General features: G+C 65.9%; 411 protein-coding genes, 8 tRNA genes, 1 pseudogene and 2 riboswitches (2 of these 422 cut by a window edge). Of the genes and pseudogenes, 194 read left to right on the plus strand and 226 right to left on the minus strand.

Annotated elements, in window-relative coordinates; translation table 11 throughout:
• The 8 genes from IB257_RS16245 to IB257_RS16280 all read left to right on the plus strand — a co-directional run.
• Nucleotides 1–405, plus strand: partial view of an ABC transporter ATP-binding protein gene (locus IB257_RS16245; protein WP_013392192.1) — the 3' portion only. It extends 306 nt beyond the left edge of the window; 405 of the gene's 711 nt are visible here — the last part of the coding sequence; its start codon lies off the left edge, out of view; it ends in the stop codon at nucleotides 403–405.
• Nucleotides 406–467: 62 nt separating this feature from the next.
• Nucleotides 468–1682 (plus strand): ABC transporter substrate-binding protein, encoded by a 1215-nt coding sequence (locus IB257_RS16250; RefSeq protein WP_192492575.1) that lies wholly within the window; start codon nucleotides 468–470, stop codon nucleotides 1680–1682.
• 97 nt (nucleotides 1683–1779) lie between these two features.
• The gene (locus tag IB257_RS16255; RefSeq protein ID WP_054450560.1) at nucleotides 1780–2667 is read left to right on the plus strand and encodes a branched-chain amino acid ABC transporter permease; all 888 of its coding nucleotides are present in this window, start codon (nucleotides 1780–1782) and stop codon (nucleotides 2665–2667) included.
• On the plus strand, nucleotides 2664–3647 hold the full coding sequence (locus tag IB257_RS16260; protein ID WP_054450559.1) for a branched-chain amino acid ABC transporter permease: 984 nt from the start codon (nucleotides 2664–2666) through the stop codon (nucleotides 3645–3647). Before IB257_RS16255 ends, IB257_RS16260 begins: the two co-directional genes overlap by 4 nt.
• Before the next feature lie 106 nt (nucleotides 3648–3753).
• Nucleotides 3754–4779, plus strand: a complete 1026-nt coding sequence (locus tag IB257_RS16265) for an ABC transporter substrate-binding protein (protein ID WP_175161907.1) — start codon at nucleotides 3754–3756, stop codon at nucleotides 4777–4779.
• Between the two features lie 86 nt (nucleotides 4780–4865).
• Nucleotides 4866–5711 carry a branched-chain amino acid aminotransferase gene (locus tag IB257_RS16270; protein WP_054450557.1) on the plus strand — a complete coding sequence of 282 codons (846 nt, stop codon included), beginning with the start codon at nucleotides 4866–4868 and terminating at the stop codon, nucleotides 5709–5711.
• A 71-nt stretch (nucleotides 5712–5782) separates the two neighbouring features.
• The gene (locus tag IB257_RS16275) at nucleotides 5783–7927 is read left to right on the plus strand and encodes a phosphocholine-specific phospholipase C (RefSeq protein ID WP_192492576.1); all 2145 of its coding nucleotides are present in this window, start codon (nucleotides 5783–5785) and stop codon (nucleotides 7925–7927) included.
• Nucleotides 7924–8322, plus strand: a complete 399-nt coding sequence (locus IB257_RS16280; RefSeq protein WP_054450553.1) for an ASCH domain-containing protein — start codon at nucleotides 7924–7926, stop codon at nucleotides 8320–8322. Before IB257_RS16275 ends, IB257_RS16280 begins: the two co-directional genes overlap by 4 nt.
• A 51-nt stretch (nucleotides 8323–8373) precedes the next feature.
• Here the strand turns inward: IB257_RS16280 and IB257_RS16285 are convergent, their stop codons facing one another.
• The 7 genes from IB257_RS16285 to IB257_RS16315 all read right to left on the minus strand — a co-directional run bounded on the left by IB257_RS16285 (nucleotide 8374) and on the right by IB257_RS16315 (nucleotide 15429).
• On the minus strand, nucleotides 8374–9126 hold the full coding sequence (locus IB257_RS16285) for an ABC transporter ATP-binding protein (RefSeq protein WP_054450551.1): 753 nt from the start codon (nucleotides 9124–9126) through the stop codon (nucleotides 8374–8376).
• Complete coding sequence (locus tag IB257_RS16290) at nucleotides 9126–10961, minus strand: ATP-binding cassette domain-containing protein (RefSeq protein ID WP_054450549.1); 1836 nt, start codon at nucleotides 10959–10961, stop codon at nucleotides 9126–9128. Before IB257_RS16290 ends, IB257_RS16285 begins: the two co-directional genes overlap by 1 nt.
• A 5-nt stretch (nucleotides 10962–10966) precedes the next feature.
• Nucleotides 10967–12004, minus strand: a complete 1038-nt coding sequence (locus tag IB257_RS16295; protein WP_054450548.1) for a branched-chain amino acid ABC transporter permease — start codon at nucleotides 12002–12004, stop codon at nucleotides 10967–10969.
• Between the two features lie 151 nt (nucleotides 12005–12155).
• Nucleotides 12156–13319: an ABC transporter substrate-binding protein gene (locus tag IB257_RS16300; protein ID WP_054450546.1), complete on the minus strand. Its 1164-nt coding sequence runs from the start codon at nucleotides 13317–13319 to the stop codon at nucleotides 12156–12158.
• A 242-nt stretch (nucleotides 13320–13561) separates the two neighbouring features.
• Nucleotides 13562–14119, minus strand: coding sequence for a biotin transporter BioY (locus IB257_RS16305; protein WP_175181230.1), 558 nt, complete (start codon nucleotides 14117–14119; stop codon nucleotides 13562–13564).
• 39 nt (nucleotides 14120–14158) lie between these two features.
• Entirely contained in the window at nucleotides 14159–14755 is a 597-nt protein-coding gene (locus IB257_RS16310; RefSeq protein ID WP_054450543.1) for an energy-coupling factor transporter transmembrane protein EcfT, read from the minus strand.
• Nucleotides 14752–15429 (minus strand): energy-coupling factor ABC transporter ATP-binding protein, encoded by a 678-nt coding sequence (locus tag IB257_RS16315; RefSeq protein ID WP_054450540.1) that lies wholly within the window; start codon nucleotides 15427–15429, stop codon nucleotides 14752–14754. Before IB257_RS16315 ends, IB257_RS16310 begins: the two co-directional genes overlap by 4 nt.
• 52 nt (nucleotides 15430–15481) lie before the next feature.
• Here IB257_RS16315 and msrB point away from each other — a divergent pair, with 52 nt between their 5' ends.
• From msrB to IB257_RS16335, 4 genes are read left to right on the plus strand one after another with little or no spacing between them, the layout of a single operon-like run.
• Nucleotides 15482–15880, plus strand: a complete 399-nt coding sequence (msrB, locus tag IB257_RS16320) for a peptide-methionine (R)-S-oxide reductase MsrB (protein WP_054450538.1) — start codon at nucleotides 15482–15484, stop codon at nucleotides 15878–15880.
• Complete coding sequence (locus tag IB257_RS16325) at nucleotides 15881–16459, plus strand: septation protein A (protein WP_119450986.1); 579 nt, start codon at nucleotides 15881–15883, stop codon at nucleotides 16457–16459. It begins immediately after the preceding gene.
• A gap of 54 nt (nucleotides 16460–16513) precedes the next feature.
• Nucleotides 16514–16783 (plus strand): BolA family transcriptional regulator, encoded by a 270-nt coding sequence (locus IB257_RS16330; RefSeq protein WP_082400667.1) that lies wholly within the window; start codon nucleotides 16514–16516, stop codon nucleotides 16781–16783.
• A gap of 17 nt (nucleotides 16784–16800) precedes the next feature.
• Entirely contained in the window at nucleotides 16801–17577 is a 777-nt protein-coding gene (locus tag IB257_RS16335) for a peptidylprolyl isomerase (RefSeq protein WP_175164515.1), read from the plus strand.
• Nucleotides 17578–17661: 84 nt separating this feature from the next.
• Here IB257_RS16335 and IB257_RS16340 read toward each other — a convergent pair whose 3' ends face one another.
• Genes IB257_RS16340 through IB257_RS16355 form a run of 4 tightly spaced genes read right to left on the minus strand, consistent with a single transcriptional unit; the run spans nucleotide 17662 to nucleotide 21674 of the window.
• Entirely contained in the window at nucleotides 17662–18651 is a 990-nt protein-coding gene (locus tag IB257_RS16340; RefSeq protein ID WP_192492577.1) for an alpha/beta fold hydrolase, read from the minus strand.
• 9 nt (nucleotides 18652–18660) lie between these two features.
• Nucleotides 18661–19503 (minus strand): TauD/TfdA family dioxygenase, encoded by an 843-nt coding sequence (locus tag IB257_RS16345; protein WP_225588992.1) that lies wholly within the window; start codon nucleotides 19501–19503, stop codon nucleotides 18661–18663.
• Nucleotides 19504–19523: 20 nt separating this feature from the next.
• Nucleotides 19524–20672 (minus strand): Xaa-Pro peptidase family protein, encoded by a 1149-nt coding sequence (locus IB257_RS16350; RefSeq protein WP_192492578.1) that lies wholly within the window; start codon nucleotides 20670–20672, stop codon nucleotides 19524–19526.
• A gap of 21 nt (nucleotides 20673–20693) precedes the next feature.
• Complete coding sequence (locus IB257_RS16355) at nucleotides 20694–21674, minus strand: tripartite tricarboxylate transporter substrate binding protein (protein WP_119450988.1); 981 nt, start codon at nucleotides 21672–21674, stop codon at nucleotides 20694–20696.
• 149 nt (nucleotides 21675–21823) lie between these two features.
• On the opposite strand from IB257_RS16355, the gene IB257_RS16360 reads away from it, so the two are divergent.
• Complete coding sequence (locus IB257_RS16360; protein WP_082400663.1) at nucleotides 21824–22618, plus strand: IclR family transcriptional regulator C-terminal domain-containing protein; 795 nt, start codon at nucleotides 21824–21826, stop codon at nucleotides 22616–22618.
• A 22-nt stretch (nucleotides 22619–22640) separates the two neighbouring features.
• On the opposite strand, the gene ligA is transcribed toward IB257_RS16360, so the two are convergent.
• The 3 genes from ligA to smc are packed head-to-tail and all read right to left on the minus strand — an operon-like array spanning nucleotide 22641 to nucleotide 29409.
• A complete protein-coding gene (ligA, locus tag IB257_RS16365; RefSeq protein WP_192492579.1) occupies nucleotides 22641–24749 on the minus strand; it encodes an NAD-dependent DNA ligase LigA in 2109 nt (702 codons plus the stop codon).
• Nucleotides 24750–25829, minus strand: a complete 1080-nt coding sequence (locus tag IB257_RS16370) for a cell division protein ZipA C-terminal FtsZ-binding domain-containing protein (RefSeq protein WP_054450522.1) — start codon at nucleotides 25827–25829, stop codon at nucleotides 24750–24752. It lies immediately after the preceding gene.
• Nucleotides 25830–25875: 46 nt separating this feature from the next.
• Nucleotides 25876–29409, minus strand: a complete 3534-nt coding sequence (gene smc / locus IB257_RS16375) for a chromosome segregation protein SMC (protein ID WP_054450521.1) — start codon at nucleotides 29407–29409, stop codon at nucleotides 25876–25878.
• 298 nt (nucleotides 29410–29707) lie between these two features.
• Between smc and lplT the strand changes: the two genes are divergently transcribed.
• On the plus strand, nucleotides 29708–31021 hold the full coding sequence (lplT, locus tag IB257_RS16380; RefSeq protein WP_054450519.1) for a lysophospholipid transporter LplT: 1314 nt from the start codon (nucleotides 29708–29710) through the stop codon (nucleotides 31019–31021).
• Nucleotides 31022–31096: 75 nt separating this feature from the next.
• Here the strand turns inward: lplT and IB257_RS16385 are convergent, their stop codons facing one another.
• Together IB257_RS16385 and tsaB are read right to left on the minus strand one after the other, a co-directional pair.
• Nucleotides 31097–32080, minus strand: a complete 984-nt coding sequence (locus IB257_RS16385) for a uracil-DNA glycosylase (protein WP_175164314.1) — start codon at nucleotides 32078–32080, stop codon at nucleotides 31097–31099.
• Nucleotides 32077–33327, minus strand: coding sequence for a tRNA (adenosine(37)-N6)-threonylcarbamoyltransferase complex dimerization subunit type 1 TsaB (gene tsaB / locus IB257_RS16390; RefSeq protein ID WP_192492580.1), 1251 nt, complete (start codon nucleotides 33325–33327; stop codon nucleotides 32077–32079). The genes IB257_RS16385 and tsaB overlap by 4 nt, the downstream gene beginning before the upstream one ends.
• A 142-nt stretch (nucleotides 33328–33469) precedes the next feature.
• On the opposite strand from tsaB, the gene ompR reads away from it, so the two are divergent.
• From ompR to IB257_RS16410, 4 genes are all read left to right on the plus strand, one after another.
• Entirely contained in the window at nucleotides 33470–34204 is a 735-nt protein-coding gene (ompR, locus tag IB257_RS16395; protein ID WP_013392162.1) for a two-component system response regulator OmpR, read from the plus strand.
• A gap of 34 nt (nucleotides 34205–34238) precedes the next feature.
• Entirely contained in the window at nucleotides 34239–35633 is a 1395-nt protein-coding gene (locus IB257_RS16400; protein ID WP_059374934.1) for an ATP-binding protein, read from the plus strand.
• Nucleotides 35634–35688: 55 nt separating this feature from the next.
• The gene (locus IB257_RS16405) at nucleotides 35689–36237 is read left to right on the plus strand and encodes a peroxiredoxin (RefSeq protein ID WP_006389231.1); all 549 of its coding nucleotides are present in this window, start codon (nucleotides 35689–35691) and stop codon (nucleotides 36235–36237) included.
• 74 nt (nucleotides 36238–36311) lie between these two features.
• Entirely contained in the window at nucleotides 36312–36830 is a 519-nt protein-coding gene (locus IB257_RS16410) for a carboxymuconolactone decarboxylase family protein (RefSeq protein WP_042796792.1), read from the plus strand.
• Between the two features lie 70 nt (nucleotides 36831–36900).
• Here the strand turns inward: IB257_RS16410 and IB257_RS16415 are convergent, their stop codons facing one another.
• From IB257_RS16415 to ispD, 3 genes are all read right to left on the minus strand, one after another.
• Nucleotides 36901–38985: a DUF4344 domain-containing metallopeptidase gene (locus IB257_RS16415; RefSeq protein WP_192329912.1), complete on the minus strand. Its 2085-nt coding sequence runs from the start codon at nucleotides 38983–38985 to the stop codon at nucleotides 36901–36903.
• Between the two features lie 144 nt (nucleotides 38986–39129).
• Entirely contained in the window at nucleotides 39130–39618 is a 489-nt protein-coding gene (gene ispF / locus IB257_RS16420; protein WP_054450511.1) for a 2-C-methyl-D-erythritol 2,4-cyclodiphosphate synthase, read from the minus strand.
• Nucleotides 39615–40298, minus strand: coding sequence for a 2-C-methyl-D-erythritol 4-phosphate cytidylyltransferase (gene ispD, locus IB257_RS16425; protein WP_054450509.1), 684 nt, complete (start codon nucleotides 40296–40298; stop codon nucleotides 39615–39617). The genes ispF and ispD overlap by 4 nt, the downstream gene beginning before the upstream one ends.
• Before the next feature lie 29 nt (nucleotides 40299–40327).
• Here ispD and mfd point away from each other — a divergent pair, with 29 nt between their 5' ends.
• Both mfd and serB read left to right on the plus strand, forming a co-directional pair.
• Entirely contained in the window at nucleotides 40328–43810 is a 3483-nt protein-coding gene (mfd, locus tag IB257_RS16430) for a transcription-repair coupling factor (protein WP_192492581.1), read from the plus strand.
• A gap of 22 nt (nucleotides 43811–43832) precedes the next feature.
• Nucleotides 43833–44690, plus strand: a complete 858-nt coding sequence (gene serB / locus IB257_RS16435; protein WP_192492582.1) for a phosphoserine phosphatase SerB — start codon at nucleotides 43833–43835, stop codon at nucleotides 44688–44690.
• 88 nt (nucleotides 44691–44778) lie between these two features.
• Here serB and IB257_RS16440 read toward each other — a convergent pair whose 3' ends face one another.
• The 17 genes from IB257_RS16440 to IB257_RS16520 form a co-directional block, all read right to left on the minus strand.
• Nucleotides 44779–47061 carry a TonB-dependent siderophore receptor gene (locus IB257_RS16440; protein WP_192492583.1) on the minus strand — a complete coding sequence of 761 codons (2283 nt, stop codon included), beginning with the start codon at nucleotides 47059–47061 and terminating at the stop codon, nucleotides 44779–44781.
• A 333-nt stretch (nucleotides 47062–47394) separates the two neighbouring features.
• On the minus strand, nucleotides 47395–47724 hold the full coding sequence (locus tag IB257_RS16445) for a DUF2818 family protein (protein ID WP_054450498.1): 330 nt from the start codon (nucleotides 47722–47724) through the stop codon (nucleotides 47395–47397).
• Nucleotides 47725–47739: 15 nt separating this feature from the next.
• On the minus strand, nucleotides 47740–49224 hold the full coding sequence (nuoN, locus tag IB257_RS16450; protein WP_119449060.1) for an NADH-quinone oxidoreductase subunit NuoN: 1485 nt from the start codon (nucleotides 49222–49224) through the stop codon (nucleotides 47740–47742).
• Nucleotides 49225–49233: 9 nt separating this feature from the next.
• Nucleotides 49234–50736, minus strand: a complete 1503-nt coding sequence (locus IB257_RS16455) for an NADH-quinone oxidoreductase subunit M (protein ID WP_054450494.1) — start codon at nucleotides 50734–50736, stop codon at nucleotides 49234–49236.
• Complete coding sequence (gene nuoL, locus IB257_RS16460; protein WP_054450492.1) at nucleotides 50733–52754, minus strand: NADH-quinone oxidoreductase subunit L; 2022 nt, start codon at nucleotides 52752–52754, stop codon at nucleotides 50733–50735. Before nuoL ends, IB257_RS16455 begins: the two co-directional genes overlap by 4 nt.
• Nucleotides 52755–52771: 17 nt before the next feature.
• Entirely contained in the window at nucleotides 52772–53080 is a 309-nt protein-coding gene (gene nuoK, locus IB257_RS16465; protein ID WP_006217969.1) for an NADH-quinone oxidoreductase subunit NuoK, read from the minus strand.
• Nucleotides 53077–53727 (minus strand): NADH-quinone oxidoreductase subunit J, encoded by a 651-nt coding sequence (locus tag IB257_RS16470; RefSeq protein WP_054450491.1) that lies wholly within the window; start codon nucleotides 53725–53727, stop codon nucleotides 53077–53079. The genes nuoK and IB257_RS16470 overlap by 4 nt, the downstream gene beginning before the upstream one ends.
• Nucleotides 53728–53744: 17 nt before the next feature.
• Nucleotides 53745–54233 carry an NADH-quinone oxidoreductase subunit NuoI gene (gene nuoI / locus IB257_RS16475; protein ID WP_008161196.1) on the minus strand — a complete coding sequence of 163 codons (489 nt, stop codon included), beginning with the start codon at nucleotides 54231–54233 and terminating at the stop codon, nucleotides 53745–53747.
• Between the two features lie 21 nt (nucleotides 54234–54254).
• Nucleotides 54255–55328, minus strand: coding sequence for an NADH-quinone oxidoreductase subunit NuoH (nuoH, locus tag IB257_RS16480; protein ID WP_054450490.1), 1074 nt, complete (start codon nucleotides 55326–55328; stop codon nucleotides 54255–54257).
• A complete protein-coding gene (gene nuoG, locus IB257_RS16485) occupies nucleotides 55328–57655 on the minus strand; it encodes an NADH-quinone oxidoreductase subunit NuoG (RefSeq protein ID WP_054450489.1) in 2328 nt (775 codons plus the stop codon). Before nuoG ends, nuoH begins: the two co-directional genes overlap by 1 nt.
• A gap of 15 nt (nucleotides 57656–57670) precedes the next feature.
• The gene (nuoF, locus tag IB257_RS16490) at nucleotides 57671–59038 is read right to left on the minus strand and encodes an NADH-quinone oxidoreductase subunit NuoF (protein ID WP_054450485.1); all 1368 of its coding nucleotides are present in this window, start codon (nucleotides 59036–59038) and stop codon (nucleotides 57671–57673) included.
• On the minus strand, nucleotides 59035–59529 hold the full coding sequence (gene nuoE / locus IB257_RS16495) for an NADH-quinone oxidoreductase subunit NuoE (protein WP_054450483.1): 495 nt from the start codon (nucleotides 59527–59529) through the stop codon (nucleotides 59035–59037). The genes nuoF and nuoE overlap by 4 nt, the downstream gene beginning before the upstream one ends.
• Nucleotides 59530–59576: 47 nt before the next feature.
• On the minus strand, nucleotides 59577–60833 hold the full coding sequence (locus IB257_RS16500; RefSeq protein WP_054450482.1) for an NADH-quinone oxidoreductase subunit D: 1257 nt from the start codon (nucleotides 60831–60833) through the stop codon (nucleotides 59577–59579).
• Nucleotides 60834–60836: 3 nt separating this feature from the next.
• Entirely contained in the window at nucleotides 60837–61463 is a 627-nt protein-coding gene (locus tag IB257_RS16505) for an NADH-quinone oxidoreductase subunit C (RefSeq protein WP_054450481.1), read from the minus strand.
• Between the two features lie 75 nt (nucleotides 61464–61538).
• On the minus strand, nucleotides 61539–62015 hold the full coding sequence (locus IB257_RS16510) for an NADH-quinone oxidoreductase subunit B family protein (RefSeq protein WP_006217960.1): 477 nt from the start codon (nucleotides 62013–62015) through the stop codon (nucleotides 61539–61541).
• 39 nt (nucleotides 62016–62054) lie between these two features.
• A complete protein-coding gene (locus IB257_RS16515; RefSeq protein ID WP_006217959.1) occupies nucleotides 62055–62414 on the minus strand; it encodes an NADH-quinone oxidoreductase subunit A in 360 nt (119 codons plus the stop codon).
• Nucleotides 62415–62705: 291 nt separating this feature from the next.
• Nucleotides 62706–63815 carry a porin gene (locus IB257_RS16520; RefSeq protein ID WP_088138979.1) on the minus strand — a complete coding sequence of 370 codons (1110 nt, stop codon included), beginning with the start codon at nucleotides 63813–63815 and terminating at the stop codon, nucleotides 62706–62708.
• A gap of 478 nt (nucleotides 63816–64293) precedes the next feature.
• Here IB257_RS16520 and IB257_RS16525 point away from each other — a divergent pair, with 478 nt between their 5' ends.
• Genes IB257_RS16525 through IB257_RS16535 form a run of 3 tightly spaced genes read left to right on the plus strand, consistent with a single transcriptional unit; the run spans nucleotide 64294 to nucleotide 65782 of the window.
• On the plus strand, nucleotides 64294–64908 hold the full coding sequence (locus tag IB257_RS16525; RefSeq protein ID WP_054450479.1) for a TetR/AcrR family transcriptional regulator: 615 nt from the start codon (nucleotides 64294–64296) through the stop codon (nucleotides 64906–64908).
• Nucleotides 64905–65348, plus strand: coding sequence for a PaaI family thioesterase (locus tag IB257_RS16530; protein WP_054450477.1), 444 nt, complete (start codon nucleotides 64905–64907; stop codon nucleotides 65346–65348). Before IB257_RS16525 ends, IB257_RS16530 begins: the two co-directional genes overlap by 4 nt.
• The gene (locus IB257_RS16535; RefSeq protein ID WP_054450475.1) at nucleotides 65345–65782 is read left to right on the plus strand and encodes an NAD(P)-binding domain-containing protein; all 438 of its coding nucleotides are present in this window, start codon (nucleotides 65345–65347) and stop codon (nucleotides 65780–65782) included. Before IB257_RS16530 ends, IB257_RS16535 begins: the two co-directional genes overlap by 4 nt.
• Here the strand turns inward: IB257_RS16535 and IB257_RS16540 are convergent.
• The 7 genes from IB257_RS16540 to axyZ form a co-directional block, all read right to left on the minus strand.
• Nucleotides 65753–66520 (minus strand): phosphatase PAP2 family protein, encoded by a 768-nt coding sequence (locus tag IB257_RS16540; protein WP_054450473.1) that lies wholly within the window; start codon nucleotides 66518–66520, stop codon nucleotides 65753–65755. The genes IB257_RS16535 and IB257_RS16540 overlap by 30 nt on opposite strands.
• Before the next feature lie 41 nt (nucleotides 66521–66561).
• Nucleotides 66562–67344: a metallophosphoesterase gene (locus tag IB257_RS16545; RefSeq protein ID WP_192492584.1), complete on the minus strand. Its 783-nt coding sequence runs from the start codon at nucleotides 67342–67344 to the stop codon at nucleotides 66562–66564.
• On the minus strand, nucleotides 67341–68315 hold the full coding sequence (locus tag IB257_RS16550; protein WP_054450469.1) for a diacylglycerol kinase family protein: 975 nt from the start codon (nucleotides 68313–68315) through the stop codon (nucleotides 67341–67343). Before IB257_RS16550 ends, IB257_RS16545 begins: the two co-directional genes overlap by 4 nt.
• A gap of 79 nt (nucleotides 68316–68394) precedes the next feature.
• On the minus strand, nucleotides 68395–70194 hold the full coding sequence (locus tag IB257_RS16555) for a gamma-glutamyltransferase family protein (RefSeq protein WP_125472573.1): 1800 nt from the start codon (nucleotides 70192–70194) through the stop codon (nucleotides 68395–68397).
• Nucleotides 70195–70345: 151 nt separating this feature from the next.
• On the minus strand, nucleotides 70346–71836 hold the full coding sequence (locus IB257_RS16560; RefSeq protein WP_054450465.1) for an ABC transporter substrate-binding protein: 1491 nt from the start codon (nucleotides 71834–71836) through the stop codon (nucleotides 70346–70348).
• A gap of 210 nt (nucleotides 71837–72046) precedes the next feature.
• Nucleotides 72047–72943, minus strand: a complete 897-nt coding sequence (locus tag IB257_RS16565; RefSeq protein ID WP_119449054.1) for a LysR family transcriptional regulator — start codon at nucleotides 72941–72943, stop codon at nucleotides 72047–72049.
• Nucleotides 72944–73018: 75 nt separating this feature from the next.
• Complete coding sequence (gene axyZ / locus IB257_RS16570) at nucleotides 73019–73657, minus strand: multidrug efflux transcriptional repressor AxyZ (protein WP_119449053.1); 639 nt, start codon at nucleotides 73655–73657, stop codon at nucleotides 73019–73021.
• Between the two features lie 223 nt (nucleotides 73658–73880).
• Here axyZ and IB257_RS16575 point away from each other — a divergent pair, with 223 nt between their 5' ends.
• Genes IB257_RS16575 through oprZ form a run of 3 tightly spaced genes read left to right on the plus strand, consistent with a single transcriptional unit; the run spans nucleotide 73881 to nucleotide 79615 of the window.
• Complete coding sequence (locus IB257_RS16575; RefSeq protein WP_192492585.1) at nucleotides 73881–75092, plus strand: MexX/AxyX family multidrug efflux RND transporter periplasmic adaptor subunit; 1212 nt, start codon at nucleotides 73881–73883, stop codon at nucleotides 75090–75092.
• 6 nt (nucleotides 75093–75098) lie between these two features.
• Nucleotides 75099–78236 (plus strand): multidrug efflux RND transporter permease subunit, encoded by a 3138-nt coding sequence (locus IB257_RS16580; RefSeq protein ID WP_175159636.1) that lies wholly within the window; start codon nucleotides 75099–75101, stop codon nucleotides 78234–78236.
• Nucleotides 78233–79615 (plus strand): multidrug efflux RND transporter outer membrane subunit OprZ, encoded by a 1383-nt coding sequence (oprZ, locus tag IB257_RS16585; protein WP_054450454.1) that lies wholly within the window; start codon nucleotides 78233–78235, stop codon nucleotides 79613–79615. The genes IB257_RS16580 and oprZ overlap by 4 nt, the downstream gene beginning before the upstream one ends.
• Before the next feature lie 4 nt (nucleotides 79616–79619).
• On the opposite strand, the gene IB257_RS16590 is transcribed toward oprZ, so the two are convergent.
• From IB257_RS16590 to IB257_RS16610, 5 genes are all read right to left on the minus strand, one after another.
• Entirely contained in the window at nucleotides 79620–80276 is a 657-nt protein-coding gene (locus tag IB257_RS16590; protein WP_119449049.1) for a metalloregulator ArsR/SmtB family transcription factor, read from the minus strand.
• 53 nt (nucleotides 80277–80329) lie between these two features.
• Complete coding sequence (locus tag IB257_RS16595; protein ID WP_119449048.1) at nucleotides 80330–81775, minus strand: efflux transporter outer membrane subunit; 1446 nt, start codon at nucleotides 81773–81775, stop codon at nucleotides 80330–80332.
• 15 nt (nucleotides 81776–81790) lie between these two features.
• Nucleotides 81791–84895 (minus strand): MexW/MexI family multidrug efflux RND transporter permease subunit, encoded by a 3105-nt coding sequence (locus IB257_RS16600; protein ID WP_175159632.1) that lies wholly within the window; start codon nucleotides 84893–84895, stop codon nucleotides 81791–81793.
• 16 nt (nucleotides 84896–84911) lie between these two features.
• Nucleotides 84912–86039 (minus strand): efflux RND transporter periplasmic adaptor subunit, encoded by a 1128-nt coding sequence (locus IB257_RS16605; RefSeq protein ID WP_054450445.1) that lies wholly within the window; start codon nucleotides 86037–86039, stop codon nucleotides 84912–84914.
• A gap of 177 nt (nucleotides 86040–86216) precedes the next feature.
• The gene (locus IB257_RS16610; protein WP_054450443.1) at nucleotides 86217–88187 is read right to left on the minus strand and encodes a choline BCCT transporter BetT; all 1971 of its coding nucleotides are present in this window, start codon (nucleotides 88185–88187) and stop codon (nucleotides 86217–86219) included.
• A 147-nt stretch (nucleotides 88188–88334) separates the two neighbouring features.
• On the opposite strand from IB257_RS16610, the gene IB257_RS16615 reads away from it, so the two are divergent.
• Nucleotides 88335–88715: a VOC family protein gene (locus IB257_RS16615; RefSeq protein WP_054450441.1), complete on the plus strand. Its 381-nt coding sequence runs from the start codon at nucleotides 88335–88337 to the stop codon at nucleotides 88713–88715.
• An 18-nt stretch (nucleotides 88716–88733) separates the two neighbouring features.
• Here the strand turns inward: IB257_RS16615 and IB257_RS16620 are convergent, their stop codons facing one another.
• The gene (locus tag IB257_RS16620; RefSeq protein WP_119449046.1) at nucleotides 88734–89357 is read right to left on the minus strand and encodes a TetR/AcrR family transcriptional regulator; all 624 of its coding nucleotides are present in this window, start codon (nucleotides 89355–89357) and stop codon (nucleotides 88734–88736) included.
• Between the two features lie 130 nt (nucleotides 89358–89487).
• Between IB257_RS16620 and IB257_RS16625 the strand changes: the two genes are divergently transcribed.
• Genes IB257_RS16625 through IB257_RS16635 form a run of 3 tightly spaced genes read left to right on the plus strand, consistent with a single transcriptional unit; the run spans nucleotide 89488 to nucleotide 95302 of the window.
• Nucleotides 89488–90684, plus strand: coding sequence for an efflux RND transporter periplasmic adaptor subunit (locus IB257_RS16625; protein WP_192492586.1), 1197 nt, complete (start codon nucleotides 89488–89490; stop codon nucleotides 90682–90684).
• Nucleotides 90681–93854, plus strand: coding sequence for an efflux RND transporter permease subunit (locus IB257_RS16630; RefSeq protein WP_192492587.1), 3174 nt, complete (start codon nucleotides 90681–90683; stop codon nucleotides 93852–93854). Before IB257_RS16625 ends, IB257_RS16630 begins: the two co-directional genes overlap by 4 nt.
• Before the next feature lie 2 nt (nucleotides 93855–93856).
• The gene (locus IB257_RS16635; RefSeq protein ID WP_192354727.1) at nucleotides 93857–95302 is read left to right on the plus strand and encodes an efflux transporter outer membrane subunit; all 1446 of its coding nucleotides are present in this window, start codon (nucleotides 93857–93859) and stop codon (nucleotides 95300–95302) included.
• A gap of 67 nt (nucleotides 95303–95369) precedes the next feature.
• Here IB257_RS16635 and IB257_RS16640 read toward each other — a convergent pair whose 3' ends face one another.
• Nucleotides 95370–96140, minus strand: a complete 771-nt coding sequence (locus tag IB257_RS16640) for an IclR family transcriptional regulator (protein ID WP_082400661.1) — start codon at nucleotides 96138–96140, stop codon at nucleotides 95370–95372.
• Between the two features lie 259 nt (nucleotides 96141–96399).
• Between IB257_RS16640 and IB257_RS16645 the strand changes: the two genes are divergently transcribed.
• From IB257_RS16645 to IB257_RS16685, 9 genes are all read left to right on the plus strand, one after another.
• On the plus strand, nucleotides 96400–97413 hold the full coding sequence (locus IB257_RS16645; protein ID WP_054450434.1) for a tripartite tricarboxylate transporter substrate binding protein: 1014 nt from the start codon (nucleotides 96400–96402) through the stop codon (nucleotides 97411–97413).
• Nucleotides 97413–98297, plus strand: a complete 885-nt coding sequence (locus tag IB257_RS16650; protein ID WP_192329896.1) for a polysaccharide deacetylase family protein — start codon at nucleotides 97413–97415, stop codon at nucleotides 98295–98297. The genes IB257_RS16645 and IB257_RS16650 overlap by 1 nt, the downstream gene beginning before the upstream one ends.
• Nucleotides 98294–99058, plus strand: coding sequence for a polysaccharide deacetylase family protein (locus IB257_RS16655; RefSeq protein WP_125473042.1), 765 nt, complete (start codon nucleotides 98294–98296; stop codon nucleotides 99056–99058). The genes IB257_RS16650 and IB257_RS16655 overlap by 4 nt, the downstream gene beginning before the upstream one ends.
• Nucleotides 99059–99184: 126 nt before the next feature.
• The gene (locus IB257_RS16660) at nucleotides 99185–100321 is read left to right on the plus strand and encodes a C45 family peptidase (RefSeq protein ID WP_054451307.1); all 1137 of its coding nucleotides are present in this window, start codon (nucleotides 99185–99187) and stop codon (nucleotides 100319–100321) included.
• Nucleotides 100322–100357: 36 nt separating this feature from the next.
• Nucleotides 100358–101923 carry an ABC transporter substrate-binding protein gene (locus tag IB257_RS16665; protein ID WP_054450431.1) on the plus strand — a complete coding sequence of 522 codons (1566 nt, stop codon included), beginning with the start codon at nucleotides 100358–100360 and terminating at the stop codon, nucleotides 101921–101923.
• Between the two features lie 586 nt (nucleotides 101924–102509).
• Nucleotides 102510–103148 carry a GntR family transcriptional regulator gene (locus IB257_RS16670; protein WP_054450430.1) on the plus strand — a complete coding sequence of 213 codons (639 nt, stop codon included), beginning with the start codon at nucleotides 102510–102512 and terminating at the stop codon, nucleotides 103146–103148.
• Between the two features lies 1 nt (nucleotide 103149).
• On the plus strand, nucleotides 103150–103647 hold the full coding sequence (locus IB257_RS16675; protein WP_225588993.1) for an ureidoglycolate lyase: 498 nt from the start codon (nucleotides 103150–103152) through the stop codon (nucleotides 103645–103647).
• 24 nt (nucleotides 103648–103671) lie between these two features.
• Entirely contained in the window at nucleotides 103672–104598 is a 927-nt protein-coding gene (locus IB257_RS16680) for an allantoinase PuuE (protein ID WP_119449043.1), read from the plus strand.
• 43 nt (nucleotides 104599–104641) lie between these two features.
• Nucleotides 104642–105637: a tripartite tricarboxylate transporter substrate binding protein gene (locus IB257_RS16685; RefSeq protein WP_119449042.1), complete on the plus strand. Its 996-nt coding sequence runs from the start codon at nucleotides 104642–104644 to the stop codon at nucleotides 105635–105637.
• A 45-nt stretch (nucleotides 105638–105682) separates the two neighbouring features.
• Here IB257_RS16685 and IB257_RS16690 read toward each other — a convergent pair whose 3' ends face one another.
• The 7 genes from IB257_RS16690 to IB257_RS16720 all read right to left on the minus strand — a co-directional run bounded on the left by IB257_RS16690 (nucleotide 105683) and on the right by IB257_RS16720 (nucleotide 113609).
• On the minus strand, nucleotides 105683–107242 hold the full coding sequence (locus IB257_RS16690) for an ABC transporter substrate-binding protein (RefSeq protein WP_192492588.1): 1560 nt from the start codon (nucleotides 107240–107242) through the stop codon (nucleotides 105683–105685).
• 186 nt (nucleotides 107243–107428) lie between these two features.
• Complete coding sequence (locus IB257_RS16695; protein ID WP_054450425.1) at nucleotides 107429–108049, minus strand: GntR family transcriptional regulator; 621 nt, start codon at nucleotides 108047–108049, stop codon at nucleotides 107429–107431.
• A gap of 91 nt (nucleotides 108050–108140) precedes the next feature.
• A complete protein-coding gene (locus IB257_RS16700) occupies nucleotides 108141–109796 on the minus strand; it encodes an ABC transporter ATP-binding protein (protein ID WP_175181212.1) in 1656 nt (551 codons plus the stop codon).
• Nucleotides 109796–110614 carry an ABC transporter permease gene (locus IB257_RS16705; protein ID WP_054450421.1) on the minus strand — a complete coding sequence of 273 codons (819 nt, stop codon included), beginning with the start codon at nucleotides 110612–110614 and terminating at the stop codon, nucleotides 109796–109798. The genes IB257_RS16700 and IB257_RS16705 overlap by 1 nt, the downstream gene beginning before the upstream one ends.
• Nucleotides 110611–111555 carry an ABC transporter permease gene (locus tag IB257_RS16710; RefSeq protein ID WP_054450419.1) on the minus strand — a complete coding sequence of 315 codons (945 nt, stop codon included), beginning with the start codon at nucleotides 111553–111555 and terminating at the stop codon, nucleotides 110611–110613. Before IB257_RS16710 ends, IB257_RS16705 begins: the two co-directional genes overlap by 4 nt.
• A 61-nt stretch (nucleotides 111556–111616) precedes the next feature.
• Complete coding sequence (locus IB257_RS16715; RefSeq protein WP_054450417.1) at nucleotides 111617–112486, minus strand: hydrolase; 870 nt, start codon at nucleotides 112484–112486, stop codon at nucleotides 111617–111619.
• Nucleotides 112487–112691: 205 nt separating this feature from the next.
• The gene (locus tag IB257_RS16720) at nucleotides 112692–113609 is read right to left on the minus strand and encodes a DUF808 domain-containing protein (protein WP_175159617.1); all 918 of its coding nucleotides are present in this window, start codon (nucleotides 113607–113609) and stop codon (nucleotides 112692–112694) included.
• A gap of 171 nt (nucleotides 113610–113780) precedes the next feature.
• Between IB257_RS16720 and IB257_RS16725 the strand changes: the two genes are divergently transcribed.
• On the plus strand, nucleotides 113781–114089 hold the full coding sequence (locus tag IB257_RS16725; RefSeq protein WP_119449037.1) for a DUF1272 domain-containing protein: 309 nt from the start codon (nucleotides 113781–113783) through the stop codon (nucleotides 114087–114089).
• Nucleotides 114090–114114: 25 nt separating this feature from the next.
• Here the strand turns inward: IB257_RS16725 and ytfE are convergent, their stop codons facing one another.
• A complete protein-coding gene (ytfE, locus tag IB257_RS16730; RefSeq protein ID WP_054450410.1) occupies nucleotides 114115–114795 on the minus strand; it encodes an iron-sulfur cluster repair protein YtfE in 681 nt (226 codons plus the stop codon).
• Between the two features lie 152 nt (nucleotides 114796–114947).
• Here ytfE and norR point away from each other — a divergent pair, with 152 nt between their 5' ends.
• Entirely contained in the window at nucleotides 114948–116471 is a 1524-nt protein-coding gene (gene norR / locus IB257_RS16735) for a nitric oxide reductase transcriptional regulator NorR (RefSeq protein ID WP_054450408.1), read from the plus strand.
• Nucleotides 116472–116522: 51 nt separating this feature from the next.
• Here norR and IB257_RS16740 read toward each other — a convergent pair whose 3' ends face one another.
• The 4 genes and pseudogenes from IB257_RS16740 to IB257_RS16750 all read right to left on the minus strand — a co-directional run bounded on the left by IB257_RS16740 (nucleotide 116523) and on the right by IB257_RS16750 (nucleotide 120954).
• On the minus strand, nucleotides 116523–117491 hold the full coding sequence (locus tag IB257_RS16740) for a tripartite tricarboxylate transporter substrate binding protein (protein ID WP_054450406.1): 969 nt from the start codon (nucleotides 117489–117491) through the stop codon (nucleotides 116523–116525).
• A 44-nt stretch (nucleotides 117492–117535) separates the two neighbouring features.
• Complete coding sequence (locus tag IB257_RS31565) at nucleotides 117536–118543, minus strand: MDR family oxidoreductase (RefSeq protein WP_370540114.1); 1008 nt, start codon at nucleotides 118541–118543, stop codon at nucleotides 117536–117538.
• A gap of 60 nt (nucleotides 118544–118603) precedes the next feature.
• A pseudogene (locus IB257_RS31570) lies at nucleotides 118604–119746 on the minus strand (acyl-CoA dehydrogenase family protein); the annotation flags it as partial.
• A complete protein-coding gene (locus IB257_RS16750) occupies nucleotides 119743–120954 on the minus strand; it encodes a CaiB/BaiF CoA-transferase family protein (protein WP_175213918.1) in 1212 nt (403 codons plus the stop codon). The pseudogene IB257_RS31570 and the gene IB257_RS16750, both read right to left, overlap by 4 nt.
• Nucleotides 120955–121110: 156 nt before the next feature.
• On the opposite strand from IB257_RS16750, the gene gcvA reads away from it, so the two are divergent.
• Nucleotides 121111–122022, plus strand: coding sequence for a transcriptional regulator GcvA (gene gcvA / locus IB257_RS16755; RefSeq protein ID WP_192352570.1), 912 nt, complete (start codon nucleotides 121111–121113; stop codon nucleotides 122020–122022).
• Here the strand turns inward: gcvA and IB257_RS16760 are convergent.
• From IB257_RS16760 to IB257_RS16810, 11 genes are all read right to left on the minus strand, one after another.
• The gene (locus IB257_RS16760; protein ID WP_192492590.1) at nucleotides 121985–123355 is read right to left on the minus strand and encodes an alpha/beta fold hydrolase; all 1371 of its coding nucleotides are present in this window, start codon (nucleotides 123353–123355) and stop codon (nucleotides 121985–121987) included. The two genes, gcvA and IB257_RS16760, sit on opposite strands and share 38 nt — an antisense overlap.
• Nucleotides 123356–123416: 61 nt before the next feature.
• Nucleotides 123417–123869 carry a VOC family protein gene (locus IB257_RS16765; RefSeq protein WP_088138916.1) on the minus strand — a complete coding sequence of 151 codons (453 nt, stop codon included), beginning with the start codon at nucleotides 123867–123869 and terminating at the stop codon, nucleotides 123417–123419.
• Between the two features lie 23 nt (nucleotides 123870–123892).
• Nucleotides 123893–126121: a thiamine pyrophosphate-dependent enzyme gene (locus tag IB257_RS16770; RefSeq protein ID WP_192492591.1), complete on the minus strand. Its 2229-nt coding sequence runs from the start codon at nucleotides 126119–126121 to the stop codon at nucleotides 123893–123895.
• 12 nt (nucleotides 126122–126133) lie between these two features.
• Entirely contained in the window at nucleotides 126134–126952 is an 819-nt protein-coding gene (locus IB257_RS16775; RefSeq protein ID WP_054450398.1) for an ABC transporter ATP-binding protein, read from the minus strand.
• A 36-nt stretch (nucleotides 126953–126988) separates the two neighbouring features.
• Nucleotides 126989–128071 carry an ABC transporter substrate-binding protein gene (locus tag IB257_RS16780; RefSeq protein ID WP_192352567.1) on the minus strand — a complete coding sequence of 361 codons (1083 nt, stop codon included), beginning with the start codon at nucleotides 128069–128071 and terminating at the stop codon, nucleotides 126989–126991.
• 70 nt (nucleotides 128072–128141) lie between these two features.
• Nucleotides 128142–128960 carry an ABC transporter permease gene (locus IB257_RS16785; RefSeq protein ID WP_054450394.1) on the minus strand — a complete coding sequence of 273 codons (819 nt, stop codon included), beginning with the start codon at nucleotides 128958–128960 and terminating at the stop codon, nucleotides 128142–128144.
• Nucleotides 128948–129760, minus strand: coding sequence for an ABC transporter permease (locus IB257_RS16790; protein ID WP_054450393.1), 813 nt, complete (start codon nucleotides 129758–129760; stop codon nucleotides 128948–128950). The genes IB257_RS16785 and IB257_RS16790 overlap by 13 nt, the downstream gene beginning before the upstream one ends.
• Nucleotides 129761–129839: 79 nt before the next feature.
• Nucleotides 129840–130829 (minus strand): alcohol dehydrogenase catalytic domain-containing protein, encoded by a 990-nt coding sequence (locus IB257_RS16795; RefSeq protein ID WP_054450392.1) that lies wholly within the window; start codon nucleotides 130827–130829, stop codon nucleotides 129840–129842.
• Between the two features lie 24 nt (nucleotides 130830–130853).
• Nucleotides 130854–131627 (minus strand): SDR family NAD(P)-dependent oxidoreductase, encoded by a 774-nt coding sequence (locus IB257_RS16800; protein ID WP_192352566.1) that lies wholly within the window; start codon nucleotides 131625–131627, stop codon nucleotides 130854–130856.
• A gap of 7 nt (nucleotides 131628–131634) precedes the next feature.
• A complete protein-coding gene (gene hisD, locus IB257_RS16805) occupies nucleotides 131635–132948 on the minus strand; it encodes a histidinol dehydrogenase (RefSeq protein ID WP_054450388.1) in 1314 nt (437 codons plus the stop codon).
• 30 nt (nucleotides 132949–132978) lie between these two features.
• Nucleotides 132979–134031 (minus strand): ABC transporter substrate-binding protein, encoded by a 1053-nt coding sequence (locus tag IB257_RS16810; RefSeq protein WP_054450387.1) that lies wholly within the window; start codon nucleotides 134029–134031, stop codon nucleotides 132979–132981.
• Nucleotides 134032–134252: 221 nt separating this feature from the next.
• On the opposite strand from IB257_RS16810, the gene IB257_RS16815 reads away from it, so the two are divergent.
• Genes IB257_RS16815 through IB257_RS16835 form a run of 5 tightly spaced genes read left to right on the plus strand, consistent with a single transcriptional unit; the run spans nucleotide 134253 to nucleotide 138626 of the window.
• On the plus strand, nucleotides 134253–135305 hold the full coding sequence (locus IB257_RS16815; RefSeq protein WP_054450386.1) for a substrate-binding domain-containing protein: 1053 nt from the start codon (nucleotides 134253–134255) through the stop codon (nucleotides 135303–135305).
• 19 nt (nucleotides 135306–135324) lie between these two features.
• Nucleotides 135325–136248, plus strand: a complete 924-nt coding sequence (locus tag IB257_RS16820) for an NAD(P)-dependent oxidoreductase (RefSeq protein WP_054450385.1) — start codon at nucleotides 135325–135327, stop codon at nucleotides 136246–136248.
• Nucleotides 136241–137050 carry an ABC transporter permease gene (locus IB257_RS16825; RefSeq protein ID WP_054450384.1) on the plus strand — a complete coding sequence of 270 codons (810 nt, stop codon included), beginning with the start codon at nucleotides 136241–136243 and terminating at the stop codon, nucleotides 137048–137050. Before IB257_RS16820 ends, IB257_RS16825 begins: the two co-directional genes overlap by 8 nt.
• Nucleotides 137038–137832 carry an ABC transporter permease gene (locus tag IB257_RS16830; RefSeq protein ID WP_054450381.1) on the plus strand — a complete coding sequence of 265 codons (795 nt, stop codon included), beginning with the start codon at nucleotides 137038–137040 and terminating at the stop codon, nucleotides 137830–137832. The genes IB257_RS16825 and IB257_RS16830 overlap by 13 nt, the downstream gene beginning before the upstream one ends.
• Nucleotides 137832–138626, plus strand: a complete 795-nt coding sequence (locus tag IB257_RS16835; protein WP_192492592.1) for an SDR family NAD(P)-dependent oxidoreductase — start codon at nucleotides 137832–137834, stop codon at nucleotides 138624–138626. The genes IB257_RS16830 and IB257_RS16835 overlap by 1 nt, the downstream gene beginning before the upstream one ends.
• Here the strand turns inward: IB257_RS16835 and IB257_RS16840 are convergent.
• Nucleotides 138623–139516, minus strand: a complete 894-nt coding sequence (locus IB257_RS16840) for a LysR family transcriptional regulator (protein WP_192492593.1) — start codon at nucleotides 139514–139516, stop codon at nucleotides 138623–138625. The genes IB257_RS16835 and IB257_RS16840 overlap by 4 nt on opposite strands.
• Nucleotides 139517–139612: 96 nt before the next feature.
• Here IB257_RS16840 and IB257_RS16845 point away from each other — a divergent pair, with 96 nt between their 5' ends.
• A complete protein-coding gene (locus tag IB257_RS16845) occupies nucleotides 139613–140944 on the plus strand; it encodes an arylsulfatase (protein ID WP_054450376.1) in 1332 nt (443 codons plus the stop codon).
• A 41-nt stretch (nucleotides 140945–140985) separates the two neighbouring features.
• Nucleotides 140986–141951 carry a tripartite tricarboxylate transporter substrate binding protein gene (locus IB257_RS16850; RefSeq protein WP_192492594.1) on the plus strand — a complete coding sequence of 322 codons (966 nt, stop codon included), beginning with the start codon at nucleotides 140986–140988 and terminating at the stop codon, nucleotides 141949–141951.
• A gap of 10 nt (nucleotides 141952–141961) precedes the next feature.
• Here IB257_RS16850 and IB257_RS16855 read toward each other — a convergent pair whose 3' ends face one another.
• Nucleotides 141962–142702 carry an SDR family oxidoreductase gene (locus IB257_RS16855; protein WP_125473224.1) on the minus strand — a complete coding sequence of 247 codons (741 nt, stop codon included), beginning with the start codon at nucleotides 142700–142702 and terminating at the stop codon, nucleotides 141962–141964.
• 38 nt (nucleotides 142703–142740) lie between these two features.
• A complete protein-coding gene (locus IB257_RS16860) occupies nucleotides 142741–144081 on the minus strand; it encodes a CitMHS family transporter (RefSeq protein ID WP_054450371.1) in 1341 nt (446 codons plus the stop codon).
• Nucleotides 144082–144237: 156 nt separating this feature from the next.
• On the opposite strand from IB257_RS16860, the gene IB257_RS16865 reads away from it, so the two are divergent.
• The 5 genes from IB257_RS16865 (at nucleotide 144238) to IB257_RS16885 (ending at nucleotide 149438) form a co-directional block, all read left to right on the plus strand.
• On the plus strand, nucleotides 144238–144945 hold the full coding sequence (locus IB257_RS16865) for a response regulator transcription factor (protein ID WP_054450369.1): 708 nt from the start codon (nucleotides 144238–144240) through the stop codon (nucleotides 144943–144945).
• Nucleotides 144902–146371 carry a sensor histidine kinase gene (locus tag IB257_RS16870; protein WP_225588994.1) on the plus strand — a complete coding sequence of 490 codons (1470 nt, stop codon included), beginning with the start codon at nucleotides 144902–144904 and terminating at the stop codon, nucleotides 146369–146371. The genes IB257_RS16865 and IB257_RS16870 overlap by 44 nt, the downstream gene beginning before the upstream one ends.
• Nucleotides 146361–147446 carry an ABC transporter substrate-binding protein gene (locus IB257_RS16875; protein WP_054450368.1) on the plus strand — a complete coding sequence of 362 codons (1086 nt, stop codon included), beginning with the start codon at nucleotides 146361–146363 and terminating at the stop codon, nucleotides 147444–147446. The genes IB257_RS16870 and IB257_RS16875 overlap by 11 nt, the downstream gene beginning before the upstream one ends.
• 284 nt (nucleotides 147447–147730) lie before the next feature.
• Nucleotides 147731–148816 (plus strand): LuxR C-terminal-related transcriptional regulator, encoded by a 1086-nt coding sequence (locus IB257_RS16880; protein WP_119449023.1) that lies wholly within the window; start codon nucleotides 147731–147733, stop codon nucleotides 148814–148816.
• Nucleotides 148817–149117: 301 nt separating this feature from the next.
• Nucleotides 149118–149438: a DUF4148 domain-containing protein gene (locus IB257_RS16885; protein ID WP_054450364.1), complete on the plus strand. Its 321-nt coding sequence runs from the start codon at nucleotides 149118–149120 to the stop codon at nucleotides 149436–149438.
• 6 nt (nucleotides 149439–149444) lie between these two features.
• Here IB257_RS16885 and IB257_RS16890 read toward each other — a convergent pair whose 3' ends face one another.
• Nucleotides 149445–150410, minus strand: coding sequence for a helix-turn-helix domain-containing protein (locus tag IB257_RS16890; RefSeq protein ID WP_192492595.1), 966 nt, complete (start codon nucleotides 150408–150410; stop codon nucleotides 149445–149447).
• Between the two features lie 165 nt (nucleotides 150411–150575).
• Between IB257_RS16890 and IB257_RS16895 the strand changes: the two genes are divergently transcribed.
• The 9 genes from IB257_RS16895 (at nucleotide 150576) to IB257_RS16935 (ending at nucleotide 159844) form a co-directional block, all read left to right on the plus strand.
• Nucleotides 150576–151424 (plus strand): phytanoyl-CoA dioxygenase family protein, encoded by an 849-nt coding sequence (locus IB257_RS16895; protein ID WP_054450362.1) that lies wholly within the window; start codon nucleotides 150576–150578, stop codon nucleotides 151422–151424.
• Complete coding sequence (locus IB257_RS16900) at nucleotides 151421–152968, plus strand: class I adenylate-forming enzyme family protein (RefSeq protein WP_082400654.1); 1548 nt, start codon at nucleotides 151421–151423, stop codon at nucleotides 152966–152968. Before IB257_RS16895 ends, IB257_RS16900 begins: the two co-directional genes overlap by 4 nt.
• Nucleotides 152969–152992: 24 nt before the next feature.
• Nucleotides 152993–153922, plus strand: a complete 930-nt coding sequence (locus tag IB257_RS16905) for a phytanoyl-CoA dioxygenase family protein (protein WP_054450358.1) — start codon at nucleotides 152993–152995, stop codon at nucleotides 153920–153922.
• 2 nt (nucleotides 153923–153924) lie between these two features.
• Nucleotides 153925–155154, plus strand: a complete 1230-nt coding sequence (locus IB257_RS16910; protein ID WP_192492596.1) for a serine hydrolase — start codon at nucleotides 153925–153927, stop codon at nucleotides 155152–155154.
• A 49-nt stretch (nucleotides 155155–155203) separates the two neighbouring features.
• Entirely contained in the window at nucleotides 155204–156463 is a 1260-nt protein-coding gene (locus IB257_RS16915) for an ABC transporter substrate-binding protein (RefSeq protein ID WP_192492597.1), read from the plus strand.
• 69 nt (nucleotides 156464–156532) lie between these two features.
• Nucleotides 156533–157414, plus strand: a complete 882-nt coding sequence (locus IB257_RS16920) for a branched-chain amino acid ABC transporter permease (protein WP_192492598.1) — start codon at nucleotides 156533–156535, stop codon at nucleotides 157412–157414.
• Nucleotides 157414–158427, plus strand: coding sequence for a branched-chain amino acid ABC transporter permease (locus tag IB257_RS16925; protein ID WP_158598540.1), 1014 nt, complete (start codon nucleotides 157414–157416; stop codon nucleotides 158425–158427). Before IB257_RS16920 ends, IB257_RS16925 begins: the two co-directional genes overlap by 1 nt.
• Entirely contained in the window at nucleotides 158424–159140 is a 717-nt protein-coding gene (locus tag IB257_RS16930) for an ABC transporter ATP-binding protein (protein ID WP_192492599.1), read from the plus strand. Before IB257_RS16925 ends, IB257_RS16930 begins: the two co-directional genes overlap by 4 nt.
• The gene (locus IB257_RS16935) at nucleotides 159140–159844 is read left to right on the plus strand and encodes an ABC transporter ATP-binding protein (RefSeq protein WP_088138874.1); all 705 of its coding nucleotides are present in this window, start codon (nucleotides 159140–159142) and stop codon (nucleotides 159842–159844) included. The genes IB257_RS16930 and IB257_RS16935 overlap by 1 nt, the downstream gene beginning before the upstream one ends.
• A gap of 38 nt (nucleotides 159845–159882) precedes the next feature.
• Here the strand turns inward: IB257_RS16935 and IB257_RS16940 are convergent, their stop codons facing one another.
• Entirely contained in the window at nucleotides 159883–160311 is a 429-nt protein-coding gene (locus IB257_RS16940) for a VOC family protein (protein ID WP_054450349.1), read from the minus strand.
• Between the two features lie 67 nt (nucleotides 160312–160378).
• Nucleotides 160379–161434, minus strand: a complete 1056-nt coding sequence (locus IB257_RS16945; RefSeq protein WP_175181190.1) for a hypothetical protein — start codon at nucleotides 161432–161434, stop codon at nucleotides 160379–160381.
• A gap of 551 nt (nucleotides 161435–161985) precedes the next feature.
• Between IB257_RS16945 and IB257_RS16950 the strand changes: the two genes are divergently transcribed.
• Entirely contained in the window at nucleotides 161986–162309 is a 324-nt protein-coding gene (locus tag IB257_RS16950; RefSeq protein WP_054450347.1) for a hypothetical protein, read from the plus strand.
• A 145-nt stretch (nucleotides 162310–162454) separates the two neighbouring features.
• Here IB257_RS16950 and IB257_RS16955 read toward each other — a convergent pair whose 3' ends face one another.
• Nucleotides 162455–163840, minus strand: a complete 1386-nt coding sequence (locus IB257_RS16955; RefSeq protein ID WP_175214067.1) for a PLP-dependent aminotransferase family protein — start codon at nucleotides 163838–163840, stop codon at nucleotides 162455–162457.
• A 118-nt stretch (nucleotides 163841–163958) separates the two neighbouring features.
• On the opposite strand from IB257_RS16955, the gene IB257_RS16960 reads away from it, so the two are divergent.
• Complete coding sequence (locus tag IB257_RS16960) at nucleotides 163959–164819, plus strand: DMT family transporter (protein WP_119449015.1); 861 nt, start codon at nucleotides 163959–163961, stop codon at nucleotides 164817–164819.
• Between the two features lie 31 nt (nucleotides 164820–164850).
• On the opposite strand, the gene IB257_RS16965 is transcribed toward IB257_RS16960, so the two are convergent.
• The 4 genes from IB257_RS16965 to IB257_RS16980 all read right to left on the minus strand — a co-directional run bounded on the left by IB257_RS16965 (nucleotide 164851) and on the right by IB257_RS16980 (nucleotide 168088).
• The gene (locus IB257_RS16965) at nucleotides 164851–165294 is read right to left on the minus strand and encodes a DUF695 domain-containing protein (RefSeq protein WP_119449014.1); all 444 of its coding nucleotides are present in this window, start codon (nucleotides 165292–165294) and stop codon (nucleotides 164851–164853) included.
• A 78-nt stretch (nucleotides 165295–165372) separates the two neighbouring features.
• Nucleotides 165373–166314, minus strand: a complete 942-nt coding sequence (locus IB257_RS16970) for a sensor domain-containing diguanylate cyclase (protein WP_192492600.1) — start codon at nucleotides 166312–166314, stop codon at nucleotides 165373–165375.
• A gap of 129 nt (nucleotides 166315–166443) precedes the next feature.
• On the minus strand, nucleotides 166444–167316 hold the full coding sequence (locus IB257_RS16975; protein ID WP_192492601.1) for an alpha/beta fold hydrolase: 873 nt from the start codon (nucleotides 167314–167316) through the stop codon (nucleotides 166444–166446).
• A 190-nt stretch (nucleotides 167317–167506) separates the two neighbouring features.
• Entirely contained in the window at nucleotides 167507–168088 is a 582-nt protein-coding gene (locus IB257_RS16980) for an ABATE domain-containing protein (protein ID WP_054451302.1), read from the minus strand.
• Between the two features lie 139 nt (nucleotides 168089–168227).
• On the opposite strand from IB257_RS16980, the gene IB257_RS16985 reads away from it, so the two are divergent.
• The 5 genes from IB257_RS16985 to IB257_RS17005 all read left to right on the plus strand — a co-directional run bounded on the left by IB257_RS16985 (nucleotide 168228) and on the right by IB257_RS17005 (nucleotide 173001).
• Nucleotides 168228–169103, plus strand: coding sequence for a leucine-rich repeat domain-containing protein (locus tag IB257_RS16985; RefSeq protein WP_175159559.1), 876 nt, complete (start codon nucleotides 168228–168230; stop codon nucleotides 169101–169103).
• Nucleotides 169104–169117: 14 nt separating this feature from the next.
• Nucleotides 169118–169636, plus strand: coding sequence for a hypothetical protein (locus IB257_RS16990; RefSeq protein WP_225588995.1), 519 nt, complete (start codon nucleotides 169118–169120; stop codon nucleotides 169634–169636).
• 110 nt (nucleotides 169637–169746) lie between these two features.
• On the plus strand, nucleotides 169747–170817 hold the full coding sequence (locus IB257_RS16995; RefSeq protein ID WP_125472435.1) for a type IV toxin-antitoxin system AbiEi family antitoxin: 1071 nt from the start codon (nucleotides 169747–169749) through the stop codon (nucleotides 170815–170817).
• A complete protein-coding gene (locus tag IB257_RS17000) occupies nucleotides 170805–171677 on the plus strand; it encodes a nucleotidyl transferase AbiEii/AbiGii toxin family protein (RefSeq protein WP_192492602.1) in 873 nt (290 codons plus the stop codon). The genes IB257_RS16995 and IB257_RS17000 overlap by 13 nt, the downstream gene beginning before the upstream one ends.
• A 94-nt stretch (nucleotides 171678–171771) precedes the next feature.
• Nucleotides 171772–173001, plus strand: coding sequence for a hypothetical protein (locus IB257_RS17005; protein WP_192492603.1), 1230 nt, complete (start codon nucleotides 171772–171774; stop codon nucleotides 172999–173001).
• 131 nt (nucleotides 173002–173132) lie between these two features.
• Here the strand turns inward: IB257_RS17005 and IB257_RS17010 are convergent, their stop codons facing one another.
• From IB257_RS17010 to IB257_RS17020, 3 genes are read right to left on the minus strand one after another with little or no spacing between them, the layout of a single operon-like run.
• A complete protein-coding gene (locus IB257_RS17010) occupies nucleotides 173133–174656 on the minus strand; it encodes a M81 family metallopeptidase (RefSeq protein WP_192492604.1) in 1524 nt (507 codons plus the stop codon).
• A gap of 16 nt (nucleotides 174657–174672) precedes the next feature.
• On the minus strand, nucleotides 174673–175992 hold the full coding sequence (locus IB257_RS17015) for an MFS transporter (protein WP_054450320.1): 1320 nt from the start codon (nucleotides 175990–175992) through the stop codon (nucleotides 174673–174675).
• Between the two features lie 39 nt (nucleotides 175993–176031).
• A complete protein-coding gene (locus tag IB257_RS17020) occupies nucleotides 176032–177345 on the minus strand; it encodes a D-serine ammonia-lyase (RefSeq protein WP_192492605.1) in 1314 nt (437 codons plus the stop codon).
• A gap of 91 nt (nucleotides 177346–177436) precedes the next feature.
• Between IB257_RS17020 and IB257_RS17025 the strand changes: the two genes are divergently transcribed.
• A complete protein-coding gene (locus IB257_RS17025) occupies nucleotides 177437–178387 on the plus strand; it encodes a LysR substrate-binding domain-containing protein (protein WP_192492606.1) in 951 nt (316 codons plus the stop codon).
• A gap of 43 nt (nucleotides 178388–178430) precedes the next feature.
• Here the strand turns inward: IB257_RS17025 and mntP are convergent, their stop codons facing one another.
• The 3 genes from mntP to IB257_RS17040 all read right to left on the minus strand — a co-directional run bounded on the left by mntP (nucleotide 178431) and on the right by IB257_RS17040 (nucleotide 181826).
• Nucleotides 178431–179003 (minus strand): manganese efflux pump MntP, encoded by a 573-nt coding sequence (mntP, locus tag IB257_RS17030; protein WP_054450314.1) that lies wholly within the window; start codon nucleotides 179001–179003, stop codon nucleotides 178431–178433.
• A 7-nt stretch (nucleotides 179004–179010) separates the two neighbouring features.
• A riboswitch (yybP-ykoY riboswitch) is annotated at nucleotides 179011–179185 on the minus strand.
• Nucleotides 179186–179222: 37 nt separating this feature from the next.
• On the minus strand, nucleotides 179223–180191 hold the full coding sequence (locus IB257_RS17035) for a tripartite tricarboxylate transporter substrate binding protein (protein WP_192492607.1): 969 nt from the start codon (nucleotides 180189–180191) through the stop codon (nucleotides 179223–179225).
• 51 nt (nucleotides 180192–180242) lie between these two features.
• Nucleotides 180243–181826: a sulfatase gene (locus IB257_RS17040; RefSeq protein ID WP_192352552.1), complete on the minus strand. Its 1584-nt coding sequence runs from the start codon at nucleotides 181824–181826 to the stop codon at nucleotides 180243–180245.
• 133 nt (nucleotides 181827–181959) lie between these two features.
• On the opposite strand from IB257_RS17040, the gene IB257_RS17045 reads away from it, so the two are divergent.
• Nucleotides 181960–182865, plus strand: a complete 906-nt coding sequence (locus IB257_RS17045) for a LysR family transcriptional regulator (protein ID WP_192492608.1) — start codon at nucleotides 181960–181962, stop codon at nucleotides 182863–182865.
• A 94-nt stretch (nucleotides 182866–182959) separates the two neighbouring features.
• Nucleotides 182960–183409, plus strand: coding sequence for a DUF6389 family protein (locus tag IB257_RS17050; protein ID WP_054450307.1), 450 nt, complete (start codon nucleotides 182960–182962; stop codon nucleotides 183407–183409).
• Between the two features lie 40 nt (nucleotides 183410–183449).
• On the opposite strand, the gene IB257_RS17055 is transcribed toward IB257_RS17050, so the two are convergent.
• The 6 genes from IB257_RS17055 to IB257_RS17080 all read right to left on the minus strand — a co-directional run bounded on the left by IB257_RS17055 (nucleotide 183450) and on the right by IB257_RS17080 (nucleotide 190122).
• Nucleotides 183450–183893, minus strand: coding sequence for a CopD family copper resistance protein (locus IB257_RS17055; protein WP_192492609.1), 444 nt, complete (start codon nucleotides 183891–183893; stop codon nucleotides 183450–183452).
• A gap of 127 nt (nucleotides 183894–184020) precedes the next feature.
• The gene (locus IB257_RS17060) at nucleotides 184021–186459 is read right to left on the minus strand and encodes a TonB-dependent receptor (protein ID WP_192492610.1); all 2439 of its coding nucleotides are present in this window, start codon (nucleotides 186457–186459) and stop codon (nucleotides 184021–184023) included.
• A gap of 66 nt (nucleotides 186460–186525) precedes the next feature.
• The gene (locus tag IB257_RS17065) at nucleotides 186526–187509 is read right to left on the minus strand and encodes a FecR domain-containing protein (protein ID WP_192354592.1); all 984 of its coding nucleotides are present in this window, start codon (nucleotides 187507–187509) and stop codon (nucleotides 186526–186528) included.
• Nucleotides 187506–188012 carry a sigma-70 family RNA polymerase sigma factor gene (locus IB257_RS17070; protein ID WP_192492611.1) on the minus strand — a complete coding sequence of 169 codons (507 nt, stop codon included), beginning with the start codon at nucleotides 188010–188012 and terminating at the stop codon, nucleotides 187506–187508. Before IB257_RS17070 ends, IB257_RS17065 begins: the two co-directional genes overlap by 4 nt.
• A 132-nt stretch (nucleotides 188013–188144) precedes the next feature.
• Complete coding sequence (locus IB257_RS17075; protein WP_199728259.1) at nucleotides 188145–188867, minus strand: META and DUF4377 domain-containing protein; 723 nt, start codon at nucleotides 188865–188867, stop codon at nucleotides 188145–188147.
• Between the two features lie 430 nt (nucleotides 188868–189297).
• A complete protein-coding gene (locus IB257_RS17080) occupies nucleotides 189298–190122 on the minus strand; it encodes a lysozyme inhibitor LprI family protein (RefSeq protein WP_054450296.1) in 825 nt (274 codons plus the stop codon).
• 297 nt (nucleotides 190123–190419) lie between these two features.
• Between IB257_RS17080 and IB257_RS17085 the strand changes: the two genes are divergently transcribed.
• Nucleotides 190420–191187 carry an extracellular solute-binding protein gene (locus IB257_RS17085; RefSeq protein ID WP_119448998.1) on the plus strand — a complete coding sequence of 256 codons (768 nt, stop codon included), beginning with the start codon at nucleotides 190420–190422 and terminating at the stop codon, nucleotides 191185–191187.
• Nucleotides 191188–191285: 98 nt separating this feature from the next.
• On the opposite strand, the gene IB257_RS17090 is transcribed toward IB257_RS17085, so the two are convergent.
• The gene (locus IB257_RS17090) at nucleotides 191286–191885 is read right to left on the minus strand and encodes a nitroreductase family protein (protein ID WP_192492612.1); all 600 of its coding nucleotides are present in this window, start codon (nucleotides 191883–191885) and stop codon (nucleotides 191286–191288) included.
• A gap of 181 nt (nucleotides 191886–192066) precedes the next feature.
• Here IB257_RS17090 and IB257_RS17095 point away from each other — a divergent pair, with 181 nt between their 5' ends.
• From IB257_RS17095 to IB257_RS17155, 13 genes are all read left to right on the plus strand, one after another.
• Nucleotides 192067–192438, plus strand: coding sequence for a tRNA-binding protein (locus tag IB257_RS17095; protein ID WP_119448997.1), 372 nt, complete (start codon nucleotides 192067–192069; stop codon nucleotides 192436–192438).
• Between the two features lie 113 nt (nucleotides 192439–192551).
• Complete coding sequence (locus IB257_RS17100) at nucleotides 192552–193688, plus strand: FAD-binding oxidoreductase (protein ID WP_054450289.1); 1137 nt, start codon at nucleotides 192552–192554, stop codon at nucleotides 193686–193688.
• Between the two features lie 29 nt (nucleotides 193689–193717).
• Nucleotides 193718–194134 (plus strand): RidA family protein, encoded by a 417-nt coding sequence (locus IB257_RS17105; protein ID WP_054450287.1) that lies wholly within the window; start codon nucleotides 193718–193720, stop codon nucleotides 194132–194134.
• A 127-nt stretch (nucleotides 194135–194261) separates the two neighbouring features.
• A complete protein-coding gene (locus tag IB257_RS17110; RefSeq protein WP_175159527.1) occupies nucleotides 194262–195707 on the plus strand; it encodes a M81 family metallopeptidase in 1446 nt (481 codons plus the stop codon).
• A gap of 52 nt (nucleotides 195708–195759) precedes the next feature.
• Nucleotides 195760–197331, plus strand: coding sequence for an ABC transporter substrate-binding protein (locus IB257_RS17115; protein ID WP_192492613.1), 1572 nt, complete (start codon nucleotides 195760–195762; stop codon nucleotides 197329–197331).
• A gap of 52 nt (nucleotides 197332–197383) precedes the next feature.
• The gene (locus IB257_RS17120; protein ID WP_054450281.1) at nucleotides 197384–198319 is read left to right on the plus strand and encodes an ABC transporter permease; all 936 of its coding nucleotides are present in this window, start codon (nucleotides 197384–197386) and stop codon (nucleotides 198317–198319) included.
• Nucleotides 198320–198332: 13 nt separating this feature from the next.
• Complete coding sequence (locus IB257_RS17125) at nucleotides 198333–199208, plus strand: ABC transporter permease (RefSeq protein WP_054450278.1); 876 nt, start codon at nucleotides 198333–198335, stop codon at nucleotides 199206–199208.
• Between the two features lie 8 nt (nucleotides 199209–199216).
• Nucleotides 199217–200224 carry an ABC transporter ATP-binding protein gene (locus IB257_RS17130; RefSeq protein ID WP_054450277.1) on the plus strand — a complete coding sequence of 336 codons (1008 nt, stop codon included), beginning with the start codon at nucleotides 199217–199219 and terminating at the stop codon, nucleotides 200222–200224.
• Between the two features lie 8 nt (nucleotides 200225–200232).
• Entirely contained in the window at nucleotides 200233–201246 is a 1014-nt protein-coding gene (locus IB257_RS17135) for an ABC transporter ATP-binding protein (protein WP_192492614.1), read from the plus strand.
• A 12-nt stretch (nucleotides 201247–201258) separates the two neighbouring features.
• Nucleotides 201259–202713, plus strand: coding sequence for an amidohydrolase family protein (locus IB257_RS17140; protein ID WP_175181181.1), 1455 nt, complete (start codon nucleotides 201259–201261; stop codon nucleotides 202711–202713).
• A gap of 83 nt (nucleotides 202714–202796) precedes the next feature.
• Complete coding sequence (locus tag IB257_RS17145; RefSeq protein WP_125472416.1) at nucleotides 202797–203429, plus strand: helix-turn-helix domain-containing protein; 633 nt, start codon at nucleotides 202797–202799, stop codon at nucleotides 203427–203429.
• 256 nt (nucleotides 203430–203685) lie between these two features.
• Entirely contained in the window at nucleotides 203686–203865 is a 180-nt protein-coding gene (locus IB257_RS17150) for a hypothetical protein (RefSeq protein ID WP_054450268.1), read from the plus strand.
• Nucleotides 203866–203999: 134 nt separating this feature from the next.
• On the plus strand, nucleotides 204000–205208 hold the full coding sequence (locus IB257_RS17155) for an NAD(P)/FAD-dependent oxidoreductase (protein ID WP_119450862.1): 1209 nt from the start codon (nucleotides 204000–204002) through the stop codon (nucleotides 205206–205208).
• 31 nt (nucleotides 205209–205239) lie between these two features.
• Here IB257_RS17155 and IB257_RS17160 read toward each other — a convergent pair whose 3' ends face one another.
• The 13 genes from IB257_RS17160 to IB257_RS17220 all read right to left on the minus strand — a co-directional run bounded on the left by IB257_RS17160 (nucleotide 205240) and on the right by IB257_RS17220 (nucleotide 218268).
• Nucleotides 205240–205806, minus strand: coding sequence for a GrpB family protein (locus IB257_RS17160; RefSeq protein WP_119450880.1), 567 nt, complete (start codon nucleotides 205804–205806; stop codon nucleotides 205240–205242).
• Nucleotides 205807–205847: 41 nt separating this feature from the next.
• Nucleotides 205848–206117 carry a hypothetical protein gene (locus tag IB257_RS17165; RefSeq protein WP_119450861.1) on the minus strand — a complete coding sequence of 90 codons (270 nt, stop codon included), beginning with the start codon at nucleotides 206115–206117 and terminating at the stop codon, nucleotides 205848–205850.
• Between the two features lie 283 nt (nucleotides 206118–206400).
• Nucleotides 206401–206485: transfer RNA gene (locus tag IB257_RS17170), tRNA-Leu, on the minus strand.
• A gap of 156 nt (nucleotides 206486–206641) precedes the next feature.
• Complete coding sequence (locus IB257_RS17175) at nucleotides 206642–207631, minus strand: tripartite tricarboxylate transporter substrate binding protein (RefSeq protein WP_054450261.1); 990 nt, start codon at nucleotides 207629–207631, stop codon at nucleotides 206642–206644.
• A 98-nt stretch (nucleotides 207632–207729) separates the two neighbouring features.
• Nucleotides 207730–208905, minus strand: a complete 1176-nt coding sequence (locus IB257_RS17180; protein ID WP_192492615.1) for an alpha-hydroxy acid oxidase — start codon at nucleotides 208903–208905, stop codon at nucleotides 207730–207732.
• Complete coding sequence (locus IB257_RS17185; protein WP_054451301.1) at nucleotides 208902–210299, minus strand: VOC family protein; 1398 nt, start codon at nucleotides 210297–210299, stop codon at nucleotides 208902–208904. The genes IB257_RS17180 and IB257_RS17185 overlap by 4 nt, the downstream gene beginning before the upstream one ends.
• 81 nt (nucleotides 210300–210380) lie before the next feature.
• Complete coding sequence (locus IB257_RS17190; RefSeq protein ID WP_119450858.1) at nucleotides 210381–211322, minus strand: LysR substrate-binding domain-containing protein; 942 nt, start codon at nucleotides 211320–211322, stop codon at nucleotides 210381–210383.
• 86 nt (nucleotides 211323–211408) lie between these two features.
• Nucleotides 211409–212830, minus strand: a complete 1422-nt coding sequence (locus tag IB257_RS17195) for a YadA-like family protein (protein ID WP_192492616.1) — start codon at nucleotides 212828–212830, stop codon at nucleotides 211409–211411.
• A 79-nt stretch (nucleotides 212831–212909) separates the two neighbouring features.
• Nucleotides 212910–215165: a phosphocholine-specific phospholipase C gene (locus IB257_RS17200; protein WP_175159515.1), complete on the minus strand. Its 2256-nt coding sequence runs from the start codon at nucleotides 215163–215165 to the stop codon at nucleotides 212910–212912.
• A 37-nt stretch (nucleotides 215166–215202) separates the two neighbouring features.
• Nucleotides 215203–215373, minus strand: a complete 171-nt coding sequence (locus IB257_RS17205) for a hypothetical protein (RefSeq protein ID WP_166738396.1) — start codon at nucleotides 215371–215373, stop codon at nucleotides 215203–215205.
• A gap of 86 nt (nucleotides 215374–215459) precedes the next feature.
• A complete protein-coding gene (gene phnE, locus IB257_RS17210; RefSeq protein ID WP_175213882.1) occupies nucleotides 215460–216479 on the minus strand; it encodes a phosphonate ABC transporter, permease protein PhnE in 1020 nt (339 codons plus the stop codon).
• Complete coding sequence (locus IB257_RS17215; protein WP_054450248.1) at nucleotides 216476–217315, minus strand: phosphonate ABC transporter ATP-binding protein; 840 nt, start codon at nucleotides 217313–217315, stop codon at nucleotides 216476–216478. The genes phnE and IB257_RS17215 overlap by 4 nt, the downstream gene beginning before the upstream one ends.
• Before the next feature lie 17 nt (nucleotides 217316–217332).
• On the minus strand, nucleotides 217333–218268 hold the full coding sequence (locus IB257_RS17220; protein ID WP_119450855.1) for a phosphate/phosphite/phosphonate ABC transporter substrate-binding protein: 936 nt from the start codon (nucleotides 218266–218268) through the stop codon (nucleotides 217333–217335).
• Between the two features lie 232 nt (nucleotides 218269–218500).
• On the opposite strand from IB257_RS17220, the gene IB257_RS17225 reads away from it, so the two are divergent.
• Nucleotides 218501–219340 (plus strand): HAD-IIA family hydrolase, encoded by an 840-nt coding sequence (locus IB257_RS17225; protein WP_119450854.1) that lies wholly within the window; start codon nucleotides 218501–218503, stop codon nucleotides 219338–219340.
• On the opposite strand, the gene IB257_RS17230 is transcribed toward IB257_RS17225, so the two are convergent.
• The 4 genes from IB257_RS17230 to IB257_RS17245 form a co-directional block, all read right to left on the minus strand.
• Complete coding sequence (locus tag IB257_RS17230; RefSeq protein WP_225588996.1) at nucleotides 219334–220236, minus strand: MurR/RpiR family transcriptional regulator; 903 nt, start codon at nucleotides 220234–220236, stop codon at nucleotides 219334–219336. The two genes, IB257_RS17225 and IB257_RS17230, sit on opposite strands and share 7 nt — an antisense overlap.
• A 165-nt stretch (nucleotides 220237–220401) precedes the next feature.
• Nucleotides 220402–220893 (minus strand): preprotein translocase subunit SecG, encoded by a 492-nt coding sequence (secG, locus tag IB257_RS17235; protein WP_192492617.1) that lies wholly within the window; start codon nucleotides 220891–220893, stop codon nucleotides 220402–220404.
• Between the two features lie 21 nt (nucleotides 220894–220914).
• Nucleotides 220915–221661 carry a triose-phosphate isomerase gene (gene tpiA, locus IB257_RS17240; protein ID WP_054450238.1) on the minus strand — a complete coding sequence of 249 codons (747 nt, stop codon included), beginning with the start codon at nucleotides 221659–221661 and terminating at the stop codon, nucleotides 220915–220917.
• Between the two features lie 140 nt (nucleotides 221662–221801).
• Nucleotides 221802–222779, minus strand: coding sequence for an NAD(P)H-quinone oxidoreductase (locus tag IB257_RS17245; protein ID WP_054450236.1), 978 nt, complete (start codon nucleotides 222777–222779; stop codon nucleotides 221802–221804).
• Between the two features lie 115 nt (nucleotides 222780–222894).
• On the opposite strand from IB257_RS17245, the gene IB257_RS17250 reads away from it, so the two are divergent.
• Nucleotides 222895–222982 (plus strand) — tRNA-Ser (locus IB257_RS17250).
• 47 nt (nucleotides 222983–223029) lie between these two features.
• On the opposite strand, the gene ccsB is transcribed toward IB257_RS17250, so the two are convergent.
• Together ccsB and IB257_RS17260 are read right to left on the minus strand one after the other, a co-directional pair.
• Nucleotides 223030–224391 carry a c-type cytochrome biogenesis protein CcsB gene (ccsB, locus tag IB257_RS17255; RefSeq protein ID WP_192492618.1) on the minus strand — a complete coding sequence of 454 codons (1362 nt, stop codon included), beginning with the start codon at nucleotides 224389–224391 and terminating at the stop codon, nucleotides 223030–223032.
• Between the two features lie 167 nt (nucleotides 224392–224558).
• On the minus strand, nucleotides 224559–226085 hold the full coding sequence (locus tag IB257_RS17260) for a PLP-dependent aminotransferase family protein (RefSeq protein ID WP_119450852.1): 1527 nt from the start codon (nucleotides 226083–226085) through the stop codon (nucleotides 224559–224561).
• Nucleotides 226086–226318: 233 nt separating this feature from the next.
• Here IB257_RS17260 and IB257_RS17265 point away from each other — a divergent pair, with 233 nt between their 5' ends.
• From IB257_RS17265 to IB257_RS17275, 3 genes are read left to right on the plus strand one after another with little or no spacing between them, the layout of a single operon-like run.
• The gene (locus IB257_RS17265; RefSeq protein WP_119450851.1) at nucleotides 226319–227878 is read left to right on the plus strand and encodes a nitrite reductase; all 1560 of its coding nucleotides are present in this window, start codon (nucleotides 226319–226321) and stop codon (nucleotides 227876–227878) included.
• 16 nt (nucleotides 227879–227894) lie between these two features.
• Complete coding sequence (locus IB257_RS17270; RefSeq protein ID WP_118931727.1) at nucleotides 227895–228242, plus strand: cytochrome c; 348 nt, start codon at nucleotides 227895–227897, stop codon at nucleotides 228240–228242.
• 14 nt (nucleotides 228243–228256) lie between these two features.
• Nucleotides 228257–229249 carry a bifunctional precorrin-2 dehydrogenase/sirohydrochlorin ferrochelatase gene (locus tag IB257_RS17275; protein ID WP_225588997.1) on the plus strand — a complete coding sequence of 331 codons (993 nt, stop codon included), beginning with the start codon at nucleotides 228257–228259 and terminating at the stop codon, nucleotides 229247–229249.
• Nucleotides 229250–229284: 35 nt separating this feature from the next.
• On the opposite strand, the gene IB257_RS17280 is transcribed toward IB257_RS17275, so the two are convergent.
• The 10 genes from IB257_RS17280 to IB257_RS17325 all read right to left on the minus strand — a co-directional run bounded on the left by IB257_RS17280 (nucleotide 229285) and on the right by IB257_RS17325 (nucleotide 237762).
• The gene (locus IB257_RS17280; protein ID WP_119450850.1) at nucleotides 229285–229914 is read right to left on the minus strand and encodes a DUF4202 domain-containing protein; all 630 of its coding nucleotides are present in this window, start codon (nucleotides 229912–229914) and stop codon (nucleotides 229285–229287) included.
• Nucleotides 229915–231054: a heme d1 biosynthesis radical SAM protein NirJ gene (gene nirJ / locus IB257_RS17285; RefSeq protein WP_125470934.1), complete on the minus strand. Its 1140-nt coding sequence runs from the start codon at nucleotides 231052–231054 to the stop codon at nucleotides 229915–229917.
• Between the two features lie 13 nt (nucleotides 231055–231067).
• Nucleotides 231068–231586 carry an Lrp/AsnC family transcriptional regulator gene (locus IB257_RS17290; protein ID WP_192492619.1) on the minus strand — a complete coding sequence of 173 codons (519 nt, stop codon included), beginning with the start codon at nucleotides 231584–231586 and terminating at the stop codon, nucleotides 231068–231070.
• Nucleotide 231587: 1 nt separating this feature from the next.
• A complete protein-coding gene (locus IB257_RS17295) occupies nucleotides 231588–232073 on the minus strand; it encodes an Lrp/AsnC family transcriptional regulator (RefSeq protein ID WP_175181170.1) in 486 nt (161 codons plus the stop codon).
• Complete coding sequence (locus IB257_RS17300; protein WP_225588998.1) at nucleotides 232066–233064, minus strand: AsnC family transcriptional regulator; 999 nt, start codon at nucleotides 233062–233064, stop codon at nucleotides 232066–232068. The genes IB257_RS17295 and IB257_RS17300 overlap by 8 nt, the downstream gene beginning before the upstream one ends.
• On the minus strand, nucleotides 233054–234223 hold the full coding sequence (locus IB257_RS17305) for a cytochrome D1 domain-containing protein (RefSeq protein WP_175181168.1): 1170 nt from the start codon (nucleotides 234221–234223) through the stop codon (nucleotides 233054–233056). Before IB257_RS17305 ends, IB257_RS17300 begins: the two co-directional genes overlap by 11 nt.
• A gap of 7 nt (nucleotides 234224–234230) precedes the next feature.
• On the minus strand, nucleotides 234231–234578 hold the full coding sequence (locus IB257_RS17310; protein WP_082400648.1) for a cytochrome c: 348 nt from the start codon (nucleotides 234576–234578) through the stop codon (nucleotides 234231–234233).
• Nucleotides 234557–235348, minus strand: a complete 792-nt coding sequence (gene cobA, locus IB257_RS17315; RefSeq protein ID WP_175181167.1) for a uroporphyrinogen-III C-methyltransferase — start codon at nucleotides 235346–235348, stop codon at nucleotides 234557–234559. The genes IB257_RS17310 and cobA overlap by 22 nt, the downstream gene beginning before the upstream one ends.
• A gap of 117 nt (nucleotides 235349–235465) precedes the next feature.
• Nucleotides 235466–236605 carry a CaiB/BaiF CoA-transferase family protein gene (locus IB257_RS17320; RefSeq protein WP_175181166.1) on the minus strand — a complete coding sequence of 380 codons (1140 nt, stop codon included), beginning with the start codon at nucleotides 236603–236605 and terminating at the stop codon, nucleotides 235466–235468.
• Nucleotides 236602–237762 (minus strand): acyl-CoA dehydrogenase family protein, encoded by a 1161-nt coding sequence (locus IB257_RS17325; RefSeq protein ID WP_192492621.1) that lies wholly within the window; start codon nucleotides 237760–237762, stop codon nucleotides 236602–236604. Before IB257_RS17325 ends, IB257_RS17320 begins: the two co-directional genes overlap by 4 nt.
• Nucleotides 237763–237849: 87 nt before the next feature.
• Here IB257_RS17325 and IB257_RS17330 point away from each other — a divergent pair, with 87 nt between their 5' ends.
• Nucleotides 237850–238758, plus strand: a complete 909-nt coding sequence (locus IB257_RS17330; RefSeq protein WP_192492622.1) for a LysR family transcriptional regulator — start codon at nucleotides 237850–237852, stop codon at nucleotides 238756–238758.
• 3 nt (nucleotides 238759–238761) lie between these two features.
• Here the strand turns inward: IB257_RS17330 and IB257_RS17335 are convergent, their stop codons facing one another.
• Nucleotides 238762–239775 (minus strand): tripartite tricarboxylate transporter substrate binding protein, encoded by a 1014-nt coding sequence (locus IB257_RS17335; protein WP_192492623.1) that lies wholly within the window; start codon nucleotides 239773–239775, stop codon nucleotides 238762–238764.
• A gap of 227 nt (nucleotides 239776–240002) precedes the next feature.
• On the opposite strand from IB257_RS17335, the gene IB257_RS17340 reads away from it, so the two are divergent.
• Together IB257_RS17340 and IB257_RS17345 are read left to right on the plus strand one after the other, a co-directional pair.
• Nucleotides 240003–241559 (plus strand): AMP-binding protein, encoded by a 1557-nt coding sequence (locus IB257_RS17340; protein WP_175159489.1) that lies wholly within the window; start codon nucleotides 240003–240005, stop codon nucleotides 241557–241559.
• Between the two features lie 93 nt (nucleotides 241560–241652).
• Nucleotides 241653–242090 (plus strand): universal stress protein, encoded by a 438-nt coding sequence (locus IB257_RS17345; RefSeq protein ID WP_054450200.1) that lies wholly within the window; start codon nucleotides 241653–241655, stop codon nucleotides 242088–242090.
• Between the two features lie 14 nt (nucleotides 242091–242104).
• Here the strand turns inward: IB257_RS17345 and IB257_RS17350 are convergent, their stop codons facing one another.
• The 5 genes from IB257_RS17350 to IB257_RS17370 form a co-directional block, all read right to left on the minus strand.
• Nucleotides 242105–243031, minus strand: coding sequence for a hydroxymethylglutaryl-CoA lyase (locus IB257_RS17350; protein ID WP_119450838.1), 927 nt, complete (start codon nucleotides 243029–243031; stop codon nucleotides 242105–242107).
• A gap of 22 nt (nucleotides 243032–243053) precedes the next feature.
• Nucleotides 243054–244013, minus strand: a complete 960-nt coding sequence (locus IB257_RS17355; protein WP_054450197.1) for a tripartite tricarboxylate transporter substrate binding protein — start codon at nucleotides 244011–244013, stop codon at nucleotides 243054–243056.
• Nucleotides 244014–244083: 70 nt separating this feature from the next.
• Nucleotides 244084–245292 (minus strand): CaiB/BaiF CoA-transferase family protein, encoded by a 1209-nt coding sequence (locus IB257_RS17360; RefSeq protein WP_192492624.1) that lies wholly within the window; start codon nucleotides 245290–245292, stop codon nucleotides 244084–244086.
• Nucleotides 245293–245461: 169 nt separating this feature from the next.
• A complete protein-coding gene (locus IB257_RS17365) occupies nucleotides 245462–246382 on the minus strand; it encodes a LysR family transcriptional regulator (RefSeq protein ID WP_054450193.1) in 921 nt (306 codons plus the stop codon).
• Between the two features lie 71 nt (nucleotides 246383–246453).
• Complete coding sequence (locus tag IB257_RS17370) at nucleotides 246454–247398, minus strand: LysR substrate-binding domain-containing protein (RefSeq protein WP_175159487.1); 945 nt, start codon at nucleotides 247396–247398, stop codon at nucleotides 246454–246456.
• An 82-nt stretch (nucleotides 247399–247480) separates the two neighbouring features.
• Between IB257_RS17370 and IB257_RS17375 the strand changes: the two genes are divergently transcribed.
• The 3 genes from IB257_RS17375 (at nucleotide 247481) to IB257_RS17385 (ending at nucleotide 250358) form a co-directional block, all read left to right on the plus strand.
• Complete coding sequence (locus IB257_RS17375; RefSeq protein WP_175159485.1) at nucleotides 247481–248404, plus strand: carbon-nitrogen hydrolase family protein; 924 nt, start codon at nucleotides 247481–247483, stop codon at nucleotides 248402–248404.
• A 523-nt stretch (nucleotides 248405–248927) separates the two neighbouring features.
• A complete protein-coding gene (locus tag IB257_RS17380; RefSeq protein ID WP_054450186.1) occupies nucleotides 248928–249617 on the plus strand; it encodes a glutathione S-transferase family protein in 690 nt (229 codons plus the stop codon).
• A 96-nt stretch (nucleotides 249618–249713) separates the two neighbouring features.
• A complete protein-coding gene (locus tag IB257_RS17385) occupies nucleotides 249714–250358 on the plus strand; it encodes a PIN domain-containing protein (RefSeq protein WP_175159655.1) in 645 nt (214 codons plus the stop codon).
• Between the two features lie 15 nt (nucleotides 250359–250373).
• On the opposite strand, the gene IB257_RS17390 is transcribed toward IB257_RS17385, so the two are convergent.
• From IB257_RS17390 to rpsO, 4 genes are all read right to left on the minus strand, one after another.
• The gene (locus IB257_RS17390) at nucleotides 250374–251591 is read right to left on the minus strand and encodes a threonine ammonia-lyase (RefSeq protein WP_054450181.1); all 1218 of its coding nucleotides are present in this window, start codon (nucleotides 251589–251591) and stop codon (nucleotides 250374–250376) included.
• 13 nt (nucleotides 251592–251604) lie between these two features.
• Complete coding sequence (locus IB257_RS17395) at nucleotides 251605–252267, minus strand: hypothetical protein (RefSeq protein WP_370127071.1); 663 nt, start codon at nucleotides 252265–252267, stop codon at nucleotides 251605–251607.
• Nucleotides 252268–252554: 287 nt separating this feature from the next.
• Entirely contained in the window at nucleotides 252555–254717 is a 2163-nt protein-coding gene (gene pnp, locus IB257_RS17400) for a polyribonucleotide nucleotidyltransferase (protein WP_054450179.1), read from the minus strand.
• A 90-nt stretch (nucleotides 254718–254807) separates the two neighbouring features.
• Nucleotides 254808–255077 carry a 30S ribosomal protein S15 gene (gene rpsO / locus IB257_RS17405; protein WP_006223612.1) on the minus strand — a complete coding sequence of 90 codons (270 nt, stop codon included), beginning with the start codon at nucleotides 255075–255077 and terminating at the stop codon, nucleotides 254808–254810.
• A 312-nt stretch (nucleotides 255078–255389) separates the two neighbouring features.
• Between rpsO and IB257_RS17410 the strand changes: the two genes are divergently transcribed.
• A complete protein-coding gene (locus IB257_RS17410; RefSeq protein ID WP_054450177.1) occupies nucleotides 255390–255908 on the plus strand; it encodes a hypothetical protein in 519 nt (172 codons plus the stop codon).
• Nucleotides 255909–255974: 66 nt separating this feature from the next.
• Here the strand turns inward: IB257_RS17410 and pssA are convergent, their stop codons facing one another.
• The 4 genes from pssA to IB257_RS17430 form a co-directional block, all read right to left on the minus strand.
• Nucleotides 255975–256748, minus strand: coding sequence for a CDP-diacylglycerol--serine O-phosphatidyltransferase (gene pssA / locus IB257_RS17415; protein WP_054450175.1), 774 nt, complete (start codon nucleotides 256746–256748; stop codon nucleotides 255975–255977).
• Nucleotides 256749–256926: 178 nt separating this feature from the next.
• Nucleotides 256927–257943, minus strand: coding sequence for a ketol-acid reductoisomerase (gene ilvC / locus IB257_RS17420; protein WP_013391929.1), 1017 nt, complete (start codon nucleotides 257941–257943; stop codon nucleotides 256927–256929).
• 76 nt (nucleotides 257944–258019) lie between these two features.
• On the minus strand, nucleotides 258020–258511 hold the full coding sequence (gene ilvN, locus IB257_RS17425; RefSeq protein WP_054450173.1) for an acetolactate synthase small subunit: 492 nt from the start codon (nucleotides 258509–258511) through the stop codon (nucleotides 258020–258022).
• A gap of 11 nt (nucleotides 258512–258522) precedes the next feature.
• Entirely contained in the window at nucleotides 258523–260292 is a 1770-nt protein-coding gene (locus IB257_RS17430) for an acetolactate synthase 3 catalytic subunit (protein WP_255423500.1), read from the minus strand.
• A 418-nt stretch (nucleotides 260293–260710) separates the two neighbouring features.
• Between IB257_RS17430 and IB257_RS17435 the strand changes: the two genes are divergently transcribed.
• On the plus strand, nucleotides 260711–262933 hold the full coding sequence (locus IB257_RS17435) for an FUSC family membrane protein (RefSeq protein ID WP_119450786.1): 2223 nt from the start codon (nucleotides 260711–260713) through the stop codon (nucleotides 262931–262933).
• Nucleotides 262934–262991: 58 nt separating this feature from the next.
• On the opposite strand, the gene yaaA is transcribed toward IB257_RS17435, so the two are convergent.
• The 3 genes from yaaA to IB257_RS17450 form a co-directional block, all read right to left on the minus strand.
• Nucleotides 262992–263762 (minus strand): peroxide stress protein YaaA, encoded by a 771-nt coding sequence (gene yaaA / locus IB257_RS17440; protein WP_054450168.1) that lies wholly within the window; start codon nucleotides 263760–263762, stop codon nucleotides 262992–262994.
• Nucleotides 263763–263777: 15 nt separating this feature from the next.
• Nucleotides 263778–264560: a 3-hydroxybutyrate dehydrogenase gene (locus IB257_RS17445; RefSeq protein ID WP_119450785.1), complete on the minus strand. Its 783-nt coding sequence runs from the start codon at nucleotides 264558–264560 to the stop codon at nucleotides 263778–263780.
• A gap of 102 nt (nucleotides 264561–264662) precedes the next feature.
• Nucleotides 264663–265880, minus strand: coding sequence for a cation:proton antiporter (locus IB257_RS17450; RefSeq protein ID WP_054450164.1), 1218 nt, complete (start codon nucleotides 265878–265880; stop codon nucleotides 264663–264665).
• A 286-nt stretch (nucleotides 265881–266166) separates the two neighbouring features.
• On the opposite strand from IB257_RS17450, the gene IB257_RS17455 reads away from it, so the two are divergent.
• Together IB257_RS17455 and IB257_RS17460 are read left to right on the plus strand one after the other, a co-directional pair.
• Nucleotides 266167–266257: transfer RNA gene (locus IB257_RS17455), tRNA-Ser, on the plus strand.
• 979 nt (nucleotides 266258–267236) lie between these two features.
• Complete coding sequence (locus IB257_RS17460) at nucleotides 267237–267638, plus strand: EAL domain-containing protein (protein WP_192492625.1); 402 nt, start codon at nucleotides 267237–267239, stop codon at nucleotides 267636–267638.
• Here the strand turns inward: IB257_RS17460 and IB257_RS17465 are convergent.
• Genes IB257_RS17465 through IB257_RS17475 form a run of 3 tightly spaced genes read right to left on the minus strand, consistent with a single transcriptional unit; the run spans nucleotide 267530 to nucleotide 270768 of the window.
• A complete protein-coding gene (locus IB257_RS17465; RefSeq protein WP_119450782.1) occupies nucleotides 267530–268147 on the minus strand; it encodes a flavin reductase family protein in 618 nt (205 codons plus the stop codon). The genes IB257_RS17460 and IB257_RS17465 overlap by 109 nt on opposite strands.
• 3 nt (nucleotides 268148–268150) lie before the next feature.
• Entirely contained in the window at nucleotides 268151–269101 is a 951-nt protein-coding gene (locus IB257_RS17470; protein WP_054450139.1) for a carbon-nitrogen hydrolase family protein, read from the minus strand.
• A 14-nt stretch (nucleotides 269102–269115) separates the two neighbouring features.
• A complete protein-coding gene (locus IB257_RS17475) occupies nucleotides 269116–270768 on the minus strand; it encodes an MFS transporter (RefSeq protein WP_119450781.1) in 1653 nt (550 codons plus the stop codon).
• 171 nt (nucleotides 270769–270939) lie between these two features.
• Between IB257_RS17475 and IB257_RS17480 the strand changes: the two genes are divergently transcribed.
• Nucleotides 270940–271779 (plus strand): IclR family transcriptional regulator, encoded by an 840-nt coding sequence (locus tag IB257_RS17480; protein ID WP_054450135.1) that lies wholly within the window; start codon nucleotides 270940–270942, stop codon nucleotides 271777–271779.
• A gap of 15 nt (nucleotides 271780–271794) precedes the next feature.
• Here the strand turns inward: IB257_RS17480 and IB257_RS17485 are convergent, their stop codons facing one another.
• The 3 genes from IB257_RS17485 to IB257_RS17495 all read right to left on the minus strand — a co-directional run bounded on the left by IB257_RS17485 (nucleotide 271795) and on the right by IB257_RS17495 (nucleotide 275732).
• Nucleotides 271795–273381 carry an EAL domain-containing protein gene (locus IB257_RS17485; RefSeq protein WP_054450132.1) on the minus strand — a complete coding sequence of 529 codons (1587 nt, stop codon included), beginning with the start codon at nucleotides 273379–273381 and terminating at the stop codon, nucleotides 271795–271797.
• Nucleotides 273382–273479: 98 nt separating this feature from the next.
• Nucleotides 273480–274460, minus strand: coding sequence for a tripartite tricarboxylate transporter substrate binding protein (locus IB257_RS17490; RefSeq protein ID WP_054450130.1), 981 nt, complete (start codon nucleotides 274458–274460; stop codon nucleotides 273480–273482).
• Nucleotides 274461–274604: 144 nt separating this feature from the next.
• Nucleotides 274605–275732 (minus strand): mandelate racemase/muconate lactonizing enzyme family protein, encoded by a 1128-nt coding sequence (locus tag IB257_RS17495; RefSeq protein WP_054450128.1) that lies wholly within the window; start codon nucleotides 275730–275732, stop codon nucleotides 274605–274607.
• Nucleotides 275733–275890: 158 nt separating this feature from the next.
• Here IB257_RS17495 and IB257_RS17500 point away from each other — a divergent pair, with 158 nt between their 5' ends.
• Nucleotides 275891–276769, plus strand: a complete 879-nt coding sequence (locus IB257_RS17500) for a LysR family transcriptional regulator (protein ID WP_054450126.1) — start codon at nucleotides 275891–275893, stop codon at nucleotides 276767–276769.
• A 10-nt stretch (nucleotides 276770–276779) separates the two neighbouring features.
• Here the strand turns inward: IB257_RS17500 and IB257_RS17505 are convergent, their stop codons facing one another.
• A complete protein-coding gene (locus IB257_RS17505; protein WP_175159471.1) occupies nucleotides 276780–277976 on the minus strand; it encodes an amidohydrolase family protein in 1197 nt (398 codons plus the stop codon).
• 67 nt (nucleotides 277977–278043) lie between these two features.
• Complete coding sequence (locus IB257_RS17510; protein WP_013391913.1) at nucleotides 278044–278241, minus strand: hypothetical protein; 198 nt, start codon at nucleotides 278239–278241, stop codon at nucleotides 278044–278046.
• Nucleotides 278242–278432: 191 nt separating this feature from the next.
• Between IB257_RS17510 and IB257_RS17515 the strand changes: the two genes are divergently transcribed.
• Both IB257_RS17515 and IB257_RS17520 read left to right on the plus strand, forming a co-directional pair.
• On the plus strand, nucleotides 278433–278945 hold the full coding sequence (locus IB257_RS17515; protein ID WP_175159468.1) for a hypothetical protein: 513 nt from the start codon (nucleotides 278433–278435) through the stop codon (nucleotides 278943–278945).
• A 307-nt stretch (nucleotides 278946–279252) separates the two neighbouring features.
• On the plus strand, nucleotides 279253–279582 hold the full coding sequence (locus IB257_RS17520; RefSeq protein ID WP_054450122.1) for a virulence factor: 330 nt from the start codon (nucleotides 279253–279255) through the stop codon (nucleotides 279580–279582).
• Between the two features lie 242 nt (nucleotides 279583–279824).
• Here the strand turns inward: IB257_RS17520 and IB257_RS17525 are convergent, their stop codons facing one another.
• From IB257_RS17525 to IB257_RS17540, 4 genes are all read right to left on the minus strand, one after another.
• A complete protein-coding gene (locus IB257_RS17525) occupies nucleotides 279825–280073 on the minus strand; it encodes a hypothetical protein (RefSeq protein WP_082400638.1) in 249 nt (82 codons plus the stop codon).
• Between the two features lie 232 nt (nucleotides 280074–280305).
• Nucleotides 280306–281664, minus strand: a complete 1359-nt coding sequence (serS, locus tag IB257_RS17530; protein ID WP_175181159.1) for a serine--tRNA ligase — start codon at nucleotides 281662–281664, stop codon at nucleotides 280306–280308.
• Between the two features lie 42 nt (nucleotides 281665–281706).
• Nucleotides 281707–283047, minus strand: coding sequence for a replication-associated recombination protein A (locus IB257_RS17535; protein WP_054450116.1), 1341 nt, complete (start codon nucleotides 283045–283047; stop codon nucleotides 281707–281709).
• A 78-nt stretch (nucleotides 283048–283125) separates the two neighbouring features.
• Nucleotides 283126–283917 (minus strand): deaminated glutathione amidase, encoded by a 792-nt coding sequence (locus tag IB257_RS17540; RefSeq protein WP_082400636.1) that lies wholly within the window; start codon nucleotides 283915–283917, stop codon nucleotides 283126–283128.
• A 153-nt stretch (nucleotides 283918–284070) separates the two neighbouring features.
• Here IB257_RS17540 and IB257_RS17545 point away from each other — a divergent pair, with 153 nt between their 5' ends.
• The 9 genes from IB257_RS17545 (at nucleotide 284071) to IB257_RS17585 (ending at nucleotide 293827) form a co-directional block, all read left to right on the plus strand.
• Nucleotides 284071–285342, plus strand: coding sequence for an amino acid deaminase (locus tag IB257_RS17545; protein WP_192492626.1), 1272 nt, complete (start codon nucleotides 284071–284073; stop codon nucleotides 285340–285342).
• A 118-nt stretch (nucleotides 285343–285460) separates the two neighbouring features.
• Complete coding sequence (locus IB257_RS17550; protein WP_054450112.1) at nucleotides 285461–287017, plus strand: ABC transporter substrate-binding protein; 1557 nt, start codon at nucleotides 285461–285463, stop codon at nucleotides 287015–287017.
• 139 nt (nucleotides 287018–287156) lie between these two features.
• Nucleotides 287157–288098 (plus strand): ABC transporter permease, encoded by a 942-nt coding sequence (locus IB257_RS17555; protein ID WP_054450111.1) that lies wholly within the window; start codon nucleotides 287157–287159, stop codon nucleotides 288096–288098.
• 1 nt (nucleotide 288099) lies between these two features.
• Complete coding sequence (locus tag IB257_RS17560; protein ID WP_054450108.1) at nucleotides 288100–288975, plus strand: ABC transporter permease; 876 nt, start codon at nucleotides 288100–288102, stop codon at nucleotides 288973–288975.
• Between the two features lie 2 nt (nucleotides 288976–288977).
• Nucleotides 288978–289985, plus strand: coding sequence for an ABC transporter ATP-binding protein (locus IB257_RS17565; protein WP_054450107.1), 1008 nt, complete (start codon nucleotides 288978–288980; stop codon nucleotides 289983–289985).
• Nucleotides 289982–290983 (plus strand): ABC transporter ATP-binding protein, encoded by a 1002-nt coding sequence (locus IB257_RS17570; protein ID WP_054450105.1) that lies wholly within the window; start codon nucleotides 289982–289984, stop codon nucleotides 290981–290983. Before IB257_RS17565 ends, IB257_RS17570 begins: the two co-directional genes overlap by 4 nt.
• Nucleotides 290984–291019: 36 nt before the next feature.
• Nucleotides 291020–291892, plus strand: a complete 873-nt coding sequence (locus IB257_RS17575; protein WP_054450103.1) for a MurR/RpiR family transcriptional regulator — start codon at nucleotides 291020–291022, stop codon at nucleotides 291890–291892.
• A 13-nt stretch (nucleotides 291893–291905) separates the two neighbouring features.
• Nucleotides 291906–293360, plus strand: a complete 1455-nt coding sequence (locus tag IB257_RS17580) for an amidohydrolase family protein (protein WP_054450102.1) — start codon at nucleotides 291906–291908, stop codon at nucleotides 293358–293360.
• Between the two features lie 53 nt (nucleotides 293361–293413).
• Complete coding sequence (locus IB257_RS17585; RefSeq protein ID WP_118931699.1) at nucleotides 293414–293827, plus strand: RidA family protein; 414 nt, start codon at nucleotides 293414–293416, stop codon at nucleotides 293825–293827.
• A 43-nt stretch (nucleotides 293828–293870) separates the two neighbouring features.
• On the opposite strand, the gene lolA is transcribed toward IB257_RS17585, so the two are convergent.
• Entirely contained in the window at nucleotides 293871–294494 is a 624-nt protein-coding gene (gene lolA, locus IB257_RS17590) for an outer membrane lipoprotein chaperone LolA (RefSeq protein ID WP_054450098.1), read from the minus strand.
• The gene (locus IB257_RS17595) at nucleotides 294494–296878 is read right to left on the minus strand and encodes a DNA translocase FtsK (RefSeq protein WP_192492627.1); all 2385 of its coding nucleotides are present in this window, start codon (nucleotides 296876–296878) and stop codon (nucleotides 294494–294496) included. The genes lolA and IB257_RS17595 overlap by 1 nt, the downstream gene beginning before the upstream one ends.
• A 42-nt stretch (nucleotides 296879–296920) precedes the next feature.
• Here IB257_RS17595 and trxB point away from each other — a divergent pair, with 42 nt between their 5' ends.
• The 5 genes from trxB to IB257_RS17620 are packed head-to-tail and all read left to right on the plus strand — an operon-like array spanning nucleotide 296921 to nucleotide 300634.
• The gene (trxB, locus tag IB257_RS17600) at nucleotides 296921–297880 is read left to right on the plus strand and encodes a thioredoxin-disulfide reductase (protein WP_054450094.1); all 960 of its coding nucleotides are present in this window, start codon (nucleotides 296921–296923) and stop codon (nucleotides 297878–297880) included.
• Entirely contained in the window at nucleotides 297867–298535 is a 669-nt protein-coding gene (locus IB257_RS17605; protein WP_054450092.1) for a Smr/MutS family protein, read from the plus strand. Before trxB ends, IB257_RS17605 begins: the two co-directional genes overlap by 14 nt.
• The gene (locus IB257_RS17610) at nucleotides 298532–298861 is read left to right on the plus strand and encodes a multidrug efflux SMR transporter (RefSeq protein ID WP_054450090.1); all 330 of its coding nucleotides are present in this window, start codon (nucleotides 298532–298534) and stop codon (nucleotides 298859–298861) included. Before IB257_RS17605 ends, IB257_RS17610 begins: the two co-directional genes overlap by 4 nt.
• A complete protein-coding gene (locus IB257_RS17615) occupies nucleotides 298858–299505 on the plus strand; it encodes a hypothetical protein (protein WP_054450088.1) in 648 nt (215 codons plus the stop codon). Before IB257_RS17610 ends, IB257_RS17615 begins: the two co-directional genes overlap by 4 nt.
• A 37-nt stretch (nucleotides 299506–299542) precedes the next feature.
• Nucleotides 299543–300634, plus strand: coding sequence for a hypothetical protein (locus IB257_RS17620; protein ID WP_225588999.1), 1092 nt, complete (start codon nucleotides 299543–299545; stop codon nucleotides 300632–300634).
• Here IB257_RS17620 and IB257_RS17625 read toward each other — a convergent pair.
• Both IB257_RS17625 and IB257_RS17630 read right to left on the minus strand, forming a co-directional pair.
• On the minus strand, nucleotides 300631–302721 hold the full coding sequence (locus tag IB257_RS17625) for a sodium:solute symporter family protein (protein WP_175159458.1): 2091 nt from the start codon (nucleotides 302719–302721) through the stop codon (nucleotides 300631–300633). The genes IB257_RS17620 and IB257_RS17625 overlap by 4 nt on opposite strands.
• The gene (locus IB257_RS17630) at nucleotides 302721–302999 is read right to left on the minus strand and encodes a DUF4212 domain-containing protein (protein ID WP_054450082.1); all 279 of its coding nucleotides are present in this window, start codon (nucleotides 302997–302999) and stop codon (nucleotides 302721–302723) included. Before IB257_RS17630 ends, IB257_RS17625 begins: the two co-directional genes overlap by 1 nt.
• Before the next feature lie 596 nt (nucleotides 303000–303595).
• Between IB257_RS17630 and kdpF the strand changes: the two genes are divergently transcribed.
• The 9 genes from kdpF to dapA all read left to right on the plus strand — a co-directional run bounded on the left by kdpF (nucleotide 303596) and on the right by dapA (nucleotide 314097).
• A complete protein-coding gene (gene kdpF / locus IB257_RS17635) occupies nucleotides 303596–303685 on the plus strand; it encodes a K(+)-transporting ATPase subunit F (RefSeq protein ID WP_013391886.1) in 90 nt (29 codons plus the stop codon).
• Nucleotides 303685–305487, plus strand: a complete 1803-nt coding sequence (gene kdpA, locus IB257_RS17640) for a potassium-transporting ATPase subunit KdpA (RefSeq protein WP_175159456.1) — start codon at nucleotides 303685–303687, stop codon at nucleotides 305485–305487. Before kdpF ends, kdpA begins: the two co-directional genes overlap by 1 nt.
• 8 nt (nucleotides 305488–305495) lie before the next feature.
• Entirely contained in the window at nucleotides 305496–307655 is a 2160-nt protein-coding gene (gene kdpB, locus IB257_RS17645) for a potassium-transporting ATPase subunit KdpB (protein ID WP_175159454.1), read from the plus strand.
• A gap of 25 nt (nucleotides 307656–307680) precedes the next feature.
• The gene (gene kdpC, locus IB257_RS17650; RefSeq protein WP_119450772.1) at nucleotides 307681–308289 is read left to right on the plus strand and encodes a potassium-transporting ATPase subunit KdpC; all 609 of its coding nucleotides are present in this window, start codon (nucleotides 307681–307683) and stop codon (nucleotides 308287–308289) included.
• Nucleotides 308290–308340: 51 nt separating this feature from the next.
• Nucleotides 308341–311127, plus strand: coding sequence for a sensor histidine kinase KdpD (locus tag IB257_RS17655; RefSeq protein WP_192492629.1), 2787 nt, complete (start codon nucleotides 308341–308343; stop codon nucleotides 311125–311127).
• Between the two features lie 12 nt (nucleotides 311128–311139).
• Complete coding sequence (gene kdpE, locus IB257_RS17660) at nucleotides 311140–311832, plus strand: two-component system response regulator KdpE (RefSeq protein WP_175159450.1); 693 nt, start codon at nucleotides 311140–311142, stop codon at nucleotides 311830–311832.
• A gap of 117 nt (nucleotides 311833–311949) precedes the next feature.
• Nucleotides 311950–312726, plus strand: a complete 777-nt coding sequence (locus IB257_RS17665) for a TorF family putative porin (protein ID WP_192492630.1) — start codon at nucleotides 311950–311952, stop codon at nucleotides 312724–312726.
• 177 nt (nucleotides 312727–312903) lie between these two features.
• On the plus strand, nucleotides 312904–313194 hold the full coding sequence (locus tag IB257_RS17670) for a hypothetical protein (RefSeq protein ID WP_054450069.1): 291 nt from the start codon (nucleotides 312904–312906) through the stop codon (nucleotides 313192–313194).
• 3 nt (nucleotides 313195–313197) lie between these two features.
• Nucleotides 313198–314097 carry a 4-hydroxy-tetrahydrodipicolinate synthase gene (gene dapA / locus IB257_RS17675; RefSeq protein WP_192492631.1) on the plus strand — a complete coding sequence of 300 codons (900 nt, stop codon included), beginning with the start codon at nucleotides 313198–313200 and terminating at the stop codon, nucleotides 314095–314097.
• Here dapA and IB257_RS17680 read toward each other — a convergent pair.
• The 3 genes from IB257_RS17680 to icd form a co-directional block, all read right to left on the minus strand.
• Nucleotides 314075–315616 (minus strand): methyl-accepting chemotaxis protein, encoded by a 1542-nt coding sequence (locus tag IB257_RS17680; protein WP_192492632.1) that lies wholly within the window; start codon nucleotides 315614–315616, stop codon nucleotides 314075–314077. The genes dapA and IB257_RS17680 overlap by 23 nt on opposite strands.
• Nucleotides 315617–315835: 219 nt before the next feature.
• Nucleotides 315836–317095 carry an O-antigen ligase gene (locus tag IB257_RS17685; protein ID WP_125472147.1) on the minus strand — a complete coding sequence of 420 codons (1260 nt, stop codon included), beginning with the start codon at nucleotides 317093–317095 and terminating at the stop codon, nucleotides 315836–315838.
• Nucleotides 317096–317218: 123 nt separating this feature from the next.
• Nucleotides 317219–318475: an NADP-dependent isocitrate dehydrogenase gene (icd, locus tag IB257_RS17690; RefSeq protein ID WP_125472148.1), complete on the minus strand. Its 1257-nt coding sequence runs from the start codon at nucleotides 318473–318475 to the stop codon at nucleotides 317219–317221.
• Between the two features lie 203 nt (nucleotides 318476–318678).
• Here icd and IB257_RS17695 point away from each other — a divergent pair, with 203 nt between their 5' ends.
• Nucleotides 318679–319104, plus strand: coding sequence for a DUF1841 family protein (locus tag IB257_RS17695; RefSeq protein WP_054450061.1), 426 nt, complete (start codon nucleotides 318679–318681; stop codon nucleotides 319102–319104).
• Between the two features lie 127 nt (nucleotides 319105–319231).
• On the opposite strand, the gene IB257_RS17700 is transcribed toward IB257_RS17695, so the two are convergent.
• Together IB257_RS17700 and IB257_RS17705 are read right to left on the minus strand one after the other, a co-directional pair.
• Nucleotides 319232–319594 carry a cytochrome c gene (locus IB257_RS17700; RefSeq protein ID WP_054450058.1) on the minus strand — a complete coding sequence of 121 codons (363 nt, stop codon included), beginning with the start codon at nucleotides 319592–319594 and terminating at the stop codon, nucleotides 319232–319234.
• A 12-nt stretch (nucleotides 319595–319606) separates the two neighbouring features.
• Nucleotides 319607–319960 (minus strand): cytochrome c, encoded by a 354-nt coding sequence (locus IB257_RS17705; RefSeq protein ID WP_013391872.1) that lies wholly within the window; start codon nucleotides 319958–319960, stop codon nucleotides 319607–319609.
• Nucleotides 319961–320136: 176 nt separating this feature from the next.
• Between IB257_RS17705 and IB257_RS17710 the strand changes: the two genes are divergently transcribed.
• The gene (locus IB257_RS17710; protein WP_042796600.1) at nucleotides 320137–321018 is read left to right on the plus strand and encodes a MoxR family ATPase; all 882 of its coding nucleotides are present in this window, start codon (nucleotides 320137–320139) and stop codon (nucleotides 321016–321018) included.
• 42 nt (nucleotides 321019–321060) lie between these two features.
• Nucleotides 321061–322233 (plus strand): VWA domain-containing protein, encoded by a 1173-nt coding sequence (locus IB257_RS17715; RefSeq protein WP_192492633.1) that lies wholly within the window; start codon nucleotides 321061–321063, stop codon nucleotides 322231–322233.
• A 9-nt stretch (nucleotides 322234–322242) separates the two neighbouring features.
• Here IB257_RS17715 and IB257_RS17720 read toward each other — a convergent pair whose 3' ends face one another.
• The 3 genes from IB257_RS17720 to IB257_RS17730 all read right to left on the minus strand — a co-directional run bounded on the left by IB257_RS17720 (nucleotide 322243) and on the right by IB257_RS17730 (nucleotide 324144).
• Nucleotides 322243–322800 carry a GNAT family N-acetyltransferase gene (locus IB257_RS17720; RefSeq protein WP_192492634.1) on the minus strand — a complete coding sequence of 186 codons (558 nt, stop codon included), beginning with the start codon at nucleotides 322798–322800 and terminating at the stop codon, nucleotides 322243–322245.
• A gap of 115 nt (nucleotides 322801–322915) precedes the next feature.
• Nucleotides 322916–323293 carry a hypothetical protein gene (locus IB257_RS17725; RefSeq protein ID WP_054450052.1) on the minus strand — a complete coding sequence of 126 codons (378 nt, stop codon included), beginning with the start codon at nucleotides 323291–323293 and terminating at the stop codon, nucleotides 322916–322918.
• Nucleotides 323294–323544: 251 nt separating this feature from the next.
• Complete coding sequence (locus tag IB257_RS17730) at nucleotides 323545–324144, minus strand: GNAT family N-acetyltransferase (RefSeq protein WP_119450766.1); 600 nt, start codon at nucleotides 324142–324144, stop codon at nucleotides 323545–323547.
• Nucleotides 324145–324264: 120 nt separating this feature from the next.
• Between IB257_RS17730 and IB257_RS17735 the strand changes: the two genes are divergently transcribed.
• Both IB257_RS17735 and IB257_RS17740 read left to right on the plus strand, forming a co-directional pair.
• Nucleotides 324265–327021 carry a pitrilysin family protein gene (locus IB257_RS17735; protein WP_119450765.1) on the plus strand — a complete coding sequence of 919 codons (2757 nt, stop codon included), beginning with the start codon at nucleotides 324265–324267 and terminating at the stop codon, nucleotides 327019–327021.
• 284 nt (nucleotides 327022–327305) lie between these two features.
• On the plus strand, nucleotides 327306–327695 hold the full coding sequence (locus IB257_RS17740) for a DUF4148 domain-containing protein (RefSeq protein ID WP_119450764.1): 390 nt from the start codon (nucleotides 327306–327308) through the stop codon (nucleotides 327693–327695).
• Between the two features lie 295 nt (nucleotides 327696–327990).
• On the opposite strand, the gene dnaJ is transcribed toward IB257_RS17740, so the two are convergent.
• The 7 genes from dnaJ to hrcA form a co-directional block, all read right to left on the minus strand.
• Nucleotides 327991–329118 (minus strand): molecular chaperone DnaJ, encoded by a 1128-nt coding sequence (dnaJ, locus tag IB257_RS17745; protein ID WP_059373782.1) that lies wholly within the window; start codon nucleotides 329116–329118, stop codon nucleotides 327991–327993.
• Between the two features lie 109 nt (nucleotides 329119–329227).
• Nucleotides 329228–331153 carry a molecular chaperone DnaK gene (gene dnaK / locus IB257_RS17750; protein WP_192492635.1) on the minus strand — a complete coding sequence of 642 codons (1926 nt, stop codon included), beginning with the start codon at nucleotides 331151–331153 and terminating at the stop codon, nucleotides 329228–329230.
• An 80-nt stretch (nucleotides 331154–331233) separates the two neighbouring features.
• Nucleotides 331234–331638 carry a thioredoxin family protein gene (locus IB257_RS17755; RefSeq protein ID WP_054450037.1) on the minus strand — a complete coding sequence of 135 codons (405 nt, stop codon included), beginning with the start codon at nucleotides 331636–331638 and terminating at the stop codon, nucleotides 331234–331236.
• A gap of 14 nt (nucleotides 331639–331652) precedes the next feature.
• Nucleotides 331653–332210 carry a nucleotide exchange factor GrpE gene (gene grpE / locus IB257_RS17760; RefSeq protein WP_054450035.1) on the minus strand — a complete coding sequence of 186 codons (558 nt, stop codon included), beginning with the start codon at nucleotides 332208–332210 and terminating at the stop codon, nucleotides 331653–331655.
• A gap of 230 nt (nucleotides 332211–332440) precedes the next feature.
• Complete coding sequence (locus IB257_RS17765) at nucleotides 332441–332674, minus strand: hypothetical protein (protein WP_013391860.1); 234 nt, start codon at nucleotides 332672–332674, stop codon at nucleotides 332441–332443.
• Nucleotides 332664–333779, minus strand: a complete 1116-nt coding sequence (gene hemH / locus IB257_RS17770) for a ferrochelatase (protein WP_054451294.1) — start codon at nucleotides 333777–333779, stop codon at nucleotides 332664–332666. The genes IB257_RS17765 and hemH overlap by 11 nt, the downstream gene beginning before the upstream one ends.
• 45 nt (nucleotides 333780–333824) lie before the next feature.
• Nucleotides 333825–334829: a heat-inducible transcriptional repressor HrcA gene (gene hrcA, locus IB257_RS17775; RefSeq protein ID WP_054450033.1), complete on the minus strand. Its 1005-nt coding sequence runs from the start codon at nucleotides 334827–334829 to the stop codon at nucleotides 333825–333827.
• Between the two features lie 141 nt (nucleotides 334830–334970).
• Here hrcA and IB257_RS17780 point away from each other — a divergent pair, with 141 nt between their 5' ends.
• Nucleotides 334971–335870 (plus strand): NAD kinase, encoded by a 900-nt coding sequence (locus tag IB257_RS17780; RefSeq protein WP_054450031.1) that lies wholly within the window; start codon nucleotides 334971–334973, stop codon nucleotides 335868–335870.
• A gap of 13 nt (nucleotides 335871–335883) precedes the next feature.
• Nucleotides 335884–337539, plus strand: coding sequence for a DNA repair protein RecN (recN, locus tag IB257_RS17785; protein WP_119450762.1), 1656 nt, complete (start codon nucleotides 335884–335886; stop codon nucleotides 337537–337539).
• Nucleotides 337540–337681: 142 nt separating this feature from the next.
• Here the strand turns inward: recN and fur are convergent, their stop codons facing one another.
• Nucleotides 337682–338101: a ferric iron uptake transcriptional regulator gene (fur, locus tag IB257_RS17790; protein WP_043543731.1), complete on the minus strand. Its 420-nt coding sequence runs from the start codon at nucleotides 338099–338101 to the stop codon at nucleotides 337682–337684.
• A gap of 152 nt (nucleotides 338102–338253) precedes the next feature.
• Between fur and IB257_RS17795 the strand changes: the two genes are divergently transcribed.
• Nucleotides 338254–338790 (plus strand): outer membrane protein assembly factor BamE, encoded by a 537-nt coding sequence (locus IB257_RS17795; protein ID WP_054450027.1) that lies wholly within the window; start codon nucleotides 338254–338256, stop codon nucleotides 338788–338790.
• Between the two features lie 15 nt (nucleotides 338791–338805).
• Nucleotides 338806–339597: a 4-hydroxy-tetrahydrodipicolinate reductase gene (gene dapB / locus IB257_RS17800; RefSeq protein WP_054450025.1), complete on the plus strand. Its 792-nt coding sequence runs from the start codon at nucleotides 338806–338808 to the stop codon at nucleotides 339595–339597.
• Between the two features lie 67 nt (nucleotides 339598–339664).
• Here the strand turns inward: dapB and murB are convergent, their stop codons facing one another.
• Nucleotides 339665–340711 carry a UDP-N-acetylmuramate dehydrogenase gene (gene murB, locus IB257_RS17805; protein ID WP_119452063.1) on the minus strand — a complete coding sequence of 349 codons (1047 nt, stop codon included), beginning with the start codon at nucleotides 340709–340711 and terminating at the stop codon, nucleotides 339665–339667.
• A 229-nt stretch (nucleotides 340712–340940) separates the two neighbouring features.
• Between murB and IB257_RS17810 the strand changes: the two genes are divergently transcribed.
• The 6 genes from IB257_RS17810 to IB257_RS17835 all read left to right on the plus strand — a co-directional run bounded on the left by IB257_RS17810 (nucleotide 340941) and on the right by IB257_RS17835 (nucleotide 346024).
• Nucleotides 340941–341016 (plus strand) — tRNA-Gly (locus tag IB257_RS17810).
• 271 nt (nucleotides 341017–341287) lie between these two features.
• Nucleotides 341288–341361 (plus strand) — tRNA-Cys (locus IB257_RS17815).
• A gap of 78 nt (nucleotides 341362–341439) precedes the next feature.
• Nucleotides 341440–341673 carry a hypothetical protein gene (locus IB257_RS17820; protein WP_192354634.1) on the plus strand — a complete coding sequence of 78 codons (234 nt, stop codon included), beginning with the start codon at nucleotides 341440–341442 and terminating at the stop codon, nucleotides 341671–341673.
• 84 nt (nucleotides 341674–341757) lie between these two features.
• The gene (locus tag IB257_RS17825; protein WP_054450017.1) at nucleotides 341758–343215 is read left to right on the plus strand and encodes a catalase; all 1458 of its coding nucleotides are present in this window, start codon (nucleotides 341758–341760) and stop codon (nucleotides 343213–343215) included.
• Between the two features lie 113 nt (nucleotides 343216–343328).
• Entirely contained in the window at nucleotides 343329–344960 is a 1632-nt protein-coding gene (locus IB257_RS17830) for a thiamine pyrophosphate-binding protein (protein WP_192492636.1), read from the plus strand.
• Between the two features lie 62 nt (nucleotides 344961–345022).
• The gene (locus IB257_RS17835; RefSeq protein ID WP_192492637.1) at nucleotides 345023–346024 is read left to right on the plus strand and encodes a tripartite tricarboxylate transporter substrate binding protein; all 1002 of its coding nucleotides are present in this window, start codon (nucleotides 345023–345025) and stop codon (nucleotides 346022–346024) included.
• On the opposite strand, the gene IB257_RS17840 is transcribed toward IB257_RS17835, so the two are convergent.
• Nucleotides 346021–346986 (minus strand): LysR family transcriptional regulator, encoded by a 966-nt coding sequence (locus IB257_RS17840; protein ID WP_192492638.1) that lies wholly within the window; start codon nucleotides 346984–346986, stop codon nucleotides 346021–346023. The two genes, IB257_RS17835 and IB257_RS17840, sit on opposite strands and share 4 nt — an antisense overlap.
• A 119-nt stretch (nucleotides 346987–347105) precedes the next feature.
• Here IB257_RS17840 and IB257_RS17845 point away from each other — a divergent pair, with 119 nt between their 5' ends.
• Nucleotides 347106–348635 carry a CoA-acylating methylmalonate-semialdehyde dehydrogenase gene (locus tag IB257_RS17845; RefSeq protein WP_119452066.1) on the plus strand — a complete coding sequence of 510 codons (1530 nt, stop codon included), beginning with the start codon at nucleotides 347106–347108 and terminating at the stop codon, nucleotides 348633–348635.
• A 12-nt stretch (nucleotides 348636–348647) separates the two neighbouring features.
• Here IB257_RS17845 and IB257_RS17850 read toward each other — a convergent pair whose 3' ends face one another.
• The 10 genes from IB257_RS17850 to IB257_RS17895 all read right to left on the minus strand — a co-directional run bounded on the left by IB257_RS17850 (nucleotide 348648) and on the right by IB257_RS17895 (nucleotide 357165).
• Nucleotides 348648–349403: a sulfite exporter TauE/SafE family protein gene (locus IB257_RS17850; RefSeq protein ID WP_370540111.1), complete on the minus strand. Its 756-nt coding sequence runs from the start codon at nucleotides 349401–349403 to the stop codon at nucleotides 348648–348650.
• 6 nt (nucleotides 349404–349409) lie between these two features.
• Complete coding sequence (locus IB257_RS17855; RefSeq protein ID WP_192492639.1) at nucleotides 349410–350411, minus strand: tripartite tricarboxylate transporter substrate binding protein; 1002 nt, start codon at nucleotides 350409–350411, stop codon at nucleotides 349410–349412.
• A 170-nt stretch (nucleotides 350412–350581) separates the two neighbouring features.
• On the minus strand, nucleotides 350582–351454 hold the full coding sequence (locus IB257_RS17860; RefSeq protein ID WP_054450007.1) for a LysR substrate-binding domain-containing protein: 873 nt from the start codon (nucleotides 351452–351454) through the stop codon (nucleotides 350582–350584).
• A 52-nt stretch (nucleotides 351455–351506) separates the two neighbouring features.
• Entirely contained in the window at nucleotides 351507–352340 is an 834-nt protein-coding gene (locus tag IB257_RS17865; RefSeq protein WP_054450003.1) for an amidohydrolase family protein, read from the minus strand.
• Between the two features lie 49 nt (nucleotides 352341–352389).
• On the minus strand, nucleotides 352390–353070 hold the full coding sequence (locus IB257_RS17870) for a fumarate hydratase C-terminal domain-containing protein (protein ID WP_119452069.1): 681 nt from the start codon (nucleotides 353068–353070) through the stop codon (nucleotides 352390–352392).
• Nucleotides 353064–353999: a fumarate hydratase gene (locus IB257_RS17875; protein WP_054449999.1), complete on the minus strand. Its 936-nt coding sequence runs from the start codon at nucleotides 353997–353999 to the stop codon at nucleotides 353064–353066. Before IB257_RS17875 ends, IB257_RS17870 begins: the two co-directional genes overlap by 7 nt.
• A 12-nt stretch (nucleotides 354000–354011) precedes the next feature.
• Nucleotides 354012–355751 (minus strand): L-aspartate oxidase, encoded by a 1740-nt coding sequence (locus tag IB257_RS17880; protein ID WP_175213856.1) that lies wholly within the window; start codon nucleotides 355749–355751, stop codon nucleotides 354012–354014.
• A 1-nt stretch (nucleotide 355752) separates the two neighbouring features.
• A complete protein-coding gene (locus tag IB257_RS17885) occupies nucleotides 355753–356097 on the minus strand; it encodes a succinate dehydrogenase (protein ID WP_054449994.1) in 345 nt (114 codons plus the stop codon).
• On the minus strand, nucleotides 356094–356429 hold the full coding sequence (locus IB257_RS17890; protein ID WP_054449992.1) for a succinate dehydrogenase: 336 nt from the start codon (nucleotides 356427–356429) through the stop codon (nucleotides 356094–356096). The genes IB257_RS17885 and IB257_RS17890 overlap by 4 nt, the downstream gene beginning before the upstream one ends.
• 1 nt (nucleotide 356430) lies before the next feature.
• Nucleotides 356431–357165, minus strand: coding sequence for a succinate dehydrogenase/fumarate reductase iron-sulfur subunit (locus tag IB257_RS17895; protein WP_054449990.1), 735 nt, complete (start codon nucleotides 357163–357165; stop codon nucleotides 356431–356433).
• A 321-nt stretch (nucleotides 357166–357486) separates the two neighbouring features.
• Here IB257_RS17895 and IB257_RS17900 point away from each other — a divergent pair.
• Both IB257_RS17900 and IB257_RS17905 read left to right on the plus strand, forming a co-directional pair.
• Nucleotides 357487–357562, plus strand: a tRNA-Gly gene (locus IB257_RS17900).
• A 111-nt stretch (nucleotides 357563–357673) separates the two neighbouring features.
• Complete coding sequence (locus IB257_RS17905) at nucleotides 357674–358288, plus strand: hypothetical protein (RefSeq protein WP_054449988.1); 615 nt, start codon at nucleotides 357674–357676, stop codon at nucleotides 358286–358288.
• Nucleotides 358289–358460: 172 nt separating this feature from the next.
• Here the strand turns inward: IB257_RS17905 and IB257_RS17910 are convergent, their stop codons facing one another.
• Nucleotides 358461–361394 carry an autotransporter outer membrane beta-barrel domain-containing protein gene (locus tag IB257_RS17910; protein ID WP_192492640.1) on the minus strand — a complete coding sequence of 978 codons (2934 nt, stop codon included), beginning with the start codon at nucleotides 361392–361394 and terminating at the stop codon, nucleotides 358461–358463.
• 458 nt (nucleotides 361395–361852) lie between these two features.
• Between IB257_RS17910 and IB257_RS17915 the strand changes: the two genes are divergently transcribed.
• The 14 genes from IB257_RS17915 to IB257_RS17980 all read left to right on the plus strand — a co-directional run bounded on the left by IB257_RS17915 (nucleotide 361853) and on the right by IB257_RS17980 (nucleotide 377091).
• Nucleotides 361853–364684 (plus strand): ATP-binding protein, encoded by a 2832-nt coding sequence (locus tag IB257_RS17915; protein WP_225589001.1) that lies wholly within the window; start codon nucleotides 361853–361855, stop codon nucleotides 364682–364684.
• A 4-nt stretch (nucleotides 364685–364688) separates the two neighbouring features.
• Nucleotides 364689–365921 (plus strand): EAL domain-containing protein, encoded by a 1233-nt coding sequence (locus IB257_RS17920; RefSeq protein ID WP_175213854.1) that lies wholly within the window; start codon nucleotides 364689–364691, stop codon nucleotides 365919–365921.
• 29 nt (nucleotides 365922–365950) lie between these two features.
• The gene (locus tag IB257_RS17925) at nucleotides 365951–368386 is read left to right on the plus strand and encodes a hybrid sensor histidine kinase/response regulator (RefSeq protein WP_192492641.1); all 2436 of its coding nucleotides are present in this window, start codon (nucleotides 365951–365953) and stop codon (nucleotides 368384–368386) included.
• A 113-nt stretch (nucleotides 368387–368499) separates the two neighbouring features.
• Entirely contained in the window at nucleotides 368500–369321 is an 822-nt protein-coding gene (locus tag IB257_RS17930) for a hypothetical protein (protein ID WP_192492642.1), read from the plus strand.
• 171 nt (nucleotides 369322–369492) lie between these two features.
• Nucleotides 369493–370005: a CS1 type fimbrial major subunit gene (locus IB257_RS17935; protein WP_192492643.1), complete on the plus strand. Its 513-nt coding sequence runs from the start codon at nucleotides 369493–369495 to the stop codon at nucleotides 370003–370005.
• Between the two features lie 65 nt (nucleotides 370006–370070).
• A complete protein-coding gene (locus tag IB257_RS17940) occupies nucleotides 370071–372332 on the plus strand; it encodes a TcfC E-set like domain-containing protein (protein WP_192492644.1) in 2262 nt (753 codons plus the stop codon).
• A 27-nt stretch (nucleotides 372333–372359) separates the two neighbouring features.
• The gene (locus tag IB257_RS17945) at nucleotides 372360–373043 is read left to right on the plus strand and encodes a pilus assembly protein (RefSeq protein WP_175213849.1); all 684 of its coding nucleotides are present in this window, start codon (nucleotides 372360–372362) and stop codon (nucleotides 373041–373043) included.
• Nucleotides 373040–374206, plus strand: coding sequence for a hypothetical protein (locus IB257_RS17950; RefSeq protein ID WP_175213848.1), 1167 nt, complete (start codon nucleotides 373040–373042; stop codon nucleotides 374204–374206). The genes IB257_RS17945 and IB257_RS17950 overlap by 4 nt, the downstream gene beginning before the upstream one ends.
• Nucleotides 374207–374214: 8 nt before the next feature.
• On the plus strand, nucleotides 374215–374718 hold the full coding sequence (locus IB257_RS17955; RefSeq protein ID WP_192492645.1) for a hypothetical protein: 504 nt from the start codon (nucleotides 374215–374217) through the stop codon (nucleotides 374716–374718).
• 19 nt (nucleotides 374719–374737) lie between these two features.
• Nucleotides 374738–375289: a hypothetical protein gene (locus IB257_RS17960; RefSeq protein ID WP_175213846.1), complete on the plus strand. Its 552-nt coding sequence runs from the start codon at nucleotides 374738–374740 to the stop codon at nucleotides 375287–375289.
• A 35-nt stretch (nucleotides 375290–375324) separates the two neighbouring features.
• Nucleotides 375325–375975 carry a hypothetical protein gene (locus IB257_RS17965; protein ID WP_192492646.1) on the plus strand — a complete coding sequence of 217 codons (651 nt, stop codon included), beginning with the start codon at nucleotides 375325–375327 and terminating at the stop codon, nucleotides 375973–375975.
• A 134-nt stretch (nucleotides 375976–376109) separates the two neighbouring features.
• Entirely contained in the window at nucleotides 376110–376736 is a 627-nt protein-coding gene (locus IB257_RS17970) for a ProQ/FINO family protein (protein WP_192492647.1), read from the plus strand.
• A gap of 150 nt (nucleotides 376737–376886) precedes the next feature.
• Nucleotides 376887–376962: transfer RNA gene (locus tag IB257_RS17975), tRNA-Gly, on the plus strand.
• Between the two features lie 55 nt (nucleotides 376963–377017).
• Nucleotides 377018–377091, plus strand: a tRNA-Cys gene (locus tag IB257_RS17980).
• A gap of 100 nt (nucleotides 377092–377191) precedes the next feature.
• On the opposite strand, the gene IB257_RS17985 is transcribed toward IB257_RS17980, so the two are convergent.
• Together IB257_RS17985 and IB257_RS17990 are read right to left on the minus strand one after the other, a co-directional pair.
• Complete coding sequence (locus IB257_RS17985) at nucleotides 377192–377650, minus strand: hypothetical protein (protein WP_054449981.1); 459 nt, start codon at nucleotides 377648–377650, stop codon at nucleotides 377192–377194.
• Nucleotides 377647–378621 carry a D-2-hydroxyacid dehydrogenase family protein gene (locus IB257_RS17990; RefSeq protein ID WP_054449979.1) on the minus strand — a complete coding sequence of 325 codons (975 nt, stop codon included), beginning with the start codon at nucleotides 378619–378621 and terminating at the stop codon, nucleotides 377647–377649. Before IB257_RS17990 ends, IB257_RS17985 begins: the two co-directional genes overlap by 4 nt.
• A 98-nt stretch (nucleotides 378622–378719) precedes the next feature.
• On the opposite strand from IB257_RS17990, the gene IB257_RS17995 reads away from it, so the two are divergent.
• From IB257_RS17995 to IB257_RS18005, 3 genes are all read left to right on the plus strand, one after another.
• A complete protein-coding gene (locus tag IB257_RS17995; RefSeq protein ID WP_054449977.1) occupies nucleotides 378720–379631 on the plus strand; it encodes a LysR family transcriptional regulator in 912 nt (303 codons plus the stop codon).
• A 113-nt stretch (nucleotides 379632–379744) separates the two neighbouring features.
• Nucleotides 379745–380068, plus strand: coding sequence for a hypothetical protein (locus IB257_RS18000; RefSeq protein ID WP_054451291.1), 324 nt, complete (start codon nucleotides 379745–379747; stop codon nucleotides 380066–380068).
• A 2-nt stretch (nucleotides 380069–380070) separates the two neighbouring features.
• Entirely contained in the window at nucleotides 380071–380661 is a 591-nt protein-coding gene (locus IB257_RS18005) for a DUF2946 family protein (RefSeq protein ID WP_054449975.1), read from the plus strand.
• 9 nt (nucleotides 380662–380670) lie between these two features.
• Here the strand turns inward: IB257_RS18005 and IB257_RS18010 are convergent, their stop codons facing one another.
• Nucleotides 380671–381135: a nuclear transport factor 2 family protein gene (locus IB257_RS18010; RefSeq protein WP_175159438.1), complete on the minus strand. Its 465-nt coding sequence runs from the start codon at nucleotides 381133–381135 to the stop codon at nucleotides 380671–380673.
• 97 nt (nucleotides 381136–381232) lie between these two features.
• The gene (locus IB257_RS18015; RefSeq protein ID WP_054449973.1) at nucleotides 381233–381634 is read right to left on the minus strand and encodes a DoxX family protein; all 402 of its coding nucleotides are present in this window, start codon (nucleotides 381632–381634) and stop codon (nucleotides 381233–381235) included.
• A 130-nt stretch (nucleotides 381635–381764) separates the two neighbouring features.
• Between IB257_RS18015 and IB257_RS18020 the strand changes: the two genes are divergently transcribed.
• From IB257_RS18020 to IB257_RS18040, 5 genes are all read left to right on the plus strand, one after another.
• Nucleotides 381765–382697: a LysR family transcriptional regulator gene (locus tag IB257_RS18020; RefSeq protein ID WP_175213841.1), complete on the plus strand. Its 933-nt coding sequence runs from the start codon at nucleotides 381765–381767 to the stop codon at nucleotides 382695–382697.
• 10 nt (nucleotides 382698–382707) lie between these two features.
• Nucleotides 382708–383289 carry an NUDIX hydrolase gene (locus tag IB257_RS18025; protein ID WP_119449686.1) on the plus strand — a complete coding sequence of 194 codons (582 nt, stop codon included), beginning with the start codon at nucleotides 382708–382710 and terminating at the stop codon, nucleotides 383287–383289.
• Complete coding sequence (gene aat, locus IB257_RS18030; protein ID WP_054449968.1) at nucleotides 383286–384059, plus strand: leucyl/phenylalanyl-tRNA--protein transferase; 774 nt, start codon at nucleotides 383286–383288, stop codon at nucleotides 384057–384059. Before IB257_RS18025 ends, aat begins: the two co-directional genes overlap by 4 nt.
• Before the next feature lie 42 nt (nucleotides 384060–384101).
• Nucleotides 384102–384839: an arginyltransferase gene (locus IB257_RS18035; RefSeq protein ID WP_054449966.1), complete on the plus strand. Its 738-nt coding sequence runs from the start codon at nucleotides 384102–384104 to the stop codon at nucleotides 384837–384839.
• 67 nt (nucleotides 384840–384906) lie between these two features.
• Nucleotides 384907–385947, plus strand: coding sequence for a quinone-dependent dihydroorotate dehydrogenase (locus IB257_RS18040; RefSeq protein ID WP_119449687.1), 1041 nt, complete (start codon nucleotides 384907–384909; stop codon nucleotides 385945–385947).
• A gap of 149 nt (nucleotides 385948–386096) precedes the next feature.
• Here IB257_RS18040 and phaP read toward each other — a convergent pair whose 3' ends face one another.
• Nucleotides 386097–386675 carry a TIGR01841 family phasin gene (gene phaP, locus IB257_RS18045; protein ID WP_054449962.1) on the minus strand — a complete coding sequence of 193 codons (579 nt, stop codon included), beginning with the start codon at nucleotides 386673–386675 and terminating at the stop codon, nucleotides 386097–386099.
• 376 nt (nucleotides 386676–387051) lie between these two features.
• On the opposite strand from phaP, the gene IB257_RS18050 reads away from it, so the two are divergent.
• A complete protein-coding gene (locus tag IB257_RS18050) occupies nucleotides 387052–388029 on the plus strand; it encodes a tripartite tricarboxylate transporter substrate binding protein BugD (RefSeq protein WP_054449960.1) in 978 nt (325 codons plus the stop codon).
• Nucleotides 388030–388110: 81 nt separating this feature from the next.
• On the opposite strand, the gene IB257_RS18055 is transcribed toward IB257_RS18050, so the two are convergent.
• The 3 genes from IB257_RS18055 to IB257_RS18065 form a co-directional block, all read right to left on the minus strand.
• Nucleotides 388111–388974 (minus strand): IclR family transcriptional regulator, encoded by an 864-nt coding sequence (locus tag IB257_RS18055; RefSeq protein WP_119449688.1) that lies wholly within the window; start codon nucleotides 388972–388974, stop codon nucleotides 388111–388113.
• 168 nt (nucleotides 388975–389142) lie between these two features.
• Nucleotides 389143–389958: a molybdopterin-binding protein gene (locus IB257_RS18060; protein ID WP_192492648.1), complete on the minus strand. Its 816-nt coding sequence runs from the start codon at nucleotides 389956–389958 to the stop codon at nucleotides 389143–389145.
• A 34-nt stretch (nucleotides 389959–389992) separates the two neighbouring features.
• A complete protein-coding gene (locus IB257_RS18065) occupies nucleotides 389993–390802 on the minus strand; it encodes an EI24 domain-containing protein (RefSeq protein ID WP_054449954.1) in 810 nt (269 codons plus the stop codon).
• Nucleotides 390803–390865: 63 nt separating this feature from the next.
• Between IB257_RS18065 and IB257_RS18070 the strand changes: the two genes are divergently transcribed.
• Nucleotides 390866–391249: a thioredoxin family protein gene (locus IB257_RS18070; RefSeq protein ID WP_175181132.1), complete on the plus strand. Its 384-nt coding sequence runs from the start codon at nucleotides 390866–390868 to the stop codon at nucleotides 391247–391249.
• Between the two features lie 81 nt (nucleotides 391250–391330).
• Here IB257_RS18070 and IB257_RS18075 read toward each other — a convergent pair whose 3' ends face one another.
• The 3 genes from IB257_RS18075 to IB257_RS18085 all read right to left on the minus strand — a co-directional run bounded on the left by IB257_RS18075 (nucleotide 391331) and on the right by IB257_RS18085 (nucleotide 394211).
• Nucleotides 391331–392806 carry a DEAD/DEAH box helicase gene (locus IB257_RS18075; RefSeq protein ID WP_156337298.1) on the minus strand — a complete coding sequence of 492 codons (1476 nt, stop codon included), beginning with the start codon at nucleotides 392804–392806 and terminating at the stop codon, nucleotides 391331–391333.
• Between the two features lie 323 nt (nucleotides 392807–393129).
• The gene (locus tag IB257_RS18080; protein ID WP_054449947.1) at nucleotides 393130–393465 is read right to left on the minus strand and encodes an AzlD domain-containing protein; all 336 of its coding nucleotides are present in this window, start codon (nucleotides 393463–393465) and stop codon (nucleotides 393130–393132) included.
• Nucleotides 393462–394211, minus strand: coding sequence for an AzlC family ABC transporter permease (locus IB257_RS18085; protein ID WP_175181131.1), 750 nt, complete (start codon nucleotides 394209–394211; stop codon nucleotides 393462–393464). The genes IB257_RS18080 and IB257_RS18085 overlap by 4 nt, the downstream gene beginning before the upstream one ends.
• Before the next feature lie 196 nt (nucleotides 394212–394407).
• On the opposite strand from IB257_RS18085, the gene IB257_RS18090 reads away from it, so the two are divergent.
• The 4 genes from IB257_RS18090 (at nucleotide 394408) to IB257_RS18105 (ending at nucleotide 397199) form a co-directional block, all read left to right on the plus strand.
• On the plus strand, nucleotides 394408–395328 hold the full coding sequence (locus IB257_RS18090; RefSeq protein WP_054449943.1) for a branched-chain amino acid transaminase: 921 nt from the start codon (nucleotides 394408–394410) through the stop codon (nucleotides 395326–395328).
• 77 nt (nucleotides 395329–395405) lie between these two features.
• Nucleotides 395406–395621 carry a zinc-finger domain-containing protein gene (locus IB257_RS18095; RefSeq protein ID WP_054449942.1) on the plus strand — a complete coding sequence of 72 codons (216 nt, stop codon included), beginning with the start codon at nucleotides 395406–395408 and terminating at the stop codon, nucleotides 395619–395621.
• Between the two features lie 37 nt (nucleotides 395622–395658).
• On the plus strand, nucleotides 395659–396081 hold the full coding sequence (locus IB257_RS18100) for a nuclear transport factor 2 family protein (RefSeq protein ID WP_054449940.1): 423 nt from the start codon (nucleotides 395659–395661) through the stop codon (nucleotides 396079–396081).
• Nucleotides 396082–396098: 17 nt separating this feature from the next.
• A complete protein-coding gene (locus IB257_RS18105; protein WP_054449938.1) occupies nucleotides 396099–397199 on the plus strand; it encodes a YheT family hydrolase in 1101 nt (366 codons plus the stop codon).
• 36 nt (nucleotides 397200–397235) lie between these two features.
• Here IB257_RS18105 and IB257_RS18110 read toward each other — a convergent pair whose 3' ends face one another.
• Nucleotides 397236–398762 (minus strand): M48 family metalloprotease, encoded by a 1527-nt coding sequence (locus IB257_RS18110; RefSeq protein ID WP_054449936.1) that lies wholly within the window; start codon nucleotides 398760–398762, stop codon nucleotides 397236–397238.
• A 57-nt stretch (nucleotides 398763–398819) separates the two neighbouring features.
• Between IB257_RS18110 and galU the strand changes: the two genes are divergently transcribed.
• Nucleotides 398820–399671, plus strand: a complete 852-nt coding sequence (gene galU, locus IB257_RS18115) for a UTP--glucose-1-phosphate uridylyltransferase GalU (protein ID WP_054449934.1) — start codon at nucleotides 398820–398822, stop codon at nucleotides 399669–399671.
• A 28-nt stretch (nucleotides 399672–399699) separates the two neighbouring features.
• Here the strand turns inward: galU and IB257_RS18120 are convergent, their stop codons facing one another.
• Nucleotides 399700–401145, minus strand: coding sequence for an amino acid permease (locus tag IB257_RS18120; RefSeq protein WP_192492649.1), 1446 nt, complete (start codon nucleotides 401143–401145; stop codon nucleotides 399700–399702).
• A gap of 85 nt (nucleotides 401146–401230) precedes the next feature.
• On the minus strand, nucleotides 401231–402550 hold the full coding sequence (locus IB257_RS18125; RefSeq protein WP_225589003.1) for an FAD-binding oxidoreductase: 1320 nt from the start codon (nucleotides 402548–402550) through the stop codon (nucleotides 401231–401233).
• A 318-nt stretch (nucleotides 402551–402868) separates the two neighbouring features.
• On the opposite strand from IB257_RS18125, the gene IB257_RS18130 reads away from it, so the two are divergent.
• Entirely contained in the window at nucleotides 402869–403717 is an 849-nt protein-coding gene (locus IB257_RS18130) for a MerR family transcriptional regulator (protein WP_125471652.1), read from the plus strand.
• 30 nt (nucleotides 403718–403747) lie between these two features.
• Here the strand turns inward: IB257_RS18130 and IB257_RS18135 are convergent, their stop codons facing one another.
• From IB257_RS18135 to IB257_RS18155, 5 genes are all read right to left on the minus strand, one after another.
• Entirely contained in the window at nucleotides 403748–404623 is an 876-nt protein-coding gene (locus IB257_RS18135) for a cytochrome c oxidase assembly protein (protein ID WP_156337297.1), read from the minus strand.
• Between the two features lie 87 nt (nucleotides 404624–404710).
• Nucleotides 404711–405814: a porin gene (locus tag IB257_RS18140; protein ID WP_054449927.1), complete on the minus strand. Its 1104-nt coding sequence runs from the start codon at nucleotides 405812–405814 to the stop codon at nucleotides 404711–404713.
• Between the two features lie 52 nt (nucleotides 405815–405866).
• Entirely contained in the window at nucleotides 405867–408665 is a 2799-nt protein-coding gene (mgtA, locus tag IB257_RS18145; protein ID WP_192492651.1) for a magnesium-translocating P-type ATPase, read from the minus strand.
• 421 nt (nucleotides 408666–409086) lie between these two features.
• Nucleotides 409087–409440, minus strand: a complete 354-nt coding sequence (locus IB257_RS18150) for a hypothetical protein (RefSeq protein ID WP_054449923.1) — start codon at nucleotides 409438–409440, stop codon at nucleotides 409087–409089.
• A 442-nt stretch (nucleotides 409441–409882) separates the two neighbouring features.
• Complete coding sequence (locus tag IB257_RS18155; RefSeq protein ID WP_119449695.1) at nucleotides 409883–410887, minus strand: sodium:calcium antiporter; 1005 nt, start codon at nucleotides 410885–410887, stop codon at nucleotides 409883–409885.
• A 7-nt stretch (nucleotides 410888–410894) separates the two neighbouring features.
• Nucleotides 410895–411127: riboswitch (yybP-ykoY riboswitch) on the minus strand.
• A gap of 129 nt (nucleotides 411128–411256) precedes the next feature.
• Here IB257_RS18155 and IB257_RS18160 point away from each other — a divergent pair.
• Nucleotides 411257–412600, plus strand: a complete 1344-nt coding sequence (locus IB257_RS18160; protein WP_192492690.1) for an aminopeptidase P N-terminal domain-containing protein — start codon at nucleotides 411257–411259, stop codon at nucleotides 412598–412600.
• Between the two features lie 23 nt (nucleotides 412601–412623).
• Here IB257_RS18160 and IB257_RS18165 read toward each other — a convergent pair whose 3' ends face one another.
• Complete coding sequence (locus IB257_RS18165; RefSeq protein ID WP_054457327.1) at nucleotides 412624–413088, minus strand: hypothetical protein; 465 nt, start codon at nucleotides 413086–413088, stop codon at nucleotides 412624–412626.
• Nucleotides 413089–413167: 79 nt separating this feature from the next.
• Here IB257_RS18165 and IB257_RS18170 point away from each other — a divergent pair, with 79 nt between their 5' ends.
• The 6 genes from IB257_RS18170 (at nucleotide 413168) to ruvA (ending at nucleotide 418689) form a co-directional block, all read left to right on the plus strand.
• Nucleotides 413168–414337: a UbiH/UbiF/VisC/COQ6 family ubiquinone biosynthesis hydroxylase gene (locus IB257_RS18170; protein ID WP_192492652.1), complete on the plus strand. Its 1170-nt coding sequence runs from the start codon at nucleotides 413168–413170 to the stop codon at nucleotides 414335–414337.
• Nucleotides 414338–414450: 113 nt separating this feature from the next.
• Complete coding sequence (gene dusB, locus IB257_RS18175) at nucleotides 414451–415476, plus strand: tRNA dihydrouridine synthase DusB (RefSeq protein ID WP_054457331.1); 1026 nt, start codon at nucleotides 414451–414453, stop codon at nucleotides 415474–415476.
• 36 nt (nucleotides 415477–415512) lie between these two features.
• A complete protein-coding gene (locus tag IB257_RS18180) occupies nucleotides 415513–415752 on the plus strand; it encodes a helix-turn-helix domain-containing protein (RefSeq protein ID WP_006217670.1) in 240 nt (79 codons plus the stop codon).
• A 101-nt stretch (nucleotides 415753–415853) separates the two neighbouring features.
• The gene (purH, locus tag IB257_RS18185) at nucleotides 415854–417443 is read left to right on the plus strand and encodes a bifunctional phosphoribosylaminoimidazolecarboxamide formyltransferase/IMP cyclohydrolase (protein WP_054457334.1); all 1590 of its coding nucleotides are present in this window, start codon (nucleotides 415854–415856) and stop codon (nucleotides 417441–417443) included.
• Nucleotides 417443–417991, plus strand: coding sequence for a crossover junction endodeoxyribonuclease RuvC (ruvC, locus tag IB257_RS18190; RefSeq protein ID WP_054457336.1), 549 nt, complete (start codon nucleotides 417443–417445; stop codon nucleotides 417989–417991). Before purH ends, ruvC begins: the two co-directional genes overlap by 1 nt.
• A 125-nt stretch (nucleotides 417992–418116) precedes the next feature.
• Nucleotides 418117–418689, plus strand: coding sequence for a Holliday junction branch migration protein RuvA (gene ruvA / locus IB257_RS18195; RefSeq protein ID WP_013391723.1), 573 nt, complete (start codon nucleotides 418117–418119; stop codon nucleotides 418687–418689).
• Nucleotides 418690–418696: 7 nt separating this feature from the next.
• Here the strand turns inward: ruvA and IB257_RS18200 are convergent, their stop codons facing one another.
• The 5 genes from IB257_RS18200 to IB257_RS18220 form a co-directional block, all read right to left on the minus strand.
• Nucleotides 418697–419605: a complex I NDUFA9 subunit family protein gene (locus tag IB257_RS18200; protein ID WP_054457338.1), complete on the minus strand. Its 909-nt coding sequence runs from the start codon at nucleotides 419603–419605 to the stop codon at nucleotides 418697–418699.
• 102 nt (nucleotides 419606–419707) lie between these two features.
• Complete coding sequence (locus IB257_RS18205) at nucleotides 419708–420673, minus strand: threo-3-hydroxy-L-aspartate ammonia-lyase (protein WP_054457340.1); 966 nt, start codon at nucleotides 420671–420673, stop codon at nucleotides 419708–419710.
• 109 nt (nucleotides 420674–420782) lie between these two features.
• Entirely contained in the window at nucleotides 420783–421856 is a 1074-nt protein-coding gene (gene ruvB, locus IB257_RS18210; protein WP_054457342.1) for a Holliday junction branch migration DNA helicase RuvB, read from the minus strand.
• A gap of 88 nt (nucleotides 421857–421944) precedes the next feature.
• A complete protein-coding gene (locus IB257_RS18215) occupies nucleotides 421945–423507 on the minus strand; it encodes an ATP-binding protein (RefSeq protein ID WP_054457343.1) in 1563 nt (520 codons plus the stop codon).
• The gene (locus tag IB257_RS18220; RefSeq protein WP_054457345.1) at nucleotides 423507–424208 is read right to left on the minus strand and encodes a response regulator; all 702 of its coding nucleotides are present in this window, start codon (nucleotides 424206–424208) and stop codon (nucleotides 423507–423509) included. Before IB257_RS18220 ends, IB257_RS18215 begins: the two co-directional genes overlap by 1 nt.
• Nucleotides 424209–424425: 217 nt before the next feature.
• Here IB257_RS18220 and IB257_RS18225 point away from each other — a divergent pair, with 217 nt between their 5' ends.
• Both IB257_RS18225 and recQ read left to right on the plus strand, forming a co-directional pair.
• Nucleotides 424426–425730 (plus strand): fimbrial protein, encoded by a 1305-nt coding sequence (locus tag IB257_RS18225; protein WP_175181126.1) that lies wholly within the window; start codon nucleotides 424426–424428, stop codon nucleotides 425728–425730.
• Between the two features lie 94 nt (nucleotides 425731–425824).
• Nucleotides 425825–427654, plus strand: a complete 1830-nt coding sequence (gene recQ, locus IB257_RS18230) for a DNA helicase RecQ (RefSeq protein WP_054457350.1) — start codon at nucleotides 425825–425827, stop codon at nucleotides 427652–427654.
• Nucleotides 427655–427684: 30 nt separating this feature from the next.
• On the opposite strand, the gene IB257_RS18235 is transcribed toward recQ, so the two are convergent.
• Together IB257_RS18235 and IB257_RS18240 are read right to left on the minus strand one after the other, a co-directional pair.
• Entirely contained in the window at nucleotides 427685–428737 is a 1053-nt protein-coding gene (locus IB257_RS18235; protein ID WP_054457351.1) for a cytochrome d ubiquinol oxidase subunit II, read from the minus strand.
• Nucleotides 428734–430077, minus strand: coding sequence for a cytochrome ubiquinol oxidase subunit I (locus IB257_RS18240; RefSeq protein ID WP_054457356.1), 1344 nt, complete (start codon nucleotides 430075–430077; stop codon nucleotides 428734–428736). The genes IB257_RS18235 and IB257_RS18240 overlap by 4 nt, the downstream gene beginning before the upstream one ends.
• Before the next feature lie 136 nt (nucleotides 430078–430213).
• Between IB257_RS18240 and IB257_RS18245 the strand changes: the two genes are divergently transcribed.
• The 4 genes from IB257_RS18245 (at nucleotide 430214) to minE (ending at nucleotide 434225) form a co-directional block, all read left to right on the plus strand.
• The gene (locus tag IB257_RS18245; RefSeq protein ID WP_054457358.1) at nucleotides 430214–431980 is read left to right on the plus strand and encodes a glutamine--tRNA ligase/YqeY domain fusion protein; all 1767 of its coding nucleotides are present in this window, start codon (nucleotides 430214–430216) and stop codon (nucleotides 431978–431980) included.
• Between the two features lie 160 nt (nucleotides 431981–432140).
• Nucleotides 432141–433007, plus strand: coding sequence for a septum site-determining protein MinC (gene minC / locus IB257_RS18250; RefSeq protein ID WP_054457360.1), 867 nt, complete (start codon nucleotides 432141–432143; stop codon nucleotides 433005–433007).
• A gap of 141 nt (nucleotides 433008–433148) precedes the next feature.
• Nucleotides 433149–433964 (plus strand): septum site-determining protein MinD, encoded by an 816-nt coding sequence (minD, locus tag IB257_RS18255; protein ID WP_041652327.1) that lies wholly within the window; start codon nucleotides 433149–433151, stop codon nucleotides 433962–433964.
• 3 nt (nucleotides 433965–433967) lie between these two features.
• The gene (gene minE, locus IB257_RS18260; RefSeq protein WP_006217654.1) at nucleotides 433968–434225 is read left to right on the plus strand and encodes a cell division topological specificity factor MinE; all 258 of its coding nucleotides are present in this window, start codon (nucleotides 433968–433970) and stop codon (nucleotides 434223–434225) included.
• Between the two features lie 84 nt (nucleotides 434226–434309).
• On the opposite strand, the gene IB257_RS18265 is transcribed toward minE, so the two are convergent.
• From IB257_RS18265 to IB257_RS18280, 4 genes are all read right to left on the minus strand, one after another.
• On the minus strand, nucleotides 434310–434534 hold the full coding sequence (locus IB257_RS18265; protein ID WP_042796532.1) for a glycine zipper 2TM domain-containing protein: 225 nt from the start codon (nucleotides 434532–434534) through the stop codon (nucleotides 434310–434312).
• Between the two features lie 191 nt (nucleotides 434535–434725).
• Nucleotides 434726–435259 carry an isochorismatase family protein gene (locus IB257_RS18270; protein ID WP_125471667.1) on the minus strand — a complete coding sequence of 178 codons (534 nt, stop codon included), beginning with the start codon at nucleotides 435257–435259 and terminating at the stop codon, nucleotides 434726–434728.
• A 124-nt stretch (nucleotides 435260–435383) separates the two neighbouring features.
• A complete protein-coding gene (gene ettA, locus IB257_RS18275) occupies nucleotides 435384–437057 on the minus strand; it encodes an energy-dependent translational throttle protein EttA (RefSeq protein WP_054457363.1) in 1674 nt (557 codons plus the stop codon).
• A 106-nt stretch (nucleotides 437058–437163) separates the two neighbouring features.
• Nucleotides 437164–438084 (minus strand): DMT family transporter, encoded by a 921-nt coding sequence (locus tag IB257_RS18280; RefSeq protein ID WP_119449699.1) that lies wholly within the window; start codon nucleotides 438082–438084, stop codon nucleotides 437164–437166.
• 99 nt (nucleotides 438085–438183) lie between these two features.
• Here IB257_RS18280 and IB257_RS18285 point away from each other — a divergent pair, with 99 nt between their 5' ends.
• Both IB257_RS18285 and IB257_RS18290 read left to right on the plus strand, forming a co-directional pair.
• The gene (locus IB257_RS18285; protein WP_054457365.1) at nucleotides 438184–438981 is read left to right on the plus strand and encodes a helix-turn-helix transcriptional regulator; all 798 of its coding nucleotides are present in this window, start codon (nucleotides 438184–438186) and stop codon (nucleotides 438979–438981) included.
• A 137-nt stretch (nucleotides 438982–439118) separates the two neighbouring features.
• A complete protein-coding gene (locus IB257_RS18290; protein WP_054457367.1) occupies nucleotides 439119–439652 on the plus strand; it encodes a hypothetical protein in 534 nt (177 codons plus the stop codon).
• Between the two features lie 58 nt (nucleotides 439653–439710).
• On the opposite strand, the gene IB257_RS18295 is transcribed toward IB257_RS18290, so the two are convergent.
• From IB257_RS18295 to IB257_RS18325, 7 genes are all read right to left on the minus strand, one after another.
• A complete protein-coding gene (locus IB257_RS18295; RefSeq protein ID WP_054457369.1) occupies nucleotides 439711–440706 on the minus strand; it encodes an ABC transporter ATP-binding protein in 996 nt (331 codons plus the stop codon).
• Nucleotides 440703–441683: an ABC transporter ATP-binding protein gene (locus tag IB257_RS18300; RefSeq protein ID WP_054457372.1), complete on the minus strand. Its 981-nt coding sequence runs from the start codon at nucleotides 441681–441683 to the stop codon at nucleotides 440703–440705. The genes IB257_RS18295 and IB257_RS18300 overlap by 4 nt, the downstream gene beginning before the upstream one ends.
• 7 nt (nucleotides 441684–441690) lie before the next feature.
• The gene (locus tag IB257_RS18305; protein WP_054457374.1) at nucleotides 441691–442605 is read right to left on the minus strand and encodes an ABC transporter permease; all 915 of its coding nucleotides are present in this window, start codon (nucleotides 442603–442605) and stop codon (nucleotides 441691–441693) included.
• Entirely contained in the window at nucleotides 442605–443594 is a 990-nt protein-coding gene (locus tag IB257_RS18310) for an ABC transporter permease (protein ID WP_192492653.1), read from the minus strand. The genes IB257_RS18305 and IB257_RS18310 overlap by 1 nt, the downstream gene beginning before the upstream one ends.
• An 84-nt stretch (nucleotides 443595–443678) precedes the next feature.
• Nucleotides 443679–445250 carry an ABC transporter substrate-binding protein gene (locus IB257_RS18315; protein WP_054457379.1) on the minus strand — a complete coding sequence of 524 codons (1572 nt, stop codon included), beginning with the start codon at nucleotides 445248–445250 and terminating at the stop codon, nucleotides 443679–443681.
• A 188-nt stretch (nucleotides 445251–445438) separates the two neighbouring features.
• Nucleotides 445439–445936, minus strand: coding sequence for a MarR family winged helix-turn-helix transcriptional regulator (locus IB257_RS18320; protein WP_118932370.1), 498 nt, complete (start codon nucleotides 445934–445936; stop codon nucleotides 445439–445441).
• A 201-nt stretch (nucleotides 445937–446137) separates the two neighbouring features.
• Complete coding sequence (locus tag IB257_RS18325) at nucleotides 446138–446326, minus strand: hypothetical protein (RefSeq protein WP_125472485.1); 189 nt, start codon at nucleotides 446324–446326, stop codon at nucleotides 446138–446140.
• Here IB257_RS18325 and IB257_RS18330 point away from each other — a divergent pair.
• A complete protein-coding gene (locus IB257_RS18330) occupies nucleotides 446307–448529 on the plus strand; it encodes an indolepyruvate ferredoxin oxidoreductase subunit alpha (RefSeq protein WP_175181123.1) in 2223 nt (740 codons plus the stop codon). The genes IB257_RS18325 and IB257_RS18330 overlap by 20 nt on opposite strands.
• A 13-nt stretch (nucleotides 448530–448542) precedes the next feature.
• Nucleotides 448543–449970, plus strand: the 5' portion of a protein-coding gene (locus IB257_RS18335) for an indolepyruvate oxidoreductase subunit beta family protein (RefSeq protein WP_175213830.1). The gene runs 117 nt beyond the window's last position; 1428 of the gene's 1545 nt are visible here — the first part of the coding sequence; its start codon is at nucleotides 448543–448545; the stop codon falls past the right edge of the window.

Below are 449970 nucleotides of genomic sequence, written 5' to 3' on the forward strand. Positions count from 1 at the left end.
CTGCCTCCGGTCGTCGGTTCGCTGGGCGGCGGCATGTCGCTGGCAGAAATCTACGACATGTTCCCCAATCTGCAGGAGCGCCGGAATTCTCCCGGCACGCGCCTGTCTGGCGGCGAACAGCAAATGCTGGCCGTGGCGCGCATCCTGCGCACCGGCGCCAACCTGCTGCTGCTCGACGAAATCTCCGAAGGCCTCGCCCCTGTCATCGTGCAGGCGCTGGCTCGCATGATCACGGCGCTGAAGCAGCGCGGCTACACCATCGTCATGGTGGAGCAGAACTTCCGCTTCGCAGCGCCCCTGGCCGACCGCTTCTACGTCATGGAGCACGGCCAGATCGTCGAGCACTTCGAAGCCGCAGAACTTTCAGAAAAACAGGACACGCTCAACGAACTGCTGGGCGTCTAGAACCTGTGTCATCCGCCGGAAATCCGGCAACACTACACCGTAGGGAAGAGAGGAGTCATCCCATGAAGCTGCACACCATCACTGCTGCACTGGCCATGGCGGGCCTGGGATTTGCTGGGGCAACCGCCCACGCGCAAGGTATCTCCGACGATGTCATCCGCATCGGCTTCATCACTGACATGTCCGGCGTGTATTCGGACATCGACGGCAAGGCCGGTCTGGAAGCCGTGCGCATGGCGATCGAGGACGCCGGCGGTTCGATCAACGGCAAGAAGATCGAAGTCGTCTCCGCAGACCACCAGAACAAGGCCGACGTGGCTTCGGCGCGCGTGCGCGAATGGTTCGACGAGCAGAAGGTGGACGTCATCATCGCCGGCACCAACTCGTCGACCAGCCTGGCCATGGCCGGCGTGGCCGCAGCGAAGAAGAAGCCATTCATGGCGATCGGCGCGGGCGCGTCGGACCTGACCAACGCCCAATGCTCGCCCTATACCGTGCACTACGCCTACGACACCGTGGCGCTGGCGCGCGGCACCGGCTCCGCCGTGGTGAAAGACGGCGGCAAGAGCTGGTTCTTCCTGACCGCTGACTATGCCTTCGGCCACGCGCTGGAGCGCGACACCATGGCCGTGGTCAAGGCCGCGGGCGGCGAGGTCAAGGGCCAGGTGCGGGCGCCGCTGGGCGCGTCGGACTTCTCGTCCTTCCTGCTGCAGGCGCAATCGTCCAAGGCGCAGATCCTGGGCCTGGCCAACGCGGGCGGCGACACCATCAACTCGATCAAGGCCGCCAATGAATTCGGCGTGACCAAGACCATGAAGATGGCCGGCCTGCTGGTCTTCATCAACGACGTGCACGCGCTGGGCCTGCAAGCCACGCAAGGCATGTACCTGACCGACGGCTGGTACTGGGATCAATCCGACGCCTCGCGCGCCTGGTCCAAGAAGTTCGAAGCCAAGGTCGGCCGCAAGCCCTCCATGCTGCAGGCGGGCGACTACTCGGCCACGGCTTTCTACCTGAACGCCATCAAGTCCACCGGCACGGACGACGGCGACGCCGTCATGAAGTGGATGAAGTCGAACAAGGTCAACGACTTCTTCGCGCAAGGCGGTTATGTGCGCGAAGACGGCCGCATGATCCACGACATGTACCTGATGCAGGTCAAGACGCCGGCCGAATCCAAGGCCCCGTGGGACTATTACAAGGTCGTGGCGACGCTGCCCGGCGACGAGGTCTACACCAAGTTGTCCGAGTCCACCTGCAAGCTGGTCAAGAAGTAATCCAGCCCATGTGCCCCAGACGCGACCCGGCGATCCTACCCGTCGGGCCGCGTTTTGATTAGCTCGCTTCCCTCCGTACGCGCAGGATTTTCATAAGATGACTGACATTTTCGGCATCCCCATACAGGCCTTGTTCGGCCAGCTTTTGCTAGGCCTGGTCAACGGCTCCTTCTACGCCATGCTGTCGCTCGGGCTGGCCGTCATCTTCGGGCTGCTGAACGTCATCAACTTCGCGCACGGCGCGCTCTACATGCTGGGCGCGTTCATCGCCTGGATGGGGCTGTCGTACCTGGGGTTGAACTACTGGGTCATGCTGATCCTGGCGCCGCTGGTCGTCGGGCTGTTCGGCATCATCATAGAAAAGCTGTTGCTGCGACACCTGTACAAGCTCGATCACCTGTACGGGCTGCTGCTGACCTTCGGCCTAACGCTGCTCATCGAAGGTCTGTTCCGCAGCTTCTACGGCGTCTCGGGTCAGCCCTACCCCACGCCTGACGCCTTGCGCGGCGCCACCAACCTGGGCTTCATGATCCTGCCGAATTACCGCGGCTGGGTCGTGGCAGCCTCCCTGGTAGTGTGTCTGGCAACCTGGTTCGTCATCGAACGCACCCGCCTGGGCGCACTGTTGCGCGCCGGCACCGAAAACCCCCGCCTGGTCGAGGCCTTCGGCGTGAACGTGCCGCGCATGATCACCCTGACCTATGGCTTCGGCGTGGCGCTGGCGGGCTTTGCCGGCGTGCTGGCCGCGCCCGTGCTGCAGATTTCCCCCCTGATGGGCTCCAACCTCATCATCGTCGTGTTCGCCGTGGTCGTGATCGGTGGCATGGGGTCCATCATGGGCGCCATCGTGACCGGTCTGGGCCTGGGCGTGATCGAAGGACTGACCAAGGTGTTCTGGCCCGAGGCCTCCAGCACGGTCGTGTTCATCATCATGGCCATCGTTCTGTTGATCCGCCCGGCCGGGCTGTTCGGAAAAGAAAAATGAATCGTCAATTCCTGGGCTATGCGGTACTGGCCATCGTGGTGGCCATTCTTCCCTTTATCGGGGTCTATCCGATCTTCGCCATGAAGATCATGTGCTACGCGCTCTTCGCCTGCGCATTCAACCTGCTGCTGGGTTTCACCGGGCTGCTGTCGTTCGGCCACGCCGCCTTCCTGGGCAGCGCGGCCTACGCCACCGGCCACGCGCTCAAGGTATGGGGCTTCCCCACCGAGGTCGGCCTGCTGTTCGGCGTGGCCGTGGCGGGGCTGCTGGGCCTGGCGATGGGCGCCATCGCCATCCGCCGCAGCGGCATCTATTTCGCCATGATCACCCTGGCGCTGTCGCAGATGGTGTTCTTCTTCTTCCTCCAGGCGAAGTTCACCGGCGGCGAGGACGGCCTGCAAAGCGTGCCGCGCGGCACCCTGTTCGGGCTGATCGACCTGTCCAAGGACCTGAACCTGTACTACGTGGTGATGGCCATCTTCGTCATCGGCTACTTCATCATCTGGCGCACGGTGAATTCGCCCTTCGGCCAGGTGCTGCAGGCGCTGCGCGAAAACGAACCGCGGGCCATCTCGCTGGGCTACGACGTCGACCGCTTCAAGCTGCTGGCCTTCGTGCTGTCGGCCGCGCTGGCCGGCCTGGCGGGCGCCACCAAGACCCTGGTCTTCGTGTCGGCCACCTTGTCCGATGCCACCTGGCAGATGTCCGGCCTGGTCATCCTGATGACGCTGATCGGCGGGCTGGGCACATTGACCGGTCCCATCCTCGGCGCCTTCATCGTGGTGCTGATGGAAAACAAGGTGGGCGACTTCGGCCAGATGATGGCCAACCTGACCGGCGTGGACTGGTTCCTGCGCCTGGGCGAATCGGTCACCATCGTGATCGGCCTGATCTTCGTGATCTGCGTGCTGGCCTTCCGCCGCGGCATCGTGGGCGAGGTCGGCGCCTTCATCGATCGCCGCCGCGCCGCCCGCGCCTGATCCTGACAGCGCAAGCACGGGGCCGCTTTATGCGGCCCCGTTTTCATTTGGCGCGGCGGCTGCCGCCCGTACAATGAACGGCACCCAACCAAACAGGTGCCTGACCATGCGCAAACCGCATCCGCTCGCCCCCGTCCTTGGCGCCCTGGCGCTGGCCGCAGCCCTCCTTCCCGCGGCTGCTCAAGCCGCGGATTCCGCCGCGCCGGTATGCGAAGTCAAACGGCCCGTCCGCTTCAGCGGTCTGAACTGGGAATCCAACCTGGTGCTGGCCGGCATCGAACGCTATGTGCTGGAACACGGCTACGGCTGCAAGACCACGGTCGAAATCGGCGAAACCCTGCCCATGCTGGCGGCGCTGCAACGCGGCGACGTCGACGTCACGCCGGAAGTGTGGCCCGGCCAGATCGAGGGGGCATGGAAGAAGGCCCTGGCCAGCGGCAAGGTGCTGGGCGTGGGCCACGTCTACGACGCCGGCGAAGGCTGGTACGTGCCTCGCTACACCGTCGAGCGCCATCCCGAGCTGAAGTCCGCGGCCGACCTGGCGCGCTTCAAGAACGTGTTCGCCGATCCCGAAGAACCCGGCCGCGGCCGGATCTACGGCTGCCCGGCGGGCTGGGCCTGCGGCACCCTGAACGAGAACCTGCTGCGCGCCTTGAAGCTCGATAAGGACTACGCGATGTTCGCGCCCGGCTCCGGCGCCGCGCAAAAAGCCGCCATCGTGTCCGCCTACAAGCGCAAACGCGACATCGTCTTCTACTACTGGACGCCCACCTCGCTGGTCGGCGCGCTGGATCTGGTGAAGCTGGAACTGCCCGCGTTCGACCAGGCCGCCTACACCTGCATGACCGATCCCAAGTGCGCGAATCCCGTGCCCACCGAGTTCAAGCCCAACCCCGTCGTCACCGGCGTGAACGCCGAGTTCGCGAAACAGGCGCCGCAGATCGCCGAATTCCTGGGCAAGCTGACTGTGCCCAGCGACGCCATCGACGCCACCCTGGGCTGGCTGGAAAACGAAGGCAAGGAACCCGAGGACGCCGCGCGCTATTTCCTCAAGCAGTACGGCCCGGTCTGGCGGCAATGGATGCCGGCGCAGGCAGCCGACCGCGTGCAGGCGGCGCTGGCGCGCGAATGACGGCGCGAAGCCGGCCGCTGCCTCATGTATCCTGACGTTTCGGCGCGCCGATAGCGCCACCCCAATTCAAGTGAAGGAAGACAACCATGGATGCCTTGTTCTGGCACAACGGTCACTGGACCACTGAAAACCCCAAATTGCTCGGCCCGGCCGACCACGCCTTCTGGATGGCCAGCATGGTGTTCGACGGCGCGCGCGCATTCCGCGGCCTGACGCCCGACCTGGATCTGCATTGCCAGCGCGTGGTGCGCTCGGCCGAAAAAATGCTGATGAAGCCCCAGATCGGCTGGGAAGAGATCCAAAAGCTGTGCCTGCAGGCTGTAGCCAAGTTCCCGCAAGGCAGCGAACTCTACATCAAGCCCATGTTCTATTGCGCCGACGGCTTCCTGCTGCCGGACGCCGACAAGACCCAGTTCGTGCTGCACGTGTTCAAGGTGCCGATGCCGGGCGACCAGGGCTTTTCCGCCTGCTTCTCCAGCTTTGCGCGTTCCTGGCCCAACATGGCGCCCACCGACGCCAAGGCGTCCTGCCTGTACCCCAACGGCCAGCGCGCCATCCGCGAAGCCGCCGAAAAGGGCTTCGACAACGCCATCATGCTGGACGGCGCGGGCAACATCGCCGAATTCGCCACCAGCAACCTGTGGATCGCCAAGAACGGCGTGGTGTCCACGCCCGCCGACAACGGCACCTTCCTGAACGGCATCACGCGCCGCCGCGTGCTGGCGCTGTTGAAGGCCGACGGCGTCGACGTGCAGGAACGCAGCCTGACCCGCGCCGACATCGAGGAAGCCGATGAAGTGTTCTCGTCCGGCAACTACGGCAAGGTGGTGCACGTGAACCGCGTGGAAGACCGCCAGCTGGAATACGGCCCCATGGCCCGCCGCGCGCACAAGCTGTACATGGATTACGCGGAAAGCACCGGCGCGAAGTAGGAACGCCGCCGTTTCAGCCCCCTCCCTGCTGCCCGCCCTTGTGCGGGCAGCGTCGTTCTCAGGAATGCCTCATGCAGACCCGACGTGATTTTCTCCGCAGCGGCGCGACGCTGGCCGGCGCCGGCAGCGCCCTGGCCCTGCTGCCCGCCTCCATCCGCCGCGCGCTCGCGATCCCCGCGGCGCGGCGCACGGGCACGATCCGCGACGTGGAACACATCGTGATCTTCATGCAGGAGAACCGCGCGTTCGATCATTACTTCGGCGCGCTGGCCGGCGTGCGCGGGTTTGGCGACCGCTTTCCCATACCCGTGCCGGATAGCCCCGACGCGCGCCATCGCACCGTCTGGGCGCAATACAACGACAAACCCGATGAAGGCGCGCCGCGCACGGTCCTGCCCTTCCATCTGGATACGCGCGAGGCCTTCGAAACCATGCGCGTGGCCAGCACGCCGCACACCTGGTCCAACGCGCAGGACGCCTGGGACGCGGGCCGCATGGGCAACTGGCCGGCCGCCAAGAAGAACCATTCGATGGCGTACTTCACGGACGAGGACATGCCCTTCCAGTACGCCATGGCGCGCGCCTTCACGGTCTGCGACGCCTATCACTGCTCGTTCACCGGCGGCACCAACACCAACCGGCTGTTCGTCTGGACCGGCACCAACGACGGCCTGGGCCGCGGCAACGGCCCGGCCTTGGGCAATACCTACAACAAGCTCACGGGCGGCGATCCGGCGCGCGCCTACACCTGGACGACCTATCCCGAACGCCTGGAGGCCGCCGGCATCAGCTGGCGCATCTACCAGAACATGGCGGACAATTATTCGCTGAACCCGACCGCCGGCTTCAAGGCCTACCGCGACGCCTATCATGGCGCGCCGGGCGCGGCGGCCGCGCTGAAGGAAAAGGCGCTCACCACCCGCAGCCTGGACCTGCTGCGCCAGGACGTGCTGGACGGCACGCTGCCGCAGGTCTCGTGGATCTGCGCCACGAAGGCCGGCTCCGAGCATCCCAGCCCGTCCAGCCCGGCGCAAGGCGCCGACTACACGGCCCGGGTGCTGGATGCGTTGACGGCCAACCCGGAGGTCTGGAGCAAGACCGTCCTGTTGCTGATGTTCGACGAAAACGACGGCTTCTTCGACCACATGCCGCCGCCCGCGCCGCCTGCGCGCGATGCATCGGGCGCGCTGGCCGGGGCGTCCACGGTAAATACGCGCGGCGAGTATCACGAGATCGTCGCCGGCGCAGAGAAGGACGACACGCTGGCGCATTTGCACGGCGTCTACGGCCTGGGTCCGCGCGTGCCCATGTACGTGCTGTCGCCCTGGACCAAGGGCGGCTGGGTCAACTCCCAAGTGTTCGACCACACTTCCGTGCTGCGCTTCATCGAGCAACGCTTCGGCGTGGCCGAGCCCAATATCTCGCCGTGGCGGCGCGCGGTCTGTGGCGACCTGACCTCGATCTTCGATTTCGCCGCGCCGGACGGCGCAGGCCTGCCCAGCGGCTTTCCAGCCACCGCCGAACGCGCCGGCCTCGCATCGGCGCTGCCGGGCACCATCACGCCGCCCGCGCCGCTGCAGCCGGGGCCGGCGCGGCAGCAGGCGGGCACGCGCCCGTCGCGCCCCCTGCCCTATGCGTTGCAGGTCCACGCGCGCGCGGACGCGGCAAGCGTCACGCTGCGTTTCGAGAACAGCGGCACGGCGGGCGCGGTGCTGCACGTCTATGACCGGCTGCATCTGGACCGCGGCCCGCGCCGCTACACCGTGGAAGCCGGCAAGCATCTGGAGGGCGCATGGCAGACCGCCGCTGACGATGGACGCTACGACCTGTGGGTGCTGGGTCCCAACGGTTTCCATCGCCATTGCACCGGCCGCGCCGGCCTGCCGGCGCTGGAGGTCTTGGCCGCCTACCAGGGGCCTGGCGCATCGCTGCAATTAACGCTGCGCAACCCCGCCCCGCAGGCCCGTTCATTCCGGGTGGAAGCCAACGCCTACGGCTATCCCCAGGAAGAGGATGCCACGCTCGCTCCCGGCGAGACGGTCAGCCTGTCCTGGGACATGACCCGCAGTGCGGGATGGTATGACCTGACCGTGCGCGAAAGCGGCGATCCGACCTACACGCGGCGTCTGGCCGGCCGCATCGAAACCGGCGCCCCCTCCACTTCCGATCCCGCGATGGGACAGGAGCTGATATTGCAATGGATACCCCAGGCATGAAACCACCCGCTCCCTATGAAAACGCCGTGACCTTCCAGTTCGGCGACTCGCCCGAGTTAGCCGACGAATTGCTTGCGCTGGTGCTGGCCGGCACGAAGACCGCCACCTGCGGCGCGTTGCGCGACTTCAACGAACAGGAACCTGTGCCCGAGGCCGGTCGGCGTGACGTGGTGCTGGACGGCTCGGGCCGCCCGGCTTGCGTAATCGAGACGCTCAGCGTGCTGATCCAGCGCTTCGATCAGGTGGACGAGGCGTTCGCGCTGGCCGAAGGCGAAGGCCCGTACGAGGCATGGCGCGATGCGCACATCGCTTATTTCGACCGCAACGGCGGCTATGCGCCGGACCTGGTGCTGGTGTGCGAACGGTTCCGGGTGGTCGAGGTCTTCGAACGATAAAAAAAAGCCGGACACCCTGCGGCGTCCGGCTCTTCGTGTGCTCGGGGTCGGTCAGCTTTGCTCGCCGCCCTTGCCCAGGCCCAGATAGCTTTCGATGACCTTCGGGTCGCCGGCCAGCTCGCGCGCCGGGCCGTGCAGGATGACTTCGCCGGTTTCCAGCACGTAGCCGTAATCGGCCACCTGCAACGCGGCGCGCGCGTTCTGTTCCACCAGCAGGATTGCCACGCCGGTCTCGCGCAGGCGCGCGATGATGTGGAAGATCTCGCGCACGATGCGCGGCGCCAGGCCCAGGCTGGGCTCATCGAGCATCAGCAGGTTGGGCTTGGCCATCAATGCACGGCCGACGGCCAGCATTTGGCGTTCGCCGCCCGACAGCGTGCCGGCCTGCTGGGCGCGGCGCTCGCGCAGCCGCGGGAACAGGTCGAAGACTTCGTTCAGCGTGTCGCGCCAGCCGCTTTCGCGGGCGCGGTAGCGGCGGAACCCGCCCAGCAGCAGGTTGTCTTCCACCGACATGGTGCCGAACAGTTCGCGGCGCTCTGGCACCAGCGACATGCCAGCCGCGACGCGGCGCTCGACCTGCCAGCCCGATACGTCGGTGCCGGCGTATTGCACGGTGCCGGCCGCGTGGCCGGTCTGCGGCAGCGAGCCCATCATGGCGTTCAGCATGGTGGACTTGCCGGCGCCGTTGGCGCCGATCACCGTGACGATGCTGCCGGCGGGCACGGTGAGCGAGGCGCCCACCAGCGCGCCCACCTTGCCGTAGCGGGCGGACAGGTTGCTGACTTCGAGTACGGGAGCGCTCATCACACGCCTCCTGCCGACACGGGCTTGGCCTGGTCCGCTTCGGGCAGGTCATCATCGATGCCGCCCAGGTAGGCTTCCAGCACCGCCGGGTTCTTTTGCACGTCGGCCGGCACGCCTTCCGCCAGCTTGGTGCCGAAATCCATCACCACGAGGTGGTTGGTCAGACGCATCACAAAATCCATATCGTGTTCGACGAGCAGAATGCTCATGCCCTCGGCGCGCAACTGTTCCAGCACGCGCGCCAGGTCCTGCTTTTCCTTGTAGCGCAGGCCTGCGGCGGGTTCGTCCAGCAGCAGCAGCACGGGGTCGGCGGCCAGGGCGCGCGCGATTTCCAGGATGCGTTGCTGGCCCAGCGCCAGGTTGCCGGCCTGCTCGTACAGGTACTCGCCCAGGCCGACGCGCTTGATCTGTTCGGCGGCCTCGTGCAGCAGCTGCGCCTCGCGGGCGCGGTCCGAATGCAGGGCGCCCGCCAGCACGCCGACGTCGGAGCGCAGGTGCGCGCCCAGCGCCACGTTTTCCAGCACGGTCATGCCGGGCAGCAGCTGCACGTGCTGGAAGGTGCGACCCACGCCCAGCTTGGCGATGTCGCGCGCCGAACGGCTGTCGATGCGCTGGCCCATGAAGGTGACCTTGCCGCGCGTCACCGGCAGCACGCCGCTGATCAGGTTGAAGGTCGTGCTCTTGCCGGCGCCGTTCGGACCGATCAGGCCCATGATCTCGCCGGACGCGACCTTGAAGGAAATATCGTTGACGGCGACCAGCCCGCCGAATTCCTTGCGGATGGCGTCGACTTCGAGCACCACCTGGCCGGCTTGCGGGCGCACGCGCGTCGGCAGGGCCGGCGCGGACGCGGGCGGCGCCAGATTGCGGCGCGAGCTGTCGGCGCCGGTAATGCTGTCCCACCAGCCCGCCAGGATCGGCCACAGGCCGTTGCGGGCGTATTGCAGCATCAGGATCAGCAGCACGCCGAAGACGATCATCTCGAAGTTGGCGTTGGTGTCCAGCAGCTTGGGCAGCAGGTTCTGCAACTGGTCCTTCAGCACCAGGATGACGCTGGAGCCCAGCAGGGCGCCCCAGACGTAGCCGGCGCCGCCGACCACCGCCATGAACAGGTACTCGATGCCGTAGTTGATGCCGAACGGACTGGGGCTGACGGCGCGCTGCATGTGCGCGTAGAGCCAACCCGAGACGCAGGCCAGCAGCGCCGCCCAGACGAAGATCACGACCTTGTAGGCGGCGGTGTTCACGCCCATGGACTCGGCCATGCCGGCGCCGCTCTTGAGCGCGCGGATGGCGCGGCCCGGGCGCGAGTTCAGCAGGTTGCGGGTCGCCCACAGCGCCAGCAGCACGAACACCCAGATCAGGTAATAGATGTGGCGGCCGCTGGCCAGGGACATGCCGAAGATGCTGATGGGCTCGATGCCGGCGATGCCGTCATGCTTGCCCAGCCAGTCGATATTGCCGAACAGGAAGTACAGCGACAGGCCCCAGGCGATGGTGCCCAGCGGCAGGTAGTGGCCCGACAGGCGCAGGGTGATCGCGCCCAGCAGGTAGGCCACGACGGCCGTCAGGATCAGCCCGGCCGGCAGCGCCAGCCAGGGCGAGACATCGTATTGCGTGGTCAGGTAGGCGGTGGTGTAGGCGCCCAGGCCCACGAACGCCGCCTGGCCGAACGAGGTCAGGCCGCCCACGCCGGTCAAGAGCACCAGGCCCAGCACCACCAGGCTGGCCAGCCCGATGTAATTGAGTTGCGTCACCCAGAATTCGGGCGTGACCGGCAGCAGTGGCAGGCCCGCCAGGACGACGATGAAGACGGCAAGCAGAATGCGGTTCATGACGTTTATTCCTCTTCGTCCACGTGATGGGTGCTGAACGAACGCCAGACCAGAACCGGGATAATCAGGGTGAAGACAATCACTTCCTTGTAGGCGCTGGCCCAGAAGGACGAGAAGGACTCCAGCACGCCCACCAGCAGCGAGCCCGCGGCCGCCACGGGGTAGCTGGCCAGCCCGCCGATGATGGCGCCGACAAAGCCCTTCAGGCCGATCAGGAAGCCGGTGTCGTAGTACACGGTGGTGATGGGCGCGATCAGCATGCCGGACATGGCGCCGATGGCAACGGCCAGCGTGAAGGTCAGGCTGCCGGACATGGTGGTGCTGATGCCGACCAGGCGGGCGCCGCGGCGGTTGACGGCCGTGGCGCGCAGCGCGCGGCCATACAGCGTCTTGCCGAAGAACAGCCACAGGCCGATGATCAGGATGGCGCATGTCGCCACCACGAACAGGCTTTGCGCCGACCAGGTCATGAAGCCCAGGTCGACCTGGCCGCTGACGAAGGCCGGAGTGCGCCAGCCTTCGGCGCCGAAGAAGACCAGCGCCAGGCCGGTGAGCGCGAAGTGCACGGCCACGGAAACGATCAGCAGCACCAGCACGGTGGCTTCGGCCAGCGGCTGGTAGACGATGCGGTAGACCATCGGACCCATCGGGATCACCAGCAGCAGCGTCAGCAGCATGTTCAGCCACAGCGAATTGCCGGGTGCGGTGTAGGTCACGGTCAGCCAGAGCAGCGCCAGCGGCAGAACCACACAGGTGGCGATGGCCTTGGGCAAGGCGGCTGCGCTGCGGGTGCGCAGCGCGCGCAGCAGCTCGAGCGCCAGGCAGACGATGCCCAGCAGCGGCAGGAGATAGGCGGTGCCCGGCACTTTGCCGTCCACCAGCATGGCCAGGGTCAGGGCGCCGAACGCCACGAACTCGCCCTGGGGAATGAAAATGACGCGCGTAACGGCGAACACCAGCACCAGAGCCATGCCCAGGAGGGCATAGATGGCGCCGTTGACGACACCGTCTTGCAGCAGGATCAGCGCAATTGAGGAATCCATCTAACAACCTTATTTATTCTGGTGTTCCGGCCGCACCCGGGACACTGATACGACACACCGGCCGGAAAGGCCGGTGCGAAGCATTGCTAGGGTGCCGCGCGGCGGGCGCCGCCGCGCTTTGCACACCCTTGGATCGGGCGATCCTGGAGGATTACAGGCCGGGCTGGTAGACCCACTTGCCGCCTTCCACCTTGACCATGACGCGCGAACGCTCGTCAAAGCCAGCGTGGTCCGTGGGCGACATGTTGAACACGCCTTGCGACGCGGCCAGGTCCTTCACGCCTTCCAGGGCATCGCGCATGGCGACGCGGAATTCCGGCGTGCCGGGCTTGGCGCCCGACTTCAGCGCCACGGGCAGCGCGGCCACGACCAGCTGGCCGGCGTCCCACATGTGGCCGCCGAACGTGTTGGTGGAGCCGGCGCCGTTGGCCTTTTCATAGGCTTCGACGTAGGCCAGGGCCGACTTCTTGACCTGGTTGCTATCGGGCAGCTGGGCCGCGACCAGCAGCGGGCCGGCCGGCAGCAGCATGCCGTCGCAGTCCTTGCCGCAAACGCGCAGCACGTCGTTGTTGGCGGCGCCGTGCGTCTGGTAGATGGTGCCGCCGTAGTTGCGGGCCTTCAGTTCCTTTTGCGGCAGGGCCGACGGAGTGCCGGCGCCGGCGATCAGGATGGCGTCGGGCTTGGCGCCGACCAGCTTGAGCACCTGGCCCGTCACGCTGGTGTCGGTGCGGCTGTATTTCTCGATGGCGACGATCTCGATGCCCTTGGCCTTGGCGGCCTTTTGCATCACGTCCAGCCAGCCGTCGCCGTAGGCGTCGGCAAAGCCGATGAAGCCCAGGGTCTTGACCTTGGACTTGGCCATGGCGTCAGCCAGGGCGCCAGCCATCAGGGCGTCGTTCTGCGGGGTCTTGAAGACCCAGCGGCGCTTGTCGTCCACGGGTTCGACGATCTTGGCGCTGGCGGCCACGCTGATCATCGGCACTTTGGCTTCGGCAGCCACGTCGACCATGGCGAGCGAGCCCGGCGTGACCGAGGTGCCGATCAGCACGTCGACCTTGTCGTCGGAGGCCAGCTTGCGCGAGTTCTTGACGGCTTGCGTGGTGTCGGTGGCGTCGTCCAGGACGATCCATTCGATCTTCTGGCCAGCCACTTCCTTGGGCAGCAGCGCCACGGTGTTGCGCTCGGGGATACCCAGCGAGGCAGCCGGGCCGGTGCTGGACACGGTCACGCCAACCTTGACCTGGGCGTTCGCCAGTAGCGGCAGGGCCAGGGCAATGGCGGCAGCCGCCGCGGACAAGCCGAAGTGCTTGCGCATGTTTTTGTCTCCTGTGGTGGCTCTGAGGCGCCTCGGTCGAGGCAGGGCGAGCCTAGTTAAAGTTATACAGAAAAAAATATTATAGGGTTAAAACAGTATCAAATGACGATGCGCAACTCCGGTAATTCCCTGATGTGCTACGAAAAACGCAATTCAGCAAACGCATTCGTTAATGGCGAACTTGTACTAGAAAAGCTTTGCGGCCGTCAGTTGGGGGATTCCCTTGGACTGCGGCGCGCCTCTCAACGCCCCAACATCGGCCACACGCGCTCCACCCGCGACGCCACCCAGGCGGCAACCACGGCCTTGGCCAGGTCGCCGGGCAGGAACACCGCGACCGCCATCGCAGCCTTGGCCAAACCCATTTTCGTCACGGCGGCCAGCCAGGGCACGCCGCAGGCGTAGACCACCGCGATGCCGCCCACCACGCATGCCGCCAAATAGCCGGCGAACTTCCCCCAGCCGCCCGCGGCGCGGCCGGCCAGGCTGCGCGCCAGCCAGCCCGTCACGAGGGCGCCCGCCACCAGGCCGACGAGAAAGCCGCCGGTAGGCCCGAAAAAGGCGCCCAGCCCTCCCCGGCCTCCCGGCAGGACGGGCAACCCGACCGCTGCCAGCGCCAGGTACAGCAGGCAGGCCAGCGCGCCACGGACGGGTCCGAGCATTGCGCCCGCCAGCATGGCACCCAAGGTTTGCAGCGTGACCGGCACCGGTATGGCGGGCAGTGGAATCGGCGGGATCAGGCTCAGGACGACGATCAGCGCCGCGAACAGCGCAATCAGCACGGTATTACTGGATTTCACGGTTTTCCCCTTTGGGAGATGGAACTGGGCGCGCGGGCCTCAGTGGCTGCGCGCGTCTATCGCTTCGGATACTTCCTGCGCTCTTTTCAGCGTCAGCACGATCAAGGGCACGATCAGCGCGACCGGATTGGCGCCCAGGCCACGCGCGGCCTGCGCTTCGCGGATTTCCTGGAAGTTGCGCCAGATCTCCGGCACGAAACGCAGGGCCAGCGCCAAGGCCAGCGCAACCTTGCCGGCATCGACAAGCCTCAGGCGTTCCAGTGGCATCAGCGCCTTTTCGCAGACGGCAATCAGATCCGAGGTGCGCGTGGCCAGCGTGACGGCCAGGGCCAGTCCCACCATCGCGCCTACGCGCAGCAGCACGGCCAGCGCCTCCAGGCCGCCCTGGAACCAGGCCGTGAACACGCCGACGGCCAGCAGCACCCAGGCCAAGCCCTTGACCTGCCGCCAGACGGCAGCCGCGGCCACGCCCGTGGACCAGACCAGCGCGGCGGCGGCCAGGAAGGCAGGCGCCAGCCAGCGCGGGTCGCGCAGCAGGAACAGGCCCGCGCCCGCCGCCATCAGCGCCAGCAGCTTCAGCCAGGCGGGCAGGCGGTGCAGAAAGGTATCTCCCGCGACGTAAAGCGGCTCCATCATGCGCAGTGCTCCCGGTACCAACGCAGCGCGGCGGCCGGCTGGTCATCGGCCGCGACGTTACCGTCGCGCACCACCACCACCCGGTCGAAATCCTCCAGCAGCTCCAGGTCGTGGCTGACGACGATGGCATCATGGGGCAGGCCCGCAATGGCGTCGCGCACGCGATTGCGATTGCGCAGGTCCAGCTGGGTGGTGGGTTCATCGAACACGATCAGCGCCGGTTCCATCACCAGCACTGCCGCCAGCGCCACCAGTTGGCGTTCGCCGCCGGACAGCGTGTGGCTGGTCCGGTCCGCCAGGTGACCGACGCCCAGGCTGCCCAACTGCGCATCGATACGGGCTTCGCGCTGCTGGCGGTCCGGGGACAGATGCTTCAGGCCGAACGCCAGGTCCTCGCGGACGATGGGGAAGACAATCTGGTTTTCAGGGTTCTGGAACACGAACCCGACCTGGCGGCGCACGGCCTTCAAGTCGCGCCGGGTGTCCAGCCCGCCCACCCGCACATTGCCGGCCGAGGGCAGGACCAGCCCATTGATCAGGCGCGCCAGCGTGCTCTTGCCGGCGCCATTGGGGCCGACGATGCCGATGCGTCGTTCGGCCAGCGTCAGGCTCACCCCATTCAGCACTTGCGCCTGGGGCGTGGAAACAACCGCCTGGTCAAACTCGATTAACATGGGGCGGGATTATGCCCGAACCATTTCGGGCATCGGGACTCCAAGAGCTCATATGGACAAAGTACGAAAATCCGACGCCGAATGGCGGGCCCAGCTTTCCCCCGAAGAATACGTCGTCGCCCGTGAAAAGGGTACCGAACGGGCATTCACCGGGCGTTACTGGAATACGTTCTCTCACGGCATCTACCGCTGCGTGGGCTGTGGCACGGCGCTGTTCGCTTCCGACACCAAATTCGACGCCGGCTGCGGCTGGCCCAGCTACTTCCAGCCGCTGGACCCGGAACTGGTGCGCGAAGAGCGCGACACCACCCACGGCATGGTCCGCACCGAAGTGCTGTGCAACGTCTGCGACTCGCATCTGGGACACGTCTTCCCCGACGGCCCCGAACCCACCGGACTGCGCTACTGCATCAATTCCCTGTCGATGACGTTTGAACCCATAGAAGACTGAATGAAGAAGTTCCTGTTCGACCTGTTTCCGCTGTTCCTTTTCTTCATTGCGTATCGGTACACGGACATTTTCATCGCCACGGGCGTCGCCATGGCGGCGGCCGTGCTGCAGATCGTCTGGCTGAAAGCGACGGGCCGCGCCACCGAGGCCATGCATTGGATCAACCTGACCGTCATCCTGGTGTTCGGCGGGGCCACGATCTGGCTGCACAGCGACGTCTTCATCAAATGGAAGCCCACGGTGCTGTACTGGCTGTTCGGCGGCGCGCTGGTCTTTGCGCGCTTGCTGTTCGGCCGCAACCTGATCCGCCGCCTGATGGAAAAGCAGATCCAGCTGCCCGACGCCGCCTGGGAACGGCTGAACCTGGTCTGGGCCGGCTTCTTCCTGATCGCGGGTGCGCTCAACCTGTATGTGGCGTTTTCCGGCCACTTCACCGAATCGCAATGGGTCAGCTTCAAGGCCTTCGGCCTGATGGGCCTGATGGTGGTCTTCGTGATCGGCCAATCGATCTGGCTGGGCAAGCATATCCAGACGGAGGAACAGGCCCCCTCCTCCGACACCCCGCCCCCCCAGCCCTGATCCCTTCCGAAATCCATGGCCGGCGCGCCGCGCCGGAACCAACCCTCACTCCTCATGTCAGACACCACCGACCGCATTTCCCTGATCCGGGAGCGGCTAGCCGCCCTGGAACCTGTCAGTTTGGACATTCTGGACGACTCGCATTTGCATGCCGGCCACGAAGGCAGTAAAAACGGCGCCGGCCACTATCGCGTGATCATCGTAGCGCCTTGCTTCGCGGGGCTTTCGCCCGTTGCGCGGCATAGGCTGGTGTATCATCATTTGCAAGATTTGATCCCTTATCCGATTCATGCGCTTGCGCTAGATGCCCAGGCTCCCAAATAGAAAGTAAAAGGATATTCATGAAACGCATCGTCATGCTGGCTGCGGCCTGCGTCATCGCCGTGCCGGCTTTCGCTCAGAACGTGGCTACCGTCAACGGCAAGGCCATCTCGCAGAAGAGCCTGGATCAATTCGTCAAGCTGCTGGTCAGCCAGGGCGCCACCGATTCGCCGCAACTGCGCGAACAGGTCAAGCAGGAAATGATCAACCGCCAGATCTTCGTGCAAGCCGCCGAATCCAGCGGTATCGCCAAGCAGGCCGACGTCCAGACCGAAGTCGAACTGGCCCGCCAAGGCATCCTGGTCCGCGCCCTGATGGCCGACTACCTGGCCAAGCACCCCGTGTCGGACGCCAAGGTCACGGCCGAATACGAGAAGATCAAGAAGGAACAGGCCGGCAAGATGGAATACAAGGTCCGCCACATCCTCGTCGAAGACGAGAAGACGGCGAATGACCTGCTGGCCCAGATCAAGAGCAACAAGAGCAAGTTCAACGATCTGGCCAAGAAGAACTCCAAGGACCCCGGCAGCGCCGAAAAGGGCGGCGACCTGGGTTGGGCTCCCCCGACCAACTACGTCCAGCCGTTCGCGCAAGCCGTGACGCAGCTGAAGAAGGGCGAAATGGTCGACAAGCCGGTCCAGACCCAGTACGGCTGGCACATCATCGTGGTCGACGACACCCGTCCGGTGGAATTCCCGCCGCTCGACCAGGTGCGCCCGCAACTGGAAGAAATGCTGCGCCAGCAAACCCTGGCCGACTACCAGAAGGAACTGCGCGAAAAGGCCAAGATCCAGTAAGCCTTGCCGCACAGATGAAAAATGCCCGCGCAAGCGGGCATTTTTTCGCCCGGGTTTTCCTGCGCCGGGGTGGCACAGCCTCTGCTATGCCAGCGCCTGCCGCAGCTGGGCATCCCACAGACGGCCTTCCAGCAGCGGCGACAGATGGCCGTAGCGCCCAGCCACGCTGATCTGGACAATATGGGCGGGATACGCGATCCGCGCCCCCGCGCCCGGGTCGTCGGGCGCAAAGAGCTCGTCGGATACGCAGCGCAGCCAACGCACGGGCGTAGCGGTTTCCAGCAGCGCGTCGCGCACGTCGTAGCGGCAGGCGGACGTCCTGAGCGCCGCCATGGACCACGGTGAAAAACGCGCCGCCCAGGCCTGCGCCTCGGCCCGCAAACGCTGCTCCGCGGCGGGTTCGCCCGCATCGGCCAGCCATTGCGCGTAGCCATAGCGACGCAGGGTTGCGCAGCGCAATTCGACCCATTCGTTCCAGGCATGCGCATCGCCCGCGTCGAGGGCGGCGGCGATGCGGCGCAGGCGCTGCGCGTCCGCCATGCTGCCGCCGCCGCGCGGCGCCGACGCCAGCGCCACCACCCGCCCGACGGGCAGCGGCGCGGCCACGGCCCACTGGAAGGCCTGATAGCCGCCGTAGGAATAACCCACCACCGCATCCAGGCGCTCGACGCCGATCGCGCGCAGCCATTCCCCCTGCACGCGCACGCCATCGGCAATCGATATGTCAGGAAATGCGCTGGCGGCCGCCCCGATCGGCGCGCTGCTGCCGAAACAGGATCCCAACGCGTTCGGCGCCAGCACGCAGGTATCGCGCGTGTCCAGCGCCGCTCCCGGCCCCAGCCAGGGGCTGGCCCAGCCGGCATCGGGATGGACCTCTCCCTCGGCCGCAAGCAAGGCCTGGTGGCTGCCGGATATGCCATGCAGCAGCAACACCACGGCGCGCGCGTGCTCCGGCGGCGGACCGTAGCTGGCCCAGGCCAGCCGGACCGGCGCCAGCGTTCCCCCGCCGTCCAATGGCAAGGCTTCCAACTGCGTCACGCCACCGGCGCGGCCTGAGGGCTGACGGGTGGACATCGGCAGCGCCTAGACAGGACGTTCGCCCATGACCGTGGTGCGGTAGATCGTGCGCCGCATGCTGGCCGGCAGTTCACGGGTGGTGGCCTTGTGCATCACGCAGCGGTTGTCCCACATGACCACGTCGCCCGGCTCCCATTGCAGCGCGTACTGGTACTGCTCCTGCGTGCAATGCGCGAACAGGCGGTCCAGCAATTCCTGGCTGTCCGCCTCGCCCCAGCCAGACACCTCGGCGGTCATGCCGGGATGGACGTAGAGCGCCTTGCGGCCCGTCTCGGGATGCGTGCGCACGATGGGATGTTCGACGTCAGGCGTGCCGGCCAGTTGACTGGCGTCCATCTTCACCTGGGTGCCTTCGTCGGCCCTGGTGTTCTTGCGCCGGTAGCGGTGCACCGCCCGCAGGCCCGCCAATTGGCTTTGCACGGCGCCGTCCAGTTCCTCGTAGGCCTGGTACATGTTGACGAACAGGGTGTTGCCGCCTTCCGGTGGAATCTGTTGCGCATTCAGAATGGTGGCCTTGGCCGGGCATTCGCGGAAGGCGAAATCCGAATGCCAGTACGAACCGCCGTCGGCGATGCCCGCCGGCACGCCGTTCTTGACCTCGTTGGAAAGCACGAATATCTCGGGATACTCGGGATGGTTGTACTGGGCCAGCACGTGGATATCCAGCTCGCCCAGGCGGCGGCTGAAGCGCAACTGGCCCTCGGGCGAGAGGCGCTGGTTCTTGAAGACCAGCAACTGGTGGCGCAGGAACAGCGCATTCACATCCGCGAAGGCGGCGTCGTCCAGGGTTTCCAGATCCACGCCATGGACGGCCGCGCCGATCAGCGGGCTCAGGGGTATCGCTTTCATCATCAGGCTCCGGCAGAGGTTCAGGGAAGGCGGTGCACGCGGGCCTCGGTGCGCACCAGCGGCTCGGCGCCGTGCTCTCCGATCAGCACCGGATACTCCAGCCGCATGCCGCCCACGCCCGGGCGGTACAGGTGCGTGCCCAACGCCACCACCATGCCGGGCGTCACGACGTCGCGGCTGCGCAGGTTGATGAAGGGCCGGGTGCGCGCGCAGGTGCCCAGGCCATGGCCGAACAGGGGCAGACCGAACTCGCTCAGTCCGTGCTTTCCGAACACGGCAATGCCGCGGCTGGCGCACTCCGCTATCGGCCGGCCCGGCGTCAACGATGCCAGCATGGTCTGCACGGTCTCTTCCCAGCAATCGATCAGCTTGCTCTGGACCGGGTCGGGCTTGCCCAGGAACACGGGCAATGCCGTATCCGCCATGTAGAGGTCCAGCAAGGGATGCAGGTCCAGGATCACGAATTCGTTCGGCTGGATGACGCGGTCGGTCGCCTGCTGAGTCACGCCGCGCAGGAATCCCGTGCGCTCGCCGGCCCCGACTTCGGTACCGCCCGTCACCGCCCAGGACCAGGTGCTGCCTCGTTGCCGGATCGCACGCTCGATTTCGCCGGCGATCTCGTTCTCGGTCGCTCCGACCCGCACCGCATTCATGCCCTGCTCGAAACCGTAGTCCGAGACTTCCGCCGCATGGCGCAGGCGCTCGATCTCGGCAGCGTCCTTGATCAGCATGACGTCGTCGATCACGTCCACGCCGTTCGCGAAACGGATGTCGGGCAGATGGCTGGTGAGGTCGAAGTACTCGGCCGCAGTCAGCATGCCCGGCGCCACCTGCGCCGCCCCGGGGTGCGACAGGTCCAGCGCCACCTTGCCACGCGTCAGTCCGTGATGCTCCAGGCGCTGGCGTATCAGTTGCGGAAAGTCGGAAAACTCGAACTCGTACATTTCCATCTCATGGCCTTCCACCCGCACTCGCGAGGCGTCCATGGCCCAGTAGATGAATTCGCAGTGCCCGTCAGCCGTGACCAGCACGGCGCCGCGCCAGGGCATGAATGCGCCGCTCAGGTAGTGCAGCGCGCCCTGGCGGGTGCCCAGGTAGGCATCGAAGCCGAGTTCGCGCGCGTGTTGGGCGACGCGCTTGCGGCGCGCCTGAAAATCGATGGACTGCATGTGTCACTCCTCCTTGGGGATTCAGGAAACGGATGCGCCGGAAGCCTTGACGACAGGCGCCCATTTCTCGGTTTCATCGGCTGTGAAGCGCGCAAAGTCGTCGGGCTTGCTGGCCACCGGATCCGCGGCCTGCGAAACAAGTTGTTCGCGCACGCGGGGATCGGCCAGCGCCTTGGCAATTTCCTGCTGCAGGCGTTCGACGATGGGACGCGGCGTGCCGGCGGGCGCGAACACGCCGATCCAGGACGTCATGGCATAGCCCGGCAGGGTTTCGGCCACGGTGGGGATGTCGGGTGCGGCTGGGGAACGTTCCGGCCCGGTCACGGCGATTGCGCGCAGCTTGCCGGACTTGATCAGGGGCTGGGCGATGACCAGGCTGTCGAAGGCCAGGTCGGCCTGTCCGCCGATCACGTCCGTGAGCGCGGGCAGGCTGCCCTTGTACGGGATGTGCTGCATCTGCACGCCGGCCATCTCGTTGAACAGTTCGCCCGACATGTGCATGGACGTGCCGCTGCCGCCCGAGGCGCGGTTGAGCTTGCCGGGGTTGGCCTTGGCATAGGCGATGAGGTCTGCCACCGAGTGGATCGGGAGCTTCGGGTTGACCACCACCACCAGCGGATACGACACGACCTGCGTCACCGCCGTGAAGTCCTTCAACGGCTGGAACGGCATGGACTTGTACAGGGTCTGGTTGATGGCGTTGGTGCCTATCGTGCCCATCAGGATCGTGTAGCCGTCCGGAGCCGCCTTGGCCACGGCGTCCGCCCCGATATTGCCGCCCGCCCCGGGCTTGGCCTCGACGATGACCGATACGCCCATGCTCTGCGTCATGCGTTCGGCCAGCAACCGGGTGACGATTTCAGTGGGTCCGCCGGCCGCGGCGGGCACGACGAAGCGGATGGGTTTGCTGGGATAGGCCTCGGCCGCGCCGGCGACGGAACTGGCCGCCGCCCCCGCCGCCAGGGCGCATGCGCCCAAGGCGCGCAATAGTCTCCTGCACATGGCATGTCTCCGTTGTTGCGGGACGTACCGGGCGGGTGCCCTGGCCGACCCATCTAATTAACGAACAATTGTTCGCTAATTGGCATTTTATGAAGATTGCCACGGATGTCAAACTACAATCGAGCCTCCAACGACAAGACTGCCAATACATGGACACGACATTGCCGGAACCGAAAGAAAGGAAAGAGGAGTTTCTAGACAGCCTGGCCAACGGCCTGCAATTGCTGCAGATCTACGCCACGGGCGTGGCCAGCGTGACCGTGCAGGAGGCCGCGGAACAACTGGACGTGACGCGCGCGGCGTCGCGGCGCATTCTGCTGACGCTGGAAAAACTGGGCTATGTGCGGCAGGACGGCAGGAATTTCTCGCCCACGCCCAAGGTCATGGACCTGGGTTATGCGTATTTCGCTTCGCTAAGCCTGCCCAAACTGACTCGCGCGACCATGCGCGAAGTCGCGCAGACCGTAGGGGAAACCTGCTCGCTGGGCGTGCTGGACCGGCAACATGTCGTGTTCCTGGCGCGCGAAGAAGGCCCCAAGCTGCTCAAGCTGGACCTGTCGGTGGGCAGCCGCCTGCCCGCCTACGCCCACTCCCTGGGCCGCACGCTGCTATCGACGCTGGACGACGAGGCGCTCGACGCATATCTGGAAAGCGCGGACCTGAAGCGCCTGACGCCCTACACGACCGTGTCGCGCAGCGCCCTGCGCAAGCTGATCCGGCAGGTGCGCCAGGACGGCTACTGCATTTCGGTCAGCGAATTGGTGGATGGTTTCGCGGGCGTGGCCGTGCCGCTGTACAACCACGAAGGCCGCGCGGTGGCGGGCCTGAGCGTCAGCATGGTGCTGGGCTCCCGCCAGCCCGACGAATTGAAGCAACAGCATCTGCCGGCCTTACAGCGCGCCGCCGCCGCCATCCGCGACATGATGCCGCGCAGCACCATCTGATTCTGTGCCTGGGCGGGCGGCCTCAGCCGCCCTGTTCGCCCAGCAAGACTTTCAGGCCGTCCTCATCCAGCACCGCCACGCCCAGTTCCTGGGCCTTGGCGAGCTTGCTGCCGGAATCCTCGCCGGCCACCAGATAGGCCGTCTTCTTGGACACCGAACCGCTGACCTTGCCGCCCGCCGCCTGGATGCGCATCGAGGCTTCTTCGCGCGTCCAATTGGGCAGCGTGCCTGTCAGCACGAAGGTCTTGCCAGCCAGCGTCGTAGCCTGCGGCGCAGCCTCGGCCACGGGATTCACGCCCTGCGACTTCAACTGCTCGATCACGTCGCGATTGTGCTGCTCGGCGAAGAAACGGCGGATCGATGCCGCCACCACCGGCCCCACGTCGGGCACGGAGGACAAGGCGTCTTCATCGGCGTCCATGATGGCGTCGATGCTGCCGAAATGGCGCGCCACGTCGCGCGCCGTGGTCTCGCCTACATGGCGGATGCCCAGCGCGTACAGCAGGCGGTTCAAGCCGGGGGCGCGCGCCTTGTCGATGGCGGCCACCAGGTTGTCGGCGGACTTCTGGCCCATGCGGTCCAGGCCCACCAATTCCAGCGGACGCAGGCTGTACAGGTCGGCCAGGGTCTTGACCCGGCCGCTGTCGACCAGTTGATCCACCAGTTTTTCGCCCAGGCCTTCGATGTCCAGCGCCTTGCGGCTGGCGGCGTGCCACAGCGTCTGCTTGCGCTGCGCGCCGCAGAACAGGCCGCCGGTGCAGCGCGCGATGGTCTCGTCTTCCAGGCGTTCGATGGCCGAGCCGCAGACCGGACAGGCCGTGGGCATGACGAATTCACGGGCGTCATCCGGGCGCTTATCCAGCACCGGGCCCAGCACTTCGGGGATCACGTCGCCCGCGCGGCGCACGATGACGGTGTCGCCGATGCGCACGTCCTTGCGGCGGATCTCGTCTTCATTGTGCAGCGTGGCGTTGGTGACGGTGACGCCGCCCACGAACACGGGCTTCAGGCGCGCGACCGGCGTGATGGCGCCGGTGCGGCCCACCTGCACTTCGATATCGACCAAGGTGGTGGTGGCTTCCTCGGCGGCGAACTTGTGCGCCAGCGCAAAGCGCGGCGCGCGCGCGACGAAACCCAGCACCTTCTGCGCCGGCAGCGAATCCACCTTGTAGACCACGCCATCGATGTCGTAGGGCAGCTCAGGCCGCAGTTTGCCAACCTTGGCGTAGAAGGCCATCAGGCCCTCGGCGCCGCTGGCGCGGTGATTGTGCTTGACGTTGACCGGCAGGCCCAGCGAGGCCAGCCAGTCCAGCATGGCGCCATGGGATTTCTCGGGTAATTGCGAGGCTTCGGCCGCCCCCGCCGAGGCTTCGGCGAACAGCCCTCCCTGGGAGCCCGCCAAGCCCTGGACCTCGCCCCAGCCATAGGCAAAGAAGCGCAGCGGCCGCTTGGCGGTGATGCGCGGATCCAGCTGACGCAGGCTGCCCGCGGCGGCGTTGCGCGGATTGACGAAGACTTTTTCGTCGCGCTTGGCCTGGGCCTGGTTCAGTTTTTCGAAGTCGGCGCGGTTCATCAGGACTTCGCCGCGGACTTCCAGCACCTTGGGGTACGCCCCTTTGAGCTGCAGCGGAATCGCCTTGATCGTGCGGATATTGGAGGTGACGTCTTCGCCTGTCTGGCCGTCGCCGCGGGTCGCGGCCTGCACCAGGCGGCCGTCCTCGTAGCGCAGGCTGATCGCCAGCCCGTCCAGCTTGAGCTCGCAGAAGTAATCGGCTTGCTGCGCCGGCCCCAGCAGACCCGCGCCGCGCAGCGTGTCGGTGACGCGGCGGTCGAAGGCAGTCACGTCTTCTTCGTCGAAGGCGTTGCCCAGCGACAGCATCGGCACTACATGACGCACGCTGCCAAAGGCCGAAACAGGCGCCGCGCCCACGCGTTGCGTCGGCGACTCAGGCGTCACCAGCTCCGGATGCTCGGCCTCCAGCGCCTGCAGTTCGCGCATCAGCCGGTCGTACTCGGCGTCCGAGATCGACGGATCGTCGTAGACGTAGTAGCGGACGTTGTGCTGTTCGATTTCGGCGCGCAAGCGCGCCGCGGCCTGCGCCGCGTTTTCACCGCCAGTCGCGCCGCTCATTTATGCAAACACCCTTAGGGCGCGCTCGCTGCCAGCGGGCAGGCCCGCTTGTTCGAGCTGGCCGAACAGCACCTGCAGACGCTCGTCGATGACCGTTTCCGAACCATCGGCCAGCGGCTTGCCCTGGTCGTCCACCAGGTCCGCGCGCAGGCGAGCGGCCAGGTCGCGGCCCACGTCGACCATGCGGCCGAAAGCGCGCTCGTCCGCCGGGCTGCAAGGCACGTCCAGTAGCAGGTACAGACGTTCGATGCCGCCCATGCCGGCATCGAATGCCGCACCGTCGCCGCGCGCCAGCGTGAAACGGGCTACGCCGTTTTCCGCCAGCCAGGCCAGGCGGCTGCCGTCGGCAACGAAGCCCATGTCGCGCGCCACGGACAGGACCTCGGCGGCGGGCTGGGCGGCGCCCAGCAGCAGGGTCAGGCCGACCTGGGTGTCCAGGGCGGCGCAGGTGTCGTCCAATCGGGCGCCCTGCTCCAGTACGGCCTGCTGGTCCGGACCTTCGATGGTGGCGTCGAAACGCTCGGCCATGTCCTGGGCGCGAGCCCAGGCCTGCGACCATTCGATGGCGGTCAGCGGGCCGCTGCGATTGGCCAGCAGCACGGCCAGCTGCATGGAGGCGTAGGATTCGCCGGCGTGGACGCGCGCGCGGTGGCGGCGCTGATCGGTTTCGGCGAACACGCGCATGGGCTTGCGGCCCACGTGGCGCAGGCTTTGCATGTAGGGCAGCAAATCGGCGCCGCGCACGGCGTCGGCGAAGTTGATCTCGATGACCACCTCGCAAGCGGGATCGGGTTCTTCGGTATCGTCGGCATCGCTGCCGGCATCGACCGGGGCCGGCTGACCGGGCTGGGCACGGGCGCTCTCGCCGCCCATGCCAGGCTCACGGCGCGCCGCCGCTGCGCCCGCGGTTGCAGACGCGCCGGCTGCCGCGCCCGCCCCCAACAGCGGATCCTGCTCGGTGGAGGGGAAATGGGTCTGCATCTTGCGCCGGACGCGCCGGTCCTGCCACCAGTTGAATCCCAGCACCAGCAGTATCAGCAATACGCCCAGGGCTATCAGCCCGATCTGCAAATCACTCATGTATCAATCCCGCGCCGAAACCCCGACGCCCTTCTGAATATTGGGTTTATGCCGCTTCGGAGGCCATCATCTGGACGGCCGAGTCTATGTCTACCGCAACGATACGCGAAACCCCTTGCTCTTGCATGGTTACACCGATCAGTTGCTTGGCCATCTGCATCGCGATCTTGTTGTGCGAGATGAACAGGAACTGGGTCTGCTCGCTCATGTTGGCGACCAGGTTCGCATAGCGTTCGGTGTTGGCGTCGTCCAGCGGCGCGTCCACCTCGTCCAGCAGGCAGAACGGCGCGGGGTTGAGCTTGAACAGCGCGAACACCAGGGCGGTCGCGGTCAGGGCCTTTTCGCCGCCGGACAGCAGGTGGATGGTGCTGTTGCGCTTGCCTGGAGGCTGAGCCATGACCTGCACGCCCGCATCGAGGATTTCCTCGCCCGTCATGGTCAGCTTGGCCTCGCCGCCGCCGAACAGCTTGGGGAACAGCTCGCCGAAGTGGCCGTTGACGACGTTGAAGGTCTCTTGCAGCAGCTCGCGGGTTTCGCGGTCGATCTTGCGGATGGCGTCCTCGAGGGTCTCGATGGCGGTCATCAGGTCCTGATGCTGCGAATCGAGGAAGCCCTTGCGCTCGCGCGAGGTATTCAATTCGTCCAGCGCCGCCAGGTTGACCGAGCCCAGGGCTTCGATCTGGCGTGAAATGCGGCTGACTTCGGACTGCAGCCAGCTGGCACGGCGCCATTCGTCGGGCTGATTGGCCAGATCCTGGGCCAGCGCCTCGCGGTCGACCTCGCGCGCGTTCAGCTGTTCGGTGAACTGCTCTTCAGCCAGGCGCGCGGCCTGTTCCTGCAGCTGCAGTTCCATGATGCGAGCGCGCCGCGGCTCCAGCGTCTGCTCTTGCTGCAGGCGGTCTTCGTCCGCGCCGCGCAGCAGGGCCGCCAGATTTTCCAGTTCCTGGCGGGCGCGCGACAGCGCTTCCTCGCGCTCGGCGCGCGCTTCCAGGGCGTCCTGCAAGCCAGCCTGGGACGCCGAGGCGTCCAGCTCGGCCAGGTCCACCAGCAGCTGTTCCAGCTCGACGCTGCCGCGCTGGCTTTGGTCGGCCGCCAATTGCTGGTTGCGCTGCAGATCGGTGATACGCACCTGGATGCCGCGCTCGGCGAATTCAGCTTCCTGGGCGGCGCGTTCCAGTTCGCGCAGGCCGGCGCGGGCTGCTTCGGCCTGCGCCGCCAGGGTTTCACCGTCGATCTCGGCGTCGGCGAAACGGGATTGGTGTTCGGCCAGCTCTTCGTCCAGCGCCTCGAAGCGGGCTTCCGCCTCTTCGCGGGTGGCGCGCAGGTCTTCTTCCTGGACCTTGATCTCTTCCAGGTCCTGGCGCAGACGCGAGGCGCGCTCGCCGGACTGTTCGGCCTGCTGCTGCAGGCGCGAGTGTTCCAGTTGGATGTCGTGCACCCGGCGCGTGACCTCGGCCACGCGCTGGCGCGCCGGGGCGATGGCCTGAGACACTTGCTGCCAGGCGGCTTCGGCGCGGGCGACCGCGGCGCGCGCCTGGTCGGCGATCAGTTGCTGGGCCTTGATCTCGCGTTGCAGGTTCTCGATTTCCTGCTGGCGCGCCAACAGGCCGGCCTGCTCGGAATCCGGCGCGTAGAAACGCACGCTGTGGGCGTCGACCAGATGGCCGGCCTTGACCACGCAGGCGCCGCCCGCGGGCAGGCTGGCGCGCATGGCCAGCGCCTGGGTCACGTCGGTAGCCGTGTAGATGCCGCCCAGCCACTCATTCAGCAGCGTGCGCAGGTCGGGATCGGTGATGCGCAGCAGGCTGGCGAGCGACGTCAGGCCGGCGGGCGCGGCGGGCGTCGGCGCCGCGGCGGGCAACTGGTAGAAAGCCAGCCGGGCCGGCGGCGCATCTTCGGCGAAGGCGCGGGCCCAATCCAGGTTGCGCACTTCCATGGAAGCCATGCGCTCGCGCAGGGCGGCTTCCAGGGCGGTTTCCCAGCCGGGTTCGATGTGCAGCTTCTGCCACAGGCGCGACAACCCGGCCAGTTCATGCTTGGCCAGCCAGGGTTCCAGCGCCCCCTGCTTCTGCACGTCTTCCTGCAGCTTCACGAGGGCCGACAGGCGGGCTTCCAGGCGCGCCAGGTTCTGCACGTCGGTCTGGGCGGCGGCCTGGGCGCGGCTGCGCTCGGCGTCCGCTTCGGGCACGCGGCCTTCCAGGGTGGCCAGCTCTTCCTGGGCTTCCTCGAGCTGGTCTTCGCCGGCGGCTCGGTCGCCAGCCAGTTGCTCCAGGCGCACCGGATCGGGACTATGCAGTTCGCGCAGTTCCTGTTGCAGGCGCTCGCGGCGCTGGTCCAGGGCCTGCATCTGGCGGTCCGCGTCGCGCTGCGACTGGGCCACCAGGGCAAGATTCTGCTCGACGCGGGCCAGCGCGGCGCGCATCTCGTCGCGCCCCGAGGCGGCTTCGCGCACACGCTGCTCCACGGCCGGCAGCGCGGCCTGGGCGTCCTCGGCCTTGGCGCGCGCCTCTTCGGTGCGGGCGGCGCCGGCGGCCAGGTCTTCCTCGGCCTGGGCGATCTGTTCGGTGCAATGCTCGCGCTGGGCGGTCCACTCGCCGATCTGCTGCTGCAGCTGATCGCGACGCGCCTGCAGGCGGTTGCGGGAATCCACCACGTGACGGATTTCGGCTTCCAGGCGGCTGACCTGCGCATTGGCTTCGTACAGCCCGCCCTGGGCGGTGTGCACGGCGTCGCTGGCGGCGTAGTGGGCCTGGCGGCGGGATTCCAGCGCAGCTTCGCCCGCCCGCAGGCCGGCGATGGCGGCTTCCAGTTCATTCTGGGCCTGGGCCATCTCCTGGGCTTTCTTGGCGCGCTCTTCGCGCGCGCCGGTTTCCTTCAGGAACCACAGCGCATGCTGCTTCTTTTCGCCGTCAGCCTGGAGTTCGCGGTAGCGCGTGGCCACTTCGGCCTGCGCTTCCAGCTTTTCCAGCTGATTATTGAGTTCGCGCAGGATGTCTTCGACGCGGGTCAGGTTTTCGCGCGTGTCGGACAGGCGATTCTCGGTCTCGCGACGCCGTTCCTTGTAGCGCGACACCCCTGCCGCCTCTTCCAGGAACACCCGCAGTTCTTCGGGGCGCGCCTCGATCAGGCGGTTGATCATGCCCTGGCCAATGATGGCGTAGCCGCGAGCACCCAGGCCGGTGCCCAGGAAGATGTCGTGGATGTCGCGGCGGCGGACCTGCTGGTTGTTGACGAAGTAGCTGCTGGTGCCATCGCGGGTCAGCACCCGGCGCACGGCGATTTCCGCGTAGGTGCTCCACTGGCCGGCGGCGCGCCCCTCGCTGTTGTCGAACACCATTTCCACCGAGGCCCGCGCCGCGGGCTTGCGGTTGCCGGAGCCGTTGAAAATGACGTCCTGCATGGACTCGCCGCGCAGTTCCGAGGCCTTGGCCTCGCCCAGCACCCAGCGCACGGCGTCAATGATGTTCGATTTTCCGCAGCCATTGGGACCCACCACGCCCACCAGTTGGCTGGGCACGGGAATCACGGTGGGATCGACGAAGGACTTGAAGCCGGCGAGTTTTAGCTGAGTAAGACGCACAGTACGATGACGACGGGGTGGGTTGAACGAAAGGCGTTAACGGACCTGCCGCACAGATTGCAAACCGGCCCCTGGAGGGCCGGCGCACATATGGGTCGTATGATACCGCAGGCAGTCTGTCCCCAAACGTCAGCAAGGGTCAAGGCGTGTTGTCCCTGAGGCTTGCCGGCGGTCAATCCGCGGGCAAACGCTCAATGGCCGCCGTCTGGGGTCCGGCTATACTCCCTGACACTTTTTTGCACGACACATAAATTTTCACGCGGACTGGCCGGGGCCAGGCCTGAGAACGGGGACATTCTTGAAACGTGGTTTCTATCTGGTCATGGCCGCGCAGGCCTTCTCGTCATTGGCGGACAACGCGCTGTTCATCGCAGCCATCGCCTTGATACAGGAACTGCATGGGCCGGACTGGATGGCGCCCATGATGAAGTGGTCGTTTGCGCTGGCTTATGTCGTGCTGGCCGCCTTTGTCGGGGCACTGGCGGACTCCTTCCCCAAGGGCCGCGTGATGTTCTCCACCAATGCCCTGAAAGTGACCGGCTGCATGCTGATGTTCTCGTATGCCAGCATCGGCGTCGCCCCCGAATACCAGACCTACCTGGTCTGCGCGGCCTACGGCATCGTCGGCATCGGCGCCGCGGCCTACTCTCCCGCCAAGTACGGCATCGTCACGGAAATGCTGCCCCCGGCCATGCTGGTCAAGGGCAACAGCTGGATCGAGGGCCTGACGGTCTTCTCCATCATCCTGGGTACGGTGCTGGGCGGCCTGCTGATCTCGTCCTCGGTTTCCACCGCCCTGCTCAGCCATTCCTTCATCGGCAAGCTGGTCCACACCCCGGCCGAAGCCGCGATCCTGGTCATCGCCTTCGTGTACCTGCTGGCGGCGCTGTGCAACCTGCTGATTCCGCACACCCACGTGCGCTACCCGCCGCAACAAAAGAACCCGGTACGGCTCATCCGCACCTTCTGGGGCTATGTCTGTGTGCTCTGGAAAGACAAGCTGGGCCAGATCTCGCTGGCCGTCACCACCCTGTTCTGGGGCGCGGGCGCCACGCTGCAGTTGATCGTCATCGAATGGGGCCGCAGCCATCTCGGATACCAGCTGGACAAGGCCTCAATGCTGATGGGCGTGGCCGCGCTGGGCACCGTCGTCGGCTCCATCCTGGCCGGCCGCATTCCGCTGCGCCGCGCGCTGGCCGTGTTGCCGGTCGGCGCCGCCATGGGCCTGGTCGTGCTGCTGATGCCGCTGGTCTACTCGCCCTGGAGCGTCTACCTGCTGCTGCTGATCACGGGCGGCCTGGCCGGTTTCTTCGTCGTGCCGATGAACGCGCTGCTGCAGCACCGCGGCCACGTGCTGCTGTCGGCCGGCCACTCCATCGCCGTGCAGAACTTCAACGAACAGCTCAACATCCTGCTGATGGTCGCCATGTACACGCTGCTGCTGTGGCTGCAGCTGCCCATCAACATCATCATCGTGATCTTCGGCACCGTGGTCGCCGTGCTGATGGTGGTCTTCATGCGCTGGAGCAAGCGCAACCTGCAGGCCAACCCGGAACTGCACGACCAGATCGGCCAGGAAGGCCATGGGCGCGCGCTGGACTCCACGCACTAGGCGCGCGATTCCGCTGCCATGGAAAAACCGGGCTGACGCCCGGTTTTTGTTTGCCCAAAGATAGCGGAGCCAGGCTCAGGCCAATTGCGCCACGGCCAGGCGCAGGTCCTGCCAGGCGCGCGCCTTCTCGCTGGGACTGCGCAACAGATAGGCGGGGTGGTAGCTGACGATTACCGGAATCTCCCGCCCTTCGTCCGTCTTCAACTGGTGAACGCGGCCGCGCAGGCTGCCGATCGTGGCGTCCGTGCCCAGCAGCGTCTGAGCCGCGAAACGACCCAGCACCAGGATCCGCTCCGGCTTGAGCAGCGCAATCTGGCGCATCAGGTACGGACTGCAAGCCGCGATTTCCTCAGGCTTGGGATTGCGATTGCCGGGCGGCCGGCACTTGATGACGTTGGTGATGAACACATCGCGCTCGCGGCTCATGGACACCGACGACAGCATGGCGTCCAGCAACTGGCCCGATCGGCCCACGAAGGGCTGCCCCTGCCGGTCCTCTTGCTCGCCAGGCGCCTCGCCCACCACCAGCCAGCGCGTAGGTTGGCCGCCGTGGCCGAACACCGCGTTGCGGCGGCCCTTGCACAAGCCGCAGGCGGAACAGGCCACGACCTGGTCGTGCATTTCTTCCAGTGTGGAATTCCGGATCGCTTCTGCCACAGGCACGGGCGGCGGAGGCGCCGCCTCGGCCTCGGCCTTGGGAGCCGGCGGCGGCGGCGGGCCTTTGCGGTTCAGGATCGACGTCGGTATGCCGGGACGGCCGGGAGCGGGTTCCGCAGGAGCCGCCGCGGCGGCGGGTGATGCCTCGCGCGCCGGGACCGCCGGGACCGCCGCGACCGGAGCGACAGGCTGCGGCGCAAGCGGCGCCTCGGCGACGGGATCCTGGGCCGCAGCCGGCAAAACCGGCTTGGAAACAAGGGCTTGCGCCTCGGCCGCCGGTTTGCCGGGCGCAGGGGCTGGACGCAGCCACAGCCGCTCCATGCCGATCTCGCGCAGCCAGATGCGCTGCAGCGGATTGACCCGGGGCGCGGCCGGCGGCGGCGCTATGTTGGGCTGGCTCATGCCGCCGCTCCATCCGCCGCAAAGCGCTTCTGCATGACCAGGGCATCTTCCCTGCCGCCTTTCTCGGCCGGGTAATAGCCCCGGCGCACGCCAATCTGCAGATACCCGTGCCGTTTGTAGAAGCTGACGGCCGACTCGTTGGACGGGCGCACTTCCAGCAGCACGCCCTCCATGCCGCGCTCACGCGCCTGCTGCTCGCACCAGTCCAGCAGCACGCCGCCCAGGCCCTGGCGGTGCAGCGGCTTGGCGACCGCGATCACCAGCAGGTGCGCCACGTCGGGCGCGAACATGAGCACGCAGAACCCCGCCAGCTTGCCCTCGCGCCTCAGCGCCCAGGCGCCGTAGCCTGCCGCCAGGGCGTCCGCGAAATTGCCACGGGTCCAGGGGAAGGCCTGCACGTGCGCTTCCAACGCCACGACCTCGTCCAGGTCGGCGTCGGTCATCGGTTGAGGCACCGCGGGAACCAGCGAAGGCTGGGCTTTCGGATTGCCGCCCTCGCCCCGCATGCGCTCGGCAGTGGTGAACGCCACCTTGTCGCGCACGTACAGCGGCGCGGCCAACTCGGGCGCCACGGCCTCGCCCCGCAGCCAGCCCTGCCGTCCCAAACGGGCAACGCTGGCCGCTTCCGGACGCCTGGCGTCGGCGCGGCGCCAGGCGCCGGGATATTCCATTTCGGACGCGTAGGCGTCCCAGGCATCGCCGGCCAATACCGGTTCCAGCGGCCGGCCCACGCGCGCCGACCATGCCGGCAGGTGATGGGCGGTCCATGGCACCACTTCAGCCGCCGCGATCAGCAACGGCGCCTGCAGGACTTCCCAAGAGATTTCGCCATCTGAAACGTCCGTCTGGCGGTAGACGGCCAGATAGACCTCATTCATGCGGGCGTCCAGCGCCACCACGATCGCGTCCGCCGGCGTGGCCTCCACCTGTGCGGCGACCGCCTGATGAGAGACAATGGGAAGTACGGGGATGCCCAGGCCGAGGCCCATGCCTTGCGCCACTCCGCAGGCCACCCGCAGGCCGGTAAATCCGCCCGGCCCCTGGCCGAAAGCCACGGCGTGCAAGGCGGCTGGTGCCAGTCCGGACGCCGCCAGCAGTTCGTTGGCCATGGGCAAGAGCCGTTCCGCGTGCTCCTGGGAACCCTCGTGTTCCCTGACGCTGACCTCCAGGCGGCCATCGGCCGCCCGCAACAGGGCCACGCCGCAACGGGACGAAGAAGTTTCCAAAGCCAGCAGGTTTAGTTCCATAGATGCAGATTGTACGAAATACCGCGACTCCGCCCCCGGTTATCAGGGGGATGCGAGGGGGATTTCAACCATGGTTCGCAATGTGTAATATCTTGTGAACGCCCACTAGCCGCTGGTTCTTGCCACTGTTACATTTCCGGCCATGAATACGCAAAACACCACCCCCACCCGAAAAATCCTCGTCGTCGACGACGATCCGCGCTTGCGCGATTTGCTGCGTCGGTACTTATCCGAGCAGGGATTCAACGTTTTCGTTGCCGAAGACGCCAAAGAGATGGGCAAACTCTGGCAACGCGAGCATTTCGACCTGCTCGTGCTGGATCTGATGCTGCCTGGAGAAGATGGCCTGTCCATCTGTCGCCGGCTGCGCGGTGGTCACGACAATACCCCCATCATCATGCTGACGGCCAAGGCGGAAGAAATCGACCGCATCGTCGGCCTGGAAATGGGCGCGGACGACTACCTGTCCAAGCCGTTCAACCCCCGGGAACTGCTGGCGCGTATCAACGCGATCCTGCGCCGCCGCGGCACCGAGGAACATCCCGGCGCCCCCAGCCAGGAAAACGAGTCCATCGCCTTCGGCCCCTACACGCTGAACCTGTCCACCCGCACGCTCACGCGCAACGGCGAACAGGTGCCCATCACCACCGGCGAATTCTCGGTGCTGAAGGTGTTCGCACGCCACCCCAAGATCCCGCTGTCGCGCGACAAGCTCATGGAACTGGCGCGCGGCCGCGAATACGAAGCCTTCGATCGCAGCCTGGACGTGCAGATCTCGCGCCTGCGCAAGCTGATCGAACCGAATCCGTCCAAGCCCGTATTCATCCAGACCGTCTGGGGTCTCGGATACGTGTTTGTGCCGGACGGTGGTAGCTGACCGACTCGCCCGCCCCGGGCAGGAGCGCAGCCTCGTGCCCCGCTTGCGCAGAACCTTCAGGAACCTGACATCACGTTTGCGGCTCGGCTTGTTCGGCCGCACGTTCCTGTTGCTCGCCGCGCTGATGCTCGTCAGCCTGGGCGCGTGGCTACAAGTATTCTTCAGCATGGAGCTGGGACCGCGCGCCAATCAAATGGCGCAGCGGGTGATCACGGCCGTCAATATCACGCGCACCGCGCTGATCTACTCGCATAACGACGAGCGCAGCAAGCTGCTGCTGGATCTGGCCACCAACGAAGGCATCCAGGTCTATCCGCGCGAAGTCACCGACTTCGCCGAAGCCCTCCCGGACGACGATTACTGGCAACGCGTTGCCCAGCACATCCGCACGCGCTTCGGCCCGGAAACGCAGATTGCCTGGGGCGTCAACCAGGTGCCCGGCTTCTGGGTCAGCTTCCAGATAGAAAAAGACCTGTATTGGCTGGTGTTCGAGCGCGAGCAGATCGGCCTGACGGGCGGGATCGAATGGCTGGGCTGGGGCGCCACGGCGCTATTGCTGTCGCTGGTGGGCGCCGCAGTCAGCGTGGGCTTCGTCAACCGGCCGCTGTCGCGGCTGGCCCGGGCCGCCCAGGTGCTGTCGCGGGGCGAAACCCCCGCCGCCCTGCCCGAGCAGGGACCACTGGAAATCCGCGACCTGAACGCCTCGTTCAACCGCATGGCCAAGGACCTCAGACAGGCGGAGGCCGACCGCGAGCTGATGCTGGCGGGTATCTCGCACGACCTGCGCACGCCGCTTGCGCGCATGCGGCTGGAGATCGAGTTGAGCGGCGTATCCGAGGACGCCCGCCAGGCCATCGACGAAGACCTGGGCCAGATCGACCACAGTATCGGCCAGTTGATGGAGTACGCGCGTCCCGCCGGCACGTTGCCGCAACTGGCCACGGACATCTCCGCGGTGCTGGCCGAGCTCTACGAACGCGAACGCAGCCATACCGCATCCCTGGGCGGGGAGCTGGACGCCACGCTGGAGCCGGGCCTGCGCGCCCGCATCACGGCGCTCGACCTCAAGCGCATCGTCAGCAACCTGATCGAGAACGCCCGCCGCTACGGCCGTTCGGCCGATGGCATGGCGCATCTCGTCATGACACTGCAAGCTGAAGGCTCCATGATCGTGATCGAGGTGTCCGACCGCGGTCCCGGCATCGCGCCGGAAGACGTCGACCGCCTGTTGCGGCCGTTCTCGCGCGGCGAAGCCGCGCGCACTGGCGTCAGCGGCGCGGGGCTGGGCCTGGCCATCGTCGAACGCCTGCTCAAGCATGTCGGCGGCTCGTTGCGCATGCTGCCGCGCGAGGGCGGCGGCCTGACCGCAAGGATAGAGTTGCCCAAAGCAAAGTTTAGGAATTATCAATTAGACAACGAAAATCCATAGCGTAGAATTAAGGTTTGAGGCGCAGCCTTAATTCCACCAACAACTGGGAGTAAACATGAAAACTGTTGGCGACAAACTCGAACCCTTCAAGGTCACCGGCGTCAAGCCCGGCTTCAACCAGCACGAAGAAAACGGCGTGTCGGCGTTTGAAGACATCACCGAAAGCTCGTTCCCCGGCAAGTGGAAGGTCATCTACTTCTACCCGAAAGACTTCACGTTTGTTTGCCCGACCGAAATCGTCGGCTTCAACAAGCTGGCCAAGGATTTCGAAGACCGCGACGCCGTCCTGCTGGGCGGCTCGAGCGACAACGAATTCGTTAAGCTGGCATGGCGCCGTGAGCACCCGGACCTCAACAAGCTGGGTCACTACCAGTTCGGCGACACCACCGGCGCTCTGATCGACCAGCTGGGCGTGCGTGAAAAGGGCGCTGGCGTTGCCCTGCGCGCCACCTTCATCGTTGATCCGGACAACACGATCCAGCACGTTTCGGTGAACAACCTGAACGTCGGCCGTAACCCGGAAGAAGTTCTGCGTCTGCTCGACGGTCTGCAAACCGACGAGCTGTGCCCGTGCAACCGTACGGTTGGCGGCGCGACGCTGTAATTTCCAGCCCGGCCCGGGACCCGACTGCGGGTCCTGCGCTGGGCTTTAACTGCTCTAGATTATAGGTAAAAGCTATGGAATTTCTTACGACCATTAAGGAACAACTGCCGGATTGGGCCAAGGATATCCGCCTGAATCTGGACGCCGTGATCGCCCGCTCGACGCTGGCTCCTGAAGATGCCGTCGGCGCCGCGCTGTCCGCTGCCTACGCCGCGCGCAGCCCGGTGCTGGTCGAAGCCTTCAAGAGCGGCCTGTCCGAAGGCGACGCCAACGCCGCGCTGACGGCCTCGGCCCTCATGGGCATGAACAACACCTGGTATCCGTACGTCGAAATGACTGGCGACGCCCAATTGAAGAGCCTGCCGGCCCAGTTGCGCATGAACGCCTACGCCACCCACGGCGGCGTGGAAAAGAAGCGCTTCGAGCTGTTCGCCCTGGTGGCCTCCATCATCGGCAAGTGCCACTTCTGCGTGGCCTCGCACTACGAAAACCTGAAGAATGACGGCCTGTCGACCGAGCAGCTGCGCGATGCCGGCCGCATCGCCGCCGTGGTCAACGCTGCCGCCCTGGCGCTGGCTGCCCAAGGCAAGTAAGCCTCCGTCCGGCAAAAAAAAGCCCGCCTGCGTAACCGCAGGCGGGCTTTTTATTTACGTCGCCGACCGTTTATTTCTTCGGCATGCTCGACGTGGTGGGCAGGCCGTTCGCGACCCACGCCTCGACGCCGCCGCGGTACCAGTACACGGTCCAGCCCAGCGTGCCGGCGCGCAGCGCCGCGTTGTAGGCGGAACGATCGTTCATGCCGGCGCCCAGGACCACGACGGGCGCCTTGCGATCGCCACCGTTGTTCTTCAACAGCCAGGCGTCGAAGCCTTGCTGCAGGTGATCCGTAACGCTGCCGTCCGAACCCGCATCGGTCAGCGGATAGCCGATAGGCACCGTGTCGCGCAGCCCGCTGGTATCGACGATCAGGAGATTCTTGTCTTTCTTGATCATCCCGACCAGGTCGGCGGTCGTGATCACCTGGGCCCGGTAGATCTTATTGGGCGTCGGCCCCTTGTACGGCGCGGTGAACAGCATGGTCGTGGCCGGCACGCCAAAGTCCTTCAGCTCGTCGATGGCGCTGGCGGGCAGGCCCTGCCCCGGCTGCGCCGGCTGCTGCCGCGGCGCAGCCGAGCCCGGAGCCGCCCCTGCCTGAGCGACCTCGCCGCCCACGGTGCCCATCTCGATGTCGGAAATCATCACCGCGATGTTTTCGATCAGCTCATAGCACATGGTGATCGAGCCTTCGCGCGGGCTGTACCAGGCATTGAGCTGGCCGCAGTCCTTGAACACCACGTTGACCGGGCGCGGCAGCACGTAGCGTTCGCCCAGCAGCTTGATGTTGTTCGAGATCGCTTCGGACAGATTGTTCGCAAACAAGTTGCCGATCTTGCGCTTGGACGGCTGGAACACCACCTTCACCGGCGCGCCGGGCGCATTCGCCGGCTGCTGGCCTTCGGGCGTCCAGGTGCCCACGCGCGTGTGAGGCGCCAGGATCTTGTTCCAGGCGCGGTTCTGCTTGTTGAATTCATCCGCGCAACGCGCCCGGGTCCGGTCCTCCAGCCCGACGTGTTTGGCAATGGACTCGAACACGGCGGGGTTGCCGCCGTACATGATGCAGAGCATGTTGCGAAAACGCTTCAGGTCGCCAGTGTGCTCGTCTTGCCAGGCCGAGGAGGCGTCGGCCCCCCTGCGCTCGGCCACCTTGCCGCTGTAGTACCACTGCAAGGCCGCGTACTTTGCCGCGTCCTGCGCCATGGTGTTCACTTCCTTGTTGTCCGACGGATACATGGTCGGCTCGACGATCTGCAGCGCCGAATAGATGTCGACCGCGTCCTCTTCCGCCCCCGTCGAGGGCAGCTCCAGCTCGCCGATCAGGGCGTGCCCGAACTCGTGCATGAAGATGCTGCGCATGATGCCGATGTACACCGACACAATGCGCATGGTGTCGCCGCCAAAGCGCGGATAGGGGCCTTCCCCCGGCAAGGCAGGGTTGTAGTCACCGCCACCCTGTCCAGCGGCCGGAGCCTGCGCCTGGGGCTTTTGCGCCGTGCCCCCGCCTGCGTTGCCGCCGCGCGCGGGCAAGGTGCCGGCCGCCGGCGCCGCGGCGGATTGGCCGCCGGTCATCGTGATCTTGAAATCGGCAACGCCGAAGGTGCCTACGTCGTAGGCCATGATGCCCAGCTCGGCGCCCGTGGCGGGCTCATTGCTGACATCGCCGATCTGCTGGCCGTTGACGATGAAACGGGCCGCGCCGGGCAGCTCGACCACTCTGATGCGGTCGGTACCGTCCAGCTTCGCTACGTTGGGCAGCGCAGCGATGTCGCGGCGATCCTTCCCCTGCAGACAGAACAGCAGCGTATTCTTGTCGGCCGTGAGTTCGAGCAGGCACAGGCTCTTGTTGGCGCGGTTGCTCAGCGCCACGCCGATGGACGCTTTCGGATTCGGCGACTTGACGACCACATTGACGTCGGTCACCCGGCCCGATTCCGGCGCCGGCCCGACATTCATGTACAGCGTCTGTTCGCTGTCGGCCTTGTTCGCGTTGTGCAGGGTGAACCATCCATCCTGCACGCCGGCGGTCCAGCCCTCAAGCATCTGCTGCTTGACCGCGCCGGCCAGCGGGCCGAGCTGCTGCTCGTACTGCGCATGCGCGGGCAGGCTTACCGCGCTGAAGATGGAAGCCAGGGCGATGCCACGTAAATGCATCCGAATGTCTCAGTAGTCGAAATGAAGTAGCGCAGAATATGCCAGATCAATCCGACCCGCTTATTCATTTGTTAAAGATGTATCAAAACCAAATGAATTGCGGAGAATATGCGAAAGCCCCTTGCCCGCGGGCCCCGCGGCGGGCTAGGAAATCCGCCCCAATAGCGCCACCACCGTCGCCGCGATGCCTTCCTTGCGGCCCAGGTACCCCAGGCCTTCGTTGGTCTTGGCCTTGATGTTGACCTCGGTCTCGGCCAGCCCGGTATCCGCGGCGATGTTCTTCACCATGGCCGGCGCGTGCGGACCGATCTTGGGCGCCTGCGCGTGCAGCGTGGCATCGATGTTCACCGGCGTCCAGCCCGCGGCGCGCACGCGCGCCATGGCCTCGCGCAGCAGCACGCGGCTGTCGGCGCCCTTGAAGGCCGGGTCGGTATCCGGAAAGTGGCGGCCGATGTCGCCCAGGCCGGCGGCGCCCAGCAGCGCGTCGGTAATGGCGTGCAGCAGCACGTCCGCGTCCGAATGCCCCAGCAAGCCATGCGTGTGGGGAATCGTGACGCCGCCGATGATCAGCGGGCGGCCCTCGACCAGCGCGTGCACGTCGAAACCCTGGCCGACGCGAAAAGGAATACTCATAGCCATTTTTCCATCAGTTCAAAATCGTCCGGCCACGTCACCTTGAAATTGCGCATGGCGCCGGGCACCAGCAGCGGCGCATAGCCAGCCGCCTCGATGGCCGAGGCCTCGTCGGTGACGGCCGCGCCGCTCACCGAGGCCGCCGTCAGCGCATCGCGCAGCACGCCGGCCCGGAACATCTGCGGGGTCTGCGCCAGCCACAGGCCATTGCGGTCCAGCGTGCGCTCCACACGCTCGTGGCCGGCCTTGACGGTGTCGGCCACGGGCAGCGCCAACAGGCCGCCCACGGGATCCGCCAGGCAGGCGTCGATCAGGCGGCCCAGCGCCGTTGCCGGCAGCCCGGGGCGCGCGGCGTCATGCACCAGCACCCAGGTATCGTCGGCCACGCCGCTGTCGGCCAGCGCGCCCGCCACGGTATCCGCGCGGGTCGCGCCGCCGCAGGCGCGCCACACCGTGCGCGGCAGGCCGGCCAGCGCGGCATCGACCCAGCCGTCTCCAGGCGTCACGGCCACCCGCACCTGCGAGATGCGTTCATCGGCCAGCAGCGCGCATACCGCATGGCGCAGCATGGGCTGTCCGGACAGCGGACGGTACTGCTTGGGCACGGTTTCATGCCCGGGCCGGCTGGCGCGGGCCCCTACGCCCGCAGCGGGCACGATTGCAATGAGGGAGGCAGACATGGTGCGGTGATTTTATAATCTTCCGCTTGATGCCTGCTCCCAGCCTGATGCCAGCCCCCTCTGCCCCCGCCACCTTCGCGCCTCCCGTCCCCGCTACGGCCCCCACCCTGTCCGCGCTGAAGGCCGGCGCGCGCTATGCGCAGCCGCGCCCCCCAGGGTCCGGCGACGCCTGGCTGCTGGCGGACCTGGCGCGGCAGGCCTCGGCGCCGCTGGTCATCCTGACCGCCGAGCCGGTCGAGGCCCAGCGCCTGGCCGAGGAAATCCAGCTGTTCGCACCGGACCTGCGTGTGCGCCAGCTGCCCGACTGGGAAACGCTGCCCTACGACGCCTTCTCGCCGCACCAGGACCTGATTTCGGAACGCCTGCACACGCTGCACTCGCTGATGACCAAGTCGGTGGACGTGCTGACGGTGCCGGTCACCACGGCGTTGTACCGGCTGGCGCCGCCCTCTTTCCTGGCGGCCTACACCTTTTCCTTCAAGCAGAAGGACAAGCTCAACGAAGCCGCGCTGCGCGCCCAGCTGACCCTGGCCAACTACAACCACGTCACCCAGGTAACGGCGCCCGGCGAATTCTGCCTGCGCGGCGGCCTGATCGACCTGTTCCCGATGGGCTCGGTGGTGCCCTACCGCCTGGACCTGTTCGACGACGAGATCGAGACCATCCGCAGCTTCGACGTGGACACGCAACGCAGCCTGTACCCGGTGCGTGAAGTGCAGCTGCTGCCCGGCCGCGAATTCCCTATGGACGAAGACGCGCGCAACCGCTTCCGGGCGCGCTTCCGTGAAGTCTTCGAGGGCGACCCCTCGCGCGCGCTGCCCTACAAGGACATCGGCAACGGCATTCCGTTCGCTGGCGTCGAGTACTACCTGCCGCTCTTCTTCGAGGAAACGGCGACGCTATTCGACTACCTGACGGAAGGCACGGTCACCGTCACCGTGGGCGACATCGACGACGCCATCCAGCGCTTCAACCAGGACACCTCCAGCCGCTACGGCTTCCTAAAGAGCGACCGCGAACGGCCGGTGCTGCCGCCCTCCGAACTGTTCCTGGACAACGAGACGCTCTACGCACGGCTGAAGGATTTCCGCCGGCTGTCGCTGACTGCCGGCCAGCCGCATCCGGACTTCCGGGCGGCGCCCGACGTGAGCGTGGCGCGGCGTTCTGAAGATCCCATCGCCAAGCTGCGCGCGCTGGTGCAGGCCGGCCAGACGCGCGTGCTGCTGTGCGCCGACTCCGCCGGCCGGCGCGAGACCCTGGTGCAGATGCTCAACGAGTTCGGCGTCACGCCTGACGCGCAGCCCGACACCATCGAAGCCTTCCTCGCTTCAGACGCCCATTTCGGCATCGTCGCCGCACCGCTGTCCACGGGCTTCGGGCTGCCCCAGGCCAATCTGGCCTTCCTCACCGAAAACGACCTGTACCCGGGCCTGGCCACCACCGGCCGCCGCGGCAAGCGCGACCAGGAACGCGCCAGCAACGTCGAAGCCATGGTGCGCGACCTGTCCGAGCTGCGCGCGGGCGACCCAGTGGTCCATGCGCAGCATGGCATCGGCCGCTACCACGGCCTGGTCAACATGGACATGGGCGAAGGCGGGATGGAGTTCCTCCATCTGGAATACGCCAACGGCAGCACGCTTTACGTGCCGGTGTCGCAGCTGCACGTGATCGCCCGCTACAGCGGCGCCGATCCGGAGGCCGCGCCGTTGCATCAATTGGGCTCCGGCCAATGGGACAAGGCGCGCCGCAAGGCCGCCCGGCAGGTCCGCGACACTGCCGCCGAACTGCTGGCCCTGTACGCCCAGCGCGCCGCACGCGAAGGCTACGCCTTCAACCTGCCGCTCAACGACTACCAGGCTTTCGCCGAGGGCTTCGGCTTCGAGGAAACGGCCGACCAGGCCGCCGCCATCGAAGCCGTCATCGCTGACATGACCTCCGGCCGCCCCATGGACCGTCTGGTCTGCGGCGACGTGGGCTTCGGCAAGACCGAGGTCGCGCTGCGCGCCGCCTTCCTGGCCGTGGCCAATGGCAAGCAGGTCGCCCTGCTCTGCCCCACCACGCTGCTGGCCGAACAGCATGCACAGACCTTCTCCGACCGCTTCGCCGACTGGCCTGTGAAGGTCGTGGAGCTGTCGCGCTTCCGTTCGGCCAAGGAAGTCTCCGCCGCCATCGAAGGCATCAACGACGGCCGCGTGGACATCGTCATCGGCACCCACAAGATCCTGTCCAAGGACGTGAAGTTCAAGCGCCTTGGCCTGGTCATCATCGACGAAGAGCACCGCTTCGGCGTGCGCCAGAAGGAAGCTTTGAAGGCGCTGCGCGCCGAGGTCGACGTGCTGACGCTGACCGCCACGCCCATTCCGCGCACGCTGGGCATGTCGCTGGAAGGCATACGCGACTTCTCCGTCATCGCCACCGCGCCGCAAAAGCGCCTGGCCATCAAGACCTTCGTGCGGCGCGAGGACGGCAGCACCCTGCGCGAAGCGCTCTTGCGCGAACTCAAGCGCGGCGGCCAGTGCTACTTCCTGCACAACGAAGTCGAGACCATCCACAACCGCCGCGCCCGCCTGGAAGAACTGGTGCCCGAAGCCCGCATCGCCGTGGCCCACGGCCAGATGCCCGAGCGCGAGCTGGAACAGGTGATGAAGGGCTTCTACCAGCAGCGTTACAACGTGCTGTTGTGCACCACCATCATCGAAACCGGCATCGACGTGCCCAGCGCCAACACCATCGTGATCCACCGGGCCGACCGCTTCGGGCTGGCCCAGTTGCACCAGCTGCGCGGCCGCGTCGGGCGCTCGCATCACCAGGCCTATGCCTACCTGCTGACGCCCGGCGAAGACGCCATCACCAACAACGCCAAGAAGCGCCTGGAAGCCATCCAGGCCATGGAAGAGCTGGGCTCGGGCTTCTACCTGGCCATGCACGATCTGGAGATCCGCGGCACGGGCGAAGTACTGGGCGATTCGCAGTCCGGCAACATCCAGGAAGTGGGTTTCTCGATGTACAACGAGATGCTCAACGAAGCGGTGCGCGCGCTGCGCGCCGGTGAAGAGCCCGACCTGGACGCGCCCTTCAACCTGGCCTGCGAAGTCAATCTGCACGCCCCGGCGCTGCTGCCGTCCGACTATTGCGCCGACGTCCATGCCCGCCTGGGCATCTACAAGCGCCTGGCGCACGCTGCGGACGAAGACGATCTGATCCACATCCAGGAAGAACTGATCGACCGTTTCGGCAAGCTGCCCGAGGCCGCGCAGACGCTGCTCGCCACGCACCGCCTGCGCCTGGCCGCCCAGCCCCTGGGCATCGTCAAGATCGACGCCAGCGAAACCCAGGTGCTGCTGCAGTTCGGCCCCAAGACCTCGGTCGATCCCGGCAAGATCATCGAACTGGTGCAACGCCAGCGCCACATCAAACTGGCGGGACAGGATAAATTGCGGGTTGAGATCAAGGCCGCGCAGATTCCTGCCCGCGCCGATGCCGTGCGCGCCGTGCTGCGCGCCTTGAAGTAACCGTCAAACCACACTGATTTCTATGACTACCCATCACCTTGTCGTCCAATCCCCCGGCCTGACCGTGGAACATGCTGAACAGTTGGCGGCCCTGGCCCAGGCGCAAGGCGTCGCGCGCATCAGCGCCACTGCCGCCCGCCTGCTCGACGTGCAGCACGACGACTCGACCCGCGCCGACGTCGTGGGCTGGGCAGAACGCCATGGCGTCGACACCGCCTTCCTGCCCGCAGGCCTGAAGCTGTCCGGGTGCAAGGTGCTGGCCATGGACATGGACTCCACGCTGATCAACATCGAGTGCATCGACGAGATCGCCGGCGTGGCGGGCCTGAAGGACAAGGTCTCCGAAATCACCGAGGCCGCGATGCGCGGCGAGATCAAGGACTTTTCCGAAAGCCTGCGCCGCCGCGTCGCCCTGCTCGAAGGCGTGCCGGCCGATGCGCTGGAACAGGTCTATGCGGACAAGCTGCGTCTGAACCCCGGCGCCGAACGCCTGATCACCACGGCCCAGGCGGCCGGCATCAAGGTGCTGCTGGTCTCTGGCGGTTTCACTTTCTTCACCGAACGCCTGCGCCAGCGCCTGAACCTCGACAGCGCGCACGCCAACACCCTGGAAATCGCCAATGGCGTGCTGACCGGCAAGGTCTTGGGCGACATCCTCGATGCCGACGCCAAGGAAGCCCACCTGCGCGAGTTCGCCCGCCAGCACGGCGCCTACCAGGAGCAGATCATCGCCATGGGCGACGGCGCCAATGATCTGAAGATGCTGGGCATCGCCGGCTTCCCCGTCGCGTACCACGCCAAGCCGCTGGTGCGTCAGCAGACGCGTTATGCGCTGAATGTGTCGGGGCTGGACGGGGTGCTGAACTGGTTCGAGACCTGATCGCGCCACGCCCGGCGCCTGTGCCCGCAGCCGGCGGCCAAGCATGAAAAAAGCCACCTCGCGGTGGCTTTTTCATTGCAGCGGCGTATCAGTACCGCACGCGCAGCGAAAGCAGCGCAGCCCGGCCAGTACCCAGCGCCGCATAGTGCGCCGCATAGGCCTTGGTGTAGTACGTTTCGTCGAAAATGTTCAGCACGTTCAACTGCGCCGACATGTGGTCGTTGAATTCATACGCGGCCATGGCGTCGAAGCGCCAGTAGGAAGGCACCCAGCGCGCCTTGGGCGAGCCGTCGGCGTTCTTGGTCGCGTCCGAATTGCCGTACACCTTGTCCACGTAGTAGGCGCCGCCGCCGACCGTCAGCTTGGGCAACACCTTGTAGGTGGTCCACAGGCTGAAGGCATTGCGCGGGGTATTGGGCAGGTCCTGGCCCACGGCGCCGCTGTTGTAGGCGCCCTTGGTCATTTCGCTGTCCATGAAGGTGTAGCCGCCGAACACGTTCCACTTGGGCGTGATGCTGCCCGAGAAGCCCAGTTCGATGCCGCGCACCTTGGCTTCGCCGATCTGCGCGCTCTCGGTCGTCGAAACGGCGACGCTGGTGTTCTTGCGGATATCCTGGAAGGCCGCCGCCGACAACGTCAGGCGGTCGTCGAATACCTGCCACTTCGTGCCCAGTTCCACCGTGCGGCTCTTTTCTGGCTCGAGCGACTGGTTCGTGACCGTCACCGCATCGCTGATTGCGCCGCCCGCAATGGCAGATGGCGTGGAAGAGGTGCCGTAGGTGACGTAAACGGTCCCGTTAGGCGCCGGCTTGTAGGCCACGCCGACCTGGTAGTTGAAGAGATTGTCCTCGCGGCTGGTGCTGTAGAACGCAGGTACGCTGGTCGGCTCGTTGCGGCCCCTGGCGATGTTGCTGCCGCTGGTGCGGTAGTTGTCCCAGCGCAAGCCCAGGCTGGCCTGCCATTGTTCGTTGAACTTGATCGTGTCGAAGCCGTAGAGCGCGACCGTATCCGTGTTGTAGCGAGCGGGATTGTTGTTGCGCTGCAGATGGCCAGGATAGTTGGTACCCGGGTCCGGATCCCACAGGGAAGCGCACAAGGCAGGATTGGCGTAAATCGGCAGCTTGGTCTTCGCGTCGGTGCCGGTCACGCAGCCGCTGGTGCCGGCGGGAACGCCCGACTCGGTGTAGCCGTCCTTGTCTTGCTTGATATTGCTGTACTCGAAGCCCAGGTCGAACGAGTGCTTCAGGCTGCCGGTATCGAACTCGCCCGTCAGGTTGGTCTGGTTGGCGAAGCTCTTGGTGACGTAATAGCCCGACTTGAGCGCCCGGTACACCAGGCCATTCGGAATGTTGCCCTTGCTGTCGTCGGGGTTGGTCGCAGCAAAGTCGGTCGTGCCGCGGCCGTAGCGTGTCACGTTGCGCAGCTGCAGCTTGTCGGAGAAGTCGTGCTGGAAGTCCACCGTGGCAACGTCGTCGCGGGTCTTCATGAAATCGCGGCCCTTCAGGCCATAGAAGCTCTTGCGGCTCACGCCCATGGTCTCCGTCACCGGCTGACCCGTTTTCGGGTCATACGGGATGGAGTAATCCGGCATGCTGTCGTCTTGGTAGTGGTAGTAGCTCAGCGTGATGCGGGTCGGCGTGCCCACGCCCAAGGTCAGCGAGGGCGCCACGCCCCAGCGCTCGAAGTCCACCGCGTCGTCGCGACCCGGCGCATCGCCCTTGTTGCCCATGACGTTCAAGCGGAACGCGGCCTTGTCGGCCAGGCGCCAGTTGCTGTCGATCGTCGCGCGGTAGTTGTTGTCCGTGCCGATCTGCGCCGTGGCTTCCGTGAAGTCGGTGGCCTTGGGCGTCTTGCTGACCATGTTGATGCTGCCGCCCGCGCCGCCCCGGCCCGAGTAGACCGAGTCCGGCCCCTTGATGACTTCGACCTGTTCCAGGTTGAAGGTGTCACGCACCTGCGTGCTGGAATCGCGGATGCCGTCCAGGAAGATGCTGCCGGCGGAGTTCTGGCCACGGATGATGGGCAGGTCGCCGCCCGGGCGGCCGCCTTCGCCTGCGCCAAACGTGATGCCGGGGGAGTTGCGCAGGACGTCCTGCAGCGTGGACGCGGCCTGGTCCTGGATCACCTGCTTCGGCACGACCTGCACCGTGCGCGGGGTGTCCAGCAGAGGCGCCGTGAACTTCGGCGACTGCGCCGTGGAGGTCTGGTACGACGACCCCTCACCCTCCACGCGCACGGGCGCAAGTTGCGTCACGCCCGAATCCGCGGATTGGGCGGCGGCGTACGGGCTGATGAACAACGCGGGGGCCGCTATCGCGGCGGCCAGGGAGGTAGTGAGCGTATTCAGCGAATACGTATCTTGGGGCTTCAAACCAGCTTCTCCGAATGTAAATAGCAACGATTCTTGTTTTTTTACCGGTTGCGATTGTGAACTCGAGGGCTGAACGGAACCTGAAAAATAGCTTTACGCTCACATAAAATGAAAAAAAACAACACTCAATACTTATAGGGTCAATACCGAACTTTCGCGCGGTGCGGCTAGTGGGTTCAGCCTCGCGCCCCCACAGGCTCTCACGCTGCGGAATGCCCATGGAGACGCCCGGAAGGGCCTCTGGGAAGCCAAAGCGCATAAGAGAGGACATTCCCTCATTGCGCAAAAAAAAACGCCCCGCGGGGCGTTTTTCATGCACGAACCAAGCTGCCTTCAGGTGCGCAGGCGCGGGTGCCGTTTGAACAGATAACGGTACACGAACCCCGGATAAGCCAGCACCAGATACAGGCTCAGGGTGATCGCGTAGAACTCCCAGGTCTGGGAAAACCGGTTGCCCAGCGTGGATTCGAACGCGAAACCGAGCGCGCCGACGATGGCGTAGAACACCAACACTTCGATCAGGCGCATCCAGAACGGCTTGACTGCCGCCACTCCGCCCTGCTTCCAGGGCATGACGGCGAAAACCCGCTCCGTCAGGAACGGGAGATTCGCGCTGACCAGGGCCAGCGCGATCAGCAGCCATACCGCCAGAGTCTGGTTCATGGCCCCGTTTTCCGCTTACAGGCTGAGCGAGCTGCGGATGGCCTGCACGCACAGGGCCATCAGGCCGCCCGGCAGGATGCCCAGGATCAGGATCAGGGCGCCGTTGACCGACAGCACGCCGCGCTGGCCGCAAGTGGCGACCATCGGCGCGGCATCGGCGGCCGGCTCGTCGAAGTAAACGACCTTGACCACGCGCAGGTAGTAGAACGCGCCGATCAGCGAGAACAGCACCGCGATCACGGCCAGCGTCACGTGGCCGGCGCTGACCAGGGCCTGCAGCACTGCCAGCTTGGCGTAGAAGCCCACCAGCGGCGGAATGCCGGCCAGCGAGAACATCAGCAGCAGCACGATGGCGGCATGCCAGGGGCTGCGGCGGTTCAGGCCCTTCAGGTCGTCGATGTGTTCGCACTCGAAACCTTGGCGCGACAGCAGCAGCACGATGCCGAAGCTCGCCAGCGTGGTCAGCACGTAGGTCAGCATGTAGAACAGCGAGGCGCCGTAGGCGGCCGACGACAGTTCCGGCTTGCCCGCGACCGAACCGGACATCAGGCCCAGCAACACGAAGCCCATGTGCGAGATGGTCGAGTAGGCCAGCATGCGCTTGAAGTTGGTCTGCGCGATGGCCGTCAGGTTACCGATGGCCAGCGACAGCACCGCCAGGATCATCAGCATCGGCTGCCAGTCGGCGGCCAGGCCGTGCAGGCCATCGACCAGCAGGCGCAGCGTGATGGCGAATGCAGCCAGCTTGGGCGCGCCGCCCAGGATCAGGGTGACGGCGGTGGGCGAACCTTGGTAGACGTCCGGAACCCACATGTGGAACGGCACGGCGCCGAGCTTGAACGCCAGGCCCGACACCAGGAACACGATGCCGAACACCAGGGCCAGCTTCTCGGCCTTGCCCGCGGCGATGACCTTGGACACTTCGGCCAGATCCAGGTGGCCGGTGGCGCCGTAGATCATGGACATGCCGTACAGCAGGAAGCCCGAGGCCAGCGCGCCCAGCACGAAGTACTTCATGGCGGCTTCGGTGGCGACGACGTTGTCGCGGCGCAGCGCGATCAGCGCGTACAGCGCCAGCGACATCAGCTCCAGGCCCAGGTAGATGGAGATCAGGTTCCCGGAGGAGATCATGACCATCTGGCCCAGCAGGGCGAACAGCGTCAGGACGTAGAGTTCGCCGCCGCGCATCATGTCGCGCAATTGCGCGTAGACGCGGCCATAGACCAGGGTCGCGGCCACGGCGATGTAGGACGCGATCTTGAGCAGATGCGACAGTTCGTCGGTAACGTACAGGCCGTTGAAGGTCGAACCAACAACGCCGTTCTTCCATTGCAGGGCCGACACGACGGTCAGCACGCCCAATGCAAGCATGGTCAGCAGAAACGTCGGCTTGCGCTCGGGGTGATTGCTGACCGCGTCGACGAGCAGGATAGCCAGGCCGAAAACCAGCAGGAGGATTTCCGGTGTCGCCAGGGCGAAATCGATTTGGGATTGCATCATTGTCTTGTCTTACAGTTTCGAGACGGCAACGTGTTGCAGCAGGGCCTCCACCGAAACGTGCATCACGTCGGTAAAGGGCTTGGGATAGATCCCCATGTACAACACGGCGATCGCCATCACGCCAAGAATCACAAACTCGCGGCGGTTGATATCGGTCAGCTCGCGCACGTGGTCGTTGGCGACGTCGCCCAGGACCACACGCTTGACCATCCACAGCGAATACGAAGCGCCCAGAATCAGGGCGGTCGCTGCCAGCAGGCCGATCCAGAAGTTGTGCTCGACCGCGCCCATGATCACCATGAACTCGCCGACGAAACCGCTGGTGGCCGGCAGGCCGCTGTTGGCCATCGAGAACAGGATGAAGAAGGTGGCGAAACGCGGCATGACGTTGACCACGCCGCCGTAGTCGGCGATGCGGCGCGAGTGCATGCGGTCATAGAGCACGCCGATACACATGAACATGGCGCCCGACACGAAGCCGTGCGAGATCATCTGCACGATGGCGCCTTCGACGCCGGCCGTGTTGAAGATGAAGAAACCCAGCGTCACGAAACCCATGTGGGCGACGGACGAATAGGCCACCAGCTTCTTCATGTCGTCCTGGACGATCGCGACCAGGCCGATGTAGATCACGGCGACCAAAGACAGCGTGATCATCAGGCCGGCCAGGCTGTGCGAGGCGTCGGGAGCGATCGGCAGCGAGAAGCGCAGGAAACCGTAGGCGCCCAGCTTCAGCATGATCGCGGCCAGCACGATGGAGCCGCCGGTGGGAGCTTCGACGTGAGCGTCGGGCAACCACGTGTGGACCGGCCACATCGGCACCTTGACGGCAAAGGCCGCCAACAGGGCCACGAAGATCAGGATCTGCGGGGTGTAGCCCAGCTTGGTCTGCTGCCAGGTCAGGATGTCGAACGAGCCGCCCGACACGTTCCACAGGTACACGAAGGCGACCAGCGTCAGCAGCGAGCCCATCAGCGTGTACAGGAAGAACTTGAACGCCGCGTACACGCGGTTCGGGCCGCCCCAGACGCCGATGATGATGTACATCGGGATCAGCGTGGCTTCGAAGAACACGTAGAACAGCATGCCGTCCAGCGCGCAGAACACGCCCACCATCAGACCCGACAGGATCAGGAAGGCGGCCATGTACTGGGACACGCGGCTGGTGATGACTTCCCAGCCGGCCAGCACCACGATGATGGTGATGAAGGCGGTCAGGAGCACGAACCACATCGAGATGCCGTCGATGCCCAGGTGGTAATTGACGTTGAAGGCCTCGATCCAGGAGGTCTTCTCCACGAACTGCATCTTGGCCGTGGTGGAGTCGAAACCGGTGTACAGCGGGATCGTGACGAGGAAACCGGCGATTGAGCCGACGAGCGACAAGCCGCGCGTCAGGCCGGGACGGTCGTCACGGCCCACCGCCAGCACCAGCAGGCCGAATACGATCGGGACAAAGATCGCAAGCGTGAGCCAGGGGAAAGTGTTGGATGCCATCTCGCTTGCCATCATTGGGGAATCAGCACAAAGAAAGTCACCAGCGCCATGATGCCGATGATCATCGCGAACGCGTAGTGATAGATGAAGCCGGACTGCAGGTGACGGCTGACCGCTGCCACCCAGCCCACCACACGGGCGCTGCCGTTGATCAGCAGGCCGTCGATGATGCCGCGGTCACCGGTCTGCCACAGGCCACGGCCCAGGCAGCGCAAGCCGCGGGCGATGATCTGCTCGTTGACCCAATCCACGTAGTACTTGTTCTCGAGCACCTTGTTGATGCCGGACAGGCTGGACTGGATCTTGGCCGGAACCTTGGGATTGATCAGGTAGCAGTACCAGGCGATGACCGCGCCAGCCACGACCAGCCAGAACGGAACCGTCTGGAAGGCGTGCAGGCCGAAGGCCACCCAGCCGTGCCACTCTTCATGCAGCTCGTGCATGGCGGGATGCTGCGGCAGGACCTTGATGACGCCGTCGAAGAACTTGCCGAACAGCATCGGATCGACCACCAGGGCGCCGATGATGACCGACGGGATCGCCAGCAGCACCAGCGGCAGCGTGACCACCCAGGGCGACTCATGCGGCTTGCCGCCATGATGGCCGTGGTCGTCGTGGCCGTGATCGTCGTGGCCATGACCATGGCCGTGGTCGCTGGTGTCGAAACGTTCCTTGCCGTGGAAGACCAGGAAGTACACGCGGAACGAGTACAGCGAGGTCACGAACACGCCGATCAGGGTCGAGTAGTACGCGAAGTTCGCGCCCCAGACGTTTGCGGCGCCGGCGGCCTCGATGATGTGTTCCTTCGAGTAGAAGCCCGAGAAGAACGGCGTGCCGACCAGGGCCAGCGTGCCCAGCAGGAAGGTGATCCAGGTGATGGGCATGTACTTGCGCAGGCCGCCCATGTTGCGGATGTCCTGGTCATGGTGCATGCCGATGATGACGGAGCCAGCGCCCAGGAACAGCAGCGCCTTGAAGAACGCGTGCGTCATCAGGTGGAAGATCGCGACCGAGTAGGCCGAAGCGCCCAGCGCGACCGTCATGTAGCCCAGCTGCGACAGCGTGGAATACGCGACCACGCGCTTGATGTCGTTCTGGATGATGCCCAGGATGCCCAGGAACAGCGCGCCGATGGCGCCGATCACGATGATGAAGGACAGCGCCACGTCGGACAGTTCGAACAGCGGCGAGAAACGCGCGACCATGAAGATGCCGGCCGTCACCATGGTGGCGGCGTGGATCAGCGCGGAAATCGGGGTCGGGCCTTCCATCGAGTCAGGCAGCCAGGCGTGCAGCGGAACCTGGGCCGATTTGCCCATGGCGCCGATGAACAGGCAGATGCAGGCGACCGTCAGCAGCATCCAGTCGGAACCGGGCAGCGTCAGCGTGGCCAGCTTGTCGGCCTGGGCGAAGACTTCGCCGTAATGCATGGTGCCGGCGTAAGCGAACAGCAGGCCGATGCCCAGCACGAAGCCGAAGTCGCCGACGCGGTTGATCAGGAACGCCTTCATGTTGGCGAAGATCGCCGTGGGACGGGTGTACCAGAAGCCGATCAGCAGGTACGACACCAGGCCCACCGCTTCCCAGCCGAAGAACAGCTGCACCATGTTGTTCGACATCACCAGCATGAGCATGGAGAACGTGAACAGCGAGATGTACGAGAAGAAGCGCTGGTAGCCGGGATCATCCGCCATGTAGCCGATGGTGTAGATGTGCACCATCAGCGACACGGAAGTCACCACGACCATCATCATGGCCGACAGGGGATCGATCAGGAAGCCGATTTCCAGCTTGGTCTGGCCGATCAGGCTCCAGGTGTAGACCGCGCCGTCGAAGCGCAGGCCGTTGAGCACGTCGTTCAGCACCACCACCGAACCGATGGTGGAGATGAGCACGCCCAGGATGGTGATCATGTGCGAAGCACGGCGGCCGATGGGACGGCCCAGGAACCCGGTGCCGAAGAGGCCCGCGAGAATCGCCCCGGCCAGCGGAGCCAGCGCGATGAGCAAGTAGAGATTGGGTGAGCTAGACATTTTCTTCCAATACCCCGTCAGCCCTTCAGGCGATCGAGTTCGTCAACGTTGATCGTGTTCAGGTTGCGGAACAGCAGCACCAGGATGGCCAGGCCGATCGCCGCTTCGGCGGCGGCCACGGTCAGGATGAAGAACACGAACACCTGGCCGGCGGTATCGCCGAACCAGCTGGAGAACGCCACGAAGTTCATGTTGACGGCCAGGAGCACGAGCTCGATGGACATCAGGAGAATGATCAGGTTGCGGCGGTTCAGGAAGATGCCGAAGATCCCGATGGCGAACAGGATCGCCCCGAGGATCAGGTAGTGGGCCAGCGTCAGCGTCATTTTTGTTCTCCTTGGGGCGCGGCGGCGGTCGGGGTGCCGTTCTGCGCCTGGGCACGCTCGCTCTGGGCGGGCATGCTCACCATGCGGTAACGGTCCTTCGAGCGCACGCGGACGGCGGCCACCGGGTCGTTGTACTTCACGTCGCGGCGGCGGCGCAGGGTCAGCGCGATGGCGGCGACCATGCCGACCAGCAGCAGCGCGGCGCCCACTTCAATGGCGTAGATGTACTGGGTGTACATGGCCTCGCCCAGCGCGCGGGCGTTGTTGTAGTCGCCGGCAACCGGGGCTTGCGGGCCCGCGCCGTACCAGGTCGAACCCAGCACGAAGGCCATTTCGACCACCATCACCAGGCCGATGACCAGGCCCAGCGGCAGGTAGGTCTTCATGCCCTGGCGCAGGGCATCCATGCGGATGTCCAGCATCATCACGACGAAGAGGAAAAGCACCATCACGGCGCCCACGTACACCAGCACCAGCAGCAGCGCCAGGAACTCGGCGCCAAGCAGCATCCACAGCATGGCCGCGTTGACGAAGGCCAGGATCAGGTGCAGGACGGCGGTGACCGGGCTGCGCGCGGTGATCACGCGGAACGCCGCGATCACCAGCACGGCGGCCAGTATGTAAAACAGGACAGTGGTAAAAGTCATGGATCAGGTCCTGGGCTTCAACGATAGGGAGCGTCTTCGGCCCGGCGGCGGGCGATGTCGGCTTCGTAGCGGTCGCCCACGGCGAGCAGCATGTCTTTGGTGAAATACAGGTCGCCGCGCTTTTCACCGTGGTATTCGTGGATGTGCGTTTCCACGATGGAGTCCACGGGGCAGCTTTCCTCACAGAAGCCGCAGAAAATGCACTTGGTCAGGTCGATGTCGTAACGCGTGGTGCGGCGGGTGCCGTCATCGCGCTGGTCCGACTCGATGGTGATCGCCAGCGCGGGGCACACGGCTTCGCACAGCTTGCACGCGATGCAGCGCTCTTCCCCGTTGGGGTAGCGGCGCAGCGCATGCAGGCCGCGGAAACGCGGCGACGCAGGCGTCTTTTCCTGGGGGTAGCGCAAGGTGACCTTGCGCTTGAAGAAATACTTGCCCGTCAGGCGCATGCCCTTGAGCAATTCGGTCAGCATCAGACTGCCGAAGAAATCCTTGATCGCTTCCATATCCTGCCTCTGCCTGGCGGCTTAGCGCCAAATGTTCCAGGGCGTCTGCATCCAGATCGCCACCACGACCAGCCAAACGCCGGTCAGCGGGATGAAGATTTTCCAACCCAAGCGCATGATCTGGTCATAGCGGTAACGCGGGAACGATGCGCGGAACCACACGAACAACGAGACCACGACGAACGTCTTGAGACCCAGCCAGATCCAACCCGGAATCCAGGTCAGCGGCGCGATGTCGATCGGGGAAGCCCAGCCGCCCAGGAACATGATCGAGGCCATGCAGGACAGCAGGATCATGTTGGCGTATTCGCCCAGGAAGAACAGCGCGAACGCCATGCCCGAGTATTCGACCATGTGGCCGGCCACGATTTCCGATTCGCCTTCGACCACGTCGAACGGGTGGCGGTTGGTTTCGGCCACGGCCGAAATCACGTAGATCACGAACAACGGCAAGAGCGGCAGCCAGTTCCAGGACAGGAACGTCAGGCCCTTGTCGGCAAACCAGCCGCGGTTCTGCACGTGCACGATCTCGGACATGTTCAGGCTGCCGGACACCAGCAGCACCGTCACCAGCACGAAGCCGATGGCCAGTTCGTAGGACAGCATCTGCGCGGAAGCGCGCAGCGCGCCCAGGAAGGCGTATTTGGAGTTCGACGCCCAACCCGCGACGATCACGCCATACACGCCCACGGACGTGATGGCCATGATGTACAGCAGGCCGGCGTTGACGTTGGCCAGGACCACGTCGGGACCGAACGGCACCACCGCCCAGGCCGCCAGGGCCGGCATCAGCGTGACCACCGGGGCCACGATGAACAGCACCTTGTTGGCCTGCGACGGAACCACCACTTCCTTTGTCAGCAGCTTGAACACGTCGGCGAACGGCTGCAGCAGCCCCTTGAAGCCGACGCGGTTCGGACCCATGCGCACGTGCATGGCGCCGATCATCTTGCGTTCCCAGTAGGTCAGGTACGCCACGCACAGAATGATGGGCACGGCGATGACCACAATCTTGACGAGGGTCCAGAGGACCATCCAGACCGTCGGGCCCAGCAATGCCGTACCCTGGCTCTCAAGAACATTAAGCCATTCCATCAGGCACGCTCCACGCTGATTTGACCGAATGCGCCACCCAGGGCTGCGGTGTTTTCAAAGGCTGCGGAGATGCGCACGGCGCGGTCGGCCACGGCATCGTCCTGCACGGTTTCGAGTTCGACGGCGCCCTGCCCGCTCGACACGCGCACCTTGACGCCGGCCGTCAGGCCCAGGCTGGTGAGCGTGCGGCCGTTCATGGCGGCAGCCGGCTTCTTCGAGGCCGGGGCCGCTTGCAGCGGCTCCGAGCGGCGAACCATCGCGTCGGTGCGGTAGATCGGCACGTCGGCGACGCGCTCCAGGCCGCTGGCGGCCTGGCCCAGGCCCAGCGGGGCCTTGATCTCGTTGGACAGGCGGCCTTCGATGCCGCCAGCCAGCACGGCGTCGCGCACGGACTCGGAAGTCTCGTCGTCAAAGCCAGCCAGATGCAGGACGTTGCCCAGCACGCGCAGGACCTTCCAGCCCGGACGGGTCTGGCCGAACGGCGTGACCGTGCCCTTGAAGCTCTGGGCCAGGCCTTGCGCGTTGACGTAGGTGCCCGAGGTTTCGGTGAACGGCGACACCGGCAGCATGACGTCGGCCCATTCGGCGGCGGCCGAACGGTAAGGCGTCAGGGCCACGGCGAACTGCGCGCCGCGCAGCGCGGCGATGGCTTGCTGGCCGTTGTCGGCATCCAGCAGCGGCTCGGCGTGCAGGACCACGTAGGCCTTCAGCGGCTCGGCCAGCATGGCGGCTGCGTTCTTGCCGCCCTTGCCCGGAATGGCGCCGGCCAGGTAACCGCCGACGGTGTTGCCGCCGGAGGTCAGGAAACCGAACTTGCCGCCGGCCAACTCAGCCACGGCGCGGCCGTTGGCGGCCAGGGTCGAGGCCTGGGCGCTGGCCACTGCCAGGTTGCCCATCAGCACGGCGGTGTTGGCGCCGGAAGCCAGGCTGGCAGCGATGAGCTTGGCGTTTTCGCCGGGCGTGACCGAGGCGAACTCGGCCGGCACGGCCTGTTCCTTGGCCTGGGCCAAGGCGACTGCCACTTCGGCCAGCGCGCGCGCCAGCTCGGACGGGGCCACGGTGATACGGGCAGCCACGGGCATCAGGGGATCGTCGGCAGCGCTGTCGACCATCAGGATCTGCGTGCCGCGCTTGGCAGCTTGGCGCAGACGCTGCGCCATCAGCGGATGATCCTTGCGCAGGAAGGAACCGACCACCAGGACGCGATCCAGGTTGTCGAGTTCGGCGATGGGCATGCCCAGCCACGGCGCGCCGGTCAGAGCGGCGTCGAAGGCGGCATCGGTCTGGCGCAGGCGGAAGTCGATGTTTTCGGAACCCAGCGCGCGGACCAGGCGGCCCAGCAGCGCGTATTCCTCGGTGGTGGCGTATTCGGACGCCAGGGCGCCGATCTGGCCGGCGCCGAAGCTGTCGCGCACGCGGGACAGGCCCTGGGCCACGGCGGCAAGCGCGTCGCTCCAGGAGGCTTCCTGCCACTTGCCGTCGGTGCCCTTGATCATCGGGGCCGACAGGCGGTCTTCGCTGTTCAGGCCTTCATACGAGAAGCGATCGCGGTCGCTGATCCAGCACTCGTTGACGGCTTCGTCTTCGAACGGAACCACGCGCATGACGCGGTCGCCCTTGACCTGGACCACCAGGTTGGCGCCCAGGCTGTCGTGCGGGCTGACCGAACGGCGGCGAGCCAGTTCCCAGGTGCGCGCGCTGTAGCGGAAGGGCTTGGAGGTCAGCGCGCCCACCGGACAGATGTCGATCATGTTGCCCGACAGTTCGGACTCGATCGAGCGGCCGACGAAGGTCGTGATCTCGGAGTGTTCGCCACGGCCCAGCATGCCCAGTTCCATGACGCCGGCGATTTCCTGGCCGAAGCGCACACAGCGGGTGCAGTGGATGCAGCGGCTCATTTCCTCGGCGGAAACCAGCGGGCCCAGGTCCTTGTGGAAGACCACGCGCTTTTCTTCCTGGTAACGCGAGGAAGAACCGCCGTAGCCCACGGCCAGGTCCTGCAGCTGGCATTCGCCGCCCTGATCGCAGATCGGGCAGTCGAGCGGGTGATTGATGAGCAAGAATTCCATCACCGACTTCTGAGCGGCGCGAGCCTTCTCGGAGCAGGTGTGGACGACCATGCCGTTGGTCACCGGCGTGGCGCAGGCGGGCAGCGCCTTGGGCGCTTTTTCCACTTCAACCAGGCACATGCGGCAGTTGGCCGCGATGGACAGTTTCTTGTGGTAGCAGAAATGCGGCACGTAAAGCCCGACTTTCTGGGCGGCATGCATGACCATGCTGCCTTCGGGCACTTCGACCTTGTTGCCGTCGACGGTTAGTTCAACCATTGCTGTTCCTGAGACCTACAGATATTGCGGGACCACACAAGACTTGTGCTCGATGTGGTGCGCGAATTCGTCGCGAAAATGCTTGAGAAAGCCACGGACGGGCATGGCGGCGGCGTCACCCAGGGCGCAGATGGTGCGGCCCATGATGTTGCCCGCCACGTTGTCCAGCAAGTCCAGATCTTCCGGACGGCCGTGACCGTTTTCGATGCGATGCACCATGCGGTAGAGCCAACCGGTGCCTTCGCGGCACGGCGTGCACTGGCCGCAGCTTTCTTCGAAATAGAAGTACGACAGGCGCAGAAGCGACTTCACCATGCAGCGCGTTTCGTCCATGACGATCACGGCGCCCGAGCCCAGCATCGAGCCGGCCTTGGCGATGGAGTCATAGTCCATCGTGCATTCCATGATGATGTCGGCCGGCAGCACCGGCGCGCTCGAACCGCCGGGAATCACGGCCTTCAGCTTCTTGCCGCCGCGCATGCCGCCCGCCAGCTCCAGGAGCTTCGAGAACGGAGTGCCCAGCGGGATCTCGTAGTTGCCGGGACGCTCGACGTCGCCGGTGATCGAGAACAGCTTGGTGCCGCCGTTGTTCGGCTTGCCGACTTCGAGGTAGGCCTGGCCGCCGTTGCGGATGATCCAGGGCACCGCCGCGAACGTCTCGGTGTTGTTGATGGTGGTGGGCTTGCCGTACAGGCCGAAGCTGGCCGGGAATGGCGGCTTGAAGCGCGGCTGGCCCTTCTTGCCTTCCAGCGATTCCAGCAGCGCGGTTTCTTCGCCACAGATGTAGGCGCCATAGCCATGGAACGCGTGCAGCTGGAAGCTGAAATCCGAACCCAGCAGCTTGTCGCCCAGGAAGCCGGCGGCGCGCGCCTCTTCCAGCGCTTCTTCGAAGCGCTCGTAGACTTCGAAGATTTCGCCGTGGATGTAGTTGTAGCCGACGCTGATGCCCATGGCGTAGGCCGCGATCGCCATGCCTTCAATCACGATGTGCGGATTGAAGCGCAGGATATCGCGGTCCTTGAACGTGCCAGGCTCGCCTTCGTCGGAGTTGCAGACCAGGTACTTCTGGCCCGGGAAGGCGCGCGGCATGAAGCTCCACTTCAGGCCAGTCGGGAAGCCCGCGCCGCCGCGGCCGCGCAGGCCGGAGGCCTTGACCTCGGCGATCACGTCTTCCGGCTTCATGCCGGTGGTCAGGATCTTCTTCAGGGCTTCGTAGCCGCCGCGCTTGACGTAGTCGGCCAGGCGCCAGTTGGCGCCGTCGACGTCAGCCAGGATCTGCGGCTGGATGTGCCGGCCATGCAGGCACATCGAATTGGAAACGTCGTTCAGCGGGTTGGGGTCCAGCCCCTGCGCGAACTGTTTATACAGGTCGGGCGCGTTCATGCCGACTCTCCTTGCACCTTGAGGGCCGCGACCAGCGCGTCCAGCTTCTCTTCGGTCATGCGCACGCACATATGCTTGTTGTTCACGATCAGCACGGGCGAGTCACCGCAAGCGCCCATGCACTCGCCTTCCACCAGCGTGAACTGGCCGTCGGGAGTGGTGCCGCGGTAATCGACGCCCAGCTTGCGCTTGAGGTAGTCGCCGGCGCGTTCGCCGTCGCGCAAGGCACAGGGCAGGTTCGTGCAAACGGCGATCTTGTTCTTGCCGACGGGCTTGACGTCGAACATGTTGTAGAAGGTGGCGACTTCCTGGACCGCGATGGGCGGAACGCCAATGTAGTTGGCCACATCTTCAATGATTTCGGTAGCCAACCAGCCCTTCTCTTCTTGCGCGATGGCAAGCGAGGCCATGATGGCGGACTGCCGCTGGTCGCCCGGGAACTTCGCGAGTTCTCGGTCGATTTTCTGGTAGGCCTGTTCGGAAAGCAGCATAGTTTGAATCCGGGTTATGCGGGCGTGCTCGTGACTGTCTGGGCGGATCAGCGATCGATCTCGCCGAAAACGATGTCCTGCGTGCCAATGATGGTGACGGCGTCGGCAATCATGTGACCGCGCGACATTTCATCCAGCGATTGCAGGTGGACGAAGCCGGGGGCCCGAATCTTCAGGCGGTAAGGCTTGTTGGCGCCGTCGGACACCATATAGATGCCGAATTCGCCCTTGGGGTGTTCCACCGAGGCGTACGCTTCACCGGGAGGCACGTGGAAACCTTCAGTGAAGAGCTTGAAGTGATGGATCAGCTCTTCCATGTTGGTCTTCATGGCGGTGCGCTTGGGCGGGGCGATCTTGTGGTTCTCGATCATGACCGGGCCCGGGTTGTTGCGCAGCCATTCCACGCACTGGCGGATGATGCGGTTGCTCTCACGCATTTCGGCGATACGGACCAGATAGCGGTCATAGCAGTCGCCATTGACACCCACGGGGATGTCGAAATCGAGCAGGTCGTAGACTTCGTAGGGCTGCATCTTGCGCAGGTCCCAGGCCACGCCGGAACCGCGCAGCATCGGGCCGGTGAAACCCAGCGCCTTGGCGCGGTCGGGGTCGACCACGCCGATGCCCACCAGACGCTGCTTCCAGATGCGGTTGTCGGTCAGCAGAGTTTCGTACTCGTCGACGCAAGCCGGGAAGCGGTTGGTGAAATCTTCGATGAAATCCAGCAGCGAACCCGAACGTGCGTCGTTCATGGCGCGCACTTCCTTGTCGCCGCGGTACTTGCTGGTGTCGCCGTATTGCGGCATCGAGTCCGGCAGGTCGCGGTAGACGCCGCCCGGACGGTAGTAGGCCGCGTGCATGCGCGCGCCCGAAACCGCTTCGTAGCAGTCCATCAGGTCTTCGCGTTCACGGAAGGCGTACAGGAACACCGCCATGGCGCCCACGTCCAGCGCGTGCGAACCCAGCGACATCAGGTGGTTCAGCAGACGGGTGATCTCGTCGAACATCACGCGGATGTACTGCGCGCGCAGCGGCGCTTCGACGCCCAGCAGCTTCTCGATGGCCATGACGTAGGCGTGCTCGTTGCACATCATGGACACGTAGTCCAGGCGGTCCATGTAAGGCAGCGCCTGGATGTAGGTCTTGTGTTCGGCCAGTTTTTCGGTGGCGCGGTGCAGCAGGCCGATGTGCGGGTCGGCGCGCTGGATCACTTCGCCGTCGAGCTCGAGCACCAGGCGCAGCACACCGTGCGCAGCCGGGTGCTGGGGACCGAAGTTGAGCGTGTAGTTCTTGATTTCTGCCATGATTTAACGCCCCAAGCCGTAAGAGTCTTCGCGGACCACGCGCGGAGTGACCTCGCGCGGATCGATCGTGACCGGCTGGTAAATGACGCGCCGCTGTTCCGGGTCGTAGCGCATTTCGACGGTGCCGGACAGCGGGAAGTCCTTGCGGAAGGGATGGCCGATGAAGCCATAGTCGGTGAGGATGCGGCGCAGGTCCGGGTGGCCTTCGAAGACGATGCCGTACAGGTCGAAGGCTTCGCGTTCGAACCAGCCCACGGCCGGCCAGCATTCCATCAGCGAGGCGACCATCGGGAACTCGTCGTCCTCGGCCCAGGTGCGCACGCGCAGGCGCCAGTTGTTCTCGATCGAGAGCACATGGGCAACCACGGCGAAACGCGAGCGGTGGATCTTGGCGTTGGTTTCCTCGGGCAGTTGGCGCGTGCCGTTGCCCCAGGTCAGGTAGTCGACGCCGCAGAGGTCGATACAGGTTTCAAAGCGCAGGCCGGCTTCGGTGCGCAGCTTGTTGCAGACGGAGAACCACTGCTGCGCGGGTACTTCGAGCGTCAGCTCGCCCAACGCCTCGGTCAGCGCGATATCCGCGCCGAGGGTGGTCTGCAAATTGTTTTTCAGGGTTTCGAGCCTGGTCATCATCTTGTACGCTTAGGTGAACCGATATGCTGGTTTCGCGGGGCCGGCTGCAAAGGCTGCTGCCTGGCGCGGCGGAACTCAGCGCGCAATCGTGTTGGTCAGACGGATCTTGTTCTGCATTTGCAGCAAGCCGTAGACCAGCGCCTCGGCCGTGGGCGGGCAGCCTGGCACATAGACGTCTACCGGTACGATGCGATCGCAGCCACGGACCACCGAATACGAGTAGTGGTAGTAACCGCCGCCGTTGGCACAGGAGCCCATGGAAACCACCCAACGCGGCTCGGGCATCTGGTCGTAGACCTTGCGCAGCGCCGGCGCCATCTTGTTGCACAGCGTGCCGGCCACGATCATCAGATCGGACTGGCGCGGGCTGGGGCGGAAGATGATGCCGAATTGGTCCAGGTCGTAGCGGGCCGCGCCCGCGTGCATCATCTCAACCGCGCAACAGGCCAGACCGAAGGTCATGGGCCACATGGAGCCGGTCTTCGCCCAATTAAGGAACTTGTCGGCGCTGGTTGTGATGAACCCTTGCTTGAGAATGCCGTCTATAGCCATATTCGTCTCTGATAGCGTGCTGTGAAAAAACCCGGCGGGTTATTCCCAGTCCAGCGCGCCCTTTTTCCATTCGTAGATGAAGCCGACCGTCAGCACGGCCAGGAAAACCATGACCGTCCAGAAACCGACGAGACCGACCGTGCCCTGGGCGATGGCCCACGGGAACAGAAAGGCGATTTCCAGGTCGAAAAGAATGAACAGGATCGCCACCAGGTAGTAGCGCACGTCAAACTTCATGCGGGCGTCTTCGAAGGCCTCGAAACCGCATTCGTACGGCGAGAGCTTCTCGGCGTAAGGACGCCGCGGACCAAGGAGGGAGCCGGCCGTTAGAAGCGCGAACCCGATAAGGGTGGCCACTACGATAAACAGCAGGACGGGAAAATACTGTTGCAGGTTCATTCAGGCGTCCGTCAAATGCGCAAACCTTAGGATTGTAGCATTCGCGCGGTTACTTCTGGCTGAACTCTGTAGCTCGAACAGCAGGCGAAAGACAGCATTCCTTAAATGGAACAATGGCTGCTTTCAGCACCGGTACGCAAGCATACAGCAGCCTGCCGATGCACGCACAAACACACGCAAAAACACAGACGCAAAAACGAAAAAAACCACCCCGAAGGGTGGTTTTATACAAACGGGCCGAAGCCCGTTTGTGCACTTTAAATCCAGGCAGGACTTGCGCCCTGCTTTGGATTAGAAGCGGTGACGGATACCGACGCCGACGGCGGTCGACTTGACGTCTTCGATGAAGGCGTAGTTCTTGGCGTACGAACCGTAAGCGTACAGGTTGGTGCGCTTGGACAGGTCGTAGGTGTAGCCCAGCGAGAAGACGTTCATCGTCTCAGCACCGTTGATACGGTCGTTGCTGGGGTCAACCATTTGCCACGAACCGAACAGCTTGCTTGCGCCGCCGATCGGGGCGGACAGGCCGACCATGTACGAGTTGGCCTTGAAGCCGTCAGCAAAGATGTTGGTGCCGATGCTCAGGGAGCCCGAACCGGTGTTCACGCCTTGGCCAGCGAACCAGCCGTCGGTCGTGCGAGCGTAGGCCAAGGCCAGCTTCACGACTTCGAAGTCGTACGAACCGCCGATGGCGTACATACGCGGGGTCGCGTCTTGGTCAGCAAACACCGACTTGTTCGAAGCGTTCAGCTGGTCGTACGTCAGAGCGACGTTCAGGGGACCGTTCACGTAACGCAGACCGGTCGTGATGGCGCGGGTGTTGTCAGCCGTGCGCCAGCCGGTTTGATCAGCGTTGTTGTCGTCAGCGTTGAACGAGTAGCCGATGCCAAACTGGAAGCCGCTGAACGACGGGGTCTGATACATGACCATGTTGTCGTAGCGTTGCGTGTTGGCAGCGCTCATCGAAACGCCGATGTTGGCTTGACCGAAGCCAGCGCCGAACGGATCGATCGAGCCGAAGTACTTCGACGCGATGTTGGTTTGACGACCGAAGTCCAGTTGACCCCAGCTGTCGCTGGCCAGACCGATGGTGGCTTGACGACCGAACAGGCGGCCACCTTGGGCCGACTTGCCGTTACCCGAATCAAAGCCGGATTCCAGTTGGAAAACAGCGCGCAGGCCGTCACCCAGGTCTTCCGAACCACGCAGACCCCAGCGCGAACCGTTCTGGACGCCGTTGATCATGCCGAAACGGCTGCCGTTCATGGCATCGGGACCACCGCTGATCTTGTTGTAGCCGATACCCGTGTCGATGATACCGTACAGGGTGACAGACGTTTCTGCCTGGGCGACACCGGCAAAACCGGCGAGCAGGGCGGCAGCGAGCAGAGTCTTTTTCATTTAAGAAATCTCCGTTGATTTGAGTGACAAGAGCAGCAATCCAGCAAACCAGCCTGCCGCCCCCCTAACTCCGCGAAGGGAAGTTGACGCTATTGCATCAAAAATCAGGGGGGCTGGCTATGGTCGGCGCCAGAAAAGTGCAGGTTTACGACAGGCTTGTTGGGATATTGCAACAACTCAGCGAAGCCTGGCCGGACACGCTAGGGCTTACCCTTAGTTTTTAGGCCAAGCACCTATTCATGCGACTTTCAGCCCTGCCCCTAATTATCCGGATGCTCCGGATACCATCCCCGCCATCAAATACAGCTCCCTTCCGAGCCCTGTTTCCGCGTCGCCGCGACCTCCAACCAGCCATCGGAATCGCACCTTCGCCATAAGGCCCCCACAGCAGGAATGCGCCGACTCGTCCACTATCAATAACGTTGTTATTTATAAAAATCGCCGATATGATCGAATCGTCGACTCACCATTCAGCCATATGCCTACGCCCACGTCCCGCGCCGACCGTTCCGAAAGACTGAATGCGTTGCGCCGCCAGCTGGTTCTGGACGCCGCCCAGCGCGTGTTCGAGCGCGACGGCCTGGAGAAGACCACGATCCGCGCGATCGCCAAGGAGGCCGGCTGCACCACCGGCGCCATCTATCCGTGGTTCGCCGGCAAGGAAACCATTTATGGCGCACTGCTGGAGGAATCGCTGGAACGCCTGCATGCGCATCTGGCCGAGGCGGCCTCCAGCGGGCCGGCGCCGGCCGCGGCGCGCACTGCGATCCATGCGTTCTTCGGGTACTACGCAGAACGGCGGACCGACTTTTCGCTGGGCATGTACCTGTTCCAGGGGCTGGGGCCGCGCGGCCTGGGCCGGGAAATGGACGAACGGCTCAACGCCCGCCTGCGCCAGTGCATAGATCTGCTGGGCGTGGCGCTGGCCCGGACCAAGTCCTGGGAGGCCGCGACCGTCGCCGTCGAACAGATGAATCTCTTCACCTATTTGATGGGGTTGCTGCTGCTGCTGCACACCCGCCGCCTGAAATCCCTGGGCCAGCAAGCGGAAACGCTGCTGGACAACTACTGCCTCGCCCTGGAGCAACGATGACCGCAACCGACCTGGACACCCCGGCCGACGCCCCGCTGATCAGCCTGGCCGACTTCCATATATTGCTGGCCGACCAGCATCCGTTTTCCATGCTGTTGGGCATAGACGTGATACGCATCGGCCGCGGCACGGCGCGCGCGGTGCTGCCGGCGCGCGACGCCCACCAGCGGCTGGGCGGCATCGTTGCCGGCCCCATGCTGATGGGCCTGGCCGACCTGACCATGTACGCGGCGGTGGTGGGCGCCACCGGACAGGCGCACGCAGTGACTGCCAGCCTGACGATCAATTTCCTGCGCAAGAGCCCCGCGGGCGCCATCTATGCCGACGCCCGGTTGCTGAAAGTGGGCCGGCTGTCCGCGGGCGAAGTCATCCTGACCGGCGAGGGTTCGGACGAACCTCTTGCCCATATCGTGAGCACGTGGTCCGTGCCCAAGCCATGAGCATGCGCGTGAGCATCGTCGGCATGGGCAGGATCGGCACGCAGGCCGCACAGCGCCTCCTGGCGGCCGAGCCGGACATCGCGCTGACCCTCTACGACATCGAGCCCGGGCGTTGCGAAGACTTCCGCGGCAGCGCGACGCTGGCCACCTCCGCGCGGGAAGCGCTGGAAGAATCCGACACCATCGTGCTGGCCCTGCCACGCGAACGCGAGATCGACCGCACGCTGGAGCGTTTCAGCGACGGCAACGTGACGGCGCCGGTGGCAGGCAAGCTGATCGTGGATCTGGAGCCGCCTTGCGCCGAACGCGCGCGCAGCCTGGACCAGGCCATCGTCGCGGCGGGCGGCCGCTACACCTGCGCGCCCCTGGCCGCGGCGGTGGACGCTCCGCTCGCCGAGACGCGCTTACTGAACGCGCTGGCCCGCGGCGCATGAGGGCCGCAGGCGCTGCGCCGCCGCCACGCACAACGCCAACCAGGCCAGGCTGACCGCGAAGCCCGCCAGCACGTCGCTGGCGAAATGGACCTGCAGCAGGATGCGGCTGAGTCCGATCGCCATGATGAGCGCCGCCAGCAGCGCAATGCCGGGCAGGCGCCAGGCAGGCGGCGCCAGACGCCACAACAGATAGCAGGCCATGCCGTAGACGGCCATCGCGGCAGAGGAGTGGCCGCTGGGAAAGCTCCATCCCGCCACGCTGGCGTAGCCATGATCGTGCTCTGGCCGCACCCGTTCGAAGGCGTGCTTGAGCAGCCAGTTGAGCGCGCCGCCCACGCCCGTGGCGACGGCGCAGACCAGGGCCAGCCGCCATTCTCCGCGCCACAACAGAAACAGCGTCATCAGCACGCTGACCCCGGTCAGGAATTTCCGGTCGCCCAGGTAGGTGAACCAGGACAGCAGCCACAGCAACGGCGTGGACATGGACATGCTCAGGGAATTGGCCAGGGCCCGGTCGAACGCCACTACCCTCCCCTCGCTTTCTATCGCGAAAGCCAGGACCAGGAAGAGTACGAGCGCGGCGCACGTACCCGTCATGAAGAGGGCGTCGCGGCGACGGCCGCGCAGACTCAGGCCGCAGCGCGCAAACACGAGCGCCACCCCGCCGGCCAGCAACGGCAGCGCGATGAACAACTGCAAGGCATGGGCCGCGGCCCATGCCGCGTACGCGTCCGTCATGAATAAGAGCCCGCCACGATGAAACTCCCGATCCTTCTCAATTACAGCGCGACCAAGGTCTTGTCTACCGGTGCAAAAGCATGCGCCCCGGCGGCGTAGTCCCAACGCTCGATATGGCACTCGCCTGCCCCCTCGCAGGTGATGACATTGACCGAATTGGGCACATTGCCGCGCACGCGGCGCGAGCAGGTGGTTCCGGCCTGGACGACCCAGCCGCCGGAAGGCGCCGCCGGGTTCGCGGGCAGCACATAGGGCAGATGGATATGCCCCCCCAGAATCAGGTCCACGCCCGCCTGCGTCCAGGCTTCGAGAGCCCGTTCGCGCCCGTTCAGCAGATTGGACAGGTCCGACTCGACCTTGGCGCGCACGGGATGGTGCGCCACCACGACGCGCAACTGCCCGGGCCTGGCCTGGCGCAGCCTCTCCGCGACCCGGGCGATCTGCGCGCCGGATATCTCGCCATCCTTGCGGCGGCGCGGGCGTGTCGTGTTGACGCCGATGGCGAGCAGGCCGGCGTTCTCGAACACGGGTTCGAGCACTGGCCCCAAAGCCCGCTTGTAGTTGCCGTAAGGATTGAGCGCGCGCGCAAACACGTTGAACAGCGGAATGTCGTGATTGCCCGGCACGGTCAGCACCGGCAGCGACAGGCGCTCGATGAACCTGCGGGCGGCGGCGAACTGGCCGCGCCGCGCGCGTTGCGTGATGTCACCGCTAAGCACCACCAGGTCAGGCGCAAGCGTGCAGGCCAGGTCCAGCGCAGCTTCGACCACGGGTTTGCGTTCAGTGCCGAAGTGGGTATCGGAAAAATGCAGGATACGGGTCATGAACGGTCCAGATATTGCGAGTCCGCCGGCACCACCAGCGGCAGCCGTTCGTCGGCCACTTTGAATTCCAGCGGCGTATCCATCCAGGAGATTTCGCCGTCCATCGCCACCTTGACGCGGCGGCGCCCGCGCACGGCCACCGTCAGACGGTCGAAGGCGAAACTCACCACATGCTCGGCTTCGCCCAGGCGGCTGAACAAGCCGCGCAACAGCAGGCCATAGAGCGCCAAGGTGCCAACCGGCCGCGCCGCCATGGCGATCAGGCGGTTCTGATCCAGCTCAGCCGATTCGATGCCGATGTGCTCCAGCTGGAGCTTGTTGTTGCCCACCACCAGGGTGGGCGAGCGCAGATTGCGGGCCTGCCCGCCATGATCCAGCAGCAGGCTCAACTGGCGCGGCGCGCGCAGCAGGGTGACCAGGCCGGACCACAGCGCCACCATCCGGCTGCGGCCGTACTTCTGTTTATAGGCTTCGCGGTCCTCGAGCAATTGCGGATACAGACCCAGGCTGGCATTGACCAGGAACAGCCGGCCGTTGAGCATGCCGACTTGCACCGGCCTGGGCTGGCCTTGCAGAAAGCCGCGCAAAGCCACCTCGGTATCTTGCGAGATGCCGTAGCTGCGCCCGAAGTAATTGAACGTGCCCTGGGGCAGGATGCCGAACGGCACTCCTTTGCCAAGCACCACACCCGCGACCGCATTGAGCGTGCCATCGCCGCCTGCCGCGATGACCACGCCCTGCTGTTCCTGCGCGCGCGTGACTGCGGCCTCGGCCGTGGCGGTCAGGCGCGACGGATCCTGCACGGGCATCAATTCGTAACGGCGCCCGGCCTCGTCGAGTATGCGACGGATCGTGTCTTGGAGGATCTGCGCGTCGCCGCGTCCCGATCCGGTATTGAGGACGATGAAGAGGGGTTCTTGTCCCGTCAGGGAATGGGCCGCTGTTGCCGGTTTATGCTGGGTTGGCGTCATGCGACAAACATACCCCATGCCGGCAAAGCGCCGCAACAAGGCTGGCGGCGGACGCGCCAGGCGCGCCCGCCGCCGCCGTTCAGCGGCCGATGGCGTAAGCCTGCATCAGGCGCGGCGTGGCTGCCGCGTGCAGGAGGCCGTCGGCATCGCGCGAAGCCGCGGTCAACCTGCCCACCGACCACTCTGGCACTTCCTCGATCTGGTGCCCGCGCTGGCGCAGCGCCGCGATGACCTCGGCGCCGAAGCTCGCCTCCACCGCCAGATGCCCCGGCTTGCGGTCGCGCGGATAGAAGGACGTGGGGAAATGCATGGTGTGGGACATGGGCAGGTCGATCGCTTCCTGCAGGTTCAGGCCGTGGTGCACGTGACGCAGGAAGAACAACAGTTGCCATTGCTCCTGCTGGTCGCCGCCCGGCGTGCCGAAGGCCAGGTAGGGCTTGCCATCGCGCAGCGCCAGCGAGGGCGTCAGCGTGGTGCGCGGACGCTTGCCGGGCGCCAGCGTGCCAGGCAGCCCTTCTTCCAGCCAGAACATCTGCGCGCGGGTGTTCAGGCCGAAGCCGAGTTCCGGGATCACCGGCGAAGACTGGAACCATCCGCCCGAAGGCGTGGCCGAGATCATGTTGCCCCAGCGGTCGATGACGTCCACGTGCGTCGTGTCGCCGCGTTTGGCGGAGGCGCGCATGTCGGCAAGCGTGGGTTCATTGGTGGCGCTGCCGGGCGCGGATACCTTGGACAGGCGCTCCAGCGTGTCCATGACGCGCTTCACTTGCGCCTCGAAACCCGGCACTTGGCCGGGCAGCAGATCTTGCGAAGCCGACTCGCCGATCAACGCGCGGCGTTCGGCGTTATAGGCGTCGGACAGCAGATGGTCCAGCGGCACGTCGACGAAGGCCGGATCGCCGTAATAGGCCTCGCGGTCGGCGAAGGCCAGCTTCATGGCCTCGGTCACGCGGTGCACGAATTCGGCGCTGGTCGGGCTCACGCCTGCCAGATCCATCTCCTTGAGCAGCGCCAGGGTCTGCAGGAAGACCGGACCTTGACTCCAGGAGCCGGCTTTCGCCACGGTGTAGCCGTGATAGTCGTAGGTGACCGGCGTGTCGTAGCTGGCCGACCAGCCCGCCAGGTCCTCGGCGGTAATGACGCCGCGGTGGGTGGACCCGCTCTCGTCCATGACATCGGTGTTGCGCGCAAACTTGTCGATTTCCTCCGCAATGAAGCCACGGTAGAAGGCGTCGCGCGCCGCTTCGATCTGGCGCTCGCGGTCTGCGCCGGCGCTTTCGGCCTGCTTCAGCACGCGGGTCCAGGTGCGAGCCAGCGCCGGATTGCGGAACAGTTTGCGGGCCTCGGGCACCTGGCCGCCCGGTACGTAGACCGCGGCCGTCGTGGGCCAATGGGTCTGGAAGAAGTCCTTCAGGCCGGCGATGGTGTTGGAGATGCGCGGCATGAGCGCGTGGCCGTGCTCCGCGTAATAGATGGCGGGCTCCAGCACGTCGCGCACGCGCATGCTGCCGTGGTCACGCAGGAGCAGCATCCAGGCGTCGAAGGCGCCAGGGATGACCGTGGCCAGCAGGCCGTTGCCAGGGATGAGCTTGAGGCCTTCGGCGCGGTAGCGTTCGAGCGTGGCGGCAGCGGGCGTGGTGCCCTGGCCGCACAGCACTTCGACGCGGCCGGTGCGCGCGGAATAGAACACCGCGGGCACTTCGCCGGCCGGGCCCACCAGATGGGGTTCGACCACCTGCAGCACGAAGGCTGAGGCCACGCAGGCGTCGAAGGCGTTGCCGCCGCGCTCCAGCAGCGACATGCCGGCGGCGCTGGCCAGCCAATGGGTGGAGGTCACGACACCGAAGGTGCCAAGGATTTCCGGGCGAGTCGTAAACATGGCTCACCCCCTACCCGCTGCGCGGGCCCCCTCAAGGGGGCGACGCCCGCGGACCGGCAAAGCCGGATCCGTGGCGTCCCCGATGTGCCGCGCTACGTGGATGCTGTTGCTCGCTTGCGCATTCGGCACGCTTGATAGCATGGTCATGGTTCTACCTCACATTTTTCAGACGGATCAGGCCGTCGGGGTAAGGCACGAAGCCCTCCACCTTCTTCTGCACGCCGAAGGTCCACGGCAGGTAGAACAGGTAGACGATCGGGCGCTGGTCCTGCATCGCCGTCAGCACCTGGTCATACATGGCGCGGCGCTTGGCGGTGTCCGATTCGGCGCGGGCGTCGTTGAGCAGCTTGTCCACGGCGGCGTCGCAGAACTTGCCGTCGTTCAGGTTGCCCTTGCAGCTCAGGTACTGGTGGATGTTGCCGCTGGGATCGACGCGGCCCGACCAGCCGCTCTGCCCTACTTCGAAGTCGCCGCGCGCGAGCGAGGATTGCAGGGACGCGAACTCCACCGGACGCAGTGTGATGTCGAAGCCCGCTTCGGCGCCCATGGCCTGTACCAGCTCGAACACCTGTTGCATGGTGGTGTTGTTGCCAAAGGTGATCTCGAACTTGACGCGGTCATAGCCCGCTTCCTTCAACAGCGCCTGCGCCTTCTTGGGGTCGCGGCCCTTGTGCTCGAAGGCGGTGTTGTAGGCGAAGCTGGCCGGCGGGAACGGCTGATAGGCGGGCTGGAACATGCCTTCGCCGATCACCTGATTGAGCACGTCGCGGTCGATCGCGAGGTCCAGCGCCTGACGCACGCGCTTGTCCTTGGCCAGGGGGTTGTTGGCGCGCGCGCCATTGGCCAGGTTCACCGAAATGGCCTGGAAGCCCAGGCCGGTCACCGGCGCCAGGGTCAGGTTCTTGTCGTCCTTCACCGCCTTGGCATCGCTGGGCGCGACGCGCTCGATGATGTCCAGGTCGCCGGCGCGCAGGTTGTTCAGGCGCACGGTGTTGTCGGGAATCGGGGTGTAGACCAGACGGTCGAAGTGATAGTTGGCGGCGTCCCAGTACTTGGGAAATTTCTCGAGCACGATGCGGTCGTTCTGCACGCGCTCCTTGAACTGGTAGGGGCCGGAGCACACCGGCTTGCCGCCAGGGTCCTTGTCGAAGCTGGCGGGAGACATCATCATCCCGGCGCGGTCGGACAGCTGCGACAGCAGCGAGGCATCGGGTTCGGACAGCGTCAGCACCACGGTGCTGGCGTCCGGGGCCTCGACGCTGGCGACGGTGGCCAACTCGCTCTTGCGGTTGCTGTCGGGCAAGGTGCGGGCGCGGTCCAGGTTGGCCTTGACGGCGGCGGCGTTCACCGGCGTGCCGTCATGGAAAACGGCGTCGGTGCGCAGCTTGAAGGTCAGGACCTTGTTGTCGGGGCTGAAGGTCCAGGATTGCGCCAGCTGCGGCACGATCTTCAGGTCCGGCGTGATCTCCACCAGCTTGTCGCAGAGGGAAGCGAAGACGATGCGGCCCACGAAGGTGCGCGCGCGCACCGGGTCCAGCACGTCGGGGTCGTCCTGCAAGCCGATACGCAGGGTGGATTGCGCTTGCGCCAATCCGCTGGCCAGCATTCCCGCCATGGCCATGGCGAGGCAAAGTTTACGCATGAAAGATCTCCGTCGGTTCAGGTCGGCCTGGTTCCCCACGCGGACGCGCCGCCCGGCATGAGGGAACAGACCCGAGCCGTGCTGCATCCGGGTCCATCCCCCGCTGCGCACGTTCTTGTTGGATTCTGCGCCAGGCGCGCGGCGATTGTATAGAGCGGCGGCTGTCGTAAGCCTAAATGCGCGCCGGACGGCCGCCTTGCGGACGCACCCTCAGGGGATGCGGCAAGGGGCCGCGAAGTCCACGGCGGCCTGGACCTCGGCGCGCAGCTTGGCGACCAGCGGCCGGGCATCATCGCGGCGGTACTGGAATGCATAAGGCATGGCCGCCAGCGGCGTATCGCCTTCCAGCACGCGCAGGCTGCCCTCGGCCTGCAAGGCGCGGGCCCAATGGCTGGGCAGCAGGCCGACCCCGGTGCCTTCTATCAGAAGGCCGACCACCGCCCCCCAGTTGTTGCAGCAGAGGCGTTCGCCGCCGGCATCGCGGCCCGCCAGCCAGTCGTCGATGATGCGCGTGGTGCCGGCCCCCGCCGGCAGCGTGACCAGCGGCAGGCGGGCAAGCAGCTCCGGCGTCATGCGCGTGGCGCCGTCCAGCAGCGCCGGCGCGGCGACCCAGGAAAAGTCGGCCTGGCCTATGGCCGTGGAAGCGATATTGGGCCGAGAGGAACGGCCGGCGATCACGGCAAAGTCCAGTTCGCCGTCGGCCACGCGCTGCTCCAGCACCTGGCCGATGTCCACATAGGGTTCCAGCACCAGGTCCGGATAGGCGGCGCGCACGCCCCGGATCAGCCGCGGCAGCCAGGTGAGCGCGGTCAGCTCGCCCACGCCGAAGCGGCAGCGACCGCTGAGCCCCGCGCTTTGCGCCAGCGACGCCCGTATCTGCTCCGCCGAGGCCAGCAGGTCGCGCGCCTGCGGCAGCAGGCGCTGGCCGGCGTCGGTCAGCACCGCCTTGTGGCCGCTGCGATCGAACAAGGACAGGCCCAGGCCTTCCTCGAGCTCGGTGATGCGCTTGGACAGCGACGATACCGACAGATGCAGACGCTCGGCCGCCACGGCGAAACTTGCGCAGGTGGCGGCCCAGTAGAAGGCTTCGAGTTGCTTGAGGGTCATGCGCGGATTGTAGGGGCGTCCGGCATGGGGATGCTCAGTTCAGGAGCATCCCGTTGAAAAGCGCCCGCCGCGGAATCAGGCGGCTTTCGGCGTCAGCAGGTGCGCGGAAAACCGGAGGGTATCGATGGCGGCGCGGAGCATGCGCTCGACGCGCGGCCACATGTCGCCCTTGAGGCGATCGGACCAGCAGATGCTGTCAAACACCCCGTCGACCAGGGCGTGCAGATAAAGATTGGACAGGCGCACGTCCAGCGCGCGCGGCAGGTCCTCGCGCTTGACCGCGGCGCGCAGCAGTTTCTCCGAGGTGCGCAGGGCGTGGCGCTCCCACAAGTCACGGCGGCGCAGCAGCGGCGCGTTCTCGTCGCTGCGTTCGCATTTGAGGTACAGGATTTCCAGCACGCGCTGCACCGAGCCTTCCTGCGCGTAGATCTGGATGTATTGCCGCATGGAGGTGTAGAGCGATTCCAGCGCCTCGCCGTCGGTCGAGACATGAGTCAGGGGAGCAGCCTCGCCCAGCGCGCGGTCGCACATGGCGATGCAGACGTCGATCTTGTTTTTGTAATGGCCGTAGACGGCGCCCCGGGACACCCCTGCGTGGTCGGCGATGTCGCTCATGGTGGTGGCGGCCACCCCCTTGGACAGGAACACGTGCTCCGCGGCATCCAGGATGCGGTCGCGGGTGCGTTGGGACTCTTCTTTCGTCTTGCGGGCCATGCGGGGGACCTCCTTCTTAAAAACCGGCTGCAAAAAAACGGCGGCTTCAAAACAAGAAGCCGCCTCTTTCGTCACTGTGAATAAGTGTGAAGCGGGGAGCATACTTCCGAACAAAATAATTAATCAAGCGTGACGGATTAAATGATAGACTCGCTTCCCCACGCGGGAAAGTCGGCGCCTTTCCCCACCTCAGCCCTCTGCGGGCCCATCAGAAATTTTAAAAATGAAGCAAAGAGTCTCTCTACGCACGCTCGCCCTTTCTTCCGTACTAATTCTTATTACCGGTTGCTCGAAACCGGAAGCCCAACAAGCCACCGAGGCTCCCGCCGAAGTCGGCGTCATCGTTGCCCAAGCCACGCCCACCAGCGTCGCGACCGAATTGCCGGGCCGGCTGGAGCCCTACCGCGAAGCCGAAGTGCGCGCGCGCGTGGCCGGCATCGTCACCGCGCGCCTGTACGAAGAAGGCCAGGATGTGACGCGCGGCGCCGCCCTGTTCCAGATCGATCCCGCGCCGTTGCAGGCCGCCTACGATTCGGAAGCCGCGAACCTGGCGCGCGCGCAGGCCAATCTTTCCGCCGCCGCCGACAAGCTGCGCCGCTACGCTGACCTGGTGTCGGACCGCGCCATCAGCGAACGCGACCACGCCGAAAGCGTGGCGCAGGAGCGCCAGGCCCGGGCCGAGGTCGCCCTGGCCCGCGCCAACCTGCAAAGCGCCAAGCTGAAGCTGGATTACGCGCGCGTCACTTCGCCCATCGACGGCCGGGCGCGACGCGCGCTGGTGACCGAAGGCGCACTGGTGGGCGAAGGCCAGGCCACGCCGCTGACGGTGGTGCAGCAGATCGATCCCATCTACGTGAACTTCGCCCAGCCGGCGGCCGAGGTGATGCAGTTGCAGAAGCAGATCCGCGCGGGCGCCCTGGAAGGCGTGGCGCCGGACCAGGTGCGGGTGCGGCTGCTGCTGCCCGACGGCTCGGAGTACGGGCGCGGCGGCACGCTGTCGTTCGCCGATCTGGCGGTGGATCCCGGCACGGACAACGTCACCATGCGGGCGCTGTTCGAGAACCCGGGCCGCGATCTGCTGCCGGGCATGTATGTGCGGGTGCGGCTGGAGCAGGCGATCAACCGCGACACCTATCTGGTGCCGCGCAACGCCCTGCTGCGCAATGCCGAAGGCGCGCACGTGCTGGCCGCGGGTGCAGACGGAGAGCTGAAGAAGATCGCCGTCACCGCAGAGCGGCTGCAGGGTCCGAACTGGATCGTCACGCAGGGATTGGCAGGCGGCGAACGCATCGTCGTCGAGAACGCCGCGCATATGGCGGCGGGACAGAAAATCAAACCGGTGGAGCGGGCCGCGCCCGGTGCGCAGCCCCCCGCCGCCGGCAACCCGGAGGCCGGCGTCCACGCTAGGACGTCCGCGCCGGGCCAAAAAGGATAAACCGCAATGGCGCGTTTTTTTATCGATCGCCCCGTCTTCGCCTGGGTGATCTCGCTGCTGATCGTGCTGGTCGGCATCCTGTCAATCCGTGCGCTGCCGGTGGCGCAATATCCGGACATCGCTCCGCCCGTGGTCAACGTCGGCGCCAGCTACCCCGGCGCCTCGGCCAAGGTGGTCGAAGAGGCCGTCACCGCCATCATCGAACGCGAGATGAACGGCGCGCCGGGACTGATGTACACCTCGTCCAGCAGCGACTCGACGGGCTGGGCCAGCATCAACCTGACTTTCAAGCAAGGCACCAACCCGGACCTGGCGGCCGTGGAAGTGCAGAACCGCCTGAAGGCGGTGGAGCCGCGCCTGCCGGAATCGGTGCGCCGCGACGGCGTGCGCGTGGAGAAGGCGGCCGACAACATCCAGCTGGTGGTGTCGCTGAAATCGGACGGCGGCCTGGATGACATCCAGCTGGGCGAGCTGGCCGCTTCCAACGTGCTGCAGGCGCTGCGCCGCGTGGAAGGCGTGGGCAAGGTGCAGTCGTTCGGCGCGGAAGCCGCCATGCGCATCTGGCCGGATCCGGCCAAGCTGACGGCCATGTCCCTGACCCCGGGCGACATCGTCTCGGCCCTGCGCAGCCACAATGCGCGCGTCACCATCGGCGAGCTGGGCAACCAGGCCGTGCCCAAGGACGCCCCGCTGAACGCCAGCATCGTCGCGGGCGAGTCCCTGCGCACGCCCGAGCAATTCGGCAACATTCCGCTGCGCGCGCAGCCGGACGGCGCCACTTTGCGCCTGAAGGATGTGGCGCGGGTCGAGTTGGGCGGCACCGACTACATGTACCTGTCGCGCGTGAACGGCATGACCGGCACAGGCCTGGGCATCAAGCTGGCGCCGGGTTCGAACGCGGTCGAAACCACCAAGCGCATCCGCGCGACCATGCAGGAGCTGGCCCAGTATTTCCCGCCGGGCGTGACCTGGGACATTCCGTACGAGACATCCACCTTCGTCGAAATCTCGATCAAGAAGGTGCTGATGACCCTGCTGGAAGCCGTAGCCCTGGTGTTCTGCGTGATGTACCTGTTCATGCAGAACTTCCGAGCCACGCTGATTCCGACGCTGGTCGTGCCGGTGGCGCTGCTGGGCACGCTGGGCGTGATGCTGGGGCTGGGCTATTCCATCAACGTGCTGACGATGTTCGGCATGGTGCTGGCCATCGGCATCCTGGTCGACGACGCCATCGTGGTGGTGGAAAACGTCGAGCGCATCATGGCCGAGGAAGGCTTGTCGCCGCGCGAGGCCACGGTCAAGGCCATGGGCCAGATCAGCGGCGCCATCGTGGGCATCACGGTGGTGCTGGTGTCGGTGTTCGTGCCGATGGCCTTCTTTGACGGCGCGGTGGGCAACATCTACCGCCAGTTCGCCGTGACGCTGGCCGTGTCGATTGCCTTCTCGGCCTTCCTGGCGCTGTCGCTGACGCCGGCGCTGTGCGCCAGCATGCTCAAGCCGATCGCCGCCGGCCACCACGAGAAGCGCGGCTTCTTCGGCTGGTTCAACCGGGCCTTCGCGCGCCTGACGGCGCGCTACACCGCCCGGGTGTCGGGCGTGCTGGCCCGTCCGGTGCGCTTCGGCCTGGCCTATCTGGCGGTGATCGCCGCGGTGGCGCTGCTGTTCGCCCGGCTGCCCTCTTCCTTCCTGCCGGACGAAGACCAGGGCAGCTTCATGGCCATGGTCATCCTGCCCCAGGGCTCGCCGCAAGCCGAAACCATGGCGATGGTGAAAGAGGTCGAGCGCTACATGATGGAGCATGAGCCCGTCGAATATGTGTATTCGGTCAACGGCTTCAGCAACTACGGCAGCGGACCGAACTCGGCCATGTTCTTCGTCACGCTAAAGGACTGGAAGCAGCGCGGCGGCGCCGACCTGCACGTGAACGCGGTGGTGGAACGCATCAACGCCGCCTTCGCCGACCGCAAGAACGTCATGGTGCACGCGCTGAACTCCCCGCCGCTGCCGGACCTGGGCTCCACCTCGGGCTTCGACTTCCGCCTGCAGGACCGGGGTGGACTGGGCTACGAGGCCCTGGAGCAGGCGCGCCAGCAATTGCTGGCAGCGGCGGCCAAGCATCCCGCGCTGACGGAGGTTGTCTTCGCCGGCCAGGAAGAAGCGCCGCAGCTGGAGCTGCGCGTCGACCGCGACAAGGCGCAGGCCATGGGCGTGCCACTGGACGAGATCAACACCGCCCTGGCGGTAATGTACGGTTCGGACTATATCGGCGACTTCATGCTCAATGGCCAGGTGCGGCGCGTGACCGTGCAGGCCGACGGCAAGAGCCGTGTCGACATGGAAGACGTGTCGCGCCTGCATGTACGCAACCTGCAGGGCCAGATGGTGCCGCTGTCGGCCTTCGCCACCCTGAAATGGTCGATGGGACCGCCGCAGCTCAACCGCTACAACGGCTTCCCGTCGTTCACCATCAACGGCTCGGCCGCGCCCGGGCACAGCAGCGGCGAGGCCATGCGCGCCATGGAGGCGCTGGCGGCCGAACTGCCGCGCGGCATCGGCTTCGACTGGTCGGGGCAGTCCTACGAGGAACGGCTGTCCGGCAACCAGGCGCCCGTGCTGTTCGCGCTGTCGGTGCTGGTCGTGTTCCTGGCCCTGGCCGCGCTGTATGAAAGCTGGTCGATACCGCTGGCGGTGATCCTGGTGGTGCCGCTGGGCGTGATCGGCGCGGTGCTGGGCGTGACGCTGCGCGGCATGCCCAACGACATCTACTTCAAGGTCGGCCTCATCGCCACCATCGGGCTGTCGGCCAAGAACGCGATCCTGATCGTGGAAGTGGCCAAGGACCTGGTGCGCGACGGCCAGGGCATCGTGTCCGCCACGCTGGAGGCCGCCAGGCTGCGGCTGCGGCCCATCGTGATGACCTCGCTGGCCTTCGGCGTGGGCGTGCTGCCCCTGGCGCTGGCCACCGGCGCGGCCTCGGGCGCCCAGGCCGCGATCGGCACGGGCGTGCTGGGCGGCATCGTCACGGCGACGGTGCTGGCCATCTTCCTGGTGCCGCTCTTCTTTTTGATCGTGGGCCGCGCGCTGGGCATGCGCGTGCGTCCCTCGCGTCCGCAAGGCCGCGAAACGCTGGAGACCACGCCATGAAGGCTATGGCAATGACCCTGCTTGCGCTGGCCCTGGCCGGCTGCTCGCTGGCCCCCACCTATGAGCGACCGGCAGCGCCGGTCCCCCAGGCCTATGACACGGTCGCCGCGGACGGACTGGCGGCGATGCCGCAGGACTGGCGCGATTACTTCAACGACCCGGCGCTGCAGGCCTGGATCGCCGCCGCGCTCGAGAACAACCGCAACCTGCGGGTGGCGGCGCTGCGCATCCAGGAAGCGCGGGCGCTGTACGGCGTACAGCAGGCCGACCGCCTGCCGTCCATCGACGGCACGGGCGAGTTCAGCCGCGGACGCGGCGCGGAGCCCGGCCAGCCGCGCATGCCGGTGGCCGACCGCTACCGCGCCGCCGTCGGCATCGCCGCGTTCGAACTGGATTTCTTCGGCCGCGTGAAGAGCCTGAGCGACGCGGCGCTGTCGCGCTACCTGGCCAGCGAGGAAGCGCACCGTGCTGCCACGCTGTCGCTGGTTTCGGAAACGGCCACGGCCTACTTCAACCAGCGCTCGCTGGCCGAACAGCTGCGCCTGACCGAAAGCACGCTGGCGCTACGCGAGGCCTCGCTCAAACTGACCCAGCGCCGTTACGACGCCGGGCTGGAAACGGCCGTGGGGCTGCGTACCGCGCAGATGCTGGTGGAATCCTCGCGCGCCACGCATGCCGAACTGAGCCGGGAATACCGGCAGTCGGTGCACACCCTGGGCCTGCTGGCGGGCGACTTTTCGCTGCCGCCCGACACCGATGCCGTCACGCTGGAAAGCCAGAGCCTGACACCGCTGGCCGCGGGCCTGCCTTCAACCCTGCTGGTCCGTCGCCCGGACTTGCGCCAGGCCGAGGACACGCTGCGGGCCGCCAACGCCGACATCGGCGCGGCGCGCGCGGCGTTCTTCCCGTCGGTGCAGCTGACGACCGACATCGGCACCACGGCGGGCAGCTTCTCGGACCTGTTCGGTTCGGGCACGGGCACCTGGACCTTCGCGCCCAAGCTGACGCTGCCCATCTTCAACGCCGGACGCAACAGCGCCAACCTGTCGCTGGCGGAAGCGCGCAAGGACATCGCGGTGGCCCAGTACGAGGGCAGCATCCAGCAGGCCTTCCGCGAAGTGGCCGACGCGCTGTCCGCGCGCGACACGCTGCGCGCCCAGATCGACGCCCAGCGCAAGGTCCGCGACGCCGACCGCGACCGCCAGCGCCTGACCGAAAGGCGCTACGAACGCGGCGTGGCGAGCTACCTGGAAATGCTGGAAGCGCAGCGCAGCCTGTTCGAATCCGAACAGGAGTTCATCCGGCTGCAGCAGCGCCGGCTGGTCAATGCGGTGGAGTTGTACAAGGCGCTGGGCGGCTGGGAGCAGCCCCGCTCATGACTGGTCAGCCAGCCTTGTCGATACGGTAGGCGCAGCGGCGCGCGCCCGCGAGGATGTGTTCTTCGCGGCGCACCCGGACTTCTGCTCCTAGCACCTTGTGGAAGAGCTCCAGCTCGCTGCGGCAAAAACCCATACAGGCTTTGGCCGCGGAGCAGATCGGGCAGTGGTTCTCGATGAACAGGAAGTCCGCGCCATCCTTGCGCAGCTCGGCCATGTAGCCTTCGGCAGAGCGGACTTCCACCAGCCGCTCCAGCCTTTCCTTCAGGCTGCGGGCGCCCTGCATGGCCTGGCGGTAGCTGTTGAGCATGGCGGCTTCGCGCGCCTGGATCAGCTTTTCGATGCCCTCTTCGCCAAACACCTGGCGCACCGCGCCCAGCATCTGCACCGTCATTTCGGCATGCGTGTCCGGGAAGCGCCCGTTTCCGGCATCGGTCAGGAACCAGATCTGCGTGGGCCGGCCCCGGCCCGCGCTGTGGCTTTCGGAATCCACCAGTCCTTCCGCATGCAGGCGCGTCATCTGCTGACGCACGGCCTCGGCCGTCACGTCCAGGGCCTTGGCAATGACGGCGACGGATTGCGGGCCCCGCGTCTTCAGGGTCATGAGCACGCGATCGGCGGGCTGATGCTCCCAGACCACGGGATGGGACGGACTGTCAGACATGGATGTGCATACTCCGGTTGTTTGCCTATGGTGCCATGAACCTGGCCTGCCGGTCAGCCGGAAGCGGCCGGCGGATCCATCGAGGGCGCCTCCCATCCGCCCCCCAAAGCTTTGTACAGCGCGATCAGGCGGGTATAGGACTCGGTTTCGGCCACGGCCACGGCGTCCTGGGCGCGCAAAAGCGTACGCTGCGCGTCCAGCACCGTCAAATACGGCGTACTGCCCTCACGGTAGCGCAGCTGCGCCAGTTCCGCCGCCCTGCCGCTATGCGCGGCCGCCTGCGCCAGACTGCCCAGGCGCTGCTGGGTCTGGCCGTACTCCGTCAGCGCCGATTCCAGTTCCTCGACCGCGCGCAGCACGGTCAGCTCGTAGCTGGCGACGGCGCCGTCCGCGCGCGCCACCGCGCCACGCTTGCGCGCCAGCGCCGTGGGCAGATGGAAGGCAGGCCAGTTGGCCGTGGCCGCCACGCTGAACGCGCGGCTGGCCGATGAGCCGAAATCCGCGCCGCGCAGGGCGACGAAACCCAGGAACCCGCCCAGGTCGATGCGCGGATAGAGCTCCGCAGTCGCCACGCCCACGTCGGCGTTGGCCGCAGCCATGCCGCGTTCGGCCGCCAGCACGTCCGGGCGGCGCGACAGCAAGGCGCTCACGTCGCCGATCGGCAGGCGGGTATCCAGGGGCGCCAGCGCCTTGCCCGCATCGAGCTCGCCCAGCTCCACCGGCCGCAGGCCCGCCAACACCGCGATCCGGTACTGCGCCAGCCGTCGGGCCGCGATCTGCAACGGCACGCTGGCCTGCACGGTCTCCAGTTCGGCGCGGGCGCTGGCCAGGTCGCCTTCGTCGCCGCGGCCGGCCGACACCATGGCCTGGATCACGCGCAGGCTGTCGCGCTGGCTTTCCAGGTTGGCGCGCGCCACGGCCAGGCGCTGTTCCGCGCCGCGCAGCTCGAAGTAATTGCGCGCCACTTCGGCGGCCACGACGATGCGGGTCTGGGCCAGGTCCGCTGCCTGCGCCTCGCTGCGCGCGGCCGCGCCCTCGGCCGCCCGGCGCAGCCGGCCGAACAGGTCCAGCTCCCAGGTGGCGTCAAAGCCCGCCCGGTAGCTCTCGGCCAGATTGCGCTGGCCCGCGACGCCGGCATTGGCCTGCGACAGGCTGCGTTCATAGCCGCCGCCCAGCGTGACCGCCGGCAACTGGTCCAGTTCCTTCTCGTCCAGCACCGCGCGCGACTCGGCCAGGCGCGCCTGCGCCATGCGGATATCCAGATTGCGCGACAGCGCCAGATCGATCAGCCGGTCCAGCTGGGGGTCCTGCAATTGCTTCCACCAGTCGCGCTGCAATTGATCGGTTGAGAACAGGGCCTGTTCAGGGCTGGCCAACGCCACCGGAGCAGCCTGGGGTTTCTGGTAGTCGGGTCCGACGGCGCAGCCGGCCGTGGCCAGCGCGGCCAGCAGCACGGCCGCGCCGCGGCGCATGCGTATGGAAAGTTGTGAGTGCTTCATGATGGTTTCCTTCGGCTAGGCGGAGGCGCCGGGCGCCGCGGCGTCCTCGGCCTGGGCCAGCGCCAGTTCCCGGGCGCGCGGCGTGTCGTGCGCTGCGCGGTGGTCGCGGGCGAATACGGTGTAGACGGTGGGCAGCACGAACAACGTAAACAGCGTGCCCACCAGCAGGCCCACCACGATGACCAGGCCCAGGCTGTAGCGGCTGTGCGCGCCCGCGCCGCTGGCGAACAGCAACGGGATCAGGCCCATGACCATGGCGGCGGTCGTCATCAGGATGGGACGCAGCCGGATGCGGGCGGCCTGCTCCATCGCGGTGCGCCGGTCCAGCCCGTGGCTGACCTGCATTTCATTGGCGAACTCCACCATCAGGATGCCGTGCTTGCTGATCAGGCCGATCAGCGTCACCAGCCCGATCTGGGTATAGATGTTGACGGTAGCCATGCCCAGCGCCAGCGGTATCAGCGCGCCGCAGATCGACATGGGCACGCTCACCAGGATGATGAAGGGGTCGCGCAGGCTCTCGTATTGCGCCGCCAGCACCAGGTAGATCACGATGATGGCGAAGATGAAGGTGATCATCAGCGCCGAGCCTTCCTGGCTGTACTGGCGCGCGTCCGACTGCCAGTCGTAGCTGAAGCCCGCAGGCAGGAACTGGGCTTGCTGGGTCAGGAACTGCACCGCATCGCCCATGGTCACACCAGGCATCGGAATGGCCTGGAAGGTGGCCGCGTTGAGCTGGTTGAACTGCGTCAGCTTGTTGGGCTCCACCCCCATGGACACGGTCACAAGGTTGGACAGCGGCACCTGCGCGCCGCTGGCGCTCTTGACGTAGTAGCGCGCCAGCGACTCCGGCGAAATACGCTGTTCGCGCAGGCTCTGCGGAATAACGTCGTAGGAACGGCCGTCCATGCCGAAGCGGTTCACGTAGTTCTCGCCCACCAGCACGGCCAGCGTGTCGCCGATGGCCTTCATGGTGACACCCAGGCTGTTGGCCTTGGCGCGGTCCACCTTCAGTTGCACCACCGGATTGTTGTAGTCCAGGTCGCTGTCGACCACCATGAACAAGCCGCTTTCACGCGCCGCCTTCTTCAGGCCCTCCATGGCCTCATAGACCACCGGATAGTCGGACGCGCTCATGATGACCATCTGCACCGGCAGCCCGCCGGTGGAGCCCGGCAGGGACGGCAGCTGGAAGGCGAAGATATTGCTGCCCTCGACCTGGTTCACCATGGCCTGCATGTCGGCCTGGATCTGGTCGGCCGAACGCTCGCGCTTTTCCCAAGGCACGAAGTCCACGCCGCCGATGCTGTTGGAGACGCCGTCGGAACCGTTGATCAGCCAGCGCCCCTGCTGTTCCGGCAGGGTCTTCATGACGTCGTCCCACTTGCGGCCGAATTTCTCCACGTAGTCGATATTGGCGTGCTGCGGCGACTTGATCGCGGTCAGCACTGTCGACTGGTCTTCGACCGGCGCCAGCTCGCGCTGCGCGGCGTTGTAGAGGAACGGCAGGCTCGCCAGTACCGCCACGGCAATCAGCCCGGTCACCCATCGGTGATGCAGCGAGACGTCCAGCACGCGGCCATAGGCATCGCCCAGGCGTCCGAAGAAATGCTCGGCGCGGCGCGCCATCCAGCCCTCGGAGACCCGGCTGTTGAGCAGGAACGAGCTCATCACGGGCGACAAGGTCAGCGCAATGACGCCCGACACGACCACGGACCCGGCCAGGGTGAAGGCGAACTCCTTGAAGAGCGAACCAGTAAGCCCGCCCATCAGGCCGATCGGCGCGTAGACCGCGGCCAGCGTGATGGTCATCGCGATCACAGGCCCCGCCACTTCGCGCGCGCCGATGAGGGCCGCGCGCACCGGCGACTTGCCCTCTTCGATGTGGCGGTGCACGTTTTCCACGACCACGATGGCGTCGTCCACCACCAGGCCGATAGCCAGCACCATGGCCAGCAAGGTCAGCAGGTTCACGCTGAAGCCGAACAGCGCCATGATGGCAGCCCCGCCCAGCATGGACAGGGGAATGGTCAGCACCGGAATCAGCACGGCGCGCAAGGAACCCAGGCACAGGAAGATCACCACCACCACGATGGCGATGGCCTCGATCAGCGTATGCACCACGCCATCGATGGAAGCGCTGATGAAGCGGGCCAGCTCGAACGGCACCTGTACGCTGGTGCCGGGCGGCAGGTTCTGCTTGATGTTGGGCAGCAACTCGTTCAGGCGTTTGACGATCACCAGCGGATTGCCCACCGGCGTGGCGTTAAGGCCGAAGTACACCGCCGGCTCGCCGTCCATCAGGCCGCTGGAATCGGTGGATGCCGCGCCCAGTTCCACCGTGGCCACGTCGCCCAGGCGCACGATCGCGTCGCCCTCGCGCTTGACCACCATGTCGCGGAATTCCGCGACGTTGACCAGGTCCGTGTTGACCTGGATGTTGGACACCACGTACAGGCCCTTGGCCTGCCCCGGCGCCGCCTGCACGTTGTTGTCGCGCAGCGCGTCGGCCAGTTCGCCCGCGGAAATGCCGCGCGCCGCCATCCGGTTCGGGTCCAGCCACACCCTCATGGCCAGTTTTTGCCCGCCGTAGAGTTCCACGCTGGCCACGCCGTCGATGGACGAGAGCTGCGGCTGCACCACGCGCGACAGATAATCCGTCAGGGACGCCAGCGACAAGGTGCTGCTGGAAAAGCCGACATAGGCCACGGCGGTCGCCTCGCCGGCGGACTTGACCAGCACGGGGTCGTAGACGTCCTGCGGCAGGCGGTACTTGACCTCGTTGACCTTGGCCATCACTTCAGTCATGGCCTTGTTGGAGTCGGCGTTCAGCTTCATCCGTACCGTGATCACGCTGCGGCCCTGCGTGGAGGAAGACGACAGGTAGTCGATGCCTTCCACCGTGGCCACGGACTGCGCGATGGGCTGGGTGACGAAGCCTTGCATGAGGTCGGGCGAAGCGCCCGGATACTGGGTGGTGATGGTGATGGTGGTGCTTTCGGTCAGCGGATACTGCCGCACCGGCAGGCCGCTCAGGGCCTTGATGCCCAGCAGCAGGATCAGCGTGCTGACCACCAACGCCAGCACTGGCCGGCGCACGAAGAGATCGGTGAATTTCATGTTCTGCTCCGCGCCCTTACCGGACTTGCGCCACGGTCTGCTGCGCGGCGTCCAACGCCACGGTGTCCTCGGCGCCAACCTCGACCGCCGCGCCGTTGTGCAGGCGCAGCTGGCCTGAGGTCACGACCTGGTCGCCCGCCTGCAAGCCTTCGGTCACGACCACGCGGCCGCGCACGCGCTCGGCCGTCTTCACATAGGCCTGGCGGACCGTCGGGCCGGCGGACGCCTCGCCCGCCTTGGGCGGGTTCAGCACGTAGACGGAATCGCCATAGGCGCTGTAACTGACCGCGGTTTCCGGCACGGTGATCACGCCGGGACGCGCGGGCAGGCCGATCTGGCCCTGGGCATACATGCCGGCCGCGAGCGCGCCGTCGGCGTTAGGCAGGGTCGCCTGCACGCGCACGGTGCGCGACCCTGCGTCCACTTGCGGCTCCACGGTGGTGATCTGACCTTCGAAGACGCGTCCCGCATGGGCGTCCACGGTCACCGCCACCGGCTGGCCCGCGCGCAACGCGCCCATGGCCTGCTCGGGCAGGGTGATGTTGGCGTACATGGCGGAAGCGTCGGTCAGCGATACCAGCGGATCGCCGGCGCGGGCGAATTGCCCCAGGTTCACGCGGCGCACGCCCAGCACGCCGTCAAACGGCGCCTTGATGCGCTTTTGCTCGATCAAGGCCTGCACGCGCTTGATGTCGCCCGCGGCCTGGTCGTAGTCGGCCTGCGCCTGGTCCAGTTGTTCGCGCGTGGCGGCCTGTTGCGGCAGCAGGCGGCGGGTGCGGTCCAGCAAGGCGCGCGCATTGCGCGCCTGGGCCTGCAGCCGGGCCAGTTCGCCCTGCTCGGGCGCGTCGTTCAATTGCACCAGCAACTGGCCGGCCTGGACCTGCGCGCCCGAGGCGAACAGGATACGGTCGACCCGGCCGTCCACTTCGGCCGCCACCTGCACCTGGCGCGCCGCCTCCAGCGAGCCGATGCCGCTCAGCGTGACAGGGAAGTCCGCCTGCCGCGCGGCGGCCACCGCGACCTTGGCCGGCGCCATGGCCCAGCCGCCCTTTTGCTGCGCGCCGCCGTACTTCCAGTACAGTCCGCCGCCCGCCAGCGCCAGCGCCACGACCCCGGCCGCCCACGCTCCTGATTTCGCCTTCATGATTGACTCGCTATTTATCAAAGAATGTTCTTGGATAATCCACGATATCGGGCATTTCGTCAAAAGGGTTAATCCAATCCCCTGCATAGCGGCGGACTATGGCGCGCAAGCCCCTGCGGGCCGTGTGGGCAAAAAAAAACCGCCAGCAGGCTGGCGGTTTCGTGGAGCGCAACGCGGCTAGGTCCGCACCATGTGCAGATAGTGGCGATGCCGTTCGTACTGGTCCAGGATGTCGCCGATGACGGCGTCGCGGCTCCAGCCCATGATGTCGTAATCCTGCCCGCCTTCGCGCAGGTGGACCTCGGCGCGGAAGTACTTGCGCTCGTCCTCGTCGGCCGCTTCCTCGGGCGTGAGACTGGGACGCACGAAAGCCTCGGGCTGCACCGCGTAGGAAAAGTCCAGGTGCTCGCCATGGGAGACTTCCATGATCACGCCCTCGTCGTTGCCGTGCTCGCGCACTTCCACCTGGTAGCCCTGCTTGCGCAGTTCGTCCGCCACGTCTTCCATGGCGGGCCGCACCACGTCGCTGATGAAGCGCTGCACATGGGCGCGGCGCGGCATCATGACCATGTTGCGCAGGCGCCGCTCCCATGACTGTCCGCCGCGCGCGGGGCGTGACAAGGTCAGCGACTGGTAGCGGATGCCGCGCTTGGTCGCGTCCAGCTTGAGCGCCTTGAACAGGCCCCACAGCGACAGCAGCAGAATGATGGAGAAAGGCAGCGCGCTGGCGATGGTCGCGGTTTGCAGGGCCGTGAGGCCATCGGCCAGCAGCAGCGCGATCGCCACCGCCCCCATCAGCACCGACCAGAAGATGCGTTGCCACACGGGCGTGCGGTCCGAACCGCCGGAGGCCAGCAGGTCGACCACCAGCGCGCCCGAGTCGGCCGAGGTCACGAAGAACACCGCCACCATCGCGATCGCGACGACGGACAGCACCCCGCTCCAGGGCAATTGTTCCAGGAAGGCGAACAGCGCCAAGGAAGAATCGGCCTGCACCACTTCCGCCAGGCCCTGCACCTTGTCGACCAGGATCATGTGGATGGCGGTATCGCCGAACACCGTCATCCAGAACAGCGTGAAGCCGGCCGGCACCAGCAGCACGCCGGTGACGAATTCGCGGATGGTGCGGCCGCGCGAGATGCGCGCGATGAACAGGCCCACAAAGGGCGACCACGCAATCCACCAGCCCCAGTAGAACAGCGTCCAGCCGCCGATCCAGTCGGTGGGTTCGTAGGCATACAGGTTGAAGGTCTTGTTGACGATGTCAGACAGGTAGGCGCCGGTGTTCTGAACAAAGGTCTGAAACAGGAACACCGTCGGGCCGACCACCAGCACGAACAGCAGCAGCACCGCCGCCAGCACCAGATTGGTCTCGGACAGGATGCGGATCCCCTTGTCCAGGCCGCTGGCCACCGACAAGGTCGCCAGGCCGCAGGTGACGATGACCAGGATGATCTGCGTGGTCACGCCCACCGGAATGCCGAACAGATGGTTCAGGCCGCTGTTGATCTGCGCCACGCCCAGGCCCAGCGAAGTCGCCACGCCCAGCACCGTGCCGATGATGGCAAAGATGTCGACGGCATGCCCGATGGGCCCGTGGATGCGGTTGCCGATCAGCGGATACAGCGCCGAACGCAGGGTCAGCGGCAGCCCGTGCCGATAGCTGAAGAATGCCAGGATCAGCGCCACCACCGCGTAGATGGCCCAGGCATGCAGGCCCCAGTGGAAGAAGGTGATCTTCATGGCTTCACGGGCCGCAAGGGCGGTGCCCCCCTCGCCCACGGGCGGCGCGATGAAGTGCATCACGGGCTCGGCCACGCCGAAGAACATCAGGCCGATCCCCATGCCCGCGGAGAACAGCATCGCGAACCAGGTGAAGTTGCGGTAATCGGGTTCACTGTGGTCGGGTCCCAGCTTGATGTCGCCATACCGGCTGACCGCCAGGAATACCACCGCGATCAGGATGATGGCCACGACCAGGATATAGAACCAGCTGGCGTTGCCCAATATCCAGCCCTGCACGGACTCGAACAGGCTTTGCGCGACCTTGGGCGCCAGGATCGCGAACCCCACCAGCAGCAGCGTGAACACGGCCGCCGGAAAGAACACTGGGCGATTGATGGTGGATGGTCGGGTTTCTGAAGTCATGCTGCCGCTCCTTTCGCCCGAGGGTTGGAAATTCCCAGCACGCGTCCCCCCTCAGTCCGGCCGCGCGCCGCAAGTATTACTATCACGGCCTAAGGCCGTCTGACAATCTGAAACCGCAAGCCGGGCCGGCCAGAGGAGAGATATCCCATGATCGATCACCTGGACCATCTGGTCCTGACCTGTACCGACCCCGACGCCACGGTGGACTTCTATACCCGGATCCTGGGCATGCGCCTGGAAACCTTTGGCGAAGGCCGCCAGGCGCTGCGCTTCGGCAACCAGAAGATCAACCTGCACGTGCGCGGCCATGAGTTCGAACCCAAGGCCCACCTGCCCGTGCCGGGCGCGCTGGACCTGTGCTTCATCGCCGATCGCCCGCTGGAAGACGTGATCGCGCATCTGAACCGCGAAGGCGCCCGGATCATCGAAGGCCCGGTGCCGCGCACTGGCGCCACCGGCAAGATCCGCTCGGTCTACCTGCGCGACCCGGACCTGAATCTCATCGAAATCTCGGAATTGCTGGCCTGAGGCCGGGAACCGGCCGCCTTAGTCGGTCTTCGGTTCGCCGAAGACCACGCTGCGGAAGAAACCGGCCAGCACGGCCTCGGTCATTTCCGGCGTGACGGCCTGCGGGTCGAAGGCATAGCTGAACTGCATGCCGTCCGACAGGGCCAGCAGGCCCAGTGCCATCTGTTCCGGCGGCATGCGTAGCGGCGTGCCGACCCGCGCGGAAAACTGGCGGATGTATTCCGTGGTGGCTTCGCGCAATTCCCGCATGCAAGCCACGAAGCCAGCCCGGAAATCCGGATCGCGCGCCGCCTGCAACTTGCCTTCCATCCACAGCAGGAAACAGTCGTTCTCGCGGTAATGCGTGGAGTAGTACTCGAGCACGCGGGCTTCCATCTGCGGACGCGATTCGCCGTCCTCGAAGATGGCGCGCATGTCGCTCATCACGCTCTCGTGATCGCGCCTGAGCAGTTGCAGGAACAGTTCGGACTTGCTGGTGAAGTTGGAATAAAAGGCCCCGCGCGTGTACCCCGCCTGCTCGGCGATGTCCTCCACGCTGGCAGCCACGAATCCCTTGGCAAGAAAGATCGATTGCGCAGCGTCGAGCAGACGCTGGCGCGTCTGGTCACGGCTTTGCTCTCGCGTAAGGCGGACTTTTGACATGGCGGGAGTTTAGCACTGGGGAGCATTTCAGATTCAATATTGAATTCGAATTCATACCTGTATTAGAATCCAGGCCGTATCGGGTCGAAACCGGCCCTTATTCCCGAATCTCCGCGCCGCGAGGTGTTCCGTGACTTGCCCTGGCCCTGCCGCACGCTTTGCCGCGCGCGCCGCCGCGGCCGCCTCTGCGGCGCCGCTTTCACCCTCCAACCGCTCCCGCCATTGGCCGCGCCTGTGGTCGCTGCCTGCCGCCGCGTCACTCGCTCTGCTGCTCGCTGCCTGCGGCCGCAATGAAGCGCCGCCGCCCGCGCCGCGCCCTGTGGTCGCCATGCCCGCCCAGGCCGATGAACGCCTGCCGGCCTGGACGCTGCCTGGCGAAGTGCAGGCGCGCTACAGCACCCCGCTGTCGTTCCGGGTCAATGGCAAGATCATCGAGCGCCAGGTCCGGCTGGGCGATGCCGTCACCCCCGGACAGATCGTCGCCAAACTGGATCCGGCCGACGCCGCCAAGAACGCGGCCAGCGCCCGCGCGCAACTGTCGGCGGCCCAGCACCAGCTGGACTACGCGCGCCAACAGCTGGACCGCGACCGCGCCCAAGCCCGCGAAAACCTGATCGCCGCGACCCAGCTGGAACAAACCCGCAACGCCTACGCCGCGGCATTGGCGCAACGCGACCAAGCTCAACAGCAGGCAGCGTTGGCGGCCGACCAGCTCAAATACACCACGTTGCAGGCCGACCATGCTGGCGTCATCACCGCGGAGCAGGCGGACACCGGACAGAACGTGGCCGCCGGCGAACCGGTCTACAGCCTGGCCTGGTCCGGCGACATCGACGCCATCTGCGACGTGCCGGAAAGCGTGCTGGCGGGCCTGGCCATCGGCCAGCGCGCCAGCGTCACGCTCGGCCCGCTGCCCGGCCAGACGTTCTCCGCGGTGCTGCGCGAGATCGCGCCGGCCGCGGATCCGCAAAGCCGCACCTATCGCGCCAAGCTCACGCTGGAATCCCCGACCCCGGACGTGCGCCTGGGCATGACGGCCAATATCAGCTTCGACAACCGCTCCGGCGAAAACCTGACGACCTACACCGTGCCGGCCACCGCGCTGTTCCATGACGGCCCCGCGCCCGCCGTGTGGGTCGTCAAGCCGGACGCCGACACGCTGGAGCTGCGCCGCGTCGAGGTGCTGCGCTACGACGCCCGCACCGTCACCCTGTCCAAGGGCCTGCAGGCGGGCGAACGCGTGGTCTGGCAAGGCGTGCACGCGGTGGCCGCCGGCGAGAAAGTCCGCGCCGTGCCGCCGCTGCATCCCGAGGATTTCGCCTCATGAGCGGCCCGCAGCATGACGCTTCCGTGCAGGCGCCTCGCCACGAGGAAGGCCGGTTCAACCTGTCGGCATGGGCGCTGCGGCACCAGCCGCTGGTCATCTTCATCATCACGCTGATCACGCTCTTCGGCGTCCTGTCGTACTCGAAGCTGGCGCAATCGGAAGATCCGCCTTTCACCTTCCGCGTCATGGTCATCAAGACGCTATGGCCCGGCGCCACTGCGCAGCAGGTGCAGGAGCAGGTCACCGACCGCATCGCCAAGAAGCTGCAGGAAGCCCCCAACACGGACTTCATGCGCAGCTACTCGCGGCCGGGCGAATCGCTGATCTTCTACACCATGAAGGACTCCGCGCCCGCCAGCACCGTGGCCGAACAGTGGTACCAGGTGCGCAAGAAGGTCGGCGACATTGCAGCCACGCTGCCACCGGGCCTGCAAGGCCCCTTCTTCAACGACGAATTCGGCGACGTCTATACCAACATCTACACGCTGCAGGGCGACGGCTTTTCGCCCGCGCAGCTGCATGACTACGCCGACCGGCTGCGCACCGTGCTGCTGCGCGTGCCGGGCGTGGCCAAGGTGGACTACTTCGGCGATCAGCCTGAGCACATCTACGTCGAGATCTCCAACACCCAGCTCACGCGGCTGGGCGTGTCGCCGCAGCAGATCGCCCAGGCCATCAACAGCCAGAACGCCGTGACGAGCGCGGGCACGCTGACCACCGCCGACGACCGCATCTTCGTGCGGCCCAGCGGCCAGTACGCCAACAGCCGCGTCCTGGCCGACACGCTGATCCGGGTCAACGGCAAATCGATCCGGCTGGGCGACATCGCCACCATCCGCCGCGGCTACCAGGATCCGGCCATCGAGCAGATGCGGCTGGGCGGCAACGCCGTACTGGGCATAGGCATCACCATGCAGCCGGGGCGCGACGTGGTCCATCTGGGCAAGGCTTTGAGCGCCAAGTTCGAGGAACTCCAGGCCCAGTTGCCCGCCGGGCTGACGCTGAAGGAAGTCTCCAGCATGCCCAAGGCGGTATCGCATTCGGTCGACGACTTCCTGCGCTCCGTGGCCGAAGCCGTGGCCATCGTGCTGGCGGTGAGCCTGGTATCCCTGGGCCTGCGCACCGGCATGGTGGTGGTCATCTCGATCCCGGTGGTGCTGGCGGTCACGGCGCTGTTCATGGACATGTTCGGCATCGGCCTGCACAAGGTATCGCTGGGCACGCTGGTGCTGGCGCTGGGCCTGCTGGTGGACGACGCCATCATCGCGGTCGAGATGATGGCGGTAAAGCTTGAACAGGGCTGGAGCCGCGCGCGCGCCGCTGCATTCGCCTACACCAGCACTGCCTTTCCCATGCTGACCGGCACGCTGGTCACGGTGGCGGGCTTCCTGCCGATCGCGCTGGCCAAGTCCAGCACGGGCGAATACACCCGTTCCATCTTCCAGGTGTCCGCCATCGCGCTGATCACCTCGTGGTTCGCCGCCGTGGTGCTGATCCCTTTGCTGGGCTACCGCATGCTGCCGGAACGCAAGCGCGAAGCCCATCTGCCCGACGACCACGAACACGACATCTACAACACCCGCTTTTATCAGCGCCTGCGCGGCTGGGTGGGCTGGTGCGTGGACCGCCGCTACCTGGTGCTGGGCGCCACGGCGCTGATCTTCGTCGTGTCCATGGCCTGCTTCCGCTTCGTGCCACAACAGTTCTTCCCCAGTTCCGACCGCAGCGAACTGCTGGTGGACGTGCGCCTGCAGGAAGGCGCCTCGTTCGCGGCTACGCTGCGCCAGGTCGAGCGGCTGGAAAAGGCGCTGGAGGGCCGTCCGGAAATCGATCACTCGGTCAGCTTCGTTGGCACCGGCGCACCGCGCTTCTACCTGCCGCTGGACCAGCAGCTCGCCACCCCGAACTTTGCCCAGCTGGTCATCACCACGCATTCGGTGGAGGACCGCGAGAAGCTCGCGCAATGGTTGCAGCCGGTGCTGCGCGAGCAGTTCCCGGCCATACGCAGCCGCCTGTCGCGCCTGGAGAACGGCCCGCCCGTGGGCTTCCAGGTGCAGTTCCGCGTGAGCGGCGACAGGATCGCCGACGTGCGCGCCGTGGCCGAGCAAGTGGCCGCCGAGGTCCGCGCCGATCCGCGCTCGACCAATGTGCAGTTCGACTGGGACGAACCGTCCGAACGTTCGGTGCGCTTCGAGATCGACCAGCAAAAGGCGCGCGAGCTGGGCGTCAGTTCCAGCGATATCTCGGACTTCCTGGCCATGACCCTGTCGGGCTACGCGGTCACGCAATACCGCGAACGCGACAAGCTGATCACCGTGAGCCTGCGCGCGCCGCAAGAGGAGCGGATCGATCCCGCGCGCCTGGCCACCCTGGCCATGCCCACGCCCAACGGCGCGGTGCCGCTGGGCAGCCTGGGCCACGTGCGCTATGACCTGGAGTATGGCGTCATCTGGGAACGCGACCGCCAGCCCACCATCACGGTGCAGGCGGACGTCGCGGCGGACGCGCAAGGCATAGACGTCACCCGCGCCATCGATGCCAAGCTCAACACCCTGCGCGCCGGGTTGCCCGTCGGCTACCGCATCGAGGTGGGCGGCCCGGTGGAAGAAAGCGCAAAAGGCCAGTCCTCGATCAATGCCCAGATGCCGCTGATGGCGGTGGCCGTGCTGACCCTGCTGATGCTGCAGCTGCAAAGCTTCGCCCGCGTGCTGATGGTGGTGCTGACCGCGCCGCTGGGGCTGATAGGCGTGGTCGCGGCGTTGCTGCTGTTCGGCAAGCCCTTCGGCTTCGTGGCCATGCTGGGCGTGATCGCCATGTTCGGCATCATCATGCGCAATTCGGTCATCCTGGTGGATCAGATCGAACAGGACATCGGCGCCGGCCACAAGCGCGTGGACGCCATCGTCGGCGCCACGGTGCGGCGTTTCCGCCCGATCACGCTGACGGCCGCGGCCGCCGTGCTGGCGCTGATTCCGCTGTTGCGCAGCAACTTCTTCGGCCCCATGGCCACCGCCCTGATGGGCGGCATCACCATCGCCACCGTGCTGACGCTGTTCTTCCTGCCGGCCCTGTATGCCGCGTGGTTCCGCGTCCGCCACGACGAGCGCGACGAACCCGAAGGCGTGCCGCCGGGCGCCAACGCCGGCGACACGGTGGAACGGGGAGCATGACGATGACCCAACTTTCCTTGCGCGTGGCCGCCCTGCCCTTGATGCTGGCGCTGGGCGCCTGCGCCTTCGCGCCCAGCAGCAAGCCGCCCGCAGTCGCGCAACCGACGCAGTACGGCGTCGAAGCCACGCCCCCCGCGAGCGCCGCCGCCCAGGGCGTTGCGCAGCGCTTCGAGCAAGGCGCGCGGCCCGTGCCCGAATGGTGGAAGCGCTATGAATCGGAGGCGCTGAACGCGCTGGTGGCCGAAGGTCTCGCCAACAGCCCGGACCTTGCCGCCGCCGAACGCAACCTGGCCGGCGCGCGCGAACAGCTGCGCGGCCAGGTGAATTCATCGTTACTGCCTTCGGTGGACGCGGGCGCCGATGCCTCCCGCCGGCGCGCGCTGACCATGCCGAACCTGCCCGAACCGACGGCGCAATACAACGTCTTCACCGGCCAGGTCCACGCCAAGTACGACCTGGACCTGTTCGGCGCGGCGCGTTTTGCCAACGCCTCGCTCGCGGCCCAGGTCGAGCAGCAGGCCTTTCAGCTGGAGTCGGCCCGCCGTTCGCTCGCCAGCAACATCGTCACAGGCGCCATCACTGCAGCGGCGCTGGCCGAACGCGTGGCGTTGACGGAGAAGCAGGTGGTGCTGGCGCGGCAGGTCGCGCGCGACACGCAGCGCCGCTACGAACTGGGCTCGGCCTCGCAGAACGACGCGCTGGACGCGGACCAGGACGCCGCCACGCTGGAAGCGTCGCTACCCGGCCTGCGCGCGCGCTGGCATGCGACGCGCCATGCGCTGGCGGTGCTGCTGGGCCGCAATCCGGACCAGGCTCCGCCCGATCTCGCCTTCAGCATGCTGGCCGTGCCGCAACAAGTGCCGGTGGTGGTGCCGTCCGAACTGCTGGCCGCGCGCCCGGACATCCTGTTCGCCGATGCGGTGGTGCAGGCCGCGGCGGCCGACGTGGGCTTGGCCACCGCGCAGCTGTTCCCCAGCCTGTCCTTGTCCGCGTCCATGGGCAAGAGCGGCTTCAATTGGCCCGCTGCGATGTCGGGCGCCGGCGCCGTCTGGGCCATCGGCGCTTCGCTCACGCAGCCTATCTTCCATGGCGGGGCGCTACTGGCCGAGCGCAGCGCGGCCAAGGAACGCTACGAAGCCGCGTTGCTGCAATACAAGCAGACCGTGCTGACCGCCTTCCGCGACGTGGCCGACACGCTGTCGCGGCTGGACGCCGACGGGCAGGCGCTGGCCTCCGCCGAAGCGTCGCGCCGCGCCGCGGAGCAGTCCTACCGCAACACCGCCAGCCGCGTGCGGCTGGGCGCGCTGGCGCCATATACCGAGTACGCCGCCGAGCAGTACTACGTGGCGGCCCGCCTGCGCGAGATCGAATACGCCAATGCGCGCCTGACCGAAACGGCGGCGCTGTTCCAGGCCATGGGGTCGCCGGCCCGCGCCGCGCAGCAATAGGCGCATCCGGCCACATCCGGCGACACGCGGCCATGGCCGCGGCGGATCGGCAAGCAAACCCTCGCGCTCACGGCGCGGGGGCTTGTTCCTTCATGCGCGTGGCCAGCGCCAGCGATTCGATGCGGCGGGCGGCCGACTGCAGCAAGGCCGTGGTCTTGTCCTGCGCGATAGTGTTGAGCCGAGCCGCAAGAAAGGTGACGGTCAGCGCGCCGAACACGCGCCGGTCTTCCTGGAACACCGGCACCGCGATGCCCGCCCGTTCTGGCGAGATCTCGCCCACTCCCAGATAAAAACCCTGCACCCGGATCCGGTCCAGCTTGCCGGTGAATTCGGCCTGCGTCGCCCCCAGGCCCAGGTCGCGGATCTCGTCCGCATGGGCCTCGTACAGGCGGCGCTGATCCTTGCGCGGCAGGAAAGCCACGATGGTCTTGGCCGTGGCGCCGCGGAACAGCGGATGGGCGCGGCCGCGGCCGTGCGGAATGCCCAGTTCGTCGGGTCCGCGCTCGTGGTGGATGTTGAGGATGCGCAGGCCGTGGATCACGCTGAGCAATACGTCGCCGCCCACCTGATCCACCACCTCGCGCATGATCGGACGCGCCACGCCCAGCACCGGATCGCCGTCGATGATGAGGTGGTCCAGTTCGATGATGCGCGGCCCCAGCTTGTAGCCTTCGCCGGTCACGCGCAGCAGATAGCCCAGGTCCGTCAGGTCGCGGATGTAGCGGTAGCCCGTGGGCGCCGAATACGACAGGCGCGAAATGATCTCTTCCGCCGACAGCACCGGGGTTTCCAGGCTGAAGAGGTCAAGTATCGCTAGGGCTCGCTTCAGGGTGGACATGGCGGTCGTGGGACGGGGAACAACGCGGGATCGGGCGCAGCGTATCACAGGGATGCCCGCGGCGCGCCTGGGCCATAGGCGCTGACTACCAGATCCTGACTCCCCTCCAGACGCAAACTATCGTTTTTCTATTTTTTATCATTTATAGATAAAAACTAATTGGATTAGATAATTTTTTATCGAATAATGATATTCAAGCAATGGGCAGATTGACGTCCAACACGCCACTGCACCTGCGGAAAACATCAGGGGAAAATCCATGAAGCAGTCTTGCGGCACCAAGGGCGGCATCAGCCGCCGGCATTTCCTGGGGGCTTCGGCCGCCACCTTGGCCAGCGCGGCGCTGGCGCGGCCCGGCCGCGCCTGGGCGGCCGGTTATCCGGCCGAACGCGCCATCCAGTTCATCGTGCCCTTCCCCGCTGGCGGCGGCACCGACCTGGTGGCGCGTCCGCTGGCCCAGGGCATCGGCGAAGCGCTCAAACAAAGCGTGGTCGTCATCAACAAGGGTGGCGCCGCAGGCAACATCGGTACCCAGCAGGCCGCGCGTTCGGCGCCGGACGGCTACACCATCGCGCTGGGCTCCACCGGTACGCACACGGTGAACCAGAGCCTGTACGAGAACATCGGCTATGACCCGGTCAAGGACTTCGAACCGGTGTCCATGGTCTGCTACTACAACAACGTGCTGGTGGTGCATCCGTCGTTTCCGGCGCGCACGCTGCAGGAGCTGGTCGCCATCATCAAGGCCAATCCGGGCAAGTACTTCTATGGCATCACGCAGAACGGCAGCTCTGCGCACCTGGCCATGGAACTGCTCAAGGCCACGGCCGGCCTGGACCTGCCCGGCGTGCCGTACAAGGGCGCGGCAGCCGCGGTCAACGACTTCCTGGGCGGACAGTTCCCGATCCTGATGGATGTGGTGATCAACCAGCAGCAATTTATCCGCGGCGGCAAGTCGCGCCCGCTGGCCGTGACCTCGGCGCAGCGCGCGCAGGCGCTGCCCGACGTGCCGACCGTGGCGGAATCGGGCTTTCCCGGCTATCAGGCCATAGGCTGGAACGGCGTGTTCGCGCCCGCGGGCACGTCCGCCGCCATCATCCAGACGCTCAATGGCGCCGTGCAAAGCGCGCTCAAGCAGCCCGCCCTGGAGCAATTGACGCAGAACGGGCTGGAGCTGCACGGCAGCACCCCGCAAGAACTGAGCCGTTTCGTCGCCACCGAAAGCGAAAAGTGGCGCACGCTGATCAAGAGCGCCAACATCAAGGCCACCTGATGCAACGCATACCCTATGGCGTCCCCGTGGACGCCCACTCCAATCCCTGGCTGGCGCTGGACCGCGAGCTGCGCGCGCAGGGCCTGCGCGCCGCGGGCGCCGCGCCGGTGCGCGCGGTGGTCTGCGTCACCGTCCACGTCGACGGCCCCGCCGTCGAGGTCGGCCGCAAGCAGTTCCCGGCCGGTCCCCACACCGCGGGCCGCTATGCCATCCGCCGCGGCGTGGCGCGGCATCTGGAGATCCTGGCGCGCCACGGCATGCCGGCCACGTTCTTTGCCTGCGGCTATGACGTCGAGCACTATCCGGCGACCTTCCACGACATCCTGGACGCGGGCCACGAGATCGCCGCCCACGGCTATCTGCATGAAGCCTGGGACCTGGGCGATGACGAGCCCGCGCTGCTGGAAAAGACCCACCGCATCATCCAGCGCGAGCTGGGCGTAACGCCCGCGGGCTGGTGCTCGCCCTCGGGCCGCAAGAGCCATCGCACCCTGCCCGCGCTGCGGCGGCTGGGTTACTGCTACGACGCCAGCGAAAAGGACCAGGACCGTCCCTACCTGCCGGCGGACACGACGGACTTCATCATGCTGCCGAACAACACGGTCTCGCTGGACGACTATCCGTTCTACTTCTCGGGCCACAGCCTCGCCGCGGAAGCCTGTGACAACTGGGTGCAGGAATTCGAGGCGCTGCGCGCAGCCGAAGGCTATGTGCACCTGACCGTACACCCCAAGGCCGCCGGCGGCTCCGGCACGCCGGCCCGCGCCGCGGCGCTGGACCGCTTCCTGGCCTATCTGGCCGCACAACCCGATGTGCATGTCATGACGCTGGAAGCGCTGGCGCGGCACTGCCTGGCCCGCCCCGACGCCTGGAGAAGCGCATGAGCGCCGACAAAACCGTACTGGTCACCATCAATGTGCAGGGCATCGGCCCCGAAGCCGCGACCCAGCCCGAAACCTCGCTGCACGGGCGCGACGCGCATGGCCGCTACACCTACGGCGGCGGGCTGGCGCGCGTGCTGGACATGCTGCGCCGCCAGGACATCCGCGCCACGCTGTTCTGGCCGGTATTCGAAGCCGAACGCTGCCGCGGCCTGCTGGAGCAGAGCCTGCGCGACGGCCACGAGGCCGCCTCGCACGGCAATGCCTACGAAGACCTGCCCGCGCTGGGCGAGCGCGAAGGCGAAGTGCTGGAACGGGCCCGCGACCGGCTGGCCGAACTGACCGGCTCCGCCCCGCAAGGCTTTCGCTATGCCAGCGCGTTTACCGCCAATACCGTGCCGCTGCTGCACCAGCTCGGCTATCGCTACGACAGCAGCGCCATCGACGACGACGCCCCCTACGCGCTGGACGCGGACGGCGGCCCCGGCATGGTGGAGCTGCCCTGGAGCGAAGGCCTGTGCGACGCCACCCATTTCAGCCGCCGCGTGACGCAGGACCGTGCCTATGCGCACTGGGTGGAGCAAGGCGATGCGCTGCTGGCGACCGATGGTTATGCCTGCCTGACCCTGCATCCGCGCGCCGACAACGGCGTCGGCCGCGCGGCCAGGTTGGTGAAAGTCGAGCAATTGCTGGAGCGCTTCCGCGCCGCAGGCGCCAGCTTCAAGACCTGCTCCGAGCTGGCCGCCTCCCCCCATACGCGCTGAACGCAAGACGCCCATGGCGTGCTTGCACTGGTAAACCCTGAGCAATATTGGCGCCAAAATAAGCTAACATTTTTTCGCCATCCAATTCCCACCCCCAGATTGCGGCGCGGCGCGCCGCCCAAGTCCATGACCCAGATCACCCAATTTCCCTTCGTATCGGTTTCGGGCGCGCCCGAGGCCCGCGGCCGCTCGTATGGCCAGCAAGCCGCCGACCGCGTGCGCAAGAGCGCCAAGATGTACGGCCAGACCCTGGTCGACCTGGGCTATGACGCCATGGCGCGCACCCAGCTGATCAATGGCTTCGCCCGCGAGATCGAGAACTTCGCGCCGCACTACCTGGAAGAAATGCGCGGCATCGCCGCGGGCGCCGACGTGCCTTTCGAAGACATCGTGATGGTGAACGCGCGCACCGAAGTCATCGCCAAGGCCCGCGCCGAGAAGAAGAAGGCCGCCGAGCTGGAGCCGGGCGACGGCTGCACCGGCGCGCTGATCCTGCCGACCCGCTCGGCCAACGGCCGCCTGATCCATGGCCAGAACTGGGACTGGCGCGCGGAATGCGCCGAGACCGCCATCGTGCTGCGCGTGCGCAACGACAACGGCCCCGACATGCTGACCTTCGTCGAAGCGGGCGGACTGGCGCGCAGCGGCCTGAACAGCGCCGGCGTCTCGATCACCGCCAACTACCTGGAGTCCGACCGCGACTTCCGCCAGCTGGGCGTGCCGCTTTCGTTGATCCGCCGCAAGGTGCTGGAACAGGAACACTTCGCGCTGGCGATCAAGGCGGTGGCGACCACGCCCAAGTCCTGCTCGAACAACATCATGATCGGCATGGCGGCGGGCTTCGGCGTCGACTACGAATGCACCACCGATGAAGCCTTCCCCATCTACCCGGGCAGCGACGATCTCATCGTCCACGCCAACCACTGGGTCAGCGAAGTGGCCCTGAGCAAGCTGCGCGACACGGGCCGCGCCAGCACGCCGGAAAGCGCTTACCGCGACTGGCGCGTGCGCCGCCTGCTGAACGAGGAATCCAAGCTGACGCGCGAAGACTTGAAGCGCGCGCTGTTCGATGACTTCGGCGCGCCCTATTCCGTGTGCCGTCCGCCGCGCCCCGGCAGCCACGACAATCTGTCGGCCACGGTGGCGATGGTGATCATGGAGCCCGAGGCCGGCCTGATGGAAGTGGCGCCGCTGCCGGCGCTGAACCGCAGTTTCACCCGCTACAGCCTGACCGCCGAACCCGAACTGCTGGCTGCCGCCTGAAGCGGCGCGCCCGCGCAACCCCAGGAAAACGTATCGATGAAAAACCATTTGTTGAGCGCCGCGGTTGCGCTGGCGCTGGGCTCCATGGCCGGCGCGGCCTGGGCGCAATCCGCCCCGCCGCTGCGCATTTCGTTCACGGCCGATATCCGCTCCACCGAACCCGGCGTGAACCGCGACAGCAACAGCGACGCGGTGGTGCTGCACATCGTCGAGGGCCTGGTGGCCTACGGAGAGGACGCCGAGGTGCGGCCGCTGCTGGCCAAGTCGGTGGATATCAGCGCGGACGGCAAGACCTATACCTTCAAGCTGCGCGAAGGCATCAAGTTCCACAACGGCAAGCCGATGACGTCGGCCGACGTGCTGTGGACCTGGCAGCATTACACCGCGGCCAATTCGGGCTGGCGTTGCGCCAGCGAGTTCGACGGGCGCGGCACGGTCAAGGTGACGGGCGTGGAAGCGCCGGACGCGCAGACCGTGGTCTACCACATCGAAAAGCCCAGCAGCCTGTTCCTGGCGACGCTGGCGCGCGCCGACTGCGGCGGCACTGGCATCCTGTCCAAGGATTCGGTGCGGGCGGACGGTTCCTGGGACAAGCCCATCGGCACCGGGCCGTTCGAATTGGCGGAATGGAAGCGCGGCGAGTACGTGCGGCTGACGAAGTTCGCGGGCTATTCGAACCTGGACGGCAAGCGTGACGGTTATACGGGATCGAAACGGCCGCTGGTGGACGAGGTGCGCTTCCTGATCGTGCCGGACGATTCCACCGCCAAGGCGGCCCTGCAGCGCGGCAACATCGACATCATCGAGGACGTGTCCAATAGCGACGTGCCGGTGCTGCAAGGCACGCCGAACGTCAAGGTGGCGCATGCGCCGGTGATGAGCATGACGGCATTGCTGATGCAGACCAAGGATCCGGTGCTGGCCAATCCGAAAATGCGGCAGGCGCTGGCGCACGCGATCGATTACCAGCAACTGGCGGCGGCGGTGACGGAAGGCCTGGCTCAGCCCAACAATTCGATCGTTCCGCTGGTGTCGCCCTACTATGACGCGGCGCAGAAGCAGGGCTGGAACTACGATCCGGCGCTGGCGCAGAAGCTGCTGGGCGAAGCGGGCTACAAGGGGCAGGATCTGACGATCCTGACGACCAAGCGCTATCCGCAGTCGTACAACTCGGCGGTGATCATCCAGGCGATGCTGCAGGCGGTGGGGATCAAGGCGCAGTTGTCGGTGGTGGAATGGGCGACGCAGCTGGACCGCTATAACGCGGGCACTTACCAGATGATGACGTTCCCCTATTCGGCGCGGCTGGATGCGGCGCTGAACTACGAGATGGTGACGGGGGACAAGGCGAAGCAGCCGCGCAAGGTCTGGGACAATCCGCAGGCGCTGAAGCTGATCGAGGCGGCGTCGTCGGATACGGATCATGCGAAGCGGCAGGCTTCGTTTGATCAGCTGCATAGGCTGTTCCTGGCGGATGTGCCTAGTATTCCTTTGTATAACGGGTTGGATATTGGGGCTTATCGGGCGGATATCAGGGGGTATCAGCCTTGGGCGGTCAAGAAGCCGCGGGCTTGGGAGGTGGAGCGGGTTTCGGCGCCTTGATGTTGGTTTTGTTGTCTTTGTTGGTGCCTTCGTTGTCTTCGTAGGTCGCCCGGCGGCGCGGGCCCTGAGGCTGCTCGCGCCCACGATTGCGGTCCGGAGCGTTCGCTCCGGACTGCCCCGTCGTCATCGTCGTCACCGCCTGCGGCGGCTCCTTCCGATTCCCTCGGGCGCATCGAGGTTGCTCGCAGCCTCAGGGCCCGCGCCGCCGGGCTACGAGTTTCTTGGTTCGCTGCGCGGTTAGACCCGTGGGTAGTGGCGAGGTTTGCGGGGCCCGCCGCTTGCGGCCGCGCAGGCGGCCGCAAGCAGCTTACGTGGTGGTGGGGCGTCGGGGCGGTGTGCGCTGGCGCGCTGGCGTGGGTCTTGTTTTTTCTCTACTCGCAGTTTCCTCTCCCCGCAGTTTTCCCTCCGCTTTTTTCTTCTTCTCCCCGTCTCACTCCTCTCAGATTGGCTGGCAGCATCAGTCCGGCCTATTAGGGATACTACTGGTATCTCTTTGGGATACCAGTGGGGTACCTTCTCGTCCATTGCGCCGGACGGCAACTCGGAGTCTCTGCCGTCCGCGCCTTTTTCTTACGCTGCAATACACATGAACGCTACGCAACGCACCTATCAAACCCTGCTGGACCAGATCGTTTCGCGCCGGATTCCGGCGGGGGAAGTGTTGGAGGAACGCCGACTGGCGGATGAGCTGGAGGTGTCGCGCACGCCTTTGCGCGCGGCCATGAACCGGTTGTTGGGTGAAGGGATGCTGGAGCGGCTGTCCAACGGGTCCATCGTGGTGCGCTCGTTTGGCGTGACGGACCTGCTGGAGCTGCTACAGATCCGCAGCCTGCTGGAGAGCGAAGCCGCGGCGATGGCGACCGGGCGGATTCCGGCGGAGCCGTTGGAAGGGCTGCGGGCGCGGCTGCAGGCTTTGCTGGATGCGAAGACGCCGGACGAGAAGTCGGATTGGGAGGTCGACAACGCGCTGCACGATCTGGTGGCGGCGTATTGCGGCAACCGGAATCTGGCGACGATGATCACGGCGACGCGGCGGCAGGTGCGGATGTGCGATGTGGAGCGGCTGCCGCAGCGGCAGGTGCAGGCGCGGGAAGAACATCTGGCGATTGTGGAAGCGCTGCTGTCGGGGGAATCGACCCGGGCGCGTCAGGCGATGGCGGCGCATCTGGAGAACGTGCGGCGCAGCTACGTGAATTCGCTGGGGTATCTGAGCCATGGCGCGTGACATGGATGTCTCCCCGCTCGTGATCCGCCCGCGGCCGCTCACGCCGGAGGCCTTCGCGCCTTATGGCGAAGTGATCGCGCACCAGGGCGCGGAGCGCCGTCACCATCTGACCGAGCCCATGCGGCACAGCCCCGAAGTTGTGCGGCACGCCAGCTGGGTCAGCCGGGTGCAGGCGGCGCCGCCCGGGCCGGTGGAGATCCGGCTGATGGAGCGCCACCGCTATGCGGCGCAGAGTTTCGTGCCGCTGACGGACTCGCCCTATCTGGTGGTGGTGGCGCCTACCGGGGCCGACGACCTGCCCGACATGGCGCGGCTGGAAGCGTTTCTCGCAACCGGCAGCCAGGGCGTGTGCTACCGCGTGGGCGCCTGGCATCACGGCCTGACCGTGCTGCGGGGGCCGGCGGAGTTCCTGGTCCTGATGGGCCAGACCGGCCGCGGCGATGACGACGAGTTCTGGCAGGCTCCGGCTCCGCACGCCCTGGTTTCGATTTCCGATTGACTCTATCCCGATGGCTAGCCCGCTATGACTACCGATCATCCCCACTTGCGCCGCGATTTCGTCGGCTACGGCGCCAACCCGCCCGATCCCCGTTGGCCGGGCGGCGCGCGCCTGGCGTTGAATCTCTGCATCAACTACGAGGAAGGCGGCGAGCCTTCGGTGCCGGACGGCGACGCTGAATCCGAAACCGGACTGACCGAGGGCGGCGCGGGCGGCTTCGCCGGGCGCGACCTGGCGGCAGAGTCGATGTTCGAGTATGGCAGCCGGATCGGCTTCTGGCGCGTGCACCGGCTGCTGCAGGAGCGCGGCATGGCGGCCACGATACTGGGCTGCGGCCTGGCGCTGGAACGCAATCCGGAAGTCTGCGAGGCCATCAAGGCGGCGGGCTATGACGTGTGCGCGCACGGCTGGCGCTGGGAACGGCACCAGAACCTGACGCTGGAAGAGGAACGCGAGCGCATCCGCCGCACCGTGGAATCGATCACCCGCACGGTGGGCTCGCGGCCGCTGGGCTGGTATTGCCGCTACGGCCCCAGCCTGAACACCCGCGCCCTGCTGGCCGAGGAAGGCGGATTTCTCTACGACTCCGACACCTACAACGACGAGCTGCCCTACTGGACCGAAGTTGCCGGCAAGCCTCATCTGCTGGTGCCCTACGGCCTGGCCAACAACGACGCCAAGTTCATCCGCGGCGGCATGGCCACGGGGCAGGACCTGTTCGAGTACCTGCGCGACGCGTTCGACATGCTGTACGAGGAAGGCGCCACGGCTCCCAAGATGATGTCCGTGGGGCTGCATCTGCGCCTGGTCGGCCAGCCGGGCCGCGCGGCGGGCCTGGCGCGCTTCCTGGACCACGTGGCGGCGCACGGCGACGTCTGGGTCTGCCGGCGCGCCGACATCGCGCGCCACTGGCATGCGCACCATCCGGCCGCCCAGGACGCCGCGCGCTGATTCATTTTCTGCATCGCCCACGTTTTCTCATCAGGAGAGCAGCATGTCGAAGTACCAGAAAATCAATCGCCGCGGCCTGCTGGCCACGGCCCTGGCCGGGTTGCTGGCGCTGGGCCTGAGCCCGGCGGCGCAAGCCGAGGCCTATCCCAGCAAACCGATCCGCATCGTCGTGCCCTTCCCGCCCGGCGGCGCGGCCGACACCCTGGCGCGTGCTCTGTCGCAGCAGTTGAACGACACGCTGGGCAAGCAGGTCATCGTGGAAAACCGCGCCGGCGCGGGCGGCACCATCGGCACCAATGCGGTGGCGCGAGCGGAGCCCGACGGCTACACGCTGCTGCTGGGCAACGTGTCCACGCTGGCCATCGCGCCCAGCCTGTATCCGAACCTGAACTACGACCCGGTCAAGGACTTCACGCCGATCACGCTGGTGGGCAAGAGCCCGCTGGTATTCGCGGTCAATCCGGGCCTGCAGGCGAAGAACCTGCCCGAGCTGATCGCCCTGGCGAACAAGGATCCGGGCAAGCTGACCTTCGGCTCTTCCGGCGCGGGCAGCATCACCCACCTGACCGGCGAAGTACTGAACCTGGCCACGGGCGGGAAACTGGTGCACGTGCCTTACAAGGGCAGCGCGCCCGTGCTGCTGGCGGTGGCCTCGGGCGAGTTGAGCATGGGCGTGACGCAGGTGGTGGAGATGCTGCCGCAGTACAAGGGCGGCCGGGTCGGCGCCGCGGCGGTGACGGGTATCGAGAAGTCGCCCGCCCTGCCCGAAGTCACGACCGCCGCATCGCAAGGCGTGAAGGGACTGGAAGCCACCACTTGGTACAGCCTGATGGCGCCCGCCGGCGTGCCGGCGGAAGTGGTGCAGCGCCTGCAACCGGCGCTGGAGAAGGTGCTGACCAACGCCGAGCTGCGCAAGCGTTTTGCCGACGAGGGCCTGATCCTGGCGCCGTCCACGCAGGCCGAGCTGAGTGCGTTCCTGGGCAATGAAGTGCGCGATTGGGCCGCGGTGATCAAGCAGGCGGGCGTGAAGCTCGACTAGCGATTCAGGCCGGGCCGCACTCGCGGCCCGGCGCCGTCAAGCGTCTTACTTGCCGTCGCGGACCTTGGTTTCCCAGGCCCGCGGCTTGCCTTCCCAGACCGAGAATCCTTCCACGCGCTTGCTGGATGCCCATGCATCCGCGCCGTTGTACAGCATCAGCATGGGGGTCTGTTCCAGCATCAGGGCGTGCAGCTGGTCGAACAGCGCCTGGCGCTTGGCCGGATCGGATTCGAGAAAGCTCTCATCGATCAGCTTCTGCGCCGCCGGGTCATCCCAGACCTTGCGCGGCTGCTTGGCCTTGTCGCCCGAAAATTGCTCGAAGCTCAGCGACGGATCCAGGCGCGAAGAGAACGAGAACGAGCTGATCTGGTACTTGCCGGTGTTGTAGCGGTCCAGCTGCGTGGCCCATTCCAGCACCTCGATCTTGGCGTTGATGCCCACCGCCTGCATCATGGCCTGGGCGATCACCGCGACTTGATAGCTCGGTACGTGGGCGCGCTTGTTGGCGTAGATGACCACGGGCTCGCCCTTGTAGCCGGCTTCCTTCAGCAATTGCTGCGCCCGGGCCGGATCGTATTTGTAGCCGCGCTTTTCCGCGTCCTTGTAATAAGCCGACCCCGCGTAGACGGCGGAATTGTTCAGCTGGCCCAGGCCTTCTGAGGCGGCGGCCACGACCTGCGGAATATCCAGCGAGGCGGCGATGGCCTGGCGGATCTTCACATTCTTCAGGACCGGATCCTCGGTCTGGAACAGCAGCACGTGCTTGACCGCGTCATGCGGGCTGAACACCGTCAGGTTCTTGGCGTTCTTCAGTTCGCCCACGTCGGTGTTGGTGATCTGCGCGGCGTCGATCGCGCCCGACAGCAGGCCTGCCTTCGAAGTGGAAGGATCCGGCACCACCAGGAATTTGACCTCGTCGGCCAGCGGACGCTTGGACCCCACGTAGCCGTCCGGTTTGTCGCCGGCGGGCGAGACGTAGTCCTTGTAGGCCGTCAGCAAGGTGTATTCGCCGCGCTTCCAGTCCTTGAACATGTAGGGGCCGGTGCCCACCGGCTTGATCCAGGAACCGTCGGCCGCGACCGAATCCTTGGAGATGATGGCGGTCATGCCGCAATCGGTGCGGGCCAGCGAATCCAGGAACACGGCCGACTTTCGGTCCACCTTCATCACCACGGTCTGCGCGTCGGGCGCGGACACGTCCGTCACTTTCAGGCCGTTGCGGCCGTCGAAGTCGCTGCGGCAGCGCCAGTCCGTCTTGGGATCCATGTAGCGCTGCCAGCTCCAGATCACGTCGGCCGAGGTCAGCGCGGCGCCGTTGTGAAACTTGACGCCGTCGCGCAGCTTGAAGGTGTAGGTCAGGCCGTCTTCCGACAGGTCCACCGACTTCGCCAGCAGAGGGCCCACAGTGCCGTTCTCGCGGTAGCCGACCAGGCCTTCCACGATGTTGAGCACCACGCCGTCGGTGGTGTTGTCGCGGTTGACGCCGGGGTTGGTCGAGCGGATGTCGGCGGGCTGGGCGATGGTCAGCAGCGCGGCCTGGGCCGAACCGGCGGCGGCCAGCGCCAGGCTGAGCGCGAGCGCTCTAGGTACGAAAACGTGGTGCATGCAAAAACTCCCCGGCGTGCGGCGCAAAATTCACGCATATATTGGCGCCAAAATTAGCTGCCCATTATGAGCGGAATGCGCCGCTCCGCTATCGGGGGTATCCCTGAAGACGCCGCCGGAATGAAAAACGGCGGCCTTCTTTCCGAAGGCCGCCGCATGCGTGCAGCGCGGGACACGCTGGCAGCGTCAGGAGATGTCCTGCCCCACGTGCTGGGCAATGATTTTTTGCAGACGCTTGACGTCGCGGGCTTCCAGCGCGTCCACCATGTCGAAATGCTCGCGCGCGGAGATCTCGATGCGCGAACGCGTCACCCATTCCTTGGCTGGCGCCGCCGGGCCGCGGGCGCGCGTTTCGTGGATCAGCGCGACCAGTTCGCGATTGCGGCACATGTCGTACATGCCCGCGTGGAAAGCCAGGTTGACCTCGTACTGTTCCAGCAGCGTGCCGTCCTGCAACAGCTTGGCGAAGCGTTCGGCCAGGGTGCGCAGTGCCTTGACTTTGCCCGCGGTGACGTTGGGCATCAGGTCCGCCGCCGCGCCCGTTTCCAGCAGGATGCGGATGTCGCGGATCTGCAGATGCTGGTCCGGATCCATGGCATAGACGTGATAGCCCCGGTTCGGGATGTGCGCGATCAGCCGCTTGGCGGCCAATTGGTCTAGCGCCCGCCGGACGTCCAGACGCTTGGCGTCGTAGCGTTCCTGCAGGTCGATCTGTTTCAGCCAGGCGCCGGGACCGTAAACGCCCGCCTGTATATCGTGGGCGATGCGATCAACCAGGCCGGGTTGCGCCGTTGCCGCTTTCGGCATGGACCACTCCCGTCTATCAAATCCGAAGCGCGTATTTTATGCGTAAGTATCCCTGGGGTACGGCGCCGTCGCCCCCTGGGATACCCGGCCCTCAGGCGCTGGCCCGCAACGGCTCCTGTTGGTCCAGCCGCCAGCGCAGGCGCACGCCGCCGGTATCGGTGGATTCCAGCGCCGGAATCGCCGACAGCAGGCTGCGGGTGTATTCCTCTTGCGGCTGGTCGAACACGGCGTCGCGCGAGCCCTGCTCGACGATGCCGCCGTCACGCATCACCACCACGCGGTCGGCCACCTGCTCCACCACGCCCAGGTCGTGGCTGATGAACAGGCAGGAAAAGCCGTGGCGTTCCTGCAGGTCGGCAAACAGGTCCAGCACCTGCGCGCGCACGGTCACGTCCAGCGCGGACACCGGCTCATCGGCGATGACGAAGGCCGGACGGCGCACGATGGCGCGGGCGATCGCCACGCGCTGACGCTGCCCGCCCGACATCTCGTGCGGATAGCGCTTGGCGTACTCGGAGCCCAGGCCCACTTCGGCCAGCACTTCGTCCACCCGGCGTCGCTTTTCCGCCGCGGGCATGTCGTCCAGCATGCGCAGGCCCTCGCCCACCAGTTGGCCGATGGTCATGCGCGGGTCCAGCGAGGAATACGGATCCTGGAACACCATCTGGCAGTTCAGCCGGTAGTCGCGCCAGGACGCCGACCGGCGGTTCACCGGTTGGCCACGGAACAGGATCTGGCCCGAAGTGGGCGCCAGCAGTCCGGCAATGGCCCGGCCCAGCGTGGTCTTGCCCGAACCCGAGCCGCCCACCACCGCCACCACTTCGCGCGGCTTGACGTGCAGGTCGATGCCGTTGAGCGCGCGCTTGGCGCCGGTGCGCGAGAACAGCCGCTGGTGGCCGGCGTAATCGACCACCAGGTTCTTGACCTCGACGATGGGCGGCTCCTTGCCCAGTTGACGCGCCGGCAGCCGGCGCGGCATGGCGTCCAGCAGCTTGCGCGTGTAGGGATGCTGCGGCCGCTCCAGGATGCTGGCGGTGGCGCCGGTCTCCAGCACCTTGCCATGCTGCATCACCACCATGCGCTCGGTGTAGCGCGCGACCATTGGCAGGTCGTGGCTGATCATCAGCACCGCCGTATGGTGTTCGCGGGTCAGGTCCACCATCAGTTCCAGCACGTCGCGCTGCACCACCGCGTCCAGCGCGGTGGTGGGCTCGTCGGCGATCAGCAGCGCTGGCTCCAGCAGCATCACCGATGCCAGCATCATGCGCTGGCGCATGCCGCCGGAGAACTCGTGCGGCCAGGCTTCCATCGCTCCCTTGGGATCGCGGATGCCGACCCGTCGCAGCATTTCCAGGATGCGTTCGCGGCGCGCGGCGGCGGACAGGTCCTTGCGATGCAGGCGCAGGCCCTCATCCAGCTGGCGGCCGATTGGCATGGACGGATTCAGCGAGGTCATCGGCTCCTGGAACACCATGCCGATGCGCGCGCCGCGCAGCTTGCGCAGCGCAGCCGGCGACGCCTGCGTCACGTCCACGCCTTCGAACTTGATGGAGCCGCCAGCCACCACCAGCGGCGACGGCGTCAGGCCCATGATGGCGCGCGCGGCCTGCGTCTTGCCGCTGCCGGATTCGCCGACGATGCCGACCATCTCGCCGGGCGCCACCTCGAAGGACACTCCGCTGACGATCTCGCGCCCGCCGGGGCCGACGGTCAGCGACAGATTCGATACCGATACCAATGCGCTCATTACACGCCCCTCATGCGGGGATCGAGGCGGTCACGCACCGCGTCGCCCAGCAGATTGATTCCCAGCAGCGCGAGCGCGATGGCCAGGCCGGGAAGTATGGATAGATAGGAAGCCTGCGCCATGAACGGTCGGGCAGCGGCCAGCATGTTGCCCCAGGTGGGCGCGGGAGGCGGTACGCCCAGGCCCAGGAAGGACAGCGCGCTTTCCGCCAGGATCACCCAGCCGAACATGGAGGTCGCCAGCACCGTCAGCGGCGCCACGCAATTGGGCAGCACATGGCGGAACATGGTGTAAAGCTCGGAGTTGCCCAGCACGCGCGAGGATTCGATGAACTCCTTCTCGCGCAGCGACAGCACCGTGCCGCGCACGATGCGCGTCACCGAGGGCGTGTAGGCCAGGCCCAGCGCCAGGATGATGCCGTATTTGTTGGCGCCCACCACGGCCAGCAGGCCCAGCGCCAGCAGCAGGCCGGGAAAGGCCAGCAAGGCATTGTTGAAGGCCATGATGATGCGGTCGGTCCAGCCCCGCACAAAGCCGGTCAGGGTGCCGATGATCGTGCCCGCGACGATGGCGAAGCTTACCGTCAGCAGGCTGATCCAGACGCTGCTGGAAGCCCCCGCCAGCAGGCGCGACAGCTCGTCGCGGCCGAATTCGTCCGTGCCCAGCAGGAACTCGCCGCCAGGCGGCTTCAGGCGCGCCACGAAGTTGATCTTGAGCGGGTCATGCGGCGTCCAGAAGGCGCCCATGACCGCCGCCACCAGCATCAGCGCCACGATGACGCCGCCCAGTAGCGCGTTGGCTGCAATTCGCTTTTTCATTCGGCGGTCACTCTCGGGTCAAAGAGGGGATAGCAAAGGTCGATGAACAGGTTCACGATCACGTAGACCACGCCCACGAACAGCAGACAGCCCTGGATCACGGGGTAGTCGCGAGCGAAGATGGAGTCCACCAGCAGACGCCCCAGGCCGGGGATGGTGAATACCGTTTCCACCACCGCGATGCCGCCCAGCAGGTTGCCCAGCACCAGGCCGATCAGCGTCCAGGTGGGTCCGAAGGCATTGCGGAACGCGTGGCGCATCAGCACCGCGGATTCCGACAGCCCCTTGGCGCGCGCATGGGTGATGTAGTCCAGCCGCAGCACTTCCAGCGTGCTGGCCCGCGCCATGCGCATCAGCACGCCGATCTCATGCAGGAACAGCGTCAGGATGGGCATGGCCAGGTACAGCAGGCCGGCCTTCCAGTCCTCGCCGATGGACACGTAGCCCACCACTGGCAGCCACTGCAGCTTGAGGCCGAAGAAGATCAGCAGCAGCAAACCCAGCCAGAAGGTCGGAATCGACACCAGCAACGTCGCCGTGCCGACCAGGAACAGGTCAGGCGCCTTGTTCTGCTTCCAGGCGGCGATCATGCCGGCCGGCACCGCCACCAGCGCGGCAAACAGCACCGCCACCACCACCACGCGGCCGCTGATCAGGAAGCGGTCCCACACCAGCGGCAGCACCGGCTGGCCGGTATTGATGGACGATCCCAGGTCCCCGTGCAGCATGTTGCCGAACCAGATGCCGAACTGGGTAAGCCAGGTCTGGTCCAGCCCCAGCCGCTCCCGCAGGTCAGCCAGCGCGGCTGGCGTCGCCAGGTCGCCCAGCAGCAGTTGGGCGGGGTCGCCCGGGATGAGCCGGATCATCACGAATACCGCCACCGCCACGATCAGCAGCGTCGGTATGGCCATGACGATCCGGGATAGCGCAAAACGCAGCATGCCCCTCTCCTATTCCTGGTCACGGACCCGCGGATGCCCGCAAGCGCCGCGTCCGCCGGTCTCAGTTGTCTTCATGTCGCAGCTTGCGCAGGGCGGAGGCCAGGAAGTCCTGCACCTGGCCCACGCACTTCAAGCCGTCATGCGGCACGTTTTCCACCACGTCCAGCACCGCGTTCACGCCTTGCGCTTCGAACGAACGGCGCAGCGACTCCAGGCGCTCCGGGCGGGTATTGCCGGCCGAGTTGGCGCCGGGCATGAAGAACTTTCCGCCTTCGCGGTGAGTGATTTCCCAGGTTTCCAGGTCGGCCTTGCCCACGATCATGTGGACCGCCACCTGCTTGAGCGCTTCGATGTCGATGCGCTTGCCGAAACGGGTCTCGGCATCGCGCACGCCCACCCACCAATCCTGGCTGGGATCCAGCAGCGTGACCGAGCCCGGCGCGCCGATCGACACTGCCCACAGGCTTTCCGGGTGCAGGTAGGCGAATCGATTCACGAACTGGCCGCCGCCCGAATAGCCGAACAGGCCGAACTTCTTGAAGTCGCAGCCGAACTTCTCGCCCACTTCCGCCACCATGTCCAGCAGGATCTCGTCGTAGCGGATGTTGCCTTCGCGCAATTGCTTGAAGCCGTCGCGATTGCCGTCGCCCAGCGGGCTCACGGGGAACAGCGGGCACAGCACGATGCAGTCGTTCCAGCGGGCGAACTCGGCGAACGCGTCGCGGTATTCCACGAAGGCGCGGCCGGTGCCGTGCATGATCACCACCAGTTGCATCGGATGCCTGGCGCTGTCGATGTGCGGCGGGACATAGGTGCAATAGGAAAAGCGCGGATCGGAGCGGGCGGCGAAGACGGTGCTGTGGCCCAGGTCGTACATGGCCCGCGCGCGGGCGGCGTCGGGCTGGATGGCAAGTGCTGCGTTGGACTGCATGATTTCCTCGTTTCCATGGCCATGGAGGCCGATGGTCTGTGCCGGTGGTCAAAATAATGATCACATAAATTGGCGCCAATTTTAGGCGCACGTATTCCGGCCCAACAAGGCAGGGGATTCCCTAGGAACGTAAAAAGGGAGCGCCGCGGCGCTCCCCTGGATGGCTCGGGGCGCGTCCCGCCGGGCGGGACGACGCCTGCCCGCTTCAACCTTTCTTGAACAACCGCTTGGCGAGGCTGACCGCCCCCAGCACCACGGCTCCGGCCACGATGCCGAACAAGGCGTTGAGCAAGGTGGCCGTAAGCGCCTGCACCACCCCGCCCCCGCCGACCGCGGCGGCGGCCTGATCGACCGCGGCCTGCACCGGCGGGATGCCGTGAGTCAGGATGGCGCCGCCCACCATGAACATGGCGGCGGTGCCAACCACCGACAGCGTCTTCATCAGATAGGGCGCCGCGCCCACGATGCGCCGGCCCAGCCAGGCCATGGCCTGGGACGACTTCTGGCTGAGGTAGAGGCCCAGGTCGTCGAGCTTGACGATGCCGGCCACCAGGCCGTAGACCCCGACCGTCATCGCGATGGCGATGACCGATAGCACCAGCACCTGACGGGTGAAGTCCGCATCCGCCACCGCCCCCAGGCTGATGACGATGATTTCCGCCGACAGGATGAAGTCCGTGCGTATTGCGCCTTTGATCTTGTCGCGCTCGAACGCCACCATATCGACCGAGTCGTCCTGCAGGGCTTCGGCCCGCGCGGCGTGATTGCCTTCGTCCGAATCGCCGTGCGGCAGGAACTTGTGCGCCAGCTTCTCCACGCCTTCGTAGCAGAGAAAGGCCCCGCCCACCATCAGCAGGGGCGTCACGGCCCAGGGCGCGAAGGCGCTGATCAGCAGCGCCGCCGGCACCAGGATCAGCTTGTTGATGAAGGAGCCCTTGGCCACCGCCCAGACGACCGGCAGTTCCCGGTTGACCGGCACGCCCGTGACCTGCTGGGCGTTCAATGCCAGGTCGTCGCCCAGCACCCCGGCCGTCTTCTTGGCCGCGACCTTGGTCATCACGGACACGTCGTCCAGGATGGTCGCGATATCGTCGAACAGTGCAAAGAAGCTGCTTCCAGCCATCAAGAATCCCCTGTGCCTCGAAAGGATTTTCGAGTGTACAGGCGGCAGCCGCCCGCCAAGCGTAACCAGCCTGGCCGTTTTCACTTCTTTTCTGTCCGTAATGCCAATGGCGCCGCCGGCCATCCCGGCCTACCCTGGCGCCAGAACCCGACACTCGCCCCAGGAGGCCACATGCTTGCCTTGCGACCCAGCTGCGAACACTGCGATGCGGCGCTGCCGCCAGACTCCACCGCCGCCCGGATATGCAGCTTTGAATGCACCTTCTGCGCTGCCTGCGCCGAAGGATTGCTGGGCAATGTCTGCCCCAATTGCGGCGGCGGCTTCGCGTCCCGGCCCGTGCGCCCGGCCAGCGACCGCAAAGGCGGGAATTTCCTGGGCAAGTACCCAGCCAGCGCCGAGCGCAAGCACCGCCCGGTCGATCTGGCCGCGCACGAGGCCCTGCGGCGCAGCCTGGACGGCATTCCGCCGGAACGCCGCTAGCTGTTGCGGCGCCCGGACGCGGACACTAGCTGCGCGCGTGCGCCGCCGGACTGGCCGCGTTCTCGAACAGGATGTTGTTTTCCAGGTGGATGTGCGCCATCAGGTCTTCCTTGAAGGTGCGCAGCCCCAGGTACAGCGCCCGCCAGGTGTTGCAGGCGGCGCGCGGCAGCGTGATGTCGTGGGTCAGCGCCAGCAGCCGTTCCAGCGCCACGCCGTGGTCGTCGTGCTCGGCGCGCATGACCATGATGGGCATGCCGGCCATGGCGCCATGGCCGCGCGCCAGCATCGGGAACAGCACCTGTTCCTCCTTCTGCATATGGCTTTCCAGTTCCTGCTGCATCACGCGCAGGTGATCGGCCAGGCCGGTCGGGCAGTCCGGGCTGTCGGCATGCACCTGCTCCACCTTCAGCGCCAGCCGGATCAGCTCGGGCAGTTGCTGGCGATGCACCTCGTGGTAGCGCGCCAGGATGTGATCGACCAGTTCGGCCGGCGAGGCCAGCCCCCAATCCGTCTCGTGGGACGGGCTGCGCGCCAGCTCCATCAGGCGCGCCTCGATCTGCGCCGCGTCCAGCGAGCGCTGGGCCGCCGCCTCGGCCAGGCTCTTCTTGCCGCCACAGCAGAAGTCCAGCTGGTACTCATGAAACACCTGCGTGGCGCCAGGGATGCTGCGGGCCAACTGCCCCAGGGATTGCTCAACCATGCTCATCGCGTCTCTCCATAGTTCGTGACGGGTACAGAAAGCAATGCGAAATCCGTGCCAGGAAAAACTTGCTATTTATCAATGAACTGCAAATTAAAGGGTGAATATCACCCTGCAAACGTGAGGTTTAAACCACCCAGAACGGTAAAATTCACCCCATGCAAAACCTCCTGCTTGCCGATCTGGTCGCCGACCTGCCCCCCGCCGTCCGCCTGCAGCGGCTGGTGTCCAGCCTGCGCACGCATTTCCGTTGCGGCGCGGTGGCGCTGCTGCAACTGGAGGAAGACCATCTGCGCCCCATCGCGGTCGACGGCCTGACGCAAGATGCCCTGGGCCGCCGCTTCGCCGTGCAGCAGCACCCGCGGCTGGCGGCCATCCTGGCGCGGCGCGGCGTCACCTGTTTCCACCACGACAGCACCCTGCCCGATCCCTATGACGGCCTGATCAACGGCATGGCCGGGGAACCGCTGCCGGTGCACGACTGCATGGGCACCAGCCTGCACATCGAGGGCCGCCCCTGGGGTGTGCTGACGCTGGACGCGCTGGAAGTCGGCACTTTCGACGCCGAGGCCCAGTCGGACTTGCGCGACTACATCGTGCTGCTGGAAGCCGCCTTGCGCACCACGCGCCTGGAAGCGGAAATCCGGGCGCTGCGCGTGGCGCGCGGCGCCGAACCGGCCGACAGCGCCGTCGCCGACAACAACGAGATCCTGGGACAAAGCGAAGCCATCGGCCGACTGCTGCATGAGATCCAGGTGGTGGCGGACTCGGAGCTGCCCATCCTGCTTCTAGGCGAGACTGGCGTCGGCAAGGAACTGTTCGCGCATCGCGTGCACCGGCTCTCCCGCCGTCGCGACAAGCCGCTGGTGCACGTGAATTGCGCGGCCCTGCCCGAATCGCTGGCCGAGAGCGAACTGTTCGGCCACGCCAAGGGCGCCTTCTCGGGCGCCGTGGCCGACCGCCCCGGCCGCTTCGAGGCCGCCAACGGCGGCACGCTGTTCCTGGACGAAGTGGGCGAACTGCCGCTGCTGGTGCAAGCCAAGCTGCTGCGCACCTTGCAGAACGGCGAAATCCAGCGCCTGGGCGACGACCGTCCGCGCCGCGTCGACGTGCGCATCCTGGCTGCCACCAACCGCAGCCTGCGCGACCTGGTGCGCGCCGGTGATTTCCGCGCCGACCTCTATCACCGGCTGTCGGTCTATCCCATCCCCATTCCGCCGCTGCGCGACCGCGGCAATGACGTGCTGCTGCTGGCGGGCCGCTACCTGGAACTGAACCGCGCGCGGCTGGGCCTGCGCAGCCTGCGGCTGTCGCCCGAGGCCGAGGACATGCTGCGCCGCTACCGCTGGCCCGGCAATGTGCGCGAACTTGAGCACGTCATCAGCCGCGCCGCGATCAAGGCCGTCAGCCACGGCGCCACGCGCAATGAAATCGTGACGCTGGGCGCCAAGCTGCTGGACCTGTCCGACGGCGACATGCCGCTGGCCGCGCCGCAGGAGGATGCCGACGCGCCCGCCGGTCCAGGCCAGACGCTGCGCGAGGCGGTGGACGCCTGCCAGCGCCAGGCCATCCGCCGGGCGCTGGAAACGCACCAGGGCAACTGGGCCCATGCGGCGCGCGCGCTGGGCGTGGACTCCAGCAATCTGCACAAGCTGGCGCGACGCATCGGGCTGAAGGGCTGAGGCGCGGCGTGGGGCGCCGGCAGCCCCCGCAGCCCTGCCCATGCCAGGCCGCTATTCGATCTTTATGCCGGTGTCCTGTATCAGCTTGCCCCAACGCTGCGATTCGGCCTGCACGCGCTGTTGAAATTCCTCCGGCGAGCTGGACACGATGTTGAAGCCGCCCTGCTCCATGCTGTCTTTGACCTGCGGGGTCGCCAGCGTGTCGCGCAGCGCCTGCTGCACACGCTTGCGCACCTCGGGCGGCAGGCCCGCCGGCGCCAGCATGCCAACCCAGGAATAGGCTTCGAAGCCGGGCACCAGCGTGGCGATGGGCGGCACGTCCGGCAGCGCGGGCGCGGGCTGGGCCGTGCCGATGGCCAGCGCGTTCAGGCGCCCGCCCTGCACGAAGCCAACGATGGTCGGCAGGCTGGCGATGACCACGTCCACCTCGCCGCCCAGCACCGCGTTGAACATCGGGCCGCCCCCGCGATAAGGCACGTGCGTCACCTTGATGCCCGTGCGCGCCGCCAGGGCGGCCAGGTTCAGGTGATTGGAGCCGCCCACGCCTGAAGAACCGTAGTTCACCTGCCCCGGATGCGCGCGCGCATAGTCCAGGAACTGCTGCAGGGTGGTGATGCCGGTCTTCTTGGCCGTCAGCAGCACTGCGGGCATGGTGCCGATCAGGCTGATGTAGTCGAAGGACTTGATCGTGTCGTACGACAGATTCTTGTACAGCGAACCGTTAACCGCGTGCGAGTCGAAAGCCAGCATCAGCGTGTAGCCGTCGGCCGGCGCGCGCGCCAGCTCGGCGGTGCCGATGGTGCCGGACGCGCCGCCCTTGTTGTCGACCACCACGGTCTGGCCCAGCTTCTGCGACAACACGGGCGCGATGTTGCGCGCCACGTAATCCACCGAGCCGCCAGGCGGAAACGGCACGATCAGCCGCACCGGCCTGTCCGGATACCCCTGTCCCCATGCCGCGCCAGCGGTGGCGCAAAGCGCCGCCGCAGCGATGACGGAACGCCATCGTTGCTTCATCATGCCCAGTCTCCTTTGGTGGTATGCGGGTCGCTATGCTGCGGCCCTTATCGATTCACGTCGACGACGATGCGGCCGCGTATCCTGCCCTCCAGCAACGGCGCGGCGGCGGCCGCGATTTCCGACAGGCCCAGCTCCTGCGTATTGGCCTCCAGCATGCCGCGCGGCAATTCATCGGCCAGCCTGCGCCAAGCCTCCGCGCGCAGCGCCATGGGCGCATACACGCTGTCCACGCCGATCAGCGTCACCCCGCGCAGGATGAACGGCGCCACGGTGGCCGGCAGGTCCATGCCCTGGGCGAGTCCGCAGGCCGCCACGGGCGCGCCGTACCGCATGCCGGCCAGCACGTTGGCCAGCGTGTGACTGCCGACGCAATCGACCGCCGCCGCCCAAGCCTCTTTCTGCAGCGGCTTGCCCGGCGCCGACAACGCGGCGCGGTCCAGGATGCCGCTGGCGCCCAGGCTCCGCAGGTAGTCCGCTTCCTGCGGACGTCCGGTGCTCGCCGTGACCGTGTATCCCTTGCCCGCCAGCAGCGCGATGGCGACGGTGCCGACGCCGCCGTTGGCGCCTGTCACCAGCACCGGCCCGCCTTCGGGCGTGGCGTTGTGGCGTTCCAGCGCCATCACGCACAACATGGCCGTGTAGCCCGCCGTGCCGACGGCCATGGCCTGGCGGGCATCCAGGCCCGCCGGCAAGGGCAGCAGCCAGTCGGCTGGCACGCGCGCGGCTTGCGCCAATCCGCCCCAGCGCGTCTCGCCCAGGCCCCAGCCATTGAGCAGCACCGCGTCGCCCGGCTTGAAGCGCGGATCGGCGCTGCGGCGCACGGTACCGGCGAAATCGATGCCAGGCACCATGGGAAAACTGCGCACCACCGGCGACTTGCCGGTGATCGCCAGGGCGTCCTTGTAGTTCAGCGACGAGTACGCCACCTCCACCAGCACTTCGCCCTCAGGCAGCTCGTCTTGCGCGATCTGTGTCAGGCGCGCCTGCGTGCCGCCGTCCTCGCCTCGCGTCAGCTTCAAGGCCTGATACGACATTCCTTCCTCCCTGTGCATCGTTGCGCCAGCCACCGTGGCAGGCGCCGTCCCTGCGAACCGCAAGGCCAGGCCGGCCGCGATACGCTCGTTCATCATTTCGGTGGTGCCGTCGGCAAAACACAATGCCTTGGCCGCCAACAGCCGCCGTCCCATGCCCTGCGCCGGCAGCAAGCCCGTTGCGCCCAGGGCCTGGATGCAGGCGGAGACGCCGTCCAGGCATTCCTCGCCGGCGTATTTCTTGGCCATGGCCGCGGCCGGGACCGCCTCGTCCGAACCGGCATCGATCAGGCCCGCGGCGCGGTCCGTCAACATGCGCAGGATCTGCAGCCGCATCGACACGTCCGCCAGCGACCAGCGCAAACCCTGCTGTTCGATGATGGGGCGGCCGAAAGCCTGGCGCGCGGACGCGTGGCGCACCGCCAGCCTCAGCGCGCTGTCCAGCAGGCCCGCCGCCATCGCCGCGATGTGCGTGCGCGCCTTGTTCACGCCGGCCAGCGCCATTTGGAAACCCTGGCCCGGCGCATACAGCATGTCGCTGTCCTCGGCCCGATAGCCTTCCAGGCGGATGCCGGCGATGCCGGCCGCCCCCAGGCCTTCCAGCGCCGCGCCCGTCAGACGCAGGCATTGCGACGCACGCAGGTCGACGATGAAGCAGGCGATGCCGGCCGGCCCGCGCGCCGGATCGGTCTGCGCGAACACCAGCGCCAGCTCGCCGCCCGCGGCGTTGGCCACCCAGGCCTTTTCGCCGTCCAGCACCCACCCGCCTCCATCCTGCCGCCGCGCCCGCGTGGCGATGGCGGCGAAATCGCTGCCCGCGCGCGGCTCCGACATGGCGGTGCCCCCGATCAGGTCGCCCGCCAGCAGCCCCGGCAGGTAACGCTCGCGCGCCGCGGCGCTGCCATGTTCGGCAATGCGCAAGGCCACGTTGTGCTGATTGATGAACGCGAAGGCGAAGGCAAAATCCGTCGCCGCCAGCGTCTCCGCCGCCCGGGCCCGCATGCGGTAGGACAGTCCCAGCCCGCCGTCCCGCGCCGGGATCTCGATGCCGCCATATCCGCGCCGGCATGCGTCGCGGATCTGGACGCCGGCCCAATCCTGCGCGCCGCTGCCCGCCACGGCCAGCGGCGCTACCGCCTCCTGCGCAAACGACGCCAGGCCGCGCAGCAGCGCGCGCTCGTCCTCGCGCAAGCCTGCGTCGCGCTCGTCCGCGGCGGCGGTCATTGCATTGCTCCCGCTGTCGCGGCGCCAGTCCGGATCACGCCCGCCGCCTGCAAGGCGGCCAGGCTGGCGTCGTCATAACCCGCCATGGCGCGCAGCAACGCCTCGGTGTCCTGCCCCAGGGCAGGCGGATAGTCCAGCCGCGGCTGGCCTGCGAACTTGAAGGGATTGCCGAGCATGCGCACGGGCTCGCCGCCTTGCGGCCTGGCCACCTCTTCCACCATGCCGCGCGACGCCGCCAACGGATGCGCCAGCGCCTCGTCCACGCCCAACACCAGCGCGGCGGGCACGCGCCGCGCCTCGAAGATATCCAGCCATTCTTGCGCGCTGCGCGCGCCGATGGCGCCTGACAAGGCCTCGGTCAGCGCATCCACGTTGGCCACGCGCGCCGCGGGCGTGGCGTAGCGGGCGTCCGTGGCCAGTTCCGGCAGCCCGATCGCGGCGCACAAGGCCTGCCAGAACGCATCGCCGGTGGGCGCCAAGGCGATCCAGCGCCCGTCCGACGTGCGGTAAATGTCGCTGGGCGCGATCATGCCGTGACGCGCCCCGCTGGCGCGCGGCACGGGACCGCCCTGCAGATAGCCCTGGGCCTGCCAGGTCAGCATGGCCATCTGCGCATCGAACAGCGACACCTGCACCTGCTCTCCCACGCCGCTGGCCTGCGCCTGCACCAGCGCAGCGGCGACACCCAGCGCCAGGTACAGCCCGCCCGCCAGATCCGCCACCTGATAACCGACGCGCACCGGCTTGCCGCCGGCCTCCCCCGTGATGCTCATCAAACCCGACATGGCCTGCAGCATCAGGTCGAACGCTGGCGCGCCTGCATAGGGACCTCGGTCGTCCAGCCCGATCAGCTGGCCGACCACGATGCGTGGATTGATTGCGGCCAGGGTGTCGTGATCCAGTCCCAGCCGTGCCGGCACGTCCGAGGCGAAGCCATAGATCACCGCATCCGCCTCGCGCACCAGATCCTGGAACGCCTGGCGGCCCAAAGGATGCTTCAGGTCCAGCGCCACGCTGCGCTTGCCCCGGTTCACCGACAGGAAGAACGGCGAATCCTGCACGTCGGAAACGGGAGGCACCGAGCGCGCGTAATCGCCGCCCACCGGTTCGACCTTGATGACCTCGGCACCCAGTTGCGCCAGCAATTGGCCGGCAAACGGCCCGCCCAGCACCCACGTCAGATCCAGTATGACCTTGCCCTGCAGCATGCCTGCTCCCTTTCCGGTGAGTTAAATTCACAGCGTGTTCCGGGACGGCATCCGCCGCCCCGATTTCCCGGTATGCAACCTTGCGGCGTATTCCAGCACGGGGCGGACGCCGGGGCCAGGCATCATTTCTAGCGACTGTTGTGAGGTAATTTCACAATGAAACCCAGACTGCCGCCGCTGACGTCCATCCGCGCCTTCGAATCGGCGGGCCGCCAGTTGAGCTTCACCCAGGCCGCGGACGAGCTATCCGTCACGCATGGCGCCGTCAGCCATCAGATCAAGGCGCTGGAAGACTGGTTGGGTGTGAAGCTGTTCCGCCGCCTGGGCAAGAAGATCGAACTGACGGATCAGGGCCGGCTCTATCTGGACACCATCAGCCCGGCGCTGGACGCCATCGCCTCGGCCTCGCGCAGCCTGCGTTCGCGCGAGGTGCTGCGGGTCAATGCCCTGCCCACCTTCACCATGCGCTGGCTGTTTCCCCGGCTGGCCCGGTTCCGTGAGCAGTATCCCGAGGTGGAGGTGGAGATATCCACCGGACTGGAGCCCTTCAGCCGCCTGCCCGCGAATCTGGACGTGGTGATCCGGCGCGAGGCCGAGCCCACCCCCGGCCTCTACAAGCGCCGAGTGCTGAACGAGAGCTTCTTTCCCGTATGCGCGCCCGGCCTCCTGCAGCGGCTGCCGCTGGAACGCATCACAGACCTGTCGCGCCACACCTTCCTGCACTGCCGCGCGCGGCGCAGCGCCTGGAACGACTGGCTGGCCAGCGTGCAGCACAGCCGGGTCGTGCCGGCCGAATCGCTGGAGCTCGAACACCTGTACTTCGCCCTCCAGGCCGCACTCGACGGCCTGGGCATGACCATAGGCTATTCATCGCTGGTGGCCAGCGACATCGAGGACGGCCGGCTGCTGGCGCCCTTCGGACCGCTGACGGTGCAGTCGCCGGGCTATTTCCTCATCATCCGCGAAGAGCGCCGCCACGACCGCTTACTGAAGACCTTCTGCGACTGGCTGATGGTGGAAGGCGAACGCTTCAACAAGCATATGGAGACCCTGGTGCCTGGCGGGTGAAAGCCTCCAACACGATATCCGCCACCAGCTTGCCGGCCTCCCATTGCGGCATGTGGCCGGCATCCGGCAGCAGGTGCAGCGCGGTCCTGGCCGGTGCGTTCAGCGCGTGGCGCCATGGGATGACGGCGTCGCGCCGGCCGTGGATCAGCGTGCAGCGGCATTGCAGGCTGGCCAGGTCGGCCGCGATGCTCAGTTGCTGCACGCCGTTCCAGCCTACTTCCCGGCATAGCTCGATCAGGGGCTCGCGCCGCGCCTGCGTGCTCTGGCGCAGGGCGTCGATGAAGTTTCCCGACGGCGTCATGCCGGAGACGGTGAGTTTCTGCAGCTCGCGCTGTGCCGCTTCGTTGGTGCCGGCATGCGTCATGCCCGTCAGAAAGCTCTGGTCGATTTCAGTGCCCAGGCCGACCGGCGCGATCAGCACCAGGCTGTCCACGGCCATGCCGGGGCGGGACGCCGCCCGGGCCGCCACCGCTGCGCCAAAAGAATGGCCGATCAGGTTCACGGAGCCGATGCACTGGGATGCGACCGTGTCGGCCACCGCATCGACGATATGCTCGAAGCGCGTGGCCTGCGAACGCGTGGCGCCATGGCAAGGAAGATCCATCGCCAGCACGCGCAGTCCGGCGCGGCTGAGCGCATGCGCCAGGCTGGCCCAGGCGTCGCGATCGCCGAACATGCCGTGGATCAGCACCGCCGTCTGGCTGTCCGGACGGCTCCCCTCCCACACCGTGAACCGTATCTCGCCATGGCGGGTAGCCGCCCAGTCCTCGCGCTTTGCTCCTGGCGCGCCGCGGGCCAGCATGCCCTCCCGTCCGTTGCCGCTTGCCAGGCCGACATCCGCCACCGTCACGCGACCGTTGGGCCCGGTCCCCGCAACCGCGTCCAACGCGATACCGCGCTCGGCCGCGACGCGGCGGGCGGCAGGGGTGGCGAACTTGCGCTCTCCTGAAGGCTGCGCGAGTGGACGCACCAACGACGGCGACGCCGCCGGCGCCCGCGCGGCGGCCGGGGCGGCAGCGGCCGCCGCAGGCGTTGCCGCTGTGGGTTGAGCCGGCACGCCGGCCGCACTCGCCGCCGGCGCAGCCTCGCCTTCCATCTGCACGCGTGCGATCACCGTATCCGCGTTGACGATGCCGTCCACCGCGACCAGATGCTCCACCATGATCCCGTCGTCGTGCGCGGGCACCTCGATGATGGACTTGTCGGTCTCGATTTCGACCAGCACGTCCCCCGTCTTGAAGGCCTGGCCAGGCGCCACGATCCAGGCGACCAGGCGGGCGGCGTCCAGGGCCTCGCCCGTCGGCGGGACGACCATATCCAGCGTTCTCGTCATGCTTGTTCCTCAGAAGATCGATGCGCGCGCCCCGGCCGGCGGAGCGTGACGCAGCGCGGCGTCAGGCCGCCGGATTCATGAACTGGATGAACTCCGTGATGGCGCCTTCAGGCTCCATCAGATAGAACACCTTGGTGCGCCCTTGCCGCATGACGCGCGGCGAAGACACGCTTTCATAGCCGGCGCGCGTGGCCTGCTCGTATACGGCATCCACGTCCTCCACCTCGAACGCCATGTGGCTGTAGCCGAAATCGCATTGGCGGCGCGGCTGCCTGTCGCCGTCCGGCGTGTAGTACTTGAACAGTTCCACCCGGTGTCCGCCGTGGCGCAGCATGGCCCAGCGTATGGTCGCGCCCGGCAGGCCGACCACTTCGCCCAGCGCAGGCTCGCTGCGGTGGTCCATCTCGCCCTCCAGCTCGAAGCCGAGAAAGCCGGTGTAGAAATTGCGCGCGCGTTCGAAATCATTGACGCAGACAGCCGTGTGATGCGTGGCAAGCAGTTTGTCTTTGAGCATTTTTCTCTCCGATGGCGTCCGGTTCAGCGGGCGCCGCCGCGGCGGCTGTCCATGGATTTCAGGGCCGTCTCCACGGCCTGCGCGTCCGCCAGCGCGGCGCGCTCCAGCACCTTGGAGACCACGGGCGAGGAATTGGCGCCCGTGACGTGCACGATCTCGTGGTCCAGCCAGTCGAACAGCCTCGACTGCGCCTCGCTCGCGACCCGCGAGCCGATCGAGGTGCCGCGGGTAGTCTGCTCCACGATCATCAGCGCCTGCGTACGCATGACGCCGGCCGCGATGGTGTCCCAATCGATGCCCAGCGGATCCAGCGTGCGCAGGTCTATCACCTGGGCATCGATGCCCGTGCGCTCCGCCGCCTGGCAGCAAACCTCGACCATGACGCCATAGGTCAGGATGGTGCAGCGCGTGCCCTCACGCGCCACCCGAGCCCGGCCGATGGGCACGATGTAGTCCCAGTCCTCGGCCGGCACCTTGCCCAACGTCTTGAACAGGTCGTTGTATTCCACCATCAGGACCGGATCGTCGCAGCGCAGCGCGGCATTGAGCAGGCCGATGTAATCGTAGGGACGCGACGGCGCCAGGATGCGCCACCCTGGATACTGGGCAAACAGGCCACTGGCGTCCATGGAATGCTGCGAACCGTAGCCGGTGCCCGCCGTGACCCGGCTGCGCACCAGCACCGGCACCGCGAACTTGCCGCCGAACATGTGGCGCACCTTGGCGATCTGGTTGAACAGCTGATCCGCCGCCACCAGCGCGAAGTCGGGGTACATGATCTCCACCACCGGCCGCATGCCGTTCAACGCCGCGCCCAGCGCCAGGCCGGTGAAGCCGTTCTCGCAGATGGGCGTGCCGATGAGGCGTTCCGGAAAATGGTCGCCGATGTCCTTGGTAGCGCCAGCCGTGCCGCCTTTCAGGCGATGCACATCCTCCCCCAGGATGAAGATGCCGTCGTCGCGCTGCATGTTCAGCAGCATGGCGCGCGAAATCACGTCCTGGAACTTGGCGTCCGCCAGACTCGCTGGCGTCTGCTCCTCCAGCTCGATGGCGCGCTGACCCGCGAGTTCGCCCAGGTTGCCGCGGATGCCGCTGTCCACGCTGGCCGGGTCCGGCCACAGTTCGGGCCGGATGCGTTGCGCCGCCTCGTCGCCGTAGTGCTCCAGCAGCCGCCCTAGCGCGCCGTCTATCAGTTCTTCCGCGCGGCGCTCCAGGCGGGCGATGCCGGCATCGTCGATCAGACCCAGCGACTTCAGCTGCTCGGGAAACGTCGAAATGGGATCGCGCGCGCCCCAGGCTTCTTCCTCGTCCTTGTCGCGGTAGCGGAAGGCGCTGCCCTTCAGCGCGCCCGACTGGTGCAGGTAGCGGTAGGTCTGCGCCTCCAGCAGCACCGGCCCGCCGTCGCGGCGGATGATGGCCCGGGCTTCCTGCATGGCCAGGCGCGCAGCGACCACGTCCATGCCGTCGAACTCTATCGCCGGCACGCCCAGGGACAGGCCGCGCGCCGACAAGCGGGTTTCGCGGGTCTGTTCCGACACGTGGGTGGACACGGCGTACAGGTTGTTTTCCACGAAGAAAATGGTGGGCGTGTTGTAGAGCGCCGCAAGGTTCATGGCCTCGTAGGCCGCCCCGCTCTGCATGGCGCCGTCGCCGAAGAAGGCCACCGACACATGGTCGCGGCCGCGCAGCTTGTCGGCAAAGGCGTAACCCACCGCATGCGACGGATTGCCGCCCACGATGGCGTTGGACCCATAGATGCCGGCCTCGGGATAGCGCAGATGCATGGAACCGCCACGGCCGCCGCAATAGCCAGGCGTCAGGCCCAGGATCTCGGCATAGGTCCGGTAGACCACCTCACGGTGCGAATCCAGCGTTTCCGAGTCCAACGGCGAATAGTCCGCCGATGTGGCGTGGTTCAGCGCCTTGGCAAGAAACTGGTGGTGCATGCGGTGGGTGCCGTTGATCTTGTCGGCCGACTCCAGCGCCGACATGGCGCCCACGGCGGCGCCGTCCTGGCCGATGCTGGAATGCGCCGGACCATGCAGGATGCCGGCCACGCTGAGCTTCAGCAGCTTTTCTTCGAAGCGCCGGATCAGTATCAACTGCTCCAGCATGCGGACCATCTCGCGCGGCGCGATGGCCCCCGCATCCGCGGCGGTGGCGGTAAGCCGCCACCACGGCGTGTCGGTGTGCAGGGCGGCAAGCCGCGAGGGTTTCGCGGCAGGCGCCGCGCCTTCATTGATGTGCTTCATCTACGCTTCCCTTCAGTGAGCCGCGGCCAGGGCGGCATCCAGCGGTTCGGTTTCCTGCGCCCGCAGCAGCTTCCAGATGTGCGTGCGCAGGTGCACGAATGCCTCCATGTCCATCACATCCTCGATCCGCTCCATGCTGTCCCAGTCCTCGCGCTTGCGCACGTCGGCCACGTTGATGATTTCCTTGATCTGTCCCGGGCGGCCGGTCAGCACCACCACGCGGTCGGACAGATACACCGCTTCTTCCACGCTGTGGGTGATGAACAGCACGGTGCGCGGATTGAGGCGGGACAACTTGACCAGTTCTTCCTGCATGACCACGCGGGTCTGGGCGTCCAGCGCGCCGAAGGGCTCGTCCATCAGCAGCACGTCGGGATCCAGCGCGTAGCTGCGGGCGATGGCCACGCGCTGCTGCATCCCGCCGGACAGCTGGTGCGGATAGGCCTGCTCGTAGCCCGCCAGGCCCATCAGTTCGATGTAGCGCGCCACGGTCCGCGCCCGCGCCTCGCGCGAGGCGCCCTTGCACTTCAAGCCGAAGCCGATGTTCTCGGTCACGGTCTTCCAGGGAAACAGCGCAAACTGCTGGAACACGACGGCGCGGTCCGGTCCCGGTTCCTCGACTTCCTTGCCACCCACCCGCACGCTGCCGGCCGAGGGAAACTCCAGGCCGGCTGCCATGCGCATCAGCGTGGTCTTGCCGCAGCCAGACGGTCCGACGATGGAAACGAACTCCCTCTCGCCCACCTCGAAACTCACGTCGTCCAGGGCCAGGAAGCTTTCCCCGCCCCGGCTGAAAGTGCGCTGCACCCGCTCGAAAGTAATCTGACTCATGCTTGCGTTCCTTTGTTGAGAGCCGCGGCCGCCGGCTTACCGGGCGACATCGGCGACGAAAGCCCTGAGCTTGGGATCGTCCTGGATCATCTGCAGATACTTGCCCGTGACCATGGTCTTGGGATCAGGGATCTTCTTGACCACGCCCACGGACACCATGAATTCCCCCACGCTGTTCCACCACTCCACGATCTCCGAGGACCCGCCGGGGCCCGGCGCGAACAGCTTGGCCTGCTCCGCCAGGTCGAAAGCCGGACGGTCGCGCAATTCCTGCGCCAGGTACTTGTCGGGGAACTTCACGCCCACGCTGCCGAAAAAGGCTTTCAGATACGCCTTGGCCTCCTCGGGATGCGCGCGCTGCCAGGCCACCGCGCGCAGGTAAACCGCCAGGAAGCGGGCGACCTTGTCGGGATGCTTCTTGGCGAAGGCCGGCGTCGTGAACAGGTAGCTGTGGATAGGCATTTTCAGCTCGGCGCCAGTACAGATCACCTTTGCGCCTATGGCCTCTTCCAGGATGTAGGTGTTGGGCGCCCATACCGAGGAAATGTCGTACTTGCCGCTCATTACCGCGGCATTGATGTCGGGCGGCGACAGGTTCACGAAGCGGTAATCGTCGGGCTTGAGGCCGAACTTCTGTGACAGGCATTGCGCCGCGCCCCACTGACCCGTGGAGTTGCTGGTGACCGGAATGGTCTTGCCCTTGAGCAGCGCCGGGTTCTTGAGGTACTCATCCGCCCGGTCCTTGGTGGCCATCAGCGTGATGATGGCGGCCTCGCCGTCGGCGATGCCTATGGTCTGCAGGCCGTACTTCGACGCGCCCAGCAGCGACGGAATATTGCCCGCCCCGCCCACGTCCCATGAACCGGACGCGCCCGCCGCGATTTCGACCGCGCCGGAAGCAAAGGTCGAGATCTCAGGCTTCAGGCCCACCTCCTTCCACCATCCCTTCTCGCTGGCGATGTACCACTCCAGCGCCCACCGCTGTGGCTGCTGCCCGATGCGGATGGTGAACAGTTCCTCGCCCGCCGGCGCGGCCTGGGCCGTCGCCTGTCCGGGTCCCCCCAGCCAGCACCCGATCACGAGCGCTGCCAAGGCCTTGAGGCCTTTGTAGTGTTTCATCTGTCTCTCTCCAGTATGAAATGACGCTGCCTGCACTGCCTGCCTGTACTCCCTCCTTTTTTTCCCCGGGTCAGCGCGACCAGTCGCGCTGCACCCTGCGCTGCAAGGCGCGCATGCCGTAGTCGATACCCGCGCCTATCAGGCCGATGGTGATCATTCCGCTGATCACGATGGCGGGTTCCAGATTGCTGCCGCCCTGCACGATCATGTAGCCCAGCCCGGTCGAACCCACGATCAGTTCCGCGCCGATCAAGGACTGCCAGCCGAACCCCGCGCCGACCCGGATGCCAGCGACGATGTGCGCCAATGCGGCCGGCAGCAGGATTTCCGTCAACGTCGCCCAGCGCCCAGCCCCCAGCATCTGGCCGGCCTCGATCAAGGCGCGATCGATCTGCCTGGCGCCGCGATAGGCGTTCAGTACACAGGGCGCGAAGGCGCCGGCGAATATCACCAGGGTGGGCGACAGGAAGCCCGTGCCGAACCAGAAGATCGCGAACGGCACCCAGGCGATTGGGGGAATGAAGCGGAAGGCTTCGAACACCGGCGTCACCGCCCAATCCAGCGCCTTGAAACGCCCCATGAACAAGCCCAGCGGGACACCAAGCAGGACCGCGATGGAGAAGCTGATCAGGAATTTCTCCAGGCTGGCCAGCAGATGCATCTGCAGCACCGAGCCCGCATAGGGTTCGCGCGTGTGCTCGGCCATGCTGCGCAGCACCGTCAGCGGTCCAGGCAGGAAGGCCGGCGATACCAGGCCCAGCCCGGACAGCAATGCCCAGCCGCCGAACAAGGTGGCGATGCCCAGCGCCGGCATCAGCCAGCGTTCGAGCACGCGGCGCGACACGAGGGCGTGCGCGCGCGACGGGCCGGCGCGGTTCAGGCTTTCCATGGCATCACCTTGCGTTCGACCTGCGCCAGCAGGGCCGACATCAGCATGCCCATGCCGGCCACGGCGGCCATGGCCACCACGATCATTCCCGAGTTCAGGTCGCGGGTGGCGATGATCAGCACGTGGCCCAGGCCGACGAAGGAGCCGACCAGCTCGGCCGCCACCAGCACCATCCAGCAAGCCTGCAACGAGGTCCTCAGGCCCGTGAAGATGGCGGGCAACGCGCCTGGAACGATGACGTCCAGCAGCATCAGGCGGCCCGCCGCGCCATTGACGCGCGCCGCCTGGAGCAGCGTGTCGTCGATGTTGCGCACGCCGGTGTAGGTATTGATCACGGTCGGCGCGAAAGCTGCCAGCCAGATGACGAAGACCTTGGCGCTGGTGCCCAGCCCGAACCACAGGATGGTCAGCGGAATCCAGGCGATGGGCGCAATGGGACGGACGATCTGGAACACCGGATTGACGTAGGCCTCGACCAGCCGGTTCTGCCCCATCAGGATCCCCAGCGGCACGCCCGTCAGCGCCGCCGCTGCAAACCCGTACAGCACCAGTCCGGTGCTGGCCACGATGTGCTGCCACAGCGTGCCGTCGGCATAGCCGTCCCCTGCGATCTCCAGTAGTGCGTCCCAGGCATCGCTGGGCGACGGCAGCTGCACCGGACTCAACAATTCCAAAGGGCCGGTGGCCAGGTACCAGGCCAGGAGCAGCGCCGCGACCGACGCGCCGCTGACCAGCCAGCGCAGGGACAGGCGTCGACGCACCGGCGCGGGTGGAGGGGCGGGAGGCCTGGCGACGGTCATGGCGGCACTCCGATCGAGCGGGGCCAGGGCGGCCGGTACGCCCCCGACGACGGGCGGGGAAAGAGGATGGCGGGCCATGTCAATGCGTCCTCAGCACGATCTTTGCCGACGCCGCGCGTCCGCCATCGAGGTCAGAGAAAGCCCGCGCGCCCGCGCCCAGTTCGCGCTCCTCGATCCAGGACAGGTCGCCGAAGACGCCGCGATGCAGCGCGTCCACCGTGGCGCGCAGATCCGCGCTGGTGTAGGTATAGGCGCCGATGAGGGTGATCTCCTCCAGCGTCAGCCGCCGCATGTCGATCTCGCTGGCCCAGTCCTGCAGGCCGATGTGCAGCATGACGCCGCCCGGCTGCACCGCGGCCAGCGCCGCGGCGCGCGTGAGCTTGCCGCCTACCGCGTCCACCACCAGTTCATATGCGCCCGGTTCTGGTGCCGCCTCGCGCGGATCGAAGGCCGTGCAGCCCGCGTGCTGCTGCGCCGAAGCGCGCCGCAAGGGATTGGTCTCCGCCAAGCTGACGCGGCAGCCCTGGCTGCGCAGCAGCAGCGCCGTCAGGAGGCCTATGGCGCCGCCGCCCACGACCAGCGCGCGGGCTTCGGCCAACGGCCGGAACAACGCCCGCTGCGCCAGCGCCACGCCGTGCAAGGCCGTGGCCGCGGGTTCGGTCAGCGCGGCCGCGGCGGCCGGCATGTCCTGCGGCACGGATATCAGGCAGCGTTCGGGTATGGCCATGAACTCGGCGAAGGCGCCGGGACGCGTCATGCCCACCATGCCGCGGTTGCGGCAGAGATTGTTGCGGCCCTGCACGCAGAAATCGCACTGGCCGCAGTGGATCAGCGGATTGCCGGTGACCCGCTGGCCGGCGCGGCTGCCGCCCACCAGCGTGCCGACGAACTCGTGGCCCAGGATCAGCGGCGGATTGCGGCGGGGATCATGCCCATGGTAGGCATGCATGTCCGAGCCGCAGATGCCCACGGCCTCGATGCGCAGCAGCGCATCGCCGTCCGCTGGTGCGGGATCGGGTTCATCGCGGAAGGTCAGCTGGCCGGGCGCGGTGTAGACAAGGGCTTTCATGGCGAGGCTCCATGGAGATGCCGGTCAGCGGGCCGAAAAGCCGCCGTCTATGAACAGGGTCTGCCCGGTTATGTAGGCCGACGCCTCGCTCGCCAGGAACACTGCCGCGCCGTGCAGGTCTTCCAGCCGGCCATTGCGGCCGATCATGGTGCTGCCCGCCAGGGCCTGCACGCGGGCCGGGTCGCTCATCACGGGCGCGGTCAGCGGCGTCTCGAAGAAGCCCGGCGCGATCGCGTTGCAGGTGACTCCGTGGCGCGACCAGTACTCGGCGATGGCTCGGGTCAGCTGCATCAGGCCGCCCTTGGACGCGCCATAGGGCGCGCTGTCAGGAAAGGCGCGCACGCACTGCAGCGAGGTAATGTTGATGATGCGGCCCCAGCCGCGTTCGCGCATGGCCGGCGCCAGCGCGCGGGTCAACAGGAACGGTGCGGTCAGGTTGATCGCCAGCGAACGGTCCCAATCATCGTCAGCCGTGTCCTCGAAGGACTTGCGCACATTGATGCCCGAGGCATTGACCAGGATGTCGGGCGCGCCGAAAGGTTGCGCCGCGCGGTCGGCAAAGTCGCGCAACGCATCGCGGTCGGCCAGATCGCAGGGCAACGCGCGCGCACGCAGGCCTTGCGCTTCGAATTCGCTGGCGGCGCAAGCCAGCTCGTGCTCGCGCCGCGCCACCAGCAACACGCTGGCGCCGGCCCGCGCCAGCGCCAGGCCAATGGCCTTGCCTATGCCGGAACTGCCGCCGCTTACCAGCGCGACGCGGCCGTCGAGGTCGAACAGGCGGGACATGTCATTCTGCATGATGGCTTTACTCCCGCACGGGTTCGCCCAGTTCGAAGGACTCTTTGGGGAAGTACTTGGCCAGGCGGTCGTCAGCCGTGCGCGCATGCGCTTCCATGCCTTCCAGGCGCGAGATCCGCGCCGTCACCTGGGCGGTGTCACGGCTGGCCTGGCGCGTCATGCGCTGCCAGGTGACGGTCTTGATGAACTTGTGCACGGATAGGCCGCCCGAATAGCGCGCCGCGCCCTTGGTGGGCAGGATGTGGTTGGTGCCGCTGGCCTTGTCGCCGAACGCCACCGTGGTTTCCTCGCCCAGAAACAGCGAGCCATAGCAGGTCAGATGCCGGAACCACCAGTCCAGGTCTTCGCAATGGACCTCCAGGTGTTCGCTGGCGTAGCGGTCCGAGACCTCGACCGCCTCTTCGCGCGTATCGCACAGCACCACCTCGCCGTAGTCGCGCCAGGCGGCGCCGGCCGCGTCCCTTGCGGTGGGCGGCAGGGCCGCGATCAGTTCGGGCACTTGCTTGAGCACCGCTTCGGCCAGCTTGCGGTCGGTGGCGATCAGCCAGGCCGGTGACTCGTGGCCATGCTCGGCCTGCCCGACCAGATCCGAGGCGACGATAGCCGGGTCCGCCGACGCGTCGGCGATGATGCAGACCTCCGAAGGTCCGGCGAACACGTCGATGCCCACGCTGCCGAAGAGCATGCGCTTGGCTTCCGCCACGAACTTGTTGCCCGGCCCGACGATGATATCGGCCGGTTTGCCGGTGAACAGGCCATAGGCCATGGCGGCGATCGCCTGCACGCCCCCCAGCGTCATCACGGCATCCACGCCCGCCACCTGCATGGCATACAGCACTTGCGGATGTATGCCCTCGCCGCGGTACGGCGTGGAGCAGGCGATGACCATGGGCACGCCGGCCGCCTTGGCGGTGGCAATACTCATGTAGGCCGAAGCGATGTGCGCGTAGCGCCCGGTGGGCACATAGCAGCCCGCCACGTTGACCGGTATCAGGCGCTGGCCCGCGACCAGGCCCGGCGCGAGTTCCAGCTCGAACTCGCGCACCGAAGCCATCTGGGCCTGCGCGAACTTGCGCACCTGGCCGGCGGCGAACTCGATGTCGCGCTTGATGCCGTCGGGAATGGACGCGGTGCGCCGTTCCATCTCGGTGGCGCCGACCAGGATGTCCCCCTCCCATTTATCCAGCCGCCGGGCGTAGTCGCGCACCGCGGCCTCGCCGCCCGACTTGATGTTCGCCAGCATTTCGGCGGCGACCTCGCGCGCGGCGGCCTCATTGGCCTGGGGCTGCCTGGACGCGGACTTGAGCTTGCTTACTGCCATGGTATGGCCTCGCGGAAGAATGGATGAAGCTCAGTTGGTCTTGTTGGCGAAAGTCTTGAGCGCCGGGGTCTGGTCGACGCGCTTCATGTAGTCGTCCGTGATGTAGGCCTTGGGGTCCGGCACCTCGGTGAGCGTGCCCACGCTCTTCAGGTAGCCCGACAGCGCCTCGTAGGCGTTGTCCAGCGTGGACTTGCCGCCAGTGCGCGACATCAGCTTGAGCTGCTCGTCGAGCGTGAAGATCGGCCGTTCCAGCTCCTGTCCCAGGTAACCGTCGTTGAGCTTGATGCCGTTGGCCTGGAACAGCTTGCGCAGGTAGCCCATGGCTTCCGCCTTGTTGTTCTTCTCGAAGCTGACGGCCCGCAAGTACACCGCCAGGAACTTGGCGACCGCGTCCGGATTCTGCTGGGCGAATTCACCGCGGGCCACCAGCGCGCCAGGAATCATCACGCCCGCGTCCTTGCCGCTGCACACGACTTCCGCGCCGATCTGTTCGTTGAGCGTATAGAAATTGGGCGCCCAGGTGCCGGCCAGCATGCCGTTGCCGCCGGTGTAGGCAGACACTAGCTGCGCCGGGGCCAGCGTCACCACGCTGACATCGCTGCGCTGCATACCCCATTTCTTCAGGCAGGCCATGGTGGCGTATTCGCCCGTCGAGTTCGGACTGAGGAGGATCTGTTTGCCCTTCACTTCCTTGGCCGCGTTGCTGCGCACGGCGGCGGCGTTTTCCTTGCGCGCCATCACGCCGTTGGCGGTCGATTCGTCATTAGTGACGCCGAGGGTCACGATGCCATAGCGCTGCGCGCCCAGCACCGCGGGCGGCGACCCCGTTCCGCCCACGTCCCAGGACTTGGATGCGGCGCCGGCAATCTGCTGCGCCCCCGCCGGATACACCACGAACTCCGGCTTCAGGCCGGCTTCCGCCCACCAGTTCTTTTCCGTAGCGATGTAGATCGGCAGCGCCCAATAGGCAATCTGGTAGCTGACCTTGATGGGAGTCGGCGTCTGGGCCGACACGGACGGGCTCAACAACAAGGCGCCCAGCGGCGCCAGGCACAGACCCAGGATGCGGGGGATTCTCGACATGCTTAGTCTCCGATAGTGGATTCCGGTCTGCATGCGCGAGCTGCCGCGACATTCCCCGGATAGCAGGCCCGAATCTGCGTTCGGGCTCGTTTTTTGAAAGCGCATACAAAGAATAAGCGCGGAAGAATCTCGTTCAACCCCGAGAAAACCCTAGAGATAGACCATAGCGTTTCAATAACTGTATATTCACACCATCAAATTTCTGAAAGCGCTTTCAAAATATGAAGCGAAAGTCGGCTCCCCTATCCGGGGACACCCTGAAGTCCATCGCCGCCGCCGGCGGCATCTCGTCGGCAACCTTGTCGCGGGTGTTGAACCACCCGGAAAAAGTGCGGCCCGACCTGCGCGCGCGCGCCATGGCCCTGCTGGCCGAGGCTGGCTACGTGCCGCACGGCGCAGCCCGTTCGCTCGCTTCCCGCAAGACCCGGACCATGGGCGCCATCATCCCCACGGTGGACAGTGCCCTGTTCGCCAAACTGGTCGACGGCATGCAGCAAGCGATCCACGAACACGGCTATCAGCTGCTGCTGGCCAGCACCAACTACAGCCCCGCGCGCGAAGCGGGTGAAGTGCGCGCGCTGATCGAGCGCGGCGTGGACGCCATGATGCTGGTCGGGCGTAGCCGCGACCCGGAACTCTACGAACTGCTGCACTCCAAGGGCATCCCCTTCGTCACCACCTGCCATTACGACGCCGCCGATTCCTGGCCCATGGTGGGCTGGGACAACGCCGCGGCTGCGCAGCGCATCGCCGACTACCTGCTGGACATCGGCCACCGCCGACTTGGCGTGATCGCCGGCATCTCCAAGGACAACGACCGCGCCGCCGACCGCGTCGCCGGCTTCACGCGCGCCCTGACGCGCCGCGGCATCGAACTGCCGCCGCAATACGTCATCGAAAAGCCCTACACCGTGCCCGAAGCCCGCCGCGCCATGGCCACCCTGCTGCGCCTGCCCGAGCCGCCCACCGCGGTCATGTGCGGCAATGACATCCTGGCCTATGGGGCGCTGCAGGAATGCCTGTGGCAAAACCTGCGCGTGCCCGAGCAGATTTCGATCACGGGCTTCGACAATATCGAAATGGCGGCCCATTGCCGGCCCGGCATCACCACCCTGAACGTGCCGGCCTTCGAGCTGGGCCAGCGCGCCGCCCAGATCCTGCTGGCCGCCGATGCCGACACGCCGCCCGAAAACGTCTGCATCGAACTGGAATTGATCGTCCGCGACACCACCGCGCCGCCGCGCAGCAGCACCAGTGCGCGGCTAGGCCGCTGACCACAACGGAGCAAGCCCCATGGAACACATCGAATCACCCCGCATTGCATTCCTGGGCCTGGGCGTCATGGGGAGCGCGATGCTGCGCAACCTGGCCGCGCAAGGGTATGCAGTATCAGGCTACGACGTCGTTCCCGCAGCCATGGAGCGCCTGGCCGACACCGGCTTCCGGCGGGCCGCCACGCCACTGGACGCCGCCCGCGGCTGCGACGTGGCGATCACCATGCTGCCCACCTCGACCCACGTCCGCGACGCCTTGTTCGGCGCCGATGGCGCGGCGGCGGGCTTGAATCCGGGCGCCCTGGTCATTGAAATGAGCACGGGCGACGCGGTCGAGACGGACCGCATCGCCGCCGATCTCGCAGCCCTGGGCCTGCGTTGCATGGATGCCCCCGTGGGGCGCACGCCGCGCGAGGCGGCGCAGGGCAAGGCCTTGATCATGGCCGGCGGCGCGCAGGCCGACTTCGACCAGGCCGCGCCCATCTTCGCCGCCATGGCCAACGAGATCGTGCACGTGGGCCCTTTCGGTTCGGGCATCCGGCTCAAGCTGGTCAACAACTACATGTCCATGGTCGGCATGGTGCTGACGGGCGAAGCGCTGATGTTCGCCGCCAAGCTCGGGCTGGACCGCGCCACTGTCGTCAAGGTGCTGTCCAACACCACTGCGGGGCGTGGGCAGCTCCTGACCAATTTTCCCGGCAAGGTGCTGGCGGGCGACATCAGCCCCGACTTCCCCATGCGCATGGGCTACAAGGACATCAACCTGGCCATGAACCTGGCCGCCTCGGTGGGCGCGCCGCTGGGCCTGGGCGGCTACGCCCGCGAGATGTTCGCGCTGGCCAAATCATGGGGACGGCAGGAGCAGGATTGCACCGCCATGCTGCTGCTGCTCGAGGACGTGGCCCATCTGGACCGCCAGGCGACGGGGTCCGGCCATGAGTGAGCACATTGCAACCCTGCCCGCGCGGCGGCCGCGCGCATCGCGCCGCCGAATCACCGTGGGCGTGGCGGCCGTCGCCATCGCCTTTGCCGCCTGGTGGATCGTGTCGGCGCTGGGCCTGGTCAATGGCGCGCGCTTTCCCACCCCGCTCACCACCTGGCAGGCCGCGGTGCAGCTCTCGCGCGATTCCGGCTATGCCGGCGGCACGCTGTTCCAGCACATCGGCCACAGCCTGCGCCTGGTATTCCTGGGATTCCTGGTCGCGATCGGCACCGGCGTGCCACTGGGGCTGCTGATGGGATTCAGCAAGCGCATCGACGCGCTGGTCGGGCCGGTGTTCTCGCTGCTGCGCCCGATTCCGCCACTGGCCTGGATCCCGCTGGCCATCCTGTGGCTGGGCCTGGGGGATCCGGCGAAGATCTTCCTGATCTGGGTGTCCTCGTTCACACCTGCCGTCATCAACACCTACGCAGGCGTGCGCAACATCGACCCCACGCTGATCGAGGCCGCGCGCGTGCACGGCGCGGGCAATCCCGTCCGCATGCTGCGCGAGGTCCTGATACCCGGCTCCATGCCCATGATCTTCACCGGCCTGCGGCTGTCGCTGCAGACCGCGTGGATGACGCTGGTGGCAGCCGAACTCATCGGCGCCTTCATCGGCCTGGGCAAGGTGCTGGACACCGCGGCGCTGGACATCCGGCCCGGCATGATCCTGTACGCAATGGTCTGGGTGGGCCTGTTGGGCGCGGTGATGACACGCGGACTGGAATGGATCGAAAAGAGGGCCTTGCCATGGCTACGCTGACACGCGCCTCGGGCGACCCGCCCGCCTTCACCTTCGGCTTGTCCTGCCTGGGGCTGGCCGGCTTCTTCCTGGCCTGGCATCTGCTGAGCGTGGCGGGCGTGTTCCCGCCCAACTACCTGCCCGGCCCGCTGACCGTGCTGCAGACCATCGCGCAGTACAGCAGCGAACCCTATTCCGGCGCCACGCTCTGGACGCACCTGGGTGCCAGCCTCTACCGCTTCGCCTGCGGCTTCCTGCTGGCCGCGGCGGTAGGCATACCGCTGGGCCTGCTGATGGGCTGGTACCGCTGGCTGGACGACGTGGTCAGTCCGTTCTTCGATGCGTTGCGGTTCGTGGCGCCCATCGCCTGGGTGCCGTTCGCCGGCCTGTGGTTCGGCACCGGCATCGGCGGACCCACCCTGATCATCTTCGCCGGCGCCTTTCCGCCCTGCCTGATCAGCGCCTACCGCGGCGCCAAGTTCGTCGACACGCGACTGCTGGAAGCCTCGCGCACGCTGGGCGCCAGCGGCCCGCGCATCGTGGCCGAAGTGCTGCTGCCGGCGTCCCTGCCTTCCATCCTGGCCGGCCTGCGCGTCAGCGCCGGCATCGGCTGGCAATCGCTGGTGGGCGCGGAACTGATCGTGGTGGGCAACGGCATCGGCTACATGATGGTCCAGGGGCAGCTCAACGTCGCCACCAATATCGTCATGGCCGGCATGATCGCCATCGGCATCGTCGGCATCTGCATCGACGTTGCGCTGCGCATGTTTGAACAGCGCCTGAAGGCGCGCTGGGGACGTTGATGGACCACGCAACGCCAGACTCAACCTTGTCGGTCATTGTCACGGGCGGCGCAAGCGGCATCGGCGCGGCGGTATGCAGGCGGGTGATCGAAGCGGGCGGCCACGCGGCCATCCTTGACCTCAACCAGGAAGCCGCGCATACGCTGGCGCGGGAACTGGGGCCGCGCGCGGTGGCCGCCCCGGGCGACGTGCTGGACGAGGCCGGACTGCGGGCCACTCAGGAACGGCTTGCCGCCCTCCTACCCGCGGTCAACGGACTGGTGAACTGCGCCGGTATCGCCCAGGTTCCAACCGCCATCGAAGACTATCCGGTGGAGGCCTGGGCCCGTGTGGTGGATTCCCACCTGAAAGGCACCTATATCGCCTGCCGCGTATTCGGCAGCGCGATGGCCGAACGCGGACGCGGGGCGGTCGTCAACGTGGCGTCCGTGCTGTCGTTCCGCCCCGGCCCGGTACTGGCCTATGGCCCGGCCAAGGCCGCGGTGGTAAATCTGACCGAAGCCCTCGCGGTGCAATGGGCGCGCCGCGGCTTGCGCGTCAACGCCATCGCGCCCGGCTGGACCGACACGCCCTTCCTGAAACCCAAGGAACGGCAGGGCGAGCGCGACATGACGCCGATCCTGAACGCCACGCCGCTGGGCCGCCTGATGCAGCCGAGCGAGATCGCGGAAGTGGTGTTCTTCCTGCTGTCGCCGGCGGCCTCGGTCATCACTGGCGCCACCATCCCCTGCGACGGCGGCGTCATCGCAGGATCTGGATGGGCGCCCTACGGGGGCTTTCCGCAAGCTGGCTAAGCGCGGGGCGTGGCCTCCAGCACCGCCGCGCGGAACTCCTGCATCAGCGGCGACCAGGTGGCGCCGTGCCGCGTAACCAGCGCCATGCTGCGCCGCAGGGGCCGGCCCAGCGCCACCGGCAGTTCCGCAATGCCTGGACCCAGCGCACTATGCGGCATCAGCGCCAGCAGGTCCGAGGCCGCCAACAACGCCAGCGCGCCCCCGGAAAAATGCTGCACCTCCAGCGCCGCCGCAGGTTGCGCCAGGCCCGCCTCGGCATAGCGGGCCTCCAGCGCCTGGCGCGCCACCGACCCCTGCATGGGCAGGATCCAGCGTTGGCCTGCCAGGTCGCGCAACGCCAGCTTGCGCCGCGACGCCAGCGGATGCTTGCGGCTGGCGGCCACGCACAGGCCGTCCTCGCGTATCGATTCCTGATGCAGCGAGCCCGGCACGTCGGCATAGATCGGTGTCACCGCAAGGTCCAGCCTGCCACCCGCGACCTGCTCGTTGAGATCGTCCGACTGGCCTTGCGTCAGTTGAACCCGCAGCGCGGGCCGGCGCGGCAGCAGGCGGCGCAGCGCCGGCATCACCACGCTGTCCACGGTAGCGCCGGTCGCGCCGATACGCAGCAGCCCGGCCTCGCCCAGGCGCAGCTCCATCGCATTGCGCACGGCGTCGCAGTACTCCGCCCAGAGCCGCTGCGCATGCTCGCGGAACGCCAGGCCCGCCGAGGTCAGGCGCAGCCCGCGGCCGCCGCGGTCCAGCAACGCCAGCCCGGTATCGGCTTCCAGCCGTTGCAGGGACTTGGACAGCGCCGGCTGGCTGACGCCGCAGGCGGCCGCGGCGCGGTCCAGGTTGCCGTGTTCCACCACGGCCAGGAAGTACTCGATGTCGCGCAGGGACAGATTCATAATCGTTGGTTATGCATAGACTCAGCTTCAGGAATATTAAGCCGGGCCTGCGCTCCTAGAATCCCTGGATAAACCCGCAGACAGGAGACGCAGCGCGTGGACAAGAAGCCCAATATCGTATTGATCGTGGCCGACAACCTGGGATGGGGCGAATTGGGCTGCTACGGCGGCGGCGCGCTGCGCGGCGCGCCCACCCCCAACATCGACCGGCTGGCCTCGGAAGGACTGCTGCTGCAGAACTTCAACGTGGAAAGCGACTGCGTGCCCACGCGCTCCGCGCTGATGAGCGGGCGCCATCCCATCCGCACCGGTTGCCTGCAATCCGTCCCTCCCGGCCTGCCACAAGGCCTGGCGCGCGATGAAATCACGCTGGCCCAGCAATTGTCCGGCCAGGGCTACGCCACGGCGCATTACGGCAAGTGGCACCTGGGCGACATCCCCGGCCGCTATCCGTCCGATCGCGGCTTCGACGAGTGGTATGGCATCCCGCGCACCACGGACGAAAGCCAGTTCACCTCGTCCATCGGCTTCGATCCCTCGGTCGCCGACATCCCGCACATCATGCAGGGCCAGGCCGGCTCGCCTTCGGAAAACGTCAAGGTCTACGATCTGGAGACCCGCCGCGGCATCGACGCCGAACTGGTCGACCGGTCCATCGGCTTCATGCGCAAGCATGCAGAGGCCAGCCGCCCCTTCTTCCTGTACCTGCCGCTGGTGCACCTGCATTTTCCCACCCTGCCGCACCCGGACTTCGCGGGGCGCACCGGCGCCGGCGACTTCGCCGACTCCATGGTGGAAATGGACCACCGCGTCGGCCAGATCGTGCAGGCGGTGGATGAACTGAAGCTGCGCGACGACACCGTGTTCATCTTCTGCAGCGACAATGGCCCGGAATTCCGCAAGCCCTACCGCGGCACCGCCGGTCCCTGGACCGGCACCTACCACACGGCCATGGAAGGCAGCCTGCGCGTGCCCTTCATGATCCGCTGGCCGGGCAAGGTCCAACCCGGCCAGGTCTCCAACGAGATCGTGCACGTCACCGACCTGTACACCACGCTGTCGCGCATCGGCGGCGCGTCCATGCCGCAGGACCGTCCCATCGATGGCATAGACCAGACCGACTTCTTCACCGGCGCCAGCCCGACCTCGCTGCGCGAGGGCTTCCTGTTCTACATCAAGAACGACCTGCGCGCGGTCAAATGGCGCGACTGGAAGCTGCATTTCTACTGGGAACCCGAGGTCAACGAAGGCAAGGGAAAACTGGAGTCGCCGTACCTCTTCAACCTGAAGCAGGACCCCAAGGAAGAAAGCGACATCCTCATCTTCAATACCTGGGTGCTGGGGCCCATCCTGAAAATGGTGCAGTCCTTCAATCAGTCCTGCGCCGCGCATCCGAATACGCCGCCCGGCAAGCCGGATCCGAGCTGAGACGCGCGGCGGCCTGAGCAAAAAAACACAAAGGGGAAATCATGAAATTCGCTATCCGCTGCTGCGCGCTGCTGCTGGGCGCCGCGCTGACCGCCACCGCCGGCGCGGCAGACGCCAAGCTGGAATGGCCCGGCAAGCAGATCACCTGGGTGATCGGCTTCGTTCCGGGCGGCACCGCCGACGTGCTGACCCGCATCGCCGCGCAGGAACTGGCGCGGCGCAGCGGCTTGAACGTTATCGTGGAAAACCGCCCCGGAGCGGCGGGCGCGATCGCCCTGCAGCTGGTGGCGCGCAGCAAGGCCAGCGACGGCTATCTGCTGACCGTGCCCGGCCCGCTGATCTACCCCACGTCCCAGCCCGAGATCGGCCGCGAACTGGCGCCCGTCATCCTGATGGCCCAAGGCCCCATGGTCATTGTCGGTCCCGCCAAGGACGCCCGGGCATCCCTGCAGGACGTGCTGGCCGATGCCCGCCAGCGGCCCGAAGCATGGAGCTACGGCAGCTCGGGCAACGGCACATCGCAAAACCTGGCGGGCGAACTGCTCAACCAATATGCCGGCACCCGCATCGTGCATGTGCCCTACAAGGGCGGCGGCCAGGCGGTGGCCGACGTGGCCGGCGGCCAGATCCCCCTGGCGATCCTGGGTTCGGCACCGGTCATGCCGCAGATCAAGGCCGGCACGCTGAAGGCCTACGCCGTCACCACGCCCTACCGCCTGGACAGCCTGCCCGACGTCCCCACGGTGGAAGAGTCCGGCTTCAAGGGCTACACCGCCACCCAGTGGTTCTCGGTCGCGGCCAGCAAGGACATCCCGGCCGCGCAACTCGATCAGGTCAACGCCGCGCTGCGCGCCGCAGTGGCCACGCCGGAATTCAAGGCCGCCCTGGACAACGCCGGCATGATCGCCGGCGGCGGCTCACGGGACGAACTGCAGTCGTTCATCCAGGCGGATAGCGCCAAGTGGCAGAAGCTGATCGACAGCGGGGCGGTGAAGCTGGCGAATTGAGGACCTTCCCTCAACTCATATACACGCCGCCATTGATGGCGTAGTTGGCTCCCGTCACGAACGCCGCGTCATCCGACGCCAGCCAGGCGCACAGCCCCGCCAGATCCTTGGCAGTACCCAGCCGGCCCACCGGCACGCTTTCGACGATACGGTCCAGCAGCGCCGGCGGGAACGCCTTCACGGTGTCGTCGGCAATGAAGCCCGGCGAGGCCAGGTTGACGGTGACGCCGCGGGCCGCGACTTCCTGGGCCAGCGAACGGGTGAAGCCGATCACGGCGCCCTTGGCGGTGGCGTAGTTGATCTGGCCGATCTGGCCCTTCTCCGCGGCCACGGAGCCGATGTTGATGATGCGGCCCCAGCCGCGATCCGCCATGCTGTCGACCACCTGCTTGGTGGTGTTGAACAGCGTGTCCAGATTGCTGCGCAGCACCGCCGACCAGTCCGCCTGGCTCATCTGGCGAAAGCGCATGTCCAGCATGGCGCCAGCATTGTTCACCAGCACGTCGATCTCGCCGACCTCGCGCCGCACCTTGGCGAAGGCCGCCTCGGTCGAGGCCCAATCCGTGGCGTCGCCCTCGGAGGCGACGAAGTCGTAGCCCAGGGATTTCTGTTCCTTCAGCCAGTGGTCCTTGCGCGAGGAGCGCGGCCCGCAGCCTGCCACCACGCGGTGTCCCGCGTTGTGCAGCGCCTGGCAGATCGCGGTGCCCGTGTGGCCCATTCCGCTGGTGACGTAAGCAATGCGCAAAGCCATGTACTTCCCCTTTTGAAAAGACGGTATCGCGCCGCCGCTCAGCCGATCTGGCCGACCAGCGGGAACAGGCCGAACGCCAGCGCCGCGGCCAGCATCACCAGGCAGACCATCGTGGCCCACTTGAGCGAATAGCGCTGGTGGTCGCCGAAGTCCACGCCGGCCAGGCCGACCAGCAGGTAGGTCGAAGGCACCAGCGGGCTCAGCAGGTGCACGGGCTGGCCGATCAGCGAGGCGCGCGCCATCTCGACCGGCGAAATGCCGTAGCCCTGGGCCGCTTCGCTCAGGATGGGCAGCACGCCGAAGTAGAAGGCGTCGTTGGACATGAAGAAGGTGAAGGGCAGGCTCACCAGGGCGGTAATGCCAGCCAGGTACGGGCCCATGGCGTCGGGAATCACCGCCAGCAGGCTGCGCGACATCGCCTCGACCATGCCCGTGCCCGACAGGATGCCGGTGAAGATCCCGGCCGCGAAGATCAGCGACACCACCGACAGCACATTGCCCGCGTGCTGCGCGACGCGGCGGCGCTGCTCGGCCAGGTCCGGATAGTTGATGACCAGCGCGATCGCGAAGGCGATCATGAACAGCACCGGCAGCGGCAGCACGCCCATCACCAGGCTCACCATCAGGGCCAGCGTCAGTCCGGCGTTCACCCACAGCAGCTTGGGGCGGCGCAGGTCCTGGTCGACCTCGATCTCGGGCAGGTTCTTGGGACCGTCCTCGTCATAGCCGGCGTGCAGCGAAGCGCCGTCCGGCAGCGACAGCACGCCCAGGCGGCGGCGTTCACGCAGGCCCAGGCAGAACGCCAGGATCAGGATGGCGACAATGGCCACGCCCATTACCGGCACCAGCGGCACGAAGATGTCGCCCGCGTCCACGTGCAAGGCGCTTGCGGCGCGCGCCGTCGGGCCGCCCCAGGGCGTCAGGTTCATGACGCCGCTGGCCAGCATCGCCAGACAGGTCATGGACAGCGCGTTCATCTTCAGGCGGCGATACAGCGGCAGCATCGACGCCACCACGATCATGTAGGTGGTCGAACCGTCGCCGTCCAGCGAAATCACCAGCGCCAGCACGGTCGTGCCCACCACGATCTTCAGCGGATCGCCCTTCACCGCGCGCAGGATGCGGCCCACGATGGGATCGAACAGGCCGGCGTCGATCATGACCCCGAAATACAGGATGGCGAACATCAGCATCACGCCGGTGGGCGCGATCTTGCGGATGCCGTCCAGCATCATCTTGTCGATGCCCGAGCCGAATCCGCCCAGCAGGGCGAAAATAATGGGGACAAGGATCAGCGCCACCAGCGGCGACAGGCGCTTGGTCATGATCAGCGTCATGAACGTGATCACCATGCCGAAGCCAAGCAGGGTCAGAAGCATGAGGGTTATCTCCGACTAGTCGTTGTTATGCGTAAACGCGCCTCCGGCTGGGGATGCGCGACCGCAAGACTAGAAATAAAAGCTGTCGGCAACCTGTCGTTTTTGAACGCGGGTGCGGCGCGGGGGGGCTAGTCCAGCCATGCGACAATCGCCCCTATGCGCATACTGGTGATCGAAGACGACGCGGACCTGGCCGACGCACTCGTGCGCCGGCTGCGCCGTCTCGGCCATGCAGTCGACTGCCAGAACGACGGCCTCAGCGCTGACGGCGTGCTGCAATACGAAACCTTCGACCTCGTCATTCTGGACATCGGCCTGCCCCGCATGTCGGGCTTCGACATCCTGCACCGCCTGCGTGACCGCGGCAGCAAGACGCCCGTGCTGGCGCTGACCGCCCGCATCGACATCGAAGACCGCGTCCACGCCCTGGATACCGGCGCCGACGACTACCTGGCCAAGCCCTTCGATTTCCGCGAGCTGGAAGCCCGCTGCCGCGCCCTGCTGCGCCGCCCCAGCCCCCAGGCGTCCGGCATGCTGCGCTTTGGCGAGCTGGTCATCGACAGCGCCGCGCGCCAGGTCACGCTGGCCGGCCAGCGCATCGAACTGCCCAAGCGCGAATACAGCCTGCTGGAAATCCTGCTGGCCGGCATGAACCGCGCCGTCAGCAAGACCGAAATCGCCAACAAGCTGTTCGCCTTCGACGACGATGCCGCGCCCAACGCCATCGAGGTCTACATCGCCCGGCTGCGCCGCAAGCTCGAAGGCTCGCCGCTGCGCATCGAAACGCAGCGCGGCACCGGCTACCTCCTGACCGCCACCGATGACCACGACCGCCCCGCCGCGCCCGGCCCCGGCCGGGAGTGACCCCGCCACGCCCGCCGCCGCGCAGGGCCGCATCTCGATCAAGCGCCGCCTGCTGGCCATGCTGCTTGCGCTGTTCGTCGCCGCCCTGGCCACGCTGTATCTGCTGGTGCGCGGCTACGCCAATCAGACCGCCGACACCACCTACGACCAGTTGCTGCGTTCCTCGGTGCTGTCCATCGCCGACAGCCTGCAGCTGGTGCAGGGAGAGTGGCGCATGGACATGCCTTATGCCTCGCTGGCGCTGCTGGAGCAGGCGCCGCGCGACCGCGTGTTCTATCGTGTCGGCGACGCGGGCGGCGCACTGATTTCCGGCTATGCGGACCTGCCAGCGCCGCCCGCCCGTGGCAGCGAAGGCCCGGCGTACTCGCCCCGCCTGTACGACGCCAGCTACCAGGGCGAGCCGGTGCGCATCGCCTGGATGGAACGCAAGATCGCCGGTCCCCGCAATGCCGAGACCGCCCTCATCCAGGTCGCGCAGACCCGCGAAGCCCGCAACGCGCTGGCAGCGGGCATCTTGTGGCAAGGCACGCTGGCGCTGATCGGCTTTACCGCCGCGGCGCTGGCGCTGGCCTACTGGGGCCTGCTGCGCTCGCTGTCGCCGATCCGCCGTATCGAGCGCGAACTGGCCGCCCGCAGCGCGGCGGACCTGCATCCCATCGCCGCTCCCGTGCCGGAGGAACTCGACACGCTGGTGCACTCGCTGGATGGCTTCATGGCGCGCCTGTCGGAAAACCTGGACACCCTGCGCCTCTTCATCGCCGAAGCCGCGCATCAGCTGCGCACGCCGCTGGCCGCGCTGCACGCACAGATGGAAGTGGCGCTGGACGAGGAAGATCCCGCCGAACAGCGCCGCAGCCTGCTGGCCGTGCTGCGCAACGCCGAGAAACTCTCGCGCCTGGTCAACCAGCTGCTGAGCGACGCCAGCGTCATCCACCGCAGCAACGTGCGCCAGTTCCAGCCGGTGGACCTGGCCGAGCTGCTGCGGCAGGCGGTGTATGACACGGTCCCGCAAGCCGATCCCCAGCCCGACGTGCGCCTGCATCTGCCCGCCACTGCGCCCGGCAATCCGCCCACCGTGCTGGGCGACAGCCTGATGCTGCGCGAAGCGTTCAAGAACCTTATCGACAACGCCCTGCGTCACGGCGCCACGGACGACGGCCACATCGACGTGCGGCTGGAGCCGGAGGACGATGGCTGGCGCATATCCGTATCCGACCAGGGTCCGGGCATACCGCCGGCGCTGGCCAACGCCGCCTTCGAGCGCTTCGTGCGCGGTCCAAACCCGCGCGCGTCCGGCGCCGGCCTGGGCCTGTCCATCATCAAGCGCGTGGTCGACATCCATCAGGGCCGGCTGGCCCTGAGCAACCGCGTGGGCGGCGGCCTGGACGCCGTGGTCACGCTGCCGCCCCGCCCCCATGAAGCTTGATCTCCTGAAACCCCTGCGCCTGCTGGCGGCGCTCACCGCGCTGCTGCCCTTTGCTGCCGGCAACGCCGCGGAAACCAGCGCCGACGGCCTGACGCTGGGGCCCGCGGACAGCAGGAACGTACTGGTCGTGCACGCATCCAACAGCGTGCAGGTGTTCCGCGGCGTGCTGGAAGACTTCAGCAGGCTCAACCCCGGCCTGCGCCTGGAATACACCGAGCTGTCCACGCAGGAGCTGTATGCCGGGACGGTTTCCCGCGCCACGCAGGCGCCGGCAACCAGATCCGGCCCCGACATCGTCATCAGCAGCGCGATGGACCTGCAGACCAAACTGGTCAACGACGGCTACGCGCAACCCCACATCTCGCCGGAGACCCGCGCCCTGCCCGCCTGGGCCAACTGGCGCGACGAGGTCTTCAGCATCGGCACCGATCCCATCGTCATGGTCTACAACACCAGCAAGCTCGCGTCCGCAAGGGCGCCGCGCACCCGGCGCGAGCTGCTGTCCCTGCTGCAGGCGCCGGACCAGCCCCTGGCCGGCGCCATCTCCACTTACGACGTCGAGGGCAGCGGCATCGGCTACCTGGCGGCCACGCAGGACACGCGGCTGGACAGCATGGCTGGCGCGCTGCTGGCCGAACTGGGCCGCAACCGCGTGGCCGTGCACGCGTCCACCGAAGACGCGCTGGACAAGCTCGAACGCGGCGAGATCACGCTGGCCTACAACCTGCTGGAGTCCTACACCCGGCACCGCATCGACCTGGGCGCGCCGCTGGCCATCGTCTATCCGCAGGACTACACGTTGATGCTGTCGCGCTCCGCCATCATTCCCCGACAGGCGCCGCGGGCGGATCTGGGCGCGATGTTCCTGGACTATCTGCTGTCGCCGCGGGGCCAGGAAATGGTCGCGCGGCAATCGGGCATGCGGCCCGTGAGCGCATCGGCCAACCCGGAAGCGGGCGTGCGGCCGGTGGCGCTGGGCGTAGGACTGTTGGTGTATCTGGATGCACTCAAGAAGCGGCATTTCCTGGATCTGTGGCGCGCGGCGGTCCGTCCGCCCGGCGGCCCCCACCACTGACGCGATCTCCCCGCCCGCACTGGTATACACAACCCGGTACACCAAGACCACCTCTGAATCCGGACCCTTTTTGTCCGGACAATGCACCCACTTTTTTCATCCGCCCCGGGGTTTTGCGAGGATAATTTCCTTGTGGCAGCGCCGCGGCAATCCAGGCCGGCCAGCCTCTCCCATGCCGGCAAATCACCGCCGCGCAGCGCTCCCCCGATCTGGCCGGAGCCACCTCTACAACGATCTGTGATACGTGACAGCGTTTGCGTCTGAACCAGAGTTGGAGGCACGAAATGGCCGAACACCAGATTGCCGTCCGGCGCGCGATCGAAGCCCTGGACCGTCTGGCGGATCCCGATCCGCCCTGGCATGACATCCTGCTGACCGCCCGCGACATGGTGGGCGCGGACAGCGGCACCTTGATCGTCTTCGATGCCCGCCACAAGCTGCTGGACCTGTCCACCGTCAGCTTTCCCGAAGCCGCCGCCACGGACTACCGCAACCATTACTACAGCTGCGACATCGTCGAACAGGATTCGCGGCTGCTGCCCGTGGGCACGTGGCTGGATACCGCCAACATGTGCGGCCACAAGCAGCTGCAGCGTTCCGAGTTCTACACGGACTTCATGCTCAAGCACCGGATGGCGCAAGTGCTGTGCCTGGTAATCGAATCCAGCGCCATGCTGCGCGCCGCCATCGCCTTCCAACGCTCGACCGTGGACGACAAGGCCAGCGAACGGCTTCAGTCCGGCGACGTAGCCCATTACTTCCGCCTGCTGAAAAGCCGGTTGGCCCAACGCGAAAAGGCGCTCGCCATCGGTTGGACAGCCATTGAAAGCGCACTCTCGGATGTCGGCGAAGCCGTGCTGCTGGTCAGCCACGACGCGATGGTAGACAAGAGATCGGCCCTCGCCATGCACTATCTGAGCGACGGCCATGGCTGGAACGTGCGCGGCGGCAAGCTGCGCCATCCCGACGCGAAGATACAGGCCTTGTTCGACGCGTATTGCCAGGCGGTCGCGCGCGACGGCAAGGCGCGGTCCCTGGCGGCAGCCGCCGGATGGGGCGAATTGACCTGGATCGACATCAGCGCGGCCCCGCAAGCGCTGAGCCTGATCGGCAGCCGCATGCTGCTGGTGCGCATGCGCAGAAAAAGCGCCTTTTCCCAACCGGACGTCGACAGACTGGAATCCGTGTTCTCGATCACGCACGCGGAAGCCGCTGTGCTGGCCGGTCTTGCGATGGGACACAGCGTGGAGGAAGTCGCGACCCTGCGCCACGCCTCGGTGCTGACCGTGCGTAAACAGGTGGCGTCCCTGCTCAACAAGATGGAATGCAATCGCCAGTCCGAACTGGTCAGGCTCGCCTCGCTGCTCTGAGCGCGCGCCATCGGTATGACGTACCCAATATTGAGTATGTGGCGCCCACCCGCGCCGTCCTACGATGAGCACAAAGGCATGAGGCCCGGACGCCCGGTCCGGCCCGAGTCGTAAACCTGGCGGTGGAACCCAGCGCCAGGTGCGTGTCCGCGCGCGCCGCGGGCCGGGCCGGCCTGCCCAAGAAAAAAACCAATGCGCCAATCCGGTTGCGCAGCTGTCCCTGCACCGGGCTGCATTGCCGCGAGCCCCCATGGACACCGGTCTCCAATGCTGCGGTCACTCTCGTCATCAGGAGCATTTCATGAAAACTGCCCTAACCGTCCGCGCCATGATTCCCGTCGTCCTGGCGGCCTGCGCCCTGCTCTCCGGCCCCGTGGCCGCGCAAATGTCCGCCGCCCCAACCACCGCAGCTCCGCCCTCCGACGTCCAACTCAGCCGCGATCAAGTCGAACGCGACCTGGCCGCCTGGAAGCAATCCGGCGTTGAAAGAAACTGGGACAGCGACAGCACCCCTGACATCAATAGCCCCGAGTATGTCGCCGCCTACCGGAAGTATGTCGACACGGTCAGGCCTGCCAACGCCCCGCAGATGCAGCAGTCGCAGGGCCAGGGCAAATGGTGATGCGCGCTATTGAGCCCGCAAGGGCGCACCGCCGCGCTCGCTGCCTGGCGAGCGGCCATAGTGCGCGCGGTACGCCCGATTGAACGTGGAAACTTCCTCGAATCCCCAGCTGGCGGCGATGTCCGCGATGGAGCGGCCAGGCTGGGTCTCGATGGCCAGGCGGCACCTTTCCAGCCGGCACTGCCGCACGTAAGCGCTGAAGCTCAGGCCATGCTCGGCCATGATCTTGAACAGATAGCTGCGGGAGATGCCGAGCTCCTCGCTGGCCGAAGCCGGCGTCAGGCCGCGATCGGCCAAACGCCGCTGCACCAGCGCCAGAATGCGGTCCAGGACTTCGTGGCGCACCCGTTCGGCGATCTGCGCGCCGGCATCCGCCCCTTCGAGCTGCGTCCGCGACAGCAGTTCGCTGCAATGCCTGACCATCAGCGCCTGCACCTGCTGCAACTCGATTGCCGGCAGTTCGCTGACCAGGCGCATGTAGCTGGCCAGCACCCGCCCTGCCCCTGAACTTCCGTCCAGCACCGGCATGGCCAGTCGCCCGCGCCGGCCCAGTTGCGGCCGCAAGAGGCCTTCCGGGATTTCTATGCAGAACATGCGGAAATCGGTGCGGAAGTCGACTTCCCAGGGCGAAGCGCAATCCACCACGTAGACGTCGCCAGCCCGCGCCCGCATGGCGCTTCCGTCCTGCGAAACCAGGGCCTCTCCCGCGCACAGCAAATTGGCGAAGAATGGGGATTGCTTGCGGGCCGAGAGACCGGCCGCGGACAGCCTGACCACATGGGATTGGGCGGTGATGGTCGAGCCGTGCAGGTCCGGCAGCAGCAGGCCGTCGATCTGGCCGCGAAAGCTGCGCGCGGCGTCACGCTCGGGTTCGAGCGGCACGTAGGCATCGCAGATTGCATCGCGCCAATACGCGAACTGCTCCTGCGGCGCTATGACATCGGTGGTGTGGTGGTAGGCCTGCGCGCTCATGTTGAGTACCGGATCATGCCGACTGGGGCCGCCATCTTCTAGGGGATGGACGCTTTGCGCCACTGCCGTGGACGCTACGCGCTGGCAGGGCGAAGACTACCGGCCGATTATACGCACAGACCTATATCGCCGGACTCAGATCCAGGCCCAATCAGGAGACAAAAGATGTCCACGCCCGAACCGCTCGACGAGCGGATCGCAGCCTTTGAACGCGACGGATTCGTGGTGCTGCCGGGAATCATCCCGCCCGAGCAGGTCAGCCAGTTGCAGGAAGCCCTGATCCGGATCGAGGCCGAGCACAACCTCGGTTACGCCCAGACCTCGTTCGAAGGCCGCAAGACGGTGCGCATCAACAACCTGCTGGTCTACGATCCACGCTTCTGGGACGTGCCGCTGCAGCCCGACGTGCTGAGCCTGGCCGAACGCCTGCTGGACCGCGAGCTGCTGCTGTCGTCGCTGTGCTCACTGACGCTGGCGCCGGGCCAAGGCGCCCAGCCCCTGCACGAAGATACCCAGCAACTGGCGCTGCCGCGCCCGCGCCCGCCGCTGGCGGTCAATGCCATCTGGGCCTTGAGCGATTTCACGGCCGAGAACGGCGCCACCCACATCGTGCCCGGCAGTCATCGCTACGATTCGTCTCCGCCCTACGGCGCGCAGGACATAGACACCGTGCAGGCCACCATGAAGGCGGGCAGTGTCATGCTGTTCGACAGCGCGCTGTGGCACAAGGGCGGCGCCAACAACAGCAACGCCCGCCGTTACGCGTTGTCGTGCTACTACTGCGCCGGATGGATGCGGCAACAGGAAAACCTGCAGCTCGGCATTCCGGCCGAGGTGGCGAGAAGCTTCCCGCGCCGCCTGCAGGAATTGTGCGGCTACAGCATCTACAAGGGGCAGTACGGCCACATCGACAATGCCGACCCCATCACCCTGCTGGGCGGCGCTGGCCGGCCCACGGTCTGGCAGGCCAGCGACGCCAAGGCTGCCCGCAAGGCTGCCGAGCGCAAGGCATGATGAACGCCCCCGCCCTGCCCAGGGTCCCGGATTCGGTGATCCATCTGCTGCGCGACGCCGCTCTCGAAGCGCCCGATCTTCCCGCGCTGTCCTTCGAAGGCGTGCGCCTGAACTATGCGCAATACGCCGGCTTGGCTGGAGCTTTGGCACGCCGCCTGGGCGAACGCGTGCGGCCCGGCGACCGGGTGGCCCTGTTGATGCAGAACTCGCTGGACCTGGCCGTTGCCACCTTTGCAGTGCATGCGCTGCGCGCGCAGGCCGTGCCGCTGAACCCAGGCTATCGCGAGCGCGAGCTGGCCTATATGCTGGAAGACGCCGAGCCTTGCATGCTGCTGCATGACGACAGCGTGAAGCTGGATCTGAGCGCCGTGTGCCCGGGCCTGGATGCCGGCGCCATTCTCCGCACAGGCAACGGCGCCGGCCTGCTGGAGATGCTGCCGCAGGCCTGCGCCCTGCCCGAAGACCTGCCGCGGCATGAAGATCTGGCCACGCTGCAATACACCGGCGGCACCACCGGACGCCCCAAGGGCGTCAACATCCTGCACCGGCAGATCGCCTACAACATCGCGCAGCGCGAAGCCTGGCTGCCGACGCGGCGCGATTCGGAGGTGGTGCTCTGCGTGATGCCGCTATTCCATGTGTCGGCCGTCTCCATGTCGCTCTACTTGAGCTTGCATGCCCGCGGCGAGCTGGTGGTGATGCGGCGCTTCGATGCCGCCCGCACCATCGAGGCCATCGCCGCCCACGGCGTGACCCTGCTGCCGGGCGCGCCCGCAATCTTCCATGACCTGTTGCTGAGCACGGCCTTCCAGCCTGAAAAACTCGGCAGCCTGCGCGCCTGCTTCTCCGGCGCGGCGCCGCTGCCGCGCGAAACCCTGACGCGTTTCGAGTTGCGCGCCGGTTGCCCCATCCATGAGGGCTACGGCATGAGCGAGGCGGGTCCCTGCCTGGCCTTCAATCCCATGCACCGTCCACGCAAACCCGGTTCGGTGGGCTTGCCCGTGCCAGGCGGCGAACTGCAGGTGGTGGACCTGGATGGCGCCAGCCGCGTCATGCCGCCGGGCCAGCCCGGCGAAATCCGCGTGCGCGGGCCGCACGTGATGGCAGGTTACCGCCAAGCGGCGCCGGAGTCCGCGCAAGCGCTGCGCGAAGGCTGGTTCTACACCGGCGACGTCGCCATCCTGGACGACGAGGGCTATCTCCATCTGCGGGGCCGCCGGCACGACTGCATCAACGTGGGCGGCTTCAAGGTCTATCCGCTGGAAGTGGAACAGGTGCTGCTGTCGCGCCCCGAAGTCGGCGAAGCGGCCGCCTTCGGCGTGGCCGACGAGCGGCTGGGCCAGGTGGTCCACGCCTGGGTCACGCCCGCGCCCGGCCAACGCCTGGACATGGCCGCCCTGCAGGCGCATTGCGCCGCGCACCTGGCCGGCTACAAAGTGCCGCGCCGCATCGGCGCGACGGCAGCCTTGCCGCGCACCAGCATAGGCAAGCTCGCACGCAGCGCGCTCGCGCCCGTGGCCGTGCCCGGCCCGAATTCGCAGTGACATTCCACATAAAAGGGGAGGAACATGAAGCAACTCGATCTGCAGGCTTTGCAACACCAGCTCGCCGAAGAAGGCTACGCCGTCATTGAAAACGTGCTGGACGCCGCACAGCTGGAACAGGCGCGCGAATGCGTGGCCGGACTGATGGCCGCGGAACGCGCCGATCCGTTCCCGCTGGACGACGAACGGCACGAGGACGATGACGACATCCTGGCCTACTATAAGCGCCACTACACGGTGAGCGACATGGAAGCGCAGCGCATGGTGGCGCGCGTGCACCAGTATCGCCGCGACAACGAAAACACGCGCTGGCCGGTACCCATCAACAAAGTGTCGAAGAACTTCCTGCACTTGCCCACCCTGTTCGACGACGACAAGTCGCAACGCGTCTGGAACCTGCTGAACAAGGCGCCCGACATGATTCCGCTGATCGAGCACCCGGCGGTGTTGCCCATGGTGCGCAGCGTGATGGGCCAGGACTGCAACCTGCACGACTTCCAGGCCACCAGCATCGGCCCCGGCACAGGCGGCGGCGCCTGGCACGTGGATGCGCCGCTGGGCCAGATCGCCGAGCCGCTGCCGGAGTTTCCGCTGACGCTGCAGAACGTCTGGATGCTGGACGATTTCACCGCCGACAACGGCGCCACGCGGGTCATGCCGCGCAGCCACAAGCTGCGCAAGTCGCCACCGTGGGGCAGCGGCCCGCTGGACGGCGAGGTCACGCTGACCGCACCCGCCGGCTCGGTCGCCATCTGGCTGTCCAACACCTGGCACCGCTCCGGCCCGAACCATACCGACCGCGAGCGCCGCGCCATACTCTGCAACTACAACGTGTCCTGGTTGCGCGGCTTCGCCGACTTCACCAGCACGCTGCCCGAAGGCGTCGCGGCCGCGCTGTCCAACGACGCGCGCTACCTGCTGGGCTACGGCGCGCGCGCGCCATTGACGCGCTGACCATGGCCGCCGCAACCTCGTCTCCGGCGCTTGCACCCGCGGCGCCGGCCATACACGGCTACTGCGATCCCGCCTTCGAACCAGTACGCGCAGCATTCGCGCGCAACTTCCAGGACGGTGGCGAGCTCGGCGCGTCCGTCGCCATCGAAGTCGACGGCTATCCGGTGGTCGACCTGTGGGCAGGATGGGCCGACACGGACCGCAGCCAGCCCTGGCAGCGCGACACGGTCTGTATCGTGTTCTCCAATACCAAGCCGGCCACGGCGCTCTGCGCCCACATGCTGGCCGAGGCGGGAGAGCTGGATTTGGACGCCCCTGTCGCCCGCTACTGGCCCGAATACGCCGCAGCAGGCAAGGCCACCACCACCCCGCGCATGCTGCTCAACCATACCGCTGGCCTGCCCGCGCTGCGCGAGCCGCTACCCGCTGACGCCGCTTTCGACTGGGAGGGCATGACCCGCCGGCTGGCCGGGGCCGCGCCTTTCTGGGCTCCGGGCGAACGCGTGGCCTACCACGGCCTGACCTACGGCTGGCTGGTCGGCGAGCTGGTGCGCAGGCTGGGCGGCTGCATGCCCGGCGAATTCTTCCGCCGCCATATCGCGCAGCCGCTGGACCTGGACTTCTGGATCGGCTTGCCGGAAACGGAGGAAGCCCGGGTCGCACCCATCGTGCCGCCGCCCGCGCCGCAAGCGCCGTTCAGTCCCTTCGAGCAGTCCCTGAAGGATGAGCCCGAAAGCCCTACCGCGCTGTACGCCAAGAACACCGGCGGCTGGCGCCCTTCCGGCTTCAACAGCCGCGCCGGCCACGCAGCCGGGCTGTGCGCGGCTGGCGGCATCGGCAATGCGCGCAGCCTGGCGCGTCTGTACGGCACACTGGCGCTGGGCGGCCAGCGCGACAGCGTGCGCCTGCTGCGCGAGGACACGCTGGCCGCGGCCACGGCCCTGTCGGCGCGCACGGACGACGACGCCTGCCTGCGCGTACCCACGCGCTACGCCAGCGGCTTCATGCGCCAGATGGATAACCGCGCGCAAGGCCTGGACAGCGCCTGCTTCGGCGACGAGGCCTACGGCCACACGGGCGCTGGCGGGTCGCTGGCTTTCGCCTGGCCGCAGCGCCGGCTTTCCTTTGCCTACACCATGAACCGCATGGGACGCACGGTGCTGCTCGATGAACGCGCCCATCGCCTGGTGTGCGCGACGCACGCGGCACTCGGCGCAGGGCCGCCAGGCTGAAGCCCGCGCCGCACTCTCGAATCACAAAAAAACCTGGAGACAAATCCTCATGAACACGAGCAACCCCTATCGCCCCGCCGCCCTGCGGCGTCTGTTCGCCGCGGCCGGCGCCACGTTGCTGGTCCAGGGCGCCGCCCTGGCTGCCGAGCCCGTCAAGATCGGCTATCTGATTCCTCTGTCGGGCAGCGCCACCGCTTCCATTGGCAAAGACATGTCGCGCGCCACGCATCTGGCCGTCAAGCACATCAACGACGCCGGCGGCATCAAGTCGCTGGGCGGCGCGCAACTGCAGCTGGTCGAGGTCGACACGCGGGGCGATGCCAAGGTCGCCATGACCGAGGTCGAACGCCTGATCACCCGCGAGAAGACCCCGGTGCTGCTGGGCGCTTTCCAGAGCGGCGTGACCTTCCCCGCCACCGCCGTCGCGGAAAAGAACCGCGTGCCATGGGTGGTGGACCTGGCCGCCAAGGCCGACATCACCGAACGCGGCTTCAAGTACGTGTTCCGTCCCACGCAGATCCCGGCCTCGGGCAACGCCGAAAGCATGGCGGACTTCATCGACTACGCGGGCAAGACCACCGGCAAGCCTGCCAGGACGGTCGCCATGGTCTACGAGAACACCGATTGGGGCCAGGACATGGCCAACACGTTGCGCGCCAAGTTCAAGGCAGCCGGCATCGATCTGGTGCTGGACGAGGGATACCCGCCCAACTCGCCTGACCTGCGTCCGCTGGTGCTGAAGATCAAGGGCAAAAAGCCCGACGTCGTCACCGTGACCTCCTATGGCGCCGACGCCGTGCAGCTGCACAAACTGCTGGCGCAGATGCGGGTGGGCTCGACCTACGTCGGCAGCGCGGCCGGCCAGATCGACAGCACCTTCATCCCGCTGGTCGGCAAGGACATCGCGGGCAATGTCTACACCACCAATGGCTGGGCCGGCTACGAGTCGTCCATCACCACGCCGTTCGCCAAGAAGTTCTGGGACGACTTCGTCGCCGCCTACAAGGTCGATCCCAACGAACTGTCGGTCAGCGCCTACGCCGCGGTCTGGGTCATCAAGGACGCGCTGGAGCGCGCCGGGAAGGCGGATCCCGAAGCGATCCGCGACGCCCTGGCCCAGACCAAGCTGCAAGGCACCGACCTGAACAAGCTCGTGGGCTATGACATCGTGATCGACGCCAAGGGCCAGAACCCCGAAAAGCGCTACGTCATGCAGCAGATCACGCCCGACGGCCAGTACCGCACCGTGTGGCCGGAGAACCTGGCCTCCAAATCCTACAAGATGGTCTGGACTGCCGCTCAGCCCTGACCGACCTGGCGTCGCCGCGCCACGCCCTGCGCGTGGCGCCGGCGCCCCGTTACCGCTAGGAGCCTCCACTTGACCACTACCCTACTCCAGGCCTTGCTGGGCGGTATCGCCAGCGGCGCCGTCTACGGCCTGATCGCGCTGGGCCTGAGCCTGCAGTTCGGCGTCATGAAGATCATCAATTTCGCCCATGGCACCTTCCTGATGATGTCCATGTACGTCTGCTTCGCGCTCACCAGCCACTTCGGCCTGCACCCGCTGGCCGCCATGCCACTCACGGCGGCCGCGCTGTTCGTCGTCGGCTACGCCTGCCAGCGCTGGCTGATCGACGGCATCTACCGCAAGGAAAGTTCGCGCGAGCCGATCGGCGTTCTGATCTTCACCACCGGCCTGTGGATCTTCCTGGACAACGCCTTCCTAGCGCTGGCCGGCCCCGACAGCCGGACCATCGACGCGCCTTGGGCCAACGAAGTCTGGATGCCCGGCGACCTGATCTTCACCTATCCGCAGATCGCCGGCCTGTTCTTCGCCTGCCTGATCACGGCGGCCCTGGTGCTGTTCCTGCGCCACACGCGCACAGGCCGCGCCATCCGCGCCACCGGACAGGACCGCGAAGCCGCCAGCGTGCTGGGCATAGACAGCGCCCGCGTCTACCGGCTGTCGTTCGCCATCGGCCTGCTGGTGCTGGGCGCGGCCGGCGCGCTGCTGCTGCCGCTCTATCCCGTCAACCCCTTCGTCGGCGACATCTTCGGCTTGCGCGCCTTCGTCATCGTCGTGCTGGGCGGCATCGGCTCGGTGGCAGGCGCGTTCTGGGGCGGCATCCTGGTCGGCGTGCTGGAATCGGTCGGCAGCCAGCTGATCCCCATCACCTATGCCGAGGCGCTCATCTTCCTGCTGTTTCTCGCCACCATGTATTTCCGGCCCAGCGGGCTGTTCGGCGTGGAGAACGAATGATGGCCAAGACCACAAAGACTTCGGCCGCCGGCATCGCCGCGCTGGGCCTGTTGGCGCTGCTGCCGCTGGCCAGCGGCAACCAGTACCTGCTGTCGGTTGGCGCCATGACGCTGCTGTACGCCTATCTGGCGCTGTCATGGAACATCCTGGGCGGCATCGCCGGCCAGCTCTCGCTGGGCCATGCCGCCTACTTCGGGCTGGGCGCCTATACCTCGACCTGGCTGTTCGTGAACCTGGGCATCAGTCCCTGGCTGGGCATGTGGGCCGGCGCCGTCGTGGCCATGGGCGCGGCGTTGATCGTGGGGCTGTCCTGCCTGCAATTGCGCGGCGCGTACTTCGCGCTGGCCACGATCGCCTCCTGCATGGTGCTCAAGACGCTGGTGGAAAACGCCGACACCCTGCTGGGCGGGCCGCGCGGCATGGAGGTCACGCTGCTGCGCGACGCTCCGCTGTACTTCCAGCATACCGGCAAGGCCTACTACTACATCGTGGCGCTGGCCTTCACCATCGCCGCGTTGCTGATCAACCGCCATGTATTGCGCAGCCGCTTCGGCTACTGCCTGACGGCCGTGCGCAACGACCAGGACGCGGCGATGGCGCTGGGCGTGCCGGTGCGGCGCTACAAGCTGACCGCAGCCATGCTGAGCGCGGCCATGACCGCGCTGGGCGGCACCTTCTATGCGCAGTTCGTCCTCTACATCAGCCCCGATAAGGTATTCGGCGCCAATCTCAGCGTCGTCATCGCCGTGGTCTGCATCATCGGCGGCCGCGGCACGCTTTGGGGCCCGGTGCTGGGCGCGCTGCTGCTGCTGCCTGGCGAAGAGCTGGCGCGCTCCCTGACCGGGGGCATGGTGGGGGCCGACATGATGCTGTATGGCCTTTTGCTGATGATCATCATCCGCTGGGAGCCGCGAGGACTGATGGCGATACTGTCCCGACGCGCCAAGGCGCCTGCGCGCGCGGCCGGCACGCCAGCCAAGACCGCCGGTCCCGCGATGGGGGGCACACAATGAACCTGCTCGAGTTCCATAATGTCAGCCGCAATTTCGGCGGCGTGCGAGCCTCCGACGAGGTCAGCTTCGCCGTCGGCGCCGACGAGATCGTCGGCCTGATCGGCCCCAACGGCGCCGGCAAGACCACGCTGTTCGCCATGGCATCCGGCTTCGTGCCGCCCAGCAGCGGCGACATCCGCTTCAATGGCAGCCGCATCAACGGCCAGGATCCGGCGCGCATCTGCGCCGCTGGACTCGCACGTACGTTCCAGATCGTGAAGCCATTCGGCGACATGACGGTACTGGAGAACGCCATGATCGGCGCCTTCCTGCGCCACGGCGCTCCAGCCCAGGCCGAGGAAGTCGCCCAGGCCGTGCTGGCGCGCGTCGGCCTGGCCGGACGCGAGCATCAGATCGCGCGCACTCTCACGCTGTCGGGCCGCAAGCGCCTGGAAGTCGCCAAGGCCTTGGCGACCCAGCCCCGCCTGCTGCTGCTGGACGAAGTGATGGCGGGCCTGACGCCGGTGGAGACCGAGGAAATGGTGGCGCTGATCCTTTCCCTGCGCGGCGACGGCATCAGCGTCCTGGTGATCGAACACAACATGAAGGCCATCATGCAACTATCCGACCGCATCGTCGTCATCCAGCAGGGGCGCAAGATCGCCGATGGCCTGCCGCAGCAGGTCGCCCGCGATCCGCAGGTGGTGCGCGCCTATCTCGGGGAGGCCGCGTGATGCTGGAGATCCGTCAACTGGACGCCGGCTACGGCGACGTGCAGGTGCTGCGCGGCGTGGACATGCACGTGGGCGAAGGCGAGATCGTCAGTCTGGTCGGCGCCAACGGCGCCGGCAAAAGCACGCTGATCCGCACCGTCATGGGCTCCCTGCCCGCGCTGGCCGGCGAGGTCCGCTTCCTGGGCGAGCGCATCAGCGGCCTGCCCGCGCACCTGGTGGCGCGCCTGGGCATGGCCCAGGTCATGGAAGGCCGCCGCCTGTTCGGCCACATGGACGTCGAGGACAACCTGCTGGTCGGCGCCGACGTACTGCGCGACAAGCGCCGCAGCCGCGACAACCTGGACTGGGTCTATCAGCTGTTCCCGCGTCTGCGGGAACGGCGCCGCCAGCTGGCTCGCTCGTTCAGCGGCGGCGAGCAGCAAATGCTGGCCATCGGCCGCGCGCTGATGACCTCGCCCAAGCTCCTGCTGCTGGACGAACCGTCCATCGGACTGGCGCCCATCATGGTCAAGGACATCTTCGACAAGCTGCCGCTCATCAACGCGCGCGGCATCACCATCCTGCTGGTGGAGCAGGACGTGCACCGCTCGCTCAGCATGGCCGCGCGCGGCTATGTGCTGGAGCACGGTGAAATCGTCATGTCCGGGCCGGGCGCTGAACTCCTGGCCGATGAGGGGCTGCGCCGCGCCTACCTGGGCGTGTGATTACGGGGCGGCACGCGTCTGAGCCAAACGCGCGCCGCTCAGAACGTCACTTTCACCGAAGGCGCGCTGCGCTGCGCCTCGCCATGGAACACGGCCTCGATGTTGTTGCCGTCCGGATCCAGCACGAAAGCGCCGTAATACCCTGGATGGTAGTCCCGAAAGCCCGGCGCGCCATTGTCCGTGCCGCCATGGGCCAGCGCCGCCTTGTAGAAGGCAGCGACCATGGCCTGGTCCTGCGCCTGGAACGCAAGATGATGGCGTCCGGTCAACTGCCCCGCCGCAGCCTTGTTGTCGGGCGTGGAAACGAATAGCTCGTCCGCCCAGAAGTAGCCGTCGCCCGTGCCGCCCATCGGCACTTTCAGCGCATCGAAGACTGCCTGATAGAACCGCTGGCTGGCTGCCAGGTCCCGCACCACCAGCTGGATGTGGTCGATCAGCCGGCCCCGATGGATTTCATTGGTCTGCATGTGGCGCTCCTGTTGGAAGGGGAGCTTTCGAATATACCGCCCGCCATGCGGCCCCGTCCGCGCCGGATCAAGCCAGATACGAAGCCACCTCGTCACGCGTGAGATAGCGCGTGAATGTCATGGACGGTTGCTGCGCTTCATGCATGGCGCCGTTGAACCCCGACCAATTGCGCTTCATGCCCTCGGCCGTTTCCAACGCGATGAGCACTCGCTTGCCGTGGCGGGACAGGTTGTGCCGCAACGCCGCCTCGCCCCAGGCGTAACGCATGGCGTTGACCAGCTCGCCGCCGGCGTAGGCATCAGCCTGCAACCACTGGAAGTCCGCGGTATCGCTGTCCTGGTCCGGTTCGCGCGCCGCGATCTCGCGCTTCACGCCCAAGGCCTGCGCGTGTTCGCCGATGATGATCTGCAACAGCGTGAAGGCGTGGAAGTTGTTGTTGACGGCATGCGCCCGCGCAATGAAGCCCGTCATGGAAGTCGGCAGCACCACTACCAACTCCTCCTCGTAGCCCAGCTGCGAGGCCAGCCAAAGATAGTGCAGATGCTCGAAGGGCAGGCTGTCGTTGCTGGTGGCCATGGGATGCAGCAGCGCCATCAGCTCCGCGTCGGACACCAGGGCGGCGTGATTGCGGCGGTCGCGCAAGACCATGGTCATCATCGGCAGCACCAGCAGGTCTGCCGCCTGATGCAAGGCTTCCACTTCCCAGCGCCTGCCCTCGGGTACGTCGGCCATCCGCGACCTGGCATCCTGCCAAGCCCGGCGGTCGGCCTCCTCCACCTCATCGTCGTCGTCCTCGACCTCCTGCGCGCAATACGGACTCAGGGTGCTCAGCCACTGCCGCAGCAAGTCCTGCAGGACGGGAAAGAGTATTGCCGGATCGGCGCCGTCTTCCACCAGCGAACCACACATCAAGGCCACGGCAGCGGCGCGGCCAGGGTGCAGCGTAGGCAACAGATCGGCGCAGGTCCGCAGGCAGACTTCCGCCTGCCCAGGTTTGCGGGCCTGGGCTAAAAAGGCGCGTACCTCGGGGCGCTGGAAGAACTGATCCAGCGGATCAAGATCGTCGGCGGTGGAGACGGGAGTACGAAGCGCGGCGGCGAATGTCGTGTCGGAAGCGGTCATGGAGATCAGCGAGCATGAAAGCGGCGGTGAGCGCCGCGCGGCAGCCCCGGAGTTTACTGAAGCGGCGCAGGACGCGTCAGCAGCGAGCATTCGAGCCAGAGCGAATACGGTGCGAAACATCCCGTCGCCAGAATCCGGAAGATAGTGATCGCATGCGCCGGACGCCAGGTATTGATTTTTCCCCGCGACCTGCGACAATGAAACCACGCATTTCATATTGGCCGACAGTCCGTTCCAGGTCCCTGACCATCACCGCGTCCTCCAGGGCGCGATCAAAGGAGCCCACGATGCCGCCCATAGTCCTTCCGGTGTTCGCGTAGCGAGCCGACTCTCTCCTTACAAAAAAGCGGTCCAGCCGCGGACTTTCCGCCACGGCGGCCTATCGCCGTGCGGACTGACGCGCCTGCGTTGCAGTTGCAAGCCAGGCACCGCTCGCACGCGCGAACGCGGCCCGAAGGCGGATTGCGATTAACTTTCGCTGCCGGATGCCGTTAAAGAAGTGAAGACAGACATAGCCCCCCCTCCGTTTCCAGTCGCAAGGAGTCGCTGTCATGTCCAAGCTCCAGTATCGCCTTTCCCTGCTTCTGCTGTGCGCGTCCAGCGTCCTGCCCGCAGCCCGCGCCGCGGATGGAACCATCTATTTCCACGGCGCCATCGTCGAGGCTGCGTCATGCACACCGCAGGTTCAATCCCGAAAAGCAACCGTCCGCGTGGAATGCGATGCTGAACGCGCCCGCGCCGCTGGCAAGCCCGCCGACCGCTACCGCGTAAGCGCCAATCGAGTGAAGGTCGACGTGCAGACCGTGCCGCTCAGGGCGCGCCACGCCGGGCAACAGGACGCCCAGGGCTACATCATCACGCTCGCCTACCTGTAGTCATCAATACGACAGTCCGGCGGCCAGGCGGGCCGCTGGATTGCCTGCGCCTGTCAGTCGAGAAAGCAAAAGGTATCAGGCGACACGGAAATTTTTCGTGAATGCCGGCTGCCAGTACTTCAGGCAACCAACCGTGCCCCTTGCATCAAGCCGCGCTCAACGCCTTGGACAGCACCGTGAATATCCGCTCGTCCGTGGACTGCGCAACGTTGAACCGCAGGAAATCTCCCGCAGCCAGCGACTGGCTGAACGCATTTCCGGGAGCCACCAACACCCCTTCCTTCAGACACAGACGGGCCACAGTAGCCGCGTCCTTGCCCTCGGGCAGGCGGCACCACAGAAACATGCCCGCCCGGGGCGTCAGCCAGGGCTTGATGCCCAGCTTCAGCAACTTTGCGGCGGTCTTGTCCATCTGCTGCGCCAGGCGCAGCCGGGTCGATTCCATGTGCCTGCGGTAGCCGCTACCCGTCAGCGTCCTGAAGATGATGTCGGCCGCCAGCCGGCTGCTGCCAAAGGTCGTGGCGACCTTCAGGTCGGTCAGGCTTTCCACCCAATCGGACCGCACCGCGATGTAGCCGCAACGCACCGACGCCGACACCGTCTTCGAGAAGCTGCCGATATGTATGACCCGCGACAGCCCGTCGAACGCAGCCAGCCGCGGCGCGGGCGTATTCTCGAAATCCGCGAAGATGTCGTCCTCGACGATCACCAGCTCGGAATCGTCCACCAGCTTCAGCAGACGGTGCGCGACCAAGGGCGACAAAGTCGCCCCCGTCGGATTGTGTATGCCGGAGTTCGTGATGTAGAGCCGCGGGGAATGCTCGCGCAGCGCCGCTTCGAACGCCGCGACATCCGGACCGTTCGGCGTGTACGGCACCCCCACCGCCTTGACGCGATGCGCCTTCAACAGCGCATGGAAGTTGAAATAGCAGGGATCGTCCACCAGCACCGTGTCCCCCGGTTCCAGCAGAAAGCGCAGGATCAGGTCGATGGACTGAGTCCCCGAATCGGTCAGCATGATCTGCTCGGGCCCTGCCTCTATCCCCATGCCCGCCATGCGCCGCGCCAACAGCTGCCTCAGGGGCGCATGGCCCAAGGGCGTTCCATACTCGGTCAGTTCCGCGGCTTCGGCGCGCGCCATGCCGCGCATGGCGCGCCGCAACCCGTCTTCATACATCCAGCTGACCGGCAGCCAGCCGCAGCCCGGCCGCAAGCTATCCGCGTCCGCCGCCAGCGACTGACGCGATACCCACAGCGGGTCGACCTCCCGGTCCAGCTTCGGCCCCATCTCGGTCAGCGCCAACGGCGCCACCTGCCCGGCCACATAGAACCCGGAGCCGGGGCGCGACACCAGCACGCCTTCCGCCGCCAGCCGCTCGTAGGCTTCCACCACTGTGGACACCGATACGTCCAGCGTCTTGGCTTGCACTCTTACCGAAGGCAGCCGGGAGCCAGGCAAGGCTGTGCGGGCCGCAATCCGCCCCTGGATCTCGCCCATGACCTGCTTGATGAGAGTGCCGCCGCGCGCCATGGAATTCTCCGCCGTACTGGCTTTCAATACATAACAGTTTCTTGAAATTGTACTGGATTGTGCTTGGACTGCGCGCTCAGGCCGTGCTGTACTGGAGCCCGGTATCAAGGAGCTTCAGATGCAAAAGGCCACCAGCGGCTGGGTGAACGGTTTTATCGGCGTAGTGATCTTCGCGGGCTCCTTGCCCGCGACCCGGGTCGCCGTGGCGGACCTGGATCCCATTTTCCTGACCTGCGCGCGTGCCGCCATCGCGGGCCTGCTTGGCCTGGCCCTGCTGATGCTGCTGCGCCAACGCCGGCCTACCCTGTCCGACCTCCCCTCGCTAACGCTGACCGCACTGGGCGTGGTCGTCGGCTTCCCCCTGCTGACGGCGCTGGCCCTGCAGCACGTCACCTCGGCCCATTCCATCGTCTTCCTCGGCCTGCTGCCGCTCAGCACCGCGATCTTCGCCGTGATACGCGGCGGCGAACGCCCGCGTCCGCCGTTCTGGATGTTCTCCATCGTCGGCGCGGCTTGCGTCGCGGGCTATGCCGCCTGGGGCGGCCTGGAGGCCTCGCCCACCGGCGACCTGCTCATGCTCGCCTCCATCATCGTCTGCGGCCTGGGCTATGCCGAAGGCGCCAAGCTGTCCCGCAAGCTGGGCGGCTGGCAGGTCATCAGCTGGGCGCTGGTGCTGTCTCTGCCCCTCATGCTGCCCATCGCGCTGTTGACCATGCCGGCCTCGTTCGAGCACGTCGGCACGCCGGCGTGGATAGGCCTCGCCTACGTGTCGCTGTTCAGCATGCTTATCGGGTTCGTGTTCTGGTACCGCGGGCTGGCGCAGGGCGGAATTGCGGCGGTGGGGCAGTTGCAGTTGTTCCAGCCCTTCATGGGGCTGGGATTGGCTGCCGCGCTGCTGCATGAGCAGGTCAGCTGGACGATGCTGGTCGTGACGCTGGCGGCGGTGGTTTGCGTGGCGGGCGCCAAGCGCTATGCGTAGCAGGCGGCGCGCAAGCGCCGCCTGGCCTCTTTCAATGAAGCTGATCTGAACCCTGGGGCTGCAAGCCCGACAAGGCATTCCAATCAGGATCCTTGTACATGCGCAGTTGTATGGGATAGACCGGGTGCCCCGCCAGGCATGCGTTGAATGCATCCAGGAAGGCTTCGACGTCACGCGTGTAGTAACGCCATTCCTTGTGGTGATTTCCAGTCAGGCAAGCCACCTGCACCCCGATATCGGAATTCTCAAAGCCTTTCTCGATGGCCTCTTCAAAGCTATTGTGGCTCTGCTTGTCTTCGTCATTGGGCATGCCGGACTCGATGCCCTGGTACGGCCAAGAGATGATGACCAGGTTCTCATTGATCTCACGATCAGTCGCCGACGGCAAGCCGGTGCGAAAGCGAACGATGACCGTCAAACCTTCGACCTGTGCTTCACCCACTGCCCACAGATCGCCTGGGAAAATACTGCTCATTGAATCAATTCCTGTATAGACGCCGGACCAGAAGGTTCAGCGCTTGTTACTGAGAAAACCTTGTATTCAAGGTCGGCTCTACAACTGCACATGCTCGATGCGGTCCCGCCCGTTTTTCTTGGCTGCATATAGCTGCTGGTCGACGGCTTTGATGAAGCCAGCACGGTCGCTCTGTCCGTCTGGCAGCGCCGTTCCGGCTCCAATGCTGACCGTGACGCGCCTGTCGTGCGGTGACAGCGCGTGCACGATAGCCTTTTTCCTGAGCAAGCGCTGGCAGCGTTCAGCGACTTTTCGCGCCACTCCGGCATCGGCTTCCGGCAGCAGCACGACAAACTCTTCGCCACCGTAGCGCGCAACGAGATCGCGAGGTCCATCCAGCGCCAAACTCAGGGTCTGGGCGATATCCACCAGACATTGGTCGCCTTGGGTGTGGCCATACAGATCGTTGTATTGCTTGAAAAAATCGACGTCGAACAACAGGATGGACAGCGGCTTTCGTTCGCTGCGCGCGCGCTCCCACTCCAATTCAAAACCGCTATCGAAGCGACGCCGGTTGGCAATATTCGTCAAACCGTCCTTGAAGGACAGCGCCTCCAGCTCCTTCTGCAAGGCCAGCAGCTTTTCCTCGGTCTTCTTGCGTTCGGTGATGTCGAACATGAAGCCGATCAGCGCTTCGACCTCGCCGCTGTCATTGCGCACTACGTGCACCACGTCCCGGATCCATACGTAGCCGTTTTCCTTGGTCAGCGCACGGTAGTCCGCCTCGTGGTCGACGCCGGCCTGGGATTGGGTGACGCAGAAATTCACCACATAGTCCCGATCCTCCGGGTGCATGCGCATGGCCCAGTCCTCCACGCTCACCCAGCTGGCGGCCTTCCAGCCCAGCAACGCCTCGATCTGCGGACCGATATAGGCGAATTGCTTCGTGGCCCAATCGATCTTCCAGGGAATTGCCTTGGTGGACTCGAGCAAGGTTCGGTACACCGCGTTGTCATCAAGAAGCGGGCTTTCGTTTGACATACCCTATCCATCCTCGATTCAAATGAACGGGCACTTTAGCGTGAATCCGTCGGCCGTGGCGTGTGCGTGATGAACGCCGAAAGGTAGCCGTATTGAAAAGGCCGCATTCGCGGCCTCTTTCGGAATCCCTCAAGGCGCCAACACCTCGATAATCCGGCGCCCGATATATGCCGCATGCGTCTCGAGCGCAAAGTGCCCGGTATCCAGCAACTCGACCTGCGCTTCCGGATTGTCCCGCTTGAACGCCTCGGCGCCGGGCGGTATGAAGAACGGATCGTGGCGCCCCCAGATGGCGAGCGTCGGGATTTTCGCCGCGCGGAAGAACGCCTGGAAATCCGGATACCGCTTCAGATTGTTGGCGTAGTCCAGGAACAGATCGAGCTGGATTTCCTTGTTGCCAGGCCGCTCAAGCAAGGCGGCATCGAGCGTGTAGCTTTCCGGAGCCACGTCGTCCGGATTGGCGACGCCATGCACGTACTGCCACTTCGTTCCTTCCAGGTTCAGCACGGCATCCGCGATGACCTGCCGGTTGGCCGCGGTCGGCTCCGCCCAATAGGCGCGGACTGGCGCCCAGGCATCGCCCAGCCCTTCGAGATAAGCGTTGCCGTTCTGAGAGACCAGGCCGGTCACCCGCTCGGGGTGGGCAAGCGCCAGGCGCAGCCCGACAGGCGCGCCGTAGTCGAAAACGTACATCGCATAGCGTTTCAGGCCCAAGGCATCGACGAACGCGCCGAGCGACACGGCCAAGTCGTCAAACGTGTACCGGTAGCCGCGCTCCCCAGGTACTTCCGTGAAGCCGAAGCCGGGCAGATCCGGCGCAATCACGTGAAAACGCGTGGCCAGAATCGGGATCAGATTGCGGAACTGGTGCGAAGAGCTGGGGAAACCATGCAGAAGCAGCAACACGGGCGCATCGGGGTTGCCCGCCGCGCGATAGAAGAAGTTCAGGCCGTCGGCTTGCACACGACGCGTTTGGATCTGGCTTTCTGGGAGGCTGGACATGACGATCTCCGTGGTCGGGGACTGGATCAAAAGCCGAATTCCTGCAGGCTGTGCGGGCCATTCTTACGCCTTTTTAGTAACCTGTCAAATTAAGTTTTAATGGTTACTTAAATAGTTCAAAGCTATGACATGGAGAGACTCATTCAAAAAAAATCCGGCCAGGCGGCCGGATGGGTGGGCTAGCAAGCGCTCAGGAAGCAGCGTCCTGGGCCTCTCTCTGTCGAAATGCCGCCACCTTGTGGCGGTTACCGCAAAGCGACATGCTGCACCACCTGCGGCGATGGGAGCGAGTACGGTCGTAGAACCAGAGGGAACAGAGCGGGCTTTCGCATTTGCGCACCAGCTCGAAGTCCCCATGCACGAGCAAGTCTGCGGCGGCCTCTGCGGCCGGAAGCAGCCATTGATCGGGCGTAGCCGCTTCATAGCGACGGGCAAGGCTGGGCGCGCCCGCCACCACGGAAACCTCAAGATGGCTGCCTCCGGCGGCGAGCGCCCGGTTGAGCGGGCTGAGCTTGAGCGGCAACCCGGCCTTTCTCTGGGCGACCAATGCGCGCACCGTCTCGCGCAATGTCCTCGCGGATTCGAGCAGACCCTTCGGGGTCTTGCGCTGGGCGGGCGAAAAACCCAAGGCCTCCAGCCAGGCTCGCACATCGTCGTCTGATTGCAGGCGATCGCGAGGGCCATCGTCGGATTGCTCGACGGTGTTGATCAGATCTAACGCCGCGTGGTCGCCAAGCAGGCGGAATTCTGGCGTGGGGGTAGTGGTGGTCATGATGTTCTCCATCTTGAATGTAACCACTTAGTTTGCGACTATCAAGTTACGGAGGAAGAGCATCCCATCGGTCATCGCACAGTTTTCCGCCCGGACGATGAGCACCGTAAACTAGCCTTTCACGGATTCGGAAAGCCACATGTCCTTCATCCCGTTTTCGATCCCTCTCCCGGACCGCGCCCAGACCTGGCGCTTCATGCACAGCCGCCAGCGCTCGCAATTCGCCGGCGCGGATGAACGCGTCGTGCTCTACGATGCTCCGCCGCAAGAGGCCGTCCTGGCCTCGATCGAAGACGTGCATCTATGGGCGCCGCCGGGCGACCCGCTGCACGAACTGCCCGGACTCCTCGCCCGGCTGCCGGCGCTGGCGCACCTGTCCATCGGCCCCGGCGCGGTCGCGGGCAGCGTTCTGACGGGATTGCGCGCAGACATGCTCCCTGCCAGCCTGCGCCATCTTTCCATCCATCCCGAGCCTGGCACGTACACCTGGCAGGCCGGCCCGCTGCCCAGGCTGGAGGCGCTGACAGTGGGCGCCACGCTGCGGTTCGAGCCGGAAGACTTTCCGGCGTTGATTTCCTTGTCCATGGTCCCAGACCGGCGCGGCATGCTGCTGGACCGCGCCTTGAGCCTGCCGCTCAAGGAACTGAACCTTTGGAACGTGCCGTTCGATTCGTCGATATTCGACCGCATTGCGGGACTGCCGCTGTTGGCGCTGGGCTTGCTGGCGGGCCGTGGTTTGAAGACGCTGTCCGGCATCGAGCAACTGACAGGATTGCGCTCTTTGCGCCTGAAGAACCTTGGTGCGCTGGAGAAGATCGGTCCGATCAGCGCCCTTGAAAACCTGGAACGGTTGGACATTCAGTACTGCAAACGGATTGCGGATATCGGCGTGCTGGACATGCTGACCCGATTGCGGGAGCTGACGCTGGTCGGCTGCGGCGATGTGGGATTGGGCGAGTTGGCACAGACCTTGAAGGCGCGCTTGCCGCGCGCGAACATCGCGGCGACGCGATAGCCATGGCGGACCCGATGAGCATCTTGCACGAACGTTTCCTGGGCTTGCTTGCCGCGCGCGGCTGGACGGTGCTACGGGCGACGCCCATGGCTGCACCGGCTGACGCCTCGGAACACGCAGCGTTCCTGTCCTTGTACACGCAACTGAGCAGCGCGGACGATACGCGCTGGTTCCTGAGCGCGGCCGACTATGCCGGAACCGCCGACAGCGCCTTCGGGTGGGACGCCTTTCGCGACATCAGCCTGGAAGCCGCCATCAGCGATGCCGACCGGCACGCCGTCGAGACCTTCTGGGCGCGCCATGTGCCGATCTTCATGAGCGTGGACGGTGATTACGAGTTTCTCGCGATCGACCGGATTTCGGGAAGGATCGTGCATGGCGTCGAGCCCGAGTTCGAGGCGGTCAGCGAGGTGGCCAGCGGTCTTGGAGACCTGTTTGAGCAGATGCTGGCGGATGGCGAGGCGGCTGCGTTGCTGGGCTGCTCCGACTGGCCAACACAAGCCCCTGCGACTCAAGGAAAGGGCGAAGCGTAGAACGCAGACCGAATTTCATTGTTTTTTCCTATTTCAACACGGGCTGAAAATAACTATTCCAGTGAAACTATCGTTGACACTTTCACTGAAAATGCTATTTTTAGCAGACGATGAAAATGCACAATCCAGTGAAAATCGATGATCAAGCTGCGAGTACCCTCCGATCGCTGTTGGAGGAAATACCCGCCGTCGAGAGCCTGGAGGTCACTCTCGTCCCTCGGAATCCAAGCTCAGCAATCGAGCTCGCCGCCCAACTGACGACATTCGGCAACCGGCACAAGCTGGTCGCGACGGTACTGCCCAGCGGACAACCGCGGCACGCGCGCCTGGCCGTACTTTCGTTGCGTGAATACGTGGGACGGCAGTCCGATCACGTTACGCCCATATTGATTGCGCCTTATCTGTCGCCGCAGGTTCAGGAGTTGTGCCGCGAGTTCGGCGTGGCGCACCTCGATTTCGAAGGGAATGCTCGGCTTGCCTTCGCTACCATCTTTATCTCACGGCAGGTAGCCAAGAAGCCGGTGATAGAACGGCGGGGACTGCGGTCGCTGTTCAAACCGAAATCAGTCCAGATACTCAAAGTCATGCTGCGCAAGTCCTCCCGCGGTTGGCGGGTTGCCGAATTGGCGCAAGCCGCGGACGTCAGCCTGGGGCACGTCAGCAATGTGCGCAATAGCCTGCTGGATCGCGAATGGGCGAAGCTGGGCCCCGAGGGAATGTTCCTGTCTAGGCCCGACGCACTTGTGGACGCCTGGCGTGAAGCCTACGAATCTCCGGCCGGTCAACGGCTGACTTTCTATACCACTTTGCACGGAACGGCGTTTGATGCGGCGCTGCACGATGGGTCACCCGGCGCGACAAGCCAGATCGCACGCGCTTCGTTCACTGCAGCCCGCTGGCTGGCGCCGTTTGTACGGACTGGCACACACTATTTCTATGCTGATGCTGCAGGCCTTGAACTCCTGCGATCACGACTCAAGCTCGAAACCGCCGGCAAGGGAGAAAACCTGGTGGTGACCGTACTGGACGATCCGGGGCTGTTCCGTGACACTGTGCAACCGGCGCCCGGCGTGGTCTGCACCAGCCCAATCCAGACCTATCTGGACCTCAGCGTGGCAGGCGAACGCGGACAGGAGGCCGCCGATCACCTGCGACGGGAAAGGCTCCAATGGCACGAATGACGCGCGGCGAGGCACAGTTAGCGAGCGAGTACGACGACCGCACAACGGCGGCAGTCAAATCCGTCCTTATCGAAATCGGACAGATCCTTGGAAGCTTCAAGGGACGTTTTGCCGTCGTAGGCGGCGCCGTGCCATGGCTGCTGCTGGGCAATGAAGACATGCCCCACGTCGGCACCCTGGATGTGGACCTGGGTTTGGATGCCGAAGCGCTGGGCGATGGTCAGTACGCGCAGCTGGTCGAATCGCTGTTGAGCCAAGGGTATGCACAGCGCAAGGAACTCAGGCGATTCCAACTGGTGCGACAGATCCAGGCGGACGACGGCGGTCCTGCCATTGATGTAGTGATTGACTTTCTCATGCCCAGGCAAGCCGAGATCGTGAGGAACTCGCCTGCGCTGATCAGCGAATTCGTGGTACAGCGCGCCGATGGAGCGGATCTCGCGCTACGGTTCTACCAAATGGTCGCTATCGCTGGATCGATGCCTAACGGCGGAACTAACCGCGTTGAAGTCGCCGTCTGCTCCATCCCGGCGCTACTCGCAATGAAAGGCCACGCCATCCAAGGCCGCTACAAGCAAAAGGACGCCTACGACATCTATTACTGTATCCGCAACTATGCCGGCGGCGCCGAGGTGCTGGCGAACGATTGCCTCCCTCTGCTGCAGCATGAATCCGGCGTCAAAGGCTACACCTACATCGCAGCCAAGTTCGATACCGTAGATGGCTTCGGACCAACTTGTGTGCGTCGGTTTGTCGAGGACGCGAATGTGTTGGGAGAGCGAACCGCGGATCAATGGCAGCAGGATGCCTTCGGGCAAGTGGACGCTTGGCTGCGGGCTTTGGGACTGCGGACTCAATAGCAGGTTCAAATCTCGCAAACGCTCACCACATCGCCCGAAAACCCAAATTTCTTCCATCAACGCAGTCGCCTCGCGGCCTTGGATGCTCTCTCAGATGCTTCGCTCACTCTCCGCCCCCAGCCATTCATACCTCACCGCGCTGACGCTTTCCATGCTATTGCTGACCGCAGCCCAGGCCCATGCCACACCCCGCACCGTCTACACCGGAACACTGCAAGGCGCCGGCGACATCGTGCTGGAGCTGGACACAGAAGCGGCTGCCGACGGCACCTTGACCGGCCGCTACTTCTACGCCAGGCACGGTGTGGATATTCCGCTGCAAGGTACGGCCAAGGAGCTCTTCGAACCGAAGCCCCGCCAGGAAGGCAAGCCGGCGGATCAGGCTGCAAGCTGGCAAGGCACGCGCGATTCCAAGGGCTATCGCGGTCTCTGGACCGACGCCAGGAGCGGCAAGCAGCTACGCTTCGACCTGAAGCAGGTTGCGCAATACGACACGGAGCAGCTGGAAAAAGACCGCAAGCAGGCCCGCGCCAGTCAGGTCAATCTCGGCGACATCGATGTCCAGGCAGGCATCAACGCCATGCGCGCGCCCTACGAGACGCTGAAACTGACCGGATACGCCCAGCCGGTCGGCAAGGAGATCGGCGACGGCGCCGTGGCCTATCGCATGTGGCGCGACCCGCGCACCAAGTTCAGCTATCCCCGGCTGAGCCGGCATCCCGATGCGCAGGTCCTGCAGCGCACGAACTATCTGCTGGAACAACGTCATTGGCAGAAAAGCCTGGGCGCGCTGGGTTGCATGGCATCGGCCTACACCAGCGACAATCCCGGCGCGGGCACGCTGGGCGGGTTCGATGAAGAAGAAGTGCACGTCACCTGGCTGTCGCGCGCGCTGATGACGGTGACCGAATCGGGCAGCCTGGACTGCGGCGGGGCCCATCCGTACAACCATTTCGAACCCTATACCTACGATCTGCTGCGCGGCGAGTACCTGGACTGGAATCGCGTGTTCGACGCCTATGTGCCGGGCAAGCGCAGCTTCGGCGGCGAAAAAAGCCCTGCCCTGCTCGCGCTGGTGCAACAAGCGGTCAAGGCGGGAACAACGGTCCAACAATCCGAGGATCGTCCCAATCTGGAAGACTGCGCGGACCTCTGGCCCGCCTATCTGGCGCTAGGCGTCCAGGCGCCCGGCGCGCTGAGCCTGTCCGTGTCCGGGGTCGGGCACTCGGCGGGCGCTTGCCTGGGCACGCATGCCAGCGTACCGTTCACAGCGCTGGCGCCTTATCTGAAGCCGGGCGGGCAGGCGTATCTGGCGACAGATTGAGCACGCCGGCGGACTGTCCGCCGGCCTGAATCATCGTCTGCATGCCGGCGGGTCAACGGCCAGCAGTCGCCGTACCAGGAACAGTCCTGGTTCAAAGAGCACTTCGGCAAGTCATCGTAGGTGCAAAGCCGCTACGCGTTGGAATACGGCGCGTAGTCGGCGATGTCCGCCAGCGGCCAGTATTCGCCTGCGAGCCGTTCCCGTGGGAACGAGGTGATGTCGGCAGTGCTCAAGCCCACGCTATCGACAGAGATGATCTGCGCCGCAAGGCGGCGGTAGCCCGCGCGGAAATGGTTGGCGCCCTTGATGGCGATCAGCTTGTATGCGGTCACGTCGATGCCATGCAGGAAGAATGGCTCCTCGTCGTAGATCTGTTCGGCGCGCGAGGCGACAATCACGTCCACGCCCTGGATGACCAGGCGGCACATGGCGCCGAGGTCGAAACGCACGCCTTCGAACATCGAGCCCGCGCGATTGACGAAGCGGCCGTCGGTGATGGCTTTTACATAGGCATGCACCCGCAGCGGCTGCCCCTGGAAGCGGCCCTGCTTGGCGCCCAGCGACACGCTGATGGTCGCGCCGACGCCGGCCTGGCGAGCCTGCTCGACGACGGACGCATCGTTGATGGAAGCGAAGCAGCAGGTTCCGGCCACGGGTTTGGCGTCCAGGATGGCGCGCAACAGGTAGGTGCCGTCGCCGGGCGTGCCGCCGCCGGGGTTGTCCGCGTACTCGTTGACGACGACGGGACCGTGCGAGGCGGCCAGCGCCACGGCGACGCCCTGCTCCGGGCTTGGCAGTGACGGCCGGAACGCTTCGCGGTGCGACCAGATCCATTGCGCGACTTCATTCGCGCAGCGCTCTGCCAGCGCCTGATCGCCCGCCGTGGTGCAGACCACGGCCGGGCAAGGCGCGGCGATATCCGCAAGGGGAAAGCCGTGGAACCACGAACAGTCGATGACCCCCGGCAGCGCGGCCAGCTTGGCGCATACGGCATTGACCTCGGCGGGAATGAAGCCTTCCTGCGTCGTGACGATGTAGGGCAGCATGGGCAAGAGGCGCATGGCGGTTGCCGGCTTTAGGCGGCCGCCGATGATCTCGAGCAACAGCGCCACCGCCTCGACCGCTCGGTCGTGAAAGTCAGTATGCGGATACAGCTTGCAAGGCAAGGTCAGATCGCAAGCCTGCCGCATGGCCTCGGTCATGTTGCCATGGAGGTCATAGACAGCGGCAATCGGGACATCGGCGCCAACCAGCTGGCGGACCGCCAGGCACAGATCGCCTTCGATGTCCTCGATGCCATCGGCGACGCCCGCGCCATGCAGCGCCAGCAACACTCCGTCGACAGGCAGAGCGGCGCGGATACCGTCCAGGATTCTGCGTTTCATTTCGGCGTAGGCCTGGGCCTCGATCGTGCCCGAGGGCGTGGCCTGACCGACGAAGGTGTAGCTCAGTTCGGCGCCCGTCTGCCTGGCGCCTTCGATGAAACCGCCGACCTGGTGATTCGATTTGTCGAAGGCTTGCAGTATCTCGTCCCCGCCGTACTGCTCGAACGCGCGCAACGGCGTCTGGCCGGCGACCTCGGCGGCATAAGTATTGGTTTCATGGATCAGGCCGGCGACGGCAAGTCGCGGCGCGGCATCTTTAACGTTTTCCATGGTGTATTCCTTGCCTTCAGCGATTGACTTTCTTGGGGTCGAAGCTCAGCGCAATCAAGGCGCTGACCAGGAGCGAACCCGCGATGATGTAGATGGCTGGCGCGGTGCTGTGATAGATGTCGCGGATCCAGCCGATCAGGTAGGGGCTGACGAAGCCGCCCAGATTGGCCAGGCTGTTGATGATGCCGATCGACGCAGCCGCGGTGGCCCCGCCCAGGAAGGCGGTGGGCAGCGTCCACATGATGGGAGAAAAGCTGATGATGCCGGCGGCGGCCACCGACAACGAGATGACGGCCAGCGTCAGGTTGGTGCCGGCGGACACGCTGGCGACCAGCCCCGCCGCGCCGAGCACCAGGATGAAGACCAGGTGCCAGCGGCGTTCGCGGCGCAGGTCCGAACTGCGCCCGACCAGGACCATCGCCACCATGGCGACCAGATACGGAATGGCGCTCAGCAGGCCGATGCGCAAGCCGCCCTCGGCGCCGGCATCCTTGATCAGCGTGGGCAGATAAAAGCCCAGCGTGTACAGCGCCATCATCGCCGGAAAGGTCATGGCGACGATCTTCCAGATGCGCGCGTCGCGCAGCGCCTGCAGCAGCGGCATGTGCTCGCGGCCCGCGTTGTCGGCAGCGATGTCCCGCTCGATCAGCTGGCGTTGTTCCGGCGTGAGCCACGCGGCATCCTGTACGCGGTTGGTCAGGATCAGCAGCACGCCGATGGCCAGCGGAATGGTGGGCAGCGCTTCCAACACGAACAGCCATTGCCAGCCGGGGTGTCCGCCGACCAGATGGAATCGTTCCATGATCCAGCCCGACAGCGGGTTGCCGATAAGACCGGCCACCGGTATACCGGCCTGGAAAATGGCCGTCATCTTGGCGCGGCGGCGGTTGGGAAACCAATAGGTCAGGTAAAGGATCACGCCAGGGTAGAACCCGGCCTCGGCCACGCCCAGCAGAAAGCGCACCGTGTAGAACTGCCAGGGCGCGGTGACGAAGGCCATGATGCCGGACAGGATGCCCCAGGAGATCATGATCCGCGCGATCCACAGGCGCGCGCCCACGCGGTGCATGATCAGGTTGCTGGGCACCTCGAACAACATGTATCCGATGAAGAACAATCCCGCGCCCAGGCCATAGGCAGCCTCACTGAACTGCAGGTCGGCCAGCATGTTCAGCTTGGCGATGCCGATGTTGATGCGGTCCAGGTACGCGACCACATAGCAGAGCATCAGAAAGGGAATGAACCGCAGCGCGACCTTTCTGTAGGTCGCGTCTTCAAAGGCTTGCTGGTCCGGGCGCGCTGCGCGGCCGGCGGGGAGGGTTGCACTTCCGCTCACGGGTTTTCTCCTTGGTATGTCGTTTTTGGGTGCTGCGGCTTATGCCGCGCGGCGCTGGCTGAGTTGCCTGGCGTGCTCCTGGAAGCCGCGCAGCGCTTCGGGGGGCACCAGCGAACCGCCGGTGGCCCAGATGACATGAGTGGCTGCGGACATGTCGATGCCCGACGCATAGACCTGCCCTGCGGCACAGTCCAGCCAGCCAGGCCCCGAGACTGCGGCCGCGGCCGACGGCTCGACCTCGACGCCCAGGGTGTCTTTCAGCGCCAGCAGGTTCAGGTAGAGCTCGTCATCCGACACGGTGAAGACGCCGCCTAGCTGGGGCCTCATCAGCGACGCCACCAGTTCGGAAGCCTGGCCCACGGCCAGGCCATCGGCCTCGGTGCGGTTGTCCAGGCCGATGTCGTAGACCGACACGGGGGAATCCGCGCCAGATGCCAGCTGCACCAGAAAACACGGCGACGCGACGGGTTCGGCGAAGAAGCAATGCACGTTGGGACCGAACAGCGCCTTCAGGCCATGGCTGATGCCGCCCGGCGCGCCGCCGACACCGCAGGGGATGTACACGAACAGAGGGTGCGCCGCATCGACCACGCGCCCTGCTTCAGCCAGTTGCCGCGCCAGTCCGCGGGCCGCTGCGGCATAGCCGAAGAACAGCAGCTCGGATTGCTCATCGTCGACGAAATGGCTGCGGGGCGCGGCCAGCGCCTGCGCCCGCCCGGCCGCGACGGCCTCGGCATAGTCGCCGGCATGCTCCACCACGCGCACGCCACGTTTGCGCAAGCGGTCCTTCTTCCATTCCTTGGCATCGGCGGACATATGCACCACGGCATCGAATCCCAGCGCGGCGGCCATGACGCCGATGCTCATGCCCAGGTTGCCGGTGCTGCCCACGGTCACGGCATACTGGCTGAACAAGGCGCGAGCCTGCGGCGTCGCCATGATGCGCCTGTCCGTCGCCTCATCCTTGAGCAGGCCGTGCTCCAACGCGATCGACTCGGCAATGGCCAGCACTTCGTGAAAGCCGCCGCGCGCCTTGATGGACCCGGCGACTGGCAGTTCATCATCGCGCTTGAGATACCAGCTGCCCGACACCTCCCCGGCGCCCAGCGCCTGCTGCAAGGCTTTGGCGGGCATCAGCCGGGACTCGATATGCCCGCCCGCAGCGGCAAGCTCGGGAAACAGCGCGGCCAGCAGCGGCGCGCAACGCGCCAGGCGGTTTTCGGCCTCATCGATCAGGGCCAGGGACGGCGCGGAGCCGGGCAAGAGCCCTCCCCTAGCCGGGTTGAGCCATAGCAAAGGCGTTCTTGATTGAAGATTTTCTAATAGCTGAGGATCGAAATTGGCGGTCATCATGGACTTGCGGGTTGATGGTTCGGCGCAAATCGTAGATGCCGAAGGCATGCAAGAATAGCGATCATTTCTAATTCAGCCATTAGCGTGACTTATGTCTGCCCATTTCGACTCGACACTCCTGGGAGCCCTGCGGTGTTTTGACATGGCCGGCCGCCATCTCAGCTTCACCAGGGCGGCGTCGGCCATGAACCTCACGCAAAGCGCGGTGAGCCAGCAGATCCGGCAGTTGGAAGACCGCCTGGGCTACCTGTTGTTTGTCCGCCAGCAACGCGGCCTGAAGTTCACGCCCAAGGGCGAATCGCTGCACACGACGGTCAGCCGTGCGCTTGGCGACATTCAGCAGGAAATCGAGCGGCTGGGCTTGCCGGCGTCCGCGCTGCAGGTCAATTGCCTGCCGTCGTTCGCGCTGCAATGGCTGATGCCGCGCCTGACGGAATTCCATCGCTTGCAGCCGGAGGTATCAGTCCGGTTGAAGGCGGAGTTCCAACTGCTGGACCGCAAGCTGATGGAGGAAGAAGACATAGACCTCGCCATCCGCTATGACCCGGCGCACTACAGCCATTTACAGGCGGACGCCTTGCTGGACGAGTATCTGCTCGTGGTCGCAACGCCCGAATACCTGGCCGCGCACCCCGCGTTTCGCACCGGCAAATCGCTCGACGGCGTCGAGTTCCTGCACGACGCCTCTCCTTGGGTCGGCGCCGCGGAGTTCATCGAGTGGCGCACCTGGATGCAAGCGCATCGGCCGGGATGGATCCGCCACCTGGACGGGCCGCAGTTCAATCTGGCCAGCCTGGCCATTGGCGCCGCGCTGAATCACCAGGGTGTGGCTATCGGGCGCAGCGCGATGGTCTACGACGAACTGCGCAGCGGACGGTTGGTAGACGTGTTCGGCAAGCACGTGCCCGCGCCGGCGCGCTATGTGCTGCTGTCGCGCCGGCCTGAAGAGCGGCGCACCCGGATCTTTTCCGAGTGGTTGAAATCCGAGTGCCGCAACTTCGACAGCGCGCGTTCGGCCTTGATCGGGGGTACTCGCGGATAAGCATCATCCGCGGAGCCGACGAGCGCCGCCTTCCCATGCGGCGTCAAGCCGCTGCGGCGCTCAGATGCTCATAAAGTATTGCCGCGCCTATACCGATCAGCGCGACTCCACCCAGGATCTCGGCCCGCTTCCCGGCGACGCTGCCCAGCACGCGTCCGAGCATCACGCCTATCGTCACCATCAGCGTCGTGGCCAAGCCGATGGCGATGGCCGCCACCACGATGTTCACATCCACGAACGCCAGGCCCACGCCGACCGCCATGGCGTCGATGCTGGTAGCCAGGCCCGTAGCCGCCAGCAGCCAGAAGGAATGCCGGGTGACGGGCGCGGCGTCCTCGTCCTCTTCCTTGAGGCCGTTGCGTATCATCAGCAAACCCAGAATACAGAGCATCGCGAACGCGATCCAATGGTCCCAGGCGACCACATACTTTGCCGCGACCGAGCCCAGTCCCCAACCTATCACCGGCGTGATGGCTTCGATCACGCCGAAGATCAGCCCTGTGCGCAGGGCTTCCGGAAATCGGGGCTTGTAGAGCGCGGCGCCTTTGCTGATGGCCGCGGCGAACGCGTCCGTGGACATGGCGAACGCGAGAACGATGATGGCGATGGGATTCATTGGAGTGGGGATCCTGCTGGGCGGAAACGGCACGGATCCTCCGCGCCGCCCGGCATCGCGCGAAAAATCCGTGGTCTCGCCAAGCAAGGATGCCGCTTGCGCCATGGCCGAGGAAGCCAAGAATGTTGACGCAAGCCCCTGCGGAACTGGCCGCAGGGAGGCTACTCCCCAAAGAGTGAAACCAGTCTAGCAGAGCCTGCTGACCGGCGTGTTACAGCGCTATTCCCCGCGTATTCCCGCCTTCGCGATCACCTCTTTCCAGCCCTTGGCCTCCCTGTCCACCCATGCCTGTGCCCGCGCCTTGCCTGCGAACGGCCCGCGCATGCCCAGCACGGCCATGCTCTGCTGGAACTCCGGCATGGCGTAGACCTTGGCCAGCGCGTCTTCCCAGACCTGCGCGACCTCCTTGGGCGTGCCCTTGGGCGCCATGACCAGGAAGGCGAACGACACGTCATAGTCTTTCAAGCCAGCCACGCCCGACTGCGCCGCCGTGGGGACTTCAGGCAGGTCGGCGTCGCGTTCCTTGCCCGACACCGCCAAGGCCTTCAGCTTGCCTGCCCGTACATGCGGCAGGACGCCGGGCGTGGCAAGAAAGGCGGCCTGTATCTGATCGCCCAGCAGCGCGTTCACGGCAGGCGCGTTGCCGCGATATGGCACATGCGCGACTTCCATGCCAGCCGCGAGACGGAGCTTTTCGAAGGCCAGGTTGCCGGGACTGCCGTAGCCGGCTGAGGCATAGGCGATGCGATTGGCCTTGGCGTAGCGCAGGAATTCGTCCAGCGTATTGATGCCGAGTTCGGGGCGCACCGCCAGCGCCAGGCCGAAGGAGCCGGCCACGCTCAGCGGTTCCAGCCGCTGGGTGACGTCCTTGTCCAAGCCCTTGAAAATGTATGGGTTGACGGTCATGAGCGTGTCCAGCGTCATCAGCAGCGTGTAGCCGTCGGGCGCGGCCTGGGCCACGGACTGGGCGCCGATGTTGCCGGACGCGCCGGAGCGGTTTTCGACGACGATGGTCTGGCCCAGGATCTTGCCGGCATGCTGCGCGATGGCGCGGGCTTCCAGATCCAGCGGGCCCGCGGGCGGGAAGTTGACGATGAGGCGCACGGGACGCGACGGATAGTCGGACGCCACCGCGACCGAGGTTGCGGCCACGAGCAGCGCCGTACAGAGCAACAAGGACTTGATCATGCTTTTCTCCTGGATGGCGCCAACCCGCAGGCTGGCGCCGTGGCGGCGGAATCAGGCGATGGCGGTGGGGTGCGGGCTGGTCTCGGCGTGCCGGATCATGCTGCGCGACAGTTCCAGCAGCAGTTCTGCGCGCAACGCGCCGGCGGCGGGGTCGTCCCACAGGTTGCGCAGTTCGTGGGGGTCTTCTTGTAGATCGTAGAGTTCGCCCCAGGCGGCATCGGCATAGACGCTGAGCCTGTGGCGCGGCGTCTGCAAGGTACGCATGCGGGTGCGGCCGGGAAAGCCGAACATGGTGCGCTGGCCCTCTTCCTCGATCAGCACCGCGTCGCGCACGCGCTCGGTCTCGCCCGACATGAGCGGCAGCAACGATGCGCCCTGCATGCCGTTGTAGGCAGGCAGGCCCGCGCGCGCCAGCACGGTAGCGGGGATGTCGGCGGTGGAACACAGCGCCTGGCTGCGCGCAGCGGCGGGCGCTGCCTGCGGATCGCGCCAGATGAAGGGCGTGCGGATCAGGCTCTGATAATGGATCGGCCCCTTGAGCAGCAGTTGGTGGTCGCCGAAGTAGTCGCCATGATCGCTGGTGAAGATGACGATGGTGTTGTGGTCCAGCCCGGTCGCGCGCAGCGCCCGCATGACGCGGCCGATGGTGGCGTCGATATGGCTGATGGAGCCGTAGTTCAGCGCGATGGCCTCGCGCGCCTCGCGCTCGGTGCAGGCAAAGATGGCGGGCGTGTGCTTGACGGCCTTGCCCTGATTGCGCTGCTGGTGCATCCAGGCTACGTGAGGCGGCGGCTGGTGGCCCGGCGCGGCGCTGGCGTGGAACGACCCGGGCAAGGTCACGTCTTCCGGGCGGTACATGTCCCAGTACTTGCCGTGAGGCGTGAAAGGATGATGCGGATCGGGAAACGAGCACTGGATGAAGAAGGGCTTGCCGTTAGCCGCGTTGTCGCGCAACTGCGCGATGGTCTGGTCGCCGATGTAGGCGGTGGTGGAGCATTCTTCCGGCACGCGGGTGCGCCAGGCCTGATGATGCTCTGTCAGCACATAGCCGGGCGCGGGCAGGGCATGCTCGGGCCCCCACAGGCGCCGCGCCTCGGGATGTTCGCGGGCCAGCCAGCGCTCGTAATGGCCCCAGACCTGGTCGCCGTGATCCACCGCCAGCGCCACGCGCTCGAAGCCGTAGAACGGCGTCTGCAGATCATGCCCAGGATCCGTGCGCCACAGCGGGCCCCATTCCTGATCGTAGTTGCCGGGCTCGACGGTCCAGGCCTCGCCGTGCGCGCCGTCGCTCGCCGGCGGCCAGACGGCGGGCTTGCCGGTCATGTTCTGCAAGTGCGACTTGCCGATCAATGCGGTGGAATAGCCCGCGCCGCGCAAGCGGTCGACGAACGTGGTGGCGCGCTGCGACAGCGGAATTCCGTTGTGGCGCACGCCATGCACCGAGGGCATGCGGCCCGTCATCAGGGTGGCGCGGTTGGGCATGCAGATGGGCGACGCCACATAGAAGCGGTCCGCCGACCACCCCTGCCCCGCCAACGCGTCCAGCTCCGGCGTGCGCAGCATGGGGTTGCCATAGCTGCCCAGATGGTCCGCGCGCTGCTGATCCGTGATGAATAGCAGGAAATTCGGCTGCATCGTGTCTCCTCGCCGCCAGCTTTGCGCCGGCTTGGCTCTGTTGTCAGGCCATTATGTGTAGAGGAGACATAAATTGATAATGAATTAATATTACCGAGCCATAACTCTGCATTTATGTCTCAAGGATGCCCGCATGGACTGGACCCACCGCATCCGCCTGCGCCACCTGGCCATCCTGGTGCGCCTGTCCGAAACCCGCAACCTGAGCCAGGTCGCGTCGGAACTCAATATCACACAGCCAGCGCTGTCGAAGTGGCTGAAGGACCTGGAAGCAGACATCGGCCTGACGCTGTTCGAGCGCCACGCGCGCGGCATCGAACCCACGCTGTATGGACTGGAACTGCGCACGCATGCGCGCGAGATCCTGGGCAAGCTGGGCCGCGCCCAGGACTCCATGGCGCAGCTGGCCCGCGGCGCCACCGGCACGCTGGCAGTGGGCGTTACGCCCAATATCGCGCCGGTGCTGCTGCCGCCCAGCATCCGGCGCTTTCGCGAACGCTATCCGCGCGTGCTGCTGCGCCTGGCCGAGAACACGCTGGACTACCTGCTGCCGCTGATGCAGGAAGGCACGTTCGACGTGCTGGTGGGACGCCTGGAACAGCACTCGCTGCCGCGCAACCTGCACTACGAAGAGTTGTATGGCGAGCCCATCTGCCTGGCCGTGGGCACGGCGCATCCGCTGGCGAACAAACGCAAGGTGACATGGGAGGACGTGCAGGAATACCCCTGGATCGCGCCCGGCGCTTCAACACCGATGCGGATACGCATCGATTACGAACTGGCGCTGGCCGGCCAGCCCGCGCCCTGGCATCAGGTGGAATCGTCGTCGGTGCTGGTCAACCTGGCGCTATTGGACGGATCGGATCTGGTACTGCCGATCTCCGAGCGGCTGGCAAAGCATTTCGCCAAGCAGCACATGATCAAGGTATTGCCGCTGGCGATGCGCAGCCGCGGGATTACAGGCATGGTGTGGCGAGACGCCGCGCTGGCCTCGGAACATGCGGCGTACTTCATGGAGTGCCTGCGGCTGGCGCGGTGACGGCGACAGGAAATGGCAGATAATCCACGGCACTCCCTGCCGCCTCTCCAGAGGTCGGCGACAAAATGCGCCAACCAGTCCTGAACGGAATGCCATGAACCGATCCGAATACGAAACCGAACTGCTGCGCATCCTGCGCGCCCACGACGCCGCGGCGCGCGCCACACTGACAGCGCTGATCGCCGCCCTGCCGCCCAAGGCGCGCGAGATCCACTTCGTGGTGTTCCCCGACCAGGACGGCGAAGGCACATTCTCCGTGGTGGCCAGCCTGGAAGGCCCGGACCTGTTCGTGCTCAACAAGGCCATCGAAGGCCACCGCTACCTGTTCGACGTGCGCCACACGGAAGACGGCATCGAGCCCGAGGTTCCTCTGTTCGCGTCGGACGAAGGTGGTTTCAACGTCCAGGACGTCATCGTCGATACGGCGATGCAATGGGTGGCGGAACTTTGGGAAACGAACGGCCAGGGCCGTTCGCCGCTGCCGGCGCTGGTATATGGGGAGGAAGGCTACGGAACGCTTGAGCCGCTCGCATTGCCGGCATAGCACTGCGGCAGGGGCTCCTACGGCGCCGCGGCCTCCGCGCTCACCAGGCCACGTGGAACATCGCCTTGGCCAACACCACGATCAGCACCATGTGGCAGAACACGCTGATATGCATGCGCCGGCTCAATGCGCCAGTCAGGCGCTTGCGGCGAGCGAGCGTCAAGGCGGTCGCGACATGGACCAGCACGCTCAAGGCAAGCGCGATCTTCAGCGACAGCAGGACGCCGAAGGACGATGCAAACGGGTTGGCGAGCGCGCTGCGGTATTGCCAGGCCAGGCCCAGGCCGGCCAGGTACAGCACGACGACCGACCACGGCAGCACGGCCCGCACGCGTGGCGCCAGCTGGCTGCCCAGCGCGCGGCGCACGTCGGGCGGCAGGCGCTTGTGCACGGATTCCAGGAACAGCACCTCGAACGTAACGGTGCCGACGAACAGGAAGGCGGCAAGCAGGTGCAGGATGAGCAGCAAGGGGTAGGTGTTCATGGCTGCGATCGGGAATGGCCATCAACGAGGATTGTCCCATCAACCCGGAAGCCGCGGACATGACAAACATCAAACCCGCCTCGCGCGAAAGCCTCCGCGCGCCCCCGCCGCCTGGCTTGCCCGGTCCTCAGAACTTGTAGCTCACCTTCATCCAGACGTTCCTGGGCGTGCCGTAGTTGTAGCCGTTGTAGCCCCCCAGACCGCTGTAGTAATACTTGTCGGTCAGGTTTTCCACGTTGACGGACGCGGACACATGCCTGTTGAAGTCATAGCGCGCCATCAGGCCAAACAGCGTGACGCCGCCCTGGCTGGCGCGCCCTAGCCCGCCGGCTTCGTCGTAGTAGATGCTGCTCTGGTAGCTGACGTTGCCGCCGATCGTAAGCTTGCTCCATTCGCCCGGCAGCCTGTAGCTGGCGGCCAGGCGGAACAGCCGCTGCGGCGTGCTCGGCAACAGCAATGCGCCTTCGGCGTCGCGCTTGGCAAAGTAGGTGTAGCCGCCCATCAGCTGCAGGCCCGGCGCCACTTCGCCGGATGCGGTCAGCTCGAAACCCTTGCTGCGCGCGCCTTTGACGGCGCGGTAGGGAGTGCTCCCGTCCGGTAGCGGCGGGCTGGACGGATCCTCCACCGCAACGTTTTCCTCCTGGGTGCGGAATATCGCGAAGCTTGTGTTCAGCTTGCCGTCCAGGTGTTCGCCCTTCAGGCCGATTTCATAGTTCTGGCCGGTTTGAGGAGGCAGCACCACGTTGCTGGCGTCGCGCGAGGTGGTGGGAATGAAGATCCGGGTGTAGCTGGCGTAGGCCGAATAATCCTTGCTCAGGTCCACGACCACGCCGGCATAAGGCGTGAAGACGCCGTTTTCCTTTGCGGTGGGGTTGTGGGTCCAGGTGTTGGCGGGGCCGTTGTAGGCCGATGAGTTTTCTTCGTACCAGGTGGTCCGCGCGCCCAGGATCAGCGACACTGGCTCGGCCACCTTCAGGCGCGCGGAACCGTAGATGGCGGTCTCCTTCGCATCCAGGAAGGTGTTGTAGAACGTGTAGGGCATGGCGGGCCGCGGCACGTCGCGCAGCTCGTAGAGATTCACGCGCCGGCGGTCCCAGCCGGCGGGATTCGCCGAGTTCAGGTTGAGTTCGCTGGTGTAGCGGTTGTAGCTCAGCCCCAGGACGGCCCGGTGCTCCCTGCCGAATGCCTGGAACGGCCCTTCGGCGTAGACGTCGAAGGACTTGTTGGTGGAGCTTGCGGGGTTGTCGCGCAATTCGATGGTGGACGCGCCGGACGGATCGACAGGCTGATACGCGAGGACGTAGCCCCAGGCGGCTTTTCTTTCGTTTTTCAGGCGGCTGGTGTCCATCTTGACGTGCCAGCCGCTGCCGAAGCGGTGGTCCAAGGTCGCGAATATCCGGTCCGTATACATGTCCCATTGGCTCCACGGCGTCACGGGATTGAAGGACCTGGGAAAGTTCGTGCGCGTGCCGTCGCTGTAGAACAGCGGCGCCTGGCCGAAGTTCGCGCCGTCGATGGCGGTCTTTTGGTGCTCGTAGCCGAGGCTGACCGTGGTGCTGGGCAGGATGTCGGCCTCGAGGATGCCGTAGAAGACATCGTCGGACCGCTTCTTGTAGTCGATGAAGCTGTCGCCCGCGGTGCGGGCGGCAACCACGCGGCCGCGCAGCGTGCCGGCGCTGTTCAGCGGGCCACCCAGATCGGCTTCGGCGTTGTAGCTGTTCCAGCGGCCGACGCCGCCGGTGACGTGTCCGGCAAACTCCGATGTGGGGCGCTTGCGCACCAGGTTCACCGAACCGCCGGGTTCGCCCACGCCGTTTAGCAGGCCTGCGGCGCCGCGCACGACTTCCACCCGGTCGTAGATGGCGGTGTTGATCATGCCCGCCTCGGCCGACGGCGTCTTGAACGACAGCGTGGGCACGCCATCGAGCATGGTGTTCAACGCAAAACCGCGCGAGGTGAATTGCACGCGCTCATCCAGCCGGTCGACGGCGATGCCGGGCGTCTGGCGCATCACCTCGTCCAGCGTGTTCAGGTTCTGGTCGTCCATCTGCTGCCGCGTGACGACGCTGATGGATTGCGGGGTTTCGCGCAGCGACAGCGGCATGCGGGTGGCGGCGCTGGTTGCCGGCACGGTATAGGAGCCTGTCCCTTCGGAGGGACCTTCGTCGCCAGCGCCAGTGACGGTCACGGCGGGCAAGGCCGTGACTTCGCCCTGCGGCAATCTGCGCAGCGTGTAGCCGCCGTCCGCGCGCCGCGCCGGTTCCAGCCCGCTGCCGGCCAGCAGCTGGCGCAGCCCTTCCTCGAAGCCATAGCTGCCGCGCAATCCCGGCGACTGGAGGTCGCGCGTCAGAGCAGGATCGAACGACAGCAGGACCCCGGCCTGGGCCGCGTAGGCCGACAGCGCCGCGCTGAGCGGCCCGGGCCCGATGGCTACGCTCACCTGCCCCGCCTGCGTCTGCGCCTGGGCAGGCGTTATCAACCCGGCCAGAGGCAGCGCGAATACGCCTGCCGCGAGCAAGGCGGGGAAGGAGACGCTTGCGCGCGACGGGGGAAGCTGACGGGGCATGACATGCACTCCAGATGTTGGTCTTACCCTCGTAGCCAGATAAGACGCAGAAAGTGCTAGTCGCCGTTACAAAATAGTCCCGCCGCGCGGCACCAGCGACACCCAGTAGCGGGTGCGATGGCGCAGGCCGAGTTGCAGGGTGTCCGCTACCGTGGCCAGCACCCGGTCGGGTTCGGCCAGCGGGAAGGCGCCGGAAATCGGCAGATGCGCCACTTCGGGCGCGCAATCGATCCAGCCCGTGCGGTAACGCTGAAGCTCGCGCAGGAATTCATTCAAAGGCATGCCGTCGACCTGCAGCATGCCGCGCTGCCAGGCGGCGGGGTCGCCGGTCAGCGCTTGGGCGTCATCGATATGGCCGCCGCCAAAGCGCAGGCCCATGCCGGCGGGCACGATGCGCGCCGCATCCGCCGAAGCGCCCGGTAGCGCCACGCGCACGGCGCCTTCCAGAACCTGTACCGCCGATACGCCATCGTCGCGCCTGACCACGAAGCGCGTACCCAATGCGGTGATGCTGCCTTCGCGGGTGCGCACGATGAACGGCCGGGAAACCTGTTGCGGGTCCGGCGCGGTTTCGATCAGGATTTCGCCGCCGTGCAGCGCGATCAGCCGCTGCTGGGCATCGAACAGGACGTCCATGGCGGTGGCGGCATTGAGCACCACGCGGCTATGGTCCGCCAGCATCACCTCGCGCCGGGCGCCGACAGCAGTGCGGTATTGCGCCACCCAGCCGCGCCAGGCTTCATCGACCTGCGCGTAGCCGATGGCGCCTCCGGCGCCGATCAGCACCAGCAGCTTGCCCAGCGCGGCGCGGCGGGCGGACGAGCGCGGTCGCCCCAACACGGGCAGCATGCCCTTGGGCAACGCCTCAAAACGGCGCGTAAGCGCTTCGGTGCGCTGCCAGGCGCGCTCGTGTTCAGGATCGGCCTGGCGCCAGGCTTGCCACGCCTCTCGGTCCGCCTGACTGGCGCTGCCCGAGGTCAGCCGCAGAAACCAGTCCACCGCGCCGTCCAGCGCGCGCGAATCGATGCGCCCTGCCTCGCCGGCGCTCATGGCGCGAACTCCAGGCATTGGCGCAAAGCGCGCGCGATGTACTGCCGCACCGAGCCGACCGATACGCCCAGCGTCTTGGCAATATCCGCGTGCGTCAGGCCTTCAAGCTGGCAAAGCAGGAAAGCGCGCCGCACCGGGACGGGCAAGCCATCCAGCATGGCATCGATTTCACACAGGGCTTCCAGCGCCAGGGCACGCTCCTCGGGTGACGGCGACTGCGCCTGGGGCAGCTGCGCCAGCGTTTCCAGATAGGCGCGTTCGAGATCCCTGCGGCGCAGGTGATTGACCATGAGACCGTGCGCGATGGTCGCCAGATAGGAACGCGGCTCGCGGATGTCGCCCGGATCACGGCGGGCCAGCACACGCAGATAGGTGTCATGCACCAGGTCGGCGGCGTCGAAAGCGCATCCCAGTTTTTTACGCAGCCAGCCCTGCAGCCAGCCTTGGTGTTCCTGGTACAGCGTATGCAGGGGGTGCCGCGGAGAGGGATCGGAGGCGGCCATGAAGACGCACGGTTATAAATGAGAATGACTACAATTTACAACATAGTACCCTGCACCGGGTGAAATGACTGCGCCCGGCCGCTGAATCCAGGGGCCGGGCGCAATGGGGAAATCCAGAGGGAAGCTGGCGTCTTACTTCTTCGACGCGTCCTGCTCCACCACCATGTCCAGCACATACACCTGCTTGGGCGCATCCGCGGGCGGGTTCTTCCAGTCGTAGCGCTTCACGCGCAGCACGGTGCGCACGCCATCCTGGTGCTGGAAGCCTTCGATGGACTGATACAGCGGATGCCACTTGTCCTGGGTAGGCTGCTGCACGCCGGCTTCGTTGTAGCGGCGCTCGCGCACCATCAGGCACTGATAATTGGGAATCAGCGGGTGGCTGCACTCGGCCTTCTTCGCAGCGACTTCAAGGAACATGATTTCGCCGGCGCTGCCGTACAGGGTCTCGGGCGTAGGTTCGCCGACGAACTTCAGGACGCTGCCGTCCTGCGCAACCAGCTCCAGTCCGGGTTCGGAAGCGTGTCCGCTGAGCGTGGCGCGCAGGTCGCCCTTCATGCGCTGGCCGATCTCGGCGTCCAGGCGCATCAGGCTCTGGTCGCAGGCCTTCATGGTCGACGCGAGGTTCGCCACCTGCAGCACGCCGTTCTTGTAGGTGTAGCCCCCGAACTGCGCATTGCAGCCGCCGCGGATGTTCAAGGCGTCCTGCGTGAACGACAGGCGCAGTTGGTGTTCGACGCCAGCCTGCAGCGCGGCTATCGGCTTGCCCGCTGCATCGGTGGCGGAAGCCAGGCGCCAGTAATAGGCAGGCAGGCTAACTTCAGGGCTGGCGGGCGTGGTGGCGGTAGTGGGCATGGAGGACGATCCTTCACGGGGAGAGGAAGTCGGAGCGCAAGCTTGCAGCAGCGCGGCGCATACGGACGCAAGGAGGATGGTTTTCTTCATGGTTCGTTTCCTGTCAGCCGGATGGCACTGATGAAAAACGGGATTCTACGTTCGCGGGATGGACGTTTTAAACACGCAGCCATCCAGTCGGTTTCAAAATCTTGCCGCAGATCCGGCCTGAAAAACACCCTCTGAGCAACGCAATCTACGGGTTTTCCCTAGGTAAACGTATAGCGCTCTTGCCTGCCAGCGGATCACCGTGAGGTTCTGCTTGCCTTACAACTAAATACATAACCCTCAAAATACTGCAAGTATTGCCAATCCACCGCGAACTGCACGCAATACGCCCAAACGACCGCAACACAAGGCCGATCGCGCGCTCGCGATCGGCTCGCCAGCGTCAATTGGCGGGGTAGGCCGCGCCCGTCAGGCAGGCTCGGGCCCACTCATAGTCGTCATCGCCCACGATCTCTCCATCGATCTTGGGCAGCGGCTGGGCTGGATAGGAAAAGTCTGGCTTTTTCGGCTTCATGTTCCATTTTGTCTCGCCCGCCTTATCGGAGCATGCCTCGTCCGAGCTGCTGAACGAGCAGGATGCCGCCAACTGCGGCTTGCCGTCCACGACGTTGGCGACATAGCGCTTGGTGTAGACGCCGCCCGACGCCCAGTACTCGTCGACCGAGCAAATGCGGTCATTATTCTGGTAATGCCGCGTCGCGAAGCAGCCGTAGTAGGCATTTTCGCCTGGGAAGACGTCGCAAGAAGTCGAGTAGCCGGCGTAAGCGCCGCCGGTGAATTGCGCCTGGAACTGCTGCTGGCGGACTGCGCTGCCGATCATGTCGGGGAGCGTGGCGCCCTTGTGCGTCTCCTTGAGCTGCGCCGTGCGGCTTTGGATCAAATCGCGAGCGACGCCTGCGGCCGTCTTGCCGTCGGGAACCGAACCCGGGTCCTCGATCAGGTTCGTGAGCGCGCGGTCGCGCGCCACAATCCAGCGCTTCTGGTTGTGCGCCAGCATGGCGCGGATATCGCCGTCGGGAGCCTGTTTCAGTATCGCGGCGTAAGCCCGGTTCAACTCGGCGTCCGCCGCCACGGTCTTGCGGTCCGAGCAGATCAGCTTTTCCACGGCGCTGGCGGCTTTGGCGCAATCGATCGCATAGGCGGGCGCGGCAAGCGCGAACAGGCCGGCGACGCACAGCAGGCGGCCCACGGGGATTCCAGATTTCATGTGACGTTTCTCTTTGAGAATGCGCTGCGCAGCGTTTCGATGCTTGCAGACCGTTAAGCCATTCATCGCAAGGCGGCAGCAAGGCTGCAATTTTGCACGCGACTTTTTAACAGACTGGAAACAGAGTTCAACGCTCTGCAACGCAGCGCGGATTGCACAGTCCATTGGAATATTCCCCTTCCCCTGCTCGTCTACTCAGTGGCAAGTCGCGCAAGAGACCACGCAGCACGCCACGGATCAACCAGCCGAACGCGCCGGACGCCCGGCGTCGGTCAGCGCAGAAATGGAAGTCTTGATATGAAGTCGATCAGATCGTTTGCCTGCGGCATTGCCCTGGCTTGCACCGCCGCCGGCAGCGCCTGGGCCGCTCCGGGCCTGAACGTGTACGGCCCCGGCGGTCCCGCGCCGGCGATGAAGGAAGCGGCCACTGCGTTCGGCAAGCTGCACGGCATTGACGTCAGCGTCACCGCGGGCCCCACGCCGGCCTGGGCCGACAAGGCCAAGCAGGACGCCGACGTGATCTACAGCGGCGCCGAAAACATGATGAGTGGTTTCGCCTCGGCGCTGCCCGGCGTGTTCGAGCTGCGCGAGGCCCGCACGCTGTACCTGAGGCCCTCGGCCATCCTGGTGCGTCCGGGCAATCCCAAGGCAATCAAGGGCTTCAAGGATCTGCTCAAGCCCGGCATCAAGGTCATGGCCGTGTCCGGCGCGGGCCAGACGGGACTGTGGGAAGACGTGGCCGGCCGTCTTGGCGACATCGAAACCGTGCGCGCCTTCCGCGCCAACCTCGTGCTGCCGGAGGCCGGCAACAGCGCACAGGCGCGCACCCAATGGACCGAGGACAAGACCATAGACGCCTGGCTGATCTGGAACATCTGGCAGGTGTCCAACCCCGAGCTCGCCAGCATGGTCGAGGTGGAAGAGCCGTACCGCATCTATCGCGACGCGGGCGCCGTCGTGACCAGGAAAGGCAAGGGCAATGCCCAGGCGCAGGCCTTTGTCGACTTCCTGACCGCGCCCGAAGGCCGGGCGATCTTCAAGAAATGGGGCTGGAAGACGGATTGAAGTCCGCCAGAAGCCGGACGTAAAAAAGCCCGCGATTCCCTGGGAATTGCGGGCTTTCCGATGCGCTCGGACCGGGACGCGCAAGGCGTCCCGAAAACTCAGCCGGCCACGCGGAAGCGCTCGGCATCGTCCATGAACGCCTTTTCGCCGAAGCCGTTTTCGTTGGAGCCGAACGGCATCTGCGCGCGCAGCTTCCAATACGCCGGAACGTTCCATTCGCGAGCGACGGCGGCGTCGATCAGCGGGTTGTAGTGCTGCAGGCTGGCGCCCACGCCCGCGCTGGCCAGGGTGCTCCAGACCGACAACTGGGCCATGCCGCCCGCCTGCTCGGACCAGACCGGGAAGTTGTCCGCGTACAGCGCGAATTTTTCCTGCAAGCCCTGCACCACGCCCTGGTCTTCAAAGAACAGCACGGTGCCCACGCCCGCGGCGAAGCTCTTGAGCTTGGCTTCGGTCTGGGCAAAGCTCTCGGCCGGCGCGACCTTGCGCACTTCTTCGATCGCGATGCTCCAGAGCTTTTCGCTCTCGGCGCCGAACAGGATCACGGCGCGCGAACTTTGCGAATTGAACGACGAGGGGCTGTGCTTGATCGCTTCCTGGATCAGGGAGGTCAGTTCCTCCTTGGAGATCGACAGGTTGCGGCCCAGCGAGTACTGCGTGCGACGCTGCTTGAGGGCGTCCAGATAAGCGTTGCTCATGACGTTGTGGCCTTCCGACGAGTAGATAGAGGAAAATGCATGGCGAATTCTACCGACCGGCAATTGTCCCGAATACGTCCAGGAAGCCAAAAAACACCCCATTGCGCGGAACAAACTGTTCCGCCTATCGACCAAATCGGCTCTGCGCAAGGTGACGGACAGCCCAATCCAAGGACCCAACGTGCATTACACCCAAGACCCGAACACCCCCGCCGCCGCCGATATCGGCTTTGACGACTTCCTCAAGGTCGACATCCGCATCGGTACCATCCAGTCGGCGCAGGCCTTTCCCGAAGCGCGCAAACCCGCCTACAAGCTGACGATAGATTTCGGCGCCGGCGTGGGCATCCGCAAAAGTTCGGCGCAGATCACCGATCGCTACACGCTGGAACAGCTGACGGGCAAGCGCGTCATGGCGGTGGTGAACTTTCCGCCGCGCCAGATCGGGCCGATGAAATCCGAAGTGCTGGTGCTGGGTTTCGCGGACGAGTCCGGCGGCATCGTGCTGGCAGTGCCGGACGATCAGGTTCCCAATGGCACCCGCCTGACCTGACCTCCCGAGCCCCGGAGTTTCCTCCATCGGGGCTTTCCCCTATTACTTGTCTGCCGTCAAAAAACTATCGTATTCGAGAATTATCAAATAAGAGAATTCTCGCTTCCGACAAAATGACAGCAGAACCCCTATTCGATTACGCCGTGATCGGCGCCGGCATCGCCGGCGCTTCCGTGGCCTACCGCCTGAGCGCCACGGCCTCGGTGGCCGTGTTGGAACGCGAGGCCCAGCCGGGCTACCACTCCACCGGCCGTTCCGCGGCCATGTTCATGGAAACCTACGGCACGGACCAGATCAAGGCGCTCACGCGCGCCAGCCGCGCCTTCTACGAAAATCCGCCGCAGGGCTTCAGCGAGCATCCGCTGCTCAGCCCGCGCGGCGTGCTGTACATCGCCACGCCCGAACAGCGGGACCTGCTGCGCCAGGTCTATGACGACTTCCGCAGCCAATCGCCCAATGTGGCGCTGATCGACGCCGAAGCGGCCGTCGAGCGCGTGCCCTGTCTGCGCGCCGACCAGATCTGCGGCGCCATCGAAGAACCGGACGCGCGCGACATCGACGTGCACGCGCTGCATCAGGGCTTTCTGCGCGGCATGTCGCGCCAGGGCGCGGTACTGCACAACAATGCCGAAGTCGTGTCGGCTGCCCATGCGGACGGCGTCTGGACGCTGACGCTGGCCGATGGCCGCAGCCTGCGTGCGCGAGCGCTGGTCAACGCCGCGGGCGCCTGGGCGGACCATACCGCGGCCCTCTGCGGGGCCTCGCCCGTCGGCCTGCAGCCGTGCCGCCGCACCGCCTTCACGTTCTCCGGCCCGCAGGACGTGGACTTTGCCCATTGGCCGGCCGTGGTCGGCGTCGACGAAAGCTATTACTTCAAGCCCGATGCCGGCCAATTGCTGGGATCGCCGGCCAACGCCGATCCGGTCGCCGCGCATGACGTGGTGCCGGAAGAACTGGACGTGGCCACCGGCATCTACCGCATCGAAAGCGCGACCTCGCTCACCATCCGCCGCCCCAAGCACACCTGGGCCGGCCTGCGTTCCTTCGTGCGCGACGGCGATTTCGTGGTCGGCTGGGATGCCGATGCGCCCGCCTTCTTCTGGCTGGCGGCCCAAGGCGGCTATGGTATCCAGACGGCCGCGGCGACTTCTGAGCTGGCTGCCGCGCTGCTCACGCGCCAGCCGCTGCCCGCCCATCTGCATGCGCACGGCGTGAATGCCGAAGCCGTGCGTCCTGCGCGATTGCGCTGAACCCACCCCCTTGCCTGCGAGAGTCCACCATGACCACCATTGCCCGCTACCCCAGCCCCCTGCCCCTGCCGTTCTCCCGCGCCACCCAGGCCGGCGGCTTCCTGTTCCTGTCGGGCCAGATCCCGATGGACGCCAACGGCCAGGTCGTGCGCGGCGACATCACCGCCCAGACCCATGCCGCCATCGAGCGCATCAAGGAAACGCTGGCCCTGGCGGGCGCCACCCTCAAGGACGTGGTGCGCGTGACGGTATGGCTGTCGGACCTGGAGCTCTTCGCGCAGTTCAACGACGCCTACCGCAGCCATTTCTCGTCCGACTTCCCTTCGCGTTCGACGGTCGAGGCCAAGCTGGCCATGGGTGTGGACGTGGAAATCGAGGTGCAGGCCTGGCTGGGCGCGGCAGTCGCGCACGGCGGCTACACGCCGGGCCCCGTGTCCGAAGCCTGATCCCGCCCCGCGGGCCTGTCCGATGGTTTGACACTGCCCGGCCCTCGCGCCAGGCAGTGCGGTCTTTTCCTTGCGCTCGCGGCAACGCCTGCGCCCCCATGTGCACATCCTTACGCGGAGCGGCAGCATGAAAATCTTTTCCGGGTCCCTGGCGACCGAGACGAACACCTTCTCTCCCATCCCGACCGGGCTGTCGGCCTATCGGGCGCGCGGCTACTACCCCGCAGGCCAGCATCCGGACCGCATGCAGATGTTCTCGGGGCCGCTGTGGGCGGCGCGCCAGCGCGCGCAAGGCAAGGACTGGACCTTGATCGAAGGCCTGACCGCCGGCGCAACGCCGGCCGGCATCACCACCCGCCACGCCTACGAAACCCTGCGCGACGAACTGCTGGGCGACCTGAAGCGCGCGGGCCGCGTCGACATCGCCCTGTTCGGCCTGCACGGCGCCATGGTGGCCGACGGCTACGACGACTGCGAAGGCGACCTGCTGCGCCGCGCGCGCGAGATCGTGGGCCCCGACACCGTGATCGGCGCCGAACTGGACCCGCATTGCCACATGACGGCGGACATGGTGGAAAGCGCCGACTTCCTGGTGTGCTTCAAGGAATATCCGCACACGGACATCCTGGAACGCGCCTACGACCTGGTGGACCTGTGCGTGGCGCGCGCCGAAGGCCGCATCAAGCCAACGCGCGCCGTGTACGACTGCGAGATGATCTCCATCATGCACACCAGCCGCGAACCCATGCGCAGCTTCGTCGACCGCCTGCTCGCGATGGAAGGCAAGGAAGGCGTGCTGTCGGTGTCGATCGCGCATGGCTTCCCGTGGGGCGACACCCCCGACATGGGTTCCAAGGTGCTGGTCTATACCGACGGCGACCAGGCCCAGGCCAACGCCCTGGCGCGCGCGCTGGGCGAAGAGATCATCGGCTTTCGCGACCAGTTGGCGCCGCCCTACCCCGGCGCCGACGAAGCGCTGGACCAGGCCCTGGCGTTGAACGACTTCCCGGTGGTGCTGGCCGATTCCGCCGACAACGCGGGCGGCGGCGCCCCCAGCGACGCCACCTTCATCCTGGAACGCGTGCTGGCGCGCGGCATCACCGACGTCGCGACCGGCCCCTTCTGGGATCCGGTGGCGGTGCAGCTCTGTTTCGAAGCTGGCGAAGGCGCGCGCATCCAGCTGCGCATCGGCGGCAAGGTCGCGCCGGTATCGGGACAGCCGCTGGACCTGGACTGCGAAATCGTGGCGCTCAAGCGCGACGCCATCATGACCGGGCTGGCCGGCACGCCCGCCCTGCTGGGCGACGTGGCCATCGTGCGCAGCCAGGGCGTGACCATCGCCCTGACCACCAACCGCACCCAGGCCATGGGCACCGACCTGTTCACGCAGTTCGGCGTGGACCTGCAGGCCATGAAGCTCATCATCGTGAAATCGTCGCAGCATTTCTACGCCTCGTATTCGCAGGTCGGCCGCCACGTCATCTACGTGGAAACGCCGGGCGCCATCACCACCGACTACAACGCGCTGCCTTACACCAAGCGCAAATTGCCGAAGTGGCCGTTCAAGGCCTGAGGCTCAACGATCGCCGCCCGACCAGGGCATGGGAATAACGAAGGGGATAACAATGATCAGACGTTTCAGTTTGCTGGGCGCAGCCGCCCTGCTGGCCATGGGGGCCGCCACCGGCGCGCTGGCGCAGACCAAGACCCTGCGCCTGGTGCCGCACGCGGACCTCAAGACGCTGGACCCGCTGTTCAACACGGCCTACATCACGCGCAACCACGGCTACATGGTGTTCGACACCCTGTTCTCGCAGGACAGCAAGGGCCAGGTCAAGCCGCAGATGGTGGACAGCTGGACCCTATCCGAGGACGGCAAGAGCTGGAGCTTCACCTTGCGCCCAGGCCTGAAGTTCAATGACGGCACGCCCGTCAAGGCCGAGGACTGCGTGGCGTCGATCCAGCGTTGGGCCAAGAAGGACACGCTGGGCCAGGCCATGATGGCCGCGGGCGCCGAACTCGCGGTGACCGGCGACAACAGCTTCACGCTGACGCTGAAGGAGCCTTTCGGCCTGGTGCTGGACGCCCTGTCCAAGCCTTCCGGCATGCCGCCCTTCATCATGCCCAAGCGCCTGGCCATGACGGACCCGAACACCCAGGTCACGGAAATGGTCGGCTCGGGCCCCTTCCTCTTCAAGCGCGATGAATGGGTGCCGGGCAACAAGGTCGTGTACGTGAAAAACCCGGCCTACGTGCCGCGCACGGAACCTGCCGACGGCCTGGCGGGCGGTAAGAACGTCAAGGTGGACCGCGTCGAGTGGGTCTACATTCCCGACGGCAACACGGCCACCGCCGCCCTGATGAACGGCGAAGTCGACATGATCGAACAGACCACGCCCGACTTCCTGCCCGTGCTGGAGACCAACAAGGACATCACCCTGAACACGTCCGTCGCGACGCAGGGCATGGTCATCCTCAATTCGCTGCATCCGCCCTTCGACAACCAGCTTGCCCGCCAGGCGCTCTACCACCTGGTGAACCAGAAGGAAATGCTGTCGGCCATGGGCTACCCGGAGAAATACCGCGTGGACTATTGCCCCAGCCTCTTTGTCTGCGGCTCGCCGCTGGCCAGCGACGCGGGCGCGGCGCCGTACGCCAAGACCGACCCGGCGCGCGCCAAGCAACTGCTGCAGGAAGCCGGCTACAAGGGCGAGAAAGTCGTGGTGCTGTACCCCACGGACCACCTCAGCGCGCCCGCCGTCATGGTGCTGACGCAGAACATGAAGAAGGCCGGCATCAACGTCGACCTGCAATCCATGGACTGGGCCTCCCTGGCCGGACGCCGCCTGAAGAAGGATCCGCCCGCGCAAGGCGGCTGGAACGTCTTCCTGACCTGGGGCGGCTATTACGACGCCAGCACGCCGGTGACCAATCCCTGGATGTCCGCCGCTTGCGGCAACAGCCTGCCGGGCTGGCCCTGCGACAAGGAACTGGACGCGCTGCGCACCAGCTGGATCCGCGAAACGGACCCGGCCAAGCGCAAGGACATCGCCGCGCAGATGCAGGCGCGCGCCTACCAGAGCGTGCCGTATGTCATGTGGGGGGAATTCAAGCCCGTGTCCGCGTTCCGCGGCTTGCAGCACACCGAACTGCTGAAGACCGGCATCCCGGTGATGTGGAACATCGAGAAGCCGTAAGGCGGGCGCCGGGCGCCATGAGCGCCCGGCCACAAGCCGGGGGAAAACCAGCGTGAAATACATACTGCGCCGCATCGCGGCCGTCATTCCTGTCATGGCCGTGGTCGCGGTCGTGGTGTTCCTGCTGATCCACCTGTCGCCGGGCGATCCCGCGGCGGTGATCGCGGGCGACAACGCCACCGCCGACGACGTGGAGAAGATCCGCCAGAACCTGGGGCTGGACAAACCATTGCTGCAGCAGTTCGGCATCTGGGTCAGCCACATCGCCACTGGTGATCTGGGCACGTCGATGTCGACACAGATGCCGGTCTCGCAGCTGATCGGCCAGCGCATGGGGCCGACGCTGTCCATCGCCATTTTCACCATGCTGTTCGCGGTGATCGCGGCGATTCCGCTGGGCGTGCTGGCGGCCTGGCACGCGGGACGCTGGCTCGACCGGCTGGTCATGATAGGCGCGGTCTGCGCATTCTCGGTGCCGGTGTTCCTGATCGGCTACAGCCTGGTCTACGGCTTTTCGATCAAGCTGGGCTGGCTGCCGGTGCAGGGCTACAAGCCCCTGGCCGACGGCGTGGTGCCCTACCTGCGCCATCTGGTGCTGCCCTGCCTGTCGCTGGGCCTGGTCTACATGGCGCTGCTCACGCGCATGACGCGCGCCACCATGCTGGAAGCCCTGTCCGAAGACTACATCCGCACCGCCCGCGCCAAGGGCCTGGCGGCCGGCCCCATCGTCTGGCATGCGCTGAAGAACGCCGCCAATCCCATCGTCACCACCATCGGCGTGGGCGTGGCCCTGCTGATCGGCGGCGTCGTGGTCACGGAAACCGTATTCGCGATTCCCGGCCTGGGCCGCCTGACCATCGACGCCGTGCTGCGCCACGACTATCCCGTGATCCAGGGCGTGCTGCTGGTGGCCTCCGGCATCTATGTCCTGATCAACCTGCTGGTCGACCTGAGCTACCGGCTCTTCGATCCGCGCATCCGCTATTGAACGGGGACTACGCATGACGACCACTACCCTGTCCCTGCCCGCGCGCCGGCCGCGCCATCGCCGCGTGCTGCGCTCGCTGCGCCGCCATCCCATGCTTTACATCGGCGGCGCCATCCTGCTGGCGCTGGCCGCGATTGCGCTGGCCGCGCCCTGGCTGGCCACCGTCGATCCGCAGGACATCAATCCGCTGGCGCGCATGAAGCCGCCATCGTCCGAACACTTCTTCGGCACCGACGCGCTGGGCCGCGACGTCTATTCGCGCACCGTCTGGGGCGCCCGCGTCTCGCTGGTGGTCGGCATCGTGGTGGCGGTGGTCTCCACCGTCGCCGGCGTGGCCCTGGGCATGGCCGCGGGCTACTTCCGGCGCATCGACGCCTTCATCATGCGCATCATGGACGGCCTGATGGCCATTCCGGGCGTGCTGCTGGCCATCGCCCTGATGGCCACGCTGAAGGGCGGCCTGGGCACCGTGATCATCGCCATCGTCATCCCCGAGGTGCCGCGCGTGGTGCGCCTGGTGCGGGCGCTGGTGCTGACGATACGCGAGCAGCCCTATATCGAGGCCGCCATTTCGTCCGGCACGCGCGTGCCCGCGATCCTGCTGCGCCACATCCTGCCCAACCTGTTCGCCCCGCTGATGGTGCAGGCCACCTTCATCGCGGCGTCCGCCATCCTGACCGAGGCCGTACTGAGCTTCCTGGGCGTGGGCATACCGCCGCAGATCCCCAGCTGGGGCAACATAATGGCCGAAGGCCGCAACTTCGTGGCCGTGGCTTTCCACATCATCCTGTATCCGGGCTTGTTCCTGGGCGTGGCCGTCCTGGCCGTCAATCTGGTGGGCGACGGGCTGCGCGACATGCTCGATCCCCGTCTGGCGAAAAAGCTGTAGGAGCGCCCATGCAAACCCAACCCGTCTTGCGCGTGCACGACCTCACCACCTGTTTCGATGGCGATGAAACCACAGTGCTTGCCGTGGACCGCCTGTCCTTCGACCTGATGCCCGGTGAAACCCTGGGCCTGGTCGGCGAATCCGGCTGCGGCAAGAGCGTCACGTCCCTGTCCATCATGCGCCTGTTGCGCGCCCCCGGGCGAGTGGCCGGCGGCAGCATCGAGTTCGACGGCCAGGATCTGCTGGCGCTGCCAGAAAAGGCCATGCGCGCGATCCGCGGCAACCAGATCTCGATGATCTTCCAGGAACCCATGACCTCGCTGAACCCGGTGTTCACGGTGGGCCGGCAGATCAGCGAATCGCTCATGCTGCACCAGGGCCTGTCGCGGCGCGAGGCCATGGCGCAGGCCGAATCGCTGCTGGAGCTGGTGCAGATCTCCGACCCGGCGCGCCGGGTGCGCGAGTATCCCTACCAGCTGTCGGGCGGCATGCGCCAACGCGCCATGATCGCCATGGCGCTGGCCTGCCAGCCCAAGGTCCTGATCGCCGACGAGCCCACCACCGCGCTGGACGTCACCATCCAGGCGCAGATCCTGCACCTGCTGCGCGAAATCCAGCAGCGGCTGGGCACCTCCATCGTGCTGATCACCCATGACCTGGGCGTGGTCGCGCAGATGTGCCAGCGCGTCATCGTGATGTACGCCGGGCGCAAGGTCGAGGAAGGCAGCGTCGACGACATCCTGGATCGCGCCCAGCATCCCTATACCCAGGCGCTGATCCGCTCGTTGCCTGATTTCGCCGACGGCCAGGACCATACGGCGCGGCTGGCCGAGCTGCCCGGCATCGTGCCAGTGATGACGCCCGAGTCGCGCGGCTGCGCCTTCGCGGCGCGCTGCCCGGAGGCGCAACCGCGCTGTTCCGAGCAGGCGCCTCCGGCCGCCGATGCCGGCAGCCGCCACCGCGTCTGGTGCTGGGCCCGCGCGGCCGAACCCGCCCCCGCCGCCCTGACCGCCTGAGGCCCGCCATGAATCTGCACGACATCCCCCTTGCGAGCGCCGTGTCCGCGCCCGCCGCCGACGCCCCGCCCATGCTGGAAGTCATAGGCCTGAAGAAACACTACCCCGTGGACAGCGGCAGCGGCGCCAAGGTGCTGCGCGCGGTCGACGGCGTTTCCCTGTCGGTGCCACGCGGCCAGACGCTGAGCCTGGTGGGCGAATCCGGCTGCGGCAAATCGACCACCGGCAAATGCCTGATCCGCCTGACCGATCCCACCGAAGGCCGCATCCTGCTGGAAGGCCGCGACCTGGCCGCCATGAACAGCCGCGAGCTGCGCGCCATGCGCCAGCGCATGCAGTTCATCTTCCAGGATCCGTTCTCGTCGATGAACCCGCGCATGCGGGTGCGCGACATCATCGGCGAGCCGCTGCGCGCCTTCGGCCACAGCCGCGCGGCCATCCGCGACCGAGTCGCGCAGTTGCTGGCCCGCGTCAGCCTGCGCCCGGACGCCGCCGACCGCTATCCCCACGAGTTCTCCGGCGGCCAGCGCCAGCGCATCGTGATCGCCCGCGCGCTGGCGCTGGACCCGGGCCTGATCGTTTGCGATGAACCGGTGTCGGCGCTGGACGTGTCGGTGCAGGCGCAGGTCATCAACCTGTTGATGGACCTACAGCGCGACCTGGGGCTGACCTATGTCTTCATTTCGCACGACCTGAGCGTGGTGCGCCACATCAGCCATCGCGTCGCCGTGATGTACCTGGGCAAGATCGTCGAGACCGGCACCCGCGAGGCCATCTTCGAACGGCCCGCCCATCCCTATACCCGCGCCCTGCTGGCCGCCGTCCCTTCGGCCCGACAGGGCGAGCGCAAGCCCGTGGAAGTGCTCAAGGGCGAGATTCCCAGCCCGCTGTCGCCGCCCTCGGGCTGCGCCTTCCGCACCCGTTGCCCGATGGCGCAGCCGCGTTGCGCCGAGGAAGCGCCGCAGCCGCGCCAGATCGCCCCCGAACAGCAGGTCGCCTGCCACTTCGCCACCCCCGTTTAGCCGGAGATACGCATGTCCCAGACCGACGCCACCCCGTTCGACTACATCCTTGCCGGCGGCACCGTCATCGACGGCACCAACTCGCCGGGCCGGCTGGCCGATGTCGGCGTGCGCGGCGACCGCATCGCCGCCGTCGGCGACCTGAGCGCCAGCAGTGCCCGGCGGCGCATCGACGTGGCCGGCAAAGTGGTGTCGCCGGGTTTCATCGATTCGCACACGCACGACGACAACTATCTGCTCAAGCACCGCGACATGACGCCCAAGATCTCGCAAGGCGTCACCACCGTGGTCACCGGCAACTGCGGCATCAGCCTGGCGCCGCTGGCGCATGCCAACCCGCCCGCGCCGCTGGACCTGCTGGACGAAGGCGGCTCGTTCCGCTTCGAGCGCTTCTCCGACTACCTGGAGGCCCTGCGCGCCGCGCCGCCCGCGGTCAACGCCGCCTGCATGGTAGGCCATTCCACCCTGCGCGCCGCCGTCATGCCCGATCTGAAGCGCGAAGCCACGGCGGCGGAAATCCAGGCCATGCAGGCGCTGGCCGACGACGCGCTCGCCAGCGGCGCCATCGGCATTTCCACCGGCGCGTTCTATCCGCCCGCGGCCCATGCCAGCACCGAGGAAATCATCGAGGTGTGCCGCCCGCTGGGCACGCATGGCGGCGTCTACGCCACCCACATGCGCGACGAAGGCGAACATATCGTGGCGGCGCTGGAAGAGACCTTCCGCATCGGCCGCGAACTGGACGTGCCGGTGGTGATCTCGCACCACAAGGTCATGGGCAAGCCCAACTTCGGCCGCTCCAAGGAAACGCTGGCGCTGATCGAGGCCGCCATGGCCAGCCAGGACGTGTCGCTGGACGCCTATCCCTACGTGGCCGGCTCCACCATGCTCAAGCAGGACCGCGTGCTGCTGGCTGGCCGCACGCTCATCACCTGGTGCAAGCCCTTTCCCGAACTGAGCGGGCGCGACCTGGAGGAAATCGCCGCCGAGCGCGGCAAGTCCAAGTACGACGTGGTGCCGGAGCTGCAGCCCGCAGGCGCCATCTACTTCATGATGGACGAGCCCGACGTGCAGCGCATCCTGGCGTTCGGCCCCACCATGATCGGCTCCGACGGCCTGCCCCACGACGAGCGTCCGCACCCGCGACTGTGGGGCACCTTCCCACGCGTGCTGGGCCATTACTCACGCGACCTGGGCCTGTTCCCGCTGGAAACCGCGGTCTGGAAGATGACCGGCCTGACCGCCGCCAAGTTCGGCCTGGCCGAACGCGGCCAGGTGCAGCCCGGCTACTACGCCGACCTGGTGGTCTTCGACCCCGCCACCGTGGCCGACTCGGCCACCTTCGATCGTCCCACCGAGCGCGCCGCGGGCATCCACTCGGTGTACGTCAACGGCGCGCCCGTCTGGGAAGGCCAGGCCTTCACCGGCCAGCACGCGGGCCGCGTCCTCAACCGGGCGGGTGCCTGATCCCGGCCAGCCCTTACAATCCGGCATACGCAGCGGGGCTTGCGGGCCCTGCCCCAACCACCTCCTACCTGCCAGATCGCTACATGGCCCTACCCGGCACTACATCCCCGCCCGAGATCGTCGGCAAGGAAGAAATGGGCGCTCGCCTGCGGGCCGAGCGCAAGGCGCGCAAGATGACCCTGCAGGCGCTGTCCCGCGCCAGCGGCATCGCAGTCTCGACGCTGTCCAAGGCAGAGCTGGGGCAGATTGCCCTCAGCTACGAGAAGTTCGCCGCGCTGGCCGGCGCGCTCGGCATAGACATGACCCGCATGTTCATGCTGCCGGACGCCTCGCAGGCCGCCGTCGCCCCCACCTTCGTCAAGAACAAGCTCAGCGACGCCCGCGACTACGTCACCGAGAACTACCACTACCGCCTGCTCATGGGCGAATACCCCGGCAAGAAGATGACGCCCATGCTGGCGCTCATCGACTCGCGCAAGGTGGTGGAGTTCGAGGACTACATCCGGCACCCGGGCCAGGAATTCGCGCTGGTGCTGTCGGGCAAGGTCCGCATCCAGTTCGAAAATGGCGACAGCGTCGTGCTGGGCAAGCTGGAGACCGCCTACTTCGACAGCAGCATCGGCCACGTGTACCTGTCCATGAGCAAGAAGCCCGCCGAAGTGCTGGCGGTGTGCAGCGACGTGGGCGAAGTGCCGTCGCGGCTGAAGGCGCCCTGAGGCGGCAGCCACGCCAAGGGCGCGGCCGACCGGAACGCCTGTGCGCCGGCCCGCCCGTTCCCTGCCGGGCGGCCGCGCGCAGCGCTGGCATATGGCTGTCATACTCGCGGGCGATACTGGCGTCCGGATATCCGCCAGCCCCCGATCCCGGGCGCGCGCCGGATATTCATATAAAAGGTATTTCGTTGGCCGCCGCCCCTGGCCGCCTTACGATACCTGGCATCGACAGGGCCTGACGCCCGCAGGAATGCTCCACATGCAACGCTTGATATCCCCGATACTTACCCGCCGCCCGGTGCTGCTGGCCGGCCCGCTCAGCGCGCGCCGCTACGACGCCGTGGTTTCCCTCCACGCCCACCGCGAAGCGCGCAGGCTGCGCGAATCCGCGCAGCGCATCCTGGCCGTTTCCGCCCGCTACATGCTGCCGGGCGCCTGAGCCCGTCCCCAATCGCTGCGGCCCGATCTCCTTCGGACGCGCAGTGGCCACTTTCATGCACTTCCTCCAGCTGCCACCTGCGGTAGCATTGCCGATTCGGCCCGAGACCGGGCCAGGCAGAACAGGAGTCATGCATGCAGAAGGTGGTAATCGTCGGCGGCGGCCACGCGGCGGCGCAATTGTGCGCCAGCCTGATAGAAGGCGGCTTTCCCGGCAGCCTGACGCTGGTGTGCGAAGAGGCCTCGCTGCCCTACCATCGCCCGCCGCTCTCCAAGACCTACATCAAGGATCCGGAAGCTCCGATCCAGCTGCTGCGCGCCGAGGCGGTCTACGCCGACGCCGGCGTGCAGGTGCTGTTGGCCGATCCCGCGGTCGGCATAGACCGCGACGCGCGCCGCTTGACGCTGGCTTCGGGCAAACAGCTGGACTATGACGCGCTGGTGCTGGCCACCGGCACGCGCGCGCGGCGCCTGCCGGACGTCCCTGATGAGCTCCAGAACCTGATCTACCTGCGCAACGCCGACGATGCCGCGCGCCTGCGCGCCGCGATCGCCGACGCGCCTTCGGTCACGGTCGTGGGCGGCGGTTTCATCGGCCTGGAAATCGCGGCCACGGCCGGCGCCTTGGGACGCCCGGTCACCGTCTTCGAATCCGCGCCGCGCCTGCTGGCGCGCTCCGTGTCGCCCGAAGCCTCGGACCACGTCGCCCGCGTGCTGCACGAGTCCGGCGTCGACCTGCGCCTGTCCTCCGACCTGCAACACATCCGGACCGAGAACGGCCGCGTGCGCAGCGTAGTCGTCAACGACGTGGAGCATCCGGTGGACCTGCTGGTCGCCGGCATCGGCGCCGTCCCCGAGATCACGCTGGCGCAGGCCGCGGGCCTGGACTGCCTGAACGGCATCGTGGTGGACGGGCTGATGCAAACCTCGGCGCCCGGCATCTACGCCATCGGCGATTGCACCTCGTTTCCGTATGCACGCTGGGGCAAGACCCTGCGCCTGGAGTCGGTGCAGAACGCCAACGACCAGGCCCGCACCCTGGCCGGCGTGCTGCTCGGCACCAAGACGCCGTATCACGCTCTGCCCTGGTTCTGGTCCGACCAGGGCGCCTTGCGCCTGCAGATCGCCGGCCTGGCGCCGCCGGACACCGAGCGCGTCCTGCGCCCGGGCGCCAAGCCCGGCAGCTTCTCGATCCTGCACTTTGCCGACGGCCATCTGGTCTGCGTCGAATCGATCAACGCCCCAATGGACCACCTGGCGGCGCGCAAGCTGTTGGAGCTGGGTCTGAACCCGCCCCGCGACGTGCTGGCCGACCCGGCCGTGCCGCTCAAAAGCCACTACTGAGGCGAATGGAGAAAGTCCGCGCCGGCGCGCCTCAGATGAAGCCGGCGGCGCGGAACATGCGCTGGTAGATCTGGCGCAGGACGGCTTCCTTGCGCTTGTTGTAGTCCATGACCTGCATCGCGCCGACCGCCGCCTCGCGCTTGGCCTGGGCATACAGATCGCGATCGGCGTCGTGCTGGCGCAGCCAGTCGCGGAACATCCGGTGGCGGACGTTCTCGGGGCAGTCCGGGCCGAACACATGCAGGTTCACGCGCGGCGCGGCCAGCTGCAAAAGACGGTGCTGATGCCAGGACGGCTCCCGCAAGACCAGCGCGTAACCGGCCGCCTCCAGCGCGGGGACATAAGAGTCCTCCTGGACGGGGTCGGCCACTGTCAGGTCTATATCTATCACCGGCTTGGCCGGCAGGCCCGGAACCGCCGTCGATCCCATATGCTCGACCGCAAGCGCCGCCGGTCCCAAGGCCTCGCGCACCTGCGTCGCAAGCTGGCCATAACGGACCGGCCAATCAGGGTCATAGGGTACGACCGCGACCAATTCCGGCGCCGGCTTGCCACGGACCCAGGGATCCTCGTCCGGATCCGAGTCGTAGTGCCGCATGATTTCTTCCGGCGTGGGCGCGCGCCGGTTTCCAGCCGGGTTCAATTGCCGAAAGCGCGACGCAGGCGCTCCAGCTCGGCCATGTTCAGGCGCTTGGCTTCCGCTTCGGCGTAGTTCCGTTCCCCTGATTCATAGGCACCCTTGTAGATGCACTTGCTGCGGCTCGCGCACTCGCCGCCGGCGCGGGCAGAGGAGGAATACGACTTGGCGGCAGCCTGATCCGAAGTCTTGGAACCGCTGGACGAGCAGCCGGCCATCAGCGCAGCCGCGAAAATCGCCACACCACAGCGGCTCAACGTTTGAATGGACATTTCCTGGTCCTGCAGAAAAGCTGTAGCCGACTTTATAGCAGGCTCTTGGAATCAGGGATTCACGGGCAATTGCTTCGAAACATTGCCGGTCTGAGGGTGCAAGACTCTGCTCGCGGCATATGGCAGCGCCTTTGATTGCGGGTAGACTGCCGCAGCTGGCTGGCCATGCGTTCCCGATAGTTGCCGCGGCGCTGGGAACACCGCGAAATGAAAAAACCCGCATCCTGGTCAAAGGAATGCGGGTCTTTTGCATTTTCCAGGGGCGACCCCTGGAACAAATTCTTGGTGCCGACGGCGAGACTCGAACTCGCACAGCTTTCGCCACTACCCCCTCAAGATAGCGTGTCTACCAATTTCACCACGTCGGCTAACTTCAGCCAGAAAAGCGTGCTTTCCTGGAAAGTCGAACATTCTATCACGCAAATTGGGAAACGGGTGGTTCCGTGCCGCTTTGTCGCTGGCATGCCACCAATCCGTCCCCAAGTACTATCCAGAGGAGCCGCGAACGCCCCTCCCCCCGCCTATCAGTTGATCTGCAGGTTGGTCGCCTTGACGACTTCGCCCCACTTGCGGGTTTCGCTTTCCATGAAGGCCTTGAATGCTTGCGGCGTGTTGGGCGGCGGGGGCATCAGGAAGCCATTGGTCTGGTAGCTGGCGGCCAGCGCGGCGTCGGAGGTCAGGGCCTTGTTGATGGCGGCGTTGACCTTCTGGACGATTTCGGGCGGGGTGCCGGCCGGCGCGTACACGCCGAACCAGGCCGCCACGTCGAAGCCCTCCACGCCGGATTCGGCGATGGTGGGGATTTCCGGGGCGAACGGGACGCGGCTGGCGGTGGTGACGGCAAGACCCGTCAGCTTGCCGGCGCGCACATGCGGCAGCAGCGGCGGCAGGTTGTCGAAGATCGAGTCCACTTGTCCGCCCAGCAGGTCGGCCACGGCCGGGCCGCTGCCGCGGTACGGGACGTGCAGGATGTCGATGCCGGTCTTCATCTTGAAGAGTTCGCAGCCCAGGTGGGCGGACGAGCCGTTGCCGGGCGAAGCGCAGGTGAGCTTGCCCGGGTTCTTCTTGGCGTAGGCGATGTATTCCTGCACGGACTTGACGGGCACGCTGGCGTTGACGGCCAGGATGTTGGGCACCACGTTCAGCAGGGCGACGGCGTCCAGGTCCTTGAGCGCGTCATAGGACATCTTGGAATAGAGCGACTGGTTGATCGCGGTGGAAATCGATCCGACGAACAGCGTGTAGCCGTCGGGCGCCGAGCGGGCGACGGACTCGGCGCCGATGTTGCTGTTGGCGCCGGGCTTGTTCTCCACCACGAAGGTCTGGCCGAACTCCTTGCCCAGCACGTCGGCGATCATGCGCGCGCTGATGTCGGTGGTGCCGCCCGGGGCGTAGCCCACGACCAGCCGCACCGGCTTGGTCGGATAGGCGCCGGCCTGGGCCTGCGCCGGTCCGCTGGCGATGCACGCCAGCACTGCCGCCACGCCGGCCAGTTTGGTATAGATCTTCTTCATGTTTCCTCCTGTCGAAAACGGATGGGCGCGCATGGGGATACGCACCGTTTTTTGTTGTTGTGCGGGCGCTGCTGCCCGGAGCGGCACAGCCGCCCGCGTCAGACGGCGCCTGCCGGCCGCAAGGGCGCGATCAGGTCCGGCGTGAGGTCGGCCAGCGTCGCGCAGCCGAGCAGCGCCATGTTGGTCGAGATCTCGCTGCGGAATATGTCCGCCACTTTGCGGATGCCGGCGCTGCCGGCCACGGCCGCGCCGAACAATTGGGGCCGGCCGGTGAAGACCATGCGCGCGCCCAGGGCCACGGCCTTGAGCACGTCGGAGCCGCGGCGAAAACCGCCATCCACCATGACCGGGAAGCCGGGCGGCACCGCGGCCACCACGTCGGGCAACGCCTGCAAGGGCGAGATGCAGCCATCCAGCTGGCGTCCGCCGTGGTTCGACACGATCACGCCGTCGGCGCCCGCCGCGCAGGCCAGGCGCGCATCATCGGGATGCATCACGCCCTTGAGCACCAGCTTGCCCGGCCAGTTCTCGCGGATCCAGCGGATGTGTTCCCACGACAGCTTGTCGCGTTCGCCGCGAAAGCCGTTGGGCGGGTCCTGGGTGATGGGCGGGCCGATCTCTTCGTACAGGTTCGAGAACCTGGGGATGCCGCTGCCCAGCAGCGTGCGCAGGAAGACGTTGAAGCTCCAGCGCGGGTGGCGCATGCCGTCCAGCATCACGCTGGGGCTGAGCTTGAAGGGCACGGTGAACGAGAGCTTCTGCAGGTTCTCGCGGTTGGCGCCGACGCAGGTGTCGATGGTCACCACCAGCACCGGGATCTCGGCCTGGCGCAGCCGCGCCATCAGCTTGCCGATGCGCTCGGTATTGCCCGGCAGATAGGCCTGGTACCAGCAGCGCTTGCCCGTGGCCTCCTGCAAGCGTTCCAGCGGCACGCTGGAAGCGCCGCTGATGATGAACGGTATCTCGGCCTGCTGGGCGACCTGCGCCAGCGCCAGGTCGCACTCATGCATGACGATGGCGGAGAACCCGGTAGGCGCGAAGCCCACCGGCATGGCGTAGCGCTGGCCGTAGAGTTCGACCTGGCTGCTGCGCTGGTCCACCACGCGCAGGCCGCGCGGCCGGAAACCCACGTCGCTCAATGCGCGCACGCTCTCGGCCAGCGAGGCGCCGTCCTCGGTGCCGCCGCAGACGTAGCCTTCGACGCAGCGCGGCATGATGCGCCGCGCCTCGCGTTCGAAGTCGCGCACGGACAGGCAACGATCCAGACGGCTCATGCGGCCACCGGCGAGCCGGCCTGTGCGCGCAGCGCCTGCATGCAGGCGGCCAGCGAACGGTCCTGCGTGTCCTGGTAGAGCGCCAGCTCGTCCTGCACCTGGGCGCCCAGGGCCTGCTCGAAAGCCGCCTGGCTGGCGTTCTGCGCGTATTCGGCCTGGGCCTTGTCGCCCAGGTTCGACTGGAAGATGCCGGCCGCGCTGACGGGCAGGAAGTCCTCGTACACCAGCGGCTCGAAGCGGATGTAGCCCTGGGCGATCAGGTCCTGCAGGCTGGCTTGCGCATCCGCGCCGTCCTTGCCGGTCAGGAAATAGCGGAAATAGGCCAGCCCCTGCGCATGCAGCGCATCATAGTCATCCGGGAAGGCGGCGAAACAGTCCTGCAGGTTCTGCATGTAGGCCGCGGCATTGCCTTCGTTGGGCGCGCCGCTGATGCGGCTGCGGGCCAGGTCCAGCAATTGGTCGTAGAGCGCGCGGCCCTTGCGGGTCAGCGCGACGCCGCGCTGCTCGATCTCACCGAAGCGCGCCGTGTGGCTGCCGGCCGCGGACTGGCCGTCGGCGCCGGCGAACAGGACCGCTTCCTCCAGCGCCTTGAAGCTGGTCTGGCGCAGCAGTATCGGACATTTGCGCGGCGGCGGGCCTTCGATCACGGCCTTCGCTGACACGCCGCGGCGCGGCATCTCGGCCTGGGCCTCGTCGATGTCCAGCGTGCGCGGAGTCAGGTGATTGATGTGCGGGCCCTTGAAGGCCACCACGTCGGCGATCAGGCGGTGCTGGCCGTGCAGTTCCTCGTAGTCTTCCAGGCTGACGGTGGCCTCGCTGTGCCAGCGGAAAGTGTGCAGGGCTTCGGCCACGAATTCGCGGGCCTCGGCTTCAACCAGTCCGCCCTGCGCCTCAAAGCGGGCCGCGAGTTCCAGCGTACGCGCGGTGAATATCTGGCGCGCGGCCAGGATGCGCGCGGCCTTCTCGCGCAGGGCCTCGTCGGCGATCAGTTCCAGCCGCAGCAGCGAGGTGAAGACGCGGAAGGGGCTGGCCTGCAGCGAGGCTTCGTGGGTGGCACGGAAGGCGGTGGAATGCACCGGTACGCCGGCCGGCGACAGATCGTAGTAGCCCACCGGCTGCATGCCCATCACGGCGAACACGCGCCGCATGTTGGCCAGTTCCTGCGCGGTGCCGACGCGGATCGCGCCGTGGCGCTCGATGTCCAGGCGCTCGATCTCGCCCGTGCGGGCCAGTTGGGCGGCCAACTCGGGCTGTTCGGCCAGCGTCTTGGCGTTGACCTGGGCGACCAGGTCCAGCAGCGTGTCGTACAGCGGCACTTCCGACTTGTACATGTCGGACATGGCGCGGGAGAACCAGGCGCGGATCTGGTCCGGATTGACGAAATTCTGACTCATGGCGGGCTCGGCACATCGGTAAACAAGGATGGCCCGCATGAAATCATGCGCCGCGCGTGCGATCAAATGAAAAAAATCGGCTTAATCAGTCCGTTTTTTCATGGACCGCGCCCGCTGGGCGTCGCGCTCGCGCTTGCGCGCGGCCTCTTCCTCAACCCAGGCGACGAACTGCTTGATCTTGGGCACTTCGGCCGAGTGCTCGGAATAGGCGACGAAGTACGCGCCGTCGCTGGGCTGCACGTAGTCCCAGGGAATCACCAGCTTGCCGGCCTGCAGCTCTTCTTCGGCCAGCAGGCGCGGCGTCAACGCCACGCCGCAACCGCCTTCCGCAGCGCGCACGCACATGTAGAAGGTATCGAAGCGGGGACCGTGGTAGCTGCGGTCGGACTGGAATTGCTGGCGCGAGAAGTAGTCGTGCCAGGCCTCCGGACGCGAGGCGCACTGGATCAGCGCCTGCGCGCTCAGCGCCTCCAGGCTGTCGACCCTGTCACCCGGAAGAAAGCCGGGCGCGCACACCGGCACGACCTCGGCCTCGAACAATTCCCGGCACTGGGCGCCCGGCAAGGTGCCATGGCCGAAGAAGAAGGAGATGTCGATCTTGGCCTGCATCAGGTCGAAGGGCCGCGTTTCGCTGCGCACCTTGACCTGGATGTCGGGATGGGCGGCCATGAAGCCCTGCAGGCGCGGGATCAGCCAGCGCGCGCCAAAGGTGGGCTGGGTGCCGATGGTCAGCACCTGAGTCTCGCTGCCGTAGGTCAGGATGTAGCGCGAGGACATGTCCACCTGGTTCAGGATGGCCCTGACCTCGGACTGGTACAAGGCTCCCGCAGGCGTCAGTTGCAGGCGCCGCCGCACCCGCAGGAACAGCGGGTTGCGCAGCAGCGCCTCCAGCTGCGCGATCTGTTTGCTGATCGCGCTCTGGGTCATGTGCAGTTCCTCGGCGGCGCGCGTGAAGCTCATGTGCCGCGCCACCGCCTCGAAACATTGCAGCGCCATCATCGATGGCATCAAACGCTTTTCCATGGGGCCGATCCGGGTATGCCTGTGCTGGCGGCGGCCGACGTTCCATCGCCGGCCGCCGCGCTTGCGGCATTATCGCAGGCCCGGCCTCACCACTGGTATCCGACCCCCGCCGCGCCGCCGAAGTCGCCGCGGGACGTGCCGTTGGCCGACACCTTGTAGACCCAGCGCCCGCCGCTGGACACGCGAGACAGCCCCAGGGCGTAACCCGATTCGCCGTTCCAGGTGCCGCCAGCCATGGACAGCATGTTGCGGCCGGGCAAGTAGGCCTGCGGCAAGGAAGCCGTCGCCATGGCTGCAGCCACCCCCGCGCTCAGCATGCGCTCCTGGGACTCCAGATCGCTGCGCAGGTTCTGCAGGGAATGCTCGACGGCGCCCACGCGCGCCTCGCTTGCGCTGCTTGCGGCGCGCAGCTGGCCCACGTTGACGGCATCGGTGTCCTCGCTGCCTGCGGCCACGCCCGTCATCTGGCGTCCACCCACGTTCACCTCGCCCGTGGAGCTTTGGGGCTGCGCCATGCCGTAGGCTTCGTAGTTCTCCTGCGCGCCGCGCGCCGCCGAGGACCCCGCCCCCAGCGCCACGCTGTTGCCCGCGCTGGCCACCGCGCCTGCGCCGACCGCGACGCTCTGCGTGGCCGCGGACGAATCCGCTCCCACCGACACGCTGCGGTCGGCAACGGAACCGCGTCCGGCGTTCGAGCCTATCGACACGTTGTCGTTGCCCCGCACGCCCGACCCCGCGGCCGTGCCCTGCGCCACGTTGTTATTGCCCACGACGTCGCGCCCCGCAGCCAGCCCGCCAGCCGTATTGCCGTCGCCCTGCACGCCATAGCCCGCGTAGGCGCCAGCAGCCGTGTTGTTGGCGCCGGTCACGTTCTGCCCGGCGTTCTTGCCCTGCGCCAGATTGCCCTCGCCCGCCACGTTCTGCCCCGCGTTCTGGCCCAGCGCCAGGTTGCCGTCACCGACGACGTTGCGGCCCGCTTCCTGGCCGAAGGCCGAATTGCCGTTGCCGGTGACATTGCGCCCGGCGTTGGTGCCATAGGCGGCATTGTTGTTGCCCACCGTATCCGTGCCGGCCCAGAAGCCAAACGCATCGTTGTAGTCGCCCGTGACGTTCTGGCCGGCGCTTCGGCCAAACGACTGGTTCCAGCCGCCCTGCACATTGGTGCCGGCGTAATAGCCGATGGCCTGGTTGGCATTCTTGCCGCCGACCTTGGAGCCCGCGCCCTCGCCGATCGCCAGGTTCCAGTTGGTGCTCACGTCCTGGCCCGCGCCATTGCCCAGGCCGATGTTGTTGCTGCCTTTCACGTTGGCGCCAGCGTTCTTGCCGATCGCGTGATTGCCCTTGCCCGTCACGCCCTGAGCGGCGCCCGGCCCATAACCGAGGTTGCTGCCGTCCCACTTCACAGGCGGCGCGGTCTGCGCCTGCGCGGCCGATCCCCCGGCCAGCGCGCCCACCAGAACCGCCACCGACAAGCCGTTGGCGGCCAGAATTGCGTATGTGTGCTTCATTTGTATGTTGATCGATTGTTGTTGCGGACCGGCCGGACGCGCACCCCGATGCGCGCCCGGCCCGCTCATGCCTGAGCCATCACAGATGCAGCGCCATGGCCGGATCGCTGACGCTCGCGCGGCCGTTCTCCATGCGTCCCGCGAAGCGGCGTTCGAAGCCTTCGGCGGTGACGGTGAAGTCGTACCAGTTGCCGCTTTCCTTGATGGACCAGTGGTGTTCGGCGACCTTGCCCGGCTCGACCGCCAGGGTCCAGGGGCCGTCCTTGCGGTAGGCGTTGGATTGCAGGTTCGCCTGCAGGCTGGCCGTGCCGCGGTTGGACACCTTCACGTAGAGCGCGCTGCCTGCCGGCTCGTAGCAGACCTGCACTTCCAAGGCCGCGCCACGCTGCGTATTGCCGGAGAAGGTCCGCACGAAGCCGTTGCTGCTGTACACCCACAGGTCATAGTCGCCGCCGGTCCAGGTGTCGGACAGCGTCTTGCCGGCTTCGACGGTGTAGCGCCGCGGGATCAGGTCCAGGTTGCGCTTGTCGTACACATGGAACACCGCGCCGGCTTCGCCCGTGTTGCTGAACAGCAGTTCGACCGCGCCATCCGCCCCCAACCGGGCGCTGGTGTGCAGTTCATAGGGCAGCGCGCGCGACAGCCGCGTGCCGGTCTCCTGGAACAGCGGCTGCGGGATTGCGGGCGCCTGGGTCACGGCGGTGGTGGGCAACAGCTTCTGCGCCGCGTTGACCGCGGGATAGTTGCTGGTGTCGGGCAGCGTGGGCACGCGCGGATCGTTGGGACTGACGAAGTCGAAGCAGGTGGTCAGGTCGCCGCAGACCGCGCGGCTCCAAGGACTGATGGCGTCGACCTTGATGTCGAAGCGCTGCTCCAGGAACCGGCCCACCGAGGTATGGTCGAACACCTGGGAATTGACCCAGCCGCCCTTGCTCCACGGCGACACGACGTACATCGGCACGCGTGAACTCAGGCCCCACGGCCGGATGTTGCCGGTGATCTTGTCGTCGGCCTTCAGGTAGTTGCCCACCGAGGCATCGAAATACTCCCCCTCCAGCGGCACGGTGGACTTGCCCATCAGCACGCCATTGGCGTCATAGGACGGCACTGCGGGCATGGCGGCGTGATCGAAGAAGCCGTCGTTCTCGTCGAAGGTCACGAACAGTGCGGTCTTGCTCCAGACTTCCGGATTGGAGGTCAGCGCGTCCAGCACGTCGGCGATGAAATCGGCGGCACCGGCCACGCCTTCGCTGCTGCCAGGATGCTCGGCCAGGGCCTGCGTGGGCAACACCCACGACACCTGCGGCAAAGTGCCATTGGCCACGTCCTGCTTGAGCTGGGCTAGGAAGTTGACGGCGCCGTCGTTCTTCTCGGGGCCGCCCGTCAGGCCATGTTCATAGATCGGCGAACCCGGCTGCGCGGTGCGGAAGCTCTTGAAGGCCAGGCAGCCGTGCATGGCGCCCGTCCAGTTGTTGTTCATGTTCTGGTAGATGTGCCAGCTGACCCCGGCGCGCTGCAGCAGGTCGGGCAAGGTGTCCCACTTGAAGGCGCTGTTCACGTACTTGTAGTTGTAGGCGCCGGTCGCGGGGTCGACCTGGCCCGAACCGTCGGCCAGCTGCGCGCGGCCCGCCACCCAGTTGGACGGATTAGGCCAGCAGCGCGAGTTGACGGGTTCCGAATCGGTGTCGGTGCTGTTCACGCCCAGCTTGCGCAGTTCGGGATTGGCGTTAGCGCCTGACCAGAACACGATGCGGTTGGGATCGGTGCCGGTCAGGATGGAACAGTGATAGCCGTCGCAGACCGTGAAGGCGTCGGCCAGCGCGAACTGGTACGGAATGTCCTCGCGCATGAAGAAGCCCATGGTGGCCTGGTTCTTGTACTGGATCCACTGGTCCATCTTGCCCTGGTTCCAGGCTGCCTGCTGGTCCGGGAAATTGTGCGGCGTGCCCGATCCGATCAGCGCGTTGCTGGTCCTGGAATCGCGGCGGAAGGGCTGGATGTCCTGGCCGCCCTTGGGGTCGGGCTGGAAGAACACCGATTTACCGCTGGCCAGCGGAATCGGGAAGCGGTCGCCGAAACCGCGCACGCCGCGCATGGTGCCGAAATAGTGGTCGAACGAGCGGTTCTCCTGCATCAGGATCACGATGTGCTTGATGTCCTTGATGGTGCCGCTTTCAACCGCGGCCGGAACCGCCAGCGCGCGCTGGATCGAGGCGGGCAGCAAGGCCATTGCCGACAGGGCGCCGGCCGCCTGGGCCGAGGCGCGGAAAAACTGCCGGCGGCCCGGCAAGGCCGGGGACGCGCTGGCGGGATGCGAGGGATAGGTCTTGGTCATGGGGCTACTCTTGCGTGGGGTTGGGCGGATCGGGCGTTCAGGGCGCGCAGCGCAGTTGCGGCGCGGGCGGCGGCGTCTCTGGCTGTCCGGTCTCGGGCGGCGTGGTCGCGCCGTCATCCGAGTCGTCATCGCCGCCGCAGGCGGCAAGGGTCAAACTCAAGGCGATGGCCGCAACAAGGGCGCGGCCCAGTGCAAAGTACGGGGTCATGAAAACTCCTGGTCAGGGAACGTTGCCGGGTCCGTCCGGCAGAAAACCTATCGGGGCGCGGCGGCCTGGCTGGCCGCCGCGCCGGCTCAGCTCAAGCGGCGCCGCAAGCGGGCGGCGACCTGGTCCAGCAAGAACACGGTGATGAAGATCACGACGAGAATGGTCCCGACGTGGGCGTACTGGTACATGTCGTAGCGGCCTTTGAGTTCCTGGCCGATGCCGCCCGCGCCCACCAGGCCCACGACGGTCGCCATGCGCACGTTGCGGTCCAGGATGTACAGGGTGTAGCCGGTGAACTTGGGCATGACCTGCGGCAGCACTGCGTAGGCCAGCACGCGCGGCTTGCTGGCGCCGATCGCGGCCAGCGCCTCTTGCGGCTTGGTGTCGGCCGTTTCGATGTCCTCGGCGTAGAACTTGCCCAGGAATCCCATCGAATGAATGGCCAGCGCCAGCACCCCGGCAATCGGGCCGAAGCCGTAGGCCAGCACCAGGAACAGCGCGCAGATCAGCTCGGGCATCGCACGGAACATGCTGACGATGGCGCGCGCCGCCACGTACAGCAGGCGGTTGGGCGCGTAGTTGCGGGCGCTGCAATAGGCCAGCGGCGCACTGCCCAGCACGGCCAGCAAGGTCGCCCAGATCGCGATCTCGAAGGTCTCTACCATCTTCACCGCCACCCGCCATAGATAGCCCAGCGGCTCGACCAGATAGGTCTGCGTGGATACCTCGTCTTCCATCTTCAGCGTGTGCGGATTCAGCCGGCTCTCGGTCACCTGCACCGTTTCCACATGCGCCAGCCACGGCAGCCTGTCCGGGTCGAAGCCCTCTATGCGCGAAGTCTCGGTGCGGTACGAGACCTGCAGCGGGAACAGGTTGTCGGCCAGGGCGCCCAGGCCCGAGGTGACCTGGGACTGCTCCTTCAGGCCCACCGCCGCCAGCGCGCCGTCCAGGGTGAGCGCCGCCATGCGACCCATCTCGACCCGCTGCCCGGTGTAGAGGAACAGCATCAGCGCGGCGATCACGATCAGCAGCGCGCGGGCGCCATAGGGCGGATCCAGGCGCCAGGCCGCGTTGTCGGCCGGCGTCTTCAATGCATGCGTGTTCATTGCGCGCCTCCCGCCGACAGCACCGCCGGCCGGATCGGCCTGGCCATGCGAGGTTCAGCATGGCCGCGGCCCGCAAGCGCGGCCATGCCGCTTTCCGCCTGCGGCGCCTGATACAGCGCACGGGCAGTGGCCTCATCGAACGCGCCCGCCGGTCCGTCGAACACCATGACGCCATGGCGCAGGGCCACGATGCGGTCGGCGAACTCGCGGGCCAGGTCGACCTGATGCAGGCTGCAGAGCACGGTGGCGCCGCGTTCGCGTGCCTGATTGCGCAACAACTCCAGGATGTCGCGGCTGATGCGCGGGTCCAGGCTGGCCACCGGCTCGTCGGCCAGCAGCAAGGCCGGAGCCAGCATGAACGCTCGGGCGATGCCCACGCGCTGCTGCTGGCCGCCGGACAATTCGCTCACGCGGCGTTGCAGGTGCTCGGGCTGCAGGCCGACTTCGCGCACCAGCTTGCAGGCCCGTTCGCGCAATTCCGCGGGGAAGCGCATCAGATAGGCGCGCCATGCCGGCAAGCCGGGCAGCGCGCCCGACAGCACGTTGGTCGCGACCGTCGCGCGCGACACCAGGTTGAAGTGCTGATGCACCATGCCGATCCGTGGCCGCACGGCCGCCAGCGTCGAGGGCTGCACCTGCGTGCCATCGACCCACACTTCGCCTTGGGTGGGCGCGGTCAAGCCGTTGGCCATGCGCAGCAAAGTCGACTTGCCCGCGCCCGAGGCGCCCAGGATCACGCAGAACTGGCCGCGCGGCACCTGCAGCGACACCGAGTTCAGCGCCGCGGTCCCATCGGCATAGCGCATGCCTACAGCGTCATAGCGCAGCATGTCCATTTCGCTTGCTCCGCCGATCACCGCTGTGCCGCCTTCTGCAGGATTTCTCCCTTGATCTCGTCGGTCAGCAGGGCCATCTTCGAGGCCGGGCCGGCGAACTGCGCCTCGGAGAACTCGGTGTCGAAACGATCCAGCTTGGCGCCGCCATAGCCGCGCACCATGTCAGGCGTTACGCCGGGCGCCTGATGGACCGTGGCAAAGGCTTGCTTGAGCGTGGCCTTCAGCGTCTCGGGCAGCTTGGTGTTCATCGCCAACGGCGGATACGGGATGGGTTCGCTCTTGAAGATCACCTTCACGGACTTCGGGTCCACCGCGCCCTGGCGCACCGCCTTGTCGAAGGAATCGAACGACAGCGCGGCCGCGTCGACCTGGCCCTGTACCAGCGCGGCGAGGCTGCTGGCGTGGCTGCCGGTCAGTTGCAGCGCCGCCAGGTCCTTGGCCGGGTCCATGCCGTCCTTGATCATGGATGCCACCTGGAAGGTGAAGCTGGAGGCCGAATTCACGTCGCCGAACGCGGCGCGCTTGCCCTTCAGATCGGCCAACGTATTGATCGGCGAATCAGCCTTGGCGAACATCGCGGCGTAGTAGGCGGATTCGCCCTTCTGCACGCCCACGGCCAGCAATTGCGCACATTGGCGCTCATGCGCCTGCACGTAGGAAACCGGACCCAGGAACGCGACCTCGGCCAACTGGTTGCACATGCCTTCGACCACGGCGCCGTAGGACTGGCCCACGGTCAGTTGAAAATGCAGGCCGGTGCTGCGCGTGATCGCGTTGAAGATCGGCGCGTAGTCGGCCTTGGTGCCCGACTCGGTGCCGCCGTCGGCGGGTATCAGCAGCACGCGCAGCGGACGTTGCTGCGAGCCGTCTGCCAGGGATTGGGCTTGTGCGAGAGGCGCGGCGGCCAGCAGGGAAACCAGCGCCAGGGCGGACGCGCAGGTGCGGATCTTCATTTTTCTGTTCCTAGTCTTGTTGAGGTTGCCATCGGGGCGCAGCGTGCTCGGCCCTGATTCCGGAACGCAGATTAGTCACCGCACATGACAGGCAAATGAAAATTTCTCAAATCAAAAAAATGAATTTTTGAATTTTGTTCAGATAGAATCACAGCCGCCGGGCAGGCCCGAACCGTAGCGGGCGCCCACTTCTTTCAACCCTGCACGCGCTTCGACGCCACCACGCCGATCCATGACCCGCATTGCCCGCACTCCCCTCGCTTCCTTCCCCCAAGCGCCGACGGCAGAACCGCCCTGGACCGCCCGATCACGCGGCCTGATCCTGGACCTGGACGGGACATTGATCCGGGGGCATGAAGTGATACCGGGCGCCAGCGAGCTGCTGACCCGCTGGGCAGGGCGCTGCGTCATCGTGTCCAACAATTCCACCGACACGGCGGCGGACCTGGCGCCGCGTTTACGGGCGATGGGCCTGCCGGTGCAGGCCGGAATGCTGGTCCTGGCCGGTGAACAGGCCGTGCGCCATATCGCCCGGCAAAACCCGCGGGCCGCGGTGCTGCTCTGCGCCTCGGACGCATTGCGCAGTTTCGCGGCCGGACTGGGGCTGGCGTTGGTCGACCGCGATGCGGACATCGTGCTGCTGGCGCGCGATCTCTCCTTCGGCTACGGGACGCTGCAGACCCTGGCAGGCGAGCTGGCGCGGGGCGCGGCGTTGATGGTCAGCAACGGCGACCTCACCCATCCCGGCCCGCAAGGCGCCATCGTCCCGGAGACGGGCGCGCTATTGCAGTCGGTGCTGGCCTGCGCGCCCGGCGCGCGGCCGCACATACTCGGCAAGCCGGGAGCCATGCTGCTGGAGGAAGGATTGCGCCGGCTGGGCCTGGCGCCTGCGGACGTCACGGTGATCGGCGACAACGTGCGCACCGATGGGCTGGGTGCGGTACGCCTGGGTATCGGCTACCTGCTGGTGGGCAATGCGCCCTGCGCGGATGCGCCGGACGTGGCGAGGCTGCTGGACAGCGCGTGCCCGCGCCGACATGCGCTGCCGGCGGGCATTGAAGACGATCAGTAGCGCTTGTTCGACAGCACGTCGAAGGTGCTGCGCAGCGTGGAGACGGCCTTGTCGTAGTCGGACAAGGCCAGGCAAGCGATGAGGGTGTCGATGATGGCGAGCTGGGCCAGCCGGCTGGTCATGGCCTCGGTGCGGAAACGGGTCTCGCGCGACATGGTGTGCAGCACCACGTCCGCATGCTCCTGGATCGGCGATTTGCCGAAATTGGTGATGCAGATCGTGCGCGCGCCGGCTTCCTTGGCCAGCCGCGTCGCCAACACCGTCTCGTGCGTGCTGCCCGAGTGCGAAATGGTCAGCACAGCGACGTCCGGCCCGGTCAGCGACGCGCTGATGGCCTGCACGTGGGAATCGGTCACTGCGGTGGCATGCAGCCCGATGCGCAGCATGCGGTAGTGCGCGTCGTGCGCGATGACGGCCGAGCTGCCGATGCCGTAGATTTCAACGCGGCGGGCGCCGCGTATCAGGTCCACCGCGGCCGACAGCGCTGCCACGTCCAGCACCGATTCGGTTTCCTGCAGGGTCTGGATATTGCTATGGAAGATCTTGCTGACGACCTGCTCGGGCGTGTCCTGGGCGGCCAGGTCTTCGTGGATGTACTGCACCGGCTGCACGATCTGCTGCGCCAGCGCGATCTTCAGCTGTTGAAAGCCCGTGGCCCCCAGCAGCTTGCAAAAGCCCACCACGCTGCCTTCGCTGCACTGGGTGCGCTCGGCCACTTCACTGACCGACATGTGCACCACCTCGGCGGGGTTGCGTATGACGAACTCGCCAATGCGCTGCGAGGCCGCCCCCATCGAGGGCAACAGGCTCTGGATGCGCGCCAGCATGGCCTGCGGCGAGCCCCGCTGCTGATCGGCGGCGGTCGGGGTTCGGGGAGTGCGTTTGGATGTGGCCATGGCGGAGATCGAGAAACGGGAACCGGGTGCGCAGGCAACGATACCCTACCCGCTGCCGGCGCGGCGACGACGCATGCTAACGGCCGCCGATGACAGGATGTCCGGGCAGGCGCGCGCCGCCCATGAAAAAGGCCGGCATGTGCCGGCCTTTCCGTTTGCTGTGCCTTACTTCGCGGGCGTTTCGGCGGGCTTTTCGCCTGCGGCCGGAGCGGCCGGGGTGGCGGGAGCGGCCGGGGCCGAGGGCACCGACGCGTCGGGCTTGGCCGGAGCGGCGGGCACGGAAGCCGCGCCGGGAACCGAGGCGGCGCCGGGAACCGACGAGCCAGCGGGAGCAGGCGCCGCGCCCGGCACTTGCGGCACCGAACGGTCGGCCGGGAAGCTCTGCATCACGCCCGAGTCGACGGCCGGGCCGCTATTGCCCTTGTGGCTGACATAAGCCAGGCCGGCGGTGGACGCGAAGAAGACCACGGCGGCCCACTTGGTCGCGCGCGAGAGGAAGTTCGCCGCGCCGGTGGCGCCGAACAGGCTGCCGGCCGAGCCGCTGCCGAAGGCGGACCCCATGTCGGCGCCTTTGCCCTGCTGAAGCAGGACCAGGACGATGATAGCCAGCGCCGAGATCACTTGGACGGCCAGCAGGATTTTGAGCATCAAGGGCATTACAGACTCCGGAACGGAAACTTAGATAGCGGCGATTCGCAAAAATTCTTCGGCCACGAGCGACGCGCCGCCGACCAGGGCTCCGTCGATATCAGTCATGGCGAACAGACTGGCGGCATTGGCAGCTTTGACGCTGCCGCCGTACAACACTTGCACCTGCGCGGCGCCCAGCGCGCGCAGGGCGGCGCGGATGGCGCCATGGACTTCCTGCGCCTGCTCGGGGCTGGCGGTGCGGCCGGTGCCGATGGCCCAGACGGGCTCATAGGCCAGGACCATGCGCGAAACCGCCTCGGCGCCCAGCGCCAGCACGGGCTTCAACTGGCGTTCGATCACGGCCAGCGTGTTGCCGGCTTCGCGGTCGGCCAGGGACTCGCCCACGCACACCACCGGCGTCAGGCCGGCGGCCAGCGCGGCCTGGGCCTTGGCGGCGACGGCTTCGTCGGTCTCGCCGTGCAGCACGCGGCGCTCGGAGTGGCCGGCCAGGGCCCAGCGGCAGCCGAATTCCTTCAGCATGGCGCCGGAGACTTCCCCGGTGTAGGCGCCCTTTTCATGCGCGCTGACGTCTTGCGCGCCCCAGGACACGCTGCTGCCGGTCAGGGCCGACGCCGCCTGCGCGAGATAGGGGAACGGCACACAGATGCCGATTTCGCAGTGGCTCGCAGCATCCGCGGCGCGCAGCTCGGTCAGCAACGCGGCGTTCTCGGCCAGGTTGCCGTGCATCTTCCAGTTGCCCAGCACGAGGCGGGCGCGGTTTTCGACTGAAGTCATGGCGAGGTATCTGTATCGGTTGGACTGGGGCGAGCCAAGGGCTGCGTAGCAACCGCCCACGGGCCTGCCTGGAAAAAATTCCAGGCGAAACCCGTGATTGTATCCTGTTGCGGGACGCTACGCCGAGCGCCCCCCATTTCTTACATGGTCAGGATGATTTTGCCGATGTTTTCACCGCTTTCCATCATGGCATGGGCGCGGGAAGCCTCGGCCAGCGGGAAGGTGGCGTGCACGATGGGCTTGATGGCCCCTTTTTCCAGCAAGGGCCAGGCCTGTTCACGCAGCGCACGGGCGATGGCGCCCTTGAAGGCGACCGGACGGGGACGCAAGGTCGAGCCGGTGATGGTCAGGCGGCGGCGCATGACCTGGGCCGTGTCCACATTGGCGTGGGAACCGCCCAGCTGGGCAATGATGACGATGCGGCCGTCGTCGGCCAGGCACTGCATGTCGCGGCCGATGTAATCGCCGGCCACCATGTCCAGGATCACGTCCACGCCGCGTCCGCCGGTGGCGTCCAGCACTTCCTTCACGAAATCCTGGGTCTTGTAGTTGATGCCGCGTTCGGCGCCCAGCGCTTCCACGGCGCGGGCCCGGTCGTCGCTGCCGACGGTGGCATAGACCTTGTGGCCCATGGCGCGGGCCAGCTGGATGGCCGTGGTGCCGATGCCGCTGGCGCCGCCGTGCACCAGCAGCGCCTCGCCTTCGGACAGGCGGCCGCGGTCGAAGACGTTGCTCCAGACCGTGAAATAGGTTTCCGGCAGGCCGGCGGCCTCGATGTCGGACAGACCCTTGGGGATGGGCAGGCATTGCGCCGCGGGCGCCACGCAGTATTCCGCGTAGCCGCCGCCCGCCACCAGGGCGCAGACCTTGTCGCCCATGGCGAAACCGCTGCCAGCCAGGTCGCCGCCGACGATTTCGCCGGCCACTTCCAGGCCCGGCAGGTCCGAGGCGCCGCGCGGCGGCGCGTAGTTGCCCTTGCGCTGGAACACGTCGGGACGATTGACGCCTGCGGCGCTGACTTTGATCAGAACTTCACCCGCGCCGGTTTCCGGCGTGGGGCGCTCCACGGGGACCAGGACCTCGGGGCCACCAGGGCGAGAGATTTCTACGGCGTGCATCGCGTGCCTCCTTTGCAGCAAATGGATTATTATTGCGCCCTTTACGGCGTATCGTGTTCCCGGCCTGGCAGATTGTTTGCCTGATGGCCGGATCGCCGGAATATACGCAATACCAGGAAGCGTGGCAGAGTGGTCGATTGCACCGGTCTTGAAAACCGGCAACGGGCAACCGTTCGTGAGTTCGAATCTCACCGCTTCCGCCAAGACACCCGATGCCAGCGCGCATCGCCGCCCGCAAGGCGGCAGGGGCCTACAGGCTGCCGTACGAATGCAGGCCCGACAGGAACATGTTCACCCCCAGAAAGGCGAAGCTCGTCACCACCAGGCCGGCGAGCGCCCAGTAGGCCGCCACCTCTCCCCGCAGCCCCTTGAGCAGCCGCATGTGCAGCCAGGCGGCATAGTTCAGCCATACGATCAGCGCCCAGGTCTCCTTGGGATCCCATTGCCAGTACGCGCCCCAGGCGTCGGCGGCCCATAACGCGCCCAGCACGGTGGCCACGGTGAAAAAGGCGAAACCCAGCGCGATGGCCCGGTACATGATGTCCTCCAGCACCTCCAGGGACGGCAGCCGGCGGGCAATCGGCCGGCGCAGCGCCAGCACCGCGCCCACGAGGATGGCGCCCGCGCCGAAATACAGCATCCACACAGGCGACAGCCGCCGCGAGCCGAAGATCATCGGCTCGGCGCATAGCAGCGCACCCAGCAGGAAAACCGGAATCAGACGCTTGCCTGCGGCGCTCTGCCCGTGCAGCTTGACCAGGTAGGCTAAACCCACCGCGCCCGCCAGCGAGAACGTGCCGTAGCCAATGAAATTGGCCGGCACGTGCAGCTTCATCCACCAGCTTTGCAGCGCGGGGACCAACGGCTGGATCTGATGGGCGCCGCGCGTGAGCGAATACCAGGACAGGAAGACGACCATCGAGGCAACCACCAGCATGACGAAGCCGCCCAGCGCCCGCGTGGCGTAGCGGGCCTCGTAGTAGAGGTAGAACAGCGCCGTGACCAGCGCGAAAAAAACAAATACCTCGTACAGGTTGCTGACTGGAATGTGTCCGACATCCGGTCCCAGCAGATGCCCTTCGCGCCAGCGCACCAGCAGGCCGGTCAGCCCTGCCCATACCCCGCCCCACGTCAGGACAGTGCCCAGCCAGGCGATCGCGGGCCGGGCCAGTCCCGCCCAGTAGCAGAGCGTGCCCAGCACGAACAGGCAGCTCATCCAGAGTATGGACGACTGCGACGACAGCAGGTACTTGAGCAGGAAGACGCTTTCGGCGCGCCCCAGATCGCCCTGCAGCAGCCCTGCCCCGCCCGCATACAGCCACACGGCCAGCAGCGCGCTGGCGCCGCTGGACAGGGCCAGAGTCCGCAAGGGGCGCCACAACCATCCCAGCCAGGCCAGGGTCGGCACGGCGCCGATCAGCATCGCTTTCTCGTAGCCGTTCAGGAGCGGGCCGAACTCCGCCAACGCATAGGCGCAGCCGGCAAGGCAGATCAGCAGGAACGCGGCATCGGTCCGGTTCAGGCGCCTGCCGGTCCGGGCTGCGGCATTCGGAACCTCCGGCACGGGCCGGCGGGAAGTCAGCGGGACGGGCCCGGTAGCGGTAATCGGCATCGCAGCATCTCCATGCGTGACCGTCCGCCCCAGGTTGCCCACAGGCCGAACGAATCTTATATTGTCATAGGACAAATTGATTCTACGAACGACGCGGCAGCGCCGCATAGCGATGCCGCCAGTCCCCGCGCTGCGCCGCCGTCCCTACCGGAAACGCGGCAGGCGTGCTAGACACCCGCGCAGCGCGCTTCGTCCAGAGACGGGCGAGACGCCGCCCGGTCCTGACAGGATTCCTGCAATTGTTTGCAAGCCGCGTGCACGCGCGCCATGGCCTGGGCGATCTCGCCAGTATCCAGACCGGCAAAGCCGAACAGCAGATGTCGGGGCTCGGCGCCCTCGGCGGCACAGGCGGCGGCCTGGGCCAGTGGATACAGCCTCACGCCCTGCGCCAGCGCGGCCGCGGCGACCGCGTCGGCGGGTGGGCTGTCCGCCGGCAGTTCGAAGGCCAGGTGCATCCCTGAATTCTGTCCGCTGATCCGGCCGCGTCCACCCCAGACCTTGCGGATGCCGCGCAGCAGTTCGTCGCGCTGCGCCTGGTAGCGCCGCCGCAAGGTCTGCAGGTGGCGCGCGAAACAGTTCTCATCGAAGTAGCGCGCCAGCACGGCCTGCGTCAGCCATGGACTGCCGTTGTTGAGCAAGGCCTTGCGTTCGACGAAATCGTCGACCAGCGCAGGCGGGCAAACCATGTATCCCAGCCTCAGGCCGGGCCCCAGCGTCTTGGAGAACGTCCCCAGGTACACGACCTGCCGCGGGCTCATCGCGGCCAGCGGCATGGGCAGTACAGACTCATAGCAAAAGTCGCCGTCGTAGTCGTCCTCGATGATCAGCGCGCCGCTGCGGCCCGCCCATTCGAGCAACTGCCGTCTGCGAGACAGCGACATGGCGTGGCCCAGGGGGTACTGGTGCGACGGCGTCACATAGGCCAGCCTGGCCGGCCCTTCCGGCAACAGATCCGTGCGCAGTCCCTGCCCGTCCACCGGAACCGGCGCCTCCTGCGCGCCATGCCGCCGCACCAGATTCCTGAATCCCGCGTAACAGGGCGACTCGAACACCGCCCTGCCGTGGCGGTCCAGGAAATGCGAGGCGATCAGACTCAAAGCCTCCTGACTGCCGGCCGTGATCAGCACCTGTTCCGGTTCGACCTTCAACGCCTTGGCCGCCGACAGGTAATCGGCAATCTGCACGCGCAAGCCCCACAGGCCGGCCGGCGGCGCATATTCGGCCATGGCGCAGCCCGCATGCCGCAGCAGCTGGTTCGACAGCGTGATGAACTGGCGCAGCGGAAAGGCGTGGACCGAGGGACGGCCGACCTTGAAGTCATAGCGCAGGGGCATCGGCGGCGACTGGCCGCAGACGCCGCTGGACAGAGCCTGGCTGACGGCGTCGGCGTAGACCGGCGGACGGTCCTGGACGAAATCGGGGCAACGCGGATTGATGACCAGGCTGCGATTCAACGTCACGAAATAGCCGCGGCTGGGCTTGCTCTGGATCAAGCTGGAATCGATCAGCAGTTCATACGCGCCCAGCACGGTGTTCTTCGATACCTGCAGCAGCGATGACATCCGATTGATGGCCGGCAGCCTGTCCCCTTCCTGCAACCGTCCGGCGCGTATCAACGCCTCGATCTGGTCGGCGATCTGCTGCTTGTAGGGTTTTGCATCCTGGCGGGATAGAGAGAGCGGGAGTGAAAACATGGCGGACAACCACAGGACAAAAAATGGCGCCGGCCTTTCGAAGCGGCGCGGGCCGGCCGCGCTCCGTTTGCTATCACGGTAGTGCTTTGGCCACGGCCTCACTTTGTCCTATGTCAAAAAACAGATTGGACCGTAACCATTGTGCAGGCGTGAGCCGTGCCTTATCGGCCCGGCGCCGCGATGACACAGTGCATGTGCCGCAGTTTCGGCAAAACCTTACGGGAGAGATCGACATGCACACCAAGCTATTGAGCGCGGCCTTGCTGTTCGTCTCGGCCGGCGCCGCCTGGAGTGCGCCGACCGGGGAGTACCTCAAGGCGAATCAGCTGTTCCAGCAGAACTGCGCCGTCTGTCATGGCGCCGACCGCGGCGGCTACATCGCGCCGGGCCTAACCAGCGACCGCCTGGTCCAGAGCGAGGCGGCGCTGCGCGGCACCATCATGACCGGCATCCCCGACACGCTGATGCCGCCCTTCGTGGGCCGCCTGTCCGACGAAGAGATCCGGGCGCTGGCCCGGCTCATCAAGACGCAGACGGCGGACGATCCCAAATGGGGGCTGGACCAGATCCGCGCCAGCGTGCAGGTGGTGGTCGACGAAGCCACCCTGCCCGCCAAGCCGACCTACGCCATCGACACCGTCTACGACCTGATGGTGGTCATGGCGCGCGGACGCTATGGGCGTGGCGACGCGGGCAACAATGCGCGCACCGTGTTCCTGGACGGCAAGACCAACAAGGTGGTCGGCGAGATCGCCACGCCGGTGGCGCCGCACATCATGGATTTCAGCCCCGTGGCGGAACGCTGGGCCTGGCTCAAGAGCGACGACGGCATGGTCTACAAGATCGACCTGTACTCGCTGCAGATCGTGCGCAAGGCCAAGGTCGGCCTGACCGGCCCCGGTATCGCCCTGTCCAACGACGGCAAGTGGCTGGCCATCAGTTCGTTCGTGCCCAAGAGCGTCGCCATCCTGAAGGCGGACACGCTGGAACCGGTCAAGTACATGGACCTTGAGGGCGAAGATCCGGACGGCAAGTTCGTCAAATCGGCCGGCGGGCCCGTCATCGGCAGCCGGATCAACAATAAGTTCGCGCTGACGCTGCGCCAGGCTGGCCAGATCTGGATCATCGACCCCGACAAGCCCGACATGCCCGTGACCAAGCTGACCAAGGTCGGCCGCATGCTGCATGACACCTTCCTCACGCCCGACGGGCGCTACTCCATGGTCGCGTCCTATGACGACAACAAGATCGTCGCGATCGACTTCAAGGACGACAAGGTGGTGCGCGACATACCCGCCGGCTGCCAGCCTCACGTCGGATCGGGCGCGGTGACCGAAGTCAACGGCCGCTTCCTGGCCTTCGGCACCAACATCGGCACCTGCGCAAAGGGCTCCGTGGTCACGGTCTGGGACACCAAGGACTTTTCCGTGGTCAAGCAGATCCCGGTGGCCGGAGCCACCGAATCGCCCGCCGCGCATCCGAACGCGCCCTACGTGGCGGTGGACATTGTCGACAAGGACAAGCGCGCGGCCTGGATCCAGCTGATCGACAAGAACACGCTGGAAGTGGCCAAGACGCTGGACGTGGGCGGGCATGCCTTCTTCCCCGACTACAACCGCACCGGCAATTACCTCTATGTCAGCTCGGGCTACTGGGGCGACCGCATCAAGATCTACGACAGCAAGACCCTGGAGCTGGTGGCGGAACACAAGATGGAAAGCCCCTCGGGCATTTTCTCCCGCGCCCGCACCCGCTGGCTGACCATCGGCCTGTCCGAAACGCGCAAATTCTGAGCCGAGGAACCCACATATGAAAACGCTATTCCGCATACTCACGGCACTGCTGCTGTCCCAGGCCGCCGCGCACGCGCTGGCCGCCGACGGGCAGCCCGCCCTGGTCGCCGGCGGCAATCCCGACACGCTCTCGCCCCGCGTCTCCGCCATGCTGCCGCTATGCGCCTCCTGCCATGGCGCGGACGGCATCAGCGCCGTCGGCCTGTACCCCAATCTTGCAGGGCAGAAGACGGAGTACCTGGTCAAACAGCTCAATGCCTTCAAGACCCGGGAGCGCAATGACCCGGTCATGAGTTCGATGGCCGAGCCCTTGAGCCCCGAAGCCATCCAGGAACTGGCCCAGTACTTCTCCAGCCGCAAGTAAGGGAGCAGGCCGCCATGGACGCGCCATCCGCGATGCTCTTCCCGGTGTACTTCAACCTGGCCGGCCGGCGGGTGGTCGTGGTGGGCGGCGGGGCCGTGGCCGAACGCAAGATCAGGCTGCTGCTCAGGGCCGGCGCCGCCGTTGCCGTGGCGGCGCCGGCCCTGACGCCCTGGCTGCGCGCAGCCGCGGACCAGGACCAGTTCCAGCATATGCCGGCCGTCTTCTCGCCGGCCTGCCTGGACGGCGCCTGGCTGGCGGTGGCCGCGACCGATCAGGGCGGCACGAACCAGGCGGTTGCCGCGGCGGCGCTTGCGCGCCGCATTCCCTGCAACGTGGTCGACGATCCCGTTCTTTCGACGATACAAGTGCCCGCCATCCTGGACCGTTCTCCGCTGGTGGTGGCGATTTCTTCAGGAGGCTGTGCGCCCGTGCTGGCGCGGCGCATCCGCGAACGGCTCGAAGCCTTGCTCGACGAAAGCACGGGAGATCTGGCCCGGCTCGCGGCACGCTATCGCAACCGCATCGTTGCGCGCTTCCGCGACCTGGAGCAACGTCGCGACTTCTACGACTGGATGCTGGACGGCCCGCTGCCCTCGTTGCTGGCGGCCGGCGACGGCAGGCAGGCCGGTCTGGCCCTCGAAGCCGCGATGCAGGCCGATACCCTGCCCCGCACAGGCAGCGCGGCGATATTGGCAGCCGCCGACGGCCCCGCCGATCTGTTGACCCTGCGCGCCTTGCGCCTGCTGAACCAGGCCGACCTGGTCGCGCACGTGCCGGCGGTCAATCCGGCCATATTGGACAAGGCACGGCGGGACGCGGCGAGAATCGAGCTGAAAGGCCCGGGCCTGCAGCCTGATCCGGCCGTGGCCGCAGGCGAGGGACTGGACTGGCTGGCCCGCCAGGTGCAGGCGGGCCAGCGCGCCGTCCTGCTGCTGGGAACCGCGCACGACGCGAAGCTGCTGGCGCGACGAATATCGGCTTGCGGCGTGGCATGCAACGTCCTGTGAACGTCCGGCCCCGGACCAGCGCCGCGATCAGGAAGTCAGGTCCCCGCTTCCTCGCCGCCCGCCAGCGCAGCCGCCAGATAAGCCTGGCCCCGCTCGCTGAAGGACAGTGACGCAGCCGCCTGCCTGCCGGCTTCGTCCATCTTGTGCCAGGTCTTCTGCAACACCGCGACGACCTTGTCCGGATAGCGTTCGCAGAATTCCTCGTACTGGTGCTCCAAAAACACCAGGCACAGCGCGTTCTCCATGCATTGGACGTCGGCATCGCGCTTGATGCCCTGCTTGCGCACGATCTTCAGCACCGCCTGTATGGTTTGCGCGTCATGGCCTGCGCTGGCTAACAGCCTTGCGGCGACGTCCGCGTGATGCTCCTTGAGCGTATTGCGCCATTGCAGATAGCCAGCCCTGCCGGCCGGACAGGCCTCGCGCGGGACCTCCCAGCGGCCGATGTGCTGGCAGCGGGCGGCCAGCCGCAAGGCAGAGCCGGCCTGCGGGGCCAGCTTCGTCACCCAGGCGTGGAGGAATTGGGCGTGCAGCCATTCGCGCGGCTGCATCGCGCCATTCCAGGCGACCAGATTGGGATCGCGCCGGTTGTACTCATCGAACAGCTGCCAGGCGCGCTGCAGCGGCGCGTCTTCTGCATCCACCGGGTTGGGCGGGAATTCCATTCACACTCCTGTCTCGTCTTCGGTCAGATAACAGCCGGGGTCCTCGGCCCAGAGGTCGCCCGACTGCTTCTGCGCACGGATGCGGGTGTTGCCGTTGCAGATGTCCAGGTGGGCGCAGCTGGCGCAGCGTCCCTTGACGGGCCGCGGCCGCAGCCGCAGCAGCTTGAGCAAGGGTTCGGCGGGATCCGACCAGATCTCCGAAAAGGGCCGCAAGCGCACATTTCCCAGAGTGTAGTGCCACCACATGGTGTCGGCATGGACATTGCCGCGATTGTCGATGTTCGCGACGTTCATGCCGCTGGCGTTGCCGCCCCACAGGCGCAGCCTGGCCTCGATATGCGGCGCGCTCTGCGGGAACCGGCGACGCACCCAGTGCAGGAAGAACACGCCGTCGGCATCGTTATTGCCGGACGTGAACTCACGCGGTCTGCCGGCCGCGGCTTGTTCCAGGCAGGTTTCGAAGATCCGCTCCATGGCCGCGCGCGTCATGCGGTGATGGCTGTCCTCGCCCCGGTTGCGGCCGCCGCGGCCGGCGTAGTTCAAGTGTGAAAAGTAGAAGCGGTCGACATTCTCGGCGTCCAGCAATGCCAGCAGCCCGGGAAGATCGTCGGCGTTGCCCTGGGTCAGGGTGTAGCGGATGCCGACCTTGAGGCCGCGGTCCCTGCACAGCCGGATGCCTGCCAGCGAGGCATCGAAGGCGCCCGCCTCGCCCCGGAAGCGGTCGTGCGTCGCGCCCAGGCCGTCCAGCGAAATGCCCACGTAGTCGAAGCCGCAACCGGCGATGGACTCGATGTTGCACCCGTCTATCAGAGTGCCATTGGACGACAGGCCCACGTAGAAGCCCATGGCCTTGGCCCGGCGCGCAATATCGAAAATGTCCGGCCGCAACAGCGGTTCGCCGCCAGACAGGATCAGCGCCCTCACACCGTAGGCATGCAGATCGTCCATGACTGCGCAGACCTCGGCGTAGTCCAATTCGCCGGCGAAGTCCTTGTCGACCGAAGCGGAGTAGCAATGCCGGCAATGCAGGTTGCAGCGCCGGATCAGGTTCCAGATCACCACGGGCCCGGCCGCCCCACGGCGCGGCGCAAGCGGCGTGGGACGCAGCAGTTCAGACACGAAGGCAGAGATGCGGAACATGCGGAATTCCTCGCTATGTTGCCGGCCCCTGGCCTTCTTTCAGGCGCAGGCCAGTCTTTTTCAGGATTGCCGAGGAAAACAGCGCGTCGTGCGCACGCAGGGCGTCCGGAAAGCGCACGTGCAAAGCCTCGGCGACGTCATCGATGCGCGCCAGCACCGCCGCGCGATCGGTCCCGTGCAGCATGGCGTAGAGGTTGTAGCGCCACAGCGGCGGATGCCGGGGACGCCGGTAGCAATGGCTCACGTCCGCGCGCTGACCCAACCAGGCTCCCACAGCGTCGGCCTGACCGTCTTCCACGTCCCAGACCGACATGGCGTTGGCCACGAATCCGAGCGCGTAGTGGTTGGGTACCACGCCGATGCGCCGTATCACGCCGCGCGCGAGCATGTCGCGCAACTGCGCCATCACCTCGGCTTCGGTGACGCCCAGCCGCGCGGCCACGGCCCGGTATGGATCCCGCCGGATCGGCAGCCCCTCCTGCGTGGCGCGGACCAGGGACAGTTCGAACGGAGTCAGGCCGGCTGCGTCCATCTCAGACCTCCAGCTTCATTTCAAGGAAGTACTCGCGCTCCTTCGGAAACGCCAGCACGGGCAGGCCCGTCTCCTGCTCAATGGCGCGCAAACAGGCGGCAACTTCGGCGGGATCAGCCGCCGCCAGCACGAACCACATGTTCAACGCATGCTCGCGGCGGTAGTTGTGCGCCACTTCGACCCGGCGGTTGACCAGGGCCACGACCCGCTCCCATTGCGCCTGCGGCACGGCCATCGCCGCCAGGCAGTACGCGCCGCCGGCGCGCTCGATCTGGAACAACGGGCCGAAACGGCTCAGCGCGCCGCACTCACGCAAGCGGGCTACCCGCGCGATCACGGCGTCTTCGTCCAGCCCCAGCGCCCGCGCGACGTCCGCGAACGGACGCGGGCTGATCGGAAAGCCGCCCTGCAGGCGGTTGATCAGCTTGCGGTCGGCAGCGTCCAAGCCCAGCGGCATGCCCGCGGCAATGTCCTTGGACCTAACCATGCGTCGCCTCTTCCGGCACGAACCTCGCACCGCGCTGCTTGAAACATCTGGTCGAGAACAGCACCGCATGCGGCCAGGCATCAAGTCCAAGACGGCCGGCGATGGCATTGCGCAGCGCCTGCACCGCTTTCCGCTCCTTGCCGTGGATCATGCAGAAGAGGTTGTAGGGCCATTGCGGCAAGCGCCGCGTGCGCCGGTAGCAAAGCGTGACGCCGGGCTCGGCGCCAAGCCGCTGCCCCAGCGCATCCATCCGCGTGTCGTCCACGTTCCAGACGCACATCGCATTGGCGCGAAAGCCCAGCTGGCGATGTCTCAGCACCACGCCGAAACGGCGGAACAGGCCTGCGCGCTGCCAGCGCTCCAGCAGGCGCAGCGTCTCGTCCTCATCCAGCCCCGCAAGTAGTCCCAACCGGCGATAGGGGTGCGCGCAAAGGTCCAACCCATCCTGCACGGCATGGAGCAAGGCCTCTTGCGCGCTGCCGGCGGGTGGCAGCACGGCTCGTCCGCCGCTGCGCTGCGGCGTCGTGCGTTGTTGTGGCGCGCTCAGACTGAAACCCAGGTCGATGTGGTACTCGGCCTCCATGGGTAAGGCCAGCGGCTCGCAGCCGGAGGCCTGTGCGATCCGCGCCAGCAAGCGCGCCAACGCGCCAGGCTTGCGGCAGGCGGCGACGAACCACAAGTTCAAGGCATGTTCGCGCTCGTAGTTGTGATTGACCTGTGGCAGGCTGCTGACGTAGGCGGCAACCTGATCCAGGCGGGCGGACGGCACGTGCATGCCGACCAGCGCGCTGGCAAAGCAGGACTGGTGCAGCACCGGACCGACACGGCTCACGAGCCCCTCGCGCTGCCACCGCTGAAAGCGCGCCAGCACCGTGTCTTCATCCAGGCCGACGCGCTCGGCCAGCAAGGCGTAGGGCCGCGAGACCAGCGGAAAGTCCCGCTGCCAGCCATCGAGCAGACGCAGATCGGAATCGGACAGTTCAGAAGCCAATGCGGCCGCTCCTGTTGGTGAAGAAAATGCCGCTGGGCTTGGGAATGTCCAGCGTGGCGCCGCGTTGCAGCGTCCGGGTGTCATACACCACCACCCGGTCATCGTCGCGCGCCGACAGCCATACCGCCTCTCCTCGCGGCGTGAATTCCATGTGCAACACGCCGCGGCCAGGTGCCAGCGTCCGGACCACGGCCAGGGTTTCGGTGTCGATGACCTGTACCTGGCCGTTGTCCGGCACCGCAAAGTTGACCCAGACGCGGCGGCCATCGGGCTGCGCCATGACGAACACCGGCTGGCCCAGCGTGGCGATGCGGCCGGTCTCCTGCCAGGTGGCGGTATCCACCACCAGCACCTCGTGCCTGCCGATGGCGGGCAGGAACAGGCGTCCGCCCGCCGCGCTCCAGCCTCGCAGGTGGGGCATCTTGTAGACCGGCAACGCTTCCTCGCCACGCCCATAGCCCTGCAGGATCTTGCGCACGCCGGCCTCCGGATGCCAGAGGTCCATCATGGCCAGCGCATCCTCGCCGAACAACCCGGCGATGTAATAGCGGCCGTCCGGGGTGACCAGCGCGTCGTAGGGCTGGCGACCGGCCTTGTGGCGTTGTGTGGACGGCCGGGCGGGGTCCGACAGATCCGTGATCCAGATCTCGCCCGCGTCGAATAGCGCGTAGGCGAACTTCTGTCCAGGCAGGTCCGCCAGGCCGACGACCTTGGAGCGCCTGCCCGGCGCATACTCGGCGGGCACTTCGCTGATCTGGCGCAAGGTCACAGCGTCGAAGACCTTGATGCCGCCGGGCGTGTAGTTCTGCACCACGATCAGCCGCCCGTCCTGCGAAATGGCGCCGCCGATCGCATTGCCGGACTGGATGCTGCGACGGTCCACGCGTTTCCGCAGCAGATCCACCTTGGTCAGCCCGCCGTCCCGGCCGAAGACGTAGCCGTAGCGGCCATCGCGGGAATAGGCGATGTGCGCATGGGAAAGGTCGCCCAGCCCTTCGACCCGCGCCAGCCGGGTCTGTCCGCTGGTTTCGACGATGGAGACGGCGCCGTCGGCACGCTCTATCACCATGCCCAGGTCGTTGGTGCCGCGCGGGTCGGTGGCCGCGGCGCAGCCGGCCAGCACAACGGCGGCCAGGACGAACAGGAAACGCAGTTTCATGAACGTTTTATTCCTCTGGAAAGCCCTTGAGCAGCCGCGCGGCGATCCAGGCGGCTTCGTCGGGCGCAAGCATGCCGCGCCACCCGGGCATGGCGGTGCCGGGCAGCCCGTGCAGAATCGCCTGTTCGAGATAGGCCGGCGGCTTGCCAGCAAGCGCTTGCGGCGTCAACGCCGGCCCCAGGCCGCCATTCAGGCGCAATCCATGGCAGGAGCCGCAGTCCTGCCGCACCAGGTGTATGAGTCGCTGCTGATCGACGGGATCGAGGTCCGGCGCCGCCTGCGTCCGGCCCACCGCCGCTCCCAGCCCCGTGCAACAGGCCAGCGCCAGGCATGTCAGGCCGCGACCGGGGCGCATGGCTCGGCCGCGTCACGCAACAACAGCTGTCCCGCCGCGGCGGCGGACCAGGCGCGCTGCGCCAGTCGCACCACGTCGCCGACCACCAGCAGCGTGGGCGGCTTGAAGCCGGCCACCAGCTGCGGAATCTGGCGCAAGGGGGCCACCGTCCAGTCCTGGGCTTCGGTGGTGCCGGAATGAACCAGCGCGGCCGGCGTGTCGCCGCCGCGCCCATGCCGCTGCAAGGACGCGACGATCTCGGCGGCGTTGGCCACCGCCATGTAGAACACCAGGGTACAGGTGGGATCGGCCAGCGAACTCCAGTCCAGTTCAAGGCCGGCGTCGTCCCGCAGATGACCCGTGATGAAACGCACGCTGGCCGCCACGCCCCGATGCGTCAGGGGTATGCCCAGCGCTGCCGCGCAGCCGTTGGCGGCGCTGATGCCCGGCACGACCTCAACCTGCACGCCGTGCCGCGACAGGAACAGCAGCTCCTCGCCGCCGCGCCCGAAAATGAACGGATCGCCGCCCTTCAAGCGCACGACGCGGGAGCAAGACCCCGCCAGCGCCAACAGCAGCTGATGGATGTCTTCCTGCCGGTGGCGGCAGTCGCCCGCCATCTTGCCTACGTCATGGAACTGCGCGGCGGGATTGATGAGGGGCAGGATGCCGCCGCCCACCAGCCTGTCGCAGACCACGGCATCGGCCTGCTGCAATAGCCGCGAGGCGCGCACCGTCAGCAATTCGGGATCGCCCGGACCGGCGCCAACCAGGTAAACCGTTCCGCTCACTACTCCCTCCCTTGCAGCCAGGCTGCGCAAAATAAGGCTTCAGGAGGAAGTGTAGGAAGCGACAGGCGGCTGCAATAGGTACGGTCGACGCAAGTGCAATGGGTGCGCCAGGGGCGTTCAGGACGCCTGGGCGCGCAAACGCGCCAGGATCTGTGCGCGATGCTGGTCCAGGCCGGGGACCTCCCGCGCCATCGACGGCAGGGGTTTGGAGAACTTCACCGGGAAGCCCACCACGCGTCCTGCCGGCGTATCGGCAACGACCCCGCGATGTCTGACGTGCGGGTCCTCGAACACTTCATCGTGCCGCAGTACTGGCGCCCAGGGGATATCGTGACCGTCGAACAGGCGTTCCCAATCCGCCAGGCTGCGGCTCTTGAACAATTCACGCAGTCGATCGTTCAAGACCCGCTTTTCGCGCATCCGCCCCGCCCTCGTCTGGTAGCCCGGCGCGTTCAGATCCGGGCAGACCGGGGCCAGCGCCACGCAAAGGTTGCGCCAGAACGATTCCTCCAGAATGCCGAGCGCAAGATGCCGGCCGTCCGCCGTCTCGAAGACGTCGTTGTCAGGCATGACATGCGGCAGATGCGCCACCTCCGGGCCAGCGGGACCGTTCATCGCCTGCAATGCAGGGGCCATCCATGCCGTCATGGTGTCATGGATCGACACGTCCAAATGCTGCCCCACGCCGGACTCGCGCGCGTCCTGCACGGCAGCCAGTATCGCGAGCGCGGCGTGCATGGCTGCGCAGTAATCCGACAGACGCAATCGCGGCCGCGCCATGACATCGCGCACCTGCGACGGCACGGCCCAGTATCCGGCCAGGGCCATGTAATTCACGTCATGGCCGGGCCGTTGCGCATAGGGCCCTGTCTGCCCGAATCCCGAAATCGAACACAGCACCACCCGCGGATTGACGCGCGCCAATTGCGTGTAGTCCAGTCCCAGATTGGCCATTACGCCAGGCCTGAAACCCTCCACCACGACGTCGCTGCCTGCCACCAGTTGCAGCAGGACGCGCTTGTCTTCTTCGCGCTTCAGATCGAGGCAGATGGACTGCTTGCCCCGGTTGTACTTGGCGAAGGTCTCGGCTCCCAACTGGCGAGCGGTGTCGCCCTGCGGCTTTTCCACCTTGATCACGGTTGCCCCCAACTGTCCCAGCAACATGGCGGTGTACGGCCCAGGGTGCAGTTGGCCCAGGTCGAGCACAGACATGCCGCTCAGGTAGCCCGCCGCCCCCTGCTCTGCGCCGGCGCTCATGCGAGTATCCCCTTTGCGATGGTATTGCGCTGGATTTCGCTGGTTCCAGTGACGATGCGGTACAGGCGCAGGCGGCGGAAGATGAACTCCACCGGATGGTTCTTCGTCACTCCCACGTTTCCATGGATCTGCATGGCCTTGTCGGCAATTTCGAAGCAACGCTCGGACACGAACAGCTTGCACATCGACGCCGCATCGCGCACGTCCTCGCCCGAGTCGGCACGCTCTGCCGTGGCAAGCACCATCTGTTCGCAGGCATAGAGGGCCGTCGCCATGTCGGCCAGCATGTGCTGGATGGCCTGGAAGCGGCTGATGGGGCCGCCAAACTGCTGACGGTGCTTGGCGTAGTCCACAGCCAGCCTGAAAGCCTGGCGCGCCAGGCCTATCATGGTCGGGCAATGCAGCAGGCGGTTTACGCTGACGCGGTTCATGGCGATCTTGAAACCCTGCCCTTCCTTGCCGATCAGGTTCTTCTTCGGCACCCGGACCTGATCCAGCACGATGTCCGCATCGACATACTGGCCTGTCATCGGCACGCAATCATGCACCAGCCGTACGCCGGGGCTGTCCAGATCGATGAAAATCGCGGATATGCCTTCCGCGCCCCGATCAGGATTGGTGACGCACATGGTAATGGCGAAATCGGCGAACGTCGAGGCGGTAATGTAGTGCTTGACCCCGGTCACGATGTAATCGTCGCCGTCGGCCACCGCGACGGTCTGCAAGCGGGTAGCGTCGGAGCCCGACTGCGGCTCGGTCATGGCGAAGCAGGCGCCGCGCTCGGCGTTGACCACGGGCATGATGTAGCGCTCGTGCTGGTACGGGGTCGCATACTGGACCAGGTTGCCGATGCGCGAAGGACCGCCCCAATCCCCCAGCACATGGGGGAACAGGATGGCGCCGGATGCCGCGACGTCGTCCTTGAGCACGCACAGGTCGCGGTAGGACAGCCCCTGCCCGCCCAGCTCGCGCGGCAGCTGCGCTCCATAGAATCCCAGCGCCCGGCATCGTTTCCACACGGACTGCACCAGGTCGCGCCCGAACTTGTCCTCGTACCCCAGGCCGAGCGACTGTTCCAGCGGTATGAGTTCGTCCTGCAGGTACTGCTGCAACCGGGTGCGCAGACCGGTCAGCGCCTGTTTGTCGTCTTGGGCCATGTCGTCTCCTTTGAGTAGTCCCCAGCTTGACAGCGCCCGGCATCCTCGCAATTATCTTTTCTTCGTTTTCAATAACCTGGCGGAATCATGAGGCTGGAAGATCTGGACTATTTCCTGGCGGTCGCGCGGCTGGGCCATGTCGGCCGGGCCGCCGACGGCATAGGCGTCAGCCAGCCTGCACTGACCAAGGGCATCCGGCGCCTGGAAGAAGAACTGAAACTGCAGCTCTTTGTCCGCACGCCCAAGGGCATGGAGCTGACAATTCCAGGACGCGCGTTCTATCAGCGCTCGATGCAGGCAAGGCGGGAACTCGACGACGCCATGCAGGAAGCGGGTGACCTGCACCGCGGAAGCATCGGCTTGCTGCGCGTCGGCGTCACGCCGCTGCTCGCGGAATCGTTCTTCAATCCGGCCTGCATCGAACTGCTGGCGCAACGACCCGCCGCCAAGGTCCAGGTCATGGTCAGCCTGAACGATGCCTTGATTCCAGCGTTACGGCAGGGAGACCTGGACTTCGCCATCAGTTCGCTGTTCGAATCCGCCTCCGCGGCGGAGTTCGAACGGGAACCCTTGTTCGCAGACAAGCTTTTCGTTGCCGTGCGTCCGGGCCATCCCTTGCTGGGCCGCCGCAAGATCCGCTTTGCCGATCTGGCGGGGTGCCAGTGGATGTTGCCGGGACCGCAGGCGGCATCACGGCGCTGGCTGGAAGCCAAGTTCGAGCAACACGGGTCGGCGCCGCCCAACGTGACGATCGAATCCAACGCGTCGGTATCGGGATTGCTGGGCATCCTGCACAGCACGGACCTGCTGACGCTGGTCAGCGAAATCACCCTGTCCGCGCATGTCGGCCAGGGCCTGAGCATCCTGCCCCTGGACGACATGACATGGCATCGGCAGATCGGCGTGCTGACGCGGCGCAACAGCTACCAGTCGCCGCTGACGCAGCGGCTGCTGGAAATCCTGCGGGAGCATGCCCGGGCCCGGGCGGGCGCCTAGCCCTCAATCCGCCTGCAAGCCCAGCTTGTCGATGAGCGGCCCATAGCGGGCGGACTCATCATCGATGAGCTTGCGCAGCTGCTGCGGCGTGCCGGGTATGGGCGTGAACGATTGCGACGCCAAGGCCTCCAGCACCTGGGCATCCTGCATCGCGCGGCCGACGGCGGCATTCAGCCGGTCGATGATTTCCTGCGGCGTGCCTTTCGGCACGGCGATTCCCGCCCAGCTGCCGCTGTCGAAGCCGGCATATCCCAGCTCGGCCACCGAAGGCACCTCTGGCAGGGAAGCGGCGCGCTTGGCGCTGGTGACGGCCAGCGCGCGGATCTTCCCTGAGGCGATAAAGGGCATGGCGGGCGCGACCGCGACGATGCCGATATCGATCTGGCCGCCTGCCAGGTCATTGAGCGCGTTGCTGCCACCCCGATAGGGCACGTGTATGGCGTCCAGGCCGAAATGCTGCTTGAGCGTTTCAAACGTCAGATGCATGGATGAGCCCACCCCCGGGCTGCCGTAGCTCAGTTTGCCTGGATTGACGCGGGCGTATGCGAGCAGCTCCTGGAATGTCTTGACCGGCAAGGCGCTGCTGACCAGGACCACGTGCGGAGCGATGCTGAGTCCGGATACAGGCGCCAGATCCGCGATGGGGTCGAACGACAGTTTGGGCGAAAGATGCTTGGCAATCGCGAAGTTGCCGCCGTACTCCAGCAGGGTGTAGCCGTCCGCAGGCGCGTTCGCGACCTTGGCGCCGCCCAGATTGCCGCCGCCCCCGCCCACGTTCTCGACGATGATGGTCTGGCCCAGTTCCTTGCCCAGGGGCACGGCGACCAGGCGGGCGATGTAGTCGAACTGGCCGCCAGCCGAGAACGGCACGATGAAGCGTATGGGCTTGTCGGAGTAGCCGGCAGCCCCGGCGCCAGCCGCCTGCGCGGGTCCCGCCATGAGCGCGGCAAGCCCCAGGCTGACGGCCGCCAGGCAACGGGCCGCCCTGTCCCGCAGGCGGAAATTTCGCTGGTTCATGTTGTCTCCTGTTCTTGTGCAAGGCGGGACCGATGCTGGCCCCGCTTTCGCATAGAGGTAACCCGCAGGCCGCCTGAACGTCATGCCGCATCCAACGATTTCCATAACGCAGGGGAATCGCACCCGCACGATAACGGCGCGGCATGAGGATTCGCGTCCTGGTTATCCGCGGGCGCCTTGCCGCCCCGCAGGATAGCGGCAAGCCAACCCCCAGACACGGACACACCATGAACCAAGGCCGATACACCACCCGCAATGCGCGCTATTGGCGCGACCGTCCCGCCGTCATTTTCGGCGACAGGACGCTGAGCTTCGGACAGCTGGAAACCCGCTCCAACCGCCTGGCCAACGCCTTGCTGGGCCTGGGGCTGAAGAAAGGCGACCGCGTCGCCATTCTGGCCTGGAATTGCCCGGAGATCATCGAACTCGAATGCGCGCTGTACAAGGCGGGACTGGTGAAAGTGGCCCTGAACGCGCGCCTGTCGAACCAGGAGGTGCTGGATTCGGTCAACAATGCCGATGCGGCGGCCTTCATTGTGGACCCAGCCCATGTGGAAGCAGCGCAATCCCTGCTGGACGGCTTGGAGAACGTGCGGCATCGATTGGTGATGGGCGCCAGCGACATCGAAGGCTGGCGCTCATACGAACGCCTGCTGGAATCAGCCGCCGACAGCAACCCGGACGTCCCGATGCAACCCGGCGACCTGGCCGTGCTGCACTTTACGTCGGGCTCGACGGGCAAGCTCAAGGCCGCCATGCAGACGGTAGGCAACCGCCTGGCGTCGCTGCGCAAGGTCGTGATGGGCCGCATGCGCGCCAATCCCGGCGAAGTGCTGGCACTCGCCGGCCCCATTACCCACGCCAGCGGCATGTTCATGCAGCCCTTCCTGTTCCAGGGCGGAACGATCCTGCTGCATGACCGGTTCGACCCCGAGAGCTTCCTGGCCTCCGCTGCCCGGCATCGCGCCGCCTTCAGCTTCATGGTGCCCACGATGGTCAACATGCTGATCGCGCATCCGCGGCTGCATCAGCACGACCTGAGCGCGCTGCGACAGATTTCCTATGGCGGCGCGCCGATGGCGCCGGCCCGCATCCGCGAAGCCTGGGAAGCCCTGGGACCCAAGCTCAGCCAGGGCTATGGCGCGGGTGAAACCACCGGCGGCCTGGTGCTGCTGAGTGCCCTGGACCATGCCGAAGCCATGTCGGGCCACCCGGAACGGCTGCTCTCCTGCGGGCGTCCATTCGGCGAAAGCGAGGTTCGTCTGCTGGACGAAGACGGCCGTGAGGTCGCGCCCGGCGAGGTCGGCGAGATTACCGCCACCGGCCCCGACATCTTCGCAGGCTATTGGCGCGAACCCGAGCTGTCCGCGCAAGCCCTGCGCGATGGCCGGCTGCATACCGGCGACCTGGCTCGGATGGACGATGCAGGTTTCCTCTATGTCGTGGACCGCAAGAAGGACATGATCATCTCGGGCGGATTCAATATCTACCCTACTGAAGTCGAACAGGCGCTGTATCAGCATCCGGGCGTGTACGAAGCCTGCGTTTTCGGCGTGCCCGACAAGGTGTGGGGCGAGTCCGTCAAGGCTGTGCTCGTGCTCAAGCCTGGCGACACCACCACCCCGGCCGATCTGATCGAGCATTGCCGCAAGCACCTGGCGGATTTCAAGAAGCCTCGCAGCATCGAACTGGTGGCGGAGTTGCCGAAGAACGCCAACGGCAAGCTCGCGCGCAAGCAACTGAGGGACGCGCACTGGGCGCATGAGGAGAGAAAGGTGGGCTAAGGGCACCACTAGGCGTAGTATGGGGATAGATGCTGTTCACGCTCCTAGGGCCGCGCGGACTCGCGCCGCCCTCCACACCCTCAGGAGGTTGTCATGTACAAGCACATACTCATCCCCATCGACGGATCCGAGCGTTCCTATGCCGGCCTGGCGCAAGGACTGGGCCTGGCCAGCGCCCTGGGCGCAAGCGTCACGGTGCTGACGGTGTACAGCGCCTACCGCCCGACCTCCATGGAAACGGTGCACCTGGAGGGCGTGCATACGGAATATGAGCGCGAGGCCCAGGAACTCGCCAAGTCGTACCTGTCGCAAGCGGCCGCGCAAGCCAGCGCCGCGGGCGTGCCCTGCACCACCGAAATGCGCGAAAGCAACAACCCGGCGCAGACCATCATCGATATCGCCATGACGCAAGGCTGCGACCTGATCGCCATGGCCTCGCGCGGCCACGGCGGACTGGCGGCCGTGCTGCTGGGCAGCCAGACGCAGAAGGTGATGGCGCATTCGACGCTGCCGGTGATCGTCTACCGCTAAGACCGGCGCTTGGACTAGACCGCGGCGCGCGCTCCGTAGGTCTTCGGTATGCCAGCGGCGGCCACGCCGCTGCGCAGGCTTTCCTGCGGCAGCGCCTGGGCCAGCAAGGGCCGCGCCTGCAGCAACCGCGACAGATCCACGCCCGTGCGGTAGCCCATGCTTTCCAGCATGAAGACCAGGTCTTCGGTGACGATATTGCCCGACGCGCCAGGCGCGAAGGGACAGCCTCCCAGGCCTCCCAGGCAGGAATCGAAAGCGCGGATGCCTTCGTCCAGCCCGGCCAGCGCATTGGCCAGGCCCAGCCCCATCGTGTCATGCAGGTGCAGCTTGACCAGGCGCGCGCCCACGGCGTCCTGCGCGGCGCGCACCGCATCGCGCACCAGCGCCGGATGGGCATAGCCCACGGTGTCGGCCAGCGAGATCTCGTCGGCGCCGGCCAACGCGGCGGCGGCGGCCACCTGCGCGACACGGCGCACCGGCACCACGCCTTCCATCGAACATCCGAAGGCGGTGGCGACCGCCGCATCGATGCGCACGGGCCGCGGCTGCGCCCGCACCCAATCGACGATGGAGGCCAGCACCTCCACCTGTGCGTCGGTGCCCTTGCCGACGTTGGCGCGGCTATGCGTGTCGCTAACGGAGACAGGAAACGACAGCGCGTGCGCGCCAGCCTCGTAGGCCGCAATGGCGCCCTTGAGGTTGCAGACCAGGGCAACCACCGTCAAGCCCTCGATCTTCAGGACGTCGGGCAGGACCGTACCCGTATCGGCCATCTGCGGCACCAAGCGCGGCGACACGAAGCTGCCCGCCTCGATCTCGCGCAGGCCGGCGTCGGCCAGCTGCCGGATCCAGCGCAGCTTGTCGGCCGCGGACATCATGCCCTTGGCCATTTGCAGCCCGTCGCGCGGACCCACTTCGCAAAGCCTGATTTCCTGGTTCATGTGCTGTCCTTTCCCGGCCGGCCTACTGCTGCACCACGATGCCCGCGCTTTCGATGGTCTGGCGCGCCTTGGCGATGTCCGAATTGATCAACGCGGCAAACTGTTCGGTGGACACCGGATCGGTTTCCAGGCCTTGCGAGGCCAGCGCCTCCTGCACGTCCTTGCGCGCCAGCAGCTTGTTGAAGTCGCTATTCAGGCGCGACACGACCGCGGACGGCGTCTTGGCCGGGGCCAGCACGCCGTAGTAGGTCACCACGCTGAAATCCTTGTAGCCCAGCTCCGCGACCGTGGGCACCTCCGGCAGCGCCGGATTGCGCTTGGGCGAAGTGACTGCCAGCGCGCGCACCTTGCCGGACTTGATCAGCGTGGCCGCCGACGAAATCGAAGAGCCCGCGAACTGCAGGTGTCCGCCCATCAGGTCCGCCAGCGCCGGGGCCGAGCCCTTGTACGGCACGTGCTGCATCTTGAAGCCGGCCGCGTGCTGCAGCATTTCGATGGCGATGTGCACGCCGCCACCCGTGCCCGAGGTGCCATAGGAGATCTTGTTCGGATCCTTCTTGGCGGCGTCGATCACTTCGGGCAGCGTCTTGTAGGGCGAGCTGTCCGACACCAGCAGCACCATGGGCGTAGTGGCCACCAGCGCCACCGGCGCCAGGTCCTTGACCGGGTCGTACGACACCTTCATCAGCAGCGGAATCAGGGTGACGTTGTCGGACTGGCCGATCACCAGGTCGTAACCCTGGGCAGGCGAGCGCGCCGCTTCGGCCAGGCCCAGCGCCGTGCCCGCGCCCGGCTTGTTCTCGGGTATCACTGACCAGCCGTTGAGTTCATGCAGCTTGGTGCTCATCAGGCGGCCGATGTAGTCGGTGCCTCCGCCCGGCGTGGACGGGATGATGATGCGGATGGGCTTGCTGGGATAGTCCTGGGCGTGTGCGGCACAGGCGGCGGCCAGCGCGGCCACCGCGAACAGTCTGCGGATCATCTTGTCTCCTCTTTGATGGAAGTCTTGGCGGTCTGCGCCGCCTCGACCGATATCGGGCGCTATCGCCCGTTCATGCAATAACGCCTGCGCTGCGCAGGACCTCGATGCGCGCGGCATCCCAGCCCAGGCCCTGCAGGATGGCCTGCGTGTCGCCGCCCTGCCGCGGCGGATCGGAACGCTTGCCGGCCTTCAGGCCGTCGAACTCGATGGGCAGCGCCGCCGCGGATATCTCCCCGCCGTCCGGCAGCCGGGTCTTGAGCAGCGCGCCGCCGGCGTTCAGGTGCGCATCGTCCAGCAGGTCGTGCGGCTGGCGTATCGGGCCATAGGACAGGCCGGCGGCTTCCAGTGCCGCGCACAGCTCGTCGGTCTTCCAGGTCTTCAGGATCTCGCCCACGCCCGGCACCAGCCAGGGCCGCGCCGCCTCGCGGTCGACGGCGGTGGCCAGGCGCGGATCGGCGGCCCACTCGGGCGGCAGGAATTTCTGGGCGAAGTTGCGCCATTGCGCATCGCCCACCACGGCGACGAACACGCGGCCGTCGGCGGTCTCGAACACGTCATACACGCCCCAGGGCGGCTGGCGCTCCGCGCCCATGGGCTTGGGCGCCGCGCCCGTCAGCTGGTATTGCGCGATGAACTGCGCGACCAGCAGCAGGTTGTTCTCGAACAGGCCGGAGCGCACATGCCTGCCGCGCCCCGTGGCGTGGCGGTCGTGCAGCGCCGCCAGCGCGCCCACCACGCCGAAGGTGCCGCCCAGGATGTCGTTGACAGAGGCCGCCACGCGCTGGGGCGTGTCCGCGCCGCCGTTGATGTAGGCCAGCCCGCCCATCATCTGCACCACTTCGTCCAGCGCGGTGCGCTGCTTGTAGGGGCCGGACAGAAAGCCCTTGAGCGATACGTAGATCAGCCCAGGGTTCTCGGCCGACAGCGACTCATAGTCCAGCCCGTACTGGGCCAGGCTGCCGTCGCGAAAATTCTCCACTACCATGTCCGCCTGCAAGGCCAGCTGGCGCACCACGGCCTGCCCCTCGCGCGCCTTCAGGTCGATCGCCAGGCTTTGCTTGTTGCGATTGAAGACCGGGAAGTAGCCGCTGCCCGAGCCCTTCAGGCGCCGGGTGCGGTCGCCTTCGATCGGCTCCACCTTGATGACCTCGGCTCCCAGGTCCGCCAGCGCCAGGCCGGCCGCCGGGCCCATGATCATGTGGGACAGCTCCAGCACCTTGATGCCGCGCAGCGGTAATTCGGTGTGGTCCATGAAGGGTGAAGCCGGTGTTGCTGCCATCTGCATATCCTCGGGCCTGATGCGCTGAAAAACAGGCAACGGCAAGATCGATGCATGCCGCCGCCCCATGCCCCATCATCGGCGGCAAGCCGGATCAGCGGGTAGCGCTCTTTCAGCACGGGGGCATTCTCGTTTGGGAACGTCCGGGAAAGCCCTGAGCCCCGTCGTTTCAGGCGGCCTCCGCCACGCCCAGATGCGCCAACAGCACGCGAGCGGCGGGCGGCAAGGCGTCCAGCCCCAAAACGGCGATGCACAAGGAAGTGCTGGACCAGGCTCCGGAGAGCGGAATGAAGCGGATGTCCAGGTTGGCGTGGCGCGCCTTGAGATACATGGGCACCACGGCCACGCCCATGCCGCGCGCCACCAGCATGCAGATGGTTTCATGCGAGCTGACCCGCGCGCTGATCCGCCGCGCCACGCCCGCATCCTGCGCCGCCTGCTCGAACACCGCGCTGATGCCGTTGTCGCGGTTCAGTTCGATCTGCTCGAAGGGCAGCAATTGCGCGTAGTCCAGCGTGTCGCGGTCGGCCAGCAGATGCTGGCCGGGCACGACCGCCGCCAGATCGCAGCGGCCACAGGTAAAGACCTGCAAACCGTCATGACCAAAATCGGAACCCACCGCCACGTCGGCCTGGCCGTCGAGCACCGCGCGGAACACCTCCTGGGTGGTGCCCTCTTCCAGGGAAATATCGATCTGGGGATAGGCGCGGCGAAAGGACTGGATCTGCGCCGGCAGTTCGCCGGACAGCGCCGCCACGCTGACCGCGAGCCGGATACTGCCGCGCACGCCGGTCGCAAAGCCCGCCATCTCGCGGCGCATGCGGTCCATGCTCTGCAGCACCATGCGCACGTGCGTGGCCAGCGCATTGCCTGCCGGCGTGGGCTGCACGCCCCTGACCCCGCGTTCCAGCAGCGGCACGCCGAAGGCATCCTCCATCTCCGACATACGTTTGCTGACGGCGGAAGGAACGATATTCTCGCGGGCGGCGGCGCGCGCCAGGCTGCCTTCCTCCAGCGCTGCGAGGAACAGGCGGAGCGAGACGGGATCGATATCGCGGGGATGCGGCGGGGGAGACGGGACGGGCTTCATGCCGGGAAGTGTCGTGCCTTGCGCGCCTGCGCAGGGATCGGGGTTTTCCCGGTCCGGGGCGCCTTGCGCCTTTAACCCCGCACGCCCATACCGCCCTCCCATGCGTAGCCATTCAGCAAGCCCAGCAAACCGCGCCTGACCACGGCCACCGCCTCATCCCGCAAGGCGTCGGCGCGCCAGCCCATTTCGATGGCATAGCCCGGCATCGCGACCGGGCAGGGCAGCATGCGCAGGCCGGAAGCGGCAGCCAGGCCGCGCGCCGCGTGCGCGGGCAAGGTCGACAGGGCATCGCTGCCCCGCAACAGGAACGCCAACGCCGAAAAATGCGTGGTCGAGGCCTGCACCCGGCGCGTCAGTCCCAGCCCGTGCAGCACTTCATCCACCACCCCGATGAAGCCGCCGGACGACACCAGAATGTGCTGGCGGCGGATGAATTCCTCCAGCGACAAGGTGGTCTGGCCTGGCGCCACGCTGGCGGGATCCAGCAGGCAGGCATAGCCGCCCTGCCCGACCGTCACGCGCTGCAAGGCCTGCGAGGCCAGTCCGCCCGAAGCGATCACCAGGTCCGCCTCGCGCGCCATCAGCATGTCGGCCGCCAGCCGGCTGTGGGTCTGGCGGAAGATGAGGCGCAGCCCCGGCGCGCTCTGCGCCAGCGCGTGGATCGCGTCTCGTCCCAGTGCGATCTCGAAATCGTCCGATAGCCCCAGCGTCACCGACCTGCCGGCAAAGCCCGCCGCGCCAGGCCGCGCCAGAGACAGGCTCTGACGGCACTTGTCCAGGGCTTCGCCAATGACGGGCCGCAGTTCGCGCGCCCGCAGGCTGGGCGTCAGCCCTCTGCCGGTGCGCGTGAACAGGGGATCTCCGTAAAGCGCGCGCAGGCGGCCCAGCGCCGCGCTGACAGCGGACTGCGTCACGCCCAGGCGCAGCGCGGCACGTCCCGCTCCACCCTCGTCATAGATGGCCTCGAAGATCTTGAGCAGGTTCAGGTCGGCTGACTCGATATCAATCTGGTTCATATCATTTATCTCTGACCAGGATTGATTGATTTTAGGGCCGGCCGGACACTGAAGCCCATTGCCACGTTCCGAGACCCCCGCCATGACCACGAAAACCGTCGCCGCCCTGCAGATCGGCTCCTCCCCCGAGGGCAAAGCCCGCACCCTGGAAGACATCCTCGCCTACGAGGGCGAGATCGTCGCCTCTGGCGCCTCGCTCGTGGTCATGCCCGAAGCGCTGCTGGGCGGCTATCCCAAGGGCGAGATCTTCGGCACCCGCCTGGGCTACCGCCTGCCCGAAGGTCGCGAGGCCTATGCCCGCTATTACGACAACGCCATCGACGTGCCCGGCCCCGAAACCGAAGCGCTCGCCGCCCTGTCGCAGCGCACCGGGGCCAGCCTGGTGGTGGGCGTGATCGAACGCGGCGGCAACACGCTGTATTGCTCCGCCCTGTTCTTCGAACCTGCTACCGGCCTCGCCGCCAAGCACCGCAAGCTCATGCCCACCGGCACCGAACGCCTGATCTGGGGCCAAGGCGACGGCTCGACCCTGCCGGTCGTCGACACCGAAGCCGGCCGCATCGGCGGCGCCATCTGCTGGGAAAACCACATGCCGTTGCTGCGCACCGCCATGTACGCCAAGGGCGTGGAAATCTGGTGCGCGCCCACCGTGGACGAACGCGACATCTGGCAGTGCTCGATGCGCCACATCGCCCACGAAGGCCGCTGCTTCGTGGTCAGCGCCTGCCAGGTGCAGCCCTCGCCCGCCGAACTGGGCCAGGACGTACCGGGCTGGGACGCCAACCGCCCTCTGATCAACGGCGGCTCGGTCATCGTCGGCCCGCTGGGCGACGTGCTGGCGGGCCCGCTGCGCGGCAAGGCCGGCCTGCTGACCGCCCAGGTCGACACGGCGGAACTGGTGCGCGCCCGCTACGACTTCGACGTGGTGGGCCACTACTCGCGCCCCGACGTCTTTTCCCTGACCGTGGACGAACGCCCGCGCCCCGCCGTGCGCTTCGTCTCCTGAACGCCCCGGCTGACGGGAGCCCGCAATCCGGGCACCTGGCGCCGGGATGGTATAGTCTCGCCCGCTGCCGGCCCTTCCGGGCCGCGCAACGCCCGAGTGGTGAAATTGGTAGACACAAGGGACTTGAACTAATTTGAGCCCTTTGGGGGAAACTCCAAAGGTGTAGCCCGTCAAACTCGGCGAATGCCCTGGACCCGTTCCGAGCCAACGCCGAGCCAAGCCCAGGTCGCATGACCGGGGAAGGTGTAGAGAGCAGACGGCGGGCACCTAAGGCCGCAAGGCTATGGTGAAGGCGTGCTCCAGACCACGAACAGCGCATCCGCGCTGGCGGCGAAAGCCGAAGTGGTAAGAAAATCCCTCGGCCTCGCGGCCGTACCGGTTCGATTCCGGTCTCGGGCACCACCCCGCCACAGGCCAGGCGTCCATCCTTCGTCGCAAACCGGCGAACGCCTGCCTCGTCAAACTGAAGCGCGCAAAATTGCCCCCGCCGATCTAATCTAGTCCGGTAACCAGGGAGCGCGCCATGATCACCCTCTACTCGTACCCCGGACTCTATGGGCTGGAAGACAACAACCCTTACGGCCTGAAGATCTACGCCTTCCTGAAGCTCTGCCGGCTGCCGTTCGACCACCGGCATACGCTGGACGTACAGTCCGCCCCGCGTGGCCAGCTGCCCTACATCGCCGACGGCGATCTGCGTATCGGCGACAGCGACGCCATCATCGCCTATCTGAAGCGCCAGTACGAACTGACCATCGACGATTCCCTCACGCCCGAGCAGCAGCGCCAGGACTTGCTGGTGCGCCGCGCGCTGGACGACCTGTACTGGGTCATGTCCTATTCGCGCTGGCGCGATGACCGCTATTGGCCGACCTTCCGCCGCGCGCTGCTGGACGCCCACCCGGACGTCACGCCCGAGCAGCTGGAAGCCGCCCGCCAATACAACTTCCAGCGCTACCACTACCAAGGCATAGGCCGCTACGCCCCCGAAGACGCCTATGCGCGCGGGATCGCCGACCTGGAGGCCGTCTCCAGCCTGCTGGGCGACAACGGCTTCATGTTCGGCCCCAATCCGGGTAGCGTGGACGCGGGGCTCTACGGCTTTCTTGCCAATATCTATTTCTACGCCATCGACACGCCGCTCAAACAGTGCCTGGTGTCGCGGCGCAACCTGGTGAGCCTGTGCAATGCCGTGCGCGCCGAACTCGGTTAAGGCCTGACGCCCTTCCCGCGCGCGGCCGCCCGCCCCGGACGGCTTCCAAAAACGTTATTCTTGCGCCTCGTTTTCCACGTTTCCGCCCTGCCCGCCATGCGCCGGCGGGGCTTCAGACCTCACTTGACCGCCGCTTCCTCCTCCCCGCCCTTCATCGTCCTCGACGCCTGCGTCCTCATGTCAGGCATCCTGCGCCGCCTGCTGCTCAGGCTGGCCGAAGCCGGCGTGTACACGCCGGTCTGGACCGACCGCATCGGCGAGGAATGGCGCCGCAACGCCTCGCGCATCTGGGAGATCCCGCCCGAGGTGATGATGGAGATGTGGGACGACATGAACGCGCGCTTTCCCGGCGCCCGCGAGACGGACACCCAGGTCTACGAGGCCTCCCTGCGCTACAGCGACCCCAAGGACTTCCACGTGATCGCGGCCGGCCTGGCGCGGCGCGCGCGCTGCGGCCTGCAACAGCCGCCGGTGGTGCAGGTGCTGACCTGGAATCTGAAGGATTTCAACCGTTCCGAACTGCGGCGCCAGGGGCTGGACGTCTACAACCCCGACCGCATGCTGACGCAATGGTGGCAGGCCGCGCCCGACGCCATCCGTGCGGCGGCGGCACAGGTGCCCGCGGACTATGTGGCGTTGGGGCGCGAACCCGAGCCGCTGTCGGCGACGCTGCACCGCGAGCGCCTGTATGGCCTGAAGAACCTGCTGGCGCGCGACGCCGCGCAGAACGGCGGCGCCTGAACCGCGCCAGCGTGCTCAGTGGTCGTGGTTGCTGGCGGCAAAGCCCGCCGCGTTCAGTATGTCGATCACTTCCTGGATGTGCTCGTGGCCGCGCGTCTGCAGCACGAAATCCACCTCGACATTGCGCACCGGCAATGAGGTGAACGCGCGCTGGTGGTGCACTTCGGTGATGTTGGCCTGCGCGTCGGCGATGAGCTTGGTGGCGTGTGCCAGCGCGCCCGGCAGATCGCGCAGGTCCACGCGGATGCGCGCCAGGCGGCCGGCGCGCACCATGCCGCGCTCGATCAGTTCGCCCAGCATCAGCGGGTCAATGTTGCCGCCCGTCAGCACCAGGCCGATGCGCTTGCCCTTGTAGCGGTCGCTGCCCTCTTCCTGCGCGCGCAGCAGCGCGGCCAGGCCGGCGGCGCCCGCGCCTTCGACCACCGATTTCTCGATCTCCAGCAGCACCACGATGGCGTGCTCGATATCGCTTTCGCTGACCAGCTCCAGTCGATCGACCAGCTGGGTGACGATGGGCTGGGTCAGCGCGCCCGGCGACTTCACCGCGATGCCTTCGGCGATGGTGTAGGCGCCCTGCGGCATGGACACGCCCTTGACGGCGGCGTACATGGACGGAAAGCGCTCGGTCTGCACGCCGATGATCTCGATGCCGGGCTTGAGCGCCTTGGCCGCGGTGGCAATGCCGGAGATCAGGCCGCCGCCGCCGATGGCGACGACCAGGGTGTCCAGCTGCGGCTGGTCTTCCAGCATCTCCAGCGCCACCGTGCCCTGCCCCGATATGACCGCCTCGTCATCGTACGGGTGGATCATGATCAGGCCGCGCTCCTGCGCCAACTCGTAGCCGCGCGCCTTGGCATCGTCGAAGGTGTCGCCGGCCAGCACCACCTCGGCGCCGAAGCGGCGCGTGTTGGCGATCTTGACGGTGGGGGTGAACCGCGGCATCACGATCACGGCCGGCACGCCCATGCGCTGGGCATGGTAGGCCACGCCCTGCGCGTGGTTTCCGGCGGACACGGCGATCACGCCCTTGGCGCGTTCTGCTTCCGACAGCGTCAGCATGCGGTTGAGCGCGCCGCGCTCCTTGAACGAAGCCGTGAACTGCAGGTTCTCGAACTTCAGCCAGATCTCCGCGCCGAAGATGTCGGACAGCGTGCGGGACAGGGTAAACGGGGTCTTCAGCACCTGGCCGCGCAGGTTCTCGCGGGCGGTCTGAATGGAGGCGATATCGATCACAATGGAAATCCTGTTAGCGCACCGGCAGGAAATTGAACAGCAGCAGGCCCTGCGCGTAGTTGATCCCGATGCGCCGCGTGTTCTCGCCCAGCAGGTTCGCGATCAGATCCAGGCGGCCGATGATGGCGCCGAATTCGCGTTCAAAGCTGAGGTTGGTGGCGTTCTGGGACATTTCGTTGGCCAGCAGCAAGGGTTCGCCCTGGGTATTGCGGCGCGACGCCAGCAGCCAGGCGGCTGCCTCGACGTTCCGTGCGGCATTGTAGACCCGCTGCCCGTCCAGCGCGTCGGTGGCGTACAGGCGGGTTTTGCCGTTGTGGGCGGCGATGATGGTGTCGGCCAGGCCGTAGATGAAAGCGCCGACCCGGTCGCCCGAATAGTTGGGGTCCAGGGACACGGCCAGGATCTGGATGTCGCGCAGTCCCGCCAGGTCCTTGGGCGGGATGCGGACTTCGATGGAATGCTTGACCAGCGACACCGCCTTGGCCAGGTCGGGCGCGCCGGACTTGCGCCATTCGCGCGGATTGCGGCGGTAGAGCTTGTCCAGCAGGACATACAGGCTGGCCAGGTTGTCGCGCACCTCCAGCGTGACGGTGCGGTTGAAGTCGGTCTGGCCGAACTGGTCGGCGGACATGTCCTCGCTCTTGGGACCGCCCTTGCCCGGCGCGGGGCTGCTCATGCAGCCGCTCAGCACGGCCGCAAGCAGCGCCGCGGCACTGGCGGATCTGGCCCACGCCGTCATGCCTTGCCCATCCGTTTCCCCCTTCTTTGCCACGTCGCGCAGGCCATCCTCCGTGGTCGGGGGGCCTCGCTCTCGCGCAAGACTTTACAGGAAGGTAAGCGCAGTTGGGAGATGTCCGGGGTCTGAAGAAGCAAGAAGATGAATCATGCCGGCCACAAGCGTGCGCGCCGGCCCATGAAAAACGGCGCCCGCAGGCGCCGTTTCATGCTACCGGTCAAGCAGGCTTATTCAGCTTGCGGTTCCGATTGCGGGGCAGCTTCGGGAGCCGCAGCGGCTTGCTGCTGCTCGATGCCGCCAATCGCCTTGATGGACAGGCGCAGGCGGCCCTTGTCGTCGGCCTCGATGACCTTGACGCGGACTTGCTGGCCGACCTTCAGCACATCGTTGATGTTGGCGATGCGGTAGTTGGCGATTTCCGAGATGTGCAGCAGGCCGTCACGGCCCGGCAGCACTTGCACGATGGCGCCGAAATCCAGCAGGCGCAGCACGGCGCCTTCGTAGATCTGGCCCACTTCGACGTCGGCGGTCAGTTCGACGATGCGGCGCTGGGCTTCCTTGGCCTGCGCTTCGTCGACGCTGGCGATCACGATCGTGCCGTCGTCCGAGATGTCGATCTGCGTGCCGGTTTCTTCGGTCAGCGCGCGGATGGTGGCGCCGCCCTTGCCGATCACGTCGCGGATCTTCTCGGGGTTGATCTTGATGGTCAGCATGCGCGGAGCGAAAGCCGACAGCTCGCCGCGCGAACCGTCCAGCGCTTCCTTCATCTTGCCCAGGATGTGCAGGCGGCCTTCGCGGGCCTGAGCCAGCGCCACTTGCATGATTTCCTTGGTGATGCCCTGGATCTTGATGTCCATCTGCAGTGCGGTGACGCCGTTCTCGGTGCCCGCAACCTTGAAGTCCATGTCGCCCAAGTGATCTTCGTCGCCCAGGATGTCCGTCAGCACGGCGAACTTGCCGCCGTCCAGGATCAGGCCCATGGCCACGCCGGCCACGTGATCCTTGACCGGCACGCCGGCGTCCATCATGGCCAGCGAGCCGCCGCAGACCGAAGCCATCGACGACGAGCCGTTGGACTCGGTGATTTCCGACACGATGCGGATGGTGTACTGGAAGTCTTCCGGAGCCGGCAGCAGCGGGATCAGCGCGCGCTTGGCCAGGCGGCCGTGGCCGATTTCGCGGCGCTTGGGCACACCGATGCGGCCCGTTTCACCGGTGGCGAACGGAGGCATGTTGTAGTGCAGCATGAAGCGGTCGCGGTATTCGCCCATGAGCGCGTCGATGATCTGCTCGTCCTGCTTGGTGCCCAGCGTGGCCACGACCAGCGCCTGGGTTTCACCGCGGGTGAACAGCGCGCTGCCGTGTGCGCGGGGCAGCACGCCCAGACGCACGCTGATGGGGCGCACGGTGCGGGTATCGCGGCCGTCGATGCGCGGTTCGCCGTTCAGGATCTGGCCGCGCACGATGGCGGATTCCAGCGAGAACATGATGTTGTCGACAGCGACGGCGTCCGGCAGCGCTTCGCCCTTTTCGGCGGCGGCGGCGGCCAGCTTGGCCGACACGTCAGCCGACACTTCGCGCAGCTTGGTCGTACGGGCCTGCTTTTCGCGGATCTGGTAGGCGGCGTTCAGGCCTTCCTGGGCAGCGGCGGTGACCGCGGCGATCAGGGCTTCGTCCTTGGCGGGCGCTTGCCAGTCCCAATCGGGCTTGCCGGCGTCCTTCACCAGTTCATGAATGGCGTTGATGACGGCCTGCATTTGCTGGTGGCCGTAGACCACGCCGCCCAGCATGATTTCTTCGGACAGCTGGTCGGCTTCGGATTCCACCATCAGCACGGCGTTTTCGGTGCCGGCGACGACCAGGTCCAGCTTGGACGACTTCAGTTGCGAGGCGGTCGGGTTGATGGCGTACTGGCCATCGATATAACCCACGCGCGCGGCGCCGATGGGGCCGTTGAACGGGATGCCCGAGATGGCCAGCGCGGCCGAGGCGCCGATCATGGCGGGAATGTCGGGATCGATTTCAGGATTGACCGACAGCGTGTGGATGACCACCTGGACTTCGTTGTAGAAGTCTTCGGGGAACAGCGGACGCAGGGGACGGTCGATCAGGCGCGAGGTCAGCGTTTCCTTCTCGGAGGGCTTGCCTTCGCGCTTGAAGAAGCCACCCGGGATGCGGCCGGCGGCGTAGGTCTTCTCGATGTAGTCAACGGTCAGCGGGAAAAACGTTTGACCCGGCTTGGCCTTCTTGGAAGCCACGACGGTGGCCAGGACGACGGTGTCCTCGATCGACACCACAACGGCGCCGGAGGCCTGGCGAGCGATCTCGCCAGTTTCCAGGACGACCGTGTGCTGGCCGTACTGGAACGATTTTGTCACTTTGTTGAACATGACGATTATTCCTTACAAATGAAAAACCGTGGCCGTCGCGACATACGTCGCACCGACCACGGTTGCGTCATGGGGAGCCAGCCCCGTCGATCACTTGCGCAGACCGAGTTTTTCGATCAGTGCGCGGTACGAATCGGGATTGCGGCCCTTGAGATAGTCGAGCAGCTTGCGGCGACGGCTGACCATACGGAGCAGACCGCGGCGCGAGTGATGGTCCTTCATGTGTTCTTTGAAGTGACCGGTCAGTTCGTTGATGCGGGCGGTGAGCAGAGCCACCTGAACTTCGGGGGAGCCGGTATCGCCTTGAGCGCGTTGGAATTGCGCGACGATATCGGATTTCTTGATGTCAGCTACAGACATTTATGACCTCTTCGGACATGCGACAGGGCCGAGGCGCCCTGACGTGGTTTGGAAAAAATTTGCGCGAACCTGGCGGAATTCGCTTTCTCACTGCTGCCATTGATGACTCAAACAGAAGCCTGGAATCCGGGTGTTGGACGCGGTGTTTCGACACCGGGGCCTGGCACCTGGACCAGCTCTGCGGCCAGCGCAAAGGATGTTGCAAGATCAATACACTTGATAAAGCTCGATGATTATAGCCGATTCGCTAGAATTACCCCAATGAGGGCCGCCTGCCCCGCCGCAGGCCGCGATGCCACGTAAGGAGAAGATATGTCTAAATATTACAGAAGCGCGCGCCTGGCACTGGCTGCCGCCGCGTTGGCCGGCCTGGCCGCCTGCGCAAACATGGCCCAGATTCCTCCCGGCACGCCCTACGCCGACGTGCAAGCCCAGTTCGGCCGGCCCAACTTCGAATGCCCGCAAGCCAATGGCGGGCGGCGCGTGATCTGGACCCAGCAGCCCATGGGCCAGTACGCCTGGGGCACCAACGTCGGCGCCGACGGACGCGTGGGCCAGGTGGTGCCGCTGCTGACGGACGAACACTTCAAGGTGCTGAGCGAAGGCGTATGGGGTCCCGACCGCGTGCGCTGCGAATTCGGCCCGCCCGCCAAGATCGAGGAAGCCGGCCTGGGAGAAAAGCGCGAGGTGGTCTGGTCGTACCGCTACAAGGAAAACGGCGTCTGGAACTCGCTGATGTATGTCTACATGAGCCGCGACGGCAGCAAGCTGACGCACTTCCATCCCGGCCCGGACCCCATGTACGACGACGACAGGTTCATGTGGCGCTGATTCCCCCGCCTCTCTAAAAAACAAAACCCGCCATCAGGCGGGTTTTGTTTTCAAGGCGTTCACCAATCAGGACGATTGGTTGCGGCGTTCCTGCGTCAGGCGGCGCGCGCGGTTCCAGCGCCAGGCCCACATGATCCAGCCCGACAGGCCGTACAGCACGAACAGGCCGAACAACACGACCGGAGGATCGCTGGACACGAACACGAACACGGCCACCACCAGCAGGATGCCCCAGAACGGCACGCTGCGGCCCAGGGCGAAGCTCTTGCCGCTGAAGAACGGCGCATTCGACACCATGGAAATGCCCGCGTACATGGTCAGCGTGAACGCCGCCCAGGCCATCAGGCTGTCATGGATGGGCAGCTTGTTGTCCACGGCCAGCCAGACGAAACCCGCCACCAGCGCGCCGGCAGCCGGGCTGGGCAAGCCCTGGAAGTAGCGCTTGTCGACCACGGCGATGTTGGTGTTGAAACGCGCCAGGCGCAGCGCGGCGCCGGCGACATAGACGAACGCGGCCAGCCAGCCCCAGCGGCCCAGGTCGTTCAGGATCCATTCGTACATGACCAGCGCGGGCGCAACGCCGAAGGAGGTCATGTCGGACAGCGAGTCGTACTGCTCGCCGAAGGCGGACTGGGTGTTGGTCAGGCGGGCGACCCGGCCGTCCATGCCGTCCAGCACCATCGCCGCGAAAATGGCGATGGCGGCCACTTCGAAGCGGTCGTTCATGGCCTGCACGACGGCGTAGAACCCCGCGAACAGTGCCGCGGTGGTGAACGCGTTGGGCAGCAGGTAGATGCTGCGGTGGCGGTTCTCGGAATCGCGCATGGAAAAATTGGGCATGGTCTCAATAACTTACAACGAACATTGAAAGGTTAACCCATCTGGCCCCGCTTGCGGGGCGGAGCAAGCCGCGTGCCTGGCCAATCGAGGGAACGCCTGCAAAAAAAAGCGGCATGCCCTCGCAGGCATGCCGCTTCGACCCTGATTGCGCGGGGCAGGCCCCGCGCAATGGCATGGATCAGTTCTTGGACTTGTCCACCAGCTTGTTGGCGGCGATCCAGGGCATCATGGCGCGCAGCTTGCCGCCCACTTGCTCGATCTGCGATTCCGCGTTGATGCGGCGGCGCGAGGTCAGCGTCGGAGCGCCGGCGGTGTTTTCCAGGATGAACTTCTTGGCGTACTCGCCGGTCTGGATGTCCGTCAGGCACTGGCGCATGGCCTTGCGGGTTTCGTCGGTGACGATCTTCGGGCCGGTTTCGTACTCGCCGAACTCGGCGTTGTTCGAGATCGAGTAGTTCATGTTGGCGATGCCGCCTTCATAGATCAGGTCGACGATCAGCTTCAGTTCGTGCAGGCATTCGAAGTACGCCATTTCGGGCGCGTAGCCGGCTTCCACCAGCGTGTCGAAACCGGCCTTGATCAGTTCGACGGTACCGCCGCACAGCACGGCCTGTTCGCCGAACAGGTCGGTTTCGGTTTCTTCGCGGAAGTTGGTTTCGATGATGCCGGCACGGCCGCCGCCGTTGGCGCTGGCGTACGACAGGGCCACGTCACGCGCGGCGCCCGACTTGTCCTGGTACACGGCCACCAGGTGGGGCACGCCGCCGCCTTGCTTGTAGGTGTTGCGCACGGTGTGGCCCGGGGCCTTCGGGGCGATCATGATGACGTCGATGTCTTCACGCGGCACGACCTGGCCGTAGTGCACGTTGAAGCCGTGGGCGAACGCCAGGGCGGCGCCGGGCTTGATGTTGGCGTGCACTTCCTTGTTGTAGACCGAGGCGATGTTCTCGTCGGGCAGCAGCATCATGACGATGTCGGCGGACTTGACCGCGTCGGCGACTTCCTTGACTTCCAGGCCGGCGTTGGCGGCCTTGTTCCACGAGGCACCGCCCTTGCGCAGGCCGACCACGACCTTCACGCCGGATTCATGCAGGTTCTGCGCGTGCGCGTGGCCTTGCGAGCCGTAGCCGATGATGGCAACAGTCTTGCCCTTGACCAGGGAGAGATCGCAGTCTTTGTCGTAGAAAACTTTCATGGTTGTGCTCCAGATTCCAGTATTTTGGATATTTGTTTAATTCAGATGTAGGGTGCGGCTTGGCCTGGAAGGCCGGTCAAATCTTCAAAATCCGTTCACCGCGTCCGATGCCGGACACGCCGGTGCGCACGGTTTCAAGGATTGCACTGCGGTCCAGGGCCTCCAGGAAGGCCTGTACTTTTTCCTGCACCCCGGTCAATTCGATGGTGTAGGACTTGTCGGTCACGTCGATGATGCGGCCGCGGAAGATATCCGCCATGCGCTTCATTTCCTCGCGCTCCTTGCCGACCGCGCGCACCTTCACGAGCATCAGCTCACGCTCGATGTGCGCGCCTTCGGTCAGGTCGACCACCTTGACCACATCCACCAGGCGGTTCAGGTGCTTGGTGATCTGCTCGATGATTTCATCGGAACCGGTGGTCACGATGGTCATGCGCGACAGCGTGGAATCCTCGGTGGGCGCCACGGTCAAGGTCTCGATGTTGTAGCCCCGCGCGGAAAACAGGCCCACCACGCGCGACAGCGCGCCGGGTTCGTTCTCGAGGAGGACGGAAATCACGTGCTTCATGGGTGGCCTCCTTACAGGTCTTCAGAGCCGAGCAGCATTTCGGTCAGCCCGCGGCCGGCCTTGACCATCGGCCACACGTTTTCGGTGCGGTCGGTGATGAAGTCCAGGAAAACCAGGCGATCCTTGTGCTTCTTGAACGCTTCGCGCAGCGCCGGCTCGACGTCCGCCGGTCGTTCGATGCGCAGACCCACGTGGCCATAGGCCTCGGCCACCTTGACGAAATCGGGCAGCGAATCCATGTAGGACTCGGAATAGCGCGAACCGTAGTCGATCTGCTGCCACTGCCGGACCATGCCCAGGAAGCGGTTGTTCAGGCAGATGATCTTCGGCGTCAGGCGGTACTGGTGGCAGGTCGACAGTTCCTGGATGTTCATCTGGATCGACCCTTCGCCCGTGATGACGGCGACGTCGTGCCCAGGATTGGCCATCTGCACGCCCATGGCGTACGGCAGGCCCACGCCCATGGTGCCCAGGCCGCCGGAGTTGATCCAGCGGCGCGGCTTGTCGAACTTGTAGTACTGCGCGGCCCACATCTGGTGCTGGCCCACGTCGGAAGTCACGAAGGCGTCGCCGCCAGTCACTTCCCAGAGCTTTTCCACCACGAACTGCGGCTTGATGACCTCGTCCGAGTTGGCGAACTTCAGGCATTCCTTGCCGCGCCAGGACTCGACCTGCTCCCACCACTTGGCGATCGGAGCAGGCTTGTGCTCGGCCGCGGCGATGTCGTACTGCGCGCTGAGGTCGGCCAGGACGTCCTTGACGTTACCGACGATCGGGACGTCCACGCGCACGCGCTTGGAGATCGACGAGGGATCGATATCGATATGGATGATCTTGCGGGCGTTCTGGGCGAAGTGCTTGGGGTTGCCGATCACGCGGTCGTCGAAACGGGCGCCGATGGCCAGTAGCACGTCGCAGTGCTGCATCGCCATGTTGGCCTCGTACGTGCCGTGCATGCCGGGCATGCCGACGAACTGGCCGCTGCTGGCCGGGTAGCCGCCCAGACCCATCAGGGTGCTGGTGCAGGGCGCGCCCAGTTGCGACACGAGCTTGTTCAGCTCGGGCGCGGCGTTCGACAGGATGACCCCGCCGCCCGTGTAGATCATGGGCCGCTCGGCGGCCAGCAGCATCTGCACGGCTTTCTTGATCTGCCCCTGGTGGCCCTTGTTGACGGGCGCATAGGAGCGCATCGAGATCTCGCCCTTGGGCGGCGTGTACTTGCACTGCGCGATGGTGATGTCCTTGGGGATATCCACCAGCACCGGGCCGGGACGGCCGGTGCGCGCGATGTAGAACGCGCGGCGCATGGTTTCGGCCAGGTCCTTGACGTCGCGCACAAGGAAGTTGTGCTTGACGCAGGGACGCGTAATGCCGACGGTGTCGCATTCCTGGAAGGCGTCCTCGCCAATGGCCGCAGTGGGCACCTGCCCGCTGATGATGACCATGGGGATGGAATCCATGTAGGCGGTGGCGATGCCGGTGACGGCATTGGTCACGCCCGGTCCGCTGGTCACGAGGCAAACGCCGACCTTTTGCGACGAGCGCGAATAGGCATCGGCGGCGTGCACGGCGGCCTGCTCGTGACGAACCAGGATATGCTGGAATTTGTCTTGCTTGAAAATCGCGTCGTAGATGTAAAGCACCGCGCCGCCGGGGTAGCCGAAAACGTGTTCCACGCCTTCATCGGCCAGGCAGCGCACGACGATATCGGCGCCATTCAGTTCCATGTTGTCATTCCTTTCAGTACCGGCCCTGCAACCCTGACTGCTGCTCGCCCGGATACGGCGGCAACTGAACCCATACCGGTCCCGACAACATGATCCGGCGCTTTGCGGCTCACGGAGCCACGCCACCCGGACACCTTGCCGACCCGGCACACGCTCGACAGAACGCAGTGCAAACGCCCCTGGGGGACGCTGGAGGTCGAAATGGAAGCCTTGGCAACACACGCTTGTGGCGCGGCCAACGGCAGGTGTAACTGCTGCGGGATGGCTGGGAGGTGACCCTGGCAATCCGCCTCAACGCACCGGTTTCGGATAGGCAGACCGATGCAAGTGGAGCAATTTACCGCGTTGCGTCAAAGGTAGCAAATCGACTTTTCTTCGACCGTTGCTTGGAAGGTTCGGTAACTATCCGACCCCAAAAATTTAGGCAGTCTCTCTATACTTGTTTCGTCATCCGAAACCGAGCCGCCGCCTCATGGATTTGCGCATTGCCAGCATCCGCCGCTTCCTCTACAGCCACTACTTCTTCGGAGGGGTGCGTCAGGGGGTGGGGATGCTGTTGCCCGTGCTGGTGCTGGGCGGCCTGTTCGGCAACTACACCACGGGTCTGGTTGCAACGTTCGGGGCGCAATGCCTGGCCATCATCGACCAGCCGGGCGGGCCGCAGCGCCACCGCACCAACGAGATGCTGGGCGGCGCCGCGCTGGGCACGCTGACGGTCATCATCACAGGGCTGGCGTCATCGCACCCCGTGCTGATCTGGCTGGCGGTCATCGCGCAGTGCTTCGTCTATTCGATGTTCACGGTGTTCGGCAAACGCGGCGGGCTGATCGGCTTTGCCGGCCTGTTGCTGATGACCCTGACCATGCATTCGCCGCTGGCGCCCCATGAGGTGCTGGCGCACGCCGCGGCCACGCTGGGCGGGGCGCTGTTCTACGTCGCATTCAGCCTGGGGTTCTCGCGCCTGTTCTGGCTGCGCGAGGAGCAGCAGGCCATGTCGGTGGCGCTCTTCGCCACCGCCGACTACGTGGCGGCGCGCGCCACCTTCTACGATGAAACCGCCGATCTGGACGACGCCTACCGCGAGCTGATCCAGCGCCAATCCGTCATGACGGAAAAACACCAGGCGGCGCGCGACATGGTGCTGCGCGCCCTGCCCCGCGGCAAAGGCCTGGGCGACCGCCAGCGCGTGATGATCTGGAACATGTTCGTCGATATGCTGCAGCTGCTGGATACGCTGGTGGCCACGCATACCGACTACGCGGCGCTGCGCCGCGCGCTGGCCGGCAGCGACTGCCTGATGTTCATGCGCGATGCGCTGGTGAAGATGTCGCTGGAGCTCAACCGCATCGCGCTGGACGTGTCGCGCGGGCGCAAGGTGCAGTACCGCAGCAGCGCCAAGGCCGAACTGCGCGCCATCGAATACGAGATCGAACAGCTCAAGCAGCAGGGCCTGGGCGAGCGCGAGCCCGAGATGCTGGCGCTGATCGTCCAGGTGCTGCGCCGGCTGCGCAATTCGGCGCGCATCGTCGACCGCCTGGCCGACCACACCGCGGCTTCGCCCGACGCCAAGCCCACCGACGTGCTGCGCATCAACAAGTCGCTGACGCGCTTCATTTCGCGGCAGGAATTCCGCGTGGGGCTCCTGACCAGCAACCTGCGCCTGGATTCGCCGCACTTTCGCTATGCGCTGCGCGTCACCGCGGCCGCGGCCATCGCCATGACGCTGGCCAGCCAATGGCTTTCGCCGGCGTTTTCCGCGCACAACTACTGGATCATGCTGACCATCGTCATCATCATGAAGCCGGGTTTCGCGCTGACCCGCCAGCGCAATAGCTGGCGCCTGACGGGCACGCTGATCGGCTGCATCCTGGCCCTGCTGCTGTTCAACCTGACCGACCGGCCCGAACTGCTGTTCGCCGCGCTGCTGGGCGCCTGCATCATGGGCAACAGCCTGGTGCAGCTGAACTACATGGCCAGCGCCACCTTCAACACGCTGTTCGTGGTGCTGGTGTTCCACTTCGTGTCGCCGGGCACGGTGTCCATGTCGGTGATCGGCGAACGCGCCATCGACACGTTGATCGGCTGCGCGCTGGCGCTGATCTGCAGCTACATCCTGCCCTGGTGGGAGGCCCGCTACCTGAAACCGCTGGCGGCCGCGGCCACGCGCGCCAACCGCGAATACCTGATCGCCGGCCTGCGCTACGTCGAGGCCATGCAGGCCCACGGCGCGCCCGTGGGCGCCGCCGCCGGCGAGACTCCGGCGGTCACGGACGCCGACCTGGCCTGGCGGCTGGCGCGCAAGAACGTGCACATCTCCTTCAGCAATTTCGCCGAGGCTTTCTACCGGATGATGAGCGAGCCCACGTCGCATCAGGTAAGCGTGCCGGAGCTGAACAACCTGCTGATCCAGAACCACATCCTGGCTTCGCAGATCACAGCGGCCATCCCCATTCTGGCCAGCCTGCCGGCTACGCCCGAAGCGGTACAGCGGGCGCTGACCGGCATGGTGGACCTGTTGGATGAGAACCGCGCACAGGCGCCGGCCGGCCTGCCGACCCAGTTCGACACGGAAGGCGAACAGGCGGCGCTGGTCTATCCGGTCAAGCAGATGCTGAAGGCGGCGCACATGATCCGCCAGGAACTGCACGCGCTGGCCGATCCCACGCACGCGCCGCCGGTGGCGGCGGCAGCATGACCGGCGTGGATGGCTCTGACGGGAATGGGGAGTCCCGGGCGCAAGGCCCGGGACCGGATCAGACCTTGCGGCGGAACACCAGCTTGTCTTCCGACGAGGCAGAGGCGTCGAACTTGTAGCCTTCCAGGTCGAAGCCTTGCAGGCCTTCGGGCTTGGACACTTTGTGCAGGATCGCGTAGCGCGCCATCAGGCCGCGCGCGCGCTTGGCGTGGAAGCTGATGACCTTCCAGGCGCCGTTCTTCCAGTCCTGGAATACGCATTGCACGACGCGCGCCTTCAGCGTCTTCAGATCGACCGACTTGAAGTATTCCTCGGACGCCAGGTTGACGATCACGGGCGCCTTCTGGCCGGCCTGCCGTTCGTTGAGATAGTCAGCGATGGCCGGGCCCCAGTACTCGTACAGGTTCTTGCCCTTGGGCGTGGCCAGGCGCGTGCCCATTTCCAGGCGGTAGGGCTGCATCAGGTCCAGCGGGCGCAGCACGCCATACAGGCCGCTCAGGATGGCCACGTGCTCTTGCGCCCAGTCCAGCTGCTTGGCCGACAGGGTCGCGGCCTCCAGCCCTTCGTAGACGTCGCCGTTGAAGGCCAGCACCGCCTGGCGCGAGTTGGCCTGCGTGAAGCTGCGCTTCCAGTGGGCATAGCGCTGCACGTTGAGTTCGGACAGCGCCGGGCTCAAGCTCATGAGCTCGGAGATGTCCTCGGCCGACTTGGTCTTCAGCACCTTGATGAGGCCGGCGGCCTGGTCCACGAACAGCGGCTGGGTATGCGTCTCGATGTGCAGCGGCGAGTCGTAATCCAGCTTCTTGGCGGGAGAAAGCAAAAACAGCATTCGGGAATTCCTTTTTTAGCGTGCCGTCCAGCCGCCATCGACCGAGACGGACGTACCTGTGATTTGCGCGGCGGCGTCCGAGGCCAGGAACACGGCGGTGCCCCCCAGTTGCTCCGGCGTCACGAATTGCAGCGACGGTTGCTTTTCGCTCAGCAGTTCGCGCGCGGCGGTTTCCTGGTCCACGCCATCCTTTTCCGCCAGCGCGGTGATCTGCTTTTCGACCAGCGGAGTGCGTACCCAGCCCGGGCAGATGGCGTTGGCCGTGATGCCCTGGCCGGCCGTTTCCAGCGCGGTGACCTTGGTGAAGCCGACCACGCCGTGCTTGGCGGCGACATAGGCCGACTTGTTCGCCGAAGCCACCAGGCCATGGGCCGAGGCGATGTTGATGATGCGGCCGAAGCCCTGCTTCTTCATGTGCGGCAAGGCGGCGGCGGTGCCGTGGAACACTGCCGACAGGTTCAGCGCCAGGATCGCGTCCCATTTTTCAGCGGGGAAATCCTCGATCAGCGCGGTGTGCTGGATGCCGGCGTTATTGACCAGGATGTCGATGCGGCCCAACTGGCGCACGGCGTTCTCGACCAGCTCGCGCACGGCCGCGCCCTTGGACAGGTCGGCGCCGTCGTAGATGACCCTCACGCCATGCTTGTCGGCCAGGCCGGCGCGGAGCTTTTCGATTTCGGCCGCATCGCCGAAGCCGTTCAAGACGATATCGGCGCCTTGCTGGGCGAAGGCAGTGGCGATACCCAGGCCGATGCCGCTGGTGGAACCGGTGACAAGGGCGACTTTTCCTTTAAGCATGAGCATTCTCCTGTGGTCGGGCACATTGGACGGGCCAAGCAAGGGTCAAGTGTAGCTGCCCGGCATGACGGCAATCATGCCATGCCCGTACGGCCCGCAGGGTCAAGCAGCGGGAGGAGGATCGCGCGGCGCGGGAGGTTTCGGCGCCTCGTCCTGGACCGGTTCCGCTGCCGGCAGATCGGCCATGCCGCCCCGGTTCTCGGGTATGCGTTCCAGCAGCTTGATCAGCATCGGCACCACGCCCATCGAAATCGCCACGATGACGGACAGCAAGTCGCGCTGTTCCAGGTTCATCAGATTGTTGTCCCAGGCTTCGTTGAAGATGGCGAAGCTGAACTCCCCGCCCTGCGCCAGCGCCAGCGCGAATAGCAGGCGGTGATAGCGCGGCAGGCCCAGAAAGCGCGAAAAGCCATACAGAATCAAGGCCTTGACCAGCAGCAGCGCGAATACGCCTACAAGAATGAAGGGCCAGTGGTTGGCCACCACCTTCAGATTCACGGACATGCCGATGGCTACGAAGAACAGGCCCAGCAGCAGCCCCTTGAACGGGTCGATGGCCTTTTCCAGGTCATCCCGATAGCGCGACTCGGCCATCAGCACGCCCACCAGGAACCCGCCCAGGCCCGCGGACAGGCCGGCGTAGTCGAACAGTTGAGCAGCGCCCACCACCATCAGCAGGGCGGCGGCCGTGAACAATTCATTCAACTGCGCCTTGGCAGCCCAGCCCAGCAGCCGCAGCCGGTACGCCGCCGCGACCACCACCACGGCGATCAGCGCCTCCTTGAAGGAAGGCGCCGAGGCGCCATCCGAACCCAGCAGGCCCGCCGCCACCAGCATCGGGATCGCCGCCATGTCCTGGAACAGCAGTATCCCCAGCGCCGACCTGCCCAGGGGCGTGCGCGTCAGCACGCGTTCGTCCAGCAGCCGCAAGGCCACCGCCGTGGACGACAGGGCCAGCGACAGCCCGCAAAGGATTGCCGCCTGCCATTCCATGCCGGCCAGATGCCGCAGCGCCGCGCCGAACACCACCGCCAGCAGCAGCCCGCAGGCCAGCATCTGCAAGGAACCCAGCACGAAGACTTCGTTGCGCATGGCCCACAGGCGTTTGGGCGAGAGCTCCAGCCCGATGATGAACAGCATCATCACCACGCCCCACTGGGACACATTGATCATGGTGTCCACATTGGTGACGAGCCTGAGGCAGGACGGCCCCACCAGCACGCCGGCCAGCAGATAGCCCGGGATCGCGCCCAGGCCCAGCAGCTGGGTCAGGGGCACGCACAGCACGGCCGCAAGCAAAAGGATAAGGATGAGATCCATGGGACTAGCGGTTCCGGGATGAGCGCCGAGAAGAGAAGAGTGCCGGGCAGGGACGCCGGGCATGTCGGAATTCTGGGCAAAGATCGCCGCCGCTGAAAGCCGGTTGAAACCCGCTGTGGGGGACTTTCAACCACCCCCTTTACACAAACAAAAAAAATCCTGTAGAATTGCGGGCTTCGCTGCTTCGACAACGAAGATCCTTCCGACCAGGGATCTTTAGTGGAAGACCCGGCCCTTGGGGTAACCCAGGCCAGCCAGGAACACCACCGTTACGAAACCCAGCCACGGAGAGGTGGCAGAGTGGTCGAATGTACCTGACTCGAAATCAGGCGTACGGTATCCCCGTACCGTGGGTTCGAATCCCACCCTCTCCGCCAAGTATTGCAAAAAAGGCCAATCCCTCGGGATTGGCCTTTTTCTTTTTCCTTCGGACTTCATAAAAACTAAAAACGCACAGGCTCGGCGCGCGCCGGCTTGCGTGTAGGCAAGCCGGCGCCGTTCCGATGCTCGCCCCGGTGGGGCTGCGCTTCGGATGGCTCCGGGGGTCCTCGGCTGGTAGGCGCCTAATGCGTTGGTTTTGGATCCCGTAATGGGCAGATGCCGCGAGCCGGTGGCCGGACGGAGGGATCCGAAGCGCAGCCCCACTGGGGCGAGCATCGGAATCCCGCAGTCCGGACGGCGGCGACTCAAGAACGCTGCCTCACAAAACCGAAGTGCGGGGCGGTAGGGCTTCGAGCTTGCGGATGCCAGAGTCCTTTAGCCGCCGAGGCTGCCCTGCGCCATTCCGATGCTCGCCCCGGTGGGGCTGCGCTTCGGATGGCTCCGGGGTCCTCGGCTGGCAGTTGCCTAATGCGTTGGGTTTGGACCCCGTTCATGGGTAGATGCCTTGAGCCGGTGGCCGGACGGAGGGATCCGAAGTGCAGCCCCACCGGGGCGAGCATCGAAATGGCCCGACAGCGCCCCATCGCCAGATATGGACCCATGTCACTTTGGCACCATATGGCAAGCCGCAGACTCGAGCCCCCCATCGGCGCGCCAGGAGTATTCAGAGCGAGGCAATACCTGTCAAGACAGGAAGATCGGCGTCTCCCATGCCTTTTCGAGACCGGCTTGAACGGCTGCTTCGTACTTGGCATCGAATGGCAAGACCCGGCTGCGGCATTCTCCTAACCTAGGCCGACGCCCAGTTCTTTCGACGCCCGCAATCCCTCCAACAGCTAGAGAGGGCCCATGTATCACCATGCTGCCATTCAGTCATTCCATGCGCTGCAGGATGCGTTGAGCAATGCGCTGGTGCACGATGAGTTGTTTCTGCAATATCAACCCATTGTGGATCGATGACAGAAGATCATAGGCATGGAGGCCCTGATGCGCTGGAACTCGGCGGAATACGGCCAGGTTCCGCCCTCGGATTTCGTGCCGCTGGCGGAGCGAACCGGCGCCATCATGAGCATGGGCGCCTGGGCCCTGGAAACAGGCTGCCAGCAGTTGGAGCGATGGTCCACACATCCGACAACCTCCGAATGGACGTTGAGCGTCAATGTCAGCGCGCATCAGTTCAATCATCCGAATTTCGCCGGCGATGTCCTCAACCTGCTGAAGCGCTATCGGATTGCAGCAAGCGAAGGCGGGGCCGCCCCGCCTGACTATCACAAGGGCGCCGTTGGCCGCGCCAATTGGAACAGGTCCGTGCTGCGCGCGTACCAGCCGCCGCCGTGCATGCGCGCGATCAGCCCCATGGCCGGCGTGTCCATGTAGCCGCGCTCGGCGTCCTGCACATAGGCATCGTCGACGTGCGCGCCCAGCACCCGGCCGATCACCACGAGCTGGCGCGGGCCGGTCACGATGGTTGCCTGGCTGACGCATTCCAGCGACACCGGACTGCCCTTGATCAGCGGGGGACGCACGTGTGTCGCCGGCAGCGCGGTCAGGCCGGCCGCCGCCATCTCGTCCACGTCCGCCGGGTAATCGGCGCAGGTCTGGTTCATCTGCGCAACCAGCGACTCCGGCACCAGGTTCACCACGAACTCGCCGTTCTCGATGATGTTGGCGCCGGAATCCTTCAGTTCGCCGCTGGCATGGCGCATCAGGCCGATGGCGACCGTCGGCGGCTGAGGCCCCATGACATTGAAGAAGCTGAAGGGAGCCGCGTTGACAACGCCTTTGTCCGAAATGGTGGTAAGCCACGCGATCGGGCGCGGGGTGACGGTCGAGGTCAGCACGTTGTAGACCGTCTGCGTCGGCAAGGCGCTGAAATCAAAATGCATGATTCAAGCCTCCCCGGCATTCAGCGCCGAGACGGCCCGCTTTTCACGGGTGTCGACCTGCAGCTGGAACACGTCGGGGCGGGCGTAGTGGCCCGAGACGTCGAAGTCGTACTTGCCGCGCAGGATCTGGTTGGGATTGATGTCGGCGTACAGGATGGTCTCGGCTGAGAAATCCGGCCCTGCCAGCACTTCGCCCAGCGGATCGATGATGGCGCTGCCGCCGCGCATCAGCACGGTGTCGGGCGCGTCGCCCAGTGCGCATTCGAAATCGTCGGGATAGGCATCGCGGCGCAGATGCTGGCAGGCCGTGAGCACATAGCAGCGCCCCTCCAGCGCGATGTGGCGCATGCTGGGAATCCAGGAATCGCGGTCGTCGGCGGTGGGCGCGCAATACAGCGCCACGCCCTGGCTGTACATGTACATGCGCAGCATGGGCATGTAGTTTTCCCAGCAGATGACCGCGCCGATCTTGCCGTAGGGCGTGTCGAAGACGGGCATGGTGGAACCATCGCCGAAGCCCCAGATCAGGCGTTCGCCGGCGGTGGGCATGAGCTTGCGGTGTTTGCCCGCCAGCCCTTCACGGCCATTGAAGTACAGCACCGTGCAGTACAGCGTGCCGCCATCGGCCTCGATGCAGCCCATGACCACGAAGCTGTCGGTGTCGGCCGCGGCCTGGGCCACCAGCGCGACCTCTTCGCCATCCAGCCGGATGGCCTGGTTGTGATAGCTGGCGAAGGCGTCGCGGCCTTCGGGCTTGCGCATGCCGATGGGCGCGCCGAAGGAGTTGCCCTTGGGATAGCCGCCCAGGAACGCCTCGGGGAACACCAGCACGCGGGCGCCCTGCTCGGCCGCCTGGCGAATGAGCGATGCCGCCTTTTCGGCGCAGGCGACGCTGTCGGTGGGAATGGAGGCCGCCTGGATGACGGCAGCCTTGAAGCTCTGTTGCGTGGACATGTCTCTCCTCTTTCTCAGTGTGCAGCGTCTTCGTCGATGGCGCGGGCGCGGGTGTTCGGCAGGAACAGGCTGCCGATGACGCCGACCACCGCGGTCACGACGACCGGATACATCAGGCCACCAAAGATATTGCCGCTGGCCTGAGCCAGGTAGGTGGCGGTAAAGGGCACGATGCCGCCGAAGATGCCGGCGCCGATGTGGTACGGGAAGGATAGCGCCGTATAGCGGATGCGGGCCGGGAACAGTTCGACCAGATAGGACGCCACCGGGCCGTAGACCATGGCGACCACGGCCGTCATCAGCACCAGGATCAGGATGATGGTCGTGCGGTCGACGCGTGCGGGGTCGGCCCGCTCCGGATAGCCGGCGGCCGTCAGCGCGCTGGTGTAGGCGGCGCGGTCAAAGCCGTTGACGGTCGTGCCGCCCACGCTCATGGCGATGCTCTGCCCGGGCAGCGGCGCGGCGTATTCGAAGTTGATGCCCTTGCCGACCAGGAATTTCTTGGCCTGCACGCAGACCTTCTTGTGGTCGGCGTGGCTACCGATCATGGCGGCCTGCAGTCCGAAATCGCAGGCGCCGCCGCTGGTGTCGGCATGCACGCGCACCGGGGTGGTCTGCATGGCTTGCGCCAGGGCCGGGTTGCCAGCCTTGAGCAGCACGTCGAACATGGAGTGGTAGCCGATGGCCGCCACGAACAGGCCGACCATCATGATCCACTTGCGGCCGATGCGGTCCGACAGCCAGCCGAACAGCACGAAGGTCGGCGCGCCGATGATGAAACCGATCAGGATCAGCGTGTAGACGCTGGTCTGGTCCAGTTGCACGGCCTGCTGCATGAAGATCATGACGTAGAACTGGCCGGTGAAATAGGTAGCGCCCTGGCCGGCGGTGACGCCGATCAGCGCCAGCAGCACCAGCCGCAGGCTGGACCATTGGCCGAAGGTCTCCTTGACCGGGTTCTTGGACAGGCGGTTCTGCTGCTTCATGCGCGTGAACACGGGCGACTCGTGCAGCTTGGCGCGCACGTAGATCGAAATCGCCAGCATCACGATCGACAGGATGAACGGCAGGCGCCAGCCCCACTGGCGGAAATCCTCGGCGCTCATGGATGCCTGGGTGCACAGGATCACGATCAGGGACAGGATCAGGCCCGCCGAGGACGTGATCTGGATCCAGCCCGTCAGCAGGCCTCGGCGCTTGGGCTCGCAGTGCTCGGCCACATAAATGACCGCGCCGCCGTACTCGCCGCCCACCGCCAGGCCCTGCACCACGCGCAGGGTCAGCAGCAGGATCCATGACAAGTGGCCGGCCGATTCATAGGTGGGCAGGCAGCCGATCAGGACGGTTGCGCCGCCCATCATCACCACGGTGATGAGGAAGGTGTACTTGCGGCCCAGCTTGTCGCCCAGGTAGCCGAACATCACGGCGCCCAGGGGCCGGATGATGAAGCCCACCGCCAACGCGCCCAGCGCGGCCAGCAGTGCCACCGTGGGGTTGTCCTGCGGGAACAGCACCTGGCTCATGAAGACGGCCAGGGTCCCGTAAATGAAAAAGTCGTACCACTCGAACAAGGTGCCCAGGGTCGAGGCCACCACCACCTGGCGTTCCTCTTTTCTGCTGAGCGTCGGACCGGCGTCGATCCGCGGCATTGCCACATTCGCTTCCATGCTTGCTTTCCCCAATCGCTTTAGATTGATAATGCTGTATTCATTAACTATTATCAAACTTAACCCAGGACCTGAAAAACTAGGGGAAACCCGGCGAAGCCGCCCGCGCGCCCGGGCGGCAAGGGTCCGCCCCGCTGCTACACTCCCGCCAGAAAAACAGTGGAGGCAGCAATGGCAAGGCCCGCCGGCAAGATGGAAAAGAACGCGGAACAAGCGCCTGCCGCCGCGCGCAGGGGCATCCAGTCGATCGAAGTGGGATTCCGGATCCTGGACGTCATCCGCAAGGCCGGCCGCCCCCTGCCCCTGAAGGAAATCGCGGATGCCTGTGAACTGACGGTACCCAACGTCCACTACTACCTGGTCAGCTTTCAGAAGGTGGGCGTGGTGCAGCAGCACGCGGATACGGGCCATTACGGCCTGGGTCCCTATGCCCTGCGGCTGGGCCTGGCGGCCCTGGAACAGTTCGACGTATTCACCACCGCCCGGCCCATCATGGCCGAAGTGGCCGCGGTCACCGGCCACACCGTGTTCCTGGGCGTGTGGGGCAACAAGGGCCCGACCATCGTCTACCGCGTCGAAGGCGCCCGCAGCCGCCCCCTGCTGGAACTGCGCGTGGGCAGCGTGCTGCCGCTGCTGTCCTCGGCGCTGGGCCGCAACTTCCTGGCGCACCTGCCGGAAGCCAGCACGCGCGAACTGCTGGAACAGGAAATGGCCTCGGCCGGTTCGGACGGATATGGCGGCAAGTCCTACACGCAAAAGGACGTGCAGGCCATCCGCGAGGAAGTGCTCGAACACCACCTCAGCCGTTGCCGCGACGCGCTGCTACCGCACTTCACGTCGCTGTCCGCGCCCATTTTCGACATGCTGGGCGAGATGAAGGCGGCCATCACGCTGATGGGCCCGGTGGGCGCCATCGACGACGACCTGCAATCCGACACGGCGCGGCTGCTCAGTGAAAAAGCCCGCTCGATCTCGGCAACGGCAGGCTGGGTGGAGCCGCAGGCGCGCTAGGCGCTTCTGCCGCCCTCACCTCCGCGCGTCGGGCAGCCGGCTGGGCGGCGGCGTGCTGGCCACGTTTTTCTTGTAGTAAGCGATGAACTCCGGCGCCGGCATGGGCTTGCCGTACAGCCAGCCCTGGCCGAAATCCACCTCGCGCGCTTTCAGGTGGTCTTCCTGTTCCTGACGTTCGATGCCTTCGGCCACGGTCAGCAGGTTCAGCGACTTGGCCATGTCGATGATGTGGTCCGTGACCTTGTGGGTCGCGGAATCGGTGCCGATGGTGTCGACGAAGGACTTGTCGATCTTCAGCGAGTCCAGCGGCAGCCGCTGCAGATAGGACAGGCTGGAGTAACCCGTGCCGAAGTCGTCGATGGCCACGGCATGGCCTTGCGCCCGGGCCTGTTCGATCACGCTGCAGGCCTTGTCCACGTCCATGAAGCCGCGTTCGGTGGCTTCCAGCCAAATCTGCCGGGGATCGATGACCGTGCCTTCCAGCATGCGCTGCAACACCCGCAACGCCCCGCCATCCTTGAGATCGCTGGCGCTCAGGTTGACCGAGATGTGCGCCCCCCGGTCCTCGCCCAGCAGATCCTCCATATCCCGGATCACCAGGCGAAACACCTCTTCGGTGATGCGGGCCATCAGCCCGTTGTCCTCGGCGATCGAGATAAACAGATCAGGTCTCAGGGTCTTGCCGCCGCGCCTGATCCAACGCACCAGCGCCTCCGCGCCGATGCAGCGGCCAGTGCGCAGGTCGATGATGGGCTGGTAGTGGACGACGAATTCCCGCCGCCTGATGCCGGCGGCCAATTCGCCCGCGATCGACAGGCGCCGGCGCGACAGCCAGACGACCAGCGCGATCATGGCCGCCGCGACCAGCGTCCCCATGGGCAACCAGAACAGGCGTTCGCGCGGCAGCATGTCCAGCGCTTCGGTTTGAGGTTCGAGCAGGACGACGGCCAGGTCCGCATTGCGGGCGACGGCGCTGAGATAGGCCTCGTCGATGTCCAGCTTGCCGCCATTCAGCGCCTGCGATACCAGCACGAGATCGGGGTCGTTGCGGGTGCCCAGCATGCCCACGCCCGGCAGGACCACGGCAAGTTGCGCGCCGTCCGTGAGCGCCTTTTCGGTGAACCGGCCTGGTTCGAACAAGGCGCTGTAATCGCCGTGGCGCACGGCCACCATCCTGATGCCGGGGCTCAAGACGGGCACTGCGTCCAGCAACAGGCGTCCACCATTGGCCAGTTCGACCTGGGCCGGAACCAGCGGCTCTTCGTAGCTGGGCACGCCCCAGGTGGTGCACTGGACGATGCCGCCCGCCACGTAGGCCAGATCGTCCACGGCCCGGTCCCTCAGGGCCAGGGCCCGCATATGGCGGATATGCTGGGGTGAACAGGGTTCGAATGCCAGCCCGTCCAGATCGCGCAGCGTGGTCACGGTCTGGTCCAGCAAGTCCTGCGTGTCCCTCAGGATGCGCTGGGCCTGGTCGTCCAGATAGCGCTGTTCGCCCGCGACGGCGCGGGACCAGGACATGTGCAGCGCGAAGCCGATGGGCAACAGCGCCGCGGCGGCGGCGAGAGCGATGGCGATGCCGATTACAAACTTGCGCGGCATCGAGGCCGTCCCCAGGGATCGCCGGCTGGCGAGGTTATATCTTTTTACACTTTTTGAGGGGGCAGTGTCTCCATCAATTTCCGCTCGCAGCCGCCGTTTCAGCCTTCCGCCACGATCTTCGCGTCGCGGATGGTCTGGGCGTACTTCTGCTGCTCCTGCTTCATGAAGTCGGCAAAGCGCTGGACGCTGCCGCCGCCATCCTCCGCGCCCACCTGCGCCAGCTTTTCCTGCACATCCGGCATCGCCAGCGCCCGGTCGATGTCCTGGTTCATGCGCTGGACCATGGCGGCGGGCATCTTGCCCGGACCGACCATGCCGAACCAGATGCTGGCCTCGAAGCCGGGATAGCCCTGTTCGGCCACGGTCGGCACATTGGGGTGGCTCTTGGAGCGCTGCAGCAGAGTCTGCGCCAACGCGATCACCTTGCCGGACTGCACCAGCGGCGTGGCGGTGGTCATGCCTTCGAAGCAGTACTGCACGTGGCCGCCCAGCAGGTCGTTCATCAAGGGAGCCGAACCCTTGTAGGGCACGTGCAGCACATCAATCCCGGCGCGGGCCTTGAAGATCTCCAGCGCCAGGTGCTGCGCCGAACCGCTGCCGGCCGAACCGAACACGATCTTGCCCGGCTGCGCCTTGCACAGCGCGACCAGCTCGGGCAGCGTCTTGGCGGGCTGAGAGGCGCCGCCGATCAGGATGGTGGGCGTCTTTCCGACCAGCGCGATGGGCGTGAAGTCGCGGTCCACCGAATAGGCCAGCTTGGGCTGCAGGCCCGGCGCGATGCCGTGGCTGTTGACGTGCGCCATCAACAGCGTGTTGCCGTCGTTGGGCTGGCGCGCCACCTGTTCGGCGGCAATGATGCCGGCCGCGCCCGCGCGGTTTTCGACGATGACGGGAATATTCCACATCACGCCCAGCTTCTGCCCCAGCAGGCGCGCCAGCACGTCGGTGCCGCCGCCGGCGGGAAAGCCCACCACGATCTTCACCGGCCCCTGCGGCAGGTCTTGCGCCCGCGCCGCCGCCGGCAGGACCAGCGCGGCTCCCAGCGCCGCGGCGCCGGTCATGAATTGCCTACGTTGCATTGCTGTCTCCTCGCGCGCCGGTCCGATGGCCGGCGACTGGTTCTCGAAACTCTGTCACCGCTCACCGCAAGCGGCCGTCTGGCGCGGCCTGGCTGCGATGCTCCTGCGCTGCTGCGCGCGGCCGGCAGGCCGCGCGCCCTGCCCTCAACCAGCGACCCGGCTCCACTTGCCATAGCGCTCGACCATGCGCTCGTCGAAGCCGAAGCCCAGGCCGGGCTCCTGATGCAACACCACGCGCCCCTGCTTGTGCGTCAACTGGCGGTCGACCAGCCTGCGGAAGTTCAGGACCTGATCGTCCCAGAAAAATTCGACGTAGCGTGCATTCGGCGTCGCGGCGACCAGCGGCGCATGCACGTCATGGAACCAGTGCGGGCAAACCACGACGCCGTAGCTGGCAGCGGTAGCGGCGATGCGCTTCCATTCGGTGATGCCGCCGCAGACGGCGGCGTCGGTCTGCAGGATGCCGGCTGCGCCCTTGTCCAGCAGCTCCTTGTGATACCAGCGGCCGTAGCCAATCTCGGCGGTGGCGATGGGCAGGCGCGTCAGGCGCGCGAGCTTGGCGTGGCTGTCGATGTCGTCGGGGCCGAAGGGTTCTTCGATGAAGTACGGATCGTACTGTTCGAAGCGGCGGATGTACTGCATGGCCTGAGTCACGTCCTGCCAGGCGTTGTTGCAGTCCATCATCAGCTCGACGTCGGGGCCGATGGCCTCGCGCGCCGCCTTCAGGCGCGCCTCTTCCTCGGCCGGGGACAGGCGGCCGGTCTTCATCTTCACGGCGCGAAAGCCCTTGTCCACGTAGCTCGCCATTTCCTCGCCCAGGTGCTGGGGCGTCTTGCCGTCGAGGTAATAGCCGCCGCTGGCATAGGCCGGCACGGTTTCGAGCTCGACCGCGCCCAGGTACTTGTGCAGCGGCAGGCCGACGGTCTTGGCGTTCAGGTCCCACAGCGCGATGTCCAGGGCGCTCAATGCGCGCATTACCGTGCCTTGCCTGCCTTGCAGCAGGGCTTCCTGGTACATCGCCTGCCACAGGCCTTCGACGGCGAGCGAATCCTTGCCCAGCAGCACGGGGCCCAGCAGGTTCTGCACCGCGGCTTCGAAGATGGCGCCGCCGGCGCTGCCCACGTAGCAGAAGCCGATGCCTTCCACGCCGTCGGAGGAACGGACCTTCACCAGGCCGTAGTGCCGCGTGGACACGGTGCGGTTCGAAAACGAGGTGACCTTGTCCAGGGGCACCGCGGCGGCGCACACGTCTATGGATTCAATGATGGGCACAACTGGCTCCTTGGTAATCGGGATGGTCGGGCGGGGCCTGCGCGGCTTGCGGGGCCTCAACGCTCTGAACGTATTCTTGCCGCGGCAAAAGAAAACAACAATTATCTTCATCCATCTTTAGAATATGGAAAAAGCATCTTTTCAGGAGAAGCTGGTTCGTGGATTCGCGCTTTCTGCAAACCTATGTGCACGTGGTGGAGCTGGGTTCCATCGCCCAGGCCGCGCGCCACCAGGGGCTGACGCCCGCCACGGTGCAGCAGCGCCTGCGCGCGCTGGAAGCGGACATGGGCAGCGCCCTGATCGCGCGCTCCGGCCGCACCGTGAAGCCCACCCAGGCCGGCATGCGGATCCTGGAGCGCGCCCGCGCCATCCTGCGCGACGTGCGCGACCTGCGTTCGGCCGCGTCCGACACCGAACTGCCGGCGGGCCCTTTGCGCCTGGGCGCCACGCCCACCGCGCTGACCGGCATCATGCCGCCCGTGCTGCGCGCCTGGACCGCGCGCCATCCCCACATTGAAATCTACATAGAACCCGCGCCCACCACCCTGCTCTACGGCAAGGTGCTGTCCGGCGAACTGGACGGCGCGCTGCTGGTGCATCCGCTATTCGCCATCCCCAAGACCTGCGCCTGGCGCGACCTGCGGCAAGAACCGCTGGTGCTGGTCACGCCGGCCGACATGAAGGTGCGCGATCCGCTGGAAGTCATCGCTCGCGAACCCTACATCTGCTATGACCGCAGCGTGGTGGGCGGCAAGATGGCCGACGACTACCTGCGTGCGCGCAGCCTGCGGCCGCACGTGCGCTTCGAGCTGGATGGAATCGATTCCATTGCCAAACTGGTGTCGGAAGGATTGGGCGTGGCGCTGCTGCCGGATTGGGCGACCACCGGTGAACCGTCAGCCCGCGTCAGGCGCTGGCCCTTGCCGCCGCCCTGCCCGGTGCGCACCGTGGGCGCGGTCTGGCTGCGCTCCGGCGTGCGTTCGGCGCTGATGCAGGCCTTCGTGGAAATGGCCGAGACCCAGCTCGGCCTGGACTGAGCGCGGAAGATCAGCCCTGTGCGTTTGCGTCGCGGCCGTCGCGCGCCACGACCACGCCGCCCGACACCACCAGGCGGCGCGGCGCGCGCGTTGCCACGGCTTGCGCAATACAGCTGGCGTCGACCAGCACCAGGTCGGCGCGCGCGCCCGGCGCCAGGCCATAGTCCCTGAAACCACAGGCGCGGGCCGCGGCGGCGGTCACGCAATCGAACGCCCATTCGACCTCGTCGTCGCGCCGCAGGTCGTTGCGCAGCCCGATCAGCATGGCGCGCGCCAGCATGTCGGGACTGCCGTAAGGCGTCCAGGTATCGCGGATGCCATCGTTGCCGCCGAAGATCGTCACCCCCGCCTCGCGACAGGCGCGCACGGCCGGCACGGGCCGCGACGGCGGCGCGGTCGTCAGCAAGGCCACGTCCAGCGCGGCCAGCCGCCGCAGCAGGCCGTCCAGCCGCTTGGCGTCGACGCCGCCCAGACAGAAGGCGTGACTGATGACAACCTTGCCCTGCATACCCAGCGCCTGGACGCGGTCCAGGATCAGGTCCAGGGTAAAGGCGCCCAGTTCGCCCGGCTCGTGCAGATGGATATCGACGGGCTTGTGATGCTTGTCCGCCAGGCCGAACAGCACGTCGAGCGACCTCGCCGGATCGCGGTCGATGGCCGAGGGATCCAGCCCGCCCAGCACATCCGCGCCCTGCGCCAGCGCCTGGTCCAGCAGCTCGGCCGTGCCGGGCCGGACCAGCAGGCCCGACTGGGGAAAGGCCACGGTCTGGATCTCGACGCGTCCGGCCAGCTCCTGGCGCGTGGCGTGCACACCCTCCAGATGGCGCAGCCCGGCGTCGGTATCGATGTCCACGTGCGTGCGGATGCGGGTCGTGCCTTCGCGCAGGAAGGCCAGCGCCAGGGCGCGCGAATGGCTGGCCGCGTCATGGCCGCTGCGGGCGCGCCAGACGCGTTCGTTCTCGATGCGGTCGGTCAGCGCCGGGCCCACTTCGTTCACGTACCAGGGCGAATCCCAGGTGGTCTTGTCCAGGTGAGTATGGCCTTCGACCAGGCCAGGCAGCAGCAAGGCGCCTGCGCCGTCCTCGACAGGCATGCCGGGCGCGGCGGCGAGGCCCGGCCCGATACCCTGAATGCGCCCGTCGCGCACCAGCACGTCCACCGCGCCGCCTTGCGGGGCGCGGACATTCTTCAAAAACAGATTGGTCATGGCAGGATTCCAGGCGCCGCGCGTGGCGGCCGGCCTTGCGCAGACCAGGCGGCACGCGCCATCAAGCTCAGGCTTGGGGCGGTTCTATCCAGAAGAAACGTTCACCCTGGCGGACCATGTCGGCCACGCCTTCGGCGCCGATGCGGTAATCCGTACCCATCAGCGTGGCGCCGCCATCCTCATGGATATGAATGATGGCGAGCGGGTCATTTGCCATGGTGTACCAGTAGTAACCCGGCTTGAGATCATGCAGGTTCGTAGTCATGTTTCGAGTATACAAACATCCCCGCGCCGTATTCAAAAAGACACATAAATCCAGCTCATGCCTGACATGATGGCCTTGAGGCGGCATACTTCCCGATTCCAGGCCCAAACCGCCCGCACAGTAGGCATGCGTCGACCAGGCTGTCGCCGCATTGGCGCATATGCTTTGACCGTTGGAGGAACCGCGAGCGTATGAAAAGGCAGTCTCTTCAATTCAGCGAGCCGCTTAAACAAGCTGTTTTGGACGGCCGTAAAGTGCAGAGCCGGCGCATCCTGAAGCCGCAACCGACCAAACTGACCACGGTCTGGTATGCGGACGCCGCGGATTCCGGCAGATGGGTGGCCATGGGCCCGTCGCTGGATAATCCATCCGAATTGCGCAAGACCTCAAGCTGGGTCAGGTGCCCATTTGGAAAATCCGGCGACAGTATCGAATTGACCGACGAAGCCGGCAATACCTTCGCCACCGCCGTTATCGTGGGCGTGCGCGTCCAGCGCCTGCAAACGCTGTCCGAAGCCGATGCCCGCGCCGAAGGCACGCAAGCCCTGTACCAAAGCTCCGCCCTATTGCCGGGCGTGCCGCTGCAGACCGCCTTCGCCTTGACCTGGTGCGAGCGTTACGGCTCGCACGCCTGGGCAGCGAACCCGTGGGTCTGGGTGGTCGAATTCCGTCGCCAACAGGCCGATGGGGAGCGGGACGCCTAGCTCCTGCCCCAAAAAACTGGTGCGCCCGCGCAACGTCGTTACGCGGAAACAGGGGCGGATGGTGACTGCCTGTAACCTGGCCACTCGGCTTCACCTGATTCCAGGCGATTTCAATCCATTTCAATCGCGGCCGCATCAGAGCGGACTCACGCTGTTGCGTAGCAGCAAGCCGCATGCCATATGGGCGGGGACGGTTGCGGATTGTCGCGATTGACGCGGGCCCGCTTACGTCTGCCTGATCGAAAAGCCCGAAAATGGCATCAACGAATACTCAACTTTGCTGCGTCAAGCGGCAGGCAGGTGCAAGATGAAAAAATGGCTTATCGCTGGTGCTGGTGCCGCTGGTCTGCTGATCTCCAGCGTCGCCCTGGCTCGCGTGGACGTCGGCATCTCGATCGGCATACCGGGGGTCGTATACCCCGCGCCGGTCTACGTCGCGCCGCAGCCCGTGTATGTGCCGCCCCCGCCGCCCGTCTATTACCGCCCCGCGCCGGTGTATGTCGCGCCGCCGGTGGTCTACCCGGCGCCGGTGTACTACCGCGGCGGCGGCCGCTATTACGATCGCGGCTATTACTATGGCCGCGGACGCGGACATGACCACCACCACGGCCGTGGTCGCGGACACGACCGCGATTAATGCGTGACGGCCGCCAGGCGCCGGAAAAAGCAAAGGCCACTCTTGCGAGTGGCCTTTTTTTCTGCGGGGCAATGTCCGGTGCCGCGCGGAAAGCACCTCAGGCTGCAGGAGCCTGCACGGGTTTGCCGACCAACACCACCGGTTGCTGCGGAGCCTTGCTGGCTTTGGCATCGCTCCACCGCGGCGTTTCCTGAACGAGATCGATCCAACGGCGGGGCTCGCTCGACGACCGCCACCAACCATTATGCGGACGCATGGGCAAACTCCGGTTCACCGTTGAAACGCACGCCGTTGATGCCCTGGAACAGTTGCAGGCTTTCCTGCTCGGCTTCGTGCAGGCTCGAAAACGGCGCCTGTCCGGGCACGGTCCAGCACTTTTCCGGCGCGGTGCCGCCAACCCGGCGCGTCCATATCTGCACACGGTAGCCCTGCTCGTCTTCCTGAGCCACGGAGCATCTCACACGAAAATCTCCAATCATTCTTGAAGTCATGGGCAACTCCTTGTTATTTAAGTGAATGAAGCGTGTAGCACACGGGGCATATTGTGCCGTAACTATCCGGCCCTTTTATTGGAATACACAATTGCTCACATCATAATCAAACACTCGCGCAGGCAGCTTAAAGGCCCGAGGCGACAGGAATATGTACAGATAATAAAAAAAAACGGAGCCCGAAGGCTCCGTCTTTTACTCCGCCAAATGACGGATGGACAGCTGAAAAGCGTCAGGCTTTCGGTGCCGGATTCAGCACCGTCAGGCCGCCCATATAAGGCTGCAGCGCCTCCGGAATCAGCACGCTGCCGTCTGCCTGCTGGTGGTTTTCCAGCACGGCGACCAGCGCGCGGCCCACGGCCAGGCCCGAACCGTTGAGCGTGTGCACGTATTCCGGCTTGCCCTGGGCATTGCGGAAGCGCGCCTGCATGCGGCGGGCCTGGAAGGTTTCGCAGTTCGACACCGAGGAAATCTCGCGCCAGGTGTTCTGCGCGGGAAGCCACACTTCCAGGTCATAGGTCTTGGCCGAACCGAAGCCCATGTCGCCCGTGCACAGCAGCACAACGCGGTAGGGCAGGCCCAGCAGTTGCAGCACGCGCTCGGCATGGCCCACCATGTCTTCCAGCGCCTCGTAGGACTGATCGGGCTGGGTGATCTGCACCATTTCAACCTTGTCGAACTGGTGTTGGCGGATCATGCCGCGGGTATCGCGGCCGCCGCTGCCGGCTTCCGAGCGGAAGCACGGCGTGTGCGCCGTGAGCTTGAGCGGCAGGTCGGAAGCGGCCTGGATGGTGTCGCGCGCCACGCTGGTCAAGGTGATTTCCGAGGTGGAGATCAGGTACTGGTCTTCACGCACGTACGGCTTGCCCTGGTCATCGACCTTGGGATCGTCGTCGCCGCCGCCCTTGGACACCGCGAACATATCGTCCTTGAACTTCGGCAGCTGGCCCGTGCCGTACAGCGTCGAGGCATTGACGATGTAGGGGGTGTAGCACTCGGTGTAGCCGTGCGTGCCCGTCTGCAGGTCCAGCATGAACTGCGACAGCGCACGGTGCAGGCGCGCAATCGGGCCGCGCATGAACGAGAAGCGGGCGCCGGACAGCTTGGCGGCCATGTCGAAGTCCAGCCCCAGGGGCTCGCCGATGGCGACGTGGTCGCGGGCCTCGAACGCCAGGGCCGGCGGATTGCCGTCGGCGCCGGCCGCGCCCGGCAGCCAGCGGCGCACTTCGACGTTGTCGTCGGCGGATTCGCCCAGCGGCACGCTGGCGTGCGGCAGGTTGGGCACCGACATCAGCAGTTCATTGAGCGGCTGCTGCAAGGCGGCCAGCTCTTCTTCCAGCTGCTTCAGGCGCACGGGCACGGCCTGCGATTCGGCCATGACGGCGCTGGCGTCCTCGCCCTTGGCCTTGAGCTGGCCGATCTGCTTGGCCAGCGCGTTGCGGCGGGCTTGCAGGGACTCGGTTTCAGTCTGGACGGCCTTGCGGCGGGATTCCAGCTCATTGAACCGTTCCGTGTCGAAGGACACGCCACGGCTCTTGAGGCGGTCTACGACGGTTTGCAGGTCTTTGCGCAGCAGTATCGGGTCTAGCATGGTGATATCGGTGAGGTTGCGTGAAGCAACGGGCGACGCCCGTTACCGTTTCTTGGCGCGTTCCTGTGCGTCCAGCTCGCGCAGGAATGCCAGCTTTTGCTGGATTTTAGCCTCCAGGCCGCGATCGGTCGGCCGATAGAAGGAGGGATTGAGTCCATCGGGGAAATATTGCTCGGCGGCGGCGTAGCCGTGCGGCTCGTCGTGCGCGTAGCGGTAGGCCTTGCCATGGCCCAGCTGCTTCATCAATTTGGTGGGCGCATTGCGCAGGTGGATCGGCACCGGCGCGCTGCCGTGCTCGGCCGCGAACTTGCGCGCCTGGTTGTAGGCGTTGTAGACGGCGTTCGACTTGGCCGCGCAGGCCATGTAGACCACCGCCTGCGCCAGGGCCAGTTCGCCTTCTGGCGAGCCCAGGCGTTCGTAGATATCGGCGCCGTTCACGGCCAGGTCGGTGGCGCGGGGATCGGCCAGGCCGATGTCTTCCACCGCCATGCGCACCAGCCGGCGCGACAGGTATTTGGGATCGGCGCCGCCGTCGATCATGCGGCAGAACCAGTACAGCGCGGCGTCTGGGTTGGAGCCGCGCACCGACTTGTGCAGTGCGCTGATCTGGTCGTAGAACGCGTCGCCGCCCTTGTCGAAGCGGCGCAGGTTCTGCGACAGCGAGATCTCCAGCCAGGCCGCGTCCACCGTATCGCGGCCGGCGGCCTGGGCCGACTCGGCCACCACTTCCACGGCGCTGATCAGGCGGCGCGCGTCACCGTCGGCCCAGGCCGCCAGCTGTTCGCGCGCGTCGGCCTCGACATGGATGCGCTCGCCCTCTTCCAGCCCGTCGTTCAGGGCCTGCACGGCGCGGTCGACCAGCTGTTGCAGCTCCTCGGCGGTAAGCGATTGCAGCACGTACACCCGCGCCCGCGACAACAGCGCCGAATTGACCTCGAACGAGGGGTTTTCGGTGGTGGCGCCGATGAAGGTGAACAGCCCGCTTTCCACATAGGGCAGGAAGGCATCCTGCTGCGCCTTGTTGAAGCGGTGCACCTCGTCGACGAAGAGGATGGTGCGTCGTCCCTGGCCCTGCGCCACCTGCGCCACGGTGACCGCGTCGCGGATGTCCTTGACCCCCCCCAGCACCGCCGAGATGGCGATGAACTGCGCGTCGAAGCCGTCCGCCATCAGGCGCGCCAGCGTGGTCTTGCCCACGCCTGGCGGCCCCCAGAAGATCATGGAATGCGGCCGGCCCGAGTCGAAGGCGACGCGCAGGGGCTTGTCGGGCCCCAGCAGATGCGACTGTCCGACCACGTCGGACAGGGTCCGCGGGCGCAGCCGCTCGGCCAGGGGCACATAGGGCCGATGCGCAGGATCGGCCGCGAAGAGATCGTTGCTCATTGGCAGAAGATGAGGGGAGACAGCAAGTAATTCAAGCCAGCATTACACCATGGCGCGGGGCTGCCTCCCTTAGCGGTCCTAGGCCAGTCCCGGCGGCGCGAAGCGCCGGTTCGCCAGCACCGGCAATACCTTGCGGGCATGGGCCAGGCGTTCGGGGTCGATATCGGCGAAAACCAGAGCCGGGGCTTCGCCCGCCCGCGCCGTCACCACACCAAGCGGATCCACCACCATACTGCAGCCGATGTTGCGTTCGCCGCATTCGCCGGTGGCAGCCACATAGCAGGTATTTTCCAGCGCGCGCGCCGTGACCAGCACTTCCCAGTGCATTTCCTTCAACGGGCCGCGAACCCAGGCCGCCGGCAGCACCAGCAGGTCGGCGCCGTCCAGCGCCAGGCGCCGCGCCAGTTCGGGGAAGCGCACGTCGTAGCAGGTCATCAGGCCCACGCGCAGGCCGCCGATGTCCAGCAGCGGCGGGATGTCGACGCCGGGCGTGACGTTGGTGGATTCCTTCATGTTGAAGGCGTCGTACAGGTGCAGCTTGCGGTATTGCGACAGGATCTTGCCGTCTTGCAGCGTCACCAGCGTGTTCCAGACCCGCCCTTCCCCGGTCGGCACATGCACGCACATCATGGTCGCCAACTGCGAGCCGCGGCTGGCTTCCAGCAGGCGGCTCATGAAGGGACCGTCCAGCGGCTGGGCAGCCTTCAGGACGATCTGCGGATCGGTGATGTCGCGGGCCAGGATGCCTTCGGGCAAGACCAGCAGGCCGGCGCCGCCGGCGCGGGCGCGTTCCATCAAGTCTATGCAGACCTGGGCGTTTTCTTCCCAGACGCGGCTGACGGCGAACTGGCCCAAAGCAACTTTCAGCATGACGCTTCCTTGTGTCGGAGGTTTTTCCTATTGTCGCGCCAACCGCCGGCCAGCGCCGACTACGGGAAACTCCTAACTCCCGCTTGTAAATTCTTTTCACGATAATGAAAAAAACCAGGTTTGACGTAAATATTTTCCATAGCAGGCGCCCCCATGACGAACTCCTCCTTCCCCGCAGCCCCCCTGGACGTGAACGGCAAAGGCCTGGGCGCCTTTCCGGAATCCTGTACCACCGCCGGCGTGGCGGCGCTGAACTGGAACCTGCTCAATGAGGACGTCAGCCTGCCCGTGGCGGTGCTGTACGAAGCCCGCGTGCGCCACAACCTGCAATGGATGCAGCGCTTCATGGAAGCGTACAAGGTCAAGCTGGCGCCGCACGGCAAGACCACCATGAGCCCGGCTCTGTTCCAGCGCCAGATCGCCGGCGGCGCCTGGGGCATCACGCTGGCGACCGCCCCGCAGGTCCGGGCCGCCTACCAACATGGCGTGCGCCGGATCCTGATGGCCAACCAGCTGGTGGGCCGCGCCAACATGGCCATCATCGCGCACCTGCTGCGCGACCCGGCCTTCACCTTTTTCTGCATAGTGGACTCCCCGGCCAACGCGGCCCAGCTGGGCGCCTACTTCGGCGAACAGGGCCTGACCCTGCCGGTGCTGATCGAGCTGGGCCCGCAGGGTGGCCGCACCGGCGTGCGCGACGACGCCCAAATGCGGGCGCTGGTCGACGAAATCGGCAAATGGCCCGGCCTGGCCCTGGCCGGCATCGAAGTCTACGAAGGCGTGCTGCAGGAAGAAGACGCCATCCGCGCCTTCCTGCGCCGCGCCGCCGACGCCCTGCGCGGCCTCGCCGCCGCCGGCCGCCTGCGCAAGAACGGCCCCGCCCTGATCTCTGGCGCCGGCTCCGCCTGGTTCGACGTGGTGGCCGAGGAATTCTCGCAACTGGACATCGGCGCGCCGCTGGAAATCGTGCTGCGCCCCGGCTGCTACCTGTCGCACGACGTCGGCATCTACCGCTCGGCCGCCGAGCGCATCAACGCCCACAATCCGGTCGCGCAAAAGATGGAACCCGGCCTGCAGCCGGCCTTGCAGGTCTGGGCCTACGTGCAGTCTCTGCCCGAACCGGGCCGCGCCATCGTCGCCATGGGCAAGCGCGACGCCGCCTTCGACGCCGGCCTGCCCACGCCCGCCGCGCTGTACCGCCCCGGCCGTGACGCCGCGCCCGGCCAGGCTCCCGGCCACTGGAAGCTGAGCGCGATGATGGACCAGCACGCCTTCATGCAGATCGGCGCAGGCGACGACATCCAGGTCGGCGACATGATCGCCTTCGATATTTCCCACCCGTGCCTGACCTTCGACAAGTGGCGCCAGGTGCTGCTGGTGGACGAGCAATACCGCGTCACCGACGTGGCCGAAACCTTCTTCTGAACGGCCCTGCCCGCCGCACCGCGCCGGTACCCGGCGGGCAGGGGGAATCGCGGGATTCCGGCGCAAACCTCTAATTACTACAAGCAAAACCCGTTTTTGACCCTCTGGAGAGAGAATCATGAACTTCCGTACCTCCCGGCGAGGCGGTGGGCTCAATAGCCTGCTGCTGGCCGGCGCAATTGGCTTGACCGCATTGTCGACCCCCGCCCTCTGTGCCACGCCGATCAAGGGAGGCACGATTTCGGTTGCCACCATAGGCGAGCCGCCCACGCTGGATCCGATGACCAGCACGGCCGACCTGGTGGGCATCCTGACCCAGCACTTCTTCGAAACGCTGTACACCTTCGACGGCAAGTGGAACCTGACCCCGCTCCTGGCCGACAAGCTGCCGGAAGTCTCCGCCGACGGGCTGACCTACACGATCCCGCTGCGCCAGGGCATCACCTTCCATGACGGATCCAAGATGGATTCGTCCGACGTGCTGGCCTCGCTCAAGCGCTGGACCGAGACCGCCACGCGCGGCAAGATGGCCGCCAAGATCATCACCGGCATGGAAGCGCCGGACGCCAACACCATCCGCATCACGCTCAAGCAGCCCTATGCGCCCCTGACCGCGCTGCTGGCCATGAACAACAGCGCCGCCGTCATCATGCCCAAGGGCAAGATCGCTCCGGCCCTGACCGAATTCGTCGGCACCGGCCCCTACCAACTGAAGGCGCGCGTGCCCGACCAGTACATCCAGTTGGTCCGCTTCGAAGGCTACAAGCAGCGCGAAGGCGAGCCTGACGGCTTTGGCGGCGCGCGCAAGCAGTACCTGGACGAGATCCGCTTCGTACCGGTCAGCAACGCCAACACCCGCGTCGAAAGCGCGGTGGCAGGCCAGTTCGACTACGTCGACTCGCTGCCGGTGGAATCGCTGCCCAAGCTCAAGAACGGCCGCTCCGACCCCGTCATGCTCAAGCCCTTCGGCTGGCCGCGCCTGGTGCTCAATACCAAGCAAGGCATCATGTCGAACCTGGCGGTCCGCCAGGCCGTGCAGCTGGCGCTGAACGAAGAAGACATGCTGTACGCCGCCTTCGGCGACAAGAACTTCTACAAGCTCAACGGCGACCTGTATCCCGAGGGCTATCCCTGGGCCACGTCCCTGGGCGGCAAGGTCTACAACAAGGGCGACGCCGCCGGCGCCAAGAAGCTGGTGGATGGTGCCAACGTGCAGGACCGCAAGATCCGCATCCTGACCAGCCAGCAGTACGAGTTCCACTACAAGATGGCGCTGGTCGCCGCCGAATACCTGAAGGCCGCGGGCTTCACCGTGGACATGCAGGTGGTGGACTGGGCCACGCTGACGCAGCGCCGCCAGGACCCGGCCCTGTGGGACGTCTTCATCACGCACAGCCCCTTCCTGCCTGAACCCGCCCTGATCGACTTCCCGTCCAAGGACGCGCCGGGCTGGTGGGACACCCCCCGCCGCAACCAGGCGCTGGACGCCTTCAACCAGGCCAGCAACCAGGAAGAGCGCATCAAGCGCTGGGCCGATGTGCAGCAGGCCGTGTACGACGAAGTGCCCTTCATCAAGGTCGGCGACTTCAACGCCCAGGCCGCGCGCTCGCCGTCGCTGCAAGGCACCAAGGCCGTGCCGTGGCCCTACTTCTGGAACGCCTGGAAGTCCAAGTAATGGCGTAGCGCGGCAGGGCAAAGGCGCACACAAGACCTCCTGCCGCGCTCCACGCATCAATGCATGACCCGCAGAGCGCGCCCTTCCAACAAGCGCGCCGCCCCTCCCCACGATACGACGCTTTTTTAGGACATCCATCGTGTTGCGTTATCTCTTAAACCGGCTGGTCGGGCTGGTGGCCGTGATGTTCATCGTCGCGACCATCGTGTTCGTGATCATCCGCGTCACGCCAGGCGATCCCGCCGCCGTGATGCTGGGTCCGCAGGCCAGCCAGCAGGACATCGCCGCCCTGCGCACCCAGCTCGGGCTGGACCAGCCGATGGCCGTGCAGTACGTTTCGTGGCTGGGCAAGCTGGCCCAAGGCGACCTGGGCCAATCCATCTTCATGAACAAGCCGGTGCTGTCGGCCTTGGCCGACCGCGCCGAACCCACCATCCTGCTGACGCTCATGTCGCTGCTGATCGCCAGCGCCATCGCGCTGCCGGTGGGGATACTGTCCGCGGTCAAACGCGGCACCACGCTGGACCAGTCGGTACTGTCGTTCTCGATGTTCACCTCCAGCGTGCCCAGCTTCTGGCTCGGGCTGCTGCTGATGCAGGTGTTCTCGGTCAAGCTGGGCTGGCTGCCCGTGGCCGGCTACGGCGGGCCCGACGCCTCGCTCATGACCCGGCTGTCGCACCTGATCCTGCCTGCGGTGGTGCTGGGCCTGGTGAACTCGGCGCTGATCACCCGCTTCATCCGCGCCAGCATGCTGGACGTGCTGCGCGACGACTATGTGCGCACCGCGCGCGCCAAGGGCCTGCCCGAAAGCAAGGTGATCCTGAAGCACGCCGTGCGCAATGCGCTGATCCCGATCCTGACAGTGCTGGGCCTGACCACGGCGCTGCTGATCAGCGGCGCGGTCGTGACCGAAACCGTGTTCGGCCTGCCCGGCGTGGGCAGCCTGGTGGTGTCGGCCGTGCTGCGCCGCGACTACCCCGTCATCCAGGGCGCGCTGCTGATCATCGCGGCCATCTACGTCCTGATCAATCTCTTCATCGATCTGCTCTACCTGCTGGTCGATCCCCGGGTCCGCTACTGATATGGCTATCGCAACTACCGCTAATTCCGGCGCGGGCGCCGACCGCTGGCAGGTCCTGCGCCTGCTGGTGTCGCGCAAGACCGTGCTGATCAGCCTGATCGTGATCGTCGTGCTGGTCCTGGCTGCGCTGCTGGCGCCCTGGATCAGCCCCTACGATCCGTTCAAGCTGTCCATCATGAACCGGTTGAAGGCGCCGGGCGCCGCGCACTGGTTCGGCACCGACGACTTCGGCCGCGACGTGTTCAGCCGCGTCATCCACGGCGGCCGCCTGTCGCTGATGGTGGGCTTCTCCGTCGTGATCGTGTCCAGCATCCTGGGCATCGCGCTGGGCCTGATCGCCGGCTTCTTCCGCACGGCGGACAAGTTCGTGTCGCGCCTGATCGACGCCATGATGGCCTTTCCCGACATCCTGCTGGCGATCTCGCTGGTGGCCGCGCTGGGGCCGTCGCTGGTCAACGTGGTGATCGCGCTGGGCATCGTCTACACGCCGCGCCTGGCGCGCATCGTGCGCGCCTCGACCCTGGTGATCCGCGAACTGCCCTTCGTCGAAGCCGCCCGCGCGCTGGGCGTGCCCACCTGGCGCATCGTCACCGTGCACGTGCTGCGCAACCTGGTGTCGCCCATCCTGGTGCAGGGCACGTTCATCTTCGCCTACGCGATCCTGGCCGAAGCCGGTCTGTCGTTCCTGGGCGTGGGCGTGTCGCCCGACATCCCCACCTGGGGCACCATGATCAACGCCGGCCAGCAGTACATGGGCTCGGCCGACTGGATCATGATCTTCCCCGGCATCGCCATCGTCCTGTCCGTGCTGTCGCTGCAACTGGTCGGCGACGGCCTGCGCGACGTCCTCGATCCGCGCCTGCGCAAGGAGCTGTAATCATGACCGCAAGCACCCGAGACGTCGTGCTTTCCGTGGAAGGGTTGAAGACCTGGTTCCACAGCCGCGACGGCATCGCCAAATCCGTGGACGGCGTTACCTTCGACCTGGCCCGCGGCGAAACGCTGGCCATCGTCGGCGAGTCCGGCTCTGGCAAGTCCGTGACCAGCCTGTCCATCATGGGCCTGCTTCCCAAGCCGGCGGGTCGCATCGAAGCCGGCAAGATCCTGTTCCGCGACCGCCAGGGCGCGCAGCACGACCTGGCCCAGGCCTCGCCCGCCACCCTGCGCAAGATCCGCGGCGCCGAAATCGCCATGATCTTCCAGGAGCCCATGACCAGCCTGAATCCGCTGTACACGGTGGGCGACCAGATCGCCGAAGCCGTGCTGCAGCACGAGGGCGGCTCCCGCGACGCCGCCATGCGGCGCGCCCGTGAAATGCTGGAGCGCGTCGAAATCCCGGCGGCCGAGCGGCGCATCAACGAGTACCCGCACCAGATGTCGGGCGGCATGCGCCAGCGCGTGATGATCGCGCTGGCCCTGGCGTGCAACCCCGCCGTGCTGATCGCGGACGAGCCGACCACCGCGCTGGACGTGACCGTGCAGGCGCAGATCCTGGACCTGCTGCGCCGGCTGCAGGCCGAGATGAACATGAGCATCCTGTTCATCACGCACAACCTGGGCGTGGTGGCCGAGATCGCGCATCGCGTGGCGGTCATGTACGCGGGCCGCGTGGTAGAGGACGCCGGCGTCTACGACCTGTTCGAAAAGCCCACGCACCCCTACACCCGCGGTCTGCTGTCCTGCATCCCCACGGCCGCCCTGCTGGCCTCCGGCGAACGGCTGCGCGCCATCCCGGGCAACGTGCCCAGCGTGCTGTCGCTGCCGGCCGGCTGTACCTTCGCGCCGCGCTGCCCGCTGGCTGCCGACGACTGCCGCGCCGCCGTACCCGAACTCATGCCGGTGCAGACCGACCACCGCGCGCGCTGCATCAAGGTGAATCCGATATGACGAGTAGCCCCATTCCCATCCGCGCCGAGGAGCCGCTGGTGCGGATCCAGGACCTCAAGGTCCACTTCCCCACCTCGCAGGCGCGCCATGCGCCGGTCGTGAAGGCCGTGGACGGCGTCAGCTTCGACGTGCCGCGCAACACCATCGTCGGCCTGGTCGGCGAATCCGGCTCGGGCAAGACCACCACCGGCCGCGCCCTGCTGCGCCTGTTCGCGCCCACCGCCGGCCGCATCCTGTTCGACGGCCAGGACATCACCAAGCTGTCCGAAAAGCAGATGCTGCCCTGGCGCCGCCGCATGCAGATCGTGTTCCAGGATCCCTACGCCAGCCTCAACCCCCGCATGACGGTGGCCGAGATCCTGGGCGAAGCGCTGGACACCCACCGGCTTGCCCAGAACCGCCGCATGGCCCGCATCGGCGAGCTGCTGGAACGCGTGGGCCTGAACGCCGACCACAGCCGCCGCTATCCGCACGAGTTCTCCGGCGGCCAGCGCCAGCGCATCGGCATCGCCCGCGCGCTGGCAGTCGAGCCCGATTTCATCGTGGCCGACGAGCCGGTGTCCGCGCTGGACGTGTCGGTGCAGGCGCAGGTGCTGAACCTGCTGCAGGACCTGCAGCGCGACCTGGGCCTGACCATGCTGTTCGTGGCCCACGACCTGGCGGTGGTGGACTACCTGTGCGACGAGGTCGTGGTGATGTACCTGGGCCGTGTCATGGAACGCGGCCCGACCAGTGAGGTCTACGCCCGCCCCCGCCATCCCTATACCCGCGCGCTGCTGTCCGCCGCGCCGGTGCCGGACCCGCGCGCGCCGCGCTCGCGTATCCTGTTGAAGGGCGACATCCCCAGCCCGGTCAACCCGCCTTCCGGCTGCGTGTTCCGCACCCGCTGTCCCTACGCCATCGAAAGCTGCGCAACCACCGAGGCGCAGGCCGCCAATGTCGGCCCGGGCCACTATGTGGCGTGTTCGCGCATCGGCGACGCCGAGCTGGCCGCCTGATAACCGCCCAGTCCAGAACAGATCCAGGAAGCCCACATGAACATCATCCGCGACATCGTCTTCCAGATACGCAGTCGGCGGGACTCGCTGAGCGTGACCGAACGCAAGGTCGCCGACGCCATCCTGGACGACATCATCTGGGGCGCCAGCGCCACCGTCGACCAGCTGGCGGCCAAGGCCGGCGTCAGCATCGCCACCATCTCGCGCTTCGCGCGCACGGTCGGCTGCGACGACACCCGCGACCTGAAGCTCAAGCTGGCCCAGGCCAGCACAGTGGGCAGCCGCTTCCTGGACCCCAGCGCGCCAACCGAGGAAAGCACCTTCTACGCCCGCATCTACGCCGACATCGAAAGCACGCTGCGCGCCCACCTGCCCAACTTCACCGAGCAACTGTTCGAGGCGGCCGCCGGCATTGTCGACGGCGCGCGCATGATCTATGTCTTCGGCATGGGCGGCGCGTCGGCCGTGCTGGCGCAGGAAGTGCAGTCGCGCCTGGTTCGCCTGGGCTATCCCATTGCCGTGTACAGCGATGCGGTGCTGCTGCGCATGGTCGCGGCCACGCTGGACGAACGCGACGCGGTGCTGATCCTGTCGGCCTCGGGCCTCACGCCGGAAATCGTGGGCGCGGCCCGCATCGTCAAGCAGTACCAGGCGCGCATCGTCGCCATCACCGACGCCACCTCCGCCCTGGCTGAACTGGCCGACGTGGTGCTGCCCATCCGCACCGACGAAACCGACTTCATCTACAAGCCCTCGGCATCGCGCTACGCGATGATGCTGGCCATAGACCTGCTCTCGACCGAACTGGCCATGCTCAACCAGGAAGAAAACCGGGAGCGCCTGCGCCGCATCAAGCTGGCGCTGGACGAACACCGCGGCGGTCCGAACCGCCTGCCGCTGGGCGATTGAACTGGAACACAAGATGTACGACACCCTCATAGGCAATGTGCTGGTCCTGGACGGCACCGGCGAACCCGCCTACCGCGCCAGCGTGGCGCTGGCCGACGGCCGCATCGCGGCCATCGGCGACCTGCCCGGCGCGGCGGCGCGCCAGATCATCGATGGCACCCGCCTGGCGCTGGCCCCGGGTTTCATCGACGTGCACACGCATGACGACACCAACGTCATCCGCACGCCGGACATGCTGCCCAAGCTGTCCCAGGGCGTGACCACCGTGGTGGTGGGCAATTGCGGCATCAGCGCGTCGCCCGTGGCCCTGCGCGGCGAACCGCCGGACCCGATGAACCTGCTGGGCGCCCGCGCGGACTTCAGCTACCCCACCTTCGCGGACTACACCCGCGCCATCGAGGCCGCGCGCCCCGCCGTGAACGTGGCCGCACTGGTCGGCCACACTGCCCTGCGCAGCAACCACATGGACCGGCTCGACCGCGCCGCCACTCGCGAGGAAGTGCTGGCCATGCGCGAGCAGCTGCGCGACGCGCTGGCCCATGGCGCCATCGGCCTGAGCACCGGCCTGGCCTATGCCTCCGCGTTCGACGCGGACACCGAAGAGGTCAAGCTGCTTGCCGAGGCGCTGGATGAATTCGGCGCGCTCTACACCACCCACCTGCGCTCGGAGTTCGCCGCCATCCTGGAGGCCATGCAGGAAGCCTTCGACATCGGCCAGCATGCCCGCGTGCCGGTGGTGGTGTCGCACCTGAAATGCGCCGGCGCCGGCAACTGGGGCCGCACGAAAGAAGTGCTGTCCGCGCTCGAGACCGCCGGCCGCCTGCAACACGTGGGCTGCGACTGCTACCCCTACTCCGCCAGCTCCTCGACCCTGGACCTGAAGCAGGTCACGGACGAGTTCGACATCGACATCACCTGGTCCGTGCCGCATCCGGAGCAGGCCCGCCGCAAGCTGGCCGACATTGCCTCCGACTGGGGCCTGAGCCTGCTCGAAACGGCCGCGCGCCTGCAGCCGGCCGGCGCCGTGTACCACAACATGCATGAAGACGACGTGCGCCGCGTGCTTTCGCACCGGCTCACCATGGTGGGCTCCGACGGCCTGCCCAACGATCCCATGCCTCACCCCCGGCTCTGGGGCGCATTCCCGCGCGTGCTCGGCCACTACAGCCGCGACGTGGGGCTGTTCCCGCTGACGGAGGCCGTGCACAAGATGACGGGCCTGTCCGCCGCCCGCTTCGGCCTGGCCGAGCGCGGATTGGTGCGCGAGGGCTACCACGCGGACCTGGTGCTGTTCGATCCGGCCACGGTCATCGACCGCGCCACCTTCGCCGCGCCGGTGCAGACTGCCGCTGGCATCGAGGCGGTGTGGGTCAATGGCGCCCTGTCCTATCGCCAGGGCGAGGCCACCGGCGACCGCGCCGGCCGCTGGCTGCCGCGCAGCGGCGACCTGCGCAAGAACTTCCAGTAAGCAACGGGCGAAATCCCGGCGCAAAACCGGCCATTCATTTCAAGGAGAGAACCATGAGCAATGCTCCCACCGCCGACAGCAACGGCATCACCCGCTACGGCGTCGCCGGCGGCACGGGCCAGGGTGGCTCGCACATGCCATTTGCCCGCGCGGTCGCGGCCGACGGCTGGCTGCACGTGTCCGGCCAGGTGCCGATGGACAACGGCGAAGTCGTCGAAGGCGGCATCGTGACCCAATCGCACAAGGCCATCCAGCAGGTGCTGGCCATCCTGAAGGAAGCCGGCTACGGTCCCGAACACGTCGTGCGCTGCGGCGTGTGGTTGGACGACGCGCGCGACTTCGCGTCGTTCAACAAGGTGTTCAAGGAATACTTCGGCGAGAACCCGCCGGCGCGGGCCTGCGTGCAGTCGTCGCTGGTGGTCGACGCCAAGGTCGAGGTCGACTGCATCGCGTATAAGCGTCCCTAAGCGGACACCACACAAGAAAAAGCCTGGCGTTGCCAGGCTTTTTTCACATCTTCACGACATCAACACCCTTGGGCGCGACAAACTGGAATTCCTTGGCCGGCAGCTGTGGGTTGGCTGCGATGCCGGACAGATCCACGCGGGTGGTCTGGCCAAATGAATCCAGCAGCTCCACGCGCACCGGCAGGTTGTCCTTCATGCCGATGTCCACGCGCGAAAAGCCCGCATCGGCGGTGCGCGGCTTGGCCCGCAGCCAATCGATCCCATCCTTGGACGGCAGGGCCGAAACGTCGAACGACTGCTCCAGCGACCCCGAGCCGAACAGGATGGCGGCGGGCGAGGTGCCGATGGCGGCATCGACCTTGCGTTCGGTGACCTGGGCCAGGTCCGGATCGAACTGGAATACCTGGCGGCCATCCGAGATCACCAGTTGCTCATAGGGCTTCTGCACCGCCCACTTAAACTTGCCGGGACGCTGGAACGAGAACACACCGGTCTGGGCGGGCTGCGTGCGGCCCTGATTGTTCACCGTGTACTGCGAGAACGAGCCGGTGGCCGAGGTCACCGTGGCCACGAAAGCGCGCAGCTGCTCCTGCGCGCTGGCGGCAAACACCATGGCGGGCGCCAGGCTCAGGGCCGCCACGGCGGCCAGTCGGCGGAACATCTTCATCAAGCTTCCTCTCGGGCGGCGGCGGCTGCGGGAACCAGGATCTCGCGGTTGCCATTGGACTGCATCGCCGACACCATACCCGATTGCTCCATCTGCTCCAGTAACCGGGCCGCACGGTTGTAACCAATGCGCAGGTGGCGCTGCACCAGCGAAATGGACGCGCGGCGGTGCTTGAGCACCACTTCGCAAGCCTGGTCGTACATCGGGTCGGATTCGGCGTCGCCGCCGATGCCGGTGACGCTGCTGGCGCCTTCGCCGCCGTCACCTTCCAGGCCGCCTTCCAGCAGGCCTTCGATGTAGTTGGGTTCGCCCTGCGCCTTGAGGCTTTCCACCACGCGGTGCACTTCGTCATCGCTGCAGAACGCGCCGTGCACGCGTACCGGCAGGCCGGTGCCCGGCGGCATGTAAAGCATGTCGCCCTGGCCCAGCAGGGTTTCGGCGCCCATCTGATCCAGAATGGTGCGCGAGTCGATCTTGGACGACACCTGGAACGCGATGCGCGTCGGGATGTTGGCCTTGATCAGGCCGGTGATGACGTCGACGCTGGGACGCTGCGTGGCCAGGATGAGGTGGATGCCGGCGGCGCGCGCCTTCTGCGCCAGGCGGGCGATCAGCTCTTCGATCTTCTTGCCCACCACCATCATCAGGTCGGCGAGTTCGTCGATGACCACCACGATGGTGGGCAGCGGCGACAGCGGCTCCGGCGCGTCCGGCGTCAGCGAGAACGGATTCGGAATGGGTTCCTCGCGCTTGATGGCGTCGCGGATCTTGGTGTTGTAGCCCGCCAGGTTGCGCACGCCCATCTTGCTCATCAGGCGGTAGCGCTTTTCCATTTCGCCCACGCACCAGTTCAGCGCGTTGGAGGCCTGGCGCATGTCGGTGACCACCGGCGCCAGCAGATGCGGAATGCCTTCGTAGACGCTCATTTCGAGCATCTTCGGATCGATCAGGATCAGCCGGGTGTGGGACGCGTCCGCCTTGTACAGCAGCGACAGGATCATGGCGTTGATCCCCACGGACTTGCCCGAACCGGTCGTGCCCGCCACCAGCAGGTGGGGCATCTTGGCCAGGTCGGCCACCACCGGATTGCCGGCGATGTCCTTGCCCAGCGCCATCGTCACGACGGAATGGCTGGCGTGGTAGGTCTGCGAACCCAGGATCTCGGACAGGCGCACCATCTGGCGGCGCGGGTTGGGCAGTTCCAGGCCCATCAGGTTCTTGCCCGGAATGGTTTCCACCACCCGGATGCTGACCAGGCTGAGCGCGCGCGCCAGGTCCTTGGCCAGGTTGACGATCTGGCTGCCCTTCACGCCCGTGGCGGGCTCGATTTCGTAGCGCGTGATGACCGGGCCGGCCTGCGCCGCCACCACGGTGACCGACACGCCAAAGTCGGCCAGCTTCTTTTCGATCAGGCGCGAAGTGAATTCAATGGTTTCGGCCGACACCGTTTCCTGGTTGGCCAGGGGTGGATCCAGCAGGCTGATCGCGGGCAGATCGCCTTCCGCGCCGCCCGAGGGCGCGAAGAACAGCGATTGCTGCTTTTCCTTTTCAACGCGTTCGGACTTGGGCACCACGGTAATGGCGGGTTCGATCCGCACCGGCTGCTCGTGGACCAGCTTTTCCTGCTTGGCCACGACCTGTTCGGTGCGCACGGCCTTGGCGACCTCGCCGACCTTGCGGTCTTCGCGGGCGGCGTAGGAGTCGCGCACGCGACGCACCAGGCCCTCCAGCCACGAGCCCACGCGTTCGGCGATGGACAGCCAGGAAAACGAGAAGAACAGGCTCAGGCCGATGGCCAGCATGACCAGAAAGGCCAGCGTGCTGCCAGTGAAACCGATGCTGCGGCCGATCAGGTCGGCCAGCGTCTGGCCGATCACGCCGCCGGCGCCGCTGGTGTTCTCGGAGGCGCCGGGCAGATGCGTGCCGCGGCTGGCCAGGCGCAGGGCTTCCATGCCCAGCGACCCCACCAGCAGCAGAAAGAAACCGATGCCCTCTTCCCAGTGGACGCGGGGCAACACTTCCGGCTGCTTACTATTGGTAACGCGAAGATGGCTGGCCAGGCGGCGGTAGCCCGCGCGCACCCGGTGCAGCAGCAAAATTACCCACCACCAGGCGGAAAAGCCGAACAGATAGAGCAGGATGTCCGCCAGATAGGCGCCCAGGGTCCCGCCCTTGTTGTGGATGGCGCCGGCGGGGACGGAATGCGACCAGCCAGGGTCGGCCGCATTCCAGGTGGCCAGCACCAGCGTCAGCCAGGCCGCCAGGGCGGCGAAGAGGATCCAGCGGGCTTCGCGCAGCAGGGCGGACAAGCGCGTCTGCAGGGGGGAAGGCCCGTTACGGGTATTGCGCGAGGCGCGCGGAGAAGCAGTCGAGATACGCGGCATGCGGCTCATTATAATTGGGCGTTAACCTAAAGATACCCGCCCATGTCCACGCCTACGCACGCTAAAGTTTTGATACTCGGTTCCGGCCCTGCCGGTTACACGGCGGCCGTCTATGCGGCACGCGCCAATCTGAGCCCTGTTCTTGTTACAGGTCTGGCCCAAGGCGGCCAGCTCATGACCACCACGGACGTCGACAATTGGCCGGCCGACGCCGATGGCGTGCAGGGTCCGGACCTGATGCAGCGCTTCCAGAAGCACGCCGAACGTTTCAACACCGAAATGATCTTCGACCACATTGCCAAGGTCGATGTGTCCAAGCGCCCGTTCACCCTCACGGGCGACACCGGCAAGATCTACACCTGCGACGCCCTCATCATCGCCACCGGCGCCTCGGCCAAGTACCTCGGCCTGCCGTCTGAAGAGGCCTTCATGGGCCGCGGCGTGTCCGGCTGCGCCACCTGCGACGGCTTCTTCTACCGCAACCAGGACGTCGTCGTCGTCGGCGGCGGCAATACCGCCGTGGAAGAAGCGCTGTACCTGTCGAACATCTGCCGCAAGGTCACCCTGATCCATCGTCGCGACAAGTTCCGCGCCGAGCCCATCCTGGTCGACAAGCTCATGAGCAAGGTCGAGAACGGCAACATGGAACTCAAGCTGTTCCATACCCTGGAAGAAGTGCTGGGCGACGACAGCGGCGTCACCGGCGTGCGCGTGCGCCACGTCGACACCGGCGTCACCGAAGACATGGCGGCCACCGGCGCCTTCATCGCCATCGGCCACCAGCCCAACACCGAAATCTTTCAGGGCCAACTGGAAATGAAGGACGGCTACATCGTCACCAAGAGCGGCCTGTCCGGCATGGCCACGATGACCTCGGTCCCGGGCGTGTTCGCGGCCGGCGACGTGCAGGACCACGTCTACCGCCAGGCCATTACCAGCGCCGGCACCGGCTGCATGGCCGCGCTGGACGCACAACGGTGGCTGGAGAATGCGGGGCAGTAAGGTCGGCCTGGCCGACCTGAAACGCCTGAAGAAAGACCTGCAGGCCGAGCGCGAACGCGCCGCCCTGGCCCAGCGGGTGGCGGTGCTGAAAAAAGCCGACACCGCCCCCGTGGACGACATGGCGGCGTTCAAGCGCACGATGCAGTCGGTCACGCCCATCAAGCAGGCCGCCCGGGTGGAGCACAAGCCCGTGGCACAGCCTGCGCCCGCGCTGCGCCGCGCCAACGCGCTGGGCGAAACGCCCACGCGCGCCGACGCCGGCGTCTCAGACGGCGGCGAAATCACGCATCTGCTGTCCGAAGGCGGCACCGCCTTCGTACGCAGCGACGCCGCGCCCGACACCGCGCGCAACCTGCGCCGCGGCCAATGGCGCGCAGGCGCCGAACTGGACCTGCATGGTCTGCGGGTGGAACAGGCCCGCCACGCCCTGCTGTCGTTCCTGGACGAATGCCAGGAGCACGGCATCCGTTGCGTGCGCATCGTGCACGGCAAGGGCTATGGCTCACAGGGGCTGGAACCGGTGCTCAAGGACAAGGCCCGCACCTGGCTGGTGCAGAAAAACGAGGTGCTGGCGTTTTCCGAGGCGCCCGAGCGCGAAGGCGGCGCGGGCGCCCTGCTGGTGCTGCTGCGACAAGCCGAAGGAACGCGCAAATGAAGTGGCTCTATCTGGGCATAGCGATCATCGCCGAGATCTTCGCGACCAGCGCGCTCAAGGGGTCCGAAGGCTTCACCCGCCTGGCGCCGTCCATCGTGACGGTGTTCGGCTATCTGATCTCGTTCTACTTCCTGTCGCTGACCCTGCGCGAGATCCCAGTGGGCATCGCCTACGCCATCTGGTCCGGCGTGGGTATCGTGCTGATATCCATCGTGGGCGCGGTGCTGTTCAAGCAGCACCTGGACACGCCCGCGCTCATCGGCATCGGCCTCATCATCGCCGGCGTGGTGGTGATGAACGTGTTCTCGAAATCCGTTTCGCATTGAAGCCCCGCGACGGGTCCACGGCGAGTTCCCGGATCCGCCGCTGGCTGGCGGCCTGGCTGTGCCTGGGCTGTCTGGGCTTGCTGCCGGCCGGCAATGCCTGGGCCCAGGAGTTCAACCGCGCGGCTGAGCTCGTGCGCTACCGAACCTGGCTGAGCGCTTTCAAGCAGGACCTGGACCAGTTGTCCGCTACGCCCGGCCCCTTGTCGCAAGCCCAGTTGGAGGCGATGTTCGCCCGCACGGTGGTGCCCGGCTCACGCGGCGCGGGATTCATCCGCCAGGCGTTCACGCAGCGCGGCGGTGAAGGCGCAAACTTTCCGAAGCCTGGCCCGCGCGCCGTGCTCATGGCCGTGCTGGACAGTGCCATCCCCGCCGGCCAGGGCGGCCTGTATCCGGAAGCGGATGCTGCCCTGAACGTCGCGGAGCTGACCGTCTGGTACCTGCATGTGGATGTCGGCGACATGACCAATACCTACCTGCTGTCGGGCGAGCACTTCACGCCTTACCGACTACCTCCTCCGGGCAAGCTGGAACGCAACGCCTACCCCTTCCTGCTGATGGACACCCGCGACAACGCCTTGCGCCTGGGCGGCGTCAGCAGCGAACTCTGGGGGCTGATCGCCTACCTGCACAATGCCGCGCTTTGATTGCTCTCTGCGTCTGCTTGCGCTGACGGCACTTTCCATGGCGCCGGGGCTGGCCAGCGCGCTCTGCGAGCCACTGGCGGCGTCCGCGCAGCGCCACACCAGGGTGATGGACATTTCCCTGGACGACACGAATACCTTGCTGGCGCTGGACGGCTCGCGCATCCGGTCATGGCTGCCTGGCGTCGCCATAGACACGGACGGACGCGCCTCCCCCGCCATCTGGGCCGAACAGGTGGACTGGTCCGTCTACGCCGCCGCGCCGCACGCCCGCATCGGCGTCACGATGCTGCGCTGGGAAAGCGCCCCCGACGGCCGCCAGCATTTGTGCGGCATCGCCCGTTACAGTGCCAACGCAGTCCACGAAACCCGCGCATCGGGCAAGGCCGAGCTGCCCCCGCCAGACGCTGAAACGCGCTTCTACTATGACGCCGCCGGTCGGCTGACTGGCTACGAGGAGCGCTCGCGCGCATGGGACGGCCGCCGCAACCGGCCGGCGCGCTACTGCCTGCGCTACGACGCCCACGGCTGGCTGGCCGAGCTGGGCGCCAACGATTGCTCGGCGCGCTCCCGGCCCATGGCCCGCTACGTGCATGACGCGGCGGGCCGGCTGTTGCGCACGATTTCCTATCAAGACAGATCCGAAGACGCGTTCGAAGTCGTGACGTATGACGCTCGGGGCCGCAGGGCGCAGCGCTACTTGCGCCAGCGGACGGCGTGGGCGGACGAGCCCGCCGTTCTGGGACTGCCCTACCGCGAAAGTCCGGGCCACTATGCCGTACTAGTGTTGCCCGGTCCGGCCTGGAAAGCGCCAGCGCTGGATTCGTACAACTACGACTGGACCATCGTGCAACCCAAGCAGACCGCCGCAGGCATGGTCAGCATCTATGACGCCAAGCGGGACCCCGCCCAGGTGCTGGCAAAAGGCAAAAGCGGCGACGATGGACAGTTCCCCATGACCAGCGCGCAACGCAAACGGGTCTGGGAGGCCGCCGGCCAGACGCCTGGCGGCGTGCAATGGCTATGGGCGCCCGGCCAGACCTATACCCTGCTGCAAACGATGCCCGCGGCGGCATGGGCTTCCTGCGTCGATCCGGAAAACCGGAAGGCCGACGCCTGCGCAGCGCCTTAGGCGCGTTCGCCCTGCGGCTTGGGTGCGCCCGGATGCCGCAGGTAGTCCACCAGCGCCAGCGTGGCCCGGTCGGGAGGCGGCGTCAGCAGGGACACCACAATGATCGTCAGGAATGCCACCGGCGCGCCGAACACGCCCGCCGCGATCGGCTGGATGCCCCACCACAGGTCCACGGGCTGGGTGCGTGAAATGCCCAGCACCCATTCGCGCAGCCACGGATGCGTGTGCGTCATGTAGGCGAACGTCGCCGCAAGCCCCGCCGCCATGCCCAGCGTCGCCCCCCATTTGTTGGCCCGGCGCCAGAACACGCCCATGACCAGCGCCGGGAAAAACGACGAAGCCGCGAAGGAAAACGCGGCCGACACCATGAACAGGATGTCCGCCGGCTTGCGCGCCGCCACCCAGGCCGCACCGAACGCCACCAGCAGCAACAGGATCTTGGACACCATCACGCGGCGCGCCGCCGACATGCGCGGCGACACCATGCGGTACCACATGTCGTGCGACAGGGAGTTGGACAGGGTCAGCAACAGGCCATCGGCGGTGGACAGCGCCGCAGCCAGCCCGCCCGCCGCCACCAGGGCCGATATGACGTAGGGCAGCCCGCCGATTTCCGGCATGGCCAGCACCACCACGTCGGCACCCATGCTGATTTCGCTCAACTGCACGATGCCGTCGCGGTTGACGTCGGTCACGTCCAGCAGATTGCTGTCGACGGCGCTCCAGGCATGCACCCAGTTGGGCAGGCTGAGAAAGCTGGACCCCACCACCTGTGTATAGACCTCGTACTTCACAAGCAGCGCCAGCGCCGGCGCCATGAAATACAGCAGCAGGATGAACAGTAGCGACCAGCACACCGATTTGCGCGCCTCGATGACTGAAGGCGTGGTGTATGAACGCATCAGGATGTGCGGCATGCCGGCGGTGCCCAGCATCAGGCATAGCACCAGCGCCAGGAAGTTGACGCGCATATTGCGCTGCTCTTCCGGATCCTTGGACGGGAACGGTTCCGCATGCGGTGTGGCGGGCGCCGCCCGCGCCTCGAAGGCGGCCTTGGCCTGCGCCCATGCGACACGCGCCTCCTCCACGCTGGGGGGATAGCCGGCCAGCTCGCGTTCGGCCGAGCGGATCTCGACCATGGGCGCATCGTTCGCCGTCAACTGCGCCAGCCGGCTGCGCAGCTTGTCCTTTTCCAGTGTCCAGGATTCTGGCAATGCCGCCATCCGGCGGCCCATTTCGTCGGCGCGCTCCTGCCAAAGCCTGCGCACCTCGATTTCGGACGGGTCGTTCTGCAGGTAGATTTCTTTTTCGGTGACCTGCTGCAGCACCACCCCGGCCGACAACTGCGGCACGGGCATGTTGGTGTGCTTGATGGACAGCCAGACCACCGGCACCAGATAGGCAATGACCAGGATGATGTACTGCCCCACCTGCGTCCAGGTGACCGCGCGCATGCCGCCCAGGAACGAACAGACCAGCATGCCGCCCAGCGCCACGAAGATGCCGAGCTCGAAGGAAATGCCGGTCATGCGCGTGGTGATGATGCCCACGCCGTAGATCTGCGCCACCAGGTAGGTGAAGGAACAGAGTATGGCGCAGGCCACGCCCGCCAGGCGCGGCATGTTGCCGCCATAGCGCGCACCCATGAAGTCGGGGATGGTGTATTGGCCGAAGCGGCGCAGATAAGGCGCCAGCAGCATCGCCACCAGTACGTAGCCGCCGGTCCAGCCCATGATGTAGGCCAGCCCACCGTAGCCCGTCAGGTAGAGCGTACCGGCCACCCCGATGAAGGAAGCCACCGACATCCAGTCGGCGGCGGTGGCCATGCCGTTGTAGATCGCCGGCACCCGCCGGCCGGCCACGTAGTACTCGACCTGATCCGAGGTCCGGCAGACGATGCCGATACCGGCGTACAGGCTGACCGTGACCAGCAGGAATACATAGCCGATCCAGTTGCGCGGCATGCCCAGGATCTCGGCCAGCGCCATCAACAGGATCATCAACGCGAAGCCCGCCGTGTACAGCACGTAGATGCGGCGCAGCCGGACTCTGAATTGCTGGGGCGTGTCTCCGCTGAAAAACGGCATCAGCGGTGCCCTCCCGTGTCGTCGGAGCGCTCATCGGCGCGATTCATGATCCGGGCGTAGATGCCGATGATGACCAGGTAGGCCAGCGGCGCGCCATAGGCCGCCATCCAGAACGCGAACGGCCAGCCGATGAAATCGAAGTTCAGGCTGCGGGCAAAAAAAGCGGGAATGAAGGTCAGCGCGGCCCAGGCGACGAGCAACACCAGGATCAGCCACAAGTTGCGGCGCCAATAGGGAGTCGTGGCGGGTGCCGAGGATGAAAGGCGCGATTCCGACATAGCTGGGATGAGCGAACCCTGTCTGATTATCGCGAAACGCGGCGCTTGAAAAGCCTTTGCGCTTGAAATGCCGGCTTTTTATGCGACAACGGCCGGCACTACCTGGTGCCAGCCGTTGTGCGTTTTGCTTTTTTTGGGTACTGCTTTACTTTTTTTATGTACCGGTGCCGCCGGTATTTGCCCATGCAGGGCTTTGTCTCCTCACCTGCATGGGAAGAGATTCTGCACCAGATGCGGGATTGTCACACTAGGGGAATGCCCTAAGAAGGAGCATTCATTTACATATTCCATGCACCAACTTGGTGCAATTCGGTGTTCCCGTACTGAATATTGGGATTTTACGTTTCATTTACACCCCCCTCCCAAACGTATACCCCGTTTTTACCCCCCGCTCCGTAACCTGCCGGTGTCCTGATTGGTCACTACGCCTGCCCGGCGCGCATCCCTATTCGCCGAGCAGGCCCGTCGTTCGAAGGGAGCGCCGCTCCCGGGAGGAAAAACGTGGATGCCTTCTATATCGCCATCTTTGCCGTCATGGCCGGGCTGACTTTCGCCCTGTTGCGGTTCTGCGAAACCTTGTCTGCGGGAGAGCAGCCATGAACTGGCTCTATTGGCTGAGCGGCCTGACGGCCGCCTTGTTGTTCGTGTACCTGCTGGTCGCGCTGTTCAAACCGGAGAAATTCTGATGACCGCCGAATTCGTCGGATTGCTGGTCGCGTACCTGGCAGTCCTGCTTGCGATCGCGCCCCTGCTCGGGCGTTATATCCGCATCGCCATGGAAAACGGGCAATCCCGGCTGACCGCCTGGGGCCGTCCCATCGAGCGCGGCATCTACCGGCTGGCGGGCATAGACCCGCAGGCCGAAATGGGCTGGAAGCGCTACGCCGTGGCGGTGCTGGCCTTCAATATCATCGGCATCGCGGCCGTCTACGCCTTGCAGCGCCTGCAGGGCATGCTGCCGCTCAATCCCGCCGGCATGGGCGCGGTGTCACCGGACTCGGCCCTGAACACCGCCATCAGCTTCGTGGCCAATACCAACTGGCAGGGCTATGGCGGCGAATCGACGATGAGCTACCTGACGCAGATGCTGGCGCTGACGGTGCAGAATTTCGTCTCGGCCGCCACCGGCATCGCCGTGCTGTTCGCGCTAATCCGCGGCCTGTCGCGCCATTGCTCGGCCACGGTGGGCAACTTCTGGACCGACATGGTGCGTAGCACGCTGTACGTGCTGCTGCCGCTGTCCCTGGTCCTGGCGCTGGCGCTGGTCAGCCAGGGGGTGATCCAGAATTTCAGCCCCTATCAGGAAGTCCAGACGATCGAGGCGGTGCATTACGAGCAGCCCCGCGTGGACGCCCAAGGCCAGCCCGTGCTGGACGCCCAGGGACAGGCCGTGACCGATCCCGCCGTCAGCAAGACCCAGACCCTGGCCATGGGTCCGGTCGCTTCGCAGGAATCGATCAAGCTGCTGGGGACCAACGGCGGCGGCTTCTTCAACGCCAACTCCGCGCATCCCTTTGAGAACCCCACGCCGCTTGCGAACTTTCTGGAGATGCTGGCCATCCTGGCCATTCCCGCCGCGCTGTGCTTCTCATTCGGCGAAATGGTGGGCAGCCGGCGCCAGGGCATCGCGATCCTGGCGGCCATGACCGTGCTGTTCGCGGTGTTTGCGCTATCCGCCGCCTACTTCGAGCAGCAGCCCAATCCGATGGCGGCCCAGGCCGGCGCCGACAGCGCGCTCAGCGCGTTCTCGCCGGGCGGCAACATGGAAGGCAAGGAAACCCGCTTCGGCATCGCCGCCACCTCGCTGTTCGCCACCGTCACCACGGCGGCGTCCTGCGGCGCAGTCAACGGCATGCACGATTCGCTCAACGCCATGGGTGGCCTGACGCCGATGCTGTTGATGCAATTGGGCGAGGTGGTCTTCGGCGGCGTGGGTTCGGGCCTGTACGGCATGCTGGCCTTCGCCATCCTGGGCGTCTTCATCGCCGGACTGATGATAGGCCGCACCCCGGAATACCTGGGCAAGAAGATCGAAGCCTATGACATGAAGATGGTCTCCATCGTCATCCTGGCTACCCCGCTGCTGGTGCTGGTCGGCACGGCGCTGGCGGTCTCGGTGCCGGCCGGCCAGGCTGGCGTGCTGAATCCGGGCATCCACGGTTTCTCCGAAATCCTCTATGGCCTGACGTCGGCCGCCAACAACAACGGCAGCGCCTTCGCCGGATTGTCGGCCAACACGCCCTTCTACAACGTGCTGCTGGGCGTCGCCATGTGGTTCGGCCGCTTCGCCATCATCGTCGCCATCCTGGCGATGGCCGGCTCGCTGGCCGCCAAGCGCCGGCTGCCCGCCGGTCCCGGCAGCATGCCCACCACCGGCCCGCTGTTCGTGGTGCTGTTGATCGGCGCGGTGCTGCTGGTAGGCGCTTTGACGTACGTGCCCGCACTGGCCTTGGGCCCGGTGGCGGAACACCTGCAAATTAAAGGCTAGGAATGGAAATGGCCAAGATTGAAACTTCTACTACCGGCGCCGGCGGCGGCGCCGCCCGCACCGCGACTGGCGTTGCGCGTGAACGCCAGTTCGGCATGTGGTCGCGCGCCCTGATCGGTCCGGCGGTGCTGGACAGCCTGCGCAAGCTATCGCCCGCCGCGCAGTTGAAGAACCCCGTGATGTTCGTGGTCTACGTCGGCAGCATCCTGACCACGGTGCTGTGGGTCATGGCCCTGCGCGGCCGGGCCGAAGCGCCCGCCGGGTTCATCCTGGCGATCGCCGTGTGGCTATGGTTCACCGTGCTGTTCGCGAACTTCGCCGAAGCCCTGGCCGAAGGCCGCGGCAAGCAGCAGGCGGCCACCCTGCGCGGCCTGCGCACCACCATCGACGCCCGTCTGCTGAAGGGCTTTCGCGATGCCGACGCCAGCCTGGCTGCGCCCGGCGCCTGGCGCAACCAGGCAGTCAGCCAGCCTTCGGGCCTGCTGCGCCGGGGCGACGTAGTGCTGGTCGAAGCGGGCGACATCATCCCTGGCGACGGCCAGGTCATCGCCGGCGTGGCGTCAGTGGACGAAAGCGCCATCACCGGCGAATCCGCGCCCGTGATCCGCGAGTCCGGCGGCGACTTCTCGTCGGTCACCGGCGGCACCCGGGTGCTGTCTGACTGGATCTTCGTGCGCATCGCCGCCGACCCCGGCGAGAGCTTCCTGGACCGCATGATCACCATGGTCGAAGGCGCCAAGCGCCAGAAGACGCCCAACGAGCTCGCCCTCACCATCCTGCTGGTGGGCCTGACCGTGGTGTTCCTGCTGGTGGTCGTGACCCTGATGCCGTTTTCGATCTACGCGGTCAACGCCGCTGGCGGCGGTTCTGTGGTGACGGTCACGGTGCTGGTCGCGCTGCTGGTCTGCCTGATCCCCACCACCATCGGCGGCCTGCTGTCGGCCATCGGCGTGGCCGGCATGAGCCGAATGATGGGCGCGAACGTCATCGCTACGTCCGGCCGCGCCGTCGAAGCCGCTGGCGACGTGGACGTGCTGCTGCTGGACAAGACCGGCACCATCACCTTCGGCAACCGCCAGGCCTCGACCTTTCTGCCTGCCCCCGGCGTGTCCGCGCGCGAACTGGCCGAGGCCGCGCGCCTGGCCTCGCTGGCCGATGAAACGCCGGAAGGCCGCAGCATCGTGGCGCTGGCCGACAAGTCCATCCACGCCCCGGCCGCGCCCATGGCGCATGCCGAATTCGTGCCCTTCACCGCGCAATCGCGCATGAGCGGCGTGAACCTGAATGGCCGCATGATCCGCAAGGGCGCGGTCGACGCCGTGCAGGCCTGGCTGGCCGAGCAGGACTCGACCGTGCCGGAACAGGCCCTGCGCCTGGCTGAGGACGTGGCCCGCCGCGGCAGCACGCCGCTGATGGTCAGCGACGGCAATCGGGCGCTGGGCGTGGTCGAGCTGAAGGACATCGTCAAGCCGGACATCCAATCGCGGTTCGCGGAGCTGCGTCGCATGGGCATCAAGACCGTGATGATCACGGGCGACAACAAGCTTACGGCCGCATCCATCGCCGCCGAGGCGGGCGTGGACGACTTCCTCGCGGAAGCCACGCCCGAGGCCAAGCTCAAGCTGATCCGCGCCTACCAGGCGGAGGGCCGGCTGGTAGCGATGACGGGCGACGGCACCAACGATGCGCCTGCGCTGGCGCAGGCCGACGTGGCGGTGGCGATGAATTCGGGCACCCAGGCCGCCAAGGAGGCCGGCAATATGGTGGACCTGGATTCCAACCCCACCAAGCTGATCGAGATCGTCGAGATCGGCAAGCAGATGCTGATGACCCGCGGCGCGCTCACTACCTTCAGCGTGGCCAACGACGTGGCCAAGTACTTCGCCATCATTCCGGCCGCCTTCGCCACCGTCTATCCGCAGTTGAACGTGCTGAACATCATGGGCCTGGCCACACCGGCCTCGGCCATTCTGTCTGCCGTGATCTTCAACGCGCTGATCATCGTGGTGCTGATCCCGTTGGCGCTCAAGGGCGTGCGCTATCGCGCGCTGGGCGCGGCCGTGCTGTTGCGCCGCAATCTGCTCATCTATGGCCTGGGCGGTCTGCTGGTGCCGTTTGCCGGCATCAAGCTGGTCGACATGGTCCTGGCCGCCCTGGGCTGGGCCTGAGCCCCGAAACCGCAAGGAACCCATCATGAAAAATTCCGCCACACTGCCGCGCCAAGGCGGCATCCTGCGTCCCGCGCTGGTCGTCTTCGCCGCGCTGTCGCTGGTGACCGGCCTGGCCTATCCCTTCCTGACCACGGGCATCGCCGCCGCCGTCTTCCCACACGAAGCGGCCGGCTCGCTGATCAAGCAAGGCGACCGCGTCGTCGGGTCCGAACTGATCGGCCAGTCGTTCAGTTCGCCTGCCTACTTCTGGGGCCGCCCGTCGGCCACCGCGCCCATGCCGTACAACGGCGCCGGCTCCGGCGGTTCGAACCTGGGGCCGCGCAATCCGGCGCTGGCCGATGCCATCCAGGCGCGCATCGCTGCCCTGAAGGCGGCCGATCCGGACAACCCGGTCCCGGTGCCGGTGGACCTGGTCACCGCATCAGGCAGCGGCCTGGATCCGCACATCAGCCCGGCCGCCGCTGCCTACCAGGCGGCGCGCGTGGCGCGCGCCCGCGACCTGCCGCGCGCGCAGGTCGACGCGCTGATCCAGGCCCATACCGAGAAGCCCTGGCTGGGCGTGCTGGGCGACCCCGCGGTCAACGTGCTGACGCTGAACCTGGCGCTGGACCAATTGCGTCCAGCCCGCTGATGCCGCGGCGTATAGTATTGCCAGCCGTTCCCTCACACCTACTGCGCGTTCATGGCTGATATCGCTGGCGAGCGTCCCGACCCCGACGCGCTCTTGAAGACCCTGGACGACGCCGCGCGCCAGGCGGTGCGCGGCAAGCTGCGCGTCTACTTCGGGTCGTCGGCAGGCGTGGGCAAGACCTACGCCATGCTGGAGGCGGCGCGCGCGCAGGCCGCCCAGGGCGCCAACGTGCTGGCCGGCATCGTCGAGACCCACGGCCGGCGCGAAACCGCCACGCTGCTGGAAGGCCTGCCTGTCCTGCCGCTCAAGGACGTGCCGTACCGCGGCCACGTGCTGAAGGAATTTGATTTGGACGGCGCACTGGCCCGCCATCCCGACCTGGTGCTGGTGGACGAGCTGGCGCATTCGAACGCGCCAGGCTCGCGCCATGCCAAGCGCTGGCAGGACATCCAGGAACTCCTGACGGCGGGCATCGACGTCTGGACCACGCTGAACGTGCAGCACCTGGACAGCCTGAACGAAGCCGTGGGCAGCATCACCGGCGTGCGCGTCTGGGAAACCGTGCCGGACGAGGTCTTCGATGCGGCCGACGAAGTCATTCTGGTGGACCTGTCGGCCGACGAGCTGCTGCGCCGACTGAAGGAAGGCAAGGTCTATCTGCCGGAACAGGCCCGCCACGCCACCCGCAATTTCTTTCGCAAGGGCAACCTGATAGCGCTGCGCGAGCTGGCGCTGCGCCGCACCGCCGACCACGTCGACGACGACGTCCAGGCCTACCGCCGCGACCGCGCCATCGAACCCGTGTGGCGTACGCGCGAAGCCGTGGTCGCGTGTATCGGTCCGGACGTGGACGCCGAGTACGTCATCCGCAGCGCACACCGCCTGAGCCAGCAGCTGGAATGCGATCTGCACGTGGTCACCATCGACACACCGCGCGCGGCCCCGCCGCCCCAGGCCGAACAGGAGCGCATCCAGCGCAGCCTGGCCCTGGCGGATGCATTGGGCGCGCGCAGCGAAGTCCTGGCCGGCGGCGACATGGTCGACGCCGTGGTGCGCTATGTGCGCCGCCACAACATCACCAAGGCCATCATCGGCCGCACCCGCGCCAGCGGCCTGCAGCGCCTGCGCCTGTCGCTGTCCGCGCTGCTGACCGCGGCCATCTCGCCGGGCTGGCTGTGGCGCCGCCACAGCTTTGCCGACATGCTGGCCGCGGGCTGCCCCGAAATCGACATCATCCGCCTGGGCGCGCCGCCGCTGCCGGCCGCATCCGCGCCGGGGCGCGATCCGCTCACGCTGGGACAACGTACGCGCCAGGCCGCCGACGAGCGCAATCCGCGGCCGCTGGCGGGCTACGCCTGGGCGCTGTGCTATTGCGCCGCGGCCACCGCGCTGTCCATGCTGGCCTTCCCGGCGCTGCACCAGACCAACATCGTCATGCTGTTCCTGCTGGCGGTGGTGGCCGTTGCGCTGCGCCACGGGCGCGGACCGGCGGCGCTGGCCTCGGTCATCAGCGTAGGGCTGTTCGATTTCTTCTTCGTGCAACCGCTGGCGTCCTTCGCCGTATCGGACGTGCAGTATCTGCTGACCTTCGGCGTGCTGCTGTCGGTGGGCCTGCTGATCGGCCAGTTGACGGCCGGCCTGCGCTTGCAGGCGCAGGCTTCGGTCAAGCGCGAAGCCGATGCGCGCAGCCTCTACGAATTCGCGCGCGAATTGTCGTCCGCGCTGCTGCCCGAGCAGATCGTCACCCTGGCGGGCGCCTTCGTGCATGCCACCTTCGGTTCGCGCTGCGCGCTATACATCCTGGGCATGGACGACCGCCTGAAGCTGGCGTCTCCCGCCGCGAACGACATGCCGCCGCTGGAATCCGCGCTGGCCCAATGGGTCTACGACCACGGACAGCCGGCCGGCGCAGGCACCTCCACCCTGTCCAACAGCGAACTGCTGTACCTGCCGCTGAAGGCGCCGATGCGCACCCGCGGCGTGCTGGCGCTGGCCGCTCCGCGCCGCAGCCTGTTCCTGAATCCCGACTCGCGCCGCCAGATCGAGGCCTACGCCACCCTGATCGCCATCGCGCTGGAACGCCTGCACTACGTGGAAGTGGCGCAGCAGGCGCTGGTCAGCATGGAATCCGAAAAGCTGCGCAACTCGCTGCTGGCGGCCGTGTCGCACGATCTGCGCACCCCGCTGACCAGCCTGGTCGGCATGACGGACACGCTGATGCGCCAGCAGGCGACGCTGCCGCCCGACATCCACGACACCGTCCGCGCCATGCGCGACCAGGCCCAGCGCATGCACGCGCTGGTGGTCAATCTGCTGGACATGGCGCGGCTGCAGAACCGCGACACGCCGCTGCGCCTGGAATGGCAATCCATCGAAGAACTGGTCGGCGCTTCGCTTGCCGCCATGCGCGAACCGCTGGCCGCACACCGCGTCACCGTGGACAGCCTGTCGCATCTGCCGCTGGTGGAATGCGACGGCGTACTGATCGAACGCGTGCTCTGCAATCTGCTGGAGAACGCGGCCAAGTACACGCCTGCCGGCAGCGCCCTGCGTCTGCATGCGGACGTACACGAGGGCGAACTGCGCGTGGCGGTCAGCGACAACGGCCCGGGCGTGCCGCCGGGCGCTGAGCGCCGCATCTTCGAAAAATTCACGCGCGGCGACCGCGAGTCCGCCACCCCGGGCGTCGGCCTGGGCCTGGCCGTGTGCGAGGCCATCATCGCCGCCCACCATGGGAAAATCTGGGTCGAACACGCGCCGGGCCAGGAATCCGGCGCCCAGTTCGTCTTTACGCTGCCCCTGGGCGCGCCGCCTCCGATCCAATCCGAAACCCCTTGAACGCCGCAACGCATGTTCGATTACCAGCCTACCGTCCTGATCATTGAAGACGACGCCAACATCCGGCGCTTCGTGCGCCAGGCCCTGGAAAGCGAGGGCTGCGTCGTCCACGAAGCCGAAACCGTCAAGCGCGGCCTGATCGAAGCCGGCACCCGGCAGCCCGACGCGGTGGTGCTGGACCTGGGCCTGCCCGACGAAGACGGCATGGTCCTGATCCGAGAACTGCGCGGCTGGACCGAGGTGCCGGTACTGGTGCTGTCCGCCCGCAGCGCCGAGGCCGACAAGGTCGCCGCGCTGGACGCCGGGGCCGATGACTACCTCACCAAGCCGTTCGGCGTCAGCGAACTGCTGGCGCGCCTGCGCGTGCTGCTGCGGCGGCACGCAAGAGGCGGCGCGGGCAATGCTTCCGAGATCAGCTTCGGCGACGTGCGCGTGGACTTCGCCAAACGCGTGGTGGAGCGCAGCGGCCAGCACGTGCACCTGACTGCGATGGAATACCGCCTGCTGGCGGCGCTGCTGGCGCATCGCGGCAAGGTCATGACGCACCGCGAACTGCTGCGCGAGGTGTGGGGTCCGTCGCACGTGGAAAGCAACCACTACCTGCGCATCTACATGGGCCATCTGCGCCAGAAGCTGGAAGCGGATCCCGCCCAGCCCGTTTACCTGCTCACCGAGATCGGCGTGGGCTACCGCTTCGCCGGCTGAGGCACGCGCCCCGGACGCGCATTGACGCCGCGTTTACGCGCAACCCGCAAGTCTTGTCTCGGCCTTTACGCGCTTGCTCCTATTGTTGCGGTCCCATCCAACAGTAGGAGCAATTCCATGCCCCGCCACACCTTGGCCGCGCTCGCGCTGCTGACCCTGGCCGCCTCGCAAGCCGGCAACGCACTGGCCGCCGACGCGCCCGCCGACGCGGCGCCTGTCGCGTCCGACCTCACGTTGACGGCCAACGTCACCCTGGCCAGCCAATACCGCTATCGCGGCCTGATGCAAAGCAATAACAAGCCGGCCATCCAGGGCGGATTCGACCTGGCCCACTCCAGCGGCTTTTACCTGGGCAACTGGAACTCCAGCATCAGCTGGCTCGACGACAGCAACAGCGACGTGTCCGCGCCCGTGGAAATGGACTTCTACGGCGGCTACAAGGGCAATCTCGCGCAGGACGTGCCCGTCGACCTGGGCGTCCTGCAGTACTACTACCCTGGCGACTATCCGTCCGGCTACACCAGTCCCGACACCACCGAGCTGTATGCCGGCATCGGCTATGGACCTCTGATGTTCAAGTACTCCCTCTCCCTGACCAACCTGTTCGGCTTCGCCGACAGCAAGCACAGCCAGTACTTCGACCTGTCCGGCAACTTCGATACGGGCGTCTGGGGCCTGACCGTCAACGCGCACGTCGGCCGGCAACTGGTGCGCAACGTCGACAACGGCAACTACACGGACTGGAAGCTGGGGCTGACGAAGGACTTCGGCCGGGGCCTGTCGGTCTCGCTGGCCTATCTGGACACCAACGCGGACCGCGCCGTCTACACCAATACGCGCGGCCGCGACATGGGCCGCGCAACGGGCTTGCTGTCGCTGACCAAGACGTTCTGAGCGCCCCGGACGTTGACGCGTTTTTTACGCGCTGCGTCCGCTTTTATCGGCAGGATTTACGGCGCGCTTCCTATAGTGGAACCGTCATTAACCAACCGGATCCCCGGAACGCCGCAAGCGGCGCCTCCGGTCCCGCTGCCCGCCATGATCCCCCGACTTCAAGCCTGCCTCGCCCCCATGTCCGACATCCTGCCCGCGCAGCGTACGCACGCCCGCGTCGAACGAGTCGCGCTGACCATCAGGATAGACACGCTGGACGCACTGAACGTGCGGCTGGCGCTGCATCGCGCATTGGGCGAACGCATCGGCGTCTACGTGCTGTCGGTGGATCACGTCCATGCGCAAAGCGTGCTGCAACTGCAATGCGAACGCGGGCAGCTGGATGCGCTGATGCACGCGGTGATGTCGGGCCTGCCCCGCGCCGAGTTCGGCCCGGTGCTTCCCGCATACGCGATGACGGGGCAGTAAGCCATGGACACGCCACGCAAGACCGCGTTTGAAGGCATCTGGCTGCCCATGGTCACGCCGATGCGCGGCGGCTATGTGGACCTGGACGCCGCGCAGGCGCTGGCCCGCTATTACCGCAACGCGGGTATCTCCGGCCTGGTGCTGTTTGGCTCCACCGGCGAGGGCAATCTGCTGAGCGTGCCGGAAAAGGTCGACATGATAGAAGCCATATCGAGCGATCCGCACGCGCTGCCGCTGGTGTTCGGCGCGGGCGGCGTGGACACGCGCGGCGTCGCAACCGCCATCCGGCGCCTGGACAAGTACCAGCCGGCCGGCTACCTGGTGCCACCGCCTTACTACCTGGGCCCTTCGCAGGCCGGCATCCTGTGGCACTACCGCCAGATTGCCTGGGCCACGCAGCGGCCCATCATCCTGTACAACATCCCCAAGCGCACCGGCGTCACCATGACGGTCGAAACCATGGAAGCGCTGGCCGCGCTGCCCAACTTCAGCGCCGTCAAGGAATGCAATCCTGCGGTACTGGCGGCCTTGAACCGGCGCGGCACGCTGACGCCGCTATGCGGGGAGGATATGGCCCTGCTGGACCACTTCCTGGCCGGCGGCCTCGGCGCCATCCCGGCCGCCGCGCATGTCTATCCCGAGCGCTACGTCGAGGTCATGCAGTTGGCCCGCGACGGCCACGCGGACGCCGCGCGCGAACTCTTCGAGCCCCTGCGCGGCCTGATCCGCCTGCTGTTTACCGAACCCAATCCTGCTCCGATCAAGCGCGCCCTCTCGATGCAGGGCCTGATCACCGATGAGCTTCGCATGCCCATGACCAGCGCCAGCCGAGAGCTTGGGCAGCGCCTGCAGCGGGCCATGAACGTGGTGCAGGGCTCGCCTAGGCGGCTGCAGACAGCCTGAAGACGGACACCGCATTCGCCAGCTCGGCCGCCTGATCGCGCAGCGCGCCAGCCGACGCGGCGAACTCTTCCACCAGCGCGGCGTTCTGCTGCGTCACGCCGTCCAGATGCGTCACGGCCTGATTGATCTGTTCGATGCCCACGCTCTGCTCGGCCGAGGCCGTGGCAATCTCCCCCATCAGCGGCGCGCTGGTGGCGGCGGACTCCAGCACGTTGCCCATCGTCGCGCTGGCCTGCTCGACGCGCTGGCTGCCACGAGCCACCGAATCCGCCGACGCTTCGATCAGCGTCTTGATCTCCTTGGCGGCGGTGGCCGAGCGCTGAGCCAGCGCGCGCACCTCGCCCGCCACCACGGCAAAGCCCCGGCCCTGTTCTCCGGCCCGCGCCGCTTCCACCGCGGCGTTCAGCGCCAGGATGTTGGTCTGGAACGCGATCTCGTCTATCAGCCGGATGATCTCGTCGATGCGCTGCGAGCTATGCGAAATCTCGCGCATGGCGTCGATGGCGTGCTGCGTTTCATCGCTACCCTGCCTGGCCAGTTGCGCTGCCTGACCGGCCAGCGCGCTGACCTCACGCACATGTTGCGCGCTCTGCTGCGCGGTCGCGGTGATCTGCTCCACGCTAGCGGCGGTCTGCTCCAGCGCGGCGGCCTGCTTCTCGGTGCGGTCCGACAGGTCCATGCTGCCCGCCGCGATCTGCCGCGAGGCCGCGGCAATGGAAGCCGTGGAATGCACAATGCTGCGCACCGCCCCGTCCAGGCGTTGCTGCATCCGCGCCAGGGCGTCGAACAGGCGGCCGATCTCGCCGCGCTGATTGCGCGGCACGCTGCCCGACAAGTCGCCATTGGCCACGCGCTCGCACACCACCACCGCCTGGTCCAGCGGACCGAGGATATGCGTGCGGAAAAAGCGCAGCGCCGCCGCCAATAGCAACACCAGAAGGCCCAGCGTCACACCGCCTTGCCGCCACAAAGTGCCGTAGAACGCCTGATCGACGTCATCCACGTACAGGCCCGTGAACAACAGCCAGCCCCAGTCGGCGTCGTAGGTGGCATAGCTGATCTTGGGCAGCGCCTGATCCGTTCCCGGCCGCGGGAACTGGTAGCGCGTATAGCCGCCGCCCGCCTTGCCTTGGGCATAGAGGTTTTCGAAGATCGGCTGCCCGGCGCTGTCCTTGACGGCCCGGACGTTGGTGCCGACCAGCTTGGGATCGGGATGCACCAGCAGGTCGTAGCCGTCGCCGAAGGCGCCCACATAGCCGTCCTCGCCATAACGCAGTTGCGCCAATCGGCGCGCCACATTGCGCTTGGCCTCGTCCAGGGGCATGCCCTCGCGCACGCTTTGCTTGCCATTGCGCACGATGCCGGACGCCAGATCGAGGACGTGGCGCAGCTCGCTCCTGCGCTCGGCCACCATCTCGGCGCGGCGCTCCCAGGCGTCCCAGGCGCCCAGGGCCAGCACGACGGCGCCGACCGCGAACACAAACCACAACAGTTCCCTGCGCAAACTGGAATTCTTCATAGTCCTCTCATCCTTCTTCACCCAGCCAATGAAACCAATCAAGGCAGAATGTGACGGTTTATGTATGCATTCCGTCAGAATAAGGGACAGCACCAGGGTTTTCACCAAGACTGCACGGGGTGCTTGATCTAACGCAAGGCCCATAAAAAAAACGCAAGGCGCGCTTGCCTTGCGTTTTTTCGTCGTGGCGGCTCATTCCGCCTTTTGTACAGCCCTTTCCTAGGCCGGCGCCCGTGCGGCGCCTGCGGAGCGCGGCGTGGTCAACGCGATCAGCGCCACTACGATCAAGGAATACGTCGGTACGCTGCGCATATTGCGGAACATCATTTCAGTCAGACTGAATGCGCAATAGCCCAGGCAGAACAGCAAGCCCAACTGCGCGCCGACACGTATGACACGGTCATTGCTGGCCAGCCGGCGCAGGAAAATGTAGGCCGGCACCAGATATAGCGCGAGTATGCTCAACAAGCCTAGCAGCCCGTATCCGGACAGGGCGGCGAGCAGGTCGTTGTGGGGTTCGCCGTAGCCTTCGACGACTTCGCGCGACACTACCCCGCGCTTCTCGAGCTCGGCCAGTTCCTTGCGGAAGTTGCTGGGCCCCACGCCCACGACAGGGCTCTTCTTGAACATCTCGATGGATGCCCGCCACAGTTGCAACCGGATGCCGAGCGAAGAGTCCCGGTCGGCTGATGTGGTGAAATCCTGTAGATCCGTCTTGACCGCCTGCATGCGGCTGCTGAAATGCCATAGCCCAGCCGCGCTGACGACCAGAGCCGCGCTGACCGCCAGCGCACAGTAGGCCTTGTGCCGACGGCTCCAGCCTCGCAACCCCAACAGGAACACCAGCGCCAGTATGGGGAGCAGCATCCAGCTGCTGCGAGTTTGGGAAACCCACGTCGCCCACACGCTCAGCCCGAAAGCCAGCACCTTGAGGCCGGTTGCAAAATGCGGCCAGGGCTTGCTCGGCCCCCACCTGATCGACAACAACGACATCATGCCGAACAGCAGGGTCATGTTCGCGAAGGAAACGGCGTTGTAGCGCCCTCCGATCTCGACGACCGCCTCGCGGCCCCACAACTTCATGGTGACGATCAGCATCGCCGATCCCGCCAGCGCGCCGGTTAAGATGCTCCACTGGATTTGCTTGAGCCAATCTTGCGGCGCTCTCAGCAACAGCCAGAGCACAGGCAGCGCCAGCGCGAACCGGAGCAGCTTTTCCAATTCGGAATCGCTCCATACGCCTCGCACGGCGGCCGTGATGAACATGCACAACAGCGGCAGCAGCAGCGCCAGCGCCATGGGCCACAAGGCCCGAAAATCCATCGGTTCGTAGCGTTTGATCGCGTTGGCGGCTAGCGCGGTCAATGCGATCAAACCGGTCAAATAGGCAATGGCGGGCCCGCCCACCGGGCTGGTCAACGCCAGCGCGGGAACCAACACCACCAGCGACGCGGCCAAGAAAACGTACAGTCGGGGCACTACACTCAACCTAGTAAAAACGAAACAAGCGCGACGCGCGCCATGCAGTTTGGTTAATCAGACAAAACCCGCCCGCCATGACGGCGGGCGGGTTTTGTGGACACGCGGGCGGCAAGCCGCCAGTTACATATTGTCGATCATCACCTGGCCAAAGCCCGAGCACGACACCTGGGTCGCGCCTTCCAGCAGACGCGCGAAGTCGTACGTGACCTTCTTGGACAGGATGGATTTTTCCATGCTGGAGATGATCAGGTCCGCGGCTTCGGTCCAGCCCATGTGGCGCAGCATCATTTCGGCCGACAGAATTTCGGAACCGGGGTTCACGTAGTCCTTGCCTGCGTACTTCGGCGCAGTGCCGTGGGTAGCTTCGAACATGGCCACCGAATCAGACAGGTTGGCGCCCGGGGCGATGCCGATGCCGCCCACTTGCGCGGCCAGCGCGTCCGAGATGTAGTCGCCGTTCAGGTTCAGGGTGGCGATCACGTCGTATTCGGCCGGGCGCAGCAGGATCTGCTGCAGGAACGCGTCAGCAATCACGTCCTTGACGATGACCTCGCGGCCCGTCTTCGGATTCTTGAACTTGCACCACGGGCCGCCGTCGATCAGCGTCGCGCCGAATTCCTTCTGCAGCAGCGCGTAGCCCCAGTCGCGGAAGCCGCCTTCCGTGAACTTCATGATGTTGCCCTTGTGCACCAGGGTCAGCGACGTACGGTCATTGTCGATGACGTACTGCGCGGCCTTGCGCACCAGGCGCTCGGTGCCTTCGCGCGACACCGGCTTGATGCCGATGGACGAAGTGTTCGGGAAACGGATCTTCTTCACGCCGAGCTTGGTCTGCAGGAACTGGATCAGCTCCTTGGCCTGCTCGCTTTCGGCCATGTATTCGATGCCGGCGTAGATGTCTTCCGAGTTCTCGCGGAAGATCACCATGTTGGTCTTTTCGGGTTCGCGCACCGGCGAGGGCACGCCCTTGAAGTACGCCACCGGGCGCAGGCAGACGTACAGGTCCAGCTGCTGGCGCAGGGCCACGTTCAGCGAACGGATGCCGCCGCCCACCGGCGTGGTCAGCGGGCCCTTGATCGACACCACGTAGTCCTTGACGACGTCCAGGGTCTCGTCGGGCAGCCACACGTCGGGGCCGTAGACCTTGGTGGCCTTCTCGCCGGCATAGACTTCCATCCAGTGGATCTTGCGCTTGCCGCCATAGGCCTTCTGCACCGCCGCGTCGACGACCTTGATCATCACCGGGGTGATGTCGGCGCCCGTGCCGTCGCCCTCGATGTAGGGGACGATGGGCTGATCGGGCACATTCAGCGAGAAATCAGCGTTGACCGTGATCTTCTGGCCGCCAGCGGGAACCTTGATATGTTGGTAGGACATGAATGCTCCATTTGCTCCGAGTGGTTTTTCTGCACGCGCCGGCATCGGGAAGCGTCCGTTCCGGCGGGGAAGATCGCCCACGGGAACCGCGCACTGGATGGCCGATAGCAACCAATTCTATATCGCAAAGGGGCCAGCGGGCCTGACGGCCCGCGCGCGGCGGTAAAATAATGCATCACCAGCCCGCTTTTCAGCCCCATCAGATGTTCAATCCCTCACGCGACCAAGTCCGCGAATTCTTCATCGAAACCTGGCGCAAGCATCGCGCCTCCGAAGTGCTGACGCCGCTCGAGGCCATCGCGCTGGACTGGATCATCGAACATCCCGAATACCACGGCGACCTGGAAAACCCCGAGGCCATGACGGCCGAATACTCGGTGGAAAAGGGGCGCACCAATCCCTTTCTGCACCTGTCCATGCATCTGGCCATTGCAGAGCAGCTGTCCATCGACCATCCGCCGGGAATCCGGCAGGCCTACCAGCAGCTGGTGTCGCGCGGCGACGCGCACCAGGCCGCGCATGAAATCATGGAATGCCTGGGGCAGGTGGTGTGGGAAGCGCAGCGCCTGGGCACGCCGCTGGACAGCGACACCTATATCGACCTGATCCGCCAGCGCGCGAGCCGCTGAGCACCGCCCCCACGCTGCGCCTTCAGCTTGCTGCCCCGAGGGGGCTTTTTTTCCTTGGGACGGCCCGGCGGAAAAAGAAAAGCCCCCGACCGAGGGCTTTCTTGTTTGCGGAACGGATCCGGACGGCTTACCTGCGCACGCCCAGGTCGCTCGGCTGCGCCGACAGCCATGCCGCCACGTTGGAGATGTCCTGGTCGGACAGCTGCGTCGCGAAAGCGCCCATGATGGGGTTCTTGCGCACGTTGGCCGTGGCCGCGCTGCCGGACGCGCCGCGCTTGTAGGCCTTCAGGGCGTGAACCAGGTAGTCCGCGTGCTGGCCAGCCAGCGTCGGATAGGCCGGATCCACGGCCGTCTTGGCGTCGGCGCCGTGGCAGGAAGCGCAGTTGAATTTGTCGAAGACGGCCTTGCCGGCCGCCAGGTCCTGCGCCTGGGCGGCAACGCCCGTCATGGCCAGGGTCGCGCCCGCAAGGGCAAGCATGTAGCGATTCATGTGTTTGCCCCCTTACTTGAGATTCGAGTAGTACGCGGCCAGATCGGCGATGTCCTGGTCGGACAGGCTGCCGGCAATGGCGTCCATCGTGGGATGGCTGCGCGCGCCTTTCTTGTACTCGTTGAGGGCGGTTTCGATGTACTTGGCGTTCTGCCCAGCGATCATCGGCACGTGGTACAGCTCGGGAAACGTTGCCTTGTAGCCTTCGATGCCGTGGCAACCGATGCACATGGAAACCTTGTCGCGGGCGTTCTGGACATTACCGACCACTGCTGCGTCTGCAGCAACAGACTGGCCGGCGATCGCACAGGATGCCATCGCGGCCAACACGGATACCGTGTACTTCAGAGAGGTTCGCAACTTCATTGGAATGGCTCTTCTTGGTATGGCTAAGGACTAGGGCCTGCTCACACGAAAAGGCCCTCGGCAAACACGTTGCGGGTCGAACCCAAAGCAAAACCGCCTGATTGTACGATAATTGCTCAGGATTAATACCTTTACCATGGTATTGATCACCGTCAAATCTCAGAAGCCATCAGACCATGTCCGCAGCCCAGTCCGCTACTTCCGCCTCGCCAGACCGCTTCGACGGGACCGACAACTATGTCGCCACCGATGACCTGAAACTCGCCGTCAATGCCGCCCTCACCTTGCAGCGTCCGCTGCTGATCAAGGGCGAACCCGGCACCGGCAAGACCATGCTGGCCGAGGAAGTGGCGCGTGCGCTGGGACGGCCGCTGTTGCAGTGGCACATCAAGTCGACCACCAAGGCCCATCAGGGCCTGTATGAATACGACGCGGTGTCGCGCCTGCGCGACTCGCAGCTGGGCGACGAAAAGGTCCGCGACATTCGCAACTACATCGTGCAGGGCACGCTGTGGCAGGCCTTCCAGTCGCCTGAGCCGGTGGTGCTGCTGATCGACGAGATCGACAAGGCCGACATCGAATTCCCCAACGATCTGCTGCGCGAACTGGACCGCATGGAATTCCACGTGTACGAAACGCGCGAGACCATCTCCGCGCGGCACCGTCCGCTGGTCATCATCACGTCCAACAACGAAAAGGACCTGCCCGACGCTTTCCTGCGCCGCTGCTTCTTCCACTACATCCGTTTCCCCGACCGCGAAACCATGCGCGACATCGTGGCCGTGCACTACCCGCACCTGAAGCAGGACGTGCTGCGCGCGGCGCTGGACACCTTCTTCGCACTGCGCGACGCGCCGGGCCTGAAGAAAAAGCCGTCCACCTCCGAACTGCTGGATTGGTTGCGCCTGTTGCTGGCCGAGGGTTCGACCGCCGCCGAGATCGACGCGCACACGGCCACGGCCGTACCGCTGATGGCCGGCGCGCTGCTCAAGAACGAGCAGGACGTGCACCTGCTGGAACGCCTGGCGGCCATGACGCGCGGCGGCCAGCGCCGCTGATCCGCCAGCAACGATCCGCCAGCAACTACCGGCAGCCCGCAAATGCTGATCGACTTCTTCTATCACCTCCGGGCGCATAAGCTGCCCGTCTCGGTCAAGGAATACCTGACCCTGGTGGACGCCCTGCGCCAGGATCTCATGGCGCCCACGCTGGACGAGTTCTACTTCCTGGCGCGCGCCACGCTGGTCAAGGACGAGGCGCTCTACGACCGCTACGACAAGGCTTTCGGCGCCTACTACAGGGGCATCGCGGCCGCCCTGCCCCCAGGCAAGGAAATCCCGCTGGACTGGCTCATCAAGCAGTTCGAAAAAAGCCTGAGCCCGGAAGAAAAAGCCGCAATCGAAAAGCACGGCTGGGACAAGCTGATGGAGCTCTTCAAGGAGCGCCTGGAAGAGCAGAAGGAACGCCACGCCGGCGGCAGCAAATGGATCGGCACCGGCGGCACCTCGCCTTTCGGCAATGGCGGCTACCACCCCGAAGGCATACGCGTGGGCGGCGACTCGGCCGGCAACCGCAGCGCGGTCAAGGTCTGGGACATGCGCCAGTTCAAGGACTACGACGATCAGGTCGAGCTGGGCACGCGCAACTTCAAGGTGGCGCTTCGCCGCCTGCGGCGCTTCGCAAGGCAAGGCGCCGAAATGGAACTGGACCTGGACGACACCATCGCCAGCACCGCGCGCAATGCCGGCCATCTGGACCTGCGCATGGTCCCCGAACGCCACAACACCGTGAAGGTGCTGATGCTGCTGGACGTAGGCGGCAGCATGGACGACCACATCGGACGCGTCGAGGAATTGTTCTCGGCGGCGCGCAGCGAATTCCGCAACCTGGAGGTCTACTACTTCCACAACTGCCCGTACGAAAGCCTGTGGCAAAGCAACCGCCGGCGCCAGAACGAACGCTTCGACACCTGGGACGTGCTGCGCAAGTACAACCCGGATTGGCGCCTGATCATCGTCGGCGACGCCACCATGAGCCCCTACGAAATCCTGCAGCCGGGCGGCTCCGTCGAGCACTACAACAAGGAGCCCGGCGCCGAATGGATGCGCCGCCTGCTGGACGCCTGGCCCAAATCGGTCTGGCTCAATCCCGAGCCCACCGCGTCCTGGCAATACCGCCAGTCCATCGCGCTGATGCGCGACATCATGCAGGGCCGCATGTACCCGGTGACGGTCGCCGGCCTGGAACAGGCCATGCGTGTGCTATCGAAGTAGGACTGCCGGTCACCCGTCGACCGGCTTTTCAGGCGTATCCAGCGTCAGCTGATAGAACGCCAGATCCAGCCAGCGTCCGAACTTGAAGCCTGCCTCGCGGATGGTGCCTGCATGCGTGAAGCCCAGCTTCTCGTGCAGGCGGATGCTGCCCTGGTTGCTCGCGTCGATGCCGCCGACCAGCACGTGCACCTGATTGGCGCGCGCCCGCTGGATCAGCTCGCGCATCAGCGCCTCGCCCAAGCCCAGTCCGCGAAAACGTCCGTCCACGTACACGGAATGCTCCACCGAGTACTTGAAGGCCGGCCAGGCGCGGAAGGTGCCGTAGCTGGCGAAGGCCATCAGTTCGCCGTCGGCATTCTCGTACCCAAGCACCGGAAAACCGCCCTGCTGCTTGGCCTGGAACCAGCCCAGCATCGCCTCGCGCGGCCTCGGCTTGTAGTCGTACAGCGCGGTGGAATTGACGATGGCGTCGTTGAATATGGCCAGTATCTGGTCGGCATGGCGCTCATGCGTGCAATCGACCAGGGTTGCGCCATCCGGCGCGCGGGTTTCGGCGTGCGTAGTCATGGCGCAAATTGTAGCGACCCGCAAGGCCTTGCGGCGATTCGGCTTTCGGCCGCTACAGGCAAAAAAAACCGGCGGAGCCGCCGGTTCAATTGGATCTTGCCGCTTCTGGCCACTCTCAGGCGGCGCGGCTCTCAGCAGATCGGGCGGCGGGCGGCTCGCCACGCAAGCCAGGGCAGTTGCGCCATGCAAGCTCATCCGCATCCATGTCCAGGTCGAACAGATCGTTGGCGGCGGGCCAGGGATGGCTGCGCGCCGCCGCGCCTTCCATTTCCAGCACGTGCCCGGCGAAGCCCCGTGGCGAGCCGCCGCACTCCGCGAAATATCGTTGTGTGCTCAAGTCCACCACATAGGTGGTCATGTCATGGGTCAATATGGCCACGAATTGGCCGTCATCACTGGCATAGGCGTACTGAAACTGTCCTTTGATCCCGTCGCCGCTCAATGGGCTGCCGGTCAATTGGGACAAGGCACGCGTGACGATCTCGGTCAGCATGGGTCGTTCCTCCGGTAAGTGCGCCGGCACAATGCCGGCGGCGAAGGCGCGAACGACAAGCACCGGCGCCGGGCAGAAAACGGCGTCTGGCGTTGGACGGGAAACCTGTGGGCGGGCTGTCGCGCATCCCGTCTGCAACTGGGTACTGCGTCTTGAAAAGCTTACACCCGCGGGCCGGGACAGCTCAAATCAGCCCCGTCATTTCGTCATATTGCGCCGCAACATCACAGCCGGACGCCCCTCCTGGACCCTTATGCCGCCGCAACTGGCACGGCTGCTTCACCTGTGTCACCAATTTGCCGCAATCGCCAGTCCTCACGCCCAATGCGGTACAGCACGTGTCGACACAGCGGATGCCCCTGAGGAACGGCGGGATGGTCGAAACCTTCCGGATCCTCCCTCATGCCCAAGCGGTCCATCACCGCGCGCGAACGCAGGTTGCCCGTGGCCGTGAAGGCCACGATCTCATCCAGTCCCACCTGCTCGAACCCCGCGCGCAAGGCCGCCTCGGCGGCTTCGCTGGCGTAGCCCTTGCCCCAGTGCCGCTGCGCCAGGCGCCAGCCTATCTCCACGCCTGGCGCGAACGGCAGGGTGGGCGCCAGCGGCTTGATGCCGACAAAACCGATGAAGGGCGCCACGCCTGGCGCCTCCACGGCCCAGAAGCCCCAGCCGTGCTCGTCGATGCCGGCTGCCAGCCGGTCGGCAAGCGCATCGCTTTCCTGTGCATTCAGCGGCAGCAGGTACTCGGCGACGCGGGGGTCCTGGTTCAGCGCCGCGAAAGGTTCACGGTCGGCGGCGCGCCATTGGCGCAGCACCAGGCGCGGCGTTTCGACTTCCAGGGATAGAGACATGAGGACTTCCTTGCTTGCGGTCCCGGGCCGCGCGCCGCGGACAACGCCGCGCCGCGCCCCTGAACCATTGCCAACGTATACACTCCAACGGATTCTGCCATGCCAAAGGAATTGTCTGCCATGCGCCTGTCCCTGTCGAAGCTGCCGCGCCCGCTGAGCGTGCTGCTGTTTTCCTCCTTCCTGGCCTTTCAGGCCGGCGCCGCCAGCCTGCCGGCGGGCGTCTCGGAGGCCGCCTCGATCGAAGGCATCACCGAATACCGCCTGGCCAACGGCCTGAGGGTGCTGCTGGTTCCCGATGAATCCAAGCCGTCCACCACCGTCAACATGACCTACCTGGTCGGCTCGCGCAACGAGAACTACGGCCAGACAGGCATGGCTCACCTGCTGGAGCACATGCTGTTCAAGGGCACCTCGACCACCCGCAACGCCATGGGCGAGTTCTCGCGCCGCGGCTTGCAGGCCAATGGTTCGACCTCCAGCGACCGCACCAACTACTTCGCCAGCTTCGCCGCCAACCCCGACACGCTCAAGTGGTACCTGGGCTGGCAGGCCGACGCCATGGTCAATTCCCTGATCGCCAAGGAAGACCTGGACTCGGAAATGACCGTAGTCCGCAACGAAATGGAAAGCGGCGAAAACAGCCCCTTCCGCATCCTGATGCAGAAGATGCAGGCCGCGGCCTTCCAGTGGCACAGCTACGGCAAGAACACCATCGGCGCCCGTTCCGACGTCGAGAACGTGGACATCGGCCAGTTGCGCGCCTTCTATCACGAGTACTACCAGCCCGATAACGCCGTGCTGATCGTGGCGGGCAAGTTCGACCCGCAGGCGACCCTGGCCGACATCGAGGAAACGCTGGGCAAGCTGCCCAAGCCCGAACGCAAGCTCCCGCCCGAATACACGGTGGAACCAGTGCAGGATGGTGAACGTTCCGTAACCCTGCGCCGCACGGGCGGCACGCCGCTGGTCGCGGCCATGTACCACATTCCTGCCGCCGGCAGCGCCGACTTCGTGCCGCTGGACCTGGCCGCCACCATCCTGGCCGACACGCCCTCCGGCCGTCTCTACCATGCCTTGGTCCCGACCAAGCTGGCCTCGGGCGTGTTCGGCTTCACCATGGAAAACCTGGATCCGGGCCTGGCGATGTTCGCCGCCCAGCTGACGCCGGGCAAGAGCCTGGACGCCGCCATGAAGGCGCTGACCGGCACGCTGGAGACCTTGGACAAGAAGCCCTTCACACAGCAGGAGCTGGACCGCGCCCGCAGCAAATGGCTGACTGCCTGGGAACAGACCTATAGCGATCCCGAACAGGTCGGCGTGGCGCTGTCCGAGGCCATCGCCGCCGGCGACTGGCGCCTGTTCTTCCTGCAGCGCGACCGCGCCCGCAAGGCCACGCTGGCCGAAGTGCAGCGCGCCGCGACCACCTACCTGGTCCAAAGCAACAGCATCGAAGGCCGCTACATCCCCACCGAGAAGCCCGTGCGCGCGCCGCAAGAACAACGGGTGGACCTGACGGCCGTCTTCAAGGACTACAAGGGCGATCCGGACTTCAAGGCCGCATCGGCCTTCGACCCCACGCCCGAGAACATCGACAAGCTGACGCAGCGCAAGAAGCTGGACCTGCCCAACGGCTCCGTGCAGTTGGCGCTGCTGCCCAAGGCCACGCGCGGCAACCGGGTGCAGGCGCAGATGCTGATCCAGTTCGGCAACGAAAAAGACCTGCTCGGCCAACGCGTGAATTCCAGCGCCGTGGCCGACCTGCTGACCCGCGGCACGGCCAAGCTGTCGCGCCAGGACATCCAGGACCGCCTGGACAAGCTGCAGGCCGAACTCGGCTTCAGCGGCGGCGGCACCACGCTCAAGATCGCCATGTCGACCAAGGGCGAAAACCTGCCCGAACTCACCGCGCTGGCATTGGACATCGTCCGCAACGCCAACTTCCCCAAGGAGCAACTGGAGGAATATCAGCGCCAGCTCGAAACCTCGATCCAGAACGCCATGACCGAACCGTCGGCACTGGCCGGACGCGCGCTGGCCCGCCAGGACAATCCGTGGCCCGCCAATGACCTGCGCTACGTGCCGACCTTCGAGGAATCGCTGGCCGGCGTGCGCGCCCTGAACCGCGACGCCCTGGTCAAGTTCCATTCCAAGTTCTACGGCGCCGGCAACATCGAGTACTCGGCGGTGGGCGATTTCGAGCCCGCAGCCGTGGAAAAGGCGCTCAAGACCGGTTTGGCCGGCTGGAAAAAGGCTCCTGGCTACACGCGCGTGCCCAATCCGTACCGCGACATTCCCGCCAAGCAGTTCGACATCGACACGCCCGACAAGGCCAATGCGTTCTACATCTCGCGCATGCCGCTGAAGCTGCAGGACACGGACGCGGACTACGCCGCGCTGTACCTGGCCAACTACCTGTTCGGCGCCTCCGAAACCTCGCGCCTGTGGAACCGCGTACGCGAAACCGACGGCCTCTCGTACAACGTGCGCAGCTCGCTGTCGGTCTCGTCGTTCGAGCCCTCCGCCAGCTGGACCATGTACGCCATCTACGCGCCGCAAAACCGCGAGCGCCTGGAAAAGGCCATCGGCGAAGAACTGGCGCGCGTGCTGAAGGACGGCTTCACGGACAAGGAAATCTCGGACGGCATCACGGCCCTGCTGAACTACCGCAATCTGGCCCGCGCCCAGGACGACGTCCTGGCCAGCACCTGGCTGGATTACATGCAGCGCGGCCGCACCTTCGCCTGGTCGGCCGACATGGACAAGAAGATCTCCGCGCTGACGGCCGATTCGGTCAATGCGGCTTTGCGCAAGTATCTGCGCGCGGACGGTTTCAGCACCGCGGTTGCCGGCGACTTCAAGAAGAAGCCGGCGCCCTGACCAGGCCCGCCTCGCTCAAGCCCCGCTGCGGCGGGGCTTTTTTTTGGCTTTCCGGCGCTGGTCAGCTCACCAAAATTCACCAGAACGCCACCCGACTATGCCAAAAATGGATGAAATCATAAAAGCGAACGTGATTACTCGATTATTTGGAAAGATGTTTTCAAGGAATACGGGTTTATCCCAGGTGGGATAACGAGCACAATTCAGTCATCGGGAACACACAACGAACCACGACGGAGGGCCGCCGGATTCGGTCCCCAACCAAGACGAATTGGAGGTCTACCATGAAAACCCTAACCACCACCCTGCTGCTATCCCTGGCCCTGGTTGGCGTTGGCGCCCAAGCCGCCGGCGTTGAACAAGCCAAGAGCAGCGCCCAGGTCGCCACTGAACTGCAGCAAGCCAAGATCAGCGGCCAGTACACCTTCGGCGAGCTGGACTATCCGCCCGCCCTGCCCCAGACCACCAGCCTGAGCTCGCAGGAAGTGCAAGCCCAGCTGCAACAAGCCAAGGTCAGCGGCCAGTACACCTTCGGTGAACTGGAATACCCGGCGGCTGTATCCGCCCCCGCCAGCGCCAAGACCAGCGCTGAAGTCCAGCAGGAACTGGCGCAAGCCAAGGCCAGCGGCCAATACACGTTCGGCGAACTCGAGTACCCGCCGATCACCCGGTGAGCTGCTTGCTGTGGCCCGGCCGGCCTCGGACGGCATCATGGTTTGAGGCCGGTTTTTATCGGCGACAGCGGCGGTCGAAGTAGCAGTAGAAGTAGCAGTAGCTGTGAAAGTAGCAGTAGAAGCTGAAGTTGAAGTTGCAGTCGATACAGCAGTTGCAGTACTCGCAGTAGCAGTAGCACTGGACCGCGGCGCAAGCCGCGGTCTTTTCATATGCGCGCTGCCCCCGCCCCCACGCCCTCGCCGGGCAAAAAAAAGCCGCGATCATGATCGCGGCTTTTTGCATGCCTCAGCCAATTCAGCTGAAGAATTCCTTCACCCGGTCGGTCCAGGACTTGCTTTGCGGCGAATGGCGGTCGCCGCCATCGTTCAGCGAAGCCTCGAACTGGCGCAGGATGTTCTTCTGGTCGTCGCTCAGGCGCACGGGCGTTTCCACCACTACATGGCAGTACAGATCGCCCGGGTAGCTGCCGCGCACGCCGCGGATGCCTTTGCCGCGCAAGCGGAAGGTCTTGCCCGACTGCGTGCCTTCGGGGATCGAGATTTCGGCCTTGCCGCCCAGCGTCGGTACCTGAAGCTCGCCGCCCAGCGCCGCCGACGTGAACGGAATGGTCAGTTCGCAATGCAGGTCGTCGCCGTCGCGCTGGAAGATCTTGTGCTGCTTGATGTGGATTTCCACATACAGATCGCCCGGAGGACCGCCGTTGATGCCCGGTTCGCCGTTGCCGCTGGAGCGGATGCGCATGCCGTCATCGATGCCGGCCGGAATCTTGACCTGCAGCGTCTTGTTGCGGCGGATGCGGCCCACGCCATCGCAGGCGGGGCAGGGATCGGTGATTTCCTTGCCGTTGCCGTGGCAGGTCGGGCAGGTCTGCTGCACGCTGAAGAAACCCTGCTGCATGCGCACGGCGCCCGAGCCGCCGCAGGTGCGGCAGGTCTTGGGCGAGGTACCGGCCTTGGCGCCGGACCCGTGGCAGGTGTCGCAGTTTTCCCAGCTGGGCACGCGGATCTCGGTGTCGAAACCGGCCGCGGCCTGCTCCAGCGTGATTTCCAGCGCGTACTTCAGGTCGGCGCCGCGGTAAACCTGCGGGCCGCCGCCACGACGGCCACCGCCGCCGCCGCCGAAGATTTCGCCGAAGATGTCGCCGAACGCATCGGCGAAACCGCCGCCCATGCCGCCGCCCATGCCGGCGGAGTTGGGGTCCACGCCCGCGTGGCCGTAGCGGTCGTAGGCGGCGCGCTTCTGATCGTCACCCAGGACCTCGTAGGCTTCCTTGGCTTCCTTGAACTTCTCTTCGGCTTCTTTGCTGTCCGGATTGCGGTCCGGATGGTACTTCATGGCCAGCTTTCGATAGGCCTTCTTGAGGTCGTCGTCCGAGGCGTTCTTCGCGACGCCCAAGACTTCGTAATAGTCACGTTTTGCCATGATCCGTGGGCTCGAAAACGAGCCTTCTTTTCAGTGCTACAGAATGAGTACGCCCGGTAGGCGGATTTCTCCGGCTACCGGGCGGCAGAGGCAGGTCAGCGCCCGGCCATTATTGGTCGCGCTTGACTTCCTTGAAGTCGGCGTCGACGACATTGTCGTCCACCGGCTTCGCGTTGTCGGCCGCTTGCTGCTGGCCGGCGGCTTGCTGCGCCTGCATGTCGGCGTACATCTTTTCGCCCAGCTTCTGCGAAACCGTCGACAGGGATTCCACCTTGGCGTCGATCGCGGCCTTGTCGCCGTCCTTCAGCGTGTCTTCCAGTTCCTTGATGGCGGCTTCGATGCCTTCCTTTTCGGAAGCCTCGAGCTTGTCGCCATATTCGGTCAGCGACTTGCGGGTGGCATGCACCAGCGCATCGGCCTGGTTGCGCGACTGGGCCAGTTCGGCAACGCGGTGATCTTCCTCGGCATTGGCCTCGGCATCCTTGACCATGCGCTGGATCTCGTCTTCCGACAGACCCGAGTTGGCCTTGATGGTGATCTTGTTTTCCTTGCCGGTGCCCTTGTCCTTGGCGGACACGTGCAGGATGCCGTTGGCGTCGATGTCGAAGGTGACTTCGATCTGCGGCATGCCGCGGGGCGACGGCGGGATCCCTTCGAGGTTGAACTCGCCCAGGGCCTTGTTGCCCGCAGCGATTTCGCGCTCGCCCTGGAACACCTTGATCGTCACGGCCGGCTGGTTGTCGTCAGCGGTCGAGAAGGTCTGCGAGAACCGGGTCGGAATGGTCGTGTTCTTCTGGATCATCTTGGTCATCACGCCGCCCAGGGTTTCGATGCCCAGGGACAGGGGGGTGACGTCCAGTAGCAGCACGTCCTTGCGGTCGCCCGACAGCACGGAACCTTGAATGGCGGCGCCAGCGGCGACGGCTTCATCGGGGTTCACGTCCTTGCGCGGATCCTTGCCGAAGAATTCCTTCACCTTTTCCTGGACCTTGGGCATGCGGGTCATGCCGCCGACCAGGATCACGTCGTCGATGTCGGAAACCTTCACGCCGGCGTCCTTGATGGCCACGCGGCAGGGCTCGATCGTGCGTTCGATCAGTTCTTCGACCAGCGCTTCCAGCTTGGCGCGCGTGATCTTCAGGTTCAAGTGCTTCGGGCCCGAGGCATCCGCCGTGATGTACGGCAGGTTGATTTCGGTCTGTTGCGCCGAGGACAGCTCGATCTTGGCCTTTTCGGCCGCTTCCTTCAGGCGTTGCAGGGCCAGCACGTCCTTGGACAGGTCAACGCCTTGTTCCTTCTTGAACTCGGCAATGATGTAGTCGATGATGCGCTGGTCGAAGTCTTCGCCGCCCAGGAAGGTGTCGCCGTTGGTCGACAGCACTTCGAACTGCTTTTCGCCGTCCACATCGGCGATTTCGATGATGGACACGTCGAACGTGCCGCCGCCCAGGTCATAGACGGCGATCTTGCGGTCGCCCTTTTCGGTCTTGTCCAGGCCGAACGCCAGCGCGGCAGCGGTGGGTTCGTTGATGATGCGCTTGACTTCCAGACCGGCGATGCGGCCAGCGTCCTTGGTGGCCTGGCGTTGGCTGTCGTTGAAGTAGGCGGGCACGGTGATGACGGCCTCGGTCACTTCTTCGCCCAGGTAGTCCTCGGCGGTCTTCTTCATCTTGCGCAGCACGTCGGCCGACACTTGGGGAGGCGCCATCTTCTTGCCGCGCACTTCCACCCAGGCGTCGCCGTTGTCGGCCTTGACGATGGCATAGGGCATCAGGTTGATGTCCTTCTGCACCGCCTTCTCTTCGAACTTGCGGCCGATCAGGCGCTTCACCGCATACAGGGTGTTGCGCGGGTTGGTCACGGCCTGGCGCTTGGCCGGCGCGCCGACCAGGGTTTCGCCATCGTCCATGTAGGCGACGATGGAGGGGGTGGTGCGAGCGCCTTCCGCGTTTTCAATGATTTTGACCTGCCCGCCGTCCATGACAGCCACGCAGCTGTTGGTCGTGCCCAGGTCAATGCCAATAATCTTGCTCATGGTCGGTTACCTTGATTGAATCTATGAAAATAGGGAGAAACTTCTTGTCCCCACATAACTGGGGCTGCCCGCAGGGTTTTTCAAGACGCCTGGCCGGAATTTTCTACAGCCGTTTCCTGCAGGCGGCGCATGGCCGCGGTGAACTGCGGCAGGCCGGGCCAGCCGGTGACGCGGCCCAGCCGCTTGCCAGCGCGGTACAGCACAAAAGTGGGGACACCATGCAGCGAGAAGCGCCTTCCCAGCGCTTCGTCCGCGTAGACGTCGGCTTCGAACCAGGTCAGCCCCAGCTCCAGCAGCGCGTCCCGGTGCAGCAAGGCGGTCTGCTTGAAAATATTGCAGTTATAGCAATCCTGTCCCCAGAGGAACACGCAGCGCAGATCCGTCCCCGGCGCCTGCACCACCGCCGCGTCGAATCCCTCGGTGTCGACGTGCCGCATGCCGAACACCTGGAATATCTGGGCGGGGTCGAACCGGGGATCCGTCATGGCGCGCCGCCTGCTCAGCCCTGGCCGGCGGACACCACGACCAGCGCGGGGCGCAAGGTCCGGTCGGCGATGGCGTAGCCCTTTTGCAGCAGCTGGACCACGGTATTGGCGGGCTGCTCGGCGGGGATGGACGAAATGGCCTGATGCAGGTGCGGGTCGAACTTGTCGCCCTGTGCCGGCGCGATTTCCTTGAGCAGATTGCGCTCGAAGGCGGCCGTCAGCTGCTTGAGGGTCACTTGGACGCCTTCGCTCAGGGTTTCAACGGTTTGCTCAGGCTGGGCCAGCGCTGCTTCCAGGCTGTCCTTGACCGGGACCAGGCTTTCCGCGAACGACTCGATGCCGAACTTGCGCGCCTTGGACACGTCTTCCTGTGCACGGCGGCGCACGTTCTCGGCTTCGGCCCGGATGCGCAAAAGCTGGTCCTGCTGCTCATTGACGGTAGCCTGGGCGGCGTCCAGCTGGGCGCGCAACTCGTTCAGCTCGGCCTGCACGGCGTCCTCGGCGGCGGAGGCCGCATCGGCGTTCTGGCCGACTTCGGGCGTCTGATCTACAGGCTCGTTGGGTGCCGTCATGGGGAATCCTCCAAAAAGTATGGCTTTCGCAGACATGAATGGGGGCCAATACCCCTATTTCAAGCCCGGGAAAGCAAATATTCCCTGACGGCGCCAGCCAGCAGAGGCAGGCGGAATGTAATCAGAAATCCGCCCAATTTCTGCCAAATGCCGTCAAATCTCAGACTGCAAGCATAGATTCAGCGCTTTTCGACGCCATCCGGCAAATGGCGGACGCCCTCTGCGCCAGGCTATTTCTTGTGCGGCTGTGCGGGCGCCACCGGGTCGCTGGCGGGAAAACTGTCCTTCAGGGCGCGGTCCACGGCGCGGTCCTCGTCCGGCTCGGGGCTGATCGCGATGGGGTCGCTGGCGGGGAAGGTCTCGGCAAGCGCCTCGTCCAGTTCGTGTTCCACCTGATCTTCGTCCACCGGGGTACTGACCTGCCCCTTTTTGACGATCTTTCCAGTCTTGGGATCATGGTGCATGCGCCTTCTCCTTCAAGTCCGTGATTTGCGTGGGCCACCCCTGCAAGTGGCGTGCCACCAGGTCGGCCAGCCCTGCGATCCAGGCCGGATCGTCGTTGATCGCCGGGATGTAGCGGAAACGCTTGCCGCCGGCCCCGATAAAGGCGTCGCGGCACTCCAGGCTGATCTCTTCCAGGGTTTCCAGACAGTCTGCCACAAAACCCGGGCACACCACATCGACCTCGGTAACCCCGGCGGCGGCCAGCGCCTTCAGGGTCGGTTCGGTATAGGGCTCCAGCCAGCGGGCCGTACCGAAACGGCTCTGGAAGGTCACCTCGACCTGTTCGCGCGGCAGCGACAGGCGTTGGCCCAGCAGGCGCGCCGTTTCCATGCAGTCGCGGTAGTACGGGTCGCCCAGTTCGATCGAATAGCGCGGCAGGCCGTGAAAGCTCATGACCAGCTTCTGCGGTTTGCCGTGCTCTTGCCAATAGCGTTCGATGCGACCGGCCAGCGCGTCCAGATAGGCCGGCTCTTCGTGGAAACGCTTGATGAAGCGCAGCTCGGGCTGGTCGCGCAGGCGGCCGGCATGGCGGGTGACCGCATCCACCACCGTGGCGGTGGTGCTGGCGGCGTACTGCGGATAGAGCGGGACGGTCAGTATGCGTTCGCAGCCCTGCCGGCGCAGCCGGGAAATGGCGTCCGGGATCGAGGGGTTGCCGTAACGCATGCCCAGCTCCACCACGGCGTCGATTCCGGCCTCGGCCAGGGCCGCGCGCACACCATCGGCCTGTCGCTGGCTATACACCATCAGGGGCGAGCCTTCCTTCATCCAGACGCCGGCGTAGCGCGGCTCCAGCTTCTTGGGCCGCATCGTCAGCACCAGGCAATGCAGGATGGGCTTCCACAGATAGCGCGGGATCTCGATCACGCGCGGGTCGGACAGGAACTCGCCCAGGTATTTGCGTATGTCTTGCTTACCCGGGGTGTCCGGGGTGCCCAGGTTCACCAGCAGCACGCCGACCTTGGCCGGCCCGCGAGGCGCGGGGTCTTCGTTGAAGGGGTCCTCCTGCTCGGGTTCCGGCAGATAGCGCTCAGGCCACAGGTACTTGAACAGGCGAAGAAACACAAACACTCCCCTTCCTCCGCAAGGAGGACGTAGCTTCGGATGGACCTACTGGTTGTGGCTGAGGGCGTTGGACAGCAAGCGCGCCGTGATATCCACGATGGGAATGACGCGTTCGTAGGCCATGCGCGTGGGACCGATCACGCCCAGCGTGCCCACGACCTTGCCGTCCACGCCGTAAGGCGCGGTGATGACCGAGACCTCTTCCATCGGCACCAGCTGCGAATCGCCGCCGATGTAGATCTGCACGCCCTGGGCGCGGGTGGACACGTCCAGGAGCTGCAGCAGGTCGGTCTTTTTCTCGAACAGCGAGAACATCTTGCGCAGGCGGTCCATGTCGGAGGCGATGTCGGTCACGTCCAGCAACTTGCGCTCGCCGGAAATGACCATGGCATCGCCGTCCTCGGCGGCTTCCGCGCTGGCTTCGACCGCGGCCTGCATCAGGCGCGAGATGTCCTCGCGCAATTGCGCCAGTTCGGTCGACAGGGTTTGCCGCACGACATTGAAGGACTTGCCGGCGAAATGCATGTTGAAGAAATTGCCGGCTTCCAGCAGTTCCGCTTCGGCATAGTCGCGCTGAACGAAAAGGATGCGATTTTGAACATCGCCGTCGGGCGTGACGATGATGAGCAGCACGCGCTTATCGGACAGGCGGATGAATTCGATCTGGCGGAACACCTGGGCGCGCTTGGGCGTGAGCACCACTCCCGCGAACTGGGTCAGGTTGGACAGCAGGGCCGCGGCGGCATTGACGGCGCGCGTGGGTTCGGCGGCCGCCAGCATCTCGCCCATGTTGTGCGGTTCGAGCTGGTAGGACTGCACCGCCAGCAGCGAATCGACGAACATGCGGTAGCCCCGCGGCGTGGGCACGCGGCCGGCGGAGGTGTGCGGGCTGTGGATCAGTCCCAGTTCTTCGAGATCCGCCATCACATTGCGGATCGTGGCCGGGGACAAGTCGAATACTTTCGATAGCGTCCGCGAGCCGACTGGCTGCCCATCGGCGATATAGCGTTCGATCAACGCTTTCAGTAGTGCGCGTGCGCGGTCATCCATAACAAGTATTTTAGGGAATCTTTTTCAATTGAGGCGATTTTTGTCCCGCAAGCACATATGCGGCCCCATATAATCGGCTAAACCGCCCATTCCGGGCAGGTTTCGGCTTCTGGTCCGGCCTTTTTTGATACGCAAGCAGCCATGCATTTTCCTACCGTAGCCCTGATCGGCAGATACCAGGACACCGGCCTGGACACACCGCTGAGAGCACTCGCCCACGCGCTGACGCAAGCGGGCCGGCAGGTGCTCATCGATGCGGACACGGCGCGCAACACCGGGCTGACCGAATACCCCGTCGCCACGCTCGAGGAAATCGGCAAGACCGCGTCGCTGGCCGTCGTCATGGGCGGCGACGGCACCGTGCTGGGCGCCAGCCGCCACCTTGCTCCCTATGGCATGCCGCTGGTTGGCATCAACCACGGACGCCTGGGCTTCATCACCGACATCGCGTTGCAGGACGCGCATGGCGCGCTGGCGCGCGTGCTCGAAGGCAGCTTCCAGATCGAGGAACGCATGCTGCTGGAAGGCAGCGTGTGGCGCGGCGATCAGAAAATGTATTCCGCGTCGGCCCTGAACGACGTGGTGCTGAACCGCGCGGGACGCGGCGGCATGATCGAAGTGCGGGTGGAGCTGGACGGCGCCTTCATGTACACGCAGCGCGCCGACGGCCTGATCATCGCCACGCCTACGGGCTCCACCGCGTATGCGCTGTCGGCCAACGGTCCCATCCTGCATCCGGGCATGAACGCGATGGTGCTGGTGCCGGTGGCGCCGCAAACCCTGTCCAACCGCCCCATCGTCATTCCCGACTCCGGCGTGCTGAACATGACGCTCACGGCCATGGGCCGCGTGGAAGTCGGCGCCAGCGTGCATTTCGATATGCAGACCTGGTCCGACCTGCAGCCGGGCGACCGCATCGTCGTGCAGCGCGCGCCCTATACCATCCGCTTCGTGCATCCCGAAGGCTACAGCTTCTTCTCCACCCTGCGCCGCAAGCTGCACTGGAACCTGATGCCCGAAGCCTCTGACAACGTAGAGTAGTAAGCGCCCCGACATGCTGCGCACCCTGCATATCCGCGACTTCGTCATCGTCGAACAGACCGAGATCCATTTCGGCCCCGGCTTTACCGTCTTTTCCGGTGAGACCGGCGCAGGCAAATCCATACTGGTGGACGCGCTGGCGCTCACGCTGGGCGAACGCGGCGACGCCAGCATGCTGCGAGAGGGCGCGCCGCGCGCCGACATCACCGCGGTCTTCGATACCCCCAAGGGCCTGATCGCCTGGCTGCAAGAGCGCGAGATCGACGCCGACACGGAACTGTCCCTGCGCCGCGTCATCGACGCCCAGGGCCGCAGCCGCGCCTACATCAATGGCACGCCGGCCACCGTGGCGCAATTGCGCGAACTGGGCGACAGCCTGGTCGACATCCACGGCCAGCATGCGCACCAGAGCCTGATGCGCGCCGACGCCCAGCGCGACCTGCTGGATGCCCACGGCGGCCATGGCGAACTGCGCAACTCGGTCGGCCAGGCCTGGAAGCAATGGCGCGCGTTGGCGCGCCAGCTGGAATCCGCCGAAAAGGACGCCGCAAGCCTGGCTACCGAACGCGACCGCCTGCAATGGCAGGTCGACGAACTCGATCAGCTGAATCTCGGTCCCGACGAATGGGATGCGCTGCAGTCCGAGCACACCCGCCTGTCGCATTCGCAATCCCTGCTGGATGGCGCCAACCAGATCCTCGAAGGGCTGGACGGCGAAGGCGATTCCGCGCACCACCGGCTCACCGCGGCCAACCACCGCATCCAGCAGATGCTGCGCCACGATCCCGGCTTGCAGGGCGTCTACGATGAACTGGAATCGGCCCGCATCGCGATCAGCGAGGCCGTATCGGACCTGAACAACTACGTCAGCCGAGTCGATCTCGATCCTCAGCGGCTCGTAGCGGTCGAGGCGCGCCTGGGCCTGGTATTCGAAACCGCTCGCAAATTCCGCGTCGAGCCCGACGCGCTTTGCGAGCTGCGCGACACGCTGCATGCGCAGCTCAAGGCGCTGCAAGCCGCGGGCGACATCGATGCCCTGCGCGCCCAGACGCAAGCTGCGCAGGCGCAATACGACGCCACGGCCGCCAAGCTGACGACGGCGCGCCGCAAGGTCGCCAAGGACCTGGGCAAGCAGGTCACGCAAGCCATGCAGACGCTGGCCATGCAGGGCGGCAAGTTCGAACCCACGCTGGCCGAATCGGCGCCGTCCGCGCACGGCAACGAGCAGGTTGAATTCCTGGTGGCCGGCCATGCCGGCACCACGCCGCGGCCGCTGGCCAAGGTGGCTTCGGGCGGCGAACTGTCGCGGATTTCGCTGGCGCTGTCGGTCATCGCCAGTCGCGCTGCGCGCGTGCCGACGCTGATCTTCGATGAAGTCGACAGCGGGGTGGGCGGCGCGGTGGCCGAGGCCGTCGGCAAGCTGCTGCGCGAGCTCGGCGAACGTCATCAGGTGCTGTGCGTGACCCACCTGCCCCAGGTCGCGGCCTGCGCCAACAACCAATTCCTGGTCAGCAAGGCGGAATCGCGCGGCGCCACCCGCTCCAGCATCGAGGAACTGGACGCTTCCTCCCGCGTCGAGGAAATCGCGCGCATGCTGGGCGGCATCAAGCTCACCGCGACCACCCGCGAACACGCCCGCGAAATGCTGGAAGGTTTCGGGCAGAACTGAAGCGCTGGCCCGCCGCTTTACGGCGGGACGCCGGCAAAAACAGGGCCGATTCGCGCCATAAAAAAATCCCCTTCACATTGAAGGGGATTTGGATCTCACGGACCCGCTGCGAGCGTAGCCGCGGGCCGTAGGCAGGGCCGGATCAGCGGCCCTTCATGCAACTGCCGCAGATGCCATACAACACCATGGCGTGGCTTTCCAGCGCGAAGGAGTTGTCCTTGGCAATCTTTTGCTGACGCTTTTCGATTTCGGGGTCCGAAAACTCGACCACCTTGCCGCAATTCGTGCAGATCAGGTGATCGTGGTGATCGCCGTCGTTGAGCTCGAACACCGCCTTGCCGCTGTCGAACTGGCTGCGGGCAAGGATGCCGGCCTGTTCGAACTGGGTCAGGACGCGATAGACGGTGGCCAGCCCGATTTCGACGTTTTCGCCGATAAGGGCGCGATAGACGTCTTCGGCGCTCAGGTGCCGTTGATCCGATTTCCGGAAAATATCAAGAATTTTCAGGCGGGGAAACGTCGCCTTCAAACCCATGTTCTTCAGTTCGCTTTGGTCGCTCATGGTGTAATCGCTCTCCGTCCGCGTTGGCATGGGCAGGATAGGTTCACCGCGAGCCGGCTCACCGAAATCATGCCGCCACGCGGAACTATCCTTATGAAACCTTTATGATAACGGTTTTGTCTGCTTCCAAATAATAGGGGCGCGTAGTGTCCATGATTGCACGAATTCCCTCCCGCTCGCTGAAGACCGGCCTGGCGGTGGCCGCTCTGGCCGTCGCCCTGGCTGGATGCTCGGGGGACAAGTGGGGCTTCCCCTACAAGGCCGGCGTCCAGCAAGGAAACTGGATCACCCAGGAGCAGGTCGCCCTGCTGCAGCCCGGCATGACGCGCGAGCAGGTGCGCTTCGCCCTTGGCAGCCCCACGCTGACCAGCGTGCTGCACGCCAACCGCTGGGACTACCCCTACTACTACAAGCCTGGCTACGGCGACGCCCAGGAACGCAAATTCACCGTCTGGTTCGAAAACGACCGCCTGACCCGCTGGGAAGGCGACAAGCAGCCAGAACTGCAGCCTTACCAGATCAATACGCCCAACGCCGTCGCCGACGAAAAGGCAGACAAGCGCCTCATCGAAGAAGAAACCCGCCAGAAGGAAGAGGAAGACCAGCGCAAGCGCGACTCCGCCGCCCCGGTCAGCCCCCTCAACCAGTACCCTGGCCAGCCCGGCAACGCCCCAGAGCCGCTCAAGTAACACCAAGGACTATCTATGCGTATCGCAATTGCCGGCGCCAGCGGCCGTATGGGCCAGATGCTGATCGAAGCCGTGCTGAACGCCTCCGGCCTGCAGCTCGCCGTGGCGCTGGACCGCCAGGGCTCGGCCGCGCTGGGCCAGGACGCCGGCGCGCCGCTGGGCAAGCAGACGGGCGTGGCCATCACCGATGACCTCGACGCCCTGGCCCAGGCCGACTGCCTGATCGACTTCACCCGCCCCGAAGGCACGCTTGAACACTTGCAGGCCTGCGTCAAGCACGGCGTGAACGCCGTCATCGGCACCACCGGTTTCGACGACAACGGCCGCGCCGCGATCGAAGTCGCCGCCCAGAAGATCGGCATCGTCTTCGCGCCCAACATGAGCGTGGGCGTGAACGCCACGCTCAAGCTGCTGGACATGGCCGCTCGCATCCTGAACTCCGGCTACGACGTCGAAGTCTTCGAAGCGCACCACCGCAACAAGGTCGACGCGCCTTCGGGCACCGCGCTGAAAATGGGCGAAACCATCGCTTCGGCCTGGAACGTGGCCCTGCCGGACGTCGCCACCTGGAGCCGCCACGGCGATACCGGCGTGCGCAAGCCGGGCACCATCGGCTTCTCGGTGCTGCGCGGCGGCGACATCGTCGGCGACCACACCGTGTCCTTCTGCGGCACCGGCGAACGCATCGAGATCACGCACCGCTCGGCCAGCCGCGCCACCTACGCGGAAGGCGCCCTGCGCGCCGCCCGCTTCCTGGAAGGCAAGCACAACGGCCTTTACGACATGCAATCGGTGCTGGGCCTCTGAAGCCCAAGCCCTCGCCTGCAAAAAAGGACCCTGCGGGGTCCTTTTTTCTTGCCCGGCCCAAACGGCCTCACACCACCACGGGTTCCGGTTCGAGCCGCACGCCGTAGCGCTCGGACACCGCGGCCTGGATGGCATGCGCCAAGCCCATGATGTCGGCCGCCGTGGCCCCGCCGCGATTGACCAGTACCAGAGCCTGGCGCTCATGCACGCCCGCGGCCCCCAGCGAGCGGCCCTTCCAGCCGCATTGGTCTATCAGCCAGCCGGCCGCCAGCTTGTAGCCGCCGTCGGGCTGGACGTAGGACACCAGACCGGGAAAACGGTCCAGCAGCCTGTCCCGCACTTGCGCCGACACGATAGGGTTCTTGAAAAAACTGCCTGCGTTGCCCGTCACCGCCGGATCGGGCAGCTTGGCGCGGCGGATCTCGCACACCGCGTCGAAGATATCGCGGGCGCTCGGCTGTCCCGCCGCCAGCCGCGCGTGGCGCTGCAAATCAGGGTAGCCCAGCACAGGCCGCCAGGGCCGGGGCAAGGCGAAACGCACACTCACGATGACCCAGCGTCCGGGCTCGTCGTGCTTGAACACGCTGTCGCGGTAGGAAAAGCGGCAATCGGCCGCGCTCATTTCGACCAGGCGCCCTGCGCGCACGTCCCAGGCGGTCAGGCTGTGGAAACGCTCCTGCAGTTCAACGCCGTAAGCGCCGATGTTCTGCACCGGTGCCGCGCCCACCGTACCCGGGATCAGCGCCAGGTTTTCCAGCCCGTCCCAGCCCTGGTTCACGCAGGTTTCGACAAAGCCGTGCCAGGTCTCGCCGCCCGCCGCCTCGATCAGCCAGGCATCCGGACGAGCTTCCAGCAAGCGCACGCCCTTGAACGCGACGCGAGCCACCAATCCCTGCACCTGGCTCGGCAATACCAGATTGCTGCCTCCCCCCAGCACCAGCAGGGAAGACGTCTCGTGCGCCAGCTGCGACAACGCCGGCAACTGCGCCGCATCTTCCAGGGTCACAAAGGCCCCGGCCCGCGACGCCAGGCCCAACGTATTCAGCCGGGTGAGATCCTGGCTGACGGGCGACAAGGCTGGGGACGGAAGAACTTTGGCGGGAGAATTTGACATGGATGCTGCGGATTGCTATAGTTTCTGTCTTCGCTCATATTACTTGATTGAGTGCTTGCCCTGAATTTCAGGCTTTGTTCGCAAACTGCTTGCAGTGAACAGACCCAAATAAGTCCAGGCCAAGACAAGCTCAAAAAAATCATGTAGAATGCGCGCCTTCTGATCGATAACCAAGTTGATCAGAGTGAATAAGAAAACAGGTTCTGGCTGTTTCAAGTGCAGAACCCATGCGGGAGTAGCTCAGTTGGTAGAGCGCAACCTTGCCAAGGTTGAGGTCGCGAGTTCGAGACTCGTCTCCCGCTCCAAATTCTGATTTCCAGATTCTTTCTGGAAATCCTTGAGAAAGGGCCTTCGGGCCCTTTTTTCATTTCTGCTCGCAACGCGGGCATCTCCCCACGCTGCCTGCGGCCATATTGCGCCACCCTCTCCGTCCCCCCACTGTCACACGCCCTATGACATACGCGGCCTTGGCCTGCGTCATTCATGCTGGACGCCAGGACAATTTTCGTGGATTCGAAGAAGCCCGCGCCCTGCCCGGCTTCCGTACCATTCATTACGTCCTAGGACAAACAAAACGGCGCGGTGGCAGAGTGGTCATGCGGCAGATTGCAAATCTCCTGAGGTTGGTTCGATTCCAGCCCGCGCCTCCAAGACCAGCCTGGCATGTCGGCCCATGAGGCACGGGTGCCGGGACGCAGCCGCCCTGGCGGCACGCCAAGGAGATCGCCTTGATTCAAGTCACCCTGTTCCACGACGGTTGCAATCTCTGCCTGGGCATAGACCGCAACATGGCCGCGGCCTTCGCGACGCCTCAGCATCGCTACGAATCATTCGATCTCGCGCGGCAGCCCGGGTCCGCCGCCCAGGCCCGGGCGCTTGGCATCACCCGCCTGCCGTCCCTCGTCATCGATGGTCGTGTGCTGCGCCTGGAAGACCATTCCCCCATCGAGCACTACGTCTGAGATTGGCGCGGCCGGATCCGAGCCCGTTGCGATGCTCCCGCTCTTGAAGGCCGCTGCCCCGTTGAACCACGCAAGGAGCCCATCATGAGCAAACTCACCACCGCGTTCGGCGCCCCCGTGCCCGACGACGACAACACGATGACCGCCGGCCGGCGCGGGCCGGCGCTGTTGCAGGACGTCTGGTTCCTGGAAAAGATGGCGCACTTCGACCGCGAAGTGATCCCCGAGCGGCGCATGCACGCCAAGGGAGCCGGCGCCTTCGGCACGTTCACCGTCACCCATGACATCACGCGCTACACCAAGGCCAGGATCTTCAGCCAGGTAGGCAAGCAGACCGAAATGTTCGCCCGCTTCTCGACCGTGGCGGGCGAACGCGGCGCGGCCGACGCGGAACGCGACATCCGCGGATTCGCGCTCAAGTTCTATACCGAGGAGGGCAACTGGGACCTGGTCGGCAACAACACGCCGGTCTTCTTCGTGCGCGATCCGCTGAAATTCTCCGACCTGAACCGGGCCGTCAAACGCGATCCTCGCACCGGCATGCGCAGCCCGCAGAACAACTGGGACTACTGGACGCTGCTGCCCGAGACCCTGCACCAGGTGACGCTCATCATGGGCGACCGCGGCATTCCGAAGAGCTATCGCCACATGCATGGCTTCGGCAGCCATACCTATAGCTTCATCAACGCCGCCCGCGAGCGCTTCTGGGTCAAGTTCACCTTCAAGACCCAGCAGGGCATCCGGAACCTGACGGACGCCGAGGCCGGTCAGGTCATCGCGGCGGACCGCGAAAGCAATCAGCGTGACCTGTACGAAGCGATCGAACGCGGCGAGTTTCCGCGCTGGACCCTGTATGTACAGATCATGCCCGACGCCGAAGCCCATACCTATCATCTCAACCCCTTCGACCTGACCAAGGTCTGGCCGCACAAGGACTATCCGCTGATCGAAGTCGGCGTCCTGGAGCTCAATCGAAACCCCGAGAATTTCTTCGCCGAGGTCGAACAAGCCGCGTTCAGTCCCGCAGCAATCGTGCCCGGCATTGGCTTCTCTCCGGACAAGATGCTGCAGGGCCGCCTGTTCTCGTATGGCGACACGCAGCGCTATCGGCTGGGCGTGAACTACCCGCAGATCCCGGTGAACGCGCCTCGCTGCCCATTTCACAGTTATCACCGCGACGGAGCGATGCGCGTGGATGGCAACGGCGGCAGCACGCCCGCGTACACGCCCAACAGCCATGGCGTCCTGCAGGCGCAGCCGGACTATTCCGAACCGCCGCTGGAGATCAGCGGCGCCGCGGCCCGCTGGGATCACAGGGAAGATACCGACTACTACTCCCAGCCCGGCAACCTGTTCCGGTTGATGGCGGCGGACGAAAAACAGAGACTGTTCCAGAACACCGCGCGCGCGATCCGCGGCGCCTCCAGGGAAGTCATCGAACGCCATATCGCCAACTGCACCCGGGCAGACCCGGCCTATGGGCAAGGCGTGCGCGACGCGGTCGCGCAGACGGAACAAGACCGTCCGCGGGCCGCCCCCTAGGTTCAAAAAACATCAACCAACCCGCCACGGATAGCCGATACACTGAACTCTCCCATAGCCGGTAAAAAACAGGCGCGCGGCGCACAGCCGACGCAGCCCCAGCGGAGAGACAGGTGCTTGGATCCCAGTTGATTATCCGTACGCTGCATCGCCTGGGCGTCAAGACCATCTTCAGCCTGTCCGGCAATCAGATCATGCCGCTCTACGATGCCTGTATCGATGCAGGCATCCGCATCATCCATGTGCGGCATGAGGCGGCCGCCGTCTTCATGGCGGACGCCTGGTCCCAGATCACCGGCGAGCTTGGCGTCGCGATGCTGACCGCCGCGCCCGGCATCACCAATGGCCTGGCGCCGCTTTACTCGGCGTCGCAGGCGGAAAGCCCCGTGCTCCTCATCTCCGGCGACTCCTCGGTAGGAGAAGACGGCATGGGCGCGTTCCAGGAACTGGACCAGGTTTCCATCACCCGTTCCTTGACCAAGCTATCGCTGCGTCCGCGGACCGTGCAGGAGCTTTATCCCGCGCTCGACCGCGCGGTCGCGCAAGCGCTTGCCCCACGGCGCGGACCGGTTCATCTGGCCCTGCCCTTCGACCTGATGACCGCGGAGACGGGCTTGGCAGAACTGCCCGCCACTACACCGAAGCGCGAGCCCGCTGCAGTGGACGCAGCCGGCCTGGAACAGCTCGCCGCGCTGCTTGACTCGACACAGCGCCCCCTGTTGCTGGCAGGCCCCACCGGAGCGCGTCCGCACATGCGCGCGGTTCGCGAGAAGCTGGAAGCAACGCTAGGCGTGCACCTCATCCCCATGGAAAGCCCGCGCGGCCTGAAGGACCCTTCCCTGGGCTCCCTGGCCGAAATCATTCCGCAGGCGGACCTCATCGTGCTGGCCGGCAAGTGCCTGGACTTCACGCTGGGCTTCGGCGGCACGGGCGCGCTGGGCAAGACGGCCCGGGTCGTGGCGATAGACCCCGACCCCGCGATGCTGGAACGCGCGGCCCGCCTGCTGGGCGACCGCCTGGCTCTAGCCCTGCAGGGCGATCCCTACACCGTGCTGCCGGCATTGCCAGCGGCGCCAGCCCCGGCCGCGCGCGCCTCGTGGCGCGCGCGCGTGGACGAAGCGCTGCGCAACCGGAACACTCTGGGCGCCGCGGCTTGCGCCGATGGAGCATTGGGGCCGCGCGCGCTATGTGAAGCGGTCCAAGCGTTTCTCACGTCCGCCCCCAATCCCATCCTGGTCTGCGACGGCGGCGAATTCGGCCAGTGGGCGCAGGCATACTGCCAGGCGCCGGTGCGCATCATCAACGGCATGTCGGGCGCGATCGGCGCAGGCATCTGCTACGCCATCGCCGCCAAGATCGCACAACCAGAGGCCACCGTGGCCGTGCTCATGGGCGACGGCACGGCGGGCTTTCACCTGATGGAGCTGGACACGGCCGTACGCGAGCGCGCCGCGATCGTCGCCGTGGTCGGCAACGACCTGCGCTGGAACGCGGAACACTTGATCCAGATGCGCACCTACGGTCCGCAAAGGCTGATCGGCTGCGAACTCGCGCCGACCGCGCGCTACCACGAAGTCGCCGCGGCGCTTGGCGGAGCCGGCTACGCCGCCCGGGACAGCGACAGCCTCGCCACCGCGCTGCGCGCGGCGGCGGACAGCCGGCTGCCCGCATGTATCAACGTATCCCTGGCGGGCGAACCCGCTCCGGTTTTCAGCGCATCAACGCAGTCCGCGACCGGTCATTGACCTCGAAGCATCGAGCCCAGCTGCAGTCCGGTTTCGTCCCTTAGCACGACAGGAGACTTCTCATGATGAGACCTACCGGCCTCTGGCCGGGCGCGTTCGCTCGCGCCGCGATTTGCATGCTGGCCGCGCTTCCGGGCCTGGCAACCGCCCAAGCCTATCCCGCCAAACCCGTCCAGCTCATCGTGCCGTTCAGCGCGGGCGGCGACGCCGACATGGCGGCCCGCAACTTGTCCGCCGCCGCGCAAGGCCTGCTTGGCCAGCCGCTGGTCGTCGTCAACAAGGCCGGGGCGAACGGCGCGATCGGCTCGGCCGCCGTGAAGAACGCCGCTCCCGACGGCTACACCCTGCTCGTCGGCCGGATAGGCTCCCAGGTCCTGCTGCCCGCGCTACAACCCAAGACCACGCCCTATACCGCCCGGGACTTCACGTACATCGGACTGCTGGAGCTGAACCCCGTGGTCTGTGTGGTGCATCCGGACAGCCCTTACAAGACAATCGGCGATCTGGCACAGGCCTTGAAGGCCCATCCCGGCAAGCTCAACTACAGCCATTCCGGTCCGGCCACGGTGCAGAATCTTGCGCCGCAGCTGCTGCTCAGCAGCCTCGGCCTGAAATCCGAGGCCGTGGTCAACGTCCCCTACAAGGGCGGCAACGAAGTCGCGCTGGCGGTGCTCAGCAAGGATGCGGACTTCGCCTGCAATAACCTGAGTTCGATGACGGGCATACTTGCCAGCGGCAAGCTGCGCGCCCTGCTGACGACCACGCCCGACCGCCTGGCGCAGTTCCCCGACATCCCGACCGCGCGCGAGCTGGGGCTGCCTCAACTCGAAGCTGTCGTAGGCTGGAGCGGACTGTTCGGGCCGCCGGGCATGAGTCCCGAAGCGGTGGTCAAATGGGCCGACGTGCTCAAGCAGATCGCACAGGATCCGAAGTGGATCGCCGGCAACGCCAACTTCGGCGGCATCCCCCACGTCCTGTCCCCCGCGGAAACGGAAAAATACGTCAGCCAGGGAGCCGCGATCTATGCCGACCTTGTGGCCAAGGCCGGGTTGCAAGTCAATTAACCCGCCTCATTGCCCGCTCCTGGCGGTCCGCCAAGTCCGGCGGACGCCGGGATCGCCTCGCGCAGGTAACCGACGAATGAGGATACGGTCAGCGGCACGCGCGGTGTGTAGGGCCTGACTGCGTACAGCCGTTCTGCATATTCGCCCACCACGCGCCACCCGCGCAGGACCTCGACCAGCTCTCCGCTGCGCAGGGCCTGGTTGGCGCTGAAATCCGGCACCAGCGCGATCCCCAGGGATCCGACAGCCACCTCCCGCAGCACTTCGCTGTTGTTCGCGGTGAAGCTGCCGCGCACCGGAACCGCCACGCGCTTGTCTCCGTCACGCGACTCGAACGACCAGGTAGCGCTGCCGCTGCGCCGCAGGTAATGCAGGCAATTGTGGGCGGCCAGATCCATCGGCGTCTTCGGCGTGCCGTGCTGCGCCAGGTACTCCGGGGCCGCAACCAGCACGGAGCGCGTCTCGCAGATGACCGACGCGACGTGCGTGTCCGGCACGCCGGCCACATGCCGGATGGCCAGGTCGAAGCCTTCGGTAGCCAGGGACGCCAGATGGTCGCTGAGTTCCAGCTGGATCCGCACGTCGGGAAAATTCTTCAGGAATCCGGGTATCAGCGGCGCAATGACCTGACGTCCCAGGGCTACGGGTGCGGTCACGGACAGCACGCCGCGCGGCCCCTCGGACAGGTCCCGCACGGCCGAGAAGCCCTCTTCGATGCGCAGAAAGGCCGCCGCGGTCTGGTCGACCAGGCTCTGCCCCGCCTCGGTCAGGCCGACGCTGCGGGTGGTGCGGCGCACGAGGGGGACGCCAGCCGCCTGCTCCAGTTCCACGATGCGCTGGCTCACCGACGCCTTGCTGATCTGCAGGCGGCGCGCGGCCGCCGTATAGCTGCCGGTATCGGCCAGCACCCCAAGGCAATGGATATGCGACCACAGATCTTCCAGACGCCTGGTTTTCGTCATGCCTTGCTCCATTGTTCGAAACATCAAACACTGATTCCAGCCCTGCGGTCTCGACGTCCGGGCGGCAATGCGCGACATTGCCAGCTCCAGAACACCATGCATGAGCCCAGGAGCCAGCCATGACCGCAAGCAATGCCAGCGCCCAATCCCGCGATGCCGGACACTATATCGGCGGCAGCCTCGTCGACGGGACAGGCAGCCGCCAGCCCGTCTACAACCCGGCCACGGGCGCCGTCGCCAAGCAGGTGGCGCTGGCCACGCCCGACGAGGTGAACCGCGCCGTGGCCAGCGCCCGGGCGGCATTTCCGCAATGGGCGGACACCCCTCCCATCCGCCGCGCCCGCGTGCTGTTCAGGTTTCTTGAACTGATGAACAAGCATCGCGACGAACTTGCCCACCTGATCACCGCCGAGCATGGCAAGGTTTTCAGCGATGCGCAAGGCGAAGTCACTCGCGGCATCGACATCGTCGAGTTCGCCTGCGGCGTTCCCCAGTTGCTGAAGGGCGCCCACACCGAGCAGGTTTCCACCGGCATCGACAACTGGACGCTGCGCCAACCGCTGGGCGTGGTGGCGGGCATCACGCCGTTCAACTTTCCGGTGATGGTACCCATGTGGATGTTCCCGGTGGCGATCGCGGCGGGCAACACCTTCGTGCTCAAGCCCAGCCCCACCGACCCCAGCGCATCGCTGCGCATCGCCGAACTGCTGCGCGAAGCGGGGCTGCCCGACGGCGTGTTCAACGTGGTGCAGGGCGACAAGGTGGCGGTTGATGCGCTGCTGGAACACCCGGACGTGAAAGCCATCAGCTTCGTCGGTTCCACGCCCATCGCCAACTACATCTACGAGACCGGCGCACGCCATGGCAAGCGCGTGCAGGCCCTGGGCGGCGCCAAGAACCACATGGTCGTGATGCCGGACGCCGACATCGACCAGGCGGTCGACGCCCTGATCGGCGCCGGCTACGGCTCGGCCGGCGAGCGCTGCATGGCGATCAGCGTGGCGGTGCTGGTGGGCGACGTGGCCGACCGGCTGCTGCCCAGACTGATCGAGCGCACCAGGACGCTGAAGGTGCTGGACGGCGAGAACCCCGCGGCCGAGATGGGCCCCATCGTGACCCGCGCCGCGCATGAGCGCATCAGCGGCTATATCGATCTGGGCGTGCAGGAAGGCGCGCAACTGCTGGTGGACGGCCGCGGCTTCCAGGGTTCTCAGGCAGGCGCAGGCTGCGGCGACGGTTTCTGGATGGGCGGCACGCTGTTCGACCACGTCACGCCGGACATGCGCATCTACAAGGAAGAGATCTTCGGCCCGGTGCTGGGCTGCGTGCGCGTGAAGGATCTGAAAGAAGCCGTGGATCTCATCAATGCCCACGAATTCGGCAACGGCGTGGCCTGCTTCACCCGCGACGGCAACGTCGCGCGCGAGTTCGGCCGCCGCATCGAGGTTGGCATGGTGGGCATCAACGTACCCATCCCCGTGCCCATGGCCTGGCATGGATTCGGCGGCTGGAAGCGCAGCCTGTTCGGCGACATGCACGCTTATGGCGAAGAAGGCGTGCGCTTCTACACGCGGCAGAAGTCGATCATGCAGCGCTGGCCCGAAAGCATTGGCAAGGGCGCCGAGTTCGCCATGCCGACGGCCAAGTAACGGCAGCCTGTCTCACGCAGGCGAGACCCATCCGCGATAGATGGCGCCTGCGCCCGCTATCGCGAGCAGAACGAAGATGGCCCGCTTCAGCAGTTCCGGGGACACCCGAACCCTGAGGCGGGATCCGCCGTACAGGCCGATCAGGGCCACGGGCAGCAGCACGGCGGCCGCGAACAGGATTTCCGGCTGCGCATACAGTCCGGCGGCGCCAAAGGCCGCCGCCCGGATGAGGCCGCTGGCCAGGATGACCACCGAGATCGTGGCGCGGAACTGGTCCAGCGCATCCAGCCGGCGCGACAGATAGATGGTGTAGATCGGCCCGCCGGTCCCGAACAGCGCACTGAAGATGCCGCCGAACACGCCGAACGGCAAGGCCCAGAAAGTATTCAGCGGCGCCGACGGCTTGGCCCCGCGCGCGCCCCGCAGGCCCTTGATGCACACCGCCAGCACGAAGCTGCCCAGCAGGACCAAAGGCCAGCGAGCGCCGGCGTTGTGCAGCAGCGTCACACCCAGCCCTATCCCCAGCAGCAGCCAGGGAAACAGGCGCTTGAGTTCGACCAGGGAAACGCGCCGCCAGTTGCTGCCGCCCACCAGCGCGGTGCAGGCCAGGTCGAACAGCACCACCAGCGGAACCGCGAACTGCAAGGGCATGAACTGGACCAGCAGCGGCACGGCCACCATGGCCGCGCCGAATCCCGTCATCCCGAAGACGACATAGGCGGCAAGGACGACGGGTGCGGCAAAGGCGAGCGTATCGGGCGGCATCATGCGGATTCAGCTTGCGGTGATCTTCTTCTTTTCCACCAGCGCCTTCCACTTGGCGGACTCCCTGGCGATCTCCTCCTTGAGCGCGGCGGCAGGCACGATGGTCGCCGACATCCCCTGGTCAGCCAGATAGCGCTGCATGTTGGGCTGCGCCACCGCCGTCCTGGCATCGGCCAGCAGCCGGTCGACCGAAGCCTGGGGCGTGCCCGCCGGCGCCAGCAGGGCGAACCACCCCGTGAACTCGAACCCCGGCACTCCATCCTCGGCCGTGGTCGGCACGTCCGGCAGCAACGCGGAACGTTCCTTGCCCGTCACCGACAGCGCCCGCAGGCGTCCTCCCTTGAGCAACGGCACGATGGCATTGATATTGCCCACGGCGACTTCGATCACGCCCGCCATGAGGTCGGTGTAGGCCGGCCCCTCGCCCTTGTACGGGACGTGCATGAGTTCGATCCCGGCCGCATCGCTGAAAGCTTCGCCCGCCATGTGCGTCTGGCTGCCCACGCCCGCGGACGAGAAGCTGAGTTTGCCAGGCCTGGCGCGGGCGTACTCGATCAGCTCGCGCGTGTTCTTGACCGGCAGGTTGGCATTGACGGTGATGACCATGGGTCCGTTTGCCACCTTGCCGATGGGACTGAAATCCGTCAGCGAGTAAGGCAGCTTGCTGTAGATGAACTGGTTGACCGTGAACATGCTGCCCGACGCAAGCAACAGCGTATAGCCGTCCGCCGGCGCGCTGGCGACAGCCTGCGCGCCCACGCTGCCGCCAGCGCCCGCGCGATTCTCGACGATTACGCTCTGCTTCAGGCCCTTGCCCAATTCGGCCGCCAACGCGCGGCCCAGCAGGTCGGTGGCCCCGCCCGCCGAAAACGGGACGATCATGCGTATGACCTTGTCCGCCGGCCAGTCGGCTCGCGCCGGAAGGGCGATAAACGGCGTAAGCGCGAGGCCACAGCCCAGCGTCTTGACGATGCGGCGGCGCGCAATATTGGGTTGAGTTTGGTTCTTCATGGCTTTGTCTCCTTCAGTTCGCGGGACGGCGTAGCGGGTCGGCGTTCGGCCGGCTGACGATTCGCCAGGCAGCAACTGACCCTCGGGCCGATGGCTCGATTTTTCGGGACGTTGCGGTGTTTTTCTGCGGACTACTAGGCTGCTGAACTACAGAACTACCGGACTAAGAACTACTGGCCGGCACAGACTGACTTCAATGCGTCGAGCAACAACTGCGTAAGATGGGCCCGCGGGTTCTCCTTCGGCGCCAGGATGCCCAGGCGACGAGTGACCGTGGGCGAGCCGAACGGAATGACGCGGATGCCCGGCGGAAACTCGTTCCTGCCGCGGCAGGCCGGCACCACCGATGCGCCCAGGCCATTGGCCACCATGGCGATCACGCCTTCCAGGTTGTCGATCTCCATGGTCGAACGCACGGTGATGCGCCTGCGCACCATCTCTTCCTGCACCAGATGCCCCACGCGCGCCGAACGATTGAAACGGACATAGGGATTCTGCTCCAGGATCTCCTGATCGCTGGCGCCCTTGACCGAGCGGTGGGCGATGACGACCAGTTGTTCCTCGACGAACGGCAGGAAATCCAGGCCCGAGCGCGGCGCATCGGGCTCGGTCACGATCGCCACGTCCAGCTGGCGGTGATAGATGGCGCGCTCCAGGTCGTGCGTGAGTCCCGTGGTGACATGGACCTCCAGGCCGTGGCCCTGCTTCTGCAGGTGCCGCAGCGCCAGCGGCAGCACGCCCGACACACAGGTATGGACGCTGCCGAGCCTGAGCAATCCCGACGAAGTACCCTTCTTCAAGGCGGCGCTCATGCTTTCCCAATGCGCGATCAGGTCGCGCGCCCGGTGCACCAGCGCCAACCCCGTGTCCGTGAGGATGGGCGGACGCCGGCTGCGGTCGAAGATCGTGATGCCCAGCTCGTCCTCGAGCGCGCGAACCTGCATGCTCACCGCCGACAGCGACAGGCCGATGGTATTGCCGGCCTCGGCGAAACTGCCGTGGTCTGCAATCGCGATCAGCGTGTAGAGCGTGCGGATATCCATGCAAGAAGGTTCCTGGTGTAGACGGCATTGCGGAAAGGAGGAGTATGCCGCGTCAGATGCCAAGCAGCCGCCGCGCGTTCCCTCCCATGACTTTCCCAAGATTATCTTCCCGGATCGGCAAGGTCTCGAACCACTCTTTGTACCCTTGCACCGGGCAGAACGGGAACGAGCTGGCGTAAAGCATCCTGTCCGAGAGAAAACCGTCTGCCGCCTTCACGTATTCCTCCCAGCCTGGCATGCGGGAAAAATACATATCGGGCGACAGCCACAGGTTCTGGCGCCGGAACGCCAGGTGCAGGATCTCAGTGACCCAGGGCCACCCGCCATGGGCGACCACCACGTTCAGGGCGGGAAAATCCGCCAGCACCCGGTCGGTCCGTATCGGATCCGAATAGCTCAAGTCCGGCCCCGCCGTGCCTCCGACCATCATGATCACCGGCACGCCCAGGTCCTCGCAGTGGCCGTAGATCGGATACAGGCGTCTGTCGTCGGCGTACATGGGAACCGGGTAGGAGCCCGGCTCGATATTGATCAGCTTGAAGCCGTCCTCCACCGCCTGGCTGATGGTCTGGCACGCGCGGCGCCGGTCGGTGGGGTCGATGGAGGCGGCGCCGATGAATCGGCCCGGATGCTCGGCCACGATGCCTCGCACGTCCTCGTTGGACACGCTGCCCAGCACGCCGGCCAGGCGTCCCACGACCACGCCGCGGTCTATCCGCGCGGCATCCATCTCTTTCAGCAGCAGCGCCATCGATTGCTGCTGCGCCGCGGCCGAGGGCTCGAAGCCCACCGTCCGCGTAAAGCCATCGCGACGTTCTCCCGCCGAGTACATCAGCGTATCCAGGAAGCCGCCTACCGGCGGCCGCAGCCTAAAGTCGATGATCATTGCAGTCTCTTTGTCAGGGGGTGGAGTTACCCGGGCCGCGCTTGCACGCCTACATCACTTCGTCCTTGCGATCGTCCGTCTCGCCGTAGCGGTGCAGCGCGGGCGGCTTCAGCCCGGCGTAGAGTTTCTCGATGCCTGCATTGATGGTCTCGGCGTGCTGGGCGAAAAGCGAATTGCCTTCGAGGTCGCTCTCGACGATGAAGGGCCCGAAATTTTCGACCTCGAACAGCCACATGGCTTGGGCTATGCCCAGTTCGTCCAGCCAATGCACTTCGCGCACGCGCTTGATGCCCCGGCCCAGAAGTGCGCCCGTGCCGTAGCCCACGGTCGTCAGGTAGATCGCGCCGCCCGGCGCCAATACCTGCTTGTAATCGTCGGCGGGCATCCCGCCCTTGCCGATCAGGATGCGGCAGCCGGTCTCTTCCAGCCAACGCGGTATCCACTTGGAGAATCGGAACGAGGCGGTGGCGGTGACGGCGCCCACGTTGTAGCCGCCGCGACCGTCCGGCGCCGCCGCCGGCGAGCAATGGAAGTTGACGTTGCTGATGGCGCGCAAGTCCACGGGCAGCGGCAAGCCCTGGTCCAGCACCTTCTTGTATACGCCTTCGCGGGCCGTGTAGACCACGCCGTTCAAGTACACGGCCGAGCCGAGTTCCAGCTTGGCGATGTCTTCGCGCCTGGCGGGCAGGTCCAGATGAAAGACCTTGATGTCGTCGTCATTGCTTACCATTCGACCGTCTCCCGGCGCATGTAGGGCGTGAACCATTGGGGATCGGTGCGGTACTCGATCTCCCCGTTGGCATGGATCCGCGCAGTGGCGCGGCGCGAAGACAGGCAGAAAGTGTGCAGGCTGATGGGCATGCCCCCGGTGTGGGTGTAGCCGCACTCGATATGGCAGTCCACCACCATGCCGGAGCCGACGAAACCCATGGCGCCCATGCCGATGGAATTGCCCAGCTGCATCAGCTCCAGTTCAAGCTCCGCCACCTTGGGGTCCGGATTGCGGTCCCCGACCGTGCGCAGACAGGCCGCCTGCTTGCCCAGCTGCATGCAGGTGTCCTTGGAGCCGCCCAGCCCGATGCCGACGATGGCCGGCTGACAGGCCAGCCCGCGCTTGCCGAAGGCGATCAGCGTGTCCAGCACGAAGCGTTTGATGCCGTCTATGCCGTCGCCTGGAAACAGCATGCGGTAGTCGGTGCCGAACAACCCGCCCTTGTGCACGGTGGTGATGTCTATCCAGTCGCAGTCCGGCTCGAAGGACCATTCGACCTCTGGCGCATTGATGCCGACGTTGTTGTTATGGTCGGTACGCCAGAGCGGATGCACGCGGTTGGGCCGCAGCGGCACGCTGACCGTGGCCTCGGCCGTGGCGTGGCGCAGCGCGCGTTCCACGGCGACGAAGCCGCTGTCGACCGAGGCGTTGTTGCCCACCTTGACGTAGTAGCGCGGCAGGCCGGTGTCGGCGCACATTGGGCGCCGGTCCTGATCGGCGGCTTCCCAGTTGTCCACCATGGCGTGGATGACAAAACGCGGCAGCTTGCCGGTTTCCTTCTTCTGCAGCTCCTGGATGCCGCGCTTGTAGTCGGCCGGAATCTCGATGGCCGCGCGGCGCATGATCTCCAGCGCCGCCTCTTCAACTTTCTGGACAGGAATGCTCATGGTTGGAGTGCCTCAGCTCTGGGGAATGCCCGCCTCGCCCTCGATGAGCGATTCGCCGGGTTTTACGATGTCGAAGGAAACCGGAACCATCTCCAGCGCCACCTCGCCGTCCTGCGCGCTCACGCGCGTGTAGCAGCTGGTGTGCAGGTCGCCGGCCTCGGGAAAATCTTCGCGGTAGTGCGCGCCGCGGCTGTTCTCTCGCGCCAGCGCCGAGACCGTGATGACCTTGGAAATGTCGACCAGGCTTTCCAGGTTGAGCCAGTCGTGCCAGGTCAGGTTGTAGCGGCGGTCGCCGTCCGCCACGCCGATATCGCGCAAGGCGGCGCGGTGGCCGGCAATGGCATCAAGGCCATGCGCCATGGCCTCTTGGCGGCGCAGCACGCCTACGTCGTCCCACATGGTTTGCGAGAGCGCGTCGCGCAGCTCGTGGATGCGGCCCGCGGGCCGGGAAAACGGGAACTCGGCGCGTTCGATGCCGCGCGCGATGACGCCCTGGTCGGGGTCGCGCCACTGGCCGGACTTCGCGACGTAGGCCGCCATCGCATCGCCCGCGATGCCGCCGAACACCGTGGAATTGGCGACGCCGTTGCCACCCAGGCGGTTGGCGCCGTGCACGCCGCCGCAATCCTCGCCGGCCGCATACAGGCCCGGCGACGCGGTTGAACCGTCCACATTGAATTCGACCCCACCCATCAGGTAGTGCGCCGTCGGCACCACCTCCACCTTGCCGCCCGCCAGATCGAAGCCGCAGTCCTTGCACCGGTTGACCATGCCGGGAAAAGTCTTGGCCACCTTGTCCGGGCCCAGATGGCTCATCTGGATGTAGACCCCGCCCATCGGCCCCGTGCGTCCTGCGCGCATTTCGGCGTAGATGCCGCGGCTGACCACGTCGCGCGTGGCGCGTTCGCCGCGCTTGTCGTAATTGGCCATGAAGCGCTCGCCGTCGCCATTGAGCAGATAGCCGCCCGCTCCGCGCAGGCCCTCCTCCAGCACCGTGCCGGTCATGCGCGTGTCCGGCCCGCCCAGCAGGCCGGTGGGATGGAACTGCACCATCTCCATGTCGCGCAGCTTCAAGCCGTAGCGCAGCGCCATGGCCAGGCCGTCGCAGGTCTTGTCGCCCGAAGGCGTGTGGTAGCGGTACATGGTCGGCCCCGCCCCCGTTGCCAGCAGCACGGCCTTGGCCTGGATGTAGCGGTAAAGGCCTGTCCGCATGTCGATGAACAGCACGCCGGAAATACCAGAGCCGTCGGCGGCGGGAATCAGTTCGATGGCGCGATGCTCTTCCAGTTCATCGACGTCCAGCGCCCGCACCTGCTCCATGAGCCGGTTGATGATCTCGATGCCCGTCAGGTCTGCCTTGTGCACAGTGCGGTCGAAGCTCTGGCCAGCAAACGCCTTGGAATGCAGGGTGCCGTCGGGATTGCGGTCGAAGAAGCAGCCGATCTCGTTTTCCAGTTCGCGCACGCGCTCGACGGCGCCTTCGACCAGCCGCCACGCCAGGTCCTGGCGCGGCAGCCATTTGCCGCCCTCGATGGTGTCCATGAAATGGCGTTCCACCGAGTCGCCGGCGGCCAACGCGACGTTGTAGCCGCCCTGGACCATGCGGGTACAGCCGCACTTGCCCAACAGGCCCTTCACCGTCACCGTCACGCGCAGCGACGGATTCGCCTTCTTGGCGTGCAGCGCCGCGAACAGGCCCGCGCCGCCGGTGCCCAGCACAAGGATGTCCGTCTTGATGTTCTCGATCCGCATCTCAGATCACTCCCGCGATGAAAACCAGGCCCGTCGCCATGGAGACCGCAAAGCCCCAGCCGATCCACGCGACGCGCGCGTCCCGCGGCGAACGCCAAGGCAGCAGCTCCAGTGCGAGCAGCCGCAGCCCGAAGAACATGTGCAGGGTCAGCAGCAGCACCAGCCCCCACTCGCCGACCTTCATCGCCGGCATGTCGGCGAGCTTCAGGAATCCGTCCAGCCGCGCTTCGTCCAGCGCCATCGCCAGCACATAGAAATGCGCCGGCAGGAACAGGGCCAGCGCCAGGCCGGAAATGCGATGCCCCAGGAAAGCCCAGTACGCCTGATGGTTGCGCGCGGATCTCATGGCATCAGGCCTCCCACCGCCGCGACGGCGCGAACGCCCAGGATGAGCAGTCCCAGGCCGAACGCCAGTCCGACCGCGGACGCCGCGCCGCGGCCCAACTGCAGCCACTCGATCAGGATGTTGCGCACGCCGATCGGCACGTGGACCGAGACGCTCACGACGAACAGGCCGTAGAAGACTATCCAGAACCAGTTGCCCTCGGTACGCGAGAGGATCTCGCCCGCGGTCAGGCCGCCGCGCACGGCATAGATGACCAGGCCCACATGTACCAGGACAAAGGGCGCCATCACCATCGCCGTCAGACGCTGGAGCGCGAAAAGACGAGCTTCCATGTCAGCCTCCCTTGAGCAGGCTGAAGATGGCGCTGCGCTTCAATCCGGCAATGCTGCCGGTAGGGCTGAGGCTTACCGGACAGTGCTTCATGCAGCTGCCCTGGGAGTGGCAGGAATTGCAGCCGCTGCCGGAGGTGGCCTTGCGCAGCACGTCCTTGGGGTCGGCGTGTCGTTCGTCGTTGTACAGCGTCCATGCGCGGTTCAGGGCGGCCGGGCCAAGATAGTCCTTGTCCCAGGACACCACGTCACAGGCCGCGTAGCACACGCCGCAATTGATGCATTCGATGGCCGCGTCGGCCTGCTTGCGCTTCTTGCTCTGCGGCGACACCAACGCCGGCGGATCGTTGCGTGTGGCTGTGCCGACGAAGGTGTTCCCGGCGCGCGCCCACTTCTGGAAGAACTCGCTCATGTCGACGACGAGATCCTTGATCCGCGGCATATTGCGCATTGGCTCGATCACGATCACGCCGCCTTCCTCGACGCGGCTCACATGCGTGCGACAGGTCCAGCGCGGCTTGCCATTGACCGTCATGGCACAGGACCCGCACACGCCGACGCGACAGGCGTAGCGATACGAGAGGCTGGGCTCCTGCGTGCGCTGGACTTCGGTCACCACATCCAGGACCGTCTGGTTTTCGCGCCAGGGGACCGAGTACGTGGAGTAGGCCCCGTCCTCGGTTCCCCGGGAAATGCGGACCGTGAGTTGTCTCTGATTCGTGGAGTTCTTAGTATCCATTTTCCGCCCTCGGGCGACAGGCTGCGCCCATGAACAGAATTCTGAATCTCGCGTATGAGTGAAGCAATATGGATTTGGTTGATATTTTTTGAAGATAATTTGCCAGTTTTCATAGCGCCGGACTGGTGATCCGGCGCATGCCGCGCCGCCGCATGTTCAATCAATGGCGACCACCGGGGCGCCGAAGCAGCGTCAGCGCGCCGCTTCGAGGGCCCGCATCGCGGCATTCCGCGGCCAGCGTGCATCTTTGGAAAAATTGGGTATACTTCCGCCTCGCTTGTCAGGAACCGCCCAGTTGGGGCTGGCTCCAGACAAGAAATTGCGGGAGTAGCTCAGTTGGTAGAGCGCAACCTTGCCAAGGTTGAGGTCGCGAGTTCGAGACTCGTCTCCCGCTCCAAATTTTGATTTCCAGCTTCCTTCTCGGAATTCTGAAAATCCTTGAGAAAGGGCCTACGGGCCCTTTTTTCATTGCGGTTTGCGCCGCTTGAAAAATGAAGGAACACGGGCAATGGATACCGCATTGATCCTGCTGGTGCTTGTCGCTGCATGGCAGGTGCTGCGCGTGCGCTACCAGCGCGCCCGCATCGCGCTGCTGGGCCGTCATCTGGGCGGTTTGCAGCTTGAGCGCCACATGGAAACCCTGACGCAAGGCTACACACGCGCCATCCGCGAAGACGCCGAAACACGCCAGCTACAGGTGCTGGAAACCTTCGCTCAGACCGAACGCGCCGTGGCGGCACAAGTACGGTCGCTGGCCGACGCCATGCAAAAGGAAAGTCCGCAGGCTACCCGTGTGAGCACGCTCTCGTTCTGCGTGCCATACATCGAGCGCTTTCTTCCTGCAAGGACACGGGATTTTCGTGAACTGCTGTACATCCATGCATCCGGCTTGCGCCATGTCGTGGACAACGAGAGCCACTGGGACGCAAGAGAACGCGCGTACCACCTCTCGGCAGAGCTGTATCTGCTGCAGCACAGTTGCCATTGGTTCTGCAAATCCCGCGCCGTGGCCGATGCACGGCTGATGCTGCGGCATCAGGTCGATCACCGGAAAGTCCTCGATTCAGTGTCTGCTGTTACCCGCTCGGCTTATCTGCGATGGCAAGGGGCCGATAAGCGCTAGGACCAACTGCGTCTCGTCCGCCCTGGCCCCGCTCAGCGCGCATTCTTGAGCAAGTCCTGGAAAAAGGGGCGAATCTTTCGATTCGCCCCTTTTCATTTGGCCTGGATTCCAACCCGCACAGGCACAACGGGCGCCGCAATCGCGATGCCTGTTGCGCCTGTGCGGCGTCCAATCAGAAGCGCACAGCCAGCTTGAGCACGCCCGATTGCTGGCGGTTGCCGCCGCCGAACTGCGCGTCATACGCAATGCCGGCCGTCGTGTTGCGCGTGATCGCCATTTCTGCGCCCAGGCCCAACACCGCGGCGTCGCGGGCGATCGGCACGCCCGTCACCGAGAACGTGCTGCCGCCTTCGAAGGCCAGCTGTTGCTTGGGCTTGACATCGCCCATGGCATGGCGCCAGCCCAGCGACGCGGTCAGACGGCCCGGCGTGCGGTCAGAGCCGAACTCCCAGCCGCCGCGCAGTCCCAGCGTGGTGCTGGTCACGTCATCGGAATTGCTGGACCCGTGCAGGGCCGCCGTGCCGCCCGATTCCTCGAAGCCGCGCGTGCGCAGTTGGTTCCATGCCAGCCCGGCGAAGGGTTCGATGGTGTAGGCATCGCCCAGCGGCAGGTTGTAGCCGAGTTCGGTGAACACCTGCGTCGACGAGGCGTGGTAGGACGACTCGAGGCGCTGGTTCAGGCTGCCGGCTGCCACGTCGCGCTTTGCGTCGATGTCATGCCAGGTGTAGGCCGCGCCGGCCATGAACCGGACGTGACCAGGGCCGGCCTGGAAGTTCCGTCCGCCGAACAAGGTGGCCGTGTAGCTGTCCACATTGGTACGCGAGGACGCGTCGTCGATCGAGTTGTGGCTGCCGATGTAGCCGACCGCAGCGCCCAGGCGCCAGCCGCCGCCGACCGCGCCATCGCCGCCGACGAAGAGGCCGCCCGACGATTGGCTCACGCTGGACGCGTTGCCGTCGCTGCCGAACTTGCTCCAGTTGCCGAACGCTTGCGCCCAAACCGGCGAGGCGCCGCTTTGCGGCATGGCGTCGGACGACGGCGCGCCCAGTTGGGCCGTGGGCCGTCCGGCAAGCACCGGCGCGTCGAGATTGCCGCGCAGATGCGACAGCGGCAGCGTGCGCACGGTGTCGCCCTGGCTCAGCAGCACGCTGGCGGTGCTGGCGTAGGCTTCGCCGGACAGCATCTTCAGGGCCGAACGCGCTTCGTTCGGCGTCATGGCGAGCACGGCCGCCGCCACCTGGCTGGCGCCGGTGTTCTTGCCCGCGGCGACGCCGCTGTCGACCAGGGAGGACCCGCTACCGGCGGGGGGCGTTTCGTTGCCGGCTGTGGACGAACCGTTGCCGGTCGAAGACGAACCATTCCCCGTCGACGTCGAACCGTTGCCAGCCGAAGACGAACCGTTGCCCGTCGACGTCGAACCATTGCCGGCAGAAGACGAGCCATTGCCCGTCGACGTCGAGCCGTTGCCGTTCGAGGACGAACCGTTGCCCGTCGCGGGCGGCTCTTCCTGGTCCAGCGCGCCACCCACGTTGCTCTCGTTGCCCGAGCCGCCGATGCTGCCGATCGGCACGTCGTTGCGCGTCAGGGTCATGTACGCATTCTTCGGGTCGTAGCTGAGCGTGGGCGTCAGGAACGCGTATCCGCTCGAAGCGCCGGTGAACTGGCCCTGGATGCCTCCATCGGCCGTCAGGATGTTGTAGGTCGTGCGCGGCGCATAGTTGCCGTCTGGCCCCACATGCGCCACGGTGCCGTCGAGGTAGGCGACGCCGGTGACGTGGATGCGGTCGCTGAGGCTGCTGGCCGGGTCGGCGTGCACGCGGTAGATGGTGTTCTGGCCAAAGGTCAGGTTGCCGTTGACGGTGAGCGTGCCCATGGGCGTGCCGTCATTGCCCGGAGAAATGACCGCGGTGGGATAGAGGTTGGTGGTGCCTACCTGGCCCACGCCCGCCAGCACGACTTCGCGGCCGATGTCCATCGGGCCGTTCAGCTTGCCGTCGATTTCCAGGGCGCCGTCGGCGATCAGGATGGGGCCCGTGAGGCCGCTGCTGTCCGCGGTCAGGATCACCGATCCCGGGCCGGTCTTGACGAAGCCCTGCGTGCCTTGCAGCGGGTTGTCGATGGTGTCGACGAATTGGCCCGAAGCATAGGTGCCGTCACCGACCACGATCGCGGGCGGGTTGCCGCCGCTGCCGACCAGGGTGATGGGAGCGCCTTGCAGGCGATAGCGGTCGGTGGCGAACTGGATGCCCGACACGCGCACCGGCCCGGCGCTGCCGTCCACGGTCACCGTGCCGGCTGCGCCCGTGAAAATCGCATAGCCGCCGTCGGGCAGAGCGCCCGTGGCATTGCTCGGGCTGTTCCAGTTGGTGCTGGCCGCGCTCCAGGTGCCGTTACCGCCGCCCGAGCGGGTTGCAGATGCCGCGCCGTTGCCGTTCCACAGATTGGTCGTGCTCGGCCCCAGGATGAGGTTGATCTGCTTGTCGCCAGTCAGGTTCTGGATGGTCGCGGCAGGGGCGGAATCACCCGAGACCGAACCCAGCGTCAGGCCGTTGCCGCTCAGATTGCCGCCGTAGGACAGGATCCGGTAGTAGCCGGCATTGACGCCCAGGGTGTTGACCGTGACGTTCAGCGTGGTGTTGTTGATGGCGGCATCGCCGCGCACGGTGATGTTGTCGCCGGTGCCGGGTTGCGTAATCGGCAGCCCCGCGTAGCCGGTCTCGAAATTGAACACGGCATTGTTCATCGACAGGTTGCCGTTGACGACCAGATTGCCGTTGGAGACGCCAGTGGGCGTGCCGACTTCATAGCCGGGCGCCACGCGCGCGCCGGACACGTTGAGGTCGCCATTGATCGAGCCAAAGCCCGCGACGGTGCCGTTCGAGTTCGCATTGACGTTACCGCCCAACGTAACGCCCGAGCCGCCGCCATTGCCGCCGATCACCAGCGTGCCGCCGTTGACATCCACCCCGCCGGGGAAATTGGCCGAGCCGTCGAACACCTGCGTATTGCCCGACGTAACCGTCAGGTCCGCAGCCGTAACGCCACCGCAGTAGGACGCGCTCAGCGCGAGCGTCGCCGTCAGCCATTTCTTCGTGTCGTGTATCAACGTAAATCCTCCATATGTCGATTAATAAATCTGATATCCAAGGCATTACCGGATCGCTATAAAAGTATTATTAAGTAACCGGGTAAACCTAATGGCCGAAACAAGTTTTCGCGAAAAAAGGAGGCAATTTATACCCCTTTTCTTTCAATATCGAAAATTAATGAATAGATACCATCTTTATTAATTAATTCAGTATCTTGGATACCATCCAAAATCGCAGAATTTGAATATGGATACCATCCGCACGTAGAAAATAAATAAAATGACCAATATCCGATTTATTTAAATTTTCTTTTCGGATACCATCCACGCCGACACAACTGGCGCACTATTTCCCGATTTCCGAGGCAATCGGGAAACAAATTGACATAGCCGTATGGGAACGAGGCCTCCGGCGCCATCGCGCTTCCAGAATTTTCTTATCCGTGAAGCCCGGCCCGGCCCATACCATCGCTGGCATGATGGCCGCCCCCAGCCTCCCCGACGGATACACGCCGGCAACCGCCAGATTGCCGATGATCCTGCTGCATCTGCTCGCCATGGCACTGCAGGCATGCATACTCATCGGCACGATGCTGTCGATGTACTGGTCGTTCAGTGACGAGGTCTCCAGCTACCGCCGCCGCATGAATGCCGCCGCTGACCGCGCGCAGATATTCTTCGATCAGCGCGAAACGCTGCTCCGGGCAGTGGCCTCCTCGTCAGTGCGCAACACTGACCGCATGCCAGCCCAGCACACGCCCAGGACGTTCGGCCAGACCGGACAGGTCAACGTCATCCCGCTGATGAACGGGGCGGACTCCTACGATTGGGCGCTGATTCTTACCCGCCGCAACCGGGCGGACGTAGCCGCCGCCAACGCGCGCATCGTCTACACGACGCTGGCAGGCCCCGGCTCGACGCGCCTGGCGGTGGACGACACGCGGCTAGGCGGACACCACATTTCCAGGGAAGCGGAAAAATGGCTCCGCGACACCCTGGCCTCGCACCACGCCACACCTGATCCGGACGACGGACGCGCACCGGTCGTCTGGATCAGACCCCTGACGGACGCCACCGATCATCTGTTTCTGTATACGCCGCTCGAAGGGGCTGGCAACGAGCAGACCTGGGTAGGGCTCGAAGTCGACGACATCGCCTCCGTCATCACAGCGGAACACGCCAGCGACGGCGCAAGCTATGCGCTTTACGACAATGACAGCCGGGTCGCCTTGCACGGCGGCCCCTCTCCTTCCGCAACCGGCTCGATCTCGGCAAGGTTGGCCCGCGACTCCTTCAGCTTCCAAGGCGCCAGCTGGCTTCCCCACAGCCTTGCTCTGAGCAAGGCTGTCGGCGAAGCCGGCTGGCGACTGATCTACTACGTGCCGACGCTGGACGTGCTGAATCATGGCGCATCCGCCTTCTGGACCGTAGGCACGATCGCGGCCTGCCTGAGCACGGTAGTCCTGCTGGGCGTACGCCACATCAGGGAAACGCTGGTTTCGCCCGCAATGCGGCATCAGACAGCGCTCATCGACAGCCTCGCGCTGAACCGCAAGATCATCGACGTCGCGCCTATCGGACTCAGCCTGGTCCGGCCCGCCGACGGCACCCAGGTCCTATCCAACGAGACGGCCCGCCATCTGCTGGGCGCGCACGACAGGTGGCGCGAAGACACTCTCACCGCTGGCGACCAGGCAGGCCGGCACGAGTACCAGCTTGGCGACGGACGCACCGTCTGCCTGACGTACGCCGCAACCAGCTATCAATCCGAGAACGTCGTGATATGCGCCATCAGCGATATTTCCGCGCAGAAGGAGATCGAACACACCCTGCGCAACGCAAAGCTCGCTGCCGACCAGGCGAATGACGCCAAGACCCTGTTCTTCGCCACGATCAGCCACGAAATACGCACCCCGCTGTACGGCATACTCGGCACGCTGGAGCTGCTTGCGCTCACGCCCCTGACGAGCCAGCAGCAGCAATACCTGCAAACCGTCCAGCAATCCTCCTCGACTTTGCTGCGCACCATCAACGACACACTGGACCTGTCCCGCATGGAGGCCGGCCACGAAGACCTGGTTCTTTCGGAGTTTTCGCCCGCGGAGATGCTGGAGAGAGTCGCGGCCAACTATGCCGCGCGCGCACAGGGCAAGGGGTTGCAGATTTTTTCCCTATCCAACACCGGCATGCCGGCGATGGTGAAAGGGGATCCGGTCCGGCTACAGCAGATCCTCAACAATCTGGTGAGCAACTCGGTCAAGTTCACCGAGGCGGGCCACGTCGCGCTGCGTGCAACCGCGAGCGCTGTCGATCCCGGCAAGGCGACGCTGCGCTTCCAGGTCGCGGATACCGGCGTCGGCATACACGCGGAATCGCAAGCCCAGTTGTTTGAGCCCTACTTCCGAGCGCATTCCGGACTGGACCAGGATGCGGCCGGCACCGGACTTGGCCTGGCCATCAGCCGCCGTCTGGTCGACCTGATGGGAGGCAGCATGTCCGTGGTCAGCGAGGTCGGCCTGGGTACCAGCATCACGTTCACCGTCACGCTGGAGGTGACCGAAATGGAACCAGCATCGCCCATTGCGCTACGGCGCAGCGCCGTCTACGTCAGCGGCGCCATTCCGGAGGTTGTGGCGAACGCGTGCGCGTGGCTGAACAACTGGGGCGCCATCGCCATACCCTATCGCGGGCAAACCCATGGAAAAGATGCCGACAACGCGATCTTGCTGCAGACCTGGCCGCCCGGACTGGCTGAAGCATCCTGGGTCGGACGCAAGGTGCGCGTGCTCGCCCCGGGCGCCGATCATGCTTCGATCGCATCGCGTAGCGGCCGCCTAGGCGTCACGAGCCAGGACAATCCATTCAGCATCGGGGCTGCGGTGAGTATGGCCCAACTTGGCCGCGAACACGCCCCACTACCCTTGCCCAGCACGCAACGGCCGTCGCTGGGGCGACGGATCCTGGTGGTCGAGGACAACGCGATCAACCAGATCATCCTGCGAGAACAGCTCGAGCACCTGGGGTGCTCGGCCACCATAACGTCCAACGGCGGCGAAGCGCTGCAACGCTGGGATCCCGACAAGTACGACGCCGTCATCACGGACATCAATATGCCGATCCTGGACGGCTACGAACTCGCCAGAGCGCTGCGCAAACTCGGCTACCAGGGAGCCATACTGGGCGTAACCGCCTGCGCGGCGCCCGAAACTATATCCAAGGGGCTGGAAGCCGGGATGAATCAGGTGCTGCTCAAGCCCCTGCCCCTCCCGGCCCTGACCGCAACCCTGCACGCATACCCAGAAGGCTAAAAAAATGCTGTCCAAACTCAAAGTCCTGGTGCTGGATGATCACGCCTACCAGTGCGCCCTGTTGAAAGACATGCTCGAAGAAGCGGGCTTCGCGCACGTCGACACGACGCTGGACGCGCACGAAGCCCTGGATTTGATCCGCAAAGAGGGGCATCAACTGGTGCTGATGGACGTGGACATGCCCGGCATGGACGGCGCGCAGTTCATTCATGAACTCGCCTGTCGCGGCCTGAATCCGATATTGGCCATCGTCACAGGATGCTCCCGCAGGATGAGCAACAGCATCGGGCTCATGGCGAAAGAACGCGGATTCGCTGTCCTGGGAACCTTCATCAAGCCAGTTTCCGCGGACCAGATCGCCGGCCTGGCAATAGGTCTGCTGAGAAAGCAGCCCGCTCCGACGCCAGCGCTGTCTCCTGTCTGCACCGATCAGACCCGGCCTCTGCTCGACCGGCACATGATCGAAAATGCGCTGCGCGACGGCAGTATCCAGGCCTGGTTCCAGCCGAAGAAATCACTTGCGTCCGGCAACATCGTCGGGGCCGAAGCCCTGGTCCGCTGGCAGCATAAGGAACTGGGCCTGATGCTGCCGTCCTCGTTCCTTGCGGCGCTGCGGGCCTACGGCCTGGACCACGCGCTGCTACTGCGCATGCTGGACGATGGCCTGAGAGCTTATTCCATATGGCGCGCTCAGGGACACCGGGTTCCCATTTCGGTCAATCTTTCGGCCAGCCTGCTGGATCACCCGCAACTTCCCGACGAACTGTATGCCATGGTCACCAGGCTGGGCATACCCGCATCGGACGTGACCTTCGAACTGCTCGAAGACGCGATGCCGGTACTCGCGGGCCAGTTCCACATGGGCGCAAGCCGCCTGCGCCTCAAAGGCTTCGGTCTGTCGCAGGATGATTTTGGCAAGGGCTACAGCACCATGCATAGCCTCATCTCCACACCCTTTACCGAGGTGAAAATCGATCGGGCCTTCGTCAACGGCGCCGCAGCCGACGAGGTACTGGCAGCGGCCCTGGTGGCGTCGGTTCAGCTGGGACGGCAACTGGGCCTCCAAGTGACGGCCGAAGGCGTGGAGACACTGGAGGACCTGGAATTCCTGCGGCGGATCGGTTGCGATGTCGCCCAGGGATTTCTGATTTCCGCCGCCGTCAACGTCGCAACGTTCTGCGAACTGCTGGCCTATGAACCGAATTCCTACTTCGACCCGCTGCCGCCTCTCCACTAGGGTACGCCGACATCACTCCGACACCGGATATGCCGCCAAATAGCAAAGTCCGCAGCCTGCGCCGCCTGAGTGCCGTCTGCCTCTGCGTCCTTCCCCCCGCTCTGCTTTGCGCCGCCGCTCTCTACTGCGGGCGCCAACAAATTCAGCGGCGGCACGCGGACCTGCTGCGGCTCGACTTTCTGACAATCCTCCACACCAATAGCTGGCTGGTCGCCTGCGCTTTGCTGCTGCTGGCCGCCGGACTCTATGCCTGCGCGCTGCTCTGGTTGTGGTGCCGCCGCCGCATCATCCAGCCGGCGAACGCGGCGCGACTGGCGTTGGCCGACTGCGAAGCGCTCAACCGCACAATGCTCGCCACAGCGCCTAGCGCGTTGTGCGTGCTCTCGTGTGCCAGCGGCCGGCTGGTCTTCGGCAATGCGCTTGCACTGCAATGGCTGGGGGCTGGCACCGGCCAAGCCTTGCCGGACACGGTGGACGTCAGGAACCTCCTACGACAAGCGATCAATGCGCGGGGGCCAGGCAACATCGAAGCATTCACCGCCCATGACGGCCGCAAGCTGACGGTGGCCTATGCCCCAACGCGCTACCGCAGGCAGGACGTGGTGCTGTGCGCCTTCTCCGACATCAGCGCTCGCGCCGAAATGGAAGGTCTCCTGAAACGCGCCAAGACTCAGGCCGACGAGGTCTATGAGTCCGCAGCAGGCATCCTGTCCTGCATCAACCGCGGGATCCGCACGCCGCTGCATGGCATGCTGGGCACCCTCGAAGTGCTGGGCATGACCGCGCTGAACGAGGAGCAGCGGCAGCATGTCGACCGCATCCAGAACGCGTCCCTCGCGCTTCAGCAGCTCGTGAACGACCTGATCGACACGGCCTGGATCGAATCAGGCCAGTTCGTCCTGGAGAGCGACGCGTTCGACCCCCGCGAGCTGGTCGAAAGCACGGTCTCGGCGCATGCCCCAATGGCCGAACGGAAGGGACTGATCATCTATGGCTGCCTGGACACATCAGTGCCGGATTGCGTCACAGGCGATGCCGAACGCATCCGGCAGATACTGAGCAATCTGCTGAGCAACGCCATCAAGTTCACCGATTCCGGCCACGTCGTCGCCAGGCTGCGCGCGCAGGCCACGCCGGACTCCAGAGTCCGCCTTGACCTGCAGGTTGCCGATAGCGGCATCGGCATCGCCGCCGCCGAGCGGGCCAGGCTGTTCGAACCCTTTCATCAAGCCGCAACCGGACAGCAGGCCGCGCGCGGCGCGGGCCTGGGGCTGGGCCTGTTCCTTTGCGCACGTCTGGCGGCGCTCATGGGGACTCGCATCCAGGTCATCAGCGAACCGGGGCTGGGCAGCAGCTTCTCCGTTTCCTTCCTGGTGGATCAGGCGGACACGTCGGCTCATCCACCGCCGCAGTTGCAGGGCCTGAGCGTGCTGGTTCGCAGCGCCCGCAAGGAAGCGGGCGAGAACGTGGCGCAGTGGCTGCGGCATTGGGGCGCCCAGTCCAGAACCATTCCCGCAGGCATCGTCGCCAACGGCAACGACGACAGCATATTGGTCGACCTGGCCTTGCACAGGAACGCCGAACCTGCGCCCTGGAGGGGCCCGCGCATTGTGGCGGGAAGCGCAAGAAGCGGCAGCGGCGCGGTCCAGGTGGACCGCCATTCCGCGCGCCAGATCGGCTACGCGGTACAACACCTGACGCAAGGCGGAACAGGTTCGCAGCCGCATGCGCCGCTGCCTGCCCACCGCCTTCTTAACCTGCGCGTCCTGGTCGTGGAGGGCAACCTCATCAACCAGGCCACCCTACAAGACCAGCTCGCGCGCCTGGGTTGCCAAGCCACGCTCGCATCGGACGGATCCGAAGGACTGGCATTGTGGGACATACAGCCCTACGACCTGGTCATGGCGGATGCCGAGATGCCCGGCATGAACGGCTACGCGCTCGCCGCAGCCCTGCGCGCCCGGGGCGCCACGATTCCCATCATCGCCCTGGTCACGAGCGCGCCCCGCGCAGACGAGCAGCGATGCGCAGCGGCCTGCACGAACGGCTGGCTCGCAAAACCGATAGACCTGCGCACGCTCAGGCAGCAGCTCCAGGCGTACGCCGCCGCGCCTCCCCGCAAGCCGGACCTGCCGGCCGACCCGCTCCAGATTGCCACCGAACCGCCGCGCCCTGGAAAACCCACGGTTCCCGCGAAATACAAGGCTGTTTTTCTCGAAACCATGGACAAGGATCTGGTTCGGCTGGAAGCCTTGATGAAGAGCGGCGACAGCGCGGAGATCCGTGCCTTGCTGCACCGGCTGCGTGGAGGCCTGGCCGCAGTGCACATGATCCCTCTGCTGACCCAGGCCGATGACCTTGCCGCCCTGCACCGCAAGGATGGCCTGGGCGGCGAGATGCCCCAGCAGGTCGCCGCCTTCATCGCGCAGTTGCGCGGCAAGATGCTCGAGATCGCAGCAGAATAATTGAGAATATTCCCATGGCTCATGTTTCCAGTGATTTCTAGAATCACATCCTGCAAACGAATGCATGCCATGCGCGCAAGCGCCGTCGCCATCCTGGCCGACAACGCGCAGGCATGCGCCACCTCCAAAAAATGGACTATCTCTCTTGCGACGGCGCCGATTTTCGCCCCGCGCTTCAGCCGTCGGCGCTGGTCGGATATCAACCCGTCTTCTCCGCCGATGGCCGGGTATGCGAATATGCATTGCCCGAACTCCCCCCGGCCGAGGCGACCCGGCATCTCATCGACGATTCCGCCGCGCACAGACTGCACGACGCGGTGTATCTCTTCCGGCAGGGGTATCTGGGTATTCCCCTGTCATTCCGATATGCGCGCGATGCGCCGCACGTCGAGTGGTCGGCGCGAGGCGTGTGCGCCGAACTGAACCTCTCGCTGGACCGAAGCCTCCTGCGCCTGGGCATGCCCACCGCCGAAGACCACGAGGTGGATCCGAGCTATCCCGCACCGCTGTTCACCTTGAACATACCCATGGTCTGGGATCTGCTGCCGAATGCGGACCTCCACAAGAACCGCCGCGATTTCAATGTCGGCCTGAGAGTGAGGCTCGGCCCCACGCTTGTGGAGGGCCGGCCGCACCCGCACGGCGTGCTGCGCGTCGTGGGTCTGCACCTGAAGATCCCGGAGCGCCTCTCAGAGCAGCCTATGCTGAATCGCAAGTTCCTTTCGCTGCTGCAAAGCGCCCAAGCCCTCAAGCTGCCGGTGTTGGCCACGGACATCAACCACGCCATCGATTTTCATTGGCTGCGGTCGCTTCCGAACCTGATGTTCCAGGGAGATCTGCTATCCCCGCGCATCGGAGCGGACAGCCTGGACTTGTTGCTGACGATGGGCGGCGACAGATGGCGGGACTTCAAGGTGGGAGGCCAGACGCGATAGTCGCGCGGCATCCCGCTGCTATCAGAATCAGAACAAGAAATTTCTCAGACCTGGATTTGCGTTGAACAAGGATGATGCATGGGGTCGGACACACACGAAGCGTCCGCTACACACCCCCGCCTTCAACGACCCTACGAAGGCATTCGTTCAACTTCAACACCAGGTTTTTATATGAAACTAAGCAAGGTCCTGATCGCGATTGGATTGGCTGGCGCGTTTGCCGGCGTGGCGCATGCGGCCAACGTCACCAAGAGCATCACGCTGAAAGCCCAGATCCACGACGCGATTTTCGTTTCCAAACCCGACGGTTCCACGTGGTACGGCACGGAGGAACTCAACGCGAAGGACTACAAACAAACAGAGTTCACCAAGACCCTGCCGATCCGCGTCTGGACCAAGAACGTCAACTTCAATGTTCAGTTGGATAAGCCCCTGCAGCTGTCCAACGGCATATACCAGATGACCGATGCCACCGTTTCCATCTCCCACTCCGGTGGCACGGCGGATGTGAAGTACGGCACGCCAGCAACGGTCACCCAGGTCGCGCAAACCAGCGACGGCTACGACGAAGTGCACGACCTGAAAATCTCCGTCAAGGCACCCGTCAAGGCCGCCAATAGCAAGGCCGACACGAACGGAAGCTACAGCGGCGATCTGGTCCTGCTGTTCGAACCCAAACCGTAATTCCGCATCACCCTCTTCATCCTGAGCCCCTGCAGGGGCTCGTTCTCCCCATTGGATTTCCGGGCATGCACGCTCATCGGGCCCCTCGTCGCCTAAAAAAACTGCTGTTCTGCATGCTTTCCGCTGCCACTGCCCAGGTCTTGGCGCAGACGAAGATTTCCTACGGCATTCCCGAAGGTTTCAGCGCGATTGAAATGGACAACAGCGCGAGCTATGTCTCCACGTTCAACGGCAAGACGCTGCCGGGATTGATTGTCTATTCCGCGCAGCAGAATCAACTCACGTTCGATCCAGTGAGATATGCAGAAAACGGGGTGACGCTGGAGGAAGTTGACATCATCCGCAAAGTCGTTTCCGCAATCGACTACAAGCGGTGCGTCAACGGCTGCGACCTGCGCCTGGCAGAGCACTACGTAGCCATCGACAAGGTCCGCCGAACGCTGCAGATCAGAAGTTCGCGCGATGATTACCTGTCCCCCGCAACCACCTGGGGGTTGATCAACAATCAGTCGCTGGACCTGCGCGGGTCGTCCGACAGCTATCGCTCCGCGAATATCAGCGGCTCGACCTGGCTGGGGCTGCCCCTGCGCAGCTTCGGCTACATGAGCTGGTACGGCAGCCGCAATCGCATGCGCGGTCAGAGCAGCCGGAATCAGGGCATCTCGTCCTACTTCCTGCAGAAGAACTTTCATAACACCTATGTACGGGCAGGCAAGCAGAACAGCCTCGACTATGCCTCGGGCTCGGTTAGCACCCTGCTATCTCCCAGCTTCGATCAGTTCGTCACCATAGGCAGTCAGGACCATTTGCGGGCCGAGCAAGACACGGGCTCGCTGGTGCTGTATTCCACCGCGGAGGGTAACTATGAGTTCTACCGCAACGGACGCCTAGTCCTGAAGCGCCCCGCCATACTTGGCCGCAACGAAATCAGCTACATCGACCTGCCCGGGGGCTACTACCCGGTGGAAATCCGGCTGGTGGACCGCAACGGCAATCTGATCAATCGCGAAACGCGCGACATCAACAATCTGAATTTCAGCGGCGGCGGCCGCAATTCCTGGCATATGACGGCAGGCAAGGAAATGGGTGTGGGCGGACAGCTGTACCAGGCCGCATTCAGCCGCAACCTCAGCCAGTTCTACCTGAACGCTTCTTTCATCAGCGGCGATCAATCTCGTTGGGCGGGCGAAATCAACGCCACTCGCCCCGGCCGGATAGGTACGGCGGATCTCACTCCTACGGTCGGCTTGCTGGGCGGCGAACGCGGCGCCGGCGGCTACTTCAACCTGTCGATGAACGATCCCGTACTGGGCAGCGCGACGCTCAGTCGCTACCAAAACAACAACGTATCGCGTTTCTATTGGGGTGCGCCCAGCACCAGCTTTTCATACAGCAGAAGCTTGGGAAAAGTCGTGGCGAACTACAACTACAACAAGCACAGCCGCGGTGAAGTACAACAAACCGAGGTGCGCTGGAGCTACCGCCCCAACGGCCTTTGGTCGACTTTCTCGCTGGGCGTGCAAAAAAACGGCTACGGCCAAGGCGCCGGCGGCTACGCCGTCTACTTCAACATGAGCTGGACCCTGGACAAGACGCAGGCCAGCTTCCGCGCCGCACGCCAGGGCGACGATACGCAACTCAGCGGCGATTACCGCAAGGATTTTCAGGACAGCTACGGCAGCTCGACGGCTGGCGTGACGGTCAACCGAAGTCGCGCAAGCAATAGCGTGAACATCTATGGCAACCGCTCTGGCACGCGCGGCGATACATCGCTTAGCCTGGGCCACAGCGACTACGGCAGCAACGCGGATTTCAGTTACCGCGGCATGCTGGCGGCCAGCGCGGAAGGCGTCGCGCTTGGCCGCTATAGCAACGGAGGCAGCGCCATGATGCTCGAGACGCCCAATATCGAGGGAACGGCATACGGTTTCAGCGTCGAAGGCCACCCGGTCGCCGGCGGCAGCACCTACGCCGTGCCGTTGAACAACTATCGCGACCTGCCGTTTGCCCAGGTTTTGAGCAACAACGAGCATATGGACATGAACATCGAAGTGCCGGCCAACGTGGTCCGCGCCCATCCCGGCCAGGTCTATGCGGCACAGGCCAAGGTGGCGATCAATATGATCTATAGCGGCATTCTGCTTGACGCATCAGGCAAGCCAGTGGGCGGAAAAATCCTCGAGACCGGCGACACCGCATTCCCGAACGGCCTGTTCTCGGTCGCCAGCAAATCCGTGCTGCGTGCGATCACGGTAGAGCAGTCCGGCCAGCGCCATAACTGCGACCTGACAAACACTTTCAACGGCAGCTACTACCGCTGCCGGTAATCGGATAAGGAACAGGAAAACACAACCATGCGACGCATTACCTTGCCATTGCTATTCGGATTGACACTGCTGGCGGCAGCCCAGGCGCGAGCCGAAGGCGAGCTGATGGTCATGCCGGCCCGCCTGAAGGTCTTCAATGGCCACGAGTACGGCGTAACGCTTAGGAACCTGGGGGACGCACCGCTCTATTTATCAATATCGCTGATGAAGGTGAAGAACCCCGGCATCACCCCCGAAGACAAGGTGCCCTTGAGCGAGATCGAACATCCCGGCATGCTGGCCAGCGCGGACAAGCTGACGCTAGGACCCGGTCAAAGCCGTTCGGTCAATCTCAAGTCATTGTCCGTGCCCGCGGCGGAGGAGTTGTATCGCCTGTACGTGGTTCCGGTGAAGGCCATGCAGGTGGACGCCGCGCCCCAGGACAAGATCACGGCCCCCATGTCCGTATCGGTGGGGTATGGCGTCCTGATTCACCACATGCCCCCACCTGCCCAACAGCTGTCGGGCTGGTCGTACCGCTGCGAGGGTACGGGCGTGACATTGGAGAACACCGGCAATGTGCATCTGTCCTTCTCGGACATCGCGACGCCTGACCGCAAGCGACAGTTGGGCAAAACGGCGCTGTTTCCCGGCACGCCTCAGCATTTCACGGAAAGCCGCCTAACCGTGCAGATCGAAGACACCGAACACACCATTGATTGCCGCTCATGAACTCGATATCCAAGACCAAGCTGCACATCGTGGAGCTACGACTCATCGCCGAACGAATGTGGATCCGGTTGGTGTCCGTGCTTCTGGCGGCAGGCGCAATCATTGCTAGCGGCAGCGCTTCAGCAATTCCCGTGAGTGACATTAAGCGTACGACAATCAGCGACCTGACTAGTGGCTATAGCAATTGCTACTTCGAGTCTACCGGCTCATCCTACCTGGTGACGATGCAATTCAAACAGATCACAGATCATCTGGGTTCGCTGTTTCCGGAGCGCTTCAATAGCCGAGGAATAGTCTTATATTTCTATGACGAGGACGGAAATATCATTCCTAACCAAAGCTTCTCGAAATCGGGTGTGCCGGGTCCTGGGCTATATGAGACCGCAGTCCTAGGAGAGATCCGCAGCGTTAATGCCATGGCAGTGCCGCCACTTGGCTGGCTGCATTATCACGGAGGCCACGACAGTTTTTATATACCCAATTTGATCTGGCAGAGAGGAATCGCATTCTTGGAGCCACTATCTGTCAAATTTAGAGGGATCCCGGACCTCTCCAAAATACCGCCTGCCATAGCCATACGCGCCGCGAATATCACCGCGATGGTCGATGTAGCGCGGTCGGATCTGTGGCACACCAACGTCTCAGGCGAACTTATCCTTGACAACAAAATGGTCTACATCAGGCGAGGCGACCCGCCCGGCGTTTGCCACATCATCCCAGACCCCACCCATCCGCCGCTTCTGGAAGCGCGGATCGAGATGACCGCGCCGGACTGGAACCTGGGTGAATTGCCGCAAGGAGAAAGATTGATCAAGCCATTTTCCGCACCCGCCAACCAACTTTGCTTCACCTACGACGGTCCGAAATTGGCAGGCTTACCTTATGCCATCAATGCCACCAATCAAAATGGTTTTGCGAGCAACGGCTGGTATCAGCTCAAGCACCATTCTTCGCCTGCCGACGCGGTGCCCTACCAGCTTGTCCTGCAAAACACGGTGACCAGTGCGCAAGTCTCACTGCCCAACAACGGCAACGTGGGCTCTGCCCTGGCAAACAGTGGCCGTGAGTGCTTCATCCCCACATTCACGGCCGACACACCGAAAGCAGCGAAAGAAGGCGATTACAGCGACGTGCTCAGTTTCACGGTAGTCGCCAAACCCTAGCTCATGCCATGAGCCTCGGTGCCCACCTCCGGCGGATCGCCCGCAGCGCCGCCTTTCTCCTTGCAGCGCTCGCGCTGCCCTGGCCCCAGCACGGCCTGGCGGCCGGCATCTTGTATCTCCCACGAGCCGAGCTGCGGCTAGAGCCTGACCACGCGCCGCCCGAACTGTTGGCGGAAAACCGCGGCGACAGCCCTCTCTACCTGGACGTGGAGCAGCAATTGCTGCTCAATCCTGGATCGATGCCGGAAGTGTTGACGCCGGTTGGCGAGACGGGGCAACCCAGCCTGCTGGTCACCCCCAACCGCCTGATCCTGGCACCTGGACAAAAGTACCGAATGAATCTGCGTATTTTGAATCGGCCTGCCCGCACGCAGGTCTGGCGCATTACATTCCGCCCCCGGGAGCGGGTGATCCTGAATCCCGGCCCGGCTGATGACAGTGCAGCCCCCCTTGTCATCAACGTGGCATATGGCGTGCTGATCTATCAGTTCGCCGAAAGCGCTCAGCCTTGAACGCCATAAGGACCCATACATGAACGGAATCGCAACCCGCGCTTGCCTGTTGCTGGCCCTGGCAATGCTGCCTGTGACGGCGCCCGCCGTAGACATCTTCGTGACCGGTACAACCACAAGCAGGATCACCGCCATCGTCAAGGCCGCCAACAGGCTGATGGTCACGGACGACAAAGGCGGCTGGTTCGATCAAGGTCTGACCATGCAGCAGCTACGCGGCTGGGAATCGCCTTATGAGACGCAAGCGCGCTTGCGCATCGTGTCCTCGAGCGGCGCGTTTCAAGTACGCATGGACCGGCCGCTGGAAATCCGCAACACGGCCAACGCGGCCCAGATGTTCCGCGAGCCCAAGGTCTCTTTGGCCTTGGAAGGCGGAGAGCGGAAAACCCTGGCTGTCGGCCAGAACACCAGATTCCAGAGTCTGCAGGTTCCAGGTGCGGGTGAAGACTTCATCGACTACTACGGCCTGGCGATTTCGGCCCTCCCTCCAGCCGGCACTTTCAAGGAGACCGCGGGCAGCTATGTCGGCGAGTTGTCGCTGGTCTTTGAACCGGTAGCCCGCGTCCCCTGAAGCGCAACGTGCGATCGGATTGCGAGTAGAAGCGAATGAAACCCTCCCACTTTCTGTTGTTGTTGGCTTGCGCGGCTGCGGCGCCAGCGTCTGCTCACGTCGACGTCACGCCCAAGCTCGCAGTCGTGCAAGGCAAGCCCGCCTCGGTTCGTATCGTCAACCAGGGCGATCGCGCCGAGTACGTGTCCATCGCCCTGTCGCGCCTACTCAACCCTGGCGTCGAGACCGAACAGGAACGCCTTGAGCCTGTCGCGCAAACGGCGCAGCCCGCGCTCTACGTTTCCCCATTCAAACTCTCGCTCGCCCCCGGACAGAGCAAGACCATCACGCTCAAGCCGCTGGCCGACGTGGAACAGGAACAGGTGTACCGGCTGGACATCAAACCTGTCGTCAACTTGCTGGATCGCGGCGAGGCAGGCACCTCCGGCAGTGTGGCCGTCACCCTTGCGTTCAGCACCCTGGTCAGGCTGCTGCCGCCAAACGAAACCTCGGAGCTGTCGCTGCGTTGCGAGCCGGAAGGCGCCTGGCTGGCCGCGTCGGGCAACGTGCGCTATCAGGTCAAGGATGCGGTCGCCGATGGCCGGCCCGTGGAACCGTTCAACGTCTATCCGGGCACGCCCATCCTGCTGAAAGGCCGCGCAATACAGGTGCCCGGCCAGCCATCCTGCCCGCCCTCCGGACGCTGATTCCCCGGCAAATCCACGCCCGGCCACGCCGGCGGCCATGGCGCCGCCGCCACACATGCCCCCCTCGACAGTGCTGCATTCGCGCACATGCGGTAACCTTCAGCCTGAACAAATCTGAGGTCTTGGAAATAACAATGGGTTTTGAAAAACTTGCCGACCTGCGCGAGCAGCTGCGGGCACAGGCTCAAAAGGCGGTGCCGGTCCAACCGAAGGCGGCAGGCCGGACAAAGAAGCGGGAGCCTGATCAGGCGAAGTCTACGACCCGGCCGCAGCAAAAGCGCGAGTCTGGTCAAGCGAAGGCTGCCGCCCGCCCTCAGCAAAAGCGCGAGCCCGTCGACCCCGCGGTCGAGGCCATCTGGCGCCTGCAAAAGCACTTCCCGCAGGCGTTCCCCAAGAATCCCGCGCCCAAGCTACCGCTCAAGCAAGGCATCCTGGCCGACGCGGCCCAGCATCTCGAGAAGCTGGGCATGACGGAAGAACAGCTCAAACAAGCCATCGCCACCTGGTGCAAGGGCAGCCGCTACTGGAGCAGCATGGTCGCGGACGCTACACGCGTCGACCTGCAAGGCCAGCCTGCAGGCACGGTCACGGCGGAGCAAGCCGCCTACGCGCGCCGCCAGGCTTCGCGCCGGCCGGCCGGCAAGGCTCGTCCCGCGAAAAAGGCCGCCGCGCCGGCTGCCGCATCCGCTGACGCCCCGGCTGACGCCCCCGCGCCTGAAGCCGCCCCCGTCACAACGCCGGCATCGAGCGATACGCCCTGAGGACACTGTTTGGCCCGGCGAGCGGGGATTTTTCACTTCCCCGCCCCGCCAGGCTACACAAGCCCAAAATTCTGTGTATAATCGCTGTCTTTGGTGGACACGGCCTTTCTGAAAACCAAGTCAGAAAACACACCAAATTGCAGTACCCCCGCGGGAGTAGCTCAGTTGGTAGAGCGCAACCTTGCCAAGGTTGAGGTCGCGAGTTCGAGACTCGTCTCCCGCTCCAAATACAAAAAGGAAGCAACGGCCAACACCGCGCTTCCTTTTTTCTTGCAAGTGCTGGCGCAATGGCAGAGTGGTTATGCAGCGGATTGCAAATCCGTGTACGTCGGTTCGATTCCGGCTTGCGCCTCCAGCGATTTTCCGAAACCCGCAGATGAAAATCTGCGGGTTTTTTGTTTTCCGAGATGCCGGGCTCCGCACGACAAGGCGCCGTTCCACAGCATCGATACGAACTATTCAACCCTACCGGCAGCCAAGGACTCCAGACATTTCGTCTGCCAGGCGAACTCCACCCCGAACGCTTCGGGATCAGACACGGCGCCGTAACCACCCTGTCCGTAAACCGCCGCGTAAGCCGCGTATTCGGCTGCGCGCAGCGCCTTGCCGGCCAGGGCGCTGGCAACCGCATAGGTCGCGGACACCGCGGCATGGCCGCAGCCGTCCAACGATTTCGATCCCTGGTGCTGGTTCGCCAGGCGCGCAGCCCGCCTGGAAATCTGCTCCAGCTGTTCGTGGTCGATCGCGCCGTCCAGATAACGGCCCAGGCTCGCCAGGCAATCCACGACCTCCTGTTCTTCGAGCAGATACTCGACCCGCTGCGCACAGGCGAGGCCGAAAGCCAGTCGCAGGCGTTCCTGGTTCGCGGCAGCCAGATCCAGCTGCTTCGCCAGGCGTTCCAAGGACAGGTTCATGACGACGCCACCTGCGGATTCACCATGTTCACGGGCTGGCCTGCCGCAAAGGCAAGAATCTGGTTGAACACGTCCTTGAATTGCAGATCCCATTCCTCATAGGTCACGTATCCGATGTGAGGCGTGCACAGGACATTGGGCATCTGCAGTAACGGATTCGCGGTATCGGTCAATGGCTCCTGCTCGAAGACATCCAGCGCCGCCATACCCGGACGGCCTGCCCGCAGCGCCCGCTCCAATGCGCCAGGTTCGACAAGTCCGGCACGGCTGGTGTTCACGAACAACGATCCTTCCTTCATGGCCGCGAGGTCCGCCGCGTTGACGATGCCCTTGGTGGCGGCTACCAGGCGCATATGCAGCGACAGCACGTCACAGGACGCGAAGAACTCCTGCTTGGAGGCCGCGACTTCGTGCCCGTCCTCGCGTGCGCGCTGCAGCGACTCGGGCCGCGCCCAGACCAGCACCCGCATGCCGAACGCCCGCGCGTAGCCCGCAACCACTCGACCGATGCGCCCATAGCCAAAGATGCCCATGGTCTTGCCCCGCACGGTGTGGCCCACCCCACACTGCCAACGCCCCTGGCGCATGGACTCCACCTGCTGCGGCAATTGGCGCATGGCGGCCAGCACCAGCGCCCAGGTCAGCTCCGCCGCGGCATAAGAGGGCGTATCGGCGTGCAGGTCCGAGCAGACAAGGACGCCATGGTCGCTGCATGCGGCGACGTCGATATGCGGATAGACGCTGCGCTGGCTAATCAGGCGCAGCTTGGGCAACTTTTCGATCAACTCGCGGCGTATGGTGGTGCGCTCGCGGATCAAGACCAACGCTTCCGTATCGGCGAGGCGCTGCGCGAGCACATCGGTATCTTCGGCGTGATCCGTCCAGACGGTGACCTCGTGATCTCGCAAGAGGGCATAGCAAGGAAGGCGACGCAGCGTGTCGAACCAGTCGTCCAGAATAGCGATCTTCATTTGCGGTACCCCGCTGGGTGAGAGTGAGTGCTCAATTTTTACGCTGCCCGGGGCCCCTCGTAAAATGAAATGATTTCGTTCATTGATGCAAAAAACCTATGAAACTGGACGTCCTGGGTGTTCAAGCATTTGTGGCATTGGCTGAACGGGAAAGTTTCGGCAAGGCCGCCGAGTCGCTGTTCCTCTCGCAGGCGGCGCTGAGCCGCCGCATCCGGAACCTGGAAATCCACCTGGGCGTACGCCTGGTCGATCGCACCACCCGCACGCTCTCTCTGAGCACCGTGGGCCGCAGCTTCCTGCCGCAGGCGCGGCGCCTGCTGGGTGAACTGGAAAGCGCTCTGCAGCAGATCCGGGAACAACGGCAGGCGCTCGCGGGTAACGTGACCATGGCCTGCGTGCCGACGGTGGGCGTCCGCTTTCTGCCACGCGTGCTGCAAGCCTATGCCTCGGCATTTCCGGACAACCGGGTCAGCGTGCTGGACCACTCTTCCGCTGCCGTGCAGCAGGCCGTTCTGGACCGCGCCGCCGAGTTCGGCATAGGGATCGCGGACAGACTCGTACCCGAAATCGAATACGAGGAACTCCTGCACGACCGTTTCGTGCTGGTTTGCGGAAATGAACACCGCCTGGCCCGGCGCAAGGCGGTTCCCTGGTCCGAGCTGGAGAACGAAGCGCTGATCCTGCCTGGCGCGGGCAGCAGCAACCGCCCCCTGCTCGATGATCAACTGCCCGCGGGCATCGCCTTGCAGGCCCGCTTCGAGGTCCAGAGAAGCACGACCGCGGTGGGCATGGTGGCGGCGGGAGTGGGCGTGGCCATCGTTCCCGATCTCGCCCTGCAGCCTGGGGCCTATCCGATGCTGGCGGCGGTGCCCTTGGTGCGCCCCGCTGTGTCGCGGGCATTCGTGCTGATGCAACGCCGCGGCAGCAGCCTTTCACCCGCTGCCGAAGCGCTCTTGGGATTCATAAGGCGCGAAAGACGCTCGCAGCGGCGCCCTGCCGCGCCGCAGTAAACCGCGGCTCAGGTACGATTGCGGCTTTCTGCCAGCATCTGGTTACGCATCCCTACGCGCCGTCAATCAAATGATTGCTATGGTGACGCCGTTTGCAACTGATGACGGACCCTATGCGTACCATTCCGAACTCTCGAGCCCGCCCCTCCTCCGCGTTGTTGACGCTGTCCACGGCGGCATTGCTCACGCTCGCCCCGCTTGCGGCGCAGGCCGATTCGGACAAGCACCGCCATCGCCACGGGCGCGAGTATAAAGAGCAGTATTGGGACGGCGCCTGTAAGGTCGAGCGCAAATGGAAGCGCAATGGCGACTACCAGGAAAAGCGCAAGTGCCGGGACGACTACCGCCACGGCTATGTGCAGGTGCCGCAGCCGGTGGCCGTGATGCCGGCGCCCGCCATTGTCATCAACCCGCCCCCCATCATCATCCGCCCCTGAACATGGATCAATCGGTGAAGGACGCGCTAGCCCGCTGGCCCGACGTGCCAGCGGTATACGGCTGGCTGTCGCTGGACGCGCGCGGCCGCTGGCGCCTGCATCCGCAAGGGCAATCAGCCGAAGGCGGTCCGGGCGAGTCCATCACCAATACGCAGATCCTGGAATTCATCAACCGCAATTACGAACACGATGAAGCGGGCCGCTGGTTCTTCCAGAATGGTCCGCAGCGCGTGTTCCTGCGGCTGGACGCCGCGCCCTATGTGCTGCGGCTGAGCGACGACAGCCGCCGACTGCTCACGCACACGAACGTCGCGGTCGATTCGGTCGATACGTGGAAGCTGGACGACGCGGGACAGCTGTATGCGATGACGCCCCTGGGCGCCGGCATCGTGCTGGACCGCGATCTGCAGCCGCTGTTGGAGAAGATGGCCACGGCGGACGGCGCCCCGCTGCTGGATGCGCTGGCGGATCTTGCGCCCGGTGGCGCAGTCCAGGCCGTCCTGCCCGGAACCTATGCGGCCGCGCCGCTGGCGCTGATAGCGCAAAAGGATGTGGCGCGGGAATTGGGCTTCGAAGCGAATCCCCGCGCCTGAACGGCGCGTTCAGAACATGCCGTTGGGATTGGCGGACTGCTCGGGAATGGGCTGCACCGCGTCCCAATGTTCCACGATCTTGCCCTGCTCCAGGCGGAAAATATCGATGATGGCGCTGCCACGATCGCCGGGCTGGCGCACCGCATGCACGTGCAGGATCACGTAGTCGCCATCGGTGAAGACTCGCTTGATCTCGCTGCGCGACTGCGGAAACTTGTCGCGCAGGAAGGCGATGAACTTGCGGAAGCCTTCGGGGCCGTCCGCCGCATTCGGGTTGTGCTGCACATAGCGGTCGCCGACGTACTTCAAGGCGGCATCCGCGTCCTTCTGATTCAGGCCCTTCTCGTAGAAGGCCAGCACGGCCGCCTTGTTGGCAGCTTCCTGTTCGGCGGACGCATGGACGGCGGGAGACAGGGCCAGGGCCAGCATGGCTGCGGCAACGGCGCGCTTGAAGCAAGGCTTGGAGAAGAACATGGAGAACTCCGGAATGGAAAAACGGCCGGGCCATTCTATGGTCCGGCCGTCCTGTCGGCCACGTCCGTGGCGGTAGACAGTCTGGTGCGCGCAGCGATCAGCCGCGGCCGCTCTTGACCAGCGCGTACTTGCCGTCGCCCAGCAACGCCAGTACGGCCGCAGCCACGGTCAGGAAGATCGGATATTCCCAGCCTCCGCCCGCATTGCCAAAGCCCCAGCCATTGGGAAAATGCACGGTCGACGCCACGAACAGCTGCACCACGGCAATGGCGGCAACCCAACGCGGCACGACGCCCAGGATCAACAGCACGCCGGCGCCGACCTCGAAAAACGTCACCGGGTATGCCAGCCAGCCGGCGAAGCCGATCTTGGCGAAGAACTGCGCGGTGCCGGGCAGCGTGAACACCAGCAGCTTGGTCAGGCCATGGGCCAGGAACATGACGCCGAGCGCCACGCGCAGCAACAGCGCGGCATAGGGCGCGGTACGGGTATCAACCATTGCACTCTCCTAGAGCGGTAGGGGAATCGCCCAGGATGGGAAGATTCTTGATGAGCGCTATTCTTGCGATTCCAAAAACAAAGATAAACATGCAGAATTGCAAATTATTGTTCCCCGATAGGAAACAATCTTGGACACGCACACCGCCATGCAGACCTATGCCAAGGTCGTGGAGCTGGGCTCATTCGCGGCCGCGGCCGACAAGATGGGCCAGGCCCGTTCCGTGGTCACGCGCCAGATCGCCTATCTGGAACAGAAGTACGGCGTGCGCCTCCTGAACCGCACCACGCGCAAGCTGAGCATGACCGACGCCGGACGCGCCTTCTATGAACGCGTGCGGCCCATCCTGGCCGAGGTGGCGGACCTGGAGCTGTCGCTGCAGGCCGAGGGCCAACGGCCCAGCGGCCGGCTGCGGGTGAGCGCGCCGGTGTCGTTCGGCATCCTGCACCTGGGGCCTGCCATAGCCGAGTACCTGCAACGCTACCCGGACGTGATCATCGACCTGGACCTGAACGACCGCGTGGTGGACCTGGTGGAGGACGGCTACGACGTGGCGGTGCGCATCGGGCCGCTGCAGGATTCCTCGCTGGTCGCGCGGCCGCTGGCGCCGCAGCAGTTGCTGGTCTGCGCCGCGCCCGACTACCTGCAACGCCATGGCACGCCGCAGACGCCCGAGGAACTGAAGCAGCACCGCTGCCTGCATTACGCCTATGCCAGCACCGGCAACGAATGGCATTTCGAGAAAGACGGCGTGACCCATCTGGTGCGCGTGAACGCGGCCCTGCGGGCCAATAACGGCGATGTGCTGCGGACCGCGGCCCTGGCCGGGCACGGCGTCATCCTGCAGCCCGATTTCCTGGTGGGCGACGACGTCCGCGCCGGGCGCCTGATTGCGCTGCTGACCGACTACGCCCACACCCCGATCTCCATGTACGCCGTCTACCCGCACCGGCGCTTTCTGTCGCCCAAGGTACGATCCTTCGTGGAGCATCTGGAAGGCCGCTTCGGCGCCTCCTCCCCAGCCGTTCCGGGCCGGCGCGCCAGCCCCCGCCGCAGCCGTTAGAATCGTACCCATGACCGCAAAATCGCCCCTCGAATACTTCCCCGCGCCGCGCCGTTCGCATTTCTGCAGCCAATGCGGCTCGCCCATCAGCCGCCGGGTTCCCGAAGGCGACAACCGCGAACGCGACATCTGCGATCACTGCGGTGCGATCCACTACCAGAATCCAAGGCTGGTGGTCGGCACGGTGCCGGTCTGGGAGAACCGCGTCCTGCTATGCCGGCGCGCGATCGAGCCGCGCTACAACACCTGGACCCTGCCCGCCGGCTTCATGGAGCTGGGCGAGAGCACGGCGCAGGGCGCCGCCCGCGAAACACTGGAAGAATCCGGCGCGCGCATCAAGCTGGGCGAGCTCTACACCGTCATCGACCTGCCGCAGATCGATCAGGTGCACGTGTTCTACCTGGCCCAGGCGTTGTCGGCCGACCTCGACCCGGGCCCCGAAAGCCTGGAAGCGCGCTTTTTCGACGAATCCGAGATCCCCTGGGACGACCTGGCGTTCCGCACCGTGGCGACCACGCTGCGCCACTACTTCGACGACCGCAAGCAGGGCATGTACCCCCCCCATCACTACACCCTAGAATCGCACCGTTGAAACTGCCCTGGCTCGCCGTCGACACCCCTTTTCCGCCCGCGGAGTTTGCGCTTGCGGATCCCGACGGCCTGCTCGCGGCGGGTGCCGACCTGTCCACGCCCCGGCTGATCGAGGCGTATTCCAACGGCATATTCCCGTGGTACTCCGAGGGCGAGCCCATCCTGTGGTGGAGCCCAGATCCGCGCATGGTGCTCGCCGTGAAAGACTTCGCGCCCTCTCATTCGCTGCGCAAGCTGTTGCGGCAGATCGCCAGCCAGGAGCAAGGCGCCGCGCCGCGCGTGCAGGTACGCGTGGACACCGCTTTCGCCGAGGTGATGGCGCAATGCGCCGCGCCGCGTGACGGCCAGCCCGGCACCTGGATCACCGCAGCCATGCAGCAGGCCTATCGCGCCTGGCATGAGGCCGGCTACGTGCACAGCATCGAAACCTGGATTGACGGCGAACTGGCCGGCGGCCTCTACGGCATCAGCCTGGGCCGCATGTTCTTCGGTGAATCCATGTTCACCCGCGCGCCCAACGCCTCGAAGATCGCGCTGGCCTATCTGGTGCGCTATCTGGCCGCGCAAGGCGTGCAACGCATCGACTGCCAGCAGCAGACGCGCCACCTGGCCAGCCTGGGCGCGCGCCCCATCCCGCGCGCCGCTTTCCTGCAGCATGTGCGCACCGCCACTGCGCTACCTGCCGTCGCGTGGGCGCGGGGCACGCTGGACAGCGCTGGCCGCTTGCATCCCGACACAGCATCGGGCCCGGGGTTCGGCGTTAATATGTAGCCACTCCCCTTGCGGGCCTGCTGCCGCATTGCGGGACCTCCGATGAGCCAGCTCAAAGAACTCCCTTTCTCCACCCTGCAGTTCTACGCCACCGCTCCCTACCCTTGCAGCTATCTGCCGGGTCGCCAGGCACGGTCGCAGGTTGCCGCGCCCGGTCATCTGATCAACGCAGGGACGTATTCGCAACTGGTGGAGCAAGGTTTTCGGCGCAGCGGGCTGTTCACCTACCGGCCCCATTGCGACAACTGCCACGCCTGTATCCCGGTGCGCGTGGATACGGCGGGCTTCGCGCCCAATCGCAGCCAGCGCCGCGCCTGGCGCGATCACCAGGGTTTGCAGTCATTCGTGGCGGAGCTGGCCTGGTCGCCCGAGCACTACCGGCTCTACACGCGCTACCAGCAGGGCCGCCATCCGGGCGGCGGCATGGACGAGGACAGCCGCACGCAGTATGCGCAATTCCTGCTCACCAGCCGCGTCAACACCCGCCTGGTCGAGTTCCGCGACGAGACCGGCGAGCTGGTCATGGTGTCCATCATCGACGTGCTGGACGACGGCCTGTCGTCCGTCTACACCTTCTACGATCCCGACATTGCCGGCAGCCTGGGCACCTACAGCATCCTGTGGCAGATCGAACAATGCCGCACGCTGAACCTGCCCTGGCTGTACCTGGGCTACTGGATCGCCGACAGCCGCAAGATGTCCTACAAATCCAGCTTCCATCCAGCCCAGTTCCTGGTTGACGGCGTGTGGGGCGACCAACCCGCGTTGCCGCCCGCCTGATCCGCCCCTTCTTTGAAGCGCCAGGGGCGGCGCAGGGCCGGCAAAATTCGCTCTACAATTCCGCCCCATGTCTATCCTCTTCCACGCCTATCCCCTGGCCCGCCCGGCGCTGTTCGCCATGGACGCGGAAACCGCCCACGAAGTCACCTTGTCGGGCCTGCAACGCGCCTATGAATGCGGTGCCACCCGCAAGCTCATGCACGCGCAGCCGAAGGCGCCAAGCACGCTGATGGGCTTGCAGCTGGCCAACCCGATCGGGCTGGCCGCGGGCCTGGACAAGAACGGCGCCTATATCGACGCACTGGGCAACCTGGGATTCGGCTTCATCGAGGTGGGGACCGTGACCCCGCGCGCGCAGCCCGGCAACCCCAAGCCGCGCATGTTCCGGCTGCCGCGCGCCAATGCGCTGATCAACCGGCTGGGCTTCAACAACCAGGGCCTGGAAGCCTTCCTGGCCAATGTGCAGCGCAGCACCTGGCGCAAGCAAGGCGGCATTCTGGGGCTGAACATCGGCAAGAACGCGGACACGCCCATCGAGCGCGCCGCGGATGACTACCTGATCGGGCTGGAAGGCGTGTATCCGCATGCCGACTACGTGACGGTGAATATTTCATCGCCCAACACCAAGAACCTGCGCGCGCTGCAAGGCGGCGACGAACTGTCGGCCCTGCTGGCGCAACTGGCGGACAAGCGCCGCGCGCTGGAAGACCAGCACCAGCGGCGCGTGCCCATGGCGGTGAAGATCGCTCCGGACCTGACGCACGAACAGATCGATTCCATCGCGGAAACGCTGCCGCGCCACGGCATCGACGGCGTCATCGCCACCAACACCACCCTCTCGCGCGACGCCGTCACCGGCCAACCGCATGCCGAGGAAGCGGGCGGCCTGTCGGGCGCCCCGGTGCATGAATTGTCTCTGGCCGTCATCCGCCGCCTGAAGGAAAAGCTGGGCGGCAGCCTGGCGATCATCGGCGTGGGCGGCGTGATGTCGGGCCGCCAGGCGCGCGAAAAGATGGATGCGGGCGCCGACGCCGTGCAGCTCTATACCGGCCTGATCTACCGCGGCCCGGCGCTGGTAGGCGAGTGCGTGCGCGCCGTGGCGCGCTGAGCCCAGACGCGGCCGGCATCCGCCGGCCGTACAGCGAAAAAAGCAGGCAAAAAAAGGGGCCACCCGGTGGGTGGCCCTAATTCCAGCTCTGCTCTGTCACTCAACAGTACTACATAACTGCGGTTTGCGCAGCACTGCGCGCCAAAAACTTAGGCGCTGCGGCGGCTGCGGCTGGCAACCTTGGTGGCGGCGTCGGCGGCATCCGAGGCAGCCTTGAAGGTCGCGTTGGCGGCGGCATTCAGGTTCGACTCGGCGACTTCGGCGGCCTGCTTGGCGGCCTTGGTCATCGAATCGTAGGCGCTGGTCGCGGTGGCCAGCGAGGACTTGATCAGGGCAACGGCGCTTTCGGAGCCGGTCGGGGCGTTCTTGGAGAACTGGTCGACGGCTTCGCTCAGCTGCTGCTGGCCTTCGGCGATCTGTTCCTCGGTCAGCTTGACCAGGCTGGTCTGCACGCCGGCAACGATGTCGTACACGTGCTTGGTGTAGGCCATGGCCTTTTCGGCGCCCGGCTGCAGCAGGCCCGAGGCGAAAGCGGCGGCTTCCTGCGGATCCTTGACTTCAGCGGCTTGCTGCGACTTCTGGGCGACTTCGTCCAGGGTGGCCTTGACGACCTTCAGGTTCAGCTCGACCAGCTTTTCGAAGCCGGCGAACACGGCCGACTGGGCGGCCACGATGGTGTTGATGCTGGCCTTTTGACGGTCCAGGACTTGTTGCGGGATAGCGCTCATAGAATGCTCCTTCAGGGTAGCCGGAGGCTGTCCGGCAAATAAGGAATGGTTGTCTGCGACGAACTATAGAAACGTGCGCGGAAACTGGTACTACAAGCTACCGCCGGCCCGTTTGATGCACTGCACAATTGACATTCTAGGCTGAGAAAAATCCTTGTCAAGGAGTTTTTGTGCGACGCAACAAAGAATTGCACTTTGACGGTGCATGCCTTGTCCGGGTTTGATCCAGCACAAAGGTTTCCCAGGATTCAGGAAATACCCGAAGTGACGTCGTATCAATTGTTTTCTAAACTGCTTTCACGCTGATGACAGACAAATAAACCCACAAGTCAGCGCGCAACAGCAAATCGCAGCAAACCCTGCAATTGGAGACTCCATGACCCTCATCCCCCGCACGCTTTCGGCCTTGCTCGCGGCCAGCGCCATGCTCGCAGCCGGCGCCGCCCAAGCCGAATATCCGGATCGCCCCATCAACATGGTGGTGCCGTTCGCCGCTGGCGGCCCGACGGACAACGTCGCGCGTTCGCTCGCGGAAGCCATGCGGCCGAGCCTGGGCCAGACGGTCGTGGTCGAGAACAAGGGCGGCGCCGGCGGCACCATCGGCACGACCCAGGTAGCGCGCGCCCAGCCTGACGGCTACTCCGTCCTGCTGATGCACGCCGGCTTCTCGACGGCGCCCTCGCTGTACAAGAATCCGGGGTACGACCCCTACAAGAGCTTCGAGCCCATCGGCCTGGTGGTCGACGTGCCGATGACCATCATCGCGCGTTCGGACTTCCCGCCCAACAACATCAAGGAACTGGCCGAGTACGTCAAACAGAACAAGGACAAGGTGTCCCTGGCCAACGCCGGCATCGGCGCCGCCAGCCATCTGTGCGGCACCATGCTGGTCGAGGCGCTGGGCGTACAGCTGCTGACCATCCCCTACAAGGGTACGGCGCCCGCCATGAACGACCTGCTGGGCAAGCAGGTGGACCTGCTCTGCGACCAGACCACCAACACCACCCAGCAGATCGACAGCGGCAAGGTGAAGGCCTACGCCGTCACCAGCCTGAAGCGCGTCCCCACGCTGCCGAACCTGCCAACCATGGACGAATCCGGCTACAAGGGCTTCGAAGTGGGCATCTGGCATGGCATGTGGGTGCCGAAGGGCACGCCCAAGCCCGTCGTCGACAAGCTGGTCAAGAGCCTGCAGGCTGGCCTGGCCGATCCCAAGTTCCAGGAACGCATGAAGCAGCTGGGCGCGACGGTGCTGACGTCCGAAGCGAACCCGCAAGCCCTGGAAGCCAAGGTCAAGCAGCAAGTCCCGCAGTGGGGCGAGCTGTTCAAGAAGGCTGGCGTCGAACAGCAGTAACCCAAACCATGCGCCCTGGCGGCGCATGCAAAAAGAAAAGCCCCGTCCGGGGCTTTTCTTTTTTTGCAGGCCGGCCCTGGATTACGGGCGCAGAGCCTCTGCGGCCATGCCCAGACCGTTGAAGCCGGTGGAAACGGAGGGCTCGTAGCCCAGCGCTTCCGAGATGCTGGCGGCGGTGTCGACCAGCGCCTTGATCCAGTCGTCCTGCAGGCGCTCGGCGGGGGCCGAAATGGACAGGCCGGCGACCAACTTGCCGGTATCGTCGAAAATGCCGGCGGCGATGCAGCGCACGCCGAGTTCCAGTTCTTCGTTGTCGCGCGCATAACCGTGGCGCCGCACTAACGCCAGTTCGCGCTCCAGGCGGTCCAGGTCGGTCAGGCTGTTGCGCGTGTGGCCGGCCAGGCCGGTGCGCAGCGCGTAGGCCCGGACTTGGCGCGCATCGGCGGTGGACAGGAACAGCTTGCCGGTGGAGGTCAGGTGCAGCGGCGCGCGGCCGCCGATGGCGCGGACCACCTGCATGCCGGAACGCTCGCTCCAGGCGCGGTCGATGTAGACGATCTCGTCGCCCTGCTGGACCGACAGGTTGATGGTCTGCCCGGTCAGCTTGTGCAGCGAGCGCATGGCGGAAATGGCCGCCTCGCGCACGTTCAGGCGCCCCTTTACCAGCGAACCCAGCTCCAGCAGGCGCATGCCCAGCTGATACAGGCCGTTGTCGACGCGTTCGACATAGCGGCCCACGACCAGGTCGTTAAGGATGCGATGCGCGGTGGACGCATGCAGGCCCGTGGTCGCGGACAGTTCTTTCAGCGTTACCGGATCCGGCTGCGCGGCCAGGGCATCGAGCAGACGCATGGCGCGTTCGATCACCTGGATGGCGATGGGATGGGCGGAGGCGCCTTCGGTCTCGGCGTCCAGGGCGTTGCGGGTAGTGGGGAGACGGGACATGGAAAGGGGGGCGTGGACAGCCGCGCCGCCTGCAGGGCCCCACCTTAGGGAACCGGACTTGCGGCATTGCAGCAAACAGTTCTTTCCCGTATTGTGAAATTTACTGGCGCGTTTGGCAACCGCTTTTTGTATCAAAAAAAGGGCCGCACATCGGGTGCGGCCCTGACTTCAGGCTACTGGCGGGAGCGCCAGCCTGCCTCCCAGGCGCAGCACCTCGGCCCGCAAATACTCCAGCGCTTCGGCTGCCGCGGCCGGTTCGCCCTTCACGCCCAGGTCGATATGGGGGGTGCCGCCGGCCTCGCCCACGCTGGGCAGGCTGAACGCGCGCACGCCGGGCCAGCGCGTTTCCACGGCCTGCATGGCCGGCGTAATACGCGATTCGGGCATGCTGAATACCAGGAAGGAATGCTCCGCGTGGGCGCGCACATGCTGCAGCGCACGATAGCGCGTGTCCAGCGTCCATTCCAGCATGGGCCACGCCATGACGGGAAAGCCCGGCACGAAGGTGTGGTCCTTGATGAAGAAGCCGGGAATGCGGTTGTAGGGATTCGGGACGATCTCGCAGCCTTCCGGAAACACGCCCATCTGCAGGCGCTGCTGGTTTTCCGGCGCGCTCATGTCGGCTGTGCCCTGCCCCTTGGCAGCCATCTCGGCCGTGCGCAGCGCGATGGCCTCTTCGGCCTCCGGGTGCAGCGCCAGCGGCAGGCCGAGCGCGGCCGCGGCGGCCTGGCGCGTGTGGTCATCGGGCGTGCCGCCGATGCCGCCACAGGAAAACACCACATCGCCGGTGGCAAAGCTGCGCTTGTAGGTGGCGATGAGCGTGTCGCGGTCGTCGGGCACGATTTCAGCCCAGCCCAACTGCATGCCGCGCGCGCCCAGAAGCTCGACGACCTTGGAAAAATGCTTGTCCTGACGGCGGCCCGAGAGGATTTCGTCCCCTACGATGATGAGGCCAATGCGGCGGGCGGCGGATTCTGCGGCCATGTCCGATTCCAGAAGTTGAGAAGAATGACGCGATTCAGACGTCGATGACCCGGTCCTCGCGCAAGCGCTTGAGCGCTTCCAGACCGTAGTGGGCGTAGACCAGGGCCGAGAACACCGGCAGGATGACCCACGCGGGCGGCAACAGGTTCAACAGCGAGCAGATCAGGCCTATGGTCCAGAAGCCGCCGTTGTTGCGTTCCAGGATCAGCTTGCGCTCGGCGGGGCTGGCGTGTTCGACGATGGCGTCCACGCGCATCATGCGCGAAAACGCGAACGCCCACCAGAAGATCGACAAGGCGATAGCCATGGGCGGCACCAGCCACAGCGGCAGCGTCAGCAGCCAGCCCGCGGCAAAGGCCAGCGATACCCAGATCGCGTTCCATACGCTGACCGCCGTCGCATGCTTGCCTTGCCGCGTGACGCTCACATACTCACGCTTGCCGACGTGGTTCAGCACCAGCGGCATCACGAACACGGCGGCAATCGCCAGGCCGAGGATGCCCGATACCGGCAACAGGATGGCCACCGCGATCACGGGGATCATGTAGACCTTGAGCGAGAACAGCCCCATCGCCAGCATCCAGTCCTCGGCCCGGTTGACGAAGTCCCAGCGCGCCGCCTCGGCCGCCAGCCATTCGTTGAGCGGTGTCCAGAACAGGTACAGCAGCAACAGGGCCCCCACCAGCGCGATCAGGAACGGCAGCAGCACCGCGAACAGCATGGAGGGATGGCATTGGGACACCAGGGCGCGCTTGAACGCCTGGCCCACGCTGACGGCGCCGGCCCCGGCAGCGGAAAATCGGCCGTTGTCGGGCGTGGCGGAATCAGTGCGCAAAGCAGTCATGGACGAGGAATGAGGGGGTAGACATCCCGGGTATGATAGTCAAACACGCCTTCATCTGCCCACATGTCCCTACTTGTACCCGATACCGACCTGGCCGCGCTGCGCGCGCGGCTGGGCTCATCGCCCGACGCCTGGCTGGTGGCCTGCTTCTGCGCGGCCTGGTGCGACACCTGCGAGCAATACAAGCCCAAGCTGCAAGCGCTGGCCGCCGCCATGCCGCGGCACGTCTTCGCCTGGATCGACATCGAGGACCACGCCGAACTCTTGGGCGACGAAGACGTGGAGAACTTCCCCACGCTGCTGGTGCAGATCGGATCGAAGGTGGTGTTCTACGGCCCCATGCTGCCGCACATCGGCCACCTGGAACGCCTGCTCGAAAGCCTGAATGAAAACAGCCCTGCGGTCGCCACCGCGCTGCCGGACCTGCCGCGCATGCTGGCCACCTGAGCCGCAGCGGGCGTCACGCGGGCCAGCCATAAAAAAACCCGCAAACCTAAGGGCTTGCGGGTTTTTTCATGCCGGCGCCTTTCAGGGCTTGCGGCTGCCGCCCAGCAGGACGGCGATCTGGCGCTTCGGCCCCGAGGATGCGCCATTGCTCCTGGGCGCCGGTTCTTCGGCGGGCGCGGACGGCGCCGAGGGCTCGTAGGGCTTCAGGAAGAAATCGTCCACGGGCTGGCGCGGCGCGCCGGACGAATAGCCGGAGCGGCGGTCGGACGAACGGCCGCGGTCGCCGCGGCTGTCACGGCTTTCACGACCCTCGCGCCCTTCGCGCGACGACGAACCGCGGCGCTCGTCGCTGCGGCGGTGGCTGCGCGCGACCAGGTCGGCAGGAACATCCAGGGTGCCGCGCGGCACTTCGCGCTTGATGAGTTTTTCGATGTCGAGCAGGAAGCGTTCTTCGTCGGGCGTGAACAAGGCGATGGCCTCGCCCGATGCGCCCGCGCGGCCCGTGCGGCCAATACGGTGCACGTAGTCTTCCGCGTTGTACGGCAGGTCGTAGTTGATGACGCAAGGCACGCCGGCCACGTCGAGGCCGCGCGCGGCCACGTCGGTAGCCACCAGCACTTCCAGTTCGCCGGCCTTGAAGGCTTCCAGCGCCTTCATGCGGTCAGCCTGGGTCTTGTCGCCATGAATGGATTCAGCCTTGACGCCATCGCGCTCCAGGTCGCGGGCCAACCTCGCCGTGCCGATCTTGGTGTTGGAAAACACGATGACCTGGTTCAGGCCGCGCGACTTCACCAGATGCACGACCGCGGCGCGCTTGGCGTCGCTGGGCATCTTGTAGGCGATCTGGGTGATCGTGTTGGCGGTGGCGTTGCGCGCCGCGACTTCGATTTCGACCGGTTGATTCAGGTACGAGCGGCCCAGCTTGCGGATTTCATTGCTGAACGTGGCGGAGAACAGCAGGCCCTGGCGCTGCGCGGGCAGCAGGCGGATGATGCGCTCCAGGTCGGGCAGAAAGCCCATGTCCAGCATGCGGTCGGCTTCGTCCAATACCAGGATGCCGACCTGGCTCAGGTTCACGTTCTTTTGCTCGACGTGGTCGAGCAGGCGGCCGGGCGTGGCCACCAGCACTTCGCAGCCGCGGCGCAGGGCTTCCTTCTGCGGACCGATATCCACGCCGCCGAACACCACCGCCGAACGCAGGGGCGTCTGCTTGCTGTAGCGCTTGACGCTTTCGTAGACCTGGTCGGCCAGTTCGCGCGTGGGCGTCAGGATCAGCGCGCGCACCGGATGGCGCGCGGGCGATGCGCTGGTATTGGCCAGCGGCATGAGGCGATGCAGGATGGGCAGCGTAAAGGCGGCCGTCTTGCCGGTGCCGGTCTGGGCTGCGCCCATGACGTCGCGCCCTTCCACCACGACGGGGATGGCCTGCGCCTGGATCGGCGTGGGCGTGGTGTAGCCGGTTTCGGCGATGGACTGCAGAAGCAGAGGGTGCAGCCCGAAATCGGTGAACGTCGGCGCGGGCGCGGCAGGTGCTACGGATTGAGTGGATTCAGTCATCAGGGTTAGGCAGATACCGGGACCAGTGAAAAAGAACAAAACGAGAGTGCTACGCGCACTGCACTACATATGCATCGGAACAACCTGAACACGCGCAATCTGCATCCTGCCTTGCTGGCCAGGCGGCGCATTCTGGATTCGATACTTATGAGGGCAGTACCAGGCCCGGATTGCTGTGGATAACATGATTTTAGCGCAGCCGCATTACCACACGGTCCAGCCGCCTTCTGAAAGGCATTGCAAACGCCTTCCGCCCGCTGTCAGCAAGCGCCCGCCGGGCATACCAGCCGCGTCCACTGGATGGACGTTTTGGGTAATGACTCTTAGCCGGCCAGCCAGCGCAGGCCCCAGAGCGCCAGCATGCCGACGATGATGACCAGCACCGCGCTGCGGGTGCGCAGGAATACCAGGATGGCGAGTACGCCCGCGACCAGCTTGTAGTCGAACACCGGCCCCAGGCCGGCCTTCCAGGGCAGCAGGTCGGGCACGATGATGGCGGTCAGGGCGGCGGCGGGCGCGTAGCGCAAGGCGCGGCGCACGCCTTCCGGCAGGGGGATGTAGTCGCCGAACAGCATGAAGCCGGCGCGCGTCAGCACACTGCACAGCGCCAGCAGCAGGATGGCGGAATAGACGTAGATTTCAGCAGGCCAGAGGGTCATGCGCGGGCCTTGAAGTAGCGTTCGGCCCAAATGCCGGCGACCACGCCCGCCACCACGGCGGCGGCCAGGCCCAGGCGCAGCGGCAGGACCTGCCCGGTCCAGGCGACCACGCCGGCTGCCAGCATGGAAATCAGCATGGGCTTGGTGCTGGCCAGCGGCACCGTGATGGCCAGCAGCGCCAGCACCGCGGCAAAGTCCAGCGACCAGTCCGTGGGCACCATGGAGCCCAGATAGATGCCGACGATGGACGAGGTCTGCCACACGAACCAGCCCGGCGCGATGGCGCCCAGGAAGAACCAGAGCTGCTCGCGGGTGCCGCGCACGGCCGCATCGCCAAAGCGCGGCATGAACAGCACGAAGCCCATGTCGGTCGTGAAATACCCCAGCCCCAGCCGCTTGGGCCAGGACAGGTGGCGGAAATAGGGATGCAGCGCCGCGCCGAAAATGAGAAAGCGCAGGTTCACCACGCAGCCGGCGGCGAAAATCAGCCAAAGCGGCGCGCCAGTAGCGATGAGCGGCAGGGACGTCAGTTGGGCCGAGCCCGCGTACAGCAACAGGGTCATGGCCAGCGCCATGGTTTCGGTCAAGCCCGACTTGACCATGGCCACGCCGGTGACCAGCCCCCAAGTGGCGGTGGCGATCAGGGCGGGCACGATGGCGTGCACGCCAGCCCGGAATGCAGCGATACGCTCCTGGCGGACCGCGACGGGGTCTTCGGATTCAGGAAGCGCGGATTCAGAGGACAACTGCTGGCCCCTGGCGATTCGGACAGGACGACATGGAAACTCTAAGGAAAAGGAACGCACGACAACCCGTTCGCCCGCCGGGATCACTATGCGCGGGCCTGGCGGCGCCGCGCCGGGGCGCGAATAGGGGCGTATTGTAACCTCGCTGCTTGATACAATACGGGCCTCGGGATTCTTGGGCGCTTGGGAGTAGACCATGTCGATGGCAGACCGCGACGGCTTCATCTGGTATGACGGCAAGCTCGTACCGTGGCGAGACGCGACCACGCACGTCCTGACGCACTCCCTGCATTACGGCCTGTCGGTATTCGAAGGCGTGCGCGCCTACCGCTCCGAGATCGGCACCGCCATCTTCCGCCTCGAAGACCACACCAACCGCCTCTTCAATTCGGCTCACATCTACCAGATCCCGATGCCCTTCGATCGCGACACGATCAACGAGGCGCAGCGGACGGTCGTGCGCGAAAACCAGCTGGAAGCCGGCTACCTGCGCCCCCTGGTGTTCTACGGCCCCGAAAAAATGGGCGTGTCGCCCAAGGGCGCCCGGGTGCACGTGGCTATCGCCGCCTGGCCCTGGGGCGCCTATCTGGGCGAAGAGGCGCTGTCCGCAGGCATCCGCGTCAAGGTGTCGTCATTCGCGCGCCAGCACGTAAACGTCACGATGCCGCGCGCCAAGGTGGCCACCACCTACGCCAATTCGATCCTGGCCAATACCGAGGCCCTGCAGGACGGCTACGACGAAGCCCTGCTGCTGGACACGGAAGGCTTCGTGGCCGAGGGTTCCGGCGAAAACCTCTTCATCGTCAAGGACGGCGTGCTCTGCGAGCCTGAGATCGCATCCGCCCTGACCGGCATTACCCGCTCCACCATCCATGCGCTGGCCGCCGACCTGGGCTTGCGCGTGGTGACCAAGCGCCTGACACGCGATGACGTCTACATCGCCGACGAGGCGTTCTTCACCGGCACGGCCGCCGAAGTGACCCCCATCCGCGAAGTGGACAACCGCCAGATCGGCTCCGGCCGGCGCGGCCCGATCACGGAGCGGCTGCAGAAAGCTTTTTTTGACGTGGTGAATGGCCGCAACCCGAAGTACCATCACTGGCTGAGTAAAGTCTGATCCGCGCGGCCCGGTCCATGACCAGGCCGCATCATTGCCCCAACCTGCCGATTACCGGTTTTTTTTCAGGAATATCCATGACCGCTGCTGCTCCGGCCGCCGTCCCCCACCCCCACGAAGTCATCGAGGTCGGCGCTGACGACCTGCCCGTGTTCTGTCCGGGCCCCAAGGCGCCGCTCTGGAGCATGCATCCGCGCGTGTTCCTGGACGTGGCCCGCACCGGCTCCGCCAGTTGCGCCTACTGCGGCGCCGAATACCGCCTGAAGCCCGGCACCGTATTGCACGGCCACTGAGTCACCCGCTCTACAACGTCCACCCGTTTCCGCCGCCATGTTCGCCACGCCCGAAGAAGCAGAGCACGCGTTCTACGAAGCCCTCGACCAGGCGGACGTCGTACGCCTGATGCAAGTCTGGGCGGACGACGAGGAAGTCGTCTGCATCCATCCGGGGGGCCTGCGCATCGTCGGCCACTCGGCGGTGCACGATTCCTGGCAGCAGGTGCTGGCCAACGGCCCGCTGCACGTGCGCCCATTGCGCCCGCTGGTCATGCTCAGCATGATGTGCGCGGTGCACGTGCTGGTGGAACAGGTGGCGGTGCAGACGCGGGAAGGCACGCAATTCGCCAATTGCTACGCCACCAACATCTACCACAAGGGGCCCACCGGCTGGCGCATGGTCATGCACCATGCCTCGCCGGCGCCCACCGAAGCCGGGGTGCTCGACTTGCACGACGTACCCGACATGCTGCACTGAATCGGGTGGATTTTTAGTTGGCCGCTGCTCGTCTTGATACAACGCCCTGTCCCGTCCCCTCCTGGTTGCCCGGAGGCGACAGCCAGACGGTTTATGCCGCCCTGTTCGCGCAGTATCACCGCATCGCATTCGTGCGCGAACGGGTGGACACGCCCGACACCGACTTTGTCGATTTCGATTGGACCGGTCCGGGCCTGTTCCCACACAAGTCCGCCGACGGTGCGCCCGTCAGCGGCCAGCGTCCGGTTGCCAATGGCAAGACCGCCGCGGCCCGGTGGATGACGGATGCGGACTGGAAGTCCCTGCCGCATACGCCCGATACCCCAGCCCTGATCCTGTTCCACGGCCTGGAAGGCGGCAGCAATAGCCGCTATGCGCAGTCCATCGCGCATCACTTCCGCGCGCGCGGCTGGATCGTGGTGATCGCGCATTTCCGCGGCTGCTCGGGCGTGCCCAACCGCCTGGCCCGCGCCTACTACTCGGGTGATTCGGCCGAGGTCGGCTTCATGCTGAATACCGTGCGCCAGCGCATCCCGCATGCTCGATGGCATGCGGTCGGCGTATCGCTGGGGGGCAACGCCCTGCTCAAATACCTGGGCGAACACCAGGAGGATACCGGCTGGCTGACGGCCTGCGCGGGCGTGTCCGTGCCGCTGGACCTGGTGGCCTGCGGCAAGACGCTGTCCACCGGCATATTCAACCGCAGGGTCTACACCGCCCATTTCCTGAAGACGCTCAAGCACAAGGTGCTGGAGAAGGCGCACCGCTATCCCGGCGCCGTGGACGTCATGCGCATCGCCCATGCGCATGATCTGCGCGAATTCGACGACACGTACACCGCGCCCATGCACGGTTTTCGCAATGCGCTGGATTACTGGACGCGGGCGTCCAGCAAGCCCTGGCTGCCGAAGATATCCGTGCCGACGCTGGTGCTCAATGCCCGCAACGATCCGTTCGTGCCGGCCGCGTCGCTGCCGACGCCCGAGGAATGCTCGTCCACCATCCTGCTGCATCAGCCTACCGATGGCGGCCATGCCGGTTTTCCGACCGGCAGCTTCCCCGCCCACCTGAACTGGCTGCCCCAGCGGCTGGGACGCTTCTTCGAAACCGGCCTGTAGGGCGCGTCCTGCGCCCTGCCCGGCTCGGCCGGGCGCTCAGCCCGACTTGAAGCGTTCCAGCAACTGGCGCTCTTCGGCCAGCTTGTCCTTCACTTCCTTGATCTGCACGTCGATCTGAGACTGCTCGTAGAAGTCGGTGGACATGTTGCGCGCCTGCTGCAGCTGCGATTCCGCGGCGGCGTATGCGCCCGTCATGACGTAAAAGCGCGCCTGGTCGCGGCGCGCGGCCACGGGCTTGCCGTTGCGGTCTTCGCTCTGCGCCAGCATCTGGTAGAGGCTGGGCTCGTCGCTGCCCCATTGCTTGATCTTGGCCCGCAGGTATTCCTGCGCGTCCGTGTGGCGGCCGACGCTTTGCAGCGCCTGGGCGTAGGCGATGCCCAGGGCCCGGTGGGCGGGCCAGCGCTTGGTGCCAGCCTGGGCGAGCTCCAGCGCCCGGGGGTACTCCTTGCGGGCCAGGGCGATATCCACACTGAGCTTGGCCAGCTGGGCCGAGCTTCGACCGTCCGCCGACGCCAGGTTCCAGTTGCGCTCGGCCTCGGCCAGGTTGTTGCGCTGGAACGCCTGCAGCGCCAGGCCGTAGTAGGCGGCCGACTTGCGTACGCCCGACAGGGCCTGGGCCTCGTCCTGCAATTGCTGGCCGGCGGTGCGCAGGCTGACCGCGTCGCGGCCCTGCACCACGCGCATCTTGGCGCGTATGTACCAGAAATCGTCGCTATCCACGTGGCGCGCCACCGGAGACTGGTTGCGCACCCGATTCTGCACGTCCGACATACGCTCGATGGACAGCGGGTGGGTGCTGGCCCATGAGCCGCCGCCCGCGCCTTCATTCAGGCGCGACGCATTCATCAGGCGCCCGAACATCTGCGCCATGCCTTCGGCGTCGTAGCCCGCCTTGGTCAGCATCTGCAGCCCGGCCCGGTCGGCTTCGCGTTCCGCATCGCGTGAAAAACCCAGCTGGCGGTTGATGGCCGCGGCCTGGCCGAATGCCGCCACGCCCACCGCCAGGTTGCCGCCGCCCCCGGCCAGGGCTGCCAGCAGCGCCCCCGCCAGGCTCGCCAGCATCACCATGCTGTTCTGGTTCTGCTGGGTCATGCCGCGGGCGATGTGGCGCTGCACGACGTGGCCGATTTCGTGCGCCAGCACCGCCGCCAGTTCGGACTCGCTGGCGGAAGCCACGATCAGTCCCGTATTGACGCCGATGAAGCCGCCGGGCATGGCGAAAGCGTTGATTTCGGGGTCGCGCACGCCGAACATCTCAACCTCGGGGACCGCGCCGGGCGCGAAGGCCGCCAGTTTGCGCCCCATGGTGGTGAGGTACTGGCTGAGTTCGGAATCGTCCACATAGGTCGGGTCGCGCCGCCCCTGGGCCATGATGGCCTCGCCCAGGCTGCGCTCCAGCGCAGGGGACAGTTCAGCGGCAGAGGCCGCACCCATCGAGGGCAGGCCTACGGGCTGCGCCCAGGCGGCGATGGGGAGGGCTGGGACGGCCAGGGCCACGGACAGCCCGACGATTGCACCCCGTTTCGCAATCGAGCAAATGGATGGCATTTTCCTGCGGTTCATAAGCCTATGATAGCGATGCGCTTAAAATGTTTCATCGATAGCCCCAACGAGGTCTCAATGCGTCCTGTCCGTAAAGCCGTTTTCCCCGTCGCCGGCATGGGTACGCGCTTCCTGCCCGCCACCAAGGCGATGCCCAAGGAAATGCTGCCCGTGGTCGACAAGCCGCTGATCCAATACGCCGTGGAAGAAGCCGTGGCCGCCGGGATCACCGATCTCATCTTCGTGACGGGGCGCAACAAGCGCGCCATCGAAGACCACTTCGACTCCGCGCCGGAACTCGAATCGGACCTGGAAAGCAAGGGCAAGCACGAGCTTTTGGCCATGGTGCGGGGCATTCTACCTGCGCATGTGAATTGCCTCTACATCCGCCAGTCGGCCCCGCTGGGACTGGGCCATGCGGTGCTGTCGGCCGCGCCGGCCGTGGGCGACGAACCGTTTGCCGTGCTGCTCGCCGATGACCTGATCGACTCCGACCAGCCCGCGCTGAAGCAGCTGATCGACGTGGCCGTGGCGCAGAACGCCAGTGTGCTCGGCGTACAGGACGTGCCGCGCGCGGATACCCGCAAGTACGGCATCGTGGCCACCCGCCAGGGAGAGGCAAGCGCCAGCGGCCGCACGGAACGCGTCACCCATATCGTCGAAAAGCCCGACCCCGAAGCCGCGCCGTCGACGCTCGCCGTGGTGGGCCGCTACGTGCTGGAAGCCGCGATCTTCGACCACCTGCGCTCGACCAAGATGGGCGCCGGCAACGAGATCCAGCTGACCGACGGCATCGCCTCGCTGATGCGCGAGCGCGCCGTGTATGCGCACCGCTATGAAGGCGTGCGCTACGACTGTGGCAGCAAGGCCGGCATGTTCCAGGCCACCGTGGCGCTGGGCAAGAAGTACCACGGCCTGCTGCCGGAATAGCCGCAAGCCTGCGGCTATTCGTGCCGCGTCAAGGCTTGAGCGCCGCGGCCTCGCGCCGGCCGTTGAAGCCTTGTTCCAGAATCTTCCGCGCCGAGGGCTCATGGGCCTTCGGCCCGCCGATGCCAAAGCGCTGTGCCGCCACGCCCATCAGGACGATCACGGCGCCCAGTGCGGACGTGTACAGCACCTCCTGGCGGTACGTACCCTCCAGAACCATCGTCAGCAAGGCTGCGCAGATGAACAGGATGACCGCCCAGGTCAGCCAGGGAAACAACCACATCTTGAACTTCAGTTCGGCTCCCTGAGCCTGCAGGCGCTGCCGCATGCGCAGTTGGCAGCATGCGATGGTCAGGTAGACGAACAGCGCCACGCAGCCCGTGGTTTGCATGAGGACGTCGTACAGGTCCATCGAGGACGTCGCCATCATGTAGACGGCAACGAACGCGAACACGCTGGATATGACCACGCCCACGTACGGCGCACCGGACGAAGCGCCAGTAACGGCCATGATGCGATGCGCGTCGCCGCGACGGGCCAATGAATAGAGCATGCGCGACGAGACGTAAAGCGCCGAGTTGAAGCAGCTGCAGACCGAAGTCAGCACGATGGCGTTGACGATCAATTGCGCGTAGGGAATGCCCATCGCGTCCAGCACCACGTTGTAGCTGCCACGCGTCGGGTCGACCAGGGCGGGCGTGTCGTAGGGCACCAGGCAAACCACCAGAAAGATGGACCCTACATAGAACAGGCAGATCCGCCAGACTACCGATCGGATGGCTTTCACGATTTGGCCACCGGGCTCGGAGGTCTCTCCCGCCGCCACCGTGACGACTTCCGCGCCCATCATTGCGAACATGATGCCCAGCAATGCGGTGACCACGGCGCCGGGCCCATTAGGCATGAAACCCCGATCGGTGAGATTGGACATGCCGCCGGCATCGCCAAAGGGCCACAGGTGCACAACCGCCAGCGTTCCGACCACCAGGAACAAGACGATGGCCACCACTTTGATCAGGCCGAACCAAAACTCGAATTCCCCATAGTTTCTGACGTTCATGAAGTTGACGCCTATCAACCCAAGCGTCAGGAGCAGCGCGTAGACCCAATTGGGCGCCACGGGGAACCAGCCATGCAGAATCTGTCCCGCGACATAGGCTTCCCACCCCATCAGCAGCGCCCAGAAGTACCAATACAGCCAACCGATGGTGAAACCCGCCCAGCGCCCGATAGCGCGATCCGCGTAAGTCGAAAAGGAACCGGTATCGGGCTGGGCCACGGCCATCTCGCCCAGCATGCGCATGACTAGAAACGCCAGGATCCCGCCGCCCAGATAAGCCAGGATCACTGCGGGTCCGGCCAGCGCGATCTGCTTGCCGGACCCTACAAACAAGGCCGCGCCGATGACCCCGGCAATGGAAATCATCGTCATGTGGCGCGATTGCAGCCCACCCTTGAGTCCCTCACCCTTAGACATGCTTTCTCCTTTGACCGCGCCCCCGGTATGGAACGCGCTTGTTTTGTTTTTTTCCGCACAGGTCTGATGCAGGGCGCGCCTGACCCTAATCTTCAAGTCCCGCGGGCGCGAACCCGGCCAGGAGCGCGTCCAGCCAGCGCGGCGCAAGATCCCGCGCTTCGCGCGCTTCCTTTCTGCGTACGGCGTTGCGGACCAGCGAACCGCCGAAGTACTTGATGGGTTCGGGCGGAAACCGCTTGGGCTTGCGGCCAACCAGGGCGCAGCGGCGCCAAGAATCGTTGCGATCCAGGGCCAGGCTCGCCAGAATCCTGCCGCCCAACAGGCTGGGAGCGACGCCGTTGCCGCTCCAACCCACTCCGTAGTGGATGTGCCCCGTACCGGACAAGGTGCCGAAAACGGGCAGGCTGTCGTAAGTCCGATCAATCGGGCCCGACCACGCATGCGAGACGCGCACATCGGCAAGCATCGGGTAGGCGCGGCGGAAATCCTGTTCCGCCATCCGGCAGCTTTCTTCGTGGCGGCTGAAGGTGGCGTCGATGACGCCTCCCCGGGAAAGCGCCCCCGTACCCTTGCCGTACGCGATCCGCCCGTCTCTTGTGGTCCGGTAATACCCGACCATCAACTGCGAATCGGTGATGGCTTCGCCTCCGGTCCAGCCCAGGGAAGCCAGGCGCTCGGGGATCGCCTGCGTCACGACGATGGAACTGTTGACGGGCACGATCAGCCTTGAGATTTCAGGAATGGCCGCGGCCCATGCATTCGTCGCCAGCACGACGCTTTTGGCCAGCATGGTGCCCAAGGCGCTGCGGATCACCGCCGGATAGCCGTCGCTCAACTCCAGCACCGGCGTGTTCTCGTGGATCACGATGCCGCGCTCCAGGGCCACCCTGCGCATACCGCGCACCAACCGTGCCGGCTGCACCGTGGCATTGCCGCGCTCGAACACGCCCGCCCTGTGCATGCGAGACCCGGTTCGACGTGCAACGTCCTCCGGGATTACGTACTCGAAGGGACGCGCGCCGACCCGGGCGCAGGCCTGGAGCGTGCCGTCCCATGACTCCTGTTGCGCCTCGGAAGTGGCAGTCCAGAGCCATCCCCCGCGGCGGATGTGCGCATCGATGCGATGGCGGCCGCAGAACTGTTCGATTTCATCGATGGCGCGTTCCGAGGCCTGGGCCAGGAACAGCGCCTCGTCGGCATCCGCGAAAGCAAGCAACGAAGCGATTTTCGGCCACCAGGACATGACCATGCCGCCGTTGCGCCCTGAAGCGCCCCCGCCGCAAACGTCGCGTTCCAGGACCACGACCTTGGACCAAGGACTGAGCTCCTTGATGCTCAACGCCGTCCACAGGCCTACATAGCCTCCACCGATAATCACGATGTCGGCGGCCTGGCTACCGGTCATTGGCGCACTTGCCTGCATGGCGGGCTCCGCCTCCTGCATCCAGAAGCTGCGTTGCAGGAAAGGTTCGGCTTGGCTTGTATGGCGTGAAATGATCATGAGCAAAGCGGCTTTAATCCAGCCGCGCCTCGAATTGAATATATCTACATAATTTCTGTAGGTTGTGATCCTATCGAAGCTGATTTTTGCAAAAAATAGGGGCTTTCCCCGATATGTCCGGTCCTATCATGAAGGATCGGATTTATATAATTTATCTATATATATTCTGTACGAACTGCCACACTGGTCCATCCACCGCACCAGCACAGGAACTTCACTCGCATGTCTGAGTATCGAATCGGCGACGTCGCGCGCCTCACGGGCACGAACATTTCGACGCTGCGGCTATGGGAGCAACACGGCCTCCTCGTTCCGGCGCGCACCGAAACGGGACAGCGCATCTATTCAGATGCAGATCTGGCTCGGGTATCCCATATCGTTCGTCTGCGGCAGATCAACGGCCTGAACATGCCTGCGATCCGTCGCGTACTGGAGGAGTCGCAGGCCGGATCAGCGTCCGCGGCGCCACCCTCGACCGCCTCAGGCGCCACGGCATCCCAGGCCCGTGAAATGGCTGACGCCGCCGCGCTTGGACTGCGTTTTCGCACCGCGCGCCGCAGCGCCGACTTGTCGCTGAAAGAAGCGTCAGATGAAACCAGCCTGCCCGTGTCCTTCATTTCCACCTTTGAACGGACAGGCCGCGGGGCCACCGTCGCCAGCCTGAAGCTGCTTGCCACCTGTTATGGCACGTCGCTGACGGCCCTGTCGGAGGTGTCGCCCAAGCCGTCGCGCAACGCGGCAGAGGTGGTGCGCAAGGGCCAGGAAAGACATGCCCCGTCGTTCGGCGCGGGCATCCAGATCCTGCAGCTCGCGACGAGCCTGCCTTCGCTCGACTGCCAGAAATGGGTCCTGGCGCCGGGCGCCCGCAGTGAAGGCGCCTATACGCACCATGGAGAGGAGTGCATACACGTCATCGCCGGCGAATTCAGCATTACGGTCGATCTGGCGGCGCCCGTGACCTTGCGCGCCGGAGACAGCATTTCGTTCCTGAGCGGACGGCCTCATTCGTGGAAAGTCGTCGGCGAGCAAACCGTGGAACTGTTCTGGGTCAATACGCCGAAGAGCTTCTAAGCTGACGGCATATGCCACCCGCCGCGGTTTTCAGGCCGAAGCGGCGCGGGCACGGGCCTTGGAACGGGCCAGCGCATCGCGATCCGCCTTGCGCAAGCGCCCCTTGGCCGACAGGCGCATCAGGGTTCCCAGGGCCACCATCAGGCCGATCACCTCGACCAGCGCGGCCGGAATCCACATGGTCAGGCCGCCTATGGTCTGATCGGTCTGGGCCGACATGGCGATGGCGCGGCCGCATAGTTCGAACAGCGGATAGATGTCGCTTTCAGTGAAGGCAATGACCGCGCCGGCCACCATTTGCGGCAGCATCGTCAGCACGGGAGAAATGACCCGGCCGCCCGGCGTCATGGCCGCGGGAGGCGCGGGCCTGCGGTCCAGGATCAGGTTCCAGTACATGAAGCCGCTGATGACCACCGACCAGTTCATCAGGCGGTAGAGGCGCCAGTCCAGCATGGAATAGAACTGCACCGACGGGATCAGCCAGACCAGCACCAGGAAAACAAACAGCGTCGGCACGAAGATCTTGTGGGTCAGCACCGCCACCGTGGCGCGGCCGGCGCCGGTGCGCAGGAAGTCGCGCAGGCGGATGCGCCAGCGCATGGGCAGGCCCGCGCGCATCACCTGCCCCGGGAATGCCGCCATCACCAGCAGCGGCCCCAGATGGTGCAACACCAGATGCTGGATGCGGTGGATGAAGAACATGCGCTCGGCGTAGTAGTCCAGCCGGGTATGCATGGACAGGTACAACAGCACCATGCCGGTCCAGAACAGGATGCTGCGGGCGGCGGTCACGCGATGGACCTTTTGGCCGCGCACGAACAGCACGATGGCCACCAGGAAGGAGGCCACCAGCGTGGGAGAGAACTCCCAGGGTATGAGCCATTCGAGACTATCCATGCAAACCATCCGGAAAACGTCGGGGCTGTACGAGGACGGGCGCCATGCGCCGCACTCGCCGATTGTAGTTGACCCCGGCCCGCCCTGCCCCGGCGCTCAGAAACGGTGCGAAATGCCCGTGCCCACCCGCGTGGTGTGGGAATGGGCAGGATCGAACTGGTCGTCCAGCGTGTAGTTCGACGCATAGCCGGCGAAGGCATAGAGCGTCGTGCGCGGGGACAGGCTGTAGGTATAGCCCAGCGTCATCACCTGCGCATTGCGCGCCGTCATGCCGTTGTCCCAATGCCAGTCCGGATGGGCCAGCGACCATTGCACCAGCACGGCGCCAGGCCCGACCGGCACGCTGGCCCCGACCAGCCAGGCATCGACCGTGCCGCCGCGCACGAAGGCAGCCGGTCCCAGGCCCATGCCCAGTCCGTCGGGATCGCCCCCGTCCAGCCCGACATCGCCGTTGCGCTGGCGCGACCATGCCAGGGACAGCTTCAGCACCTCGAAGTCATAGGAAGCGCCCAGCTGGACCGCTTGCGGCCGTCCGTTGCTGCCCGGCGGCGCGTCGGCCAGGCGCAGCTGGTCCCAGGTGGCGACCGCCAGCAAGGGTCCATCCTCATATTTCAGGCCGAGACTGAGCGCGCGGTTGTTGTTGGCTGTTTTGAACTGGCTGCGGTCGTCGGCGTCGAAGGAATAGCCGATGCCTGCCTGGAAGCCCTGCCATACCGGCGTGTAGTAATTGACCAGGTTGCTGAGCTGGTAGTTGTCGGACGCCTTGAAGGTGGCACCCATGCCCATTTCCTTCCAGGACGCGATTTCCAGGGAATTGCCGTAGACCTGGCCTATGGTGTGCTGGCGCCCCAACCGCAGGTCGCCGAAGCTGTCATGCCCCAGGCCGACCCAGGCGGCGTAATTGAAGTAGCGGTCGTCGTCGGCCCGCTTGCCCGACGAGGGATCGAAGCCGCTTTCCAGCTGGAACCTGGCGCTCCAGCCCCCGCCCATGTCTTCCGCCCCCGTCATGCCCCACAGGGTATCGGTCAATCCGCCGTTGAGCAGCCCGCTGTGGCTGCCCTGCCCCGAGACCGAGGTGACGGCCAGCCCCGCGTCCACCACCCCGTACAGCGTCAGCCCCTGCCCGGTCTCGGCGCAGCGCCCCGCCAAGGGAAGGGCCAGGCCCACTGCCATCAGCGCGGCAAAAGTAGCGATTCTCATGTGTTTCTCCTGATCGCGCGGCGGGCTTGCGCCCGCCGCGGGCCTCATCTACTTATTGCCAGCCGTAGCGGCGGACCCAGATTCCCTTCAGGAACTGCGTCAGCGTGCAATAAGCCAACAGGATGCCGACAAGCCAGGGGAAGTAGCTCAACGGCAGCGGCTGCAGCTGGAGGTACTCGGCCAAGGGCGAAAACGGCAGCAGCAACCCCATCGTCACCACCAGCAGGGTCATGCCCATCAGCGGCCACGCGGCGCGGCTTTGCAGGAACGGGATCTTGCGTGTGCGGATCATATGGACGATGAGCGTCTGCGACAACAATCCTTCGACGAACCAGCCCGACTGGAATAGCGTCTGGTGTTCCGGCGTATTGGCCTGGAAAACGTACCACATGAGCGCATAGGTGGCGATGTCGAACAGGGAGCTGATCGGACCGAAAAACACCATGAAGCGACCCAGGCCGTCAGGGTCCCACTGCTGGGGCTTCTTCAACAATTCTTCGTCGACATTGTCGAACGGGATTGCGGTCTGGGAAATGTCGTACATCAAGTTCTGCACCAGCAGGTGGATGGGCAGCATCGGCAGAAACGGCAGAAAGGCGCTGGCGACCAGGACCGAGAAGACATTGCCGAAGTTCGAGCTGGCCGTCATCTTCAGGTACTTGAGCATGTTGCAGAAGGTCTTGCGACCTTCGATGACGCCGTCCTCCAGCACCATCAGGCTCTTTTCCAGCAGGATGATGTCCGCAGCCTCTTTGGAAATATCGACCGCCGAATCCACCGAGATGCCCACGTCGGCCGCCCGCAGGGCTGGCGCGTCGTTGATGCCGTCGCCCATGAAGCCCACGGTGTTTCCCTGGGCCCTGAGGCTGCGCACAATGCGCTCCTTGTGGGCCGGCGTGAGCCGCGCGAACACATTGGCCTCGCGCACGGCGGCGGCCAGTTGCGCCTCGTCCATTGCCTCGATATCGGCGCCCAGATAGACCTTGCGCACCTCGAAATCGACCTCGCGGCAGACCTTCTGCGTCACCAGCTCCACGTCGCCGGTCAGCACCTTCACTTCGATGCCGGAATCCTTGAGCGCCTTGAGCGCGGGGGCGGTGGATTCCTTGGGAGGATCCAGGAAGGCCATGTATCCGACCAGCACCAGATCGGACTCGTCGGCCACGCCGTAGGTTTGCTGGGTGGGCGGCATTTCCTTGACGCCCACCGCGATGACGCGCAGGCCGTCGCGATTCAAGTCCGCCGTCACCCGGCGGATGTCGGCCCGGCGGGCATCGGTCAGCAGATGCTCTTCGTGGCCCACGCGCAGGCGGGTGCAGACCGCCAGCATCTCCTCCAGCGCGCCCTTGCAGATCAATTCGTGATGCTCGCGGCCATTCTCGGTTTCGTTGACCACGACCGACATGCGGCGCCGGGAAAAGTCGAAGGGTATCTCGTCGACCTTGCGGTACTTTGCCGCCAGATCCAGCTTGCGCTCGACTTCGGCGTGCTGCAGCACCGCCACATCCAGCAGGTTCTTCAAACCGGTCTGGTAGTAGCTGTTGAGATAGGCGTAGGCCAGCACGTCGTCGCTGCTGGCGCCGTAGACGTCGGTGTGGCGCTCCAGCACGATGCGGTCCTGGGTCAGGGTGCCGGTCTTGTCCGTGCACAGCACGTTCATCGCGCCCAGATTCTGGATCGCGTCCAGCCGCTTGACCACGACCTTGCGGCGCGACATGCGCACGGCGCCCTTGGCCAGGGTGGCCGTGACGATCATGGGCAGCATTTCGGGCGTCAGGCCCACGGCGATGGCCAGCGCGAACAGCAGCGCCTCCATCCAGTCGCCCTTGGTAAAGCCGTTGATCAGCATGACGATGGGCGCCATGACCAGCATGAAACGGATCAGCACCCAACTCACGCGGTTGATGCCCTGCTGGAACTGGGTCGGCGCGCGGCTGGTCTGCGTGACGCGCCCGGCCAATTGGCCGAAGTAGCTGCGCGAGCCCGTGGCGACCACCAGGGCGCTGCCCGAGCCGCTGACCACGTTGGTACCCATGAACGCCACGTTCTCAAGTTCCAGCGCGTTGGCGGTCTCGCTGCGCTGCGTGGCGTACTTTTCGACAGGCAGCGATTCGCCCGTCAGCGCGGCCTGAGCGATGAACAGGTCCTTGGCATTCAGGATGCGGCAGTCGGCAGGAATCATGTCGCCCGCGGACAGCAGCACCACGTCGCCCGGCACCAGCTCCGCCAGCGGCACCTCGATCTGGCGCGAGCCGCTGACATGCAGCGCCACGCCGAAATAGCGGCGGGCATCGCCCTCGGCCTGGGTCGCCGGGTCGCTGCGCAGCACGGTGGCGGTGTTCTGCACCATGGCCTTGAGCGCCTCGGCGGCGCGGCTGGAGCGCTGTTCCTGCGCAAACCGCAGCACGGTGGAGATGAGCACCATGGCGCCGATGATGAATACCGCCGTCCAGGACTGGTCGTCCGGCACGGCCATGCGCACGTCGGTGAGCCAGGACAGCGCCGCCAGCGCGGTCAGAAGCAGGTTGAACGGATTGCGATAGGACAGCCACAGATGCGTGTACCAGGAGAGCGGCTTTTCGTGGTCGACCTCGTTGGCGCCGTAGCGTTCGCGCGCGGTCTGGGCCTGGGCCTCGAACAGCCCGCCGCGGCTGCTGCCGAACAGGGCGAACAGGGCGCCGAAGCCCATGCGCGACAGGTCCAGCATCTGGCGGTTGGCATGGCGCGCGGTGTCGGAAGACGCCGCGGCGGTCGCGACGCCGCGTTCCGGCATGGGCGAACGGCGGAAGTGTCTGGCGCTATGGCGCAGGCCCGCCGCCGACGTGAAGAAGGACTTGAGAAACTTGAACATCGGAGTGCTCCGGTTGTACGTGTAGTTGTTGGAGACACGGACGACCCTGCCCTCTGCTGGCTGCGCGCGGGCAGCAGCGGTCCGCGGCTTTCGCGCAGAAAGCCGTCAAACCGCCGCGTACAGGCGTGCGCAGGCGCCGGGGCAATGTTGCCGGTATCCGGATCGCATGAAATGCGCCGGGTGCGGAAAACGGATGGGAGCTAGCGGAGGAATCGGTGCCGGCGGCAGAGGCGCACGCGACGTGGGCCAGGCCGGTGATTCTTGGCTGCGGACTCCGTACGGGCCAGGATGACTATCCTGCCTGTCGGCTCGCAGCGAGGAGACAGGTCAGACAGGCATGCCGGCGCCGCGCACTGGGCGCAATCGAGGCTCGGGGTCTAAGGCACTGGGCATGATCTCTCCTGTGGAAGAAAGGACGGCTTCAGGCCAGCGCGGCCTGCGCGGCCGGCGTCGTGGTCTGGGTGCCGAAATGCACGTGGCGCACGGCGGGATTGGCGCTCAGGCGGCGCGCCTGCGACATCAGTTCGCCCCGCAGCTCCGGGGGGCAATTGACGGTGATGCAGGCGGATGCCATGCCAGGATCCCGGCCCTGGTCGATCTGCACTTGCGAGACGTCCAGGCCGGCGGCGCTGAAGTCCAGGCAGATCTGCTTGCGCAAGGCGCCCAGCTCGTCGCGCGGACAGATGACCGTCAGGCGCGAAGTGCCGCGGCGGCGGCCTAGGGCGGTGGCGCGGTCCACGCCGGCGCGGCGTAGGAACAAGTCGAAGAAACGCATAACGACCTCCATTGCAAGAATGGGGAGCGTGATCGCGAATACGCGCGCATGCGCGCTGCGCTTGGCGGACAGGCACGAGAAAAACGTGCGCGAACGCTGACGCTGCGGCTGAAGCGGCGGTTCTGGCGGTTTATGTTGGGGAGTTTCCCGGCAAGCCGCTGGCTTGCGCGATTGCCCTGGCTTGCGCCTGGAGCTTGGGATACAACCGCAACCTGTTCAACAGGCTGCGGCAGACGGAGTTCTGCGTGGACCTGTTAAACAGCGACGTCGATGCAAGATCGACAACTTTCGCCGGAATCGGTATTCACGAAGACTGCTCCTGGGATGGATAACGGGCAAGATTTTACGCGGGTTTCCACTTATGGACAAGGCTTTTGGCGCTAAATCGAGCCTGAATGCGGAAAAAAAGCGCGGGGCCCCAAGCCCCGCGCACCAAACGCCGTTAGACGTAGAAATGCCAGCCCAGATAGGCTGCGAACACGGCATACAGGCCCCCCACGGCCGACAACGCCGGCACGCTCATGGCCGAGCGGCGGAAACGGAGCCACAGCAGGCCGATCGACAGCATCGTGAACAGGCCTGCCGCGAGCAGGGGACCGTCCAGTAGCCAGGGCGTCATGAAGATACCCAGCGCGCTTGGGATGGTCGCCTGAATCATCATGGCGCCCGAAATATTGGCCAGCGCCAGCCGTTCCTTGCCCTGGCGCACCCAGATCAGCGCGTTCATGATTTCCGGCAGCTCGGTCGCCACCGGCGCCAGCAACAGCGCGGCCACATGAGGCGATGCGCCCATCGCCACGCCCAGCAACTCGATCTGGTTCACGAACACATGCGATGCCCCGGCGATCACGACCAGGGCCAGCACCGTCTGCGTGACTGCCCAGAACATGCTCGGATCCTCGTCGCGCGGGCGCAGCTTCAGCGGTTCGAGGTCCTCGCTGTCCAGGCTCTCCTCGTCGTTGCTGAGCTCGCGCTTGACGTAAAGGCCGTACGTGGCCAGGAACAGGATGCCCAACCAGGGCTTCCAGGCAAAGGCCAGCAGGCCCAGGCCCACCTTGAAGATGAAGATGCCCATGAACCAGGCCTGGTCGCGGGCCAGCCGGCGCTGGTCCGCGTTGATACAGTCCGCCTGCGTGGCCCGCCCGCGGCGCGAGCGCCACAGAGCCAGGCCAACCACCGCATACGCCAGCGTCGCCAGCACCAGCGGGCCGCCCATGGCGGCACCGACGCCTATGTCTTTTTGCTCGGGGGTCTCGCCAAACACGACAGCCATGAAGGTCACGGCACTTTCCGGCAAGGCCGTACCGAACGCGGCCAGCACGGTGCCGGTGGCGGTGGCGCCAAGCTGGAAGCGATGGCCGACCCATTCGACGCCGTTCACGAAGAACTCGCAGGCGAAGTAGATCACTGCCGCTGACAGGAAAAACAGGAACAGGGTGAGAAACATATGGGCGAGCCGGACGAGCAGAAACCAATTGGCGCGACGTCGCGGCTCGCCCGGCTGGGGTGAACGCAACGCGGCCAAAGGTCTCGCCTGGCTGATCCATGCGGCGGGTGCCGCCGTGCATGGATACCGCTACTAGCGCCATGGAGTTCTAGCGGCTGCTGCGCAGCGCTGAACCACCAAGTCTGTTGACGCTAGCTCCTTTGTGGGGACAAAGGATGGCTACTCCCCAATGACAGAGCGGCGATTGTAGCAGCTTGGCCTGCGCGGTCCAGCGAATTCAGTGCGCCCCTTGCGGGCTGTCGCAAGCAGGGGATGGCAGGTAAAGTAAACGGCATCCTCACCCTGCCGGGGTTCGCGCCCCAGTCCGCCATGAGCCTGCCTCCCGACGACATCGCCCCTTACGCCGCGCGGCGCCAACGCCTGATGGCGCAGATGCGCGCGGAGGGCGGCGGCATCGCCATACTGGCGACCGCCCCGGAAGCCACGCGCAACCGCGACGCGGAATATCCATACCGGCACGACAGCGACTTCTTCTACCTGACCGGCTTCACCGAACCCGGCGCCTGGCTGGTGCTGACCGCCGGTGCGACCGACCGCGCCCTGCTCTTCTGCCGCCCCCGCCACATCGAACATGAAATATGGGAGGGCAAGCGCTTCGGCCCCGAGGCGGCTGCCGCGCATTTCGGCTTCGACGACGCCCATCCGCTCGATGCGCTGGACGAACTGATGCCTGCGCTGCTGCAGGACCATGCCACCTTGTACGCTCCACTGGCGGGCGACAAGCGCAGCGACGGGCGCCTGCACCGCTGGCTGGCCGCGGCGCGCGAGGCCGGCCGCGGCGGCCATGCGCCGCCTTCGCGCCAACAGGACATCCGGCCGCTGCTGGCCGAGATGCGGCTGATCAAGGACGCCACGGAAATCGCGGCCATGCGGCGCGCGGCCAAGATCTCCGCCGGCGCCCACGTGCGCGCCATGCGCGTCGCCCGCGCCGGCATGCGGGAATACGAGATCGAAGCCGAACTGCTGTACGAGTTCCGCCGCCACGGCGCGCAATCGGTGGCCTACAACAGCATCGTGGCCGCCGGCGCCAATGCCTGCGTGCTGCACTACCCGGCCGGCGAAGCCGTGTTGCGCGACGGCGACCTGGTGCTGATCGACGCAGGCTGCGAGGTCGACAGCTACGCCAGCGACATCACCCGTACGTTCCCGGTGAACGGCCGCTACAGCGGTCCGCAGCGCGCGCTGTACGACCTGACGGTGGCCGCGCAGGATGCCGCCGCCCAGGCCACGGCGCCCGGCCGCAGCTTCAACGACGGCCATCAGGCCGCCCTGCGCGTGCTGGCGCAGGGCATGCTGGACCTGAAACTCTTGAAAGGCTCGCTGGACGGGGTGCTGGAATCCGGCGACTACAGCCGCTTCTACATGCACCGCACCGGCCACTGGCTGGGCCTGGACGTGCACGACGTGGGCGACTACCGCCAGCCCGGCCCGGCCCACGGCGCCGAACGCCCCTGGCGCAAGCTGGAACCGGGAATGATGCTGACGATCGAGCCCGGCATCTACGTGCGGCCCGCTGACGACGTGCCCGAGGCCTACTGGAACATCGGCATCCGCACCGAAGACGACGCGCTGGTCACGGACGAAGGCTGTGAACTCATCACCCGCGGCGTGCCGGTGCAGGCCGGCGAGATCGAAGCGCTGATGCGCGAGTAGGCTGGCGGCGCGCCAGATCCGCGCTAAAAGACGTAGCCGTCGAGCCAGCCCATGGCGATCCAGGTGTAGACCACCACCATGGCGATGGCGAACATGGACACGATGGCGCCGACCAGGCAGGCCAGGATCGCAACCAGCACCGGCCCCCAGCCGGTCTGGGTCGGCCGGCCCAATCCGTCGTTGTAGAGGCGGTCGAATTTCTCGTCCGGCATCAACGAGAACACCGCGCTCTCGATGAACCCGTCGACCATGGGTATGAACACCAGGAAGAAGGCGGGGTTGTCGTACCAGACAGGGTAGAAGCTGACGGCACAGAACAGGCTGATCAGCGTGTACGCGGTCACCAGCCAGGCGTGGCGGCGCCCCAGATACCACCAATGCGCCCCCACCGCCCCGAACAGGCAGGCCAGCAGCCCGACCGCGACCTTGCCGCGCGGGCGGCGGGCGGAAGCTGCGGACAACGGGGATGAGGCCTGTAGCTGCGTCATGTCGATCGACCGGAAAGAGGACCACGGCGCCAAGACGCGCCGGCTGCTGCGGATTGTAGTGGACGGTTAAAATCCGGGCATGACTTCATCCGCCTTCGACATAGCGATTCTAGGCGCGGGCCCGGTGGGCCGCGTGCTGGCCCTGATGCTGGCGCGCGTGGCGCCCGACCCCGCGCGCATCGCGCTGCTTGCCGCCAGCGCGCCCGCCCCGGTCGCGCCGTCGGCGGCGGCGCCCGCCACGGATCCCCGCGTGCTGGCCATGAACCACGGCAGCCGGGTGCTGCTGGAGCCGCTGCATGCCTGGCCCGAACGCTCGGCCGACATCCGCAACATCCATGTGTCGCAACGCGGCCGGCTGGGCCGGACCCTGATCCAGAACACCGATTTCGGCGTGCCGCAACTGGGCAGCGTGGTCGCCTATTCCGGCCTGCATGCCAAGCTGGACGAATGCGTGGCCGCCTGCGGCGTCACCGTGCTGCCGGGCCCGCCCGCCCGGATCGGCATGCAGGACGCGGACGGCGTGCGCATCGAACAAGGCGACACGACGCTGCTGTGCCGGGTGGCGGTGCAATCCGACGGCGCGGGCGCGGTCGACGTGCGCCGCGACTACGACCAGCATGCGGTGCTGACCACGGCGCACGCCACCCTGCCCCGCCGCGGCTGGGCCTGGGAGCGCTTCACCGCCGAGGGCCCGCTGGCGCTGCTGCCGCATCCGCAGACCCCGGACGCCTATTCGGTGGTCTGGTGCAGCGCGCCCGAGCGCGCGGCCGAACTGGCGGCACTGGATAATGCCGCGTTTTCGCGGGCGCTGTCCGTCGCCTTCGGCGACCGCCTGGGACGGCTTTCCAGCCAGGCGCCCCGGCATGTCTTTCCGCTGGCGCTCAGCGCCCGCCGCGCCCAGGTGCACGGCCGCGTGGCGGCCATCGGCAATGCCGCGCAAACCCTGCATCCGGTCGCAGGCCAGGGCCTGAACCTGGGCCTGCGCGACGCAGCCCGCCTGGCCCAGACGCTGGGCGGCTGGCTGGCTCACCCGGAGGTCAATCCCGGCTCCGCCCTGGCGGAGTTCGCCGGAGCGCGCCACGTGGACCGCTTCATCACCGCCGGCCTGACCGATCTGATGCCCCGCATCTTCTCGACCGGCCTGGCGCCGGTGGAGCACGCCTGTGGTCTGGCCTTATTGGGGATGGATCTGGCCTCTCCGCTGCGCGCGCCGCTGGCGCAGCATCTGCTGCAAGGTTTCCGCGCCTGAACTCTTCCTATCCGCCCCCGATAATGGGGCGGTTGTCTGCTTTCGCCTTCCTTTGTTACGAATTGTTCTCCAGGTGACAAAGAGGGCGCGAACGAGCCGGTTAAAATGTGAGCATGCGCATAGGTCAATGGACCCTTCCCAACAACGTGCTGGTCGCGCCCATGGCGGGCGTGACGGACCGTCCTTTCCGCCAGCTTTGCAAGAAGCTGGGGGCGGGCTATGCCGTCTCGGAAATGGCCGCGAGCAACCCCAAGCTGTGGGATAGCGTCAAAACCTCCCGCCGCCTGAACCATGACGGCGAGATCGCCCCCATTTCGGTGCAGATTGCCGGCGCCGACCCTGCCATGATGGCGGAGGCGGCGGTGTTCAACGCCAGCAAGGGCGCCCGGATCATCGACATCAACATGGGCTGCCCGGTCAAGAAAGTCTGCAACGTGGCCTCCGGGTCGGCGCTCTTGCGCCATGAAGACCAGATCGCCCGCATCCTGGACGCGGTGGTATCCGCCTGCGCGCCGCTGGACGTGCCGGTGACCCTGAAGACCCGCACGGGCTGGGACCGCGAAAGCCGCAATGCCCTGCGGGTGGCGAAAATGGCCGAAAACGCCGGCATCGCCGCCCTGACCCTGCATGGCCGCACCCGCGCCGACCTCTATACGGGCGAGGCGGAATATGACACTATCCGCGCCGTCAAGGCCGAGCTGAAAATCCCCGTTGTCGCCAACGGAGATATCACTACGCCCGAAAAAGCCCGGCACGTCCTGGATTACACTGGCGCCGACGCGGTCATGATCGGCCGGGCGGCCCAAGGCCGTCCCTGGATTTTCCGCGAAATCGACCACTACCTGCGCACGGGCGAAACACTGGCCCCTCCCTCCTATGGGGAAATGCGCGAGCTGCTGCTCGAACATCTCGACGACCATTACCGGTTTTACGGCGAGCACACCGGCGTACGCACGGCGCGCAAGCACATAGGCTGGTATCTGGACGGCCTGCCGGGGGCGGATTCGTTCTGCGCCCGCATGAATCTGATCGACAACACCCGCGACCAGTGGCGGGCCGTGTCGGACTGGTTCGACCTCATCTCGCGCGACGGCGGATCCCATCCGGCGCCGGTCGCAGAAGCCCTGCTGGCGGCATAACCGCCTCAACACCAACATAAAAATATCTGTACTCAAATGAGCAAGAAAGATGTCCTGGAAGAATGCGTGCGCGCCAGCCTGGAGCGCTATTTCGAAGACTTGGGCGAATCCGAACCCCACGACATGTGGGACATGGTGATGCGCTGCGTGGAGCGCCCGGTGCTTGAAGTGGCGTTGGAAAGGTCGGGCGGCAACCAGTCGCGGGCATCCGAAATGCTGGGCATCACCCGCAACACCCTGCGCAAGAAGTTGCTGGCGCACAATATCCAGGTATAGCTTTCGCGCACGGGCGGCAGGCGCGTCGCGCCGCCCGCTCCCCCAGATTTCCCATCCGACCTGAACGAGAAAGGCGCTCCCGCCCCACTCCGTCCCTCACCATGAAAATCGAAACCGCCCTGCTTTCGGTGTCCGACAAGACCGGCATCGTTGAATTTGCCCGCGCCCTGGCTGCGCGCGGCGTGCGCCTGCTGTCCACCGGCGGCACCGCCAAGCTGCTGGCCGACTCCGGCCTGACCGTCACCGAAGTGGCGGCCCACACGGGTTCGCCCGAAATTCTCGATGGCCGCGTCAAGACGCTGCACCCGAAAATCCACGGCGGCCTGCTGGCGCGCCGCGACAGCGCCGAGCACATGGACACCATCAAGGCGGCAGGCATCGACCGCATCGACATGCTGGTGGTCAACCTGTACCCGTTCCGCGAAACCGTTGCCAAGCCGGACTGCACCTTCGCCGACGCCGTCGAGAACATCGACATCGGCGGCCCGGCCATGCTGCGCGCGGCGGCCAAGAACCACGGCACCGAAGCCGGCGGCGTGACGGTGGTGATCGACCCCGTCGACTATTCGCGCGTGCTGGCCGAAATGGACAAGGGCGGCAACACCTCCTACGGCCTGCGCCTGGCGCTGGCCTCCAAGGTCTACGCCCACACCGCCGCCTACGACGGCGCCATCGCCGCCTACCTGACCAGCCTGGCCGAAGCCGAGCCCAAGCAGGAAGCCGTGCCGGCCCGCAACGAATGGCCCGGCACCCTGACCCTGCAGGTCAAGCAGGAACAGGCCCTGCGTTATGGCGAGAACCCGCACCAGACCGCCGCCTTCTACGTGGACGCGCAGCGTCCGGCTGGCCTGCTGGGCAACTACCGCCAGCTGCAGGGCAAGGAACTGTCCTACAACAACATTGCGGACGCGGACGCCGCCTGGGAATGCGCGCGCAGCTTCGAAGCGCCCGCCTGCGTCATCGTCAAGCACGCCAACCCCTGCGGCGTGGCCGTCGCGGCCGACACGCTGGGCGCCTACCAGCAAGCCTTCAAGACCGACCCGACCTCGGCCTTCGGCGGCATCATCGCCTTCAACCGCCCGGTCGACGCCGCCACGGCCGAAGCCGTGAGCGCGCAGTTCCTGGAAGTGCTGCTGGCTCCCGCCTATGACGGCGCCGCGCTGGCCATCCTGGCCGCCAAGAAGAACGTGCGCGTGCTGGAAGTGCCGATGGGCACGGGCCAGAACGCCTTCGACATCAAGCGCGTGGGCGGCGGCTGGCTGGTGCAGAGCCCGGACGCCTACAACGTGCCGCGCGACGCGCTCAAGGTGGTCAGCAAGCGCCAGCCCACCGAAGCCGAAATGAACGACCTGGCATTCGCCTGGAAGGTCGCCAAGTACGTCAAGTCCAACGCCATCGTGTTCGTGGGCGGCGGCATGACCCTGGGCGTGGGCGCCGGCCAGATGAGCCGCATCGACTCGGCCCGCATCGCCTCGATCAAGGCGGAAAACGCCGGCCTGACCCTGAAGGGCTCGGCCGTGGCGTCGGACGCCTTCTTCCCGTTCCGCGACGGCCTGGACGTGGTGGTGGCCGCGGGCGCAACCTGCGTGATCCAGCCGGGCGGCAGCGTGCGCGACGACGAAGTGATTGCCGCAGCCGACGAGCACGGCATCGCCATGGTGCTGACCGGCACCCGCCACTTCCGCCACTGATGCGCGTCCTCGGCATCGATCCCGGCCTGCGCCGCACCGGCTTCGGTGTGATCGATGCCGACGGCCCGCGGCTGCGCTATGTGGCCAGCGGGACCATCGTGGTCCCGCCGGCGCTGGCGCTGTCCGAACGCCTCAAGGTCATCCTGGACAATCTGCGCCAGGTGGCTCGCGACACGCAACCCGACGTGGCCGCGCTGGAAATCATCTTCCTGAACACCAACCCCGCTTCCACCCTGCTGCTGGGCCAGGCGCGCGGCGCCGCGCTGTGCGCGCTGGCCGACAGTTCGCTGCCCGTGCACGAGTACACCGCGCTGCAGATCAAGAAAGCCGTGGTCGGCACCGGCCGCGCCGCCAAGGAGCAGGTGCAGATGATGGTGCAGCACCTGCTGTCGCTGGACGGCGCGCCCGCGCCCGACTCGGCCGACGCGCTGGCCTGTGCCATCTGCCATGCCCATGCCGGCCCGCTGCAGGACAAGCTCGAACGCCTGGGCGCCTCGCTGCGCATGAGCGGCAAGACCCGCATCCGCAACGGCCGCCTGATCGGCTGAACGCCTGGCACGCCGCGATTTGCCGCGAAGCGGGACCCGTTCCCGCCGCATGCGCGCCCGCGCGTATAGAATCCCCGCATCCGCCGCGCATTCAGCGGCCTCACCATTGCCAGGCCACCATCACCATGATCGGACGCATCACCGGAACCCTGATCGAGAAACTCCCGCCCACCATCTGCGTGGACGTGGGCGGTCTGGGCTATGACATCGACGTACCCATGAGCACGCTGTACTCGCTGCCCGACACGGGCGCGCGCGTCACGCTCTACACGCACCTGACGGTGCGCGAAGACGCCCACATCCTGTACGGCTTCGCTTCGGCAGGCGAACGCAGCGCTTTCCGCGAACTGATCAAGGTCAGCGGCATCGGCGCGCGCACCGCGCTGTCGGTGCTGTCGGGGTTGTCGGTGGCTGACCTGGCGCAGGCCATTACGCTGCAGGAATCGGGCCGCCTGACGCGCGTGCCCGGCATCGGCAAGAAGACCGCCGAACGCCTGCTGCTGGAAATGCGGGGCAAACTGGGCGCGGACATCGGCGCCTCGCCGCATGCAGCGCCGGACAACCAGTCGGACATCCTGAACGCGCTGCTGGCGCTGGGCTATTCAGAAAAGGAATCGCTGTCGGCGCTGAAGACGCTGCCCGAAGGCGTGGGCGTGTCCGACGGCATCAAGCAGGCATTGAAAGCACTGGTGCGCTGAAACCGGCTTACAGGTAGCGCGGCGCCACGGCTTCCAGGCCCGTCGGCACCACGTGCAGTTCGGGCGCGATCGGCCCGCTGCAGATGTTGTCGCGGCGCAAGGAATCCAGATTGTCGCGCGACATCAAAGGCGTGCCCGGCATGCATTCGAACAGCCGGGCCTGCATGCGGCCCACGCCCATCGGCATGCTGACCACCGGCCGCGGATGGCCGCTCCAGGCGGCGCACAGGCGCGCGATCTCGCCCAAGGTGTAGACCTGGGGTCCGCCCAGTTCATAGGTCTTGCCGCAGGTGTGCGTATTGCCCAGGGCCGAGACGATGGCAGCGACCACGTCGCCCACGTAGACCGGCTGCATGCGCACATGCGCACCGGCCAGCGGCAGCACCGGCAGCCACCGCGCCAGCCCGGCGAACATATTGGTGAACTTGTCGTCCGGACCGAAGACCACCGAGGGCCGGAAGATGGTCCAGCCGCCGTCCTGATTGCCCTGGAATTCCTGCTTGATGGCGGCTTCGCCATCGCCCTTGGAGCGCTGGTACATGCTGTCGCCGTTGGAATCGGCGCCCAGCGCGCTGATGTGGATGAGCCTGCGCACGCCCTGCCGGCGACAAGCTTGCGCGATGCGCTGCGGCAGCAGCACGTGGGCCCGCGCGAATTCCGAGCCATAAGGCCGGCCGGCGTTGCCGTGCAGAATGCCCACCAGGTTGATGACCGCGTCGCAGCCCTGCGCCAGGCCGTCCAGCGTGGCGTCGTCGTGCACGTCGGCTTCGAGCAAGGTCACGGTGGGAAGAATCTGCAGGTCGCGCCCGCGGCTGTGGAGCCGGGTGGGCACGACGATCTGATGCTGATCCGCGGATAGCCGCGCTACCAGATGACGGCCTATGAAACCGGTGCCGCCGATGACAAGGATACGCATGTCGCAGCCCCTGTTCGTCAGGATTCAGTCCCGATTCTGCCTTGCACACGCGACAACCGCAAGCGCGCGGCGGCGGCCCGCAAGGGGGCCGCCAGAAGGGGGTCAGCCCGCCAGCAGCTTGGCGTAGGCCGGAAGGTCGACGTTGCCGCCGCTGATGATGACGCCGACCCGCGCACCGCGCACCGGCACCACGTTCTGCATGACGGCGGCCGCGCCCAGGCAGCCGGTGGGCTCCACCACCATCTTCATGCGTTCGGCGAAGAACCGCATGGTGGTGACCAGCTGTTCGTCCGTCACCGTGACGATGTCGCGCACATGCTTCTGGATGAGCGGGAAGGTCAGGTTGCCCAGGTGCGTCGTGGCGGCGCCATCGGCCAGGGTCTTGGGCGCCGGGATGCGGACGATTTCGCCTTTGCGCAAGGACTGCTGGCCGTCGTTGCCAGCCTCGGGCTCGACGCCGTAGACCAGGCAGCGCGGGCTCAGCGCGTAGGCGGACAGGGCCGATCCCGACAGCAGGCCGCCGCCGCCCAGGCAGACGAACAGGTAGTCCAGCTCGCCCACTTCCTCGAACAGTTCCTTGGCGGCGGTGCCCTGGCCGGCGATCACGTCTTCGTGATCGTAGGGAGGGATCAGGGTGGCGCCGGTTTCCGCATGGATGCGGCGGGCGATCGCCTCGCGGTCCTCGGTGTAGCGGTCATAGGTGACGATCTTGCCGCCATAGCCCTCGGTGGCGGCGCGCTTGGCGGCCGGGGCGTCCAACGGCATGATGATGGTGGCCTGCACCCCTTGCAGCTTGGAGGCCAGTGCGATGGCCTGCGCGTGGTTGCCCGACGAAAACGTGACCACGCCGGCGGCGCGCTGTTCCGGGGTCAGGCGGGCGATGGCGTTGTAGCCGCCGCGGAACTTGAAAGCGCCCATGCGCTGGAAGTTCTCGCACTTGAAGAAGACCGACGCGCCGCTGATCGCATCGGCGGTAGCCGAGGTCAGTACGGGCGTACGGTGCGCGTTGCCGGCCAGGCGCTCGCTGGCGCGCACGACGTCGTCATAGGTGGGCAATTCGGGCTGCATGGGCTTGGGTCCTTTGATCGCGGAGAATAATCAAAACCTCCGGATGATAAACCCGCGGCCGGCTTCGGGCGCCCTCCGGCGCCCGGGCACGGTCCGGTTTGCCCGCAGCCTACTTCCCGAAAAGATCGCCGGAGCCCGCCGTGGCGCCGGCGGGCGGGGTCAGCCCCAGGTGGCGCCAGGTGGTCAGCGTGGCGGTGCGGCCGCGCGGCGTGCGCTGCAGGTAGCCATGCTGGATCAGATAGGGCTCGATCACGTCCTCGATGGTGTCGCGCTCTTCGCCGATGGCGGCGGCCAGGCTGTCCACGCCGACGGGACCGCCGTCGAACTTGTGGATGATGGCCTCGAGCAGCTTGCGGTCCATCAGGTCCAGGCCTTGCGGGTCCACCTCCAGCATGGCCAGCGCGCGGCCCGCGACGTCCGCATCGATGGTGCCGCCCGCCTTGACCTCGGCATAATCGCGCACCCGGCGCAACAGCCGGTTGGCGATGCGGGGCGTGCCGCGGGCGCGGCGCGCGACTTCCGCCGCGCCGTCCGGCGTGATGCCGGCGTTCAAGAGGCCGGCGCTGCGCGTGACGATGTGGCCGAGATCGGCGGCGTTGTAGAACTCCAGCCGCGACACGATGCCGAAGCGGTCGCGCAGGGGGTTGGTCAGCATGCCGGCGCGGGTGGTGGCGCCGACCAGGGTGAAGGGCTGCAGGTCCAGCTTCACGCTGCGCGCGGCCGGGCCTTCGCCGATCAGGATGTCGATCTGGAAGTCCTCCAGCGCCGGATAGAGGATTTCCTCGACCACGGGCGACAAGCGGTGGATTTCGTCGATGAACAGGACGTCGTTCTTTTCCAGGTTGGTCAAGAGCGCCGCCAGGTCGCCCGGGCGTTCCAGCACCGGACCGGAGGTCTGGCGCAGCTGCACCCCCATTTCATGCGCAATGATGTGGGCCAGCGTGGTTTTGCCCAGGCCCGGGGGACCGAACAGCAGCACGTGATCCAGGGCCTCGCCGCGCTTCCTGGCTGCGGCGATGAAGATCTCCAGCTGTTCCCGGGCGCGCTGCTGGCCGACGTACTCGTCCAGCGCCTTGGGCCGCAGGGCGCGTTCGATCGACTCCTCGTTGGGCGAGACCGGCTGCGGCGCCACGATACGGGGGGCGTCGGGACGGGAGGAAAGCGAATCGGACTGGATGGCCATGGTGCGGAAACGACAAAATGCTGAGCAGGATGCATCGTACCGTAGCGCGACCCGCCCAGGGGGGAAGCGAGCGCCCTTGCGGGCGCCCCTAGGGCGTCTCGGACAGCGGCAGCTTGACCCGCACGCACAGCCCGCCAGACTCCGCCTCAAGCAGCTCCAGCGAGCCGCCATGGGCCCGTGCGATGGCCTCGGCCAGCGCCAGCCCCAGGCCCACGCTGCCGGTGCGCGTGCGCGCGTCGTCCAGGCGGCTGAACGGGCGCAGCGCTTCCTGGCGCCGTTCCGGCACGATGCCGGAGCCATGGTCGGCCACGTCCAGCACCGCGTGGCGTCCCTCATGCCTCAGACTGACCTGGACCGGCGGCGCGCCGTGGTTCAGCGCATTGCCGATCAGGTTGTCCAGCAGGCGGCCCAGCGCCACGGCGTCCGCCTGCACCACCAGGGTCGCGACGTCGTCGCCGGCCCGCAGGCTGATATCGGTGCCGGCGCCCTGCCAGGCGCCCACGCGCTCGGTCAGCCAGTCGGACAGCAGCATCGAGGCGTAGCGGTAGGCGGCCGGGTCGGTGCCGCGCACGAAGCCGATGAACTGGTCGACCATGTGCTGCATGTCCTGCAGGTCCGCGCGCAGCCCCTCCTTCAGCTTGGAGTCGTCGGCCAGCTCGATGCGCAGCCACATCCGCGACAAGGGACCCTTCAGGTCATGCGGCAGGCCCGACAGCAGCGTGCGGCGCACCGAATCGGATTCGGACAGCGCATCCAGCATGGCGTTGAAGCGTTCTCCCAATACCCGAGTTTCGTGAGGGCCCGAGGGCTCGACCCGTTGCGGCTGCCCTGCCGCCAACCGGTCGGCCGCGTCGGCCAGCCGGGTGATAGGACGCGTGATGTGCCAGGAAAAACCCACCGCCAGCAACAGCAGCAGCCCCAGGCCGCCCAGCCAGGCGGCGATGAACGGCGTCGCGACCGGCGGATCCAGGCGGTCCAGCGGGATGACCAGCCATTCGCGCAGGCGCGGCGCGTCCTCGCTGGCGGGGTTGGGCGCCAGCGAAATGAAGATCTCCGGCGTGGGTCCGCGCGACAGCGCCACGCGCGTGCCGTCGTTCAAACGTTCATTGAGCTGCTGCACCAGCACCCGCAGGTCGCGGCGGATGTCATCCGGTTCAGGCTGATAGCGGCGGCTGTGTTCTTCGCGGTCGCGATCGCGCGCGCGCTCGCCTTCCCTGGCGCTGGCGCGTTCATCGCCATGCTCCTCGTCGCGCACTTCCGGGGGGGGCGGCGCCGGCGGGCCGTGTATCTGCATGTCCGCGGGCGGCGGAGGCGGCGGCTTCGGGGCGGCCTTCGGCGGCGGGCGGCGGCCATTGAAGCGTTGCAGCTTGGCCTCGGCGGGCAGCACCCGCGACCACAGGCGCCACTGGTTCTGCGAGGCGGCGCGCACGAAGTCGGCGCGTTCCTCCGCCGGCACCTGCGACACCGCGGCGCGCAAGGTGCGGATGGTGGTGACGATGTAGCCGATGGCCACGTCTTCCATGAACTTGTGCCGGAAGTACGACACCGTCACCAGCGTGGCCGCCTGCGTCAGCAGGACCGAGCCCAGGATCAGCAGGATGAGCCTTGCCCGCAGCGAACGCGGCACCAGGAAGCCAGGAGAAAAGCGCATCAGGGCGAAAACCGGTAGCCAATGCCCCAGACGGTCTGGATCCAGCGCGGCTGCTTGGGATCGTCTTCGATGACCCGGCGCAGGCGCAGGATGGCGATGTCGATGGCGCGGTCATTGCGTTCGCCCGCGTCGTCGTCGCGCGCCAGCGCCAGCAGGCGTTCGCGCGACAGCGGCTTGCCCGCATTGCGCACCAGCGCCTCCAGCAGATTGATTTCGCCGCCGGTCAGCTTGACCACCGTGCCTTCGCGCGACAACTGGCGGGTGGAGGGATCGAACACGAAGGGACCGAACGAGACCGGCGCGTCCTTGGTCAGCGCGGACGGGCCGCGCTTACGGCGCAGCACGGCTTCGATGCGGGCCAGCAGCTCGCGCGGATCGAACGGCTTGCCGACGTAGTCGTCGGCGCCGGCCTCCAGGCCGATGATGCGGTCCACCGCCTCGTCACGCGCGGTCAGCAGGATGACGGGAATGTCCTCGCCCTGCTCGCGCAGGCGGCGGCAGGCGTCTGCGCCGTCGCCGCCGGGCAGCATGCGGTCCAGCACCAGCAGGTCGGGCGCGTAGCGGGTGATGCGGGACGACAGGTCGGTGGCGTCCGGCGCCAGCAGGGTGTCGTAGCCGTGCCGGTTCAGGTAGTCGGCCAGCAATTGCCGTAGGGCCGGATCGTCGTCGACGACCAGCAGCTTGGTGTGGGGATTGTCCATGGATGCCATAGTGCGGCCCGCCGCCACAAGCCGCAAGAGGCGGGAAATCAACTGAAATATACCTGTTGCACGATGTTGAGCGCGTTTACCAGCGCTTTCCCGCCACGGCGCAGCGCCCGATGCGGACTGGCCCTAAAATGGAACCCGGCCCGCCTTCTGTCCGCTTTGCTAAAAAACGTTTACAGGCAAGGCAGCGCTCCCTTTCTACACTGTGCCTATGGTCGCCCCTGCATTCCTCTGGCGAAAACCCTTGTTGCGCGCCGCGCTGGTCGCGGCCTCTGCCTGCCCGATCGCCCCGGCCCTGGGCGATCCGCTTGCGGCGTCCCCCTATATGCCCGCTCCGCCCTCTGCGCGCGGCATCGGCATACTGTCCCCGGTTCAACCCATGCCCGTGCGCCCCGCAGCCTCGATGGCGTCGCGCGCGGTGCCGCTGGATCCGTCCCCTTGCGACATGCAGACCATGGAGCCGGCGCTGGACACCAGCGTACACAGCACGGGCGACACGGACCTGATCCCCGGCACCGGACTGGGACTGTCCGGCGATGCCCAGCCCGCGCCGGTTCCGCAGGATTGCACCGTGCTCGCGACGCCCGAAGACCCTGCGCCGGACTACTCGCTCACCCTCCAGGATGGCGACCTGCCCCGCATACCCGTGGTCATGATCTCTGGCGTGTCGCGCGCTTCCCGGCCCTGGTTCGCCTCCGCCAGCAGCCAGGATGGCCTGCGCTACGGCGGCAACCGCAACTGGGTCTACCGCAATACCTCGGGCCCCTCCGTCGCCGTCGGCAACATCGACGCCAGGGCGCCCGCCTGGGGCAGCGGCGCGCCGGTGGGCGGGCTGCAGATCTCGAACTGGGCCGGATCCGGCGCCACGGCCCCGGAAGGCAGCTTCGGCTATTCCTCGTCGCTGGGCCGCCTGAACCGCATGGACCCGGCCGCCAGTTCCGGGGCCGTGGACTACGGCGACCCGGTAGGCAGCGGCAGCGTGCGCTACGGCCTTACGCCGGCGCTGACCGTGGAGGGCCAGATGCAAAGCGCGCCGTCGCTGACGACGCGCGGCATGGGTACCACCTACGCCGCGGGCGACTATGGAACCTTCCGCGCCGGGGCCACGCAAAGCACCTTCGACGCGGCCAGCGCGTGGCGTTATCGCTTCGACTACAACGTGGCCTTGGCCGACGCCGTCAACCTGGGCTATTCCAACGAGCAGGTCGGCGCGGGCTACGGCGACCTGTCCAGCTACTCGGGCGGCGGGGTTTCGGCGGCGCACACCCGCAACACGCTTTCCGCCGGCGTCCCCATCACCGGCTGGGGCGTGCTCAGCGGCACCTATTCGGGGTTGCGGGAAGGCTCCGAGCTGGCCGAACAGCGCGTGGGCCTGTCGCACAGCATGTTCGTCGCGCCCAAGGTCAAGCTGGCCGTGGGCGCGGACCGCGACATCATTTCCGGCAACTACGAATGGCGCGCCAACCTCAGCATGCCCGTCGATACCTTCATGCGCGGCACCTGGCTGAGCTGGTAGGCAGACCGCGGTCAGGACAGAAATCTCCCTGCCGGAAAAGGTCCGGCGGAATTGCGGCTTAAAATCCCTGCCATGATGCTCCCGGCCTACCCCCATGTCTGACGCGCGCGCCCTCGGCGTGTTGCAGCGCGTTTTCGGTTACGAATCCTTCCGCGGCGACCAGCAAGCCATTGTCGAACAGGTGATCGACGGCGGCGACGCGCTGGTCCTCATGCCCACGGGCGGCGGCAAGTCGCTCTGTTACCAGATTCCGTCCCTGGTCCGCGAAGGCACCGGCATCGTCGTGTCGCCCCTGATCGCGCTGATGCAGGATCAGGTCGACGCCCTGACCGAACTGGGCGTGCGCGCGGCCTTCCTCAACTCCACGCAGGAGTGGCGGGTGGCCCGCGACGTCGAGCAGGCCTTCCTGGCCGGCGAGCTGGACCTGTTGTACGTGGCGCCCGAACGCCTGCTGACCGACCGCTGCCTGCAATTGCTGGAACGCGGCCGCATCGCGCTGTTCGCCATCGACGAGGCCCACTGCGTGTCCCAGTGGGGCCACGACTTCCGCCCTGAATACCTGGGCCTGTCGATGCTGCACGAGCGCTGGCCCGACGTGCCGCGCATCGCGCTCACCGCGACCGCCACCGCCGACACCCGCCGCGAAATCGCCCAGCGCCTGTCGCTGGACGATGCGCGCCACTTCGTTTCCAGCTTCGACCGCCCCAACATCCGCTACCGCATCATCGAAAAGAACGAGGTGCGCAAGCAATTGCTGGAAATGATCCAGACCGATCATGAAGGCGAATCGGGCGTGGTCTATTGCCTGTCGCGCGCCCGCGTGGAAGAGACCGCGGAGTTCCTGTGCAACCAGGGCATCGACGCCATGCCCTATCACGCCGGCCTCAGCGCGCAGGTGCGCGCCGCCAACCAGGCGCGCTTCCTGCGCGAGGACGCCGTGGTCATGGTGGCCACCATCGCCTTCGGCATGGGCATCGACAAGCCCGACGTGCGCTTCGTGGCGCACATCGACCTGCCCAAGTCCGTGGAAGGCTATTACCAGGAAACCGGCCGTGCCGGCCGCGACGGCCTGCCTGCCACGGCCTGGCTGGCCTATGGCCTGCAGGACGTGGTGCAGCAGCGCCGCATGATCGACGAATCGCCGGGCGAAGAGTCCTACCGCCGCCGCCTGGGCCAGCAGCTGGACGCCATGCTGGGGCTGTGCGAAACGGTGGAATGCCGGCGCGTGCGTCTGCTGGCCTACTTCGGCCAGCAGATCACGGCCTGCGGCAATTGCGACGTCTGCCTGGAACCGCCGCAGGCCTGGGACGGCACGGTCGCGGCGCAGAAGGTGCTGTCCGCCGTCTACCGCCTGTGGAAGGAACGCGGCCAGCGCTATGGCGCCGGCCACATCATCGACATCCTGCGCGGCAAGGTCACCGACCGCACCAAGCAGCACGGCCACGAAACGCTGAGCGTATTCGGCGTGGGCGCGGACCTGAGCGACACCGCCTGGCGCGGCGTGCTGCGCCAATTGCTGGCGCAAGGCCTGCTGACGGTGGACCACGAAGGCTACGGCACGCTGGCCCTGACCGAAGGCAGCCGCGCCGTGCTCAAGGGCGAACGCCAATTGATGCTGCGCCGGGAGTCCGAAAAGAAACCGCGCTCGGGCAAGAGCGGCAGCGGCCGCCCCAAGGCGGCAGCCATCGACCTGCCGGCCGAACTGCAACCTGTATTCGAGGCCCTGCGCGCCTGGCGCGGCGAAGTGGCCAAGAGCCACGGGGTGCCGGCCTACGTCATCTTCCACGACGCGACTCTGCGCGAAATCGCCCTGGCCCAGCCCGAATCCATGGACGAGCTGAGCCACATCAGCGGCGTGGGCGCCCGCAAGCTGGAAGCCTACGGCGAAGAAATCCTGCAGCGGGTAGCGAAGCCGGTCTTGTGACGACGCCTCCGGCCGGACTTCCCGGCCGGATCAGCTCGGCGGCGGCAGCAGCGGCACCGGGGCGCGTTCCTTGCCGAACACCGAGCGGTACGCCAGGATATTGAACACCAGCACCACCGGTATGCCCACCACCGCTCCGGCCAGCACCAGACGCATCGAACCCAGCGCGCCCGCGCCGTCCCACAGCGTCATGTCGTCCAGGATCAAGTAGGGGAACAGGCTGTAGGCCAGGCCGCTGAGCATCAGCAGGAACAGCGCCACGCACAGCACGAACGGCAGCCAGCTGAAACGGTCGGCCTTGCCCGGCAACCGCGCCAGCAGCATTTCGGCTGCGACGAAACCCGCCAGCATCAGCACCCAGACCGTCGCCGCCAGGCTCAGGTGGGCGATGTTGCTCCATTTGTAGAAGATACCCGCGTTGGCCAGACCCAGCGTGACCGCGATGGCCACCATGCCCACCGCCGTCCAGCGGATGGCGTGGCGGGCCCAGTTGGCGGCGCGGCGCTGCAGATCGCCGTCCACCCGCATGACCAGCCAGGACGCGCCCAGCAGCACATAGGCCGCCACCGCGCACAGGCCGACGAACATGGAGAACCAGCCGTAGCCGGCATCGGACTGGTAGCCGGTGGCGATGCGGCCCAGCAGCATGCCCTGGCCGAAAGCGGTGATCAGCGACCCCGCCCAGAAGCCGAAGATCCAGCGCGGCTTCATTTCGTTGCGCGCGCGGATGCGGAACTCGAACGAGACGCTGCGCAGCACCACGCCCAGCACCATGCAGGTGAGCGGTCCGTAGAGCTTGCCCAGCACCGCGCCCCAGGCGAACGGGAACGCCGCCGCGAACAGGCCCATGCCCAGCAGCAGCCAGAACTCATTGGCGTCGCGCCACGGGCTCAGCAGGCTCATCATGCGGCCGCGCTCGTGTTCCGGCGCCAGTTGCAGCAGGATGCCCACGCCCAGGTCGAAACCGTCCAGCACCATGCCCGCGGCAATCACCACGAACAGCAGCGCCATGAAGGCCAGCGGCATCCAGAAAGAGGGATCGTCGGGGTTGAGGCCCTGGGAGGCGGCCAGCATGGCGATCATGGCGTACCTCCAGCCAGTTTGCGGACGGGCACGACGCCATAGCGCGCCGCGTGGAACAGCATGCCGACGAACGCCGCAAGCAGCAGCAGGTACAGCACGCCATAGCCGATCAACCCGTACAGCACGGTGCTGGACGCCACGATGCCCAGCACCTCGGACTGCGTGACGGTGCCATTCACCGCGAACGGCTGCAAGCCCAGGATGGATACCCACCACCCGGCCACGACGGCGATGGCGCCGGAGAACATCATGCCGCACAGCACCCGCTGCCACCACGGCGGCAGCGTGGACGGGTCCAGCCCGCGCCGGAACGTCCACAGGAAGGTCACGCAGGCCACGGCCAGCATCAGCAAGCCCAGCCCTGCCGCCACGCGCAACGACCAGAAGGTCAGCGCCACCGGCGGCAGCATGCCTGAATACTTGTCCAGGCCGCGGTAGGTGCCGTCCTGGTTGCGGTGCAGCCACATCCCACCCATGTTGCGCAGGGTCACGTCGGCCACGTTGGTATGGGCGCGCGCATCGGGCCAGGCGAACAGCACCAGTTGCGGCTCCGCGCCGCTTTCCCAATAGCCCGCGGCGGCGGCGGCCTTGGCGGGCTGCAGCTTGGCAATCATCTGCCCGGCGCCGGTCGCGACCGGCAACTGCATGAAAGCCCCCACCACGGCGACCACCAGCGCGGTCTTGAACGCGTTGCGCTCGCCGTCGCCCAGCGGACGCCGCAGGGCCTGCAGCGCCGTCACGCCCATCATCAGGAACGCGGCGGCCAGCGCCGCGCCCACCATCACCACCGCCATGCGCCAGCCCACGGAGGGATTCAGCACCACGGCCATCCAGTCATAGACCTGATAGCGTCCATCGACCAGCAGCGCGCCGTCCGGCGTCTGCATCCAGGATTGCAGCGCTAGCACCCAGAACACCGCCACCAGTTGCCCCACCGCCACCATCAGCACGGCCAGCGTGTGGGCGCCGTCCGACACACGGCGTTGGCCGAACAGCATGACGCCCAGGAAACAGGATTTGAGGATGAAGACCGAGAGAATGGCGTAGCCAAGCAAGGGGCCTGCCACGTTGCCGATCTTGTCCATCAGGCCGGCCCACAGGCTGCCCAGCTGGATCAGCACCGGCACGCTGGCCGCCAGCGTCAGCACGAAGGCCAGGGCGAATATCCGCACCCAGAAGCGGTACGCGGCGGTCCAGCCGCCCTGGCCGGACCAGCGCGCCCTGATCTTGAAGAACAGCAGTACCCAGGCGAGCGCCAGGGAGAAGGCCAGGAAAAACGCCAGAAAGCTCAGGCTGGCCACGAACTGCGTGCGGGCCAGGGATAACGTGGATATGTCCATGATGGCCCGTAGTGTAGAGCCAGTTACATGACTGTGGGGACAGTTTGAAACCGGTTGCACCGGCAGCAAAAAGGCCCCGCCTGCGGAACGTGGCAAAATTGACTCTTTGTCGCTGCTTTTTCCTATTCTTTCAAGAATGACCTCCGCCACGACGCCGACCCCTGCCGCATCAAATTTCCTGCTCAACATCGTTCAAGACGACCTCGAAGCCCAGCGCTTCGCAGGCAAGCGTTGGGCGGGCAAGCCTGGCCCGGCGGCCTTGCAACAACAAGGCGGACTGGATTCGGCCCGCATCCGCACGCGCTTCCCACCGGAGCCCAACGGCTACCTGCACCTCGGCCACGCCAAGAGCATCTGCGTGAACTTCGGGCTGGCCCGCGATTTCGGCGGCGTCTGCCATCTGCGCTTTGACGACACCAATCCGGAAAAGGAAGACCAGGAATACGTCGACGCCATCATCGAGGCCGTGCACTGGCTGGGCTTCGACTGGAAGGCCGACGGCAATGACAACCTGTACTTCGCCAGCGACTACTTCGGCTACATGTACGAGTTCGCCGAGGCCTTGGTCGAGGCCGGCCACGCCTACGTCGACGAGCAAAGCCCCGAAGAGATCCGCGCCAACCGCGGCACGCTGACCGAACCCGGCACCGACTCGCCCTGGCGCAACCGCCCGGCCGCCGAGTCGCTGACGCTGCTGCGCGAAATGCGCGACGGCAAGCATCCGGACGGCAGCCTGGTGCTGCGCGCGAAGATCAACATGGCTTCGCCCAACATCAACCTGCGCGACCCGGTCATGTACCGCGTGCGCCACGCCCACCATCACCGCACCGGCGACCAGTGGTGCATCTACCCGATGTACAGTTGGGCGCACCCGGTCGAAGACGCGCTGGAAGGCATCACGCACAGCGTCTGCACGCTGGAATTCGAAGACCAGCGTCCGTTCTACGATTGGATCCTGGCGCGCCTGGCCGAACTCGGCAAGCTGGCGCAGCCGCTGCCCCACCAGTACGAATTCGCACGCCTGAACGTGAGCTACGTCGTCACCAGCAAGCGCAAGCTGCTGCAACTGGTGCGCGAAGGCCACGTGGACGGCTGGGACGATCCCCGTATGCCGACCATCTTCGGCCTGCGCCGGCGCGGCTACACGCCCTCCTCGATCCGCCTGTTCTGCGACCGCACCGCCGTGTCCAAGTCCGACTCGCGCATCGACTACAGCCTGCTGGAGCAGGCAGTGCGCGACGACCTGGACCCGGTCGCCCCGCGCTCGGTGGCCGTGCTGGACCCGCTCAAGCTGGTCATCACCAACTACCCGGAAGGCCAGACCGAGATCTGCACCGCGCCGCGCAACCCGCACGATCCCGAAGCCGGCGTGCGCGAGTTCCCGCTGTCGCGCGAACTCTGGATCGAACGCGACGACTTCCGCGAAGAAGCGCCCAAGAAGTACTTCCGCCTGTTCCCGGGCAATACCGTGCGCCTGAAATACGGCTACGTGGTGCGCTGCACCGGCTTCACCAAGAACGAAGCCGGCGAGGTCATCGAGGTCCAGGCCGAATACCTGCCGGAAACCAAGAGCGGCACGCCGGGCGCCGACAGCGTCAAGGTCAAGGGCAACATCACCTGGGTCAGCGCGGCCCATGCGGTGCCCGCCCAGATCCACCTGTACGACCGCCTGTTCGCCGACGCGCGTCCGGACGGCGGCGACAAGGATTTCCTGGCCTGCCTGAACCCGAACTCCAAGCTGACCGTCACGGCCTGGCTGGAGCCGGGCACCGTCGCCACGCCGGGCGCCACCTGGCAGTTCGAACGCCTGGGCTACTTCACGGCCGACCTGAAGGAATCCAGCCCCGAAGCGCCGGTGCTCAACCGCATCGTGACCCTGCGCGACTCCTGGGCGCAAGGCTGACGCGCCGCGCGCGCATTGCCGGAAATAGGCGCCGAAAGGCGCCTTTTTCTTTGGGTCCGCCCCCTGCGCATGCGGCCCCTGGGCGGGTTATCATCCCCCGAACCCCGCAGCCGGTCGAGCCCGCCGTTTCCCGGCCCCAAGACCGCCAGCCACAATCAAGATGAACACTGAATCCCTAGCCCTGGACTTCAAAAGCGCCACCCTCTATGCCATCCGGGTGGTCCTGCACAGCGCCGACCCCGAACGCCTGAACGCCGCCCTGGCCAAGCGCATGGCCGATGCCGGCAGCTTCTTCGAAAACGAACCCGTGGTCGTCGACGCCAGCCGCGTCGAGGAAAAAATCGATTGGACCGCCCTGGTGGCGGCATTGCGCGGCCATAACCTGCCTCCCATCGGCGTGGTCGCCGAAGGCGCCAATCTGGAATCCGCGCGCGCGGCGGGCCTCACTCCGGTTGAACTGTCCACGCCCGCGGCCCGGCCCGCGCCAGTGATCGACACCGCGCCGCCCAACGACGTCTCCACGCCGGTGCCTTCGGTGCCGGCCGCCGCGATCGAAACCGCGGCAGCCCCCACCGAAGCAGCCGCCGAACCGGAAGCGCCCGCCGACAAACCCGCGGGCGAACCGCTGCCCGCGCGCGCAGCCAGCAACACCACCTCGGCCTCCAGTCCCACGCCCGCCGCGCCGCACTCGTCATCGGCGCTGGTCATTACCAAGCCGCTGCGTTCCGGCCAGCGCGTCTACGCGCGCCACACGGACCTGGTGGTGATCGGCATGGTGAGCCAGGGCGCCGAAGTCATTGCCGACGGCAACATCCACGTCTACGGCCCGTTGCGCGGCAAGGCCATGGCCGGCGCACGCGGCGATACCTCCGCGCGCATTTTCACGACCCACCTGGACGCCGAGCTGCTGGCCGTGGCCGGCGTGTACCGCGTGGTCGAGGACAAGCTGGACCGCACGCTGCAGAACCAGCCCGCGCTGGTCCGCCTGGACGGCGACACGCTGCGCATCGAAGCCCTCAAGGCTTGATATCCGGAATCTGGCCGCCAGCGGCGGCCAATGCGCACGCGCAGACACCCGCGCAAATTTCAACACATCCTGTAAGAAGCCTTACAAGGGCTTTTTGCTTTACGATAACGCGATTTATTCGAACATAAGGGTTTGATCGTCATGACACGCATTGTTGTGGTGACTTCCGGCAAAGGCGGCGTGGGCAAAACCACGACCAGCGCCAGTTTTTCTGCGGGACTCGCGATGCGGGGCCACAAGACCGCTGTCATCGACTTCGATGTCGGCCTGCGCAACCTCGACCTGATCATGGGCTGCGAACGTCGCGTCGTGTACGACTTCGTCAACGTGATCCAGGGCGAAGCCACGCTCAACCAGGCTCTCATCAAGGACAAGCAGCTCGAAAACCTGTTCATCCTGCCCGCCTCGCAGACGCGCGACAAAGACGCGCTGACGCAGGAAGGCGTGGAAAAGGTCATCAATGACCTCAAGGGCATGGGCTTTGACTACATCGTCTGCGACTCGCCCGCCGGCATCGAAACGGGCGCGCTGATGGCCGCCTATTTCGCCGACGACGCGCTGGTCGTGACCAACCCGGAAGTCTCGTCGGTGCGCGACTCCGACCGCATCCTGGGCATCCTCGCCGCCAAGTCCAAGCGCGCCGTGGAAGGCGATGAACCGGTCAAGGAATACCTGCTGCTGACGCGCTACAGCCCCAAGCGCGTGGTCGACGGCGAAATGCTGTCGCTGGGCGACATCGAGGACATTCTGCGCATCAAGCTGATCGGCGTGATCCCCGAATCCGAAGCGGTGCTGCAAGCGTCGAACCAGGGCCTGCCGGCCATCCACCTCAGAGACACCGACGTTTCCGAAGCCTACAAGGACGTCGTGGCCCGTTACCTTGGCGAAGACAAGGCCCTGCGCTTTACCGACTATGAAAAGCCCGGTTTCCTGAAACGCCTGTTCGGAGGCAAGTAAGCAATGTCCTTCCTGTCGTTTCTGCTTGGTCAAAAGAAGACCTCCGCATCCGTCGCCAAGGAACGGTTGCAGATCATCCTGGCCCACGAGCGGGGCCGCGGCGACTCGCCCGATTACCTGCCGCAGTTGCAGCAGGAGCTTATCGCCGTCATTTCGAAATACGTGAAGATCAACCCCGAGGACATCAAGGTGCACCTGGAACGCCAGGACACGCTGGAGGTCCTGGAGGTCAAGATCGAAATGCCGCAGAACGAGACCTGATGCGGCTGTGCGCGCCCCTGGCGCGCATCACAATCAAAAAAAATGCCCGGCGATGCCGGGCATTTGCTTTGGGGCGACGGACGCTTAGCGCTTGCCGACCTGATCGCCGATGACGCCGCCGATCGCCGCTCCGCCCACCGTTCCGAGGATGCCGCCGTTGGTGATCACAGCGCCTGCCACGCCGCCCAGCGCAGCGCCGCCGACGGCGCTCTTCTGGCGATGGCTCATGCCGTCCCACGAAGAGCACCCAGCCATGGCGGCGGTCATCGCCAGCGCGACACAGATTTTGGAGAGAGATGCGATTTTCATATTTGTGGTTCCTATTCTCGTACCCGGGAGCCGCGCATGAAACTGGATGCGAGCGCGCGGCGCCCATAAGGGCCTGGAACCTTCAGGATCGCAAAATATTCTTGCCCTGGCTGTGAAGTTTGCCCATGAATTGTGTCAAAGGGCGAGTTAATCTTTGCGCGCCCCAGGGACATTGTTGCAGCGCGCGGCCGCTATTTGACCAGACGTAACACCTCGCGGAAGCGCGGGTGTTCACAAGTGCGCATCCACTCGAATATCGCCATCTCGGACGTGACGATTTCAGCACCATGCGCACGCGCGCGGCGCAACGCCGCGTGATGATCGGCCGGCTTGCGCGAGCCCGCCGCATCCGCCACCAGCACCGCGTGGTAGCCCAGGTCAATCAAGCCGATCACGGTTTGCAGCACGCAGATGTGCGCCTCGCAGCCCGCCACCAGGATGGTCTTGCGCGCGGCCGGCAACCAGGCCTCGAAGCCCGGCTCCAGCGCCGAAGAGAAGTGCATTTTCTGGAAGGCGCTCTGGACTTGCTCGCGCAGCGGCTCCACGGTGGTCCCCAGCATCTTGGCGTGGTGCTCGGTAGCCACCACCGGCACGTCCAGCAGTCGCGCAGCCTGCGCAAGCTTGTGCGCGGCGCGAAGCACCGCCTCGTTGTCATGGATGACGGGCATCAGGCGCCCCTGCATGTCGACGATCAGCAGGGTGGAATCGGTAGCGGACAACAACATTGCGCGGTGCTCCTGGAAGAAGTCCTCAAGGCCGACTCACGCAGAACGAAGCCTTGAACAGCCCTTAGCATACCTCCGGCAAAAAAAATCCCGGCGCGAGGCCGGGATCGTTTTCAGGCGCCGATTACTTCAGGGCCTTGTAGCGCAGGCGCTTGGGCTTGGCGCCCTCTTCGCCCAGGCGGCGCTTCTTGTCGGCTTCATATTCCTGGTAGTTGCCATCGAAGAACACGACTTGCGAGTCGCCTTCGAAGGCCAGGATGTGCGTGGCGATCCGGTCCAGGAACCAGCGATCGTGGCTGATGACCATGACGCTGCCGGGGAACTCCAGCAATGCATCTTCCAGCGCGCGCAGGGTTTCGACGTCGAGGTCGTTGGACGGTTCGTCCAGCAGCAGCACGTTGCCGCCGGCGATCAGGGTCTTGGCCATGTGCAGGCGGCCGCGTTCACCGCCGGACAGCTGGCCCACGACCTTGTTCTGGTCGCCGCCCTTGAAGTTGAAGCGGCCCAGATAGGCGCGCGACGACATTTCGAACTTGCCCACCGTGAGCAGGTCGGCGCCGTCGGCCACCGCGTCGAACACGGTCTTCTTGTCTTCCAGCGCATCGCGCGACTGGTCGACATAGGCCAGCTTGACGGTCTGGCCGATGTTGACCTCGCCCGAATCCGGCTGCTCGCGGCCCGCGATCATGCGGAACAGCGTGGACTTACCGGCGCCGTTGGCGCCGATGATGCCGACGATGGCGCCGGGCGGCACCTTGAAGCTGAGGTTGTCGATCAGCAGGCGGTCGCCATAGGCCTTGCTGACGTTGTTGAATTCGATGACCTCGTTGCCCAGGCGCTCGCCCACGGGAATGAAGATTTCCTGGGTTTCATTGCGCTTCTGGTATTCGTAGGACGACAGTTCCTCGAAGCGGGCCAGACGCGCCTTGGCCTTGGCCTGGCGGCCCTTCGGGTTCTGGCGCACCCACTCCAGTTCCTTCTTGATGGTCTTCTGGCGGGCGGACTCCGACGCCTCTTCCTGCTTCAGGCGATCTTCCTTCTGCTCCAGCCACGAGCTGTAGTTGCCCTTCCAGGGAATGCCATAACCGCGGTCCAGTTCCAGGATCCATTCGGCCGCGTTGTCCAGGAAGTAGCGATCGTGGGTCACGCCCACCACGGTGCCGGGGAACTTGTGCAGGAACTGCTCCAGCCACTCCACGCTTTCGGCGTCCAGGTGGTTGGTGGGTTCGTCCAGCAGCAGCATGTCGGGTTTGGACAGCAACAGGCGGCACAGCGCCACGCGGCGCTTTTCACCGCCGGACAGCTTGCCGACGATGGCGTCCCAGGGCGGCAGGCGCAGCGCGTCGGCAGCGATTTCCATCTGGTGTTCGATGTCGTCGGCGCCGCTGGAGGCGGCGGCGGCGATGATGGCCTCAAGCTCGGCCTGCTCGGCGGCCAGCGCGTCGAAATCCGCATCCGGCTCGGCGTAGGCGGCATAGACCTCGTCCAGGCGCTTCTTGGCCGAGACGACGGCGCCCAGGCCCTCTTCCACCGACTGGCGCACCGTGTGCTCGGGGTTGAGCTGCGGTTCCTGCGGCAGGTAGCCGATGTTCAGGCCCGGCATGGGGATGGCTTCGCCTTCGATTTCCTTATCGACGCCGGCCATGATCTTCAGCAGCGTCGACTTGCCCGAGCCGTTCAGGCCCAGCACGCCGATCTTGGCGCCAGGAAAAAACGAAAGCGAAATGTCGCGCAGGATCTGCCGCTTGGGCGGCACGATCTTGCCGACGCGGTTCATGGTGTAGACGTATTGGGCCATGGGCTCGTATAGGAGATATAGCTGATGAACCGTCGATTGTAGGCCGGAACCCTGACCCGCGTATGTCCGCCGCCAAATGGCCGGCCCTTGCGGCGTACCCGGCCCTTCAGGCGGCCTTGGGCCGCGTCGCCCGGCCGCCGGCGCGCATTTGCGCCAGCATCACGCCAGCCAGCGCCATCGCCCCGCCGACGATGTGGAACAGATGGGGCTTTTCGTCCAGGAACACGGCCGCGATCGCCACCGTGGCCACCGGCATGAGGTTGAGGAAAATGCTGGCGCGGTTGGGGCCCAGGTGCTTGACGCCCTGCATCCACAGGAAGGGCGCGAACAACGACGGGAATACCGCCGCATACAGCACCAGGGGCAGGTTGTCGCCGTTGAGCGGTGACGGCGGCGCCATCAGGAAAGCGGGCAGCTGGAACAGCACGCCGAAAGCGACCTGCACATACAGCGACTGCCACGGTCCCACCGGCAGTGCCCAGCGGCGCAGCAGCACGCCGTACAGCGCATAGGCCAGCGCGCCCACGCCCATCAGCAGATCGCCGCGGTTGGCGCCCACTTCAAGCAGGCGGGCGGGATCGCCCTCGCCGATCAGTAGCGCCAGGCCCGCCAGCGACAGCAGCCCACCCAGCATGGCCATGACCGAGGGCAGTTCGCGCAGCAGCAGCGCCACCACCGCGATGGTCATCAGCGGAATCATCGCCGTGATGATGCCCATATTGGTCGCCGTGGTGCTGGCGGCCGCCACATAGGCCAGGCCCTGGTACAGGGCCATGCCCAAGCCGCCCAGCACCGCCAGTTTGGGCAGGTGGGGCAGGATCTGGCGGCGCTGCGCCCAGACGCCCGGCAGCACGAACGGCGTCAGCACCACCCCGGCCAGGGCCCAGCGGTAGAAGCCGATGGCGGCCGGCGCGATGGCGCTGGCCGCCATCTTGGTGACGATCATGTTGACCGACCAGATCAAGGCTGCCAGCAACGGATAAAGCAGATAACGGGCGGGAACATGCGGAGAGGAAGCGCGGGTCATGAGGGGCAATGCACAGGCTAGATGAGACAGGGCCAGTGTAGGATCTGTCTGACCTGATGTATATAATGAAAAACAGACAAAACCAGACGAAGTTCCGACATGTCCGCCATCGATTCCGCGCCCACGCTGGCCAGCCACCTGCCCTACCCGCTGGCTTGCCGCATCCTGCATTTCACGCCGCGTTCCGGCATGAAGCGCCACAGCTCGCCCTGGGCGGAACTGAACTTCGCCATCTCCGGCATCATGGAAATCGGCATACGCGGCGTCACCTACCTGTCGCCGCCGCAGTACGCCATCTGGATACCGCCGCATGTCGAGCATTGCTGCCAGAACGAAGGCGAAGTGCACTACGCCTGCATCGACATCCCCGCCGCGGCCTGCGCCGGCCTGCCCACGGAACCGTGCACGCTCGAGATCAGCCCGGTCATGCGCGCGATCCTGGGCGACTTCGAGCAGCGCGGCATCAGCTATCCGGATACGCCGGAAGACCGGCGCATGGCGCAGATCGTCATCGACCAGGTCCGCCAGGCTCGGGCTTACGCCAGCTACCTGCCCTCCACCTCCGACCCGTTGCTGGCACCCATCCTGTCGGCGCTGCAGCACAGTCCAGGCGATAAGCGCGGCGCCGCACACTGGGCCGCCACGGCCGGCATCACCGAGCGCACGCTGCTGCGCCACTGCCAGCAGCGCCTGGGCATGTCGTTCAATGAATGGCGCCTGCGGCTGCGCGTGGTCAGCGCCCTGGGCATGCTGGACGCGGGCCGGCCGGTCCAATCTGTGGCGCGCGAGCTTGGTTACAGCACGCCGTCGGCCTTCATCGCCATGTTCCAGCGGCTTACAGGTCAATCGCCCGACAACGCGCGCAGGCGCAGCCAGGGCGGCGCACCCGCGCCCTGACCCCGGAAAACCGCGTCATCCAAGCGCCTGATGCAAGGCGCGGCCGATCGCGAGACAATACGGCTGTAGCCAGGGCCTGCCAGCGGGCCCGAATCTTGCCGTGCCGTCGCGGCTTCATCGCGCCCAGGAACCCCTTCATGTCTGCCTCCGCCACTCCCCCCGCCTCCTTGACCCATTTCAGCACCGCCGAGCTGGACATGCTGGCCAAGACCGCCGACGCCTTGAGCGCCTATCTGGGCAAGCCCGTGCTGGCCGAAGTGGTGCTGGGCGATGATGGCACCGAATGGGTGACCTATGGCGTGCCCATGGACGAAAACGCCAAGCCCGACGAAGACCAGACCCACGTGCAGCTGGGCGGCGCCGGCGCCCGCCTGCTGGGCAATCGCGGCGGCCTGCCCCAGTCCGACGACGACACCTACGACTGTCTCTACCTCTGGGCCATCGAGATCTCGCTGAACGAAGGCGAGCGCTTCATCAAGCTGGACCACGACGGCGAAGAGTCCGCATGGTCCGACAATCTGGAAGACGTGCTGCCGTTTGCCCTGACGGAAGAACCCGTACCGGAGGACCCGGACGCGGAGGACGACGAGGACGAAGCGGATGAGGACGATGAGGATGATGCGGATGGCCACGGCCACGATCATCCTCACGACCACAACCACCGCCACTGAAGCGCGGCCGGGCGGCGGGTTGCGGCCGGCATGGCCGCGCAACCGCGCCGTCCGCGGATCAGACCGAGATCCGCCCTTCCTGCACCGCGTGGCAGGCCACCACCGACACTCCCGCGGCCATTGCCACTGGCGCCTCTGACTTGCAACGCTCGTTCGCATGCGGACAGCGCGGATGAAAGGTGCAGCCCGACGGCGGATTCAGCGGATTGGGCACCTCGCCCGCCACCGCGGTGCGCGGCTTGCCCGCGCCGTTGATGTCGGGAATGGCCTCCAGCAGCATGCGCGTGTACGGATGGCGAGGCCGCGCGAACAGCTCGTCGCGCGGCGCCACCTCCACCATGCGGCCCAGGTACATCACCCCCACCCGGTCGGCCACATGGTGCACCACCGCCAGGTTGTGGGAAATGAACAGATAGGTCAGCCCCAGGTTGCGCTGCAGATCCTTCATCAGGTTCAGCACCTGCGCCTGCACCGACACATCCAGCGCCGAGGTCGGCTCGTCGCACACCAGGAATTCCGGATTCACCGCCAACGCCCGCGCGATCGAAATGCGCTGGCGCTGGCCGCCGGAAAACTGGTGTGGATAGCGGCCCTGGTCGGCCGGGTCCAGGCCCACCTGCTTGAGCAGTTCGCCCACGCGCGCGCTGCGCTCGTCAGGCGTCATCGTGGTGTGGGTCAGCATGGGTTCGGCGATGATGCGGCCCACGCGCCAGCGCGGATTCAGGCTGGCATAGGGATCCTGGAAGATCATCTGCAGGCGCTTGCGCAAGGCGCGGCCGCCTGGCTCGGACATGCGCGACAACGGCTGGCCGTCGAAACGGATGTCGCCGCGGGTCAGGCCATACAACCCCACCAGCATGCGCGCCACGGTCGATTTGCCGCAGCCCGATTCGCCCACCAGCGCCAGCGTTTCGCCGCGCGCGATCTCGAACGACACCCCGTCCACGGCGCGCAGCATCACGCGCGGCTTGCCCGCGAGCTTGCGTTCCAGCCACGGCGGCGACACATCGAACCAGCGCGCGGCGTCCTTTACTTCCACCAAGGGCGTCGTCATGCGGCCACCTTATCGTTGTTGTCGTGCAGCCAACAGGCCGCGCGGGACGTCCCGGCCGCCATCAGCTCCGGACGCTCGACGCCGCAACGCGGCAGGCGCTGGCCGCAGCGCGGATTGAAGGCGCAGCCCGGCGGAATGGCGTTCAGGCGCGGCATGCTGCCGTCGATCTGCACCAGCCGTTCGGAGTGTCCTTCCAGCGATGGAATCGATCCCATCAATCCCTTCGTGTAGGGATGGCGCGGCTTGTGGATCACGTCGGCCACCGGGCCGATCTCGGCCACGCGGCCCGCGTACATCACCGCAACGCGGTCGGCGGTTTCGGCGATCACACCCATGTCGTGCGTGATCAGCATCACCGCCGTGCCGTTTTCGCGGCACAGGCGCTTGAGCAGTTCGATGATCTGCGCCTGGATCGACACGTCCAGCGCGGTCGTGGGCTCGTCCGCCACCACCAGCTTGGGTTCGGCCGCCAGGGCCAGCGCAATCACCACGCGCTGGCGCATGCCGCCGGAGAACTGGTGAGGATAGTGGTCGATGCGCTCGCGCGCGGCCGGAATGCCGGTCGATGCCAGCAGCTCCACCGCCCGTTCGCGCGCCTGGGACCAGCTCAGGTCCAGGTGCGTCACGATGGTTTCCGCCAATTGCCGGCCCACCGTGTATAGCGGGTTCAACGAGGTCAGCGGGTCCTGGAACACGGCCCCGATCTCGCGGCCGCGCACGCGGCGCATCTGCTCGTCGGGCAGGTTGTCGATGCGGCGGCCCGCCAGCAGGATCTCGCCCGCGGCGATACGTCCCGGCGGTTCCAAGAGGCCAATGATGGATGCGCCGGTCAGGGACTTGCCTGCGCCGGATTCGCCCACTACGCCCAGGACTTCGCCAGCCTGGATGGAAAAGGACACGTCGTCCAGCGCGCGCAGCGTGCCGCGGCGCGTGGGGAATTCCACGCGCAGGTTGCGGACTTCTAGTAATGCGCTCATGTAAACCTCAATTCAGACGCGGGTTGAGCGCATCGCGCAGCCAGTCGCCAAGCAAGTTGACCGACAGCACCAGCAGCACCAGCGCCGCACCCGGGAAGATGGTGATCCACCATTCCCCTGAAAACAGGAAGTCGTTGCCGATGCGGATCAGCGTGCCGAGCGACGGCGCGGTCGGCGGTACGCCTACGCCCAGGAACGACAGCGTGGCCTCCGTGATGATGGCCGTGGCCAGGTGCACCGTGGCCAGCACCAGCACCGGACCCAGCACATTGGGCAGCACGTGGCGGAACATGATGACCGGCGAGGCCACGCCGATCACGCGCGCCGCCTGCACGTATTCGCGGTTCTTCTCCACCAGGGTGGAGCCGCGCACCGTGCGCGCATACTGCGGCCAGCCCGCCAGCGCGATCGCGCCGATCAGCACCGGGAACGCGATCAGCTCATGCAGCTCGCGCGGCACCGCCGCCCGCGCCACACCGTCGATCAGCAGCGCGATCAGGATGGCGGGGAACGACAGCTGCACGTCGGCGATGCGCATGATGAACGCATCGATGCGCCCGCCCGCGTAGCCCGAGATCAGCCCCAGCACGATGCCGATCAGCATCGACAGCAGCACCGAGGCCAGGCCGATCAAGAGCGACACGCGGGTGCCGTACAGGATGGCCGAGTACAGGTCGCGGCCCTGGCTGTCGGTGCCCAGCAGGTAGGTCGGCAGGCCATTGGCCTCCCAGGCGGGCGGCAGCAAGGCGTCCAGCAGTTCCACCTTGGTCAGGTCGAACGGGTTGTGCGGCGCCACCCAACCGGCCCCGAAGGAGCCGATCAGCAGGAGCGCCAGCATCACGGTGGCGATGATCGCCACGGGCGCCCGGCGCCAGGCCCAGGCAATGTCGCTGTCCCACCAGCGTTTGAGTACGGCGCGCATCAGTGAGCCCCCCCGCCGCGGGTCAGCCCGGAACGCAGGCGCGGGTCCACGACAAAATACAAAAGATCGACGATCAGGTTGATCACCACGAACACCAGCGCAATCAGGCACAGGTAGGCCGCCATGACGGGCACGTCGGCGAATTGCACCGCCTGGATGAACAACAGGCCCATGCCCGGCCACTGGAACACGGTTTCCGTGACGATGGCGAAGGCGATGATGCCGCCCAGTTGCAGGCCGGTGATGGTGATGACCGGCACCATGGTGTTCTTCAGCGCGTGGCCGAAGTGGATGGCGCGACGCTTCAGGCCGCGGGCGCGGGCAAACTTGATGTAGTCCGAACGCAGCACCTCCAGCATTTCCGAACGCACCAGGCGCAGCACCAGGGTCATCTGGAACAGCGACAAGGTGATGGACGGCAGGATGAGATGCTTCCAGCCCGTGGCGGTGAACAACCCCGATGACCACCAGCCCACGCTGACGGTGTCGCCCCGCCCGTAGCTGGGCAGCCAGCCCAGTTGCACGGAAAACACCAGGATCAGCAGGATGCCGATCAGGAAGGTGGGCAGCGACACGCCCAGCAGCGACCCGGCCAGCAGCAGCTGGGACAGCAAGCTGTTGCGCTTGAGCGCGGTATACACGCCCAGCGGCACGCCCACCAGCAGCGCCAGCAAGGCCGCCACCATGGACAGCTCCAGCGTGGCCGGCAGGCGGGATTTCAGCAAGGAGGATACGGGTTCGCTTTGGCGCAGGGAGATGCCGAAATTGCCCTGCACGGCGTTGACCACGAAATGGCCGAATTGGACGATGGCGGGCTCGTTCAGCCCCAGGCGCTCACGCAGTTCGATGCGTTCGGCATCGGTGGCGTCCTGTCCCAGCATGATGGTGACAGGGTCGCCGACATATTGAAAAAGCACAAAGGCCAGTAGCGCGACGGTGAGCATCACCGCTACGGCCTGCAACAGGCGACGCAGTATGAAAGCAAACATAGGCGGAAAAGGCGAAACAGCGAAAGCCCGTCGGCCTGTTCATCATGAACAGGCTGACGGGCCCCGCCGTTTGATTAGCCTGGATCAGTCAACCTTGACCCAATCGGCAACGAGGCGATTGTCGGCACGGTGGATGACCGTGACGTTCTTGCGCATGGCCCAGGGAATCACCTGGTCGTGCAGCGGGATGTGGCCGAAGTCCTTGGCGTGCCCTTGCAGCACGGTGATGATGTCGGCGTCACGCTTGGCCGGATCGGTTTCCGTCTTGATCCGGTCGATGATGACGTCCAGTTCCTTGTTGCTGTAGTTGCCCAGGTTGTACATGCCGTCCGCGCCCTCGCCCTTGGTGCGAATCAGGTTCTGCAGCGTGTACATGGCGTCGAACGTGGGCACGCCCCAGCCGAACAGGTAGGCGCTGGTGTCGAACGACTGCACCTTGGGGAAATAGGTGGAGCGCGGCATGGCGTTCATGGTGGCCTTGACGCCGACCTTGGCCCACATGCCGACCACCGCCTGACAGATGGCTTCGTCGTTGATGTAGCGGTTGTTCGGGCAATCCAGCGTGAAGTTCAGCGTGCCGTCGTAGCCGGCTTCCTTCAGCAGGGCACGGGACTTTTCCGGATCATAGGGCACGCGCGCCTGCAGCTGCTGGGCCCAGCCGTGCACCTGCGGCGCGATCATCGTGCCGGTGGGCGCGGACAGGCCGCGCATCACGGCGCGCTTGATGGCGTCCACGTCGATCGCGCGATACAGCGCCTCGCGCACGCGGATGTCCTGGAACGGGTTCTTGCCCTTGATGTTGGAATACTGGAGTTCCGGACGCTTCTGGTCCAGGCCCAGGTAGATGGTGCGGTATTCGTTGCCTTCCACGACCTTGGCCGACTGGCGCAGGCGATCCAGGTCCTGGGCCGCCGGATCCAGCACGAAGTCGATTTCACCCGACAGCAGCGCCGCGGTACGCGTGGCGTTCTGCTTGATCGGCGTGAACACGACTTCGGTCACGTTGCCGACCTTGCCGCCCTTGTTCCACCAGTCCTTGTTTTCCTCGAACACCGTGCGCACGTCCACTTCGCGCGACTTCAGCTTGTAGGGGCCGGTGCCGTTGGTGTTGCGCGCGGCGTAGGTCTCTTCCTTGTTGACGAAGTCCTGCGGCTTGGCGACGTTGTTCTTTTCCGACCAGGCCTTGTTCATGATGAACACGTTGGTCAGCTGGCGCAGCAGCACCGGGTTAGGCGCCGAGGTCTCGATCTCGACCGTCAGGTCGTCGATCTTGCGGGCTTCCTTGATGCCGGTGGTGTAGGCCTTGTAGTTCGAGGTGGGCGCCATGGCGCGGTGGATCGAGAACACCACGTCGTCCGCGGTGAAGGCGGCGCCGTCATGGAACTTCACGCCGGGGCGCAGCTTGAAGCGGTACAGCGTGGGCGAAACCTGCTCCCACTCCGTCGCCAGGCGCGGGTTGACCTTGAAGGACTTGTCGTAGTCCACCAGTGGTTCGTAGACGTAGCTGTTGGCGGCGATCGTCATGCCTTCGTTCTGCGAGTGCGGATCGAAGGTGAGGATGTCGCCCTGGGCGGCCCAGCGGAAGGTCTTGGCCTGCCCGATCGTGGGCACGGCAACGGCGGCGGCGATCGCGATAGCAATCAAAGTGCGGCGCATAGGTTCAACTCCTGACTGTAGTCTGAATACCGGCGCGATATTGCCTAGCCGCAGGACCTCCGTCAATTGAGGGTTTATGCGTACCGTAGACGGTTTTCACAGAGGGAGAACCAATTGGGGACACATAAGCTTGTAACAAAATAATCGAAGTAAACAGTGTTGGGCATGCGGCCCGCCTCCGCCCCCGCCTATTCCTCGTCCGGCGCCGACAATTCCAGCGGCACGTGCTCGGTCATCAGCACCTCCAGCATGTCGATCAGCATCGCGGCCCTTTCCTCGCCGAACGGGGCCAGCACGGCCTTCTGGTGCTGCAAGGCCTGCTCGCACAGCGCGGCGATCAGATTCGTGCCCTTGGTGGTGATGCAGACGCGCGTCTGCCGCCGGTCCGCCCGCACGCCCGTGCGCGCCACCAGCCCTTCGGCCTCCATGCGCTGCACCACCTTGCTCAAGGTGGGCTGCTTGGTGATCGCCAGCACCGCCAGCGTGCCTATGGTTTCACCGGGACTGCCCTCCAGGCTGGCCAGTACCCGCCACTCGGTCACCGACAGGCCGGCCGCCTTTACCTGCAGATGGAATTCCGCCGAAATGCGCTGGCTGGCCTGCGCCAGCAGATAGGCCAGATAGCCATCGACGAAGCGGCCTTTGTGCGCCGCCGCGTCCGTGTCCCGCTGCTTGTCCAACCGCATGTTGCTTTGCTCCCACGCACCGGAAACCAGGGCCGACGCCGGCCCGACGAAATGCGCATTGCACCACGCCGGCGCAAACGCGCGCCATGATGTGCCGCAATGCTGTTGCGCAGCACAGGGTATACCCGGAATCGCAACCCGTTTTTGCACCATCGCAGCGCCGGAACAGCACTGCGACCTAGAGAACAACGAGTATATACGTCATTGTTTTAGCGTGATATTTTTTGTTTTCCATGAAATTTCATCTTTTTTGTTGACAGCTAAAACGTTGACTCCTAAAGTATTTTTAAGACGAGAATTTCCTGACGTGACGATGCTGCGCAGCAGCAACCATTGAGACCCGCAGGCCGGGCCGCGAAGGAGTGCCAGAATGGCTGAAAGGTCTTTCAAAAAAGAAGTCCAGCAGTTGCGCATCGGCGCGGGCGAAGAGTTCCGCGGAGAAGGCATTCTTGCGGTCACCAAGGCCTTGCTGCAGTCCGGCGTGGGCTACGTCGCGGGCTACCAGGGTTCGCCGATCTCGCATCTGATGGACGTGCTGGCCGACGCCAACGACATCCTCCAGGAACTGGGTGTGCATTTCGAGGCCAGCGCCTCCGAGGCCACCGCGGCGGCCACGCTGGCCGCCTCGGTCATGTACCCCATCCGCGGCGCCGTCACCTGGAAGTCCACCGTGGGCACCAACGTCGCATCCGACGCGCTGGCCAACCTGGCTTCCGGCGGCGTCACCGGCGGTTCGCTGGTCATCGTGGGCGAAGACTACGGCGAAGGCTCGTCCATCATGCAGGAACGCTCGCACGCGTTCGCCATGAAGTCGCAGATCTGGCTGCTGGATCCGCGCCCCAACCTGGAAAGCATGGTCAAGGCGGTGGAAGACGGCTTCGAGCTGTCCGAGGCCAGCAAGACGCCCGTGATGCTGCAACTGCGCATCCGCGGCTGCCACGTGCACGGCCGCTTCATCGCCAAGGAAAACAAGCGCCCCGCCTTCTCGCTGGCGCAGGCGCTGGAAAGCCCGGCGCGCGACACCAGCCGCATCGTGCTGCCGCCTGCCTCCTTCCTGCACGAACAGGAAAAGATCAAGGAGCGCTGGCCCGCCGCCATCCGCTACATCAAGGAACACAAGCTCAACGAACACTTTGACGGCGACCAGGACGATATCGGACTGATCCTGCAAGGCGGCCTCTACAACGGCGTGATCCGCGCCTTGCAGCTGCTGGGCCTGGCCGACAACTTCGGCAACAGCCGCATCCCGCTGTACGTCATGAACGTGACCTACCCCGTCATCGAGGACGAGGTCATCGATTTCTGCCGCGGCAAGCGCGCCGTGCTGCTGCTGGAAGAAGGCCAGCCGGACTACATCGAACAGAACCTGCACGCCGTGCTGCGCCGCGCCGGCATCGACACCAAGCTGTCCGGCAAGGACGTGCTGCCGATGGCGGGCGAATACACCACCCAGGTCATGCGCGACGGCCTGCGCGAATTCCTCAAGCGGCAACGCCCGGAATCGCTGCAGACGCATCCCGCCGCCCTGGCCGATGCCCAGGCCGCGGAACGCCAGCTCCAGATCACCGAGGTGGCGCGGCCCAAGCCGGCGCGTCCGGCCGAGCAGCCCATCACCTTCCACAAGCACGTCGAAGGCCTGGCAGCGGTCGTGCCGCCGCGGCCCGCCGGCTTCTGTACGGGCTGTCCGGAAAGGCCTATCTTCTCGGCCCTGACCCTGGCGCAGGAAACGCTGGGCCAGCACCATATTTCCTGCGATATCGGCTGCCACCTGTTCTCGATCCTGCCGCCGTTCAACCTGGGCGCCACCACCATGGGCTACGGCCTGGGCGCCTCCAGCGCGGCGGCCTTCAACGTGCCGGCCGCCAAGCGCCCCATCTCCATCATGGGCGACGGCGGCTTCTGGCACAACGGCCTGTCCTCGGGCATCGGCAACGCGGTCTTCAACAAGTACGACGGCGTCATCGTCATCGTCGACAACTTCTACGCCTCGGCCACCGGCGGACAGGACATCCTGTCCTCGCGCGCCGAAAACCCGGACCGCTCCACCAACAATCCCATCGACCAGGCCGTGCGCGGCGTGGGCGTGAAGTGGGTGCGCACGCTGGACCGCACCTATGACGTGGCCAAGGTGCGCGCCACCATCGAAGAGGCGCTGACCACCGACATCAAAGGCCCCAAGGTCATCATCGCGCAATCGGAATGCATGCTGAACAAGCAGCGCCGCATCAAGCCGCTGTTCAACAAGGCAGTCAAGGAAGGCAAGCGCGTGGTCAAGGAACGCTTCGGCGTGGACCCTGACGTCTGCACCGGCGACCATGCCTGCATTCGCCTGTCGGGCTGCCCGTCGCTGACGGTCAAGGACAGCGGCGACCCCTTGAAGGAAGATCCGGTGGCGCACGTGGAAAGCAGTTGCGTAGGCTGCGGCAACTGCGGCGAAGTCGCCCATGCCGCGGTGCTCTGCCCGTCCTTCTACCGCGCCGATATCGTCCACAACCCGACCGGCCGCGACCGCTTCATGGCGCGCATGCGCACCGCCGTCATCGGCTTCCTGCAACGCCGCCGCGCCGCGCGCCTGGCCCACCACGCCCTCTGAGGATTCCCGTTCCATGAACCCGGCCGCTATGCAACAAGCCAATCCGATCAAGATCGCCATCCTGGCCATGGGCGGCCAAGGCGGCGGCGTGCTGGCCGACTGGATCGTCGACATGGCCGAGCACGCCGGCTGGTGGGCCCAGACCACCTCGGTGCCAGGCGTGGCCCAGCGCACCGGCGCCACCATCTATTACCTGGAACTGCTGCCCGAAGCCGAAGTGCAACGCGCCGGCCGCCAGCCCGCGCTGGCGCTGATGCCCACCCCGGGCGACGTGGACCTGGTGGTCGCCGCCGAATTGATGGAAGGCGGGCGCGCCATCCAGCGCGGACTGGTCACGCCGGAACGCACGGTGCTGCTCACTTCGTCGCACCGCAGCTATGCGGTCAGCGAAAAATCCGCGCCCGGCAACGGCATCGCCGATCCCAACAAGGTGCTGGAAGCGGGCCGCGCCGCGGCCAAGCGCTTCCTCTGCTTCGACCTGCAAGACCTGGCCGACCGCGCCGGCAGCGTCATCAGCGCCAGCCTGTTCGGCGCGGTAGCCGGCAGCGGCGCCCTGCCGTTCTCGCGCGACGATTTCGAAGCCACGGTGCGGCGCGCCGGCCTGGGCGTGGAAGCCAGCCTGCGCGCCTTCGCGCTGGGCTACGAATCCGCCGACCAGGCGCCCGCGCAACCCGCACCCATCGACCTGGCCCGGCCGGTGCCCGCCGTGCCGGAACGCGCCGCCAGCGCCAAGGCCCAAGCCCTGCTGGATATGATCAAACGCGACTTTCCCGCCTGTGCCCAGCCCATGCTGGCCGCGGGCACGCGCCGCCAGATCGAATTCCAGGATCTGGCCTACGCCACCGAATACCTGCGCCACATGAAGGCCATCCGCGACCTGGACGCCGCCCATGGCGGCGAGGCCCGGCAATGGGCGCTGACCTGTGCCGCCGCGCGCTACGTGGCCACGGCCATGGCCTACGACGACGTGATCCGCGTCGCCGACCTGAAGACCCGCGCCACGCGTTTCGACCGCGTGCGCCAGGAAGTGGGCGCGCGCCCGGACCAGCTGGTCTACACCACCGAATTCATGCATCCGCGCCTGGAGGAGATCTGCGGCACCTTGCCCGCCGGGCTGGGCCGCTGGCTCGAAAACTCCAAGTCGTTCGGCGGCTTCGTCGAACGCCGCCTGGGCCACGGCCGCCGCATGCAGAGCGGCACGCTGGGCGGTTTCCTGTTGCTGTACACGCTGGCCGGCATGCGACGCTTCCGCCGCAGCACGCTGCGCCATCAGGCCGAGGCCGCCGGCCTCGCGCAATGGCTGGACCTGATCGCCCGGCTGGTCCCGCGCGACTACGCGCTGGCCGTCGAAACCGTCAATTGCCGCCGCCTGGTCAAAGGCTATAGCGACACCCACGTGCGCGGCGGCGGCAAGTACCGCCAGCTGATCGCGGCGGCAGAG

Source organism: Achromobacter sp. ACM03, from assembly GCF_014851665.1.
GTDB classification, from domain to species: domain Bacteria; phylum Pseudomonadota; class Gammaproteobacteria; order Burkholderiales; family Burkholderiaceae_B; genus Achromobacter; species Achromobacter aegrifaciens.

What these genes read in the sequence shown, in the direction of transcription:
- IB257_RS16250 (WP_192492575.1), top strand. Translation starts at nt 468, where the DNA reads ATGAAGCTGCACACCATCACTGCTGCACTGGCCATGGCGGGCCTGGGA.
- IB257_RS16315 (WP_054450540.1), bottom strand. Translation starts at nt 15,429, where the DNA reads ATGTTAATCGAGTTTGACCAGGCGGTTGTTTCCACGCCCCAGGCGCAA.
- IB257_RS16670 (WP_054450430.1), top strand. Translation starts at nt 102,510, where the DNA reads ATGAACGCTACGCAACGCACCTATCAAACCCTGCTGGACCAGATCGTT.
- IB257_RS16310 (WP_054450543.1), bottom strand. Translation starts at nt 14,755, where the DNA reads ATGATGGAGCCGCTTTACGTCGCGGGAGATACCTTTCTGCACCGCCTG.
- IB257_RS17265 (WP_119450851.1), top strand. Translation starts at nt 226,319, where the DNA reads ATGCACACCAAGCTATTGAGCGCGGCCTTGCTGTTCGTCTCGGCCGGC.
- IB257_RS17695 (WP_054450061.1), top strand. Translation starts at nt 318,679, where the DNA reads ATGTTCAATCCCTCACGCGACCAAGTCCGCGAATTCTTCATCGAAACC.
- IB257_RS16885 (WP_054450364.1), top strand. Translation starts at nt 149,118, where the DNA reads ATGAAAACTGCCCTAACCGTCCGCGCCATGATTCCCGTCGTCCTGGCG.
- IB257_RS16510 (WP_006217960.1), bottom strand. Translation starts at nt 62,015, where the DNA reads ATGGCTATAGACGGCATTCTCAAGCAAGGGTTCATCACAACCAGCGCC.
- IB257_RS16325 (WP_119450986.1), top strand. Translation starts at nt 15,881, where the DNA reads ATGAAGAAGTTCCTGTTCGACCTGTTTCCGCTGTTCCTTTTCTTCATT.
- IB257_RS18170 (WP_192492652.1), top strand. Translation starts at nt 413,168, where the DNA reads ATGACTTCATCCGCCTTCGACATAGCGATTCTAGGCGCGGGCCCGGTG.
- IB257_RS16520 (WP_088138979.1), bottom strand. Translation starts at nt 63,815, where the DNA reads ATGAAAAAGACTCTGCTCGCTGCCGCCCTGCTCGCCGGTTTTGCCGGT.
- oprZ (WP_054450454.1), top strand. Translation starts at nt 78,233, where the DNA reads ATGAAGGCTATGGCAATGACCCTGCTTGCGCTGGCCCTGGCCGGCTGC.
- IB257_RS17670 (WP_054450069.1), top strand. Translation starts at nt 312,904, where the DNA reads ATGTCCGACATCCTGCCCGCGCAGCGTACGCACGCCCGCGTCGAACGA.
- IB257_RS16685 (WP_119449042.1), top strand. Translation starts at nt 104,642, where the DNA reads ATGTCGAAGTACCAGAAAATCAATCGCCGCGGCCTGCTGGCCACGGCC.
- IB257_RS17715 (WP_192492633.1), top strand. Translation starts at nt 321,061, where the DNA reads ATGCTGATCGACTTCTTCTATCACCTCCGGGCGCATAAGCTGCCCGTC.
- IB257_RS17825 (WP_054450017.1), top strand. Translation starts at nt 341,758, where the DNA reads ATGAGCAAACTCACCACCGCGTTCGGCGCCCCCGTGCCCGACGACGAC.
- IB257_RS16785 (WP_054450394.1), bottom strand. Translation starts at nt 128,960, where the DNA reads ATGGAAAGCCTGAACCGCGCCGGCCCGTCGCGCGCGCACGCCCTCGTG.
- IB257_RS16290 (WP_054450549.1), bottom strand. Translation starts at nt 10,961, where the DNA reads ATGAACCGCATTCTGCTTGCCGTCTTCATCGTCGTCCTGGCGGGCCTG.
- IB257_RS17970 (WP_192492647.1), top strand. Translation starts at nt 376,110, where the DNA reads ATGGGTTTTGAAAAACTTGCCGACCTGCGCGAGCAGCTGCGGGCACAG.
- IB257_RS17230 (WP_225588996.1), bottom strand. Translation starts at nt 220,236, where the DNA reads ATGGCCACATCCAAACGCACTCCCCGAACCCCGACCGCCGCCGATCAG.
- IB257_RS18215 (WP_054457343.1), bottom strand. Translation starts at nt 423,507, where the DNA reads ATGCGCTTTTCTCCTGGCTTCCTGGTGCCGCGTTCGCTGCGGGCAAGG.
- IB257_RS18025 (WP_119449686.1), top strand. Translation starts at nt 382,708, where the DNA reads ATGACCGCAAAATCGCCCCTCGAATACTTCCCCGCGCCGCGCCGTTCG.
- IB257_RS16635 (WP_192354727.1), top strand. Translation starts at nt 93,857, where the DNA reads ATGACCCAACTTTCCTTGCGCGTGGCCGCCCTGCCCTTGATGCTGGCG.
- IB257_RS16350 (WP_192492578.1), bottom strand. Translation starts at nt 20,672, where the DNA reads ATGCAGTCCATCGATTTTCAGGCGCGCCGCAAGCGCGTCGCCCAACAC.
- minD (WP_041652327.1), top strand. Translation starts at nt 433,149, where the DNA reads ATGACACGCATTGTTGTGGTGACTTCCGGCAAAGGCGGCGTGGGCAAA.
- hisD (WP_054450388.1), bottom strand. Translation starts at nt 132,948, where the DNA reads ATGGCAGTAAGCAAGCTCAAGTCCGCGTCCAGGCAGCCCCAGGCCAAT.
- IB257_RS16550 (WP_054450469.1), bottom strand. Translation starts at nt 68,315, where the DNA reads ATGACGCCAACCCAGCATAAACCGGCAACAGCGGCCCATTCCCTGACG.
- IB257_RS16540 (WP_054450473.1), bottom strand. Translation starts at nt 66,520, where the DNA reads ATGACGGACGCGTACGCGGCATGGGCCGCGGCCCATGCCTTGCAGTTG.
- IB257_RS16260 (WP_054450559.1), top strand. Translation starts at nt 2,664, where the DNA reads ATGAATCGTCAATTCCTGGGCTATGCGGTACTGGCCATCGTGGTGGCC.
- IB257_RS16580 (WP_175159636.1), top strand. Translation starts at nt 75,099, where the DNA reads ATGGCGCGTTTTTTTATCGATCGCCCCGTCTTCGCCTGGGTGATCTCG.
- IB257_RS16300 (WP_054450546.1), bottom strand. Translation starts at nt 13,319, where the DNA reads ATGCGCAAGCACTTCGGCTTGTCCGCGGCGGCTGCCGCCATTGCCCTG.
- IB257_RS17395 (WP_370127071.1), bottom strand. Translation starts at nt 252,267, where the DNA reads ATGAGCAGCCCCGCGCCGGGCAAGGGCGGTCCCAAGAGCGAGGACATG.
- IB257_RS17680 (WP_192492632.1), bottom strand. Translation starts at nt 315,616, where the DNA reads ATGAAGAATTCCAGTTTGCGCAGGGAACTGTTGTGGTTTGTGTTCGCG.
- IB257_RS18095 (WP_054449942.1), top strand. Translation starts at nt 395,406, where the DNA reads ATGACCGCTGCTGCTCCGGCCGCCGTCCCCCACCCCCACGAAGTCATC.
- nuoE (WP_054450483.1), bottom strand. Translation starts at nt 59,529, where the DNA reads ATGCTGCTTTCCGAACAGGCCTACCAGAAAATCGACCGAGAACTCGCG.
- IB257_RS16940 (WP_054450349.1), bottom strand. Translation starts at nt 160,311, where the DNA reads ATGCAGACCAATGAAATCCATCGGGGCCGGCTGATCGACCACATCCAG.
- IB257_RS17460 (WP_192492625.1), top strand. Translation starts at nt 267,237, where the DNA reads ATGGAGGCCCTGATGCGCTGGAACTCGGCGGAATACGGCCAGGTTCCG.
- yaaA (WP_054450168.1), bottom strand. Translation starts at nt 263,762, where the DNA reads ATGCTGTTTTTGCTTTCTCCCGCCAAGAAGCTGGATTACGACTCGCCG.
- secG (WP_192492617.1), bottom strand. Translation starts at nt 220,893, where the DNA reads ATGCCCTTGATGCTCAAAATCCTGCTGGCCGTCCAAGTGATCTCGGCG.
- IB257_RS17105 (WP_054450287.1), top strand. Translation starts at nt 193,718, where the DNA reads ATGACCACCATTGCCCGCTACCCCAGCCCCCTGCCCCTGCCGTTCTCC.
- IB257_RS16970 (WP_192492600.1), bottom strand. Translation starts at nt 166,314, where the DNA reads ATGTCAAACGAAAGCCCGCTTCTTGATGACAACGCGGTGTACCGAACC.
- IB257_RS17190 (WP_119450858.1), bottom strand. Translation starts at nt 211,322, where the DNA reads ATGGAAAAGCGTTTGATGCCATCGATGATGGCGCTGCAATGTTTCGAG.
- IB257_RS17545 (WP_192492626.1), top strand. Translation starts at nt 284,071, where the DNA reads ATGACGAACTCCTCCTTCCCCGCAGCCCCCCTGGACGTGAACGGCAAA.
- trxB (WP_054450094.1), top strand. Translation starts at nt 296,921, where the DNA reads ATGTCCACGCCTACGCACGCTAAAGTTTTGATACTCGGTTCCGGCCCT.
- IB257_RS17065 (WP_192354592.1), bottom strand. Translation starts at nt 187,509, where the DNA reads ATGAGCGCCGGCGAGGCAGGGCGCATCGATTCGCGCGCGCTGGACGGC.
- IB257_RS17125 (WP_054450278.1), top strand. Translation starts at nt 198,333, where the DNA reads ATGACGACCACTACCCTGTCCCTGCCCGCGCGCCGGCCGCGCCATCGC.
- IB257_RS17960 (WP_175213846.1), top strand. Translation starts at nt 374,738, where the DNA reads ATGAACGGAATCGCAACCCGCGCTTGCCTGTTGCTGGCCCTGGCAATG.
- nirJ (WP_125470934.1), bottom strand. Translation starts at nt 231,054, where the DNA reads ATGTTCCGCATCTCTGCCTTCGTGTCTGAACTGCTGCGTCCCACGCCG.
- IB257_RS16895 (WP_054450362.1), top strand. Translation starts at nt 150,576, where the DNA reads ATGTCCACGCCCGAACCGCTCGACGAGCGGATCGCAGCCTTTGAACGC.
- IB257_RS18285 (WP_054457365.1), top strand. Translation starts at nt 438,184, where the DNA reads ATGTCCGCCATCGATTCCGCGCCCACGCTGGCCAGCCACCTGCCCTAC.
- IB257_RS17085 (WP_119448998.1), top strand. Translation starts at nt 190,420, where the DNA reads ATGAAGTCGATCAGATCGTTTGCCTGCGGCATTGCCCTGGCTTGCACC.
- IB257_RS17220 (WP_119450855.1), bottom strand. Translation starts at nt 218,268, where the DNA reads ATGAAGATCCGCACCTGCGCGTCCGCCCTGGCGCTGGTTTCCCTGCTG.
- IB257_RS16850 (WP_192492594.1), top strand. Translation starts at nt 140,986, where the DNA reads ATGAAATTCGCTATCCGCTGCTGCGCGCTGCTGCTGGGCGCCGCGCTG.
- IB257_RS17540 (WP_082400636.1), bottom strand. Translation starts at nt 283,917, where the DNA reads ATGCTGAAAGTTGCTTTGGGCCAGTTCGCCGTCAGCCGCGTCTGGGAA.
- IB257_RS17450 (WP_054450164.1), bottom strand. Translation starts at nt 265,880, where the DNA reads ATGGATCTCATCCTTATCCTTTTGCTTGCGGCCGTGCTGTGCGTGCCC.
- mfd (WP_192492581.1), top strand. Translation starts at nt 40,328, where the DNA reads ATGCCTGCTCCCAGCCTGATGCCAGCCCCCTCTGCCCCCGCCACCTTC.
- ispF (WP_054450511.1), bottom strand. Translation starts at nt 39,618, where the DNA reads ATGAGTATTCCTTTTCGCGTCGGCCAGGGTTTCGACGTGCACGCGCTG.
- IB257_RS18075 (WP_156337298.1), bottom strand. Translation starts at nt 392,806, where the DNA reads ATGACTGAATCCACTCAATCCGTAGCACCTGCCGCGCCCGCGCCGACG.
- dnaK (WP_192492635.1), bottom strand. Translation starts at nt 331,153, where the DNA reads ATGAGCAAGATTATTGGCATTGACCTGGGCACGACCAACAGCTGCGTG.
- IB257_RS17985 (WP_054449981.1), bottom strand. Translation starts at nt 377,650, where the DNA reads ATGAACCTGTCCTTGGAACGCCTGGCGAAGCAGCTGGATCTGGCTGCC.
- IB257_RS17025 (WP_192492606.1), top strand. Translation starts at nt 177,437, where the DNA reads ATGTCTGCCCATTTCGACTCGACACTCCTGGGAGCCCTGCGGTGTTTT.
- IB257_RS17570 (WP_054450105.1), top strand. Translation starts at nt 289,982, where the DNA reads ATGACGAGTAGCCCCATTCCCATCCGCGCCGAGGAGCCGCTGGTGCGG.
- IB257_RS17490 (WP_054450130.1), bottom strand. Translation starts at nt 274,460, where the DNA reads ATGCAACGTAGGCAATTCATGACCGGCGCCGCGGCGCTGGGAGCCGCG.
- IB257_RS17225 (WP_119450854.1), top strand. Translation starts at nt 218,501, where the DNA reads ATGACCCGCATTGCCCGCACTCCCCTCGCTTCCTTCCCCCAAGCGCCG.
- IB257_RS16980 (WP_054451302.1), bottom strand. Translation starts at nt 168,088, where the DNA reads ATGACCACCACTACCCCCACGCCAGAATTCCGCCTGCTTGGCGACCAC.
- IB257_RS17505 (WP_175159471.1), bottom strand. Translation starts at nt 277,976, where the DNA reads ATGACCAATCTGTTTTTGAAGAATGTCCGCGCCCCGCAAGGCGGCGCG.
- IB257_RS16990 (WP_225588995.1), top strand. Translation starts at nt 169,118, where the DNA reads ATGAGCATCTTGCACGAACGTTTCCTGGGCTTGCTTGCCGCGCGCGGC.
- IB257_RS17705 (WP_013391872.1), bottom strand. Translation starts at nt 319,960, where the DNA reads ATGAAGTTGCGAACCTCTCTGAAGTACACGGTATCCGTGTTGGCCGCG.
- IB257_RS17410 (WP_054450177.1), top strand. Translation starts at nt 255,390, where the DNA reads ATGTCTAAATATTACAGAAGCGCGCGCCTGGCACTGGCTGCCGCCGCG.
- IB257_RS17845 (WP_119452066.1), top strand. Translation starts at nt 347,106, where the DNA reads ATGACCGCAAGCAATGCCAGCGCCCAATCCCGCGATGCCGGACACTAT.
- IB257_RS17215 (WP_054450248.1), bottom strand. Translation starts at nt 217,315, where the DNA reads ATGGACATGCTGCGCTATGACGCTGTAGGCATGCGCTATGCCGATGGG.
- phnE (WP_175213882.1), bottom strand. Translation starts at nt 216,479, where the DNA reads ATGAACACGCATGCATTGAAGACGCCGGCCGACAACGCGGCCTGGCGC.
- IB257_RS18180 (WP_006217670.1), top strand. Translation starts at nt 415,513, where the DNA reads ATGAGCAAGAAAGATGTCCTGGAAGAATGCGTGCGCGCCAGCCTGGAG.
- IB257_RS16875 (WP_054450368.1), top strand. Translation starts at nt 146,361, where the DNA reads ATGAAGCTTGATCTCCTGAAACCCCTGCGCCTGCTGGCGGCGCTCACC.
- IB257_RS17145 (WP_125472416.1), top strand. Translation starts at nt 202,797, where the DNA reads ATGGCCCTACCCGGCACTACATCCCCGCCCGAGATCGTCGGCAAGGAA.
- IB257_RS17550 (WP_054450112.1), top strand. Translation starts at nt 285,461, where the DNA reads ATGAACTTCCGTACCTCCCGGCGAGGCGGTGGGCTCAATAGCCTGCTG.
- IB257_RS17655 (WP_192492629.1), top strand. Translation starts at nt 308,341, where the DNA reads ATGGCTGATATCGCTGGCGAGCGTCCCGACCCCGACGCGCTCTTGAAG.
- IB257_RS18305 (WP_054457374.1), bottom strand. Translation starts at nt 442,605, where the DNA reads ATGCGCGCCGTACTCAAACGCTGGTGGGACAGCGACATTGCCTGGGCC.
- IB257_RS18000 (WP_054451291.1), top strand. Translation starts at nt 379,745, where the DNA reads ATGCGTACCATTCCGAACTCTCGAGCCCGCCCCTCCTCCGCGTTGTTG.
- kdpB (WP_175159454.1), top strand. Translation starts at nt 305,496, where the DNA reads ATGGCCAAGATTGAAACTTCTACTACCGGCGCCGGCGGCGGCGCCGCC.
- IB257_RS17935 (WP_192492643.1), top strand. Translation starts at nt 369,493, where the DNA reads ATGAAACTAAGCAAGGTCCTGATCGCGATTGGATTGGCTGGCGCGTTT.
- ettA (WP_054457363.1), bottom strand. Translation starts at nt 437,057, where the DNA reads ATGGCCCAATACGTCTACACCATGAACCGCGTCGGCAAGATCGTGCCG.
- IB257_RS17580 (WP_054450102.1), top strand. Translation starts at nt 291,906, where the DNA reads ATGTACGACACCCTCATAGGCAATGTGCTGGTCCTGGACGGCACCGGC.
- IB257_RS17880 (WP_175213856.1), bottom strand. Translation starts at nt 355,751, where the DNA reads ATGCGGATCGAGAACATCAAGACGGACATCCTTGTGCTGGGCACCGGC.
- IB257_RS18130 (WP_125471652.1), top strand. Translation starts at nt 402,869, where the DNA reads ATGTCTGAGTATCGAATCGGCGACGTCGCGCGCCTCACGGGCACGAAC.
- recQ (WP_054457350.1), top strand. Translation starts at nt 425,825, where the DNA reads ATGTCTGACGCGCGCGCCCTCGGCGTGTTGCAGCGCGTTTTCGGTTAC.
- IB257_RS17335 (WP_192492623.1), bottom strand. Translation starts at nt 239,775, where the DNA reads ATGAACCAGCGAAATTTCCGCCTGCGGGACAGGGCGGCCCGTTGCCTG.
- IB257_RS17175 (WP_054450261.1), bottom strand. Translation starts at nt 207,631, where the DNA reads ATGAAGAAGATCTATACCAAACTGGCCGGCGTGGCGGCAGTGCTGGCG.
- IB257_RS17000 (WP_192492602.1), top strand. Translation starts at nt 170,805, where the DNA reads ATGGCACGAATGACGCGCGGCGAGGCACAGTTAGCGAGCGAGTACGAC.
- IB257_RS16790 (WP_054450393.1), bottom strand. Translation starts at nt 129,760, where the DNA reads ATGACCGTCGCCAGGCCTCCCGCCCCTCCACCCGCGCCGGTGCGTCGA.
- IB257_RS16715 (WP_054450417.1), bottom strand. Translation starts at nt 112,486, where the DNA reads ATGCAGTCCAACGCAGCACTTGCCATCCAGCCCGACGCCGCCCGCGCG.
- IB257_RS16705 (WP_054450421.1), bottom strand. Translation starts at nt 110,614, where the DNA reads ATGAAAAAGCGAATTGCAGCCAACGCGCTACTGGGCGGCGTCATCGTG.
- IB257_RS18205 (WP_054457340.1), bottom strand. Translation starts at nt 420,673, where the DNA reads ATGCAGCCCGAATTGCCCACCTATGACGACGTCGTGCGCGCCAGCGAG.
- IB257_RS18240 (WP_054457356.1), bottom strand. Translation starts at nt 430,077, where the DNA reads ATGGACATATCCACGTTATCCCTGGCCCGCACGCAGTTCGTGGCCAGC.
- tsaB (WP_192492580.1), bottom strand. Translation starts at nt 33,327, where the DNA reads ATGGAACTAAACCTGCTGGCTTTGGAAACTTCTTCGTCCCGTTGCGGC.
- IB257_RS17765 (WP_013391860.1), bottom strand. Translation starts at nt 332,674, where the DNA reads ATGCACCATGATCCCAAGACTGGAAAGATCGTCAAAAAGGGGCAGGTC.
- IB257_RS17180 (WP_192492615.1), bottom strand. Translation starts at nt 208,905, where the DNA reads ATGAGCCGTCTGGATCGTTGCCTGTCCGTGCGCGACTTCGAACGCGAG.
- IB257_RS17995 (WP_054449977.1), top strand. Translation starts at nt 378,720, where the DNA reads ATGAAACTGGACGTCCTGGGTGTTCAAGCATTTGTGGCATTGGCTGAA.
- nuoK (WP_006217969.1), bottom strand. Translation starts at nt 53,080, where the DNA reads ATGACGCTGACGCTGGCCCACTACCTGATCCTCGGGGCGATCCTGTTC.
- IB257_RS17940 (WP_192492644.1), top strand. Translation starts at nt 370,071, where the DNA reads ATGCACGCTCATCGGGCCCCTCGTCGCCTAAAAAAACTGCTGTTCTGC.
- IB257_RS16995 (WP_125472435.1), top strand. Translation starts at nt 169,747, where the DNA reads ATGAAAATGCACAATCCAGTGAAAATCGATGATCAAGCTGCGAGTACC.
- kdpC (WP_119450772.1), top strand. Translation starts at nt 307,681, where the DNA reads ATGAAAAATTCCGCCACACTGCCGCGCCAAGGCGGCATCCTGCGTCCC.
- IB257_RS16565 (WP_119449054.1), bottom strand. Translation starts at nt 72,943, where the DNA reads ATGACCCTCAAGCAACTCGAAGCCTTCTACTGGGCCGCCACCTGCGCA.
- IB257_RS17345 (WP_054450200.1), top strand. Translation starts at nt 241,653, where the DNA reads ATGTACAAGCACATACTCATCCCCATCGACGGATCCGAGCGTTCCTAT.
- IB257_RS16840 (WP_192492593.1), bottom strand. Translation starts at nt 139,516, where the DNA reads ATGAATCTGTCCCTGCGCGACATCGAGTACTTCCTGGCCGTGGTGGAA.
- IB257_RS16650 (WP_192329896.1), top strand. Translation starts at nt 97,413, where the DNA reads ATGCAACGCATACCCTATGGCGTCCCCGTGGACGCCCACTCCAATCCC.
- IB257_RS18050 (WP_054449960.1), top strand. Translation starts at nt 387,052, where the DNA reads ATGACCCTCATCCCCCGCACGCTTTCGGCCTTGCTCGCGGCCAGCGCC.
- IB257_RS16630 (WP_192492587.1), top strand. Translation starts at nt 90,681, where the DNA reads ATGAGCGGCCCGCAGCATGACGCTTCCGTGCAGGCGCCTCGCCACGAG.
- IB257_RS18225 (WP_175181126.1), top strand. Translation starts at nt 424,426, where the DNA reads ATGGTCGCCCCTGCATTCCTCTGGCGAAAACCCTTGTTGCGCGCCGCG.
- IB257_RS16280 (WP_054450553.1), top strand. Translation starts at nt 7,924, where the DNA reads ATGAAACCACCCGCTCCCTATGAAAACGCCGTGACCTTCCAGTTCGGC.
- IB257_RS16610 (WP_054450443.1), bottom strand. Translation starts at nt 88,187, where the DNA reads ATGACTTCAGAAACCCGACCATCCACCATCAATCGCCCAGTGTTCTTT.
- IB257_RS16660 (WP_054451307.1), top strand. Translation starts at nt 99,185, where the DNA reads ATGACCCAGATCACCCAATTTCCCTTCGTATCGGTTTCGGGCGCGCCC.
- IB257_RS17870 (WP_119452069.1), bottom strand. Translation starts at nt 353,070, where the DNA reads ATGGTAAGCAATGACGACGACATCAAGGTCTTTCATCTGGACCTGCCC.
- IB257_RS16950 (WP_054450347.1), top strand. Translation starts at nt 161,986, where the DNA reads ATGTCCAAGCTCCAGTATCGCCTTTCCCTGCTTCTGCTGTGCGCGTCC.
- IB257_RS17100 (WP_054450289.1), top strand. Translation starts at nt 192,552, where the DNA reads ATGACAGCAGAACCCCTATTCGATTACGCCGTGATCGGCGCCGGCATC.
- IB257_RS18090 (WP_054449943.1), top strand. Translation starts at nt 394,408, where the DNA reads ATGTCGATGGCAGACCGCGACGGCTTCATCTGGTATGACGGCAAGCTC.
- IB257_RS18155 (WP_119449695.1), bottom strand. Translation starts at nt 410,887, where the DNA reads ATGTTTCTCACCCTGTTCCTGTTTTTCCTGTCAGCGGCAGTGATCTAC.
- IB257_RS16515 (WP_006217959.1), bottom strand. Translation starts at nt 62,414, where the DNA reads ATGAACCTGCAACAGTATTTTCCCGTCCTGCTGTTTATCGTAGTGGCC.
- IB257_RS17165 (WP_119450861.1), bottom strand. Translation starts at nt 206,117, where the DNA reads ATGTCCATTCAAACGTTGAGCCGCTGTGGTGTGGCGATTTTCGCGGCT.
- IB257_RS18320 (WP_118932370.1), bottom strand. Translation starts at nt 445,936, where the DNA reads ATGCGGTTGGACAAGCAGCGGGACACGGACGCGGCGGCGCACAAAGGC.
- dusB (WP_054457331.1), top strand. Translation starts at nt 414,451, where the DNA reads ATGCGCATAGGTCAATGGACCCTTCCCAACAACGTGCTGGTCGCGCCC.
- IB257_RS17920 (WP_175213854.1), top strand. Translation starts at nt 364,689, where the DNA reads ATGCTGTCCAAACTCAAAGTCCTGGTGCTGGATGATCACGCCTACCAG.
- IB257_RS17090 (WP_192492612.1), bottom strand. Translation starts at nt 191,885, where the DNA reads ATGAGCAACGCTTATCTGGACGCCCTCAAGCAGCGTCGCACGCAGTAC.
- IB257_RS17735 (WP_119450765.1), top strand. Translation starts at nt 324,265, where the DNA reads ATGCGCCTGTCCCTGTCGAAGCTGCCGCGCCCGCTGAGCGTGCTGCTG.
- IB257_RS17730 (WP_119450766.1), bottom strand. Translation starts at nt 324,144, where the DNA reads ATGTCTCTATCCCTGGAAGTCGAAACGCCGCGCCTGGTGCTGCGCCAA.
- IB257_RS18065 (WP_054449954.1), bottom strand. Translation starts at nt 390,802, where the DNA reads ATGACTGCTTTGCGCACTGATTCCGCCACGCCCGACAACGGCCGATTT.
- IB257_RS17055 (WP_192492609.1), bottom strand. Translation starts at nt 183,893, where the DNA reads ATGAACACCTACCCCTTGCTGCTCATCCTGCACCTGCTTGCCGCCTTC.
- IB257_RS17340 (WP_175159489.1), top strand. Translation starts at nt 240,003, where the DNA reads ATGAACCAAGGCCGATACACCACCCGCAATGCGCGCTATTGGCGCGAC.
- IB257_RS16530 (WP_054450477.1), top strand. Translation starts at nt 64,905, where the DNA reads ATGACCGCAACCGACCTGGACACCCCGGCCGACGCCCCGCTGATCAGC.
- tpiA (WP_054450238.1), bottom strand. Translation starts at nt 221,661, where the DNA reads ATGACTTCAGTCGAAAACCGCGCCCGCCTCGTGCTGGGCAACTGGAAG.
- IB257_RS17515 (WP_175159468.1), top strand. Translation starts at nt 278,433, where the DNA reads ATGAAAAGGCAGTCTCTTCAATTCAGCGAGCCGCTTAAACAAGCTGTT.
- IB257_RS17365 (WP_054450193.1), bottom strand. Translation starts at nt 246,382, where the DNA reads ATGAAGCCCGTCCCGTCTCCCCCGCCGCATCCCCGCGATATCGATCCC.
- nuoN (WP_119449060.1), bottom strand. Translation starts at nt 49,224, where the DNA reads ATGATGCAATCCCAAATCGATTTCGCCCTGGCGACACCGGAAATCCTC.
- IB257_RS17480 (WP_054450135.1), top strand. Translation starts at nt 270,940, where the DNA reads ATGGCAAGGCCCGCCGGCAAGATGGAAAAGAACGCGGAACAAGCGCCT.
- IB257_RS16965 (WP_119449014.1), bottom strand. Translation starts at nt 165,294, where the DNA reads ATGAGCAGTATTTTCCCAGGCGATCTGTGGGCAGTGGGTGAAGCACAG.
- ccsB (WP_192492618.1), bottom strand. Translation starts at nt 224,391, where the DNA reads ATGCCGATTACCGCTACCGGGCCCGTCCCGCTGACTTCCCGCCGGCCC.
- IB257_RS16770 (WP_192492591.1), bottom strand. Translation starts at nt 126,121, where the DNA reads ATGAAGCACATCAATGAAGGCGCGGCGCCTGCCGCGAAACCCTCGCGG.
- IB257_RS16910 (WP_192492596.1), top strand. Translation starts at nt 153,925, where the DNA reads ATGGCCGCCGCAACCTCGTCTCCGGCGCTTGCACCCGCGGCGCCGGCC.
- IB257_RS18315 (WP_054457379.1), bottom strand. Translation starts at nt 445,250, where the DNA reads ATGCGCCGCACTTTGATTGCTATCGCGATCGCCGCCGCCGTTGCCGTG.
- IB257_RS17035 (WP_192492607.1), bottom strand. Translation starts at nt 180,191, where the DNA reads ATGATCAAGTCCTTGTTGCTCTGTACGGCGCTGCTCGTGGCCGCAACC.
- IB257_RS17320 (WP_175181166.1), bottom strand. Translation starts at nt 236,605, where the DNA reads ATGAGCGCCGGCGCAGAGCAGGGGGCGGCGGGCTACCTGAGCGGCATG.
- IB257_RS17890 (WP_054449992.1), bottom strand. Translation starts at nt 356,429, where the DNA reads ATGGAAGCTCGTCTTTTCGCGCTCCAGCGTCTGACGGCGATGGTGATG.
- IB257_RS16285 (WP_054450551.1), bottom strand. Translation starts at nt 9,126, where the DNA reads ATGAGCGCTCCCGTACTCGAAGTCAGCAACCTGTCCGCCCGCTACGGC.
- IB257_RS17360 (WP_192492624.1), bottom strand. Translation starts at nt 245,292, where the DNA reads ATGGCAGCAACACCGGCTTCACCCTTCATGGACCACACCGAATTACCG.
- nuoI (WP_008161196.1), bottom strand. Translation starts at nt 54,233, where the DNA reads ATGGAAGCGATCAAGGATTTCTTCGGCAGTCTGATGCTGACCGAATTG.
- IB257_RS16955 (WP_175214067.1), bottom strand. Translation starts at nt 163,840, where the DNA reads ATGGCGCGCGGCGGCACTCTCATCAAGCAGGTCATGGGCGAGATCCAG.
- IB257_RS18270 (WP_125471667.1), bottom strand. Translation starts at nt 435,259, where the DNA reads ATGTTGTTGTCCGCTACCGATTCCACCCTGCTGATCGTCGACATGCAG.
- IB257_RS16330 (WP_082400667.1), top strand. Translation starts at nt 16,514, where the DNA reads ATGTCAGACACCACCGACCGCATTTCCCTGATCCGGGAGCGGCTAGCC.
- ispD (WP_054450509.1), bottom strand. Translation starts at nt 40,298, where the DNA reads ATGTCTGCCTCCCTCATTGCAATCGTGCCCGCTGCGGGCGTAGGGGCC.
- IB257_RS16605 (WP_054450445.1), bottom strand. Translation starts at nt 86,039, where the DNA reads ATGAAGGCGAAATCAGGAGCGTGGGCGGCCGGGGTCGTGGCGCTGGCG.
- IB257_RS18295 (WP_054457369.1), bottom strand. Translation starts at nt 440,706, where the DNA reads ATGACGACGCCCTTGGTGGAAGTAAAGGACGCCGCGCGCTGGTTCGAT.
- nuoH (WP_054450490.1), bottom strand. Translation starts at nt 55,328, where the DNA reads ATGGAATGGCTTAATGTTCTTGAGAGCCAGGGTACGGCATTGCTGGGC.
- ompR (WP_013392162.1), top strand. Translation starts at nt 33,470, where the DNA reads ATGAATACGCAAAACACCACCCCCACCCGAAAAATCCTCGTCGTCGAC.
- IB257_RS16820 (WP_054450385.1), top strand. Translation starts at nt 135,325, where the DNA reads ATGGAACACATCGAATCACCCCGCATTGCATTCCTGGGCCTGGGCGTC.
- dapB (WP_054450025.1), top strand. Translation starts at nt 338,806, where the DNA reads ATGCGTATCGCAATTGCCGGCGCCAGCGGCCGTATGGGCCAGATGCTG.
- IB257_RS16725 (WP_119449037.1), top strand. Translation starts at nt 113,781, where the DNA reads ATGCTTGCCTTGCGACCCAGCTGCGAACACTGCGATGCGGCGCTGCCG.
- IB257_RS16555 (WP_125472573.1), bottom strand. Translation starts at nt 70,194, where the DNA reads ATGTTTACGACTCGCCCGGAAATCCTTGGCACCTTCGGTGTCGTGACC.
- serS (WP_175181159.1), bottom strand. Translation starts at nt 281,664, where the DNA reads ATGCTAGACCCGATACTGCTGCGCAAAGACCTGCAAACCGTCGTAGAC.
- IB257_RS17740 (WP_119450764.1), top strand. Translation starts at nt 327,306, where the DNA reads ATGAAAACCCTAACCACCACCCTGCTGCTATCCCTGGCCCTGGTTGGC.
- IB257_RS17355 (WP_054450197.1), bottom strand. Translation starts at nt 244,013, where the DNA reads ATGATCCGCAGACTGTTCGCGGTGGCCGCGCTGGCCGCCGCCTGTGCC.
- IB257_RS17990 (WP_054449979.1), bottom strand. Translation starts at nt 378,621, where the DNA reads ATGAAGATCGCTATTCTGGACGACTGGTTCGACACGCTGCGTCGCCTT.
- galU (WP_054449934.1), top strand. Translation starts at nt 398,820, where the DNA reads ATGCGTCCTGTCCGTAAAGCCGTTTTCCCCGTCGCCGGCATGGGTACG.
- IB257_RS17050 (WP_054450307.1), top strand. Translation starts at nt 182,960, where the DNA reads ATGAACCGATCCGAATACGAAACCGAACTGCTGCGCATCCTGCGCGCC.
- IB257_RS17270 (WP_118931727.1), top strand. Translation starts at nt 227,895, where the DNA reads ATGAAAACGCTATTCCGCATACTCACGGCACTGCTGCTGTCCCAGGCC.
- IB257_RS16720 (WP_175159617.1), bottom strand. Translation starts at nt 113,609, where the DNA reads ATGGCTGGAAGCAGCTTCTTTGCACTGTTCGACGATATCGCGACCATC.
- msrB (WP_054450538.1), top strand. Translation starts at nt 15,482, where the DNA reads ATGGACAAAGTACGAAAATCCGACGCCGAATGGCGGGCCCAGCTTTCC.
- IB257_RS17835 (WP_192492637.1), top strand. Translation starts at nt 345,023, where the DNA reads ATGATGAGACCTACCGGCCTCTGGCCGGGCGCGTTCGCTCGCGCCGCG.
- IB257_RS18245 (WP_054457358.1), top strand. Translation starts at nt 430,214, where the DNA reads ATGACCTCCGCCACGACGCCGACCCCTGCCGCATCAAATTTCCTGCTC.
- IB257_RS16695 (WP_054450425.1), bottom strand. Translation starts at nt 108,049, where the DNA reads ATGCCGAAAGCGGCAACGGCGCAACCCGGCCTGGTTGATCGCATCGCC.
- IB257_RS17860 (WP_054450007.1), bottom strand. Translation starts at nt 351,454, where the DNA reads ATGGATATCCGCACGCTCTACACGCTGATCGCGATTGCAGACCACGGC.
- IB257_RS17560 (WP_054450108.1), top strand. Translation starts at nt 288,100, where the DNA reads ATGGCTATCGCAACTACCGCTAATTCCGGCGCGGGCGCCGACCGCTGG.
- axyZ (WP_119449053.1), bottom strand. Translation starts at nt 73,657, where the DNA reads ATGGCCCGCAAGACGAAAGAAGAGTCCCAACGCACCCGCGACCGCATC.
- IB257_RS17200 (WP_175159515.1), bottom strand. Translation starts at nt 215,165, where the DNA reads ATGACCAAGACCTATCCCTCGCATCCCGCCAGCGCGTCCCCGGCCTTG.
- IB257_RS16765 (WP_088138916.1), bottom strand. Translation starts at nt 123,869, where the DNA reads ATGCTCAAAGACAAACTGCTTGCCACGCATCACACGGCTGTCTGCGTC.
- IB257_RS16905 (WP_054450358.1), top strand. Translation starts at nt 152,993, where the DNA reads ATGAAGCAACTCGATCTGCAGGCTTTGCAACACCAGCTCGCCGAAGAA.
- IB257_RS18005 (WP_054449975.1), top strand. Translation starts at nt 380,071, where the DNA reads ATGGATCAATCGGTGAAGGACGCGCTAGCCCGCTGGCCCGACGTGCCA.
- IB257_RS16270 (WP_054450557.1), top strand. Translation starts at nt 4,866, where the DNA reads ATGGATGCCTTGTTCTGGCACAACGGTCACTGGACCACTGAAAACCCC.
- IB257_RS31565 (WP_370540114.1), bottom strand. Translation starts at nt 118,543, where the DNA reads ATGCACAGGGAGGAAGGAATGTCGTATCAGGCCTTGAAGCTGACGCGA.
- IB257_RS17140 (WP_175181181.1), top strand. Translation starts at nt 201,259, where the DNA reads ATGTCCCAGACCGACGCCACCCCGTTCGACTACATCCTTGCCGGCGGC.
- IB257_RS16525 (WP_054450479.1), top strand. Translation starts at nt 64,294, where the DNA reads ATGCCTACGCCCACGTCCCGCGCCGACCGTTCCGAAAGACTGAATGCG.
- IB257_RS18220 (WP_054457345.1), bottom strand. Translation starts at nt 424,208, where the DNA reads ATGGACAATCCCCACACCAAGCTGCTGGTCGTCGACGACGATCCGGCC.
- IB257_RS18120 (WP_192492649.1), bottom strand. Translation starts at nt 401,145, where the DNA reads ATGTCTAAGGGTGAGGGACTCAAGGGTGGGCTGCAATCGCGCCACATG.
- IB257_RS17595 (WP_192492627.1), bottom strand. Translation starts at nt 296,878, where the DNA reads ATGCCGCGTATCTCGACTGCTTCTCCGCGCGCCTCGCGCAATACCCGT.
- IB257_RS16455 (WP_054450494.1), bottom strand. Translation starts at nt 50,736, where the DNA reads ATGATGGCAAGCGAGATGGCATCCAACACTTTCCCCTGGCTCACGCTT.
- IB257_RS16595 (WP_119449048.1), bottom strand. Translation starts at nt 81,775, where the DNA reads ATGAAGCACTCACAACTTTCCATACGCATGCGCCGCGGCGCGGCCGTG.
- mntP (WP_054450314.1), bottom strand. Translation starts at nt 179,003, where the DNA reads ATGAATCCCATCGCCATCATCGTTCTCGCGTTCGCCATGTCCACGGAC.
- IB257_RS17780 (WP_054450031.1), top strand. Translation starts at nt 334,971, where the DNA reads ATGCATTTTCCTACCGTAGCCCTGATCGGCAGATACCAGGACACCGGC.
- pnp (WP_054450179.1), bottom strand. Translation starts at nt 254,717, where the DNA reads ATGTTCAACAAAGTGACAAAATCGTTCCAGTACGGCCAGCACACGGTC.
- fur (WP_043543731.1), bottom strand. Translation starts at nt 338,101, where the DNA reads ATGAGCGACCAAAGCGAACTGAAGAACATGGGTTTGAAGGCGACGTTT.
- IB257_RS17275 (WP_225588997.1), top strand. Translation starts at nt 228,257, where the DNA reads ATGGACGCGCCATCCGCGATGCTCTTCCCGGTGTACTTCAACCTGGCC.
- IB257_RS16935 (WP_088138874.1), top strand. Translation starts at nt 159,140, where the DNA reads ATGCTGGAGATCCGTCAACTGGACGCCGGCTACGGCGACGTGCAGGTG.
- IB257_RS16890 (WP_192492595.1), bottom strand. Translation starts at nt 150,410, where the DNA reads ATGAGCGCGCAGGCCTACCACCACACCACCGATGTCATAGCGCCGCAG.
- IB257_RS17885 (WP_054449994.1), bottom strand. Translation starts at nt 356,097, where the DNA reads ATGAGATCCGCGCGCAACCATCAGGCGTACTGGGCTTTCCTGGGGCAT.
- IB257_RS16275 (WP_192492576.1), top strand. Translation starts at nt 5,783, where the DNA reads ATGCAGACCCGACGTGATTTTCTCCGCAGCGGCGCGACGCTGGCCGGC.
- IB257_RS18330 (WP_175181123.1), top strand. Translation starts at nt 446,307, where the DNA reads ATGGCTGAAAGGTCTTTCAAAAAAGAAGTCCAGCAGTTGCGCATCGGC.
- minE (WP_006217654.1), top strand. Translation starts at nt 433,968, where the DNA reads ATGTCCTTCCTGTCGTTTCTGCTTGGTCAAAAGAAGACCTCCGCATCC.
- IB257_RS17725 (WP_054450052.1), bottom strand. Translation starts at nt 323,293, where the DNA reads ATGCTGACCGAGATCGTCACGCGTGCCTTGTCCCAATTGACCGGCAGC.
- IB257_RS16355 (WP_119450988.1), bottom strand. Translation starts at nt 21,674, where the DNA reads ATGTGCAGGAGACTATTGCGCGCCTTGGGCGCATGCGCCCTGGCGGCG.
- IB257_RS16345 (WP_225588992.1), bottom strand. Translation starts at nt 19,503, where the DNA reads ATGAAAGCGATACCCCTGAGCCCGCTGATCGGCGCGGCCGTCCATGGC.
- IB257_RS17855 (WP_192492639.1), bottom strand. Translation starts at nt 350,411, where the DNA reads ATGAAGAACCAAACTCAACCCAATATTGCGCGCCGCCGCATCGTCAAG.
- IB257_RS16900 (WP_082400654.1), top strand. Translation starts at nt 151,421, where the DNA reads ATGATGAACGCCCCCGCCCTGCCCAGGGTCCCGGATTCGGTGATCCAT.
- IB257_RS18125 (WP_225589003.1), bottom strand. Translation starts at nt 402,550, where the DNA reads ATGACCGGTAGCCAGGCCGCCGACATCGTGATTATCGGTGGAGGCTAT.
- IB257_RS18055 (WP_119449688.1), bottom strand. Translation starts at nt 388,974, where the DNA reads ATGTCCCGTCTCCCCACTACCCGCAACGCCCTGGACGCCGAGACCGAA.
- IB257_RS18135 (WP_156337297.1), bottom strand. Translation starts at nt 404,623, where the DNA reads ATGGTTTGCATGGATAGTCTCGAATGGCTCATACCCTGGGAGTTCTCT.
- IB257_RS18150 (WP_054449923.1), bottom strand. Translation starts at nt 409,440, where the DNA reads ATGCGTTTCTTCGACTTGTTCCTACGCCGCGCCGGCGTGGACCGCGCC.
- IB257_RS16690 (WP_192492588.1), bottom strand. Translation starts at nt 107,242, where the DNA reads ATGCACCACGTTTTCGTACCTAGAGCGCTCGCGCTCAGCCTGGCGCTG.
- IB257_RS16645 (WP_054450434.1), top strand. Translation starts at nt 96,400, where the DNA reads ATGAAGCAGTCTTGCGGCACCAAGGGCGGCATCAGCCGCCGGCATTTC.
- IB257_RS17605 (WP_054450092.1), top strand. Translation starts at nt 297,867, where the DNA reads ATGCGGGGCAGTAAGGTCGGCCTGGCCGACCTGAAACGCCTGAAGAAA.
- IB257_RS16500 (WP_054450482.1), bottom strand. Translation starts at nt 60,833, where the DNA reads ATGGCAGAAATCAAGAACTACACGCTCAACTTCGGTCCCCAGCACCCG.
- IB257_RS17915 (WP_225589001.1), top strand. Translation starts at nt 361,853, where the DNA reads ATGATGGCCGCCCCCAGCCTCCCCGACGGATACACGCCGGCAACCGCC.
- IB257_RS17630 (WP_054450082.1), bottom strand. Translation starts at nt 302,999, where the DNA reads ATGTCGGAATCGCGCCTTTCATCCTCGGCACCCGCCACGACTCCCTAT.
- IB257_RS16855 (WP_125473224.1), bottom strand. Translation starts at nt 142,702, where the DNA reads ATGGCTTTGCGCATTGCTTACGTCACCAGCGGAATGGGCCACACGGGC.
- IB257_RS16870 (WP_225588994.1), top strand. Translation starts at nt 144,902, where the DNA reads ATGACCACGACCGCCCCGCCGCGCCCGGCCCCGGCCGGGAGTGACCCC.
- IB257_RS16295 (WP_054450548.1), bottom strand. Translation starts at nt 12,004, where the DNA reads ATGGATTCCTCAATTGCGCTGATCCTGCTGCAAGACGGTGTCGTCAAC.
- IB257_RS16535 (WP_054450475.1), top strand. Translation starts at nt 65,345, where the DNA reads ATGAGCATGCGCGTGAGCATCGTCGGCATGGGCAGGATCGGCACGCAG.
- IB257_RS16470 (WP_054450491.1), bottom strand. Translation starts at nt 53,727, where the DNA reads ATGACTTTTACCACTGTCCTGTTTTACATACTGGCCGCCGTGCTGGTG.
- IB257_RS17305 (WP_175181168.1), bottom strand. Translation starts at nt 234,223, where the DNA reads ATGAAACTGCGTTTCCTGTTCGTCCTGGCCGCCGTTGTGCTGGCCGGC.
- lolA (WP_054450098.1), bottom strand. Translation starts at nt 294,494, where the DNA reads ATGAAGATGTTCCGCCGACTGGCCGCCGTGGCGGCCCTGAGCCTGGCG.
- nuoL (WP_054450492.1), bottom strand. Translation starts at nt 52,754, where the DNA reads ATGTCTAGCTCACCCAATCTCTACTTGCTCATCGCGCTGGCTCCGCTG.
- IB257_RS16830 (WP_054450381.1), top strand. Translation starts at nt 137,038, where the DNA reads ATGGCTACGCTGACACGCGCCTCGGGCGACCCGCCCGCCTTCACCTTC.
- ilvC (WP_013391929.1), bottom strand. Translation starts at nt 257,943, where the DNA reads ATGAAAGTTTTCTACGACAAAGACTGCGATCTCTCCCTGGTCAAGGGC.
- norR (WP_054450408.1), top strand. Translation starts at nt 114,948, where the DNA reads ATGCAAAACCTCCTGCTTGCCGATCTGGTCGCCGACCTGCCCCCCGCC.
- IB257_RS16860 (WP_054450371.1), bottom strand. Translation starts at nt 144,081, where the DNA reads ATGCTTCTGACCCTGCTTGGCTTCGGCATGGTGATCACGTTCATGACG.
- IB257_RS16340 (WP_192492577.1), bottom strand. Translation starts at nt 18,651, where the DNA reads ATGTCCACCCGTCAGCCCTCAGGCCGCGCCGGTGGCGTGACGCAGTTG.
- hrcA (WP_054450033.1), bottom strand. Translation starts at nt 334,829, where the DNA reads ATGGATGACCGCGCACGCGCACTACTGAAAGCGTTGATCGAACGCTAT.
- IB257_RS16590 (WP_119449049.1), bottom strand. Translation starts at nt 80,276, where the DNA reads ATGTCTGACAGTCCGTCCCATCCCGTGGTCTGGGAGCATCAGCCCGCC.
- IB257_RS16710 (WP_054450419.1), bottom strand. Translation starts at nt 111,555, where the DNA reads ATGCTGCGTTTTGCGCTATCCCGGATCGTCATGGCCATACCGACGCTG.
- IB257_RS17290 (WP_192492619.1), bottom strand. Translation starts at nt 231,586, where the DNA reads ATGGACGCAGCCGGCCTGACTCCGTTCGAACTGTCCCTGGTCCGCGCC.
- IB257_RS17620 (WP_225588999.1), top strand. Translation starts at nt 299,543, where the DNA reads ATGGCGCCGGGGCTGGCCAGCGCGCTCTGCGAGCCACTGGCGGCGTCC.
- phaP (WP_054449962.1), bottom strand. Translation starts at nt 386,675, where the DNA reads ATGAGCGCTATCCCGCAACAAGTCCTGGACCGTCAAAAGGCCAGCATC.
- IB257_RS18100 (WP_054449940.1), top strand. Translation starts at nt 395,659, where the DNA reads ATGTTCGCCACGCCCGAAGAAGCAGAGCACGCGTTCTACGAAGCCCTC.
- IB257_RS17470 (WP_054450139.1), bottom strand. Translation starts at nt 269,101, where the DNA reads ATGTCCACGCAACAGAGCTTCAAGGCTGCCGTCATCCAGGCGGCCTCC.
- IB257_RS16335 (WP_175164515.1), top strand. Translation starts at nt 16,801, where the DNA reads ATGAAACGCATCGTCATGCTGGCTGCGGCCTGCGTCATCGCCGTGCCG.
- ligA (WP_192492579.1), bottom strand. Translation starts at nt 24,749, where the DNA reads ATGAGCGGCGCGACTGGCGGTGAAAACGCGGCGCAGGCCGCGGCGCGC.
- dapA (WP_192492631.1), top strand. Translation starts at nt 313,198, where the DNA reads ATGGACACGCCACGCAAGACCGCGTTTGAAGGCATCTGGCTGCCCATG.
- IB257_RS17005 (WP_192492603.1), top strand. Translation starts at nt 171,772, where the DNA reads ATGCTTCGCTCACTCTCCGCCCCCAGCCATTCATACCTCACCGCGCTG.
- IB257_RS17385 (WP_175159655.1), top strand. Translation starts at nt 249,714, where the DNA reads ATGCGCCGGCGGGGCTTCAGACCTCACTTGACCGCCGCTTCCTCCTCC.
- ruvC (WP_054457336.1), top strand. Translation starts at nt 417,443, where the DNA reads ATGCGCGTCCTCGGCATCGATCCCGGCCTGCGCCGCACCGGCTTCGGT.
- IB257_RS16740 (WP_054450406.1), bottom strand. Translation starts at nt 117,491, where the DNA reads ATGATGAAGCAACGATGGCGTTCCGTCATCGCTGCGGCGGCGCTTTGC.
- IB257_RS16865 (WP_054450369.1), top strand. Translation starts at nt 144,238, where the DNA reads ATGCGCATACTGGTGATCGAAGACGACGCGGACCTGGCCGACGCACTC.
- ruvA (WP_013391723.1), top strand. Translation starts at nt 418,117, where the DNA reads ATGATCGGACGCATCACCGGAACCCTGATCGAGAAACTCCCGCCCACC.
- kdpE (WP_175159450.1), top strand. Translation starts at nt 311,140, where the DNA reads ATGTTCGATTACCAGCCTACCGTCCTGATCATTGAAGACGACGCCAAC.
- IB257_RS16810 (WP_054450387.1), bottom strand. Translation starts at nt 134,031, where the DNA reads ATGTCGAGAATCCCCCGCATCCTGGGTCTGTGCCTGGCGCCGCTGGGC.
- IB257_RS17965 (WP_192492646.1), top strand. Translation starts at nt 375,325, where the DNA reads ATGAAACCCTCCCACTTTCTGTTGTTGTTGGCTTGCGCGGCTGCGGCG.
- IB257_RS17510 (WP_013391913.1), bottom strand. Translation starts at nt 278,241, where the DNA reads ATGACTACGAACCTGCATGATCTCAAGCCGGGTTACTACTGGTACACC.
- IB257_RS16960 (WP_119449015.1), top strand. Translation starts at nt 163,959, where the DNA reads ATGCAAAAGGCCACCAGCGGCTGGGTGAACGGTTTTATCGGCGTAGTG.
- IB257_RS16800 (WP_192352566.1), bottom strand. Translation starts at nt 131,627, where the DNA reads ATGCAGAATGACATGTCCCGCCTGTTCGACCTCGACGGCCGCGTCGCG.
- IB257_RS18110 (WP_054449936.1), bottom strand. Translation starts at nt 398,762, where the DNA reads ATGAACCGCAGGAAAATGCCATCCATTTGCTCGATTGCGAAACGGGGT.
- IB257_RS17565 (WP_054450107.1), top strand. Translation starts at nt 288,978, where the DNA reads ATGACCGCAAGCACCCGAGACGTCGTGCTTTCCGTGGAAGGGTTGAAG.
- IB257_RS17710 (WP_042796600.1), top strand. Translation starts at nt 320,137, where the DNA reads ATGTCCGCAGCCCAGTCCGCTACTTCCGCCTCGCCAGACCGCTTCGAC.
- IB257_RS17350 (WP_119450838.1), bottom strand. Translation starts at nt 243,031, where the DNA reads ATGAACCAGGAAATCAGGCTTTGCGAAGTGGGTCCGCGCGACGGGCTG.
- IB257_RS17260 (WP_119450852.1), bottom strand. Translation starts at nt 226,085, where the DNA reads ATGTTTTCACTCCCGCTCTCTCTATCCCGCCAGGATGCAAAACCCTAC.
- IB257_RS18080 (WP_054449947.1), bottom strand. Translation starts at nt 393,465, where the DNA reads ATGACCCTCTGGCCTGCTGAAATCTACGTCTATTCCGCCATCCTGCTG.
- nuoF (WP_054450485.1), bottom strand. Translation starts at nt 59,038, where the DNA reads ATGAACGCGCCCGACCTGTATAAACAGTTCGCGCAGGGGCTGGACCCC.
- IB257_RS16930 (WP_192492599.1), top strand. Translation starts at nt 158,424, where the DNA reads ATGAACCTGCTCGAGTTCCATAATGTCAGCCGCAATTTCGGCGGCGTG.
- pssA (WP_054450175.1), bottom strand. Translation starts at nt 256,748, where the DNA reads ATGCCCAATTTTTCCATGCGCGATTCCGAGAACCGCCACCGCAGCATC.
- IB257_RS16700 (WP_175181212.1), bottom strand. Translation starts at nt 109,796, where the DNA reads ATGAGCGCATTGGTATCGGTATCGAATCTGTCGCTGACCGTCGGCCCC.
- IB257_RS16815 (WP_054450386.1), top strand. Translation starts at nt 134,253, where the DNA reads ATGAAGCGAAAGTCGGCTCCCCTATCCGGGGACACCCTGAAGTCCATC.
- IB257_RS17945 (WP_175213849.1), top strand. Translation starts at nt 372,360, where the DNA reads ATGCGACGCATTACCTTGCCATTGCTATTCGGATTGACACTGCTGGCG.
- mgtA (WP_192492651.1), bottom strand. Translation starts at nt 408,665, where the DNA reads ATGTTCAAGTTTCTCAAGTCCTTCTTCACGTCGGCGGCGGGCCTGCGC.
- IB257_RS16360 (WP_082400663.1), top strand. Translation starts at nt 21,824, where the DNA reads ATGGACACGACATTGCCGGAACCGAAAGAAAGGAAAGAGGAGTTTCTA.
- minC (WP_054457360.1), top strand. Translation starts at nt 432,141, where the DNA reads ATGAACACTGAATCCCTAGCCCTGGACTTCAAAAGCGCCACCCTCTAT.
- IB257_RS18140 (WP_054449927.1), bottom strand. Translation starts at nt 405,814, where the DNA reads ATGAGAATCGCTACTTTTGCCGCGCTGATGGCAGTGGGCCTGGCCCTT.
- IB257_RS17950 (WP_175213848.1), top strand. Translation starts at nt 373,040, where the DNA reads ATGAACTCGATATCCAAGACCAAGCTGCACATCGTGGAGCTACGACTC.
- dnaJ (WP_059373782.1), bottom strand. Translation starts at nt 329,118, where the DNA reads ATGGCAAAACGTGACTATTACGAAGTCTTGGGCGTCGCGAAGAACGCC.
- IB257_RS17925 (WP_192492641.1), top strand. Translation starts at nt 365,951, where the DNA reads ATGCCGCCAAATAGCAAAGTCCGCAGCCTGCGCCGCCTGAGTGCCGTC.
- IB257_RS17185 (WP_054451301.1), bottom strand. Translation starts at nt 210,299, where the DNA reads ATGAGTCAGAATTTCGTCAATCCGGACCAGATCCGCGCCTGGTTCTCC.
- IB257_RS17535 (WP_054450116.1), bottom strand. Translation starts at nt 283,047, where the DNA reads ATGAGCAACGATCTCTTCGCGGCCGATCCTGCGCATCGGCCCTATGTG.
- IB257_RS17930 (WP_192492642.1), top strand. Translation starts at nt 368,500, where the DNA reads ATGCGCCACCTCCAAAAAATGGACTATCTCTCTTGCGACGGCGCCGAT.
- IB257_RS18040 (WP_119449687.1), top strand. Translation starts at nt 384,907, where the DNA reads ATGTCTATCCTCTTCCACGCCTATCCCCTGGCCCGCCCGGCGCTGTTC.
- IB257_RS17700 (WP_054450058.1), bottom strand. Translation starts at nt 319,594, where the DNA reads ATGAATCGCTACATGCTTGCCCTTGCGGGCGCGACCCTGGCCATGACG.
- kdpA (WP_175159456.1), top strand. Translation starts at nt 303,685, where the DNA reads ATGACCGCCGAATTCGTCGGATTGCTGGTCGCGTACCTGGCAGTCCTG.
- IB257_RS16945 (WP_175181190.1), bottom strand. Translation starts at nt 161,434, where the DNA reads ATGACCGCTTCCGACACGACATTCGCCGCCGCGCTTCGTACTCCCGTC.
- rpsO (WP_006223612.1), bottom strand. Translation starts at nt 255,077, where the DNA reads ATGTCTGTAGCTGACATCAAGAAATCCGATATCGTCGCGCAATTCCAA.
- IB257_RS16795 (WP_054450392.1), bottom strand. Translation starts at nt 130,829, where the DNA reads ATGAAAGCCCTTGTCTACACCGCGCCCGGCCAGCTGACCTTCCGCGAT.
- IB257_RS16680 (WP_119449043.1), top strand. Translation starts at nt 103,672, where the DNA reads ATGACTACCGATCATCCCCACTTGCGCCGCGATTTCGTCGGCTACGGC.
- IB257_RS16825 (WP_054450384.1), top strand. Translation starts at nt 136,241, where the DNA reads ATGAGTGAGCACATTGCAACCCTGCCCGCGCGGCGGCCGCGCGCATCG.
- IB257_RS17195 (WP_192492616.1), bottom strand. Translation starts at nt 212,830, where the DNA reads ATGAAGCACACATACGCAATTCTGGCCGCCAACGGCTTGTCGGTGGCG.
- IB257_RS17475 (WP_119450781.1), bottom strand. Translation starts at nt 270,768, where the DNA reads ATGGAAGCGAATGTGGCAATGCCGCGGATCGACGCCGGTCCGACGCTC.
- IB257_RS16750 (WP_175213918.1), bottom strand. Translation starts at nt 120,954, where the DNA reads ATGCTGCAGGGCAAGGTCATACTGGATCTGACGTGGGTGCTGGGCGGG.
- IB257_RS17720 (WP_192492634.1), bottom strand. Translation starts at nt 322,800, where the DNA reads ATGACTACGCACGCCGAAACCCGCGCGCCGGATGGCGCAACCCTGGTC.
- IB257_RS16925 (WP_158598540.1), top strand. Translation starts at nt 157,414, where the DNA reads ATGGCCAAGACCACAAAGACTTCGGCCGCCGGCATCGCCGCGCTGGGC.
- IB257_RS17115 (WP_192492613.1), top strand. Translation starts at nt 195,760, where the DNA reads ATGATCAGACGTTTCAGTTTGCTGGGCGCAGCCGCCCTGCTGGCCATG.
- IB257_RS17280 (WP_119450850.1), bottom strand. Translation starts at nt 229,914, where the DNA reads ATGGAATTCCCGCCCAACCCGGTGGATGCAGAAGACGCGCCGCTGCAG.
- IB257_RS17060 (WP_192492610.1), bottom strand. Translation starts at nt 186,459, where the DNA reads ATGCCCCGTCAGCTTCCCCCGTCGCGCGCAAGCGTCTCCTTCCCCGCC.
- IB257_RS18280 (WP_119449699.1), bottom strand. Translation starts at nt 438,084, where the DNA reads ATGACCCGCGCTTCCTCTCCGCATGTTCCCGCCCGTTATCTGCTTTAT.
- IB257_RS17160 (WP_119450880.1), bottom strand. Translation starts at nt 205,806, where the DNA reads ATGCGGCACTACGACTCGGATCCGGACGAGGATCCCTGGGTCCGTGGC.
- IB257_RS16655 (WP_125473042.1), top strand. Translation starts at nt 98,294, where the DNA reads ATGAGCGCCGACAAAACCGTACTGGTCACCATCAATGTGCAGGGCATC.
- IB257_RS17010 (WP_192492604.1), bottom strand. Translation starts at nt 174,656, where the DNA reads ATGGAAAACGTTAAAGATGCCGCGCCGCGACTTGCCGTCGCCGGCCTG.
- IB257_RS17020 (WP_192492605.1), bottom strand. Translation starts at nt 177,345, where the DNA reads ATGATGACCGCCAATTTCGATCCTCAGCTATTAGAAAATCTTCAATCA.
- IB257_RS16880 (WP_119449023.1), top strand. Translation starts at nt 147,731, where the DNA reads ATGGCCGAACACCAGATTGCCGTCCGGCGCGCGATCGAAGCCCTGGAC.
- IB257_RS16385 (WP_175164314.1), bottom strand. Translation starts at nt 32,080, where the DNA reads ATGAGCCAGCCCAACATAGCGCCGCCGCCGGCCGCGCCCCGGGTCAAT.
- IB257_RS17955 (WP_192492645.1), top strand. Translation starts at nt 374,215, where the DNA reads ATGAGCCTCGGTGCCCACCTCCGGCGGATCGCCCGCAGCGCCGCCTTT.
- IB257_RS18070 (WP_175181132.1), top strand. Translation starts at nt 390,866, where the DNA reads ATGTCCCTACTTGTACCCGATACCGACCTGGCCGCGCTGCGCGCGCGG.
- ytfE (WP_054450410.1), bottom strand. Translation starts at nt 114,795, where the DNA reads ATGAGCATGGTTGAGCAATCCCTGGGGCAGTTGGCCCGCAGCATCCCT.
- IB257_RS17325 (WP_192492621.1), bottom strand. Translation starts at nt 237,762, where the DNA reads ATGGCCCAAGACGACAAACAGGCGCTGACCGGTCTGCGCACCCGGTTG.
- IB257_RS17895 (WP_054449990.1), bottom strand. Translation starts at nt 357,165, where the DNA reads ATGGATACTAAGAACTCCACGAATCAGAGACAACTCACGGTCCGCATT.
- IB257_RS16620 (WP_119449046.1), bottom strand. Translation starts at nt 89,357, where the DNA reads ATGTCAAAAGTCCGCCTTACGCGAGAGCAAAGCCGTGACCAGACGCGC.
- IB257_RS18265 (WP_042796532.1), bottom strand. Translation starts at nt 434,534, where the DNA reads ATGAAAATCGCATCTCTCTCCAAAATCTGTGTCGCGCTGGCGATGACC.
- recN (WP_119450762.1), top strand. Translation starts at nt 335,884, where the DNA reads ATGCTGCGCACCCTGCATATCCGCGACTTCGTCATCGTCGAACAGACC.
- IB257_RS18160 (WP_192492690.1), top strand. Translation starts at nt 411,257, where the DNA reads ATGAGCCTGCCTCCCGACGACATCGCCCCTTACGCCGCGCGGCGCCAA.
- IB257_RS17795 (WP_054450027.1), top strand. Translation starts at nt 338,254, where the DNA reads ATGATTGCACGAATTCCCTCCCGCTCGCTGAAGACCGGCCTGGCGGTG.
- IB257_RS17310 (WP_082400648.1), bottom strand. Translation starts at nt 234,578, where the DNA reads ATGCGCCCCGGTCGCGGCCTGACATGCCTGGCGCTGGCCTGTTGCACG.
- IB257_RS17370 (WP_175159487.1), bottom strand. Translation starts at nt 247,398, where the DNA reads ATGAACCAGATTGATATCGAGTCAGCCGACCTGAACCTGCTCAAGATC.
- murB (WP_119452063.1), bottom strand. Translation starts at nt 340,711, where the DNA reads ATGTCAAATTCTCCCGCCAAAGTTCTTCCGTCCCCAGCCTTGTCGCCC.
- ruvB (WP_054457342.1), bottom strand. Translation starts at nt 421,856, where the DNA reads ATGGCCATCCAGTCCGATTCGCTTTCCTCCCGTCCCGACGCCCCCCGT.
- IB257_RS17330 (WP_192492622.1), top strand. Translation starts at nt 237,850, where the DNA reads ATGAGGCTGGAAGATCTGGACTATTTCCTGGCGGTCGCGCGGCTGGGC.
- IB257_RS17375 (WP_175159485.1), top strand. Translation starts at nt 247,481, where the DNA reads ATGACCACGAAAACCGTCGCCGCCCTGCAGATCGGCTCCTCCCCCGAG.
- IB257_RS18235 (WP_054457351.1), bottom strand. Translation starts at nt 428,737, where the DNA reads ATGATCGCCATGCTGGCCGCCTCCCAGGGCCTCAACCCCGACGATCCC.
- IB257_RS17155 (WP_119450862.1), top strand. Translation starts at nt 204,000, where the DNA reads ATGCAGAAGGTGGTAATCGTCGGCGGCGGCCACGCGGCGGCGCAATTG.
- icd (WP_125472148.1), bottom strand. Translation starts at nt 318,475, where the DNA reads ATGTCCTACCAACATATCAAGGTTCCCGCTGGCGGCCAGAAGATCACG.
- IB257_RS16675 (WP_225588993.1), top strand. Translation starts at nt 103,150, where the DNA reads ATGGATGTCTCCCCGCTCGTGATCCGCCCGCGGCCGCTCACGCCGGAG.
- IB257_RS16775 (WP_054450398.1), bottom strand. Translation starts at nt 126,952, where the DNA reads ATGAGTCAGATTACTTTCGAGCGGGTGCAGCGCACTTTCAGCCGGGGC.
- IB257_RS16760 (WP_192492590.1), bottom strand. Translation starts at nt 123,355, where the DNA reads ATGACGAGAACGCTGGATATGGTCGTCCCGCCGACGGGCGAGGCCCTG.
- IB257_RS16445 (WP_054450498.1), bottom strand. Translation starts at nt 47,724, where the DNA reads ATGAACCAGACTCTGGCGGTATGGCTGCTGATCGCGCTGGCCCTGGTC.
- IB257_RS16975 (WP_192492601.1), bottom strand. Translation starts at nt 167,316, where the DNA reads ATGTCCAGCCTCCCAGAAAGCCAGATCCAAACGCGTCGTGTGCAAGCC.
- IB257_RS17075 (WP_199728259.1), bottom strand. Translation starts at nt 188,867, where the DNA reads ATGCCCACTACCGCCACCACGCCCGCCAGCCCTGAAGTTAGCCTGCCT.
- nuoG (WP_054450489.1), bottom strand. Translation starts at nt 57,655, where the DNA reads ATGGTTGAACTAACCGTCGACGGCAACAAGGTCGAAGTGCCCGAAGGC.
- IB257_RS17295 (WP_175181170.1), bottom strand. Translation starts at nt 232,073, where the DNA reads ATGGTTAGGTCCAAGGACATTGCCGCGGGCATGCCGCTGGGCTTGGAC.
- IB257_RS17755 (WP_054450037.1), bottom strand. Translation starts at nt 331,638, where the DNA reads ATGACGGATCCCCGGTTCGACCCCGCCCAGATATTCCAGGTGTTCGGC.
- IB257_RS17575 (WP_054450103.1), top strand. Translation starts at nt 291,020, where the DNA reads ATGAACATCATCCGCGACATCGTCTTCCAGATACGCAGTCGGCGGGAC.
- IB257_RS16265 (WP_175161907.1), top strand. Translation starts at nt 3,754, where the DNA reads ATGCGCAAACCGCATCCGCTCGCCCCCGTCCTTGGCGCCCTGGCGCTG.
- IB257_RS18290 (WP_054457367.1), top strand. Translation starts at nt 439,119, where the DNA reads ATGTCTGCCTCCGCCACTCCCCCCGCCTCCTTGACCCATTTCAGCACC.
- IB257_RS16575 (WP_192492585.1), top strand. Translation starts at nt 73,881, where the DNA reads ATGAAGCAAAGAGTCTCTCTACGCACGCTCGCCCTTTCTTCCGTACTA.
- IB257_RS16370 (WP_054450522.1), bottom strand. Translation starts at nt 25,829, where the DNA reads ATGAGTGATTTGCAGATCGGGCTGATAGCCCTGGGCGTATTGCTGATA.
- IB257_RS17865 (WP_054450003.1), bottom strand. Translation starts at nt 352,340, where the DNA reads ATGATCATCGACTTTAGGCTGCGGCCGCCGGTAGGCGGCTTCCTGGAT.
- IB257_RS16505 (WP_054450481.1), bottom strand. Translation starts at nt 61,463, where the DNA reads ATGATGACCAGGCTCGAAACCCTGAAAAACAATTTGCAGACCACCCTC.
- IB257_RS17520 (WP_054450122.1), top strand. Translation starts at nt 279,253, where the DNA reads ATGAAAAAATGGCTTATCGCTGGTGCTGGTGCCGCTGGTCTGCTGATC.
- purH (WP_054457334.1), top strand. Translation starts at nt 415,854, where the DNA reads ATGAAAATCGAAACCGCCCTGCTTTCGGTGTCCGACAAGACCGGCATC.
- IB257_RS17130 (WP_054450277.1), top strand. Translation starts at nt 199,217, where the DNA reads ATGCAAACCCAACCCGTCTTGCGCGTGCACGACCTCACCACCTGTTTC.
- IB257_RS18060 (WP_192492648.1), bottom strand. Translation starts at nt 389,958, where the DNA reads ATGGCCGCAGAATCCGCCGCCCGCCGCATTGGCCTCATCATCGTAGGG.
- IB257_RS16545 (WP_192492584.1), bottom strand. Translation starts at nt 67,344, where the DNA reads ATGACCCGTATCCTGCATTTTTCCGATACCCACTTCGGCACTGAACGC.
- IB257_RS17135 (WP_192492614.1), top strand. Translation starts at nt 200,233, where the DNA reads ATGAATCTGCACGACATCCCCCTTGCGAGCGCCGTGTCCGCGCCCGCC.
- IB257_RS16615 (WP_054450441.1), top strand. Translation starts at nt 88,335, where the DNA reads ATGATCGATCACCTGGACCATCTGGTCCTGACCTGTACCGACCCCGAC.
- IB257_RS17610 (WP_054450090.1), top strand. Translation starts at nt 298,532, where the DNA reads ATGAAGTGGCTCTATCTGGGCATAGCGATCATCGCCGAGATCTTCGCG.
- IB257_RS16415 (WP_192329912.1), bottom strand. Translation starts at nt 38,985, where the DNA reads ATGCATTTACGTGGCATCGCCCTGGCTTCCATCTTCAGCGCGGTAAGC.
- IB257_RS17875 (WP_054449999.1), bottom strand. Translation starts at nt 353,999, where the DNA reads ATGAGCATTCCTGTCCAGAAAGTTGAAGAGGCGGCGCTGGAGATCATG.
- IB257_RS17205 (WP_166738396.1), bottom strand. Translation starts at nt 215,373, where the DNA reads ATGACCCCGTACTTTGCACTGGGCCGCGCCCTTGTTGCGGCCATCGCC.
- serB (WP_192492582.1), top strand. Translation starts at nt 43,833, where the DNA reads ATGACTACCCATCACCTTGTCGTCCAATCCCCCGGCCTGACCGTGGAA.
- IB257_RS18165 (WP_054457327.1), bottom strand. Translation starts at nt 413,088, where the DNA reads ATGACGCAGCTACAGGCCTCATCCCCGTTGTCCGCAGCTTCCGCCCGC.
- IB257_RS18300 (WP_054457372.1), bottom strand. Translation starts at nt 441,683, where the DNA reads ATGAGCGCATTACTAGAAGTCCGCAACCTGCGCGTGGAATTCCCCACG.
- IB257_RS17045 (WP_192492608.1), top strand. Translation starts at nt 181,960, where the DNA reads ATGGACTGGACCCACCGCATCCGCCTGCGCCACCTGGCCATCCTGGTG.
- IB257_RS17380 (WP_054450186.1), top strand. Translation starts at nt 248,928, where the DNA reads ATGATCACCCTCTACTCGTACCCCGGACTCTATGGGCTGGAAGACAAC.
- IB257_RS17465 (WP_119450782.1), bottom strand. Translation starts at nt 268,147, where the DNA reads ATGCATTTTGATTTCAGCGCCTTGCCGACGCAGACGGTCTACAACGTG.
- IB257_RS17150 (WP_054450268.1), top strand. Translation starts at nt 203,686, where the DNA reads ATGCAACGCTTGATATCCCCGATACTTACCCGCCGCCCGGTGCTGCTG.
- gcvA (WP_192352570.1), top strand. Translation starts at nt 121,111, where the DNA reads ATGAAACCCAGACTGCCGCCGCTGACGTCCATCCGCGCCTTCGAATCG.
- IB257_RS17525 (WP_082400638.1), bottom strand. Translation starts at nt 280,073, where the DNA reads ATGACTTCAAGAATGATTGGAGATTTTCGTGTGAGATGCTCCGTGGCT.
- IB257_RS18010 (WP_175159438.1), bottom strand. Translation starts at nt 381,135, where the DNA reads ATGTTCTTCTCCAAGCCTTGCTTCAAGCGCGCCGTTGCCGCAGCCATG.
- IB257_RS16915 (WP_192492597.1), top strand. Translation starts at nt 155,204, where the DNA reads ATGAACACGAGCAACCCCTATCGCCCCGCCGCCCTGCGGCGTCTGTTC.
- IB257_RS17905 (WP_054449988.1), top strand. Translation starts at nt 357,674, where the DNA reads ATGGATACCGCATTGATCCTGCTGGTGCTTGTCGCTGCATGGCAGGTG.
- IB257_RS18310 (WP_192492653.1), bottom strand. Translation starts at nt 443,594, where the DNA reads ATGTTTGCTTTCATACTGCGTCGCCTGTTGCAGGCCGTAGCGGTGATG.
- IB257_RS18015 (WP_054449973.1), bottom strand. Translation starts at nt 381,634, where the DNA reads ATGGTTGATACCCGTACCGCGCCCTATGCCGCGCTGTTGCTGCGCGTG.
- ilvN (WP_054450173.1), bottom strand. Translation starts at nt 258,511, where the DNA reads ATGAAGCACGTGATTTCCGTCCTCCTCGAGAACGAACCCGGCGCGCTG.
- IB257_RS17080 (WP_054450296.1), bottom strand. Translation starts at nt 190,122, where the DNA reads ATGAAATCTGGAATCCCCGTGGGCCGCCTGCTGTGCGTCGCCGGCCTG.
- IB257_RS16985 (WP_175159559.1), top strand. Translation starts at nt 168,228, where the DNA reads ATGTCCTTCATCCCGTTTTCGATCCCTCTCCCGGACCGCGCCCAGACC.
- IB257_RS17485 (WP_054450132.1), bottom strand. Translation starts at nt 273,381, where the DNA reads ATGCCGCGCAAGTTTGTAATCGGCATCGCCATCGCTCTCGCCGCCGCC.
- IB257_RS17040 (WP_192352552.1), bottom strand. Translation starts at nt 181,826, where the DNA reads ATGCAGCCGAATTTCCTGCTATTCATCACGGATCAGCAGCGCGCGGAC.
- IB257_RS16410 (WP_042796792.1), top strand. Translation starts at nt 36,312, where the DNA reads ATGGAATTTCTTACGACCATTAAGGAACAACTGCCGGATTGGGCCAAG.
- IB257_RS16640 (WP_082400661.1), bottom strand. Translation starts at nt 96,140, where the DNA reads ATGTCCACCCTGAAGCGAGCCCTAGCGATACTTGACCTCTTCAGCCTG.
- IB257_RS18035 (WP_054449966.1), top strand. Translation starts at nt 384,102, where the DNA reads ATGAGCCAGCTCAAAGAACTCCCTTTCTCCACCCTGCAGTTCTACGCC.
- IB257_RS17840 (WP_192492638.1), bottom strand. Translation starts at nt 346,986, where the DNA reads ATGACGAAAACCAGGCGTCTGGAAGATCTGTGGTCGCATATCCATTGC.
- IB257_RS16560 (WP_054450465.1), bottom strand. Translation starts at nt 71,836, where the DNA reads ATGCGTAAACTTTGCCTCGCCATGGCCATGGCGGGAATGCTGGCCAGC.
- IB257_RS16600 (WP_175159632.1), bottom strand. Translation starts at nt 84,895, where the DNA reads ATGAAATTCACCGATCTCTTCGTGCGCCGGCCAGTGCTGGCGTTGGTG.
- IB257_RS16665 (WP_054450431.1), top strand. Translation starts at nt 100,358, where the DNA reads ATGAAAAACCATTTGTTGAGCGCCGCGGTTGCGCTGGCGCTGGGCTCC.
- kdpF (WP_013391886.1), top strand. Translation starts at nt 303,596, where the DNA reads ATGAACTGGCTCTATTGGCTGAGCGGCCTGACGGCCGCCTTGTTGTTC.
- IB257_RS16780 (WP_192352567.1), bottom strand. Translation starts at nt 128,071, where the DNA reads ATGAAACACTACAAAGGCCTCAAGGCCTTGGCAGCGCTCGTGATCGGG.
- IB257_RS16835 (WP_192492592.1), top strand. Translation starts at nt 137,832, where the DNA reads ATGGACCACGCAACGCCAGACTCAACCTTGTCGGTCATTGTCACGGGC.
- IB257_RS17245 (WP_054450236.1), bottom strand. Translation starts at nt 222,779, where the DNA reads ATGCACGCCGTAGAAATCTCTCGCCCTGGTGGCCCCGAGGTCCTGGTC.
- IB257_RS17585 (WP_118931699.1), top strand. Translation starts at nt 293,414, where the DNA reads ATGAGCAATGCTCCCACCGCCGACAGCAACGGCATCACCCGCTACGGC.
- grpE (WP_054450035.1), bottom strand. Translation starts at nt 332,210, where the DNA reads ATGACGGCACCCAACGAGCCTGTAGATCAGACGCCCGAAGTCGGCCAG.
- IB257_RS16255 (WP_054450560.1), top strand. Translation starts at nt 1,780, where the DNA reads ATGACTGACATTTTCGGCATCCCCATACAGGCCTTGTTCGGCCAGCTT.
- IB257_RS17110 (WP_175159527.1), top strand. Translation starts at nt 194,262, where the DNA reads ATGAAAATCTTTTCCGGGTCCCTGGCGACCGAGACGAACACCTTCTCT.
- IB257_RS17445 (WP_119450785.1), bottom strand. Translation starts at nt 264,560, where the DNA reads ATGCTTAAAGGAAAAGTCGCCCTTGTCACCGGTTCCACCAGCGGCATC.
- IB257_RS17435 (WP_119450786.1), top strand. Translation starts at nt 260,711, where the DNA reads ATGGATTTGCGCATTGCCAGCATCCGCCGCTTCCTCTACAGCCACTAC.
- IB257_RS17625 (WP_175159458.1), bottom strand. Translation starts at nt 302,721, where the DNA reads ATGCCGTTTTTCAGCGGAGACACGCCCCAGCAATTCAGAGTCCGGCTG.
- IB257_RS17070 (WP_192492611.1), bottom strand. Translation starts at nt 188,012, where the DNA reads ATGGCCGCCTCCGATCCCTCTCCGCGGCACCCCCTGCATACGCTGTAC.
- IB257_RS17665 (WP_192492630.1), top strand. Translation starts at nt 311,950, where the DNA reads ATGCCCCGCCACACCTTGGCCGCGCTCGCGCTGCTGACCCTGGCCGCC.
- IB257_RS16405 (WP_006389231.1), top strand. Translation starts at nt 35,689, where the DNA reads ATGAAAACTGTTGGCGACAAACTCGAACCCTTCAAGGTCACCGGCGTC.
- IB257_RS18200 (WP_054457338.1), bottom strand. Translation starts at nt 419,605, where the DNA reads ATGCGTATCCTTGTCATCGGCGGCACCGGTTTCATAGGCCGTCATCTG.
- IB257_RS17850 (WP_370540111.1), bottom strand. Translation starts at nt 349,403, where the DNA reads ATGATGCCGCCCGATACGCTCGCCTTTGCCGCACCCGTCGTCCTTGCC.